Origin of the sequence: Microcystis sp. MC19 (assembly GCF_003019735.1) — a bacterium.
In the GTDB taxonomy this organism is placed as follows: domain Bacteria; phylum Cyanobacteriota; class Cyanobacteriia; order Cyanobacteriales; family Microcystaceae; genus Microcystis.
In genome coordinates, this window is sequence record NZ_CP020664.1 from 344734 (window position 1) to 806106 (window position 461373).

Annotated in this window: 420 protein-coding genes, 8 tRNA genes, 1 other RNA gene and 30 pseudogenes (1 of these 459 only partly in view); 235 read left to right on the forward strand and 224 right to left on the reverse strand. The window is 42.5% G+C overall.

The annotated features are described in order from the left end of the window. Positions 1–369: 369 nt before the first annotated feature. Positions 370–1815 carry an Ig-like domain-containing protein gene (locus tag B5D77_RS01755; RefSeq protein ID WP_106908163.1) on the forward strand — a complete coding sequence of 482 codons (1446 nt, stop codon included), beginning with the start codon at positions 370–372 and terminating at the stop codon, positions 1813–1815. A gap of 241 nt (positions 1816–2056) precedes the next feature. Next, complete coding sequence (locus B5D77_RS01760; RefSeq protein ID WP_106908164.1) at positions 2057–4294, forward strand: FUSC family protein; 2238 nt, start codon at positions 2057–2059, stop codon at positions 4292–4294. 29 nt (positions 4295–4323) lie between these two features. On the opposite strand, the gene B5D77_RS01765 is transcribed toward B5D77_RS01760, so the two are convergent. The 7 genes from B5D77_RS01765 to B5D77_RS01790 all read right to left on the reverse strand — a co-directional run bounded on the left by B5D77_RS01765 (position 4324) and on the right by B5D77_RS01790 (position 10582). Continuing rightward, on the reverse strand, positions 4324–6396 hold the full coding sequence (locus B5D77_RS01765) for an AAA family ATPase (RefSeq protein ID WP_106908165.1): 2073 nt from the start codon (positions 6394–6396) through the stop codon (positions 4324–4326). An 86-nt stretch (positions 6397–6482) separates the two neighbouring features. Further along, on the reverse strand, positions 6483–6659 hold the full coding sequence (locus tag B5D77_RS26130) for a hypothetical protein (RefSeq protein ID WP_002737666.1): 177 nt from the start codon (positions 6657–6659) through the stop codon (positions 6483–6485). Between the two features lie 101 nt (positions 6660–6760). Beyond that, the gene (gene leuD, locus B5D77_RS01770) at positions 6761–7351 is read right to left on the reverse strand and encodes a 3-isopropylmalate dehydratase small subunit (RefSeq protein WP_008201356.1); all 591 of its coding nucleotides are present in this window, start codon (positions 7349–7351) and stop codon (positions 6761–6763) included. 9 nt (positions 7352–7360) lie between these two features. Then, positions 7361–8155 carry a class I SAM-dependent methyltransferase gene (locus B5D77_RS01775; protein WP_008201354.1) on the reverse strand — a complete coding sequence of 265 codons (795 nt, stop codon included), beginning with the start codon at positions 8153–8155 and terminating at the stop codon, positions 7361–7363. Between the two features lie 5 nt (positions 8156–8160). Continuing rightward, positions 8161–8712, reverse strand: a complete 552-nt coding sequence (gene cobU, locus B5D77_RS01780) for a bifunctional adenosylcobinamide kinase/adenosylcobinamide-phosphate guanylyltransferase (RefSeq protein ID WP_106908166.1) — start codon at positions 8710–8712, stop codon at positions 8161–8163. Between the two features lie 48 nt (positions 8713–8760). After that, positions 8761–9138, reverse strand: a complete 378-nt coding sequence (locus B5D77_RS01785) for a phosphomannose isomerase type II C-terminal cupin domain (RefSeq protein WP_008201348.1) — start codon at positions 9136–9138, stop codon at positions 8761–8763. A 160-nt stretch (positions 9139–9298) separates the two neighbouring features. Further along, positions 9299–10582: a flotillin family protein gene (locus B5D77_RS01790; protein WP_008201346.1), complete on the reverse strand. Its 1284-nt coding sequence runs from the start codon at positions 10580–10582 to the stop codon at positions 9299–9301. Positions 10583–10707: 125 nt separating this feature from the next. Here B5D77_RS01790 and B5D77_RS01795 point away from each other — a divergent pair, with 125 nt between their 5' ends. After that, entirely contained in the window at positions 10708–12222 is a 1515-nt protein-coding gene (locus B5D77_RS01795) for a SagB/ThcOx family dehydrogenase (RefSeq protein ID WP_008201344.1), read from the forward strand. 94 nt (positions 12223–12316) lie between these two features. Here the strand turns inward: B5D77_RS01795 and B5D77_RS01800 are convergent, their stop codons facing one another. The 5 genes from B5D77_RS01800 to dndD all read right to left on the reverse strand — a co-directional run bounded on the left by B5D77_RS01800 (position 12317) and on the right by dndD (position 18765). Then, positions 12317–13234 carry a TauD/TfdA family dioxygenase gene (locus B5D77_RS01800; RefSeq protein ID WP_106908167.1) on the reverse strand — a complete coding sequence of 306 codons (918 nt, stop codon included), beginning with the start codon at positions 13232–13234 and terminating at the stop codon, positions 12317–12319. Continuing rightward, positions 13231–13992: a bifunctional 2-polyprenyl-6-hydroxyphenol methylase/3-demethylubiquinol 3-O-methyltransferase UbiG gene (locus B5D77_RS01805; protein ID WP_008201339.1), complete on the reverse strand. Its 762-nt coding sequence runs from the start codon at positions 13990–13992 to the stop codon at positions 13231–13233. Before B5D77_RS01805 ends, B5D77_RS01800 begins: the two co-directional genes overlap by 4 nt. A 26-nt stretch (positions 13993–14018) precedes the next feature. After that, positions 14019–15530 carry a cupin domain-containing protein gene (locus tag B5D77_RS01810; protein ID WP_106908168.1) on the reverse strand — a complete coding sequence of 504 codons (1512 nt, stop codon included), beginning with the start codon at positions 15528–15530 and terminating at the stop codon, positions 14019–14021. Positions 15531–15636: 106 nt separating this feature from the next. Then, entirely contained in the window at positions 15637–16035 is a 399-nt protein-coding gene (gene dndE, locus B5D77_RS01815) for a DNA sulfur modification protein DndE (RefSeq protein ID WP_004160206.1), read from the reverse strand. A 744-nt stretch (positions 16036–16779) separates the two neighbouring features. Continuing rightward, positions 16780–18765, reverse strand: a complete 1986-nt coding sequence (dndD, locus tag B5D77_RS01820; RefSeq protein WP_106908169.1) for a DNA sulfur modification protein DndD — start codon at positions 18763–18765, stop codon at positions 16780–16782. 373 nt (positions 18766–19138) lie between these two features. Here dndD and B5D77_RS01825 point away from each other — a divergent pair, with 373 nt between their 5' ends. Continuing rightward, entirely contained in the window at positions 19139–20782 is a 1644-nt protein-coding gene (locus B5D77_RS01825) for an alpha-keto acid decarboxylase family protein (protein WP_008201321.1), read from the forward strand. A gap of 144 nt (positions 20783–20926) precedes the next feature. Next, positions 20927–22300 carry an IctB family putative bicarbonate transporter gene (locus B5D77_RS01830; protein WP_106908170.1) on the forward strand — a complete coding sequence of 458 codons (1374 nt, stop codon included), beginning with the start codon at positions 20927–20929 and terminating at the stop codon, positions 22298–22300. Between the two features lies 1 nt (position 22301). On the opposite strand, the gene B5D77_RS01835 is transcribed toward B5D77_RS01830, so the two are convergent. Beyond that, positions 22302–23225: a MoxR family ATPase gene (locus B5D77_RS01835; protein WP_106908171.1), complete on the reverse strand. Its 924-nt coding sequence runs from the start codon at positions 23223–23225 to the stop codon at positions 22302–22304. 254 nt (positions 23226–23479) lie between these two features. Here B5D77_RS01835 and B5D77_RS01840 point away from each other — a divergent pair, with 254 nt between their 5' ends. Both B5D77_RS01840 and B5D77_RS01845 read left to right on the forward strand, forming a co-directional pair. Then, complete coding sequence (locus B5D77_RS01840) at positions 23480–23998, forward strand: hypothetical protein (protein WP_008201315.1); 519 nt, start codon at positions 23480–23482, stop codon at positions 23996–23998. 6 nt (positions 23999–24004) lie between these two features. Then, positions 24005–24277, forward strand: a complete 273-nt coding sequence (locus tag B5D77_RS01845; RefSeq protein WP_173915179.1) for a hypothetical protein — start codon at positions 24005–24007, stop codon at positions 24275–24277. Here B5D77_RS01845 and B5D77_RS01850 read toward each other — a convergent pair. Beyond that, positions 24274–25197 carry a bifunctional riboflavin kinase/FAD synthetase gene (locus B5D77_RS01850; protein WP_008201310.1) on the reverse strand — a complete coding sequence of 308 codons (924 nt, stop codon included), beginning with the start codon at positions 25195–25197 and terminating at the stop codon, positions 24274–24276. The two genes, B5D77_RS01845 and B5D77_RS01850, sit on opposite strands and share 4 nt — an antisense overlap. Positions 25198–25862: 665 nt before the next feature. On the opposite strand from B5D77_RS01850, the gene B5D77_RS01865 reads away from it, so the two are divergent. After that, positions 25863–26150, forward strand: a complete 288-nt coding sequence (locus B5D77_RS01865) for a BrnT family toxin (protein WP_008201309.1) — start codon at positions 25863–25865, stop codon at positions 26148–26150. After that, positions 26116–26439: a hypothetical protein gene (locus B5D77_RS01870; RefSeq protein WP_008201307.1), complete on the forward strand. Its 324-nt coding sequence runs from the start codon at positions 26116–26118 to the stop codon at positions 26437–26439. Before B5D77_RS01865 ends, B5D77_RS01870 begins: the two co-directional genes overlap by 35 nt. A gap of 73 nt (positions 26440–26512) precedes the next feature. Here the strand turns inward: B5D77_RS01870 and rplA are convergent, their stop codons facing one another. The 7 genes from rplA to B5D77_RS01905 form a co-directional block, all read right to left on the reverse strand. Beyond that, on the reverse strand, positions 26513–27226 hold the full coding sequence (gene rplA / locus B5D77_RS01875; protein WP_106908174.1) for a 50S ribosomal protein L1: 714 nt from the start codon (positions 27224–27226) through the stop codon (positions 26513–26515). Positions 27227–27281: 55 nt separating this feature from the next. Continuing rightward, positions 27282–27707: a 50S ribosomal protein L11 gene (gene rplK, locus B5D77_RS01880; RefSeq protein ID WP_002735897.1), complete on the reverse strand. Its 426-nt coding sequence runs from the start codon at positions 27705–27707 to the stop codon at positions 27282–27284. A 3-nt stretch (positions 27708–27710) separates the two neighbouring features. After that, positions 27711–28328 carry a transcription termination/antitermination protein NusG gene (nusG, locus tag B5D77_RS01885; protein ID WP_008201303.1) on the reverse strand — a complete coding sequence of 206 codons (618 nt, stop codon included), beginning with the start codon at positions 28326–28328 and terminating at the stop codon, positions 27711–27713. Next, a complete protein-coding gene (gene secE, locus B5D77_RS01890; RefSeq protein ID WP_008201301.1) occupies positions 28325–28561 on the reverse strand; it encodes a preprotein translocase subunit SecE in 237 nt (78 codons plus the stop codon). Before secE ends, nusG begins: the two co-directional genes overlap by 4 nt. Before the next feature lie 124 nt (positions 28562–28685). Beyond that, a tRNA-Trp gene (locus B5D77_RS01895) sits at positions 28686–28758 on the reverse strand. 101 nt (positions 28759–28859) lie between these two features. Then, positions 28860–29222: a 50S ribosomal protein L19 gene (rplS, locus tag B5D77_RS01900; protein WP_004160235.1), complete on the reverse strand. Its 363-nt coding sequence runs from the start codon at positions 29220–29222 to the stop codon at positions 28860–28862. A 186-nt stretch (positions 29223–29408) separates the two neighbouring features. Continuing rightward, positions 29409–30257 carry a carbonic anhydrase gene (locus tag B5D77_RS01905; protein WP_008201298.1) on the reverse strand — a complete coding sequence of 283 codons (849 nt, stop codon included), beginning with the start codon at positions 30255–30257 and terminating at the stop codon, positions 29409–29411. A gap of 168 nt (positions 30258–30425) precedes the next feature. On the opposite strand from B5D77_RS01905, the gene psbN reads away from it, so the two are divergent. Next, positions 30426–30557, forward strand: coding sequence for a photosystem II reaction center protein PsbN (gene psbN, locus B5D77_RS01910; protein WP_002761150.1), 132 nt, complete (start codon positions 30426–30428; stop codon positions 30555–30557). Here the strand turns inward: psbN and B5D77_RS01915 are convergent. The 7 genes and pseudogenes from B5D77_RS01915 to B5D77_RS01940 form a co-directional block, all read right to left on the reverse strand. Beyond that, on the reverse strand, positions 30554–33562 hold the full coding sequence (locus B5D77_RS01915) for an alpha-mannosidase (protein WP_008201296.1): 3009 nt from the start codon (positions 33560–33562) through the stop codon (positions 30554–30556). The genes psbN and B5D77_RS01915 overlap by 4 nt on opposite strands. Positions 33563–33706: 144 nt before the next feature. Beyond that, positions 33707–33778: transfer RNA gene (locus tag B5D77_RS01920), tRNA-Thr, on the reverse strand. Positions 33779–33786: 8 nt separating this feature from the next. Continuing rightward, a tRNA-Tyr gene (locus B5D77_RS01925) sits at positions 33787–33871 on the reverse strand. A 52-nt stretch (positions 33872–33923) separates the two neighbouring features. After that, positions 33924–34061, reverse strand: coding sequence for a hypothetical protein (locus tag B5D77_RS25630; protein WP_157221746.1), 138 nt, complete (start codon positions 34059–34061; stop codon positions 33924–33926). Next, positions 34009–34218: pseudogene (locus B5D77_RS27900) on the reverse strand (2Fe-2S iron-sulfur cluster-binding protein); the annotation flags it as partial. The gene B5D77_RS25630 and the pseudogene B5D77_RS27900, both read right to left, overlap by 53 nt. Positions 34219–34221: 3 nt before the next feature. After that, positions 34222–34512: a 2Fe-2S iron-sulfur cluster-binding protein gene (locus B5D77_RS27905; protein WP_008201292.1), complete on the reverse strand. Its 291-nt coding sequence runs from the start codon at positions 34510–34512 to the stop codon at positions 34222–34224. A gap of 591 nt (positions 34513–35103) precedes the next feature. Continuing rightward, on the reverse strand, positions 35104–35739 hold the full coding sequence (locus B5D77_RS01940) for a peroxiredoxin (RefSeq protein ID WP_106908175.1): 636 nt from the start codon (positions 35737–35739) through the stop codon (positions 35104–35106). Between the two features lie 478 nt (positions 35740–36217). Here B5D77_RS01940 and psbU point away from each other — a divergent pair, with 478 nt between their 5' ends. From psbU to B5D77_RS01975, 6 genes are all read left to right on the forward strand, one after another. Beyond that, a complete protein-coding gene (gene psbU / locus B5D77_RS01950) occupies positions 36218–36625 on the forward strand; it encodes a photosystem II complex extrinsic protein PsbU (RefSeq protein WP_002735501.1) in 408 nt (135 codons plus the stop codon). Positions 36626–36817: 192 nt separating this feature from the next. After that, a complete protein-coding gene (gene nadB, locus B5D77_RS01955) occupies positions 36818–38485 on the forward strand; it encodes an L-aspartate oxidase (RefSeq protein ID WP_106908176.1) in 1668 nt (555 codons plus the stop codon). 208 nt (positions 38486–38693) lie between these two features. Then, positions 38694–39788 carry a HEAT repeat domain-containing protein gene (locus B5D77_RS01960; RefSeq protein ID WP_008201286.1) on the forward strand — a complete coding sequence of 365 codons (1095 nt, stop codon included), beginning with the start codon at positions 38694–38696 and terminating at the stop codon, positions 39786–39788. Then, a complete protein-coding gene (locus B5D77_RS01965) occupies positions 39785–40858 on the forward strand; it encodes a glycosyltransferase (RefSeq protein WP_008201284.1) in 1074 nt (357 codons plus the stop codon). The genes B5D77_RS01960 and B5D77_RS01965 overlap by 4 nt, the downstream gene beginning before the upstream one ends. A 163-nt stretch (positions 40859–41021) precedes the next feature. After that, on the forward strand, positions 41022–41681 hold the full coding sequence (locus B5D77_RS01970) for a restriction endonuclease (RefSeq protein ID WP_106908177.1): 660 nt from the start codon (positions 41022–41024) through the stop codon (positions 41679–41681). Between the two features lie 2 nt (positions 41682–41683). Further along, a complete protein-coding gene (locus B5D77_RS01975) occupies positions 41684–43129 on the forward strand; it encodes a hypothetical protein (RefSeq protein ID WP_008201280.1) in 1446 nt (481 codons plus the stop codon). A 156-nt stretch (positions 43130–43285) separates the two neighbouring features. On the opposite strand, the gene B5D77_RS01980 is transcribed toward B5D77_RS01975, so the two are convergent. Further along, complete coding sequence (locus B5D77_RS01980; RefSeq protein WP_106908178.1) at positions 43286–44893, reverse strand: MFS transporter; 1608 nt, start codon at positions 44891–44893, stop codon at positions 43286–43288. Between the two features lie 622 nt (positions 44894–45515). Here B5D77_RS01980 and B5D77_RS01985 point away from each other — a divergent pair. From B5D77_RS01985 to B5D77_RS02010, 6 genes are all read left to right on the forward strand, one after another. After that, entirely contained in the window at positions 45516–46619 is a 1104-nt protein-coding gene (locus tag B5D77_RS01985) for a glycosyltransferase family 4 protein (protein ID WP_106908179.1), read from the forward strand. 121 nt (positions 46620–46740) lie between these two features. Continuing rightward, the gene (gene glsA / locus B5D77_RS01990; RefSeq protein ID WP_106908180.1) at positions 46741–47757 is read left to right on the forward strand and encodes a glutaminase A; all 1017 of its coding nucleotides are present in this window, start codon (positions 46741–46743) and stop codon (positions 47755–47757) included. Between the two features lie 389 nt (positions 47758–48146). Then, positions 48147–48506, forward strand: a complete 360-nt coding sequence (locus B5D77_RS01995) for a YtxH domain-containing protein (protein ID WP_008201271.1) — start codon at positions 48147–48149, stop codon at positions 48504–48506. Then, the gene (locus tag B5D77_RS02000; protein WP_008201269.1) at positions 48507–48872 is read left to right on the forward strand and encodes a hypothetical protein; all 366 of its coding nucleotides are present in this window, start codon (positions 48507–48509) and stop codon (positions 48870–48872) included. A 246-nt stretch (positions 48873–49118) separates the two neighbouring features. After that, a complete protein-coding gene (locus B5D77_RS02005) occupies positions 49119–49925 on the forward strand; it encodes a TPM domain-containing protein (RefSeq protein ID WP_008201267.1) in 807 nt (268 codons plus the stop codon). Between the two features lie 157 nt (positions 49926–50082). Next, positions 50083–50787: a DUF2993 domain-containing protein gene (locus B5D77_RS02010; protein WP_008201265.1), complete on the forward strand. Its 705-nt coding sequence runs from the start codon at positions 50083–50085 to the stop codon at positions 50785–50787. Positions 50788–51174: 387 nt separating this feature from the next. Here the strand turns inward: B5D77_RS02010 and B5D77_RS02015 are convergent, their stop codons facing one another. The 3 genes from B5D77_RS02015 to B5D77_RS02025 all read right to left on the reverse strand — a co-directional run bounded on the left by B5D77_RS02015 (position 51175) and on the right by B5D77_RS02025 (position 54289). Then, on the reverse strand, positions 51175–52413 hold the full coding sequence (locus B5D77_RS02015) for a DUF445 domain-containing protein (RefSeq protein WP_106908181.1): 1239 nt from the start codon (positions 52411–52413) through the stop codon (positions 51175–51177). 35 nt (positions 52414–52448) lie between these two features. Then, complete coding sequence (gene ubiE / locus B5D77_RS02020) at positions 52449–53147, reverse strand: bifunctional demethylmenaquinone methyltransferase/2-methoxy-6-polyprenyl-1,4-benzoquinol methylase UbiE (protein ID WP_008201253.1); 699 nt, start codon at positions 53145–53147, stop codon at positions 52449–52451. A 245-nt stretch (positions 53148–53392) separates the two neighbouring features. Next, the gene (locus B5D77_RS02025; protein ID WP_008201251.1) at positions 53393–54289 is read right to left on the reverse strand and encodes an MBL fold metallo-hydrolase; all 897 of its coding nucleotides are present in this window, start codon (positions 54287–54289) and stop codon (positions 53393–53395) included. 135 nt (positions 54290–54424) lie between these two features. Between B5D77_RS02025 and B5D77_RS02030 the strand changes: the two genes are divergently transcribed. The 3 genes and pseudogenes from B5D77_RS02030 to B5D77_RS02040 form a co-directional block, all read left to right on the forward strand. Then, positions 54425–54733 carry a hypothetical protein gene (locus B5D77_RS02030; RefSeq protein WP_008201249.1) on the forward strand — a complete coding sequence of 103 codons (309 nt, stop codon included), beginning with the start codon at positions 54425–54427 and terminating at the stop codon, positions 54731–54733. 190 nt (positions 54734–54923) lie between these two features. Beyond that, positions 54924–55382 (forward strand): annotated as a pseudogene (locus B5D77_RS02035) (methyltransferase type 11); the annotation flags it as partial. Between the two features lie 219 nt (positions 55383–55601). Beyond that, a pseudogene (locus B5D77_RS02040) lies at positions 55602–56039 on the forward strand (methyltransferase domain-containing protein); the annotation flags it as partial. On the opposite strand, the gene B5D77_RS02045 reads toward B5D77_RS02040, so the two are convergent. From B5D77_RS02045 to B5D77_RS02065, 5 genes are all read right to left on the reverse strand, one after another. Next, positions 56016–57002, reverse strand: a complete 987-nt coding sequence (locus tag B5D77_RS02045) for a DMT family transporter (RefSeq protein WP_008201243.1) — start codon at positions 57000–57002, stop codon at positions 56016–56018. The pseudogene B5D77_RS02040 and the gene B5D77_RS02045 overlap by 24 nt on opposite strands. Before the next feature lie 67 nt (positions 57003–57069). Beyond that, positions 57070–58113 carry an AI-2E family transporter gene (locus tag B5D77_RS02050; protein ID WP_106908182.1) on the reverse strand — a complete coding sequence of 348 codons (1044 nt, stop codon included), beginning with the start codon at positions 58111–58113 and terminating at the stop codon, positions 57070–57072. Positions 58114–58142: 29 nt separating this feature from the next. Further along, positions 58143–59003, reverse strand: coding sequence for a shikimate dehydrogenase (locus B5D77_RS02055; RefSeq protein WP_106908183.1), 861 nt, complete (start codon positions 59001–59003; stop codon positions 58143–58145). Positions 59004–59282: 279 nt separating this feature from the next. After that, on the reverse strand, positions 59283–59660 hold the full coding sequence (locus B5D77_RS02060) for a hypothetical protein (RefSeq protein WP_002754350.1): 378 nt from the start codon (positions 59658–59660) through the stop codon (positions 59283–59285). Positions 59661–59857: 197 nt separating this feature from the next. Further along, the gene (locus B5D77_RS02065; RefSeq protein WP_106908184.1) at positions 59858–60853 is read right to left on the reverse strand and encodes an amino acid ABC transporter permease; all 996 of its coding nucleotides are present in this window, start codon (positions 60851–60853) and stop codon (positions 59858–59860) included. 85 nt (positions 60854–60938) lie between these two features. Between B5D77_RS02065 and B5D77_RS02070 the strand changes: the two genes are divergently transcribed. The 4 genes from B5D77_RS02070 to B5D77_RS02090 all read left to right on the forward strand — a co-directional run bounded on the left by B5D77_RS02070 (position 60939) and on the right by B5D77_RS02090 (position 65547). Continuing rightward, positions 60939–61454, forward strand: coding sequence for a single-stranded DNA-binding protein (locus B5D77_RS02070; protein WP_008201180.1), 516 nt, complete (start codon positions 60939–60941; stop codon positions 61452–61454). A 457-nt stretch (positions 61455–61911) separates the two neighbouring features. Continuing rightward, positions 61912–63090, forward strand: a complete 1179-nt coding sequence (locus B5D77_RS02075; RefSeq protein ID WP_008201177.1) for an AI-2E family transporter — start codon at positions 61912–61914, stop codon at positions 63088–63090. Positions 63091–64187: 1097 nt separating this feature from the next. Next, entirely contained in the window at positions 64188–64697 is a 510-nt protein-coding gene (locus B5D77_RS02085; RefSeq protein WP_002760578.1) for an inorganic diphosphatase, read from the forward strand. Positions 64698–64863: 166 nt separating this feature from the next. Continuing rightward, complete coding sequence (locus B5D77_RS02090) at positions 64864–65547, forward strand: N-acetylmannosamine-6-phosphate 2-epimerase (RefSeq protein WP_106908185.1); 684 nt, start codon at positions 64864–64866, stop codon at positions 65545–65547. Here the strand turns inward: B5D77_RS02090 and B5D77_RS02095 are convergent. From B5D77_RS02095 to speB (B5D77_RS02110), 5 genes and pseudogenes are all read right to left on the reverse strand, one after another. Beyond that, a pseudogene (locus B5D77_RS02095) lies at positions 65544–65678 on the reverse strand (DUF4164 domain-containing protein); the annotation flags it as partial. The gene B5D77_RS02090 and the pseudogene B5D77_RS02095 sit on opposite strands and share 4 nt — an antisense overlap. Positions 65679–65811: 133 nt before the next feature. Continuing rightward, a complete protein-coding gene (locus tag B5D77_RS25635) occupies positions 65812–65955 on the reverse strand; it encodes a hypothetical protein (RefSeq protein ID WP_008204374.1) in 144 nt (47 codons plus the stop codon). Positions 65956–66036: 81 nt separating this feature from the next. Continuing rightward, positions 66037–67086, reverse strand: a complete 1050-nt coding sequence (locus B5D77_RS02100) for an aromatic ring-hydroxylating dioxygenase subunit alpha (protein ID WP_002780451.1) — start codon at positions 67084–67086, stop codon at positions 66037–66039. 61 nt (positions 67087–67147) lie between these two features. Beyond that, positions 67148–67221, reverse strand: a tRNA-Val gene (locus B5D77_RS02105). A 46-nt stretch (positions 67222–67267) separates the two neighbouring features. Next, complete coding sequence (gene speB / locus B5D77_RS02110; RefSeq protein WP_106908186.1) at positions 67268–68167, reverse strand: agmatinase; 900 nt, start codon at positions 68165–68167, stop codon at positions 67268–67270. 583 nt (positions 68168–68750) lie between these two features. On the opposite strand from speB (B5D77_RS02110), the pseudogene B5D77_RS02115 reads away from it, so the two are divergent. From B5D77_RS02115 to B5D77_RS02125, 3 genes and pseudogenes are all read left to right on the forward strand, one after another. Beyond that, positions 68751–69344 (forward strand): annotated as a pseudogene (locus B5D77_RS02115) (IS630 transposase-related protein); the annotation flags it as partial. A 259-nt stretch (positions 69345–69603) separates the two neighbouring features. Then, the gene (locus tag B5D77_RS02120) at positions 69604–69867 is read left to right on the forward strand and encodes a DUF433 domain-containing protein (protein ID WP_002799510.1); all 264 of its coding nucleotides are present in this window, start codon (positions 69604–69606) and stop codon (positions 69865–69867) included. Next, positions 69851–70177, forward strand: coding sequence for a DUF5615 family PIN-like protein (locus B5D77_RS02125; RefSeq protein ID WP_084990056.1), 327 nt, complete (start codon positions 69851–69853; stop codon positions 70175–70177). The genes B5D77_RS02120 and B5D77_RS02125 overlap by 17 nt, the downstream gene beginning before the upstream one ends. 32 nt (positions 70178–70209) lie before the next feature. On the opposite strand, the pseudogene speB (B5D77_RS02130) reads toward B5D77_RS02125, so the two are convergent. From speB (B5D77_RS02130) to B5D77_RS02145, 4 genes and pseudogenes are all read right to left on the reverse strand, one after another. Then, a pseudogene (speB, locus tag B5D77_RS02130) lies at positions 70210–70824 on the reverse strand (agmatinase); the annotation flags it as partial. 510 nt (positions 70825–71334) lie between these two features. Beyond that, positions 71335–71685, reverse strand: coding sequence for a DUF86 domain-containing protein (locus B5D77_RS02135; protein ID WP_106908187.1), 351 nt, complete (start codon positions 71683–71685; stop codon positions 71335–71337). Then, positions 71675–71965 carry a nucleotidyltransferase family protein gene (locus B5D77_RS02140; RefSeq protein ID WP_002757283.1) on the reverse strand — a complete coding sequence of 97 codons (291 nt, stop codon included), beginning with the start codon at positions 71963–71965 and terminating at the stop codon, positions 71675–71677. Before B5D77_RS02140 ends, B5D77_RS02135 begins: the two co-directional genes overlap by 11 nt. Before the next feature lie 263 nt (positions 71966–72228). Beyond that, on the reverse strand, positions 72229–72729 hold the full coding sequence (locus tag B5D77_RS02145; RefSeq protein WP_106908188.1) for an ATPase: 501 nt from the start codon (positions 72727–72729) through the stop codon (positions 72229–72231). A 157-nt stretch (positions 72730–72886) separates the two neighbouring features. Here B5D77_RS02145 and B5D77_RS02150 point away from each other — a divergent pair, with 157 nt between their 5' ends. Both B5D77_RS02150 and B5D77_RS02155 read left to right on the forward strand, forming a co-directional pair. Continuing rightward, positions 72887–73624 carry a PEP-CTERM sorting domain-containing protein gene (locus B5D77_RS02150; RefSeq protein ID WP_106908189.1) on the forward strand — a complete coding sequence of 246 codons (738 nt, stop codon included), beginning with the start codon at positions 72887–72889 and terminating at the stop codon, positions 73622–73624. Between the two features lie 168 nt (positions 73625–73792). Beyond that, positions 73793–74056, forward strand: coding sequence for a DUF2442 domain-containing protein (locus B5D77_RS02155; RefSeq protein WP_106908190.1), 264 nt, complete (start codon positions 73793–73795; stop codon positions 74054–74056). A 321-nt stretch (positions 74057–74377) separates the two neighbouring features. Here the strand turns inward: B5D77_RS02155 and B5D77_RS02160 are convergent, their stop codons facing one another. After that, positions 74378–74776: a type II toxin-antitoxin system VapC family toxin gene (locus B5D77_RS02160; protein WP_106908191.1), complete on the reverse strand. Its 399-nt coding sequence runs from the start codon at positions 74774–74776 to the stop codon at positions 74378–74380. Beyond that, positions 74773–75018 (reverse strand): type II toxin-antitoxin system Phd/YefM family antitoxin, encoded by a 246-nt coding sequence (locus B5D77_RS02165; protein ID WP_008201147.1) that lies wholly within the window; start codon positions 75016–75018, stop codon positions 74773–74775. The genes B5D77_RS02160 and B5D77_RS02165 overlap by 4 nt, the downstream gene beginning before the upstream one ends. A gap of 337 nt (positions 75019–75355) precedes the next feature. Between B5D77_RS02165 and B5D77_RS02170 the strand changes: the two genes are divergently transcribed. The 7 genes from B5D77_RS02170 (at position 75356) to B5D77_RS02200 (ending at position 80089) form a co-directional block, all read left to right on the forward strand. Further along, the gene (locus B5D77_RS02170; RefSeq protein ID WP_002739245.1) at positions 75356–75631 is read left to right on the forward strand and encodes a hypothetical protein; all 276 of its coding nucleotides are present in this window, start codon (positions 75356–75358) and stop codon (positions 75629–75631) included. Continuing rightward, a complete protein-coding gene (locus B5D77_RS02175) occupies positions 75628–75993 on the forward strand; it encodes a clan AA aspartic protease (protein WP_106908192.1) in 366 nt (121 codons plus the stop codon). The genes B5D77_RS02170 and B5D77_RS02175 overlap by 4 nt, the downstream gene beginning before the upstream one ends. Positions 75994–76292: 299 nt before the next feature. Further along, positions 76293–77093 (forward strand): uroporphyrinogen-III C-methyltransferase, encoded by an 801-nt coding sequence (cobA, locus tag B5D77_RS02180; protein ID WP_008201141.1) that lies wholly within the window; start codon positions 76293–76295, stop codon positions 77091–77093. A 10-nt stretch (positions 77094–77103) separates the two neighbouring features. Further along, positions 77104–77523 (forward strand): secondary thiamine-phosphate synthase enzyme YjbQ, encoded by a 420-nt coding sequence (locus B5D77_RS02185; protein ID WP_008201139.1) that lies wholly within the window; start codon positions 77104–77106, stop codon positions 77521–77523. 132 nt (positions 77524–77655) lie between these two features. Next, on the forward strand, positions 77656–78150 hold the full coding sequence (locus B5D77_RS02190) for a photosystem I reaction center subunit III (RefSeq protein WP_002748906.1): 495 nt from the start codon (positions 77656–77658) through the stop codon (positions 78148–78150). A 45-nt stretch (positions 78151–78195) separates the two neighbouring features. Continuing rightward, on the forward strand, positions 78196–78324 hold the full coding sequence (gene psaJ, locus B5D77_RS02195) for a photosystem I reaction center subunit IX (protein WP_002738148.1): 129 nt from the start codon (positions 78196–78198) through the stop codon (positions 78322–78324). A 166-nt stretch (positions 78325–78490) separates the two neighbouring features. Further along, positions 78491–80089: a peptide ligase PGM1-related protein gene (locus B5D77_RS02200; RefSeq protein WP_106909941.1), complete on the forward strand. Its 1599-nt coding sequence runs from the start codon at positions 78491–78493 to the stop codon at positions 80087–80089. 392 nt (positions 80090–80481) lie between these two features. On the opposite strand, the gene sipA is transcribed toward B5D77_RS02200, so the two are convergent. Beyond that, positions 80482–80694, reverse strand: coding sequence for a regulatory protein SipA (sipA, locus tag B5D77_RS02205; protein WP_008201130.1), 213 nt, complete (start codon positions 80692–80694; stop codon positions 80482–80484). A gap of 189 nt (positions 80695–80883) precedes the next feature. Between sipA and B5D77_RS02215 the strand changes: the two genes are divergently transcribed. Beyond that, positions 80884–82092, forward strand: coding sequence for a PEP-CTERM sorting domain-containing protein (locus B5D77_RS02215; RefSeq protein ID WP_106908193.1), 1209 nt, complete (start codon positions 80884–80886; stop codon positions 82090–82092). A 114-nt stretch (positions 82093–82206) separates the two neighbouring features. Next, complete coding sequence (locus tag B5D77_RS02220; protein ID WP_008201127.1) at positions 82207–82482, forward strand: hypothetical protein; 276 nt, start codon at positions 82207–82209, stop codon at positions 82480–82482. On the opposite strand, the gene B5D77_RS02225 is transcribed toward B5D77_RS02220, so the two are convergent. Together B5D77_RS02225 and B5D77_RS02230 are read right to left on the reverse strand one after the other, a co-directional pair. Then, positions 82479–82790: a hypothetical protein gene (locus tag B5D77_RS02225; protein ID WP_253851946.1), complete on the reverse strand. Its 312-nt coding sequence runs from the start codon at positions 82788–82790 to the stop codon at positions 82479–82481. The two genes, B5D77_RS02220 and B5D77_RS02225, sit on opposite strands and share 4 nt — an antisense overlap. Before the next feature lie 167 nt (positions 82791–82957). Next, positions 82958–83530: an IS607 family transposase gene (locus B5D77_RS02230; RefSeq protein ID WP_008201120.1), complete on the reverse strand. Its 573-nt coding sequence runs from the start codon at positions 83528–83530 to the stop codon at positions 82958–82960. Between the two features lie 127 nt (positions 83531–83657). On the opposite strand from B5D77_RS02230, the gene B5D77_RS25640 reads away from it, so the two are divergent. Further along, the gene (locus B5D77_RS25640; RefSeq protein ID WP_159036929.1) at positions 83658–83804 is read left to right on the forward strand and encodes a hypothetical protein; all 147 of its coding nucleotides are present in this window, start codon (positions 83658–83660) and stop codon (positions 83802–83804) included. Between the two features lie 67 nt (positions 83805–83871). On the opposite strand, the gene B5D77_RS02235 is transcribed toward B5D77_RS25640, so the two are convergent. Next, a complete protein-coding gene (locus tag B5D77_RS02235; RefSeq protein ID WP_106908194.1) occupies positions 83872–84840 on the reverse strand; it encodes a phosphate ABC transporter substrate-binding protein in 969 nt (322 codons plus the stop codon). 264 nt (positions 84841–85104) lie between these two features. Here B5D77_RS02235 and gpmI point away from each other — a divergent pair, with 264 nt between their 5' ends. The 5 genes from gpmI (at position 85105) to B5D77_RS02260 (ending at position 88333) form a co-directional block, all read left to right on the forward strand. Next, a complete protein-coding gene (gene gpmI / locus B5D77_RS02240) occupies positions 85105–86703 on the forward strand; it encodes a 2,3-bisphosphoglycerate-independent phosphoglycerate mutase (protein WP_106908195.1) in 1599 nt (532 codons plus the stop codon). A gap of 29 nt (positions 86704–86732) precedes the next feature. Next, positions 86733–86990: a hypothetical protein gene (locus B5D77_RS02245; protein ID WP_002736285.1), complete on the forward strand. Its 258-nt coding sequence runs from the start codon at positions 86733–86735 to the stop codon at positions 86988–86990. Further along, on the forward strand, positions 86974–87315 hold the full coding sequence (locus tag B5D77_RS02250; protein WP_002761318.1) for a type II toxin-antitoxin system RelE/ParE family toxin: 342 nt from the start codon (positions 86974–86976) through the stop codon (positions 87313–87315). The genes B5D77_RS02245 and B5D77_RS02250 overlap by 17 nt, the downstream gene beginning before the upstream one ends. 67 nt (positions 87316–87382) lie before the next feature. After that, entirely contained in the window at positions 87383–87616 is a 234-nt protein-coding gene (gene secG / locus B5D77_RS02255) for a preprotein translocase subunit SecG (RefSeq protein ID WP_002736485.1), read from the forward strand. Continuing rightward, complete coding sequence (locus B5D77_RS02260) at positions 87617–88333, forward strand: peptidase (protein WP_002804373.1); 717 nt, start codon at positions 87617–87619, stop codon at positions 88331–88333. 235 nt (positions 88334–88568) lie between these two features. On the opposite strand, the gene B5D77_RS02265 is transcribed toward B5D77_RS02260, so the two are convergent. The 3 genes from B5D77_RS02265 to B5D77_RS02275 all read right to left on the reverse strand — a co-directional run bounded on the left by B5D77_RS02265 (position 88569) and on the right by B5D77_RS02275 (position 90544). Continuing rightward, the gene (locus B5D77_RS02265; protein WP_106908196.1) at positions 88569–89783 is read right to left on the reverse strand and encodes an ISL3 family transposase; all 1215 of its coding nucleotides are present in this window, start codon (positions 89781–89783) and stop codon (positions 88569–88571) included. Between the two features lie 241 nt (positions 89784–90024). Continuing rightward, positions 90025–90234, reverse strand: a complete 210-nt coding sequence (locus tag B5D77_RS02270; protein ID WP_106908197.1) for a hypothetical protein — start codon at positions 90232–90234, stop codon at positions 90025–90027. Beyond that, on the reverse strand, positions 90227–90544 hold the full coding sequence (locus B5D77_RS02275; protein WP_106908198.1) for a hypothetical protein: 318 nt from the start codon (positions 90542–90544) through the stop codon (positions 90227–90229). The genes B5D77_RS02270 and B5D77_RS02275 overlap by 8 nt, the downstream gene beginning before the upstream one ends. Positions 90545–90934: 390 nt before the next feature. On the opposite strand from B5D77_RS02275, the gene B5D77_RS02280 reads away from it, so the two are divergent. The 5 genes from B5D77_RS02280 to B5D77_RS02300 all read left to right on the forward strand — a co-directional run bounded on the left by B5D77_RS02280 (position 90935) and on the right by B5D77_RS02300 (position 98733). Beyond that, entirely contained in the window at positions 90935–92689 is a 1755-nt protein-coding gene (locus tag B5D77_RS02280) for a serine protease (RefSeq protein WP_254053026.1), read from the forward strand. Then, the gene (locus tag B5D77_RS02285) at positions 92686–93423 is read left to right on the forward strand and encodes a FlgD immunoglobulin-like domain containing protein (RefSeq protein WP_106908199.1); all 738 of its coding nucleotides are present in this window, start codon (positions 92686–92688) and stop codon (positions 93421–93423) included. Before B5D77_RS02280 ends, B5D77_RS02285 begins: the two co-directional genes overlap by 4 nt. Next, positions 93420–94559 (forward strand): hypothetical protein, encoded by a 1140-nt coding sequence (locus B5D77_RS02290; RefSeq protein WP_106908200.1) that lies wholly within the window; start codon positions 93420–93422, stop codon positions 94557–94559. The genes B5D77_RS02285 and B5D77_RS02290 overlap by 4 nt, the downstream gene beginning before the upstream one ends. Before the next feature lie 164 nt (positions 94560–94723). Further along, positions 94724–96775 (forward strand): NAD(P)H-quinone oxidoreductase subunit 5, encoded by a 2052-nt coding sequence (locus tag B5D77_RS02295; RefSeq protein WP_104397469.1) that lies wholly within the window; start codon positions 94724–94726, stop codon positions 96773–96775. Between the two features lie 221 nt (positions 96776–96996). Then, positions 96997–98733 (forward strand): IS1634 family transposase, encoded by a 1737-nt coding sequence (locus B5D77_RS02300; RefSeq protein WP_106908201.1) that lies wholly within the window; start codon positions 96997–96999, stop codon positions 98731–98733. A gap of 157 nt (positions 98734–98890) precedes the next feature. Here the strand turns inward: B5D77_RS02300 and rpsD are convergent, their stop codons facing one another. Beyond that, entirely contained in the window at positions 98891–99499 is a 609-nt protein-coding gene (rpsD, locus tag B5D77_RS02305; RefSeq protein WP_002737433.1) for a 30S ribosomal protein S4, read from the reverse strand. 363 nt (positions 99500–99862) lie between these two features. Between rpsD and B5D77_RS02310 the strand changes: the two genes are divergently transcribed. From B5D77_RS02310 to B5D77_RS02330, 5 genes are all read left to right on the forward strand, one after another. Continuing rightward, positions 99863–100363: a bifunctional nuclease family protein gene (locus B5D77_RS02310; RefSeq protein WP_008201073.1), complete on the forward strand. Its 501-nt coding sequence runs from the start codon at positions 99863–99865 to the stop codon at positions 100361–100363. Between the two features lie 261 nt (positions 100364–100624). Next, complete coding sequence (locus B5D77_RS02315; RefSeq protein ID WP_106908202.1) at positions 100625–101752, forward strand: aldo/keto reductase; 1128 nt, start codon at positions 100625–100627, stop codon at positions 101750–101752. 132 nt (positions 101753–101884) lie between these two features. After that, positions 101885–102964, forward strand: coding sequence for a class II fructose-bisphosphate aldolase (gene fba / locus B5D77_RS02320; RefSeq protein WP_002744497.1), 1080 nt, complete (start codon positions 101885–101887; stop codon positions 102962–102964). Positions 102965–103230: 266 nt separating this feature from the next. Then, positions 103231–104469 (forward strand): carboxyl-terminal processing protease CtpA, encoded by a 1239-nt coding sequence (gene ctpA / locus B5D77_RS02325; RefSeq protein ID WP_008201068.1) that lies wholly within the window; start codon positions 103231–103233, stop codon positions 104467–104469. Positions 104470–104909: 440 nt separating this feature from the next. Beyond that, complete coding sequence (locus tag B5D77_RS02330; RefSeq protein ID WP_008201064.1) at positions 104910–106184, forward strand: ABC transporter substrate-binding protein; 1275 nt, start codon at positions 104910–104912, stop codon at positions 106182–106184. A gap of 892 nt (positions 106185–107076) precedes the next feature. Here the strand turns inward: B5D77_RS02330 and B5D77_RS26855 are convergent. The 12 genes from B5D77_RS26855 to gcvH form a co-directional block, all read right to left on the reverse strand. After that, positions 107077–107220 carry an element excision factor XisH family protein gene (locus tag B5D77_RS26855; protein ID WP_306344854.1) on the reverse strand — a complete coding sequence of 48 codons (144 nt, stop codon included), beginning with the start codon at positions 107218–107220 and terminating at the stop codon, positions 107077–107079. Positions 107221–107271: 51 nt separating this feature from the next. Beyond that, positions 107272–107649 carry a DUF5615 family PIN-like protein gene (locus B5D77_RS02350; protein WP_008201061.1) on the reverse strand — a complete coding sequence of 126 codons (378 nt, stop codon included), beginning with the start codon at positions 107647–107649 and terminating at the stop codon, positions 107272–107274. A 20-nt stretch (positions 107650–107669) separates the two neighbouring features. Next, positions 107670–108098 carry a hypothetical protein gene (locus B5D77_RS02355; RefSeq protein ID WP_008201060.1) on the reverse strand — a complete coding sequence of 143 codons (429 nt, stop codon included), beginning with the start codon at positions 108096–108098 and terminating at the stop codon, positions 107670–107672. Between the two features lie 340 nt (positions 108099–108438). Further along, positions 108439–108699: a type II toxin-antitoxin system VapC family toxin gene (locus B5D77_RS26860; protein WP_008201058.1), complete on the reverse strand. Its 261-nt coding sequence runs from the start codon at positions 108697–108699 to the stop codon at positions 108439–108441. Next, the gene (locus tag B5D77_RS02365; RefSeq protein ID WP_106908203.1) at positions 108699–108932 is read right to left on the reverse strand and encodes a hypothetical protein; all 234 of its coding nucleotides are present in this window, start codon (positions 108930–108932) and stop codon (positions 108699–108701) included. The genes B5D77_RS26860 and B5D77_RS02365 overlap by 1 nt, the downstream gene beginning before the upstream one ends. 94 nt (positions 108933–109026) lie before the next feature. Further along, complete coding sequence (locus B5D77_RS02370; protein WP_008201055.1) at positions 109027–109419, reverse strand: DUF5615 family PIN-like protein; 393 nt, start codon at positions 109417–109419, stop codon at positions 109027–109029. Then, complete coding sequence (locus B5D77_RS02375) at positions 109416–109790, reverse strand: DUF433 domain-containing protein (protein WP_002758892.1); 375 nt, start codon at positions 109788–109790, stop codon at positions 109416–109418. The genes B5D77_RS02370 and B5D77_RS02375 overlap by 4 nt, the downstream gene beginning before the upstream one ends. 87 nt (positions 109791–109877) lie before the next feature. Continuing rightward, a complete protein-coding gene (locus B5D77_RS02380; protein ID WP_012266190.1) occupies positions 109878–110138 on the reverse strand; it encodes a hypothetical protein in 261 nt (86 codons plus the stop codon). Positions 110139–110290: 152 nt separating this feature from the next. Further along, positions 110291–113044 (reverse strand): DNA methyltransferase, encoded by a 2754-nt coding sequence (locus B5D77_RS02385; RefSeq protein ID WP_106908204.1) that lies wholly within the window; start codon positions 113042–113044, stop codon positions 110291–110293. Positions 113045–113116: 72 nt separating this feature from the next. Continuing rightward, on the reverse strand, positions 113117–113704 hold the full coding sequence (locus tag B5D77_RS02390) for a hypothetical protein (protein ID WP_106908205.1): 588 nt from the start codon (positions 113702–113704) through the stop codon (positions 113117–113119). A gap of 1081 nt (positions 113705–114785) precedes the next feature. Next, positions 114786–115958, reverse strand: a complete 1173-nt coding sequence (gene moeB / locus B5D77_RS02395) for a molybdopterin-synthase adenylyltransferase MoeB (protein ID WP_039899941.1) — start codon at positions 115956–115958, stop codon at positions 114786–114788. Positions 115959–116117: 159 nt separating this feature from the next. Continuing rightward, entirely contained in the window at positions 116118–116513 is a 396-nt protein-coding gene (gene gcvH / locus B5D77_RS02400) for a glycine cleavage system protein GcvH (protein ID WP_008201043.1), read from the reverse strand. A gap of 249 nt (positions 116514–116762) precedes the next feature. Here gcvH and B5D77_RS02405 point away from each other — a divergent pair, with 249 nt between their 5' ends. Then, a complete protein-coding gene (locus B5D77_RS02405) occupies positions 116763–119471 on the forward strand; it encodes a bifunctional acetate--CoA ligase family protein/GNAT family N-acetyltransferase (RefSeq protein ID WP_106908206.1) in 2709 nt (902 codons plus the stop codon). 23 nt (positions 119472–119494) lie between these two features. Here B5D77_RS02405 and B5D77_RS02410 read toward each other — a convergent pair whose 3' ends face one another. The 10 genes and pseudogenes from B5D77_RS02410 to B5D77_RS02475 form a co-directional block, all read right to left on the reverse strand. Next, a complete protein-coding gene (locus B5D77_RS02410) occupies positions 119495–120475 on the reverse strand; it encodes an NAD-dependent epimerase/dehydratase family protein (protein ID WP_106908207.1) in 981 nt (326 codons plus the stop codon). Between the two features lie 20 nt (positions 120476–120495). After that, the gene (locus B5D77_RS02415) at positions 120496–121275 is read right to left on the reverse strand and encodes a glycosyltransferase (RefSeq protein WP_106908208.1); all 780 of its coding nucleotides are present in this window, start codon (positions 121273–121275) and stop codon (positions 120496–120498) included. Between the two features lie 372 nt (positions 121276–121647). Further along, on the reverse strand, positions 121648–122319 hold the full coding sequence (locus tag B5D77_RS02425; RefSeq protein WP_106908209.1) for a class I SAM-dependent methyltransferase: 672 nt from the start codon (positions 122317–122319) through the stop codon (positions 121648–121650). Positions 122320–122368: 49 nt separating this feature from the next. Further along, positions 122369–123415 carry a glycosyltransferase family 4 protein gene (locus B5D77_RS02430; RefSeq protein WP_106908210.1) on the reverse strand — a complete coding sequence of 349 codons (1047 nt, stop codon included), beginning with the start codon at positions 123413–123415 and terminating at the stop codon, positions 122369–122371. 44 nt (positions 123416–123459) lie between these two features. Further along, entirely contained in the window at positions 123460–124407 is a 948-nt protein-coding gene (locus B5D77_RS02435) for a glycosyltransferase family 2 protein (RefSeq protein WP_106908211.1), read from the reverse strand. Between the two features lie 23 nt (positions 124408–124430). Beyond that, the gene (locus B5D77_RS02440) at positions 124431–125363 is read right to left on the reverse strand and encodes a class I SAM-dependent methyltransferase (RefSeq protein ID WP_106908212.1); all 933 of its coding nucleotides are present in this window, start codon (positions 125361–125363) and stop codon (positions 124431–124433) included. 363 nt (positions 125364–125726) lie between these two features. Next, a complete protein-coding gene (locus B5D77_RS02445) occupies positions 125727–126443 on the reverse strand; it encodes a Uma2 family endonuclease (RefSeq protein WP_106908213.1) in 717 nt (238 codons plus the stop codon). Positions 126444–127097: 654 nt separating this feature from the next. Then, a pseudogene (locus B5D77_RS02460) lies at positions 127098–127265 on the reverse strand (DUF4277 domain-containing protein); the annotation flags it as partial. Between the two features lie 614 nt (positions 127266–127879). Beyond that, complete coding sequence (locus B5D77_RS25645; RefSeq protein ID WP_149037242.1) at positions 127880–129079, reverse strand: hypothetical protein; 1200 nt, start codon at positions 129077–129079, stop codon at positions 127880–127882. Positions 129080–130222: 1143 nt separating this feature from the next. Further along, a complete protein-coding gene (locus B5D77_RS02475) occupies positions 130223–130981 on the reverse strand; it encodes a Uma2 family endonuclease (RefSeq protein ID WP_008201018.1) in 759 nt (252 codons plus the stop codon). A gap of 148 nt (positions 130982–131129) precedes the next feature. On the opposite strand from B5D77_RS02475, the pseudogene B5D77_RS27910 reads away from it, so the two are divergent. Continuing rightward, a pseudogene (locus B5D77_RS27910) lies at positions 131130–131328 on the forward strand (hypothetical protein). Positions 131329–131458: 130 nt separating this feature from the next. Here B5D77_RS27910 and B5D77_RS02485 read toward each other — a convergent pair. From B5D77_RS02485 to psaA, 6 genes and pseudogenes are all read right to left on the reverse strand, one after another. Beyond that, a complete protein-coding gene (locus B5D77_RS02485; RefSeq protein WP_008201008.1) occupies positions 131459–131644 on the reverse strand; it encodes a hypothetical protein in 186 nt (61 codons plus the stop codon). A 239-nt stretch (positions 131645–131883) separates the two neighbouring features. Next, positions 131884–132438 (reverse strand): annotated as a pseudogene (locus B5D77_RS02490) (dynamin family protein); the annotation flags it as partial. A gap of 136 nt (positions 132439–132574) precedes the next feature. Then, positions 132575–133249: a hypothetical protein gene (locus tag B5D77_RS02495; protein ID WP_008201004.1), complete on the reverse strand. Its 675-nt coding sequence runs from the start codon at positions 133247–133249 to the stop codon at positions 132575–132577. Further along, positions 133249–133488 (reverse strand): hypothetical protein, encoded by a 240-nt coding sequence (locus B5D77_RS26865; RefSeq protein WP_008201001.1) that lies wholly within the window; start codon positions 133486–133488, stop codon positions 133249–133251. The genes B5D77_RS02495 and B5D77_RS26865 overlap by 1 nt, the downstream gene beginning before the upstream one ends. 54 nt (positions 133489–133542) lie before the next feature. Then, positions 133543–135756, reverse strand: a complete 2214-nt coding sequence (gene psaB, locus B5D77_RS02505; RefSeq protein WP_002757218.1) for a photosystem I core protein PsaB — start codon at positions 135754–135756, stop codon at positions 133543–133545. 178 nt (positions 135757–135934) lie between these two features. Further along, entirely contained in the window at positions 135935–138184 is a 2250-nt protein-coding gene (gene psaA / locus B5D77_RS02510) for a photosystem I core protein PsaA (RefSeq protein ID WP_008200998.1), read from the reverse strand. Between the two features lie 467 nt (positions 138185–138651). Between psaA and B5D77_RS02515 the strand changes: the two genes are divergently transcribed. Together B5D77_RS02515 and B5D77_RS02520 are read left to right on the forward strand one after the other, a co-directional pair. Next, entirely contained in the window at positions 138652–140190 is a 1539-nt protein-coding gene (locus tag B5D77_RS02515) for a hypothetical protein (RefSeq protein ID WP_106908217.1), read from the forward strand. Between the two features lie 232 nt (positions 140191–140422). After that, a complete protein-coding gene (locus B5D77_RS02520; RefSeq protein ID WP_106908218.1) occupies positions 140423–140989 on the forward strand; it encodes a hypothetical protein in 567 nt (188 codons plus the stop codon). Positions 140990–141508: 519 nt separating this feature from the next. On the opposite strand, the gene B5D77_RS02530 is transcribed toward B5D77_RS02520, so the two are convergent. The 6 genes from B5D77_RS02530 to B5D77_RS02560 all read right to left on the reverse strand — a co-directional run bounded on the left by B5D77_RS02530 (position 141509) and on the right by B5D77_RS02560 (position 151371). Continuing rightward, the gene (locus tag B5D77_RS02530) at positions 141509–142867 is read right to left on the reverse strand and encodes a hypothetical protein (protein ID WP_002733101.1); all 1359 of its coding nucleotides are present in this window, start codon (positions 142865–142867) and stop codon (positions 141509–141511) included. 453 nt (positions 142868–143320) lie between these two features. After that, positions 143321–146713, reverse strand: a complete 3393-nt coding sequence (locus B5D77_RS02535; protein WP_106908219.1) for a Swt1 family HEPN domain-containing protein — start codon at positions 146711–146713, stop codon at positions 143321–143323. 482 nt (positions 146714–147195) lie between these two features. Beyond that, entirely contained in the window at positions 147196–147705 is a 510-nt protein-coding gene (locus B5D77_RS02545; protein WP_106908221.1) for a GNAT family N-acetyltransferase, read from the reverse strand. Further along, a complete protein-coding gene (locus B5D77_RS02550; protein WP_008200985.1) occupies positions 147696–147863 on the reverse strand; it encodes a DUF1778 domain-containing protein in 168 nt (55 codons plus the stop codon). Before B5D77_RS02550 ends, B5D77_RS02545 begins: the two co-directional genes overlap by 10 nt. A 95-nt stretch (positions 147864–147958) precedes the next feature. Continuing rightward, complete coding sequence (locus B5D77_RS02555) at positions 147959–150916, reverse strand: DUF1156 domain-containing protein (protein WP_106909943.1); 2958 nt, start codon at positions 150914–150916, stop codon at positions 147959–147961. A gap of 74 nt (positions 150917–150990) precedes the next feature. Further along, positions 150991–151371, reverse strand: coding sequence for a GxxExxY protein (locus tag B5D77_RS02560; protein WP_002754172.1), 381 nt, complete (start codon positions 151369–151371; stop codon positions 150991–150993). A 24-nt stretch (positions 151372–151395) separates the two neighbouring features. On the opposite strand from B5D77_RS02560, the gene B5D77_RS26870 reads away from it, so the two are divergent. Further along, the gene (locus B5D77_RS26870; protein ID WP_254053028.1) at positions 151396–152106 is read left to right on the forward strand and encodes a hypothetical protein; all 711 of its coding nucleotides are present in this window, start codon (positions 151396–151398) and stop codon (positions 152104–152106) included. On the opposite strand, the gene B5D77_RS02570 is transcribed toward B5D77_RS26870, so the two are convergent. From B5D77_RS02570 to B5D77_RS02590, 5 genes are all read right to left on the reverse strand, one after another. Continuing rightward, the gene (locus B5D77_RS02570) at positions 152036–155557 is read right to left on the reverse strand and encodes a helicase-related protein (RefSeq protein WP_106908222.1); all 3522 of its coding nucleotides are present in this window, start codon (positions 155555–155557) and stop codon (positions 152036–152038) included. The genes B5D77_RS26870 and B5D77_RS02570 overlap by 71 nt on opposite strands. A gap of 6 nt (positions 155558–155563) precedes the next feature. Then, positions 155564–156217 (reverse strand): YqiA/YcfP family alpha/beta fold hydrolase, encoded by a 654-nt coding sequence (locus B5D77_RS02575; protein ID WP_106908223.1) that lies wholly within the window; start codon positions 156215–156217, stop codon positions 155564–155566. 224 nt (positions 156218–156441) lie between these two features. Continuing rightward, entirely contained in the window at positions 156442–156747 is a 306-nt protein-coding gene (locus tag B5D77_RS02580; RefSeq protein ID WP_008200955.1) for a DUF2973 domain-containing protein, read from the reverse strand. 99 nt (positions 156748–156846) lie between these two features. Further along, complete coding sequence (locus B5D77_RS02585) at positions 156847–157254, reverse strand: DUF2605 domain-containing protein (RefSeq protein ID WP_008200952.1); 408 nt, start codon at positions 157252–157254, stop codon at positions 156847–156849. 15 nt (positions 157255–157269) lie between these two features. Then, positions 157270–157896 carry a TenA family protein gene (locus tag B5D77_RS02590; protein ID WP_106908224.1) on the reverse strand — a complete coding sequence of 209 codons (627 nt, stop codon included), beginning with the start codon at positions 157894–157896 and terminating at the stop codon, positions 157270–157272. Positions 157897–158515: 619 nt separating this feature from the next. Here B5D77_RS02590 and B5D77_RS02595 point away from each other — a divergent pair. From B5D77_RS02595 to B5D77_RS02615, 5 genes are all read left to right on the forward strand, one after another. Beyond that, positions 158516–158722, forward strand: a complete 207-nt coding sequence (locus tag B5D77_RS02595; RefSeq protein WP_008204520.1) for a hypothetical protein — start codon at positions 158516–158518, stop codon at positions 158720–158722. Positions 158723–158763: 41 nt separating this feature from the next. Then, on the forward strand, positions 158764–159663 hold the full coding sequence (locus B5D77_RS02600; RefSeq protein ID WP_008204522.1) for an amino acid ABC transporter substrate-binding protein: 900 nt from the start codon (positions 158764–158766) through the stop codon (positions 159661–159663). A gap of 311 nt (positions 159664–159974) precedes the next feature. Then, positions 159975–160280: a DUF4277 domain-containing protein gene (locus B5D77_RS02605; RefSeq protein WP_106908225.1), complete on the forward strand. Its 306-nt coding sequence runs from the start codon at positions 159975–159977 to the stop codon at positions 160278–160280. Between the two features lie 91 nt (positions 160281–160371). Continuing rightward, positions 160372–160635, forward strand: coding sequence for a hypothetical protein (locus B5D77_RS02610; RefSeq protein ID WP_106908226.1), 264 nt, complete (start codon positions 160372–160374; stop codon positions 160633–160635). Between the two features lie 436 nt (positions 160636–161071). Beyond that, complete coding sequence (locus tag B5D77_RS02615) at positions 161072–161722, forward strand: IS1634 family transposase (RefSeq protein WP_159036930.1); 651 nt, start codon at positions 161072–161074, stop codon at positions 161720–161722. 587 nt (positions 161723–162309) lie between these two features. Here the strand turns inward: B5D77_RS02615 and B5D77_RS02630 are convergent. The 3 genes and pseudogenes from B5D77_RS02630 to B5D77_RS02640 all read right to left on the reverse strand — a co-directional run. Next, entirely contained in the window at positions 162310–162549 is a 240-nt protein-coding gene (locus B5D77_RS02630; RefSeq protein WP_008200934.1) for a type II toxin-antitoxin system HicB family antitoxin, read from the reverse strand. Positions 162550–162845: 296 nt separating this feature from the next. Further along, positions 162846–163118 (reverse strand): BrnA antitoxin family protein, encoded by a 273-nt coding sequence (locus B5D77_RS02635; RefSeq protein ID WP_306342890.1) that lies wholly within the window; start codon positions 163116–163118, stop codon positions 162846–162848. A gap of 30 nt (positions 163119–163148) precedes the next feature. Next, positions 163149–163346 (reverse strand): annotated as a pseudogene (locus B5D77_RS02640) (transposase); the annotation flags it as partial. Between the two features lie 239 nt (positions 163347–163585). Between B5D77_RS02640 and B5D77_RS02645 the strand changes: the two are divergent. The 4 genes from B5D77_RS02645 to B5D77_RS02660 all read left to right on the forward strand — a co-directional run bounded on the left by B5D77_RS02645 (position 163586) and on the right by B5D77_RS02660 (position 166002). Further along, entirely contained in the window at positions 163586–163699 is a 114-nt protein-coding gene (locus B5D77_RS02645) for a DUF29 family protein (RefSeq protein WP_255348754.1), read from the forward strand. 239 nt (positions 163700–163938) lie between these two features. Beyond that, entirely contained in the window at positions 163939–164175 is a 237-nt protein-coding gene (rpmB, locus tag B5D77_RS02650; RefSeq protein WP_004160843.1) for a 50S ribosomal protein L28, read from the forward strand. Between the two features lie 144 nt (positions 164176–164319). Beyond that, positions 164320–164586 (forward strand): photosystem I reaction center subunit PsaK, encoded by a 267-nt coding sequence (gene psaK / locus B5D77_RS02655; RefSeq protein ID WP_002760753.1) that lies wholly within the window; start codon positions 164320–164322, stop codon positions 164584–164586. A gap of 279 nt (positions 164587–164865) precedes the next feature. After that, complete coding sequence (locus B5D77_RS02660) at positions 164866–166002, forward strand: amino acid ABC transporter permease (RefSeq protein WP_008200927.1); 1137 nt, start codon at positions 164866–164868, stop codon at positions 166000–166002. A 215-nt stretch (positions 166003–166217) separates the two neighbouring features. On the opposite strand, the gene B5D77_RS02665 is transcribed toward B5D77_RS02660, so the two are convergent. After that, positions 166218–166526, reverse strand: coding sequence for a hypothetical protein (locus B5D77_RS02665; protein ID WP_008200926.1), 309 nt, complete (start codon positions 166524–166526; stop codon positions 166218–166220). A 58-nt stretch (positions 166527–166584) separates the two neighbouring features. Further along, entirely contained in the window at positions 166585–167760 is a 1176-nt protein-coding gene (locus B5D77_RS02670; protein ID WP_106908228.1) for a DUF4336 domain-containing protein, read from the reverse strand. 58 nt (positions 167761–167818) lie between these two features. Between B5D77_RS02670 and B5D77_RS02675 the strand changes: the two genes are divergently transcribed. From B5D77_RS02675 to B5D77_RS02690, 5 genes and pseudogenes are all read left to right on the forward strand, one after another. Beyond that, positions 167819–169084, forward strand: a complete 1266-nt coding sequence (locus tag B5D77_RS02675) for a YcjF family protein (protein WP_106908229.1) — start codon at positions 167819–167821, stop codon at positions 169082–169084. A gap of 227 nt (positions 169085–169311) precedes the next feature. Continuing rightward, positions 169312–169395, forward strand: a pseudogene (locus tag B5D77_RS27915) (hypothetical protein); the annotation flags it as partial. Between the two features lie 57 nt (positions 169396–169452). Next, positions 169453–169668 (forward strand): hypothetical protein, encoded by a 216-nt coding sequence (locus tag B5D77_RS27920; RefSeq protein ID WP_024970209.1) that lies wholly within the window; start codon positions 169453–169455, stop codon positions 169666–169668. Beyond that, complete coding sequence (locus B5D77_RS02685) at positions 169665–170084, forward strand: type II toxin-antitoxin system VapC family toxin (protein WP_008200920.1); 420 nt, start codon at positions 169665–169667, stop codon at positions 170082–170084. The genes B5D77_RS27920 and B5D77_RS02685 overlap by 4 nt, the downstream gene beginning before the upstream one ends. A 421-nt stretch (positions 170085–170505) precedes the next feature. Beyond that, positions 170506–171339, forward strand: a complete 834-nt coding sequence (locus tag B5D77_RS02690; RefSeq protein ID WP_106908230.1) for an AbiJ-NTD4 domain-containing protein — start codon at positions 170506–170508, stop codon at positions 171337–171339. Positions 171340–171375: 36 nt separating this feature from the next. Here B5D77_RS02690 and cdd read toward each other — a convergent pair whose 3' ends face one another. Together cdd and B5D77_RS02700 are read right to left on the reverse strand one after the other, a co-directional pair. After that, complete coding sequence (gene cdd, locus B5D77_RS02695; protein ID WP_008200919.1) at positions 171376–171783, reverse strand: cytidine deaminase; 408 nt, start codon at positions 171781–171783, stop codon at positions 171376–171378. After that, positions 171782–171983 (reverse strand): annotated as a pseudogene (locus B5D77_RS02700) (helix-turn-helix domain-containing protein); the annotation flags it as partial. The pseudogene B5D77_RS02700 and the gene cdd, both read right to left, overlap by 2 nt. A 219-nt stretch (positions 171984–172202) precedes the next feature. Here B5D77_RS02700 and B5D77_RS02705 point away from each other — a divergent pair. Then, complete coding sequence (locus tag B5D77_RS02705; protein WP_004157927.1) at positions 172203–174092, forward strand: RNA-binding domain-containing protein; 1890 nt, start codon at positions 172203–172205, stop codon at positions 174090–174092. 55 nt (positions 174093–174147) lie between these two features. Here B5D77_RS02705 and B5D77_RS02710 read toward each other — a convergent pair whose 3' ends face one another. The 3 genes from B5D77_RS02710 to pheS form a co-directional block, all read right to left on the reverse strand. Further along, entirely contained in the window at positions 174148–175266 is a 1119-nt protein-coding gene (locus tag B5D77_RS02710; protein ID WP_106908231.1) for an FAD-binding oxidoreductase, read from the reverse strand. A 74-nt stretch (positions 175267–175340) separates the two neighbouring features. Further along, the gene (locus B5D77_RS02715; protein ID WP_080754337.1) at positions 175341–175685 is read right to left on the reverse strand and encodes a DUF4870 domain-containing protein; all 345 of its coding nucleotides are present in this window, start codon (positions 175683–175685) and stop codon (positions 175341–175343) included. Positions 175686–175698: 13 nt separating this feature from the next. Next, a complete protein-coding gene (gene pheS / locus B5D77_RS02720; RefSeq protein ID WP_008200909.1) occupies positions 175699–176703 on the reverse strand; it encodes a phenylalanine--tRNA ligase subunit alpha in 1005 nt (334 codons plus the stop codon). Between the two features lie 241 nt (positions 176704–176944). On the opposite strand from pheS, the gene B5D77_RS02725 reads away from it, so the two are divergent. After that, on the forward strand, positions 176945–177238 hold the full coding sequence (locus B5D77_RS02725; RefSeq protein ID WP_008200907.1) for an RNA-binding protein: 294 nt from the start codon (positions 176945–176947) through the stop codon (positions 177236–177238). 437 nt (positions 177239–177675) lie between these two features. Beyond that, the gene (locus B5D77_RS26135) at positions 177676–177840 is read left to right on the forward strand and encodes a hypothetical protein (RefSeq protein WP_002733784.1); all 165 of its coding nucleotides are present in this window, start codon (positions 177676–177678) and stop codon (positions 177838–177840) included. On the opposite strand, the gene B5D77_RS02735 is transcribed toward B5D77_RS26135, so the two are convergent. Then, positions 177837–180536: a CBS domain-containing protein gene (locus B5D77_RS02735; RefSeq protein ID WP_106908232.1), complete on the reverse strand. Its 2700-nt coding sequence runs from the start codon at positions 180534–180536 to the stop codon at positions 177837–177839. The two genes, B5D77_RS26135 and B5D77_RS02735, sit on opposite strands and share 4 nt — an antisense overlap. Before the next feature lie 113 nt (positions 180537–180649). Between B5D77_RS02735 and B5D77_RS02740 the strand changes: the two genes are divergently transcribed. From B5D77_RS02740 to B5D77_RS02770, 7 genes are all read left to right on the forward strand, one after another. Beyond that, a complete protein-coding gene (locus B5D77_RS02740; RefSeq protein WP_008200901.1) occupies positions 180650–181105 on the forward strand; it encodes a CopD family protein in 456 nt (151 codons plus the stop codon). A gap of 362 nt (positions 181106–181467) precedes the next feature. After that, on the forward strand, positions 181468–181656 hold the full coding sequence (gene psbZ / locus B5D77_RS02745) for a photosystem II reaction center protein PsbZ (protein ID WP_004160875.1): 189 nt from the start codon (positions 181468–181470) through the stop codon (positions 181654–181656). A 143-nt stretch (positions 181657–181799) separates the two neighbouring features. Continuing rightward, positions 181800–182345: a 6,7-dimethyl-8-ribityllumazine synthase gene (ribH, locus tag B5D77_RS02750; RefSeq protein ID WP_008200898.1), complete on the forward strand. Its 546-nt coding sequence runs from the start codon at positions 181800–181802 to the stop codon at positions 182343–182345. Between the two features lie 57 nt (positions 182346–182402). Then, positions 182403–182702, forward strand: a complete 300-nt coding sequence (locus tag B5D77_RS02755; RefSeq protein ID WP_008200896.1) for a hypothetical protein — start codon at positions 182403–182405, stop codon at positions 182700–182702. Positions 182703–182774: 72 nt separating this feature from the next. Then, positions 182775–182846 (forward strand) — tRNA-Gly (locus B5D77_RS02760). 171 nt (positions 182847–183017) lie between these two features. Further along, a complete protein-coding gene (locus B5D77_RS02765) occupies positions 183018–183425 on the forward strand; it encodes a hypothetical protein (protein WP_008200892.1) in 408 nt (135 codons plus the stop codon). A 22-nt stretch (positions 183426–183447) separates the two neighbouring features. Beyond that, positions 183448–184695 carry a glutamate-5-semialdehyde dehydrogenase gene (locus B5D77_RS02770; protein ID WP_008200891.1) on the forward strand — a complete coding sequence of 416 codons (1248 nt, stop codon included), beginning with the start codon at positions 183448–183450 and terminating at the stop codon, positions 184693–184695. 278 nt (positions 184696–184973) lie between these two features. Here the strand turns inward: B5D77_RS02770 and B5D77_RS02775 are convergent, their stop codons facing one another. Continuing rightward, positions 184974–186023, reverse strand: a complete 1050-nt coding sequence (locus B5D77_RS02775; protein WP_106908233.1) for a cell envelope biogenesis protein OmpA — start codon at positions 186021–186023, stop codon at positions 184974–184976. A gap of 260 nt (positions 186024–186283) precedes the next feature. Between B5D77_RS02775 and B5D77_RS02780 the strand changes: the two genes are divergently transcribed. Continuing rightward, positions 186284–186622, forward strand: a complete 339-nt coding sequence (locus B5D77_RS02780; RefSeq protein ID WP_106908234.1) for a hypothetical protein — start codon at positions 186284–186286, stop codon at positions 186620–186622. Between the two features lie 164 nt (positions 186623–186786). Continuing rightward, positions 186787–186903, forward strand: coding sequence for a DUF4351 domain-containing protein (locus tag B5D77_RS26880; protein ID WP_071989031.1), 117 nt, complete (start codon positions 186787–186789; stop codon positions 186901–186903). A gap of 90 nt (positions 186904–186993) precedes the next feature. On the opposite strand, the gene B5D77_RS02790 is transcribed toward B5D77_RS26880, so the two are convergent. Then, positions 186994–187800: an MlaE family lipid ABC transporter permease subunit gene (locus tag B5D77_RS02790; protein ID WP_008200884.1), complete on the reverse strand. Its 807-nt coding sequence runs from the start codon at positions 187798–187800 to the stop codon at positions 186994–186996. Positions 187801–188438: 638 nt separating this feature from the next. Here B5D77_RS02790 and B5D77_RS26885 point away from each other — a divergent pair. Both B5D77_RS26885 and B5D77_RS02805 read left to right on the forward strand, forming a co-directional pair. Then, positions 188439–188531 (forward strand): annotated as a pseudogene (locus tag B5D77_RS26885) (transposase); the annotation flags it as partial. A 425-nt stretch (positions 188532–188956) separates the two neighbouring features. Next, the gene (locus B5D77_RS02805) at positions 188957–192136 is read left to right on the forward strand and encodes a type ISP restriction/modification enzyme (RefSeq protein WP_106908235.1); all 3180 of its coding nucleotides are present in this window, start codon (positions 188957–188959) and stop codon (positions 192134–192136) included. Positions 192137–192436: 300 nt separating this feature from the next. Here B5D77_RS02805 and B5D77_RS02815 read toward each other — a convergent pair whose 3' ends face one another. Both B5D77_RS02815 and B5D77_RS02820 read right to left on the reverse strand, forming a co-directional pair. Beyond that, positions 192437–193093 carry a hypothetical protein gene (locus tag B5D77_RS02815; RefSeq protein ID WP_106908236.1) on the reverse strand — a complete coding sequence of 219 codons (657 nt, stop codon included), beginning with the start codon at positions 193091–193093 and terminating at the stop codon, positions 192437–192439. A gap of 2 nt (positions 193094–193095) precedes the next feature. After that, on the reverse strand, positions 193096–194088 hold the full coding sequence (locus tag B5D77_RS02820; RefSeq protein WP_008200874.1) for an ImmA/IrrE family metallo-endopeptidase: 993 nt from the start codon (positions 194086–194088) through the stop codon (positions 193096–193098). A gap of 222 nt (positions 194089–194310) precedes the next feature. Between B5D77_RS02820 and secA the strand changes: the two genes are divergently transcribed. The 10 genes from secA (at position 194311) to B5D77_RS02870 (ending at position 205264) form a co-directional block, all read left to right on the forward strand. Next, positions 194311–197127 carry a preprotein translocase subunit SecA gene (gene secA, locus B5D77_RS02825; RefSeq protein WP_106908237.1) on the forward strand — a complete coding sequence of 939 codons (2817 nt, stop codon included), beginning with the start codon at positions 194311–194313 and terminating at the stop codon, positions 197125–197127. Positions 197128–197730: 603 nt separating this feature from the next. Next, the gene (locus B5D77_RS02830; RefSeq protein ID WP_106908238.1) at positions 197731–198918 is read left to right on the forward strand and encodes an AAA family ATPase; all 1188 of its coding nucleotides are present in this window, start codon (positions 197731–197733) and stop codon (positions 198916–198918) included. A 24-nt stretch (positions 198919–198942) separates the two neighbouring features. After that, positions 198943–199554 carry a DUF4276 family protein gene (locus B5D77_RS02835; protein ID WP_039899916.1) on the forward strand — a complete coding sequence of 204 codons (612 nt, stop codon included), beginning with the start codon at positions 198943–198945 and terminating at the stop codon, positions 199552–199554. A 554-nt stretch (positions 199555–200108) separates the two neighbouring features. Further along, entirely contained in the window at positions 200109–200588 is a 480-nt protein-coding gene (gene ispF, locus B5D77_RS02840; RefSeq protein WP_008200866.1) for a 2-C-methyl-D-erythritol 2,4-cyclodiphosphate synthase, read from the forward strand. A gap of 41 nt (positions 200589–200629) precedes the next feature. Next, the gene (locus tag B5D77_RS02845; RefSeq protein ID WP_008200865.1) at positions 200630–200857 is read left to right on the forward strand and encodes a DUF2281 domain-containing protein; all 228 of its coding nucleotides are present in this window, start codon (positions 200630–200632) and stop codon (positions 200855–200857) included. Then, positions 200857–201243 (forward strand): type II toxin-antitoxin system VapC family toxin, encoded by a 387-nt coding sequence (locus B5D77_RS02850; protein WP_039899913.1) that lies wholly within the window; start codon positions 200857–200859, stop codon positions 201241–201243. Before B5D77_RS02845 ends, B5D77_RS02850 begins: the two co-directional genes overlap by 1 nt. 92 nt (positions 201244–201335) lie before the next feature. Then, positions 201336–203093 (forward strand): arginine--tRNA ligase, encoded by a 1758-nt coding sequence (gene argS, locus B5D77_RS02855; protein WP_106908239.1) that lies wholly within the window; start codon positions 201336–201338, stop codon positions 203091–203093. Between the two features lie 733 nt (positions 203094–203826). Next, the gene (locus tag B5D77_RS02860; RefSeq protein WP_008200859.1) at positions 203827–204219 is read left to right on the forward strand and encodes a Mo-dependent nitrogenase C-terminal domain-containing protein; all 393 of its coding nucleotides are present in this window, start codon (positions 203827–203829) and stop codon (positions 204217–204219) included. Between the two features lie 30 nt (positions 204220–204249). Beyond that, complete coding sequence (locus tag B5D77_RS02865; RefSeq protein WP_008200857.1) at positions 204250–205008, forward strand: hypothetical protein; 759 nt, start codon at positions 204250–204252, stop codon at positions 205006–205008. Positions 205009–205012: 4 nt separating this feature from the next. Beyond that, positions 205013–205264 (forward strand): hypothetical protein, encoded by a 252-nt coding sequence (locus B5D77_RS02870; protein ID WP_008200855.1) that lies wholly within the window; start codon positions 205013–205015, stop codon positions 205262–205264. Between the two features lie 42 nt (positions 205265–205306). On the opposite strand, the gene B5D77_RS02875 is transcribed toward B5D77_RS02870, so the two are convergent. The 3 genes from B5D77_RS02875 to B5D77_RS26140 form a co-directional block, all read right to left on the reverse strand. Continuing rightward, the gene (locus tag B5D77_RS02875; protein WP_008200854.1) at positions 205307–205714 is read right to left on the reverse strand and encodes a hypothetical protein; all 408 of its coding nucleotides are present in this window, start codon (positions 205712–205714) and stop codon (positions 205307–205309) included. Further along, positions 205714–207660: an AAA family ATPase gene (locus B5D77_RS02880; protein ID WP_008200852.1), complete on the reverse strand. Its 1947-nt coding sequence runs from the start codon at positions 207658–207660 to the stop codon at positions 205714–205716. The genes B5D77_RS02875 and B5D77_RS02880 overlap by 1 nt, the downstream gene beginning before the upstream one ends. A gap of 309 nt (positions 207661–207969) precedes the next feature. Beyond that, positions 207970–208140: a hypothetical protein gene (locus B5D77_RS26140; protein WP_008200850.1), complete on the reverse strand. Its 171-nt coding sequence runs from the start codon at positions 208138–208140 to the stop codon at positions 207970–207972. Positions 208141–208462: 322 nt separating this feature from the next. On the opposite strand from B5D77_RS26140, the gene B5D77_RS02890 reads away from it, so the two are divergent. From B5D77_RS02890 to B5D77_RS02915, 9 genes are all read left to right on the forward strand, one after another. Continuing rightward, positions 208463–209164, forward strand: a complete 702-nt coding sequence (locus B5D77_RS02890; protein ID WP_008200848.1) for a 16S rRNA (uracil(1498)-N(3))-methyltransferase — start codon at positions 208463–208465, stop codon at positions 209162–209164. Positions 209165–209180: 16 nt separating this feature from the next. Continuing rightward, complete coding sequence (locus B5D77_RS27610) at positions 209181–209309, forward strand: hypothetical protein (protein ID WP_255348753.1); 129 nt, start codon at positions 209181–209183, stop codon at positions 209307–209309. 78 nt (positions 209310–209387) lie between these two features. After that, positions 209388–210017 (forward strand): DUF6391 domain-containing protein, encoded by a 630-nt coding sequence (locus B5D77_RS02895; protein WP_008200845.1) that lies wholly within the window; start codon positions 209388–209390, stop codon positions 210015–210017. Positions 210018–210096: 79 nt separating this feature from the next. After that, on the forward strand, positions 210097–210330 hold the full coding sequence (locus tag B5D77_RS02900; RefSeq protein WP_002800416.1) for a photosystem I reaction center subunit IV: 234 nt from the start codon (positions 210097–210099) through the stop codon (positions 210328–210330). Between the two features lie 52 nt (positions 210331–210382). Further along, entirely contained in the window at positions 210383–210508 is a 126-nt protein-coding gene (locus B5D77_RS27615; protein WP_256386908.1) for a hypothetical protein, read from the forward strand. 311 nt (positions 210509–210819) lie between these two features. Further along, a complete protein-coding gene (locus B5D77_RS02905; RefSeq protein ID WP_008200836.1) occupies positions 210820–212208 on the forward strand; it encodes an aspartate aminotransferase family protein in 1389 nt (462 codons plus the stop codon). A gap of 5 nt (positions 212209–212213) precedes the next feature. Next, a complete protein-coding gene (locus B5D77_RS02910) occupies positions 212214–213311 on the forward strand; it encodes a sulfotransferase (RefSeq protein WP_008200834.1) in 1098 nt (365 codons plus the stop codon). Further along, positions 213296–213424 (forward strand): hypothetical protein, encoded by a 129-nt coding sequence (locus tag B5D77_RS27620; RefSeq protein WP_256386910.1) that lies wholly within the window; start codon positions 213296–213298, stop codon positions 213422–213424. The genes B5D77_RS02910 and B5D77_RS27620 overlap by 16 nt, the downstream gene beginning before the upstream one ends. Before the next feature lie 83 nt (positions 213425–213507). Continuing rightward, positions 213508–214503, forward strand: a complete 996-nt coding sequence (locus B5D77_RS02915) for a lysylphosphatidylglycerol synthase transmembrane domain-containing protein (protein ID WP_008200831.1) — start codon at positions 213508–213510, stop codon at positions 214501–214503. Between the two features lie 173 nt (positions 214504–214676). On the opposite strand, the gene kaiC is transcribed toward B5D77_RS02915, so the two are convergent. From kaiC to B5D77_RS02930, 3 genes are all read right to left on the reverse strand, one after another. Beyond that, positions 214677–216239: a circadian clock protein KaiC gene (gene kaiC, locus B5D77_RS02920; RefSeq protein WP_008200829.1), complete on the reverse strand. Its 1563-nt coding sequence runs from the start codon at positions 216237–216239 to the stop codon at positions 214677–214679. Between the two features lie 193 nt (positions 216240–216432). Next, positions 216433–216747: a circadian clock protein KaiB gene (gene kaiB / locus B5D77_RS02925; RefSeq protein ID WP_002733742.1), complete on the reverse strand. Its 315-nt coding sequence runs from the start codon at positions 216745–216747 to the stop codon at positions 216433–216435. A gap of 56 nt (positions 216748–216803) precedes the next feature. Further along, positions 216804–217733, reverse strand: coding sequence for a circadian clock protein KaiA (locus B5D77_RS02930; RefSeq protein ID WP_106908241.1), 930 nt, complete (start codon positions 217731–217733; stop codon positions 216804–216806). A gap of 276 nt (positions 217734–218009) precedes the next feature. Here B5D77_RS02930 and B5D77_RS02935 point away from each other — a divergent pair, with 276 nt between their 5' ends. Continuing rightward, positions 218010–220352, forward strand: coding sequence for a hybrid sensor histidine kinase/response regulator (locus tag B5D77_RS02935; RefSeq protein ID WP_008200820.1), 2343 nt, complete (start codon positions 218010–218012; stop codon positions 220350–220352). A gap of 97 nt (positions 220353–220449) precedes the next feature. Next, the gene (locus B5D77_RS02940) at positions 220450–221433 is read left to right on the forward strand and encodes a methyltransferase domain-containing protein (RefSeq protein ID WP_008200819.1); all 984 of its coding nucleotides are present in this window, start codon (positions 220450–220452) and stop codon (positions 221431–221433) included. Between the two features lie 320 nt (positions 221434–221753). On the opposite strand, the gene B5D77_RS02945 is transcribed toward B5D77_RS02940, so the two are convergent. The 10 genes from B5D77_RS02945 to B5D77_RS02990 all read right to left on the reverse strand — a co-directional run bounded on the left by B5D77_RS02945 (position 221754) and on the right by B5D77_RS02990 (position 231910). Continuing rightward, the gene (locus B5D77_RS02945; protein ID WP_106908242.1) at positions 221754–222452 is read right to left on the reverse strand and encodes a metallophosphoesterase; all 699 of its coding nucleotides are present in this window, start codon (positions 222450–222452) and stop codon (positions 221754–221756) included. 21 nt (positions 222453–222473) lie between these two features. After that, positions 222474–223283, reverse strand: coding sequence for a metallophosphoesterase (locus tag B5D77_RS02950; protein ID WP_002742233.1), 810 nt, complete (start codon positions 223281–223283; stop codon positions 222474–222476). Then, on the reverse strand, positions 223283–224062 hold the full coding sequence (locus B5D77_RS02955) for a hypothetical protein (RefSeq protein WP_106908243.1): 780 nt from the start codon (positions 224060–224062) through the stop codon (positions 223283–223285). Before B5D77_RS02955 ends, B5D77_RS02950 begins: the two co-directional genes overlap by 1 nt. Positions 224063–224699: 637 nt before the next feature. Then, positions 224700–225731 (reverse strand): GTP-binding protein, encoded by a 1032-nt coding sequence (locus B5D77_RS02960; protein WP_008200812.1) that lies wholly within the window; start codon positions 225729–225731, stop codon positions 224700–224702. Between the two features lie 114 nt (positions 225732–225845). After that, entirely contained in the window at positions 225846–227702 is a 1857-nt protein-coding gene (gene thrS / locus B5D77_RS02965) for a threonine--tRNA ligase (RefSeq protein ID WP_106908244.1), read from the reverse strand. A gap of 108 nt (positions 227703–227810) precedes the next feature. Next, positions 227811–228188: a hypothetical protein gene (locus B5D77_RS02970; RefSeq protein WP_106908245.1), complete on the reverse strand. Its 378-nt coding sequence runs from the start codon at positions 228186–228188 to the stop codon at positions 227811–227813. Between the two features lie 19 nt (positions 228189–228207). Then, on the reverse strand, positions 228208–228951 hold the full coding sequence (locus B5D77_RS02975; protein WP_106908246.1) for an alpha/beta fold hydrolase: 744 nt from the start codon (positions 228949–228951) through the stop codon (positions 228208–228210). 125 nt (positions 228952–229076) lie between these two features. Further along, positions 229077–229589, reverse strand: a complete 513-nt coding sequence (fldA, locus tag B5D77_RS02980; protein WP_002760221.1) for a flavodoxin FldA — start codon at positions 229587–229589, stop codon at positions 229077–229079. Between the two features lie 266 nt (positions 229590–229855). Continuing rightward, positions 229856–230884 carry a chlorophyll a/b binding light-harvesting protein gene (locus tag B5D77_RS02985; protein ID WP_002742255.1) on the reverse strand — a complete coding sequence of 343 codons (1029 nt, stop codon included), beginning with the start codon at positions 230882–230884 and terminating at the stop codon, positions 229856–229858. A gap of 459 nt (positions 230885–231343) precedes the next feature. Then, positions 231344–231910 carry a hypothetical protein gene (locus B5D77_RS02990; RefSeq protein WP_106908247.1) on the reverse strand — a complete coding sequence of 189 codons (567 nt, stop codon included), beginning with the start codon at positions 231908–231910 and terminating at the stop codon, positions 231344–231346. A 58-nt stretch (positions 231911–231968) separates the two neighbouring features. Here B5D77_RS02990 and rnc point away from each other — a divergent pair, with 58 nt between their 5' ends. Beyond that, a complete protein-coding gene (rnc, locus tag B5D77_RS02995; protein ID WP_106908248.1) occupies positions 231969–232649 on the forward strand; it encodes a ribonuclease III in 681 nt (226 codons plus the stop codon). Between the two features lie 16 nt (positions 232650–232665). Here the strand turns inward: rnc and B5D77_RS03000 are convergent, their stop codons facing one another. Next, the gene (locus B5D77_RS03000; protein ID WP_106908249.1) at positions 232666–233445 is read right to left on the reverse strand and encodes a Crp/Fnr family transcriptional regulator; all 780 of its coding nucleotides are present in this window, start codon (positions 233443–233445) and stop codon (positions 232666–232668) included. A 170-nt stretch (positions 233446–233615) separates the two neighbouring features. Here B5D77_RS03000 and B5D77_RS03005 point away from each other — a divergent pair, with 170 nt between their 5' ends. The 6 genes and pseudogenes from B5D77_RS03005 to B5D77_RS27925 all read left to right on the forward strand — a co-directional run. Further along, positions 233616–234659, forward strand: coding sequence for a sulfate ABC transporter substrate-binding protein (locus B5D77_RS03005; protein ID WP_008200798.1), 1044 nt, complete (start codon positions 233616–233618; stop codon positions 234657–234659). Positions 234660–234670: 11 nt separating this feature from the next. After that, a complete protein-coding gene (locus B5D77_RS03010; RefSeq protein WP_008200797.1) occupies positions 234671–235012 on the forward strand; it encodes an NIL domain-containing protein in 342 nt (113 codons plus the stop codon). A gap of 19 nt (positions 235013–235031) precedes the next feature. Beyond that, positions 235032–235874 carry a sulfate ABC transporter permease subunit CysT gene (gene cysT / locus B5D77_RS03015; protein WP_008200794.1) on the forward strand — a complete coding sequence of 281 codons (843 nt, stop codon included), beginning with the start codon at positions 235032–235034 and terminating at the stop codon, positions 235872–235874. 41 nt (positions 235875–235915) lie between these two features. Further along, positions 235916–236758, forward strand: coding sequence for a sulfate ABC transporter permease subunit CysW (cysW, locus tag B5D77_RS03020; protein ID WP_008200791.1), 843 nt, complete (start codon positions 235916–235918; stop codon positions 236756–236758). A 19-nt stretch (positions 236759–236777) separates the two neighbouring features. Then, entirely contained in the window at positions 236778–237824 is a 1047-nt protein-coding gene (locus B5D77_RS03025; protein WP_008200790.1) for a sulfate/molybdate ABC transporter ATP-binding protein, read from the forward strand. Between the two features lie 233 nt (positions 237825–238057). Further along, positions 238058–238262 (forward strand): annotated as a pseudogene (locus B5D77_RS27925) (AAA family ATPase); the annotation flags it as partial. A gap of 154 nt (positions 238263–238416) precedes the next feature. Here the strand turns inward: B5D77_RS27925 and B5D77_RS03035 are convergent. Next, positions 238417–241053, reverse strand: coding sequence for a M1 family metallopeptidase (locus B5D77_RS03035; protein WP_106908250.1), 2637 nt, complete (start codon positions 241051–241053; stop codon positions 238417–238419). A gap of 4 nt (positions 241054–241057) precedes the next feature. Here B5D77_RS03035 and B5D77_RS03040 point away from each other — a divergent pair, with 4 nt between their 5' ends. Continuing rightward, positions 241058–241495: a DUF4079 domain-containing protein gene (locus B5D77_RS03040; RefSeq protein ID WP_002803749.1), complete on the forward strand. Its 438-nt coding sequence runs from the start codon at positions 241058–241060 to the stop codon at positions 241493–241495. 102 nt (positions 241496–241597) lie between these two features. Next, positions 241598–242704 carry a GTP-binding protein gene (locus tag B5D77_RS03045; RefSeq protein ID WP_106908251.1) on the forward strand — a complete coding sequence of 369 codons (1107 nt, stop codon included), beginning with the start codon at positions 241598–241600 and terminating at the stop codon, positions 242702–242704. A gap of 270 nt (positions 242705–242974) precedes the next feature. Here the strand turns inward: B5D77_RS03045 and B5D77_RS03050 are convergent, their stop codons facing one another. Continuing rightward, positions 242975–243895, reverse strand: a complete 921-nt coding sequence (locus tag B5D77_RS03050; RefSeq protein WP_106908252.1) for a metal ABC transporter solute-binding protein, Zn/Mn family — start codon at positions 243893–243895, stop codon at positions 242975–242977. 134 nt (positions 243896–244029) lie between these two features. Here B5D77_RS03050 and thrS (B5D77_RS03055) point away from each other — a divergent pair, with 134 nt between their 5' ends. Further along, complete coding sequence (gene thrS, locus B5D77_RS03055) at positions 244030–245829, forward strand: threonine--tRNA ligase (RefSeq protein WP_008200774.1); 1800 nt, start codon at positions 244030–244032, stop codon at positions 245827–245829. A gap of 239 nt (positions 245830–246068) precedes the next feature. Here thrS (B5D77_RS03055) and B5D77_RS03065 read toward each other — a convergent pair whose 3' ends face one another. Further along, the gene (locus B5D77_RS03065; RefSeq protein ID WP_002743720.1) at positions 246069–246365 is read right to left on the reverse strand and encodes a hypothetical protein; all 297 of its coding nucleotides are present in this window, start codon (positions 246363–246365) and stop codon (positions 246069–246071) included. Positions 246366–246703: 338 nt separating this feature from the next. Between B5D77_RS03065 and purC the strand changes: the two genes are divergently transcribed. Together purC and coaE are read left to right on the forward strand one after the other, a co-directional pair. Next, positions 246704–247429 carry a phosphoribosylaminoimidazolesuccinocarboxamide synthase gene (gene purC / locus B5D77_RS03070; protein ID WP_008200768.1) on the forward strand — a complete coding sequence of 242 codons (726 nt, stop codon included), beginning with the start codon at positions 246704–246706 and terminating at the stop codon, positions 247427–247429. Positions 247430–247490: 61 nt separating this feature from the next. Further along, positions 247491–248072, forward strand: a complete 582-nt coding sequence (gene coaE, locus B5D77_RS03075; protein ID WP_008200767.1) for a dephospho-CoA kinase — start codon at positions 247491–247493, stop codon at positions 248070–248072. A gap of 9 nt (positions 248073–248081) precedes the next feature. Here the strand turns inward: coaE and B5D77_RS03080 are convergent, their stop codons facing one another. Together B5D77_RS03080 and B5D77_RS03085 are read right to left on the reverse strand one after the other, a co-directional pair. Next, a complete protein-coding gene (locus B5D77_RS03080; protein ID WP_008200765.1) occupies positions 248082–248912 on the reverse strand; it encodes an energy-coupling factor transporter transmembrane protein EcfT in 831 nt (276 codons plus the stop codon). Between the two features lie 392 nt (positions 248913–249304). Then, positions 249305–251473, reverse strand: a complete 2169-nt coding sequence (locus B5D77_RS03085; RefSeq protein ID WP_106908253.1) for a transglycosylase SLT domain-containing protein — start codon at positions 251471–251473, stop codon at positions 249305–249307. Positions 251474–251677: 204 nt separating this feature from the next. Between B5D77_RS03085 and cysC the strand changes: the two genes are divergently transcribed. Beyond that, positions 251678–252223: an adenylyl-sulfate kinase gene (gene cysC, locus B5D77_RS03090; RefSeq protein WP_106908254.1), complete on the forward strand. Its 546-nt coding sequence runs from the start codon at positions 251678–251680 to the stop codon at positions 252221–252223. A gap of 549 nt (positions 252224–252772) precedes the next feature. Next, a complete protein-coding gene (locus tag B5D77_RS03100) occupies positions 252773–254500 on the forward strand; it encodes an ABC transporter ATP-binding protein (RefSeq protein WP_106908255.1) in 1728 nt (575 codons plus the stop codon). A 185-nt stretch (positions 254501–254685) separates the two neighbouring features. On the opposite strand, the gene B5D77_RS03105 is transcribed toward B5D77_RS03100, so the two are convergent. The 5 genes from B5D77_RS03105 to B5D77_RS03125 form a co-directional block, all read right to left on the reverse strand. Beyond that, the gene (locus B5D77_RS03105) at positions 254686–255636 is read right to left on the reverse strand and encodes an NAD(P)-dependent oxidoreductase (protein WP_008200758.1); all 951 of its coding nucleotides are present in this window, start codon (positions 255634–255636) and stop codon (positions 254686–254688) included. A gap of 419 nt (positions 255637–256055) precedes the next feature. Beyond that, a complete protein-coding gene (gene hemE / locus B5D77_RS03110) occupies positions 256056–257120 on the reverse strand; it encodes a uroporphyrinogen decarboxylase (RefSeq protein WP_106908256.1) in 1065 nt (354 codons plus the stop codon). Positions 257121–257287: 167 nt separating this feature from the next. Continuing rightward, positions 257288–259513, reverse strand: coding sequence for a heavy metal translocating P-type ATPase (locus tag B5D77_RS03115; RefSeq protein WP_106909945.1), 2226 nt, complete (start codon positions 259511–259513; stop codon positions 257288–257290). Between the two features lie 183 nt (positions 259514–259696). After that, complete coding sequence (locus B5D77_RS03120) at positions 259697–260899, reverse strand: S-layer homology domain-containing protein (RefSeq protein WP_106908257.1); 1203 nt, start codon at positions 260897–260899, stop codon at positions 259697–259699. A 30-nt stretch (positions 260900–260929) separates the two neighbouring features. Then, positions 260930–262153 carry an NAD(P)/FAD-dependent oxidoreductase gene (locus B5D77_RS03125; protein WP_106908258.1) on the reverse strand — a complete coding sequence of 408 codons (1224 nt, stop codon included), beginning with the start codon at positions 262151–262153 and terminating at the stop codon, positions 260930–260932. 150 nt (positions 262154–262303) lie between these two features. On the opposite strand from B5D77_RS03125, the gene B5D77_RS03130 reads away from it, so the two are divergent. Continuing rightward, the gene (locus B5D77_RS03130; RefSeq protein WP_106908259.1) at positions 262304–263491 is read left to right on the forward strand and encodes a glycosyltransferase; all 1188 of its coding nucleotides are present in this window, start codon (positions 262304–262306) and stop codon (positions 263489–263491) included. Between the two features lie 160 nt (positions 263492–263651). Here B5D77_RS03130 and B5D77_RS25650 read toward each other — a convergent pair whose 3' ends face one another. Further along, positions 263652–263810: a hypothetical protein gene (locus B5D77_RS25650; protein WP_159036931.1), complete on the reverse strand. Its 159-nt coding sequence runs from the start codon at positions 263808–263810 to the stop codon at positions 263652–263654. A gap of 361 nt (positions 263811–264171) precedes the next feature. Here B5D77_RS25650 and B5D77_RS03145 point away from each other — a divergent pair, with 361 nt between their 5' ends. Further along, positions 264172–265986 carry an ammonium transporter gene (locus tag B5D77_RS03145; RefSeq protein WP_216824534.1) on the forward strand — a complete coding sequence of 605 codons (1815 nt, stop codon included), beginning with the start codon at positions 264172–264174 and terminating at the stop codon, positions 265984–265986. 42 nt (positions 265987–266028) lie between these two features. Here the strand turns inward: B5D77_RS03145 and B5D77_RS03150 are convergent, their stop codons facing one another. The 4 genes from B5D77_RS03150 to B5D77_RS03165 form a co-directional block, all read right to left on the reverse strand. Next, complete coding sequence (locus tag B5D77_RS03150; protein ID WP_106908262.1) at positions 266029–267147, reverse strand: hypothetical protein; 1119 nt, start codon at positions 267145–267147, stop codon at positions 266029–266031. A gap of 111 nt (positions 267148–267258) precedes the next feature. Next, positions 267259–268539 (reverse strand): protein kinase, encoded by a 1281-nt coding sequence (locus B5D77_RS03155; protein ID WP_106908263.1) that lies wholly within the window; start codon positions 268537–268539, stop codon positions 267259–267261. Further along, the gene (locus tag B5D77_RS03160) at positions 268536–268778 is read right to left on the reverse strand and encodes a hypothetical protein (RefSeq protein WP_106908264.1); all 243 of its coding nucleotides are present in this window, start codon (positions 268776–268778) and stop codon (positions 268536–268538) included. The genes B5D77_RS03155 and B5D77_RS03160 overlap by 4 nt, the downstream gene beginning before the upstream one ends. Before the next feature lie 131 nt (positions 268779–268909). Continuing rightward, positions 268910–269743, reverse strand: a complete 834-nt coding sequence (locus B5D77_RS03165) for a winged helix-turn-helix domain-containing protein (protein ID WP_106908265.1) — start codon at positions 269741–269743, stop codon at positions 268910–268912. Between the two features lie 404 nt (positions 269744–270147). On the opposite strand from B5D77_RS03165, the gene B5D77_RS03170 reads away from it, so the two are divergent. From B5D77_RS03170 to B5D77_RS03190, 5 genes are all read left to right on the forward strand, one after another. Next, positions 270148–270921 (forward strand): TauD/TfdA family dioxygenase, encoded by a 774-nt coding sequence (locus B5D77_RS03170; protein WP_106908266.1) that lies wholly within the window; start codon positions 270148–270150, stop codon positions 270919–270921. Between the two features lie 213 nt (positions 270922–271134). Beyond that, positions 271135–272268 carry a LeuA family protein gene (locus tag B5D77_RS03175; protein WP_106908267.1) on the forward strand — a complete coding sequence of 378 codons (1134 nt, stop codon included), beginning with the start codon at positions 271135–271137 and terminating at the stop codon, positions 272266–272268. A 133-nt stretch (positions 272269–272401) separates the two neighbouring features. Next, entirely contained in the window at positions 272402–272881 is a 480-nt protein-coding gene (locus B5D77_RS03180; protein ID WP_159036932.1) for a fatty acid desaturase, read from the forward strand. Further along, a complete protein-coding gene (locus B5D77_RS03185) occupies positions 272878–273543 on the forward strand; it encodes a hypothetical protein (RefSeq protein ID WP_106908269.1) in 666 nt (221 codons plus the stop codon). Before B5D77_RS03180 ends, B5D77_RS03185 begins: the two co-directional genes overlap by 4 nt. 39 nt (positions 273544–273582) lie before the next feature. Continuing rightward, a complete protein-coding gene (locus B5D77_RS03190; protein ID WP_159036933.1) occupies positions 273583–274563 on the forward strand; it encodes a quinone oxidoreductase in 981 nt (326 codons plus the stop codon). A gap of 154 nt (positions 274564–274717) precedes the next feature. On the opposite strand, the pseudogene B5D77_RS03195 reads toward B5D77_RS03190, so the two are convergent. The 4 genes and pseudogenes from B5D77_RS03195 to B5D77_RS26145 all read right to left on the reverse strand — a co-directional run. Continuing rightward, positions 274718–275107 (reverse strand): annotated as a pseudogene (locus B5D77_RS03195) (reverse transcriptase N-terminal domain-containing protein); the annotation flags it as partial. Positions 275108–275181: 74 nt separating this feature from the next. After that, positions 275182–275529, reverse strand: coding sequence for a hypothetical protein (locus tag B5D77_RS03200; protein WP_254053029.1), 348 nt, complete (start codon positions 275527–275529; stop codon positions 275182–275184). Between the two features lie 206 nt (positions 275530–275735). Next, positions 275736–276617 carry a tetratricopeptide repeat protein gene (locus B5D77_RS03205; RefSeq protein WP_008200740.1) on the reverse strand — a complete coding sequence of 294 codons (882 nt, stop codon included), beginning with the start codon at positions 276615–276617 and terminating at the stop codon, positions 275736–275738. A gap of 34 nt (positions 276618–276651) precedes the next feature. After that, on the reverse strand, positions 276652–276798 hold the full coding sequence (locus tag B5D77_RS26145) for a hypothetical protein (RefSeq protein ID WP_172456657.1): 147 nt from the start codon (positions 276796–276798) through the stop codon (positions 276652–276654). Between B5D77_RS26145 and B5D77_RS03210 the strand changes: the two genes are divergently transcribed. Both B5D77_RS03210 and B5D77_RS03215 read left to right on the forward strand, forming a co-directional pair. Further along, entirely contained in the window at positions 276740–278224 is a 1485-nt protein-coding gene (locus tag B5D77_RS03210) for an efflux RND transporter periplasmic adaptor subunit (protein WP_008200738.1), read from the forward strand. The genes B5D77_RS26145 and B5D77_RS03210 overlap by 59 nt on opposite strands. 538 nt (positions 278225–278762) lie before the next feature. After that, entirely contained in the window at positions 278763–279980 is a 1218-nt protein-coding gene (locus B5D77_RS03215; protein WP_008200729.1) for an ABC transporter permease, read from the forward strand. 60 nt (positions 279981–280040) lie between these two features. Here B5D77_RS03215 and B5D77_RS03220 read toward each other — a convergent pair whose 3' ends face one another. Continuing rightward, a complete protein-coding gene (locus B5D77_RS03220; protein WP_008200727.1) occupies positions 280041–280472 on the reverse strand; it encodes an NUDIX hydrolase in 432 nt (143 codons plus the stop codon). A 231-nt stretch (positions 280473–280703) separates the two neighbouring features. On the opposite strand from B5D77_RS03220, the gene B5D77_RS03225 reads away from it, so the two are divergent. The 10 genes and pseudogenes from B5D77_RS03225 (at position 280704) to B5D77_RS25655 (ending at position 293480) form a co-directional block, all read left to right on the forward strand. Next, positions 280704–281633, forward strand: a complete 930-nt coding sequence (locus tag B5D77_RS03225; protein ID WP_008200726.1) for an NAD(P)H-dependent glycerol-3-phosphate dehydrogenase — start codon at positions 280704–280706, stop codon at positions 281631–281633. Between the two features lie 196 nt (positions 281634–281829). Next, a pseudogene (locus tag B5D77_RS27930) lies at positions 281830–281955 on the forward strand (IS4 family transposase); the annotation flags it as partial. A 62-nt stretch (positions 281956–282017) separates the two neighbouring features. Beyond that, positions 282018–282962 (forward strand): PhzF family phenazine biosynthesis protein, encoded by a 945-nt coding sequence (locus B5D77_RS03235; protein ID WP_106908271.1) that lies wholly within the window; start codon positions 282018–282020, stop codon positions 282960–282962. A gap of 5 nt (positions 282963–282967) precedes the next feature. Then, positions 282968–283222, forward strand: coding sequence for a hypothetical protein (locus B5D77_RS03240; RefSeq protein ID WP_159036934.1), 255 nt, complete (start codon positions 282968–282970; stop codon positions 283220–283222). Positions 283223–283233: 11 nt separating this feature from the next. Continuing rightward, on the forward strand, positions 283234–286296 hold the full coding sequence (locus B5D77_RS03245) for an FkbM family methyltransferase (RefSeq protein WP_106908273.1): 3063 nt from the start codon (positions 283234–283236) through the stop codon (positions 286294–286296). A gap of 26 nt (positions 286297–286322) precedes the next feature. Next, positions 286323–287624: an FkbM family methyltransferase gene (locus tag B5D77_RS03250; RefSeq protein ID WP_106908274.1), complete on the forward strand. Its 1302-nt coding sequence runs from the start codon at positions 286323–286325 to the stop codon at positions 287622–287624. A gap of 55 nt (positions 287625–287679) precedes the next feature. Beyond that, on the forward strand, positions 287680–289179 hold the full coding sequence (locus B5D77_RS03255; RefSeq protein WP_253860464.1) for a glycosyltransferase family 39 protein: 1500 nt from the start codon (positions 287680–287682) through the stop codon (positions 289177–289179). A gap of 326 nt (positions 289180–289505) precedes the next feature. Further along, positions 289506–290252, forward strand: coding sequence for a bifunctional 2-polyprenyl-6-hydroxyphenol methylase/3-demethylubiquinol 3-O-methyltransferase UbiG (locus B5D77_RS03260; RefSeq protein WP_106908276.1), 747 nt, complete (start codon positions 289506–289508; stop codon positions 290250–290252). A gap of 43 nt (positions 290253–290295) precedes the next feature. Beyond that, positions 290296–291045 carry an FkbM family methyltransferase gene (locus B5D77_RS03265; protein ID WP_106908277.1) on the forward strand — a complete coding sequence of 250 codons (750 nt, stop codon included), beginning with the start codon at positions 290296–290298 and terminating at the stop codon, positions 291043–291045. 311 nt (positions 291046–291356) lie between these two features. After that, the gene (locus B5D77_RS25655; RefSeq protein WP_159036935.1) at positions 291357–293480 is read left to right on the forward strand and encodes a calcium-binding protein; all 2124 of its coding nucleotides are present in this window, start codon (positions 291357–291359) and stop codon (positions 293478–293480) included. Between the two features lie 193 nt (positions 293481–293673). Here the strand turns inward: B5D77_RS25655 and B5D77_RS03275 are convergent, their stop codons facing one another. Then, complete coding sequence (locus tag B5D77_RS03275; RefSeq protein ID WP_106908278.1) at positions 293674–294549, reverse strand: Rpn family recombination-promoting nuclease/putative transposase; 876 nt, start codon at positions 294547–294549, stop codon at positions 293674–293676. A gap of 21 nt (positions 294550–294570) precedes the next feature. Continuing rightward, complete coding sequence (locus B5D77_RS03280) at positions 294571–294942, reverse strand: hypothetical protein (protein WP_106908279.1); 372 nt, start codon at positions 294940–294942, stop codon at positions 294571–294573. Between the two features lie 284 nt (positions 294943–295226). Here B5D77_RS03280 and B5D77_RS03285 point away from each other — a divergent pair, with 284 nt between their 5' ends. Beyond that, positions 295227–296747 (forward strand): class I SAM-dependent methyltransferase, encoded by a 1521-nt coding sequence (locus B5D77_RS03285; RefSeq protein WP_106908280.1) that lies wholly within the window; start codon positions 295227–295229, stop codon positions 296745–296747. A gap of 1188 nt (positions 296748–297935) precedes the next feature. Here the strand turns inward: B5D77_RS03285 and B5D77_RS03290 are convergent. Both B5D77_RS03290 and B5D77_RS25660 read right to left on the reverse strand, forming a co-directional pair. Further along, positions 297936–299054, reverse strand: coding sequence for a peptidylprolyl isomerase (locus B5D77_RS03290; protein ID WP_106908281.1), 1119 nt, complete (start codon positions 299052–299054; stop codon positions 297936–297938). A 166-nt stretch (positions 299055–299220) separates the two neighbouring features. Next, positions 299221–299421: a hypothetical protein gene (locus tag B5D77_RS25660; protein ID WP_159036936.1), complete on the reverse strand. Its 201-nt coding sequence runs from the start codon at positions 299419–299421 to the stop codon at positions 299221–299223. Positions 299422–299462: 41 nt separating this feature from the next. Here B5D77_RS25660 and B5D77_RS03300 point away from each other — a divergent pair, with 41 nt between their 5' ends. Beyond that, positions 299463–300623 carry a 2,3-diketo-5-methylthiopentyl-1-phosphate enolase gene (locus B5D77_RS03300; protein ID WP_008200686.1) on the forward strand — a complete coding sequence of 387 codons (1161 nt, stop codon included), beginning with the start codon at positions 299463–299465 and terminating at the stop codon, positions 300621–300623. A gap of 54 nt (positions 300624–300677) precedes the next feature. Here the strand turns inward: B5D77_RS03300 and serS are convergent, their stop codons facing one another. Further along, the gene (gene serS / locus B5D77_RS03305) at positions 300678–301961 is read right to left on the reverse strand and encodes a serine--tRNA ligase (RefSeq protein ID WP_008200684.1); all 1284 of its coding nucleotides are present in this window, start codon (positions 301959–301961) and stop codon (positions 300678–300680) included. A gap of 388 nt (positions 301962–302349) precedes the next feature. Between serS and B5D77_RS25665 the strand changes: the two are divergent. Both B5D77_RS25665 and B5D77_RS03325 read left to right on the forward strand, forming a co-directional pair. Beyond that, a pseudogene (locus B5D77_RS25665) lies at positions 302350–303573 on the forward strand (RNA-guided endonuclease InsQ/TnpB family protein). A 94-nt stretch (positions 303574–303667) separates the two neighbouring features. Beyond that, positions 303668–304273, forward strand: coding sequence for a M23 family metallopeptidase (locus B5D77_RS03325; RefSeq protein WP_106908285.1), 606 nt, complete (start codon positions 303668–303670; stop codon positions 304271–304273). On the opposite strand, the gene B5D77_RS03330 is transcribed toward B5D77_RS03325, so the two are convergent. Continuing rightward, entirely contained in the window at positions 304270–305508 is a 1239-nt protein-coding gene (locus tag B5D77_RS03330; protein ID WP_046662537.1) for an RNA-guided endonuclease TnpB family protein, read from the reverse strand. The genes B5D77_RS03325 and B5D77_RS03330 overlap by 4 nt on opposite strands. Further along, the gene (locus B5D77_RS03335; protein WP_008204769.1) at positions 305480–306073 is read right to left on the reverse strand and encodes an IS607 family transposase; all 594 of its coding nucleotides are present in this window, start codon (positions 306071–306073) and stop codon (positions 305480–305482) included. The genes B5D77_RS03330 and B5D77_RS03335 overlap by 29 nt, the downstream gene beginning before the upstream one ends. A gap of 215 nt (positions 306074–306288) precedes the next feature. Between B5D77_RS03335 and B5D77_RS03340 the strand changes: the two genes are divergently transcribed. Next, complete coding sequence (locus tag B5D77_RS03340; RefSeq protein WP_008200671.1) at positions 306289–307251, forward strand: glycosyltransferase family 9 protein; 963 nt, start codon at positions 306289–306291, stop codon at positions 307249–307251. 61 nt (positions 307252–307312) lie between these two features. Here the strand turns inward: B5D77_RS03340 and B5D77_RS03345 are convergent, their stop codons facing one another. Then, positions 307313–307822, reverse strand: a complete 510-nt coding sequence (locus B5D77_RS03345; RefSeq protein ID WP_002737400.1) for a DUF177 domain-containing protein — start codon at positions 307820–307822, stop codon at positions 307313–307315. Between the two features lie 297 nt (positions 307823–308119). Here B5D77_RS03345 and B5D77_RS03350 point away from each other — a divergent pair, with 297 nt between their 5' ends. Then, entirely contained in the window at positions 308120–309073 is a 954-nt protein-coding gene (locus B5D77_RS03350; RefSeq protein ID WP_106908286.1) for a tetratricopeptide repeat protein, read from the forward strand. 14 nt (positions 309074–309087) lie between these two features. On the opposite strand, the gene B5D77_RS03355 is transcribed toward B5D77_RS03350, so the two are convergent. Then, complete coding sequence (locus tag B5D77_RS03355) at positions 309088–312015, reverse strand: RNA helicase (protein ID WP_008200667.1); 2928 nt, start codon at positions 312013–312015, stop codon at positions 309088–309090. A gap of 718 nt (positions 312016–312733) precedes the next feature. Between B5D77_RS03355 and B5D77_RS03365 the strand changes: the two are divergent. Then, positions 312734–312829: pseudogene (locus B5D77_RS03365) on the forward strand (IS1 family transposase); the annotation flags it as partial. Between the two features lie 653 nt (positions 312830–313482). Beyond that, positions 313483–315390: a squalene--hopene cyclase gene (gene shc / locus B5D77_RS03370; protein WP_008200666.1), complete on the forward strand. Its 1908-nt coding sequence runs from the start codon at positions 313483–313485 to the stop codon at positions 315388–315390. 60 nt (positions 315391–315450) lie between these two features. Here the strand turns inward: shc and B5D77_RS03375 are convergent, their stop codons facing one another. Together B5D77_RS03375 and B5D77_RS03380 are read right to left on the reverse strand one after the other, a co-directional pair. After that, entirely contained in the window at positions 315451–315846 is a 396-nt protein-coding gene (locus tag B5D77_RS03375; RefSeq protein ID WP_008200665.1) for a type II toxin-antitoxin system HigA family antitoxin, read from the reverse strand. 225 nt (positions 315847–316071) lie between these two features. After that, entirely contained in the window at positions 316072–316380 is a 309-nt protein-coding gene (locus tag B5D77_RS03380; RefSeq protein ID WP_008200663.1) for a type II toxin-antitoxin system HigB family toxin, read from the reverse strand. Positions 316381–316818: 438 nt separating this feature from the next. Here B5D77_RS03380 and B5D77_RS03385 point away from each other — a divergent pair, with 438 nt between their 5' ends. Then, positions 316819–317814: a glycosyltransferase gene (locus tag B5D77_RS03385; protein WP_008200661.1), complete on the forward strand. Its 996-nt coding sequence runs from the start codon at positions 316819–316821 to the stop codon at positions 317812–317814. A 210-nt stretch (positions 317815–318024) separates the two neighbouring features. After that, a complete protein-coding gene (locus B5D77_RS03390; protein WP_008200659.1) occupies positions 318025–318930 on the forward strand; it encodes an Npun_R2821/Npun_R2822 family protein in 906 nt (301 codons plus the stop codon). 161 nt (positions 318931–319091) lie between these two features. Here B5D77_RS03390 and B5D77_RS03395 read toward each other — a convergent pair whose 3' ends face one another. Together B5D77_RS03395 and B5D77_RS03400 are read right to left on the reverse strand one after the other, a co-directional pair. Continuing rightward, the gene (locus B5D77_RS03395) at positions 319092–319382 is read right to left on the reverse strand and encodes a DUF3288 family protein (RefSeq protein WP_008200657.1); all 291 of its coding nucleotides are present in this window, start codon (positions 319380–319382) and stop codon (positions 319092–319094) included. 2 nt (positions 319383–319384) lie between these two features. Continuing rightward, positions 319385–320062, reverse strand: coding sequence for a hypothetical protein (locus B5D77_RS03400; protein ID WP_008200656.1), 678 nt, complete (start codon positions 320060–320062; stop codon positions 319385–319387). A 419-nt stretch (positions 320063–320481) separates the two neighbouring features. Here B5D77_RS03400 and B5D77_RS03405 point away from each other — a divergent pair, with 419 nt between their 5' ends. The 3 genes from B5D77_RS03405 (at position 320482) to B5D77_RS03415 (ending at position 323158) form a co-directional block, all read left to right on the forward strand. Further along, positions 320482–320694, forward strand: a complete 213-nt coding sequence (locus tag B5D77_RS03405; protein ID WP_008200653.1) for a hypothetical protein — start codon at positions 320482–320484, stop codon at positions 320692–320694. A gap of 140 nt (positions 320695–320834) precedes the next feature. After that, complete coding sequence (trpC, locus tag B5D77_RS03410; protein ID WP_008200651.1) at positions 320835–321725, forward strand: indole-3-glycerol phosphate synthase TrpC; 891 nt, start codon at positions 320835–320837, stop codon at positions 321723–321725. Positions 321726–322003: 278 nt separating this feature from the next. Then, positions 322004–323158, forward strand: coding sequence for an alanine--glyoxylate aminotransferase family protein (locus B5D77_RS03415; protein ID WP_008200649.1), 1155 nt, complete (start codon positions 322004–322006; stop codon positions 323156–323158). A 340-nt stretch (positions 323159–323498) separates the two neighbouring features. Here B5D77_RS03415 and B5D77_RS03425 read toward each other — a convergent pair whose 3' ends face one another. The 4 genes from B5D77_RS03425 to B5D77_RS03440 all read right to left on the reverse strand — a co-directional run bounded on the left by B5D77_RS03425 (position 323499) and on the right by B5D77_RS03440 (position 328518). Then, positions 323499–324407 carry a M23 family metallopeptidase gene (locus B5D77_RS03425; protein WP_106908288.1) on the reverse strand — a complete coding sequence of 303 codons (909 nt, stop codon included), beginning with the start codon at positions 324405–324407 and terminating at the stop codon, positions 323499–323501. Positions 324408–324426: 19 nt separating this feature from the next. Then, positions 324427–325725 carry a homoserine dehydrogenase gene (locus tag B5D77_RS03430; RefSeq protein ID WP_106909947.1) on the reverse strand — a complete coding sequence of 433 codons (1299 nt, stop codon included), beginning with the start codon at positions 325723–325725 and terminating at the stop codon, positions 324427–324429. Positions 325726–325866: 141 nt separating this feature from the next. After that, positions 325867–327222 carry a (Fe-S)-binding protein gene (locus B5D77_RS03435; RefSeq protein ID WP_106908289.1) on the reverse strand — a complete coding sequence of 452 codons (1356 nt, stop codon included), beginning with the start codon at positions 327220–327222 and terminating at the stop codon, positions 325867–325869. A gap of 9 nt (positions 327223–327231) precedes the next feature. Further along, positions 327232–328518, reverse strand: coding sequence for an FAD-binding oxidoreductase (locus B5D77_RS03440; protein WP_008200635.1), 1287 nt, complete (start codon positions 328516–328518; stop codon positions 327232–327234). 377 nt (positions 328519–328895) lie between these two features. Between B5D77_RS03440 and B5D77_RS03445 the strand changes: the two genes are divergently transcribed. Then, entirely contained in the window at positions 328896–330083 is a 1188-nt protein-coding gene (locus tag B5D77_RS03445; RefSeq protein WP_008200632.1) for an aspartate aminotransferase, read from the forward strand. Positions 330084–330177: 94 nt separating this feature from the next. Further along, positions 330178–330909, forward strand: a complete 732-nt coding sequence (gene radC, locus B5D77_RS03450) for a DNA repair protein RadC (protein WP_002753303.1) — start codon at positions 330178–330180, stop codon at positions 330907–330909. Between the two features lie 83 nt (positions 330910–330992). Here radC and B5D77_RS03455 read toward each other — a convergent pair whose 3' ends face one another. Next, the gene (locus B5D77_RS03455; protein ID WP_002761044.1) at positions 330993–331283 is read right to left on the reverse strand and encodes a DUF4164 family protein; all 291 of its coding nucleotides are present in this window, start codon (positions 331281–331283) and stop codon (positions 330993–330995) included. Between the two features lie 279 nt (positions 331284–331562). Here B5D77_RS03455 and purM point away from each other — a divergent pair, with 279 nt between their 5' ends. Then, entirely contained in the window at positions 331563–332588 is a 1026-nt protein-coding gene (purM, locus tag B5D77_RS03460) for a phosphoribosylformylglycinamidine cyclo-ligase (RefSeq protein WP_008200628.1), read from the forward strand. Between the two features lie 249 nt (positions 332589–332837). Here purM and cofH read toward each other — a convergent pair whose 3' ends face one another. Both cofH and psb29 read right to left on the reverse strand, forming a co-directional pair. Next, the gene (gene cofH / locus B5D77_RS03465; protein WP_008200626.1) at positions 332838–333974 is read right to left on the reverse strand and encodes a 7,8-didemethyl-8-hydroxy-5-deazariboflavin synthase subunit CofH; all 1137 of its coding nucleotides are present in this window, start codon (positions 333972–333974) and stop codon (positions 332838–332840) included. Between the two features lie 137 nt (positions 333975–334111). After that, complete coding sequence (gene psb29 / locus B5D77_RS03470; RefSeq protein ID WP_172456621.1) at positions 334112–334798, reverse strand: photosystem II biogenesis protein Psp29; 687 nt, start codon at positions 334796–334798, stop codon at positions 334112–334114. Between the two features lie 368 nt (positions 334799–335166). Between psb29 and smpB the strand changes: the two genes are divergently transcribed. Then, on the forward strand, positions 335167–335631 hold the full coding sequence (gene smpB, locus B5D77_RS03475) for an SsrA-binding protein SmpB (RefSeq protein WP_004162719.1): 465 nt from the start codon (positions 335167–335169) through the stop codon (positions 335629–335631). A gap of 101 nt (positions 335632–335732) precedes the next feature. Here the strand turns inward: smpB and B5D77_RS03480 are convergent, their stop codons facing one another. The 4 genes from B5D77_RS03480 to B5D77_RS03500 all read right to left on the reverse strand — a co-directional run bounded on the left by B5D77_RS03480 (position 335733) and on the right by B5D77_RS03500 (position 342833). Continuing rightward, positions 335733–337544 (reverse strand): proline--tRNA ligase, encoded by a 1812-nt coding sequence (locus B5D77_RS03480; protein ID WP_106908290.1) that lies wholly within the window; start codon positions 337542–337544, stop codon positions 335733–335735. An 863-nt stretch (positions 337545–338407) separates the two neighbouring features. After that, complete coding sequence (locus tag B5D77_RS03485) at positions 338408–340099, reverse strand: hypothetical protein (RefSeq protein ID WP_008200510.1); 1692 nt, start codon at positions 340097–340099, stop codon at positions 338408–338410. Positions 340100–340558: 459 nt separating this feature from the next. Then, positions 340559–341197, reverse strand: a complete 639-nt coding sequence (locus B5D77_RS03490) for an isoprenylcysteine carboxylmethyltransferase family protein (protein ID WP_039899881.1) — start codon at positions 341195–341197, stop codon at positions 340559–340561. 412 nt (positions 341198–341609) lie between these two features. Further along, positions 341610–342833 (reverse strand): ABC transporter substrate-binding protein, encoded by a 1224-nt coding sequence (locus B5D77_RS03500; protein ID WP_008200506.1) that lies wholly within the window; start codon positions 342831–342833, stop codon positions 341610–341612. A gap of 273 nt (positions 342834–343106) precedes the next feature. Between B5D77_RS03500 and B5D77_RS03505 the strand changes: the two genes are divergently transcribed. The 3 genes from B5D77_RS03505 (at position 343107) to B5D77_RS03515 (ending at position 345958) form a co-directional block, all read left to right on the forward strand. Then, positions 343107–343412, forward strand: a complete 306-nt coding sequence (locus B5D77_RS03505; protein WP_106908291.1) for a DUF6825 family protein — start codon at positions 343107–343109, stop codon at positions 343410–343412. A 90-nt stretch (positions 343413–343502) separates the two neighbouring features. Beyond that, on the forward strand, positions 343503–345191 hold the full coding sequence (locus B5D77_RS03510) for an AarF/ABC1/UbiB kinase family protein (RefSeq protein WP_106908292.1): 1689 nt from the start codon (positions 343503–343505) through the stop codon (positions 345189–345191). A 44-nt stretch (positions 345192–345235) separates the two neighbouring features. Then, positions 345236–345958 (forward strand): Stp1/IreP family PP2C-type Ser/Thr phosphatase, encoded by a 723-nt coding sequence (locus B5D77_RS03515; protein WP_008200501.1) that lies wholly within the window; start codon positions 345236–345238, stop codon positions 345956–345958. A gap of 214 nt (positions 345959–346172) precedes the next feature. Here B5D77_RS03515 and B5D77_RS03520 read toward each other — a convergent pair whose 3' ends face one another. The 5 genes from B5D77_RS03520 to aat all read right to left on the reverse strand — a co-directional run bounded on the left by B5D77_RS03520 (position 346173) and on the right by aat (position 351602). Next, positions 346173–347546: an ankyrin repeat domain-containing protein gene (locus B5D77_RS03520; RefSeq protein WP_106908293.1), complete on the reverse strand. Its 1374-nt coding sequence runs from the start codon at positions 347544–347546 to the stop codon at positions 346173–346175. Between the two features lie 35 nt (positions 347547–347581). Continuing rightward, entirely contained in the window at positions 347582–348700 is a 1119-nt protein-coding gene (locus tag B5D77_RS03525; RefSeq protein ID WP_106908294.1) for a hybrid sensor histidine kinase/response regulator, read from the reverse strand. Positions 348701–348893: 193 nt separating this feature from the next. Further along, the gene (locus B5D77_RS03530) at positions 348894–350132 is read right to left on the reverse strand and encodes an RNA-guided endonuclease TnpB family protein (protein ID WP_046662537.1); all 1239 of its coding nucleotides are present in this window, start codon (positions 350130–350132) and stop codon (positions 348894–348896) included. Then, positions 350104–350697, reverse strand: coding sequence for an IS607 family transposase (locus tag B5D77_RS03535; RefSeq protein WP_008204769.1), 594 nt, complete (start codon positions 350695–350697; stop codon positions 350104–350106). Before B5D77_RS03535 ends, B5D77_RS03530 begins: the two co-directional genes overlap by 29 nt. A gap of 323 nt (positions 350698–351020) precedes the next feature. Continuing rightward, on the reverse strand, positions 351021–351602 hold the full coding sequence (gene aat, locus B5D77_RS03540) for a leucyl/phenylalanyl-tRNA--protein transferase (protein ID WP_039899873.1): 582 nt from the start codon (positions 351600–351602) through the stop codon (positions 351021–351023). 34 nt (positions 351603–351636) lie between these two features. Here aat and B5D77_RS03545 point away from each other — a divergent pair, with 34 nt between their 5' ends. Then, positions 351637–351978, forward strand: coding sequence for a hypothetical protein (locus B5D77_RS03545; RefSeq protein WP_008200482.1), 342 nt, complete (start codon positions 351637–351639; stop codon positions 351976–351978). Between the two features lie 14 nt (positions 351979–351992). Here the strand turns inward: B5D77_RS03545 and B5D77_RS03550 are convergent, their stop codons facing one another. From B5D77_RS03550 to pdhA, 6 genes and pseudogenes are all read right to left on the reverse strand, one after another. Continuing rightward, positions 351993–353594 (reverse strand): glycosyltransferase family 39 protein, encoded by a 1602-nt coding sequence (locus B5D77_RS03550; RefSeq protein ID WP_106908295.1) that lies wholly within the window; start codon positions 353592–353594, stop codon positions 351993–351995. A 60-nt stretch (positions 353595–353654) separates the two neighbouring features. Then, positions 353655–354593 (reverse strand): glycosyltransferase family 2 protein, encoded by a 939-nt coding sequence (locus B5D77_RS03555; RefSeq protein ID WP_008200480.1) that lies wholly within the window; start codon positions 354591–354593, stop codon positions 353655–353657. Positions 354594–354704: 111 nt separating this feature from the next. Then, a complete protein-coding gene (locus B5D77_RS03560) occupies positions 354705–355487 on the reverse strand; it encodes a hypothetical protein (RefSeq protein WP_008200478.1) in 783 nt (260 codons plus the stop codon). Between the two features lie 171 nt (positions 355488–355658). Further along, a pseudogene (locus B5D77_RS03565) lies at positions 355659–356357 on the reverse strand (RRXRR domain-containing protein); the annotation flags it as partial. 191 nt (positions 356358–356548) lie between these two features. Further along, positions 356549–356947, reverse strand: a pseudogene (locus B5D77_RS03570) (RRXRR domain-containing protein); the annotation flags it as partial. Between the two features lie 430 nt (positions 356948–357377). Beyond that, the gene (pdhA, locus tag B5D77_RS03575; RefSeq protein ID WP_008200476.1) at positions 357378–358412 is read right to left on the reverse strand and encodes a pyruvate dehydrogenase (acetyl-transferring) E1 component subunit alpha; all 1035 of its coding nucleotides are present in this window, start codon (positions 358410–358412) and stop codon (positions 357378–357380) included. Between the two features lie 248 nt (positions 358413–358660). On the opposite strand from pdhA, the gene B5D77_RS03580 reads away from it, so the two are divergent. Next, complete coding sequence (locus B5D77_RS03580) at positions 358661–360907, forward strand: IMS domain-containing protein (protein ID WP_106908297.1); 2247 nt, start codon at positions 358661–358663, stop codon at positions 360905–360907. Between the two features lie 439 nt (positions 360908–361346). Then, on the forward strand, positions 361347–361664 hold the full coding sequence (locus tag B5D77_RS03585) for a KGG domain-containing protein (RefSeq protein WP_008200471.1): 318 nt from the start codon (positions 361347–361349) through the stop codon (positions 361662–361664). 232 nt (positions 361665–361896) lie between these two features. Here B5D77_RS03585 and B5D77_RS03590 read toward each other — a convergent pair whose 3' ends face one another. Continuing rightward, positions 361897–362445: a DUF2808 domain-containing protein gene (locus B5D77_RS03590; RefSeq protein ID WP_008200470.1), complete on the reverse strand. Its 549-nt coding sequence runs from the start codon at positions 362443–362445 to the stop codon at positions 361897–361899. Between the two features lie 1368 nt (positions 362446–363813). Here B5D77_RS03590 and cas10 point away from each other — a divergent pair. The 9 genes from cas10 (at position 363814) to B5D77_RS26905 (ending at position 373222) form a co-directional block, all read left to right on the forward strand. Next, positions 363814–366825 carry a type III-B CRISPR-associated protein Cas10/Cmr2 gene (cas10, locus tag B5D77_RS03595; RefSeq protein WP_106908298.1) on the forward strand — a complete coding sequence of 1004 codons (3012 nt, stop codon included), beginning with the start codon at positions 363814–363816 and terminating at the stop codon, positions 366823–366825. Then, entirely contained in the window at positions 366825–367949 is a 1125-nt protein-coding gene (locus B5D77_RS03600) for a type III-B CRISPR module-associated Cmr3 family protein (RefSeq protein WP_106908299.1), read from the forward strand. The genes cas10 and B5D77_RS03600 overlap by 1 nt, the downstream gene beginning before the upstream one ends. 6 nt (positions 367950–367955) lie before the next feature. After that, positions 367956–368735, forward strand: coding sequence for a type III-B CRISPR module RAMP protein Cmr4 (gene cmr4 / locus B5D77_RS03605; protein ID WP_008200464.1), 780 nt, complete (start codon positions 367956–367958; stop codon positions 368733–368735). Positions 368736–368744: 9 nt separating this feature from the next. Continuing rightward, positions 368745–369308: a Uma2 family endonuclease gene (locus B5D77_RS03610; RefSeq protein WP_008200462.1), complete on the forward strand. Its 564-nt coding sequence runs from the start codon at positions 368745–368747 to the stop codon at positions 369306–369308. Positions 369309–369328: 20 nt separating this feature from the next. Then, positions 369329–369718 (forward strand): hypothetical protein, encoded by a 390-nt coding sequence (locus tag B5D77_RS03615; RefSeq protein ID WP_008200459.1) that lies wholly within the window; start codon positions 369329–369331, stop codon positions 369716–369718. Between the two features lie 60 nt (positions 369719–369778). Beyond that, positions 369779–371743 carry a type III-B CRISPR module RAMP protein Cmr6 gene (gene cmr6, locus B5D77_RS03620; RefSeq protein ID WP_106908300.1) on the forward strand — a complete coding sequence of 655 codons (1965 nt, stop codon included), beginning with the start codon at positions 369779–369781 and terminating at the stop codon, positions 371741–371743. Between the two features lie 46 nt (positions 371744–371789). Continuing rightward, a complete protein-coding gene (locus B5D77_RS26895) occupies positions 371790–372104 on the forward strand; it encodes a hypothetical protein (RefSeq protein ID WP_008200455.1) in 315 nt (104 codons plus the stop codon). Positions 372105–372125: 21 nt separating this feature from the next. Beyond that, on the forward strand, positions 372126–372680 hold the full coding sequence (locus B5D77_RS26900; protein ID WP_232306167.1) for a hypothetical protein: 555 nt from the start codon (positions 372126–372128) through the stop codon (positions 372678–372680). 143 nt (positions 372681–372823) lie between these two features. Then, positions 372824–373222, forward strand: coding sequence for a hypothetical protein (locus tag B5D77_RS26905; RefSeq protein ID WP_254053030.1), 399 nt, complete (start codon positions 372824–372826; stop codon positions 373220–373222). Between the two features lie 393 nt (positions 373223–373615). Here the strand turns inward: B5D77_RS26905 and B5D77_RS03630 are convergent, their stop codons facing one another. The 4 genes and pseudogenes from B5D77_RS03630 to B5D77_RS03640 all read right to left on the reverse strand — a co-directional run bounded on the left by B5D77_RS03630 (position 373616) and on the right by B5D77_RS03640 (position 375717). After that, entirely contained in the window at positions 373616–373888 is a 273-nt protein-coding gene (locus B5D77_RS03630) for a lipopolysaccharide assembly protein LapA domain-containing protein (RefSeq protein WP_008200446.1), read from the reverse strand. A 345-nt stretch (positions 373889–374233) separates the two neighbouring features. Then, positions 374234–374421, reverse strand: a pseudogene (locus B5D77_RS03635) (transposase DNA-binding-containing protein); the annotation flags it as partial. A gap of 176 nt (positions 374422–374597) precedes the next feature. Next, complete coding sequence (locus B5D77_RS25670) at positions 374598–374759, reverse strand: hypothetical protein (RefSeq protein WP_159036938.1); 162 nt, start codon at positions 374757–374759, stop codon at positions 374598–374600. A gap of 493 nt (positions 374760–375252) precedes the next feature. Then, entirely contained in the window at positions 375253–375717 is a 465-nt protein-coding gene (locus B5D77_RS03640) for a hypothetical protein (protein ID WP_008200442.1), read from the reverse strand. 61 nt (positions 375718–375778) lie between these two features. Here B5D77_RS03640 and B5D77_RS03645 point away from each other — a divergent pair, with 61 nt between their 5' ends. The 5 genes from B5D77_RS03645 to B5D77_RS03665 all read left to right on the forward strand — a co-directional run bounded on the left by B5D77_RS03645 (position 375779) and on the right by B5D77_RS03665 (position 380909). Then, positions 375779–377098 carry an aminopeptidase P N-terminal domain-containing protein gene (locus tag B5D77_RS03645; RefSeq protein WP_008200439.1) on the forward strand — a complete coding sequence of 440 codons (1320 nt, stop codon included), beginning with the start codon at positions 375779–375781 and terminating at the stop codon, positions 377096–377098. Positions 377099–377242: 144 nt separating this feature from the next. Beyond that, complete coding sequence (locus tag B5D77_RS03650; RefSeq protein ID WP_008200438.1) at positions 377243–377806, forward strand: Uma2 family endonuclease; 564 nt, start codon at positions 377243–377245, stop codon at positions 377804–377806. A gap of 23 nt (positions 377807–377829) precedes the next feature. Continuing rightward, positions 377830–378396: a Uma2 family endonuclease gene (locus tag B5D77_RS03655; RefSeq protein ID WP_008200436.1), complete on the forward strand. Its 567-nt coding sequence runs from the start codon at positions 377830–377832 to the stop codon at positions 378394–378396. Between the two features lie 14 nt (positions 378397–378410). After that, positions 378411–380420, forward strand: coding sequence for an NAD-dependent DNA ligase LigA (gene ligA, locus B5D77_RS03660; protein ID WP_106908302.1), 2010 nt, complete (start codon positions 378411–378413; stop codon positions 380418–380420). A gap of 252 nt (positions 380421–380672) precedes the next feature. Next, positions 380673–380909 carry a DUF1515 family protein gene (locus B5D77_RS03665; protein WP_039899875.1) on the forward strand — a complete coding sequence of 79 codons (237 nt, stop codon included), beginning with the start codon at positions 380673–380675 and terminating at the stop codon, positions 380907–380909. Positions 380910–380976: 67 nt separating this feature from the next. Here the strand turns inward: B5D77_RS03665 and B5D77_RS03670 are convergent, their stop codons facing one another. The 5 genes from B5D77_RS03670 to bchM all read right to left on the reverse strand — a co-directional run bounded on the left by B5D77_RS03670 (position 380977) and on the right by bchM (position 383739). Next, a complete protein-coding gene (locus B5D77_RS03670; RefSeq protein ID WP_008200430.1) occupies positions 380977–381324 on the reverse strand; it encodes a carbon dioxide-concentrating mechanism protein CcmK in 348 nt (115 codons plus the stop codon). A 104-nt stretch (positions 381325–381428) separates the two neighbouring features. Then, a complete protein-coding gene (locus B5D77_RS03675; protein WP_002782143.1) occupies positions 381429–381737 on the reverse strand; it encodes a carbon dioxide-concentrating mechanism protein CcmK in 309 nt (102 codons plus the stop codon). 51 nt (positions 381738–381788) lie between these two features. Further along, positions 381789–382283, reverse strand: a complete 495-nt coding sequence (gene msrA, locus B5D77_RS03680; RefSeq protein WP_106908303.1) for a peptide-methionine (S)-S-oxide reductase MsrA — start codon at positions 382281–382283, stop codon at positions 381789–381791. Then, positions 382276–383043, reverse strand: a complete 768-nt coding sequence (gene panB / locus B5D77_RS03685) for a 3-methyl-2-oxobutanoate hydroxymethyltransferase (RefSeq protein ID WP_002734057.1) — start codon at positions 383041–383043, stop codon at positions 382276–382278. The genes msrA and panB overlap by 8 nt, the downstream gene beginning before the upstream one ends. Before the next feature lie 3 nt (positions 383044–383046). After that, complete coding sequence (gene bchM, locus B5D77_RS03690) at positions 383047–383739, reverse strand: magnesium protoporphyrin IX methyltransferase (protein WP_008200421.1); 693 nt, start codon at positions 383737–383739, stop codon at positions 383047–383049. Between the two features lie 211 nt (positions 383740–383950). On the opposite strand from bchM, the gene pyk reads away from it, so the two are divergent. The 3 genes from pyk to modB all read left to right on the forward strand — a co-directional run bounded on the left by pyk (position 383951) and on the right by modB (position 388264). Further along, positions 383951–385372 (forward strand): pyruvate kinase, encoded by a 1422-nt coding sequence (gene pyk, locus B5D77_RS03695; RefSeq protein WP_106908304.1) that lies wholly within the window; start codon positions 383951–383953, stop codon positions 385370–385372. 252 nt (positions 385373–385624) lie between these two features. Then, positions 385625–386422 (forward strand): molybdate ABC transporter substrate-binding protein, encoded by a 798-nt coding sequence (gene modA, locus B5D77_RS03700; protein WP_106908305.1) that lies wholly within the window; start codon positions 385625–385627, stop codon positions 386420–386422. 3 nt (positions 386423–386425) lie between these two features. Then, complete coding sequence (modB, locus tag B5D77_RS03705) at positions 386426–388264, forward strand: molybdate ABC transporter permease subunit (protein WP_106908306.1); 1839 nt, start codon at positions 386426–386428, stop codon at positions 388262–388264. 109 nt (positions 388265–388373) lie between these two features. Here the strand turns inward: modB and B5D77_RS03710 are convergent. The 8 genes and pseudogenes from B5D77_RS03710 to ssrA form a co-directional block, all read right to left on the reverse strand. Continuing rightward, positions 388374–388721, reverse strand: a pseudogene (locus tag B5D77_RS03710) (IS4 family transposase); the annotation flags it as partial. A 20-nt stretch (positions 388722–388741) separates the two neighbouring features. Next, positions 388742–389960 (reverse strand): annotated as a pseudogene (locus tag B5D77_RS03715) (ISAs1 family transposase). Between the two features lie 180 nt (positions 389961–390140). After that, positions 390141–391216 (reverse strand): annotated as a pseudogene (locus tag B5D77_RS03720) (IS4 family transposase); the annotation flags it as partial. 607 nt (positions 391217–391823) lie between these two features. Next, positions 391824–392429 carry a glycosyltransferase gene (locus B5D77_RS26910; protein ID WP_371515148.1) on the reverse strand — a complete coding sequence of 202 codons (606 nt, stop codon included), beginning with the start codon at positions 392427–392429 and terminating at the stop codon, positions 391824–391826. A 563-nt stretch (positions 392430–392992) separates the two neighbouring features. Next, a pseudogene (locus tag B5D77_RS03745) lies at positions 392993–393436 on the reverse strand (aminotransferase class I/II-fold pyridoxal phosphate-dependent enzyme); the annotation flags it as partial. Between the two features lie 63 nt (positions 393437–393499). Continuing rightward, positions 393500–394516 (reverse strand): IS4 family transposase, encoded by a 1017-nt coding sequence (locus B5D77_RS03750; RefSeq protein WP_106908309.1) that lies wholly within the window; start codon positions 394514–394516, stop codon positions 393500–393502. 92 nt (positions 394517–394608) lie between these two features. Continuing rightward, positions 394609–395343, reverse strand: a pseudogene (locus B5D77_RS03755) (aminotransferase class I/II-fold pyridoxal phosphate-dependent enzyme); the annotation flags it as partial. A gap of 9 nt (positions 395344–395352) precedes the next feature. After that, positions 395353–395743: a transfer-messenger RNA gene (gene ssrA / locus B5D77_RS03760) on the reverse strand. 910 nt (positions 395744–396653) lie between these two features. On the opposite strand from ssrA, the gene B5D77_RS03780 reads away from it, so the two are divergent. Beyond that, on the forward strand, positions 396654–398333 hold the full coding sequence (locus tag B5D77_RS03780; RefSeq protein ID WP_106908311.1) for a DnaJ domain-containing protein: 1680 nt from the start codon (positions 396654–396656) through the stop codon (positions 398331–398333). A gap of 235 nt (positions 398334–398568) precedes the next feature. Here the strand turns inward: B5D77_RS03780 and B5D77_RS03785 are convergent, their stop codons facing one another. Further along, positions 398569–399849, reverse strand: coding sequence for an HhoA/HhoB/HtrA family serine endopeptidase (locus B5D77_RS03785; protein WP_106908312.1), 1281 nt, complete (start codon positions 399847–399849; stop codon positions 398569–398571). Positions 399850–400276: 427 nt separating this feature from the next. Further along, positions 400277–401044, reverse strand: coding sequence for a DUF6816 family protein (locus B5D77_RS03790; protein ID WP_004163583.1), 768 nt, complete (start codon positions 401042–401044; stop codon positions 400277–400279). Between the two features lie 35 nt (positions 401045–401079). On the opposite strand from B5D77_RS03790, the gene era reads away from it, so the two are divergent. From era to B5D77_RS03815, 5 genes are all read left to right on the forward strand, one after another. Beyond that, a complete protein-coding gene (gene era / locus B5D77_RS03795; protein WP_106908313.1) occupies positions 401080–402036 on the forward strand; it encodes a GTPase Era in 957 nt (318 codons plus the stop codon). Positions 402037–402247: 211 nt separating this feature from the next. After that, positions 402248–402925, forward strand: a complete 678-nt coding sequence (locus B5D77_RS03800) for a uracil-DNA glycosylase family protein (RefSeq protein ID WP_106908314.1) — start codon at positions 402248–402250, stop codon at positions 402923–402925. A gap of 3 nt (positions 402926–402928) precedes the next feature. Then, positions 402929–403474 carry a 16S rRNA (guanine(966)-N(2))-methyltransferase RsmD gene (gene rsmD, locus B5D77_RS03805; RefSeq protein ID WP_106908315.1) on the forward strand — a complete coding sequence of 182 codons (546 nt, stop codon included), beginning with the start codon at positions 402929–402931 and terminating at the stop codon, positions 403472–403474. A gap of 621 nt (positions 403475–404095) precedes the next feature. Then, the gene (gene thrC / locus B5D77_RS03810; RefSeq protein ID WP_002783420.1) at positions 404096–405400 is read left to right on the forward strand and encodes a threonine synthase; all 1305 of its coding nucleotides are present in this window, start codon (positions 404096–404098) and stop codon (positions 405398–405400) included. Between the two features lie 107 nt (positions 405401–405507). Further along, the gene (locus B5D77_RS03815) at positions 405508–405783 is read left to right on the forward strand and encodes a MoaD/ThiS family protein (RefSeq protein ID WP_043999947.1); all 276 of its coding nucleotides are present in this window, start codon (positions 405508–405510) and stop codon (positions 405781–405783) included. Positions 405784–406073: 290 nt separating this feature from the next. Here B5D77_RS03815 and B5D77_RS03820 read toward each other — a convergent pair whose 3' ends face one another. Next, on the reverse strand, positions 406074–406541 hold the full coding sequence (locus B5D77_RS03820; protein ID WP_002750864.1) for a DUF29 domain-containing protein: 468 nt from the start codon (positions 406539–406541) through the stop codon (positions 406074–406076). 320 nt (positions 406542–406861) lie between these two features. Here B5D77_RS03820 and B5D77_RS03825 point away from each other — a divergent pair, with 320 nt between their 5' ends. Together B5D77_RS03825 and B5D77_RS03830 are read left to right on the forward strand one after the other, a co-directional pair. Beyond that, a complete protein-coding gene (locus B5D77_RS03825; RefSeq protein WP_106909948.1) occupies positions 406862–408271 on the forward strand; it encodes an IS4 family transposase in 1410 nt (469 codons plus the stop codon). A gap of 217 nt (positions 408272–408488) precedes the next feature. Beyond that, positions 408489–409277 (forward strand): annotated as a pseudogene (locus B5D77_RS03830) (type IIL restriction-modification enzyme MmeI); the annotation flags it as partial. Positions 409278–409296: 19 nt separating this feature from the next. On the opposite strand, the pseudogene B5D77_RS03835 reads toward B5D77_RS03830, so the two are convergent. Beyond that, positions 409297–410515, reverse strand: a pseudogene (locus B5D77_RS03835) (ISAs1 family transposase). A gap of 286 nt (positions 410516–410801) precedes the next feature. Between B5D77_RS03835 and B5D77_RS03840 the strand changes: the two are divergent. The 7 genes and pseudogenes from B5D77_RS03840 (at position 410802) to B5D77_RS03875 (ending at position 417730) form a co-directional block, all read left to right on the forward strand. Further along, positions 410802–412688 (forward strand): DNA methyltransferase, encoded by a 1887-nt coding sequence (locus B5D77_RS03840; protein WP_254053079.1) that lies wholly within the window; start codon positions 410802–410804, stop codon positions 412686–412688. 262 nt (positions 412689–412950) lie between these two features. Beyond that, positions 412951–414114: a pyridoxal phosphate-dependent aminotransferase gene (locus B5D77_RS03845; protein ID WP_106908316.1), complete on the forward strand. Its 1164-nt coding sequence runs from the start codon at positions 412951–412953 to the stop codon at positions 414112–414114. Positions 414115–414606: 492 nt separating this feature from the next. Beyond that, positions 414607–415644 (forward strand): fatty acid desaturase, encoded by a 1038-nt coding sequence (locus B5D77_RS03850; protein WP_106908317.1) that lies wholly within the window; start codon positions 414607–414609, stop codon positions 415642–415644. 392 nt (positions 415645–416036) lie between these two features. Next, positions 416037–416300: a hypothetical protein gene (locus B5D77_RS03855; protein WP_002800342.1), complete on the forward strand. Its 264-nt coding sequence runs from the start codon at positions 416037–416039 to the stop codon at positions 416298–416300. Next, positions 416301–416768 (forward strand): type II toxin-antitoxin system VapC family toxin, encoded by a 468-nt coding sequence (locus B5D77_RS03860; protein WP_008202187.1) that lies wholly within the window; start codon positions 416301–416303, stop codon positions 416766–416768. Between the two features lie 449 nt (positions 416769–417217). After that, complete coding sequence (locus B5D77_RS03870) at positions 417218–417478, forward strand: type II toxin-antitoxin system Phd/YefM family antitoxin (protein ID WP_008202189.1); 261 nt, start codon at positions 417218–417220, stop codon at positions 417476–417478. Next, positions 417471–417730 (forward strand): annotated as a pseudogene (locus B5D77_RS03875) (Txe/YoeB family addiction module toxin). The gene B5D77_RS03870 and the pseudogene B5D77_RS03875 overlap by 8 nt, the downstream one beginning before the upstream one ends. A gap of 237 nt (positions 417731–417967) precedes the next feature. Here B5D77_RS03875 and B5D77_RS03880 read toward each other — a convergent pair. From B5D77_RS03880 to B5D77_RS03915, 8 genes and pseudogenes are all read right to left on the reverse strand, one after another. After that, on the reverse strand, positions 417968–418312 hold the full coding sequence (locus B5D77_RS03880; protein WP_008202195.1) for a DUF86 domain-containing protein: 345 nt from the start codon (positions 418310–418312) through the stop codon (positions 417968–417970). Beyond that, positions 418309–418602: a nucleotidyltransferase family protein gene (locus tag B5D77_RS03885; RefSeq protein WP_002783391.1), complete on the reverse strand. Its 294-nt coding sequence runs from the start codon at positions 418600–418602 to the stop codon at positions 418309–418311. The genes B5D77_RS03880 and B5D77_RS03885 overlap by 4 nt, the downstream gene beginning before the upstream one ends. Before the next feature lie 266 nt (positions 418603–418868). After that, positions 418869–419096 (reverse strand): type II toxin-antitoxin system RelE/ParE family toxin, encoded by a 228-nt coding sequence (locus B5D77_RS26915; protein WP_223211066.1) that lies wholly within the window; start codon positions 419094–419096, stop codon positions 418869–418871. Between the two features lie 71 nt (positions 419097–419167). Next, positions 419168–419398, reverse strand: coding sequence for an addiction module protein (locus B5D77_RS03895; protein ID WP_002800346.1), 231 nt, complete (start codon positions 419396–419398; stop codon positions 419168–419170). Between the two features lie 158 nt (positions 419399–419556). Further along, positions 419557–419661 (reverse strand): annotated as a pseudogene (locus tag B5D77_RS26920) (PEP-CTERM sorting domain-containing protein); the annotation flags it as partial. A 30-nt stretch (positions 419662–419691) separates the two neighbouring features. Then, the gene (locus B5D77_RS03905; protein ID WP_106908318.1) at positions 419692–420045 is read right to left on the reverse strand and encodes a type II toxin-antitoxin system PemK/MazF family toxin; all 354 of its coding nucleotides are present in this window, start codon (positions 420043–420045) and stop codon (positions 419692–419694) included. Next, positions 420046–420300: a hypothetical protein gene (locus B5D77_RS03910; RefSeq protein WP_045362295.1), complete on the reverse strand. Its 255-nt coding sequence runs from the start codon at positions 420298–420300 to the stop codon at positions 420046–420048. A gap of 164 nt (positions 420301–420464) precedes the next feature. After that, positions 420465–421187 carry a PEP-CTERM sorting domain-containing protein gene (locus B5D77_RS03915; RefSeq protein ID WP_106908319.1) on the reverse strand — a complete coding sequence of 241 codons (723 nt, stop codon included), beginning with the start codon at positions 421185–421187 and terminating at the stop codon, positions 420465–420467. Between the two features lie 340 nt (positions 421188–421527). Here B5D77_RS03915 and B5D77_RS03920 point away from each other — a divergent pair, with 340 nt between their 5' ends. Beyond that, positions 421528–421773, forward strand: coding sequence for a hypothetical protein (locus tag B5D77_RS03920; protein WP_002734321.1), 246 nt, complete (start codon positions 421528–421530; stop codon positions 421771–421773). Beyond that, entirely contained in the window at positions 421766–421975 is a 210-nt protein-coding gene (locus tag B5D77_RS03925) for a type II toxin-antitoxin system RelE/ParE family toxin (protein ID WP_008202207.1), read from the forward strand. Before B5D77_RS03920 ends, B5D77_RS03925 begins: the two co-directional genes overlap by 8 nt. Positions 421976–422177: 202 nt before the next feature. On the opposite strand, the gene B5D77_RS03930 is transcribed toward B5D77_RS03925, so the two are convergent. Both B5D77_RS03930 and B5D77_RS03935 read right to left on the reverse strand, forming a co-directional pair. Beyond that, the gene (locus tag B5D77_RS03930) at positions 422178–422630 is read right to left on the reverse strand and encodes a PIN domain-containing protein (protein WP_002750618.1); all 453 of its coding nucleotides are present in this window, start codon (positions 422628–422630) and stop codon (positions 422178–422180) included. Beyond that, positions 422630–422866: a hypothetical protein gene (locus B5D77_RS03935; protein WP_008202209.1), complete on the reverse strand. Its 237-nt coding sequence runs from the start codon at positions 422864–422866 to the stop codon at positions 422630–422632. The genes B5D77_RS03930 and B5D77_RS03935 overlap by 1 nt, the downstream gene beginning before the upstream one ends. 226 nt (positions 422867–423092) lie before the next feature. On the opposite strand from B5D77_RS03935, the gene B5D77_RS03940 reads away from it, so the two are divergent. The 6 genes from B5D77_RS03940 to B5D77_RS03960 all read left to right on the forward strand — a co-directional run bounded on the left by B5D77_RS03940 (position 423093) and on the right by B5D77_RS03960 (position 425017). Beyond that, on the forward strand, positions 423093–423359 hold the full coding sequence (locus B5D77_RS03940; RefSeq protein ID WP_249268040.1) for a HigA family addiction module antitoxin: 267 nt from the start codon (positions 423093–423095) through the stop codon (positions 423357–423359). A gap of 124 nt (positions 423360–423483) precedes the next feature. After that, positions 423484–423771, forward strand: coding sequence for a hypothetical protein (locus B5D77_RS03945; RefSeq protein WP_008202216.1), 288 nt, complete (start codon positions 423484–423486; stop codon positions 423769–423771). A 38-nt stretch (positions 423772–423809) separates the two neighbouring features. Further along, on the forward strand, positions 423810–423938 hold the full coding sequence (locus tag B5D77_RS26925) for a DUF5615 family PIN-like protein (protein WP_232306186.1): 129 nt from the start codon (positions 423810–423812) through the stop codon (positions 423936–423938). Between the two features lie 79 nt (positions 423939–424017). Beyond that, complete coding sequence (locus B5D77_RS27625; RefSeq protein WP_008202220.1) at positions 424018–424146, forward strand: hypothetical protein; 129 nt, start codon at positions 424018–424020, stop codon at positions 424144–424146. 344 nt (positions 424147–424490) lie between these two features. Then, positions 424491–424832, forward strand: coding sequence for a hypothetical protein (locus tag B5D77_RS03955; RefSeq protein ID WP_008202224.1), 342 nt, complete (start codon positions 424491–424493; stop codon positions 424830–424832). Beyond that, positions 424829–425017 carry a hypothetical protein gene (locus tag B5D77_RS03960; protein WP_002783384.1) on the forward strand — a complete coding sequence of 63 codons (189 nt, stop codon included), beginning with the start codon at positions 424829–424831 and terminating at the stop codon, positions 425015–425017. Before B5D77_RS03955 ends, B5D77_RS03960 begins: the two co-directional genes overlap by 4 nt. 270 nt (positions 425018–425287) lie before the next feature. Here the strand turns inward: B5D77_RS03960 and B5D77_RS03965 are convergent. Next, positions 425288–425360 (reverse strand) — tRNA-Arg (locus B5D77_RS03965). Positions 425361–425416: 56 nt separating this feature from the next. Continuing rightward, the gene (locus B5D77_RS03970; protein ID WP_008202226.1) at positions 425417–426556 is read right to left on the reverse strand and encodes a ferrochelatase; all 1140 of its coding nucleotides are present in this window, start codon (positions 426554–426556) and stop codon (positions 425417–425419) included. Positions 426557–426754: 198 nt separating this feature from the next. Between B5D77_RS03970 and B5D77_RS03975 the strand changes: the two genes are divergently transcribed. Next, positions 426755–427513: a DUF2993 domain-containing protein gene (locus tag B5D77_RS03975; protein ID WP_008202228.1), complete on the forward strand. Its 759-nt coding sequence runs from the start codon at positions 426755–426757 to the stop codon at positions 427511–427513. A 140-nt stretch (positions 427514–427653) separates the two neighbouring features. Here the strand turns inward: B5D77_RS03975 and yidD are convergent, their stop codons facing one another. Then, positions 427654–427884 carry a membrane protein insertion efficiency factor YidD gene (yidD, locus tag B5D77_RS03980; protein ID WP_008202230.1) on the reverse strand — a complete coding sequence of 77 codons (231 nt, stop codon included), beginning with the start codon at positions 427882–427884 and terminating at the stop codon, positions 427654–427656. 92 nt (positions 427885–427976) lie between these two features. Between yidD and B5D77_RS03985 the strand changes: the two genes are divergently transcribed. After that, on the forward strand, positions 427977–429164 hold the full coding sequence (locus tag B5D77_RS03985; RefSeq protein ID WP_106908320.1) for an RNA-guided endonuclease TnpB family protein: 1188 nt from the start codon (positions 427977–427979) through the stop codon (positions 429162–429164). A 98-nt stretch (positions 429165–429262) separates the two neighbouring features. After that, positions 429263–429949: a diacylglycerol/polyprenol kinase family protein gene (locus B5D77_RS03990; protein ID WP_008202245.1), complete on the forward strand. Its 687-nt coding sequence runs from the start codon at positions 429263–429265 to the stop codon at positions 429947–429949. Positions 429950–430075: 126 nt separating this feature from the next. Here the strand turns inward: B5D77_RS03990 and B5D77_RS03995 are convergent, their stop codons facing one another. Then, on the reverse strand, positions 430076–430312 hold the full coding sequence (locus tag B5D77_RS03995; RefSeq protein WP_106909950.1) for a hypothetical protein: 237 nt from the start codon (positions 430310–430312) through the stop codon (positions 430076–430078). Between B5D77_RS03995 and B5D77_RS04000 the strand changes: the two genes are divergently transcribed. From B5D77_RS04000 to tsaB, 3 genes are all read left to right on the forward strand, one after another. Continuing rightward, a complete protein-coding gene (locus tag B5D77_RS04000; RefSeq protein WP_106908321.1) occupies positions 430292–431164 on the forward strand; it encodes an aldose epimerase in 873 nt (290 codons plus the stop codon). The two genes, B5D77_RS03995 and B5D77_RS04000, sit on opposite strands and share 21 nt — an antisense overlap. Before the next feature lie 63 nt (positions 431165–431227). Further along, positions 431228–431299 (forward strand) — tRNA-Lys (locus tag B5D77_RS04005). 29 nt (positions 431300–431328) lie between these two features. After that, on the forward strand, positions 431329–431931 hold the full coding sequence (gene tsaB, locus B5D77_RS04010; protein ID WP_008202250.1) for a tRNA (adenosine(37)-N6)-threonylcarbamoyltransferase complex dimerization subunit type 1 TsaB: 603 nt from the start codon (positions 431329–431331) through the stop codon (positions 431929–431931). On the opposite strand, the gene B5D77_RS04015 is transcribed toward tsaB, so the two are convergent. Next, entirely contained in the window at positions 431932–433587 is a 1656-nt protein-coding gene (locus tag B5D77_RS04015) for a choice-of-anchor I family protein (protein WP_008202253.1), read from the reverse strand. It lies immediately after the preceding gene. A gap of 214 nt (positions 433588–433801) precedes the next feature. Here B5D77_RS04015 and cysE point away from each other — a divergent pair, with 214 nt between their 5' ends. Together cysE and uvrA are read left to right on the forward strand one after the other, a co-directional pair. Beyond that, complete coding sequence (gene cysE / locus B5D77_RS04020) at positions 433802–434620, forward strand: serine O-acetyltransferase (protein WP_008202254.1); 819 nt, start codon at positions 433802–433804, stop codon at positions 434618–434620. Between the two features lie 53 nt (positions 434621–434673). Beyond that, on the forward strand, positions 434674–437586 hold the full coding sequence (gene uvrA / locus B5D77_RS04025) for an excinuclease ABC subunit UvrA (protein ID WP_106908322.1): 2913 nt from the start codon (positions 434674–434676) through the stop codon (positions 437584–437586). Here the strand turns inward: uvrA and B5D77_RS04030 are convergent. After that, the gene (locus tag B5D77_RS04030; protein WP_106908323.1) at positions 437543–438319 is read right to left on the reverse strand and encodes a class I SAM-dependent methyltransferase; all 777 of its coding nucleotides are present in this window, start codon (positions 438317–438319) and stop codon (positions 437543–437545) included. The genes uvrA and B5D77_RS04030 overlap by 44 nt on opposite strands. Next, entirely contained in the window at positions 438312–438569 is a 258-nt protein-coding gene (locus tag B5D77_RS04035; protein ID WP_008202260.1) for a hypothetical protein, read from the reverse strand. Before B5D77_RS04035 ends, B5D77_RS04030 begins: the two co-directional genes overlap by 8 nt. Positions 438570–438845: 276 nt before the next feature. Here B5D77_RS04035 and B5D77_RS04040 point away from each other — a divergent pair, with 276 nt between their 5' ends. From B5D77_RS04040 to B5D77_RS04050, 3 genes are all read left to right on the forward strand, one after another. Further along, positions 438846–439142, forward strand: a complete 297-nt coding sequence (locus B5D77_RS04040) for a hypothetical protein (RefSeq protein WP_106908324.1) — start codon at positions 438846–438848, stop codon at positions 439140–439142. A gap of 22 nt (positions 439143–439164) precedes the next feature. After that, entirely contained in the window at positions 439165–439536 is a 372-nt protein-coding gene (locus B5D77_RS04045) for a PIN domain-containing protein (protein WP_106908325.1), read from the forward strand. Between the two features lie 234 nt (positions 439537–439770). Beyond that, positions 439771–440256: a DUF29 domain-containing protein gene (locus tag B5D77_RS04050; RefSeq protein ID WP_106908326.1), complete on the forward strand. Its 486-nt coding sequence runs from the start codon at positions 439771–439773 to the stop codon at positions 440254–440256. Positions 440257–440390: 134 nt separating this feature from the next. Here B5D77_RS04050 and B5D77_RS04055 read toward each other — a convergent pair whose 3' ends face one another. Beyond that, positions 440391–440651, reverse strand: a complete 261-nt coding sequence (locus B5D77_RS04055; protein ID WP_254053031.1) for a hypothetical protein — start codon at positions 440649–440651, stop codon at positions 440391–440393. Between the two features lie 457 nt (positions 440652–441108). Here B5D77_RS04055 and B5D77_RS26455 point away from each other — a divergent pair, with 457 nt between their 5' ends. The 9 genes from B5D77_RS26455 to B5D77_RS04105 all read left to right on the forward strand — a co-directional run bounded on the left by B5D77_RS26455 (position 441109) and on the right by B5D77_RS04105 (position 453790). Then, positions 441109–447288, forward strand: a complete 6180-nt coding sequence (locus B5D77_RS26455) for a calcium-binding protein (protein ID WP_216824536.1) — start codon at positions 441109–441111, stop codon at positions 447286–447288. Between the two features lie 453 nt (positions 447289–447741). Continuing rightward, positions 447742–448389 carry an SH3 domain-containing protein gene (locus B5D77_RS04065; RefSeq protein WP_253257720.1) on the forward strand — a complete coding sequence of 216 codons (648 nt, stop codon included), beginning with the start codon at positions 447742–447744 and terminating at the stop codon, positions 448387–448389. A 446-nt stretch (positions 448390–448835) separates the two neighbouring features. Beyond that, positions 448836–449735: a lysophospholipid acyltransferase family protein gene (locus tag B5D77_RS04075; RefSeq protein ID WP_106908329.1), complete on the forward strand. Its 900-nt coding sequence runs from the start codon at positions 448836–448838 to the stop codon at positions 449733–449735. Between the two features lie 141 nt (positions 449736–449876). Further along, a complete protein-coding gene (gene fabG, locus B5D77_RS04080) occupies positions 449877–450653 on the forward strand; it encodes a 3-oxoacyl-[acyl-carrier-protein] reductase (RefSeq protein ID WP_002766731.1) in 777 nt (258 codons plus the stop codon). A gap of 118 nt (positions 450654–450771) precedes the next feature. After that, positions 450772–451539 (forward strand): proteasome-type protease, encoded by a 768-nt coding sequence (locus tag B5D77_RS04085; RefSeq protein ID WP_008202279.1) that lies wholly within the window; start codon positions 450772–450774, stop codon positions 451537–451539. 31 nt (positions 451540–451570) lie between these two features. Then, the gene (locus B5D77_RS04090; RefSeq protein WP_008202281.1) at positions 451571–452308 is read left to right on the forward strand and encodes a sulfite exporter TauE/SafE family protein; all 738 of its coding nucleotides are present in this window, start codon (positions 451571–451573) and stop codon (positions 452306–452308) included. A 119-nt stretch (positions 452309–452427) separates the two neighbouring features. Then, entirely contained in the window at positions 452428–452847 is a 420-nt protein-coding gene (locus tag B5D77_RS04095) for a M48 family metallopeptidase (protein ID WP_106908330.1), read from the forward strand. Then, complete coding sequence (locus B5D77_RS04100; RefSeq protein ID WP_008202285.1) at positions 452840–453727, forward strand: M48 family metallopeptidase; 888 nt, start codon at positions 452840–452842, stop codon at positions 453725–453727. Before B5D77_RS04095 ends, B5D77_RS04100 begins: the two co-directional genes overlap by 8 nt. Further along, positions 453706–453790 (forward strand) — tRNA-Leu (locus B5D77_RS04105). The genes B5D77_RS04100 and B5D77_RS04105 overlap by 22 nt, the downstream gene beginning before the upstream one ends. Positions 453791–454125: 335 nt before the next feature. On the opposite strand, the gene B5D77_RS04115 is transcribed toward B5D77_RS04105, so the two are convergent. Next, positions 454126–454710, reverse strand: a complete 585-nt coding sequence (locus B5D77_RS04115; RefSeq protein WP_008202288.1) for a hypothetical protein — start codon at positions 454708–454710, stop codon at positions 454126–454128. Between the two features lie 596 nt (positions 454711–455306). Here B5D77_RS04115 and B5D77_RS04120 point away from each other — a divergent pair. From B5D77_RS04120 to B5D77_RS04130, 3 genes are read left to right on the forward strand one after another with little or no spacing between them, the layout of a single operon-like run. Then, entirely contained in the window at positions 455307–455543 is a 237-nt protein-coding gene (locus B5D77_RS04120; protein ID WP_008202290.1) for a hypothetical protein, read from the forward strand. A gap of 6 nt (positions 455544–455549) precedes the next feature. Beyond that, the gene (locus B5D77_RS04125; protein ID WP_106908331.1) at positions 455550–455981 is read left to right on the forward strand and encodes a PIN domain-containing protein; all 432 of its coding nucleotides are present in this window, start codon (positions 455550–455552) and stop codon (positions 455979–455981) included. Positions 455982–456024: 43 nt separating this feature from the next. Next, the gene (locus tag B5D77_RS04130) at positions 456025–457320 is read left to right on the forward strand and encodes a DNA cytosine methyltransferase (protein ID WP_008202295.1); all 1296 of its coding nucleotides are present in this window, start codon (positions 456025–456027) and stop codon (positions 457318–457320) included. Positions 457321–457725: 405 nt separating this feature from the next. Here the strand turns inward: B5D77_RS04130 and B5D77_RS04135 are convergent, their stop codons facing one another. Further along, positions 457726–458190, reverse strand: a complete 465-nt coding sequence (locus tag B5D77_RS04135; RefSeq protein ID WP_008202299.1) for a hypothetical protein — start codon at positions 458188–458190, stop codon at positions 457726–457728. Between the two features lie 182 nt (positions 458191–458372). Here B5D77_RS04135 and B5D77_RS04140 point away from each other — a divergent pair, with 182 nt between their 5' ends. The 3 genes from B5D77_RS04140 to B5D77_RS04150 form a co-directional block, all read left to right on the forward strand. Beyond that, on the forward strand, positions 458373–459842 hold the full coding sequence (locus B5D77_RS04140) for a TldD/PmbA family protein (protein WP_008202303.1): 1470 nt from the start codon (positions 458373–458375) through the stop codon (positions 459840–459842). Between the two features lie 2 nt (positions 459843–459844). Further along, the gene (locus B5D77_RS04145; RefSeq protein ID WP_106908332.1) at positions 459845–460435 is read left to right on the forward strand and encodes a DUF456 domain-containing protein; all 591 of its coding nucleotides are present in this window, start codon (positions 459845–459847) and stop codon (positions 460433–460435) included. A 229-nt stretch (positions 460436–460664) separates the two neighbouring features. Continuing rightward, positions 460665–461373: the 5' portion of a TldD/PmbA family protein gene (locus tag B5D77_RS04150; RefSeq protein WP_106908333.1), read on the forward strand. Its footprint extends 635 nt past the window's final position; the window shows 709 of its 1344 coding nt (coding positions 1–709); it begins with the start codon at positions 460665–460667; the stop codon falls past the right edge of the window.

Sequence of the window (461373 nt, forward strand, 5' to 3'; positions counted from 1 at the left end):
TAAAAATAAACAGATGCTGGATCCCCATCCAACATCCGCATTCTAACTCTGCACACATTTTGCTAAGTCCTCATGATAAGTTAAAAAACGCTTCCTTTTTGGGGGCGTTTTTATTTATTCGATTGAAAAAACCGATGACAATCATTACTAAAGCTGATGAGAAAGTGGGGTGTGGGGTGTAGGGTGTGGGGTGTAGGGTGTAGGGTGTGGGGTGTGGGGTGTGGGGAGAATAAAGCTGCCTATTGCCTATTGCCTATTGCCTATTGCCTATTGCCTATTGCCTATTGCCTATTGCCTATTGCCTCCTGACTGACTCCTGACTGACTCCTGACTGACTCTTGATAACTGATAACTGATAACTGATAACTGATGAAAAGATTAGCTTGGTTCGATCGCTTAGTGTTAGCGACTATTTTGGCTTTAATTGCGGCGATATCGTCGATTTTGATCCAGGGAAATCAAGTTCCTACGCGAGGGGAGAATTTTAGCTGGCAAGGACGAAAAATCGGCGTTAGGGACAATTATTTTACTTTAAGTTTTAATCGACCGATTGACCGTTCGGAGGTGGAAACCAGCTTGGTGATCGATCCTGCCTTACCGGGTAAAATTAGCTGGTCTGGCGATCGCTTGACTTATACTTTGACGGAATTGCCAATCTACGGCAAAAAATATCAGATAAAGTTACCCATTGCCCAAGGAGAGGACTTTATCGGCGAATTTTACAGCCACGATCGAGCTTTTGCCTATATTGGAGTCAACCAAGAGGAAAGAGGCCGTTTAATTGTCTGTAATATCATTCAGGGGGCAAATAACGTCACAGAACTGAAAAAAACCATCCTTACCCCCGGGGATCTGGTGGTCACGGATTTTCAAATCTATCCGAGGGGGGATAGAATTTTATTCTCGGCCTTCGATCGCTCTGACTTAGGACGAGATACCCCAAAACAGCAACTTTACACAATTACCACGGGGTTAAATCATGACGAAAATAGTCAAAATTTGGCCAGTGGTCGTATAGAAAGGTTTTTAGATGCAAAAACCTATCAAAATCTGCGTTTTAATCTCTCAGATAACGGCAAAACCCTAATTGTGCAGAGAATCAATCATGGGAATCCGGGGGATGCCAGTTTATGGGTAATCAGCGATGATGGACAATCGCGACCGTTAGGAATACAAGGGGATAATTTTTTACTATCTCCCGACGGGAAAAAAGCGGTTGTCAGTCAAACGGGAGGGGTAGCGGTGATTCCTTTGGATGTCCAAGGAGGAAAACCACAATTTTTGCCTACCTACGAGAAAATCCTCGCTTTTTCCCGGGATGGTCGCCAAAAACTAATGGTAAAATCAGAACCGGATAATCAGCGATCGCTATTTCTGCTCGACGATCGGGGAGAGTCAAGACTACTATTAAGAACAGCTAATCCGATTATTAGCTGTGAATTTGAACCGCGACAGGAAAAAACCCTTTACTGTCTGAAAAGCGATCTGGTTATGGGCAGCGATGGCAAAGTGAAAGAAGAGCCTTTTTTAGGGATTATTGACCTAGAAACGGGTAAAATGATCCCCCTGCTGGCCTTACCTAATTATCGTGACGTGCAGATGAGTATGTCTCCCGATGGCGTGGCCTTATTATTTGATCAGTTAGTAACCATACCCTTTGGAGTCGGAAATGATCTAGTCACTGGGGAGGGATCGAGCATTGCCGATGGTCGTCTCTGGTTATTACCACTCCCGGATCAATTCAGTCCCAATAGCACCCCGAAAATTTTACCTCAAGAACTCAACGCCGGTTTTAAACCCCGTTGGCTGCCCTAATAGGGCAGAATTAAGGAGTTAGGAGTCAGGAGACAGGAGACAGGAGAAAGGAGACGGGAAAGAAATCGTTACCTAATCAGGTGACTCGGAGAATACTGATACTAAATCCGGTTATTAAAGAGTGATTATCTATTCCCTCTTTTACAGGAGTGCCTTTCCAGATATGTAACTTATACTCACGGGATTTAGTATGACTCCCCAAAACGAAAACCTCATACCTGACAATTAAGATAAGTGCTATATGCTACTTCAGCGATTTGCTTTTTTATTGCGTCCTAGTGGCGATATCGAGATCGAGCGGGGGATTCGGACTTTATTGGCGCTCGCGGTACCGATTATTATCGGTGATATGTTAGATCAGTCAAAATTGGGGTTAATGGTCGGTTTAGCGGCTCAAATCTTGATTTTAGCCGATGCGGGGGGACTTTACTGCCTGAGAGCGAAAACCCTGGTGGCTACGACTGTCGGGATGGCTCTAGCTTTGATTATCGGCACATTAGCCAGTGCTTGGCTAGGATTGACCGTGGTGATAGTTTTTTGCGGGTTGTTTCTAGCGGGTTATTTGACAGTTTACGGGGAAAATGGGGCGTTAGCTGGGTTAGTAATCAGTTTATTGCTGCTTTTTGCTGTTTCTCTACCATCGGGGGATATTATCGTCGCTTTACAACGGGCCGGAATCGTTGTGTTGGGAGGGGGATGGACAATTTTTTTAGCACTGTTTATCTGGCCTTTTCGCCCTAATCAGCCTTTACGTCAGGTAACGGCAGAAAATTTTCAGGGTATCGCCACCTATCTCCGCTCTTTGCCTTTACACTCTCGTTCTAATGCTGATGAGGAGCCATATTTTGATAAAATCCGGCAACTGTTGCTCCGTTCTAGGAAAACTGTCACCTTGACGCGTCGGGGACGTTGGGGAAAGAGTGAGCTGCGGGAATTGTTAATTGTCTTGATTGAAGATAGCGATCGCATTAATACCAGCTTAATCGCGCTGCGAGAATTGCTTCATCTTCATCCCTTGCCACAACTGACCACGGTGGCTATTTTATTAGAAGATATTCTCGTGCAAGTGGCGGAAATTTGCGAAGATATTGCCAGGTTAATTTTGGGTAGAAATAAACGACCGGATTGTGAGCGTTTGCAGCTATTACTCAAGGCGATCGAGCAACAAAAAAACCTGCAAGCTAAAGTTTTAGAAAATGCCCAGGATGATTATAGCAGTTATGTGGCAATTTCGCAATTAAATAATCGTTTAAAAAAATTATTTAAACAGCTAAAAATAGCCAGTGAAACAGCGCAACATTTGCGGCAAAGCGAGGACTTTTCCGATAAAAAAAATCCCTGGCAGCGGAACTTTGAAGGGATAGAAAAAGAGTACAGCCAAGAAAAAGCTTGGTGGGAACCCTTAAAATCTAATTTTAATCTAGAATCGCCCCTATTTCGCCATGGTTTACGCTTGGGTTTGGGAAGTGCGCTAGGAGTCTTGATTTACAATAAGCTAGGAATTACCCATAGTTTTTGGATTGGTTTAACCTTAGTTATTGTGTTAAAACCAGATTTTAGCCTGACTTTTCAACGCTTTTTTAATCGGGTGTTTGGCACAATTTTAGGCTCGTTTTTTGTTTTGGCACTGTTGCCAATTATCGATAATCCGATCTGGTTAGAAATTATTGGGGTGATTTCTATAGCGATCGCTTTAGCTTTGGTACGATTTCACTATAGTTTGGCAGTATTTTTTATCACAATTTTTGCTTTAATCATCAGTCGTCTGGATGCCAGCAATGACGGTATTAATTTAGAGTATATCAGAATAATTTATACTTTAATCGGTAGTGCTTTGGCCTTTGTCCTTTCCTTCGGTTTTTTGCGGTTTAATGAAGATGAACGTTTTTCCCTCGCTGCCATTAAAGCATTAGAAGCTAATCAAATATTTTTTCAGTCAGTTATGGCAGTTTATTTAGGAGAATCATCCTATCAAACTGCAATTTTATCTTCCTATCGCGATAAAGCTCGACGAGCAAATACAACGATGCAAACGGCCCTACAAAGATTAATTGATGATCCTAGCACAGTCTTTCCCCAAATGGAACCGGCAATCACTTTAAGTAATTATATTCCTCGTTTTGGTCGCGGGGTGACAGTTTTATTGACGGAATTGGAACAATATCGCGGTAGTCCTCCCCATCCTAATCTCAGTCTGTTCACGCAACAAATAACCGAAACTTTGACGCAATTAACCGAAGCTTTGCAAACAAATAATCCTCCTCTTCCCTTACCTCCCCTCGAAGATACTTTAGAAAACATCCTCGATCATTTGCAAGAATTGCGAGAGGAAAGGTTAGTAGAAATTGCCCATCAAAAAAAAGGAACTAATCTCCATAAATATTTAGGGGATTATAATATTGTCACCACGGAACTTGTGGAATTATACCGTCGTGTTGGGACAATGAATACAGCAATTGATCGTTTTATTAGAAGTTAAAATTTAGTTATAACAACAGAATTTAGTAGTCAGGAGGAAAATCGATTAACTTCGATAATTTCTGTATATTCAAAATTATTAGGACTGCGTTTCACCAGAGAATAATCAACCCCATGAAGATTAATTAAGTCCTCTTGACAATCTGCTTTCGGAGAATTATAAACTAACACATATTCTTTACCAATATAGGGAGAAATCTCGGTTTCTACTTCTCCTCTCCATTGAGTTTTTGTCACTAAAACAATTAACTGATTGGCTAATTTAGGAATCGCGATCGCAACTTGCCGACGATAGATATGATCAAGACTACCAAAAGGGGAATCCATCACCAGAGGAAAAGTGCTGCTATCAATTCCCATTAAAGTATTTTTCTGACTCCATTCTCGCACTCGATCGATAATTCCCCCGATAAAAGATAAACTAAGAATCTGATTTTCTCCGGTAGAAGCTGCCACGGGAATGGCAAATCCTGTGGTATTTTCTAATAGTCTTACCTCGTAATCGGGACTAATACGGGGAATATAGGGAGTAAAAGAAATTGAGCTAAAGATTTCCTGTACCCGTTTTTCTAAGGACAAACGAAACTGATTTTCTAATCTTTTTCTTACCTCACTAATGCGATTAATTGCCTCTTGAGTCACTAAAATACGTCGTTGTCCTAAATTATATTTTTCCTCTTTTTGTTGCTGTTTCTGTACCTGTTTTTGCAGGGATTCTAACTCTTTTTCATACATATCTAGTTGATTTTTATTGCTGCCTTGTTCCAAGCGTAAATCTTTTAGGGAATCCTCGATCGCATCTAAGCGAGATTGCAGATTTTTAATATCTTCATCGGGATAATGGCGAAATTTATCCCGCACCTCATCTAATTCTGATTCTACCAAAGATAATTCTAAGCGCCATTGGTGAATATTAGCTTGATAATTATCCACTTCTTGCCAAAAATCTAAGACTTTTTTATCCATTTCTTTGACTGTGGAAGATAAGCGAATGGCTGCTTCTTCCACATCGGCCATTCCTGCTTTATTCATCCAGTCTTCCACCTGTAAATAAGCTTGGCTATTTTCCTGTAATTCCTGGCCACAAATACATTTTTTCCGCTCTAATAATTGTTGGACAAATTGCTGTTTGATACCACTGGGTAATTCCCCCTGTTGTCGTAGGCGATCGATTAATTGCTGAAAATTTTGATTAATTCCTTTTAAAAAGACTTGATAAGCTTGCTGAGAAATTAATTTCTTTAATTTATCTTTAGTTCTGACTAAATCTTGCCGCAGATTTCTTTCCTGTTGTTCTAATTTTTCTTTTAACTGTTTTAATTCCTCGGCACCACTTAACTCTAGTAAGCGATTAGTGACGGCCTTTTTTAACTCTTCCTGCTGGGATAACTGGTTAATAATATCCTGCTGACGCTGTTTTAATTTCTCGAAATCCTGCTCAATTTTACTTTCCTGTTTTAATAACTTTTTTAAATCCGATTCACCTAAATCTTTAAGATCATCTTGTAAAGATTTTTTGGCTTTTTTTAAATGCTCGATCGCTCGATCTAATACTTTAACTCCCAATAATTCCTTTGTATCCTCGGCGATTTTACCTTGGCTACTACTGCGGAATTGATGATCGATATATTCGCCATCAAAAAAGAAATAACGGTGTAAACTTTCGGGTAAAATTTGATTAATAATATCCTCCGCTGGTTGATTGGGTGTGTACCAATTGCCATCATCACCAGCGTAGAGCATATACAAACTATTTGAACCGTATTTAATTTTACTATTTACATCTTGGTAGGCGAAAAATTTTCGTTTTACCTGATAGCGTTTATTTTCATGTTCAAAGTTTACTTCTGCGGAACATTCTATGGAGGTTCCCGTTGTTACTTCGGTAATTGCCCGTTTATTAACTAATAACTCTGGTTCGGCAAAAGCTGCTGTAAATTTTTCATAAAGAACCCAGGTACAAGCATTTAAAATTGTTGTTTTTCCTGCCCCATTATTGCCATAAATTACCGTCGTATTGCGAGAACTCGCCGCTAAATGTATCTCAGGAGTCTTACCATAAAATTGTCGAAAATTACATAACTTTATTGATAGTAGTTTCATATTTATATGGAGGGGATGATGGGGAAGTTTTTTCAGTAAACCGATAACTGATAACTGATAACTGATAACTGATAACTGATAACTGATTATTGAATTACTTCTTTAATAATCGTTAAAACATCATCATTGATATTGCGAGGATTGCGCTGGTATAACTTATCTCTTTCCAATTTTAAAACTCTATCGATGATTTTTCTCACATCTTCGGGAGCGTTTAAAATCGGTTCTTGGATATTTTGGAGATTATTATCAGGATTAGTCATAGGGCAGATTTTTTAATATTTACAGATGCTGCATTTCCAACAAAATTCCTGCCGGGGTACGTTAATCTATTACTAACGCACCCTCAGCCTAGATTGTTTTCCTAGACAAAACTTAAATAGGGTAACTTTTGCGCGGTAGATTGAATCAGATCGAGATTTTGTAACAGCTGTCCGCAGGTATCCCAACCCCCTTCTATTAACATCTGTCGGGAACCTTCATTCATAGAGACGGTAGCGACAAAATCCCCCCATTCCACTGTCATGGTTGTCAAGGAAAGATCGACGGGAATTTCGGGATTAGCTGCAATTAAATCCTGTAAATGGTTGATGGTTTTAGCCTCGGCAGTGACACAGGGAACCCCATTAGCGATACAATTGCCAAAAAATATTTCGGCGAAACTTTCCCCGATAATTGCTTGAATTCCCCAACGTAAAATCGCTTGCGGTGCGTGTTCCCGAGAAGAGCCACAACCAAAATTACCATTGACTACCAGAATTTTCGCTCCTTGGTACTGGGGTAGATCGAAAGGATGACTCCCCTGTAAAGCCGCTCGATCATCAGCGAACACTTGTTCGCCTAAACCTTCAAAGGTGATACAACGCAAAAAACGAGCCGGAATAATGCGATCGGTGTCAATATCGTTGCCTCGCAAGGGTAAAGCTCGTCCGGAGATGGTTTTAACTTGACTCATGATCTTTTTCTAACTTTTACTAGCAGTGATAAAAAAGGTGGTTGCATCTTGCCATACCCCCTGATCGGTGGCATTTTTCTCGATTTCTCGGCGATAATTGTTCACTAGAGTCGCAATTTCGGCAGCCGATAGGCGGTCAAAAGGGTTATGCTGAGGATAAAAATACTGCCCATACCAGAAGTTTTTGGCGGTTTCTAGGGGCAAATATCGACCTAGTTGTTCGACATTGACCGATATATTGGTAAATCCCGCATTTTCCAGCAATTGATGGCATTTTTCCGGGGTGGCGATGGGAGTATGCAGATTAGGCAACTCAAAACCATAGGTTTCGCGACAAACACCACTGATCAAGGGTAGGAAGTGGGATTCTAAATTATTACAGGAAAAAGCGACCGAACCGCCTTTTTTTAACCATTGATACCATTTTGCCAGCACTTGCGGGATATCGGGGAAAAGTGCAATCGCCAGAGAACAGGTAATCAGATCGAAACTAGACTCGGCAAAGTCAATGGCAGCTATATCGGCGTTAATCAGGTCAATATTCTCGATATTTAATGCTTCTAGCTTTTTTTCGGCTCTGGCAATCATTTCTGGCGTCAAATCAACCCCGATGACACTTTTTACTTTTGGGGCAATTGCGACCGCAATAAATCCCGTTCCCGTTGCCACGTCTAGCACAGATTGGCTTTTTTGTAAATAGAGATAATTTACTAATTTAAGGGCGCGAGCTTGCGTAAAATCGTTATCGTAATCGTGACGAAGGGCATAAAAATCAATCACTTGACGCTGATAATCGTTGCTCATCTTCTCTATTGCCCAATTATCGACAAAGACTGACCCAATTGACTTAAATTAAGAGCATGGCCGCCGGTAACTAGATAAACCGCGTCTGCTATTGTGCCAATTCTACGACAGAGATCGCCTAAACGATCGCGAAACAGACGACCGAGGGGATAAGCGGGAACCACACCCCAACCGGTTTCTTCCGCTACCAGAATAACATCAACGGCCGCGTTTTTGAGGGAAGACAAGAATCGATCGCTAATTTCTAACCATTCAGCTGCCGACATTTCTAAACAATTGGCTACCCAAGTACCGAGGGAATCGATCAATAAACAGTGAGTAAATGGACTATTATCAATAGTTTCGCTTAATTGTCGGGGAATTTCTTGGGTTTGCCATTGGGGTAAACGTCGCTGCCGGTGTCTTTCAATGCGATCGCACCATTCTTGATCTTTTTCATCCACCGAGGAGGTGGCGATATAAATAACGGGTTTTTGGCTGATTTTGGCTAAATATTCGGCCCATTCACTTTTCCCAGAACGGGCAGCCCCTGTAACTAGGATAATTTTTTCATCCACGATCGAGATTTTGGCAAATAACTAAAGTATATACGGGAGAAAACTGTCCTATTCTGCATCATCAAAACGGTGAATATCATCATCTCCCAAATATTCGCCATTTTGCACCTCAATCATCACCAGAGGAATAGAACCGGGGTTTTCCAACCGATGACGGGTATTCATAGGAACGTATGTAGATTCTTTTTGTTTGAGGAGAGTTTCTTTTTCATCACAGATTACCCGCGCTGTACCGGAGACGACAATCCAGTGTTCACTGCGATGGTAGTGCATTTGGCTACTCATGTGATGGCCGGGTTTAATGACAATGCGATTGATGCGATACCGCGGACCTTCCTCCAATACCGTCACCGTTCCCCAGGGGGGAGTCCGCGTCATTTCTATGTCTTGGGGAGAAGGGGAGGGATCATTAATTAAGTCATCCATGGCGGTGGTCTCCAAACTTGATTAACATTCTAGTGGACAATAATCAGTAATCAGTAATCAGTAATCAGTGAACAGACAGGACTTTTACTGCCATTTAATACTGCTCACTTAATACTCTATCCTCCTACTGATAACTGATAACTGATCACTGATAACTGATTCAAGAGGGCAATTTTTTAAAATCAAAATTTGTCTCTTTGCCCTTGACAGATGGCTCGGTTTGTGCTATGCGATTAGCCATTTGTACCAGATCCACCCCGGTAGCTTGACGCAATTGTTCGGCAAAGGCAGTCATTTTCGGGACAAGATTACCATCACCTCCGTTCACCACCGTCACCGTTTGCACCTGCACTTCTGGCACACTAGCGGCCATTAATTTAAGTAATAACTCCAGTTTTTGATATAAAAAGATGTTTTTAGCGTTATTTCCCGCTCCTTGCCAAGAGGCCGCCAGTTTTTTGGTTCCTTCCGCTTGCGCTTTCCCCTGTTCGATAATTTTGGCCGCTTCCCCCCGGGCTTTTGCGATCGCTTGTTGACATTCTGCTGCCGCAGGAGCGATCACATCTGCTTGTAATTGCTGTTTCACCTGCTTAATTCGGGCGTTTTGTACCGCCACTTCGGCCTGTACTTTAGCCAAATCGGACATAACCACCGATTCTACCTCAGCAATCATGGCGCCGCGCTTAGTTTGAGTGTCGCGCACCCGTTTTTCTGCGTCAGCTTTGGCTATTTCTAAATCTTTTTGGATACGACGCAAAGCGGTTAAGCGTTGATTCTCGGAAGCCTTGATAATCGATGTTTTTCTGGCTTTTGCTTCTGCTATCCGGGCATCTCTCTGTAATTCAGCTTTTTGCTTCCGTCCGATCGAATCGAGATAACGCACCTCATCGGAGATATTCTGGATCTGCAAACTATCCAAAACTAAACCCAATTTTTCTAGATCCTGTTCCGCTTCTTCCAGGAGACTTTTAGCGAAAGCGATCTGATCGGAGTTCGCTTGTTCTGGGGTTAAATTCGCCAAGACACCGCGCAAATTGCCCTCCAGGGTTTCTTTAGCTAATTGTTCGATTTCCTTGCGTTTCTTGCCCAATAAACGCTCGATCGCATTATGAATAATCGGTTCTTCCCCGGCAATTTTAATATTTGCCACCCCGGTGACGATTAACGGCACACCGCCCTTAGAATAGGCATTAACCACCCTGAGATCGATGATCATGTTGGTCAGGTCCATTCGATACACTTGTTCTAGCATAGGTAAACGAATACTGCTGCCCCCTTTTACCAAACGATAACCGATGGTTTTGCCCGTGGCCGTGGGACGACGACTACCGGCAAAAATTAAAACTTCGCTCGGTTGACAGATATGGTAATAGTTACGGATGACTAATAAACCCGCACCTGTCCCTAAACCGAAAACTCCCAGTAAAACAGCGATAATTTCCATAGATTTTATGTGGGTGAAATTTGTAATTATCTTTACTTTTAGCTGATCGACTCTCTGGCTGGTTGATTTTTTGGGGGTCATCGATATTACACTAAAAAGTAAAGCTTAGACAGCCTATCTTTATCATGCCAGATCAGCCAATCTCGATCGCCCAATACTACCACGAGCGGACCAAATACGACCCCCAGACGATCGCCTCAAAAAGTAAAGGTCTTGATTGGAGTCAACAACCCTATCCCTTTAAAGAATACAAAATCGGTCAGACTTTCGATCTCAAACCCTACCTCTCCCGTCAAACAGTTCCCCAAAAAGGAGACTTTTGGCGACGTATATCGCGAATTTTGGGCTGTAGCTATGGTTTAACTGCCAAAATCGCCACTATGGGCAGTCCCTTGTACCTACGTTCCGCACCCTCTGCTGGTGGATTATACCCCGCCGAGGTCTATCTGATCTCCCGTGGCACGGAATTTTTACCCGCCGGTCTCTACAGTTACCAAGGTCAAAGTCACTCGCTGCTTTTATTCTGGGAAAGTGATGTCTGGACCAACCTACAATCTGCTTGTTTCTGGAATCCTGTTTTAGAAAATACCGATATCGCTTTAGTTACCAGTGCCATTTTTTATCGATCCGCTTGGCGCTACGAAGATCGAGCTTATCGGCGTATTTTCCTCGATACAGGGCATTTATTGGGCAATATTGAGCTATCAGCCTCGATTAATGACTATCGCGCCCATTTAATCGGTGGTTTTAACGATAGTCAGATGAATGAATTGCTTTATCTTGATTCCGAGAAGGAAAGTGTCATGACGGTGATTCCTTTGGCAGATCTGCTCAATATCCAGCAAAATCTCCCCCCTAGTACCACGGCACTACCTTCGGCAACCACGACTGTTTATCCCGAAATTCCCGAGGGAGAATTATTAAGCTCCCTACAGCGAGCCACTATCATAGCTACAGATGAGAAGATAGAAGCAGCCGTTACTCCGTCTAATTGGGAAGATAAATATAATTTTCCTTTTTGTCTAAAAGTTTCCGTGACATCCCGTCCTGTCAATTGGGGGGAAGATGTAATAGATCTGGAAAGTACGATGCTTAAACGCAGATCTACCCGCGCTTATAGTGGTGCTAGTCTCAGTTTAGACGAATTGCGAGCGCTGCTGCATTTTACCTATCAACCCCAAGATTATGCCAGTCAAAATCTCGATCCCAATCCCGATTATTTTGCTCTGGATTTATTGGAAACTTTTATCGCTGTTTCGGCAGTAACTGGATTAGAGGAAGGCTGTTATTATTATGCTCCTAAAGCCCAAGAATTGCGGCAAATTCGCTTTAAAAATTTCCGGCAAGAGTTACATTATCTCTGTTTAGGTCAGGATTTGGGACGGGATGCGGCTGCTGTGGTTTTTCATACGGCGGATCTGTCAAAAGCAGTGGCTAAATATGGCGATCGAGTTTATCGTTATCTTCATGCAGATGCGGGCCATTTGGGACAGAGATTAAATTTAGCAGCTATTCATCTGGGGTTAGGGGTTAGTGGTATCGGTGGTTTTTTTGATGATCAAGTGAATGAAGTGTTAGGCATTCCCTCCGATGAAGCAGTTATCTATATCACTACTTTAGGCCGACCGAAGGTTTTTTAGGGTGAGTTTGAACCACTGAAGGGGTGACAAGGAAGTTGAGGTCATCGTACTCTGTACCTTGACCGGTTCACTTTCTCCCTTGGACGTATTTTGTTTAAAGGTTAATCCAACTACGGACCATCTGTCGGGGTTTTCCTGAATTTTTAAAAGCGGTTCTATTGTGGCATAAAAAGCGATTATTAATGTAAAATATATCACCTTTTTTCATTTTGAAGCGGACTATATTTTCTGGTTTTGAAAAAAAGTCGTCGATGATGTCGAGTGTTTTTGTGATAGCTTCCGGTTGCGCTATTTCCAGTTTGGAGTAAGCGACTTCAATCCAGTACCGCATATAACGAAAAACCAGACCCCGAGAATCTGTTGAGAATAAGGGGAAATTATTCTTTTGAATAGCTTCTTGAGAATTAATCTCTCCAGGTGTAATCACATCGCGCGCCAAAGGTTCGTAAAGATAGGGAACTAGGTCTGTATGGTGTTGCCAGAAATATTGATATAAATTGGCGGCGTTTACTACAAGGGAATCTCCTCCCTCATCCGCGGCAGCAAGACACAGTAAGCCAACAAGATCAGGGAAGTAGTTTTTGGCTGTACTATCAGTATGATAGCCAGTTTCTGCATTCGTCATCGAAACGGGTATAGCTTCTTTAGTGTAATCCATTCCTCGATCGATTACATCAAAAAAATAGCCATAGCGGTGGTTTAGTCGTCCAAAAATGCGAGAAATAAAAGCATAAATTAACCGCATTTCCATTTCTGTTAATGCGGGTTCTAATCGGAAAATAACTATTCCGGGTTCTAGGAGCAATTTCTCACGAAACGGCAGGAAAAAGTCAAGATTTTTATTGACTGTTTCCTGTCCTATTTCGTTGGGTTTTTCAAGCCATTTGTGATTGCTTGTTTTCAGTAAATCCAAGACTAATGATTTGGGTAAACTAAAAAATAGTTGAGAAGGATCGGGCAATTTTTTCCAAGTCAGTAATGAAATATTAGGATCAAAAATTGGTCTAATCATTTTTGAATTTTGAAAGCAACGTGAAGGGGAAGGTCAATGAGCGGAGTAAAAAATTCTGGGTCTAGTTCTAAATGTTCCTGATTAATTTTTAGTTCATAAACTTCTGGCATTTTTGTGAAGGCTGCTAAACGAAGAGATGTGAAGTAATCTTCCATAGTTTTATGAACACATTGCACGGCGACGGCTTTTCTATCTCTGCGCCAAATCTCACCGGGGAATAATTGATTGCGTCCGGAAAAATAGCCAGCTTTCGGTTTAAAATAAAACGGAAACTTATCTTTTTTCAGAAAAGGTAAAGAGGGATGGGGGACGGCGAACAGGAAATATCCACCGAATTTCAAAAGTTGGTAGGCTTTCTGCATCGTGCTAATAGTTTCTGAAACATTTAAGTAGTTGAACAGGAACATAGCCAGAACTAAATCGTATTGTTCGGACTCAGTTACCCCAAAATCACGAATATCAGCAGTTTCATAGGAAACATTAATAATCTGATGCTCGTTTTTTTGAATCAAGGCCTGCTCGATCATTTGTGATGAAATATCAATCCCATGAACATATTGAGCGCCTCGGTTAATTAACTCTCTTCCTACATAACCTTCCCCACAGCCTAGATCTAATATTTTCTTATTGACAATCGGTTCACATAAATCAATGACAAACGGACGTGCGGAGTAATCAGAAAGCAAAATCGGTTCTACTCGTTTCCAGTCTCCTGCGCTTTCGTCGTAAAGTTTTTTGGTTTCTTGTGTTGCTTTCATACCTATCTAACGGGATAAAATTTGCACTAATTTTGTTTTAGTCTAGCACTGTGTAAGTAATTACCCATAAAACTTTTACCAGTTAATCCAAAATCAGCTATCGCCAGAAAAATTAGCTCTTCTTCTCCTAAGTTCACAGATTGATGCACACACCAACGGGGAATAACAGCAAAAGTACCCGGTTCGACTTCGTTTTCGTATTGATCAACAATAACTTTTCCTTGACCCTGAAGAAATACAAATACGGTTTCATGTGCGTGTCGGTGCATTTCATTCGCCTTTCCTGGCTTGACTATGACTAGGCGTGCATCTAAAACTTCTAGAGCAAACGGTAGGCGAAATACGTTAAAATCAATATTGAGTTTATCAACCTGATTGTTGTATAAAGCTTCTAAGTTGCTGGCGCTAATTGTTGAAATAAGCTCTTTACCTTCTTGCACATGAGTCAAGCTTTTTTGTTGATTAATTTTTTCGGTCAAGGCTCCCAGTCGCACTGTTTGAAAATCATGATAAAGTTGTGAAGCAAGCCTTAATATTGTTTGAGAACATTGGCATTCATCAGATGGATTTTCAAGCCAATTTAACAAGTTCAGAACTTCTTCCTTGTGCTTTTCCCTTTGCATCCCGTATAGCAAAAGTGAACTCAATCCGGGTAGTAGTTTTTCCACTGGAACAGTAGATAAGTCTTGCGTCAATCCAATACGCACATCATTGATTTGATGCAATAAAAGTTCCTGTTCCTGATTAGACAGCTTTTTGCTTTTAATCATTTTAGTGAAAAGCGTAACAATCTTGGGTATGTCTGATGATGTCAAAGATTTATCTAGCGCCAACGCACGTTCATACATATTGTCCCAGTAAGCAGCACGTAGATCTAAGGCTTTTAACATTCCTTTCCGTAATTCCAGAACAGCCTGTTCGCCTTCACTGGCTAATTCCTTAGCAATTTCAACTAAAGTTAAGCTGTGTTCATCCTCCACTTCTGTGTGTAAAGGAAAAAATACATATTGCTGCAAGGATAATGATGTATGGTTTTTAATCGCTTCAATAATGTGTTTGTAGATAAATTTAACAACAGATTCAGTCCCTAAACCTATGGCTCCAATAGCTTGGAGTGAGCTTCCATTCTGGAGCAGCGATAAGAATGATTCACGCCAGATTTCCACTTCAACACAAGGCGGTTGCCTGCTATCTACTCCCATCGCTTCTTGAAAACGCTTGAATAACTGTGGGTGAGGAATTTCCTGTACCCACTCGTCCTTAATACCTAATTTACGGATTGCTTCGAGATCTTCATGGTGTAGATGTCCGTTTTCTTCAGCTAAGTTCTCCAGCAGATGATTTCGATGAGTGGGATTTTCTAGCTTTGATATTACTGCTGTTAAATAACGGGAAAACCAGTCACTATAAGCTCCGTATTGACTGGCAAAGTCTTTGAAAACCTCATCAGTATGTTGAAATTCTCCTTTTTCTAAAGCCAGTAAATACGGATGATTAATCGCTCGATGGCTTAGTGCTTCCTCGATTAAATTTTCCATTTTTTCTCATCCCCCGATAGCCGCCCTCTTTTAAATACCATCACAAAATTGGCCAATTGTCAATAGCGTTTGAGATGCGCTCCCCCTGAAAACAGATCATTCTTGGTTAAGATTCTCTGAGATTTTCTCTCTCTAATTCGATCAAATTATCAATTTTTTTTAGCTTGGTATCCCCAGCAAGATAACCGATACCGCGATGTAAATGTAAGCGAAATTGTTGAGTTAGGGTTTCTTTATCGGTTCCTAATCCGTCTTGATGACAACGTTGTTTGAGGGCAATTAGGAAAATATCGGCCATTTCTCCCCCGAATACTTTCCAAGATAATTCTACATTGCTATCGGCAGGAATGGGAACGGGAGAGGGGAGACTCGGTTCGGCAAGGGAACGACAAAAAGCCCAACGACAGAGGATATTCCATTGGTCAATTTTGGTGTAGCGTTTTAATTTTATTAGGCTATCTTTGGCGGTTTGAGATAGTCTAAAACGTTCGATCGGTGATTCCATAATTTATAATTTTACCTCGATCTGACTGATGATAAAATAGTTAGTCATTCTCAATCCTGTTTAATAGGATAGTGGGAAGTAGGGAGTTTTTTGGCTCTTCTGGTGGCTCTTCTAGGTTCTGTGTGATAAGTTTAATTGACATAGGATCGATCGATCTTTGTGTCCTTTGTGTCTTTGTGGTTCGTTCCACCCCCTCGCTCTTGAGAAATGTATCTTAGAATACATTTTACCCACCAAAGCTGGGAGAGCCTTCTGGTTTCTGTGTGGAAATGAGGTCTATACTGATGGGTTTTTCCATAAAATAGTCCTAAAAGTGTTGCCTAGTAAGCATTTCACGATTCCATAAGCAAAAATTATCACACAAAGTCGAGAAGAGCCGTTTTTTTTCAGTGTTGCCAAAGGCACGGCGTAGCCGTCCAGTAAACAGTAATCAGTGAACTGATAACTCGCATCTGATAACTGATAAATGATAACTGATGAGTGGATCTCAAATTTGCAGAAATAACGACAATCGGCAATTATCAGTAACTCTTAAATTATTACAGATGTATCAGCAGCCGCGTGTAAGCATCCCACCGAAAAACTAATGCGCGGGGGGTTTGGGGGCGGCGCCACGCCCCCAACGGGGGGTTTGGGGGGTAGAACCCCCCAAAAGCTTGGATTGAGCGATAAAATCGAAAGTAAGGCCCGATGTCTCAAGTTAATTGGGGGAGAATTTCTTGGGAATTTATCTCAGTCATAATCTTACCAAAAGTAGCGATCGGGGTGAATAGTGGTTTGACGTTGTTGGGAATTGTATTCTAGCAGGTATTTTCGGGCGATTACTTCCTGTTCTTCTAATAAGAGTAGCTCATTTTGTCCAATTTCTGTATCGGTGGAAAGGAGGATAACTTGAGAGGAAGCAGCGGGAAAATAACGTTCAACTAAATTATGGCGATGGGAAGAATCTAAACGTCCCAGGGGTGTATCGATAGCGATGGGTAAATCTCGTCCGGAGACTCGCGCTAATCCCCACAAAAAAGCGATCGCTAATAGTTGTTTTTCTCCGGCAGAAAGACGGTGTTTAGGCACATTTTGTCCATCGGGACCAAAGAGAGATAGACCAAAAGTATCAGCATCGATCGCTATTTTCTGCACCAGATCGGACTTATGCAATAAATAACGAAAACATTCCGCCACTTCTCCCTCTAATCTATTTAATTTTTTTAAAGTTAAGCGTTCTTTAAATACTTTTAAAGTTTGCTGTGCTTTGACAATAGCATTGACGATATGTTCGTTACTTTGGGATTCTAAAGCTTTCTCACTATAGACAAATAATTCTTTTTTAGTTTTCTCAATTTTCTTTTTGATTTCCTCATAATTTTTGTGGCTTTGCTCGTATTCCGCTTGAGCATTTAGATAGTTTTTCTGAGCGGTTTTTAAGTTATTACTCAGGGTTTCATATTCTTCGGGAGAGGCTGCTACTGCTAATTCTCGCTCTAAATTATCTAAGTCAGCTTCCAGATTTCTTAATTGTTCCATCGTTTGATGAGCGAGGTTAATTTGTGCCGGTAATTGATGGGTTAAGACTCGATTTAATAACTGGATCGCCTCCTCGTCTAAATCTAAGTAAGGAGCGGTCAAAGAATTGCTATCCTCGGCTAAAAACTGATTTTCTTGCTGTAAAAATTCCCTAATATTCTCTAATTGTTCTAAAGTTAAATTCAGTTTTTCTAAATAAGCAAGTAACTTTTTATCTCTGGATTCTAAAACCGATTGAGCGACTTTAGCTGATTGAAATTGTAGCTCTTTTTCTCCCTGAATTTTAGCGGCTTCTAGGAGAGGAAAAATTAACTTTAATGGTAAAAGTTCCCCTGCTAATTGACCTAAATATTCTCTCTGGTTATCTAACTTTTTATCTAAATCCTTTTTTCTGCTCTCCAATTGACTTCTTTCGGCGGCAATTTTTCCACCATCAATGCGAAATTTATCCGAGACTAGATCAAAATCATTTCTAACCACATCTAAATTTTTTTGTTGAGTTTCCATCTCTTGCCGAGCCAATTCTAAATCCTCTTGGTACTGGGCTAATTTTTTCTCGATTGCTTCAATAGTTGCCAGTTCATTCTCTGCCGCTAATAACCGGCGCTTGCGACTAGCTAAAATATCAAGATCAACGGCTAATCTTTCCGCTAATTCTAACCCTAATAAAGTCTGCATCGAATCCTTAACACTGTCAGGAGGTACATCCTGTTCTGCCAATTCTTTGACCTGTTCCCCATCAAATAAAAACAGGTTAGAAATACCCAAAGGTAATAAAGTTTCAATATATTCATCCCAAGTATTAGCTAAGGCAGGATCGGGCCAATCTTCATCTAAAATACCGAGGGTATCCTTACCATCTTTGGGCTGTTTTGTCCAGTATCTAACGATACGATATTGTCGCCATTGTTCATTAACTAGATGTTCAAAAGCCAGTTCAATTCTCGCTTGATCGATGAGGGAAGCTTGATGATTAACTGCTTGACTGAGAAACTCGGCATAACTTAAATTATTGCGAGTAGAACACTTGGCCCGCGCACCGTACAAAGCCAAACGAATCGCATCCATTAAAGTAGTTTTGCCGCCGCCATTCATGCCTCCTAAAAGGATAATTGGACAGGGATTATTATCTTTTTCGGGACGTAAATTAATCACTTGACGACCGGCGTAGGGACCGAAATTTTGCAAAACTAATTCAGTAAAAATCATTAACAGTCAGCCTTAGTTAAGTCGAAAGTTTTAGGGAATCTCCTGTAAAAATTATATCTGAAAAAGTGTCCCAGATATTTTTTTACACCCAAGAGAAAACCCCCAGATTTTATACTATAGCATTGATCACCATCGCCTAGATATAATTAGGGTCTGCGGAAAAAACTCTAAGATACCCCCGCCTGTCGGCACCCTCTTATTAAGGGGGGCAGGGGGGATCGAGTGCAAAACCTATCTTCTATTTAATTGCAAACAGCTACTTAATTAAAGTCTGCTGATTTTTACTTTCTAGTTCATTACTGAACATTAGCCTATTTTGAAAAAAATCGTTATGATCGGCCTGAATATGCCAACACACCAGGAGAAAATTGCTATGATCACGATCGGCGAATATTTATTCCAGTGTCTCCATAGTTTAGGGGTTAATCATATTTTTGGGGTGCCAGGGGATTATGTCCTCGATTTGATGGATGTTTTGGTGGAAAGTCCGATCGAATTAGTTTGCACCTGTAATGAGCTTAACGCAGGTTATGCCGCCGATGCCTATGCGCGAGTCAAAGGGATGGGTGCTGTCTGTGTCACCTACGGTGTTGGGGGATTTAGCCTCGTTAATGCTGTGGTCGGTGCTTACGCAGAAAGAGTTCCCCTGGTGGTAATTAGTGGGGCTTCCGATCGCTCGATTCGCCGGGATAATTTATTATTACACCACACCACGGGCGATTATAATCTGCAATTTTCCATCATGGAAAAAGTCACGGCTGCTTCAGTTATTCTCACTAATTCCGCCCAAGCTGCCAGTCAAATCGAGCAAACTTTAGCTGCTTGTTTGCATCACAAACGTCCAGTGTATATCGAAATTCCCCGGGATATGGTCTATCGTCCCTATATCCCCTCGGAAAAGCCAATTTATTTACCGGATAATCTCACAGATGCCGCCGCTTTACAAGAAGCCGTTGAAGAGTCGTTTTTTTTATTAGAAAAAGCGGAAAAACCAATTATTTTAGCGGGGGTAGAATTCCATCGGTTTAAACTCCAAGATAAGTTACTGAAACTTTTAGAGGTAACGGGTTATCCCTTGGCCACCACTATTTTAGGTAAGTCGTCAATTTCGGAAATGCAGCCGCAATTTATCGGCACTTATGTGGGAGCATTAAGTCGCGAATACGTTAATAAACGGGTGGAAAATGCCGATTGTGTCCTCTGTTTAGGGGCGATCATGTCCGATATGAATTTAGGCGGATTTACGGCTAATTTAAATCCCAATAATTTGATTAATGCCAATTCCGAGAAAGTAAAAATTAAACATCACTTCTATCAACCGGTGTTTCTAGGGGATTTTATCGATGGGCTAATTAATAAGCTAAGTCACAAAGAAGCAGCTACACTAGATATTAGACCCGCGGCCGAATTGAAGTATTTAGAATTCCTACCCGTGCCAGAGCAAAAACTAACTAATGCTCGTTTCTATGAGCGAATGAATCATTTTATAGCTCAAGAATCTTTTGTTATTTCTGATACGGGGGACGCAATTATTGCCACAATTGATTTATTAATGCCCCAACAAACCGACTTTATTGGTCAGGCATTTTATCTATCCATTGGTTATTCAATTCCCGCCTGTTTAGGAGTAGCTTGTGCCGCCCCCAATACCCGTCCTATCGTCTTTGTGGGTGATGGTGCTTTTCAAATGACCGCCCAAGAACTTTCGACAATTATCCGTCATCATCTCAATCCAATTATCTTTTTAATTAATAACGACGGTTACACGATCGAGCGGGTAATTCAGGATAATATTTATAATGATCTACAACCGTGGAAATATCACCAATTACCGGCAGTATTTAACGGGGAAAGTTGGAGTTGTCAAGTCAGGACAGAAGGGGAATTAGAAAAGGCTTTATCAATTGCCCAGGGTAACATCGATCGCCTATCATTTATTGAAGTACATCTCGATCGTTTTGACTGTTCCCAAGGCTTAACTCGTTTAGGTCAAGCTTTACGTTCACCCCATACTTAGACTGGTTATGCTATCGGGTTTTGACTGTGTGAAGCTGCCCTAAGACACCAGACTGAAACTCTTTTGGCTCCCAAGAGTCAACAATTAAGATACAATCGGTATCTTAATCAAGGTTTGCCAGTGACAACCGCAACTAAAAACCCTATGAATGCTTTTTGGAAACAAATCACCCTACTGAACTTTTCCCCCGCTTCTTGGTCAAAATATAGCTATCTGCATCGTTTCGTCGGCCTTTTTAGTCAATGGCGACAGGGTAGCCGATTTGTGGAGTGGACAGAACTGATGGGTGCGCTGTTAATCTCTCTCCTTATCGCCACTGCGCCGTTTTTCTCCACCAGTCAAATCGGTTTTTTATTGTTAGCAATAGCGGGTTATTGGCTACTCTTAACCCTTGTGGATGAAGGCAAAATCGGGGTGACACCGATTCATATTTTAGTGCTTTTATACTGGGGAATTGCCACGGTTTCCACGGCTTTTTCTCCCGTTAAAACCGCAGCTTTGGAAGGATTAATTAAATTAACTCTCAATCTCATCTTTTTTGCCTTTACTGCCAGAATTATGCGCTCACCACGCCTAACAAATTGGATTCTGACTACTTTAGTTTTAACCGCCTTAGCAGTGAGCGTTTACGGCATTCGCCAGCAAATTTTTGGTGCGGAACAGTTAGCAACGTGGAACGATCCCACTTCCGAATTAGCGGGGGATACTAGGGTTTATAGTTATCTCGGTAATCCTAATTTATTAGCTAGTTATTTATTACCCGGTATTGCTTTTAGCGGTGCAGCCTTGTTTGTGTGGCAGGGATGGCTACCGAAAATTTTAGCGGCTTTATTAACTTTAGCCAATGGCGCTTGTTTATTTTTTACCGAGAGTCGTGGCGGTTGGATTGGTTTGATGGTCTTAGGAATTGTCTTCTTATTGCTATTATTTTATTGGTTCAAAAATTATCTACCGTTATTTTGGCAAACATGGCTTTTACCCTTAGTTTTAGGGGGTTTAGCTGTGGTGATTTTAGGGGCGATTTTATTGGTGGATCCGCTGCGAATTCGGGTGATGAGTATTTTTGCGGGACGGGAAGATAGTAGTAATAACTTTCGCATTAATGTTTGGGATGCAGTTATTCGCATGATTCAAACTTATCCACTTTTGGGCATCGGACCGGGTAATGATGCTTTTAAGAAAATTTACCCCCTATTCATGAAGCCGAAATATACGGCTTTAAGCGCCTATTCTGTGCTATTAGAAATCATGGTAGAAACGGGAATTATTGGTTTTACCTGTTTCCTCTGGTTATTAGTCACAACTATCGGCCAAGGCATCCATCAAATTAAACTTTTACGCGATAAAATGGATAGTCAAGGCTTTTTGTTAATCGGGGCAATTGCCGCTATGGCTGGAATTCTTGCCCACGGTTTTTTTGATACGGTTTGGTATCGTCCCCAAGTTAGTACCCTCTGGTGGTTAGTTTTGGGTTTAATTGCTAGTCGTTGTTATTCCCCCGCTAGGGGTTTAAAGTAGTTCAGGCACAGACGCGATCCTCGATTGCCACCGATTGTAGAAGTCTTTCCACGATAGCTTTAGCTTGACGACCGTGACTAGGAATCAGACGGTGGCAGAAGACGTAGGGAGTAATAAACTTAACATCATCGGGGATAGCATAATCGCGACCTTCGAGGAAAGCGTAAGCTTGAACTGCTTTTTGCAAAACCACACAACCGCGGGGACTGACTCCTAAACTGATATCTTCGTGGTCACGGGTAGCGCGGACTAAATCGACGATATATTGCTGTAAAGTGGGAGCTACCCGAACTAGACTGACTAATCTTTGCAATTCTCCCACCTGTTCTAAGGAAATACAAGCTTCTAGGGATTTAAGCGTCTCTTGAGAAGGCTGTCTTTGTAACATTTTTAATTCTTCTGTGGCGCTGGGATAACCCAAACTCAGGCAAACGGCAAAACGGTCCATTTGTGCTTCTGGAAGCGGAAAAGTGCCTTGATATTCGACTGGATTTTGGGTGGCGATAACAAAGAAGGGTTGGGGGACCGGCCGCGCTTCTCCATCGACGGTAACTTGTTTTTCTTCCATGACTTCTAGAAGTGCCGATTGGGTGCGCGGGGTGGCCCGGTTGATTTCATCGGCCAGCAGGACGTTGGCAAAAGCGGGGCCGGGGATAAATTCAAATTCGCGACTGTTGGGGTTCCAAATCGTGGTTCCCGTGATATCACTAGGGAGGAGGTCAGGGGTGCATTGTACCCGTTGGAAACGACCGTTAATTGAACGCGCTAAGGATTTGGCTAACAGGGTTTTGCCGACTCCGGGTACATCTTCCAGGAGAGCGTGGCCACCACTGAGCAAAGCCACCAGCACCATGCGAATCGATTCGGTTTTGCCGACGATGCTCTGGCTCAAATTTTCCATCAAAATATCAATAGCGTCTCTCATAGTACAAATGGGGTATTTTGTCAAGAAGATTAATGTTAATTTTTTTTGATCTTAACGATTCTTTTCCTAATTTGCCCAAACTAGGGAGGAAAGTTGACAGACAAGGGCGGGAAATTTTCTGCTAGGGAGCTAATCGGGGTTAGGGTGGCGAGCATAGAGAAAATTAGTTAAGAATTGTTGCCAGTGGGCGAAATCAAGATTTTAAGTCGGTTCAGTACGGTAAAATCGAGAAGAATTTCTCTTAATCAGTGAAGATGAAAGCTAGTTCGCTCGTTTTTAGTCTTGTTTTAGGAATCGCTGCCAGTACATTAACCAATAGTTTACCCGAAAATTTGACTTTCAATTCTCGGAAAATATTGGCTCAAGATCAAGCCCCTTCCTGTCCTCTTCCTCCAGATATTGCCATCACTTTTCGCAATAGTGAATGTCAGGCAGTTACCCTAGAAAAACCCCAGACTTTTTTCCGTTATTATAGTGACGAAAATAGCAAAAAAGGTCGTTTTCTGACCACGGATCAATATACCACGAATGTGGAGGTGATCAGAAATTTAGCCCTCGATCAAAAGTGGAATCCTCCCAATCAAGCGACCAAAGTAGTATCGGTGACTTTACCGGCGGGAACAACGGTTTATCAAGGAATTGTTGCCCCCCAGAATCCAGCTGATTGTTATCCCGGTGGTGGTCAGCAAACTTTTATTAAAGACTCGCGAGATGTCAATATACAATGGGGAGAGGGACGAGCAATAACCGTTACATCTCTTTCCTGTCGCTAGAATATTATGAAAACGAACATGAGGGAATTAGTTCAATCGATTGACCAAGCTATTACCGTGGCCGAACAGATGCGGGAAACAGAAATATCGACTCGGATTGAGGGTTTAATTTCTGTTCTGAAAACCATCAAAAGTCAGGCGTTAGCTGGTCAATTGCCATCGTCTCAAGGCATTGTTACCCTAGGATTAGCGCGAGAAGTAGCTGATTGGATCGATTCCCTCGATTCTCCTTTATTAAAAGCGGTGGGTAAAGTGGAAAGAGAATACCAAAAATATTAGGAGTTGTCGGTTACAGAAGTTAGAATTAACCGAGAGCGATCGCAGTCTATCTCGATCTGATTTTTTAATTGATCGAGAGAATTAAATTTCTGTTCCGGTCGCAGGAATTGCACTAAATCCATCGTTAAAATGCGATCATATATATAGCCCGACCAATCCAATAAATGGATTTCCACACTGATAGTTTTTCCCTCGATCGTGGGACGATAACCGATATTCATAACTGCCGGTAAGCGAGAACCATCGAGAGTCACCCAACCGCAATAAACCCCCAATCGCGGCAATAATTTATCGGGGGGAACCTGTAGATTAGCGGTATGAAAACCTAATGTTCTGCCTAGTTGTTGCCCGATGACCACGCGACCAGTTAAACTGTAAGGACGACCTAACATTTGTCCTGCTTGCTCAACGTTTCCCGCGGCCAAAGCTTGACGAATTAGGGAACTACTAATCCGACCCCCCTCACAGTTTTTTAAAGCAACAATCTCGACTTTAATATTAAATTGGGAGGCGATCTGTAATAAATCTTCGGCTGTACCTTGACGACGATAACCGAAGCGAAAATCTTGACCAACACTGATCGATTTAGCCTGTAATTTTTCTACTAAAATCTGTTCGACAAAAGCCAAGGGTGTCAGGGAAGCTAATTGAGCAGAGAAAGGCAGTAAAACTAATTGTTTAACGCCTAAATTCTCTAAAACCTCCACCTTTTCCCCTAGAGGAGTTAATAATTGCCATTTTTCTCCCGTAAAAAATTCCCGCGGGTGGGGAGTAAAACTAACAACGGTGGGATAAGCGGGGCCATCCCGAAAAATTGGCTGTAGGACGGTTTGATGACCTAGGTGCAAACCATCAAAGTTACCAAGAGCGATCGCACAGGGGGCTAAAATACGGGTATTAGGGGAATCTACAATCCACACGCTGGCTTTAGGAACAGATACAAGAGAATAATTCAAGCGATTAATCTTGAGTGTAGCCTTTTGATTCTATATCAATCGGGCGATCAAGCTAAAAAAACACCGACATTAACTTGGCGGCCTTTGGAAGTTTTAGCAAATTGAGATCCAGGTGCGATCGGCCCAGCATTCCCAATCAATTGCACCAGAAAGATTAGGGAAACAAGCATTCATTAATTGTTCAGTTCGTTCTTCTCTGGGTCGTCTTTGGTGGTTCTTCGTGCTTTTGTGGTTTCCCAATCTGAATCAAGCATAAGTAACTGGTTATAATTAAATTAAAAATTGATTTTAGGTTCGATCCCCCCTGCTCTCCTTGATAAGGTAGGGTTGATTCATGAATCAACCCTACCCTTGATAAGGGGGGTGTCTGATAATTTTTAACGCCTAAGTAGTCGTGCAAAATAAATTTCCTAGTGAAGAAAGGCAAAAGGCAAAAGGCAAGAGGCAAGAGGTGGTTAGATGTGTGTAATTAATTTTGCTTAGGTACTTACCTACTTAAGGATATTGTTTTTGTTTCTTTTGTTCTAATCCTGTTGCTAATCATAGAGCGATCCCGAAAGGATAAGGTTTACCATAGTAAGGCGGGCGATTTTTATACCACTTTATTTTATTTATTGTCTATAATCGAGATGGTGGCGGCTAATTTTGAATGGGATGAAGAGAAAGCTAAGATAAATCTGAGAAAACACGATATTTCTTTTAATGAGGCTAAAACTGTCTTTGAGGATACCTATTCTTTGACTTTAGATGATCCCACTCATTCAATCTTAGAAGATCGTTTTTTTACAATTGGTTATTCTAGTCAAAACCGCTTGCTTTTAGTTGTTCATACTGAAAGACAAGGACACATCAGAATCATTAGTGCCAGGAGAGTAACTAAACATGAAAGAAAAATCTACGAACAAAGTAATCAATGATCCCCTCAAAGATGATGAAATGTTAGATGATTATTCTCAGGTTTTAACAGAGTCTCATTTAAAAAGTGCAGTCAGAGGAAAGTATGCTCAGTCTTTAGCAGATAAGGATACTTCTAGCGTTAAAATTATAGCAGAAAATGAAGAGAGATATGTTAACATGAAAACCATTGAAGTTGAAGCATTCGTTAACAACGAAGGTCAATTAACCGTACAAGTTCCCTCAAATTTAAAAGAAGGACAATATCATGCTGTATTGATTATAGAAGAACCCAAAAATGAAAATCAATGATCTTAGAATAGATAAAATCCCCAAAAAAAGCCCCCAATTACTTGGAGGCTTTTTCAAAGAAAAATAACTGTCATTAACCTTCTGCTAATTTCAGATCCCGCAGGGTGCTAATATCCACTTGAATCGATGGCCCCATGGAGGAAGAAACGTAAACTGTGCGCCAGTAACGCCCCTTGGCCCCGGAAGGACGGTTTCTGTCCACCGTTTCCTGTAAAGCCTTCAAATTGACTAACAGATCCTCGGCACTAAAAGAAGCTTTGCCAAATTGAACGTGAACGATCCCGGTGCGATCGGCCCGGAATTCCAATTTACCTGCTTTAAACTCAGAGATTGCCCCCGTTAAATCCGTGGTTACGGTTCCCCCTTTCGGTGAGGGCATTAAACCCCGTGGACCGAGTTGACGACCTAATTTAGCCACTTTCGGCATCATATCGGGGGTGGCGATTAACACCTCGAAATCCATCATCCCCTTGGCGATTTCTTCGATTAATTCTTCCGAACCAACCATATCGGCCCCGGCGTTGTTCGCTTCCTGTACCTTTTCCCCGCGAGTAATCACCGCTACTCGCACCGTGCGTCCGGTTCCTTTGGGTAAACTTACCGTTGTCCGCAGTTGTTGGTCGGTATATTTAGGATCGATACCTAAACGAATATGAGCTTCGGCGGTTTCGTCGAATTTCGCCGTCGCTAATTCCTTTAATAATGTCAGTGCCTGTAATGGCTCGTAGGCTTTATTTTCTACCTTAGCCTGGGCATCTCGCAAACGTCGTGAAACTTTTTTTGCCATCTGATTTGTTGCTCCTTGGGTAATAATGAAGCTGGGCTTCTCCCCGTAATAAAATTTAGTCTGAGATCTTGACACCCATATTTCTGGCCGTTCCCGCCACAATATTCATGGCCGCTTCGATGTCGTTAGCGTTAAGATCGGGCATTTTAGTTTGGGCGATTTCGCGTAATTGGTCGCGGGTAATGGTGGCGACAAATTTTTTGTTGGGTTCGTTGGAACCTCTTTCCACACCGGCCGCTTTGCGGATGAGAACGGAAGCGGGGGGAGTTTTGAGGACAAAGGTAAAACTACGATCCTCAAAAACGGAGATTTCCACAGGGATAATCATCCCGGCCTGATCGGCGGTTTTAGCGTTGTAATCTTTACAAAACGCCATAATATTTACCCCGTGTTGACCCAAAGCAGGACCGACCGGAGGAGCGGGGTTAGCCTTACCAGCAGGTAAAGCTAGTTTAATAATTGCGACGACTTTTTTAGCCATGATTTAGTTTTGTTTTTCGACTTGATTAAATTCCAATTCGACCGGGGTATCCCGACCAAAAATGGAGAGCAGGGCCTTGAGTTTGCCGCGCTCGGGACTAACTTCGATCACTTCCCCTTCAAAGTCCTTAAATGGACCGGATAGGACCAAGATTTGATCGCCAACTTCAAAATCGATTTTGACGACTGGTTCTTGAATCTGAGCTTGTTTGAAGATGCGATCAACTTCTGACATACTCAAGGGTAGCGGCGTGACGTGACCGCGGCCGCGTCCATAGTGCCGTTTTTGTTCGGCCCCAACAAAGTTGATCACATGGGGGGTGTTTTTTACCACCTGCCAAGCGTCATCATCCATGATCATCCTGATCAGCACATAACCGGGGAAGACTTTTTCCTCGCCGTGTTGCCGTGAACCATCCTTGCGGACTTTGACGGTGGCCGCTTGGGGAATCTGGACTTGCAGAATGCGATCGGCCACATCGAGGGTGTGGATGCGCTGTTCCAAATTGGCTTTGACCCGTTTCTCACAACCGGAAGCCACCTGCACGGCATACCAACGGGGTTTTTTCGGTAGGTCGCTAAGATTGAGTTCTTCGGGAAACTGCTCTTCTTCTAGATTCATGGGAACACCTTCCCCGCACCCCAGGCAAAGAATTTATCGATCAGATAGATGAGAGTGGCTACTAAAGTCACCATTAACATCACCGCCGCCGATTCACTCAACAGTTGCTGACGGGAAGGCCAGACGACTTTGGCGAGTTCTTCTTTGGTTTCATTGACGAATTCGTTGACCTGAAAAGAGGTTCCCTCTTTCTTGTCGCTCGCGTCTTTTTCTAGGGTTTCTTTTTTGGCCACGATCGCTACTCCTTAAAATGATACTCAAGCTATCCTTAACTTATCATTTTCACCGGACAACCCACACCAACCCCCAGACATTTAGATCATGTCCTTTGCAGTTATCGGCTTGGTGATTACCAAACGCGCCCTGGAGGACTTGAACCCCCGACATCAGGTTTTGGAGACCTGCGTTCTACCAACTGAACTAAGAGCGCCCATTCGCTAAACTATTTGGCTTTTTTAAAGCCTTTATTTATTATAGCGTAGTTGTTGGCGATTAAGCAACTTTCTTGGTTAGGCTGTCGCCGGAAAATTTCTAGAGAGGGCGATCGAAACGTTCCTGGACTCTGGTGGCTTTGCCAACCCGATCGCGCAGGTAGTAGAGTTTCGCCCGACGTACTTTACCACGACGGATGATCTTGATACTGGCAACCCGCGGCGAGTGGAGCAGGAAGACTCTTTCTACCCCCACACCCTGGAAGACTTTGCGTACTGTAATCGTTTCGTTGATACCGCCATGGCGTTTGGCGATGACAATACCCTCGTAGGGCTGAATCCGCTCTTTATCTCCTTCAACGATCCGCACCCCTACCCGTACCGTGTCACCGACATGGATAATGGGCAGATCGCTCTTGAGATACTCGGCTTCGATTGATTTGATAATCTCTTCCGTTTTCATCGGCTTTCGTAAAACTGACAATTTTCTATCATACCATATTTTTTGAGCAAAAAGCAATAGCTAGGCGCTTTCCTAACAATGAGCGTTGCTGATTTGCCGATGCTGTCACCAGATATCAGGCTGATTGTCCAGGATTAGGGTCTTGCCATTAACTGCCACTCTAGAGAGAATTTCTCTAATCCCTAATTAACTTCTCGATCCGCGATAAATGCGATCAGCTTGGGAGGGGTCTAAATAATTATAGCCCGGTTTTTGGGTCGAGGAGCCATTCTTTTTCGCCACAGTATTAACCGCGGGAGTCGCTTTTTTTACGTCCGCATGAGTCCTGATATAGTCCTCAGAAATCTTGAAGGGATGACTATTGGGAAGGTGACGACTAGAGGGTAAATTGTCTGCTGCTTCGGGATGGGTAATTTTACTATGGGGAGCGACAAAATCGTGTAGCATGGGATCGTAGGCTAAAATTTCACCGGTTTCAATCCGAAAAATCCAACCGTGTAGAGATAATTTACCCTGATGTAATCGGGAACGAATAATTGGATAGCTTTGCAAATTACTTAACTGATTGAGAACATTTTCTGCTACTGTCACCTCGATCAGTTCTTCTCCTTCTAATTCTTTGTAATTATCCTTAACTAAACGTCGAGTAGCTTCTGCTTGCTTTAACCAATCGTAAACTAAAGGCATTTCATCGGCCAGACTCTGCAATTTTAACAAACCTTTCATCGCTCCACAATGGGAGTGACCACAGATAATCACTTGCTCGATGCCGAGAGCGTTGATAGCATATTCTATAGATGCACCCTCACCACCATTGGTTGCTCCGTAGGGAGGAATTATATTTCCCGCATTACGAATTACGAACAATTCCCCCACCTCCGCTTGGGTAATTAGGTTAGGATCGATCCTGGAATCGGAACAGGTAATAAAGAGGATTCTCGGTTTTTGTCCGTGGGAGAGTTGCTCAAATAATTGCCGATGTTCATCAAAATAACCACTCTGGAACCTTTCTAGTCCCTGTAGGAGTTTCTTCATAATAATTCTTCTAGTTTAGTTTGATCGCTATTTAGTCGATCCTTTCAGCATTATCGGGCATGAGATAACAGCAATGCAACCGGCCAGATTAGCGATCGTTATCGGCGGCGAGATCGGTTAAATATTGTTAAGATAAGATACAGACTGTATCTAAGCAAATTTTATTCTATGGAAACTGCAACAATTTTGGGTATTTCGATCGCTGCCGCTTTGGTGGGGATTACCGCTTTAGCTCTTTATACTGCTTTTGGACCGCCGGCAGCAGAATTGAGCGATCCTTTTGAAGATCACGAAGATTAATTCTTTAATAACCATGTAGCTATCTGCCAAGCAGAAAGCTGCTCAACGGGATCGATCGCTCTTTCTAAACCATCGATCGATTCTTTTATTGTTAATTGTAATTGATTTTGCCAATCAATAACAGCGTTTTCTCCCTGACATTCATAGACGCGCATTACCCAACCCCGATCATCTGTTTCACTTGGTTTGAAACTCATTAAAATTAAGTTATCGGCCGAGAATTTTAACCATTGTGCCACTGGTGGCAACCGGTTTGATCGGGAAGAGTTAGTAATAAAAATAACGTTGACAGGTGAGTTTAACTGCCAAGCGTGATGGACAGTTTTCGCCGTTTTCCAGTTACCTGGGTGAGGATATATTGCATAGGTAAATTCTTGTTTCCCCAGATCCGCCTCGGGATCGGGCCAGCGGGGACTTCTCAAGAGAGTTAATCGCAGTTGCCAGTTAGTAGCATCATAGCCATATTTATTATTATTTAAAACACTCACCCCATAGTTTGCCTCTGTATCGCTTAAATCTGCCCATTTATGCCCGTAAACTTCCCATTTTGGCGATTCTGGTCGGTGGGAACGTTTGATCGCACCACAGGCAATTTCATAGGTGGTAAAATCGCTGTTGAGGCTGAGAGGAAAGGCGGTTTTTACTAAAGTATGTTCTTGCTGCCAATTAACAATAGTTTTAATCTGGAGAATAGGAGAATTTTTTTCTAAGATATAATCTTGGCAAAACTCCGAATCAGCTAAACTTCTGATCACGCGAATCTGCCAGCGCAAGGGACCACATTCTAAGCATTCGATCGATTTTAATACTGTTTTAGGTAAGGGATATTGTTGATAATTCGGATCGATATTCCAAGCGTCCCAATATTGTCCTTGATCTTTAAATGCCTGTAATTGATTACCAGCAGCTTGCAGGATTTCTCTTTGATTAATTATATCGAATATACTATCTATATCCCCCGTTTCCGAGTTAATGGTAACTTTAAGCAGTCCATTGTCTAAAATAAATTGGCAGTTGGTTAAATTTTGCTCGGCTGCTGGCTGATTGGCAACTAACCAAAATAACTTATAACCCACAGAAGGAATATTTTTAGCGAGAAATAATAGCTGATTGTCGTGGGATAATTGCGAAGGACAGAGACAATTATTCCAGTCATAAACCGAACAATTGACAGATTCTATAGCTAAAGAGACAACCTGGGATCTTTCCCAGTTAAGAGAATTAAAAACTAGAAAAGGTTTTGCTTGGAGATGGGGGGGATTAGGTAAATTAATTTGATTGGCAATTGCCTGTAAAGCTTGATCTAAAATTGTCTCACCCGTGGCGATAACTTGCCGCCATAACTGATTGGCATCCCTAAACACTTCTGGGATCGAAGTACCTGGAAGTATATCGTGAAACTGATTTAATAAAACCTTTTTCCATGCCGATTCTATCTCGACTTGCGGATAGGGAATCTCTAGTAAGATATTAGCCAGAGAAGACCATAATTCTCCTTGATACAAGAGGATTTCACAGTAACGATTATAGTCTTTTTGGTCAGCGTGGGTAGTATAACAACCCCGATGGAATTCTAGATATAATTCATCATCCCAGATAGGAAGATTACTCGTCTCCAGACTGTCCAGATAAGTTGTTGCTTGGCTAAATTTTAGCTGGGGGAAAAAAGGAGATTTTTGCCAACGTTGGGCCACCTCTAACATATCACGAGTCGGACCGCCGCCATGGTCGCCAACACCGGGCAGCCAAAAAATATCTTTTAAGCCAGTTTGCCGTTCCCAATTGAGAGCATGATCGGTCATAATAATTGGGTTAGTATCCATAACTCCGGCAACATTGGGAGGAGACATGAGGGAAAGAATTTTACTGCCATCGGGAGATTGCCACCAGAAAAAACCGTGGGGAAATTTAGTCGTATCATTCCAATGTAGTTTCCCGGTTACAAAATATTTGATGCCAAAGGATTTAAGAATTTGCGGCAATTGGTAGGGAAAACCAAAGGTATCTGGCAGCCAAGCAGTTTTGGTGATTTGTCCAAATTTTGCTTGAAAGTATTGTTGTCCATAAAGCAGCTGTCGAAATAGGGATTCCCCGGAGATTAAATTGACTTCTGGTTCTACCCACATCCCGCCCAAAAGTTCCCAGGATTGCCCTTTGTATGCCTCTATAATTGCTTGAAACAGGTCGGGATGATGTTTTTCTATCCATTCGTAAATTAGGGGGCTAGAATGACCAAATACGAGGGCAGGAAAATCTTTTTGCAGGTTTAAAACCGAGATAAAAGTGTTTTTTGCCACTTGCCAAGTTTCTGCCAATGGCCACAACCAAGCCAGATCTAAATGTGCGTGGCCGAGAAGATGAAAAGTTCGTTCTTTGAGAGGTTGAGCTAGGGGTTGCAGGGATTGACGAATTGATTCTAGGGAGCGATTAAATTTATCTTTGTTGGTGACATTATCCCAGTCAATATTATCGAGAGTAGCGGTAAAAGCTGCTAAGTTTTCAGGGTAAAAAGTTTGTAGATAATTATGGAGAATGGTTAATTCATCGGCAACAAAACTGGGATCGATCGCTTGGCTATGTTCATAGATTAACTCCGATTTCATCAAACCACCAATATCATGATTGGGACTGACTAAACGGAGGGTAACAAGAATTTCTTGACCGGTAGAGACCGAGTTAGAAAGTAAAATGCGGGTGGAAGAATCAAAGAGGTCTCCTGCTTGGATAAATTGATTATTAACATAAATTTTGACATCTTCCGCCCACCAAGTTAAGATTAATCTCAGTTCCATTCCCGCTACAGGATAACCGGCTAAATGTTCGGGGACAATAATTTTTTGAGTTAGATATTGAATTTGTCTGCCGGCGGGCCAAATAATGTATTGTTTTTCATTGAGGGTGACGGGTTGAATTGGTTTTCCAGCTGCTGTAACGATCCACCAATTTTTCTGGACATCTGTGCGGGTGAGGTGAGACAGTTTAGCGACGTTGTCGGGGGGAGACATGAGCCAACAAATAAGTTAATTTTGACTATTTTAAGCGATCGATGCCTAATTGGGCTAGGGGATAACTTCTGTTAACGCCATAGTGCTGAAGACTTACTCAATCTCATTCTTCAACGGCTGATTGAGAATGAGCAGGTCAGAGAAAGCCCGTGATGAGGATTGAACTCATGACCTCACCCTTACCAAGGGTGTGCTCTACCACTGAGCTACACGGGCATTGATCGTGGTGGGCCGGGCCGGATTCGAACCAGCGTAGGCGTAGCCAACGGATTTACAGTCCGCCCCCATTAACCACTCGGGCACCGACCCATTAATTCCACGATTATTAATCGTAGCACCCTTAGCTAAAACACACAAGTGTTTAGGGAAAAAAATTCTTAAGCCATAAAATAACTCCCGTTACAGCCATGGCTGTAACGGGAGTTTTCTGATAATCTTGAGAGAGATTAGGCCAGAGCTTCTTCTTGGTGGGTTTCGCGCCCACAGTTAGCTCTGGCATAGGTGACACAGGTAAGGATGAAACCCTCTTCAATTTGATCGTCATCGAGGAAGGACTGATCAGATTGATCGACTTGACCAGATACAAGTTTACCGGCAGCGGTGGAGCAGGCTCCCGCACGGCAGCAATAAGGTAAGTCCAGTCCTCGTCCCTCGGCTACCTATATACTTTCTTCTTGGTGGGTTTCGATCACACAGTTAGATCTGGGATAGGTGACACAGGTAAGGATGAAACCAGCTTCAATTTGATCGTCATCGAGGAAGGATTGATCGGATTGATCGACTTTACCAGATACAAGTTTACCGGCACAGGTGGAGCAAGCTCCCGCGCGGCAGGAATAGGGTAAGTCCAGTCCTTGCTCTTCAGCTGCATCAAGAATGTACTCATCATCTTGAACATCAATTGTCTTCTCTCCATCGGGTGTTTTCAGGGTGACTTCATAGGTTGCCATCGGTTGTTCCTCTTAATTAAATGCTAGTGAAAGCGGCAGTCTCTACAATTGCCTCTCGCTCGTCGTCAGATTGAACAATGCGAACGAGTTTCATTTTTGATACTACGGGAAAATCTCCCCGACTCAGCCTTGCATTAGTAATGACAGTCTTAAATAAACTTAAAATAAAATTTACTTATATATTTAACCCAGAATTCTTGAGCATTCTTGCTCGATCTCTAGATAATTTCATCCCTCTACAATCTAGTCAAACTAGCCACCACTAAGCATTTGGAGCGATGATGTTGGTTGTTTTTTTAGTCTTAAGCCGATTTTTATTAAATATTAATTTAACTTATGTTTAAGATAGATGTCGATGAATTGTCTTTAACCCAGCCAAGAAATTGCTTTTCGGCACTACTGCCGCTAACACATCTAGGGAAACTATCAAAAAATATATTGACAATCAAACCAATAAATGATAGGAGGGGATCAATCCCCTGTTGCCAGGGCGACCACCCGTTATAACGGATGGCTAACCCTCCCTGACGACTTTATGGTTTTCGGATTGCCAGTTTTCCAGGCTCTGGTTCACCGATTAGTAATCACTAATTACTTATTAGGTTGGGGAGTCATGCGTAGATAGGGTTTGATTTCTTCAACCCCTTTGGGAAATTTGCTGCGAGCTTCTTCAGTGGGAATAGAGGGGACTACCACACAATCGCCGCCGTCGGTCCAGTTAGCCGGGGTAGCCACTTGATAGTTATCGGTGAGCTGCAGGGAGTCGATTACGCGCAGGATCTCGTTAAAATTGCGTCCCGTGCTGGCAGGATAGGTAATAGTTAAACGTAATTTTTTGTTGGGATCGATGATAAACACCGAACGTACCGTCAGATTATTGAGGGAATTGGGGTGAATCATGCCGTAGAGATCCGAAACTTTGCGATCGCCATCGGCGATAATCGGATAGTTAACGGTAGTGTTTTGAGTTTCGTTGATGTCATTAATCCAACCCCGATGGGATTCGGCACTATCGACACTCAAAGCGATCACTTTCACATTACGTCGCTCAAATTCTGACTTAAGACTAGCCACCGTACCTAATTCCGTGGTGCAAACAGGGGTGTAATCAGCCGGGTGCGAGAACAGCACTACCCAGCTATCTCCTACCCACTGGTGAAAAGAAATCGAACCTTCACTAGAATCTTGTGTAAAATCTGGAACGATATCACCCAATTGGAGAGCCATAATTGTGTCTTCCTTATTATGTATTTCAAGACAAGCAACAGTTTATGATGCCATAGGAGTGCTGTTCGTCATTGATAATTTTAGGGATTTATAATAATTGGGTTAGGGGATAGGGGAATGAGGAAATGGGGGAAGTGGGGAGATAGGGAAATAGGGAAATTCAACTGTAGCAGCAGCCAGATGGCATCAGGAAAATCCTTGCCAGAAGCTGATTTTAGCGATTTAGATTGTCCTAACCAACTTGTTCTTTGTGATCAAACCCCAAAACCGCAAAACCCTTCCCCTAGGGGGGCAAACTAGGTTATGATCTGGTCTAATGGCATGATATAACTTTTTTAACTAGCTATCAGCGTTCAGCTAATAGCTAGGCTGCGGTGGCAAATCCCAACTACCCACCCTATGCCTAGTCGGAAAGCTGACGGCTTAATTTCTTGTCCTGATCGTTAATTTGCCTTGGTTTTAGGAGACCACAACTGCAATGAAGAATCTTGTTCGTCTGCTGGCGGTAATTGCCTTGATTATCGGGAGTTTTTGGGGCAAAGTTCCCGCTCAAGCTCTCAATCTCACCTCGATCGCCCTTCCTTCTCATCCTGTGGCGGTCTTAAATGCGGCTGATGCCAAACTAACCACAGAATTCGGGGCGAAAATCGACCTTAATAACAGTGATATTCGCGATTTCCGGGACTTGAGAGGGTTCTATCCCAATTTAGCTGGTAAAATCATCAAAAACGCCCCCTACGAAGAAGTGGAAGATGTGCTCAATATCCCCGGACTCTCGGCCACTCAAAAAGAGCGTTTACAGGCTAATCTGGAGAAATTCACCGTTACTGAGCCTTCTAAAGAATTTATCGAGGGTGATGACCGTTTTAACCCCGGAGTTTACTAAATCCAGTTAATTGCGGTTAAAAAAAAATTCCTAGGTGGGCGATCGCTCACCTTTTTCAGTGATCAGCTTCCGAAGGCAAGAGGCAAAAGAAAGAATCTGGCATACTGCCCCAAGGGAAAAACCGGGGATTTTGGCCAGAACTATAGAGAAATGAAATGCTAGAATAAATAGAATTTATCAATTAACTCCTACATGGTCGTTTCCTCGCAACTGCCGAGTTATCAAGATGTGTTAGTGGTGGGATCGGGAGCGGCGGGATTGTATGCCGCACTGTGTTTACCCCCTAACTTAAAGGTGGGTTTAATTACCAAAGAAGATTTAAAAACTGGGGCTAGTGATTGGGCGCAGGGAGGAATTGCGGCAGCCACGTCCCCGGCAGATTCCCCCGTTTTCCATTTAGAAGATACCCTGAAAGCTGGAGCGGGCTTATGCGATCGCTATGCTGTGCAGTTTTTAGTCGAGAAGGCCTCCCAAGCGATCGCTGATTTGCTGCGGTTAGGGGTTAGTTTTGATCGCGCTGGAGACGACTTAGCCCGCACTCTTGAGGCTGCCCATTCCCAGGCCAGGGTGCTGCACGCAGCCGATCGCACGGGGAGAGCGATCGTCAGTACCCTGATGGAAAAAGTGACCGAGCGGCCCAATATTACCATTATTCCCCAAGCGATCGCCCTGAAACTCTGGCTTGACCCGGAAGGGCAACGCTGTCAAGGTATTTGTTTACTCCATCAAGATCATCTCTGTTGGCTGCGAGCGCAAGCAGTCATTCTGGCTACGGGAGGCGGCGGTCAAGTCTATGCCCAAACCACTAATCCCGCCGTTAGCACGGGGGATGGAGTCGCCCTCGCTTGGCGTGCTGGGGCAGTGATTTGCGACCCAGAATTTTTTCAGTTTCATCCCACCGCTTTGACTGTGCCGGGGGCGCCGAGGTTTTTAATTAGTGAGGCGGTGCGGGGCGAAGGAGCGCATTTAATTGATGATCTGGGGCGGCGTTTTGCCTTCGATTACCATCCGGCCGGAGAATTGGCTCCCCGGGATGTGGTAAGTCGGGCGATTTTTAGCCATTTGCAAAAAACCTCCGACGATCCCGCCCATGCCAAAGTATATCTAGATCTAAGACCGATCGAACCGGAGCGTCTGCGTTATCGTTTCCCCAATATTATCCGCATCTGTCAAAAATGGGGCATTAATGTGTTTGAAGATGTGATTCCCGTTGCCCCCGCCGCTCACTATTGGATGGGAGGAGTGGCTACCGATTTAAACGCCCGCACTTCTCTACCTGGCTTGTATGCCATCGGCGAGGCGGCCAGTACGGGTGTTCACGGGGCTAATCGTTTAGCCAGTAATTCTCTTTTGGAATGTATTGTCTTTGCGGCAAGTTTGGCTGAAATAGGTCTAGAGCCAGAAAACTTGCTTGGGCAAAGACCCGAAAAACCCCTAGAAATTGCCGAAAACTGGCAGCAAGAACAGGAATACTGGCAAAAAGTACGGAGGGAATTACCGATTTTAATGTGGGAAAATGCGGGGATTTGCCGATGTCAAAATGAGTTAGAAGCTGCTATCCTACGGGTGCAACATTGGAAACAACAGTTACAATCCTTGAAGATGGGCCAATTTCTCCAGAATCTTCTCCCCGACAAAGGACAATTATTCTTGTGTCCCTCGGTCCAGTTAGAGATAAGAATAGCGATCGAGACATTAAATCTTTTAGACATCGCCGACTTAATTCTGGAAAGTGCCTTATTACGAGCAGAAAGCCGAGGCGGTCACTATCGGGGCGATTATCCAGAAACCGTAGCTAATTGGCAATTCCACACGACTATTCAAGGTCGAACATGGCGGAAAACGCCTGTGCAAGCTTAATTAAGCGAGTTTTTCACAGATAATCCCTAAGCTCTAAACAGTGGACTCTATCCTCGCTCCCAGGAGCCGCGCTATTCGCGCCACGCTCACCGGGAGCTTTTCCCAATCATCCCAGTCTATGACCTATCTCTGGAGTTCAGTGCTTTTGATTTATGGCTTTTAGGCTATCATAACTTTTACCCCCCCCCTAAACAGTTACATTAATTCTATGATCAAACCCAATTTCCCATTGTTGTTAGCTATTGGTGTGAGCATTTGGGGTCATGATTTCCAGGTTTTACCCAAGGCTAACGCTCAAACTCCGCCTAGGTTAGAGAGACCTCAGACTGTGGCCACTTACGATCAGTGGATGAAAGCTGGTTACGAAGCCACAGCCCAAAAAAATTACCAACTCGCCCTAGAAAAATTTCAACAAGCTCTGGCACAACGTCCGAACGATACATTTGCTCAAAATGCGATCGCTAATATGCAGAAGTATTTAGGTCAAACCGCCACGGCTACCGACGCTACCGCCAAAAATGAGACTTCACCGATACCATTAATTGCTGGCTCGGCCCTATTATCCATCGCTTTATTGGGAGTTTTACTATCGCTTTTCTTTCAATACCGTCCCAAGGGCAAAGCCTCAAAACGCCGCAAAAAAACCACTTACGTCAGTCCTACAAACCCACTCGACAACTTTTTTAGGGGCAATGGCAATTCCCTCGATACGGACACCAAAACCAGCAGTGAGATTAATGACAATTGGGAAGATGATTTCGAGCCTTCTTTGCCCGTACAAGCTACCTCCCGGATCCCGAACGCAGACTTAATCCTGAGTTTAATTGAAAGTCTCCGCGATGAGGATCCCCGTACCCGTAGGCGGGCGGTTTGGAAACTGGCACAGATGTCCGATTCTAGGGCAATGCAGCCTTTAGTCGATAGTATGGTGGATGGGGATTCCTACGAACGCAGTTTAACCCTAGAAGCCCTCGCTCAAATCTGTACCCGCTCCCTGCGACCGATGAACCAAGCTTTGGCTATCTCTCTCCAGGATAAAAATCCCCAGGTGCGGAAAAATGCTATTCGGGATTTAACCAGACTCTACGATATCATGTCTCAGATCAGTCAATTAATTTGTCATGCCCTCGATGATTCTGATGAGGAAGTGCAAGAAACAGCACGCTGGGCAATTAGACAGTTAAATCTGCAATTAGCTCCCCGTTTAGATATTGCTCCCCTAGAAACCACCGGTGAACCGGAAGATGATGACGTACAGGATACTTCCTTCACTGAAACCACACCCACTGAGGTGCAAAATTGAGTCGAAAACTGTTATTTCTCTCCACCCCTGTGGGATTTCTGGGTTCGGGGGGCGGCGGTGGCGTAGAATTAACTATTGAGAATCTCGCTCGCACTCTGACCAGGCAAGGCTATCTGGTGCGGGTAGTGGCCCCAGAATCCTCCCAATTGCACGATATTCCCTTAATCACTATAGCGGGCAATGGCCAGATTTCCGCCCAAAGTCAAGGCCGGCAAGCTCCGATTTTAATGCCCGAAAATGCCGTTTTGGCCAATATGTGGCACTACGCCCAACAAGTACACAATCAGTACGATTTAATTGTTAATTTTGCCTACGATTGGCTCCCTTTTTATCTCACTCCTTTTTTTGCCACTCCCGTCGCCCATTTAGTCAGCATGGCTTCCGTTTCTTTGGCGATGGATCATATTATTCAAAAAACCTACCGCAGTTTTCCCCATTTACTCGCTTTTCACACCGTCACCCAAGCAGCAACTTTCTCCCTCTCTCCCCCCTATCGCTGTTTGGCTAATGGTTTAGACGTATCTTTGTATCAGTTTCGCACCGATCCCTTCCCCTGTCTAGCCTGGGTGGGACGGATTGCCCCGGAAAAAGCTTTAGAAGATGCGATCGCTGCTTGTCAACAGTTAGGTGTCCCTTTACGCGTTTTCGGTCATATTTCCGATCCTCTCTACTGGCAAAATTTACAGGATAACTATAGTTTCGATTTAGTCGATTATCGCGGGTTTTTGCCGACTGAGAGCCTACAAAAAGAGCTAGGCGACTGTTTTGGCCTGTTGATGACCCCGCGCTGGGTTGAGGCTTTTGGTAACGTGGCTATTGAAGCTTTAGCCTGTGGTGTTCCCGTAGTTGCCTATCGTCGCGGTGGTCCGGTAGAAATTATTGAAGAGGGAAAAACTGGTTTTTTAGTTGAACCCGATAGTATCGAGGGATTAGTTACGGGAATTAAAAATTTAGACCGGATCGATCGATATTCTTGTCGTGCAGTAGTGGAGCAAAAATATTCCCTAGAAGCTTTGGCAAATCGAGCTATTAATTGGTTTGAAGAAATTTTTACTCGCAGTCAAAAATAAATAGGCTCTCTTGGTTTAGTCCGGTTAAATCTTTATCCCAGAAGGGTTCGGGATTAACCACAGAGACACAAAGAACACAAAGTCAAAACAGATTCGATATTAATTTTGCTTAGTTACTTAGATAAATTTTTCTGCTAGAGTTGATTTAAACCCCGTATTATCTATGGCAAGATTGACCCAAGAATTGTTATGTGACGAGGCAGCTGTCTTCTCAGCTTTGGAATCTCAACATCAAGAATCTTCACTCTACGGTGTTACAGATGGTAAAGCGATCGGAACTTACTTAGAACAAAAGTTTAAACTATATCTAAAGGAAAAATATAATTTTCTTGACGGTAATTCAGCTAGTGGGATTGATTTTCCCGATTTGTTAGTAGATATCAAAGTAACAAGCATGAAACAACCTCAATCATCTTGTCCTTTTAAATCTGCAAGACAAAAAATTTTTGGCTTGGGATATTCCTTAATTATTTTTGTTTATGAAAAGTTAGATAATAGCCTAAATCGTACTGCCAGTTTAAGAATTATCAGGACAATTTTTGTCAGTGCCGAAAGAACAGCCGATTTCCAGATGACTCGTGGTATCCGCAATATCTTAAACAATCAGGGAAACAAAGATGATTTAATTGCTTTTATTTTAGATAAAAACTTACCTGTTGATGAAATGGAAGCAGCCAATATAGCTGATGAAATTCTTGTTCATCCCCCGGGGCAAGGTTTTTTAACTATTTCTAATGCCTTACAATGGAGATTACAATATACTAGGGTAATCGATCTTGCCGGTCAAGAAGAAGGATTAATAGCCATTTATAGAGAGAATTAGTCATGCAAGCTTCTCAGGTTAAAATTGAATATGGAGACTTTCAAACTCCCCCGGAGTTAACCGAAAAAATTTGTCAAAAATTATGGCAAATTCATGTTAACCCCGATGTTATTATTGAGCCAACTTGTGGTATAGGTAACTTTTTAAAAGCGGCCTCACTTACCTTTAAAGAAACTAAAAAAATTCTTGGCTTTGAAATTAATCCTAATTATATCACTCAGATTAATCAAGATCGGCAAATATGCCAAGATCAAAGAATACAAGTTCAACAGAAGAATTTTTTTGATTGTGACTGGTATTCCCTGACTCAACCATGGACAGAAAATATTTTATTTTTGGGGAATCTGCCTTGGATAACCAACTCAAAACAGGGACTTATTAACGGAAAAAATTTACCTCAAAAAAGCAACTTTCAAGGATATCATGGTTTAGATGCCATCACGGGAAAAAGTAATTTTGATATTTCAGAGTGGATGTTAATTAAGCTCATCGAATGTCTTGATCGACGTTCAGCTTATCTGGCAATTATCTGTAAAACGACCGTATCTAGAAAAATTTTAAACTATATCTATACTCACAAAATTCATCTCGTTTACTCGGCAATTTATCCGATCAACACTCAAAAATATTTTCAAGCAAATGTAGATGCTTGTCTTCTATTTTGTCAATTTGATGCTCATTCAGAAAATTACTTTTGTGATGTTTTCAATAGTTTTGAAGAAGGGGAATTTCAGCGCATTGGTTATCAAAATAATATCCTAGTCAGAGATTTAAATGCTTTTACTAGATTAAAATATTTATATCATAAGCATCCTCAAGAAAAATGGCGTTCAGGAATTAAACATGATTGCTCAAAAGTAATGGAATTGCAGTTAGTTAATGGAATTTTTGTCAATGGTTTAAAGGAAGTCGTTGATCTTGAACCCACCTATCTTTATCCTCTTCTGAAAGGTTCAGATGTGGCACAAAATCGCCTAAAAGTTATCAATAAATACATTTTGGTAACTCAGAAGTTTATCGGTGAATCTACAGAAAATATACGCGATATAGCACCAAAAACTTGGCAATATTTAGTTAATCATAAAAATTATTTTCTAGACAGAAAGAGCAAAATTTATCAAAATCAGCCAGACTTTTGCATATTTGGGGTGGGTTCTTACAGCTTCTCTCCTTTTAAAATCGCCATTTCTGGACTTTATAAAAAACTGAATTTTAACCTGATATTACCCTATCAAAATCAACCCGTTATTTTCGATGATACTGTTTACTTCTTAAGCTTCGATGATTTAGATACCGCTCAAAAAACCTTACAGCTTCTCAATTCTTCCCTAGGCAGAGAATTTTATTACTCCTTGATATTTTGGAATGAAAAAAGACCGATAAAAACCCGTATTTTAAATAGTTTAAATTTATCGATTTTAGCCGAGAAGTTGTTATCCTATAAGTAGGCTTTAATTTTAGCTGCGTTAATCTCGCATCCTGCGGGATATTTTATGTTCGGGTTTTCGTCACACACAGGAGTCAATAAGTCAATAACTTTGTCTTGATAATTTACAAAACGATGGGAACCTGAAGAAGAAAAATTACGGGTTTTAACTGGATGTTTACTTTTCCTCTTGTCTTCTTGTTGCTAATTGGTCTAAAATTTCGGCGTGAACTTGGCGAGTAATTGGATAAAAATAGGCAATAATTAAGCTAATGATCAGAAAAAATGCCGGTAAAGGAGCAATTGCTAGACGAATCGCCATTAAAGCACTATCTGGCTGCAGGGGAATTGCTTCTCCTACGATTCTCGGTTTAAACCCCGATGTTTCTAGAGCAATACCGACAAGAAATAACCCCAAAGCTAAACCAATTTTTTGTAAAAGTACCATGAAAGCATAAAAAATACCTTCTCGACGTTTTCCTGTTTCTAATTCGTCCAATTCAATCACATCAGGAACCATTGACCAAGGAATTAAATAGGCCACAGATACGCCAAATCCCGCCAAAACTGCCAAAGCATACATTAAAGTTATTTGTCCTGGTTGGAGCAAAAATAAACCAATTTGGGCAATAATCCAAAATGTCATCCCTACAAAATAGACTATTTTTTTGTCTAATTTCTGACTAACTGCTTGCCAGAAAAATAACATCACTAAAGCTGTTCCCTGTACCGCTAAAGCGACTAAACCCGATTCTGCTTCCGATAGTCTCATGTAACTGACGACGTAGTAAACCAAAATCGAGGCGGTTAATTGTACTCCTAACCAAGCACAAAGATAGATGCCAATAACGTATAAAAAGGGACGATTACCAAAAACTATTTTTAATTGTTCTTTCAGGGGAATAGTTTCAGTATTATTAGCAGCTTCTCTCTGTTTAATTGCCGCACCATCCCTGAGATGATTTTCAGTTTTGCCATAGTAAAGGGTTAACCCCAAAACTATCCCTTGTATTCCTAATAAAATTGTGGAAGTAGCGATAAAGTCTCTCGGATTTAACCCAATTTTTCCTACTCCATAGACCAAGGAAAGCGCACCGATAACTATAAAAGCAATTGACAAAACTTTTTTCTGAGGAGAATTGAGAATCGCTTTTGCTCCTCGTTCTTGCAAAACTAAAGCGCACCAAATAACTGCTAAAACCGAGATTAAAGCACAAACTACACCTAACAATAAAAAAGCTTGATGGAGATCGTTGGCATAGGACGATGAGACGATAATATAGAGAATTAATGAGAGAATGCTACCTCCGATTGAAAAGGCAAAACGAAAACTATTTAAACGGGTTCTCTCATTATAATCATAAGTTAATTCAGGGGTGAGTGCCTGGTAAGGAAGATTGACTACTGTATAGGTTAAATTAAAGATAATGCCGATAAAAATATAATATAAAAATAGCCATAATTGGTTATTAGTCGGGATTAACCACAGTAAAAAATAACTAATTCCGAAAGGAATCGACCCCAATAACATCCATGGTAAGCGACGACCCCAGATAGTACGAGTTTGATCGCTCCACATACCAATGATCGGATCGTTAATAGCGTCGAAAATTCTCACCACCATCAGCACACTACCAGCTAATCCTGCTGATAATCCTGCCACATCAGTCAGGAAAAATAGCAGGTAAAATACTGAGATATTGGCAGTGATAGCCGGTCCCAAATCCCCCGCACCATAGGCGATTTTTGTGGTTAAATTCAGTCTTTCAGCAGTCAAATGAGCCATAAAAGCAATTATAGAGATTAAAATAAGCTTAACTGTTCTGGGAGCATTTGTAACCTTTGCTAGGGCAGTTGAGGAACTTTAATTTTGGCTCTTCTAGGTTCTGTGTGATCAGTTTAACTTACAATATGATCGATCAATCTTTGTGTCCTTTGTGTCTTTGTGGTTCGTTCCACTCACTCGCCAGCAGGACTGTATCCTAGAATACATTTTACCCACCAAACCTGGGAGAGCCTAATTTTTTTGTCCCTAGTAATTCCTGAAAATATCTAGCGTTAAAAAGAGAAGATTCTCCGATGACACCGGGGACAAAGAAATGGGTTTATCTTTGGCATCCGGGAAAATTCTGACTATTTCCCCGTCCTTCACTTCCTATCTATCGCCCTGGCAGCATCATCAGCTAAACTGACTAATATCAGTTATTTTAGCTATCAGCATCGAAATTACCCTTATTCTGGCAGTTAAACGCAAGAAGATCGACTAGATTGTTCTTTTTCGGACTGTTAGCGGTTAGGATGTATTACTTGGGGGACGATCGAAATAGATCAAGAAAGTGCGATAGTACAGATAAGAGATCGGGGAAAATTTTTCGGCCAAACCCAAAACTTTTTGACACGGACGTTCTATGCTGCCTCATATCTTCCTATTTTTAGAGATTTTTGCCCAAGAAAGCGGTATTCAATCCTCTATCAAGGATGTTCTGCCAGCTTATCTCACTTTACCCGATTCTGAGGCGGCCGAGGTTTTTTTACTGCGGGATGCCTCTGATTGTCCTAATCCTTTCAAAAATCAAGGTATTACCTTTCATTACCTGAAAAATAAGTCAGCAACTCTCAGACGCATCCAATTAGCCCTTAAATTTCTGGTTTCTCTCCTCCAGAAACCTCCCCAAAGGGTTTTTTGTGGTCATATAAATTTAGCCCCCCTCACCCGTCTTTACTGTCAAGCTTTAGGCATACCCTACACCGTCCTCACCTACGGCAATGAAGTCTGGGAACCTTTACCAAATTCGCAAAAACAGGCCCTGCAAGCGGCTGCATCAATCTGGACAATCAGCCGTTACACTCGCGATCTTATGTGTCAGGCTAACGCGATCGATCCCAAAAAAGTAGCAATTCTCCCCTGTGTGGTGGATGAAGAAAAGTTTAATTTAGGCAAAAAGTCCTTGACATTAATCAAAAAATATGATAGACAAAATGCCAAAGTTTTATTAACAGTGGCCCGGTTGTGGTCGGGGGATATCTATAAAGGGGTGGATCTTACCATTCGGGCCCTGCCGACAATTCTAGAGACTTATCCCGAAGTAAAATATCTAGTCATCGGACGAGGGGACGATCGCCCAAGGTTAGAAGCTTTAACCAAGCAGTTAGGAGTGGATAAACAGGTAATTTTTGCGGGTTTTGTCCCCAAGGAGGAATTAGCCGACCATTATCGTTTGGCCGATGCTTACGTTATGTCCTCCCAGGAAGGACTCGGGATTGTTTACCTAGAAGCGATGGCCTGCGGTATTACCGTGATTTCTGGAGATGAGGACGGTTCGGCGGAGCCGCTGCAGGATGGTTTGGTGGGGTGGCGCATTCCTTATCGAGATGCCGAAAAGCTGGCCCAAGCTTGTTTAGAAATTTTGCCAGGTCACGATCCACGTTGTCACCCGCAATGGTTGCGTCAACAAACTCTAACTAAATTCGGCAAAAAGACTTTACAAGCAAAATTACGGCAGTTAATCTAATACCTTCTCTATTCATGGCCTTCCTCCTCTCTCCCGCCCCCCTTTACCCCCCAATCCCTTTACTGTTACCTCTTGCCTCATCTCAACCAGCAATTTAATACTTAACAGCTTATACTCCCCTATGGTCTCCCCAAAAGATTTTATTAGTCCCGTCAATTCCGAGCAAGAGTTAGTCTATCCTTTTCGGAACTATCTTAACTATCTTCACGCAAAATACTCTGATTTACAGACGGGTCATATCGCCGATTATATTCCGGAATTAGCCCTAGCAGCTCCAGAATGGTTTGGTATTTCGGTAATTAGCACTGATGGTCAGATTTTTGAGGTGGGAGACTGTCAGCAAACCTTTACAGTACAATCAATTTCTAAAGCTTTTGTCTTTGGATTGGCCCTAGAAGATCACGGACGGGAATACGTTAATAGTAAAGTCGGTGTTGAACCCACCGGAGAAGCTTTTAACTCGATTATTCTCGATGAAAAAACCAATCGTCCCTATAATCCTATGGTTAATGCTGGTGCGATCGCTACCACGGATTTAATCACCGGACAGAATGCCACCGAAAGGCTAAAACGTATTTTAGAAATGTTTAAACGCTATACGGGTAGGGATCACGAGATTAATGTCCCCGTTTTTCTCTCGGAAAAATCCACCGGCAATCGCAATCGGGCCATGGCTTATCTGATGCTAAATTTTGGCATGGTTAGCAATAAAATTGAAGAAACCCTCGATCTTTACTGTCAACAATGTGCCATTCTCGTCCATGCTCACGATTTAGCCCTGATGGCTGCTACCTTGGCTAATGGCGGTGTCAACCCCATCACAGGAATACGGGCGATCGATGAACACTACGTTCAAGATGTGATCAGTGTTATGCTTACCTGTGGAATGTACGACGCTTCAGGAGAATGGGCCTATCGGGTAGGATTACCAGCAAAAAGCGGTGTCGGGGGCGGCATTACGGCAGTAGTTCCCCATCACTTGGGAATTGGCACTTTTTCGCCCCTTTTAGATGAAAAAGGCAACAGCATCAGAGGAGTGAAAATTTGTCAAGATATTTCAGAGGATTTTGGGTTACATTTATTTAATGTGGCTAAACCAGAACGAGATTTAAAAACGTGGCTTGAAGGCAATAGTTGATATTGATAACTGTCCCCGACAAGAGCGCCTAACGGCCCTGGGAAATTAATTTGGCTAGAGGTCTGTGGAAAAAATTTCGTAACCCTCTTGACAAAAACAGCAGATGGTGTGTATTATAAGTGTTGTGTGAGGAGTATAAGTTCAGCATAAGAGGAACCTTTGGGGTCGAAACACGGCAAGACTCCCAGAGGTTCTTCTTTTTCACTCCCTTATTGGCTCAAAGTCGGCAATAAAATCAGGTTTTTCCCGATCGCTAGTTTTTTCTCAATTTATCCCTTTTAGGTCTGTTGCTGCTGGCCAAGAGCAACAGGTCAAAATTTTGCCGAAGAAACTGCACAAGAGAAGTGTAATTGCTCGTAAAATTGGGAATTAAGTACAAGGGCAATCCTATGGCAGATAAAAATAACGGTAACGGCGGCTTATTTGTCGTCGGGGTTTTAGTGGGCAGTGCGATCGGGGCAGTGGCGGGTTTATTAGTAGCGCCCAGATCTGGAAAAGAAACCCGTCGAATTCTGCGAAAATCCGCTCGCGCGTTGCCAGAATTAGCCGAAGATCTGACCACGACGGTGCAATTGCAGGCCGATCGCCTATCGGAATCAGCCAGGCGTAATTGGGATGATACTTTAATTAGATTAAAAGAGGCGGTGACTGCCGGAATCGAAGCTAGTCAAAGTCTAGCCACGGACAATCCCTTCCCCGACTCGCAAGAATCCCCCCAGGGCGATAATCATCACTCGAATGACCATTAAATGACCGAACCTATTTTCTGGCTAGGATGTTCTTTACTTTTAGTCGCCGTTAGTTTAACGGCGGTTTTCATCGCCGCTTTACCTGCCCTGCAAGAGTTAGCCCGGGCAGCCCGCAGTGCCGAAAAATTATTCGATACCCTGCATCGGGAATTTCCCCCGACTCTAGAAGCAATTCGCCTGACAGGGGCGGAAATCAGTGAATTAACCGACAATATCGATGAAGGGGTCAAAAGTACCCGCCAAGTTGTCCAAGGAGTCGATCGCAGTCTCGGTAATGCTAAAGCTGGTCTTAGCAAGCTCGATCGTGGCAGCCGTCGCCTCTTGATCGGTTTTAAAGTCGCTTGGAATACTTGGAAACGCAGTTAAGGAGATGGGGAATTATGAAGTGGGAAGTGGGAAATTGGGAAATGGGGGAGTGGGGAGATAGGGGAATCTCAACTAATACCCCAAAACCCTCAAACCCCAACTCTCAACTCCTGAATCCTGATGACCGACTCCTGATAACTGAGTGACTAAAGTTGAGAATTCCCTTAAGATAAAGTAAATAAGTGTAAAGAAACTGAAAGTTAGCCTACACCCTTGCTGAAAAAATTCTCATTGTCTAGAAGTGCTATGCTCAATCGTTTTTGCCGAGGAATCTCGATCGCTCTTGTCATTGGTGTCATTAGCTGTCTGGGTTGGATTATCTGCCCGGATCAAGCTCTAGCGGTAAATAATCCCGAATTACTGCCCAATCAAGCCACTCCGATCGTTGATTTAGCCAATTATCTACCCGCAAAACAGGAAGAGGCATTAATCCGAGATATCGAGACATTTCAAGGGGAAACCGGCTGGAAAATGCGAGTTTTAACCCAATATGACCGCAGCCCCGGCCGGGCAGTGATTAATTTCTGGGGATTGGATGATAAAAGTATTCTCCTAGTGGCCGATGGTCGCGGCGGTAATCTACTATCTTTTAGTATTGGTGATGCCGTCTATGAATTTTTACCCCGCACTTTTTGGATCGAGTTACAGGCCCGTTTCGGTAATATGTATTTTGTCCGGGAAAATGGCGAGAATAATGCGATCGTACAATCCTTGGACACGGTAAAAGGCTGTTTAGTTAAAGGTGGTTGTGCGGTGGTCCCCGGTTTACCGAGGGAACAGTGGATCCTAACTTTAATTACCTCAATTGTCGGCGGTTTAGTCTTCGGTTTTGCCGGTATTCCCCGCAAAGAAGGACAGGTTTTCGCTTGGCAATGGGTTTTAATTGTCTCTCCCCTCTGGTTTATCCTCTTTGTTGCTTTTGGCATCGGACCGGTAGTTACTCGCACCAGTGAATTACTGCCCCTTTTCCGCAATTTAATCGGTTTTGTCCTCGGGATTTTAGTCGCCTATCTTTCCCCTCGTTTTAATTCCCTCAACGCCTCAAAAACCTAAAAATTAGCGGCTTTTAAGTGATCAGTAATCAGTAATCAGTGAAAAGAAACCAGCGAAGTTTTTACCTATAAATGATAGCTGACGGCAGCCCCTCATGGTTCGATCGATCTAGCTCTGTTACAATTAGGAAAATTGTGGAGTGAGTGAGATAACGTTTATGTGGGTCAATACTCAAAGTGAGATTATTAGTAAGGTTTTGCCGCCAGCAGTACGTCTGTTCTTAAGAACACAAGTAGAACAGATAGAAGATTTAGAAATGCAGCTGCAAGGTCATGATCGGCAAATTTTGCGCGGTTACATCCCCGGGGTATTTTTAGCCGTAGGAAAAGCGATTTATCAAGGTTTACATCTAGGTAAAGCGCAATTAAGAGGGGAAAATATTCGTCTTAATATTGGGCAGGTTTTGCGAGGGAAACCCCTAAAAATTTTGGAACCTATTCGGGTTAGCGGTGAGGTGGAAATTAACGAGCAGGATTTAAATAATTCGATCGCCTCGACTATTTTAGTTAATGCTTTTGCCGATTTACTAATTTTTTCCCTAGAAAATAACGGAGTTGTTAACGCCAGAGAAATTATCTCACCAGAGCAGTTTAACTGGAAAAGTGTTCTCCTAAATCAGGGTTATTTCTCTCTTCTCGGCTATAGAGAAACAGGTGCAGAAGTAATTTTTAGCGCTGATATTACCTTAAAAGATGCTCGCACTTTAGGGATTAATCCCCGACAATGGCAAGGTTTAGCCCCAGATTTATCTATGGATTTGCAACCTTTTACTGTCGATTTAGGCAAAGATGTGGAGATTAAATCTTTTATTCTCGACGCTCAAACTCTTTTCTGTCAGGGAAGTTTTTTGATTTTACCTTAAAAATAAACGCAATGATCCCGGTGGGTTAACTTAGTTTAACCCACCTAATTAGGGCTTGCTGAATAAAGGTGAAATGTAGGCAAGGTAAGGGTTTTGTGGCTTTTCTCGCGAAACAGGTGCAAGATTTTGAGAGAATCGTGCTTCAAAACCTTGCGTCTTCATCGGCCCGCGTCCTGTAGGGGCGAAGCATTCGGATAAAAAATCTACGGTTTCACCGATAGGTTATTGCCCGAATGCTTCGCCCGTACTTTTTCAGCAAACCCTAATTAGGGCTTGCTGAATAAATCTAAAAACCTTGTTAGATTAAGGCTTTTTCAGGGGGAAAATTCACACCCCACACCCCACACCCTGCCCCCACCAACAAACTTTTTCAGCAAACCCCAATTATTACCCCGGATTCTGTGCGATCAAAATAATTGTTTGCATTAGTCCGACTAGAAGACCGAGAATCCCACCGAGATTAACAATTCCCTGTAATTCCTGTTTAACAATGCCTTGAATAGCATTTTCCAGATCGGCCGGGGAAGTGGCATTTACCCGATCGCGGATCACCTGATCGATGTTGAGAATTGGGATAATTTGGGCGACTAATTTCTCTAAATCTTCCTCTAAATAACGCTCTAAAATTAACGCTAACTCTTGACTAATTACCCCTAATGATGTAGTCATTGACACCGAGGATTGCAGACGATTAATAATTAAATTAGCGATTTGATCCCAGTCGATCGTTTGGCCAAAATCTTGCAGAAATTGTTCGCCACTTTCTTGAATATAAATTCGCACCGTATCCCTAGTGGTTTTACGCAATTGTCTGACGGTGGAGATAGGTAAATTTTGCAAAGAGATACTTTGTAACCAGTTTTTCAGACGATTACGCATCTCTAAAGATAGTAATAATTCTTTGATTCTGGTATTAGCTAAATCCTTTTCATCAAGGCAAAAAGTGCGTAAGCGGGCCAGGGCATTGCGTAAACCGAATAAATTGGCTACTACCCAATAGGTTCCACTGGTTTTTTCCCGAAATCCTTCATCGATAACTTGAATATTGCGATCGGTTAAAAAATCGATTAAAGCTAGACGGATAACATCAGCAGGTAAGACAGTTTCTAATAGCCAATCGGAGAATTGTCGCGCCTGTTGTTCACTGAGAGAAAATTCCAAGACTAGGCGATCAAAAATTTGATTGATCTGTTTTTCTAAAAAGTCCTGCCGTCGGGCTAAAACTTTTAGTAATCTCGCTAAAGATTCCCCGAATAAATCGTGAAGAATCGCCGCCAAAATCTCGGCTGTTTTTGCTTGCCGATCGCCTTTGATTTGTTTTAAAGCTAATTGTAGCAGCCAGAGTATCGCCCCCTGTACCCTTTCGGTGTCCAGGAGTCGTTTAGCCAGTTTTTGTAGTTCCTCGGGAGTTAACAGGGAACCCATGATCGTATCCGATACCCGGACAGCTAATCGATCTTGATTGCGAGGAATTAACCCCGGAGTGAAGGGAAGAGGACGCTTACCGATATAAATCGCCTTGTAGGGACGAAATAGCATTTTAATGGCTACATCGTTGGTAAAATAGCCAATAATTGCCCCCGCGATCGGCGGTAAGATCCATGTCCAAAGAGTAGCGAGATTCAATTTAGCAGCAAAAAATAAACGGAAATGTGAGTGAGTTATTTCTTTAAGACTAACACTCCCATCAGTCCTGCTAGGAGTGGATAGTGAACGGCACTGGAAAATCCCGACCGATAGCCTAATTTTACCTGTTCTGGGCCCGGGGGAAAGCGATCGATACTGGGACTAATATAAGCGTACTGGTCAGTTAAACCGTAGCGCTCGGCAGCCGGAACGACGATATGATCGAGATACCAGTTTTGGAATAATTTGGCCATGGTTTCGGTGGGTTGATGGAAGTCAAGAATCGCCGCTTTAGCTCCCGGTTTCAGCACCCGGTATAATTCCCCCAGACATTGGGTAATATCCACCACATTGCGTAATCCATAGCCAATAGTGGCACAATCAAAGCTAGAATCGGCCAAGGGTAAATTGAGGGCATCCCCTTCCATCCAGTTAATATTGGCGGCGCTAAAACGTTGACGGGCGATTTTTAATTGTTGTGGGGAAAAATCTAGTCCGATCACTTGGCCGGTTTTACCCACTTGTTTTGATAATAGGTTAGTCAGGTCGCCGCTACCACAACAGACATCGAGGGCAAAATCCCCTTTTTTGGGTTGACACCATTTGACTGTCATTAATTTCCAGACGCGGTGTAATCCTAAACTTAATTCTTGATTAAGTCGGTCATATTCGGGAGCGATCTGATCAAAAATTGCTTGTATTTCTGTGGAGTTAGGTGAGGATTGATTGGACATTTTTATAATAAACCTCTTGCATAATTAATTTTTGAGGGTTCAAAAACGTCAAAAATAAGGATTAAATCGCCTAAAATCTGTAAATAGACCATTTAATTGATTATTATTCATTCTTAATTCTCCTGACTACTGACTACTGGCTACTGACTCCTAACCCTAACAACAATTTTTGATTTTTACAAGAGGTCTAATATAGCACCAGAGAAAATCCCTGATGATCTCAAATCATTCTATCTTATCTGCGCTCACGGGGAACAGTGACTGAGGTTAGGCCTCGCCTTATCTATCTGAGAATCTCCTGGCTGCAGTTCGATCGAAAGTCCTTCCTGGGCGAGAATAGTTTCAGGGAAAATCTTTCTTGCCTCTTCCCCAATGCGATCGAGAAGATCGTCATCATGGGTGGGATCGTGATGAAATAGAACTAACTGCTTAACTTGGGCTGCTTGAGCGATTTTGACTGCCTGCTGCCAAGTAGAATGGCCCCAACCCACCTTGGGAGAATTAGTATCTGTGTATTCCTCATCGGTGTAGGTAGCATCAATAATCATCACATCCGCTTGCTGGACCAAAGCCACAATGTTATCATCAAGGCGATCGGGAAAATGTTCGGTATCGGTAATATATGCTGCCGATAAACCCCGCCAATTTACCCGATAACCCACCGCTTCCCCGGGATGATTTAAAGGACAGGTTTCGACGCTGAAATCCCCACAGTGGATGGTTTCGCCCATTTCTAGATCATAAAATTCTAAATCAGCCCGCATAACCCGCAAAGGCACGGGAAAATTAGGGTGTGACATCTGATCGTCTAATCTTTGCTTGATGGTTGCCCCGTTGGGGGAGGGAACCCCATAGATTTTAAAAGTATTGCCCCGGATAAAAGCGGGGATAAAAAAAGGAAAACCCTGAATATGATCCCAATGGGAGTGGCTGAAAAATAAATGGGCTTTCATTGGACTTTCTGCCATCAAAGACTGTCCTAGGGGTCGTAACCCCGTACCACCGTCAAAGATTAATCTTTCTCTACCGACCCGCATCTCCACACAGGAGGTATTACCACCATAACGAACGGTTTCCGAACCGGGACAGGGAATACTTCCCCGTACTCCCCAAAATTTGATCTGGAAGCGGTTGTCAGGCATATCAGCGGTTTCTCTACTTCTCCTAGTCTGCTAATAGTTAGATTAGCACTCTCCGACAATTAAGGCTGTCACCTGATGACAAACAGGATAATTTATGATATGGGGAAAGGATTATAGTTTTTGGGAAAGCAAGGCATGGATTTACAGAAATTCTTAGAAAAACTGCCTCAACAGTATCAGGATTGGGGATCGCCTCTAATGTCGCCTATTTCCGAGCAATTAACCATTTTAAGTCAAAAAAACGCCTCCTATCCCGATCGCAATCTCTTTCCCCTGCTCAATCTCGCCGTTGCCTGTCTGCAACCGGATGAGGTTTACTGTCAAGTGGGTTGTTTTCGTTGCGGTAGTTTAGTCGCCGCTTTCTGCAATAATAGCGATCGCTACGGTTATGGCGTGGAAGCTTTTTTTAAATACGACTTGCTGAATAATGGTAAAACCCTTTGAAAATAAGGCTTTTGACCTGTTAAAATCTGATGTTAGTGCAAGAAAATAGGATTGGGACATTCAAAAACCTTGCATTATTCTCCTCATAGTACATAAACTGGTACAAAAAAAGAGGGCAACAAAGCCTGAAACGACCGACTCCTGACTCCTGACTCCTAACCCCACCAACAAACTTTTTGCCGCAAACCCTAAATACGATCCATCGAGAGAAAAGCTAACTATATTATCTGAGGATTTGGAGGATTTTCAACTATCAGAACAGATATTTTTAAGCGATCAAGAAACGGAAAACTTTTTCGATGATCTGGAAGAACTAAACAGTGAAGAAAAGCTGGGAGTTTATTACTACGATGCCTCCGAAGACTATCTATCGCTCTTGATCTCCCTACTTTTAGCCCAAAAATTCTGGTCTGATTCCGCTTTAATTATCATCAATAAATGTCAGCATCCTGCTCTCCAACAGTCCATAAAAGATTTTATTAAAACTCATCCCCAAGCCCAGATAATTTTAGATGATCAAGTCGCTAATCACGGTTTGCTTGGTTTGAAAAATATTTGTTTATTAGCTTGGAATGCTCCCCCAGGGATAACAGCTCTAAAATCCCCGAAAAAACTGGTTTTAAATGTGGGTTGTGGTCCCTATAATCCCTAAGCCTTACCCCAACTATTCCGCGATGGCAATTGGCAAGAAATTCGCCTCGATATCAATATCAATACTGCTGTTAACCGGCTCTTCTAGGTTCTGTGTGATAAGTTTAATTGACATAGGATCGATCGATCTTTGTGTCCTTTGTGCCTTTGTGGTTCGTTCCACCCCCTCGCTCTTGAGAAATGTATCTTAGAATACATTTTACCCACCAAAGCTGGGAGAGCCGTTAACCCAGATATTTTAGGAACGATTACCGATTTAAGTGCCGTTCCCGATAACTGCGTCGATGGGGTTTTTTCTAGTCATAATCTAGAACATATTTATCATTACGAAGTTCCCATCGCACTGGAGGAATTTAAACGCATTCTTAAACCCGAAGGCTTTTTAATGATCGTAGTTCCCGATATGCAAACTGCCGCCGAATTTGTCGCTAGAGGCGATATGGAAAATGAACCTTTATATATTTCTCCCGGAGGTCCCATGCGGGCTTTATGGATGTTTTACGGCATGGGAACAGAAGTTCCCGGAATGCCCTATATGGCTCACAAAACTGGTTTTACTTCTCAAAATCTCAACCAGAAATTACAAGAAGCAAATTTTGCCAGAGTTGAGGTAATTCGGACGGAATTTGAGTTAGTTGCTTTTGGGTATAAGTGAGGAAAGATTAGCAAAAATTGCTCGCACTTGTGGGGCGATTCTTTCCCTTTGATTGATTAAATAAATACTAACGAGGGTTAAAGATACCCCCACCCATTGCAATACACTTAACATCTCACCGAGGAATAAATTCCCGAAACTGAGGGCAAAAACCGGAGTTAAAAAAGTTAAAGAACTTAAACTGGTTAAATTGCCCTTGGCGGCTAAATAAAAGAATATTCCATAGGCGATCGCACTACCAAAAATAGTGGCATAACTTAAAGCTAACCAACCATTTAAATCTATATGCTGCCATTGATGGGATTCTCTCAAACCTGAAGCTAAAAATAGCGGCAATCCTCCTAAAATCATGTGCCATCCCGTGGCGCTGACGGGATCCGCATGACGACAGACAAACCGGATTAAGACTGTTCCCACCGCCATGGATAGGGAAGCCAAAAGCATCAGCATTTCGCCGCTATTTAGTAATTCCTGCCAGCTAAAGTCAATATTTACCGCTTTTTGTCCAAAAAAGTCATAAAACCATTGATCGGGCAAGCCAATTAAACTAATTCCCCCAATTCCTAAACCCAATCCCAACCATCCCCAGACACCGATAACTTCTTTAAATAGCCAACTGGACATTAAAGCCACCGCTAGGGGTTGGGAGTCAATAATTACCGATCCTAACCCCGCCCCAGTGCGATTTAATCCCAATGCCAGAAAACCTTGAAAAAGAGTGGCATCCATGAGAGCAAAAAGGGCAATCCATAGCCACGCTTGCAGGGTTTTGGGCTGAGGACGACCTAAAAACCAAGCTACCATTAAAACTAACATTCCGGCGGGGACAAGACGAATTGCCGCCATAAATAGGGGGGTAGTATGGGGGATAACACCCTTCATCGCTACCATCGCTGTTCCCCAGAGAAAAAACGGTGAGATAAGTAAGAGGGGCGAGGATTTCTTTAAATCTAGGTTTTCCATAGGTAGCGATCTATTGTTGTGGATAACAAATTTCCCTAATTGTATAGTAGAAACTGGGGATCATCCCTTAATTCTCTTGACTTTCTCCTAACTGATTTTCCTCTAAAGCTGTTATTGGTTTTTCTTCGCTCGATCCGATCCAGATCGCAATCATCCCAGCGATAGGAATGGAGAGAAAAACCCCTAATAATCCCGCAATTCTTTCGCCGATAAAGAGAGATAAAAATAAAATTACTGGGTTTAATTCTAGGGCATTGCCCATAACTTTAGGGCGAATAATATTATCTTGAATTTGTACCAAGACTACACAGACAATAAAAGCTTTAACGGCCACTGCTAGTCCCTGGGAGGTAAAAGTCAAGATAGTTACCAACAAAATGCCCAGGGTTGCCCCGATACCTGGAATAGCATCGATGACACCGAGAATACCCGCTAAAATTAGCCCATATTTGATTCCTGATAGGGAAAAACTCAAGAAACTCGTCACCGATAAAAAGAGCATTAACAACAGTTGCCCGCGAATAAATCCCAGAAAACTTTGCCGAAAAGACTTGGCAAAACGCTCCCGGTATGCTGAGGGGAGAAGTTGCAAAAAACCTCGCCAAAGTTTATCACCATCGATGAGCATATAAACACTGATCACCGCCCCGAAAACGCCGGTAAAGACACTGGAAAAAACTCCCTGTACGATCGATAAACCCGTGGCTAAACCCGTTTGTAAGCTTCCCACCATTTTATTTAAATCTAATCGATCAAGAAAGTCTTGAAAGGGTAAAAAATCTTTTTGACTCAGGGCATCGGTAAGATTAAATAGTAGTCCTCTCCCCTGATTAACCGCCTCTAATCCTATGCCTGTGACTAATCCAAATAGGAGGATAAAAGCTGCTAGGGTGGTAATAGCAATGGCTAGTCCTCTCGGTAGATAACGGGATAACCAAACCACAGGATAATTTAATAGGGCGGCCAGAATCGCTGAACCAGTAAAAATAGCGATCATCCCGTAGAAATAGTTAATTAAGATAATCAGACTCCAGCCACAGCCAAATAATAATAGATAGCGTACTAGAATCGAGTTATTCAGAGTTTTCCACAAGGAGCTAGAAGGGGGCATAAATAAAGCCAGAAATAGGATTTTAGCATTTAGAATTGTTTTAACAAAGCTTCCCGCATGACCGAGACGGGGACGGGTTGACCTAACCAGATTTCTAGCGCAATCGCTCCCTGATTAACTAACATTTCTAACCCATCAATAATTCTTATCCCTCTAGTCCGGGCGAACCGGAGAAATTTGGTCGGTCGGGGATTATAAATTAAATCGTAGGCGATCGCCGATGGCGGTAAAAGGTCTAATAATTCTAACTCTACTGGGGATTGTTCGCCCTGGGGGGACATTCCGATCGGGGTAGAATTAATCAGGAGTTCTGTGGTGGATAGCATCGCTTCTAATTCGTCCCAGCTATGCACTTCTAGGAGGTCATAGAGGCTTGTATTCGCCCAACTTTCTTTAAAAGGATCTAATTTCTTTTGATTGCGTCCTACCACATGAATTTTGCCGCAGCCCAACTGGGCGCAAGCCACCACTACCGCCCGGGCAGCGCCGCCATTGCCCAAAATAACTGGATTCACCCGACTCCAATCTTTGTCAAGGGATTTCAAGGGAGCGAGAAAGCCATCCACATCGGTATTCGTTCCCTGCCAGCCGGTTTCCGTGCGCCAGACGGTATTAACTGCGCCTACTAGCCTTGCTTTCTCCGTAATTTGCGATAATAAGGGAATAATTGCTAATTTATGGGGAATCGTGACGCTAAAACCCTGTAGATCGATGGCGGACAAACCAGCGATCGCAGTTGCTAAATTTTCCGGGGCGATCGGTAGGGGAAGATAGACATAATTTAGCCCCAAGGCATCGATAGCGGCATTGTGCATGAGGGGAGAAAGAGTATGGCCGATAGGATCGCCGATTACGCCTAATAACTTGGTTTTTCCGTTAATAATGGTCATAAAAAAAGGTGGGCTTTCCCCACCAAAGTTTGATATCAAGGGTGGCCAATGCTCACCTTACTATACTAGGGTTTGCTGAAAAAGTTTTTCGGTGGTGGCAGGGTGTAGGGTGTGGGGTGTAGGGTTTTACCGATTTTGAGGGGGTCAATTACCTAATTTTCAGGGAAAAAGTCCAGGGATTTTTCCCCCGATCACTCCCAGATCCATTACTTTTTGATGGACAAAAGGTCTAAAAGTCTTACCCAACAAGGTTTTTAGATTTATTCAGCAAACCCTATACTATTTCTTGATTTCGCGGGCCATTTTCAGGAAAGGATTGATATTGTCATCGTTAGCGCGACGAACGTTATCATTAGCAGCGTTAGCCTTACTATTAGCCTCGGAAGTCGCCGATTTTGCCACAATACCGTTATCGGTGACTTTGCTGACTTCCATAGAAGAAATCTGTTTAATCGATTCGCCACCCTTCTTATTCGAGGCAGTTTTCGGGAAAGTACGTCGGATCGTGATCGGTGTCCGCATGAAGTCGATATTACCGAGAGTTTTAGCGTCATCGGGTTCCAAGTAAAAAGCCTCTTTCGGTTCCGGTGCGCTCATATCCATCGGTTCATCGACGTATTTCGTCTTATTGCCAAACAGGCCAAAGAATCCAGCCATTTTTTCGCTCTCCTAAATAAATATATTTACCATAAATTGCTGCTGATTGTTAAATCATATCAATATTTATGACAAAAAGCTAGGTAGCCATCTATCAGTGATCAGTTATCAGTTATCAGTTATCAGATGGGAGTTTTCAGTTCACTGATTACTGTTTACTGTTTACTGATCACTGATAAAACTTCCCCACACCCCAATCAACGCTGTTCTAACCTACGACTGGCTAGGGACATAGAATAACAGAAAATCCAGTAAATAAAGGCCAAAAATAGATAAACCTCTGGATAATCGCCGATAAATTTCGGATTAGCTAAAACCGATCCTGCCATACCCAAGAGGTCCACCAATCCCACGATCGCCAGTAGAGAAGTATCCTTAAATAAACTGATAAATTGACCAACAATAGCGGGAATGACCGCTTTTAAAGCTTGGGGTAGAACGATCAATAATAAAACGAAAATCGGTTTTAAACCCAAGGCTTTGGCCGCTTCAAATTGACCTTTGGGAATCGCTTGTAAACCACCCCGGACATTTTCGGCCAGATAGGCTGCTGCAAAAAGGGTAAATCCAGCGATCGCTCTGATCACCCGTTCTGGTCTCGTCCCGGCGGGTAAAATTAAGGGTAACATCACCTGAGCCATGAATAAAATTCCCAACAAAGGTAAACCGCGCAATAATTCGATATAGCCAATAGATAGCCAACGAATTGCCGGTAATTCACTCTGTCTCCCCAGGGCTAATAATACCCCCAAGGGGAAAGATAAAATCATACTGGCGATCGCTACTAATAAAGTTAAGATTAAACCACTGAGATCATCGAGGGGAATGGCCTTTAAAAATAATCCTCCCAATAGTAACCAAGCAATTAAAGGTAAAGTCAATAACCAGAGCAATCCCCACCAGCGTTGGAGAAAAGCGGGGCAATTGGGGAAGCGACCCCGGGTTAATTGCCAAGAAAACAGCGATAAAGCCGCAATTATCGTTAAAATCAGCCAAATACGCCATATTGACTGATCGGGATAACGACCGACCACAAATAAACCGAGATTTTCCGTGACTACAGCCCATTTTGCCTGAGTTATCGCCCAATCGAGAAAACTGAAACCACTCCAGAGGCTGAGAAATAGACCCGCAAGGGTTAAGATGACGTTGTACCAAGTGTTAAAGAGATTTTTTCTTAACCAGAGTCCCATAAAATTCCCTAACCTCCACAGTGGTGATCATTGTACTTTTTCAGTACAATGGTGCTATCAAAAAAATTTAGACTAATTTTCGACCATGAACAGTTGCATTTTAATGGCTAAAATTGTCCGTCGTCCCGAATTACGTTATACCCAAGATAATCAAACTCCCTATGCTCAAATGTTAGTCGAGTTTTCTGCCAATCGTGCCGAGGCAACCCCGACTAATTTAAGGGCCGTAGCTTGGGGAAATTTGGCCTCAGAAGTCGCTCAGAACTATAATGAAGGTGATCAGGTAATTTTAGAAGGTCGTCTGTCGATGCAGACGATCGATCGTCCCGAAGGTTTTAAGGAAAAACGGGCCGAATTAGTCATTAGTCATCTCTATCATCTTGACGGCAGCATGAGTAGCGGGGAAATGGCAGCCCCGACTCCGGAAAAAGTCGTGCCAATCAATACCTACAAATCGAATAAAACTGAGGTGGAAAAACCCGTCGCACCTGTCTCCACCGGGGATTTTGAATACGACGCATCCTATGAACTTTCTAATCCTTCCCCTTGGCAACCTAGCGACACACCAGTGGAGGAAAATTTAGACGATATTCCTTTCTAACTACCCCGACAGAATTAATTACAGATATTTTTCCCTTCCCTGTTCTGGTTTTCCCTCTTCCCAGAGTGTGAATTTAATTTTGTCATTCCTGAAATGGCACTGGTTCATACCATTTTTCTAAAGTAATGGCAGAGATGGTTAATTACCCTCAACCCCACCCCCCCCACATCGGGGTGGCAAGGGAGGGAGAGGGGAATAGGATACCTGCCACGAATAAAGAAAAATGCTATGAGAGAGAGGTGAAATTATCAATAATCCAAAGAGGGATTTTCCCGCTTCGACTCTCAAGGAGGTGCTATTGATCAATAGTCTTTGAGCAGTAGGGCCGCTTACCCCTTCTTTCCGCAAGAATCTAGAAATACTTCAGAAAAAAAATTGATAAAAAAGCAATCATTTAGCGGGTTCGGCTTCGATCTGTCAGAATACAAGTATTGAAACAAACCTTTTAAGAGGCTTCATGGTGGAAGTTAAAGTCGTTCCCCCGAAACGCAATTGGGTTCAGACGTGGTGGCAATCTCTGAATTCCTTATCTCGCTTACTGGTGATTGCTCTAGCTGCACCACTTATCGTCCTGAATGCCTGGGCATTATCGGCAATTTTTGGCTATTTTGAATCTTTATTTGTTATTTTACTGATAGCGGCCGTTCTATCTTTTCTCTTGGGTTATCCGGTGACTTGGTTGGAACGTCAGGGATTAAAACGGGGTTTAGCGGCGATCGTGGTTTCCCTGATCACGATTTTAATTTTTGTGGCCGTGGGAATAACCCTAGTTCCCCTAGTCTTCACCCAAGCGCAGCAATTCGTCAACAGATTGCCAGAATGGTTAGACTCGGGACAGCGCCAACTGATGCAACTAGATACCAAAATCGACACGATGAATCTACCGATTCCCATCAGTTTCGATGGTGTTATCGCTCAGTTTAACAGTCGTTTAGGGGCAGAATTACAAATTCTCGCGGGAAGAAGCGTTAATTTAGCCCTTAATCTCACCGTTTTTACCGTGGTGCGAGTGCTTGATGTGCTGCTAACCATTATCCTCACCTTTTATCTACTTCTCCACAGTCCCGATATCTGGAGGAGTATTATCCAATGGTTGCCCAAACCCGTCCAACAACCCTTTTCCCTAACCCTACGCTTAAGTTTTCAGAATTACTTTGTCGGACAGGTAATTTGTGCCACCTGCATGGCCCTGGGATTAGTCACGGCATTTTTATCGATTAAAGTCCCTTTTGGTCTCCTATTCGGCCTCTTGATTGGCACCATCGCTTTAATCCCTTTTGGGGGAACCGTCGGCATTGTCACGGTGACAGCTTTACTAGCTTTGCGCGATATTGGTTTAGCTCTGCAAGTTTTAGCCGTGGCGGTAGTGGTGCAGCAAATTGTCGAAAACGGCATTGCTCCCCGGATTTTGGGCAGTGTCACCGGGTTGAATCCCTTTTGGGTGTTGGTCTCGGTCTTGACAGGGGCGCGAGTGGGCGGTTTACTGGGGGTGATTGTCGCGGTTCCCATGGCGGTAATGATCAAGGAAGCTTTGGAGGTTATCCGTCAAGTGACACCGGAGGAGACAAAACACGGGATAATTAAACCCTCTCTCCCCCTAGAATCGGAATCCTCTAACGAGGTGGTTTCTCGCTGAAGAATGACTGACGGCATTATCTGGGGCGATCTGAGCAGTAATCTTGGCCGGGAGTAATCGGCAATTTTCTCCCAGGTTCTTGGTTTTTCTCCCTCGATCGAGTTATGATGTGAATATTGGTAGATTAATTCCGCTCTCGAGGACAAGTCAAGGACTGAGGATGCCTTGCCAGTCTTTGAGGCCCGACCTGTTGGGATATTAGCTAACCAATTATCTCTAAACTCGGATAATTTTAAGAAAAGGTGATTGTCTATCCCGATAAATCAGCAAAAAATCGATATTTTGGTTAAATAGGCTACATTAACAGGCAGCCTTCTATCGTAAGCTCGAAGTTAAGACATAAAGTCAATATCACCCTCCGATTGCAATGAGAAAATGTTTGAATCGCTTAATATTTGGGCTTTTCAGACATTTTTTTTGTGGATTGAGCTAGTAAACAAGCTGATTTCGGGATCAGACAAGGAGGCAATGCTTGCACCCACAGTGCCACAGGGACGAACACCAACAGACCATGATCTGGAGAGATCGTCAAGAAAAGTATCAGAGTGAACTCTTGGAAAAAAATGAGTAAAATATAATTAGTAGGGAGAGTATTGCTGTTAATGTTTCGCTTGCTCACGAGACGTTAACCAAGCCCAAAGGCAAAAAATAGCAGTAATTTGCTAAAAGCTAAAAGCCGATAGCTGACTGCTCTATATATCTCTCGTATTCTTTACTTGTCGAGTTCAACACGACCCCTTTATGGAATCCAGCAACCCGTCAGGGAAGACTTCCGAACCTCCTAGTCATAGGTGGGCCAACTTACTCGGAACCATGATCGCAATTCTGACCCTAACGTTACCCTTGTTAGCGATTGGATATAACTCCACGCCTAACTATACCGAAGAACCCCTTACCGGTAACACATCCTACTCCCTAACGAGGCAAATGAGGTGACAGAATTGAGATAGACGATTGCCAAGGTAAAATTTTTTTTCTTCGTCCCGATCCCCCTTATGGGTAAAATTTGGATCGGAGTTAATTAAAGTGTGTTTTAACTTTGCTTGCGCTTTTAGGTGACTCTAAAGGCGCTATTGTCTTGTATTTGGAGAAAGCTTGTGGATTTATCGCGCATTCCTGCCCAACCGAAACCCGGTTTAATTAACGTTTTAGTGGAAATTACCGCCGGTAGTAAGAATAAATACGAGTTTGATAAGGATTTAAACGCCTTTGCTCTCGATCGCGTTCTCTATTCTTCGGTACAATATCCCTGTGATTATGGTTTTGTTCCCAATACCCTCGCCGATGACGGCGATCCTTTAGATGGTATGGTGATCATGGATCAGCCTACTTTCCCCGGCTGTGTGATTACGGCGCGTCCCATTGGTATGTTAGAAATGATCGATGGTGGTGATCGCGATGAAAAAATTCTCTGTGTTCCCGCTAAAGATCCCCGTTATGCAGAGGTAAAATCTCTCAAAGATGTCTCTCCCCATCGGTTGGAGGAAATCGCCGAGTTTTTCAAAACCTATAAGAATCTAGAGAAAAAAGTCACAGAAATTCTCGGTTGGAAAGATGTGGACGCAGTAACCGCTTTAGTTGAACAGTGTATTGCTGCTTATAAGTAAGGTTTGCGGCAAAAAGTTTGTTGGTGGGGTTAGTTATCAGTTATCAGTTATCAGTTATCAGTTATCAGATGTGAGTTTTCAGTTCACTGATTACTGTTTACTGTTTACTGATCACTGAAAAAAGCTTCTCCCCACACCCCACACCCCACACCCCACACCCCAATTTATGAGAATAGAAACCTTAAAATCGGGTTTAATCGTCTCCTGTCAAGCGCCAGTGGAGTCATCTCTGCACGATCCTGTAATTATTGCCGCCATGGCTCATGCTTGTGTGGATAGGGGTGCTTGTGGGGTAAGAATTGATAGTCCCGCTCATCTGAAAGCCACCCGTCAACAATTGCCGGATATACCGATAATTGGACTCTGGAAACGCAATTATCCTGATTGTTCGGTATATATTACGCCCAAATATCAAGATGCTCTCGCCATTGCCGATGCGGGGGCCGATATAATTGCCTTGGATGCTACCCCCAGAAAGCGTCCTAATCATGAAAATTTAGCCACAATTATCGATCGTATTCATCGGGAAACTGGTAAATTAGTCATGGCAGATATAGACTCGATCGAAAGTGCTATTTATGCCGTGGCAGCCGGTGCTGATATTGTCGGTACAACTCTTTACGGTTACACAGAAGCGACTAAACATCTGCCACCGCCGAGTTTTTCTTTCCTAGAGGAATTAGTTAATAAGTTGTCAGTTCCTGTTATCTGTGAAGGAGGAATATCGACTCCAAAAGAAGCAAAAAAAGCCCTAGAAGTGGGTGCCTATTCGGTAGTTGTCGGCACGGCAATTACTGGGATTGATTTAAAAACTACCGCTTTTTTACAAGGAATTTTATCAAAAGATTAATGGGAGGGAAAAAAAACAAAAAGTTTAGCCGCACCTCCTAAAATACCGACAACCAAAGCGATTAAAATCCCCCGGTTTGTCAATTCCCGATAGGCAATCCCTGCGGTCAATCCGTTAATTTTTTCGTTACTACAATGGATAAACCCGTTAACTTTTCTTAACGTACCCCTGTTGATGGTAATATTTCTTAATAGACAGGGATGGATCATATTTGCTAAAAAGGAGATCAAGTCAAAAAAAAGAACCCTTGGCAACCTCTCAAAATTACCCGATGATATTATCAAAATTAGCCACAGCAAGAGGATTTAATGGCGAGACTTGTAGTCCTAGTTTAGGACAATGATTAGACTTAGAGAAAGCCTTAGATTTATGAAAGGTTTCCCCGATTTGTACCCAGTAAGAGGACATCAGAAATTCTCTTAATCCCTCCTAAAGCAGAGGTTATCACCTTTTGTCAAAGGGGAAGTCCAGTCATAAAATCATCGAATTCTAACTGCGCCACCGTAAAATTTGTGCTTTAATGGGGTTGACAAAATCCCGTTTTTCTGCTTGAGATTTTTCGTATTCCTGCTTGAGGCGATAATACCATTTGGCCTGGGTATCGGCATCATCAATTAACATCAAAGCTGGATGATAACTAAGTCCCTCCTGTTGTTTAATCACCACATCGCGATCCTGTTTGAGGAATTGTAGGGTTAAATAACGCAAAAGAGGGGTTAAAAATGCCAACCAAGGAATCGTATAGTATAAACTTTGATGGACTTCGCAGTGATTTTCATCGATGGGAGTAATTGCCGTAAAAGCACAGGCCAAATGGCGATCACCTCGTAGTATTTCTGTACGCACCGAGGGCAATTCAAAAACAATTTCAATCGATACTTTATTACCCAAAATTTTATAGGGTTTCGCACTTACAGGCATATCATAGGGAGCAAGACGAAAACCGAGGGGAACAGGTTCGTATTGTTTTTCCTTGACCCGAAATTGGCGCGGACCGCTGCGCCACCACCAAGAAGTATGAACGTAGGGACCGTGGGCCGGATCCATCAATCCCACCACTGCATGGTCAATATTGCAATCAAAAGTGATAGTTTCGGCTACTTTGGGGGTAAGTTTGCCAAAAGCGCTAATAGTCGGCACAGGAGGCAGATTTTCTTGATTAATTTCTCTTTTTGAGTCTGCCGGAATAAACACCCAGATATGACCTTGTATTTCACGACAGGGATAACTGGTGACACAAATTCTGCTAATATCAAGGCGATCGTGTTCAGTTAATGAGGGGATCTCAGAACAAACGCCATCGCTAGTGTTAAATTTCCAGCCATGATAGCAACAGTACACCCCATCTCCCTCAATCCAGCCATGGTGCAGCGGAATGCCACGATGGGGGCAAATATCCCGCAATGCGAACACTTCTCCATCCTCTCTCCTACCGACAACAATCGGTTCACCTAGCATTTTTTTGGCCATTAGCTGACCGGGTTTAAGTTTATTTGCCGGTGTGGCCACATACCAAAAGTCGCGCAGTAAGCTAGTCATAGGGTTTCTCTGGAGAGCTTCGATCGTTCATCCTATCATTAGAAATCAAGATTATACCTTATGGACGTAACTGGATTCGAACCAGTGACCCCATCGATGTCAACGATGTACTCTAACCAACTGAGCTATACGTCCGCACGAATTGCTATCATAACACGATTGCTTCTAATTAGGCAAGCCCCTAGGCAGTAAATTGATAGCCAATTAACTTATAAATTAACTTGGCAGTGGTAAATTCCGAGACCACCGAATCACTAATCGGGGCCAATTCCATCACATCGCAGCCAATCACTTGATGGGTTTGGAAAAGACGACGGAGAAAGCCTAGGGTTTGATGCCAACTTAACCCCCCCGGTTCCGGGGTTCCCACCCCCGGAATTAAAGCCGGATCGATGCCATCCACGTCTATGGTTAAAAATACCTTCTCGGTGGTAATTTTGGCGATCGCTTTTTCGATCCAATCCAGATCCTTGGCGATATCTCGATCCCAAATCACAGGAATCTGCTGTTTAGCGATTAATTCCGCTTCTTCCCGACAAATAGCCCGAATTCCCACGGGTAAGGTCGGTAAACCCATTTCTAACACCCGACGCATCACACAGGCGTGGTTATGGTGGGAGCCTTCGTACTCAAAACGCATATCGCCATGGGCATCAATTTGAACCACCGTAAAAGGTTCCGATAAAGCTTGTCGGTAAGCTTGTACTACTCCCGTAGTGATAGCGTGTTCACCCCCGACGGCGACGACAAACTTATCATCGGCAATTAGACGAGAAACTGTAGCTGTGGTGACGGCTAACATCTCCTCGGCGGACAATTGCGGTTGCTGACGGGTATCGGCGATCGCATCATGGGTATAGATGCCCACTTCTAAACAGGTTTCCCGCTTAAGTTCCTCGTCATAGGCTTCCAATTGTTGGGAAGCAGTAATCACCGCCGCTGGTCCAGTTTCACAACCCTTGCGATAGGTGGTGGTGGCCTCGTAGGGAATCGGCAGGATTACGGCCTTAGCTGTGGCGTAAGTGGCGATCGCTTCACTACCTAAAAATTGTTCGCTACCGGTGGCGCAAGACAATAACATGGGCAAGTCACAGAAAATTTTAGTCCAATCTTCTATTATAAATATTTTGACTATTTTTGTCTATCTCAACTGACCCCAGACATATCTACTACAATAGCAAAAAACTCTTATCCATCAATGGATACATCCCTCGATTTCTCGCTCAAGATTGGTTTGCTGCGGGCGATAATCTGGAAATATTAGCAAAAATAAATTCAGAACGATTTTGCGCCGTTTCAGCGATCACTAAAATTGTTAAGAATTGTACAACCCTCTTGTTATAAGGCTTTTTATGTCATGAAACCTTAAAATGAGAATTGCTGTGGAAATATAGCCATCAGTTAGGCTGCTTCATACTGCTGTAACAAAAAACAATTATCCCCCGATAGCGATCGCTAAAGGTCGAATAATTATAAATTTTTGTCAAGGGGTGCGGTCAGATATAGGAGTCATCGCTAGAATGAGCCTAGTTGTCAGGAATTTAGTTAAACAAGGTTTTTGGCAAGATGCTAATCTGGCTAACAATATATAGTCATTTCAAATAAGCATGATACAAGTAAAAAATAGGGTAAAATAAGGAAAAACAAGCAACCCATACAGAAAAATGTCCTATAGCCTAGACTTGAGAAAAAAAGTAATTGATTATGTAGAGAATGGAGGAAGCATAACCAAAGCCGCCGCCATATTTAATATAGGAAGAGCCACAATATATAGATGGCTAAGTAGCGAAAAACTGGAAGCAACAAAGGTAAAACATCGTCAGAGAAAGCTGGACTGGAAAGCACTGTCAAAAGATGTCCAAGAAAATCCAGATGCAAGATTAAGAGACAGAGCCGAGAAGTTTGGAGTGAGACCAAGTGCCATTTGCTATGCCTTAAAAAAAATGAAAGTTACCAGAAAAAAGAAGGAACTTCGTTATAGAGAAAGAAACCGAGAAGAAAGAATAAAATACTACAGAGTGCTGAGAGAATTGATTAAAATATATGGAAGTGAAAGCCTTGTATTTATTGATGAGTCAGGGTTTGAAGAATTTCAAGACTGTTTTTATGCTTGGTCAAAAAAAGGGAAGAAAGTCTTTGGAGATAGACAAGGAAAACGAGGAAAAAGAGAGAACCTTGTCGCTGGGAGAAGAAAGGGAAAAAAAGACTTTATTGCACCGATGATATTTACGAGAAGCCTGAATGCCGAAGGTTTTGAAGTGCGATCGCCGATCTTGTAGGGTGCGTTCCCTAATGCAACTTCCACCGCTCCACAGATCGATTTTTGGGGAACGCACCATGCACATTGATTGAAGTTGTAAGTCTAGGCGTTGCAGAATCAAGGTATGAATGCCAACTGTGCATCGTATCCAAAAGTTAGTTTGGGTCTAGCGGCAAGATGTAGGCAGAGTAGTCAAGTGAAGTGTCCCATGCCTGAGCCTCACCTTGTATAGAGCCGACAAATGACTTTAGGATACAATGACTGTAAAAGCTAGTAGCCAGTTGGATATATTTGTTATGGCATTAATATCCCGTGTTGTTCACAGTGATCCCGACATTCTAGGGGGAACCCCTGTTTTTGTAGGAACTCGTGTGCCGATGAGAACCCTACTTGATTATCTTGAGGCTGGTGATTCATTAGAGGTATTTCTAGACCATTTTCCCAGTGTCAGTCGAGAACAGGCGATCTCAGCCCTTGAATTAGCAAAGGAAATGTTGACAGCCTATGCGAATCCTGCTTGATGAATGCGCCCCACGCCCGTTAAAGCGTGAGCTTGCCGATTACGAGGTATGCACAGTTGTTGAGATGGGATGGTCAGGGAAAAAGAACGGTGAGTTGCTGAGGCTGATGATTCAGGAGGGTTTCACGATTCTCCTCACTACAGATCAAAATTTGCGTTATCAGCAAAATTTACAGCAAACTGGAGTGGCAGTTATTGTTCTTGTAGCAACCAGCAACAAACTTTCTGACTTACTTCCCCTAATGCCAGATGCCTGTAGCGTATTAGATAAAGTCTCTCCAGGAGAAGTGATTGAAGTTGGAGGCTCCTGAAAGTTGTGTTGGCGAAAGCAGCATAACTCCGCATCCCTAGCGATATCTCGATCCCAAATCACGGGAATCTGCTGTTTAGCGATTAATTCCGCTTCTTCCCGACAAATAGCCCGAATTCCCACGGGTAAGGTCGGTAAACCCATTTCTAACACCCGACGCATCACACAGGCGTGGTTATGGTGGGAGCCTTCGTACTCAAAACGCATATCGCCATGGGCATCAATTTGAACCACCGTAAAAGGTTCCGATAAAGCTTGTCGGTAAGCTTGTACTACTCCCGTAGTGATAGCGTGTTCACCCCCGACGGCGACGACAAACTTATCATCGGCAATTAGACGAGAAACTGTAGCTGTGGTGACGGCTAACATCTCCTCGGCGGACAATTGCGGTTGCTGACGGGTATCGGCGATCGCATCATGGGTATAGATGCCCACTTCTAAACAGGTTTCCCGCTTAAGTTCCTCGTCATAGGCTTCCAATTGTTGGGAAGCAGTAATCACCGCCGCCGGTCCAGTTTCACAACCCTTGCGATAGGTGGTGGTGGCCTCGTAGGGAATCGGCAGGATTACGGCCTTAGCTGTGGCGTAAGTGGCGATCGCTTCACTCCCTAAAAACTGTTCGCTACCGGTGGCGCAAGACAATAACATGGGCAAATCACAGAAAATTTTAGTCCAATCCTCCATTATAAATATTTTGACTATTTTTGTCTATCTCAACTGACCCCAAACATATCTACTACAATAGCCAAAACCCCTTATCTATCAATAGATACATCCCTTAACTTTTCTTGGTGTACCCATGTTTATGGTAATATTTCTCAATGGACAGGGAGCGAGCATATTTGCTGAAACCGAGTTAGATTTATGGGGGGTTTCCTTGATTTCTACTGGGTAAGAGGGTATCAGAAATTCTCTTAATTCCTTCCAAGGCACAGGTTATGACCTTTTGTCAAGAACGTCGGTTAAATTGCAGCAATTCTCATTTTAAGGTTTCATGACATTAAAACCCTTGCACCTAGAGGGGTTAATAATTCTTAACGAATCTCTAGATCGCTCAAACAACGCAAAATCGTTTCAAAATGAGAATTGCTGGTTAAATTGCTTTTTTATATAACTCATTCCCCCTTAATTGAATAAGTTGAGTGGGATTTTTATAGATTAATTTTCGGCTTCATTTTCTAAAATTTCCTGTAATTGTGAACGCAATGGAGTTAGATTATTTTCAATCGTCCGCCAAGCAATTGCCAATTCTACCCGAAAATATTCATGAAAAATGACATTTTGCATATCTCCCATTAAACGCCAAGGAATTTGAGAATAACGCAATTGTACCTCACTAGGAATATTTCTAGATGCCTCACCAATAATTCCTAAATTATAAAGAACTGCTTTAAGAGTCACTCGATTTGAGCTAAAATCTTCAAAGGTCATATTAGTCGTCCATTCCAAGATTTCATCAATGGATTCAATAATATCTTGAAGACGAAGTTGCCAATCTCTAAAAGGCATTAATCACATCCTTTAATACAGGTTGTCGTAAATGTTCTTTTAAAGAATCTTGAGTACCTAAATCAACAGAACATCCTAATATATCTTCTAAGTAAAGTCGTACCTCGATAAACTCAAATAACCCTACCGCTTTACTAAATTCTACCAATAAATCTACATCACTGTCAAAACGTGCTTCATCCCTTGCTACTGAACCAAATAGAGACAGAGATTTTACCCCTAGTTTTTCTAATTGTTCTCGGTGTTTTGCGAGAATTGTTAGTACCTCATCTCGTTTCATGGCTATTTCCTGAAATCTGATTCCTTCATTGTAACCTTAATGGTTGTCTCGTTGATATTGGCTCTCATGATGAAGTTTATTAAAATAGAAATTATTATTGAACTTAGAAATGCTCTGCCAGTGCCAAATACCACCATTAATTAGGTTGCTTAGGTTTTTCAAGTTGCTCTTTAACTAATTCTAAGGGAAGTTTTAACGGGAGCATCTCATTTATGCAAGTGAGTAATTATACTTATCTATAAAACTGGTTTCTAGCAAGGCTTTCAAAATAGCTTGACATAAAAACCTGATTTAGGGGTTACAAAGGTGAGATGCTCCCGTTTTAACACTCTAGCAATTTGCTCGACGGTTAAGCCTTCCTTCATCAATTCTGTAGCGATTTCGAGTTTATATGCTTCTGTAAGATTAGATTTTTGTAATTGATTTTCTGGTAGTTGATTACAGATATGGCCTTTATTAATTTGGACACCGTTAACGACATTATTGTTAGCAACATTATAATAATACCTTCGCAGACTAGACCTAAGATTAGCTTTATTAACTTCTTCTCCTAGAATTTCCGATAGGGTTTTCCATAGCTTACCGGCTACATCCTTGACATATTTCTCGGAACGATGATGACTTTTAGCGATTTCTGTGTATTTTTGGTGATTAATCACCCCTTCTAAGATTTCAGACTGAACATCATCTAAATTCTCTCCTGTATAGGAGAAGATGAGATTATCAACAGTTGTAATTAAAGAGTGAATATCAAAATTGTTCATGGCATTGGTTTAACTATGGGATTAAGTCATAATTGCTTGACATTATAGCACAGAATGTAAATTTAGGTACTTTATACGACTTTATCTTACTTTTTAGTGCTTGAAAGTTAATCTTTAATGTCATAAGCTCTTAGAAACCTTAGCTTAAGCAAAAATAATGAAAATGAACAGAGTTAAAAGTTCTCTATTGAAATCGGGTTTATGTGTTTTCAGTTTTTCCATATCACTTCTTTGTCAAAAAACTCCTGTACTGTCTGCTACAGTATCAAGTTCTAGTTCAACACTTCAATCTGTAGGTATTGTAAATGACTTTGATAAGATTTCTGTAATATTAGATGGTATTTTAAAACTTTGGGGTATTGTTGCACCTGTTGGAAGACCTTTACAGCCAGAAGATTTTACAACAATTAAATCAGCCAGGTTGTTGATTGCGTGTGTCAATGGAATCTGTGATAAGGATGAATCTCAAAGTAATAGTCTAGTAAGCATTAATAAACGAACAGTAGAAAAAACAGGACAAGTTAGTTCAATAGCATCAATTAGTGGTGCTTTAACCCAAACTAGCATTGGAAAGAATCCGGCTTGTGTCGGAGATACGTTTGTTGATGGTCTCAGTCCCATTAAGTGTGAAAAAAATGTTAAGGCCGTTGGTAAACCTGGAGAGGTATTTGTAAAAAATGTAACCGCATCTGCCTTTGGTCTTGTTTATGATGGCAGGGGTGGAAGACTGCTTATGGACGGAGCAGAATCCATGGACGAAGTTTATAGAGAAATCCCCGAACCCACCTCAACCCTAAGTCTTCTTTCCCTGGGAATACTTGGTGCAGGTGCAACCATAAAACGGAAAGTAAAACGCTCTAATTCCCTCGAAAAAGAACTCACTAACATCGGTTAAATTGCTTTTTTGTATAACTCATTCCCCCTTAATTTTAGACCAGTTGAGGAGGATTTTTATGCTCTTACTTCTCCTTCTTGTATTTTTAAATTAATATTTGCTATAATAAACAAAGGGTAAGCATCAATCATCTTCAAGCAATAAAAACTATTATTGAGGAACGACAAAATGAACTTAGAAATGCTTGGGCAAAACACTTCTCAAGCTGAAGTAACTCATATTTCTTCCCATGGAATATGGATTCTGGCAAACGATGAAGAAATGTTTCTTTCCTATCAAGATTTTCCTTGGTTTCAAGATATACCTATTAGACAAATTTTAAATATACAAGAGCCTTTTCCTAATCATTTTTATTGGCCAGATTTAGATGTAGATTTAAGCAAAGAAATTATTAAAAATCCTGAGAGATTTCCTTTAAAAGCTAAAGCCTAGTTTTTATCCTTAATTAAGTGCGATGCCGAAGGCACTGCGTAGCAGCACGCTGATCTTGTAGGGTGCGTTCCCTAATGCAACTTCTACCGCTCCAGCGATCGATTTTTGGGGAACGCACCATGCCTATTGATTGAAGCTGTAAGAACGATTTCTGCAAAGGCTGTGAAATTGAAGGCTCTTGTGCAGGTCAGTGTCAAGTCACTTTGGAGTCTTCCAGAAATGACAGTCAATTAGTTGGAAAAATGTGCGAGTTAATGATTGCAACTACACAGAATTTGGTTGACGAATATCTAGAAGGCAGCTGAAATTCTGTGTTTATGACTAAGAACTAGCTGCCCAAAGCAAAGACACTTCATATTGATTAAATGTTGAATCCGCACTCACAAGTGTCATATCTTCTACCTGAGCTTGTGCAATCAGCATTCGGTCAAAAGGATCACGATGATGTAAAGGCAATGCAGCCGCCCGCAAAGCATGAGAAGCATTGATCTCTAACGATCTAGCTCCTAGTTGAGTCATTCGAGTAGAGACATAATCATCTATTTGCTCTGGCAGTGGTAATTTACCGACTGAGACTTTAATTCCCATCTCCCAAACACTGGCAACAGAAAACCACAATTCATTGCTTTCGTTTGCAATTTGTTCAATTACATTCTCACTTAACTTGTCTGGTTGGGCAAACCACCACAGCCAGCATTGTGTATCCAGTAAAAGTCTCACTCCGCACCACCCTCAAATGCTACCAAAATATCTTCTGGTAAAGGAGCGTTAAAATCATCTGGTACGGTAAACATCCCTCGATCTTGTCCTAAACTAGACCGTCGATCTAAAGATGTCCGAAATGGAACAAGTTTAGCAATTGGAATACCTCGGTTTGAAATAACGATTTCCTCTCCGAGTTCCACACGGGACAATAGCCGAGAAAGGTTTGTTTTAGCCTGATGAATGTTTACAGTTTCCATGCTCTTAAAAAACCAAATCTACAAACTAAGTTTAGTTTAGTTGCGGTGATTCTGCAAGGGCAAGTTAGTTTGAAGTGCGATGCCGAAGGCACTGCGTAGCAGTACGCTGATCTTGTAGGGTGCGTTCCCTAATGCAACTTCTACCGCTTCAGCGATCGATTTTTGGGGAACGCACCATGCAGATTTATTGAAGCTGTAAGTCTAAATGCGATGCCGAAGGCACTGGGTAGCAGCCAATCTTGTAGAGACTTAGTAGGATGGCATTAGCTCATCCTACAGACCTGTGAGATATTATAGAGAAGTCTCCAGAAGTCAAATCGCAATCGGGAGTTAGTATATGCAAGCTATCCTTTTAAGCCGTGAAGAAGTTGCTCAACGTGCAGAGAAACTGTACGAAAGCAGAATCCGCCAAGAGGTGGAAGTTGAAGAAAACATTGGCAAGATGGTTATCATTGACATTGAAACAGGTGACTACAAAGTTGATGAAAATGGCTTACACGCTGCTGACTTATTGAGCGAGAAACACCCCCATGCTCGGCTCTTTGGGATCAAAATTGGCTACAACGTTGCTGCCGCTTTTGGTGGGGGTGTTATGGAGCGTGTAGTTAAGTGATTTCAGGTATTGTGGCTAATGGACACCCGATCATCACTATCCCATTTCGGATTCCAAATCGCGCTGACTTTCCGATTGAGTTTGTAGTAGATACAGGATTTACAGATGAGCTTTGTTTACCACCCGAAGCAGTAGCATTACTGAATCTTCCTTTCAGGTACGATATGCGTGCGAATTTAGCAGACAACAGCCAAGTAATGCTGCCTCTTCACAAAGCAATTATTATCTGGAATGGTGAGGAGCGAGAAACTCGTGTATTTGCAACAGGACGGCGACCCCTGGTTGGAACTGCTTTATTAGATAGCAATGAACTTGTGATTCAGTTTACGGAAGGTGGGTTGGTAACAATTGACGAATTGTAGTTCTCAGCATTAGCGCAAACGCAGGCTAACTTCACCGTTATACTGAATCGGTTTTTAATAGTATGATTAACTCCCAATCCAACCTTAAAAACCCGCTCTCCCCCATACCTGTTAAACCGGATTTAGTATCAGAGCGATCGCTAGATAAAAGGTTAAGTAATGTTAAGATCATAATTCTTCATGAAGAAAGAGCATGATCGCCGAGTAACTGTAGTCAAAAATACCAAATTTTGCCCCAGTCACAATACAGTAGGGATCAAGCGCATTCGATCGAAGCAAGAATTTTCTCCCCAGTATCTATGAATCAATCAGAAAGTTGCGGTAAGGTCTATCTCGTTGGTGCGGGTCCCGGAGATCCCGGTTTGTTGACCTTAAAAGCGAAAGTTCTCCTAGAAAATGCCGATGTTGTCCTCTATGATGCCCTAGTTAGCCCCTCGATTCTAGCCATGATTAACCCCCGGGCCGAACAAATCCATGCGGGTAAGCGTCGCGGTCGTCATTCTCTAGTACAGGAGGAAATCACCGCTTTACTGATCGATAAGGCCCGGACTAATGCCGTGGTTGTTCGTCTCAAAGGGGGCGATCCCTTTGTTTTCGGTCGCGGGGGTGAAGAAATGCTCGATCTGATCGCGGCTGGAATTAGCGTCGAGATCGTGCCGGGGATCACTTCAGGAATTGCCGTGCCTGCCTACGCCGGTATTCCCCTCACCCATCGCGATTATAGTTCTTCCGTTACCTTCGTCACCGGCCACGAGATGGCGGGTAAATATCGTCCTCAAGTTAACTGGTCAGCGATCGCCCATGGTGCGGAAACAATTGTTGTTTACATGGGTGTGCATAATTTACCCTATATTATCGGGGAGTTAACCAAGGCCGGCAGAAGTCCAGAAACACCGATCGCCTTGATTCGCTGGGGAACAACACCGCAGCAACAGCAGTTAATCGGTACTTTCACTACGATTATGGACCAGATCGAAGCCACCGGCTTTGAGTCCCCAGCGATCGCTGTTATCGGGGCAGTGGTGAACCTTCATGATCTCTTACAAGCGGGACAACCTTTGCTATCCAGGACAATCCCCCCTACACCCATTTCTCCCTGATTCGGTTCCCATGCGTCAATATCAAAAATCCCTGACGATTACCACCAGTCCCAAGAATTTCCATCGTCTGACTGCCCCCATAGAAGCGATCGTGGCTGAATCGGGCATAACGACGGGATTATGCAGTATATTTGTCTGTCACACCTCCGCTTCTTTGCTGATCCAAGAAAATGCCGATCCCGATGTTCTCACCGATTTGGCCAATTTCTTCGCCAAGTTAGTGCCGGAAGATAGCAGTCTCTACTATCACTCTACCGAAGGGCCAGACGATATGCCCGCTCACATTCGCTCGGTGCTAACCCGGACATCGGAACAAATCCCGATCGCTAGAGGTAAATTAGTTTTAGGCATCTGGCAAGGTATCTATCTCTGGGAACACCGTCAGAGTCGTCACCAAAGGCAAGTGGTGGTTCATATCACCGGGGTCTGAAGCGTTGCGTATAGTTTTGTAATAGAAACTTTACTCGTACCCCTCATCGGAGTAAGATTTTTTCCGTGTACGATCAAATTGTTCGCTTTTTGAACAAAGAACTTCATATTTCGTAACAAAAGGAAACAATTTATGCGAAAATTGTTCGCTCTGGCCCTGGTGCTATCTCTCTGGTTCACCTTTGCCGCTCCAGCGTCGGCTGATTTGTCCAATCTGACCCCTTGTAGCGAAAATCCCGCTTTCCTACAAAAAGCGAAGAGTTTCCGCAACACCACTCCTGACCCCGAATCGGGAGCCAAACGCGCTCAAACCTACTCCCAAGCTCTCTGTGGACCCGAAGGCTATCCGCACCTAATTGTTGATGGTCGTTGGGATCACATGGGCGATTTCTTTATCCCTAGCATCCTATTCCTGTACATTACCGGTTGGATCGGTTGGGTTGGTCGGGCCTATTTAATCGCCGTGCGCGACAGCAAAGATGCCGAAATGAAGGAAATCATCATCGATGTTCCCCTCGCTTTGAGCAAAATGTTAACGGGTTTTCTCTGGCCGTTGGCGGCTTTACAAGAGGCCACTTCCGGTAAATTAACCGTTAAGGATTCGGAAATTACCGTTTCCCCTCGTTAATTTTTGTGTCAAACCCTTGACTTTTTATTCCCTAGGAGAACTCAGATGGAAGGACTTACTAAATTTCTCTCGTCCGCACCCGTGTTAATTATGGCGCTGCTGACTTTCACCGCCGGGATTTTAATCGAATTTAATCGCTTTTATCCCGATCTCTTATTCCACCCGCTAGGTTAAAGCCAATCTCAGGTGATTAAAGGGGATACAGAGTCCACTGTATCCCTTTTTAATGGCAATGATCGGAGGGATTGGGGGAATATTAAGAAAAGAAAGACACTGGAGACCACAGGGCCTAAAAATAGATAAGATACAGGTGTCTGCAACCACAGAGGTGGGACAAACCATGCTGTTAGATAAAGATTTGATGCTAGGAAAGCGTCTGCGGTATCAAGAATTACAAGAAAAATTAAAAGAGATTTGGCAGGGAGAAAACGTTCCCGAATCCGATGAATGCGATTATGATATCCTCGTTGTCCCTTCTTTTAGTATCGATCAGAGAGTCGGTCAAAAAGTGGCGGGTTTTTTACATTACGAAGAAAGATTATTATTTTCTCTGATTCGGTTGCGACATCCGAAAACTCGTTTAATCTATGTAACAGCGCAGCCACTTTCGCGGATGGTGATTGATTATTACCTGCAATTGTTGCCTGGGATTCCTTTTTCCCATGCTAATAATCGTCTGTTATTACTGACAACTCACGATAACTCTTTTCAACCTTTAACTCAAAAAATTCTGGAAAGACCGCGCTTAGTAGCAAGAATCCGGCAAGCGTTGCGTCGAGATCGTGCCTACATGGTTTGTTTTAATTCTACTAATTTAGAGCGAGAATTGTCTTTACAATTAGATATTCCTTTATTTGCCTGTAGTCCAGACTTATTGTATTGGGGTTCTAAAAGTGGCAGTCGCGAGATTTTTGGTCAAGGCAATATTCCCCATCCTGACGGTAGTTTACAGGTAAATACGGTCAAGGATTTGTTATACGAAGCCGCTAGTTTGTGGTCGCGGCAACCGCAATTAAAACGCATGGTAGTGAAGTTAAATGAGGGGTTATCAGGAGAAGGAAATGCGGTTTTAGATTTACGTCCTTTAGGGGAAATTGTTGATAGTAACAGTCTAGATTTAAGCGAGAGAATTAATCTCTTGGCTAAACTATTAGACAAGATTAGTTTTCAAGCAAGCGATGAAAATTGGGAGAGTTTTTCTGGCAAAATTGCTGAATTAGGGGGAATTGTCGAAGCTTTTATTGAAGGGGAAGAAAAGCGATCGCCGAGTGTGCAAGGTTATATTACACCGACGGGAGAAGTGAAGATTCTTTCCACTCACGATCAAATTTTAGGGGGTCCCGATGGTCAAATTTATCTGGGTTGTTATTTTCCTGCCGATGAAAATTATCGCCTACAATTACAGGAATTAGGTCTAAAAATAGGGGAAATTCTGGCAGCAAAGGGAGCAATTGAACGCTATGGAGTTGATTTCGTCGCTGTTAAAAATCCAGAAACTTTAGTCTGGGATTTACAGGCGATCGAAATTAATCTGCGAAAAGGAGGAACTACCCATCCTTTTATGACTTTAAAGCTTTTAACTAATGGTGAATACGATCAAAAAACTGGATTATTTTTCAGTCAACCTCACCAGGAAAAATACTATATTGCCTCCGATAATCTCCATAAACCCCAATACAAAGGTTTACTTCCCGATGATTTAATGGATATTATTGCTAAACATCACTTGCATTTTGATAGTAGCAGTAAAACAGGAACAGTTTTTCATCTCATGGGTGCGCTGTCAGAATTTGGTAAATTAGGGTTAACTTGTATCGGCAATTCTAGTGAGGAAGCGGCGGCAATTTATCAGCGTGTGGAACAGGTTTTAGATTGGGAAACAGAGCATAGTTCTATAAATTTAGGTTATTGTTCTGGATTACCGATCACTTGGATATAACTAGACTGATTTACTGGCTGTAATTTTTTGTTTCAGAGATTTAACCGACATTCCGCACATCTTCATATACCTTTATATATTTTTGCATTCCCCAAGATGTTTTGACGAAAAAGCTTCATTGTAGAAACTACTATTGAGAACATTTTCAATAATTGATTTTTTCTGAGAAAACAAATTACAATTCTTCCCATTGATGAAAATCGATCCTTGTAGCTACAATCTTTACTGGCAAAAGGTTGTAAGCAATGTATTAGTAAAAATTATCAATTGAATGTTAAGAAGTGCGGAAGGTGGGATTTAATGATCCAAGCAGGCAGTTCCTGGCAGCCAATGACCGATGGTTTTACCTTGGTTAAAAGTTGTCTTGACTTCGATGCACTTACTTAACTGGTTTAAATAGCTTCTAAATATTTGCTATCGAGCAGAAATGAGCCTCGATCGAATTTTACACCCCAATAACCCCCCGGCCGGCGATCGATTACCGTGCCTATATCGTCGATATCGAGCAGATCCGGCGGCCGTAACATAGGCATAGGATCGGCGGTTTTCAGGTAAGGGGGAATGGCAATCAGACGGACTTTTCCCCCGATGCTAATTTCACTCATAGTACTGGCTAGATGCGATCGTTACATAACATCCCAACTTAGCATATTTCAAATCATTCTCAAGATAGATTCCCCAGGGAATAGGTGTTGTGTAAGCTGTTGCCATCCTCCTTTGGCGTTGGGTTGGGCTGTTGCCTGACCTAGCGGCGAGGGGATAATCGCAATACGAAATCTGCTAGAGCAATAATCATGAAAATCACTCATAAACTCTTGTTCTCTTCCTGGCTCTTACTGGGTGTCACGGTGGCCCCATCCCAAGTATTGGCAGGACCGTTTGTTCCTCAAGGACCGTTTGTCCAACCTGCACCTGGACCGGGTATTCCATGGCCAAAAAATGTTCCGGGTAAAGAATACAGCGATCGCTTTGACAAAGACACTCAAGAACCGCCAGTTCTAGATCCAGAACAGAATATTTACTGGGATGGCAATGGTGGTCGGCAAGATGCCTTCGACTATAGTGGCTCTCGCGCAGGTGATACTGTTACGGCAAGGGAAGTAGATGCCTTAGCTAATCATCAAGATGCCCTATTCTGGGATGTCATTGCTAATCGAGCCGCCCTACTATTCTCGACTGGTTCGACGGTAGTACCTGCGAATCCCCTTTTTGTAGGCAATATCGCTTATAACCAGCTTGGAATACATGAAAAAAGTGTTCTTTTTGAATCGATTGGCGGGGGGACTGGTTTTTGGGCAACGCCTCCGCAAATTGATCAAGAGGGAGTTAACGATCTCGATGGTTTGGAGGTGTGGAGTTCTGTATCACCAACGTCTTCTCAATACCCTTCTCCAGCAGATCCGACTCCTGATGATGCTGATATGTACTCTTTGTTGGGAGATCCCCTTATTAACGGTATAAGAACGTCAGTATGGTACTATAACCCCATTACCCAGATCAGCAACTCCTATATTACTGCTGGTCAGATTGCCACAGCAATTAGCCCATTTATTCCGCCGACATATACTGGTGATATCGCTAATATCCTTGATCTGGATGGTTTAATGGTCTTTGATCAAGGTAGTGTAGGTCAGTGGGATCAGGGTGATGCTATTCTGTTTAGTCTTATGCCGATAGATCTCGTTGGACAAGACCCAAATAATCCATCAATATTGGATGGAGTAATCACACCCAACGTTAATGGAGGCGATATCGATGGCGGGGAAATTTGGTCTTGGCGATTTGGTCAAGCTGCTCAATTCCTCTTTCACGGTGGGCATCTCTGGGATACAGCTTTCAATGTCAGACAGGCTACCGGGGCAGTGAATGAAAATATAGATGCTTTAGAAGCTGTCGCCGTTCCCGAACCCTCTACATTCCTCAGCTTATTAACCCTCGGCACTCTCGGTGCAGCTTCAACCCTGAAGCGCAAACTAAAATCATCCAAAACATCAGAAAACTAAACCACAAAAGTAGGCTAAATTGCTTACCAAAGTGTAATTAATGTCCCTTCATTCAGTCAGTTGAGGGGGTTTATTGTATAATAGGGACATAATTAAATCAAGAGGATTTTGGTTATGCAACAGGTGACGATTGAGCTACCCACCACCATAATTAATGCTCTAGCCGCCTACAATCAAGAGCATAAGGTATCTTCTTCTGATACAGTACAAACGGCTATAGAATCATTTTTAATAGCGAAAGGCTATTTATCCAAACCGAAAAAATCTTTTCACTTATCTCCCGCACCCAAAGGAAGTGGCTATACTGACACATCCATCAATCATGACGCTGTTTTAGCCGAATTTACTCTGTCCCATAAATTACCTCGATTACATAACAATCACATTTAGGAACTATTCTGACTTCTGCTATGCGCTCCTCTACTCTTGTCGGCAAGGCAATTGAAGTCCGGTGATAGTTTGACTATTCCTTGCCTAAGACCTACTTTGCTTATAGCTTGAATCGTGTAAACTAAGAGATTTCGTCCTTTTTTTGGCTCCTTATAGCCAGGGATTTTGGGTTTTCCCAGAAATTTATCGGGGTGACTTTTAAACTCCGATGAAGCGGCAAAAAATGATTGCCAGTTCCGGTCTAATCCTCTTAAAACTTGTTGGGAAACTTTAGCGGGTAAAGCTTGATACTGTTCTGTCTTTTTCATCAGAGAGGCCATCTGATTATAGGTCAAATAGCCATGACCATAAATGAAGTTTTGTCGGATTAAATAATTGGCTGAGTTGTAGAGATTTTTAGACTGCCAAGATCAATTATCTATCTCAGCCCAAAATCTATGTCCTTTCTTGATAATGTGCCTTTCTGCTACTAACATTATTGTCCGTTGTCTTTTAACTCAGCTATAATCTTTTCTGTCTTTCTTTTCGACATTCTTAATCCGTAAATTCGAGAACAAAAAGAGGTTATAATGGCTATTAAATCTGACATCAACTCATCCTGATTATCCTCACTTTGATTGACAACCTCCAGTTTTTTATCTAGTTCTTTTAACAAGATTTCTAGATAATTAGTCCCAAATCTGGCTAGACGCTCTTTGTGTTCAACAATTAAAACATTATAATTGGGGTCAACTAGAATTTTGGCTAATTGTTGGCGATTATCGTTTAATCCACTGCCTACTTCTTTGACAACTTTGTAGATTTTGTAGCCTCTGGCAACAGCATAATCTTTTAATCGGTCAGCTTGTCTATCTAGATTGTCTTTATTTTCGGCACTGGAAACTCTTGCATAAATGCAGGCTATCAAGTCGGGTTTTGAATGGTTGTCATCCGTTATGATAATTGTACCAGAAGGCAATTGATAACCTGTTAAATTCCCTTGTTTCCACCACCTCCAAGCCGTTCGATAACTTATTCCTGTTTTTTTTGCATAGTCTGATAGTTTCATGTCTATATATTACCATCCCTGACTATATCTGACTATATTTCTATTGAAACTTTACAATACCACCTTAAGCTCGTCTTTTTTCTGATTTTAACAGTAGAATCGCCGATGGGAATGAATAACTTAGTTCATGACTCCATTCGTCTCACCTGAGAAATTTCTAATTTCATATCTACCGAAAAAAGCTCCCCGGTTGACCATTCCCGTGGCGATCGTTTATGAAAAAGATAATGGTGTTCAGCTAACCATTCTCAATGCCTCCCCGTCTCCACAGTAAAATAGGTAATGCTCACCCTAGTCATGCAAGGCGTAAAATTTCCCAGATTTTCGGATATTCTCGTTAACTACTTTTGTAGGTCTTCATTGGCCCGAAAAATCGCTTCTTGACCATCACTAGAGGCCACAAAACCCATAAAAGCTTTGACTGCTTCACTAGCAGGTTCTTTGTAAACGTAGTAAAGGGTACGCTGCCAGGGATAATTAGGTTCACTGGCTGAAATTCCGTCCACAGCGAGCGCTCTGACGGTTTTTTGGTCGGCGATTTGGCTATAGGTGGCGTAACTAATGCCATTCAGTCCCAAAACTCGCAAAATTGGGGTGGTGGCATCCCTCTCCATCATTTTGAAATTAGTTCCCCTACCAAATTCTCCCCCTTGCAGCACTTCCTGACGAAAACTTTGATAAGTGCCACTAATAGGAGGACGATTAATCACTTGAATAGTAGCAGCAGAACCTCCCACCTCCGACCAAGAGGTGATTTTTCCGGTAAAAATACCCCTAACTTGAGCAGTGGTTAACCCCCCCGCAAAGGGGTTTTTTACTCCCACCACAACAGCGATCGCATCTCGGACAATCGGACTAGAAGCCAATCCCTGAGAGCGTTCCGACTCGGTTAAAGGTCGTGACACCGCCGCAATATCGATCGCCCCCTGGGCCACTTCCTCTAATCCCACATCAGATCCTTGAGCATTTGTCAAGACCTCTACCCCCTGAAATTTGGCAGTTAAAGCGGCTTTTAAGGCTTGATTAATCTGTACCATACTGGTGGAGCCGTTAATGCGAATTGTCGTGCCACTGGGGATAGAAGTCCGTGGGGCAAAACTGACCACTCGCTGGGGTGAGGGGGGAGGGGGTAGGGGAGAGGAGGCACTTTCCGATACCGGCGATTTTTGCGGACTTTTACCGCTGCCACAGAGAAAAAATTCTTGACCCGCAGCACATTGACTTTGTAGCCAGAAGTAACCCCCACCTAAAATGCCCGCAGTGGCTAAAAGAGCGATTATTAAAGCAGTTGTTTCGTTTTTTTGAGACATAATTATTCAGTGAGCGGTGATCAGTTAGGGGATTTGGGGAGACGGGGATTTGGGGAGATGAGGATTTGGGGAGATGGGGAGATTTCAGCTAAATTCCCCACCCCCCTACTACCCCAACACCTAACACCTAACACCCCACTACCCCACTACCCCATCATTTGCTGACATTAGGGGGTCGATCGCCTGGACACCGGTGATCAATGGAAGTTTCGATGATATTATCTTAGTGCATGGAAATCCACTCTTAATTTAGGACTGTATATCATGACCCACGCACCTATATCCCCAGTCGTGCTGGTTATCCTTGATGGTTGGGGTTATCGCCCGCAAAGGTCGGATAATGCGATCGCAATGGCGAAAACCCCGATTATGGATAGTCTCTGGGAAGTTTATCCCCACACCTTAATCCGCACCTCCGCTAAGGATGTGGGACTACCAGAAGGACAGATGGGCAACTCGGAAGTTGGCCACCTCAATATCGGAGCGGGGCGGGTTGTACCACAGGAGTTAGTACGGATTTCCGATGCGATCGAAGATGGTTCGATTCAACAAAATCAGGCTTTATTAAAACTCTGCGACGAGATTCGCCCTAAAAAAAGCAAATTACACCTAATTGGTTTGTGTTCCGAGGGGGGAGTTCATTCCCATCTCGATCACTTACTGGGATTATTAGACTTAGCGAAAGTGCAAGGGATTAGCGATGTCTGCATTCATGTCATCACCGATGGTCGCGATACCAACGTCACCGACGGGATGCCGGCGATTAAACGGATTCAAGAACATATTAATAAAATTAAACTCGGTCGCATGGTGACTCTCAGTGGCCGTTATTATGCCATGGATCGGGATCGCCGTTGGGATCGGGTGGAAAAAGCCTATAACGTGATGACCAGTGATCAAGGTATCGACGGGCGATCAATTACTGAAGTATTACAGGCATTTTATGATCAAAATATTACCGATGAATTTATTCCCCCCACCAGAATTGCAACCGGGGCGATCGAAGCGGGCGATGGGGTGATATTCTATAATTTCCGTCCCGATCGAGCTAGACAGTTATGTTATGCCCTGACTATGCCCGATTTTGAAGATTTCGATCGAGATTTAATTTCTCCCCTCAGTTTTGTCACTTTTACCCAATACGATCCGAAATTACCGGTAGATGTGGCCTTTGCTCCCCAGAATTTAAATAATATTTTAGGACAGGTGATCGCTCAACAGGGATTAAAACAGTTTCGTTGTGCGGAAACCGAAAAATATCCCCACGTCACCTACTTTTTTAATGGGGGATTAGAAAAACCCTTTGAGGGAGAAGTGCGCGAATTAATTCCCAGTCCAAAAGTCGCCACCTATGACCAAGCTCCGGCCATGTCGGCAGCCGCGGTGACAGCAGCGGTCTGTGGGGCGATCGAACAGGGGATCTATAGTCTCGTGGTAGTCAATTACGCTAACCCCGATATGGTGGGTCATACGGGCATTTTAGACGCGGCCATGAAAGCAGTGGAAACGGTGGATCTATGCTTGGCTAAGTTGTTAAGTAGCGTCAATAAATTGGGGGGAACAGTGTTAATCACTGCCGACCACGGTAACGCGGAAACGATGGTGGATGAGTCGGGTAATCCTTGGACGGCCCACACGACTAATCCCGTTCCTTTAATTTTAATTGAAGGGGAAGGGAGAAAAATACCCGGCCACGGTGGCGATGTGCAGCTGCGGGATGATGGTCGTTTAGCCGATATTGCCCCCACTATCCTGGAAATTCTCTCTATTCCCGTCCCGATAGAAATGACCGGGCGATCGCTGATTAAACCGGCCGAAGTGGAAATTAAAGCCAGTCGCACTCCCGTCCGCATCTCGCTTTAACGAGTAAAAAGTCAAGAAAGGGGAATTTTATGCTGAAAACCATCGAAGGTGTTTATCGAGATGGACAAATACACCTAACCGAGTTACCCAATGATATTAGCGATCGCTCACAAGTGCTGGTGACTTTTCTCGATCAAATCGATCCTAGTAAGCTCAGACAACTGATGGAGTATTTAGAGAGCATCGAGGGGATTCAGCAAGGTTTCGAGGAGATAAATTCCGGTAAAACCCGTCCTCTTGCCGATTTTGCCCAAGAAATGGCCGAAAAATATGGTATTTCAGGTTGAAATTACCCCAACTGCCACGGCACAGATCGAAAAAGCCTATCGCTGGTATCGAGGTTATAATGCCGAGTTTGCTGACCGTTGGTTTCGAGGATTAATGAATGCTATTGCTACTCTGCAAGAGAAACCAACTCGTTGTGCTTTAGCGCTCGAACAGACGATTTTTCTACCCAAAGAAGTCCGACAACTTTTTTATGGGAAAGGTAAAAATGTCTATCGAGTGCTTTTTACAATTAGAGATAGTACGGTTTATGTACTATATGTTCGCCATAGCGCCCAAGCACCACTAACACTTGAGGATATAGAGGATGAAGAGGACCCTAGTTGATAACTAATTCAAAGCTGACGGCTTGATAACTGCTATACTTTGTAATGGAAAATAGAGAGTAATAATCATGACAGTGGTGCTGGTAGTACAGATTATTTGGGCGCTGGCGGCGGCCTTTCTGGCGATTTTGGTGTTATTACACAGTCCCAAAGGGGATGGTATTGGCGGTATTGGCGGCCAATCACAGATTTTTACCAGCGCAAAAACGGCGGAAAAAACCTTAAATCAGGTGACTTGGGCCTTGGGGACGGTATTTATCACCCTAACTATTGTACTGAGCGCCGGCTGGTTAAATCGCTAAATGCTAAGAGGTCGGTTCTCTTTTCTAGGACTCGCAGCCTTGGCGAGTCTTTTGCTGTTTTCCTATTCTTTGATCGCCGACAGTCGATCGCTACCAGAGTTAAAAACCCATCCTTTACCCGCTAATTTAGCCCAATGGCAAGAGCAAAACCAGTCCGGGGATTATTTTGATGCCGTGGAAATCAGTCCCGTGGGGGCGTTGATTTGGTCGCAATTTCCCGTGAAGATTTATCTTCAGAGCGATCGCAGTTCTTGGCTGAGTTTGGTACAACAGGCGATCGCTGAATGGGGGCAGTATTTGCCGATGGAGTTGGTAAATCGGGCAGAATTGGCCGATATCCTCATTAAACGGGAGTTACCGCCGTCGGGAGTTCGTTTTAATGCCGAAACGGGTAAGTTAGAACTGCCCCGGGTGCGTTCTGCCATAACACAATACGAGATTTTTGTCAAGGAAAATCGCTTAACTCATCGGATGAGTATCCAGATTAGTCCCAATTTAGCCGATCGGTCGGCCTTAGCGGCAGCGCGGCACGAATTAGGTCACGCTTTGGGAATTTGGGGTCATAGTCCCCTAGAGACGGATGTGATGTATTTCGCTCAAACTAGAGATATTGCCCCGATTTCTAGCCGGGATATTAACACTTTAAAAAAGGTTTATCAGCAGCCAACTAAGTTAGGTTGGCAGATGGATCAGCTAGGGTATCTAATACCTGAATAGGTAAATATTGCTCTTCAGTCGGTTCTGCTATTAAAAAGTATAAGTTATGGATATACTTAGTATAACTGACTAAGATCCAGAAGATTAACCATCGCTTAAACCTCTATTTCCTCTAGCCATGTTTTAATCGCACTGATTAACTTGGGTTGCTGGGGAGGGGTGTTGCTGACTCAAGCTATGAATGCCAACTGTGCATCCTATCCAAAAGTGGCTCTTCGTTACTCTTTATGCTAAATCAACAGACAAGATGCCAAGACAACATACTTCTAACCCAAAAATTCCGAAAGTTTCTAAAGCCATAGCCTCTCCGTTTTATTAGTTTAAGTTTATTGTTGATTCCCTCGACCACCCCATTCGTTGTCCTTCGCTCAAAATAACTAATTATTTCTCCAAACCAGTTTCGGATTGTTTGACAACTCTTGGTAAAAACACTGGAGGATTTTGCCAACCATTCCGAGATGGATAGCATTCCCTCTGTCGGATTCTCTGAGGTTTCATAAATATTTCTAAATTCTTCCTTTAATTCCTGCATCTTTTTCAAATTTGGAAAAGTTTCTTTGATAGCTTCTAGTTTGATTTTTTGGGGTTCCGTTAAATCTTTTTCATTTTTTAACAAGCTATATTTACTTCGCTTTAAAACTTCTAGCTTCGCTTCTTTTTCCGCTTTCTGTTTTTTATTTTTCTGCGCTTCTACCGCTCTTTTTTCTGCTCTTCTCTGTTCGTCTAACTCTTGATTAATTTGTTTCATTACATGGAATCTATCAGCGACTACCTCGGCCGATGGCATCAATTCTTTCACCAGATTTTTATAGGGCAACCAAAGGTCTATGCTCACTTCTTCAATTTGCTCTAACACCTCTTTTCCCCACCCCGTAAGCGTTTCCCTCAACTCTTCTTGTGTTCGCTTCTCTAGAATAGCTATTAGTTTTCCCGTATCTAAATTTACTAAAACTGCACAGTAATTTTTTTGCCCTTTGACTAGAGCGATTTCATCAATTCCTAGTCTTTTTAATTCCGATAGGTCTGGCTCTGTAATTTCTTCGGCGATGTCCTCTATCATTCTTTGAATCTCTTCTTCCGTTACGTCATTTCTTCGGCTAACATTTAAAATATCTCCTTCTTTTAATTGTTCGAGTATATTCTCGGCTAGTCTTTTCGTATAGGTTCGTTTCTTGGCGACAAAATCTAACTCTTCACTAAAGGGTTTTCGACAATTATCGCACTTAAATTGACGACGATTAACCTGTAGGTACACTGGTTGTCCTGAGATTGGTAAATCTTTGACTAAATGTCGATGATTTTGGTGGAGTTTATCGCTCTCTAACCCACAATGAGGACAGGTTGCTTTTTGATTTTTCGATTCGATTCGGCAAACTATACCGATATTTTCTAGGTGTAGATAGCCTTGAATAGACGTTCCTTTTAGGTTCAAAAATTTGTCAAGTATCATAAGTAAAATACTCTGGTTTTTGGCTATTATATCAAATCTTAACTCAATTGTCTATCTTTTGGCATTAACCTGTTTGTGCCTTAAGTCCTTCCCCGTATGGATTTCAGCTACTTTTGAGATTAAGTACTCTCATCGAATTTTATTTTAAGTTAATTATTTGCATAACAATTCCCGAAGAGCCCCAAAAGTTAGTTTAGCTCTAGGTTTTAAAAACCCCACACAAGAAGATTCCTATTGCAAATCAGCAACCCCAATCTTTGCCACCCTCGACAACTAAGCCAATACTAGAAACATATTGTACGGGTTTGCCTAACATTAAGGGATCTATTTCTCCCCAATCGTAAGGTTCATAATCTTCTAAACGAGATAGTTCGCTATCTAACCAATCATCTCTAGGGGCTGTTTTTTCTGAGGGATTGGGCTGTTTCAGGCAGTCTAAGGGTTTAGTCATGGGGAAAAAATGTCCTATACACAAACATTTTACCCATTATTGACCAACTCTTTAGTTCATCTACACCTCTATTTCCTCTAGCCATGTCTGAATCACGCTGATTAAGTTGGATTGTTGGGGTTTGAAATATTTGTTTGAGTAATTGTTTCGCTTTTTCTCTTTCTTCGTCTGATAAATAATCTTTTCCTTTGACACTGGAAAGATAGCTTTTGCTATTGCCGACAGCTTGAATATAACGCTGTTTTCCCTGATTAAAAATCTCTGTAAATCTCTGATGTTGCTGCCTTTGAATTTCGTTAGGTTGATTCATTATAAGTATAAGTAAGTAGGTGTTAAAAGTTGTCAAACACCCCCCTTATCAAGGTAGCAGGGGGGATCAGCACCCCCCCTTATCAAGGTAGCAGGGGGGATCGACACCCCCCTTATGGACTTGCGCTTTGATAATGTACCTTTTGGGCGAACACAGTTCGCCCCTACATTGTGGACAAAATCCGTTACTGTAGGGGCGCAAAGCTTGCGCCCTCCGATCGATTGGGATATTATTCCCACGCAAGTCCCTTATCAAGGTAGCAGGGGGGATCAGAGGTAAAATCTATCTTCAATGTAATTATAACTACTTACTTAACTGACTAAGATGCAGCAATGTTCCTGACTCCATTGCTATCTGTTAACCTATAGATGGAATATTTTTAATCAGCTTATGAAAGTGATGCGGCTGGCTTGGGTGTTAACTTTGGCATTGATGATCATGCCGCCGACAACAGTGGCACAAACACTGGAGCAGTTATGGCAACAGGGTGAAACCGCTCAAGCGCAAAAAAAATACCCGGAAGCCGAAAGAATCTGGCGACAAATTATTCAGCTTGATCCTAACAGTGCTGTGGCTTTTAGCAATCTCTGCGCCGCGCTATTCCGTCAAAATAAGTTAGACGAAGCACCGATTTTCTGTCAAAAAGCCCTCGCTCTCGACCCAAAACTCCCAGAAACCTACAACAATCTCGGTAACGTGCTGTATAACCAGAAAAAACTGACGGAAGCGGAGGAAATGTACCGTAGGGCGCTCGCTCTTGATGATAAGTATGTCTATGCCTACAACGGTCTCGGTAACGTGCTGTCGGACCAGAAAAAACTGACGGAAGCGGAGGAAATGTACCGTAGGGCGCTCGCTCTTGATGATAAGAATGTCTATGCCTACTACAATCTCGGTAAGGTGCTGAGGGACCAGAAAAAACTGACGGAAGCGGAGGAAATGTACCGTAGGGCGCTCGCTCTTGATGATAAGAATGTCTATGCCTACAACAATCTCGGTAACGTGCTGAGGGACCAGAAAAAACTGACGGAAGCGGAGGAAATGTACCGTAGGGCGCTCGCTCTTGATGATAAGAATGTCTATGCCTACAACAATCTCGGTAACGTGCTGAGGGACCAGAAAAAACTGACGGAAGCGGAGGAAATGTACCGTAGGGCGCTCGCTCTTGATGATAAGTTTGTCTATGCCTACAACAATCTGGGTAACGTGCTGAGAGACCAGAAAAAACTGACGGAAGCCGAGGAAATGTACCGTAGGGCCTTAGATTTACCAGATACTACTGGGACTCCTACTACCCCTCACACCGCTGCTCATAATGGTTTGGGTATGCTCCTACAGGAACAGGGCAAGCTAGAGGCAGCGATCGCTGAGTTCGAGAAGGCGACGAAAATCGATCCGAAGTTTGAATTTGCCAGCAATAACCTGCAAGAGGCCCGGCGCTTGTTATCCTTGCAGCAACAACCGGAGCAGATCATCGCTTTGAATAATACTAAATATTTACCCCAAGAGGATCCCCTCACCCGGATCAAGCGATCAATTGTTAAAATCAGTGTTGTCTTTACCGGTAACGCCAAGGGGACTGCCTACGGTACGGGTTATGTGATCAAACGCCGGGGAACAACGGTGTGGATTATCACTAATCGTCATGTGGTGGTCGATCGCGACACGGAACAGAGGGGCGATAATCTGGAAGTGGAACCCTATTACGGCGAAAATCTACCCAACCTCCCGCGCGATCGTGTAGTGGCTAAAATAAGTCAGATCACCGAACCCCAAGAAAACTTGGATTTAGCTTTGCTGGAAGTCACGGGTTTACCAGACGATATCAGTCCTTTAACCTTTCATCAAGGCGAAATTAACCCAGAAACACCGATTTCTATCATCGGACATCCTGAATCAAAAGATTGGTCGAAGTACGAGGCGATTACCATCGGCATTCAGTCTAGTAGCGGCAATTTATTAATCGATGTGAGTCTGGCCGTGGGGGGGTCTGGTAGTCCAGTATTTGATCAGGAAATGCGGGTGATCGGATTGATGTTTAAAACGATTAACGAGTCCCAAATCGATTCTCCCGGTATCGGTTTCGCTTACCCAATCGATCGAGTTCTCCAAAAATTAGCTCAATGGCAGGTGACTGTACCATGAAAAAACCATTTATTGTCCTTAACTTAACAATTCTTAGTCTTATTTTGGTATCGTTCTTCCCTATTCAAGCTCAAAACTGTGGGACGGGAAATACTAGATCTAGCAACTATATCCAGAGAGATAATGACAAGCGCTGTGAGGGAATAGCTCCGATCGATATTGCGGGCAGTTTTAGTCTTATTTCCCTTTCTATCGGCCGGATTCGGGAGATGACTGACTCCCTAAAGTTGGAAGTGCCTAGTCGTAATAACCGAGCGCCGAAAGTGATAGTGCGTTCTGTGCCAAAAAATTATCAACTCGATCTCCTCACCTTGCGTCCCCAAGGTTCTCGCTATCAATTTAAATGGTCTAACTATGTTATTGATCGCGAAGATATCGCCCTTGAAAGTCTGCGGGCCACGGCCTCTATCAGTGACGGTAAATTGATCTATTTGCCAGTTATTTTTAATCCGGCAAAAACCTATGATATCGTTCTTTTTGCTAATGTGCGTAGCCAGATCAAAGAATTACAAATCCTCCAGAACAACGAGGTTATCTATGAGACTTCTCGCCCTAACTGGCAACCAAAAGGAGAAATTTTCTTTACTTGGGATGGTCGTACTTCTGATGGTAAACTGGCTAAGGCGGGATTGTACCAATTGCGAGTCAAAGCTTTATTAGAACAAGATGATGCTCCTCCCAGAAATGCCCCGATTAATATAACTTTTGAACATAATCCCCAGTGGCTAAAATGAAGTCCAAGCATAATTTTAAAAGTTTCTGGCGATTTATCAGGAAAAATCTCAAGTTTTGCACAGTTTTTATAGTTACTCTAGCACTGGTTTTCCTGTCGATTTTTTGGGGAATTATCCCAGTTAAACAAAACTTTGAAGGCAATTTATTGGTAAAAAGCTTTAGTTTTACCTGTCAAGAAAACGAAAGTTTATTGCTCAAAGATGTGTATAATCTTTCCCAAATAGATCTATCGGGACTGAAAAAATTTACCCTCGCTGGCACCTTTAGCAGTCTTGCCGATCCCGAACTGAATAAACGAGAGCGACTAGAAATTGAATCAATCCGGGAAAATAGCACTTTAACAATTACCCCGACGGCGGATTTTATCCTGCAAGAACTCCGTTTACAAAAGGAAACTAGAGTTAAAAATCTCAAATATGCTCCTTTTAATAATCTTTTGGCTTTTAGTTTGCAGCCAAATTCTCAACCAGTAAATTTATCATTTAACCCTAGCGGCAACCCGATTAAAATAACTCTCTCTGGTTATAAAATTGCTAATTTACCCCAAAAAAAAGAGGATATTCCCCTCGAATTTAATCTCAGTACCACCGAATTTAAATTAGAAATACAACAAGCGATCGATGTTAATTTACAACTTTCTCAAGAGCAAGAACAGCCTATTTTTTGGCGCAATATTAAAGTTAATAATGTTAGATTTGAGCGACCGATTATCACCGGTAATAATGTGAGAGATGACTTAGTGGAATCGACAATTATTTCTGGTAATATCCGGATGGCTCAACAGGATCTTAAGCTAGAAGAAAATCAATTCCTAATCGTCGAGAAACCGGGGGTAGAGATATTAAATCAGATAAAAATTATCCGAGAGGATAGCAACCAAAACCTCAAACTAAAAACCACGGGGGAAAACTTGCAGATTACCGAGGCATCACAAGGTTTAGAAGTGAGCGTTTCCGGCAATACCAACAGCATCCAAGTGGGGTTAAATCCGCGACTACCGATCGCCCAAATTCAAAGCAGTTTTTTATCCCGTTATCTTGGCAGCGAGGCGATCGTGGCGATAATTTCCTTTTCTGCTGGTTTGATTGTTTCCTTGCTTTCGTGGCTATTCGATAATTTTCCCGCTTCTCCCTAAAAATTACCGTCCCGCTCGCTAAACTGCCAAATTGATAAGATCCTTTGACCTTTCGCCGCCTTATTGAGCAAAACTAGGTATAAACACTTTCTTAAGAATTAACCTATGTCACAATAGATGAAGATAAACCAAATAGTGTGAAGTTGTAAACTAGGTATTACTGAATGGAACCGCTTTATCAGTACGCGTGGCTAGTTCCCGTCCTGCCTTTGGTAGGCGCTACCCTAGTCGGCGCGGGCTTAATTTCCTTTAATGAAGTCACCAATCGTCTGCGACAGGTGAATGCTGTATTGATCATTTCTACCCTCGGTGCGTCGATGGTGCTTTCTTTTGCGCTGCTGTGGAGTCAAATCAATGGACACGCTCCCTACAACCAAATGATCGATTGGGCATCGGCGGGTAACTTTCACCTGAAAATGGGTTATACGATCGATCACCTCAGTGCTTTAATGTCGGTTATCGTCACCACCGTGGCTTTTTTGGTGATGATTTATACCGATGGTTACATGGCCCACGACCCCGGTTATGTGCGTTTTTACGCCTATCTGAGCATTTTTAGCAGTTCTATGCTCGGTTTGGTCATCAGTCCCAACCTCGTCCAGATCTACGTTTTCTGGGAATTGGTGGGGATGTGTTCCTATCTGCTAGTAGGTTTCTGGTTCACTCGTCCGGCGGCTGCCGAGGCCTGTCAAAAAGCCTTCGTTACCAACCGCGTCGGCGATTTTGGCTTATTACTGGGAATGCTGGGTCTTTTCTGGGCTACCGGCAGCTTCGAGTTTGATATCATGGGTGAACGTCTAGAGGAATTAGTCTCTTCTGGAGCCATTGCCGGCAGTTTAGCGGCATTATTCGCCGTTTTAGTCTTCCTGGGACCCGTGGCCAAATCAGCCCAATTTCCCCTTCATGTCTGGCTACCGGATGCCATGGAAGGTCCGACCCCGATTTCGGCCCTGATTCACGCCGCTACCATGGTGGCCGCCGGAGTTTTCCTGATTGCCCGGATGTATCCCGTTTTTGAGCCAATTCCCACGGCGATGACGGTAATTGCTTGGACGGGGGCCTTTACTGCCTTCCTAGGGGCAAGTATCGCCCTCACCCAGAATGATATCAAAAAGGGTTTAGCCTATTCCACCATCTCCCAATTGGGTTATATGGTTATGGCTATGGGTATCGGCGCTTATAGTGCGGGATTATTCCACCTGATGACCCACGCTTATTTTAAAGCGATGTTGTTCCTCGGTTCCGGTTCGGTCATCCACGGTATGGAGGATGTGGTCGGTCATGAGCCAGTTTTAGCGCAAGATATGCGGATGATGGGCGGTTTACGCAAGTATATGCCCATTACTGCCCTAACTTTCCTGGTGGGAACTCTGGCCATCTGTGGGATTCCTCCCTTCGCTGGTTTCTGGTCGAAGGATGAAATTCTCGGTTTAGCTTTTGAGGCGAACCCAGCTTTATGGTTAATCGGTTGGGGTACTGCGGGTTTAACAGCTTTTTATATGTTCCGGATGTACTTTAACACCTTTGAAGGGGAGTTTAGAGGGACTAATAAGGAGATTAAACGCCGACTGTTAGCCAATGCGGGCGCGATTCCGGCTTTTGGACCAGGGGCGATGAATGTTAAGCAATTAGACTCGGAAGCGCAGGAAGAAGACAACCACGGCCATCATGCCCATGAACCCCACGAATCGCCAATTACTATGACTTTACCTCTCATGATTTTGGCGGTTCCCTCTTTGTTAATCGGTTTGGTGGGTAAACCTTGGCAGAATTTCTTCGAGGGTTTTATTCATGTTCCTAACGAAGTAGTGGAAGAAGTTCATGCTTTTGATTGGACGGAGTTTCTGATTATGGCGGGTAATTCGGTGGGGATTGCTTTAATCGGGATTACTGTCGCTTCTTTGATGTATCTCCAGAAGAAAATTGACCCCGCAACTATTGCCGAAAAATTCCCCGTTTTGTATCGTTTTTCCCTGAACAAGTGGTACATTGATAATCTCTATGATCGAGTTTTCGTCCAGGGTTGTCGTCGTCTCGCACGGCAAATTATGGAAGTGGATTATCGCGTTATCGATGGGGCAGTGAATTTAACCGGTTTAGCTACTCTTGTCAGTGGTGAAGGTCTCAAATACCTCGAAAATGGTCGCGCCCAATTCTACGCTTTAATTGTTTTTGCCGCAGTTTTGGGTTTAGTAATTGTCTATAGTCTGGTGTAGATTTTTAAGCCGTTGACTAAAGATTTTTAGGGGGCGCAAAGCCCCTTTTTTCAGCAGTTTTTTGGGTTATATCTGAACTTCCCCCCATACATATATACTACAATAGCCGAAAACCCTTATCCATCAATGGATGCACCCCCTTAACTTTTCTTAATGTACCCATGTAATTTGTAACATTTCTTAATGGACAAGAATTCTCTCCATTTGCTAAAATGATAGCCATGTATATAGAAAAAGTTCCTAACCGTAATTCTCCCCCCGCTGTTCTTCTTCGAGAATCCTACCGAGAAGGAGATCAAGTCAAAAAAAGAACCCTTGCCAATCTCTCAAAATTACCCGATGATATTATCGAAAATCTGAAACTGGCTCTTAAAGGAGCAACACTGTCCATGAATGAAGGCATTCCCAATCATTTTGAAGTGATTAGAAGTCTTCCTCATGGTCATGTAATGGCTATTTTAGAGACGATTAAAAAATTGGGTTTAGATAAAATAATCAGTGAAAAATCCTCACGAATCAGAAACTTAGTGGTGGCGATGATTGTGGCAAGAATCATCAATCCTAAATCGAAACTAGCCACAGCGAGAGGGTTTAATAGTGAGACTTGTAGTCAGAGTTTAGGACAATTGTTAGACTTAGAGAAAGGCGATGAAGACGAATTATATAACGCCTTAGATTGGTTATTAGAAAAACAAGAGAAAATTGAGAAGCACCTAGCAATTAAACACTTAGAATCAGGAACATTAGTCTTGTATGATGTCACTTCTACCTACCTAGAAGGAAATGGTTGTGAACTGGGAAAATATGGGTATAATCGAGATAAAAAGAAGGGGAAAACTCAGATAGTGTTTGGTTTGCTCTGTTCAGCTAAGGGTTGTCCGATAGCGGTAGAAGTATTTGAAGGAAACACTTCAGATGGTGCTACTTTAAGCGGACAAATTGAGAAAGTCAGAAAGGGTTGGGGGATTGAGAATGTGGTCTGGGTAAGTGATAGAGGAATTTTAACTAACTCGAAAATCAAGGAATTAGTAAAACCGATAGAAGGATTAGACTATATTACTGGTTTAACTAAGCCTCAAATTCGGAAACTGGCTGAGGTGGAAGTGATTCAATTAGGATTATTTGATCAGGTAAACTTGGTGGAATTTGAGAGTGAAGATTATCCCGAAGAAAGATTAATTGCTTGTCGTAATCCCTTCATTGCCCAGAAAAATCAACTACAAAGAGAGGCATTATTAGAAGCGGTAGAGAAGGAACTAGATTTGATTGTTCAGGCGACTCAAAGGGAGAAAAGAGCTTTAAATGGCCAAGATAAGATAGCTTTGAGAGTGGGCAAGGTTCTTAATCAGTTTAAGGTCAATAAATACTATAACCTAGAGATAACAGAAGAAGGCTTTTCTGATCAGCGTAAGCGGGAATTAATCGCTCAAGAAACGGCCTTAAATGGTGTGTATGTGTTAAGAACTTCTCTGGAGTCAACCTTGATGGATGCAGCGACGACGGTTAAAGCTTATAAAAGTTTATCTCAAGTGGAGGAGGCATTTCGCTGTTATAAGTCAATTGATTTAAAGGTACGTCCTATCTATCATTATAAGGGTGATAGAGTCAAAGCTCATATCTTTTTATGTATGTTGGCTTATTATGTGGAATGGCATTTAAAACAGTGCTTGGCTCCTTTATTATTTGAGGATGAAGAAATTGATGATGGTTCTCTGAATGTGATTAAAGCCAATCGGAGTGAATCGGTGCAATCTAAGGAGAGAAAAAAACGGAATCAAGAGAACTTTCCTGTGCATAGTTTTCGGACTTTGTTGGAAGACTTGGGGACAATTTGCTTGAATACAGTGGAATGTACGATTAGAGAGGGAAGTTATCGTTTTTCTAAGATAACTCGACCGACCCAACTGCAACAAAAAGCGTTAGATTTATTGGGAGTTTCCCTGATTTGTACCCAGTAACGGGGCGGCGTAAATTCTCTTAATCCCTTCTACAGCACAGCTTATGGCTTTTTGTCAACGGGGAAGTCCAGATATACCCTCAAAAATACTAAATTTAACCAATAAAATAAGGACGCTGCCAATTGCGTCCTCAAGGTGTCTGGAAAAGGGTTTTTTCCTAGACTTTCCGAGAGTAGTATTCCACTACTAACAGTTCATTAATCGAGAGGGCAATCCATTCTCTTTCCACAACGCCATTCACTTTGCCCACAAGGGTGTTTTTGTCAAATTCCAAATGACTCGGCAGGTTGGCTAAACCGGGGTATTCCATATTTCTTTTGACGAGATCCTGGGAACGCTCTTGATTTCTAACTCCAATCACATCACCCGGACGGCACTGATAACTGGCAATATCCACAACTCTACCGTTAACGGTGACGTGACCGTGATTGACTAATTGTCGCGCCCCCGGAATTGTCCCAGCCATACCGAGACGGAAAACGGTATTATCCAGACGCATTTCTAAGAGTTGCAGCAGCACTTGACCGGTGGAACCGGTAGCCCGGCGAGCTTTGCGGACATAGCGAACTAATTGTTTCTCGCTGACACCGTAGTTAAAACGCAGTTTTTGTTTTTCTTCTAGACGAATAGCATATTCTGAACGTTTTTTGCGGGCCTGGCCATGTTGCCCTGGTGCATAGGCACGACGGGCATTTTTACGGGTTAGGCCCGGTAATTCCCCTAAACGACGCACAACGCGCAAGCGCGGTCCTCTATAACGAGACATACAGACGGTCTGCTCCTATTTAAATTTATCCCAAAACTATTATCGTAGCACAAATTAAGCAATTTAGTTGGGGAGTGGGGAGATGGGGAAGTGGGTAGAGGGAATTATGAATTATGAATTATGAATTATGAATTGGGGAGCGGGGAGTGGGGAGCAAAAAGCAGCAAGATTGGATCGGGGTATCCTGACTCCTGACTCCTGACTCCTATCTACTGAGGGCAGGTGATGTATTTTTTTCCTTAAAGATGAGGCTAATCTCTGCCATCTTAGGGCATACTGTGAGTGTAACTAAGCACTATATTACTCAGGTTGCTTTCCCACTCCTTCCCTAGCTGAATCTCTATCTTGGAGAAGCCATTAGTCATGATCGAAATGAAAGTCGCTGGAATTGCCCTAGACGCTATCACTCGCAGTCCCATTGTACTGCTGAAGGATGGTTCCGAGCGTCGCGCCCTACCTATCTACATCGGACAAGATCAGGCTAAGGCCATTATCACCGTCCTCGAACAACAAAAACCCCCTCGTCCTCTCACCCACGATTTGATCGCTAATATTTTTAAAGCTTGGGACATGGATTTAGAAAAGATTATCATCCATTCTCTCCAAGATAATACTTTTTATGCTGTTCTCTGTCTCCAGCGCGGCGAAGTCAAAAAAGAAATCGATTGTCGTCCCAGTGATGCGATCGCTATTGCCCTGCGTACCAACAGTCCCATCTGGGTAATGGAAGAAGTGATCGCTTCCGCTTCTATTCCTGTTGATCGTGATGCGGATGAAGAGGAACGTCAAGCTTTTCGCAATTTCGTCTCCAATCTTAGCCCCTCAGACCTGATCCAACGTCGCGGTGATTTTAGTGAGCAGTGAAAATTCAGGAGATAGGAGGGAGATAGGAGACAGGATTCAGGAGACAGGATTCAGGAGACAGGAGACAGGAGATTATTTTTATTTATTCTCCCCATCACCCCACTTCCCCATCACCCCATTTCCCCATCACCCCATTTCCCCATGACCCCACTTCCCCATCACCCCACTTCCCCATCACCCCACTTCCCCATCACCCCATTTCCCCATTTCCCCAATACCTTCTAACTGATAACTGGTAACTGATAACTGATAACTGAATCAATGCGTTATCGACGATTTGGCCGTACTAATTGGCAATTTTCGCTGTTTTCCCTGGGGACAATGCGCTGTTTGTCCTCAGAGTCGGTGTTTACCGCAACAATCGATCGCGCCCTAGAATTGGGGATTAATCACCTAGAAACGGCCAGAGGCTACGGTAATAGTGAAGTTTTTCTCGGTCGCTACCTGCAGCGTCAAGGGGTGCGGGAGCGGGTTTATCTGACCACGAAATTGGTCCCCACTGCTGATCGCCAGACTATGGAAAAAGCGATCGGCGAATCCCTAGAACGATTACAATTAAATTACCTCGATTGTCTAGCAATTCACGGTATTAACACCCGCGAGCATTTAAACTGGATTAAAGACCCGCAAGGCTGCATGAAAGCCGTTTTTCTGGCCCAAGAAGCTGGAAAAATCGCTCATATTGGCTTTTCTACCCATGCACCCCTAGAAATTATTCTGGAGACGATCAATACAGATTTCTTTGCTTTTGTCAATATCCATTACTATTTTTTTTGGCAAAGACAGCAACCTGCGATCGCTTTAGCCCAGGCAAAGGACATGGGTGTGTTTATTATTTCCCCTGCTGATAAGGGAGGTGGTCTCCACAGACCTCCTAAGAAGCTAGAGGAATTATGCGCCCCTTTTTCACCCCTAGAGCTAAATTATCGCTTTTTATCGAGCGATCCTCGCATTACTACCCTCAGCTTCGGGGCAGCGATCCCGGAGGAATTAGAGGCAATTATTAACGTATGTGAAGGAGATCAGCCCCTAGATGCGGCAGAAATTGCCGTTTTTAAGCGTTTAGAAGCACATTTAACCGATAAATTGGCTACAGATTTATGTAGCCAATGTTATCAATGTTTACCCTGTCCTGAAAATATTAATATCCCCGAAGTATTGAGACTACGGAATCTGGCAGTAGCTTACGAAATGACCGATTTTGGCCAGTATCGCTATCGAATGCTGGAAAATGCCGGTCATTGGTTCCCCGGACGCAAAGCGAATAATTGTACTGAATGCGGCGATTGTTTACCTCGCTGCCCGGAAAAATTGCCGATTCCCCGGCTGCTATTTGATACACACGAACTACTTAAGGGACCAGCGCAACGGAGATTGTGGTCATCTTAGGACGAAACCTAGAAAAATTTTTTTTGGGGATCGTCAAAGTGTAAAAACTATCTTAAGATTAACAGGTAAGAGAATTAACTTTCTTGAATTTAAAGAGACAAAAAACAAGAAATAGATTAAGGAGTAAAGGATATGGCACTCGTCCCCATGCGGTTATTGTTGGATCACGCGGCTGAGAACGGATATGGCATCCCCGCTTTTAACGTAAATAATATGGAGCAGATCCAAGCGATCATGCAAGCGGCGGCAGCCACCGACAGCCCCGTTATCCTACAAGCTTCTCGCGGTGCGCGCAAATATGCAGGGGAAAACTTCCTGCGTCACCTGATCACCGCCGCGGTGGAAACCTATCCTCATATCCCCATCGTGATGCACCAAGATCACGGTAATGAACCCGCCACCTGCTACTCGGCGATCCGTAACGGTTTCACCAGCGTCATGATGGATGGTTCCTTAGAAGCGGATGCTAAAACTCCCGCCACCTACGAGTACAACGTTAACGTTACTGCTGAAGTAGTAAAAGTTGCTCACTCGATCGGTGCTAGTGTGGAAGGAGAACTCGGTTGTTTAGGTTCCTTAGAAACCGGTAAAGGAGAAGCGGAAGATGGCCACGGTTTTGAGGGAGAATTAGATCACTCGATGCTGTTAACCGATCCCGATGAAGCGGTGGATTTCGTCGAAAGAACCCAAGTAGATGCTTTAGCAGTAGCCATTGGTACTAGCCACGGCGCTTACAAATTTACCCGGAAACCCACCGGCGAAATTCTCGCTATTAGCCGCATTGAAGAAATTCATAACCGCTTACCCAATACTCACTTGGTCATGCACGGTTCTTCCTCGGTTCCCGAAGATCTCCTCGAATTAATCAACCAATTCGGTGGCGCTATCCCTGAAACCTACGGTGTTCCCGTGGAAGAAATCCAAAAAGGCATCAAGAGTGGTGTGCGGAAAATCAATATCGACACCGATTGCCGTTTAGCAATTACCGCCGCAGTTCGTGAAGCACTATTCAGCAACCCGAAAGAGTTTGATCCCCGTTTCTTCCTGAAACCCTCGATCACGTATATGCAGAAAGTTTGTGCTGATCGCTATCAACAATTTGGTACCGCCGGTAACGCCAGCAAAATCAAACAAATGTCCCTCGATGACTACGCAGCCAAATATGCTAAAGGGCAATTAACCCAAGTCAGCAAAAAAGTTGTGGCTGTCTAGTAGCTGAACAATTAAGCGATCGCTTAATGGCACCGATCTAGTAGAATTTTTTGGGGTAGTTATGGTTAACTACCCTCTTTTTTATATAAGAACGATCGATCTCTCTGTCCTCTGTGTCTCTGTGGTTCGTTCCACTAATTCGCCCAGAAGACTGTATCTTAGAATACATTTTATCCACCAAACCTGGGAGAGCCGAATCGATTTCAGAGAAAAGACTATACTGAAAATAATCAGCAGATCAGCACTGGATTTATAAGAGAAGCAAGATGAGAAAAAAATCGTTGTGGGCGGGATTATTGGTGGGATTTTGGTTTTGTCTGACTTGGATGGCATGGACACCCACAGCAGCCGCCTTTAGCGAAGAACAAAAATTACTACTGCAATCTTGGCGATTAGTCAACCAATCCTATTATGATGACACCTTTAATCATCAAAACTGGTGGCAGGTGCGGGAACAATTCATCAAAAAACCCCTCAACGATCGGACGGCGGCCTATAATGCGATCGAACAGATGTTAGCCACTCTCGATGAACCCTTTACCCGTCTCCTGCGACCGGATCAATACCATAACCTACAAATTAGCACCACGGGGGAATTATCGGGGGTAGGACTGCAAATTAATATCAATCCCGACAATGGTTACTTAGAAGTGGTTGCCCCTCTTGCCGGTTCTCCTGCCGAGGCCGCTGGTTTGACTAGCCACGATCGCATTTTGTTTATTGATGGCATCGATACCACTACTTTAACCCTCGATGCGGCGGCGGCCAAAATGCGCGGCACCCCCGGAACAGAAGTTTCCTTAGTGATTCTTCCCTATCAAAAAAGTCAACCAAAAACCCTATCTTTAACCCGTCAACGCATTTCTTTAAGTCCAGTGGTAGCGGTTTTAGATAAAAATTCTAGTTCCTTGCCCATCGGTTATGTGCGCTTAAATCAATTTAGTGCTAACGCTGCTAAAGAAGTCTCGGAAGCAGTGACGAACCTACAAAAACAAGGAGCCAAGGGTTATATTTTGGATCTAAGAAATAACCCTGGTGGTTTACTGCAAGCGGGTATAGAAATCGCTCGGATGTGGATTAATCAGGGAACGATTGTTTATACAGTTAATCGTGAGGGAATTGCCGATAGTTTTGCCGCTGCTGGCAATGCTTTAACCGACTCGCCTTTAGTCGTTTTAGTCAATCAGGGAACCGCCAGCGCCAGCGAGATTTTAGCTGGAGCATTACAGGACAATCAACGAGGGGTTTTAGTGGGAGAAAAGACTTTTGGTAAGGGATTAATTCAGTCCCTATTCGAGTTACCCGATGGGGCAGGATTAGCGATTACCGTGGCTAAATATGAAACTCCCGGCCATCATGATATTCATAAGTTGGGAATTATGCCAGATCAAGTGGTGGCACAGGAACCAATCACCTATGAGGAAATCGGCACCGAAAAAGATAGTCAATACCAAACCGCGATTCAGTTTTTAAACCAGAACACCGTTTTAGCCAAGGCTTCCTAAGTGGGGTTTTCAGCCATCAGTTACCAGTTATCAGTTACCAGTTATCAGATGCGAGTTTTCAGGGTTCTTCGTTACTTGGTCTGGTTCGATCGGGTGGCATAAATCGACTAAATTCTTATCTGGCAAGAGATTTAATTGATTAGTTCGCTCTAGATCGAAAACAATTAACAAAAATCGCCAAATGTCTTTCTCTATAAGAGTTTCATCCCTTATAACCCTATACGTTGCATAAGACAAACCGAAGAACCATAATTCATAATTCATAATTCATAATTCATAATTCCTAGGGCATAAATCGAACAAATTAGCCGTTTTTTCCGTCAATATCTAAATTAAGATGGAAACCTGTTTGATTTGAAGAGAATGCTAACATCGATTAGAATTTTCCCAGTCCGGGCTTTTCAGCCTTCCAACCTTGACTCATCCTTGATTTTACCGCCATGCAGAGATGTATTCGATCGCCCCTAGCCCTAACCCTGAGCATCAGCCTCTTAGCTAATTTTTTAACCGCTTGTAATAATGCCCAAACCCCAGATAACAGTGATCAAGGTTTAAAATTAGGGGCTTTACTGCCCATTACTGGAGATTTAGCCGCTATTGGTCAAAATATGCCCGAAGCAGCCGCCCTAGCGGTAGAGACTATCAATGCCTGTGGTGGAGTCAATGGCAAACCCGTCACCCTGGTGAAAGAAGATGACCAAACCGATCCCGCTGCCGGTGCTTCGGCGATGACGAAACTAGCGGAGGTGGATAAAGTAGCTGGTGTGATCGGTTCCTTTGCCAGTAGCGTCTCGGGAGCAGCCGTCGATGTGGCGGTGAGAAATAAAGTTATGTTAGTCTCTCCGGGTAGCACCAGTCCCGTATTTACTGACAGGGCGAAAAAAGGCGATTTTCAAGGTTTTTGGGCGCGGACGGCTCCCCCGGACACCTACCAAGCTCAAGCTTTAGCGGTCCTAGCTAAGAAAAAGGGTTTTCAAAATGTGGCCACCGTCGTGATCAATAACGATTACGGAGTCGGATTTGAACGGGAATTCGTCGGTGCTTTCGATAAATTAGGCGGCACTATCACTAATAAGCAAAATCCTGTCCGTTATGACCCGAAAGCTGCCACTCTCGATAGTGAAGCGGCGGCTGCCTTCGCTAACCAACCGGATGCTGTAGCGGCAGTCCTTTACGCTGAAACGGGTAGTTTATTACTACAAGCGGCCTACAAACAGGGATTGACCAAAGGAGTTACCGTCCTCCTCACCGATGGGGTTTATTCGGAAGATTTCACCAAACAGGTGGGGAAAGGAACCGATGGTAAGTCAATTATTGCCGGCGCCCTAGGCACTGTCCCCGGGGCCGACGGTCAAGCTTTAAGCGCTTTTACTACTCTCTGGAAAGAAAAAACCGGCAAGGATGTCACTGCTTTTGTTCCCCATACTTGGGACGCGGCGATTTTATTGATGTTAGCGGCCGAGGCGGCTAAATCTAACACCGGTGAAGGGATTCAAAGCAAGATTCGTGAGGTGGCTAATGGTCCGGGGACGGAAGTAACCGATGCTTGTCAAGCCCTAGAAATGATTCGCAAAGGCGAAGATATTAACTATCAGGGGGCCAGTGGTAATGTGGATATCGATGAAAATGGCGATGTGGTCGGTAGTTACGATGTCTGGACTGTTAAGGATGACGGGACTCTCAAGGTTATTGATAAGGTGACACCTAATCAGTAATCAGTAATCAGTGATCAGGAGGCAGAAGGCAGGAGGTAGGGGATAGGGTGATAGGGATTTAGGGGTTTAGGGGTTTAGGGAAATTTCAGCCAAATGCTCCACTTCCCCACTACTTCACTACCCCACTTCATAATTCATCATTCATACTTTGTGCTTTTTGTCAAAAAAACTTTTTTTTTGCAACAAAACTACACAAAAAAAAGATCATCGTTGTGGGTGAAATTGACTCATTTACCTGTCTTAATTAGGATTACCTTCTAGCTGTGGTAAGGGTTTCAAGCGTTGCTGTCCAAAAAAGCACAGAAAAACCCATCATGAAATTCAGTAAAATCGCTGTAACCATTGTAACATCGTTGTTAAATAAAAATATTTCTCAATTAATTTTTAAGAATTTGTAAATATTGCGGAATGTTAATTTAAATATTCTCAAGTTTTTGGCATTAATCAATAATTTTTGCTTATCTTTGTCGAACATTGGGTTAGGAGTAAGGAGTAAGTCCTGATGCCAAACTTGGCACCGCCAAACATGAAAATATTCTGATTGACGAATTTGCGTTATTTCAGCCTCTATTTTCCAGTCAGGAGCCGGTCGTCGGGAGGGGAAGTCAGAATAACAGAATCACCTCGCACGTCTGGAAGCAGACCCCTTCGAGATCGAAGAGCGAAAGTGCAGGGGTTTTGAGTCCCTCGGATCGGTTTCTCAACGTTTGTCTCTTGCACTTTTTTGACTAAAAAAGTACCTATTTGACTAAAAAAGTCCCTAAACCGTTTTCTAGCGAGGCTTCCAGTAATATTCAGCAAACCCTAATTAGGAGTCGGTTTACCTCACCGGTAGCATAGCGCAAGTTTGCATAATAACGGAGAGATTCAATAATAATTTGTCTCATTTTTTCTAAACTATCCATCTTAAAATAACCTCCTCAATTTTGTCAAAAACTAATAATTTGAATCGTTTGTTATCTAATAAAACTTGACCAATAGGATCTTCAAAAATATCGGCAAAAGCTTGTTGATGAATTGCTAAATATAAAATTATTTCAGATTTTTGTCATATCTTTGTAATTTTATAAGATACTTGTTAAATGAATCAAATTTTTGGCTTTAAATAAACAAGTCGGTTTGTCCAATCCTGTTTGCCTTGTAGATCCCATAAAGCTAAAAGTGAACGAATTAAAAGACCAAAATTGCTAGGAGGAATGGACTGATAATCGATAAAAATAACGCCACTATGACTTTTTTGAGCTTCTCCCCATTCGCACAAAAGCGGGGGAATAGTGTTCTGGTCGTATGTTACTAGGGTTAACTGGGCTTCGGTTGCGGCTTTTAAAACGATTTCATCCGAATCAGCCAAATATCGACCTTCTTGCCAAGTGATTAAAGGAAAAATCAGGATTTCTGGACGTTTAAGACTAATTTGTTCGGCAACCGTCGGAGAAATATGTTCATCTAATAAAAAAGATAGCATTTTAGCTATTCCCCACTCACTCACAGGGAATCAGGATAAACCGTAATTGTTTCTAATTGGGGTAAGAGCCGTTTGAGTGTCGTTTCATTGAGGGCTTGAGCCTCGGTGATCGCCTTTTGAACTTCTGACTGATAAGCTTCAGCATAGAGCAAAGCAGAGCGGACCCATTCGAGGGGTCGATGAAAATGTGCCGCCGTTTTTTGTTCATCTAGCGCGTAGCTTTGAGCAATTTGAATTACTTCCCAGAGAGCCAAACTGGAGTTTTTGAGGTAGGGTTGTCGCCCCAAAGGAGACTGGCGAAATTCAATATAGGGGAACTCGCTTTCTCTGAGGGATTCCTCAATTAAAATTGCGCTGGTTTCACTAGGGGTTTTTCCTAATCGGCGGGCCAACTGTTTAAGTCGTTCCGCTGTGCGATCGGGGAGTCGGGTACTGATAACTTGGGACATAAATTTTTTCAACCTTAAATTTTAAATCATCGATTTAGAGATATTATATGCCAATTGGCACAAGAGGAAGAGGAGGTCATTCTATATTTCCCAATACTTCATTAGAATTAGAAAATTCAACTTCAATTTAGATCATTCCTCTCAATAGCGCCATATCAGTTTTTTCCACTGATAACTGTTCACTGTATGAAGGATTTAGCAGTCGAGTGAACCCTGCTTGTTCAAAATGCCGATCTGATGTAAAGGCTAATGTAATTACTTCTTGCTGCATAATGACAAAGCTAATACAATCAGTTAGCCCCCAATCTTTATCAAGACGCTGACTATAAAGTTTCCAACCCTAATCGAAAAGAGATTTATTGAGCGGTATAATCTGTAAACCAATTAGATTGTTGAGGTGATTAATAAATCTAATTGTTTGAGAGCGAATTTTCGGCGAAAGCAGAGCATCAGCCACTTCCAATAAAACAAAATCTGTTGTTATAAGCTGACATTTCTGTTGTTGAAGATTCGCCTTAACACGCTTGGCTTGTTCATGAAAAACATCATCAACATTAATTAAGGCAATCCAGGCTGCCGTATCAACAAAAACCTTTGTCACTATTCCACTTCTCGCTTGGGTAGTCCGTGAATGTAATGATCGTGCTGATAGGACAGATCGGAAATTCCTGTATTCATCTGGCACTCTTCTAAGATTTGGTCAAACTCGTCCCAAAAATCATACTCTGGGGATCTGGATTCAAGTTGCTTGATGAGCATTGCGGCAATCTTATTTTGCTCTGATTCGGGGAGTTGTTTGACTTGAGCGATCGCCTCTTCTAATAGCTTTGTCATATCTTTGGAATTGTATAAAACCCTAATAACGATTATCTCATCATCTCGTTATCGTTACCAGGTTCTACCTGAAGCATACTTTTCAACAACAGTCTTATGGGATGAAAATTCGACCGACTCCCATATAGTTTTCTAGATCAAATAAAATCTCAATCAAGCGGGTAGCACATCTTTGCCGATAGCTACTTTCATCAAAGCGATCAGGGTTTCCAATTGTCAGAATTGGCAGGGAAGCGGGTGTATTTTCTTCACGTATGGTTTGTTCCAGCGAATCAATTCCTTTCATATTTCGATTTGCTGTAATTAAAATCATCTGAGTGTTTTGAGCAAATTGCCAAACAACCCGATCACTACTATCCATCGGCAATCCAACATCCTGAAAGGTGAAGAAGCGGATGGGCAAAAGATCAAGCCATCCTTCTGCTGAGAGGGTTCCCCAGAATAAAACAACATCGCCCGTTAAGTTGTCGTCAATCAGGAAGTTCATGATTGAGATTCAATGCGTGCTTTCCACTCTTGAAGCTTCGCACGAATGGTTTCTTGACCAGGCTTAGGGGGCATCGCCGCAATCTTGGCAAATCGCTCACGATTTCGCTCTTCCCAGTATTGACGAATTTCTGTCGCTGTCTGCAAGCATTCTTGATACTCGGCTTCAACCTCAGTACAATGGGTCTCAATGTATGCTAGGGCTGAATCAATCTGTCTATCATTAAGACCAAGTTTTTCACGAATCAGCTTGGGGGGATACTGAGCCTTTAGGTAATCCATAACATCATAAAGGGTAATTCGCGTACCGGCGATTGTCAATCCACGCTCTGTACGAATAATGGCTGATTGCCCGTTGGATACTAGAACCATACTCATAACCTTCTAGAATTTCATTCTATTGTACGTTATTTGAATGCTGAACAGCTTACCTAATTACTCTGAATAGCACTATATCAATCAGTTTTTTCTACTGTTCACTGTTAACTGTTCACTGTATCGCTTGGGTAGCCCGTGAATGTAATGATCGTGCTGATAGGACAGATCGGAAATTCCTGTATTCATCTGGCACTCTTCTAAGATTTGGTCAAACTCGTCCCAAAAATCATACTCTGGGGATCTGGATTCAAGTTGCTTGATGAGCATTGCGGCAATCTTATTTTGCTCTGATTCGGGGAGTTGTTTGACTTGAGCGATCGCCTCTTCTAATAGCTTTGTCATATCCTTGGAATTGTATAAAACCCTAATAACGATTATCTCATCATCTCGTTCCCAGGTTCTACCTGAAGAATAGTTTAAGGCAGCTCCTTAAATATTGTCTGTCAAGGCAAAGCTTTGGCACAAGCGAAAGGCATACAAGCAAGCATTTTCGGTTATTGAGGATTTTTTCTTTTCGGGGGTTTTTGTTTGCTGGTAGGGAGTAGGGGAGCGGTTAATTTTTCATAGAGTTCAAAGAGGTATTCAATACGGTTTAATTCACTGGTGAAAGGTTGGGGACGATAACACAAATCAACGGCTTTGTCAAGTTTTTGGTGAGCTTTGAGCAAGTCGGGAGGCATGGTTAAAGGATCGTATAAATCCGCAAGGCTACTATCAGGATATTTTACCCTAGTATCTAGCACAGCTTGAGCGCAAGTTTCAACGGTTTGTTTTTGTTTGTCGGTGATATTTTCTGGAAAGGGAAAATTATTATAAACAATATCTTTTGAATAACGATAATCACTTTTTAATCTGCCACACACATATTTAACCCATGCCATGTGCATTTCTGAAGTTAAGATACCAAATAAATATAGATTGGCATTAGGAATTAATAAAACTTGATCATTACCAATCACATTTTTATTCATAAAACCTATCGGAATATATTTTCTTCTTTCAGATGAGACACGGGGAACAAGTAAATAATTCGTGTCGGGTTGTGCTATTTGACAGAATAGAGTAGGTGTCGCCGCAAATTTACGAGTAGAAGCGGCTTTACTTTTTAATCTAAAATTTTTAACCCTATCTACTCTTTTGATGACTTCTGGTAATGTCTTTAATTCCCTGGGAGAAATATCAACTAACCATAGACAATAGCGACTATAACCATTAATAAATTCTTGCGCTCCTGTATAAGGTTTAATCCATTTTTCTGCCTTCGGCTCTAATTTTAAAAATTCTTCTTTTTCCAGTTCTGTAAAAATAAAATTACCACCATCTCTTGGCATACTACCAAAACGCATTAATGGAACATTAGATAAAGGAAAACTTCGATTAGAAATAATGATGTCACTTCCATCAACTAAATAGGGATTAATATTATTAGACTGAATAACTAATGATTCACCTTGAATATCTTCATAATCAAATAGAATCTTATTTGTTATATTAAAACTTGCAAAACCAATAATTATACAATGAACTGCCGCATTTCCTTTTGCTTCATTAATCCATTTAAAAGTACGATGGGCAAAATGAATTTTTAACTGATATTTCTGAAAAAGAATATTCCAAAGTAAGGCAACTTGCTCACCTTGAGATATAGAATTTGTGGAAACAAAAGCAACCCTGATTCTATTGCCCTGAATTATTTGAGCAGCCTTGATATACCATGCACACACATAATCTAAAACGCCTATTCCTTTCTCACCGTCGAAAACATAAGCCATATCATTCCTTTGCTGTTCGTTCATAATCATCGCACCAACAAAAGGAGGATTTCCTAAAATAAAATTGAGCTTCTCTTTTGATATAACTTCCTCCCAATCAATCCGCAAGGCATTCCCATGAACAATCTTTGCCGCTTTCTTTAATGGTAAACGCACAAAATACTGACCAAAAGTATTACTAACTTTAATATTCATCTGATGATCAATTAACCACATCGCCACTTCTGCTACTCTCACCGCAAACTCATCGTATTCAATACCTGCAAACTGATTGACATCTACCTGAATAATGGTACTAATATCTGTTACTAACTGCCCCGTTTTATCTAACTCCTGTAACACCAAAATCTCTAAATCGCGTAACTCCCGATAGGTAATAATTAAAAAGTTGCCGCAACCACAGGCAGGATCGAGAAAATATAAATTAGCAATCTTTTTCTGAAATTCTAGTAATTTATTGCGATTGCCTTTAACCTTCTCAAATTCTCTTGATAAATCATCTAAAAATAATGGTTTAATAACCTTTTGAATATTTTTCTCGGAGGTATAATGCGCCCCTAAATTGCGTCGCTCTTTTGGATTCATTACCGCTTGAAACATAGAGCCAAAAATAGCAGGGGAAATTTTTCCCCAATCAAAAGCACAAGCTTCTAATAACATGACTCTCATCTTGCTATCAAAAGCTGCTAAAGGTAAAGACTCCTCAAATAACTTGCCATTTATGTAGGGAAATTGAGTGAAATTCTCATCGAGATTTTTTAATCTTTTTTCTTCTGGTGTATTCAGAACCTGAAAAATAGCATCAATGTGCATCGCCAAATCACTGCCATCTTCTTTGGTATGTAGGTCAATATATTCCCAGAAAATACCCTTATTAAAAATACCCGTATCATCGGCAAATAAACAAAATAATAAACGCACTAGATAAACTTCCAAATCATGCCCCATATAACCAATTTCTTTGAGGCAATCATGAAGTTTTCCCATTAACTCGGCAGCTTGAATATTGACGGGATCTTCGTCTTTATAAACTCGCTTTTCGTAACCAGCAATAAAATCAAATAAATGAACATTATCAACAAAATTACTTAATTCAAATTCCCATTGATTGCCCGAATCTAAATCATATAATTTAAACCGTTGAAAATCCGAGACTAAAATATAACGCGGTAACTCATGTTCCTTTAAATTGGGAAAATAATCCTTAGCCTGTTGTGTGGCTTTTTCTAAATCTTTCCCCTTCGATTTATGCTCAACTAAAATCGTTCCTTTCCAGAGTAAATCAATAAAACCCTGTTTATTATCGGCTTTTTTTATCGGTTGCTCAAAACTGGCTACCCTACGCCGTGAAATGCCAAAGACATGAAAAAACTCATTCCAAAAAGATTGAGATTCTGCTTTTTCTGAAGTCTCTCCTTCCCACTCTTTTTGAAAAGCGATGGCGCGATTTTTTATTTCATTCCAACTTAAAGGCATAGTTTTAATTCCTTCCCTACCCCCCTATGAGTCTGGGTAGGGATTCTAGCACATTCGTGGAAATAATCTTGATTAAGGCTTCTGGTCTTGATTTTGGGGATAACTGGGGAATAGATCCCTGGGGAAATCCTCGGCACTTAAACAGGTTTGTAAAGCTTGGGACGGGTTATTTTTGTCCACACCACGACTGACAGCGATAACGCACTCAGAAAAGCGACCGGGTAATAAACTTTGACGACAGGAATCCAAAACCTGTTGAGAAATCCCTAATTTATCGGGTTCCTTTGCTGTTTCTGTTTCCGTTTGTTTGAGGGAATTAGTGGCAAATAAGGGGGCAGCGCGATGGATATCGACCACACAGTGACCTAGGTCGATGGGACGACGCACTTGAAAACAAGCTTGCAGAGCCAGATTACCATCGATCGGGGTTTTGGATTTAATCATCACCACACACCGGGATAATTCTTTAGGAATTAATGCTTCTGAACAAGCGGTGGCAGCATCTTGGGGACTCACTCCCGTGCCGACAATCTGACTGATACAGGCACTGAATTGATTATTGTTGCCAAATGCGATCGCTGCTCGGTTCATTTCTACTAAGCCAAGGGAAATAGTAGCGATCGCGCTCCAACTAGCAATTTGTTTAATATAGTTTTTCATTGTTTGCTCACACCGAAGATTTTAAGGCTAACCCGCCACGATCTTAACAGATTCACGGGGAACAGGAAACAGGGGAATGGGGGAATGGGGGAATGGGGGAATGGGGGAATGGGGGAATGGGGGAATGGGGGAATGGGGGAATGGGGGAATGGGGGAATGGGGGAATGGGGGAATGGGGGAAATGGGGGAATTTGACTAATACCCCAAAACCCAAGGGCTAAAATTAGTATTCTGGTACAGTGGAGAGGGAATTATGAATTATGAAGTGGGGAGATGGGGGGAGGAAATTATGAATTATGAATTATGAATTATGAAGTGGGGAGATGGGGGGAAGAAATTATGAATTATGAATTATGAATTATGAAGTGGGGAGATGGGGGGAAGAAATTATGAATTATGAATTATGAATTATGAAGTGGGGAGATGGGGGGAAGAAATTATGAATTATGAATTATGAATTATGAAGTGGGGAGATGGGGGGAAGAAATTATGAATTATGAATTATGAATTATGAAGTGGGGAGATGGGGGGAAGAAATTATGAATTATGAATTATGAATTATGAAGTGGGGAGATGGGGGGAAGAAATTATGAATTATGAATTATGAATTATGAAGTGGGGAGATGGGGGAAGAAATTATGAATTATGAATTATGAATTATGAAGTGGGGAGATGGGGGGAAGAAATTATGAATTATGAATTATGAATTATGAAGTGGGGAGATGGGGGGAAGAAATTATGAATTATGAATTATGAATTATGAAGTGGGGAGATGGGGGGAAGAAATTATGAATTATGAATTATGAATTATGAAGTGGGGAGATGGGGGGAAGAAATTATGAATTATGAATTATGAAGTGGGGAGATGGGGGGAAGAAATTATGAATTATGAATTATGAATTATGAAGTGGGGAGATGGGGGGAAGAAATTATGAATTATGAATTATGAAGTGGGGAGATGGGGGGAAGAAATTATGAATTATGAATTATGAATTATGAAGTGGGGAGATGGGGGAATGGGGTGATGGGGGAATTTGACTAATACCCCAAAACCCAAAACCCCAAAACCCAAGGGCTAAAATTAGTATTCTGGTACGGTGGAATCGACTTCGCGACTCCAGGCACTGATGCCACCTTTGACGTTAATTCCTTCGATACCTGCCTCTTTGAGGATAGCGAGGGCTTTAGCGGAACGTCCCCCCATCTTACAATGGGCGATAAGACGATAACCGTTGACTAATTCCTTAATTTTGGGAATTGCCGCACCATTCTCGATATCGGGTAGGGGAATTAACACCGAGTTGGGAATCTTAGCGATTTGGTACTCGTTGGGATTACGCACATCGATGAGAATGTAATCATTGGCATTGCTGTCAAGTAGTGCTTTTAACTCTACTACGGTCATTTCTGTCATTTTTTGCTGTTCTGCCGCTTCTTGTGCTTTCGCTTGCGGGATACCGCAGAATTGTTCGTAATCAATTAGTTTTTCAATGACGGGACGGATGGGATTCGGACGCAATTTTAACTCGCGGAATTTCATTTCCCAAGCATTGTAAAGCAGTAAACGACCACTGAGGGTATCCGGAGCGCCGAGGATAATTTTAATGGCTTCTGTGGCTTGAATTGTGCCGATTACTCCGGGTAAAACCCCTAAAACGCCGCCTTCGGCACAGGAGGGAACCATCCCCGGTGGTGGCGGTTCGGGATAGAGATCGCGGTAGTTGGGACCGCCTTGGTAGTTAAAAACGGTTGCCTGTCCTTCAAAGCGGAAAATTGAGCCATAGACGTTGGGTTTGTCGAGAAGAACACAAGCATCATTAGTCAGATAACGGGTGGGGAAATTATCGGTCCCGTCGATGACTACATCATAGGGGGCTAAAATGTCAAGGGCATTTTCGGAACTTATGCGGGTTTCGTACAAATCCACCTGACAATGGGGGTTAATTTCTAGAATTCTGTCCTTAGCGGAAACAATTTTCGGTTTACCTACCCAAGAAGTGCCGTGAATAATTTGACGTTGCAGATTGGAACTATCGACGATATCAAAGTCAACAATACCGATTCTACCGATGCCAGCCGCCGCTAGATAGAGTAAAAGCGGGGAACCGAGTCCCCCGGTGCCGATGCAGAGAACACTGGCGGCTTTTAGTTTTTTTTGACCTTCTAAGCCCACTTCGGGCAGAATAATGTGTCGAGAGTAGCGTTGAACCTCCTCTTGGGAAAGTTCGATCGCTGCGAGATTAGGATTTAGCATAGATTGGGTAAATAGTGAAACCTCACTCGATTCGGGCAAGAATTTCGTCTCAGCACGATTTAGAGACAAAAATCAGGAAGACTCGATCGCTTCCTGGATTTTTAATTCTTTCTATGCCTATGATAGTGTGAGGGTCTGGCTCCCTGTTGTTAATATTAGTTAACTTTCCCCTGCTACTTGGGCGCGGTATTCACTAGCGGAGAGGGTATCAGCCAAGGCAGTATCGGGATTTTCTACCCGCACTTTTAATAACCAACCCTCCCCGTGGGGATCATCGGCAATTAATTCGGGGGAGTCAATCATCGCTTGATTGCGATCGACTACGGTTCCCGAGACGGGAGGATAAAGATCTTCTACCGCTTTTACCGATTCGATCGTGCCGAAACTACTACCCACTTTCAGCGCCTCTCCCAATTCGGGCAATTCTAGAAACACGATATCACCCAATTGATCGACGGCAAAAGCACTAATTCCCAAGGTAGCGATTTCACCTTCGAGTCTGACGTATTCGTGGGTTTCTAGGTATCTCAAATCCTCGGGATATTCCAGTTCCATCGTCTGTCTCTAAATATTTACAGCATCAGTTAGTTTACTAGATTTCTTGGGGAAAATGTTCATCGGCTAGGGCTGTTTTATTGCCGATCGCTGCCTAGACAAAATTAATTACACCGATCGAACCCTGATTAAACAGCTAGAATTGGTTTAGATTGATCGGGGAACGCCACAGAACACTGGAACAGTAAGGGTTAGCTGCTTTTTTAGCTCACTTAACAATACCCAGTTTAAATGCCTCCTAGCTTACTTATGTTAAATTCCATCTTAGATCCTCGCGGTGGCGAACATCAAACTATAAGAGCCTTTTTTGAGCCAAAAACCATCGCTGTGGTGGGATTTAATCGCCAAAATCCCCAACTCGATCGCACTCTTTTAAATAATCTCCATCATAATCCCGGTCAGCACCGCCTTTATCTAGTTAATCCTCACCCCGAAAACTGGCTCGATCTTCCCACCTATAACAGTTTAGAGGATATCCAAGCGGCGATCGATCTGGTAATTATCACCGCCCCCGCTCCCGAAATTCCCGCTATTATCGCCCAATCTGTCGAAAAACAGGTTAAATGCGCCCTGATTCTCTCCACGGGTTTTCGGGAAACCGGCCAGATGGGGGAAAATTTACTCAGGGAAATTAAAGCGATCGCTGGTCAAAAATTACGCATCATCGGTCCCCATAGCTCAGGAATCAGCAATCTCAGCCAAAATCTTAACGCCACCTTTTCCCCCATCCTGCCGAAAACCGGTTCAATTGCCCTGATTAGTCAAAGTGGCGCGATCGCGGCTGCCGTGCTTGATTGGAGTTTAAGCGAAAATGTCGGTTTTAGTCACTTTATCTCCCTCGGAGTCCTTTTAGATGTGGATTGGGGCGAATTACTCTATTATTTGGGAGACGATCCCCAAACCAAAAGCATCGTTATCTACCTGGAATCCCTGAATAATGCCCGCTCTTTTCTGTCCTCGGCCCGAGAAGTTGCCCTAAATAAACCAATTATCGCCATTAGTCGCCACAGTACCGACTTTGACCCCACTTCTCTTTCCCATGCTGGCAAATTGACCAGCGATCAGCTAACTCTCTCCGCTGCCTTTGCTCGCTGTGGCATTGTGGAAGTACAAAGACTGGCCGATCTCTTGAATATCACGCAAGTTTTAGCGAAAATTCCCCGATTTCCCCGGGGAAAACGCTTGACAATCATCAGCAATGGTGTTGCTCCCGCTCTTTTAGCGGCCTCGGCTTTACTGGCGGAAGATGGACAACTGGCAACCCTTACCCCCGCAACGATCGAAAAACTAGCTCCTCTTGTTCCCGCGGATATTGTCCCCCAAAATCCCATCGATCTGCGTCGCGGCAGCGATCCCGATAGCTACGCTCGCGCCCTAGAGATCGCTTTAGCGGATGCACATACCGACGCGGTGTTGATGATTCTCTCGCCCCGCTTTAACACCGATCTGCGAGCAATTGCCCGTAGCATCGCCTCAATCGCTCAAAATAGCAAAAAACCCATTTTAGCAAGTTTGATGGGGGGAGAGGGCATTGCAGAGGGAGTAGCGTTATTAAATCAGCAGGGTATCCCCACCTATCGCTATCCCGATTCGGCGGCCCGGGTGTTTAATTTGCTCTGGAAATATGAAGAGAATCTGCGCGGTCTTTATCAAACGCCAATTTTAGCCAATTCTCAGGAAAATGGCTCCGATCGAGTTTTAGTTAGCCAGATTATCGAGCAAGCAGGGGATAGAACAATTCTCAGTGAGCCAGAGTCTTTAGATATACTCAAAGCTTATGGAATCCCTGTTATTGTCACTAAAATTGCTGAAAGTGCCGCAGAAGCAGTTAATCTCGCTGAATCTCTCGGTTATCCTGTGGTGATGAAACTGCATTCCCAGACGATTATCCATAAAAGCGCGGTGGGTGGGGTACAATTGCCGCTTTTTTCCCCCATGGCAGTCGCACAAGCATATCAGGCGATCGAAGCTAATATTACCGCACAAGTGGGTGGGGAGCATTTTCTCGGGGTGAGTATTCAACCGATGTTAGAAATCGATCGAGGATATGAGTTAATTATCGGCTCTAATTACGATGATCAGTGCGGACCGGTGATAATTTTCGGTACTGGTGGCCGTTTAGTCGATATTTTTCAAGATTACGCCACCGCTCTACCTCCTTTAAATACTAATCTCGCGCGCCGACTTTTAGAAAAAACCAAGATTTATCGGGCTTTTCACGGGACAAATGGGCTTAAATCGCTTAATTTAGCGAATTTAGAGCAAATAATCGTTAAATTTAGTCACCTGGTCAGTGAACAACCTCGCATTAAAACTATCGATATTAATCCCTTTTTTGCCGATTCAGAGCAATTAATCGCTCTTTCCGCTTCTATCCTTCTTCATCCTCGAACTACACCCCCAGAAAAGTTATCTCATCCGGCGATTCGTCCCTATCCCGAACATTATATAGGGCCTTGGACGACGAAAAGAGGCTTAAAAGTGCTAATTCGTCCGATTCGGGCAGCGGATGAGCCTTTAGTGCGACAATTTCACCATTATCTCTCGGAAGAAACCATTTATTATCGTTATTTTCACCTTGTCAATCTCGATCGCCAAACCGCTTATGATCGTCTTACGCGCATTTGTTTTATCGACTACGATCGAGTAATGAGCTTAGTGGTAGAGATTAATAACGATCAGACGGAAGAACCAGAAATTATCGCTATAGGACGCTTAAATAAACTGCATGGCGTTAATGTGGCGGAATTTGACCTATTAGTTAGGGATGACTATCAAGGTCAAGGAATTGGTACTGAATTACTACAGCGTTTGGTCACTATTGGCAAAAAGGAAGGATTAGAGGGAATCGAAGGGGAAATTTTAAGGGATAACCGCGCTATGCAGATAATAGCCGCTAAAGTGGGGTTTTCTCTCTATAAAACTGCCGATTTTGTCAAAGCGGAACTTGAATTATGAAGCCTTTTTTGATCAGCTGATCACTAATTTTTTGGCTGAATTGTTTGGGCTAATCCTTGCTCTAAAGTAAAGGGAGGTTGCCAATCCAGGGTTTTTTGAATATGGCTAGAGTCAACGGCAAGAGAACCAAGCAAGCGATCGATATTATAGGTGTTAAAAGGGAGATTTTTCCCTGTTATAGATTCTACCCTATCACCCAGATAACCTAAGAATCTAAGTAGGGTAGTGGGGACGGGCAGCAATCGACAGGGTTGTTGAATTTGTTGAGCAATGAGTCGAATTAATTGGGGAGTAGAAACAGCTTGGTTATCGCTAATTAAAAAGATTTGATTAACCGCATTAGGATGATCTAAACAGGTAATAATGGCATCAACTAAGTTACCCACAAAGACAAAACTGCGACGGTTTTTTATCGCACCAAAAGGTAAAGGTAATCCCCGTTTAATTAGTTTCATCAAGCGCTCCATATTAGCGCGATTGCCTAGTCCGTAAACTAGAGTAGGACGAAGGATTGTCCAAGTCATGTCACTATCTTTGGCAAGGTTAATTAAAGCTTGTTCCGCTTGTAGTTTACTACGACCATAGGGACTATCGGGGTGACAGGGAGAATTTTCGTTAAGAATATTATCACTTTCGGCAGCCATAGCATGAATAGAACTGACAAAAATAAAGTGCTTAACTCCCGCTTTTAGCGACTGCTTAACTAGGTTAATAGTCCCCTTAGTGTTAACTTTTATAAATGCTGCTTCTGGATTGGATATAGTCTCATGAAGGATATGAGCGCGTCCTGCTAGATGAATAACTATATCAATGCCTAGCAATGCTTCTTGCCAATCGGTCATATCATCAATTTCACCCACCTGAACGGTCTTAATTGACAGGGCTGCGGGAAACTCAAATTTCTGGCGAATTGCAGCTGTTATCTGGTAGTTATGTTGGGCCAAAGTTGGCAGTAAGTGGCTGGCAATAAAGCCATTAGAACCTGTAACTAAAACGTTTTTCATTATTAATTATTCAATTAAGTTTAGTAAATTTTCCAACCATGTTTATTAAAAAAATACACCGCCGATTGAGCAAAAACTATTGCCAGTTTAGTAGAGTTGTGCGCTCCTCTTGCCCAATGATGATAAATATTGACATGAGGATAAAGTATGGTTTTATATTTTTTAGACATTCTCATGGTCAAATCATAATCTTCAAAATACATAAACATATTTTTATCAAAGTAGCCAATATCATCTAAATATTTTCTGTTAAATAGCATAAAACAGCCACTAATAATCGGTACTTCTATTATCTGGTTATAGCTAATATCTCTCATTTCATACCAGTCCAATCTCTTTTTGAAAAGAAATTGCATTTTTTTTGGTATAAAACGTCTAATAAATAAGGTCAAAACTGTGGGTTGACGCTTACAAAGGTATTGGATGTCCCCATTAGGGTAAGATATTTTTGGAGTAATCAATCCCACCTCTTGATGTTTATCGAGGTAGTGAATAAGTTCAGTGATTACATTATTATCAAAATAAACATCTGGATTGATAACTAAATGATAATCATAATTTTTAGCCCTAGTAATAGCTAGGTTATGTCCTTGACCAAAACCAACGTTATTACCATTATTGAAGTAATAATCTATATCGTATTCCTGAAAATCATCAAAGATTTTTTTTAGTTCATCGGTGGGAGAATTATCTACTACAGATAAATTAATTTCCATGGGTGTGCCGAACAGAGATTTAATTGCTTGAGTAACTATCTCTGGGTCATTTTTGTAAAGGACAAGGGAGGCGCTAAGTTGCATAAGTATCTAAAGATATTTTTTACTAAAAAGAGTATCCAAACAATTCTATATCTTCCTTGAGATGTTCACTAATAATATTTTTAGTTTCTTCGTTATAATAACTCCTATAGTCTCGCTGACGTTGATGATTTTGATTGACGCTTGGTAATTTTACTTCTGGTAACTTAAGCAATTCTAGTATTTTCTCATAGTCTTTTTGTTAAGTCTCAAATATAGTTAAAATATTCCCAGTTATTTAAGATATTTTTTCTCAGAGATTTCTCCAAAGACGACAACGCTACTTTGGGATTACGGATAAAAAGAGAGTTGTATTTGCAGGAAATTAACATTTTATTCTCATCTCCAGTTGATTTTTTAGTTACAGTCGTAGAACTACATTTTTTTTGCTATGATAACCTTCTGATCTTCAATTACATTGCGCGTCGAGTTTACTAGACGTATTTCAGCGTGAAAACCACAACTTTCTAACCGTTCAGTTATATCCAATCCGTAATTTCTGAAGGCAAGAACTCTTCCCTGTCCACGGATCTGATCGCCATGATACTCAGGTTCAAGTTTATGTATGATAGTCCCATCAGGCTGCAAGAAACATCTTTCAACTGTCTTCGGGTTATCCGATAAAGGCACGGTAAAGATAAAGTATCCATCTTTTTTTAAGACTCTGTAAATTTCAGAAAAACCCTTGTTATCATCAGGAACATGCTCAAAAACTTCGGTGGAAGTCACTAAATCAAAAGATTCGTCATTGAGAAAAAGATTTTGAACGTCTTGACAGACAACAGAGTTCTTCATCAACCCTAGAGGTACATCATCAAAGTATTCAGAAAAGTATAAATTCTTAAATTTACCTTTTAAGAATTTATAGAAAGCTCCGCGAGAAGACAACTCATAAACAGAGGTACTGGTTGAAAAATTTAGAGATTCAATTGTCAAACCAACTGCTCTATGAATTTTAGTAGATCTACAGTTTAAACAACGAGTACCAAAATATCCTGGATGTATCCGAACCACCACAGAACCGCACAAATTACAAATCCCAATCATCTAAATAGAGCCTCCTTTTATTTTCATGTATGGTTATAGTTCATAGTTGCTAATTAGCATCAATTAAATTTTTGTACTCCTGATAGTAATTGTAACACATACTTTCCAAAGAAAAAAGTTTTTCTGCTTTTAACTTAGCCTGAGAAACTTTGTCTTTAATTTCATCTAACATAAGTATTTTGTTGTTCAAGTCGTCTATATCATCAAGCTGAAAAAAAGTCACTTCATTTTCTCGAAAGATTTCCCTAAATGTCGGAATATCAGAACAGATAATCGGAATTTCTAAATTAGCTGCTTCCACTAGAGCTAAACCAAATCCTTCCGAGCGAGATGGAAAAACAAAAACGTCAATATTAATCGCGGTTTCCCAGGGATTTTCTCGATAGCCTGTAAAAACACATCTTTGGGCAACTCCTAGTTTTTCTGCCAAGACTTGCAATCGATTAATGTCTTGAGATGTTCCCCCTATTGCTATCAGATCGTACAGGGTATTTTTCTGTAATACTTGGATAATTTGCTCCACTCCTTTTCTTTTATTTAGGATAGAAACTGTACCTATTACAATTTTATCTCCAGTTTTTATATCACTCCCTTTGATTGTCTTTCTACTGTCATCCATTTTTTTTATTCCATTGTAAATTACAGTAGTATTTTTATAGCCAAGTCCTTGATAGTATCTTTCCATTGTCTGACTTATGCAAACTGCCAAATCTAATTTTCGGCAGGCTAGGTTCCATAAATTTCCCCATATATAACCTAGTAGAGAGCCTTTGTCGTATCTGAGTTCATCGACGTGATAGCCATGAATGGTTGTAATCTTTATGCCTTTAATCTTATGGTAATTAATGGCAAGGTACAAATCGGGTTTTAATCCATGGGAGTGGACTATATCGTAATCTTTTAATTCTTGATAAAAGCTGGTGAAACTTATTCTTTGAACAGGAGCATTAAAGCTGAGACATTTTTCTTGAGAATTAGTTTCACTGAAGTAGAATACCTTCACCTCATGCTCAGGATAAAAACTATTAGACAGCCACAAGGGTATTCTCGTTAAGCCACTATCTTTGAGACGAGGAATAATATAAGCGATTTTCATATATGGTATTTACTCCCAACTTTCATTATCCGTCTTCACTGCCATTATGCCAGATTATTTTTGACAAATGTAGTGATTCGCAGTTGTCGCTTAATATACCTCATCATTACTACTGCAAAAGAGAGTAATAATTCTAGTTTTGACAGCCTTAAAACTTCCTTTCTAGCTCTAAATTCTTCCCGCAATGCTAATTTTATATCTGAGGAGCGACCACCCAGTAAAAATTCAGCAGTGGCATAATCAAATTGTTTAGGTTTTGATAATTGAGTGAACCTGAGCCAAAGATGGTAATCCATAGCACATTTATAATTATTGTCAAACCCATTTACTTCTTCTATCAAAGCTCGTTCAGAAAAAACAGTTGGATGGGGAATTGTATTTACTATGTGAAGTAGTTTTTGACTAAATTTAGGAGGACAGAAGCAACCCACTATAGTATCGTCTGTATGACTTCTCAATAGTTGATTACCGAAACACCATCGCCAGCCTTCTGAATTATAAGATGAAACCACTGACGACAGGGTTGTGTCAGCAGCAAATTTATCCCCTGCATGTAAGTGATTAATTAGAATTCCTGTCGCCAAACTTATCCCTTTATTCATAGCGTCAGAAATTCCTGCATCTGGTTCGCTTACCCAATAATCAATTACTTCCTCATACTTGCGTATAATATCAACTGTACCGTCCGTGGAACCTCCGTCTATGATGATATATTCCACGTTATCATAAGTCTGGCTAATGATACTCTGAATTGTCTGCTCTAAGTGCTTTTCTCCATTAAAAACTACCGTTATAATAGTAACCAAAGGAAATGTAATTTTTTCCGATAACTCACTTGTCTCCCCGTAGGAGTGCTTGAAATATCCCTTTGTTCTCAAGCCTCCTTCTCCCTTACGTTCTGGATTTGGGGGAGATAATATTGGATATTGTAGGGGATCAGAAGTGAGCTTGCGAGTCGTGGAAAAGTTATGATTAAGATTAATTATTTTCATGATTGTTTGGAAGCGCGTAATTTTTAAGCAATCATCCAGAAAGAACCGGGTAATCGCTCTTCATTATAAGCATTGATATTATCAAGAAACACAGAATTCTTATAAGAAGATACCATAGATAAGGATGCCAAAATTTCAAACTTTTTGTTAAATTGTAGAAAGGTCTCTAAAAAGTATTGCTCGTTCCAGTATCGTGATTCTTTGAGATTCCATTCGATGGGATAATCATAGGGAAAAAATATATCGTGAATATGAACTAAGACTCCTGTTTGTAAACGGGGATAAACTTGAAGAAATTCAAACTCCACATCACTACCAGACTTAAATACATGACTGGAATCAACGAACAGAATATCATTGGTTTGCAGGGATTCAAAAACAGACAAATCTACGGCTTCTACTTTCTGGGTAAGCAAACTAAATTCTAGAAAATCTTTACTAACATTAGCAAAGTCTTTTAAAAAATCTTGAGGATAAGGCTCGATCGAGATCAGTTGTGATTTTTGGGAATTTTCTATAAAATTCATTCTTAAAGCTGCGGCGATAATTTTAGTGCTACCACCCGACCCAATTTCAATTACCTGAGAGGGTTTCCTTTCTCTGACCATAGCATAGAGTACTTCTGCATCGCCACTAATGAGAGCAGAACTATCTTCGGAATAACCAAATGCTGAAAAAATTTCTTTATTGTTAAATTCCAAACCATATTTTTCTAGTAAATACCTAACCAGTTCAGTTTGCTTGTCTAGATGCCATTCAATTGAGCTAAGAGGCCTTTCTTTGCCCGCGTATGTCATAATTTCCTGACGGTTGGGTATCGGCTGATAAAAATGGTCAGTAATTAGGGTATAGCCAATATTTCTTAAGAGGGGATTGAATATTTTTCTGGCTAGGGCAAATTTAATATTTTTTCTACCCTGTTCGGTTTGCATACGGTTAAGTAATTTCTTCAACATTGTCAACCTTTATACTACTAATATTTACTGTCATGTTTTGTCGTCAAAGCCAACTCGGAACTGGTATCCTTTATCAAAATATTACTAGCTGGTTGCCTCCTATTAAATCTTGACAAAATACTGCTGCGGCAGCCTGTCACCCATAATGGGCAATTTAATTAACCGACCAGTTCAAGACCGGATTCAATGGGCATAATTTGCTAGATTATACCTGATGATCAACTTTTTGTAAAGAAAATTTTTAATCAGCTAAACTGGAAAGCGAACAAGAGTTCTCTAAGGTTATTGGTTGTCTATGCTTGATGCTCCTATCCTATTAGCTTTCTGGAGAGTTCTTGTACTTTAGCCGGTCAATATCTAGATTTATTCTGGCAAATCTCCAAAACGCTCTCGATAGCGTTGGAGCAATGCTTCTAAATCCTCAGCCCGCATTTTTTCCTGTTGGGCCCGCATTCTTTCCTGTTCAGTTAGCTCTGACTCCGTGGGCAGTAAATCGCCGGCAAAAGTCGCCCAACGCAGCCAAACTGCCTCGACTCCCTTATACTCCCCTTGCCAGCGTACCAAAGTTAACCCTAGCCTTTGACTGAAAAATCTTTCTCCCGTCTCTAGAGATAATGGCTCGTAGTTGCCGTCTCTGAGGATAAAACCTGCCCAGTCTTCAGGATTGAAGGGATCGTACCAGAAATATTCTGGTACTCGCAAACAGTCTTGATAGATGGCTTTCTTTTCAGTTTTATCCTGTGGGGCAGTACTTTCGGAAAGGAGTTCGATAACCACGTCGGGAGCTTTCCCTTCTTGCCAAACCACCCAACTTTTTCTTTCCCCTTTAGGAACCCCCAGGACAGCAAAGAAATCGGGACCGCGAAAGTCCTCGCTTTTTAACTGTGCGGCACTGAAATAAACGAACATATTGCCCCCCACATAGCCATCTTCCCTGGCAGCTAACCAGGGGAACAAGGCATCAATGAGGATATCCATCTGGAGTTTATGTCGTTGGGTTTCCATGGGAACGCCGTCATCGCAGGGCAATTCATCTTGGGTAGGCAGCGAAAGTGAAGAAGGGGCAATAGTTGAAGTCATCGGAGTCACGCTGGTGATGAGACTTAAGGAGCTTTTTCCCCTAGCATTAGGGAGAATATCTAGCCGCTAGAATTGAGACGGGGGCAAAATGTTATGGTAACTATAGCCTAACTATAGCAGTTTTCATCAGAATGAGGCATGGGCAAGGGGCTTAAACCCTTTGTTGGCAAAACTTGTCGATACCTCAGTAACGTGAAAAGCGCTATATCCATTGCTCTTGCTCAAGATATCACTGTATAACTCTGAATATTTTTGTGCCTGTAACTCCCAAGTAAATTGCTGCTTCACTTTTTGCCTTGCCCGAATGCACAATTGGTTATGGCTTAAAGAAAGTTGTAACAATTTTAAGCATCGCTGTTCTATCCAGTCTGGGTCAATAATCTGAACCAATGGTTGATGCTTGTTACTTGCAACTGTTAATTCGTCCAGTTTGTCTGTATAAAATGCTACACTTTTCGATGCGCTTATCCTGTCAAACTAATCCTATTGAAAGACTTAATAATACCTTTCGACAAAGGATTTCTAGACCAGTAAGAGAGAGTCTATCTTTCTCTAAAATGGATAATCATATCGGGGCTATTTATTTGGTATTTTATCCATGACTACAATGTACAACAAAGCAAAGCATTAAGCCTCTATCACTACTGGCGAATCACCACCTCCATTTAGGATGATAGCTTTCACGATTGTGCCAGCACTAATTTTCTCTCTCTTATCCATTCCCAATGCTTGATTAACCAAATCTTCAATTCCTAATTCATCAACAATTCCCGCAACTATCCCTAAGATATCTAAGTTTTTCACCTCGATTTCCTGTCTCATTTTTTTCTCTAGCTATTAGCGGTTGACTTCAATTATTATCTCATCTCTGTGGTCTTAGCAGTTCGAGTATTTATACTTAGGGTCTGCTGAAAAAGTTTTTCCTGGGGGTAGGAGTCAGTAGCCGGTCGTCAGTAGCCGGTCGTTTCAGGCTTTGTTGCCCTTGTTTTTTGTACCAAGCGATGTACCACAAGAAGGATAATGCAAGGTTTTTGAAAGTCCCAATCCTATTTTCGCAGCATGAACATCGGACTTTAACAGGTCAAAAGCCTTATTTTAAAAGGTTTTTACCATTATTCAGCAAACCCTACTTAGCTCTTTCAAGATATTCTTAAGTATTTATACTTGGTGAATTGTTCAACTTTTTCTGTCTTTTCCCTGGCGTTTTTCAACCTGCGGAATGTGGGTTAAAAGCAGCCCAGGAAGTTCCACAGGCTAAACGAGATATACCAGATAAGTAATAATCCTGTGCGTAAAGAGTTTTGATAGAGAGTTGATCCGTCATCTTCAGGCAGAAAGTCGGAGTAAGATTTAAAAAGTATTCTGGTAAAAATTCGAGCTAAGATGAAGACTAGGTTTGCTCGAGTTTTAAATCGTCAATTTTCTAGCTCATTTTATCAAGATAACTTGCTTCGTCTTACTTTATTTTTGGGATTAAATTCTAGCAAAGATAGTGTGACAACCCAAAAGACCACAGGAGCACCACCATAAAACCCATGTAAAACAAGCGAAAAGACAATATAAGGCAATATATATTTAAGGTTTTCGGGACTGTATAATCTTGACAAGATTTTACCCAAAGCATAAAAGTAAGGAATACAAAAGAGAATTCCTTCGCTAAGAACAAAATAAAGCACACTATTATGAGGCACATTGAAGTTGAGAATCTTTTTAATTGAATCGGATGGTTTGATATCATCACCAAAAGCCGATTTTGGTATGCCATACAATAAAATATCTAAGTTCTCTGTTAATAATTGAATTGTTTTTTCGGAGGCTAAAAATCTTTCCCTATTACTGGGATCCGCAATGTTTTCTAGTTTTAATCTTTCGTTTTTCTCTTTGATTTTAATTGTTTCTAATTTTATGTTGTAAACATAGAATGTTCCGATCGCAAAAATTAAAAGATTGCCCACCAAAATTAAAGTCAAAAAATATCTTTTGTGATTTGTAAGTAACCAGAATCTTTTATTTATAAAAAACCTGGGACTAAATTTTTCTAAGGTAAACACGCACATAAAAATTAGCATAGCCATTAAATATCCTCTACTGGACAACAAAAAAATACTTATGATTGACAGCAAAATTCCTACCTTAAAACTATTTTTCCAGCAAAAGAAGAAAAATAATAAAATAAATAGACCAGAAAAATTAGGGTCTGGAACAGTATACAATGAAAATCTATATAAGCTAGAAGGTATATATTCATATATTTCTGTCCTGAAAGTTAAAAATTGGTATATTATAGATATCAAAAAACATAGGTATAAAAACATCAGGTATCTTCGGCTTAATTCCTGAGGATGACGAAAAGTAATTAATAAGATAACGATCAACAAGGCAATGCCAAATTTTGGCACGGAAAAATTAATAAGAGCGAGAAAAAGAATCATCACACACAAAGTTAAGTCGAATTTATTTAATTTAATTTTTTCCCTAAGTAAATCCCAAAATAAGACAGTAGTGATTACGGGCAAGAATACCATCAAATGAGAGAAAGACTGCCAAGGAATTATGTACAATACCGAGCCAGAATATACCAGCAACATAGCTGCTGTCAAGCTGCTAGGATATATACGATTAATAATTTTTTTCATAATAGACCTCTTGCAAAGGTAATTTAGGAGTATCTCTACCGTTTAAGCGTCTCGATTATGACTTTTCGGGCATCCTCTAAGGAAGTCAGTCATTTGTCAAGAGGCGATTTGGCGGGAGGAACTAGAGTGTGTAAAACTCAGAGCAGAACAGCATTCATTGAAGAAATCCATACAAGATGATACAAAAGAGGATCAAAAACACTATAAATCTTTCTTATAAAAATATTTATATTGATAAAAAGACCAATAAAAAATACTAAATACAATCTCCACAATACATAGTCATTAATATCAAAATAGTTCATATTGTAACTTTAAAATTTGAATTATATCGAGAGTTTTTGTCACCTGAAAACCTCTATCAGGTGGTTTAGCCTAGAGGGTTCATTTTGATAATCCTTTGGACATTATAGCACAGCCGGATCAATAATGGGAGTATCATCACAGATTTCTCAAGATACCAAAGTCTTAAGCCAAAAGCCTTATAGGAGCATCTAGCTGAATACAGCAATAAAATTAAACTGAAAAAACATCAGCTTTAGTCTGATTGAGAAATTAGCCTACAATAATTTACTTATCTTGTCATTTCGGTAAGCTGCCCGCACATTTAAATTGCTTGTTGAGATGAAGAACTCTTGCACTCTTGCAACGGTAAAAGGATTGGGGGAGATTCAGTTAATCTAAGGATAGACGGTTAAAATGCGTCTTAGCTTAGTTGCCCCAGAGGGGAGTGGATAAATTCATAATTACTACCTCCTTCATACTTGAGAGAATACTGTCGCGGCAGCATGTTGTCCATAATAAGTAATGCAGTTAGACAAGATATTTAAGCCTCCATCTAAGATGTAGCTGGGTTACATCTTACTTGATGATCAACTTCTTGTAAAGAAAATTTTTAACCAGCTAACACCAGAAAGCGAACAAGAGTTCTCTAAGGTTATTGGTTGTCTATGCTTGATGCTCCTATCCTATTAGCTTTCTGGAGAGTTATTGTAAGCTAAGACGCATTTAACCCGCTTATTCTTAGATTAGCCGAACCTCCCCCAATCCCTTTACTGTTGCCTTTTGCCTTTTGCCTCTTGCCTCGTCTCAACAAGCAATTTAAATTACGAACAGCTTACTTTAGCCGGTCAACATCCAGATTTATTCTGGCAAATCTCCAAAACGCTCTCGATAGCGTTGAAGCAATGCTTCTAAATCCTCAGCCCGCATTCTCTCCTGTTGGTCCCGCATTCTCTCCTGTTGGGCCCGCATTCTTTCTTGTTGGGCCCGCATTCTTTCCTGTTCAGTTAGCTCTGACTCCGTGGGCAGTAAATCGCCGGCAAAAGTCGCCCAACGCAGCCAAACTGCCTCGACTCCCTTATACTCCCCTTGCCAGCGGACCAAAGCCAACCCTAGCCTTTGACTGAAAAATCTTTCTCCCGTCTCTAGAGATAATGGCTCGTAGTTGCCGTCTCTGAGGATAAAACCTGCCCAGTCTTCAGGATTAAAGGGATCGTACCAGAAATATTCTGGCACTCGCAAGCGGTTTTGATAGATAGCTTTCTTTTCAGTTTTATCCTGTTGATCGGTACTTTCGGAAAGGAGTTCGATAACCACGTCGGGAGCTTTCCCTTCTTGCCAAACCACCCAACTTTTTCTTTCCCCTTTAGGAACCCCCAGGACAGCAAAGAAATCGGGACCGCGAAAGTCCTCGCTTTTTAACTGTGCGGCACTGAAATAAACGAACATATTGCCCCCCACATAGCCATCTTCCCTGGCAGCTAACCAGGGGAACAAGGCATCAATGAGGATATCCATCTGGAGTTTATGTCGTTGGGTTTCCATGGGAACGCCGTCATCGCAGGGCAATTCATCTTGGGTAGGCAGTGAAAGTGGAGAAGGGGCAATAGTTGAAGTCATCGGAGTCACGCTGGTGATTAGACTTAAGGAGCTTTTTCCCCTAGCATTAGGGAGAATGTCTAGCGCCTAGAATTGAGACGGGCGCAAAATACTATGGTGATTATAGCCGACATTCCGCACTTCATTTTGTAACTTTTTATATTACAAAATGAGGTTCTTCGGTTTATCTTATGCAACGGACAGGATGATAAGAGATGAAACCCTTATAGAGAAAGACATTGCTTCGATTTTTGGCAATTGTTTTTGATCTAGAACGAGCTAATCAATTAAATCTCTTGCCACATAAGGATTTAGTCGATTTATGCCCCCCTATCGAACCATACCAAGTAACGAAGAGCCCAAAATGAAGTGCGGAATGTAGTTTTTATGATTGAGAATTGGTATAAGTAGAAATTAGCGAAGCTTAATCCGCATTCCCAAATCACCGTAATTCACCGCCATCGTCGCAATAATAGCGGTGCTTTGCTATAGCTAACGCTACTGAGAGGAACTATTTCTTTTCAAGGCAATTGCTAATTGTCTCAGTCGTTCACTAACTTCTAAATTAAATTCTTGAGATTGCAAATTAGCGGGTAATTCTGCTACAAGCTGAGGATTCTCCTTATACCATTCGTTTTGGGCGACACCTGCCCATGTTCCTTCTTTTTCTCGAAAAATATCCACTAATCCTCTTAATTCTTGAATACAGTAGGACTCAAATCCTGCAGCTTCAAAAATACCATGGCGTAGATATTCTTCAAATCGGGCTTCTAAAACAGCGTGGGCTCTTCTAGGTTCTGTGTGATCAGTTTAACTTACATAGGATCGATCGATCTTTGTGTCCTCTGTGTCTCTGTGGTTCCTTCCACTCCCTCGCTAGGAGGAATGTATCTTAGAATACATTTTACCCACCAAACCTAGAAGAGCCCAGCGTGAGCATATTTTTCATCGGCAACGTATTTTTTTAGTTGTTCTCGGATGTCTTCTAGTCGAGTAAAAGGAATAACTAAATTACCTTCTCGTCTGACTTGTTTTAGGGTGATTTCGTTTTCTCTAATGGTTTTTAAGTCTTCTTTTGCGCCACCGGTTTCTAATTCTTTGAGAAGATGAATAAATTGTTCTTCGCTGCGGGTTTGCACTTCTAATCTTTGTTCAGATTCGCTTTTAACGGAATAAATTTGAGTGGTGGTAAAGGTACATCTTCCTCCTTTGGCAGGAAGTAAATCACATTCTAACCATGCGTTAATAAAGGTACTTTTTCCTGCCTTTTCTAAGCCAACCACAGCAATACGAAATTCTCTTTTTCTCAGTCTTTCGAGTTGACGGTTAGCAGGTATTGCCTCTTGCAGGAGGATTTCTGTTAATTTAGAGGGAACTTCAGCTTGGGGAAGTTTGGCTAAGTCAACGGCAAAATGTTGGATATTTAAGACATCACTGAGACGGGTTTCATAGTAGGATGAGGCCGATTTCCAATCCATTAAATTAACTCCTTAAATACGGTTGAATTCTCTGAGAATAGAGACATTTTTGAGAAACCCTATCTGTATAACTTTTCCTGTTACATTAAGTGGAAGTTCTCGCTTCATTCCATACTGAGTTTCTTTACCAATGATATTACCTATTACCTCCATTTTTGAGATTAATTCTAACGTAGAATTTTAATCGACTTTCAGGAGAGCGTCCTTCGTCCGGTATAGTCTCTACAGATATTTTTTTATACTCTGGCACACATAAAAATTCTGTAGCACAATCAATTAATCTTACAACATCATCTCTATTAAGATCATACCCTTCATGTAAATTATAAACTTCTGATGCAGGAACAGCTAGACATAAAGAAGCTGTCGGACTAATTTCATTTTTAGAACGAGTCCTTTGTAGATATTTAAAACAAGTAAATGCCCCTACCATTAAACAAGCTACTGTAATAATTAATTCCATTTGGCGTTCTTCCTTTGATTGATTTGATTTTGTTAGATCAACGTTATCTAAGATATCACTTATGCCAGTTGCAAGATTTGTTGAATTAAAGTCCCCGAATTTAAGCCTTTCTACATAAACGAGCTTTGTTACATCATTAAGAAATTCACCAGACAACCTTTTATCTTCATCTAAACACGAGGATTGATTAATTCCAAAATAACGACATAGATCATCTCTCTGAGATTCTTCTCTTTCAAGAATAATACTTAAAACATGATAGAGTACACCTCCTTTTTTAGATTTTATTTTTGGATACACAATTGCAAAAACATCTTTACAAATACTCGAAAAATATTTATTATTCACTAATTCACCTCCTCTTTTTCAAAATTTTCTAATTCCGCAAGGCTTTGTTCTAAAAATTTAGCTCTTTCTTGGATAGGTTTCCATATAATTTGTGTTTCCTCGTAGTTAGTAGTTATTTCCTGTCGAATTTGTTCGGTGGTTCGCTCAATCCACAAAACAAAGTCCTGATCATAAAGCTGTTTTAATTCTTCCAACTGCATAGATTTTTGAGATTGAGCCGCGCTTTTATTATTAATCATAAACAAAACCCCCCACCAATGGGCGGGGGGTTTTTTAGTCACCTAATTCAAGGTTTAGCCGAACTTGCCAGCAGTGGAGGCGATCAAGAAGGCGGCGTAGGTGAAGATATAGCCAACGGTGAAGTGAGCTAAACCAACCAAACGAGCCTGAACGATCGAGAGAGCCACGGGTTTGTCTTTCCAACGAACGAGGTTCGCCAGAGGAGTGCGTTCGTGGGCCCAAACGATAGTTTCGATCAACTCTTGCCAGTAACCACGCCAAGAGATCAGGAACATGAAACCGGTTGCCCAAACGAGGTGTCCAAAGAGGAACATCCAGGCCCAGACAGAAAGGTTATTAACACCGTAGGGGTTGTAACCGTTGATTAACTGAGCCGAGTTAGCCCAGAGGTAATCGCGGAACCAGCCCATCAGGTAGGTGGAGTTTTCGTTAAACTGAGCCACGTTACCCGACCAGACACCGAGGTGTTTCCAGTGCCAGTAGAAGGTTAACCAACCCAAGGTGTTCAACATCCAGAACATGGCTAGGTAGAAGGAATCCCAAGCAGAGATGTCGCAAGTACCGCCACGGCCGGGACCGTCGCAAGGGAAGGAATACCCGAAGTCTTTTTTATCGGGCATTAATTTGGAACCACGAGCGTCTAAAGCACCTTTAACCAGGATTAGAACGGTGGTGTGTAAACCAAGAGCGATCGCATGGTGAACGAGGAAGTCGCCAGGACCGATGGTTAAGAAGAGGGAGTTAGTGCCGCTATTGATTGCGTCTAGCCAACCGGGTAACCAAACATCACCGTAGTTAGGATAGGCGGTGTAAGCGATACTATCGGGGTTAGACAACAGTACGTTCATGCCGTACAGGGTTTTACCCGAAGCTGCTTGCACGAATTGAGCAAACACAGGTTCGATCAGGATTTGTTTTTCGGGAGTACCGAAAGCGACGACCACATCGTTATGAACGTAGAGGCCGAGGGTGTGGAAACCTAAGAAAAGGGAAACCCAGCTTAGGTGAGAGATGATCGCTTCTTTATGCTCCAGCATCCGGGCCAGGACGTTATCTTTGTTCGCTTCGGGATCATAGTCACGCACGAAGAAGATAGCACCGTGGGCGAAAGCACCCACCGCTAGGAAACCAGCGATGTATTGGTGGTGGGTATAAAGAGCCGCTTGGGTGGTGTAGTCCTTAGCAATAAAGGCATAAGGGGGTAGCGCGTACATATGCTGCGCCACCAGAGAGGTGATCACGCCTAAAGAAGCGAGAGCCAAACCGAGTTGGAAGTGGAGAGAGTTGTTAACCGTGTCATAAAGATTTTTGTGACCGGCTCCTAACTTACCACTGGGGGGTCTGTGTGCATTGAGGATGTCCTTGATGCTGTGACCGATGCCCCAGTTGGTGCGGTACATATGACCAGCCACAATGAAGATCACAGCGATCGCCAAGTGGTGGTGAGCCATATCGGTTAACCAGAGGGACTCGGTTTGGGGATGGAAACCACCTAAGAAGGTGAGAATCGCAGTTCCCGCGCCTTGGGCGGTACCGAAAATGTGGTTAGCAGTATCGGGGTTTTCCGCATACACACCCCAGTTACCGGTGAAGAAGGGTAGTAAACCCGCCGGGTGGGGGGGAGTGGAGAGGAAGTTGTCCCAACCAACGTGCTGACCGCGGGATTCGGGGATAGCAACGTGAACGAGGTGTCCGGTCCAAGCCAGAGAGCTAACACCGAACAGAGCGGCGAGGTGGTGGTTCAGGCGAGATTCAGCGTTTTTGAACCAAGCGAGGCTAGGACGGAACTTAGGTTGTAAGTGTAACCAGCCAGCAAAGAGGAAAATCGCCGAGAGAATCAGCAGGAACACCGCACCTTGGTATAGGTCTTGGTTGGAGGTCATACCGATGGTGTAGAACCAGTGGTAAACCCCGGAATAGGCGATGTTAACAGGGTTAGAAGCGCCAGCTTGGGTGAAGGCATCTACCGCGCCTTTACCGAACTGGGGATCCCAAATCGCGTGGGCGATGGGACGGATGTTTAAGGGATCTTTGATCCACTGCTCGAAGTTACCTTGCCAAGCGACGTGGAATATAGTGCCGGAAGTCCACAGGAAAATGATTGCAATGTGGCCGAAGTGGGACGCGAAAATCTTTTGGTAGAGATTCTCTTCCGTCATGCCATCATGACTTTCAAAGTCGTGGGCTGTGGCGATCCCGTACCAAATCCGACGGGTGGTCGGATCTTGGGCTAGATCTTGGCTAAATTTAGGGAATTTAGTTGCCATAGCTGTTTAGGAAATTCTCCTCTCTAAATAACTGAGGCTCTTACACGAGTGCTGGTTATTTCCTTTTTTAAATTCACCCACTGTAATAGGAAACGCTTACAGTGGTATCGGTCAATCGACGCTGGTTCAGCCTAGTCTTGCCAATCCCCGGGGGACTGGCAAGCCCTTATAGGCAAGTTTAGCCAATCGAGAGACTTCTGGCCAAGAAGAATGCCCAAGTGGTGACAATACCGCCTAAGAGGTAGTGAGCCACACCAACGGCACGACCTTGAATGATGCTCAGGGCGCGAGGTTGGATAGCGGGGGCAACTCTTAACTTGTTGTGCGCCCAGACGATCGACTCGATTAATTCTTGCCAGTAGCCGCGACCACTGAACAGGAACATCAAGCTAAACGCGAAGACGAAGTGACCGGCTAGGAACATGATTCCGTAGGCAGACAGAGCAGAGCCATAGGAATTAATGACTTGCGCTGCTTGCGCCCAGAGGAAATCCCGTAACCAACCGTTGATGGTGATGGCACTTTGGGCGAAGTTACCGAGGGTAACGTGGGTGACAGTGCCATCGGGGGCGACGGTTCCCCAGACATCGGACTGCATTTTCCAGCTAAAGTGGAAGATTACAACCGAGAGGGAGTTGTACATCCAGAACAGGCCGAGGAAGACGTGATCCCAACCCGAAACTTGGCAGGTACCGCCGCGACCGGGACCATCGCAGGGGAAACGGAAACCGAGATTCGCTTTATCGGGAATCAGACGGGAACCGCGAGCGTAGAGAACCCCTTTGAGGAGAATCAACACCGTTACATGGATGGTGAAGGCGTGGATGTGATGCACGAGGAAATCGGCAGTACCGAGGGTGATCGGCATCATGGCCACTTTGCCACCCACTGCTACTACGTCGCCACCGAAAGCATAACTAGCGGTAGTGAGAGCGTTAGGAGCGGTGTTGCCGGGGGCTAGGGTGTGGAGACTTTGTACCCATTGGGCAAAGATGGGTTGTAGTTGAATTCCCGTATCCGAGAACATATCTTGGGGACGACCAAAAGCCCGCATGGTGTCGTTGTGAATGTATAAACCGAAGCTATGGAAGCCGAGGAAAATACATACCCAGTTCAGGTGGGAGATAATTGCGTCGCGATGACGGATCATCCGATCGAGCAGGTTATCCACGTTTTTGGCCGGATCGTAGTCCCGTACCATGAAGATCGCTCCGTGCGCTCCCGCACCGACGATTAAGAAGCCACCGATCCAAGTGTGGTGAGTAAACAAGGATAGTTGGGTGGCGTAGTCAGTCGCCTGATAGGGATAGGGCGGCATGGCGTACATATGGTGGGCCACGATGATGGTTAGCGAACCTAAGAGAGCAAGGTTAATCGCTAACTGGGCGTGCCAAGAGGTGGTCAGGATTTCGTACAGTCCTTTGTGACCTTGACCGGTGAAGGGACCTTTGTGGTTTTCGAGGATTTCCTTCATGCTGTGACCGATACCCCAGTTGGTACGGTACATATGACCAGCAATGATGAATAATACAGCGATCGCCAAGTGATGGTGAGCGGTATCGGAAAGCCAGAGACCACCGGTGACGGGGTTCAAGCCACCTTTGAAGGTGAGGAAATCCGAGTAAGCACCCCAGTTAAGGGTAAAGAAGGGGGTCAAACCCTGGGCGAAACTGGGATATAACTCCGCCATCTTGCTCGGTTCGAGGATGAACTCGTGGGGCAAGGGGATGTCTTGGGGAGCGACTCCCGCATCGAGGAGTTTGTTCACTGGTAAAGAAACGTGAATCTGATGACCAGCCCAACCTAGGGAACCTAAGCCGAGTAAACCCGCCAAGTGGTGGTTCATCATCGATTCCACGTTTTGGAACCATTCCAGTTTCGGTGCGCTTTTGTGGTAATGGAACCAACCAGCAAACAGCATCAGGCCCGCCATAACTAAACCACCGATAGCGGTGCAGTATAGCTGATAGCTGTTGGTGAACCCGGAAGCCCGCCAGAGGTAGAACAGACCAGAGGTGATCTGAATACCGTGGAAACCACCGCCCACATCGCCGTTGAGGATGCCTTGACCGACGATCGGCCAGACCACTTGGGCGCTGGGTTTGATGGCCAGCGGGTTGGTTAACCAAGCTTCATAGTTAGAAAATTTCGCGCCGTGGAAGTACATTCCACTTAGCCAAACGAAGACAACGGCGAGATGTCCGAAGTGGGCGCTGAAGATTTTCCGAGAAATATCTTCGAGATCGCTGGTTTGACTATCAAAATCGTGGACGTTGGCGTGTAGGTTCCAAATCCAGGTAGTGGTTTTGGGTCCTTTGGCTAAAGTGCGATCAAAATGCCCCGGTTGACCCCACTTCTCAAAGGAAGTAGGTACTGGGTCTTTATCTACAATCACTTTAGCTACCGCCTCTTTGGGGGGGAGTGCCATGAGGATTCTCCTCTCTCGACAATAGACTTAGCGTTTTATTTGAGGATAGATTTTTTAACCTAAAAAAGGCAAGTTGAAATCTGACCCACCTTTTGTTAATGTCGCTTGACTTTCCTCTTGGGTGAGATTCCAGTCGAAAGCATCAATAGTAGATGATAAGTCTTTGTTCTCTCCTCTGTTCGTTGTGCTTAACAATAATTAAAATTCTCTCAATCCTTGATAGGAGAGACATTTTCTGCTATGGACGGTCTTAGTCAGGGTCAGACCGGTAATTTTTCTTTACAAAAGTTTATTAATTGTCGCCCCAGAAGGCGATTTCCCCTTTTTCTCCCTCACCAGACCATATAGAAAATTCAATAGATAGATTCTCAAAAAACAATCAAACAATTCTGTAAAATTGAGGCCATGACCTCATCTTCTCGCGCTTTTGCTGACACCAGAGCATTCAATGACTCTAGCAAAAATCAATGGTTTGTATAGATTTTGGCCTTGGCTCTAGGAGGAACGTGCTATCCCTACTACATAAATTAATCCCAGTCAAAACCCTTCGTATATGTCTTGTGATCGGTTTACTGACCATTCTGTTAAACGCCTGTGGCGATCGCTTGACGGCTACGGATCTCTCCACTTCGGAAACCTCTAATCTTCCCGTCGTCCAAGGCCGCATTTCTGAGGTGGCCCCCCCGGCCTTAATTCAGGAACTGCGCCCCAGTTTAGATCGTTACGCTCCCCAAGTAACGATTCTCAGTCCTCTGGCCGAACAAGTTTTCGATCACACCCAGGTGACAGTTAAACTACAAGTGTCGGATCTGCCAATTTTCCAAGACGATACCCTGAAATTAGGACCCCACTTGAGCCTAATTGTCGATAATGAACTGGCAGCGGATATTTACGACCTCAAGCAACCGATTATCCTAGAAAATCTTGCCCCCGGTACTCATACCCTGCGCGTCTTGGCCCTGCGTCCTTGGCAGGAAAGTTTTAAAAATGATGGGGCATTTGCTGAAACAACCTTTCATATTCTGACAAAAACAGGCAAAAATGCCCCCGATAACAACTTACCCCTATTAACCTACAGTAGTCCGCAGGGAATCTACGGTGCAGAACCGATCCTGCTCGATTTTTATCTGAGTAATGCTCCTCTACGTCTGTCCAATACTGCCAACGGGGATAATAATCTTCAAGATTGGCGCATTCGTGTCACTGTCAACGGTGAGAGTTTTCTGCTTGATACTTGGGAACCAATCTATCTCAAAGGTTTTGACAAGGGCAATAACTGGGTACAACTAGAATTCATCGATGGTAAGGGAAATAAAATCGAAAACGAGTTTAATACCAGCGTGCGCGTGATTAGCTTTGATCCCTCTTACCAAGATGGCCTCAGTCAATTAGTCCGTGGCGATTTATCCCCTACAATTGCCCGTAGCATTGTTGATCCCAACTATAAAATCATTCCAGGTCCAGAGGAAGAAACCCCCGTTATTGAGCCGGAAACCCCCGTTATCGAGGAAGAAACCCCTATAGTTGAGGAAACCCCCGTTATTGAGCCAGAAAGCCCAATCTTGGAAGAAAACCCTGTTATCGAGGAAGAAACCCCTATAGTTGAGGAAGAAACCCCTATAGTGGAGGAAACCCCCGTTATTGAGCCAGAAAGCCCTATAGTGGAGGAAACCCCTGTTATTGAGCCAGAAAGCCCAATCGTGGAAGAAAAACCAGTAGAGACAGAAACAATCGAAAAGGTAGAGGAAACCCCTGAAGCGATCGAATCTCCCCTAACCACCATACCAGAGACAAAGGAGATTAACGAACCTGCCCCCGGTATTCAGCCTCCGCTAGAAGTGGAACCTATTCCCGAACCCCAGAACAATAGCGAGCAAAAAATCACCATTTTTGATCGCGTTCAACAAACTTTAAACCGCTTCCAGTTGGCCTCTTCCCCAGCAGAAAAAGATATCGAACTACCCACCCTCGATCCTCAATTATTCAGCAATGTCGAGCGGTCTTAGAGCCTAGCTTAATCCAGTTTTCAGGGGAAGTGGGGAGGTAGGGAGGTAGGGAGCGGGAGAATGGGGGAATTTCAACTAACACCCTAAAACCCCAAAACCCTAAAACCCCAACCTCCAACCGCTCGATCGAGAAATTATTAAACTAATATTTCACAATATAGATAAAATCGGGAACTAGGTTATAATCTAGAACGTCTATAGGTAATTTACCAATTTTTTGCTTGAGGTAATTGTGTTTAACAAAATTTCCCTTGTCGCTGGTTTTGCCGGTTTAGTTGCCCTAACTACCCTTGGCGCCGTACCCGTACAAGCAGAACCGCAAAATAACGAAATCCTGATCAGTCAACTGCGCGGCCATAACACCTACAGAGGTGAGCCGCAACTCAACCCCGGTGACTATGTACTAGGTCGTGTCCGGGGAACCGTGGGTGGGATTATGTCCGTCCAATTGATCAGACCTGTAACAGTGGATGGCAAAGAAATTTTCAGTGGTGACTTTGCCGACGGAACCACCGCTCGTATTGTTGGGGATGCCACTGGTGGTGACGATGTACTATTGCAAGTGGTAGATGGCAAATTAGTTTATGTGGGTAAAGCTCGTCCCTATTGGGTTTCCCGCTTGAAACTAAAATCAGAAATCGCCGTCAGTACCACTCGCTCGCAACTTTTAAGAGAAATCAACGAAAAACAACCCGCTTGGGGACTTCCCGCTTTACCCCCGGAAACCAGAACCTTTACTGAAGTTGCTCCCCAACCCGCTCCCGAGCCTAGTGTATCTCCTATCCGCGGACTTTGGTAGTGGGAAGACATCAGCAGAAAATCTCTTGTCTTGAGACTGAGAAGCGTGAAAACTTTCCTCTCAATCTAACAAATTTGGACTAAATATAGCGTTTCTGATTCACAAGAGGTACATTCCCGATCCTGAACAGCTTAATCAGCAAAGGTTTAAGTGTGCCGCCCAGATGCGAGAACCGCTATAAATCCCTCTTTTTCAGATAAAAGGGGGATTATTCTGGCTCTTCGGGACTTGGCATGATTCGATATGGGGGCATAAATCGACTAAATCCTTATCTGGCAAGAGATTTAATTGATTAGTTCGTCCAGATCGCCAACAATTGACAAAAATTGCGGCAATGTCTGTCTCTATAAGGGTTTCATTCCTTATAGAGACAGACATTGCATAAGACAAACCGAAGAACCATTATTATTAGACATTTCCATAATATTAATGCTCTTCTGGAATTTTCAGAAATCCCTGACCGAATCCAGATAGGGAAATTTTTCGATATTCACAGACCAATTCGACTCGCGTTAAGTTTTAAGGCTTGGTTGTAGCGCGAACGTATAGGTCGATCAGGTTGTTCGGCTCGTCATAGGCGATGCGCTTGCCTGCCATCAGATCGCTACGCAACAGGGCGCGCATACGATTTGCAGTCGCGTCGTCAAGTTCCGTGCCGGGCCGCACTTCGTTCAAACGATTGCGCAATACTGCATTGTCGCTGCTCATTGTGATGCGCCAGCCTGGTTTGGCACCTATGGCTTCTGGGGCCAAATCCATTTTTTGATTCTTGTCTTGCATGAAAAACGTATGGATTGTCCGGTAGGCATTCCTGCCGATAATCGGAACATCGGGTTGGGTCTGTTCTCCAGTGTTGATTTTGGTCATTTCGTGGGCGATGGGAACCATTTGCTTGAAAGCATACTTTTTCTCCACTATTTGGTTGCCGAGTCGGCGCAGATTCGCCAACAGCTCGGAACTTGGCGCATGACCATTGGTTGCTGCCTCGCGTGTGAAACCAGCCCAAATGCCATCGGCTCCGTTTAACAAAGCTTCCATGATTGACGCATTTTCCATACCATTTCCCGCATGCATATGCACTAGCAATTTGATATTGGGCGGCATAAGTCCTTTGATCATGGCGGTCAATGTGGCGATCTGGAAAGGTAGCGCCGTTCCTTTTCCATCCTCGTAGAGAATGGCGGCGATGGGTTGAGTCGCTAGAAACTTCGTAACCCTTGCCACCCATTCCCAATCCTCGAAAAACGCATCTACACCATCCTGGTAGTTGATATACACGCGGGGAGCGCCTCCGTTATCACCGCGTATATTTTCATGAGTCCATTTAATGGTGGCGGCAAGTTCCCGTAGATAATTGTCGCGGTCTTCTACGCGGACGTAGGCCTTAGTGATGTCAAGATCAAAGATAGCGTTAGGGATTTTATATTTTTTCAGCTTCTCCATGCTGATGTCTGCATTAAACACCTTTTGGTCAGCGGAAAACTTCCCGGGCGAGGCGAATCCAAAAGTACCTGTCAGGTCTTCTTTCCTTTCGTTGAGTAATTTGCAGAAGGCATCGTCAACTTGCTCAATCTCTGGCATCGACACATTGAAAGTTGCCAGTAAAATCTCCTTAAAGCCGAATTTTCTCGCCAGGCTTAAAAGGGCGAGTTTGTTTTCAAGAACATGGCCTATGGGGGAACCTACAGCAGGCTCGCGAATCGAAAGATCCAACACCATCGGGTCAAGGTTGCGGAGAGCCTGTTCTTTGCTTTCCATTGCTTTGAGTAAAGATGAAAGTTTAAGCCGTTCTTCAGGGGTTAAAACACTTACTTTGAGTAAAAATGAAATTTGAAGCCGTTCTTCAGGGGTTAAAACACTTTTGTCGCTGGGTTGCATTTGATTTTTTTTCTGTGGTAATAGTGATGTGGATTCAACGGTTGCGTTGACATCCTCACCGCCTTGATCGGACGGTGATTCCGGACAGATCAAACAAACTTGATTGAACGATCTTCAGGCCTGTTGACGCTTCACTGGATGCCGCTACCTTAGCGGTAGTCTTACGCCTTCCTCCAGGTCTGTTTCAAGTCTCCTGAAAACATTTTAGCACAAAGCCGTCGTCAGCTGTCCTGCATTTAAATTAAGTATAAGATGTAGTAGTGCGGGCATCTGGCTCTCTTGGATTTGGTGGGTAAAATGTATTCTAAGATACATTCCTCCTAGCGAGGGAGTGGAACGAACCACAAAGACACAAAGGACACAAAGATTGATCGCTTCTATAATAAGTTAAACTGATCACGCAAAGAATTAAGAGAGCCATGACCGAATCCAGATAGGGAAATTTCCCGATATTCACTCCGGTTCAAAAGACTGATTATTAAATTTCAAAGTCCGACAATTCTCCGTCACCGTCCGCACCACATCATCCGGCACACCATCAGGAATGTCAGCTTCAATCTCCAGTGTTACCTTAACCCTGGCCCCACTGAGTCGGGTGAGATGCTGGATGATCTCATTGGCGATCGCTGGAGCGTCTCGATTGATCCGCAGGGGATCGATCTCAACACTGCCGTAAAACCTCCGCAGAACCAGCTTTTTCTCAACCAGATCACCGGGAGTCTCTGTCACAGTTAATCCAACACCAGAGGGTAAAGATGGCGGCCGATCACGGTCACTAGAGATAACGGGATCAGTCTCGGCAGTGGTCGGGGGGTTAGCTGGTTTCTCGGCCTCTAGCTGCCCCATAGCTACATCAGGCTTAACCAGAAGGCTGTGACTGCTGATACTCGGGTTAATATCCCGAAGGATGACAAGACCAGTATATCTTTGCTTCGCCTCATCCCAGCCCTCTGCATAACCGAAGTTCTCCTGTACGAGCGTAGAACGAACCCCCTCCCGCACAGTTTGAAGTAGAACATCCTGGTTCTTGAGACGGGGCAAGTAAAGATACTGCGCTAGGTACTCCCACAGACGTTTCAGATCGATGTGGTTAGTTGAACGCCACAGGTATTTGTCGAGGGCTTCCCTCCGCAGGTTGTCACCAGAGTAATGGGTAATCAGTTGCCCCTGATGAACCAGTTTGCGGCTGGCTCGATCGATAGGCGAATCGTCCCCCTGAGCGTTGGTATCAGTCCAGTGGATGCCTTTCTGGGGGTCGGGTTGCTCTGGAACCAGCAGCCACTTATAGGTTTGGTTGAGGATCAGGCTTACCTCCTTGTCGGCTTGATCGCGCTTAGTGATCGCCTGTTTATTCTGAGAAACATCGAGATTGAGGGTTTCCTTATCCGCCACAATCGAATTCCAGGCAAGATATCCGGCGACGTTCTTCTCTAAGTTTTCCAAGTTCGACTTGTCAGGGGCAACAAATACAAGCGTATTCTTGTAATAGCGGGGGCTACCCCCTCTCTGATTGAGAATTTCCGCCACTAAACGCCGAGCGGGGCTATCTTCGGCGGATTTACTGTGGGGTTGCCCAGTACCGAGAACGACGAGCCGCACCCCCAGATGAGGATCATCGGGAATATCAGCAGTTGATTCTGGGGCAATATGAATCCCTCCAAACTCGCCCCGCTGCTGGTCGGCCTTCAAGCGCCGGACGATTTCTTCTGTCACTTTATACCGCTCCTCAAAGAGCAGGTTTGCCCGATCTTGGGCGGTGCGGGTGACGTTCGGCTGATTGGAAATCCAGTAGCGGTTGCCATCGATGTAGAGGTAGGTGGCCCGATCTGTTAGCCGCCGTAGGGCATCACCAAAAGTGGCTACAGTCTCCCCCGGCTGCACGCAACCGAGTTTGATCCTCTTATCTTCTAGTCCTCGGTTAGCAGCCCGAATCGTGGGGGCCGAGCCAAGGTAAATAGTGCGCGTAACCCGACGGCAAGCAGAATAGCGTCCCAGGTTGGAATTTTGGCGATCGATGTCGAGGGGCAGAGAATTGGGGCCATCTACATCTTTTTCGATGATCGGAACCCAATTATCATCTAAGTAGCGGGTTAACTCCGACTGAACCTGAGCATCATCCATCGGGACGTGGGAGGGCATGATCAACAAGCTCTTGTCCTCTCGCTCCCAAAGGGAATGGATGACCTTGGCCATGAGTCGCAAAACGCCCCTGGTGCGTTGGAATTTATCGAGGGTTGACCAGTCGGAGTAGAGGCGATCAAAAAATTCTGGGTGAATGGGATAGGCTTCCCGCAGGCGGCGTCTGTAGTCAGCCTCCAGGCATTCGCTAGGAAATTCCTGGGCCTGGGTGCGATACATCTCGGAGAAGGCTTTAATCACCGCATCCCGTGCGACAAATAGTTGCGGGTCAGTAGTGGTCTGAAACAGGCGGCGGCGGACGATCTCGAAACTCTCCTCGGCACTAGCGGGTCGCCAAGGGGATTGGATGCGCCCGATCGCATTTTTAAGGCGGTCTAGGGCCTCTGTACCCCGTTCTCCTCCGGTTTCAACATCTGTAGTCCGTACTTCTCCGGTTTTTTCGTCAACGGTTTCCGAAGCGGGGATACTCACAGCCAAAAGCGTCTGCTGGGCATTTTTTGCCGACTCGCTCAGGGTTTGGGCAAAAGTAAACTGGGTGTCAAAACTACCGCCAGCAATATCGTTCTTGTCGTGCAATTGCCTGGCATAGGCAACCCATTCGTCGATCAAGATCAAACAGGGTGAAAAACGATTAAACAATATTTTGAGTGCGTCTCCCGGATTAGTGGAAGTTTCATCGGCGTTGCGAACCAGAGCGTAGCCCTCAGCGCCGCCGAGTTGCCAAGCTATTTCTCCCCACAGGGTCTTGATTTCTGGGCGATTTTGCTTGTTGTGTTCCGGTTTGTAGGGGGGAATGCCACTAGGCTGGACTTTAGTGCCGACCAGAACAGCAATGTTGACATTTTCGGGGGGTTTTTTAATGTTCAGAGCTTGGAAGATCGACTCCATACCGGGAAGATCTTCGATCGCCAAAGCATTGCACAGATGGTAGAGGGCCAGCATGGCGTGGGTTTTTCCGCCACCGAAGTTAGTTTGCAGTTCAATCACCGGCTCTCCGCCATTACCACTCAGACGCAGCAGGGCATTGGTCAGAAGTTGCTTGAGTCCTTCGGTGAGGTAGGTGCGGCGGAAAAATTCCGTCGGGTCGCGGTATTCGTCAGAGCCTTCATCGAGATAGACTTGCCAGAGGTCGGCGGCAAATTCGGCCTGTTGGAAGCGTCCGGAAGCCACATCGGGGTGGGGGGTGGCGATTTCCCGCCAGGGTTTCAATCCCGACATCGGTTGTCCCTCCGTCGGTGCGATCGCTTGGCGCCTTGTCTCTCGCCGGGCCTGTTCTTCAAAGCGAAGTCTGAGGATTTCTTGCTTCTGCTTCTCCACCTCTTGGGTGTCGGCGGAAACCGAACTCAGTAGGCGAGAGATGCTATCAAAAGCCCGGTAAGCATCGTCGAGGCTGAAAGCATCGTTATGGGCCCAGGCGTTGCGGACATCTCTTAGTTCACTGGTCAGAGAGCGATCGCTTCTGCCTAGGGTTTTCTTAAAAACTTCATTCCACTGCTCCCAGAGGACAATTAGTAGGGCCGAAACGTCTTCCTTGAGGACGGCATCACCTGTCCTGCGGATCGTGTAGCTCTCAGGGAGGCAACTTAAGGCCACGGCCACCCACTTCTGGCCGTAGCTTGCTTTCATTTCTCGTTCTATGAAGGGGTATAGTCCCTCTCTGAGGAAATCTAGGGCGCGTCCGACTCGTTCACGATTGCTGATTGCCATGGGATTTGATGAGGAGTTATTTTTATAATGCCTCAATTTGGGAGAGATAACCACACGAAGGGGGATTTTGAACCACAAAGGCACAAAGAACACGAAGGGGGATTTACCACAAAGGCACAAAGGTCACAAAGTTTGGGGAACCACAAAGGCACAAAGGTCACGAAGGGGGATTAACCACAGAGGCACAAAGAACACGAAGGGGGATTTACCACAAAGGCACGAAGGTCACGAAGGGGGATTTACCACAAAGGCACAAAGAACACGAAAGGGGATTTACCACAAAGGCACAAAGAACACGAAGGGGGATTTACCACAAAGGCACGAAGAACACGAAGGGGGATTTACCACAAAGGCACGAAGGTCACGAAGGGGGATTTACCACAAAGGCACAAAGAACACGAAGGGGGATTAACCACAGAGGCACAAAGAACACGAAGGGGGATTAACCACAGAGGCACAAAGGTCACGGAGATTGTTAATAATTAGCTCCTATCAAGACTTTTTTGGGCTTCAGAGAGGTTTAGCATTAGTGTTAGTGGATCGAGTCGGGATGATATAAAGCCACATTTTTCTGTGTAGAATTGTTTGGCTTTTTCATTGAGTGCGTGAACGAGAATCGCTCTAATTCCGGCAATCACAGAAGCTTGCAAGCTTCGGAGTACGGCATCTTTGATGAGGGCTTTTCCAAGTCCTTGTCCTTGATGGTTGCGGTCCACTGCCAGTCTGCCCACAATGATTACCGGAATGGGATCTGGCATATTTTGTTTAATTTTGCCTGGAGCTTGATCGCGCATCACACTACCTGTGGACAGACAGTAGTAACCGACTACTCTATTGTCTGCACAAACAACGTAGGTACGTGCTGCACCAGTAGATTCACTTTTTATTGCGCGTTCTTTCAACCAGTTATTCAAGCTTGTTTCACCGCAGTCGAAGAAATCTATCTTGTGTTCTGGGTTGAGTGGTTCTGGTGCTGTATAGGTTATTCCCAAGGGCTTTTAGTGGATAATAACTGAGCCAGCTTTTCATTTTTTTTTGCTGGAGTGTCAAGTGCTTCATTGAAGGCTTCCCATTGTTCTTTATTGAGGACAAATAGCCTGCGATCTAGTACATAACTTTTGGGTTTGTGGGGTTTTTTGGTGATTTTCATAAGTTTTGAATATATAGTTTGCTTACATTGTACACAAAGAGCGGCTGATCAACTCTGTGTCTCTGTGGTTTAAATTCACCACAAAGGCACAAAGGTCACAAAGAAAAGGATAGTTGTTCGGGAGAGGGTTTATATTCGTTGGCTAGGCGGGTGATTTCTGGCCAAGAGGTGACGAGGCTATTGTAGGCTATGGCTTCTTGGGTCCAACCTTTTCTGTCACAGAGGCTATAAAGTCTATAGGCGAGTTCTTTGGCTAAATCGGCTTTGTTTCCTAGTTTGGCCAAGAGTTCTGCGGCTCCGGTTTCGCCGTTTTTATCGAGGGTATGGATGAGGTGTTGGGTGATTTCCCAGATGGGTGTCCGCTCATCTTTTTCTGGCTGACCGTCGGTTTTGAGATCTTCGCGCTTGAGTAGTCGCACTTTACCGGCTTTTGCTTCTAGTATGCCAGCTTCAACCATGCCCTGAATACTGGTGTTTTTGGCTTTGGAGAGGGTTTCTGCATTGCCATATAGTGCTTCGTTGAATTGGTACTGCTCGAACCAAGTCAGCGCCCAACGGGTATCACTATCAAATTCTCCTTCTTGTTCGGTGAGAAATTCGTCGAGAATCTGGTTAATCAGTTGCAGGGCGGTGCGAACACCCATAGAAGTGCCGTTAGATTCGAGGATAGCGGCGTATTTGGAGTAGATTGCCATCCCGGGCCCGATACTGGCTTGGGCGAGGTCAACGGGGGCAATATTGCCCTGTTGCAGCAGTTTTAGGGCTTGGGGAAGGTCTCGCTTCAGTTCGTTGAGGAATTGGCGGCGGCTGGCTTTGGGTGCGTCGGCGGGGCGCGGGCGACACACGAGGACGATGGAGGAGGCGAGGGCGTTGGAGTCTTGTCCTCTCATACGATTACTGAGTTCTGTTCGCAGAGGCCAAGTTCCGTCAATACTAAAATTAGCTTGTATTAAGCCTTCTAAAATTGTTTCCCAACCTGTAGAGGAGACACTTTGATCATTATCAGTTTCGGTTTGTTTGAGAGCGTAGTAAACCGTAACGGGATAATCGTGATGGTTGATTTTATTGGCACGCTGAAAAACTTTAATTAAGCTTTCTTCAAAAAATTGTTTTGCCTTCTCCTTGCTTCCATGTCGAAAGTGATCGGCAACCATTTCTTGAGTTTTAGGAACTAATAACGTATTAAAAATTTCTGGATAAATTGAACCTATAGACCGACGCAGCCAAACATAAAAGAAATCAGATAAGTCTGCATAGGGTACGGCATCGTAATAAGGGGGGTCTGAGGAAATCAATTTAGCTATTGAATCATTTTTATGATTTTTAGTAGCATCGAGTTGAATAACTTGTCCTGGGGCGGAACAAGAGGATTTTTCGACAACCTTCCAAACCCAATCTATACAAGCCATCCAATTACCCGTTGAATCACTAAACGGACAACATTCAGCGTAATCCCATACCATTGGTATTGCCTGACGACCGAAGGTATTTCGCATCTTTTCTCCCGAAGAGTGCCAACTACAAATACCTGACCAATAGTCCGCAGCCTTATCCACCGCAAAAGCCAAATAAGTCGCCACCGCATCCGCATAAGCCGTCGCACCTATTCCCCCATCATTAAGAGGTAAATCATCATCAGGGATTCCTGCGGCTACTGCATCAGCTTTAATCTTTTCTCTAGTTTCACTTACTAAATCGCTAAAAGTGGTGAGGGCGACGAGTTGACGGGGAGTGAATAAATCGGCGTGTTTGGTCATGCCATAGCGAGGGGCTGCCATATATTGAGAATGTGTTGAAAGCTCCGTTTCAGGTTTCCATTCAGGCTGTGCTTTTTTAGCGATATATTCCTGTTCCTCATCAGGAGAAAGATAAACCCTTCCCCCTTGTCCTTCAGCGACAATAGCCATTAACTGAGCATCCATCCGGCCTGCCTTACCTTCCCTACGGATATGATCAAAAGGAACAGGAGTATTACAAGCGATACAAACTGCACCCTTGCGGTTTACCGTCCCATCTGGGGCCGTACCCTTACCCGTCTTCACCTCAAAGCGGATTTTTGGTGGCACCCCAGAGACACCAAAATCATCCCCCTTTGTGTCCTCTGTGCCTTTGTGGTTAAAATCCCCCTCAGTGTTAACATCTCCCACAAAAGGCTCAACCCAAGCCTCCTTACCCTTCTTCGTCGAAAGCTGAAAACTGCGAACCAGAGGCATCTGACAGCCACAGGCCGGATTAGGACACTTCACCGTCCTGGCCCAAAGCCAAGCAATCACCTTAGTGTCCTTTGTGCCTTTGTGGTTGGTTTCCACCATCGGATAAAGAAACCCAATCCTTTTAAAAGCCTCATCCCGCATCCACTGACCGTAATAGCGCACATCTGCGGCCAATCCCTGGGCCCCTTCCCAGGAAGAAATCTTTTGTTTTTGGCGAGAATCGGGATTAACCGGCGGTTTATCCTTAAACTTGGGCGGAATCTCGATCAAAGCCTTGGTAATCAACACCGCCACGGGATTGAGGTCACTACCGTGGGCTTGCAACCCCAAGCGCTGGGCCTCCAAAGGAATGGAACCACCACCACAAAACGGGTCATAGGCGGGGGGGGCATATTTAGCGATATAGTCCTGTATAGCATCAGGTTTAGTGGGAGGTTCTTCCCCACGTTCCCAAGCCAAACAGCGCGCAATTTCTCGCTGTGCTTCTAGCAATACTGCTGAGTTAGGCTGGTTAATCTCATCCCAAGATACCAACCCTCTAACCACCTGCTTAGTGTTGCCTTTTTTGTCCTTTTCAAGCTCAATCCTACCCAAAATATCAAACAATCGCTGCCGTTCCCGATTCTGTGCTTCTTCCGTGGGAAACTTCTCTGGCCAACTGGAAGGATCATCCACCAAAGAAGCCCATAAAACCGCCCGACAAGCCGCTAAAGGTCGCCTGGCCCACCAAAGATGTAGAGTAGAGGGATGTCCATGGCGAATCGACTTTTCCCGCGCCGATTCGACGTTAATCGCTTCTAGGGGTAGGGCCACTTCAATGAGTTTTTTACGGTAGGTCATGGGAGATAAAAGAACCACAAAGGCACAAAGGACACGAAGATTGAGGAACCACAAAGGCACAAAGGACACAAAGATTAATTGTTGACAAGGCGTTTGATGCCTTGTTTGAGAACGGGAACGTTAAAATTAATCAGTAATCCTAGCCAAAGCCGGCGTAATTTGAGATAGGTTAACAACTGGGCCTCGTGAATGGGGGTAAGTTGTTCAACAGTTTTCAGTTCGACAATAACCAGATTTTCCACCAATAGATCGAGACGATAACCACAATCAAGTTTAACACCGCGATAAATCACTGATTGAGGAACTTGACGCTCCACCGCTATCCCCCTATCCAATAACTCGTACTCTAAACAGGCCTCATAGGCCGACTCCAATAGTCCTGGACCCAACTCCCGATGAACAGCGATCGCCGCCCCAATAATCTCCTTAGATAAATCATTAGCCCTCTCATCCATAACCTTAGTGTCCTTCGTGCCTTTGTGGTTAATCCCCTTAGTGTCCTTTGTGCCTTTGTGGTTAATCCCCTTAGTGTCCTTCGTGCCTTTGTGGTTAATCCCCTTAGTGTCCTTCGTGCCTTTGTGGTTAATCCCCTTAGTGTCCTTCGTGCCTTTGTGGTTAATCCCCTTAGTGTCCTTCGTGCCTTTGTGGTTAATCCCCTTCGTGTCCTTTGTGCCTTTGTGGTAAATCCCCTTAGTGTCCTTCGTGCCTTTGTGGTAAATCCCCTTAGTGTCCTTCGTGCCTTTGTGGTAAATCCCCTTAGTGTCCTTCGTGCCTTTGTGGTAAATCCCCTTAGTGTCCTTCGTGCCTTTGTGGTAAATCCCCTTCGTGTCCTTCGTGCCTTTGTGGTAAATCCCCTTAGTGTCCTTCGTGCCTTTGTGGTAAATCCCCTTAGTGTCCTTCGTGCCTTTGTGGTTAATCCCCTTAGTGTCCTTCGTGCCTTTGTGGTTAATCCCCTTAGTGTCCTTCGTGCCTTTGTGGTAAATCCCCTTAGTGTCCTTCGTGCCTTTGTGGTAAATCCCCTTAGTGTCCTTCGTGCCTTTGTGGTAAATCCCCTTAGTGTCCTTCGTGCCTTTGTGGTAAATCCCCTTAGTGTCCTTTGTGCCTTTGTGGTTAATCCCCTTAGTGTCCTTCGTGCCTTTGTGGTTCAATCATATCCCCCCTCTCCCATAACTCTCTCCAATTATAATTAACACTACACGCCCCAAAATCCGGTTCTCTCTGGAATGGCCGGCGCACATATCTGACCTGAACCTCCTCTGAGGGAGAAACCGAAACCAAGGCCAGCAGAAAATCCTCTGGCTTGTTAAAGGATGCAAGGATCTCGTTCTTGGTGACAGTCACCGTCTCTGCTCCTTCTACTCTGCCCTTGACTTCGATAAACCGTAAGCGGCCTGTTCCGGTCCTGCGCGATTCGATGTCATAGCCGCACTTCTCGGCGCTCACATCCCGCGGTTCATACCCCAAAGCTTTTTCGGCCGCCATGACTGCCGCCATCGCCAGCTGCTCGACGCGCTTTGTCTCCCGGGCAAACATTGGCTTGCCTAAAAGTCGCCCTAACAGTCCCCCCGGTACGATGAGGGCTGCCCCTACCACCACCGGCGGCGATGGGGATAAATGACGCTCCTGCTCCAATTCAGACAAGCGCTTTTGCAACCGCGTTTGTAGTTCATCGGCCCGCATCTGGGCTTTGTTGGAATTGATCCGCGCATTTGTCTTCCCCGCTTCTTCCTGTAGGCGCAACTGGGCTGCCCGATGGTCCCAGTAGTTTATCTCCTTGGTCAGACGGTCTTTAACTGCTATAAGGGTCTTTTCAATTAACTCTTCCTTGCGCTGCCGTACCTCCTGAAGATGGGAAGAGACGAGGTTAGCGATCGCATAATTGCGGGCCTGGCTCTCAATCTCATTACCGATAGGGAGAGAATCAAGGATCGGCCCTAGGATCGCCCGCTCCTCCTCCTGCAAAGGACGATAATCTAGATAAGGGGCATACCCAGCATCCCTCTCTCCCTGTCTCTGTGGTGCAAACAGAGGAATTTCCACATACTGCATTCGCCGCGACACCACCCGCCGTCTGCCATCGGGATTTAGCCGAGCGTCTTGAATGGCGTGTTCTAAGTACACCAGCGCCCGAATTTCCTCGCTTGGATCACTGTCATCAACTAGGATAGCCCCCCGTCTGAGTAATTCCCGATGCCGTTCCAAGACAAGATCGATAGTGGCATCTAACAGGGGATGGCCGGGACAGACAAAGGTAGCAACGGGTTTACCCGGAACACTAATCAGGTCTTTATCAAAACAGATGCGCTCATAGCGTTTGAGAATTGGCTCTCCTATCCCTAAAGAGCGGTCTCTGTTACGGATAACGGCGGGGACGTTGGTAATTTCGTATCGCTTTGGCTCTCGCTGGCGTAGGGTGCCGCCTAAGCGTTGGAAGGCTTCCAGGAAAAATGCGGCGATGAAGTGCGGCTGTAACCGTCTGGCTTCGGCTCGCTCCATATCTTCTCGAATTTTCTGGACCCTGGAAGCATCGATCGAATCCCGTGCTAGGGCGCGTTCTTCCAGCAATTCCCTTAGCCTCTCTTGATCGAGCTTTTCAGAGATGACCTCGTTTAAGCGTGCTTTTATATCTGGGCGATCGCCGTAGCGGATGGCTTTGATGAGAAGTTCGCGCAATTCTTTTCCCGCAATGGCTTTGCCTAATACGTCGAACACCCGTCCGCCTAAAGCTTTTTGTTCGGCTTCGAGTTTTTCGAGGAGCGTCCGATACACATCTCCCTCGCGGGTTTCGTGAGCCACCAAATTCCAGAGATGACAAACCTCGGTCTGTCCAATTCGGTGAATGCGACCGAATCGCTGTTCTAGGCGGTTTGGGTTCCAGGGTAGGTCATAATTGACCATGAGATGCGCTCGTTGCAGGTTGATCCCCTCTCCGGCGGCATCGGTGGCCAGAAGTACCTGTACTCCTACGTCTTGCTTGAAGCCTTCTTCGGCTTTTTTGCGGTCTTCCCGACCCATGCCACCGTGAATGGTGACAACAGCTTCTGGGTTGCCAAGGAGTGTACTGATCCGCTCTTTCAGGTAGTTGAGGGTGTCTCTGTGTTCGGTGAAGACGACTATTTTGCGGCGGTATCCTCCTGCATCGAACATCTCCGCTTCATCCTGGAGAAGATGGGAAAACTCTTCCCACTTACGGTCTTTTCCGCTCCGTCGAACGGTATTGGCTAGGTCTTCAAGCTTTTTCAGCAGGGCGATTTCAATCTGTAGTTCGGCAATGGTACGCGATGCTGTGGCCTGATCGACCACCTCCTCGACCGTGGCCTCCCGCTCGCTGCTATCGGTATCCTCAAAGTCGTCATCGATGTCGTCTTGGTCAAGGACGGTAGCAAATTCTATCTCCAGCGACTGGCCTCGTTTGAGCAGTTCTTCTTCTCGGAGTCGCTTTTGCAGCCGCTCTCGTCGTCGTTTCAAGGATTGATAGATGGCTTCCGGGGAGGAGGCGAGGCGGCGTTGCAAAATGGTGAGGGCAAAGCCGACTGTCCCCTTGCGCCCGTCGTTGGCCAGGGCTTCGGCTCGGTCAAATTCTTCGCGTACATACTCGGTGACTCGACTGTAGAGGATCGCTTCTTGGTCGGAGAGGGGGTAACTGACCGTGTGAGCGATTCTTTCGGGGAAAAGTGGCTTGCCGTCAAACTTGAGCAGTTCCTCTTTGACCAGACGGCGCATCAGGTCGGAAGTATCTGATACATGAACTCCGTCCCGGAATCGCCCCTCAAAGCGATCGCCATCGAGTAGAGCTAGGAATAACTGAAAGTCTTCTTCTTTGCCGTTGTGGGGAGTAGCGGTCATCAGCAGGAAGTGGCGGGTAATGCTAGAGAGGAGTTTGCCCAATTTGTAACGCTTTGTTTCCCTGATTTCCCCACCAAAGAAAGAAGCGGACATCTTGTGGGCCTCATCGCAGATGACCAGATCCCAATCAGTCTGCTGGAGTTTCTTCTGGAGGTCGTCATTACGGCTGAGTTTATCAAGTCTGGCAATGACCAGACCCATTTCGGCGAGGGCGTTGCCGGTGCGGGCCGTTTCGAGGCGGTCATTGGTGAGTATATCGAAGGGAAGGTGAAATTTGTTATGTAGTTCATCTTGCCACTGGACTGCGAGGCTGCCTGGACAGACGATTAAGCAGCGCGCTAAGTCACCTCGAATCAGGAGTTCTCGAATTAACAATCCCGCCATGATGGTTTTCCCAGCCCCGGGGTCATCGGCCAACAAAAAGCGTAGGGGTTGGCGATCGAGCATCTCACCGTAAACAGCAGTGATTTGATGAGGGAGTGGTTCCACCAGAGAGGTATGGACGGCTAGAAGCGGGTCAAACAGGTAGGCCAACCGGATGCGATGGGCTTCGGAAACTAGGCGCAGCAAAGCTCCGTCGCCATCGAAACCCCACGGTCTTCCTTCGGTGAGAATCTCTAGGGTTGGCTCTCGGTATCGAAAGAGCAGTTCTGTGTAGGGTTGTCCGTTGGTATCTTTGTAGGTCAGTTCTACCGCGTCGCTGCCATGCCACTTGGCCTCGATGACGGTAATGCTTTGATTGGGCAGAATGCCGTTGACAATAGAGCCGCTCGTTAGTTCCTCAAGTTTAGTCATGATCGCCTAAAGACCGATGTCTAGGAATAATTGCATTTCAGCCCATATCCTCGTCAAAACATCGGTAAGGGCATGATCGCTATCTAATTCGATTAACTGTACCCAAGGACGAGAAAAAGCATAATAGCGACTATTTTCTGGGGGAATCACCTCATCGGCACTGCCATGAATAATCAGGGTAGGCAGCTGCCTGATCAACTTTTCTTGGGGATAATTGGCTAAGTCCTCGATCAACTTGTAATCAATTGGCAGATAACGGCGATAACCGTAGTGATAAACCGATAAACTCCCAGATTTTTGCCAATTGGCTAGGGTTTCCGCTTCCAATTGTCCTAACCAAATCGGCCCGAAATTAAAAGCGGGAGCTAATAAAACGAGCCTTTGCACCTGAGAATAGGTTTCTGCCAGCCAAGCTGCCGTTAAACCGCCAAAACTGGAACCAATCAGTGTAACAGGAACCTGAGATTGTTCAATCACTCGGCCGATTTGGACAATCTGACGAGTGAGAGTTAAGCTAGAAAAGTCATCACCGTTAAGATCGGGAATTTCCATTGCTAAACCCCTCTTTTGCCAACAATGTCTCAAAAATTGCGCTTTTGTTGATTGGGGGCTAGAAGCAAAACCGTGTAGATAAATATATCTGTTTTCAAGGACTGCCATTCTAGAACCAATTAGGGTCTGCTGAAAAAGTTTGCTGGTGGGGGCAGGGTGTGGGGTGTGGGGTGTAGGGTTTTACCGATTTTGAGGAGGTCAATTACCTAATTTTCGGGGAAAAAGCACCTGAATTTTCCCCCTGATCACTCTCTTGCCTAGCACTTTTGGATTTCAAAAAGGTCTCAAAGTCTTAACCAACAAGATTTTTAGATTTATTCAGCCAACCCCAATTAGATTTCTTCATCTTGCTCTTTGGTAGCACCAGGAGAAGAATTATAAATGGCATCTAACTGCTGACGAGCATCTTCAACAGTGAGAGAACGAATCACTAACAGGGGTTCATTAATCGGTTGTCCAGTCTCGTCCAAAAGTTCCGGATGGGAAGTCATGGGATAACCGTAGGGATTATAGGAATTAGCCGATTTAGCAGGACGTTTCTGGGAATCCATGCTGACAGTAATCAGACTCCGAATTAAATTATTAATGGTCAAAAAAGCGATAACTGTGAAGGCGAGGATATAGAGCAGATGTAACATTGGCCGAGTCTCCCATGAATTATGTGTGAATATTCCTAAATTGCCAAAACTTTATGCTAAAAATTCGCTCAACTCTCTAGCTTACCAAAAAGTTTCAGGTTAAGCGTCAGTTTGAGGAGATTGATATTCTCCCCAACCCTGTAATCGACGACGACGACCACTGACACCCCAACACTCTGCCACCAGCTGATGCCAAGGCAACAACATCTTGGCCTCGATACCCACCTGACCACCTGTGGTTTTAAAGAGTAAATAAGCCGTGGCCACCTCCTGTTGGGCGTTTTTGACTCTTGCTAATAAATCGTCTTGTTCCTCAATGCTGAGAAAGGATAATCTCTCGGATTCGAGGAGGAGACGGGAACGGGAAAACCAATGGGTGAAATCCTCTAGTAGAGGTTCCAAGATAGTTTTCAGGAGTTCGTTTTCGGTGGGTTGCGAAGGAAACATTATTTTTATAATGACGATTTTGCTTACCTTAATCTTAGCGTTATTTATATTTCTTAACATTATGACGGGAAAACTTTAAGATTTGCCCCGGCTGTAGGCGGCACTAAAGAAATCCAGTTCACAACTAAGGGCATAACGATAGGATAAAGAGATATTTTCCGTCATCAGGGCGTATTTATCCACTAATTCCTCTAACTGGCTTGCTAAAGCTGCGAATTCATCCCCACTATAACTATCAATCCAAGATTGATAGGGATTCTCAGAAATCGGTTCTAAGGCTAATTGTTGACCCAGATAAGCATAAAGACCCATACAGGGACTCATCACCACGGCAATCGCACCGATGTCACCCATCCAAGCGGTAGCGAGAAGAAAATCCCGATAGCGACGGGTGGCATTAGCGGGCTGAACCTTTCTCAGGTCAACCCCCCACTGTAAAGCGTAATTTTCGTGTAATTTTAATTCCGTTAATACCCCTGCCGCTAACCGATGAAAGCTAGTAAATCCCTGCCAATCGGGAGCTTTAGCGGCGGCGATACTGTAAGCACGGGCGAAAGATTCCAGAAAAAAAGCATCTTGACCGACATAAAAAGCGAAACAGTCCCGTTTAAGCTTTCCTGTGGCGATACCTCGCACAAAAGGGTGTTCTAGACAAGCTTGCACTAGATCTTGATGGCTGTGCCAAAGTTGCTGACTAAGCATAGGAAAATACTAATTAGGTGGACGTGGGAATTATGAATTATGAATTATGAATTATGAATTATGGTTCTTCGGTTTGTGTTATGTAATGGACGGGGGTTATAAGAGATGGAACCCTTATAGAGAAAGACATTGGACGATTTTTGTCAATTGTTTTTGATCTAGAGCGAGCTAATCAGTTAAATCTTTTGCCAGATAAGGATTTAGTCGATTTATGCCCCCCTATCGAACCATAACAAGTAACGAAGAGCCTGAATTATGAATTAGACATCTTCAAAAATTATAACCCAGTCACAGCTTGCTTTTAGCCTATATACTAATTAAGTAGTTCGATAGCTGAAATGTATATCTATCGTTGCTAATTCAATTTCACTGAAAAAATATGAGGCAATTAAAATAATTTTTATTCGGGTAGATTCCTTAACTAGAAAGACTTTTGGTCTTGAGATAATATTAGGTCGAGGTCTATTGGGAAGGGGTGAGTGTTTAAGGTTGGTTAACTAGAGTTCGGCATCTCACAGGGTGACAGAGAGCTTGAGTTGTCACAGTTTCAATTCCTTAACCCAAACTGACGTTAAACCTGTTACAGTAAATATAACTGACTAAATTGGAATTAAAGACTATGCGACTTAAGCGATGGGAGTCCCCCCGCCGTCAGGGACGTAACGACAAAGGCAAGGGTGGTTCGGCCCGACAGCGACAACTGAAAAAACAATTTAAAATGTTGTCCAAAAAACTAAAAGGGGGAGAGAGTAACATCTCTCCTCTTTTTTTGTCCCCAGCAATCGCCACTGAAAAATCTTCCTTTGGGAAACTCTCAGTCTTCTGAAACAGTCCCAGACTTGAGCCACTTTCAGATTAGGGAAAAAAATGAAGCTTATACTTGCCGTCATGACGATGACAGTAGCTTTAACCGTCACCAGTAACCATTCTAGCCTTGCCGGAGCAATCTTCGATCGCATTCAAAAAACTGGGGTAATTACTGCCGGCGCTCGTAAAGATGCTATTCCCTTTGGTTTTGTCAACTCCCAAGGCAAGTGGGTGGGTTACAGCCTTGATATGTTAGAGTTAATTCGCAAAGAAACCGAACGGAAGTTAGGAAAACCGATTAAATTAAAAATTGTTGAGGTTACTCCCGAAAATCGTTTTGAAAAGTTAAAAACAGGGGTGATAGATATAGAGTGTGGCTCCACTACTTTTACTTGGAAAAGAGAAAATGAGGTGGATTTTTCCGTTAGTTATTTTGCCAGTGGCACTCAATTGTTAACCCGCAAAGGTAGTAATCTCGATGACATCGGTAGCTTGGCAGGCAGACGAATTGGAGTAATTGCCAATACTACTAATGAAGCGGTGATTAAAACCCAACAACCCGCCGCTATTTTGGTCAAAGTTAAAAACCGTGGTGAGGGTTTACAAAAACTAGAAGCGGGAGAAATTGACGGTTTTGCCAGTGATGGTATTACCCTGGAAGGCTTAAGGAAAAGCGCTAAAAATCCCAATAATTTAGCCATAGTTCCCTCCTATCCCTACGCGTACGAATCCTATGCCTGTACTTTACCTGAGAATGATTCTAAATGGCGCGATACGGTGAATTACACCTTATTAAAATTCATGGAAGGGATCGTTAGCGACCAACAACAAGCGGTGACAATTTATGAACGTTGGTTTGGTGAAGACGGGGTTGTTCCCTATTCCAGAGAAACTATTAATGATTATTTTCAAGGCATTGTCAACACCTATGAATGGATTCCTTTAACTATATTTCCCTAAAATCAAGACCTTTTCAGGTATCAATTGAAAAGTACAAGAGCCCCCCGATGTCGGGGGGTTGGGGGGGTCAAGGGGCAAAAGTCTTGATTAATTTGTCTCCCTAAAACTCTTGTTGACCCTAATAAATCCTGTTTCAAACCCATATTCCGCAGGTTGAAAAACACAAAGGGAAGGACAGAGAAAGTTGAGCAAACCACTAAGTATAAATACTCGGAAAGCTCTTGAGATAGCTAAGTATAAATATTCAAACACCTGAGACGAAAAAGATGAGATAATAATTAAAGTGAACCGCTCATACCTAGAGAAAAAAAATGAACCAGGAAATCAAGGTAAAAAACTTAGATCACTTAGGGATAGTTGCGGGAATTATTGATGAATTAGGAATCGAAGATTTAGTCAATGAAGCATTAGGAATAGACAAGAGAGAGAAAATTAGTGCTGGCACAATCGTGAAAGCCATCATCCTAAATGGTTTGGAATTTGTTAGTAAACCTTTATATTTGTTTCCCAAGTTTTTTGAAGATAAACCGATAGAACACTTATTAGGAAAAGGAATAAAATCCGAAGAGATAAATGACGATAAAATCGGCAGAGTTATGGATTATCTACATAAATAGGGTCTAGAAAAAACTTGGACAAGTTTAGCGATAAATACGACCAATAAGTACGAAATAAATACTAAATACAGTCATCTAGATTCGAGCTTCGGTGTCCGTTCATGGAGAATACAAGCTCAAAGAAGAAGAGGAAGAAAATCAGCAAGAAAACTCAGAAAATGTTATCGAAATTACTTATGGATATTCGCAAGATGAAAGACCTGACTTAAAACAGTTTATGCTAGAGCTGATGGTAAGTAGTGATGGGGATGTTCCTTTGCTAATGAGAACAGGTTCAGGGAACGAGTCGGACAAAAATATTTTTCCGTTAATCATAAAAGCTTATCAAAAAAACCTGAATCTGGAGACAATATAGGTAGCAGATAGTGCCTTATACACCGCCAAAAATCTTCAGATTTTAGGAGAAATAAAATGGTTAACCAGAGTACTTTTTAGCTTAAAAAAGGCGAAAAAAATTGTAGAAAAAGCTAAGGAAGCTGAGTTTCATTTAAGTCAAAAAAAGGGCTATAAATACTAAGAAAAGCCAGTAAATTATCACGGAATTAGGCAAATATGGCATATGGCGGGAGCATCTCATTTATGCAAGTGAGTAATTATACTTATCTATAAAACTGGTTTCTAGCAAGGCTTTCAAAATAGCTTGACATAAAAACCTGATTTAGGGGTTACAAAGGTGAGATGCTCCCAATATGGCTTATCGTAGAGAGTGCAGCTAGAAAAGATTCAAACTTGGAAAAATTGTCTGACAAGTTAAGGAAGGAGAAGGAAAAAATTGAAAAACAATTAAAGAATTGGCAGCAGAGAACAAGCCTAACCTGACTGAATTGAAACTCGAAGTGAAGAAATTTAATAAAACTTTAAAATATCATGAGTTAGGAGAATTAGAATATCAAGAAATCCTCAATAACAAGAAGGAGAAAGTCTATAGCTGTCAAGGAGTAATTGAAAAAAAAGCTGAAATTATTAAAGCCGAAACAGAAAGAGCAGGAAGATTTATTATCGCCACTAATGTTCTCGACAAGGAAAACCTATCGGCGGAAGAAATGCTTGATGAATATAAAGCACAACAATCTTGTGAACGAGGATTTAGATTCATTAAAGACCCCTTATTTCTAGCAGATAGTGTCTTTGTGAAAAACCCAAAAAGGATAGAAACAATGGTTTTTTTAATGGGAATATGCTTATTAGTATATAGTCTGGGACAAAGAATGTTAAGAGGGGAACTAGAAAGGAAAGGAAAGGAAAGGAAAGGAGGAAAAGTCAAAAATCAACTTGGTAAAGCCACAGATAAACCAACTTTGAGATGGATATTTCAGGTTTTACAGGGAATTCACTTAGTGAAGATTAATGCTCAAAGCCACATCAGTAATTTAACTGACGAGATTCTTGATATTCTTCAATATTTTTCGATTTATTGCCAAAATTACTACCGAGTAAGTTGAGAATCAAATTGGACAAATTCAGTTTAAGCCAATTCCAGAAAAAACTTTTTCCCCGAAAAGTGTCTAATAAGTTAGGACACTTTAGTTTAACCATGTCTAACTTGAGCGACTCTTGCTTCTGTCAAATTATTTTTGGTGAAGTCAGATGTAAAAATTCTACAATCTCAACAAATTTTGTCGTTCAATCAGTTTTTCTTGGTGGCATTATTGCGACTTAATCATAAAGTGCGGAATGTGGGTTACACTACCGTTGTAGTACCATAATGACGTTCTCGTACCGTTAATGAGGGGACCTCCCAGCAAAGAGTACACATCAGCATCATCAGGAGTCGCATCTGCTAGGCCACCCCACACCTCCAAACCATCGAGATCGTTAACTCCCGCTTGCTCAATTTCTGGAGGCTTTGCCAAAAGCCAATCCCCCCGCCAATCGATTCAAAAAGAACACTTTTTTCATGTATTGATGGGGGAGCATCTCACCTTTGTAACCTCTAAATCAGGTTTTATGTCAAGCTATTTTAAAAGCCTTGCTAGAAACCAGTTTTAGGGACAAGTATAATTACTCACTTGCATAAATGAGATGCTCCCTATTGATAATCAATTCCTGCAATGACAGGCAAAGTATGACCTAACTTTAATCCCAATAAAACCCAATCCTCCAGGGTAGAACGTAACTCAACCTGACACTCTGCAAAAGTATTTCCAAAAGCAATGATCCCTTGACAGTTAGGAATTGTACCAACATAACTAGCATCTTCTAACTGTTCAATTTGGGAAATAGTCAGAGCTTCTTGGATATAATCACTTAAAGCGTAGCAAACTAACATTACTGTTACTCCATTTAGTTATATGCTTCATTCTAAGCAATAACTGGCTTAGTATAAAATATCTTTTCCCAAAGCGATTGCGGTTGATATTTTTGGAAAAAGGCGATCGCTGTTTTATTGTTGATAATTGAAAAGTGTGAGCGCCTATAATTATGATTATTATCAAGTTCAGCCTTTAGGACTACCACAAACAATCAAGAAAGAAGAAACCGGTTGATGATGAAAGAAATCATTCCTTTGAGGTTCTTTACTCGGTAGATAATCGGCTATTGCGATTGATGTTTGACGCAGGGTCTTCATAGATCATTAATCAGGACGTGATAGCTCTTTTCTTGAGCATGATTCTTAAACCACTCAAGGATTTCTGAATCCAACCTGATACTAATTTGCTCTGTTTGTGGATTTGGTTTAACCAGTTTAGCATTCTTGAAAAATTCATCATCTAGGGGAGGAATATCTGAATAATCAATATCCTCATCGGACATTTGCATAAATTTCTCTTGTCGCTCTTTAAGAGGCATATCAAGGGAAAATTCAGGGTTGCTCATAGGGTTTTCTCTCCCGTTCATTGGCTTTTCTGGCTGATATGAGACGAATGCTTTGATTTCTTTTTTGTAAGTTCTCGCCTTCAGTTTTCTTAACATCGCTGTGACTTTTGAACAAAAGTTTTCAATAGGAGAGAATTCGGGAGAATAAGGAGGTAAATAGATGAGTCTAGCTTGTTCTTGTTCGATTATTTCTCTGGCCATTTCTTCGAGATGAATCTTGGCGTTATCCATGATCAGACAGTTTCCTTCGAGTTCTATTATTTGTCTATTTGCTCCCCATTGTACCTCATAGCTTCAAGAATTACCATAAAAACCCTAATCAACCGACTTATCCCTTATCTTCTCATTAGTTAAGGTGCGATCATTGATAAAATTTTTGCCTGATTTTTAGGCAGAGGATTTACTGTTGGGTGGACTAAACTATACTAAAAAGACGTGATTAATTTTGGCAAAGACAAATGGTTACATCACTTTACTAAGAGGATATTTTGCTTTGGGTGGAGCAAACGGTTAAACAACTGAAAGCAAGAGATTTTGCTAGTTTGGATTGGGAGCATTTGATTGAGGAGGTAGAGGCGTTAGGCATTTCGCAAAAACGGTGAATATAAGGCGCTGTCTTTTCTGGAGGAATGGCCCTATGGGAGGGATTGGCAGAGGATTTTAACGACTGATTTTTGGGAGTGAGGTAGCAAGGCTGTCTGAAAGAGTCATAATTATCAAAAAAATCCCTTTTGCATAATTTTTTTATGGTACAATTGATCGTCAAAGCATAATCTGGCGAGATTTGAGTTAAACTAGAAAGGTTGACTATTGACAAACATCGATCGCACAGGAGCAAATTATGTCTAGAGTCTGTACTATGACGGGGAAAAAGGCCAATAACGCCTATGCAGTGTCCCACTCCCACCGTCGCACCAAAAAATTACAAGAAGCTAACCTGCAATGGAAAAGAGTTTGGTGGTCGGAAGGCAACCGTTGGGTAAAACTACGCCTCTCCACCAAAGCTATCAAAACCATTGAAAAGAAAGGATTAGCCGTCTTCGCTAGAGAAGTAGGCTTAAACTTGAATTTGTACTAATCTAGTAGTTCATAAGTGGAGACAAATCGGCCGTATCGTTGACTCCTGTGCTTTTGATTATTAAGTATTGCAACAGGGCGTGATGTGGGGTGAAAACTACCTTTAAGATTAAAAACTTAAAACGACCTGTTCAGGAGAATTTCAATGTATTCAACCCTATTAATGGCCGCCACCGCCGTACAAGGTTCCAGCGAATGGAGTCCCAAAGTGGCGATTGTCATGATTATCTGCAATATTCTCGCTATTGCTTTCGGTAAAGCGACTATTCAACAACAAAATGTCGGTCCTGCTTTACCTTCCCCCGCTTTATTCGGTGGTATGGGATTAGGCGCTTTACTGGGTACTACCAGTTTTGGTCATGTCCTCGGCGCTGGTGTCATCCTCGGTCTTTCCCGTCTGGGAGTTATCTAAATATGTTTTGATTTTCTCAATCGGTGGCCAAAAGTCACCGATTTCTTTTGTGAAAAATTCTGGACTATACAATAAATATGACTAGGTGCATCTTATCTTTGTGACTTTCTCTCACATATTGGTGAGCAGCAGAAGTTATTAAAAGAGGGCGAATGCCATTCGCCCCTACAATAATATTATCGCGCCAATGGTAGGGGCGCATCGTGGTCAGTGAGTTTATCGAACTGCGTGCGCCCAAATGTAATATAGATATTTCGACCAAATTGAGATGCACCCATTATGACTTTACCTCAAAAAAATTCTTTTTGGTACGATGAGCGATTTCAGAAGATTTTTCTACAGGTAATTATCCTGCTAATTGTCTGTCTAATTTTCTGGTTTTTTGGTCGCAATTTAGTGATTAATTTCCAACGCCTACGCTTAAGTTTTGGCTTTGGCTTTCTCTTTGATCCCGACCGACCAGCCTCTTTTGCTATTGGTGACTCTCCTATTGCCTACAGTCCCACCGATACCTATTTTCGCGCTCTTTTGGTGGGATTGCTTAATTCCCTCCGCATTATGATTACTGGCATATTTTTGGCGATTAGTCTGGGAATAGTCATCGGGTTAGGTCGCTTGTCGGATAATTGGTTAATTCGTCAGTTAGCAACAATTTATGTGGAAACTATTCGCAATACTCCTCTATTATTACAATTATTTTTCTGGTATTTTGCCGTATTTCTGAAACTGCCGAAGATTGAGGACTCTCTAGAGTTTTTTGGCAGGGTGTTTTTAAATAACTCAGGAGTCTATTTACCTTTTCCCGCTAATAGTTTCAGGACATGGTTAACCTTTGCTGTCATTATTTTAGGAATAATTATCTCAGTATTTTCATACCTAAAAAATAAACTTGGTTTATGTATAACTAGCCTACTAATCCTAGCTATAATTCCTCTAATCTGGGGTTTACAATGGCAAAGTCCCCAAGTTAATCCTCTTAATCAAAATATTGACTTTGGTTTACATCTTTCTTCCGAGTTTGCCACCCTCTTAATCGGTTTAACTGTTTATACAGCTGCCTTTATTGCGGAAACGGTACGGGGGGGGATTCAATCGGTTAATCTGGGACAATGGGAAGCAGCTAAAGCCTTGGGATTAAAACCTTTATTAGTGATGAGATTAGTGATTTTTCCCCAAGCTTTGCCAGTGATTATTCCTCCTTTAACTAATGAATGTTTAAACCTTGTTAAAAACTCTAGTTTAGCGATCGCTATTGGTTATAATGATATTTATGCTATCTCTAGTACCATCGCTAATCAGACAGGAAAAGCTGTAGAGATGTTAATAGTAGTTATGGCCACCTATTTATTCTTTAATCTGGTGATTTCTCTGGCTATGAATCAATTAAACCAACGGGTAAAAATTCAGGAAAGGTAGTAACGCACCGGAATTTAGTGATAAATTAATTAATAAACCTCTTGCATAATTAATTTTTGATGGTTCAAAAACGAAAAAAATAAGGATTATTGCCTAAAATCTGTAAATAGACCATTTAATTGATTATTATTCATTCTTAATTCTCCTGACTACTGATTACTGGCTACTGACTCCTAACCCTAACAACAATACGAATTTTGATTTTTACAAGAGGTCTAATGAGCATTAGCAGAATATAAAGCGGTGATAATTGCTGTCACCGCAGGACTAAGACTAGATAAAACCACCACAGAAGCGGTGGCAATGATGATAGTAGTAGCCATTCTCACCATACCATCTGTACCTTTTTGATAGGCATCAAATTTATAATCTATGCGATCAATTTTTTGTCCTATTTCATCTCGCCACTTACTGAATGCGTCTTGTGATTGGCTGAATTTTTCTTGCAAATCACTAACTTCATCACTTAATTGAATCAACGCTTCTCTGATGTCATCATTACTGTGATTTTCGGGAATTTGCATAACCTTAATTAGCAATCAACGAACAACTGCATATATTATAGCAGTTCTTAGCCATAAATTACAATTTTTTATCGGGGGGAGGAGTCAATCGCCAGCGCACTAAAAAACTATCAATATTTTCTAAACATTCTAAGTCATCTTTAGGTAAATAAGAATCTTTTGACAAGAAAGAAAAAGCCTGCTGAAACTCTTGACTATCAGCTTGAATTGGACTAGCAAAATGACAAGGAATAACCTGTTTAATCGGCCATTGGCAAATTCTCTCAACCCATTGACTCACCTCGTCAGTATTGCGATTAAGAATCAAAGTTTGCAAAATTGGCGCGACTATTAACCTCCCCTCTTGACGCAAATTTAAAAAAGTCCTTTGCCAATCATCACCCCATTGAAAAGGGAATAAACCAAAATAGGCTTTTTTACTCCTTTCCTTAGCATTAAAAGCATCTCGAAACACCTTAATCCAATTGGGAACAGCTAAAACAGGAGGTTGAAAATAAAGAGCAAAAAGACAAATTCTCTGCCAACCCCGACGGCGATTTTCTGGAGTATCCTCCACCAGATCCTTAGCACTATTTTTAGCGTGAAACAGCAGCGGATAGGGGTCTAATTCTAAAATAGCGGGAGGATTTTCTGGGATAGAAATAATGCCATCGGTCAGCAGCAAAGTTTGAGAGTAGTGATGAAAAAAAGCCACCTCCGAGAAGTATCCCACATTCAGATCGATTGCGGGTAAGATTTCATAACTAAAATCTTTTGCTAAAGGAGTGGTTGCCGAGTCAGAGGGTAAAATTTCCGTTCGTTTTGCTGGTAAACCCAACCAACTCAAAGGTAAATTAAGAGGAAAACTCCATTGATTAGGAGCAACATAAACTATAGCCTTAGGAAAATAACGGGCAAAAGGACCGACAAAAACCTTATGTTCAATCCCAGAAATCGTCGGCAAAATAATATATTTAACTTCCCCGTGTTCATTTTCCAACTCACGCATTAAGCGAATACATTCCGGAGTCGGGGCCACTGGTGCATAAACAAATAAACCCCCGGATGCTAACTTAATTACCGTCATGCGAATCGGCACAACCACATAGAAAATACCCTGCAATTGCTCAAATGTCCAGAGCGTATCTTTCACCACTTCTTGGCGAATTGTCCGTCTTTGACCATAGGGATAAAGTGGTACAATTGGCCAAAAAGGCCATGATAAATCTTGCGGACTAATTGCGGCTTTTGTCATCGTCTGATTCTATCGCTGAAAATTTCTATTTTAGTTATCATAAACCCTTCTAATCCCCATGACTGATAAACTGCCCATTGATTCTTTGGTCAATACTTGGAATAGTCTCACGGGGGAAGTGATGAAAAGACTCCCCATCGACCAGTTGACTAATACTGTCCTGCAATGGTTTAGTGTTAGTGACACTCAAGTGGCGGAAATTTTAGAAAAAGTCCGTCAAGAATTACCCACCACCGAAGCGCTGTTAATCGGCAAACCGCAAGCGGGAAAAAGTGCGATTATTAGGGGAATAACGGGAGTTTCGGCGGAAATAGTCGGGCAAGGTTTCCGTCCCCACACCCAAAACACCCAGCGCTACTCCTACCCAGCGGAAGACTTACCCCTGTTGATTTTTACCGATACGGTGGGGTTAGGGGATGCCTATCAACACACAGACACAGTAATCGCGGAATTATTGGCAGATTTAAGCGAAAACACGGGACGCGCCCAAGTTTTTATCGTGACGGTAAAAATTAATGATTTTGCCACCGATAGCCTTCTGGAAATTACCAGACAATTGCGGCAAAAATATCCTAAAATCCCCTGTTTACTGGCTGTCACCTGTCTTCATCAGCTTTATCCTCCTAATACCGTTGATCATCCCCCTTATCCTCCCGATTTCGAGGATATCAATCGCGCCTATCAAGAAATTAAAGAAACTTTTAAGGATTTATACGACAATTCTGTGCTGATAGATTTCACCCTAGAGGAAGACGGTTATAACCCCGTTTTTTACGGTTTAGAGGCATTTAGGGACAATTTAGCCGATTTATTGCCAAAAGCCGAGGCTAACACCATCCACCAACTTTTGGACCGGGAAACCAGCAATAAATTAGGCCATCTCTATCGGGACGTGGCCCGACGCTATATGTTGGCCTTTTCTGTCATAGCGGGAACCTTGGCGGCGATTCCCTTACCCTTAGCGACTATGCCAGTGTTAACCGCCCTACAAGTGTCAATGGTGGGGGTTTTAGGCAAATTATACGGTCAAGTCTTAACTCCATCCCAAGCCGGTGGAGTCGTCAGTGCGATCGCTGGCGGCTTTTTAGCCCAGGCCATCGGCCGGGAATTGGTGAAATTTATCCCCGGTTTTGGCAGTGTTATCGCCGCTTCTTGGTCCGCTGCCTATACCTGGGCCCTAGGAGAGGGCGCTTGTGTCTATTTTGGCGATTTAATGGGGGGTAAAAAACCCGATCCTAAGAGGATTCAAAGGGTGATGAAAGAGGCTTTTTCTGCTGCCCAAGAAAGATTTAAAAATGTCGCTACGGGAGGAGATAAAATGTAGTTATTAGCCCCTTAAGTGTTGGAGATGAAGCAGCCTAAGACAAGTAGCATATCTTCAAGTTAGCGAGATTTTAGTAATATTCGTCAGCTTTAGCCCCAGTGGAAATTTACTTGGGCTTTTCAACCAGATCTATGGTTCAATACAGTTGAATATATCCCGTTCAAGTAATAGACAAAACATATCAAAAATGTGCCATCAGTTTCAGTGAGTAGCAGTATAATGGCTTTATGCAGTTTGACTGGGATAAAAATAAGGCAGAACGCAATCTATCAAAGCACGAAGTCTCAATTGAGGAAGCAAAAACTATTTTTGATGATTCTCTCTATGTTGAATTCTACGATACAGATCATTTAGAAGGAGTTGATATTATGTTAGTTAAAGGAATTAAAAAAGGCAAAATTATTGAGTTATTAGAGGAAGTTGATTTTCCCGATAATGAAGAGATATTAGTAGAAATTAGAGAGGTTAATGATTTTTGGTCAGCCTTGCAAGATTTTAGGCAAAGGGTAGATTTGGCAAGTCTTGATGATGATACTTTTGATAATTTACGGGACAAGTCAACGGGGAGAGATGTTCATTTATGACTCTCAAGTATTTACTAGATACTAATGTTTTGTCAGAGGCTAAACGACCTCAACCTAATCAGAAGGTCATGACAAAGCTCAGGTTATCTAAACGGGAAATAGCCACAGCTACTCTGGTTATCCATGAGCTATTATTTGGTTGTTTTCGACTTCCTTTGTCCAAAAAACGCCAAGACCTAGAAGATTATGTAAATAATGTTATTTTAGCCAATCTACCTTTATTCGATTATGACTTAAAATCAGCCCAATATCACGCACGGGAAAGGGCAAGGTTATCTAAAGTTGGTAAGAGTCCTGCCTTTGTCGATGCTCAAATAGCGTCTATTGCTTTTACCAACAATTTGACTTTAGTTACCAATAATGTTGACGATTTTAAAGATTTTCAGGGTTTAGTGATTGAAAATTGGTTTCTCTAATCTAGGGTAAGTGCATCTTGACAATCCTTGACAAAATGAAGTTTATTGAGGTTGCTTACCCAGAGGACAATTCAGGCATATTTGATTATAATTTGCCATCTCAATTGTTAAGCAATAATCGACCAAATGGGTCGAGTTCGTAACTTTTATGATTGACTGGTATTACTTGAAATGCCTACACAGCAAGCGACTCACAAAATTGGCCAATTGTCAATAGCGTTTGAGATACGCTCACCCTGTCTTTTTAATCTACCCAGAGAGTTTACCAGTATCATGATATAACCTCACTTAAACTATTGATTTCTCACTCCTTTTTCTCTGTTCCCTGTTTTCTCAAACAAGAGACTTGGTACTTCAACAGGATGAGAATTGCTATAATTGAATTAATAGTTAGGGGACAAAATTATCCAAAAAGAACACAATGACATTTTCACAACGAAAAAATATTCAACCGACGGAGGTTCCTGTCCAGATAGATTCTATGGATAGGGGATTGCGTAATGGGTTATGGTCTGCTATATCATTAGCATTTTTAGAACCGGTTTCTTTTTACTACACAAACAATTGTAGCCATGCGATTGTCTTAAGGCGGTTATGGCATAATTATTTTAAGATGCCACTTGATGAATGCCCAACTTCTTGGCCTAAACTTGTTGCATTTATCCGTGAGCGTTTTTTCCAGTTTAAGTGGTACGAGGTTTACGATTTCATCGAATGCCTGATATATTCTTTTGATGAAAAGGACGAAAACATAGTTAGGGGTATGACCGAATTTATGAACAGTGTTATGGAACGAGACAACTGTGGCTATAGAATTGTTGATGGAAAGGTAGCAGACTTAATTGATGAACATACAATAGATTCTATTGAAAATGCGGCAAACCAAAATCGGTTTGCTGGTGCTGCCACACATATAACAACATCCGTTAGATTTCTTTACGATAGAGAAGACCCAGATTATCGTAATTCAATAAAAGAATCTATATCTGCGGTTGAATCTGCCTGTAGAGACTTTACGGGTGATCCAAAAGCTACACTTGGGAAATCAATCAAGAAAATTGAAGAAATCGGGTATCTTCATCCTGTTCTAAAGGAGGCTTTGTCCAAGTTATATGGATACACAAGCGATGAATCGGGAATACGCCATGCACTGATTGATCATAGCGCCGCAACAAAAGATGTTGCCGTATTTATGCTTTCGGTTTGTTCAGCATACATTAATTACCTCATAGCCAAAAGTGCCTCAAGGCGATAGCGTTGTAGTACCTTAAACCCTATACTTTACCCACAGTTAAAAACGAAAGGAAAAAGGCAGTAAATCCGAGAGATTAAAACGATAATTTTGCTGGGTTCCACAGATAATAATCTCTGCTTGCGGCGCTAATTCGGCTATCCATTGACGACAGGCTCCGCAGGGAGTTAACTGACTAATATCATCCTTGTCCACCCCATCGATACAGGCTATAGCGATCGCCCGTACTTCTCGATCGCCCGCCGCGATTATTTGCGCTAAAGTTGCCCTTTCCGCGCATAAACTCAAGCCATAACTAGCGTTCTCCACATTAGTACCAGCATAAATCTTTTTATTTGTCAAGACCGCTGCCCCCACGCGAAAACGGGAATAGGGAGAATAGGAAAGTTTCGCCACTTCCCGAGCAGTGTCACAGAGTTGTTGTCTTTCTTGTTCAGATAGGGTCATCGGCTAGATAGCATCCGAGGCAACTTTGATTACTTCTTAATTATCCCTTTGGTCGTGCTTTGATGACATCCGAGCAAGACGGCCATTTGCCGTTGAGATAAATTTCCCTCTTGACTAGGTTGGTAGAGCAAGTTTCTTTGTTCTATGTTAAGGTGTTGGTGGCTTAGTTTTTGGGATTTGTTGTTGCATTGATCGGACAATACCTCATGAGCCTTTCTCTGTCAACTCTTAAGGAGTCGTGCGTTTCATTTTTGAATTGGCGATTTAAGATCAGTTTTGTTTAAGTATCTTTTACCATGACTTCTACATCGAACTTTCAGCCGACGATAGTCTCAGAGTTTTAGCCGACCTAGAACTCAGCCTAGTTGCTCATTTTCACCGCAAAAACTGCATCCATAAATTTATCGCCGAATTTTAGCATGGAAATTGACACAATACTGCAGCAAATTGATATTGGAGAAGACCAAGAATATGAGTTTAAATCAGCCGAGGGAGGCTTGCCAAAAGACATTTGGGAAACTCTTTCAGCTTTCGCTAATACCGATGGCGGTTACATTATTTTGGGTGTTAGCGAAAAGAAACCTAGATTAGAAATTACAGGAGTGCGTAACCCTAAAAATCTTCAACAAGAGTTTTGGGATAACCACAACAACCGACAAAAACTGAATATATCTATCTGTTCTAATTCAGACGTAGAAGTAAAAAAGATTAATGAATATCAGCTTCTCATTATTCATATTCCTAGAGCTACCCGAACTCAGCGTCCTGTATATATTAACAATAACCCAATGACTGGTACATATAAGCGAAATTATGAGGGAGATTATCGCTGTCATAAGGAGGAAATAGAGCAAATGTTTCGCGATGCCAGCAATGAACCTCAAGATTTTCAAGTTTTAGATAATTTTAATCTCAACGATATTGATCCTGATACTCTGAAAGTATTTCGCCAACGGTTCAGCAATCGCGAACCCGATCATCCTTGGTTAGCATACAATGATCAACAATTACTCCATCAGTTAGGAGGATGGCGACGAGATAGAAATTCTAGCAAAGAAGGATTAACTGTAGCGGGTTTACTCATGTTTGGACGAGAACGCAGTATTTTAGATGCTTTCCCCCATTATAGTCTCGACTATCAGGAAAAATTATCTGATGATCCTGAAAAAAGATGGACATATCGCTTAACTCTTGATGGTAAATGGGAAGCTAATTTACTTAACTCTTATTATCGTGTTTATGGCAGATTAATTAATAATTTAGATGTTCCTTTTCAATTAGACAAAGATGCCGTTCGTAAAGATGAAACCCATGTTCATGAAGCTTTAAGAGAGGCTTTAGTTAATACTTTAATCCACGCCGATCACCAGTCGTCACGGCCTATAAAGGTGGTAAAATCTATCGATGGCTATCTGTTTTCTAATCCCGGTCGTCTGAGAATTCCCCTACAGCGTCTCTATGAAGGCGGTACTAGCGATCCTCGTAATCCTCATCTACAAAAAATGTTTCAAATGCTCGGATTAGGTGAAAAAGCTGGCTCTGGATTTGGGAAAATTCTTCGTGCTTGGAAAGAACAACAATGGTTGAGTCCCCTAGTTTCGGAAAAACTTGACCTAGAAGTTACATCTGTTAATTTACCGATGACAAGTTTTATTCCCGAAGCAGTTGAAGTGGAATTAAAAAGGATTATCGGGGATGCTTACCGTCAGTTAGGTGATCTTGATAGGATAATATTAGTATTAGCGCATCAGTTTGAGGAAATTAGTAATACTGACATTCAGCGTTATCGATCAGAACATCCCAGAGATATTAGCGAACGCCTTCGTAATTTAGTTCAAAATGGCTGGTTACACCAGTCAGGTAAGTGTCGGGGAACACGCTACACCCTACCGAACCAGAATTCTTCAGCGCAACTTTCTCTATTACCAAGCTCCGAACATTACCCACCAAGCTCCGAACATTACCCACCAAGCTCCGAACATTACCCACCAAGCTCCGAACATTACCCACCAAGCTCCGAACATTACCAACAGTTAGAGGCAATTGCTGAACCCATACGCAGAAAAGGCCGCATTAGTAAAGACTCGGTACGAAAAGTGATTCTTGAACTATGCTCCCAACAATATCTACCCCTCGGAACATTAGCTCAACTGCTCGGAAGAGAACCTGATACTATTCGTAATCACTATGTCAACCCGATGATAGATGAGGGATTGCTGGAGCTTAAACACCCCCAACTAAGGAACCATCCTCAACAAGCTTATCGAACAGTATCTCGATCGCATTTCCTATCAGCGCAAGATGAGTAAACACCCGCTCCTCAAATCCGAGAGATTAAGGGGACTACATCGGCAAGCCACTAATTTAGCGATCGATAGCTAACTTACCACTTAACATTTCCCTGACAATTTTAGCGGTAGCGGGGGCCAATAAAACCCCGTTGCGGTAGTGTCCCGTGGCCAGAATAACGTTATCGTATCCGGGCAAATATTCGATGATGGGAGCGGATTTTTTCTCCGGTCGCGGTCGCTTACCGGACCAAGTACGCACGATCGCACCCGCGGCCAAAGAGGGACAAAAAGTGATCGCCTGTTGATACACTTGCTCTAATAGGGCAGTATCGGCGATAATTTCGCCCTTTTCGTCCATAAATTCCACCGTTGCTCCAATCCAGTATTCTGCTCGGGCCAAAGGCAGAATATGCAGGTCATTTCCCGTTAAAATCGGCTTAAAATCGGAACTTTCTAAGGGTTGCGTCAATTTTATCTGTAAAGCTTGCCCTAAAACCGGTCGAATCTCCACTGGATGGGTAAGAGTTTCGGTTAAAGAAGTGGCACCGATTCCCGCACAAAGAATCAAAGAGTCGGTTTTCTCTATACCATTGGAACTATAAACGTGGGTGCATTGCCTCAAATTAGAGTCTTGAAGCTCTGTCTTCCCGAAATTTTCAACTTTTACCCCAAATTGACATTTTACCCCCCTTCTTGCCGCAGCAGTGACGAGAGCCTCCGTGAGCAGGACTGGGTTAATTTGATGATCACTGGGAGAATAGATAGCACCCTGGAGATGCTCCCCGGCCACCTGGGGACATTTTTGCTTCAAAGTCTCTTTATCCCAGATTTCTAGACAATATCCCTGTTCTTGGCGGATTTGGGCTAACTTGCGCCAATTTTCTTCGTCTTCGGCACTCGATCGCAGGAGGACAATACCATCACGGTTACAGGGAATAGTCAGTCCGGTGAGGGATTCTAGCTCAGGAAGGAGGGTTTCGTAACGTTTTAAACTTTCTTGCCGCAGTTTCCAGGCTCTCCCTTTGGTTTTATGGCTGATAATCCCCATTAAAATCCCTAGGGCAGCCCCAGTTGCTCCTTGTCCCGGTTTTTTTTCATCGATGAGGGTAATTTCTAATCCTTCGATGGCACTTAATTCGTAGGCAATGGTGGCCCCCACTATCCCCGCACCGATGATGACAATTTTAGTCATAAACTCCAGAGGCTATTTTTCTAGTGGGAATAGGACTAAAAAAGGGTTGAACAGGTTTCAACCCCGATAATTAATTACAGAACCCTGAAAATAAAAGGATAACGGAAAACCTTATAGGCATCTTTCCAGACTTGCAGGATAGCAAGAATGGGAAGAACAATATTCACCACAGCAAGAATCGGTAAGAGCAAATAACCGATTAAAACCCAAACTAGAATCCCGGCAATTAGGTAGTATAACCACATATTCAGGTGAAAGTTTAAAGCTTCTTTGGCGTTTTCCTTCACCGTTCCATCATCGGAAATGAAATAAATAGCTAAGGGAATCCCCACCGATACCAGCGTAGCACTCAAAAAGATCGAAGCATGACAAGCCACAGATAGGAGTCTTTTTTTGGTTAAATCTTCACTCATGACCATCGGGTTTATCCCCCTAAAATTGGCGGAGAAAGCGGATATCGCTATTATAACAACGGCGAATATCGTCTATCTCATGTAATACCATAGCAAATCTTTCCACGCCAAAACCAGCAGCAAAACCCGTATAGATTTGGGGGTCATAACCGACTGCTTTTAAGACATTGGGATCCACCATACCACAGCCCATCACCTCCAACCATTTGCCTTTCCACTGTACATCTACCTCGGCCGAGGGTTCGGTAAAAGGGAAGTAGGAAGCGCGGAATTTAACCGGTAAATCGGCCCCAAACATTTGCTTAAGAAATTCTTTAATTGTTCCTTTCAAATCCGTAAAGGTTAATCCCCGGTCCACCGCTAATAATTCCACTTGATGGAAAACCGCGGAATGGGTTGCATCCACGGTATCGCGACGATAAACCCGGCCCGGGGCCACAATCCGAATCGGGGGTTCGTGACTTTCCATGTAGCGAATCTGCACCGGGGAGGTATGGGTCCGCAATAAACGACCATCCCTCAAGAAAAAAGTATCCTGCATATCCCGGGCCGGATGGTCAGCAGGGATATTTAAAGCCTCAAAATTATAATAATCGCTTTCTACCTGCGGCCCAGTGGCGATGGTGTAACCCAGACCGACGAAAATATCGATCATGCGATCAACTGTGCTATTTAAGGGGTGAATTCGCCCTAAAGGACGGCTAAGAGCAGGCAGGGTGACATCGAGGGTTTCCGCCGCTAATTTCGCCTTAATTTGGGCATTCTGGAGACTTTCTCGCCGGGATTCCAGCAGCGATTGTACTAATTCTTTGACCTCATTAGCGATCGCACCTAATCGCGGTCTCTCTTCGGGGGTTAATTTGCCCATTTCCCGTAAAATCTGCGATAATTCTCCTTTCTTACCCAGATAATTCACCCTTAGCTGTTCTAAGTCTTCTAGGGTTGTTGTTTGTTCGATGGAATTTTCCGCTTTCCCTGCCAGGGTTTTTAGGGCAGTTTCGATCGGATGGGGGGATAAACTCATAATTAGGGCATTTTATAGGGCAGCATTCTAGTCTAGTTTATCTGCTCGGGTGGCGAGAGCGGCAGCATCGATCAAAGCTAATAGCTATATGCTAGGATGGAAGTTGAGAATAAAAGTCGGCACTGCGGCTCGTTGTCAGTATTAATGGTCAAAGCGTTTCTGTTTAGTATTGGTTCAGCTAGTTCCCGAAATCTTGGTTCTCTAAAAATCTGTTGTTTTTATCTGTGCAAGGATAGCTTTTATGTCAATTTATGTTGGTAATCTCCCCTTCGAGGTTAACCAAGAAGACGTAGTGGAGGTTTTTACCGAATATGGTAAAATTAAGCGCGTTCACCTTCCTATCGACCGGGAAACGAAAAAAAAACGCGGGTTTGCTTTCGTAGAAATGGAAACCCCAGCGCAAGAATCGGCCGCTATTGCCGCTCTTAACGGTGCCGAATGGATGGGACGAGAATTAAAAGTCAATCAAGCTCGTGAAAAAGAACCCAGACCTTCCTTCGCTGGCGGCGATCGTGGTCGAGATCGTCGCTACTAATCCCCGATCGTAACCATTCTAGGTTATCGGAGGTTTGGTTTTAAAACCCCCTCCTCAAAGGACGGCTTTGTGGTAGAATGTTTGCAGGTGGTTCCGACCGTGAGAACGTGAGCAAACAGGTTAAACGTCCTACTCCGTCATCTCAAAATTTCTGACAGTCAATGGTGTTCAATTAAGTCCAAACTGTCAGAACGCCAAACAATTAAATACTGTGGGACACACAGAAATTTACGCTTGGGGAGTAGTCCATAAGAGTGCTGGCCTTATAGGTGTAGTCGGACTAGACATGAAACTGTAAGACCAAAATTAGCGTTGCTAGTAGAGGCAGGATTCAGCCCAAGAATCTCCGCCCGAAAAGTGCGGAGAGTGTCAATGTCAATAGGGGAAGCGAGCGCTCGTTTCCCCGCTTGTCTATCTATTATCCCAAGGAGATTCTTGTGGCTAAACGTCGTAATTTGAAAAAAGAAAAAGCTGAACGCAACCGCGCCTACGCTCGTCAATTCCGGGCCGCGTCTAATCGTACCACCACCAGAGGAGGTAGAGGCGGTTATTCCAGCGATCAAAGACAATCTTCGGAAAATGAAGGGGCAGCCGATACCTAATCTGCTGACTTAGTTAATCTAGCAATAAAAGCCCTAGCCTCGCTTTTATTGCTGACTATTCCATCTAAAGTCGCCCCCAAGACTGCCGCAAGTAACGATTTAAACCCGGGACCCGGTTGATAACCCAAAGCTTTTAGGTCATTGCCGTCGATAGGAGCCTCAATCTGCGACCATTTAGTTAAATATTGCCAGATTAAAGCCCGCATCCTAGTCTGACTCCTCACCGCCACCAGTAACAAACTAGGAACCTGATAACCCTTGAAAAAGCTGACGATTTGACTAATGGGTCGATCATAAGCAAAATTATTGCTAATCTCCTTTTCCATAACTTCTAGTTTTTGTAAACGCCCCAGACTATCTTTGGGCAATTGTAAATTATTAGCGATCGCTATTCTCTCCCCCACAGCCAGAGAAGCGATTAATAATTCCAAGCGCATTAACCAGGCATTCACCGGCAATTCCAGACTTAAACAATCTAACCAACGACTGAGACAGCGCAATTGTCGCCATAAAGCCCGATTTAAACTTAAATCCCCGTGTAAACAGTGCAAAGCCCCCAACTCAGCCAACTTTTCTAAGGCAATTTCCCAGTAATCCGCCTCTAAAATATAATTCAACTCCGCTTTTAAACGGGACTGTAAAGCAGGTGCATTCTGATTTTGTTGCCGTGAGCGCTCATAAACTCCACTTTCGATCGCATACCTAATATAGCTTTCTGTCAAGGGTTCAATAACAAATCCTAACCGAGTGGCAAAACGCACCGCTCGATAGATACGCGTCGGATCCTCGATAAAACTATTAGCGTGGAGAACCCGGATTTGTTGGGCGCGTAAATCCAACGTACCGCCAAAAAAGTCGAGTAATTCCCCCTCTTTCGGCGAAGTTAGGCGAATTGCCAGAGCATTAATCGTAAAATCCCTTCTATACAAATCCTGTCGAATCGAACTAGCCTCCACTTGGGGATTGCTGGCGGGATAGGGATAGAATTCCGTGCGTGCCGTGGCGATATCCACCCATAAAGAGCCAAAACGCTCATCTTTGTGCCATAACAAAGCCGCCGTCTGAAATTCCCCGTGAATCGATAACCGGGCCCCCGGATAAATTTCCTGTAAACAATTAGCCAATTCCACCCCCGCACCCACACTGGCGGCACGATGGCAGCCATCCACCACTAAATCGATATCCTGTAACAATAAAGTATCCCTTTCTGTGGCTAAAAGTAAATCACGCACCGCACCCCCAACCAGATAGAGATGCCAACCCCGTTGTTGAGCGGCAGTGGCGGCAGCTTGCAGGAATGACCATAAAATCGGCTCTAAACGCTCTTTAATCGCTGGTAAAAGACAGGAAACCAAAGCAACCCCTTCAAAGCGCACCCGCTCATTTTGATGGATCTGTCTTAATACATCTGTACGAGTGACGATACCGACTAACTGCCCGTTTTCTAGTACAGGTAAACGCCCTAAATCATACGTTACCATCAGTGACTCGATTTCCTGAAGGGAAGTGTCGGGGGTAATAGTTTTCGGATTACAAGTCATGTATCCCTTCACAGGAGCGTGAGAAAAGCCGTGATGGAGAGCTAAATCGAGGTCACGACGAGAAATCACCCCAACTAAGCGATCCTGTTCATCTACCACCGATAAACCCGAATGGCCGTAACGGAAAAGGATGCGCTCGGCTTGAGATATAGAAGTATCGGGACGAATTGTTCGCACTGGGGAAGACATTAAATCCCTCGCGGTGGGAGAAGGAGGAATTTGGGCAATTAAGTCCCCCAGCAGTTGGTTTAACTGTGGTGCCGGCTGAACATCGCGAAAACTCACCGAAGCGGCCTGAGCATGACCACCGCCGTTATAGGGGGAAAAAAGCTGATATAGATTCACTCCATCGATCCTAGAGCGACCAATCACAGTTAAACGCTGTCGGGAATTATCTTCCTCGTCTTTACTATAACTATGGCCAAAAAGTAACGCATCACTATCGGATAATTCCATTAGGCGCTCGGCTACACTAGACAAACCGGGGATAAAATCGGCACTATGGAGGAGAACGTGGGCGATTTTACGGTCATGGATCGTTTTAATCTCTAGATTTTCCCAGGCAAGGCTAAATAACTCCTGTAAGCGCGGGGAAAAACTCGGTTGACAGTATTGGGCGATCGTTTTAATGTTAGCAGCACAGGTCATTAACCAAGCCAAAGCATAGGCATCCCTGGGGGTACTACCGGCAAAAGTCAGGGAACCCGTGTCAACGTGAATACCGAGCGCCATTACCGTCGCTGCCATCGAGTTTGGTTTAATCTGGGCTTTTTGTAAAGCTTCGACAATTAAAGTCGTGGTGGCTCCCACCCCTTCTAAATGGACGCTAGAGGCATGAATATCACTTTCACTATCCAAATGATGATCATACAATTCGATCGCCTGTAAATGGTCTAAATCGAGCCACTGGGAAGCTTTTCCCAGACGCTCCCGCCACTGATTATCAACGATAATTAAAGAGCGAATACGGGCCGGATTGACACTCCGCATTTCAATTAAAGCGAACTCATCCCGATGCAGGGCTAAAAATTCCCTCACTGTTGGGTGCGCTCCCCCCGTTAACACAATGCGACTACCCGCTTTCAGCAACGATAAACCCACCGCTGCCCCCAAAGCGTCAAAATCCGCCGTTTGATGACATAAAATTAAATCCATATTTTTTAGTAAGGAGAAGTTATCGAGATTTTTTCTGTATCTATTGTTACTAAATGCTCGGAAATAACCGGGTCAAGAACTATAAGTTAGCAAATCATGACTGAGAGAAACCGATGTTGTTCAAAATTTTAGTAATTCTCCACACCCTAGGGGCGACCGTCTGGGCCGGTGGTCATTTATTGTTGGCAGTCACCGTTCTACCCCAGGCCCTCAAAAACCGAGAACCAGACCGAATTCGTCAATTTGAGCAATATTTTGAAGGTTTTGGGTTATCTGCGCTATTGTTGCAGGTGATAACAGGCCTAGGACTGACTTGGATTTATTTGCCCGGATTTCGTGATTTTTGGTCATTTGATAGTTTTTTGTCGGTTTATATAGGAATTAAGTTAGCTTTACTGCTCTTAACTCTCATCTTGGCCCTTCATTCCCGCTTTTTTCTCCTTCCTCAACTGAGCGAGGAAAACTTAAATTTCCTCGCCCTGCACATAGTCGCCGTCACCACTCTAGCAGTATTATTCGTCATTTTCGGTGCCGGCATCCGTTTGGGGGGCTTGACCATTAGCTTTTAGCAGTTCAGCAGTCTGGAGACCTTTATAGGCTAGGTTTGGCGAAAACGCCAAAATAGGCTAATCTGGGTAAGGGATCATAGAGAGTCCCTTTTCCCACCTAACCCTTGCCCTGCTGTTGTTGGCAAGGATAGACAATGGAAAAAAGTTTTCAGCCCCGCTGCGGTTAGATAGTCACTGGCAGTAAAATTAATATGCTCGTGGATTCGGTCCGACGGGGATATATCCTTTAAACCCTGATTCAGGCAGGAGTTAGAGGAAGGATCGTCCAGTTAAGGTTGAGTGGAAGCGAGGCTCTTCCATACAAGTATCAAATCTGGGAGAATTATCTAAATAAAGATCAACTGCTTTAGGAGAACCCAATCATGTCTATTGTTTTTCAATTTTTTCTCATTGCCCTAGTTTTATTTTCCTTGCTGATGGTAATTGGTGTCCCCGTTGCCTATGCTTCCCCCCAAAACTGGGACCAATCGAAACCCCTTCTCTATCTGGGTTCGGCAATTTGGGCAATTTTAGTGGTTGCCGTCGCTATTTTAAACTTTTTAGTGATTTAGCCTTGATCAGCAGTCAGGAGACAGGAGGAGATAGGGTGATAGGGTGATGAGACAGTTTCCCCACCTCCCCACTACCCCATCTCCCCACCTCCCCACACCCCACACCCCACACCCCACACCCCACACCCCACACCCCACACCTTATGACTGTTTTTGAGGGAAATTTTACCGAGGATATATCCTCTTTGCGCTTTGCGGTCGTGATTGGTCGTTTTAATGATCTCGTCACCGATAAACTGTTATCAGGCTGTCAAGACTGTCTCAAGCGTCACGGGGTTGATGTTAATCCCGATGGCACTCAAGTGGATTATATCTGGGTACCGGGTAGCTTTGAAGTGCCAATGGTAGCCCGTCAAGTCGCCCTTTCCCACCGTTACGATGCCGTTATTTGTCTAGGGGCAATTATTCGCGGCCAAACGCCCCATTTTGACTACGTTGCCGCCGAGGCCGCTAAAGGTATCGCTGCGGCCGCTTTTCAGACGGGTGTTCCCGTTGTCTTCGGTATTCTCACCACTGATACTCTACAACAGGCTCTCGAACGGGCCGGTATTAAAAGTAATTTGGGCTGGAATTATGGCCTATCTGCCCTAGAAATGGCTAGTCTCATGCGTCAATTGCGTCCCCGGGATGAAGATAAACCCCTAGAATTATTGCAAAATAATCCCCAACAGGCACTGATAGAAGGCTAGGAAAATTCCGCCAGCATTGAGGGTTTTAGCTGTCCCCACTCCCCCGGAGTTCCACTGATGAGCGAAGCTGAACAGAACAAATATATTAACCAACTCAGACGGCAATTAGTCAACGCTGTCGAGAGGATCAAGACTCTGGAATTAGACCTAGAACCAGAGGGGCGGATTACAGAAGCTTTTGAGGCTATGGAACGGCATATAGATGAAAAATTTGCCGCAGTGGATGAAAAATTCGCCGCCATTGACAAGCGTTTTGATCGCTTGGAACATCAGTTCAACCGACTACAGGCGAAGATAGAAGTGGTTCTCGAAGCTATTACGGGTTTGGGGGACTTGCCGGAAAATGAATCATTGTAAAAAAATACTCCAAACCACTTGACAAATGCGCTGAGATTTGGCAAGATTGGAAGAGTGCGAAAAAAAAGGCTTGCGGGCATAGCTCAGTGGTAGAGCGTCACCTTGCCAAGGTGAATGTCGCGCGTTCGAATCGCGTTGCCCGCTTAGAAAAATCAGGAAATAAATCTTAATATTGGGGTGAATAATTCAAAGGCATCCCTTAAGATGGGAATTACCCGTGAGCAATAGGGTTGAGGATTTGGGGCAACCGTTGAATCCCTTAGCTATTGACCGCAGGCGACTAAAAACAACCGTTTATAAACAAAAATTTAGCTTGTGCGACCGTATAAATATACCAAAATCGACCAACACCAAGACTATCCCTGTCCCTGTCGTCGGAAAGGGAGATTATGCCCAATTTTATTGACCGATGCCTTTGGTTGCGATCGCTGTCAACAGATATTTGTGCTCCAGGAAAACGGTCAAATTATCGAACAATTAGCCCCCCACTATCCCTATAAACGCACTTGGCGCTGGACGGGATTTCGTTGGGTGAGTACCAATCAGCGCCTTGGGCAAGAGGTATTACCCCTGATGATGGGGATAATTCTGTTATTATCGATCGTCTGGCTACCCTTAATTTTAAAATCACCGCCGGGGGTAAGCGTAATTTTTGGGGCAATTCTAGTTATGCTATTAGTTATTTTGCCTGCGTTCATCTTTTGGTTAGCCTATCGACGCTAGACAACAATCAATCTATCAATTTATGAGCGAAAGTTCCCCCAAAACCCCCCTGACGATCTTTAAGCAAGCATACAATGCTTTTCTGGCTCTAGGTCAATTTAATGGCAACGAAAGAAATCGCGGGGTAATTGCGATCGCTAAGGGCATTAAAACTGGCTTTGATCGCATTTTAGAAGCCAATACCCTCGATTTAGAAGTCAGTCGAGAGATGGCTGTCTCAGAACAAATGATTCGCTGGTTAAGGTTAACTCCCGAACGTTTAGAGACGACGGTGGAGGTATTACAACAACTAGCGGAAGCATCGGATCCGCTGCAACAGGTAATTAACGCGGCCTATCAACTTAATCCTTCCCAAACCTATTGCCAAAGGATGCCCTTAGGAGTGATTGCCTTAGTCTATGAAGGTTTTCCGGAATTAGCGATGGTAGCGGCGGGATTTTCCCTAAAAAGTGGCAATAGTTTGATTATTCGCGGTTCCAATGCTTCTAGTCATTCCGATGGGGTGATTACGGAAATTATCCAAGAAGCATTGCAAGATGTGGGTTTACCGCTGGATTGTCTGAGTGGTTTACCCTGTGATTGTAGTCCCTCCCTAGAGGAGTTAGTGACCCAGGAAAATTATGTTAATTTGATTATTCCCTACGGTCGCCCTAGTTTAATCGGTCAGGTGAGTCAATTGGCCACGGTTCCCGTTTTGCGTGCGGCCATGGGAAACTGTTATTTGTATTGGTCTCCCAGTGGCGATTTGGAGTTAGCCCGTCAGGTAATTATCGATAGTCATGGCAGCATACCCGATCCGGTTAATGCGATCGAAAAAGTTTTAATTAGTCCCCATCAGAATTCTTCGACTTTAAGTCGTTTGTTTAAAAGTTTGCAGGAAAAAGGCTTTAAATTGCGGGGGGATACCCGATTAGCGGCGGATTTTCCGGAACATTTAACCATGGCCACCGATAATGATTGGCAAAGACCCTATTTAGAAAAAACGGTGGCCTTTAGGTTAGTGGATACCCTTACTGATGCGATCGCTTGGATTAATAAGTATAGTAGCGGTCATGCCGATTGTATTGTCACCGAATCCTATCGAGAAAGTCGTCAATTCGCCATGGAGTCCGATAGTGCTTTAGTTTATATCAATTCTTCCCCCCGATTCGATCGCAATCCCAAACAGGGAGAATCGGTATTTTTGGGCATTTCCAACCAAAAAGGCCAGCGTCGGGGCTTAATCAACCTAGAAACCTTTACCACCCTTAAACAGGTGGTGCAGGGGTAGTTGTGGTCAACTGGATATTGTTAGGGTTGGCCGAATAAATCTAAAAACCTTATCCAACAAGGTTTTTAGACTTTTTTTCCCTCAAAAAGTGCCGACCCTTGGAGTGATACCAAATCCGTTTTTAATAGTGTGATTAACTCTCAAGTTATGAATTGTTTCTCCCCACACCCTGCCCCCACGAAAAACTTTTTGCCGCAAACCCTTGTTAAGTCGAGCGCGAGAGCAGAGAGGAAGGGGAATAACTTCGGACAGTGAGCAGCAAGGGCAAAATTTTGTTCTTAGCTGATCTGGGGGGGTTCTTCTTGACCCTCTTGGGAGGGCCGAGGGAGCGAACTGGGTTGAGGCTGAGAGGTCCAGTCGATTCGCTCCCCAGCGATCGCACCCAAGCTCCGACCGATCTCTGCCCCCGCCGCACCGGCCACGAGCTTACCGATCGCCCTCCCGACCAAAGCACTTCCTGTTTCCCCGACAAAACTACTGCCCGTCTTGATCGTCCAATCCCTCACGTCTGTCTGCTCGGGGGAGGCTTCCTCAGAGGGCTTTCCTTGCCGCTCCACTTGTTGATTAAAGGCAACCGCCGTATTTTCCCCTAACTGTCCCCCGAAAACCTCTCCGGCCAGAGCGCCTACCATGCCGCCCGCGGGCCCGGCGATGACCGTCCCCAGAATTGCGCCGCCCGCCGTCCCCAGGGTTTCACCGAGCTTCTCGCCGCTTTTCTTGCTCAGGTGTTCTGCGATCTCGATGGGATTTGCTCCCGCCTGAGCCTTGCCGGGCTCGGGGTGGACAATTTCGTGGGTGACATCATAGCCTAACTTTGCTCCGGTGGTGCTGCCGGCAAAAGCACCCACTTGAGCGCCCAAAACCGCCCCCCCTGGTCCGAGTGCCGAACCAATCGCCCCGCCGATCACGCCGCCGGCCACTTGTCCTGCCGACATTCCCAGGAAAGCGCCGCCAACGGCCGCCGGATCCACTGCTTGGCTGATTTGGCTGGCGATTTGCCCGGTGGCCGAGACGACGGAGTCGGCGGTTGCCGTTGCCTTTTCCAGGGCGGTCTGCCCCACTTGACTGGCCTGTTCGGTCAGGGGTTTGACTGCTTCCACCGCCGTTTCCATGAGAACTTGGCCCGTGTCTTGGGTAGCTTTGAGGAGGGGGTTAGCGGCTTCGAGAACGGAGTCGCTTGCTGCCTGCCATTGCTGGGCGGCCGCTTCGCCCGCGGTTTTTGCCGCCCGAGCGATCTGGTTTGCCACTTGCCCGGCAGCGGCCAAGAAACTGGCGGGATTGTGAGTAAATTTTTCCCCCGTTGAGGCGGATGAATCTGAATTGGCCATTACCTCTATCCTCCTGAGATTACCCCCGGAGCTACCGGGTTGGATCATTATTTGGCAAAAATTAGAACTGCCAAGAGTTTCAGCTATTTTAGCCTATTTCCTTGGCTTTGGATGGACTCAAAGACTTGTAGAATGGACATTATAGCAATTTATGTCTTAGGATATAAATCAAAACAATCGGCTATTTTGCCCTTAATTTATACCTATAAACTGAAATTACTGGGCTTATTTTTCTGCTCTTAATTCCTTCTATTATCATTATGTCAGATCATCAAGCTAGTTATGCTGTCAATGCAATGTTAGGTCGATTGTATTTGAAAAATAAGGCGTTTCAGTCCCTAAGTTTTGAGGAACAACAGTCGATAGTTTTGGACATAATTAAAGAATCATACCTTTGCGATGTCAATATCGGCGAAATTCTCAGTAATGAGTGTTTTTCTGATTTTGACGATGTTGACGAACAGAGAACGATAGCAACGATATTTCAAATTTGTTCCTACTGTGGTCAAGCATCAGCTAACGTACAAGACTATGGAGATTATTTTAGCAAAGCAGGAATTTGTTCCGATTGTCTTGCCAAACATTTCCCCGATAGTTAAGTAGGTAGGCACAATTATTTGTAGGATGGGTTAGCGGTAGCGTAACCCATGCGGGCGTTGGGTTTCATGCTTCAACCCAACCTACGTTTATTTTATATTTAATTCCACCCACCTACTTATAGGAGATAATTTAATCTCAACCTAGGGATAATCAATATTCAACAATTGTTGAGGAAGGAAGACAAGAAGAAGCCATCAATTTGCTTCTAAGTCAATTAAATCGGCCTATAGGTGGCATTGCTGCCGAATTATCTGCCCATATCCCCAGTCTTTCCCGATAAAATTTATAAAACTGAGGATAAGCTTGATTAGATTTTCGGTCAGTAGAGAATTGAGAACAATGGCGAGAAAATGAGCGTTTTTAACTGAAATTACTGTCCAAATAAAACCGAACTATTGCCGGCTCCTTGGAACAAGATCCAAGTCATCAGCAGATTAGATACAAAAATCGCTAAGAGCATAGTGACTACGGCTGCGGTAGTAGCTTGGCCGACTCCTTTAGCACCGCCATCGGTCGTTAAACCCCAATTACAGCCGATAATCGCGATTAAAGCCCCAAAAACCAACCCTTTAACCGGTCCACTCAGCACATCTCCCACACGCAGGAAACCGCGAACCGAGTCGAGAAAAACTGAATTGGCAATGCCGTATAAACTTTGGCCGACCAGCAAACCGCTACCCAAACCGATCAGCAACGCCATAACACTCAAAGCGGGAACCATCAGACAACAGGCAATTAAACGAGGCAGCACCAGATACTCCACGGGATCGGTTTTGAGCATATAGAGTGCGTCGATCTGCTCTGTCACCTTCATGGTACCGATTTCCGCCGCAAAAGCCGATCCTACCCGACCGGCTACCACGATCGCCATCATAATCGGACAGAGTTCCCGACCGAGAGCAAGGGCCAAAATTCCCCCCACCATACTGCCGGCGCCCAAGGCTTGGAACTCCCGGGCCACTTGGATGGTAAAGATCATGCCGATCACCGCAGCCGTGATCATAGCGATAATCAGTGAGGCGGGCCCAGCTGCCACCATTTGTTCTTGAGTGACGCGCCAATCGGGTTTGCGCGTGAATAGGAAGTAAAAAACCCTGCCGGTTAATAGTAGCGCTAACCAACAGCGCCGAAACCAAGAGCTTAATTCCTTGCTAAAAATTGCCAATAAATCCTTCATGGCCCTCAAAATCGATCGGACTAGAGAAAAGTCTATCCTGTTTTGTCTTCTAACTCCCATTTTCTGCCACGCTATGGATAGCGCAGAATTTTTATCTCAAATGTCGGGGTGGAGACCCTCGCGCTTAGTGGGACGGGATAAAACCCCGACCAATATAAAACAGCACTTCGACACATTTCGACACATTTCGATATGCTCAATAGACCTCTTGTAAAAATCAAAAATTGTTGTTAGGGTTAGGAGTCAGGAGTCAGGAGTCAGGAGAATTAGGAATGAACAATAATCAATTAAATGGTCTATTAAATGGTCTATTTAAGGATTTTATGCAATTTAATCCTTATTCTTAAGTAGGTAGGCACAATTATTTGTAGGATGGGTTAGCGGTAGCGTAACCCATGCGGGCGTTGGGTTTCATGCTTCAACCCAACCTACGTTCATTTTATATTTAATTCCACCCACCTACTTACCGTTTTTGAACCCTCAAAAATTAATTATGCAAGAGGTTTAATGTAAAAAGGCTCAATGTAAAAGCTCAGGGACACGAAGCACGACACTTCGACAAGCTCAGTGTCCACTAAAATCTTGACAATCTGTACTGTAAAGTTAGCACAAAATAAATTGTTTGAGGTGAATCAACAATGATGATCTTAGAAATGAAAGCAGTGATCAAACCAAGTCAGTTTTCTGCCATAGATGAAGCTATTCGTACAGTACAATTCATCGACCATCGTTAATATTTTGGTGAAGTTGTTGAGATGAGATTATCGCCTATTATTTCATTTTAGCTAACTTTGGTATCCTTGAGGAGAGGGATAAAGCAGGGTACATCTTATTTTTGTAAATCTAGCAAGTTGGGATTTTTACGCAAAAACTCTCTGATAAAATTGGGCATTACTTCCGATTTTATTACTCAATCCCAGCTTTTGGGGGGTAGAACCCCCCAAACCCGGCAGCGCATTAGCTTTTCGGTGGGATGCTTACAGGCAGCTGCTGATATATCTGTGATAATTCAAGAATCACTGATAATTGCTGATTGTCGGTATTTCTGCAAATGTCAGATGCAGCCATAAAGTAGGATGAGGGCATCTCAGTGGACATTGGGGCTAAATGAGATTATATTTTATCTAGAGAAGAACGTTTGTATGTCGCAACGATAATGAGTAATTCACTGCCAAAATATCTAGAGGAAATCACAGGCATTTATCAACAGGGTAACGCCACAGAACACAGTTATCGTCCTGCTTTAAAAAAATTAATTGAATCCCTAAATAATAACCTACAAGCTCTCAATGAACCCAAAAGGATTGCTTGTGGCGCTCCGGATTTTGTGATTAATCAGGGTATGGTAGAAATTGGCCATCTGGAAGCAAAAGATATCGGAACTTCTCTCAAAAAGGTTGAAAATACTCCCCAAATAAAACGTTATTTACAGGCTTTAGGTAATTTAATTATCACCGATCATTTAGAATTTCGTTGGTATGTATCGGGAGAATTGCGTCTATCAGCTGCCGTGGCAAGTCTTAATCAAAAAAAGCAAATTAAACCTGATTCCCAGGGTATTTTACAAGTAGAACAATTGTTCTGTCAATTTTTCCTCTCAAAAGTTATTCAGATAACAACACCGCGAGAATTAGCGAAAAAAATGGCCGCTTTAGCGCAGTTAATTCGAGATGCAATCGGCCAAGCTTTAAAAGATCAAGATTGCGGGGGAATGTTGCGGCAACAATTGCAATCTTTTCAACGAGTTTTAATTAGTGATCTCAATGAAGCGCAGTTTGCCGATATGTATGCACAAACAATCTGTTATGGTTTATTCGCAGCACGCTGTAATACGGATCAAATAAGTTCTTTTTCCAGGGAAACGGCGGGATTTCGACTACCGAAAACTAACCCTTTTTTGCGGGGAATTTTTCATCAAATTGCTGGTACAGAATTAGATGAGCGGATTACTTGGGCCGTAGATACTCTAGCGACTATTTTACAACAAACGGACATGGATGGTATTCTTAGCAGCTTTGGAAAACGCACGCGCAAGCAGGATCCTGTGGTTCACTTTTATGAGACTTTTTTAGCAGAATACGATAGTAAAATGCGTGAGTCTAGGGGGGTTTATTATACCCCTGAACCCGTGGTTTCTTACATGGTTCGCAGTGTGGACTATATTCTAAAAAATAAGTTTCAGATTCCTAAAGGTTTGGCCGATGCCAAAAAAATTACGATTAAAAATCCTAATAATAGCCAAGAAAATCAGGAAGTTCACCAAGTTTTAATCCTCGATCCTGCTGTGGGAACTGGCACTTTTTTACACTCGGTTATCGACCATATCTATGATAGTTTTCGTCAACAGAAAGGGATGTGGTCTAGTTATGTCAGTAAACATTTATTACCCCGTCTCTTTGGGTTTGAATTACTGATGGCTCCCTACACCGTAGCACACATGAAATTAGGGTTACAACTTCAGGAATTAGGCTATGATTTTAGTGCCGATGAACGCTTGGGAATCTATCTCACCAACACCCTACAGGAAGCTTTTCAAATTCCCCCTGCTGATGGGTTTTTAAATCGCATTCGCGATGAAGCAGCCGCGGCAAAAGATGTTAAGCAAGAAATGCCAGTTATGGTTATTTTAGGCAATCCACCCTATTCTGCGGTTTCAGAGAATACTGATCCGTGGATTATAGATTTGGTCAGAGATTATTATCAATTAGATGGAAAACCATTAGGCGAGAGTAACTCTAAATTATTACTTGATGATTATGTAAAATTTATTCGTTTTGCTCAGTATCGATTGTCATCCACTGGTTACGGAGTTTTTGCATTTATAACTAATCACAGCTATTTAGATAATCTAACTTTTCGGGGAATGCGTCAAAGTTTATTAAAAACTTTTGATGATATTTATATTCTCGATTTACACGGCAATAGTAAGAAAAAAGAAATCTGTCCCGACGGTTCACTGGATCAAAATGTGTTTGATATTCAGCAAGGTGTAGCTATTGGTATTTTTATTAAATATCACAATAGTTCTTCAAATTTAGCTAAAGTTTATCATGCTGATTTATGGGGGAAAAGAGAGATAATTGAGAATCAAGTTATTGTCGGTGGTAAGTATCACTGGTTAGAGGAAAATGATCTTTATTCTACTTCTTGGCAGGAATTACAACCTGATTCTCCTTTTTATCTATTTAAACCTCAGAATATTAATCTGCGCTCGGAATACGATCAATTTTGGAAGATTACTGAAATTATGCCAGTTAATTCAACTGGAATTAAAACCCACCGAGATGAATTAGTTTTTGATATAGATATAGATAATTTAGAAAAACGTATCAATGATTTTAGAAACTTAGATATTTCTGAAATTGATTTTCAATCTATTTATGGAGAATATGATAGAAAAGATTGGAATCTAAGAGAAAAAAGGAAAACTCTTGCTAAAGATAACTATTGGAAAGAAAAAATAATCAATTGTTTATATCGTCCCTTTGACATCCGAAAATATTTTCAGCATCAGGAATTAGTAGATCGACCTAAGCAAGAAGTTATGAATAATATGATTGATGATAATTTAGGTTTGATTACAACTAGACAAGTTGCTGAATCTATTTTTAATCATGCCATTGCCACTGATTATGTAATTGATAATCGGGTAACTGTCAGCAATAAAGGTTCAGCTTATCTTTTCCCTCTTTACTTTTATCCAAGTGATCAACTAACTCTATTCGGTGAAATGCAAATAAAACGCCGTCCCAATCTAGCGCCTGAATTTATTAAGGAACTTTCGGCAAAACTTGAATTAGAATTTATCAGTGATGGCAAAGGAGACAAAAAGAAAACCTTTGGACCAGAAGACATTTTTAACTATATCTATGCTGTCTTTCACTCTCCCCAATATCGCCAACGTTACGCCGAATTTTTAAAAATAGACTTTCCTCGTGTTCCTCTCACCAGTAATCAAGAATTATTCTGGGAATTAGTCAAAAAAGGTGACAGATTAGTACATTTACACCTGATGAAAGCAACGGGAAAAGAAATTAGTAGCTATCCCGTGGCGGGTTCCAATCTAGTCGAACAGGTGAAATATGACGAAAATAAACAACAAATTTCGATTAATTCTGACCAGTATTTTGCGGGGATTCCGCCCCAAATTTGGAACTTTTATATCGGCGGTTATCAAGTGTGTCAGAAGTGGCTAAAAGACCGCAAAGGTCGCCACCTTAGCTATGATGACCTAGAACATTATCAACAAATTATCTCCATTTTGGGCGAATCGATCGCAATTATGGAAACTATAGATATAATTATCAATAAATATGGTGGTTTCCCCTTTAGTTAAGCCACCGGTGAGAGAAGATTAACTTAATTTTTGCCCACTGGCAAGAGTCCCTTTTCACCGATAAGTGGGTGGGTGGAATTAAATATAAGATGAACGTAGGTTGGGTTGAAGCATGAAACCCAACGCCTGCATGGGTTACGCTACCGCTAACCCATCCTACAAATAATTGTGCCTCCCTACTTAAATGATTCTCCACTCCCAAGGATGCTCTCTTATTCTTCGTGTCCTCTGTGTCTGGAGTGGTTCCTTCCACTCGCTTGCTGACAGGACTGTATCAACGAAAATAAACAACAAATTTTGCTATCCTGGAGGGTAGGGATAAAGTAAGTTTCCCGTTTCTTTTCTTAATTCCCTAATTTCAGTTTTTAACAATTCTCTGACTTCCTGCTCTGCTGATTCTCTGCTATAACCGAATATAAATTTAAGATTAGTGTCACAATCTCGAACGGGATAAATTTTCTCTTGAATACACTTAAATCCATAAATTTCAATATCTTTTAAAATTAATTGTTCTAAACACCATATTTTACCTTGAAGGTAGTCAGTAATCTGATTAGTTTCAGGAACATTTAAATTTTTCAAGCAGCGTTTATCTCCCGTGAGTAAATAGCTTAAATTATTTTGTTTATTCAAGTAGCTAACATAACTGATGAGAATAGCCTCACCTATATCTATTCCTTCGATTTTCTGTAATTGAATAAAATCCTCTTGATTGATATTATTGATTGATATTTTATCGCAGGTTTCAACCACAGATAAAGCGTATTCTAGGTTATATTTAACAGGGTTTTTCTTCCTTTTTTGTTGCGGTTCCCTTTTAAATTTATATTTAAATGTCTCAAGAATTTTAACTTGATTAATTTCAACTCCAAAGGTATTGAGGGTTTTCTCAAATAAGCCATAGGTGGACAATTTTAGGATAATGTCATTATCCAAACAATAAACAGAACCTATCAAGGTTAAACTCCTAACACCTTTTCTAGATACTCGTAGGTTTCGTCATCAAATTTATCCCAGTCTAACTTATTAGCCAAATATTCATTAATAATCTTATTGCCATTTGGGTTGGGTTCTAATAATTTTAAAGTAGCCATGGCTAAAGCAAAGTAGCGCCTGTTATGCCATCCATAGTTCAGAATAATTGCACCTATATCAATATCCGGATGATGAGAGATAAAATGCTCTTGAACATATTTACTGAATCTTTCAACATTTTGGAATTTCCTATCCCCAAGGCAGTTATCACAATCACCTAAGAGTAATTCAGTGGCAAATTGATTAGCTTCTTTTTCTTCTCTATCATTATCAAATGTAATCTCTTCATCAACTAATACCCCATCTTTTAGATGTGCTAATGCTAAATGTCCTAATTCGTGCGCTAAGTCAAAAGCGAGTCTTGCCGACTGTTGATATTTTGAACTAAGAATAATTACAGGACAAGTGGAATACCATTGAATTAATCCAGCAAATTTCTTAGTTTTGTCAGGAAAATGATCAAAGTATCCCACCGCTATTCCCCGAGACCAACAATAATCTAAAAGAGAGGTCAAGTCAACCTTTGGCTGTTGACTTAAGATGTCTTCTCTGATGGTTTTAGCATCCTTAGGTAAAGGGGTATAATTAACTTCAACCCCCAAGGAAATTAACTCAGCAAAACGACTCGCTAAAGCTTGTGCTAGATGGGGATGTTGGTTATTTTGGCTATTGTGCTGTTTAAATTTAGTATGAGGAGGTCGATTAAATTTGACCTTTTCTTGAGGGGTTAATAAGGATGAGAGGTCAAGATTGAGCTTTTTGGCGATATAACCTGCCCCTTCTAGGACTGCAACGGGTTTATCATTGAGTTCATCATCCCACCAACTGGGCAAGCCATTTTCTCGGACATAATCTTTTTTTAGTCCGATTTTTGAGAGTTTCCCGTAGAGGGCTGCCATGGTAAGGCTTTCTGTCATGGTTTCACCCTCCTTTGTCGGCAATACTAAGTTTTTTAAGGTTTTAGGGAATCAAAGTAGATCAGTATATTCTTATCTCTAAGATACCATCTCTAACTTAATTTTTGCCCACTGGCAAGAGTCCCTTTTCAGCGATAAATGACTCTCTACTCCCAACGAGAGTGATACAATTGTTAACACCACAGATCAAGAGCCAATCGAAGCGAGAGAATAAAAACTGCTATGTTAAAAGCCCTACTCGGAGATCCCAACGCCCGCAAAATTAAAAAATTTCAGCCCCTCGTCACCGAAATCAACCTGCTGGAAGAAGACATTAAAAACCTGTCCGATGAGGAATTAAGGAGCAAAACCAGCGAATTTAAGGAAAGATTGGACAAAGCGAGAAATTATGAGCAAAGAGAGGATATTCTCGAGGAAATCCTCCCCGAAGCTTTCGCCATTGTCCGGGAAGCGGGAATCCGAGTCTTAGGGATGCGTCACTTTGACGTGCAGTTATTGGGGGGAATGGTACTGCACAAAGGACAAATCGCCGAGATGAAAACCGGGGAAGGAAAAACCCTAGTTGCCACACTCCCCGCTTATTTGAATGGATTGACCGGAAAAGGGGTTCACGTCGTCACCGTTAACGATTATCTCGCCCGTCGTGACGCGGAGTGGATGGGGCAGGTACACCGCTTTTTAGGGTTAAGTGTGGGACTAATTCAAGCCGGCATGAGTCCAGAAGAAAGAAAGAAAAATTATGCCTGTGACATCACCTACACCACTAACAGCGAACTCGGCTTTGATTATCTGCGCGATAACATGGCTACAGTGATGGGGGAAGTTGTCCAAAGACCCTTTAACTACTGCGTTATCGACGAGGTGGACTCAATTCTTATTGATGAGGCCAGAACTCCATTAATTATATCAGGACAGATCGATCGACCCACAGAAAAATATATTCTCGCCGCCGAAATCGCCAAACAATTAGTGCGCCAAAAAGTAGAAGACGGACCGGGAGACTACGAAGTTAACGAAAAAGACCGTAACGTTTTAATGACCGATGAAGGCTTTAAAAGAGCGGAAGAACTATTAGGAGTTACCGATTTATACGACCAAGAAAATCCCTGGGCGCACTATATTTCTAACGCTATTCGTGCCAAAGAACTCCAGAAAAAAGACGTTAACTATATCGTCCGCAGTGGTGAAATTGTTATCGTTGATGAGTTCACGGGACGGGTATTACCGGGGCGACGTTGGGGCGATGGTTTACATCAGGCAGTGGAGGCTAAGGAAGGGGTGGAAATTCAACAGGAAACCCAAACCTTAGCCACGATTACCTATCAAAACTTTTTCCTACTCTATCCGAAATTATCTGGCATGACCGGGACGGCTAAAACCGAAGAAACGGAACTAGAAAAAGTCTATAACCTGCAAGTAACAATTATTCCCACTAACCGCGTTTCTCGCCGGCAAGATTTAGCCGATGTGGTCTATAAAAATGAACAGGCAAAATGGAACGCCGTCGCCGAAGAATGTCAACAAATGCACGAACAGGGTCGCCCGGTTTTAGTCGGTACCACCAGTGTGGAAAAATCGGAAGTGCTTTCGCTGTTATTACAGGAAAGAAAGATTCCCCATAACTTACTCAATGCCCGTCCAGAAAACGTGGAAAGGGAATCGGAAATCGTCGCCCAAGCAGGCCGGGCCGGGGCCGTAACTATTGCTACGAATATGGCGGGACGGGGAACCGATATCATCCTCGGTGGTAACTCCGATTATATGGCCCGATTGAAAATTCGCGAGTATTTAATGCCCAAATTAGTTATGCCCGAAGATGACAATTTGGCCTTTAGTTTACCCAGTTTAGGAGAACGCAATCGCCCGCAAGGATTCGCCCCGGGTAAGAAGAAAAAAAACTGGCGTGCCTCGGCGGAAATTTTTCCCACCGAGTTACCGAAAGAGGTAGAAAATGCCCTGAAAGAAGCGGTTAAATTTGCCGTTGATACCCACGGAACTCAAAGTTTACCCGAATTAGAAGTAGAAGAAAAAATCGCCATCGCAGCCGAAAAAGCCCCCACGGATGACCAGGTTATTCAAAAGTTACGCGAAGTCTATAAATTAATTCGCAAAAGTTATGAAGATTACACAGGCAAAGAACACGATGAAGTAGTAGAAAGGGGCGGACTGCACGTTATCGGGACGGAACGCCACGAATCCCGCCGTATTGACAACCAATTGCGAGGCAGGGCGGGCAGACAGGGCGACCCCGGTTCCACACGCTTCTTTTTAAGCCTAGAAGACAATTTATTGCGGATTTTTGGGGGCGACCGCGTGGCCGGTTTAATGGATGCCTTCCGGGTGGAAGAAGATATGCCTATTGAGTCGGGAATGTTGACTCGTTCCCTGGAAGGCGCGCAAAGAAAAGTGGAAACCTTCTATTATGATGCCCGGAAACAGGTGTTTGAATACGACGAGGTGATGAATAATCAACGGCGCGCTATTTATGCCGAACGTCGTCGGGTTTTGGAGGGGATGGACCTAAAAGAACAGGTGCTGCAATACGCCGAAAAAACCATGGATGAAATCGTCATGGCTTATGTTAATCCCGAACTGCCGGCGGAAGAATGGGATTTGGAAAAACTGATTAGTAAATCTCAGGAATTCGTCTATCTATTGGCAGATATTACCGCTAAAGATGTCGAGGAGATGAGTGTTAATGATATCAAGATGTTCCTACACGAAGAAGTTCGCAAAGCCTACGAAATTAAGGAACGTCAAGTGGATAATATTCGCGCCGGTTTAATGCGCGATGCCGAACGTTATTTTATCCTGCAACAAATCGATATGTTATGGCGCGAACACCTGCAAGCTATGGAAGCTTTACGGGAGTCGATTGGTTTACGCGGTTACGGTCAAAAAGACCCCCTAATTGAGTATAAACAGGAAGGCTACGAGATGTTTTTAGAAATGATGATTGATATCCGTCGCAATGTGGTTTATTCCCTGTTCCAATTCCAACCGCAAGGACAACCCCAAGCAGTGGCTAGTGAACAGTAAAAATTAAAAGTTGGCTTAAATTGGGGAGAATTGGCTAAGGCCGATTCTCTCATTTTTTTCTACCGAGAAATCAGTCACCCACAATCCAGACTAGGACAAAAATTATCAGTCCGATTACTCCATAGGACAGCAACGACCCCAAAAAATTGATGATTTGTATGGGAAAATGAATCAAAACTTGGTAAGTAAAATCCGTAACTGCCAGCAAGGCAGTGAAAAATATAGTCACAAGTGTTATCATACTTAATCAATTTGATAGAATAAATGGCTATCCTTTGCGGTAATCGGCAGTGGATAGTCAGAAGTTAGCAGATTATCCCCAAGAAAAAACTCGGAGTGCGGTAGAATCGGGAGAGCGTTGGGTTTCATGCTTCAACCGTTCGGCAAAAGCTCACGGCCGAAGCCCAACCTACGTTCTTGTTAAATAAGATTTAGTATAACTCGATCGCTGTTAAAATTGCGGTAGAATCAGGAGAGCTAATTTGCTATAACCAGTCCAGAAGAGCGAGATTACTAAAAATTGACCAGTTTTTTGCGGGAACTGGGAAAATTAACAGCTAATCTGCGACAAGACGAGCTAAAAGCAGCAGAGAGCAACAATCAATGTCTAAAAACTCTATACCTCGAATCGAAAATCTGCGCGTGCAAAATTACCGAGCTTTACAGGACTTAGAATTAAAAAGCATTACTCCTTTAACCGTTTTTCTCGGTCCGAATGGGAGCGGAAAATCTACCATATTTGATGTCTTTGCTTTCCTCTCTGAATGTTTTACTGTTGGTTTAAAAAAAGCTTGGGACAGACGGGGAAGATTTAAAGAATTAAGAACCAGAGGACAAGAAGGTTACATCATTATCGAATTAAAATATCGAGAAAAATTGGCATCACCTTTAATTACCTATCATTTGGCTATTAATGAAGCTAACAATCGCCCTTATGTTGCCGAAGAATGGTTACAGTGGAGACAAGGAGCGAAGGGCAAACCTTATCGCTTTTTAGACTTTAAAGAAGGGGGAGGAATAGTGATTAGTGGAGAAAATCCCCAAGAAGAAGATGAACGAATTTCTGAACGATTAGACTCCCCAGAATTTTTAGCTGTTAGTACCCTCGGACAATTGGCCAAACATCCCCGGGTTAGTGCTTTGCGTCGTTTTATCACAAGTTGGTATCTTTCCTACTTAACCGCAGATAATACTCGCACTCAACCAGAAGCAGGAGCGCAAGAAAGATTATCCCCAACTGGTGACAATTTACCTAATGTTATTCAATATTTAAAAGAAGATCATCCTCAACGATTAGAATCTATTTTACAAACCCTTTCTCGTCGAATTCCTAGATTAGAAAAAGTAGAAGCATCTATTATGCCGAATGGACAGCTTTTACTGCAAATTAAAGACGCACCTTTTCCAGAGCCAATTCTTGCCAAATTTGCCTCCGATGGCACTTTAAAAATGTTGGCTTATTTAACTATATTATATGATCCAAGCCCTCCGCAATTACTGGGAATGGAAGAACCAGAAAATCATCTTCATCCCCGTTTATTACCTGAATTAGCAGAAGAATGTCGGGCAGCGACCGCAAGTACACAATTAATGGTAACAACTCATTCTCCCTTTTTTGTAGATGGTTTGAAACCAGAGGAGGTTTGGGTACTTTATCGAGATGAAAATGGTTTTACTCAAGCTAAACGTACTTCAGCAATGCAAGGAGTTAAGGAATTTATTCAAAATGGTGCTTTGTTGGGTCAATTATGGATGGAGGACTATTTTGATGTGGGTAATCCTAGCATTTAAGTTTAATAGCAAAGGAGGGAAAAAGTGCATATTGAATTTTTAGTTGAAGAATTTTCTACCCAAGAATGTTTAAATCAAATTTTACCTAAAATATTATTTGAGAATGTCACCTATAAAATTCATGCCTTTCGAGGTAAATCCGATTTAATCAAAAAACTACCAGAGCGATTAAAAGGCTATCAATGCTGGATACCCGATGATTATCGAATCATTATTCTTGTAGATAGAGACAATGAAGATTGTCAAATGCTCAAAGAAAAGTTAGAAAATATTGCCCAACAAACAGGACTGATCACCAAAACGATTAGTGAAGATAAAAAAACATTTCAGGTGTTAAATAGAATTGCTATAGAAGAACTAGAAGCTTGGTTTTTTGGTGATATTCAGGCTATAGTCTCAGCCTATCCCAAAGTTTCTACTAATGTGGGACAGCAAGCAAAATACAGAAAACCCGATGAAATTACGGGCGGAACTTGGGAAAACTTAGAAAAGATACTTCAAAAAGCTGGGTATCATCGAGGAGGTTTAGAAAAAGTGAAAGCAGCCCGAGAAATTTCTCAATTTATGACTCCTGCTCATAATTGTTCTCCTAGTTTTCAGATTTTTTATCAAGGTTTATTGGCGATGATTAGCTAAGGATATTTAGGAAAGTAAATGATGAAACTGCTAGATTACTGTCAAGGATAAATCGATTTTTAACTGTTGAATAAATTGTTGCATAATTGTTCAAAATTCGGTGTTTAACTATAGCGTTTCCTAAGCTAGTAAGGTACACCTATTTTTCTTCCCTTTTGCATGAGTGCCTAAAACCCATAACTTTTGTACCTCAGCAGACTGAAAAACGCTATAAATCTTATTTAACAAGAACGTAGGTTGGTTTGAAGCATGAAACCCAACGCTCTCCTGATTCTACCGCAATTTTAACAGCGATCGAGTTATACTAAATCTTATTTAACAAGTATAGAGTGGGAAGTGGCAAGTGGCAAGTGGGTTTTTAAAGTTGGATTGGCAGTTAATGATACTATCAAAAATCAATTTAGTATAAGCTTTCATTGTATTGGGAAAAACTTCAGCAGAATAGTTCATCCTTCCTAGCTAATTAACTAATAAGGACAAGTTAGGGAAAAGATTTCCCTAACTTGTTCCCTTTTGCGATAAGATAATTAATATAACTTCAAGGAGACTGCTCTATGAATATTCGTATTGGTAACGGCTACGATATCCACCGATTGGTAACAGGAAGACCTTTAATTTTAGGAGGATTAGAGATTGCCCATACTGTGGGTTTATTGGGTCACAGTGATGCCGATGTCTTAACCCACGCTATTATGGATGCCATGCTGGGTGCGCTTAGTTTAGGCGATATCGGTCATTATTTTCCCCCCACAGACCCACAATGGCAAGGGGCGAATAGTTTAAAATTATTAGAACAAGTTAATCAATTAATTATCGATAAAGGTTGGCAGATTAATAATATTGATTCGGTAATTGTTGCCGAAAAACCGAAAATGAAACCTCACCTCAGTGCGATGCGAGCCAAATTAGCAGAAACTCTCAAGATTAATCCGGACCAGGTGGGAATCAAAGCCACTACTAACGAACAATTGGGACCGGTGGGACGAGAAGAAGGTATCGCAGTTTATGCCGTGGTTTTATTGGTTAAGGAATAAGTAATTAGTAAAAATTTGCTGAGATTAAGTATGCCAAACCTATGAATATAGACACAAAAATCTTAGAAACTGTCGAAGCAATGCCAGAGTTATTAAAAATAGAACTGCTTCACTATGCTGAATATTTGATGGCCAATTATCAATCAGATGTTATTATAGAGAAACCTTCTCCTAGAAAACGTCGTTCAGGAATTTTACAAGGTACATTTACCTTACCTTTGTCTGATGATTTTGATGAGTCTTTGGAAGATTTTCAGGAATATATGTGATGACATCTTTTCTTCTGGATACTCATACTTTCATCTGGTTAACTGAAAACGATTCTAACTTGCCTAATAATCTTCGGGAGGAAATAGATTTTGCTCCTGAAGTTTATGTCAGTATTGTTAGTCTCTGGGAAATTGCGATTAAGTTAAATTTAGGTAAGTTAGACCTACAAAAAAGTTATGAAACCATTGAAACTAAACTAGAAGCATCAGATATAACCTTACTGTCTATATCATTTTCTGATACTCTAAAAATTTGTACTTTACCCTTGCATCACCGTGATCCATTTGATAGAATGCTAATTGCTCAGTCTCTAAACAGATCACTAATTCTAATTAGTAAAGATACTAAATTTGATGCTTATAATGTACCAAGAAAATGGACATAATACCCCGTCCGGCTCAATTCTATTCAAGATGAGAGCAAGATAAATTTCCTCATTACCCATAGATTTCTAACATTCATTCCTAAATTCTCTCTATGACTGCCATTATCCAACAAATAAAAGAACGTTTTTCCCAATCCCTAGTTAAATCCTTTGGGGAAAACTTCGCCGCTACCGATCCCCTAATTGTGGCCGCTAGTAACCCCCGTTTTGGCGATTATCAATGTAATATTTCCCTCTCTTTAGCCAAAGAATTAAAACAAAAACCCCGGGAAGTGGCGACAACTTTACTAAAAAATCTAGAGATAGATGATCTCTGTCAACCCCCCGAAATTGCCGGACCCGGTTTTATCAATCTTACCCTTAAACCCAGTTATCTAGAAACCCAATTAAAAGACCTAATTACTGACAACCGTTTAGGAGTTGCCGCTGCTAACCCCAGTCAAAAAATTATTGTCGATTTTTCCAGTCCCAATATTGCCAAAGAAATGCACGTCGGTCACTTGCGATCGACTATAATCGGTGATTGTATTGCTCGGATTTTGGAATTTCGTCATCATCAAGTAATTCGTCTTAATCACGTCGGGGATTGGGGGACTCAATTCGGGATGTTAATCACCTATCTACAAGAAGCTTATCCTAGTGCTTTAACCCAAGCAGATGCTCTGGATTTAGGGGATTTAGTTAGCTTTTATAAAAAGGCCAAAATTCGTTTTGATGAAGACGAAAACTTTAAAGAAACTGCCCGCCAAGCCGTAGTAAAATTACAGTCGGGTGATCCTCAAAGTCGTCAAGCATGGCAGTTACTTTGTCAACAATCACGACGGGAATTTCAGAAAATCTATGATATTCTCGATATAAAACTAACCGAAAGGGGTGAATCTTTTTATAATCCCTACCTTGAGACAGTAATCAGAGAATTAGAGCAACAGGGATTGCTAACAGAAGACAACGGCGCTTTATGTGTCTTTCTCGATGGTTTTACCAACAAAGAGGGGTATCCTCTGCCCCTAATTGTCAAGAAATCCGACGGCGGTTATAATTACGCTACCACCGATTTAGCAGCAATTTGTTATCGAGTGCGTCAAGATAAAGCCGAAAGAATAATTTATGTTACCGATGCTGGACAAGCTAACCATTTTGCCCAAGTATTTCAGGTGGCTAAAAAAGCGGGATTTTTACCCGATAATGTGGCAGTGGTTCACGTCGCTTTTGGATTAGTTTTAGGGGAAGATGGTAAAAAATTAAAAACTCGTTCCGGGGAGACAGTAAAATTACAAGAATTACTCGATCAAGCGATCGCCTGTTCCCTAGCTGACTTAGAAAAAAGACTGACAAGCGAGGAAAGAGAAGAAACCAGCGATTTTATGGCTAAGACTGCCGAAACTGTCGGATTAAGTGCCGTTAAATACGCCGATCTCAGCCAAAATCGCAATAGTAACTACGTTTTCAGTTACGACAAAATGCTCAATCTGCAAGGCAACACCGCCCCCTATATGCTGTACGCTTACGCTAGGGTTCAGAGTATCAGTCGCGAAGGTGGTATTAATTTTCAGGATTTAAGTGCCAATTCACCGCTAATTCTCAAGGATGAAAGCGAATTAATTCTGGCTAAACAATTACTGCAACTGCCGGAAGTAATTAGTGCCGTGGAAGAAGATTTATTACCCAATCGTTTATGTGATTATCTTTATGAACTCAGTAAAAAGTATAATCGTTTTTATGAGAATTGTCCCGTTCTGAAAGCAGCAGAACCGATTAAAACCTCTCGTTTAGTTTTGTGTGATTTAACGGCAAGAACCCTAAAATTAGGCTTATATCTCCTGGGAATTCCCGTTTTGGAAAGAATGTAAATCAGTTATCAGTTATCAGTTATCAGTTATCAGTTATCAGTTATCAGTTATCAGTTATCAGTTATCAGTTATCAGTTATCAGTTATCAGTTATCAGTTCACAGCAAAAAACTCCTGGCTCTTCTAGGTTCTGTGTGATAAGTTTAACTTACACTATGATCGATCAATCTTTGTGTCCTTTGTGTCTTTGTGGTTCCTTCCACTCGGTCTCGCGTAGCGAGCGCGTTGCGACCGCCAGCAGGACTGTATCTTAGAATACATTTTGCCCACCAAACCTAAGAGAGCCAACTACCCAATTCATAATTGATAATTCATAATTGATAATTCCCACACCCCACCCCTTGCATTGCGTATCTTTGACAAAACTGGGTGCCATTTTATACCCAGAAAAAGTGTACTATGCTGACGTGAAAAAACCTGACTTTTTGCTAACCTAGAAATAGCTCTAATCAGAGCCAATATCTTTGGGGGAAGCTTAGAGATTAATCTAGTTAAACTCACTGGTGACGTTATCTTATTGTCGTCTGTTGCCTATTAGCTTTCAGGTGATAACTCGGAGATGGAAAGTTAGTACAAATGTTCAAGTTTCCTCGCCGCAGCCCCAGCGTTCCCGTGCAGTCTTAACGGGTAATTTTATCCCAGAGATGTTATCGTTAAAGCGGTCAAATGTCCGAAAGTCCTAGAGGATTTTAGGCAAAGAGCATTTGCCCTCCCGTAGTCTCAGATAGAACCTTATGAGTCAATCAATTGAAGATAAAGCTATGGCCGATGCTGATGTATCAGATTATACCACAAATAAAATAATTGTGTCTAATTGGATCGCCCCTTGGTCGAAAGGCAATCGGAAAAATCCGTCACCGCAACCAAAATGGGATTTATGGCAACCCCTGCGGCAACGAATCGATCGCCTAGAGATTAATACACCCGCACTAGCTCATCGAATTTGTCGTCTAATTCCGGCTCAATGTCCCTTTGCGCGGAAAATTACCCTATTTAGCTGGAAAATTCTAGAGATTCCGCCCCTTTGCAAGCTAAATCCCCTCTACGAAAACCTGATGATGTTAAGATTTCGCGCTCTTTCTTACCTTGCCGATGAATGTGGAGAGGATATCGGTGCTTACTGCTAAAATGGGTGAGTGTCTTTAATCGCCACACCTATGGCCATCATTGCCCTGAAAGCTTGGTATCTGGACCAATACGAACCTATCCGCGAGGTTGTCAAACGTCCCCACGACTTGCGCTTAAGTCGCAATAGTCTCTTAAAATCGGGTTTAAGAGCCGATTTTCTCGATGATAGTCTGACAATACAGGGTTCTGTCTGGTTCCAACGCTATCTAGAAGGGGAAAGGGTGGAATTTTACCTCGAAGGTAGTGGCGGTTACGTCATCTCGAATATTGACCTGATTTCCCAAGAAATTTATTTTACTAAACAGGACCTCAGCGCTTGGTTGGATCCCGTCATTTATTTTAGCTCCCAAAGCCAATTTAAGGACTCTAGCACCGCTTTAAAAACAGTTTTGACCGAAACCGTCGAAAATCTCAATAAACGCTCCCGTTTGCCCTTAAAAATCGAAGAAACGCCCCGAACTGAGGGCAATGTCACCAGATTGAGTGATAGTCAATTACGCCAAATTCGCAAAAGTTTATTATTTATTGCCGATGCTACGGCGATTAGCCAAAAGGAAACGGAATTACTGCCTAGTCCCCTAGTGGGTGTAGAATTAGGTTATGCGATCGCTTGTAAACAGGGCGGACAAATTCTGCTAACCTATCAAAATCGGGCGGAATTAAAGGGTAAACTAGCTTTTGACCTGCCAAGCTACCAAAAATTAATTTTCTCGGATCTGAGCGAATTGCGTCTCACTTTTCCGCCTTTAATGGCAACTTTATTACAAAAATTCCATCTGATTAGTTAAAAAAATGAGTAGAAAGGCTGACGAATACGCCGTACATTTGTTCTTAAGCAGCGGACATCGCGAGGAAGTCCGTTTTTTGACTATCCAAGAATTTCAAAAGTGGTACAGTAACGAATTAATTCCGAAAGCCGATTCCCTCGATTTTATCAATGTTCCGATCAGAAATATCCAAGGGGAATATATGGTTTTACGTCCGGCTAGTATCGTTGCTATTCGTGTGGAACCCGTCTTTTTTGGCAGTGTGGAAAGAATCTAATTTGTCGTTATCGCTAAAAAAGATAGTTAGATAGGGAGAATTTTAGAGATTATTGATAATTCTCTCAATGTCAGCTTGGATTTGATTGCTGACTTTGCCTTGCCAGCGTTCTTTTAATTCCCTTAATCCCACTTCTGCGTATTGACAGATCTTATCTAAAACTTCTTTACCGTCGCTGGGTTGAGGATAGGAATTCTTTTTACAGATAATATAAATTCCCGCGGTTAAAGCTAAAATAACTTCTGGCTCGATTTGGCTAATAGTAATTAAATCCTGTCGATTGCTCAAAGTGGTTCCGTAGATACTGAAGTCTTGTTTAATGGCAAAAGCAGCGGCGAATAAATAAGCATCTACCATGCGCTCAAAGGTTTTATTATCTTTTAGTACCTGTAGATAATTTCTGGAAGTTTCTGAGGCATAAATCTTCAAACTGGGATCGATTCTCTGCATTAGTAACTCTCCATCACTTCAATCACGGAAGCATCTTCATCGGCAGCCAAACGGTGTATTTTGAACATATCAGTAGTATAGGGGAGCAGCAGATTTAAAAGTCGATCGGGAAGATCGCGATCGGTGGCTAAAATAATTACTTGGGAGTTTAAATTAGGGAGGGAATTAATAATATTTTTTTGATGTTCTTTGTCTAAATGGCCGAAAGGTGTATCCATAATTAGGGGTACACAAGTATCGGTTATTTGATTTAAACCAGTGATAAAAGCAAAGGCTAAAGCTTCCTTTTCTCCGGCACTTAAGACATCGGGATTTAATAATTTTCCCGTGATGGTACGGATTCCTAAAGTGTATTCGGGAGTGATTTCTACTCCTCTATATTCCTCTGGTTTATTGGTTACTTGTAAATAGCGATCGCTGGTTACTTGATTAATCATTTTTTGGGAATTATCGATATGCCATTCGATTAATTCGTTAGTGGCATTTTTTAAACCTCTGGCCATTTTAACCTGATTAGATAACATCGAGGTGGTTTGATTTTCACTAGCTAAAATTTCCACTTCTTTGCGTAAATTTTCTAATTGCTTTTCTTTGATTTCGATTTCCTTTTGCAAGCGTTCGATCTTTTCTTCAATCTCCTTAACTTTTCCTTCCGATTCGATAACTTTTCGCCAAATCTCCCTCACCGAGTCTTGATTTATTCCTGTGCTTTCCCGTTTTAGCTGTCTAATATGTTGATTAATTTCTTCAATTTCTTCTTCTAAACGATCTCTTTGTAAAAACCATTGACTATAATTACTAAATTTGGCATTATCTCGGATAATTCCCTGTAAATCAATTCTAATTTGCTCTTTTTCTATTCTGGTGACGTTGTCCACTTCTAAGGACTCTAGTTCGGCAATTTTTTCAAGGATAAAATCACGAGAATTTTTATCTAAACAACGACCACATAGACAGCTTTTATCCTCAAGTATTGCTTTTAAAACTGCTGTAGAATTAGTTTTAGAAGTGCTTTTTAAGCTAGTAACTTGTAAATCGTCAGCCATTTCCTGCACAAAGTTAATCAGCAAAGGTATCGCAGCTTTTTTTAACCAAGAATCGATAGACTTTTGTAGGTTATTTAACTGAGATTGCCAATCAATACGCTTGTTCTCTAAATCATGAATTTCCTCCAATTTTTCTTGTAAACTTTCAATCTGAGCAGCTTTTTCTTGAGCATCCTGATGAATAACTACAGCATTTTTTTCGTTATCTTTGGCATTTTTAAGCTGACCTTTTTTAAGGTCAATATCTTCTTCTAATTCTCCCAATTGTTGCAGCTTATCTCTAAAATCATGACTGGTTCCCTCTGCTTTATTTAAACGTTTTTCTAATTCTTGTAAGGCTTTTTCTGTATCATCGCGCAGGTTTCTTAATTCAGGGATACCCAAAACTTTTTCAATTGCTTCTTTTGCTTCTTTAGTTTGAGTTATCTGGGTATATTGTTCGATTTTTGAGCCATCAAAACAGAAAAAATCTCGAATAGATTTAGGAAGCAATGCTTCGATATATTCCCTAGAGTTACTTCTCATGGTTCCATCTTCATAAAATAATGCTTCCTCTACGCTAGGATAGGAACTGCTACCATTAAATTTTAGTTTCGCTGTGCGACTGATAAAGTAATTTTTCTCGTTTTTAGTAAAATTTAATTCTACCCGCATTTCTTTTTCTTCTGCTGATGAAGAATCATCCTTACCTCGATAAAAATAGGTTTTCAGAGTCTCTTTAGATACAATATCTACCCCATAGAGACACCATAAAATCCCTGTCATCAGAGAAGTTTTACCGTGGCCATTATTACCGAAGATAATCTGAATTTTTCTGTCGGGATGCAGGTTAAAAGTAATATTTTGACTAGGATAACATTTCCAATTAGTTAAGCGAATTTGTTTCAGTCTCAAAGTCATAATAACTCTTGTAAAAATCAAAAATTTTGTGGTTGGGTAGGATTCAGTAACCAGTAGTCAGTAATCAGGAGAATTAAGAATGAATAATAATCCAATTAAATGGTTTATTTAGAGATTTTATGCAACTTGATATTTATTTTTGTCGTTTTTAAACTAAGTGGGTGGGTGGCATTAAATATAAGATGAACGTAGGTTGGTTTGAAGCATGAAAACCAACGCCTGATCATCTTACGCTACCGCTAACCCATCCTACAAATAATTGTGCCTCCCTACTTACCAAAAATAAATTATGCAAGAGAGCTATAAAATTTATGATTGTGGGGAGTCGGTATATTTTTCGATAAGTTCGATAATTTTAGGTGATAGCCGCCGATTTTTTAGAGCAAATTTTTCCACTTCTAAAGCCATGGCTTCTTTGAGCAGTTGAGGAGGTATATCATATTTTTGTGCCAGATCTTTAATTTTAGCAGTGATGTCCATGGATTTTCTGGGGGTTAGGGGTTGGGGAGTGGAGATTGTCAAGTCTTAATTCTTATTTGCCAAGAGATACCTTGATGAGGATAAATTTTATAACAGATATGAGTAGGTGAGGCCATAGTAAGTTATAGCCTTTGTCATCAACAGGAAGTATAACCTAATTTGGTATTGACGACTGACTAGCCAAAAGGAAAACTACGTACTTCATCATTAAGATAACTGCTATAAGCTAATCTACTCTCAACCCTATACAAAAACACCATAAAAGCTAAAATAGATAGCTGACAGTGATCCTAATCACAATATCAATATAGACTAAACCGCCTTGTATTACCGTCTTCTTCTTGATTTTAACAACCTAGAAAACGGGTTAATTACCTTAACACCCGAACAAAGTCATTATCTTAAAAAAGTTGTTCGTTTAAAATCCCATGAACGTTTTATTGCCCTCAATGGACAAGGACAAGCGTGGTTAGCAGAAATAATTGATAATTCGGCCCATCTTTTAGAAGCGATAAACGAAACTAGCGAACTACCAGTACAAGTGAATTTAATGGTAGCAATTCCCAAAAATGGCTTTGATGATATCGTCCGCGCTGCCACCGAATTAGGAGTTTATCGGATTATCCCGCTGCTGACAGAACGGGGTTTAGTCAATCCTAGTCCTCAAAAAATCGACCGTTGGCGAAAAATTGCCCGGGAAGCTGTAGAACAATCAGAAAGACAGATTATTCCCATTATCGAAGAACCACAATCATTTTTAGCCATCCTTAAGCGGGGAGCTAACCCACAGACAACTTGTTATATTGGTGTTACCCGTAGAACAGTGGCCCCGCTACTTTCTCAATTGCAAACATCAACCGAGATAACCATGGCCATCGGACCGGAAGGGGGATGGACGGAGGCAGAAATAGAACAAGCGCTCGCCGCTGATTTTCTACCTGTATCATTGGGAAAACGCATTTTGAGAACAATTACCGCTCCCTTAGTGGCTCTTGCTATCATTAACGCCTATTTAGACAGCTAATTGACTAGAGTTTACTATGACCAAGACCAGCAATCCAGATAACTGGAATCATTTCGCTTCTTACCTAAAGCAAGAACTAGCAGCGGTTTCCCTGTGGCCAGATTTTCCACCTTTTGCCGAAACCACCCTGGTCAATCCCCATTAAAGACACCTACTGGGACACCGCCTTGCAACCCTATAGCACCCTCGTCCTCCTCGAAAAAACGCCCCCTACCACAACTTTATGACCCCTAGTAGCCCTTCTAACCTCTCTTTTGACTGGTTAAACCCCTCCCCCCGGCAAGACAGCGATTTACTGGCACAAATCGGCTTTATCCCTGGTTTGAAAGAATTTCTCACCCTGCGACAGGTTCACGCCTTGGAACACGCCACCGTCTGGGTATTAAGCGAAATGGCTGCCCGTCGTCAATCACCCTTTGACCATTCCCCTGCGGATAACGAGGCCCTGGGGGGACTGTCCACCGATAGGGGTTTTTATCTCTACGGACAGGTTAATACAAATGAACTGCAAATGGCGGCCAAACAGGCTCTTCATCGTCTCAAAAATGGCGAGGGGCAATTGGCACTACATCCGCGTTGTGGCACCAATTTATCGGTAACTTTAGCCTTAACCGCCGGCTTAGTCTTAGGAACTCATCTTATCTTCCCCAGAGGTCCGATTTCTCAGTTATTAGGCTTAGGTTTAGCCACTGCAGCCGCTTTTCAAATCGGGCCAGATGTGGGAATGTCGGCCCAAAAATACCTGACTACGGCCATTCCCTTTAACTTAACAATCGTTAATATTGCCCCAAAGGCAGACCTATGGGGACGTTCGGGGCATTTCGTCCAAACAGAGTGGCAAGATTTGCAATAAAACTTAAAGTAAAAACCCTTTCGGCAAATTCGCTCTGATTGTAACCTGTTAACTAAACCCTTAAAAAAAAACAACAGCTATGCCTGGAATCGAACGCGGAGCCGAAGTTAGAGTCAAACGGAAAGAGTCTTACTGGTACAACGATGTAGGAACCGTAGCCAGTGTTGATAAAAGTGGTATCCTCTATCCCGTTATCGTCCGTTTTAACACTGTTAACTACCACGGTTTTAGTGGTAGCGCCGGTGGACTGAATACCAATAACTTCGCTGAAAGTGAATTGGAACTCGTTAAGGCTGCCCCCGCTAAGAAATAAAGCTGACTAAAATTCAGCCTATCATCACCGACTGACTGACAGGAATTCTCTCTTGTTGGTCGGTTTTTTTATAGCTGTCAGTTATCAGTTATCAGTAATCAGTTATCAGTTATCAGTTATCAGTTATCAGTTATCAGTAATCAGTAATCAGTTATCAGTAATCAGTAATCAGTTATAAGTTATAAGTTATAAGTTATAAGTTATAAGTTATCAGTTATAAGTTATCAGTTTACTGATATTACATTTTGGGCGCACGCGATGCGCGCCAACCATATAAAAACTGACTAACAAATTATCTAAAAGTCGCTTGAACCTTTAGCCAACAAGAGTTAATTAGTTTCATTATCCTAGATAAGTTTTTAAATACTTGACAAAATATATCAAATAATTTATAATATTAGATAGCCAAAAATCATGATAATGTGCTGTCAACATAATCGGTTTTGAGGTGTTTAAAAATTAGTTTTTCAGTAATCAAATCTGGAATTTATGAGCATTTTAGAACTGATAGAAAAAAGACTAGAAGAAAACTTTGCCCTCCACGAACAATACCTAAACCCCCAGATGGTTAGGGTACTAAAAACGATCGGCTATGATCGCCACTACGTTAAAGCCGAAGGTCCGTACCTCTTCGACAATCAGGGGGACAAGTATCTGGACTTACTGAGTGGTTTTGGTGTTTTCGCTCTCGGACGCAATCACCCCAAGATCGTGCAAGCTTTACAAGAGGTATTGACGGCAGCATTGCCCAATTTAGTCCAATTGGATGCTTCTATCCTAGCGGGATTGCTGGCGGAACGGTTAGCAGCGATCGCACCAACTGGATTAGAACGAGTTTTCTTTGCTAATTCTGGCACGGAAACTGTCGAGGCCGCCATTAAATTCAGCCGCTACGCCACCGGACGCAGCCAAATTGTTTACTGTCAGGGAGGCTACCACGGGTTAACCATGGGTTCCCTTTCCGCCACCGGCGATCCCCATTATCGCCAGGGATTTGGGCCGTTTGTGGCCGATTTTAAGGAAATACCCTTCGGCGATCTGGCCGCGCTCGAAAAAGCTCTAATTAACCAAGAAGTAGCGGCTTTTATTACCGAACCGATCCAAGGTCACGGGGTGAGAATTCCCGAACCGAACTATCTCCCCGCGGCCGCGGACCTTTGTCGTCGTTACGGCACTCTTTTTGTGGCCGATGAAGTGCAGACCGGTTTAGGCCGGACTGGCAAAATTTGGGCTGTGGAACATTGGGGGGTAGAACCAGACATTTTATGTGTTGCCAAGGCTCTTTCGGGTGGTTTTGTGCCAGTGGGAGCGGTTCTCTGTCGTCGCTGGATCTTCGATCGAGTATTCGATCGCATGGATCGTTCTGTGGTTCACGGTAGCACTTTTGGTAAAAATAATCTGGCCATGGCCGCCGGTATTGCCACTTTACAGGTGATTGAAGAGGAAAAATTAGTCGAGCGATCGGCCGTAATCGGTCAACAAATTATCGCAGAACTACGGCCTCTGGTAGATCAGTACGAATGTTTGCAGGAAGTGCGGGGATTGGGTATGATGATCGCCTTGGAATTTGCCGAGCCGAGCAGTTGGTCACTAAAAGCCGCCTGGAAAATGCTAGAAACCGCCAATAAAGGGCTATTTTCCCAGTTAATCGTCGTTCCCCTCTTTACCCGCCATCAAATCCTCTCCCAGGTTTCCGGCCACGGCATGAATATCATCAAGTTTATCCCCCCCCTCACCCTCTCCGATGAGGATTGCCGTTGGCTGATCACCGCCGTTAAAGATGTGGTCGCTGATGCACACCGCTTCCCAGGGGCCACTTGGGAATTCGGTAAAACCTTGGCCAGCCAAGCTATACGCCAAAAAACCGCCAAAAAATAGTTAATATGTCTAGTTTGTTTCATCCCCTCTGCGGTAGTAACCTTAGCACTCTCCTTCATTTATTTTTGACCAATGGCGGCATCGATCGCCCCAATTTGGCCCCGGCAACCCTGGCCCTGGCAGTTACCCTGGCGCGACTGCCTTTTTCTACCCTAGAACGAATTTTAATGACAGGGTTTTATGAGCGCCGCGTGCAGGTAAAAGCACCCATTTTTATTGTCGGCTATTGGCGCAGCGGCACGACCCATCTCCACAATTTACTCGGTCAATCGGAGCATTTTGGCTATATTTCGCCCCTAGCGGTGGGATTACCCTGGGATATCCTCGGTATCGTCCGCTTATTTCAACCGCTGCTAGAATTGGCCTTACCGAGCGATCGCCATGTGGATAACGTTGCCGTTACTCCCGATTCCCCCCAAGAAGACTCGATCGCCCTGGCCAGCATGATCCCCCTTTCCTACTACCATGGTTTATACTTTCCCCAACGTTTTCAGTATCATTTCCAGCGAGGGGTTTTTTTTCAAGGCTGCAGCGAGAAAGAAATCGCCAATTGGCAACGTTGGCATACTCATCTATTAAAAAAAGTTTCCATCCATCAAAAAGGCAAACAATTACTACTTAAAAACCCCGTTTATACGGCACACATCGCCAGATTGCGAGCTATCTGGCCCGATGCTAAATTTATTCATATCTACCGCAATCCCTATCTAGTTTTTCCCTCAACCCGTCACTTTTTTACCCGCATCCTACCGGAACTAGCACTACAATCCTACGATAATTTATCCACGGATGAAATCGAGCAGGTAATTCTGAAAAGTTATCCCCCAATGCTCAATTCTCTCCTGCGAGATAGTGCCGATTTACCCGCCGATAGTTTTGTAGAAATTCGTTTTGAAGATTTAGAAAAAGCTCCCCTAGCACAAATCGAGAAAATCTACGATCAACTGCAACTTCCCGACTTAAAAATATCTATGCCTCGCTTTGAGAAATATATCAGCAGTCTGCAAGGATATAAAAAAAATAATTATCCCCCAGATGCAAAAGCGATCGAGTTAGTCGAATCCCATTGGCTGCCATTTATTCAACGTTGGAACTATTTTTAGTTATCAGCTTTTTCAGTTATCAGTTATCAGTTATCAGTTATCAGTTATCAGTTACCAGTTACCAGTTACCAGTTATCAGTTATCAGTTATCAGTCACAATTCATAATTCATAATTCATAATTCATAATTCATAATTCACAATTCACAATTCATAATTCATAATTCATAATTCATAATTCATAATTCATAATTTAGTATGAAATATCTTAAATTTATTTTTCTGGGTTTAGGTTTTGTTTTACTAGGGGTAATTTTGCGCCAAACAAATCTACAAGAAGTTTGGCAACAAATCACCCTAGTCGGTTGGTGGGGAATGACATTAATAATTATTTTTTACTTCCTAGAATTCCTCACCGATGTTTTTACTTGGCAACTAACTTTTAAAAGTATTCCTATCCAACCTCGATGGACAATTCGCCTATTATTAATTTACATGGTAGGGGCAGCCTTTAATCGCGTGACTCCTTTCGCTTCTTTGGGAGGAGAAGGTTTTAAAGCAGTGATGTTAAAAACTCACTATCAGATTAGCTATAAAGAAACCAGTGCCTCGATTATTCTGACAAAAACGTTAAATACTGCTTCCCTTGTCTTCTTTGCAATTATCGGTTTTTTTCTGCTCCTAGCTTCTCCAAAATTTTCTAATTCTTTTAAAACTTTTACTGGATTAAGTCTTGCTATATTCTCCAGTTGTATCCTGATATTTTTCTTGATTCAGCGATTCCGTTTATCCTCCCGAATAGTTAATCGATTAGGTCATTCTTTTTTAGGCGATCGCCTAGCTAAACCTTTAGAAAATCTTCGCAGTGTCGATGATCGTTTAGGGGAATTTTACCGGAATCTGCCCCTATTTAGAAATGGCTTGATCGTCGGTTTTCTCAATTGGCCCCTCGGAGTTTTAGAAATCTATGTTTTAATGCAATTTCTCCAACATCCGATTACTTTTGCCGATGCTTGGTTATTTGATTCTGTCGCTCAATTGGTGCGCGCTGGAACCTTTTTTATTCCCGCTAATATCGGTACTTTAGAAGGCTCTTTAGTGCTGCTGGGTGCTTCCTTAACCGGTAGTCTAGAATTAGGTTTAGCGATTTCTGTAATTCGCCGGGTTAAAGATATTCTCTGGATTATATTAGGTTTGTTGATCTGGTGGTTATTTTCCTTAAGACCGACTTTACCCGATCGCTCTTCAAAATAATCTCCATCAGTCAACTCCCGGCTCTTCTAGGTTCTCTGTGATAAGTTTAACTTACATAGGATCGATCGATCTTTGTGTCCTCTGTGTCTCTGTGGTTCCTTCCACTCCCTCGCCAGCGGTACTGTATCTTAGAATACATTTTACCCACCAAATCCAAGAGAGCCAACTCCCGATTATTCATCCTGTAATTTTTCGCGTACATTGCGAACAATCCGCGATAATTCAGTCTTTTCATCGACGCTAATTTTAGTTGGGGAACCACTAATAATCCGCTCGTAATTGCGGAAAGAATCCTTGATATCCGCCCCGTCCTGACTGATAGTATATTCACGAATCCCTTTATCGTGCCAAGAACCGCGCATCTTAAAGACGTTAATCGCTCGCGACATTTCGCCGCGAATTTCCACATACTGCAACATTAAAATCGTGTCGGTAATCGTAGAAATATGGGATTCGGTGATCGAGTGCGCTCCCATAAATTGGTCGGTGGTATTGGTGAAAAATCCCGTAATTTCCTCCTGTTTGGCGTATCCTGTCACCCCGATCACAAATTGCCGAAAAGCATTATTTGTCACCCCGCGCGCGAGTGCCGATAGAGAATCAATAGCAATACGAGAGGGTTTAAATTCCGAGATTTCCGACTTAATCATCTGTAAATGGTCTTCTAATCCCGCCGATTCGGGGTAAGAACACAACAATTTTAATAATCCCTTGCGTTCCATCTCCTCAAAATCGATCCCCCAAGAAGAGGCATTTCGGGACAATTGGGCGCGAGATTCTTCATAAGCGAACAAAATCGCTCGCTCACCGCGCCGACATCCTTCTTCCAGAAATTTACTGACTAGGAGAGTTTTACCCGTACCGGTTGCTCCTGTGGCCAAAATAATCGAATCCTTGAAAAAACCGCCTCCACACATATCATCGAGGGTTTTTACTCCCGAAGAAATGCGGACATTAGAAGAGCGCTGAGTTAAACGCATGGCTCCGAGGGGGAAGATATTAATGCCATCATTGGTGATAGTAAAGGGATATTCCCCCTTCATGTGGGTTGTTCCCCGTAATTTGAGGATTTCCGCGGTTCTGCGTCGCCTTTCTCCCTCTAGCACGTTCCGCATAATTACCACATTATCAGAGACAAATTCCTCTACACCAAAACGGGCCACCGCTCCGTATTCTTCGATACGTTCCGTGGTCATAATTGAAGTCACTTCTAATAATTTTAACCGGGCCACGAGCCGAAAAATTTCTCGCCGCACCACTGACACCGCTTCGTACTGCTGAAAAACAGCAGTTACAGAGTCAACCGATACCAGTTTGGCTTTATATTTAGTAATTGCGTATTGAATGCGCTCGATTAGGGCCGAAAGATCAAAACTACCCACCACCTCTTGACCTTCTGGATCCGGGGAAGCATCGAGAATAAATAATTTACCCTGGTCAATTAATTCTTCTAAATCCCAACCAAAACTATAGGCATTTTGGATAATATCGGTGGGAGATTCTTCAAAAGTAACAAACAGGCCCGGATAGTCAAAATACTTGATACCGTGGTAGAGAAATTGAACGGCAAGCAGGGTTTTTCCCGTGCCAGAAGTGCCACTCACTAAGGTAGTTCGCCCCATGGGTAAACCACCGTGAGTGATCTCATCAAAACCTTCAATTAGGGTTCTAATTTTGCGAACACCTTTCGGTTTAATCGGTGGATTTGGTTGGCTATTAGAGTTAGATTGAGTCATTATTTATCCAGCGAGTATTTAAAGAGTAGGATTTTTATCTAATTTTTCCACAGAAACATATCGGGACTGACTAGACACTTTACACTATCTCGATTGCCATTGACTCTTGACTTTCCCATAGACGTACTAGATTACGCCCCGATCATTTCTCCTTCAATAAATATAACCCGTCTAATCACCTATTGCCGAAGGCCTAGCTATCATTTTCTCGTTCACGAATTTCCTCGTACAGTAAGTCTAAACCGATCAGAACCTTCTCTCGATCGGACAAATCACCGATAATTTTCCGCACCGGGGGAGGGAGGACCTTCGCGAGGGTAGGAGTGGCGAGAATCTTGTCTTCCTCCGCTAGTTGCGGGTTTTTCAGTACGTCAATCACCTTGAGCGCATAAACTCCCTGAAATTCCTCTTCTAGGATATTTTTCAGGGTTTTTAAGGCTCGCACGGAGTTGGGGGTGTTCCCGGCGACGTACAGTTTTAAAACATAGGTTTTTTTAAAGACGCTCATAGGTTAGGATCAAAGGGGCTGGGGATATGAGTTCATCGCTATTTGTCTGGGATATTTTAGTCTATTCCCAATAATAAATCATAAGGGATATCCTCGCGAGGTATGGAACGACGGTACATTTCCCCTAGATGAGCCAGGATATCAATGAGAGCGAGACGATAATCTAGGAGAATTTCCTCGCTTCTGCCTTCTAATTTTAATTGTTGGGAAAATTCATCCATTAACTCCATGTGAATTTCCAGAATTTGCGACACGGAGAGATCGGTAAAAAAGACATTATTAACCAACTCGTCGATCGCTTGATTAATCGGATAATCCTGTTGGAAGTAATTTAAAATAATCTCCCGATAATCTGCTCTTACTTCCCGCAGTAATTCTTTTTTTTCCTCCGGGGCAAGATTGCGATAAAATAGCTGCGGGTTGCGTTTGTAGTAAACACCTAAATAGCCGAGTCTTTCTTTTAATTTTTCTGCTAAACGGCGCTGTTGTAGGAGGAGAAAACTGTGATTATTGGCCACTGGATTCGGTTGGTTAACAATCGTAGTCCGCTCGGAAAAAGAGCAGTTAGGAGCTAAATGGAGAAATCGAGCGATCGCTTGGTCGATTACCGAGGTGATGCTGTCTAATTCCTTGACGGTAATTTGTAATTCGGCACTATGATAGAGACAGGTGGGAGAGTCATTCGTTCCGGCAGTGATGTTTTTGTCAGCGACAATGATCACTACTGGCAGTAAAACCCCCGCTTCGTAGAGTTGATTAAAAGTCGGCTGTAGGGAAGGATGAAAGACCACCAGCAAACAATCGATTTTTTCCTTCTGTGCCTCGATATTAGCCAGTAATTCGCTAGAAGAGGACCCTAGGGTTAGATTATAGCGTTCATTAGCCAATAAAGCCGTCAAAGAATTAACCAGCCCTGGGGGTGAACTCACTCCCGTCAAGGGTGAGTCCGTTGGGACAAAAGCATAAATAGTCAGTCTCGGAGGCAACGTTTTCTCACCCGCAAGGTAGATAGAAAATAACAAATTATAGGTTAGGCTGTCTCTGTTGAGAAGACAACCCCCTCGCCATCAGATCGGAGAAGTTAAAGTTAACTTGGCTTTTTGGCAGTGGGTATTGTAGTTAATTGTAATCAATCGAGTGGTCCTCTAGATGAGCGAGCGTCATAATCAAGGTAAATTCGAGTTCTAGGACGACTAATAGTTTGGCCATCAGTTTGTTAATTATGCCCTAAAGTTACCGCCACCGCCCACCCAATTATCCCCATGCCTAGCGTTACCCTCAGTCTCCATCACTTTAATCAATCCGTCACTGCCTGTGAATTAATTGTTGATACGGCCAGTCTTTTAGATTTAATTAATACGGGCAATCCAGAAGCGATCGTGGTGGTGGATGAGCGGTATTGTCCCCTAGGACTGATTGAGAGTCAAGCCCTGATCGCTTACCTCCTCTATCAACAACAGCACCCCGAAACCAGAAACCCCTCCTGCAACTGTCTGGATCTGAGCGGTTGGCTGCGTCCGATTATCCCTCTGAACTCGCGCATGGCCGTCAGTGAGTTTCTGGCAAACCTGAGGGGAGAAGCGATCGCATTGGTTCCTATTTTAGTGGATGCTCAGGGTAAACTGTTAGGGCGCTTAGACACGGGCAAACTACTGCAATTTTGTCTCGGGCGCTCGATTCTCGATGATCCCTCTCCGCAGCTCCGCATCAGCGATCGCAATTTCTCCCACCGCGGAGATCGTCCTCTGGAATTTTTGGAACAATTACCGCTGCCGCTGCTGCTCTACAGTCCAGAAGCGGGAATTTTATACCAAAATCAGGCTTGGTGCCAACAAATCGGGGCAGCTTTCCCCACTCAACCCTTAACTCCCCAATCCCCCACCCCCCCCCTGTTCCCCCAGCGTCTGGAAACGCTGACATCGGGTTTAACCAAGACTTGGCGCCTGTTGTCCGCGCCGTTAAATTGGACAGGTCATTATCCCTTGATCGAGAAAACTTCGGGACTGTGGTTACTATTAGCCACCGATATCACGGAACAACAGCAATATTGTCGGGAATTAGCGGTTAAAAATGCCGATTTAGTCCATTTAAATCGTCTTAAGGATGAATTTCTCGCCTGTGTCAGCCATGAGTTTAAATCGCCCCTCACCGCCGTTATCGGTCTCTCCAATCTGCTGCGGGAACAAAAAATCGGTGAACTTAACCCCCGACAGTCCAAATATGCCGATTTAATCTATCGCAGCGGTCGCCAGTTGATGGCTTTAGTTAATGATCTCCTCGATTTAACCCGCCTAGAGACAGGACAACTAAAATTAACTTTAGCTAGAGTCAAAATCGATCGCCTCTGTCAACGGGTGTACGATATCATCGTCGATAAATATCCCCAACGTCTTGATCTCCCCAACAGCTATCGTCTTGACATCGAATCGGGGTTAGATTATGTCCTGGCCGATGAAGCCCGTTTACAACAGATGTTAGTGCATTTGTTAGATAATGCGGTAAAATTCACCATTGACGGCGGTAATTTGGGCATTAAAGTCAATCGTTGGGAAAATTGGCTGGCTTTTACCGTCTGGGATACGGGGATCGGTATTCCGGAAGAATCCCAGCATCTGATTTTTCAGAAATTCCAACAGCTAGAAAGTCCTTTCACCCGTCAATTTGAGGGTGCGGGTTTAGGTTTAGTCCTCAGCCAAAAATTAGCACGCTGTCACGGCGGTGATCTATCTTTTGTCTCCAAGGACCGGGAAGGCAGTCAATTCACTTTACTGCTGCCGGTTCATCCCCAAGGAACAGAAGAGGAACAATCGACCCCCCAACGTCTGGTGTTAGTGGTGGAAGCTAATCCCCAAGTTATCGAACAGTTTGTCGATCGCTTAAGTGAATTGGGATTAAAAGCCATTATCGCCCGTAGCGGGACCGAAGCGATCGAAAAAGCCCGTCAGTTAAAACCCCGTTGTGTTTTTCTCAATCCCAATCTACCCCTCTTGTCCGGTTGGGATGTGTTAACGCTGCTGAAATCCCATCCCCAAACCCAAGATATAAAAGTTATTGTCACCGCCGCCGATTGCGAGCGCAACCGCAGTCAACAGCAAGGGGCCGATAGTTTTCTGGTTCCGCCAATCACTTCGGCAGCTCTGCAAGCTTGCCTAAATCTGACCGTTTCCCCCGTTCCTAGCCGAAAACGGCGCACTGCTCCGACTCTGCTGCGTTTGCACGGTCATTATGCCCCTAATTTCTCCGATTTATCTTCCTTTAGCTGGATTTGGAATAATCAATTAGTTCGGGAGAATTATCGTTTTATTGAGGCCGATAGTTGCGAACAGGCGGAACTTTTGGCCACTGTCTGGGAGGTGGACGCTATCCTAATCGATAGTTCGATCGCAGAAGATTTATACTCTTATCTGCAAACCTTGAGCGAGTCGCAAACCCTAGCTAATTTACCCCTAGTCACCCTTGATGTGGCTGTCACCGAGGTGGCCAATCAAATCCCCGGTTTAGCCGTTTTTCCCTGTTTGGCCCCCCCGACGGAAAACCGCATCGAACAGCTATTAAAGGTAATTGAGACTGCTGATCTGGCTTTTTCTGGCCACCAAGAGGGGTAAAGGGGGACTGATAATTAGACCTCAGCCCGCAGAACCTCAAGGTTGTATAATCTTTAAGAGTTATTAAGCTTTGTATCAGTTTGCCCAGCAGCATTTAATGAATATACTTTTGCTGACATCATCTTTAGGTTTACTCCTAGCGATCGCTATCGTCGTCTATTTTGTTTCCTCTCGCAAGTACCAATCGTCGGACTCGGTGGCCAATTCCTACGACCAATGGACCGAAGACGGGATTTTAGAATATTATTGGGGCGAACACATCCATTTAGGTCACTACGGTTCCCCACCAGAAAAAAAAGACTTTCTACAGGCAAAAGCTGACTTTGTGGCGGAAATGGTCTCTTGGGGAGGTTTGGATAAACTACCCACCGGTGCCACTCTCCTCGATGTCGGTTGTGGTATTGGTGGCAGCAGTCGCATTCTGGCCCGCGACTACGGATTTGCCGTTACCGGTGTCACCATTAGTCCCAAACAAGTGGCACGGGCCAAAGAACTAACACCCCCAGATGTAAATGCTCGCTTTTTGGTCGATGATGCCATGGCCCTTTCTTTTCCCGACGAGAGTTTTGATGTGGTCTGGTCAATCGAAGCCGGTCCCCATATGCCGGACAAAGCCGTTTTTGCTCAGGAATTACTGCGAGTTCTTAAGCCGGGGGGAGTCCTAGTGGTAGCGGACTGGAATCAGCGAGATGACCGTCAAAAACCGCTCAATTTCTGGGAAAGTCCTGTAATGCGCCAACTTTTGGATCAGTGGTCCCACCCCGCTTTTGCCAGTATCGAAGGTTTTGCCGAACAGTTAGCGGCCACGGGATTGGTAGATGGGGAAGTGATGACTGCTGACTGGACAAAAGCCACTCTACCCTCTTGGATTGATACCATTTGGCAAGGGGTGATTCGTCCCCAAGGTTGGTGGCAATTTGGTCTAACTGGGTTGGTTAAATCTGTCCGAGAAGTGCCGACAATTCTGCTGATGCGTTTGGCCTTTGGTACGGGTTTATGTCGTTTTGGGATGTTCCACGCTGTTCGCGCTCAATCCCATCTGCAAGCAAGTCAGCAAGAGTCTCTTACCTCAGTTATCTAGCTGGTTATAATTAAATTGAAGATAAATCCCCCCTTGATCCCCCCTTGATAAGCTATCCCTTATAGGGATCTTTCTTAACAATTTTTGCAGTAAGCACTCCAACCCTTATCCTGACTTGATTTCAGTTTTTTCTTTGTCAGTAAGGGTGTCAACAAGGAATATTACAAATTGTTAACCGAGTCTTGAAAGCCTTGTGCCACAAAGGTTTGAAATGTTAAGAAAGATGTGACTAAAGGACAGCTTGATAAGGGGGGTGTCTGATAATTTTTAACACCTACCTACTTAAATTAATCTTGAATATCTAATTAATCTTTCATGGATTAATAAGGTACGGTTCTAAACTCCACGCAATTATTACTGGGATTATAGAGAGTGTAAACTGCTTTATTTAATTCTTTACCAACGCTACCAACCCCAATTAAACGCTTATCTTGAATCGTCAAAGTTTGACTTGGTTGCCGTTTATCTAAAGTAGTAACAGTGCTAGTTAAATTAGCGGACTGTAAAGAATAATCAAAAACTTTTCCTGAACGACCACAAAATAGATTATTAACTCCCACCCGTTGCAGTCGATCTAAAATTTGCCATGGGGGAGTATCGGGGGTTAATTCTTCACTAACACTGACACTACTGCCATGAATTAATAAACAATCCAACTCGACAAAACCAAAATCGAGATTTCGTAACCATTGCACCGTTTCTAAAGAAACTGCGTCCCAGAGTTGTTTAGTGCTATCAATTCCATGTTTATGGATTAATTCCGTCGGTTCTCCTGTTGCTCCTAAACTGTGTAAAATTAAACATTGTTCTTCCCACCATCCCCGACAAACCTGCGGATATAAGTTATTTTTAGTGGGATAACGTATTTGTTCTACCAGCATTTCACTATCGGGATTAACACCGATAAAATCTCCTAAAATATATAAATTTTCTACAGTAACTGACCGTTGCTGAATATCTTCCAAGACCGCTTGATAGGCTGGTAAATTGCCTTGAATACCGCTTAAAATTGCCCACATAATTTCTTGATTTATCACAAATTAACGTTCGCAAACATGAGTCGGATCATCGGCTTTTTCCGCATATTCTAGACCCTTAGCCAATCGCCAAGCGAAAATAGGAGGTAAACCCGATGCTAAAATAGCCTGACAGGTTTCCTGATAGTTATAGGCCACTTCTCGCAGTTGTACCGCTGCCGTTTCTCGATCGTAAATCACATAGGTGGCATTTGGACGACCGTGACGTGGTTCTCCCACCGATCCCACGTTGATGATACGTTTAACCGGTGTGGTAAATTGCCGCGACTGTTCCCCATCGGGTTGATAAACTTTTATTTGCAAGCTTCCCGCGTCGAGAGTGCGAATGTAGGGGATGTGGGTATGTCCACAGAATAAAACCTCTGTATCTACCGATAAAACCCGTTCTAAAGCCGTAAAAGCGTCCATTTCGGCTAAAAGGTACTCATGGTTACTTTGGGGACTACCATGAACAAAACAGAGGTGATCTAGCTTAAAAATTTCGGGCAGTTTTGACAAATAATTACGGTTTTCTGGGGTGATTATTTGATTTGTCCACTCATGAGCTAATCTACCGCGTTTTTCTGCTAAAAGCGACGGATAACTGCACTCACAGGCATTTAATCCCTCAACGATATCCTCATCCCAACACCCTTGTACTGTAGTAATCCCCAGTTGACGGATTTTTTCCACCACTTGGTTAGGATGGGGTCCATACCCAACTAAATCCCCTAAACAGTAGATTTCTTGACAACCCTGTTGGTCTAAATCTTGCAAAACAGCATTAAAAGCGGGCATATTGCCATGAATACAGGATAAAACGGCTATTTTCATCAGATTAACTCCATTTCTGGCTCTAAAGATTCTTGAAATTGTTGTTGATAATAAAAAAGTGCCTCATCGGACAGACAACAATCACTCAGGGTATCGGCAATTATCGGTTTATCGAGATTGCGACCGACGATTTCAATCCCACTGAAGCGATTCGGTCTCCCATCGACATTTAAGGGGAAATTTAAGCTTTGAAAGTCTTTTTCTGGCCATTCATCCATAAATTCCCCATAAATACACTGACCGTCGATGATATCGAAGATACTTTTGACCCGCAGCACTTCCCCATAGGCTCCTTGGGTTAATTCTGTCCAAAAGGTGGTTAAACTGGAAAAATCGAGGATTTCTCCCGTTAAAACGGCTCTATAAATCTGTATTTCCCGTTTTTTTAACCATTGATCACCTTTTATGGTTGTTTTGACGGGACTGATGACTATTTCATCGACGGGAACTTGTCCTTCGGGGATTTCTTCGTCTGGAGACGTAATCGCTACCCGATGACAATTGAGGGGTTTTAGAAAGCTTTCGAGGGATTGCGTGTCTAAATGCCATGGTACTTCCATATAGACCCTGTTTTTCATGGATAAACTGCTCAAAAGGTCTTCTTCTTCCCTAGAAATAGAGGACAACTGGGGAAAGTCACTCTGTAAAGTGAGGTGATCAATGGGAAAAGTTTCCGTCTGGGGACTAAAATATAGACTTGGCTGCGTCTGTTTGGCGATTTGTTGGCGAATCCAATGGGTTTTTCCCGCAGCTATACCCCCCGTCACCACGATAATCATTTTGCTCCTTCTTTATTGTGGTAATGATAATCATTCTAGCATAAGTTAGATTGGGGCAAGTAATCTTTCTTAAACCAATCCTCTAGACTTAGCAAGGTTATTTTGGGAAAAATTGGCGGTCTCTTGGGATATTAATCATGGTTATGGCTCTTTTCTCTAGGATACCATTGGCTTTGTCCATCGGGTAAATCAACTAAGATAATTCCCCTCGTTTTTAATTGTTCCCTTAATTGAGCGCCGCTTCCGTAAAGTGCAAGGGTTTGCGATAATGAGCTTGGAGAACAAAGAGACGTAAAACCATGGGATCGAGGGTTCGTTAAATTTTAAAGTTTTTATCCATAAATTATTCATAAGTAGCTGGTTTTAATTAAATTAAAAATCGATTTTAGGTTCGATCCCCCCTTAATCCCCCCTTAATAAGCTATCCCTTATAGGGATCTTTCTTAACAATTTTTGCAGTAAGCACTCCAACCCTTATCCTGACTTGATTTCAGTTTTTTCTTTGTCAGTAAGGGTGTCAACAAGGAATATTACAAATTGTTAACCGAGTCTTGAAAGCCTTGTGCCACAAAGGTTTGAAATGTTAAGAAAGATGTGACTAAAGGACAGAGGGGGGGTGTCTGAAAACTTTTAACACCTACCTACTTAGTTTGTGCTTTTTAATTTTTTGAGAACTAGCCAAGCATTCGTTTAGTTGTGTCAAGATTTCCTCTTTATTTAAATTTCTGCCGATAAAAACTAACTGATTATTAGGAGATGTATCCCATTCTACCGCTTGCAGATCATAACGAAGACCGCTCAATTGAAAAATATGTTTTAAATCGCTTTGTTGAAACCAGAGAATCCCTTTTGCTCGAAAAACATTTATCGGCATTTTTTCCGTGAGAAAAGGTTCAAATTTATCTAAATTAAATGGTTTATCGCTAACAAAGGAGACAAAATTAAAGTCTTCAGGAGATTGATTATCACTGGAGATTGGGCGATTTTTTTGAAAGTCTCTCAACTGGACTTTATACAATTCTTCTTTAGTTAAACCTAGATCTAACAATAAACCCAAAGGAACCTGACCATAACTACTTTTTAGGAGTCTTATACCCTCTTTTTCTCGACGAATAAACTTTTCTAAATCATCTAATTTTTTGGGACTGACTCGATCTATTTTATTGAGAATTACCACGTCACCATAACGAATTTGACTAAGGGCAATATTACTATCAAAATGATCGGCAGTAAAGGTTTCAGAATCCACGAGGGTAATAATAGAATCTAAGCGAGTCAGATATTTTAATTCCGTGGCCAGGAAAGTGAGGATAATTGGCAAAGGATCGGCTAATCCTGTGGTTTCAATGATTAGATAGTCCACGGGTATTTCTTTTTCTAAGACCTGATAGACTGTCTCAATTAAACTATCATTAATCGTACAACAAATACAGCCATTACTCAATTCTACCATATCTTCATCGATGGAGACAAGCAATTGAGAATCAATATTAATATCCCCAAACTCATTGACTAATACGGCAACTTTTAACCCTTCTTTATTGTCAAGAATATGATTTAGTAAGGTGGTTTTTCCACTCCCTAAAAAACCAGTAATAATCGTCACAGGCATTCCTGATTTAGGCAAGCAAGGGAGGGAATCGGAGAGAGGAATTATCAAAGAACTCATGGTAGCTAACCCACTTTTAAGTTAATTAATTGGCAGAAAATAGGCTTTTCTCAACCCTGTTAAATTCGCTTGGAGGGGATCGATATCCACTAATTGCTGGTTTATACAAAAGTTTCAGAGATTAGTTTTAGATAGGATCGCTGTTTGCATTTTTTCTAATAAATCTGCCAGCGTCATCGAACCTAAATCACCCCCTTGTCGAGTGCGAACACTTAGAGTTTTACTGCTAACTTCTCGTTTTCCAATCACAGCTAAGACAGGGATTTTTTCCAGTTCTCCTGTACGAATTTGTTTGCCTAAACGCTCACCACTTTTATCGATTTCCACTCGATAACCAGCTTGTTTTAACTGCATTGCTACCTCTAAAGCATAATGCTGCTGTTCATCACTAACGGGTAATAAACGGACTTGAATAGGTGCTAACCAGAGAGGAAAATCTCCCGCATAATTCTCGATTAAAATACCAAAAAATCTTTCCAAAGAGCCAAAAATAGCTCGATGAATCATAATCGGTCTTTCGCGACTACCATCCCTAGCGACATATTGCATATCAAAGCGTTCTGGCAAGTTAAAATCGACCTGAATCGTGGAACATTGCCACATTCTACCGATCGCATCTTGAATTTTTATATCAATTTTCGGACCATAAAAAGCCCCACCTCCCTGATCCTCAATATAATCCCACTTTTTAGCATTTAAGGCCTCAATTAAAGCCTCTGTTGCCAATTCCCAAACACTATCGCTACCCACGGATTTACTGGGACGAGTCGATAAATTTATCTGATAATTAGTAAAGCCAAAATCGGAGAGAATTTTCTCGGTTAAGTTCAAAACTCCTAGAATCTCTGCGGCAATTTGTTCTGGTAAACAGAAAATATGAGCATCATCTTGAGTAAAACCTCTTACCCGCATTAATCCGTGTAAAACCCCTGATCGCTCGTAACGATAAACTGTGCCTAATTCTGCCCATCTGAGGGGAAATTCTCGATAGGAATGCAGGTCATTTTGATAGGTTAAAACATGAAAAGGACAATTCATTGGCTTAATTTGATAGCTTTGCTGTTCTAACTCGATCGCCTCAAACATATTGTCGCGATAAAAGTCCCAATGTCCGGAAGTTTTCCACAGATCTAAATTAGCTAGATGGGGAGTATAAAGAAATTGATAACCCGCTTCTAAATGAGCTTGGCGCCAATAATCTTCGATTAAATAACGCATTGTTGCACCCCGGGGATGCCAAAAAACTAAACCGCCACCGGCATCTTCTTGGATGCTAAATAATTTTAATTGTTGTCCCAATTTGCGATGATCTCGTCGCTGCGCTTCTTCTTTTTGTTGGAGATAATTTTGTAATTCTGCGGGGGTTTGCCAAGCTGTGCCGTAAATTCGCTGTAATTGCGGCTGTTTTTCATCTCCTTGCCAATAAGCACCCGCTACACTTTCCAAGACGAAAGCATCTGGGTTAATTTCCCCCGTCGAGTTGAGATGGGGTCCCGCACACAGATCCCACCAAAATTCTTCCGGGGGAGAAACAGCGCCATCAATTAACGAGGGTTCTCGATCGCTCCGTCCTGCGTCCGGACTACCGATAAAATAACGGGTAATGGTTTCATCTGGGGGAATTCTCTCTAAAATTAACTTTTTGTAGGGTTGATTAAGGCGCTCGATTTCTGCGGCAATTTCGCTTCTTTCCAGCACTTCTCGGATAATTGGCAGGTTTTTCCCGATAATTCGCCCCATTTCTGCCGCTATTTTCTCCAAATCTTCGGGGGTAAAGGGTGTTTGGCGATCAAAATCGTAGTAGAATCCCGTTTCTGTCCAGGGACCAATAGCGACTTTGGTTTCAGGAAAGAGAGTTTGTACGGCCATCGCTAAGATATGGGCGCAAGTATGGCGTATTTTTACGATTTTTTGCGAATCTTCTTCGATAAAGGGGCTTTCTGCTCGGGGGGACTTAATTTGATTGACCATTGCTAGTTAAAATGATAATGATTATCATTTTAGCAAAGGAGGGCTGATGTCTGAGAAAAAATGCGCTCAAATCCTCTAGCGGCAAGCTCAACGCTGATAGCTTACCGCTCAAACTGGAAGTTTCCCCGTTTTAAAAACAGGGATTACCGACGATATTCTCGACTTAACAGCCAGAATCCAGGTTATGATGACGAGAAAAGAAACTGAGAAAACGGGTTTCTTCAAGAAACCCGTTTTCTGATTTTCCTGAATTTCTCGCTCAAAATCCCGACAATCGAGCGCCTCTTCCGAAAAAGCGCGCATTGGATGCACCGCACATTTCAAGCGATAATCTCCAGTACAAAAAACACAGCGACTACAGGGAATCCGATGCAGCTTTTGCAACTGCCGGCGCCCTTGGGCAACAGCAAGAAAAAGGGCAGTAAAAAAGAACAGCAGCGTTATCCAGATCGCGATCGGACAAAAGAGCGGTATTAGCCTTAACATAAATCTCGATTTTTGTCAATTAAGGAATAATTACAGTTTGCTCAGAAAGAAATTCCTGTGGAACTAGAGATCGCCAAAAACTAAAAATCTCTTGACTGACGCTGTAGGGGTGGGAATAGTGGAAAAAATAACGCCCTTTGTGACAACTCCAAATGCGATCGCCTGACTTTAACCAGGGTTGCCATCCCTGCAACAAATGCTGATCGATAATCGTATCGATATCTCCCCCACAGACTAACAGGGGTACGGGAACTGTCCCCGGGGCGAAATGGGCATTCTGATAGAGATTATGGGGAGAAAGGGACAATAATAAATCCTCTTCCAAGAGATAGCGATATTCTTGGGTTAAAGCGCAGGGTTGATGGCCAAAAAGATTGTGAACCGATTGATTGAGCAGAGTTTGACGAGAACAAGGCAGTAATTTTGATAGCACATAATAATGAGCTTGCCAATCGATCGCCGGATAGACTCCCACAGAGAGCAAAGTTAAGGATTTTACCCTTTCCGGATAACGACGCGCATACAGTAATCCTACTAATCCCCCCGTGCCGTGGCCGACTAAATGCAGCGGTCGCTCGCATTGTTTCAGGTAATCTTGTATTAATACCAAGGCAATATCAAGAGAAGCTGGCTGATCAAGAGATTGACAGTATTGCCAATCAGCGATCGCAACTTCCCTGGCTAAAAAATCCAACACCGGGCGATCAAAACGGCGAAAACTGGGGTTAACATTAATCCAAACTGCATCAGGTAATCGAGACATAATAATCAAGGATATAGGGGATTTTTCAGTAAACAGTAATCAGTAATCGGTGAAAAGAAAGCTGCGAACTAGCCACTTAATACTATTCACTGATAACTGATAACTGATAACTGATTGATAGCTAACTAAACGCCAAATTCGCCCTTAAGTCCCGCGACCCAGGTTTTGATCCGTTGTTCAGTTAAATCGGATTGGTTGTCTTCATCGAGGGCTAAACCGACAAATTTGCCATTTTTTAGGGCTTTCGACTCGTTAAAATCGTAACCTTCTGTCGGCCAGTAACCGACGGTTTTACCCCCTAGGGAGGCGATTTTTTCTTCCAGTATCCCCAGAGCATCTTGAAAGTTATCCGCATAACCGATTTGATCCCCCATCCCGAAATAAGCGACCTTTTTGGAGACGAAATCAATGTCATCCAATTCATCGTAAAAACCCTCCCAATCGCTTTGTAATTCGCCGATATTCCATGTGGGACAACCGATAATCAGGGCATCGTAGGGGGCAAAATCCTCGGTAGAAGCGGAGGAGATATCGTGTAATTCTACAATTGCCTCACCTCCAAATTCTTTCTGAATCATTTCCGCCACCGTTTCGGTTTTGCCGGTTTGCGTGCCAAAAAATAAGCCAATTTTTGCCATAAAATTTGTCCTTGTTGCGAAATAAGTGAGTTTAACTCTTAATTCTCCTTGATAGGGAATAAAGCCCCTGATTACAGTTTTCGGCCTCTGAAACTGGCATTTCCTGCCGGCAAGAACTACAGTACCAATAAGAGCGAGAGCGTCCAATGTGATGCAGCAATTTGGTGTTACAACAGGTACAGTAAGGCATAAGGGACAGTTAGAAAGATTGATCAGCGGGGAAAATTAGGAAAATCGATAATTTATCCTAATTTTCCTCAAAAAAACTAGGCTTCTATCGCATTTAAGGCTTTTTCTACTCGTTTAAAGTCAAAACCCATCGCGCGTAAAGCGTGCCAGAGATGACCTTGTAAAAAGAAGAAAGCGAGAAAAAAGTGGGCATTAGCTAACCAACAGCGCGCCGTATGTACTCCAAAGGGCAATTTCACCGTGTCGGCAAAGTAGGGAGCAATTCCTAACTTCACTTCTAAAATTGGCCCGTAAAATTCGACTGGATAAGCGAGGGTATTTACCCCACAGAAATAGGCGGCCACGAAACCAGCTAGGGCAATTCCGCCCAAAGAATAGGATAAAATGGCTTCTCCAGAGAAAATCAGCACATTTCTCGCCCATTTAAGCGGGGGAACGATAATATGCCAGATACCGCCCCCAATTAACATTAAACCGACGTAGATATGACCACCGACTAAATCTTCGAGATTGTCCACAGTAGCAAAGTGGGTTTGATAGCCATAGATAACCCAAGGATCGAGGGTTGGTTCACTAACGACTCGGACAGCGCCGATAGTTGCGTCGTATAATCCCCCCCAGTACATAGCTTTGGCCACTAACAATAATGCAGCTATACCTAAAAAGAGCAGGTGATGACCGAGAATAACTCCTAATTGTCGGGGTTCACTCCAATCGAAATGGAATTTTTTCCCCGGACCGGAGGAATCTTTCAGGGTTTCTGGGACTCTTAACAGGTGAAATAAGGCTCCTGCTCCCAAAACTGCCGAAGAAATCAGATGAATTGAGCCAATCACGAAAAAGGGATAGATATCAATGATTTGCCCCTTTTCTCCAACTCCAAAGCCTAAAGTGGCCAGGTGCGGCAGTAAAATTAAGCCCTGTTCTGCCATGGCTATATCGGGGCGATACTGGGAAATTTCAAATAAGGTGAAGGCTCCTGCCCAAAAAGCGATTAAAGCAGCTTGAGCAACGTGGGCAACGATAAATAAGCCTGATTTATCGGCAAAACGGGCATTTCCTGCCCACCAGTCGTACTTGATCTGAGGATTGTCGTAGGTCTGCATGGCATCTTTTAATGGAAATAGAACCAAGCTTATTGATAATTATATGCAATAAGCTTTAAGTCTTAGTCTAGAATAATTCTCAATAAAGTCAAGTTAAGAATTGTTACAGTTGCTCGGTATCCTTTGATGCCTCAGTATTTTTAGCCTGATCAGCCTTTGACAATCAAGGCTTTTCAGCATGAATCTTGGATCGCAGCTAGAGTAATCGCCTCAAATAATTGAAAATAATTACTAATTAATTTTTAACGAAGACTAGAGGATAATTAGCTTGTCATCACTTAAACAAGCCTATAATTAGGCATTAAAGAGCATATTTAAGCTTATTTACGCTTTTTATTTCATTTTTAACCTGAAATATCTTTTTTATTCGATAAAATACCCGCTGGTGCCACTCGCCTCCCTGTCGGTTGTGGTAAGCTGTACTGAATTTAAACTGCGTCAGAGTCTCTGAGCGCCCATTTATAGGGATTGCCGCCTCTGGAGGTTACTTTCTCCCCCCTCCCCAGTTCTGAAAAGATACTTAATAGAGCCGTAGATTAATAACATTGTCGTTAAAGTCATGGCCATAATTAGGGGAGCGATTTTGGCTAACCAGAAAGCCACGAAGATTATGCCGATTCCGTCAGCGAGTAAGATGGGTAAACGTGGCCCTATGCCATGGTCAATGATTTTTTCTGTGCTTGGCTGCAGTTGAATTTTGGCTAAACAATGAAACCAAATTTGACTAACTAAAACTATTAAAGCTCCCCATCCTATCCAGAAGGCAGCCACATAAAAGCCCGATAATTCTAAAACAATTGTACTAACTGTGACCATAAAAAAGCGATCGAGGCGAGGATCGCTGGTTTTTTGCTGAAATTGGGCAATTTCTGCCAAGTCCACCGCTGCCATGCGTGCCTGTTCAATACACATCCCCAGGGTACCTAGGGCAAGAATAGCAGCGGATAGGTTTTCCGGTGAGAAGATTTGGGAGATTATGCCTAAACTAGCCGGAAAAAACAGTAAAAAAAGGATCGTTCGTCTCATCTATTCGAGGTTGGGTCAGATTAAGATAAGAAATGCTCTTGACTTGATCATTTCTGTAATGTCTTGTTTGCCTCCTTTTCAAAATGCTCTCCTTCTCACCCAAGCTTTAACCCATCGTTCCTATGTCAATGAACAGTCGGAATTGACGGAAAATAACGAGCGCCTAGAATTTTTGGGCGATGCGATTTTGGCTTTTTTGGTGGGCGAACTTTTGTATCAAAAATATCCCGCCATGAACGAGGCAGAATTAACCCGTTTGCGGTCAAATTTGGTCAAAGAAGAACAATTAGCGCAATTAGGCATCGAAATCGGACTGGGGGAGTTAATGCGTTTAGGCAAGGGGGCAATTAAAGATCGGGGCCGATCAAATCCTACCCTATTAGCGGACACTTTTGAAGCAATAATTGGGGCTTATTATCTAGATTCGGGGTTAAATGCGGTTAAAAACTATCTGCACGGGCTTTTTATCCCTGTAGCCTCTCATTTAGTCTCTCAACAATCGGAATCGCCATCTTTTATCGATGCCAAAAATCTCTTTCAACAGTGGGCTCTGGCCAATTTTGCCTCTAATCCAGAATATGCGATCATCGATGTTACAGGCCCCCCCCACGCCAGAGAATTTACTGCCGAAGTGCGGGTTAATCATCTGCTCTACGGTACAGGTAAAGGTAAACGGAAACAGGATGCCACCAAAGCGGCGGCCGAAGATGCTTTAAAACGCTGTCAATTGCCAGGGTAAATAGGGCCAATCCTACTTATCTTAGGGGCCACCAATTAACTTTATCCCGGGTGGCACTGTACACTTCTTTTAAACCCTCGGCATCCAGTACCCGAATTAAATCCCCCGTCGATTCGGAGGCAATTAATCCCACGGTTTGCAATCCTTTTAATACCTGTTCGACGGTGCGTTGATTGAGTTGACAAGCGCGAGCAATCACATCGACGGATAAATCAAAAGTATAGATATTTTCGGCATCTGGTTGACTACCTAATTCTCTTTCTTGATAGATTAAAGCTCTGAGTAAAGTGGCTACAGCTTGGGGTGGATAGCTACTGCAATTAAGCAAATGATACTCGAATTTTTGCTGTAATTCAAATAACAAACAGTACCGTTGACGAAAACTTTCGTTATCGTTGTAAATCTTTTCTAGCGCCGATAAGGGAATTTTCAGGACGTGGGTAGTTTTATAGGATTCCACCAAACAGGGAAAGGCGCGACTGGCTAAACCATAACTAAAGGGTAAACTCCTCATGCCAAAACAACCGCCGGGGTAGGTAATGGCAATAATCCGGTCGAGGGGAGTGCTGCGGACGACGATTACACCCTCATTCAAAATCACATACAAAACATCTAGAAATTCATCGGGGAGAAAAGCCGTATAGACGGGACGATTGGAAAATAGCGTCTCTAGCTTGAGATTGTCGGCATCGAGATACTGACTTAACCAAGCTTCCTCTAGTCCGCGAAAGAGAAAACTCTGGTTAATCAGTTGTTGTAGGAGGGTTGTTTTTTTGGCTTTGACGCTCTTGCCCATAGTCTCAAACCTAGATGTAGCACTGATTCCATCTTCTCACAGTTTCTCCTGTTATCATCTTGCTTCAAGTTTGTTTTATAAATGTATTGAAATTTTGTTTTCTATGATGTAAGATTAAAATAGACATAAAAACAGATACAACCTCAGAGTAAATCTCAGGAGGACCGCCGATGCAGTCATCCCAGTCTTGTTTGTCCCTACTCATGGCAACTGTCCTGACGGGGGGAATGCTCGTGTCTTGCACCCCATCCCCCACCAGTAGCGGCAATGACAGTCAAAAACCCGTGACTGTGACACTTGTTTCCTATGCTGTCACCCAAAGTGCCTACGAAAAAATCATTCCCAAATTTGTCGAGGAATGGCAAGAAAAAACGGGGCAAAAGGTAACTTTTGAACAGAGTTATGGTGGTTCCGGTTCCCAAACTCGCGCCGTTATCGATGGTTTAGAAGCGGATGTGGTAGCGTTGGCTTTAGCTTTGGATACCAAGAAAATTGAGCAAGCGGGATTAATTCAACCCGGTTGGGAAAAAGAAGCACCCAATGACTCTATTGTTCATAAGTCTGTAGTGGCTTTTGTCCCTCGTGATGCCAATATTAAAATTAATAAATGGTCAGATTTAGCCAAGGATAATATTAAAGTTATTACCGCTAATCCCAAGACTTCCGGCGGAGCGCGCTGGAATTTTCTCGCTCTTTGGGGTTCGGTGACGCGAGCAGGAGGCAGTGAACAAGAGGCGCAAACTTTTGTCGAAAAAGTGTTTAAAAATGTGCCAGTTTTACCTAGAGATGCTCGCGAATCTAGTGATGTATTTTTTAAACAGGGTCAGGGAAATGTGCTAATTAATTACGAAAACGAGATGATTCTCGCTAACCAAAAAGGTGAGAATTTAGCTTATACTGTTCCCACCGATTACAATATTTCTATTGATAATCCCGTGGCGGTTGTTGATGCCAATGTGGATAAAAAGGGTACGAGAAAAGTGGCCGAAGCTTTTGTGCAGTTTTTATTTACTCCCGCGGCGCAAAGAGAATTTGCTCAGGTGGGTTTTCGTCCCGTTGAACCGACGGTAGCTAAAGAGTTTGAGAGTAAATTTCCTCAGATAAAAAATCTCTTTACCGTGCAGGATTTAGGCGGTTGGGATAAGGTACAAAAGCAATTTTTTGATGATGGAGGCTTGTTCGATAAAATTCTGACTAAAGCTGGGAAATCCTAAGGAGAAAAACCATGGATAATCAACCTCAATGGCAAACTATTAATCATCCCCAAAGTGACCTACATCTTGATCAATCTGGACTTGATCGCCCCACTTCCCGACGGATAAAAATTCGGGTTCCTAAACAGTATATTAACGAGCCAATTATAGCACGTTTAGGGTCTTTTCCTAGTCTAAAAGTGAATATATTTTCCGCTTTATTAGCTGCCAATAATAATCAAGATGGCTGGTTTGATCTACAACTACAAGGCAACTGCCAAGGTATAGAAAATGCCCTTTCCTATCTGGCAGATTTAGATGTAGAAGTTTGGTATGATTCAGCACAAGTTCTTGAAGAAGCGGACAATTGGTAATCTCTAGCAATAATTAACAATGGCTAACCCACAATTATCTTTATCTCCCAGTCAACCCCAGAAAAAAGTTTCTATTCCTTGGGTAATAACCATTAGTTACCTAGTGGTTTTGTTGGTTTTACCAGCAGCGGCACTATTTGCTAAATCCCTAACTCTTGGTTTTGCTGAATTTTGGCGCGTTGCCACTTTACCGATTTCTTTATCCGCTTACCAAGTCACTTTTTTGACTTCCTTAATTGCCGGACTGATAGACGGAGTTTTTGGCACTATTATCGCTTGGGTATTAGTGCGGTATCGATTCCCAGGTAAAAAAATTGTCGATGCTTGTGTGGATTTGCCCTTTGCTTTACCCACTTCTGTTGCTGGTTTAGTCCTCGCCACAGTTTACAGTGATAATGGTTGGCTCGGTCAATTTTTTGCCCCCTTTGGCATTAAGATATCCTTTACCATTTTAGGGGTTTTTGTGGCGATGTTATTTATCGCTTTACCCTTCATTGTCCGCACCTTACAGCCGGTTTTACAGGAAATGGAAAAAGAAGTGGAAGAGGCGGCTTTATCCCTCGGTGCTTCCTCTTGGCAAATCTTTTGGCGAGTTATTTTTCCCACAATACTACCGGCTATTTTAACAGGAGTTGCTCTCGGTTTTGCCAGAGCGATCGGTGAATATGGTTCCGTAGTTATTATCTCCTCTAATATCCCCTTTAAGGATTTAATTGCCCCAGTTTTAATCTTCCAAAGACTAGAGGAATATGATTACACAGGGGCGACAGTAATCGGCATGGTTTTATTGCTGGTTTCTTTGTTCATGTTAGTAGTAATTAATTTCCTGCAGCAATGGGGTCAAAAATACAGAGTTAAGTAAAGAGTAAAAAATATTGGAGTATGACTGGAGACAGATCAAAAATGCTGAGTCTAAAAAAATCAACCAAACCGAAAGAATGGGATTACAAACCCCTACTAATTATCATCGCCCTTGTCTATCTGGCACTATTATTATTTATTCCCGCAGCGGCAGTATTTTACTATGCTTTTCGCAATGGATTCCAAGCTTTTTTAGAAGCGGCGGGAACTTCTGACTTTATCGAAGCGGTAAGATTAACAGTCATTATTGCCCTAATTACTGTACCTTTAAACACAATTTTCGGACTTTGTGCAGCTTGGGTAATTGCTCGCAATCAATTTCGTGGCAAAACTTTATTAATTAGTTTAATTGACTTACCTTTTGCCGTTTCTCCCGTGGTAGCGGGTTTAATGATTGTACTGCTCTATGGGCGCAATGGTTGGTTAGGTTCTTTTCTGGAATTTTTCGATATAAAAATACTTTTTGCTTTACCCGGAATGGTATTAGCAACTATATTTGTCACCATGCCTTTTGTCGCTAGAGAAGTTATCCCAGTCTTAGAAGAAATTGGCTTGGAACAAGAGGAAGCGGGGCGCACTTTGGGGGCAAATGATTGGCAGATTTTCTGGCGCGTCACTTTACCTAATATTCGTTGGGGATTGATGTACGGAGTGCTGTTAACTAATGCCCGGGCGATGGGAGAATTTGGGGCGGTTTCTGTGGTTTCTGGCAGTATTTTAGGCAGAACTGCCACCCTGCCAATTTTCGTAGAACAGGCTTATAAAAATTATCTCACTCCTGCCGCTTTTAGTGCGGCGGCTATTCTCGCCTTACTAGCCGGAGTTACTTTAATTATTAAAGAAATTCTCGAACGTAAAACCGCCCACAAAATTCACACTACATAACTACAATTAACCTAAAAATATGAGTATTACTATCCAGCAAGTTTCTAAACGTTTCGGCAATTTTCAAGCTTTAGATAATATCAATTTAACCATTCCTGAAGGAAAATTAGTCGCCCTCCTCGGACCATCGGGATCGGGAAAATCCACCTTATTACGTTCAATTGCGGGATTGGAAACTCCCGACAGTGGCGCAATTATCATTAACGGACAAGATACGACCCATCTGGAGCCTAGACGGAGAAATATCGGCTTTGTTTTCCAACATTATGCCCTATTTAAACATTTAACTGTCCGTCAAAATATTGCTTTTGGTCTAGAAATTCGCCAGCAAAAATCGCCAGTAATTAAGAAAAAAGTTGAGGAATTATTAGAATTAATTCAATTACAAGGATTAGGCGATCGCTATCCCGCCCAATTATCGGGAGGACAACGGCAAAGAGTAGCTTTAGCCCGCGCTTTAGCCATTCAACCGAATGTATTATTATTAGATGAACCCTTTGGAGCTTTAGATGCAAAAGTCAGAAAAGAATTAAGGGTATGGCTGAGAAATTTACATAAAGAAGTTCACGTTACCAGTGTTTTTGTTACCCACGATCAAGAGGAAGCAATGGAAGTAGCCGATACGATTGTCGTGATGAATCATGGTAAAATTGAACAGGTGGGTTCTCCCGCCGAAATTTACGATCATCCGGCCACAGCTTTTGTGATGCAATTTATTGGGGAAGTGAATATCTTACCCAGTTTAGCAGGATTAGGAAATGGACATCATCCGCGGGATAATTCCACCGTTTTTATCCGTCCCCACGACATCGAAATTATGCCCAATCAAGATGGTTTGAATAGTTGGGCAGTGGTAAAAAGAGTTATTCATTTAGGCTGGGAAATACAAGTAGAATTAATGTTAGCCGATGGGCAAATGGTGGTGGCTTATCTCAATCGTGAGGAATACAAGCAATTACAGTTACAACTAGAACAAACGGTACATTTAAAACCGAGAAAAGCGACCTTACTCACTGATTTTGACAATAAAAGTGAGAAAGTTATCGATTACTCAATTATAAAATAAACCTTAAAGCCAAGTCAAGGCTGATTCTGATCTGGACAAAGCAGATGATGGGGAAACTCAGGCAAGAGAAATGGGTGTATCTGATCACCCATTGGATTTGGTATTATAAGTAGAGATTACTAAAAATTGACTGGTTTTTTCGGGGAAGCGGCAAAATTAACAGCTAATCTGGGACAAGACGAGCTAAAAGTAGCAGAGAGCAACAATCAATGTCTAAAAACTCTATACCTTGAATCGAAAATCTGCGCCTGCAAAATTACCGAGCTTTACAGGACTTAGAATTAAAAAGCATTACTCCTTATAACCGTTTTTCTCTGTCCTAATGGGAGCGGAAAATCTACCATATTTGATGTCTTTGTTTTCCTCTCTGAATGTTTTACTGTTGGTTTAAGAAAAGCTGGGGACAGACGGGGAAAATTTAAAGAATTAAGAACCAGGATGAACAAATTTCTCAACGATTAGACTCCCCGGAATTTTTAGCTGTTCTCACTCAACAAGCTCGGAGAAAGCGGGTTTCTTAACCAAAAACCCGCTTTCTGTTCCACTGACTGATAAGTATTGATATTGACTGATAAATGATAACTCAGGTTAACTAACTATTTTTTGCCTCTAATTTGGTCAAACGACTTTTCAGTTCCTGATTTTCCTGTTTCATTTTTTCTAATTCCTCGCGAATTTCCTGAATTGCTTTGTCGGAACCTAATTTTTTCTGGACTTTTTGTACTGCTTCCTCCGCTACACGACGCACGCGACCATCGGGAGTTCGATCGCTCAAAGCTTGTAAAATAGCGATAGCTTTGGCATTTTCTATCTGTCCTAAAGCGTTACACACTGCCACCTGCGTCAAGAAAAAAGTTTCCTTGGCAATGGTTTCTAAACGTTCCAAAATTACGGTTAATTTATCCGTGCTTTGTCCCGAAGAAATCGCTCCCAGGGCGCGGATAGCTCCTAATCTCAGGGGTTGAGGCGTGCCTAAAGCCGTGTAGGTCAAAATTGACTCCAAAGCCGCCGGCGAGGTTTTTAACTGGCTTAAACCGCCAATCGCGCCCGCTCTTACTACCTCATTCCACCCCTTTCTTAACTGTAAAACATGATTGAGCAGGTCAATAATTTCCCCTTCTTTATTTTGCAATTGTCCCACGGCCATGGAGCCTAATCCTCGCGCCGCGGCCGCTTCCACATAATAACTAGCATCTCCGGCTTCTAGTAGGGATTTAAGCGCGTTATAACTATCTAAGGTTTTAATTTCACTTAATCCCTCGACAATTGCCCGACGGACTTGTGCTTTTTCGTCGTTTAAACCTTTAATTAAAGCAGTAACCGCCTGATCTAAACCAAGAGTTGCTAACTGTTTGGCCACCTCCACACGCACCCCCCAAAAAGGCTCATTTTCTAGGGATGTCCCTAAAGCTTCGATCGCTTCTAAACCGCCTTTTTTAGCAATGGCTATGGCTGCATAGATACGGGAAATTGGATCGGTATCCTGTTGTAATTGCGCTTTTAATTCACCGATGGGATACTCAAGAGTGACGGTTTTGAGGAAATTATTACCCCGATCAAACTTGACAAAATCGGGCTTTTGTGCTAGGGGAAAATAGAAACTTTGTTCTTTTTGGTGAATCCGCAGATTGTAGGTAATATCCTCAGAGTTGAGATAGGCAAAAGCGACGGGAATTTTCAAGTCGAATAGTTCCTTTTCGTCCTGGGTTTGGGTGACAGTTAATTGGGCTAAATTATTCTGATTGTCCCAACTGTAGGCCACCTTATAATCGGGATGACCACCGCGATAAACGTACTGATCAAAGAGGAATAATAAATTGTACCCGGTCGCTTTTTCGATCGCCCGTAATAAGTCCACAGTTTCCACGGTTTTATGGGCATTATCTCGCACAAAAGTCTGAATCGCTTTTCCGAATAAATCTTCCCCTAAAATAGAGCGGATCATGTGATAAACACAAGCACCTTTTTCGTAGAGATGACGATCATAAAGTTCGATCGCTTCTCGATAAACATGAGTAACAATCGGACGACGATAGCGGGAAGTATCTTCTTCTAAATAACTTCTTGCTTCCCCTAATAAATAATAACTAGCAGCTGCTTTTCCGTATTCCGATTCTGTCCATAAAACCTCAGAATAGGAGGCCATTCCCTCTTTAATCCAAGCATGAGACCAGTGTTTAATCACCACTAAATCACCGAACCATTGATGAGCTAATTCATGGGCAACTAAGCTTTCTGTCCAAGTATGATCAATGCTGGCTCTTTGATCAATTAAACAGCGATCGGTTAAAATTGTGGTGGAGGTATTTTCCATCCCACCAAAAATAAAATCATCTACACAAACTTGCGCGTATTTGGGATAGGGATAGGGATAACCAAACTTTTGGCTAAAAAACTCGATCATGCGGGGAGTTTTACCCATACTTCTTTGTCCCTCTTCTTCCCGTCCTTTTTCCACATAATAAGTGACAGGAACACCATTCCATGAGTCGCATAATTCAGCAAAATCTCCCACCGCAAGAGTCATTAAATAGGTAGGATGAATTTGCTTTTGTGACCAGTGATAAATTCTGTCCTCACCAACGGGTTCCACCGAGATTAATTCCCCGTTAGAAATAGCGATATAGGGTTGGGGAATTTTAACCCGAATTTCGGAGGTAGCTAATTGACCGGGGTAATCAAAACAGGGAAACCAAAAGCGAGAATCTTCATCTTCTCCCTGGGTCCAAACTTGAATCGGTTTATCGGGATAGTATTCGTCGGGTCCGATAAAATATAATCCCCGTTGTGGTTGCTTAACCTGATAGTTAATCGTCAGGATAATCGGTTTATCAGTGCTAGGTTGTAGCAGATGAATAGTCAGGAGAGAACGATCATAGTCAAAGGGTTGACTGATACCTTCAATGAACACAGAATTAATATTTAGATCCACCGCATCCAGAGTTAAACTGCTAATTCCCTGACGAATGGGGGTGAGGGTAATCTGACAGCTGCCCTGAAAACTTTGTCCGGGAATATCAATAATTAAATCGAGAAAAATATGATTAACTTGTCCGGGTCGATCGGGGTTATAATGGGGTTTAGCCCCCGGTAATTCAAAGGGTTGACGCTGATGATTTTCCGTGTCGATGGTGAGATGAGACATATTAGCCCTAACTTGCTGATTTTTGTCCGGTAAACTTAAATTAACACGATCGGTCGTCCCTTTCCTTGCTGATAATAATCCCACCCCTATGAATCTCCCCTCCTTTCTCTGGTTATGGAAAATTGCCGCTTGGTCGATGGGATTTGCCCTCTTTGCCTATTTTTTACTGGCAGTTTCGGGGGTAAACATGGGTTATCGACGACTTGCGGGCCAATCTCGACCAAAATGGTTAAGACCCTTTCATCTCCTCAGCGGCCTGATCATGGTTGCTTTGGTCTTAATTCTGCTGGGAATCGGATTAGTGGGAACAATCGGTCATTATGGCAGTTTAGGTCACTCTTCCCACCTGATAGCGGGTTTATCGGTGGTTTTTCTGGTTTTTGTTTCGGCAATTAGCGGCCTGAACATTACAACTCGTCCACCTCTAGCGCGGTCTCTCCACATCGGCACTAATCTTTTATTGTTTCTGGGTTTTCTTTTTGTTACCCTAACAGGATGGGATGTGGTCCAAAAATATCTACAATAAAAATAGTCGGCGATCGAGTGGAGACTGTTTGATCGAGAAAAACTAGCTATCTCATCCCGAAGAATCGCTTTTTAGTGACAGAATACTCACCCCCAAATCATTATGCAAACCGTCGAATCACAAACTATTAACACGATGTCAGTGCCAAAAAAAGGGCTACCAGTAACAATTATTACTGGTTTTCTTGGTAGTGGTAAGACTACCCTCCTCAATCATATTCTCAGTAATCAACAGGGAATTAAAACTGCTGTTCTTGTCAATGAATTCGGTGAAATCGGTATCGATAATGAACTGATTATCAGTAGTGATGACAGCATGGTAGAATTAAATAATGGCTGTATTTGCTGCACGATCAACGAGGATTTAATTCAAGCAGTTTATAAAATTCTCGAACGTCCCGAAAAAATCGATTATTTAGTCGTAGAAACCACGGGATTAGCCGATCCTTTACCAGTAGCTTTAACCTTTTTAGGGACAGAATTACGGGAAATGACCCGTTTAGATTCCATTGTCACTATGGTGGATTGTGCCAATTTTAGTCTTGATTTATTCAACTCGCAAGCGGCCTTAAGTCAAATCACCTACGGTGATATTATTGTTCTCAATAAAACCGATCTAGTGGATGAAGCGGATGTGGATTCTTTAGAAATAAGAATCCGGGACATGAAGGAAGGAGCGAGAATTCTTCGTACTAGCAAAAGTCAAGTCCCTTTACCCTTAATTCTCAGCGTCGGACTATTTGAATCGGATAAATATTTCGACACAGAAGAAGAACACCACGACCACGATCACCACCACGATCACGATCATGACCATTGCGATCATGATCACCACCACGATCACCACCACGATCACGATCATGATCATCACGACCATTCCAATCATTTAGAGGTGGATGGATTTACTTCTATTTCCTTTGCTAGTGACCAACCTTTTTCGATTCGGAAGTTCCAATATTTCCTCGATAATCAGTTACCGGAAAGCGTTTTCCGCGCTAAGGGTATTCTCTGGTTTGATGAAAGTCCTAAACGTCATATTTTCCACCTTAGTGGTAAACGTTTCACTCTCGAAGATGACGAATGGAAAGGTACTCCGAAAAATCAGCTAGTTCTTATCGGTCAAAATCTCGATCATGAAACTATCAAAGAGCAAATTAATAGTTGTCTCTGTTTACCTGCTGTCAATCGCGGTAAAGGATTTGGGAAATAAACCCCGCTTTGTAAATCTACTAAGTTGGGATTTTTAAGGGGAAACTCTCTGCTAAAGTCGGGCGTTACTTTCGATTTTTTCCCTCAATCCAAGCTTTTGGGGGGTTCTACCCCCCAAACCCCCCGCGCATTAGCTTTTCGGTCGGATGCTTACAGGCAGCTGCTGATCCATTTGTCATCATCTAAAATTCACCGATAATTGCTGATTGTCGGTATTTCTGCCTTCCTAACTCCTGACTCTAAGGACAATTTTTTGATTTTTACCAGAGGTCTATTGACCTTCTTGAGGTACTTTTCCTCCTAAAGATTCCACGATCGAGCGAGTATTTTCCCTGAGCATTTTTACATAACTATCCCCTCTAGTACCCACCGCGCCGATCGAATCAGAATATAATTGTTGTGGTGCTAATTTCACCCCCGCTTCTTCCGCTACCGTGGTAATTAAAGCGGGATTAATAGTGGTCTCGGCAAAGATAGCAGCAACCTGGAGATTTTTAATAGCATCGGCTAGATTTTTCACCGTTTGGGCGCTAGGTTGTTCTTCGGTACTAATACCAATTAAAGTTCCTGCTACTTTTAAACCGTAGGCATGAGCATAATACTGAAAAGCGTCATGAGTGGTGACTAATTGTCTTTGGGAAGGGGGGATAGTTTTAATAGCCGCAGCAATCCAGCGATCAAGATTTTCTAATTCTGCGATTAATTGGGCGGCATTTTGGGTAAAAATCTCTTTATCTTCGGGACTTAATTCAATCAATTGATCTCGGATTTTTTCCACCATGATTATCCCATTTTTTGCCGACCCCCAAACGTGGGGATCTGGGACTTTCTGCCCCTCTTTTTCCAGTTGTAAAGGCTTGATTGCTTCTCCCACAGCCACTTTTTTCGCTTTAACTGCCGTAGAATTGATCATTTTAATTAACCCCGGTTCGAGATTATAACCGTTATAGAGAATTAAATCGGCTTTTTCTAAAGCCACACTATCGGCGGGAACTGGTTCATAAACGTGGGGATCATCCCCGGGTTTTAAAATGTCTTGATGGTCAATTTCTTCACCGCCCACTCGTGCGGTTAAATCGGCGATAATTGTGCTAGTGGAGATTACCTTGGGTTTTTGGTTATCGGTGGTGTTAACCGAGGGATTACAAGCAACCAATCCTAAAAATAAACAGGATAAAATTAGTTTTTTCATCGGAAAATAGAGATGAGGGTTTAGAGGTTAGAGATGAGGGGAAATGGCATTGTTATCTATCTTGATTTTTTTCCTGACTAAAGACTCCTTTTACCATTAAAATAGAGAATAGAGAAGGTGTAAATTCAAAAGACATGGATAACCAAGCCCCGATTAAACTACCGAAAACCAGCGAATCCGACCACCTCAAGCGCATTCGTCACACCACCTCCCATGTGATGGCCATGGCGGTGCAGAAATTATTTCCGCAAGCCCAAGTTACTATCGGGCCTTGGACTGAAACCGGATTTTACTACGATTTTGATGTGCCGGAACCTTTTACCGATAAGGATCTCAAGGACATCAAAAAAGAGATGGTCAAAATTATCAATAAAAAACTGCCGGTGATTCGCGAGCAAGTTTCTCGGGAAGAGGCGGAAAAGCGCATTAAAGCGATTAATGAACCCTATAAGCTGGAAATTCTGGCGGGAATTCAAGAACCCATCACCCTCTATCATCTTGGTGACGCTTGGTGGGATTTGTGCGCCGGTCCGCATCTAGATAATACAAGCGAACTAGACCCAAAAGCGATCGAATTAGAGACGGTAGCGGGTGCTTATTGGCGTGGGGATGAGAATAAAGCCCAATTACAGCGCATTTACGGCACAGCTTGGGAAAATCCCCAACAATTAGCCGAATACAAGCGCCGCAAGGAAGAAGCACTGAAACGAGACCATCGCAAATTAGGCAAAGAATTAGGTTTATTTATTTTCTCTGATTCTGTCGGGCCGGGGTTGCCTTTATGGACCCCCAAAGGCACTTTAATTCGTTCTTTGTTAGAAGATTTTCTGAAAAAAGAACAGTTAAAACGCGGTTATTTACCCGTAGTTACTCCCCATATTGCTCGCGTCGATTTGTTTAAAATTTCCGGTCACTGGCAAAAGTACAAAGAAGATATGTTTCCCATGATGGCAGACGATGAGGAATCTGCTAGTAAGGAAATAGGATTTGTCCTCAAACCGATGAACTGTCCTTTTCATATTCAAATCTATAAAAGTGATTTGAGATCCTATCGGGAATTGCCGATGCGTCTGGCAGAATTCGGGACAGTTTATCGTTACGAACAATCGGGAGAATTGGGAGGGTTAACTAGAGTTCGCGGTTTTACCGTTGATGATTCCCATTTGTTTGTCACTCCCGAACAATTAGACAAGGAATTTTTAAGCGTTGTTGATTTAATTTTGACGGTGTTTAAGAGTTTACAGTTAAAGAATTTTAAGGCGCGATTGAGTTTTCGTGACCCCGAATCGGATAAGTATATCGGTTCCGATGAAGCTTGGGAAAAGGCACAATCAGCGATTAGAAAAGCGGTGCAAACTTTGGGGATGGATTATTTTGAAGCCCCCGGAGAAGCGGCTTTTTATGGTCCCAAATTAGACTTTATTTTCCAAGATGCCCTCGAAAGAGAATGGCAGTTAGGAACGGTACAGGTAGATTATAATTTACCCGAACGTTTTGAACTAGAATATGTTGCCGAAGATGGTAATCGTAAACGTCCGGTGATGATTCATCGCGCACCTTTTGGTTCTTTGGAACGTTTAATCGGTATTTTAATCGAAGAATACGCGGGGGATTTTCCTCTTTGGTTAGCCCCTGTCCAGATACGATTATTACCAGTTAGTGATACTCAATTGGATTACGCGAAAGAGGTGACAACGAAAATGCAATTGTTAGGAATTCGCGCCGAAACCGATACCAGTGGCGAACGTTTGGGTAAAATGATTCGCAATGCTGAAACCGCAAAAATCCCCGTGATGGCAGTGGTGGGGGCAAAGGAAATGGAAAGTAATAGTTTAAGTATTCGCACCCGTGCGGCGGGCGATTTAGGAGTAATTAGCGTCGAGGAAGTGGTGGCAAAATTAGAAAGCGCCATCCAAAATCACGGTAATTTTTAAGCGTTTGCTCATCTAATTCTATGGGGACAGAAAATATTTCTGTCCCAGCATTTTTGAGCAACCCAGGAGATTTTTGGCTCTCTTAGGTTTGGTGGGCAAAATGTATTCTAAGATACATTCTTCCTAGCGAGCGAGTGGAAGGAACCACAAAGACACAAAGGACACAAAGATTGATCGATCCTATATAAGTTAAACTTATCACACAGAACCTAGAAGAGCCGATTTTTCTTGATTATCCTTTAGGTATCGTCATCTTTTTGAAAGGGATTTTCCCCAATGCCCAGGCCTTTTTTGCTCTGTTTTAAGTCTTTCCAGAGGGCTTTAATTTTTTGGTAGGCTTCTAGAGAACTGATTTTGCCCCCCGTTTCCAGATTACAAATAAAACTGACTTTTTGGGCAAATTCCTGTAAATTGGCGTTAAATAGCAAGTTTTCTGGCTTAAATTCCCCATAGTAGGGCGCGCGAGGATAGAGAAAATCCTCCTTGCGGCGATCGGGGAGATTCGGGTTATCATCGTTAGGAGGATTCTGATTCATAGGGCGACGGCGGGTAATTTTTCGGAATTTCTTTAGATTTTTCGGTAATGGTAATGGGAGATAATATCAGTTGTTGGCTATCATTGGGGATTTAAGTAAAAACTGGGCCGATTCGCCAAAAGTTGAACCCTGGGATCGTGACACTTTTTGGTTATAGGTTAAGATTCGGTCGCAAAATGTTGGCAGTTATCTTTAAGCAGCAATTATACATTATTTTTTCTCAACGATCATCCCCCTGATGATGGAGATTTTTTGTCTAGGTTGATCGCCAAAATTTGCTGCTGCCGCTATCCGATTAACCATCGATTTTCGTTTATCAATTGCCAAGGATGATAACTATGGAAAAACTCTATGAAGGTAAGGCCAAAATTCTCTATCAAACCGATGATCCTGATATTCTCCTCACTTATTACAAAGACGATGCCACCGCTTTTAATGCCCAAAAACGTGGGCAAATTGTCGGCAAAGGAGAAATTAACTGTACTGTCTCCACTGCCCTATTTCAATGGTTAGAATCCCTAGGAATACCTACCCATTATATTGATCGCCCTAGTTCTAGGGAAATGCGCGTCAAGGCGATTAAAATCATTCCCTTGGAAGTAGTAGTCAGAAATATCGCCGCCGGTAGTTTGTGCAAGCAAACGGGATTAAAGGAGGGGAAAGTTTTACCCTTTCCTCTCGTAGAATTTTACCTCAAGGATGATGCTTTGGGAGATCCTTTGTTAACGCCCGATCGCATAAAAGTGATTGATATTGCCAGGGAGGAGCAAGTCAATCAGTTACGAGATTTAGCCCTGAAAATCAATCAATATCTACAGGAATTTTTTGATAAGTGCCAGATTATTCTCGTCGATTTTAAGTTAGAATTTGGAGTTGATAAAACGGGCAAAATTTATCTAGGTGATGAAATTAGCCCCGATACCTGTCGTCTCTGGGATAAAACCCAAGAGGATGCTCAAGCGCGCATTCTCGATAAGGATCGTTTTCGTCGCGATTTAGGAGATGTGGAAACTGCCTATCAACAAGTACAAGCAAGAGTTTTACGACAGATAGAAAGTTTATAACCGCAGGGTGTGTTAGCGAGCGCGTAACGCACCTTAATTGAGATTAGCAATTTAATAATTTATGTCCAGAAGAATTATCGGGTTAACAGGGGGAATAGCTTGTGGTAAATCCACGGTTTCCAATTATTTAGAAAATATCTACAAAATTCCTGTTCTTGATGCGGATATTTATGCCCGGGAAGCAGTGGAAAAAGGTTCGGAAATTTTAGAGAGAATTTTTGCGCGTTATGGCAGAAAAGTTAAAACTGAGGATAATTCCCTTAATCGCCAACAGTTAGGAGAGATTATTTTTAATAATCTCGAGGAAAAAATCTGGTTAGAAAGTCAGATTCATCCCTATGTTAGAGAATGTTTTAAGCGGCATTTAGAGCAGTTAGAAGTCCCGATAGTTGTTTGTTCTATTCCTTTATTGTTTGAAGCCAAATTAACCCATTTAGTCACAGAGATTTGGGTGATTTCTTGCAGTTTCGAGCAACAAATTCAACGCTTAACGACTAGAAATAACCTAAGTAGAGAACAAGCGATCGCTCGAATTAATAATCAAATGTCTTTAGCCGAAAAAATTGCCTTGGCTGATATTGTTTTAGACAATTCCGGGGATTTAGAAGCTTTATATACCCAGATCGATCGAGCTATACAATAGGGATTAATATTAAAACAACCAGGCAAATTTTCCCACCCCGAATTTTACATAGAGAATAATTGCCAAAACCAATAAAAATAGAAAGCCAATAATTAATAAATAGTCTTTATTGGTTAAGATTGATTCCTGTAAAAATGTGCGATCAGGATCACCAGAGAAAGCTTTAGCCTGTAAAACTACCTCTAATTTTTGCGATTTAGCCATAGCGTTTAAAATTAAAGGTACAGCGATAGAAGCGTAAATTTTTCCCTTTTGTAACCAACCCATTTTTTCTATTGCTAATCCTCGTAATCTTTGAGCGGAAATAATCGATCGAGATTCTTCTACTAGGAGAGGAAATAAACGCAGGGTAGAGGAAAAAATAAAGACTATTTTGTAGGGAATTCTGGCTTTAGTTAAACTCACCATCATCTGATTTATATCGGTGGTAAAAATAGCGAGGGGAATAATTAAAACCATAGTGAGAGTTTTAAAGATCACATTTAAACCGTAGAGGGTTCCCTCCACAGTCATTTGAGCAGAACCGACAGTTAATAAGGGAGTTAATTCAGTTTTTCCCGTTAAAGCTTTTACCTGTTCCACATTAAAAAATCCCATGGTAATTAATAAGAATAGATAAAAGGGAGCCATGAATTTGAAAATAGTGAGGAGATAAGACCATTTTACCCCGGCCCAGAGACAAGCTAAAGCGACAATAAGAGTTAGAAAACCGCCAGCGAGGGGACTTTCCCAAGTAAAAGCGATGAGAGTAACCACGATCATCATGGTTAATTTTGTCCGAAAATCTAGGCGAGTAAAAGGAGAATCTTGATCGACGGTTTGCCAGTTAAATGATTGCATAATTAGGAAAAAAGTTAGTAAGTAGCTAGGTGTTAAAAACTGTCAGATGCCCCCCTTATTAAGGGGGATCCCCCCGCCTATCGGCACCCCCCTTATCAAGGGGGGCAGGGGGGATCGGCGGGAGCATCTCACCTTTGCAATGAGCATAAATACTTAGTGGAAAAATAGGCTTTTCGAGGGTAATTCTTGTTTTAATTCTCCATGTACGCAGTCTTTAAAAGCCTCTATTTCGTTCCAAGACACGATTAAGAGTGGCTTTTAGGCTAAGTATAATTACTTATCGCGTAAGTGAGATGCTCCCGGATCGGCACACCCCTTATTAAGGGGGGATCTATCTTCAATTTAATTATAACTTTAAGGGAATGAGTTAATTACCCATCCCCATCAATCCCCTAGGAAGGGTTAGTAATTCTCTTCATTTGCTCTTGAATTTCGGGGTTATAAATCTGGAGATAATTCCAATAATTACCAAACACCGATTCTATATAACCCTTAGTTTCTCTAAAGGGAATATTCTCGACAAATTGATCGGGATCGCTAAAATCAAAACGCTGTTTCCATTTGGAAACTGCCCCAGGTCCGGCGTTATAACTAGCCACGGCAAAAAGTGAATTTCCGGCGAATTTGCCATGGGTATAATCGAGATACCATGTCCCCATCATAATGTTATCTTCAGGATTAGTTAAAGAATAACTTTTATTGCCAGTATTACCCGCAATATATTTACCCGTGTCGGGCATAATTTGCATTAATCCCACTGCCCCTACAGGAGAACGAATTTCTTTTTCAAAGCGGGATTCTTGCCGGATTAAAGCAGTCACTAGCAGGGGATTTAATTGTCTATCTTTTGACCATTCCAGGATGGTATCGTAGTAGGGGAAAGGGAATAAAGCGTGCCAGTATTTATCATTTTGTCGCAGGAGTTTCCAGGCTTTCTTTTCCTCCGGGGTATCTCTTTCTCGCAAGCGCCAAATCAGGTTAATTCCTTCTAAATTTTGATTGCGAGAGAGTTTATAGACACCGAGGTTAAATTGTTCGTCAACGGTTAAATTCCAAGGATCGACAATTTCTGCTTGGAAGAGATTCCAAGCATCCGTATCTTCACCAATTCGATATAATTCCTTGAAAGCTTCCGAACCAGCGGGGGGATCGTTACGAGTGGCGGGTTTGACGGTGGTAGGGTTATAGGAGCGGACAGTGGTAAAATCCCCCACGTCCCAACCTAATAAAACCGCCGAGCGCCAGGCATAATAGGAATGGGGATGACGAGAAATAGTGTAGGTAAAAGCTTGTTTTGCTTCTTGGTTTTTGCCGAGTTTTTGCGCCCATTTTCCCACCCAAAAGGCTGCTTTCGGAGCAGTTTGACTATCGGGATTATTAACCGCAATTGGCTGCGCCCACTGCCACGCCTTGGCGTAATCACCGGATTTAGCGGCTCTTTGGGCCATTAACCAGCGATAATCGGCGGCTTCGTCGGATTTTGGGTATTTATTTAATAAAGTCTGCCATGTTTGACTAGCGGCCTGAGCATTAGTTGATCCTAGTAATTTGGCTTTCGCCTCCAAAGCTTCCGGAGCGCGATCGGGAAATTGCTTGACAATGCGATCGAGATATGCTATGGCATCGCGGTTAGGAGAAATTTGGGCGAGTCGCAGTAATCCTAAACTGGTTTCTGGGGCCTGGGGATAGGTTTTAATTAATTTTTGGTAAGCGCTGCGAGCTTCTGGCAGTTTTTTGGCAATTTGTAGCCCGCGGGCGTAACGATAGGCTTGTTCGGGGCTAGGAGTGGCTTTAGCGTAGGCTTTATAGGCTTTTTCGTACAATCCCGACTGCCAATAACCTGCCCCAATCATTGCCCAATCCGCTGGAGTTAACTGCTCGGCGTAGTCTTTCACCAAACGATCGCGGGCCTGATTGAGGGTAGGATCAAAAGGATTAGCCTTGGCTAACTGTAACCATAAGGGAAATTGATCGGGATTTTCTTGAAGACGTTGGCGAATTAAAGCCAAAGTGCGCGGGTGTCGGGGGTATTGCTTGAGCAATTTTTCCTGATAACTGGGGTCGTATTTGCCCAAAGAGTAGTAAGCTTCCGCCACTACGGGCGATTGGGGATAGGTTTTAATTAATTTTTGCCAAATTTCTCGCGCTCTTTCACTATCGTTGCTTAATTCGTGGGCGCGTCCCTGTTTGAGGAGAATCTGGGGAGCGAGGACAGGATATTGTTTTTCTAAGCCTTCTAATTGTTTTAAAGCCGGACCCCCTTCATATTTTCTCAATAAATCCATGGCCAGGAGATAGCGGGCGCGACTACGATCTAAAGAGGGCGAGTTGGCATCGGCAACATCTTTTAACTTGACATCTCGCTCGGTTTGTGGTAAAGAAGCGCTATCAACCACGGCAGAGGGTTGGTTAGGATCTTGGCTAGGAAGCGACGCACTATTGCGATCGAGCCAAGCGAGAAGTTTCGGGTGAAAGAGAAAGAGACTGGTGAGAGTAAAAAGCGCAACCCCAGAACCTAGTCCAAGAAGGAGCGGGGTGTGAGGGGGGAATTTCTTAAACATTACCTTAATTCAAGACAGTAGCTCAACATACATTATCAATGATCGTGGTGACAGGTTGTTTGTTTCAATCAGGTTGGGGGGTTGTTCAGTTATCAGTAAGCAGTAATCAGTAATCAGTGAACTGAAAACTCCCATCTGGTAACTGATCACTGATCCCTGAGATATGGTACGCTAAACAGGATTTAAGTATTATTAATGATTACTATGAAACAGCGCGGCGTGACGGTTTGGTTAACGGGATTGAGCGGTGCGGGGAAAAGCACGATTACCGAGGCATTACAGGCAAAATTAATCGCTGAAGGCTATTCCATTGAAGTTCTCGATGGCGATATAGTACGGACGAACCTAACCAAAGGTTTAGGATTTAGTAAAGAGGATCGCGATGAAAATATCCGTCGCATTGGTTTTGTGTCTAATTTGCTCACCCGTCACGGTGTGATTGTCCTAGTTTCAGCTATTTCTCCCTATCGTGAGATTCGCGAGGAAGTACGGGGGAAAATTGGCAGTTTTGTCGAAGTTTTCGTGAATGCTCCCTTAAACGTCTGTGAGGCGCGCGATGTGAAAGGATTATATAAAAGAGCGCGTGCTGGCGAAATCAAGTCTTTTACGGGAATTGATGATCCCTATGAACCACCTTTTAACCCGGAAGTGGAATGCCGCACCGATTTAGAGACTTTAGAGGAAAGTGTCGCCAAAGTCTGGAACAAATTGACGGAATTAGGCTACATTCATCAAGCTGTGGCGGTTTAATCCCAGAATAACTTTGTATTATTGGAAAACATCGTAGGGACGTGGACTAAAAACGTCTCTACTCCCCGATTAACCCCTTAAGCCAATTTGTTAGTTAATCTCCTTTTCTTCAGTACCTAAGCAAAGTTAATTAGATCTCTGGCTAAAGTGCAAGACTGTCTAAACAGTGATCAGTAAACAGTAAACAGTAAACAGTGAAAAGACAGTAGGAAACTTCTATTTAATACTGCTCACTTAAAACTTAAATCTGATAACTGATAACTGATAACTGATAACTGTCTCGACTAGCAAATTAATTTTGCAGGAATACTTAAGTAGGTGGGTGGAATTAAATATAAAATGAACGTAGGTTGGGTTGAAGCATGAAACCCAACGCCCGCATGGGTTACGCTACCGCTAACCCATCCTACAAATAATTGTGCCTACCTACTTAATAAGTAAGTATTTATAATTGAAGAGAAGATAGATTTTGCCTTTGATCCCCCCTTAATAAGGGGGGTGCCGACAGTTTTTAACACCTACCTACATATTTAAAGGCGATAAATTATTTTGAAATCTCGCTCTAGTTATTGGAACCTCATTCCCTATCTCCGTCCCCAAACCCAAACAATTATTTTGGCGTTCATCTGTACGATCGGATTTACGGTATTTTGGCCGATTTTAGCTTGGTTAGCCGGACAAATGGCCAGATATATCGGTGAGGGAAATGTGCAAGCATTGGCCACACTTTCGGGGGTGGGGGCAGTGGTTTTTTTACTGCGGGGAATGTCTCAGTATGGACAAGATTCCCTGATGGCGAAAGCTTCTTTAAAAATTGCTCTCGAATTAAGAAAAAAAGTTTATGCTCACCTGCAAACCCTCGGTTTAAATTACTTTGAAACGGCCAAAACTGGTGATTTATCCTATCGTTTAACGGAAGATATCGATCGCATTGGGGAAGTAATTAACAAATTTTTCCACGATTTTATTCCCTCAGCCTTACAGTTAATTGTCGTCTTTGCCTATATGTTTATTGTTAACTGGCAATTGACGATCGCTGTCATTATTATCGCTCCTTTGTTAGGAGTTTTGGTGGGATTTTTTGGTGAAAAATTATTACAATATGCTCGTCGCGCTCAGGCGAAAATATCTAATCTTTCTTCGTTATTAACCGAAGTTTTTGGCGGTATTCGTGTGGTGCAAGCTTTCGCATCTGAAGATTATCAAACCGAGCTTTTTGCTCAAGAAGCGGAGGAAAATCGCCGCGCTCAATACCTATCAGAATCCACCAAAGCTTTACAATACGTCGTGGTGGGATTCTTACAAGCTCTCGGTGTCATCTTTTTATTCTTTCTCGCTGGTTGGCAAATTTCCCAAAAGAATTTAACTGGAATTGACTTTGTTAGTTATGTGGCAGCGGTGGCAATGTTAATCGATCCCATCGCCCATATTACCAGTAATTATAATCAATTTAAACAGGGTCAAGCCTCCATGGATCGGATTTTTGAATTGTTAGCTATTTTGCCAACAATTACCGAAAAACCGAATGCGATCAATCTGCAACCCCATAGCAAAGAAGTTGAATATTGTCAAGTAAATTTTTCTTACAATGAGGACAGACAGGTTTTAAAAAATATTAATTTTACTGCACACGCTGGCGAAATGATTGCTTTAGTAGGAGCATCGGGAGCGGGAAAAACCACTTTAGTTAATCTTTTATTGCGTTTTTATGACCCCACTGCCGGCAAGATTTTAATCGATGGGGTGGATATTCGTGATGTGACTTTAAAAAGTCTCCGGCGACAAATTGGCGTAGTTTTACAGGAAAATATTCTCTTTTCTGGCACTATAGCCCAAAATATCGCTTTTGGCCAGGGAGATTTTAATCTGCAAGAGGTGGAAAAAGCGGCAAAAATTGCCAACGCTCATCAATTTATCGGTGAACTTTCCCAGGGTTACTATACCTATGTGGGAGAAAGAGGTGTTAATTTATCGGGTGGACAAAGACAAAGAATCGCCATCGCACGAGCGGTTTTATCTAATCCGAGAATTTTAATTTTAGATGAAGCAACTTCAGCGCTCGATTCGGAATCGGAAGCTTTAGTGCAGGAAGCTTTAGAAAGAATTATGACGGAGCGCACGGTATTTGTTATTGCTCACCGATTAGCAACTGTCAGAAAAGCTAACCGTATTTTAGTCTTAGAAAAGGGTGAAATTATCGAGGTGGGTAATCACGAGGAGTTATTAAATCTTAATGGTCGTTACGCTCAATTTCATGCTAGACAATTTCAAGATTAGTCTATTTGGCATTAAGAGTTGGGCTCTTCTAGGTTCTGTGTGATAAGTTTAATTGACATAGGATCGATCGATCTTTGTGTCCTTTGTGTCTTTGTGGTTCGTTCCACCCCCTCGCTCTTGAGAAATGTATCTTAGAATACATTTTACCCACCAAAGCTGGGAGAGCCGATATTTTTCTGTTCCCTCTACTTAGGGTTTTTTCGGGGAATTCCTCGCAAAGCTAAAACATCATCGAGGGTGGAACAATAGTTTTTTAAACCAAAATCAGCAGGAGTATAGGTTTTAAAGTGGGTGAAGTGGCGATAATTCATCGCAAAGCGGTCCCATGCTTCCATCTGCAAGTTAAAAACTTTGATAAAAAAGTTAGCAATGGTTAAAGATAAAGGAATGCGAAAGTAGATTTTTTTATTTAAATAAGTACAGATTTCCTCCACTGCTTGGTTAGCTGTTGTCCGTTGATTGCCTAGGACAATTTTGCTTTCTGGTGCGGGATTTTCGATTAAATAATTCACCACTTGAGCTATATCTTTGGCATGGATAAAATGAAAACTGCCATCAGCTTGAAACCAACGCACTAAACCGATATATTTCAACACATCCGGTAAACCACCATAGATATGAGAATAGGGTTTATTTTCGTCACCACCTAAGACAAAAGTGGGGTATAAAGTGATAATTTTATCGGCAATTTCTAGGTCAGTAAATTTGCTATAACAAATATATTTGGTGCGGATATAATTAGTTCCTATTTCCCCAGCTTCGGGCAAAAGTTGATTATTTTGATTGAGAATACTGGCAGTAGAAAAATAGAGGACTTTCTCGCAGATTTGAGCATCTAAATAACTAATTAATTCTAGGGTTTTTACCACATTAATCTGATAACTTTCCTCCTCTCCTCCCCAACTGGTAGCGATTAAAACCGCTATATTCATTGTTTTTAAAAGCTCGGCATATACCCCAATATTTTCCATATCGCCTAAAAGTATATGAACATTTGATCGCCCTTGGTAAGTAAATTTTAACTTCTCGGGATTACGCAATAAAAAATATAATTCATAGTCGGGATTTTCCAGTAAAATCTCGGCGATATAATGCCCAATACAGCCACTCACACCCGTTAGAAATATTTTTTTCATTATTTTAATTGATCCAGCAGAATTTAGGGGACAGTGTGAAAGTAAAAAGTGAGTCACGGGTTCGGATTTTGGAGAGCTGCATCTAAACTTTGCAGAAATATCAAAAATGAGTAATGGTCAGTGACTCTTAAATTATTACAAATATATCAGCAGCTGCGTGTAAGCATCCCACAAAAAAACTAATGCGCAGGGGGTTCGGGGGAGGCGCTTCGTCCCCCGACGGGGGGTTTGGGGGGTAGAACCCCCCAAGAGTCTGGATTGGAAACAAACAACCTAGAAAGCACAGTTTTTTAACAGAAGTTATCAGAGAATCCCAACTTAGTAGATTTTAAATTATGGGATGCACTCTTAGGTGTTGGGTGTTACAGACGATTTCCTTACCTCCTAACCCCTATTCCCTAAACCTTGATCACGACATCCTAGGCGTGAACTGCTAATAATTGATCCGCTTGTTTAGCAGTTTCAAAGAAGAAACGCACGTTATCTTCAGGAGTTCCCACCAAAACACCATGACCTAAATTAAGAATATGACCTTGATTACCCGCTTTACGAATAGTATCAAGAATCCGCTCGCGAATAAAGGACTGGGAACCGAATAAAACCCCCGGATCGATATTACCTTGAACCATCATCGATTTACCTAAACGCTGTCTCGCTTCCGCCATATCCACGGTCCAATCGACGCTGACAATATCAACCCCCGATTTACCCATTCTTTCCAAAACGCCAGCACTGCCACTAATGTAGAGAATTAAGGGTGTATCGGGATGGGTTTCTTTCACCAAACGGACTACTTTTTGTTGATAGGGTAAGGCAAAAACATCGTAATCTTGGGGAGTTAATTGACCCGCCCAAGAATCGAACATTTGTACCACTTGCGCCCCACAATCAATTTGATAACGGACATAGGTGGCGATCATATCCGCTAATTTATCTAAAAATTGGTGCAGTACCGAGGGTTCCGAAAAAGCCATCCCTTTAATCACAGAATAACTTTTAGAACCTTTCCCTTCCACTGCATAGGCTGCTAAAGTCCAAGGCGCGCCGACAAAACCGAGGACAGTGGATTTATTTCCCACTTCTTGACGCAGGGTTTTTAAAATCGTTTTGATAAAAGGTAAAGACTGATCGGGATCGAGGGGATTAAGTTGGTCCACCTGCGCTTGAGTACGAATGGGAGAATCGATAATCGGCCCCTTACTTTCGATAATATCAAAGGGAATACCAATTCCCGCCAAGGGAGTGAGGATATCGGAGAACATGATCACCCCATCCGGTTGAAAAGCACGCCAAGGTTGCAGGGAGATTTCGATCGCTAGATCGGCATTTTCCGATCTTTCCCGAAAACTGGGGTATTTATCCCGCAATTCTCGATAAATCTGCATATAACGTCCTGCTTGTCTCATCATCCACACGGGAGGACGGGGTAAGATTTCTCCTTTGGCAGCGCGTAATAAATAAGGTATTTCAGGGGAGTCAGTCATATCACGATGATTATTCTATTGCCTTTTCTACGGTATCATCCCCCGTACAGCTAATTTTTCTGGTTTTTCCTTAAGAATTGTTAACGAAAGTTATCCCCCCACCTCCCCATCTCCCCAGCTTCCTATCTCCCTTGTTCCCCTACACCCCACACCCTACACCCCACACCCTACACCCTGCTCCCCACCCTGGGATGAACTCGACGCAATCGCAAGGCATTCGTCACCACGGAAAGGGAACTTAAAGCCATGGCAGCACCGGCAATAATCGGATTGAGCAGAAAAGGATAGAGGACTCCGGCAGCGATGGGAATGGCAATCAGGTTATAAATAAAAGCAAAAAAGAGATTTTCTTTGATGTTTCGCATTGTTGCCCGACTTAACTCAATAGCGCTCACAATTCCCTGTAAATCTCCCGAAATTAAGGTTATATCGCTGGCGGCGATCGCTACATCGGTCCCCGTGCCAATGGCAATACCTAAGTCCGCTTGCGCCAATGCGATCGCATCATTGATGCCATCTCCAACCATGGCGACTATTTTCCCTTTTTTTTGCAAATATTCGATTTTTTCGGCTTTTTGTTCGGGACGGAGTGCGGCAAAAAAGCGCCGGATACCCAACTCGCTGGCGATCGCCTCTGCGGTTTCGAGGTTGTCCCCCGTCATCATCATCACCTCTAAGCCCATTTTTTTGAGCTTGGCGACCACTGAAGAAGAAAAAGGTTTTAAAACGTCGGAAATGGCGATCACCCCCTCTAAACGCCCGTTAACCGCTATCCAAGCCACGGTTTTTTTCTGCCATTCCCAATCGTGGGCGACTTTTTTAAGAACTTTTGTTTCGATCCCTTGACTTTCTAACCATTGTTGTGTACCGATTTGCACTAAATCCGACCCGACTTTTCCCTGCACTCCTGACCCAGTTATTGAGTCAAATTCGGTTACTTCTAAGGTTTTAATCTGGTTTAACTGCCCATATCTAACTATTGCTTCTCCTAGCGGGTGTTCAGAATGATTCTCCACCGATACGACTAACTGCAGCAGCGATAATTCCCGTCCATCCCTCACCCCTTCGCGAGTCAAGAAGTCCGTCACCGTTGGTTTCCCCTGGGTGAGAGTTCCCGTTTTATCGAGAACAATAGTAGTAATACCCTGGGCTAATTCTAAACTTTCGGCATTTTTAATTAAAATTCCCTGTTTTGCTGCCTGTCCTGTTCCCACCATAATCGAGGTAGGTGTAGCTAATCCTAGCGCACAGGGACAAGCGATAATTAAGACTTCCACCATTGTAATCAAAGCGAGGGTGAGATTACCCGTGCGGAGAATCCAAAATAGGAAAGTTATTACCGCAATAATCATCACCACCGGCACAAAATAAGCGGTCACTCGATCGACTAATCTTTGTATAGGTGCTTTTGATGCTTGTGCGGTTTGCACTAATCGGACAATCTGAGCTAAAACCGTATCTTTTCCCACTCGTAACGCTTGCATTTGTAGGCTACCAGTTTTATTAATTGTCGCACCGATTACCTGTTGATTGACGGTTTTTCGCACGGGTAAACTTTCCCCTGTCACCATCGATTCATCAATGCTAGAACTGCCTTGTATAATTATGCCATCGACGGGAATTTTTTCTCCCGGACGCACTAAAATTATATCTCCTACCTTCACCTCTTCTATTGGTATATCTAGCGTCTGTTCTTCCCTAATTACCCTAGCAGTTTTTGCCTGTAATCCCATTAATTGTTTAATAGCGGCGGCCGTTTCTTTTCTGGCACGTTTTTCGAGGAAACGACCGAGTAAAATCAGAGTAATTACGATAGCTGATGCTTCGTAATAGACATGGGAATTAAACCCCTGTTTTTCAATAAAATCGCTCCCGAAGGTTAAAAACAGGGAATAAAAATAGGCGGCACTGGTTCCCAAAACTACTAAAGTGTCCATGGTGGCGGTGCGATTTTTAAAGGCTTTCCAAGCATTTTTATAAAAACTTTGACCACACCAAAATTGGACGGGAGTAGCGAGAATTAATTGTAATAAGGGAGCGTGTAACCAGTGGGGAATAAAAGATAGAGATAAACCCGTCATCATCGGTAAAGAACCGATAAAAAGTATAATGCTAATAACAATAGCGATCGATAGTTTAGGGAGAAGTTCTTTTTCTGGCCTGGATTCGAGATTAATTTCCGTTATCGGTGTAGCTTGGAAACCGGCATCCCTAACTTTTGCTTGAATAGTGTTAAGATCGGTACGCTTGGGATCATAGTCCACCTCCACCTGTTCCATGCCAAAATTAACTTGACATCGAATCACTCCAGGGATAGATTTAATTATCCGCTCGATCGAATTAGCACAACCAGCGCAACTCATCCCGACGAGTTTGAGAGTTTGATGGGTCATAATGTTAATAGCAGCGGAAGTCAGCAACAAAATCCCCCGCAGCACAGTTCTATCTTTAGCATAAAATATTACCCTAGCTGCAGGGTCAAGAATCCTTTGTTAATTTTTCTGAATAGATATGAAGAAATGTAAAAAAGAGTGTCTGTATTTTCCTAACACACCCTTAGGTTTTATGGACAAATTTCAATTAACCCCACTCTGTTGCGTATCTTGACCCTGCAAAGCATCGGCAGCGGAAACACCATCACCCTGAAAACCAAAATACCATAAAGTAGCGGCAGCTTCAGCGCGAGTTACTGGTCTTTTTGGCTGAAATAGGGTAGTAAAACCAAAAACTCGCCGAATATTAGCTTGTTCGGCATTTTGAAAATCGGCATAAAGAGCGCGCACCAGCTGCGGGTTAATTTTATTAGTATCCTGAAAACCCCAAGTATTTTTAATCGTATCAAGATTGGCGCTCGGTAAAGCTTTTCTAATATCTAATGGCACTTTCCAAGCGATTAAATCTTCCCGGGTTAAAGGAGCATTGGGACGGAATAAAAGGGCGCTACTATCTCCCGTTAAGGGAGAGGGAATTAACCCCGCTTCCGCTAATCCTTGAATATAAATATAATCGGGAGCGTTATTTTTAACATCACTAAAAGCTGGGGAACTATTGGGAGTAGCTAAACGGATTTGTTTACCCGCTACATTGGCATAAATGGCATTATTAGCCTGTAACAACCAGCGAGCAAATTCTCGGCGCGTTATTGTATCATTAGGGTTAAACTGATTGTTATTACCTGTTAATACTCCTAATCTAGCTAAGTCTTGAATGTGGCTTTTTAAGGGATTAGGTAAGGATTCGAGATCGTTAAAACTGGTGGGATTAAGATTGGGTAAAGGGGAAGAAATAGGGGAGGGACTAGGGGAAGCAATCGGGGTTCCCGTTGGACGATAATCAAGGCTATATTCGGTCTTGGGAGAAGTGGCAGTTATGGTGATAGTTAATTCTAAATTATCTCGACGGGCCGTTAGGGTACTATTGACTCCCTCCCCAGAAAAGGGAGTAATAATTTCCCAATTATTATTAACTAATTCCTGTTGATAAAAAGCCTCGATCGCATTGCTGGGATCGGTGGATTGCCAACGGGTTTGCCCACTGGTATTATCAAGATTTGTCTGCACGGATAATAATTCTGATTGACTATATCGAGGAATTTCTGCGGGAAAATTTGCGGGTAATTGCTGGTTATTAGGAGAGTTTTCTGGTATGGGATTTGTTTGTAGATTAGGATCGGCAGCCAGACGATTTTCTAGGGCAGGATTGCCACTACAGGCTGCTAAAATGCCCAGCAGAGTGATCATTGTACTGTAGCGAATAAACTTACTCACGGTCTTTACCAATATTGTTTCCTTAGCTTTATCCTAGCTTATTTACCCGGGGTTTTGACTAGGGAAAATTCTGCGCCACCATTGACGTAATTTACCCAGCAGAAATCCTCCTAACCCTTTTGTGTATTTTTCAAATTTGTAGTAAAATAAAACGTCGATTATATCCTGGGTGGAAAGATACTTGAGATAGGATACTCCTTGATCTATACGCGCATCACTATATTCTAAATAAACTTTGCGACTGAGGCGATCGGATAAATTCCATTTTGGTTGAAAATATTCTTGCATCCGCTGTTGATAAAGTCCAAAACTGCTCGATTTTCCCTGTAAATATTCCTCCATGTATTGACAAGCAATTTCGGCTCCTTTCATAGCATGGCGAATACCTTCCCCTCCTAAAAAGTTAACCGTAGAAACCGCATCACCAATCGCTATAATATTCGGTTCTTGATAATAAATATCTTGCAGATTGAGCGAATATTCTAAAATAGAACCATGGATGTCGATTATATCATATTTAGAGAGATTAATGTAGGTTTGAATAATTTGTGTAATATAACTTTTTAAAGGCTTAACTTGAGAAATATAAGGATGTTCTCCCTCTAACCAAGCCGCTCCTATTTTTAATTGCTGATTATCCATAGGAAAAATCCAGCCATAACCTTTAGGACTCCATTTATGACCGAGAAAAAACACTAAATTATCTTGATATTTTTGATAATCTACTTCTGGCACAGTAATTAAATATTCAATGCCCACTGCTTTTAGAAAATCAGGTTTTTCTCGTCTATGTTTATACATAACTGCTCTAGCGTATCCCGTGGCATCAACCAATAAACGAGTAGTAACTGTCTCGATTTTCTCGCCTTTTGATTTCAAGAAAACAGTTAGCTGATCCTCCATCTGTTGATATTTCAGATAACGACAACCTAAACGAACTTCTCCCCCCAAACCCAGCACTTCTGCGGCTAAAAACTCTCGCAATTTGGCAAAATCAAAAACTACCCCTAAAGGTTGCGGTGATGACCAAAAATGATGTATGCTAGTGGAGATAATTTCGATATTTTTCCAAAACCTAGCCACCACGGTTTCGGGGAGATTGAATTGTTCTAAAATTTCTAGGGGAGAAGCGGCACTAGAAAAGTTATTATCTTGCCAACTAGAATGTTGTTCCACTAAAAGAACACGATAACCTTTTTCACTTAATAATCTACCACAGTGACCTCCCGCTGGTCCGCCCCCAATAATTACGACATCATAATCCATGATTTACTCCCTCGCCTAATCTTACTAACTTGCTTTTATTTTACCCTAAATGCCCTCTGTTAAACCCCAAACTGGTTAAGCTGTTGTGCATCTAAATTTGATCCTCTTTTTAACCTATTCCCTGTTCCCTCATCGAAAGGCCACCAGCTTATGACATTTTTCTTATTATTAGTTACTTTCCTATCGCTAATAATTTGGTTATATTTAATCTTAGCCAGGGGACAATTTTGGCTATCTAACCAAAAAATTAATCCTGTCACTTCTCCCTTAACAAATTATCCAAAAGTCTCGGCAATTATCCCCGCACGAAACGAAGCCGACGTTTTACCTATCAGTTTAACCTCCCTCTTTAACCAAGATTATCAAGGCGAATTTTCCATTATTTTAATTGACGATCAAAGCAGTGATGGCACTGGAAAAGTTGCCCAAGAAATTGCTGATCAATCTCATAAATCTGGACAAATAACTATTATTTATGGACAACCTTTAGAGATAGGATGGACGGGTAAATTATGGGCAATGAAACAGGGAATAACAGAGGCTACCGAGAAATTTGCACCCGATTATTTTCTCTTTACCGATGCCGATATTGCCCACGCACCAGATAATTTAACCCAATTAGTTACTAAAGCAGTACAGGAAAAACAAGCTTTAGTTTCCCTGATGGTGTTGCTACGCTGTGACAGTTTTTGGGAAAAATTTCTTATTCCTGCCTTTGTTTTTTTCTTCGAGAAACTCTATCCTTTTCCCCTAGTTAATAATCCTAATTCCCCGATAGCAGCCGCCGCTGGGGGTTGCATTTTAATTCGCCGAGATATCCTAGAAAAAATTGGCGGTATTGAGATTCTTAAACAAGCTTTAATTGATGATTGTTCTTTGGCGATTGCGGTTAAAAAATATCTGCAAAATCACCCCGAAAATAGCGAGAAATCCATCTGGTTAGGATTAACAAAAAGCACCTATAGTCTCCGTCCCTATCCCGATTTAGCCAGCATTTGGAATATGGTAGCCCGCACCGCCTTCACACAACTAAATTACTCAATACTTTGGTTAATCGGCACAATTTTCGGGATGTTTTTAACCTATTTAGCTGCCCCCTTGGGCTTAATCTGGGGATTGGTCTTAAAAGAAAGATCAATTATTATAATTAGCGCCGTCACCTTATTACTAATCGCCCTTTCCTATGGCCCGACTTTAAGACTATATAAATTATCCCCCCTGCGGGCTTTAACTTTACCCCTAATTGCCCTATTTTATAGTTTAATGACTGTGGATTCTGCCCTGCGTTATTGGCGCGGTCAAGGGGGAGGTTGGAAAGGGCGAGTTTATCCTAATTAGGGTCTGCTGAATAATAGTAAAACCCTTTTAAAATAAGGCTTTTGACCTGTTAAAATCTGATGTTAGTGCAAGAAAATAGTAACTAAAACAGTCCACTAAATTCTAATGCTTCCTCGATCAAGTCATAGCATCCGCTTAAATATGGGTCTGATTCAAATTCCTAAAAAGCCGCGATCCCATTGCCGTTGTTGATGGCAAAAGAGTATTTATTTTGATCGCTTGGGCATATATACACATCGATATTTAGTAGGTGGCGGGGATAGCTTTTTTTCGCTTCTGTGCCGTTGCCAGAGATTTTTTTACTTGTTCCGCTTGCCATTGGTGCCCGCAGTGATCGCAGTAAATGTTAAGGCTTTCAAGGCTTTTTCGGTAAATTTCTGAGGATTGGCATTGTGGGCAGTTCATGATTTTTGCGCTTGGGTTAGTGGGATTATTTGATCGAGTTAGGGAATCGATCGAGTCATTCGATGGTTTGGTTTTTTGGGGGTGGGTGGGTGGGGTCTTTATAATAGGATTACCACCGATTAGGCTCTTGTTAGATGTCCGGTTCGGTGGCTCTTCATTTGCCCTCACTTTGCCCTTGAGTTGATAAGATTTATTATAGCACGTCAGCAAGGAATAATCGACATTTTCTTTAGCCGTGTTAGTATGGAATGTGTTAAAGATTTTCAGGTAAAAATATGGCTGGTAAAGGAGTCCCTAAAGGCACGGTTCACAATCCGCTTGGGATTAATCAATATCCTGGGATTCGATCGAAATCGTTGCTACAATCACAGATAGGTGAAGTTTTTTTATGGCTATCAAGTGTAATGAAAATCCGTCAACAGATTTATAATCTCCAAAAAGGTCGCGGTCGTTGGTTGGCGATCGGGAAATATTGCCTGTTCTTTGGCGTGACCGTTTCACTTTTGCTAGTGAGTCACGCGGTGATGGCACAGGATAGCGACTCTAACACTTTTTCCCCAGTTGATACTATCTGGTTAATCACTGCGGGCGCGTTAGTATTTTTCATGAATGCTGGCTTCGCTTTATTAGAAGCTGGCTCTTGTAGTCAAAAAAGCTTGATTAATGTTTTAGCAAAAAATGTAGTTGTTTTTTGTATCGCGACTCTAGCTTACTTAATCGGTTTTAAACTAATGTTCGGGGATGGACTTGATTTGTTTCAAAGCCCATCCCAAATCACTTGCCCTATTTCCGATCCATCTAAAATTTTGAGTGTTTTCGGTAGATTCGGTTTGATCGAGTTACCTTTTTCAACATGGGAGTCAGGATCAGAGACTGGTAACAACCCTCTAGGGTTTCCTTCATCAGGATTCTCTTGTTTAAAGGAATTGTGGCCTAATCGGTCATTTGCTTCAATATTTTTCTTTCAGTTAGTATTCGCGGGAACCGCCGCAACGATTGTTTCTGGTGCGGTAGCGGAAAGAATTAAATTCATTGCTTTCTGCCTTTTTAGTTTATTTTTAGTCGCAGTGATATATCCTGTTGTGGGTCATTGGGTTTGGGGACCCTATGGCTGGTTATCCCAATTGAAATTTAGAGATTTCGCGGGATCGGCGGTCGTTCATTCTGTAGGAGGGACAGCGGCTTTAGTAGGAGCATGGATACTAGGTCCGCGATGGACTTGTAAGTTTAAAGAGAATGACAAAAGTTACGATCCGCAGGAAGACATAGATATTGTTCAATCTGATAGATACTATGCTCCACCAGAATATCAAGAAAATTTAAAAATAGCTCATAATCCAGGATTTGTCACCCTTGGAGCATTTATTCTTTGGCTTGGCTGGATCGGCTTCAATGGCGGAAGCACTCCTAATCTATCCTATATCGGCCATATTGTAGTAACGACCTTAATCGCCTCGGCCGCGGGGGGAATCGCTTCCATAATATCTACTCCTTTTTTTGCTAAAAGTGATCCTACTCTAGGAAACTTTATCAACGGTATTTTGGGAGGATTGGTAGCCATAACAGCATCTTCAGCGTATGTGGGTATTAAAGATGCGATCATTATCGGTTTTGTTGGTGGACTACTTATTATTATCGGTGAACTTATAATATTACCGAATGTCCTAAAAATTGATGATCCAGTTGGAGCGATCTCTGTTCATCTAATGGGTGGTTTATGGGGAACGATAGCGGTAGGAATGTTTGCCGATCCAGATTCTCTTGTCTATAAGATAGAAATCAATAATCTTCTCGATAAGTTTAAGATTTTTGGGGTTCAGTTTATTGGGGCGCTCGTCATTTTTTTGGTCACCGGTGTTTTAAGTTTGATATCTTGGATAGTGTTAGGACTGTTGATATTTCAATTTGAATCTTTTGGAGAAAAAAAGATAACAATTACAGGAACTATAAGCTGGTGGAAAACTTTATTGCTAAGGGCTAGATATGGACTCAGACTCTCGGTTGAAGATGAGTATGTAGGTACTTACAAGATGTTTTCCGATCCAGAACGCTCCAGCAGAGAAACGGAACTGAAAAAATATAAAATATAATGATGAACTCAAAAAACAGAAAAGCAATCAAAAGTAAAACAATTAATTCGGACAGGTGGCTTCCCACTTCTTCAAACGGTCTTTAACTTGTTGAAATGTATATTTGCTGCCTTCAATATCTTTCTCTCTGATAAGGCATAAAGCGTCTTCCCGCCGACTATATTTTATTTGAGATGTGCTAGGAGAGTATGCCTGACTAGCAACAGCAATTGCCTGATCGTAAAGTAACTCTGCATATCTCGTTCCATAGTTTTCTCCACAAATCTCGCCCAGAGATTTTTTTTGAGGTTGTTGGCTTAAAAACTTTTCTATATCGGTAATCGCTCGATCTCTTTTAATGATGAGATCTTTGTCTCCATTACTGGAATCTCCGATACTCAAATCTTTCAAAGAAAGCTTATCGTCAATTGTTAAACATTCCTGATTGACAGATTGACTACTTCCATCAGATCCATTACCTGCTTGATCATCATCAGGTTGACACCGCCAAATAATCAAACCCAATAAAAGTATGACGACGAATAGTCCAGAATGTATAGGTTTTAATCCTTTATTAGTAACCGATTCGGTTTGTCTGTCAGTATTAGAATTTGGATGTTGTATAGATGAAGACTCAGGTGTTGGTGAAGCCGAAAGCGAAGCTGCAAGGTCATCTAATAAAAACAATTCCTTATAAATCCAGTGAATTGGAATTGGATTTTCTTTATCATCTTTTTTAACCAAGCCAATCTCGATTAATTTGTCGATTTTTTCTTGATCAGATGATTTTACTGTTATCGATTCATCATTAGATTGCTCCCATATTTCTTGTAATATATTTACAAGTTCAGCGCATGAGCTATCTTGGGTAATCTGTTTTTGAAATTCTTGTAATTTACTTTTAATTGACGGATCTTTTTTCAGATGCTCGATGACTCTTTCTTCAACTTGGTTTATATTTTCTTCACTAATGGTATCGGGAATTATTGACGTATCGTTTTTATATTTTTGGAAAAATTCATACAGAATCCTACCAAGAAATACATCCTTATTTGTCCACTCTGCTATTTTTTTGACAATGAACACATAATCATCTCTAAGATTATCATCGCTGCTCACCCATATTTGTCTAAAATTATTTAACAGACTCTTAAAATCATCTTGATTATCGGGGTTAACCATAAAAAATACTCCTTTATTTTAAAGACATGAACTATAGAACGAGTGAGTGCTTATAGGAAAATCCCAAAATATTAAAAATTCTATCAATTACTATTTATTGGTTTGGTTGTGTCATAAAATTCTATCCAATTGTTTGTTCCAACTTTTTTGTAAAAAAATCTCATGTTGTTTAGTTTTCGGTATTTGGCAATTATGAGCATCTTGTAAAAATTTTTCCTGAAGTAGCCAAAAATCCTCCTGGTTATAAGTGTACCACGCTTGTGTACTCGCGTCCAGGAGAACCTCGATCGCGGTCTGATAACGTTCATCTGGATAATAGCGTAACATTTTGTCAACAATACAATAGATATTTGGGGCTAACTTACGAACTTCTTCCATAGCATTGTTCCATCTTGTATCGTGGGGTTTATATCGTTTATAGGCAAGTTGACCAGTCTGAGAGTTTTTATAAAATCTTTCATATATTAATTTACAGATTGTAATTCCTAAAGAATAAATATCCCTAGTTTCTGCGTAATTTTCCAGACTTATATCTTTAGTAAATTCTATAATACTAGAATCTAGAGATTCTTGTGAACTTGGCGTATTCCTGATTAAAATTTCTGGAGGGGCATATATAGGAGTGTGGGGTTGGATAAGTGTGAATTTTGTATTGCTATCAGTAGCTAGGTGCTTACAAATCCCAAAATCTACTAAATATAATTTTCTGTCATTAGTAAAATTTCTTACTTCTTGAGTTTGTTTTCTGACAACAATATTATCAGGCTTTATATCTCTATGAATTATTCGATTTTTGTGAATAAGATGCAAAGTTTCTAATAAATCTATCAGATATCCGAAAATCTCTTTTTCTCGAGAAAATATTTCATTATTACCTGCTGTTTGGTTCTCTTGTGTTTGCTCTAAAATTTTTTGTGATAACCTATCTCCTTCAATAAATTCCATAACTAAAAAAGCATCTTCTGAAGCGTTCCCATTGGATGCTCTCTGTTGAGGATGATAATGGTCAATATAATTTGGAACCCGTGCGCCAGAGTTACGAGATATCTGTAGTCCTTCTATCTCGCGATTAAAAGTATCTACATCAGGAGTCTGTCTTAAAAATTTGATAGCGTAGATCTTTTCGGTATCAAATCCTTTTGAATTAGAATTTACTTCAAGAGCTTTATATACACTACCCTGATTACCTTCACCTTTATCACAGGGATGAGTCAAAAAATAAATTTTTTGATTGTCACTTTCCCATCTTAGTTTCCAGTCACACGAGGAGCAACAGCTATTTTGTCTGTCTGTGAATTGTACGTACGTTGCTTTATAATGAAGCTTTCCCTCCGCACAATTAATGCAATCTTTATTTCTACAAATAAACGAATGTGTTCCTTCCAGACTCATGAAATCCTCCTAGCCTTAAATTCGATTTCATAAAGTTGGGTTGATTCGCAGCGATCGCCAAAAAATTCCTTATCTACATCGTTCGGCTTGAACTTAAACTTAGACAAGGAATAGTAACCGTCATTCTGTCTGCGCTTCCAAACGAACATCATCGCATTGAGCCAGTAGGCGAAAATTGTACCCACCGCTATCTGTTTATAGCAAATCTCGCTCGATCCGCCAACGAGTTGAGAAACCATAACCTCGGTACTTGGATGATGATACTAGCGATCTTTTCTCCTACAGCTATGATACCTCGAATTTGGAGAGCAGGCTATACCCTGACACAAAAACGCCAGGGTTTCTTCAAGCTCTATGACTGTAGGCGATCCTAGTCTGTAACAGTACATTTATTTAGCCGATAACCCACACCAGAATTATTGGATATTAATTCAGGTATCTTTTCTGATGAGCAATTGTCGCGAATCTTCCTATTAATTCTACTAACAATATTTGAAAGATCTCGTTTTCTGTCGCCGTGGTTTTCTCCCTGCCAAATTTCTTTGATTAATTCCTCATAACTGACGGTGCGATGGTTGTTATTATTGTTTCCTGTTTGATCGGAATGTCGCGCCAGGTATTCTAGAAACTTAAATAGCTTTCGCGTAAAATCAATCCTTATCGGCTTACCAGAATCTAAACTGACATACAAGCCATCTCCTAATCTATATTCATAGATTGTAACTTGGACGGGTTTGTCTTCTTCTGGGGTCCTGACGGGTTCGTCCGTTGCGGTTGCGTTGAGATCGCGAAACTGGAATTTCCAATACTGATTTGGACTTCCTTCTTGACCCTGGCTACTTTGCAGCAAGATTTCGTCTTTGTCACAAAGAAGCTGACCTTGCTGTTGTATAGAGATCCGATTACCAGACAAGTGTTGATGCAATATGGTTCCGTTAGCGCTAGGACGTTCTGATTCTCTGACGTAATAATAAGGTCCTTCTATCACTTCGATTACAAAATGCTTTCTGGAAATCTTCGTATCTTCCGCCGGTAATTTGATGTCTGTACCTACATCAAATTGCCCTGCTGGATCAGTACGTCCGATAGTAATCTGACGATTAGTCGAATTCATTCGTTCAGATAGATCGTAGCGATCATCTTCTTGACCTTCAGTACGATAGATTTCTCCGTCGGGGCGGTAGATAACAAGATATACCGACACAGATATTCTACTCCTTGCAAGTTATAGCCGCACTCTAATTATATCGCCGAACTTGTGAACCGTCAACCCTTAAAGACAAGGAGAACCCCCGTCCACATCTCATTTGAAAACACCATATCATACTTTCTTCCCAGAGTGCATATCAAGATTTTTCAAGATTTTTAATTATTTTTCAAGTAAAATTCAATTTTCAATTTTTCAATTAAATTTAAATCAAACACACAAAAATTTTCAACAATTATCTGATCAAAACTCGTTTAAAACCCGTTAATGTTAAAAACAGGAAGCTTGATCGCCAAATCGAAAACATCGATTCAAGAATCCTTGATGAAGAAGCGCGGGATCTGCGTCCAAACTTAGCCCGCGCATCCTCCTTTGTCAACCTGTAGAAACAAGTAAACCTTATGATCGTACAAGATAAACACCCATTTTGCCTGAAAGTTGACGCAACAACTCCGTCTGGTAAGGCTGATATATTAAGCCGCCTAAATCAGGATGGGGCGGTCGTTTTCCAACACCCTAACTCCAATAATCTACGACAAGATTTTAACAATGGTTTAGGGAGTTGCTTGGGTAAGCTAATTCATCACAAACACTCTGATGGTGATGGGGCGGTCGAGATCAAAACTGATCCTGACAAGCCGCTCTATATCAGTGCTACTAGCGGCGACACCGGGATGCACACTGATAACAGTTTTGGCGCTCAAAAAGTCGGAGTGATCGCTCTTGGCTGTGAGAAAGCTGTCGAAAATGAAGGACTCAGTAAATTGGTTTGCGCTCGCGATATCTATCGCTATCTCTCTCGAACAAACCCCAAAGATCTTGATTTATTGTTTGATCCAGATGTCCTTACCGTTGAACGGGATGGTGAGATTGCTTCCAAGCCGATTTTCTCGGTGAATCAACAGGGACGGTTACAAATTGCCTATCGAGCAGACGATACGGCGCAGATCAAGATAAAACCTTCGGCTAAAAAAATCTTTGCGGAGATCCGAGAGTTTGTTGAAAATTACGAAAATCAAGTGATTTTTGGTTTAAAGCCGGGTCAAATTTTGCTGGTGGATAATACCGCCGTCCTTCATGGTCGCAGCGCTTTTGACCCGAGTAAGCCACGGCTTTTATACCGCTGGTGGTTCGATGGAAGTGCTCCAAATGTGGAGCTAGGCTTTACGCCCTAAGCAACATATATTGATCTTGATCGGACAGTAATTTTTACAACCCTGTCCGATCAACTTCTCTCGTTTTAGTTGTTTTCAGTAATTAAATTATACTTTTTTTAGATCAATAAAATTCAATTTTTTAATTTATTTTGTAGAAATTTTCAAGATTTACCTCTTGTTTTTCTTTTTCGAGATGTCTATTATGAAAAAATAACGCATTGGAGTTTTATAATGAAACCAAAAATTATTCATGACACAACCCTTCGCGATGGGGAACAGGCCCCCGGAAACTCGATGACCGTAGAAGAAAAAATTCGCGTCGCTCTCGGACTAGAAGTGATGGGAACAGACGTAATAGAAGCGGGATTTCCCGCCTCCTCTCCCGATGATTTCCAAGTAGTTCTCGAAATCGCCCAGTCAGTTACCAATTCCCAAGTTTGTGCTTTTGCCCGTTGTAAACATGAAGACATCGATGCGGCTCATCGAGCGCTTAAACCGGCTCGAAAACCCCAGATAGAAATTGTCGTGAGTGCCTCCGATTCCCATCTAAAAGCACGCGGGTTAACTTATCGTTCAAACCGAGAAAATATCCAAAACATGATCCGATATGCGCAGAGTTTTGTCGAGGTAAAAATCATCGTCGAAGATGCGACTCGGGCGAATCGAGAGTATCTGAAAGGGATTATCGAGCTTGCTTTAAAAGAGAAAGTCAATCGCTGTGTCCTTGCTGACACGGTCGGCATTGCCATCCCTTCGCAGATTGATAGTCTGGTGCGAGAAATGAAAGCGGAGTTTGCTGATGATATTGTTCTGGGGATTCATTGCCATAACGACTTAGGTTTAGCGACTGCTAACTCCCTGGCTGCAATCAAGGCTGGAGTCGAAGAAGTCCAAGTTACGTTGTGCGGAATTGGTGAGAGGGCTGGTAATACTGCCCTAGAAGAGATTGGGGCGGCTTTGCATTATCATGGCGCGTTCTATCAAGGCACAACTAAATTAGATTTAGGGAAGGTATATCCCCTCTATCAACAGTTGATGCAGTTCATCGATCATCCCCCGTTACGGACTAAGGCAATTATCGGAGAAAACGCCTTTGCAACTGAAGCAGGAATGCACCAAAACGCCATTTTAAAAGATCCGAATACCTACGAAGCTGTCAAGCCAGAAGCTTTCGGTCGCGAGCGCAATTTAGTCTTAGGGAAGCATAGTGGCCGAGCGATTATCCGACATCGTCTAAGCCTCCTTGGCTATGACACGGATCAGGCTGTGGTTGATCGCTTGTATTCGGAGTTAGTGTTAGGTGAAATTCCCACCAATGAAACACAGCTGAACGAGCGTTTCTTGAATATTCTTGCGATCGCCTAACAAAAAGTTGAGGGGAAGCATTTATCTGAATGCTTGCCCCTACTTCGATAACAAAGCTCCAAAACCCTTACCTCATGTACATTTCATCACTATTAGAAACATGAGCCAATTCAATCTACTTCCGAGCAAGCTTATGTCTGTTTCTCAACAAAATCCCAGAGAAAAGATGAGTAGCTGCCCTCGATGGTGCCAACCTTTTCTCACTGTAGCGACAGGCAAACCCCTAAAGGGTGAAACCCCATCGCGCTTAACCCCAATGTACCATCTTGCTACTGCCACACTCTCTCTATTAAGCGGAGTAATTCTCAATATTTTGTTCTTACATCACGGTTTCCTTATTTGTTTGCCTCTCGGATGGCTATTCACCGTATCGGGTGCAAGGAAACTGCAAGTCCAGATAGTACATCAGTGCGCGCACGAACAGTTTTTAGGGCGAGAAAAATTTGATCAATGGTTAGGAGAAACCCTTTCAATTTTTCTCATGATTGGTAATTTTCCTACCTACTGTCAAACACACAAAAAAGATCATCACGGACTCAAAAACTTGATGACTCCAACAGATCCAACTTTTCACTTTTTGCAAACTCTTGGATTATTGAATATTAAACCATGAAACACAAACTCTGGCGCAAATTAGGCATAAGCCTAGTCTCCCCGCGTTTTCACGGGCAAATACTCTACAAACGTCTCGCCTCCAGCTTATGTTCTCCTTACCTGTTTTATAACCTCAAATCTTGGTTTTTCCTATCAACGATGCTGGGGGTAGTAGCCTTAACCAATGCTTGGGTGACTTTCCTCTTAGTGTGGGTAGTTCCGCTAACCATTCTCTATCAAATTAGCGCGACTTTAAGGCTTTGTGCAGAGCATATTTTTCCCGAACACCAAACCCTGTCGCCAACAAGAAACAAATCAGATTATGCTCGGTTGACTACGGGAATTTTTCTCGGAGAAAGCCCTCCTGAAGTTGAGGGCAAATCTGTAGAAAGCTTTTCTAAATGGTCGTGGTGGTGGCTGAAAATGATTTTCTTTCACTTCCTGTTTTGTCGGGTTTTCGTGATGGTCGGAGACACACCTGTGCATGATTTTCACCATCGCTATCCCACCTCAAAAGATTGGCCAAACGCTATTTTCGCTCGACAGCAAGACCTAGAGCAAGGCTGTCTGGGCTTGAAAGAGGATTACCGAGAAGTCTGGGGGTTATTTCAGGCAATCGATCTAACTTTCGCTTCCATAATTCGCTTTAAACAAGCTAACTCGCTCATCAAAAACTCTTGATCATCTTTGTATCCCTTTCGCTTTTTAGGAGCTATAATCATGAAAGCCATTCGCGTTCATCGTCCCGGTAGTCCAGAAGTTCTACAACTAGAAGAAATACCGATTCCTTCCGTAAAAGAATCGGAAATTCTCATCGAAAACAAAGCTTCCGGTATTAACGGGAAAGATCTACTGTTTCGGGATGGTTCTTATCGAACGACTTTTCCCTACACTCCAGGAATAGAGGGAGCGGGAATTGTCAGAGAAAAAGGGAGGGTGGTTACTAATTTTGAGGTGGGCGATCGTGTCGCCTATTGTCACACTGGAACCGGAAGCTATGCTGAGTTTACTGCTGTGTCCGCAAGTCGGGCAATTCGCTTACCAGAATCTATCGACTTTTCTACAGGTTGTGCTTGTTTGGTACAAGGATTAGCCGCTCATTATCTAACTCATAGTACCTTTGCTATCGGAAAAAATGACAAGATTTTAGTCCACGCAGCAGCGGGAGGAGTTGGGTTACTAATAGTGCAACTTGCCAAATTGAAAGGAGCCAAAGTAATTGGCACAGTTTCTACCTTAGAAAAAGCCCAAATTGCCCACTCTGTGGGGATCGATCATACGATTCTTTATTCAAGTGAAGACTTTGAAACGGAAACGATGAAGCTGACCGATGGAGCGGGAGTGGACGTGGTGTATGATTCAGTTGGAGCGGCTACTTTCAAAAAGAGTCTAAAGATTCTCAAATCGCGGGGATTGCTAGTTGCGTTCGGTCAATCTAGTGGCTTTATTCCGCCTTTTGATGTTAATCTCTTAGCCAACTCATCCAGTGATCGGGGTTCATTTTTTCTGACTCGTCCTACCACAGCACATTATCTAAAAGGGCAGGAATTTACGGAAAGACTTCTCGATATTTTTGAGTACATTTCTCAAAAAAAGTTGTCTGTTTTTATTGGTCAAAAATATTCTCTCAATCACAGCTTAGAAGCTCATATTGCTCTAGCTAATCGCCAGACAATAGGCAAGTCTATCATTGTTTTTTGATTTTTCCAGCAATCACGTTACCATCTCCGGATAAATCACTCATTAATTTCTCCATTAATGAGTGATTAGTGAGTCCTTAGGGTGGGCAATGCTACTTTTAAGTTTATGAGATGAATTGGTGGGCAATGCCCACCCTACTTTTAAGTTTGTGAGTTTTTGACTCCCATTCTGGTTCAAGTGCCGATTTAATCAACGCTTGTCTAGCTCTGTCTTTTATGGTGGGTATTCCTAATGGGCGTTTTTCGTCCCTACCCGGTTTAGGAATCCATACCCTTCTTAGCGGTTTTGCTTTGAGTGTTCCCTTGATTTCTTCAGTTAGATTTAGCCTTTGTTCTGGGGATATTGCTATCATTCCATCGACTCCTGCTGTTTTCTTTCCTTGATTATCTTGAGTCACTTTGCGAACTGCTAATAGACGAGCGTAGTATGATTTCGCTAATAGGCGTTGCAACTTTCTAACCTTTGCATCCCGTCCCGATTTAGCCGCTTGGAATATTCTCTTTTGGAGCTTAAAGACGTATCTTTGGACTTTCGCCCAATTGATAGCTTTCCATACATTCCTAGTCTTAGTGGTTTATCTCGTTCCCCGGTAAAACCTGGGAACGCTTGATTCAGGTTCTACCTGATAACTGATAACTGACGTTCAATCTCTAATTCCCTTGCTAAAATCTTTTTCAACGCTTCATTTCTCAACTCAGAAGGCATTTGGCCATTCTCCAGTTTTAAGCGTAACTCTCCCCCCCGCAAACCAAACTTAACCCGTCCAAAGCGAAAATCAAGCCACTGCTCATTAAAATTAATCCGCACCGATAGGGCAAACGCCTCTGGTTCAGACTTGTTGAAACGGGAAAAAACACCCTTAGACTCAAGCGCAAGGGGTTCTCCCAAAATCTCCAAGTGCAGACATTCGGGACATTTATTATCATGTTCTGTCACCGCAATTGCCCTTGATTGCTTTGCCATCATCCTAGGCCTTTCAAACCCTTAACTGTAATAATTGTACTGTCTGTGGGGTTTGCGGCAAAAAATTTGTTGTTTTGCTAATAAAGTCCCAAAACCATTTTTTAGCAAAGCTTCTACCGATATTCAGCCAGCCCTAATTAGTTAGAGCAAGCCTCAAGAATTCCTAGCAAATTAACTAAGGGGTTATCTTAATGCTTGCTGCTATCAGCTTAATTTTCTTCGTCCGCTTCTGGGGTTGGTTGTGGTAAACGAGCGATAAAATCTTTCATTTTAGGATGATTAAACATTTTCTCCGTATCTTGCAGAAGACGTTTACCCCAGAGATTTTCGCCTAAAAATTCCAGACTGACATAACGACTATCGCTAGTGAGAGCGGCCTGAGCTAATTTGATGCCTTCCTCGGTTTTACCTTGACTATAAATAGCCACCGCAATAGCTAACTGAGGTTCCGGCTGTTTAGGATCGATTTTCAAAGCGGCCCGCCAATCTTTAAGAGCGGCTTCCTTGTCACCCTGTTCGTATTTAACTAAACCAATATTATTAATAGCCGGCCAAAAATCTTGATCTTGAGTAACAGCTTTTTCGTAAGCTGCGATCGCCGCAGGATATTGTTCTAACTTGAGATAGGAATTACCGAGATCAAAAAGAGCGGGGGAGATATCGGGTTTCATTTGCAAACCCGCTTCAATCTGGGCAATAGCAGACTGGTAATCTTGATTCTGAAAATAGGCACTACCGAGGGAAAATTTAATATTAGCGTGGGCATCGGCGGGAGCGAGAGACAAAGATTGATTTAATGCCTCGATACCGAGTTGCACCTGATCGTCTTGCAGATATAAACTACCGAGAATAAACCAAGTTTGATAGAGATGGGGGGCTAACTGCACCGCTAACTTAGCCCGTCCGAGGGCCGCATCGGTACGGCGAAAACGAGCTAATTGGATGGCATCCTCGGCCATTTCAATTCCCGCTTGTTCCATCTGTTCTAACTCTGGTTCGATGGTGTAGGGGAGTAGAGCTTGGGAAAAAGCCGGCGGGCTGCCAGCGACGAAAAAAATGAGCAAAGAAATGATTAATTGAAGTTTTGGCACAGTTTACCCCCGCGATAGGCCTTTTTTAATCAGTCTATCTCGCTTGGGAGTTGTTGGCTAAAGAAACAACAAAGGCAGCTCTAGAGACGTTAGTATATAACCAATTAACTTTTGGCTGATCGATGGCAATAACCGTGTTGGGAAAATCAAATCGCCCCCTATTTTGGATATTCGGACTCATGGCTAGTGGTTTTCTGGCGGTGGGAGTAGTTTCTTATCGCTTGCTGCAAACTCCTCCTCCTGGCCTGGAATTGGCGAAAATGACCGTTCCTGCTCAACGGGAAACCCTCGCTGTGGAAATTAAAGCTAGTGGTAGGGTGGAACCAATCCAAAGTGTTAACATTAGCCCAAAAAACCCCGGCCGATTAGTGCGATTATTGGTGGATCAGGGCATGATTGTTAAAAAGGGACAAACCCTCGCCGTCATGGATAATTTAGAGGTGTATGCCCGAGGAATGCAGTCAGAAGCGCATCTACGGGAAGCTCTAGCCAGTCTGGAACAGGCTAAACGCAGCATTCCCGAAGATATCCGGCAATTACAGGCCCGATTTTATCAGGCACAGGCCAGTTATAAGCAATTAGAAGCCCGTTTAGCTCAGGCCAAAGAAAGAATTCCCAAAGATTTAGACCAGCTGCAAGCTCAGGTACAAGCAGCCCAATCCCGTTTTCGACTAGCAGAAAATCGGGTTAAACGCAATGAAAATTTAGTCCGGGAAGGGGCGATCGCTCAAGACCAATTTGATGCCGTCCTCAATGAATATCTCAACGCTAAAGCCAATTTAGACGAATCGATCCGCCGTTTGGAACAAGCGGATAAAACCGCTTCCCCAGAAGTGGCCGGAATTGAGCAGGAAATGATAGGAGCTGCAGCAGCGATCGCAGAAGCGAAATTTGCCCTCGAACAACGCCAAAAAACCCAAGAAACCGAGCTGGCTCGACTAGAATCATCTGTAGCGGCCGCTAGGGCCGATTTAGAGCAAATTAAGATTCAATACCGCGATACAGTCATTACTGCTCCCTTTGATGGCATCGTCACCCAAAAATACGCCACTGAGGGTTCTTTTGTCACTCCCACCACTTCGGCCTCTAGTACCGCTTCCGCCACTTCCACCTCGATTATCGCCCTAGCATCGGGATTGGAAGTGATTGCTAAAGTGCCGGAAGTAGATGTGGGTTTATTGCAGCGCGGCCAACCCGTGCGAATTGTCGCCGATGCTTTTCCTGAAGAAGTCTTTGAAGGTCGAGTTATTCTCGTGGCTCCCGAAGCAATTATCGAGAATAATGTTACTTCTTTTGAGGTGAGAATCGGTCTGGTGACGGGACTCGACAAACTCAAATCGAAAATGAATGTGGATGTAACTTTTGTCGGCCAGCAGTTAGATAATGCCCTCGTCGTGCCGACTGTAGCCATTGTCACCCGGGAAGGCAGGTCAGGAGTTTTAGTTCCCGATGCCGAAAATAAACCCAGTTTTAAACCCGTTTCGATCGGTTTGGTCTTAGACGATAAAACCCAAATTTTATCAGGTTTGGAAGCTGGAGAAAAGGTCTTTATCGATCTCCCCGAAGGGGCTGAAGATACCTCGACAACTAATAAAAAATCTCAATAATTTCTCTTAACAAATATCTTCAAATTGTCTTTTTTATGATATGGCAGTTTCAGTAATCAGTAATCAGCTTCTGAAGGCAAGAGACAACAGGCAAGAGGCAAAAGACAGAATCGGGCAATTCTCCCAAAAGCTTTTAGCTTAACAAATTAGGTTTTAGATTCGGCCTTTGTTATCAGATGTGAGTTTTCAGTTCACTGATTACTGTTCACTGAAAATACGTCCCAATTCATGGCTCTTCGTTACTTGTTATGGTTCGATAGGGGGGCATAAATCGACTAAATCCTTATCTGGCAAAAGATTTAACTGATTAGCTCGCTCTAGATCAAAAACAATTGACAAAAATCGTCCAATGTCTTTCTCTATAAGGGTTCCATCTCTTATAACCCCCGTCCATTACATAACACAAACCGAAGAACCAAAATTGAAAACTTAAACCTAATAACTTAAAACTTAAAACTTAAAACTTAAACCTGATAACTGATAACTGATAACTGATAACTGATAACTGATAACTGATAACTGATAACTGATAACTGATATGTTTATCGTCGAAAGTTTAAAAATGGCCGTCTCCACCCTAAGGGCTAATAAAGTGCGTAGCGGCCTGACCATGTTAGGAATTATCATCGGTAACGCTTCGGTGGTGGCCATGATCGGGATTGGCCAAGGGGCGCAAACCTTAGCCAATGACCAGTTTGCTAACTTGGGACCCAATACCCTTTTTGTGGTGCCGGGGTCGCGACAAGCACGCAATACCACCGTTGATTTACCGAAAACCTTAGTTTTAGCCGATGCTCAAGCGATCGCTGAACAGGTTCCCACCGTCGCTGAAGTCGCTCCGGAAATAAACGCTCGTTTCCTGATTTCCCATCGTAATCGCAACATGACGGCTCTAGTGACGGGAAGCACCTCAGAATACGCTTCTGTCCGCAATTTTACCCTAGAAAAAGGTCGTTTTATCAATAATATCGATCTAGCCCGCAACAAACGGGTAACGGTAATCGGCACTGAAGTGGCGGCGCAACTTTTCCCCACCCAAAATCCCCTCGGTCAACAGCTGCGGATCAAAAATCTCAGTTTTGAGGTGATCGGGATTTTAGAGGCGAAAGGCTCCTTTTTTGGCAGTAATCAGGATGAAATGCTGATTATTCCCCTCAGTACCATGAACTCGCAACTGGTGGGCAAAACCGGACCCTACGGTGTCGAGTTGAGTTGGATTAGTCTCACTGCGCGATCGGGGGAGGAAATCCGCGCTGCTAAGTTCCAAATCCAGAATCTTCTGCGTTTACGCCATAAAATCGTCGCTGAGGATGATTTTCGCGTCGAAACTGCTAAACAGATGATCGAAATCTTCGACACGATTACCAAGGGTCTAACCCTACTTTTGGCTCTAATCGCCGGTATTTCCCTAATTGTCGGGGGTATCGGGGTGATGAATATTATGCTCGTTTCGGTTTCGGAAAGAACCGGGGAAATCGGACTAAGAAAAGCGATCGGAGCCAGAGAACAGGATATTCTCCTACAATTTCTGATTGAATCAACTCTCGTTTCCATCGCCGGCGGTGCGTTTGGTATTCTCTTCGGTGCAGGAGCGATCGTTCTCGTCTCCAGTTTCTCTCCCCTGGCTGCCACTGTTTCCGCCAGCGCCGTCGCCCTGTCTTTGAGCGTTTCCACGGGTATTGGTCTCTTTTTCGGCGTTTTTCCCGCCTATCGTGCCTCTAAATTGGAACCGATTGTCGCTCTCAGAAGTGTATAATTTTTTAAGTTTTTTCGGGGACGTTTTTGGCAAGGATTGCTTTTATAGCTAAGTTGGGGTTTAATGTGTGGGACGAATTTGATAATCCCGATAACGACGATAATCATTGAGAATGCGATCGTGATCAAAGCATAAGGGTTGGGGGAATTCCCAGAGATGAAAAATCCCCACTTTTTTGGCATCATCGGCAGCAATCGGTTTGCCTTTTGCCGTGGCGATAAAAACAATACTAATGGTGTGTTGACGCGGATCGCGGTTAGGATCGGAATAGACGTGAAATTGCTCGATTAACTGCACCTCTAAACTGATTTCCTCGTAAGCTTCCCGAATGGCCGCCGTTTCCACCGACTCACCGTAGTCCACGAATCCCCCCGGAATTGCCCAGCCAAAGGGCGGATTTTTTCTCTCAATTAGTACGATCGGACGGTGGGGCGAGTCGATCAGTTCGATGATAATATCAACAGTAGGGGCAGGATTGCGATAGGTTGTCATTTTTTTCAGTTATCAGTGAACAGTTAAGTAAGTAGTTATAATTAAATAGAAGATAGATTTTGCCTCTGATACCCCCTGCCCCCCTTGATAAGGGGGGTGTCTGACAACTCTTAACACCTACCTACTTATCAGTAATCGGTCAATAATTCCATTTAACACTCATAATCTTACAATCGAATCATTTCTAACCAGTCACTGATCAGGGATCACTAATAAGGAGGAGAATAAAAGTTGTTAGAAAATGCCAAGAAAATTACGGTTATAGGTGGGGGAATTTGGGGGCAAACTCTGGCTAATTTGGCTAGACGTAATCACTTAGCTGTTAGGGTTTGGTCCCGTCATACCGGGGAAGATTTAGGGGCTATTATAGCAGATACTGACGTAATTATTTCGGCCGTTTCGATTAAAGGAGTTGTTCCAATGATCGAAAAATTACAGCAATTACAATTAAATTCTCGCATAATTATCGTCACCGCTACTAAAGGATTAGAGCCAATCACCACTCGTACCCCCTTTCATCTGTGGAATCAAGCTTTTCCCGCTCATCCCCTTGTGGTTCTTTCCGGTCCCAATTTAGCTAAAGAAATTAATCAAGGTTTACCCGCCGCTACGGTGGTAGCAAGTTATCAGCAAAAAGCAGCAATATTGTTACAAAAATTATTATCTGGGGAATCTTTTCGGGTTTATCTGAATAGCGATCCCTTGGGAACAGAGTTAGGTGGCACTCTTAAAAATGTCATGGCGATCGCATCTGGGGTTTGTGATGGTTTACAGTTAGGTACTAATGCTAAATCTGCCCTGTTAACTCGCGCTTTACCGGAAATAGTTCGGGTGGGAACTTGTCTAGGAGGTTGTCAAGAAACTTTCTTCGGTTTATCGGGTTTAGGGGATTTATTAGCCACCTGTAATAGTCCTTTATCTCGCAATTATCAAGTGGGTTATCAATTAGCTTTAGGTTTATCTTTGCCAGAAGTTTTAGCGAAATTAGAGGGAACTGCCGAGGGAATAAATACCACAGAAGTTTTGATGAGAATTGCCCAAGAAAAAAATTTATATGTACCGATTACCTGTCAAGTTGATTGTCTTTTGCGCGGGGAAATTTCTCCCCAAGTTGCCGTTTATGAATTGATGCGTCGGGATTTAAAAGCAGAATTTGATTAAGAGACAAGAGATTTTTTAGTAAGCAGTAAACAGTAATCAGTGGGGGGTTGGGGAGTGAAGAGCCGAAAAGATTAATCCGTATTGTGGAAAACTTGGCTGGGCATTTAGTACAAGTGTATGACAAGCCTCGGCCAATCTAGCCGCCGCAAGTGCCGGCTCTGATTTGGGCAATTCACCCTATTGTCAAGCTTCAGGGGTCAAAATGATGGCTTCTCTCGGGGGTTTTTTAGCGAGAAAAGGCGACGGTGAACCAGGTGTTAAAACTATTTGGTTGGGACTGCGAAGGTTACATGATATCAGCCAGACTTGGGGACTATCTCATCCACGGGTGAAAATAGTTGTAAGATCAAAAAATTCTCCGATAACTGTTGCTCTATCCCCCGCGTGCCTACCTATTCCTACTATACCGCCGATGTTTTTAGCGATCGCGTTTTTGGCGGTAATCCCCTGGCGGTTTTTCCGGAAGCATCCGGATTAACCCGCACCCAGATGCAAAAAATCGCCGCCGAATTTAACTTCTCAGAGACAGTCTTCGTTTTTACGCCAGAAACAGACCAAGGCAGCAAAAAAGTCCGTATTTTCACACCCAGTACCGAATTACCCTTTGCTGGTCATCCTACCGTCGGCACGGCCTATATTTTAGCCCTAATCGGTGCTATTCCCCCCCACCAAGAAACCACGATTTATCTGGAGGAAGGAGTCGGTTTAGTACCGGTAAAAATTCTCATGGACGGGGAAAAACCGGTCTATAGTGAGTTAAAAGTGGCACAATTGCCAGAATTAGTGGCGGATAATTATGCTCTCGATGATTTAGCGGCGATTCTTTCCCTAAGCGTTGCCGATTTCTTACCTGGTTATCCCCCTCGCGCCTTTTCCTGTGGCCTTCCTTTTTTATTCATCCCCGTTAGAAACCGCGATATTTTAGGGAAAATAAAACTAAATCTAAGTCTCTGGTCATCATTATTAGGCCAATCCCCCGCTAATTCCCTTTTTGTCTGCTGTTTTGACCCGGAATCACCCCAATCTCGTCTCTATGGCCGAATGTTTGCCCCCGGTTTGGGAGTTATGGAAGATCCCGCCACTGGTTCGGCTGTGGCCGCTTTGGCGGGCTACCTAGGGGCTTTAGAATCTTCTAGGGAAGGGATGAATCAATGGACAATAATCCAAGGGGTGGAAATGGGCAGACCAAGCACCATACAATTAAAGTTTCAGAAAAACAACCGTAAAATTACGGAAGTTTCTGTGGGTGGTGCATCAGTTCTAGTCTGCCAAGGCAAGATGATAATTCCCGATGGGGAAACAAAAAGTGATATAAAAAGGTCATTGTGAGAGCGGTGGCCGAAGTTAGTAAAAAGGAGATGAACAATGTTAAAACATTAAGAGCTGCAAGGATCAATCTCGGTTTTGTGGGATGGATGAGAATAAGTTTGACAGGGTATATCGAAAAATATAAAATTTCTAGAGGGATAACCAAGGAAAAATACGGCAGTTATCTTAATGACGAGGCAGTAAGCAAAACGAGGTCATGCTTGGTTTTTCTGAGAAAATCTGTCAGCGGTCATGGAATGTCTATAGTTAAAGTCTATTAAAATTAGTCATTATGCTCACCTCTTATCAGGAACTACAAAAAGAACTTAGTTTGTCCTTACAAGACTTAAATAGTTTTGCCGACAAATTCCAAGAAAGTTATGATATTATAGTATCTGCAAACGAAATCAATGAGAATCACGGTGTCGGGGTTCTTTTAAAGAGAATTTTCCCTGATACCAGTGGGATAGTCTCCCTACGAACCACTAATCTCTACGGAGGGGAGCAAGGTTTTGGCGTTCAGAATTTTTGTCTAGATGTGCGCGGTTGTTCCTACGGGGAAATTTTAGTAAAAATCCAAAATTTATTTGTTTATTTAAAACCGAAAAGAGTCTTAGTAATTCCCTACTTTGTCGAAGATTTTTATGTAGCCACAGCGATTAAATCTCTCTTTCAAGTCCCCGTTTGTACCTACCTGATGGATGATCAGAATGTCCATGTTGATGGCGTTGACGATGAAGCCGTTCAGAAATTACTCGATAGCAGCGATCTAATTTTAGGCATTTCTCAGCCCCTTTGTCAAGCCTATAGCAAAAAATACGAAAGGAAAATTTGGTTTGTACCGCCCCTAGTGGAAAGTTACTTAATGCCTCCAGAAATTACCGCCCCCGATTCTATGGCAAGAGGGATTTTGATCGGTAATATCTGGTCTCAGACTTGGCTAGAAAATCTCAGGCAATTATGTCGAGAATCCCAGATCAAATTAGATTGGTATGGCAATCCTAATCGTCAATGGTTGCAATTCCAAGAAGCAGAGTTAGAACAAGATGGTATCTTTTTTAAAGGTTACTGCAGCCAAGATGCTCTCATCTACTACTTACGTCAAGCCCCTTTTGCAATCGTTCCCACCGCCAGTTCTGAAAACGAGCAAGATCGTCCCGAATTCGCCTGTTTGAGTTTGCCTTCCCGTATTCCCTTTATTACCGCCGTTGCTAATACTCCGATCATTATTGTTGGTCGTGAAGATAGTGCCGCCGCTCAGTTCGTCAAAGAATTCGACCTAGGAACTGTCTGTGATTATAAAGCTCAAAGCTTATTAACAGAAATAGAGAAACTGCGAATAGAAAGCAATCAACTGCGGCTCCGTTATTCCAGTCAAAAATTAGCCAAAAGCTTGAAAGCCGATCATTTTGATGATTGGCTCTGGAGATCGTTAGAACAGGGAAAACCCATCGATAATCGCTTTGAACAATTCGAGAAAAATAGCCTTAAGTGCAGTGTGATCGTCACCGCTAGTGAAGTCAATCAAAGTCACGGGACAGGAGCTTTGGTCAGAAGAATCTTTCCCGATGATAGCGAGATTATTTCCATCCGTTCCGATAATCACTATGGTGGTGAACAACAATTCGGGGTCTTAAGCTTCCACCTTGACCATAAGAAAATGTCGCGACCGGCGATATTTCAATCAATTCTACAAACTCTCGGACACCATCAAGTCGAAAAAGTTTTTTGTGTCCCTTATTACGCCAGCGATATTCTGACAGCGATCGCTATTAAGGAATTATTTAATGTTCCCCTTGCCACCTACATCATGGACGATCAGAATATCTGCGTTCAGGAGATTCCCGATGCTTTGATGAAAGAGTTTTTAAGCAAATGTTCCGTTCGTTTTGCCACCCATCCCGAACTCCGCGACGCTTACGAGAATAAGTACGGCTACAAATTTTGGCTCCTACCGGCGATCGTTCCCCACCGTCTCATTAATAGTGAAGTTGCCGAAGTTTCTCCCCAACGCTGTCAAGAAAAATGGGGAGCTTTATTAGGGAGCATTTGGAGTCCCCAATGGTTCCAATCTCTGTTAGAGAGTATTCAAGGGGCAGGGATTAAACTAGATTGGTATGGCAATTCTAACTATTATTGGCTCAAAGAATCTGCCGCAGAATTAGAAAAATGGGGACTTTATAGCCAAGGACTCTATCCCGAAGAAAAACTAGCACAACAACTACAAGCATATCCCTTTGTTATTGTTCCCACGGGAACCATGGACGAAAGAGATGATCGTACAGAATTGTCTCGCCTTAGTTTACCCGGCCGGATTATTTTTAACCTCGCCACCGCTAACACCCCGGTAATTCTTTTAGGCAGTAATCAAACCTCGGCGGCTAACTTTATTAATCGCTTTCAAATCGGTGTGGTTTGTGATTATACACCCGAAAGTTTGGCCGCAGCCGTGGACTACGTTCTTAACCCCGAAAATCAGCAAAGAATGCGAGAAAATGCCGTTAAGGTAGCGGCAAGATTCTCGGATCAAGGTATCGATCAATGGGTGTGGCAGTCCCTAGAAAAAGAACAGGCGGCCGATGACAGATTTGAAGCGATTTTACCTCGATCGCCGATCGATTTAGTTCACTTTATTGAACCCCCCGTTCCCTCAATTATTTATAAAGATTATGCTCAAGTCTATCAAGTCATGCGACGTTTACGAGGGCAAAAATATCAGCCCGATTTTGTGGTTGATGTGGGAGCTTCCCACGGTATTTGGTCTCATACCGCTAGTCAATTATTCCAGGAAGCTCGCTTTATCCTCATCGATCCGCTAATCTCAAAATACGAGCAATCAGCCAGAAATTACTATATCTGTAATATTCCTAAAGCGGAATTACTAGAAATTGCCATCTCTAATCAAGCTGGTCAGTTAAGTTTTCAAGTTTCCCCCGATTTGTACGGTAGTTTCTTGCTCACTCCCGCCGATTTTAGAAACTATGAAACGATTACAGTGGCGGTAAAAACCCTCGATCAGGTGGCGACAGATCAGCAAATTTCTGGCAGAGGAATATTAAAATTAGACGTGCAATGTGCCGAGCATATCGTCTTAGAAGGGGCCAAAGAATTTATCGCTCAGGTGGATTTAGTCGTTGCTAAACTCTTCTTTATTCGCTATGATCAGGACGCTCTCGTTTTCAATGAAATGCTTAATCTTTTGGATCAGCTTGGTTTCCGTTATTATGACGAAACCGGCGAATGGAGATCCCCCATTGATGGCACACTCCTCCAAAAGGAAGTGGTCTTTATTCGTCAAGATTTGTTAGTTCCCGAAACTAGCCGCAAAATTGAAAATTCTCCCAGTCAAGCTTAAGACAATTTACCCAATCACTAGCCAAAATGATCAAACAATTATTAGCCAAAAATAAAATAGTTCAGCGAGTTAAAGCAGTCAAAGATTTATTTCTAGAAAAACTTGATTCACTCAATCATGTCCAACTTGAACAAATCCAAAAACTTGAGAAACTTAATCAGCTTGATCCCTTAGATTTTAAGGTTGAGCAACTCAATAACTCCACGGAGCAAATCCGACAAGAAAATGCAGAAACCAAGCGAAAGGCTGATTTATCCCTGGAAAATCAAGCTTTTTTGCTCAAGTTTTCCGTTGATCTCGTTCAAGGCATTCAACAATTTAACCAAGATTCTCAACAACAACAGCAAGCTATTTATCAGGCTATTGAAAGAATTTATCAAGATTCTCAACAACAACAGCAAGCTATTTATCAAACTTTTCAAGCATTTCAAGAGGAAACTCGAGAACGTTTTCAACTTAATCAACAACTGTTAAGTAAAGTTTATGAGGATATTCATAATTATAAATTTAAGGTTGTCACTAATCAATCAAATTTTCAAGGGATTGAAGTTGAATTGATGTGTTATTTATACTCCTATCTTCCCTATCCTTCTGCCTTAGATATTGGAGCCAATCAGGGGGATGTAACAGAACGACTATTGCAAACAGGCTATGAAGTTTATGCCTTTGAACCGTTTTTACCCGTTGTGGAAAAATTAAAAAATCGTCTATCTAATTTCTCTAATCTTCACGTTTTTCCTTTAGCATTAGGAGCGATAAATGAGGAGAGAGAGCTTCACCTAGTCGGGGATCAAAATCTAGTTAATGACCCCAATAGTCAACCCCTTTATCCCGACGCTGACTATACTCTACTGAGCAGTATTAACATCCATTCGTTACCAGAAGGAATGGTCTTTACAGAAACAGTCCCTATTCCAGTGACAACTCTGGAAACCTTACATCAGCAACAGCAGGTTCCCTCGGAAGTTGGTTTGGTAAAAATTGATACCGAAGGTTTTGACTTACAAGTTATTCAAGGGATGGGAGATTATCGTTATCCTGTGGTAGTTGCCGAATTTTGGGATGGAAAGTTCCCTTTTGGTGAGTTTGGGGCGGACAACCGCTTACCGAGTCTTGTCGAAGCAATGAAATTACGCGGCTATCACTGGTTTATTGTAATTTATCGAGTATTTCCTAATAATGAGGTGAGTTTTTATTGTAATCACTTAATATCCGTTGATAGTTCATGGGGAAATATTTTCTTTTTTCAGGAGCATTCTGTTTTTAGTGAAGCACTTAAATGGTGTGCCTGTGTCATGCCCGCAACTTATTTCTCTAATGCTTATTAAAATCTTGGATAAATATTGAGTTGTTTACGGAATAACTGATAGGTGAGTAATGATTATGAAAAAAAATATATCTTTAACCAGTGAAATTTTGATTCTCGTCGGTTTGGGAATTGTTTTTTTGCTAGTAGGCATATTCTTTGGTTCTAGATTACACCCCGTCTGGATAGATGAAGTAATGTTGACAGAACCAGCAGCCAATCTAGCTTTATACGACAGTTTTACCTCGGCTGCTTGGTGGCATCAAAATGCTCAAGAGTTTCATGTTGGCGTTTCTTTTCTTTATACAGTTTTGCTGGCTTTATGGATAAAAGTTTTGGGATTTAGTATTGAAAAAGTTAGGCTTTTTAATTATGTGTTAATGCTTCTTAGCATCACTTTAATCTGGTTAGTCATCAAGAAATTGCCTTTAATTAAGTTTTCTTGGCTAAGAATCATCTTAGTGGTTAGCTGTCTTTTGCCAGCAGGAATTACCTTTATTTATACATCGGGAAGGTACGACACTTCCTGCATTTTCTTATCAGCACTGGTTTGGGGAGCTTTTTTAATAAAAGATGCTAAAATCCGATGGCTTACTATGACAATTATTGGATTTTTCTTTCCCCTTTCTGGATTGTCAGCAGTGGCCTTTGCCATAATTTTTGGCGTTATCCTACTCCTTTTCAACTTTCAGCGATTTTGGCGGGAATTTGTCGCTCTAAGTGGGGGATTTATTTTAGGAATGTTATTTCTTTATGCACTTTACTCAACCAATGGTGTTTGGGATGATTTTGTTGGTGTGACTTTCGATCAGATTGCTGACAATGCCAACCGCAACAGAAGTGTCATTGATATAATATTTTCCAAAGTGAGCAAACTTTTTGACCATAAAGATTATGTGTGTCGTGGCTGCTCGGGAGATCTGTCTTTTCCACCACTGTTAGTACTGCTGATCATCTTGATATTTTATGAACTATTAACCAAATCTTTCCGGTGGCGTTCTCCTTCCTTTTTTGCTTTGATCACCGTTATTACCATACCAACTACTATGTGTTTTCTGGGAAAATATCCACTTTATTATAGTTGGATGTCGATGTTTCCCTTGATCATTTGTATTTGCTGGAGTTTTAATAATATTTTGGAAAAAAATACTGGCAAAATTCAGACGACAATTATTAGTATAGCTTTTTTGGTTTTATTGTTTTATGCCAACTTACTAGGACTACCTTACCGAGCGCAAATTACCTTACAACAATGGGAATATAATGACTATACTAAAGTACAAAACTTTCTTGACAACAAAATCAATCATGAGGATAACATTTATGCTGATTTTCAAGCATTCTACGCCCTCAAGTCTCGGAGTAAACGAGTTTATTTCCCCATTCATCATGTACGGATGACACCAGAGGATAGGGATAATCTTTCATTAATTGTTATTGATCCTAGGGACAGTGCTAGAGCGCCCTGGAATCCCGGATTAGCAGGAATTGTTGGCGACTCACTCCCCCAGTGGTACGATACAGGAGAACAGTTAGATACAGGCACTTATGGGATGAAATTGTACCGAAAAAGATAAACCGGCAGAAATTCAAGGGATATAAACTCTGAAAAAATGCTTGAACAGGCACTTAATTTTACAGGAGAATTATGGCTCTTCTAGAGTAGTTATGATATATTAGCAGAAAATAATCCAAGCAAGCCTTGCCAAGTAACGCTCACCAGAATTCAAAAAAGCAATTTTAGCCTAGTACCTACCGATGAACCCAATACATTAAGGTTGAAGAAAAAAGTTGGTGTTTTTGTCCGAATTTATGTTACTCTCCGAGATGAACACAGTGGCAACCTTAAGTGCGGTGCATTGCCTGACTTTTTGCCTTTATTTAGTTATGGGATACTGATATTATGAGTTATTTGGACTTTTTCTCTAAAGATTGTTTACGTTATATTCCTTCCTCCAGGCTTTCTCAAAAGAAAGTATTGGTTGTTGGTTGTGGCAATGGTGGTGATTGCGCTCCGTTTGTTGAGGCACAGGAAGTTCATGGGATTGATATCTGTGATGATATCGGTCAGAATTTTATTCACGATAAAGTTCAGTACTTTCAAGAATCTGCTGAGTCTATGAACAGAGAGTCAAATTATTACGATTTGGTGTTCTCCGTTGCAACTTTAGAGCATATTCATAATCTTGAAGCGGCTTTCGCCGAGATTTTACGAGTCACGAAATTAGGAGGATTAATCTACTGTGTAGCAGCCCCCCTGTGGAATTCCTATGAAGGTCATCATACTTATGGAGTATTTCCTGAATTTCCCTGGATTCACCTGCGTTTATCCCCTGAGGAATTAATTCACTACATTGAGGCAAGGGAGGATATAGGATCTTATACTTATATTGGCAATTCTACATCCATTGAAAAATCTAAGATTCAAGATTTAGTCAGCTTTATGTTTTCTGATTATTTTAATCGTATTTCAGCTGAAACCTATTTGAGAATAGCCGATAGTCTAGATGTCTCTTATTGTATTCGTAACGATATTTGGCATGAGGGACAAGCCCTACTGACTTCTGATATTCTTAAGGAGTTACAAGCCAAAGGATTTAGTCAAGAAGAGCTTTTATCAGTTTCCCATACCTTTGTAGCCATCAAATAAAACTATTAAGAAAAATACAAGGCTAAGTCGAACAAAAGAACTCATGAGTGAACTCGCTCCCCATAACCCATTTCTGAGGGCCGACTATCAAAAGCACCAGGACAATCTGGATGACTCCGTTCTTCAGTTAGACCGTCAAGCTTTTCAACGGTTAGCTAACTTAGGCTACCATCCCACCATTGTCTTTGATATTGGTGCCTCTGACGGTGTTTGGTCTTTCTACATGAAACAAGTCTTGCCCCAGGCTAACTTTCACCTCTTTGAGCCACTGATTGATCACAGTCCTGACTATCGCCAGTTTATGGAGGAAACCTTAAGAATTTATCCGTCCTTCTCCTTGCACAAGTACGCCCTAGGCGATCGCAATTGTCATCTGGCCATGACTGTCTTCGACAATATTTTAGCCAGCAGTTGTCTGGGCGTCACTCCTCCCGATCAAGAGACACGGCTCGTCGAGGTTCCCATGCTAAGGTTGGATGAAGCAATGCAACAATTGAATCTACCCCAACCTCAGGTCATTAAAATTGATACCCAAGGTAATGAGTTAAGTATTTTGAAGGGAGCCACCCAGACCCTAGCCAAAGTGGAAGTTCTTTTGCTAGAATGTTGGCTGTATCGTGGCTATGGGCCAGAAACCCCCCTATTAACGGAAATTGCTAACTGGCTACTTCCCTTCAATTTCCGACTATGGGATGTTACTGAGCCTTATCGAAACCCAGAGGGGATTTTGGCTTCCCTAGATTGTGTCTTTGTCCACACGAATGCCAGTTTTTCCAAAAATTGGTACTATTAAAGCCTTCTACTCCCTTATTTCTGCGGGAACTAATCAGGTTCTAGAGAAGTCGTAGCCCACCTAGATGCAAAATCAATTACCAGCTAAGCGATGAACTTTTTTTGAATCTTGATTACTGCCAGGTCTAGTGGAACTAAATGAACCAAGGTCTTGACAGAAGCAATGGTTTTTAGTTACTCTTAGACTCGATAAACCTGATAACATATCTCTACTCTGATCACCGCCATGATGTGGTTACATAACCTTTACTATTTGTCATCATGATGTAGCTATCACCCTCTAAGTAAAACTTTTGGAGTTCAAAGAAAACTATGGCTCTTCTTCCTAGCAGTGCTTTAACCTTCCTCAATATTGCCTATTTTAAGGCTCCAGTTTCCCCCGTTGACTTTAATCAAGCTACCTATAGTTGGGTACAAGCTGTACAAGGATGGGCGGCAGCCGCTTCTAATCCTGCGAGCTTCAACAGCCCGACGAATAGCAATCCCCCAACCTACGGATATCTCATTTCTCCTAGTACAGGAAATGCTGAACAGTACGTTAAGGAGGTCTATCAGAATCTTTTTGGTTCTGCTCCCTCCGCAGAGCATCTCACTTATTGGACAAACTGGCTCACAAACTCTGGCAATAATATCTATATTGGCAGAGACGGAACCAACTATGGCATTGCCAACTATAAGGCTTTAGTTCTCGCAGTTTATGAATATGCTACCGCAGACGAGGTTGCTGCCCTCACTAACCGTCAAACGGTTTCGCAGTACTTCAGCACCTCCATGCAGAATAATCCTGCGGGAGGCGTGCCTTCGTTTAATACTACTCAGTATAATGCTGGGTGGGCGAGTATTGGCACGGTTACTAAGGATACCGCTACCGTAACGACGGCTAAAGCCAGTATCGATCAATTTATCGCTGGTGGCGGCGGTACGGGAACGATCTTTACCTTGTTAGAAAATGGGGCAGTTCTCACCGCTTCTGCCAGCTCTAAAGTTTCCCCGGCAGGTCAGTTTTTGACTACCTCCAATAACACGGTTCAGGCTTTAACCTTCCTCCCTAATAGTTTTGTTCAAGACCCTAGTACAGCTGACGCTGATGTTCTGACAGCACAAATCTTGCCTCCCGTTGCTCCCGCTACTGAGGTTACCCCAAACATTGCTAACATCGAGACTATTGAGTTCACTGGGTCGAACGGTGCTATAGCTAATATTGCCAACATCTCCGGAGTCAAGAATTTCGTTATCAAGTCCGGTGACTTGAAGGTTAACACCGCCGAAAAATTCCCCTTGACTCTGGCGGCTGGGTATGCCAATCAGCTAACTCTCAACCTCGCCGATCCATCTAAAGCTTCGACCGTTAACCTGAATGGTACTGTTGCTGGGGCGACTATTGTTGACAATAACTCCGCTGCTAATGTCAATATTGTTGTCAAAGCTGATAGTGTTCTCAAAAATAGTGACGCAACCGTAGAGACAATAAACAGTTTGGCGGGAAACAACAACTTTGTGATTTCGGGTGATAAAAACCTGACCATTGACGGCAAGATTACCGTCTCTAACCCTGCCACTGATCGTTTGGATGCCACTGCATTTACCGGGAAACTGACCCTGAATCTCGGCAAAAACAGTAATATAACCCAGATTGTCGGTGGCAAAAGCGATGACACCTTCACCTTGACGGCGGCAGTAGATCAGATTAATGGTGTTAGCCTCAATGGAAACGATGGCAGTGACACCTTAACTGTTAAAGTTGGAGGCACTACTACTGCTCTTGATAAAGTTACCTTCGTTGAGACGGTTATCTTTAAAGAAGACACCGCCGCTAACACCACAATCACCACTGTGGACCCCCTTGTGGAAAATGGTGCAACCTTAACTGTTGATGCTTCTTCCTTCACCACCAAAACCTTAACCTTTAATGGTGCCGCTGAAACCAATGGTTCCTTTAAGATTACTGGTGGTGCATTAGCCGATGTCCTGAAAGGCGGTGCCAAAAACGACACCCTTATTGGTGGCGGTGGTACTGATAACCTAACTGGTGGCGGTGGTAACGACCAGTTCCTCTTGAATAAAGCCGTCGCTACCAGCGCTGTGACGATCGCTGACTTCAGCATAGTAGCAAATAATGACGATGTGTTCGCCCTAAGTAATGCCGCCTTTGCCGGCGCTCCGGCAGTGGGAACCGCCTTGACGGTCAGTGTTGTGGCAGGTGCAGCTAACGCTAATACTACAATCCTCGTTGATACCAAAGCAAACCTTCTGACTACTACTGCTAATAACTACGGCAATGTACGCTTTGGTTACGACATAACTAACAATCAGTTGTACTACGATGCTGATGGTGTTGGCTTCACTGGTGCTAGTTCTATTCTTATTGCGACCTCTACGAATGCGCTCACTTTGGCGGGGGGTTTAAGTGGCGGCAACTTTACTATCGTCGCTTAATTTCCAGTAAGCAGACCAATCCGAGTTGACTATTATAAAAGACCATCCTTTTTCAGGATGGTCTTTTATCGTTCCGGGGTAGAACCCTGGAACGAGAAAGGGAGGGAGACCCTCCCTTCCCTGCTCCCCTAGTCTAGTCATAGTAGGGTTAATTCATGAATTAACCCTACCCTTGATCAGGGTGGTAATAGCTTCAATTTCCTCGCGACTTTTCTGGGGGAAATCGCTTTAAGAGTTCCTGCTTGGAACACTGTAGGAGTAAAGGAGTAAATTCTTCCGGGGACAATTGTAAAATCCGGCTGATAATAGCTTGAATTTCTGGGTCTAACTCACCAAAGCGGACTCGGAGCAGATTTTCCACCACCAGACGTTCCCCCTCTTGCAGACCCCTTTCTAGACCTTGTTCTTCTCCTTCGGCCAGTGCCTCTTGATAGACTCTCGTTTGTTTTAAATCACTTAGTCCAAACATAGCTTCAATTTCCTCGCGACTTTTCTGGGGTAATTTGTAAATGATGATACTTTCGATTAGGTCAATTAACTGCCGTTGACTGGACTGGTCGGTGATTTCTTCTCTGGTCCGCTCGATTAGGGTTTGAGCAGTCCTCACCGCTGCCGTTTCCGACTCTACTACTAATTTAATCACACCGATTCCTAAGGAGGGATGGGACACCTGGGGCAATTCATCGAGATAAATGCGTCTAACGCTCGATAAATTGAGGATTTCGCCAAAATGCAGGGATTGTTCCCGTTCCACCCGACGATGGGGATAAATGACGACAATTTGCCAGGGGTGAGGTGGTTGATATTGTTTTAAAAATAGGAACAATTCCGCAAAAAGTCGATAGTAGAGGGTGTCGTCCGGTTGGAACTGTACTTCCACTAGGTAGAGGGGTTGCTGAATATCCTCAAGCAGAGGCACAAATAAACCATCGAGACGGAAAGAGAGTTGTTTCACCTCTTGGGAGGTGAATTGATAGTTTGCTGAGACCGGTTGCGGTTGTCCGATTAAGTCAAAGAAACTGTCGGGAAAGCGCAGGAAGATTTGGTAAAAGAGACTGTCAGTTTTCACGAGAAATCTCGCTTCTAGGGTTTATTGGCAATTGCCGAATTGATTTAAGAGTTCCTGCTTGGAACAATGGAGGAGTAAAGGAGTAAATTCTTCTGGGGACAGTTGTAAAATCCGGCTGATAATAGCTTGAATTTCTGGGTCTAACTCACCAAAACGGACTCGGAGCAGGTTTTCCACCACCAGACGTTTCCCCTCTTGCAGACCCCGTTCTAAACCCCGTTCTAGACCCCGTTCTAGACCCCGTTCTAGACCCCGTTCTAAACCCCGTTCTAAACCCCGTTCTAGACCCCGTTCTAGACCTTCTTGCAGACCACGTTCTAGACCTTGTTTTTCTCCTTCGGCCAGCGCCTCTTGATAGACTCTCGTTTGTTTTAAATCACTTAGTTCAAACATAGCTTCAATTTCCTCGCGACTTTTCTGGGGGAAGTAGTAGGGTTAATTCATGAATTAACCCTACCGGCTCTTCTAGGTTCTGTGTGATAAGTTTAACTTACATAGGATCGATCTTTGTGTCCTCTGTGTCTGGAGTGGTTCCCTCCACTCCCTCGCCAGCAGGACTGTATCTCAGAATACATTTTACCCACCAAATCCAAAAGAGCCAATCTAGGGGACATGGCTCTTTTCCTGTATAATCAAGTCTTAATTTTATGACTTGTCATTATATTTGAGGAAAATCTATGAGTTGGACAGAAGGATATGTATCGGAAGTTAACTACACTAGCGGCTTTTACGGCGAGTTAAGTCCCCTAAAATTAGGTTTAGCCACTCTGATTAAATCCATTCAACCCCCCGATTCTAGCCAAGAATTTACCTATTGTGAATTGGCCTGTGGTCAGGGTTTTACCACGAATATTTTAGCGGCTACCTATCCCCAGTCCCAATTTTATGCCAATGATTTCAATCCTAGCCATATCGCCACCGCCAGAGATTTAGCCGCCAAGGCGGGGATGAAGAATATTCTTTTCTTTGATGATAGTTTTGAGGAATTTTTAGAGCGAGATTTACCTCAATTTGACTTCATCAGCTTGCACGGAATTTATAGCTGGATTAGTGCCAGAAATCGCCAAGCAATAGTTAATTTTATTCGCCACAATCTCAAGGTGGGGGGATTAGTTTATATCTCCTATAATGCCCTGCCGGGTTGGTCGGCGGCAATGCCGATGCAGGCTTTGATGTTGCGTCATGGTCAACACAGTTCCGAGTCAATTTTAACCCGCATTGAACAGGCACTTAATTTTACAGGAGAATTATTAGAAGCTAATGCTAGTTATTTTGCCCAAAATCCAATTTTAAAAAGTCGTTATGATCGCCTAAAGGAACAAAATCGTTATTATTTAGCTCACGAGTATTTCAATCAGGAATGGAATTCTTTTTACTTCGATGAAGTGGCGAAAGAATTAGAGGATGCTAAACTTAAATATGTGGGTTCCGCTCATATTAATGACCATATTGATACAGTCAATCTCTCCCCAGTTGCCCAAGAAAAATTAGCCAAAATCAGCGACCCAATCTATCGGGAAGTGGTGCGAGATTTCTTTGTTAATAGCCAATTCCGCCGTGATATTTTTAGTCGAGGCTCCTTAGGTTTAACCAACCAAGAACAGGTTAAACAACTAGAAGAAACTCGGTTTGCTCTGATTGTTAATCCCGCAATTATCAAGTTCGAGCATCAGTTTCCCGTGGGAGAAGTTAAGTTACAGGAGACAGTTTATCAGCCAATTTGTCAGGTTTTGGCGGAATCTCCCCAAACTTTACTGCAACTAAAAAATCACCCCAAAACCTCAAATATTAACTTAAATGGTCTTTACCAAGCTCTGATGATTTTAACTGGTATTGGCTATATTCATCCTGCTGTGGATGAGCAAACTTGCCAACAACGGAAACCATCTACTGATGCTTTTAATAATGCAGTGAAAGCGAAAGCAGTCTATAGTGAGGAGTTAAGCTTTTTAGCTTCTCCTTTGATTGGGACTGGAGTAGTGGTCAATCGTTTAGAACAATTATTCCTCTTGGCTAAATCCTATAACCAAGATGCCGTAGAATTTGTTTGGCAAAATTTGGCAAGTCAAGGCAAAAAAGTGGTTAAGGACGGGAAACCTTTGGAAACAGAGGAGGAAAATATTGCTCATCTGAAAACAGTGTACGAGGAGTTTAGTCAAGAACGTTTACTAACATTGCAAAAACTAGGTATTGAGTAAATACTAAGTAGGTAGGCACAATTATTTGTAGGATGGGTTAGCGGTAGCGTAACCCATGCGGGCGTTGGGTTTCATGCTTCAACCCAACCTACGTTTATTTTATATTTAATTCCACCCACCTACTTAAGTAAGTAATCTCATTGTAATCGGCTACTTAGATAGGTGGTGCGTTACGACGGATTGTTACTTTCAAGTCAAAGCAGTAATTTTGGCTGTTACGTTTTACTACTTAGTGCTTGCTGAATAATGGTAAAACCCTTTGAAAATAAGGCTTTTGACCTGTTAAAATCTGATGTTAGTGCAAGAAAATAGGATTGGGACATTCAAAAACCTTGCATTATTCTCCTCATAGTACATAAACTGGTACAAAAAAAGAGGGCAACAAAGCCTGAAACGACCGACTCCTGACGACCGGCTCCTGACTCCTAACCCCACCAACAAACTTTTTCAGCAAACCCTACTTAGTGGTGCGTTACGACGGATTGTTACTTTCAAGTCAAAGCCGCAATTTTTGCCGTCTAACGCACCCTACTGGACTGTTTCAGCTAAAATAGGGCAATAGATTTCGGCTTAAAGTCTTAAATTATAGAATTTATAGCATTTTTCTAATACACCAAATTAACTGAAACAATCCACTACGTTTTACTACTTAGTGGTGCGTTACGACGGATTGTTACTTTCAAGTCAAAGCCGCAATTTTTGCCGTCTAACGCACCCTACTGGACTGTTTCAGCTAAAATAGGGCAATAGATTTCGGCTTAAAGTCTTAAATTATAGAATTTATAGCATTTTTCTAATACACCAAATTAACTGAAACAATCCACTACGTTTTACTACTTAGTGGTGCGTTACGACGGATTGTTACTTTCAAGTCAAAGCCGCAATTTTTGCCGTCTAACTACGTTTTACTACTTAGTTGATGATAGGTGGTGCGTTACGGCGGATTTTTACCTTCAAGTCAAAGCAGTAATTTTTGCCGTCTAACGCACCCTACGTTTTGCTACTCTAAGCTGAAAAGGTCATTGACAGAGTAACATCTACTAACTGCCTTGCTTTGACTAGCGGGGAATATTGACCTCGACAATTGCCACTTTGCCGGGGTATCGGGGGAAGTACCCAGAATCTGAGCTACTTCCCCTATCTTGACTAATCTTTTGCCTTGACAAAACCTAGTTAAAAACCCCCACCCTAGCTAGGTTGGACGAGATTATTTAAGCCATAAACCACTTTAGCGGTGATAATCTTGTCCTTATCGGTAAGTTCTTCTAACACCTCTTTTCCCTCGACTAAATAGCCAAAAACCGAATAACGACCATCCATGAGATTAAACCCCGGAGGAGTTAATTCATTATCGAATTTAAAGAAAAAGAATTGCGAGGAACCTCCGTTAGGATTAGTATCCGGACGCGCTAGGGCCAATGCACCAAAAGCGTTAAAAGGTAAGGCGAGACTGGGTAAGTAAATCCCTAATTCTTCGAGAGTATTGCCATAAACTGGTTCTTCTTCCCCTTTAATCAAAATTTCTAAGGGAATAGAGCGATATTGCTTAGTTTTCGGGTCAATAAATCCCTCTTCGGCACCGACGGGATCCCCGGTTTGCACAACGAAATTATCTTCGCTGCGAATGAAGGGTAAACCGTCATAAAAACCCCGTTGGACTAAATCCACAAAGTTACCCCCATTAATCGGAGCGCTGTAACCATCCACAACGATGGTTAAATCTCCCTTGGTGGTCTGCATCTCTATGGTGGCACGTCCTCGCAATTGCGGCAAGTTAGCGTATTCCGGGGGAACGTTAAAGGGAAAACCCACCACCATTAATTCTTCTAAAGCGGTGATATGATTGAGCAATTCCCGTCTGGTTGACCAAACTGCCTCTTTATCCTTCGCTTCTACGGCCGTATCGAGGTCTGCCACTCCCGTTTTGAGTTTTTCGATTAATTCCTCCCCTTGGTTTTTACTTGCTTCGGGAACACTATCTAAGATAGCCTTGCTTTTGGTAGAAAGGGCATAATTGGCATCCTTGACATCTTTTTTAATCGGACTCCAACGTTTGGCCCGCAGATGTTTGGCAATATCTTCGATCGATTGTTGCACTTGACGAATTGGTTTATTATCTATGGGTAAGGCATTGCGTAAAATAGCGGTGGGATCCGTTACCGCATCACCCTGAGCAAGCACAGCCAAAGCAGGGGCAGTCCCCTTAACCGTGAACAGACTTAAGATTAAAAATAGTGCTAGGGCAATACTAGCAGCCCTTTTTAAGAAAAATTTGCCCGATTCCCGTAATCTTGTCGTTATTTTCATATTTTGGTCGGTTCCTCAATGGCCATACCTATCCAAAATACTTGTAGGCTTTTAGGGGAACCCTTGTCAATAGCTAAGAAAATCGATCGAAGCCATTATCAGTAATCAGTAATCAGTAATCAGTTATCAGTTATCAGTTATCAGTTATCAGTTGTCAGTTCACCCATTACTGTTTACTGAAAAAAGGCTCCCCATCTCCCCACTCCCCCACCTCCCCAATTCCCCAATTCCCCAATTCCCCAATTCCCCAATTCCCCACCTCCCCAATTCCCCACCTCCCCACTTCCCCACCTCCCCAATTCCCCACCTCCCCACTTCCCCAATTCCCCACCTCCCCAATTCCCCACCTCCCCAATTCATAATTCATAATTTATAATTTATAATTCCCACTCCCTTTTTTTACCTTTTATGACCATAATTGTCGATTATCGCTTTCCGCCCGCTATTAATGCCGAAAAACAGGCAAAAACGATCGCTATCGGTCAAACCGCCGGCACTTGGAGCGAGCGCCACAGTCATCGTCAAGAGCAGCTGCAACAACACCTAGCGGAAGTGGTGGGGATCAGGGAGGAAGCCGACGGTTATAAGGTGGCTAGGGTGCGTTTTCCCCAGATAAACGTTGAAAATGACATCGCCAGTCTTTTAACCATGATTTTCGGCAAATATTCCATGGCTGGAGCCGGAAAAGTGGTGGGGGTGTATCTCCCCGAAAGCTACGGCACAAAAGCCAAGCTGGGAATCACAGGAATTAGGCAACGTTTGGGGGTTTATGATCGACCTCTAGTTATGGCAATTTTTAAACCCGCTTTAGGACTATCGGCGCAAGATCACGCCGATATCCTGCGAGAAGTGGCTTTTGCTGGCTTAGACGTGATTAAAGATGATGAAATCATGGCGGATCTTCCCGTGGCTCCCACCCACGAGCGCCTAGATTGTTGTCGCCGAGTTTTGGAGGAAGTGCGGCAGCAAACCGGTAGAAATGTTCTCTACGCGGTCAATGTCACTGGAAAAGCGGACGAATTGCAGAGAAAAGCCCGTTTATTGGTGAAACATGGGGCTAATGCCCTGTTATTAAACGTTCTTACCTACGGTTTTTCCGTTTTAGAAGCTTTAGCCAGTGATCCGGCGATCGATGTTCCTATTTTCGCCCATCCTGCCTTTGCCGGAGCGATGTGTGCCGGTAGCGATACGGGATTAGCCTATTCTGTGGTTTTGGGGACGATGATGGCCCACGCAGGAGCCGATGCGGTGCTATATCCCGCCGCTTACGGTAGTTTACCCTTCGATCCGCAGGAGGAAGGCAAAATTCGCGATATTTTGCGCGATAGAAACGTTTTTCCAGTTCCATCGGCCGGTATTCGTCCAGGTATTGTTCCCCAGGTCCTTGGGGATTACGGACGTAATGTTATCCTCAATGCGGGAACCGGAATTATGGATCACCCATCGGGACCAGCCAGTGGTGTGAGGGCTTTTTTTGAAGCTTTAGCCAGAATAGAAGCGGGTGAGTCCTTTGATCCGGCCAATTTGCCCGAAGGAGCCTTAAAACAGGCAATTCTAGAGTGGGGTTAAGCTCAATTCTTTCAATGCACTATAAAAACATTTTGTCAAGCATTTTTAGAAAATTTAACAAATAACTTGCCGTTTTAGATAGGGTTGCAGCACTTCCGGCACTTTTACTGTCCCGTCTGGCTGTTGATAATTTTCTAGGACAGCGGCCATAGTACGACCGATCGCTAATCCCGAACCGTTGAGGGTGTGGACAAAATTAGTGCCTTTTTGTCCTTTTTCTTTAAAGCGAATATTTGCCCGTCGTGCTTGGAAGTCTCTAAAATTAGAACAACTGGAAATTTCCCGATAGGTATTAGCCGAAGGTAGCCACACTTCTAAGTCATAACATTTGGCTGCCGAAAAACCCAAGTCACCGCTACACAATTCAATCACCCGATAGGGCAACTGTAAAGCTTGCAGGATTGCCTCCGCATTAGCGACTAAACTTTCGTGTTCCTGAGCAGAAGCGTCAGGATGGACGATTTTGACCATTTCCACCTTATTAAATTGATGCAAACGGATCAAGCCCCTCGTATCTTTGCCATAGCTGCCCGCTTCTCGACGAAAACAAGGGGTATAGGCACAGTGTTTGATCGGTAATTGCTCCGATGAGAGGATTTCATCGCGATAGAGGTTAGTTACGGGTACTTCTGCCGTTGGTGCTAACCAAAGCTCATCATCTCGACATTTAAAGCTTTCTTCCGCAAATTTCGGCAGTTGTCCCGTCCCGCGCAGGGAGTCACTATTGATCAGAATTGGCGGTAAAACTTCTGTATAACCGGCGACAATATGGCGATCGAGCATAAAATTAATTAAAGCTCTTTCTAGGGCTGCCCCGAGGGCGATAAGATTAACAAAACGACTCTGGGCGATTTTTACTGCCCTTTCAAAGTCTAAAATGCCCAATTTTTCCCCAATTTCCCAGTGAGGCAAAATATTCGGGTTGGTGGGTTTATATTCCTCTCCCCAGCGTTTGACTTCGACATTTTCCCGTTCATCCTTACCGATAGGAGTGGTTTCACTGGGTAAATTGGGTAAATCTAAGATTTTTTGGTCAATGGCCGCTTTAATCTCTTTTTCCTGCGGTTCTAATTGAGCTAGTTTACTTTTAATCTCGTTTCCTTCTGTTTTCATTGCCAAAATTTCGGGACTGTTGACATCGCTGCCACTTTTCACTTTTTGTCCCACCAGTTTACCGATTTCGTTACCCCGGGCCTGTAAACTGCTGCGTTCTAACTCTAAAGCCTTCTGTTGTTGATTTAACTGGAGAATAGGGGCAATATCATAACTACCTCCCCGACTATCTAAGCGTTTCTGTACTTCCTCTGGATTTTCTCTAATTTGCTTTAGGTCTAACATGGTACGAGTCAGTAAAAAATAAAAAGTAAGTGGGAGAGTCGGGGAATTGGCAGCCTGAGAAGAAATGTTCTCAACCCCTAACCAATGGTCAATAATAACTCAAAACTTAACTAAAATATCGGTTAAAAGCCGCCGGTAAAATTAGCGGCAGCGGAAACTGGGGTATTGTAAAGTTTAAATACAAATATGGTCATATATAGTCATTCATGGTAATATGTACAGACAAAACTATCGGACTAGGCAAAAAAACAGGAATAAGTTATCGAACGGCTTGGAGGTGGTGGAAACAAGGGAATTTAACAGGCTATCAATTGCCTTCTGGTACAATTATCACAACGGATGACAACCCTTCAAAACCCGACGCTGAGTTAAAAGACAACGAATAATAATGTTAGTAGCAGAAAGACACATTATCAAGAAAGGACATCGATTTTGGGCCGAGATAGATAATTTATCTTGGCAGTCTAAAAATCTCTACAACTCAGCCAATTATTTAATCCGACAAAACTTCATTTATGGTCATGGCTATTTGACCTATAATCAGATGGCCTCTCTCATGAAAGAGACAGAACAGTATCAAGCTTTACCCGCTAAAGTTTCCCAACAAGTTTTAAGAAGATTAGACCGGAACTGGCAATCATTTTTTGCCGCTTCATCGGAGTTTAAAAGTCACCCCGATAAATTTCTGGGAAAACCCAAAATTCCTGGCTATAAGGAGCCAAAAAAAGGACGAAATCTCTTAGTTTACACGATTCAAGCTATAAGCAAAGTAGGTCTTAGGGAAGGATTGGTCAAACTATCAGGTACTTCAATTGCCTTGCCGACGAGAGTAGCAGAGCGCATAGCAGAAGTCAGAATAGTTCCTAAATGTGATTGTTATGTAATCGAGGTAATTTATGAGAAAACCGAACAGTTCTTAGCTCCTAATGAAAAGATAGCTGCGATAGATTTAGGCATAGATAATTTGATGGCTGTAACTTCAAATTAACCAGATTTTATCCCTTTGTTGATTAATGGCAGACCGTTAAAAAGCCTGAATCAATTTTATAACCAACGTCGAGCTAAGTTGCAATCTCTGTTAAAAGGCAATCGTCAAAGTTCCCAGAGAATTTGCCGTTTAACTCGCTGTCGTAATCAGAAAGTAGATGATTATCTTCATCAGGCTAGTCGTTATTTAGTCAATCTCTTAGTTGACCAAGAGATAACAACTTTAGTAATTGGGAAAAATGACGGTTGGAAACAAGAAGTAAACTTAGGGAAAGTCAACAATCAAAAATTTGGGACTATCCCTCATGCTCGATTAATTGAGATGATTATTTATAAATGTCAATTAGAAGGAATCTCTGTGATTCTTCAAGAAGAATCCTATACCTCAGCTTCTAATTTTTTGCATGACGATCCTCTCCCTGTTTATGGACAGATAACTGAAAAGCCAGTGTTTTCAGGAAAAAGAATTAAGCGAGGGTTACATCGTACAGATAAGGGGATTCTGGTTCAATCTGATGTCATGGGTTCCTACAATATTTTACGAAAAGCATTCCCAAATGTGTTTAACCGCTATGGGATAGAGAGGTGCGTAGTTCACCCAAGGAGAATCAATCTCTCGAAGTAAAAGTGAAAGGAATTTCTGAAATGGAATTCAGTCTGTCTATATTTGACTATACTTTTACTAACTATATTTAATTGTGGTGTCTGGAGTAAGTCTCATGCTCAAATATCTGCCTGTTAAATTCCTGCGTTTTTTAGCGATTAGCTGTCTTGTCACGTTAATTTCTCTAGGATTTGACCGTTTACACCCCGTTAAAGCTAATCCCACCCTCATGGCTCAAAATGCTTGGGCCGGGGCCTCCTTCCCCGTGGAAAACTTTCAAACCTATACCTCCGGTTTCGGTTATCGTTTCTCTCCCATCGATGGTAGTCAACAATTTCATGCCGGGTTAGATCTGGCCGCACCCTTGGGCAGTTATATTCGCAATTGGTGGACCGGCAGAATCGTCGAATTATCCGATCATACAGGCTGTGGGACGATGATTAAGATGCAATCGGGTCAATGGACGCATATTTATTGTCATCTCATGGGTTCGGTTCAATCCGACAGCCGCGGTACTTTTTTGATTGACAGGTCAGGAGGAATCGTCCTTACTCTCGGTCAGGATATACCGGCAGGGGCCCGCATGGCTAGAGTGGGAATGACAGGACGCACCACCGGACCACACCTGCACTGGGGACTGATGTACGGCAATCAATACGTTGACCCCGCTTTGGTTTTAAATGCTATGTACGGTTCTAATCCTTCCGGTAATAGTTACTAATTCTGTACGCAAATATTGCATCTAGAATTAGCTTTGTACGCTTTGACCCGTACTGGGTTAACTACGAACCTCTCTATCGGATTCCCGCTAAAGGCGGCCTCTCCGACTACCTTTCTTCCAATATTTAAGGAACCATTAATATCTGCTCCATAGAAATAACCCGACGAGCTTCTGAATAGTCCTCTTTTAATTCTCTTGCCTAAATAGCTTTTTTGCTTTTGAATAGACTCTAAGTCTAAGAAACTACATTTAGAGGTATAGCTTTCATTAGTTGTTTTGACCTCTATTCCTACTAAATTTGCTTTATAGGTAAGTTGTTCGATCAACCTTGAATGAGGAATATTTACGAACGACTGGTTATTTCTATCTCCAATATTAATGTTTTGTTTCCAGCCTTGATTATGACCAATAACTAAAAGGTTAATTTGATGAGCTAGTAATTTATCAATAATATATTTACTAGCGGTGTGGAGGTAATAATCCACCTGGCAATTACGCTTTAAAGTTAAACCTTGTATTCTTTTACTGGTCTTCTGTAGACTGGGTAATTCCGATTTGAGTTTAGCTAGTGTCTTGTTGTACTTTTGATTGCAGGATTTTAAGGCTTTTCCACATACTAAAGTTGGCTGAAATTCGGGAATATTAGAGGTAACAGCAGCTAGGTTATTTAAGCCTAAATCGATAAAAGCATATCTTTCTCCCTCTTGACTTGATGAGGATGGTTGTTCATAGACAATCTCTAAACAATAAGCACCCAATTTAGGAATAATCCTGACCTCTAAAACTTCCTTTAAATTAGTTTTAAATTCTAAATTAGTCCCTGATAGCTTGATTAAACCTTGCTTCAACGCTTTTTTAGAAATGGCTTGATAGTTATAAGTTAAAACGTTTCTACCTTTTTCCTTGTCTTTGTATCTTGGCAACTTAGGCTCTCCTGTAAATTTATCTGGCGATTTTTTGTATTGTTCTTTCGCTTTTTGGTAGGATTTAAAGGTTTTTTCTACTTGCTTTAATACTAACTGACTTACTTTGGCGGGTAAGGCTTGATAATCTGGACTCATTTTTAAGGCATGATGTAACTCAGTCATTGTTAAAAATGGTTGATGTGAAAAGAAAACTTGACGGTTTAAATAAACAGCACAATTATACAGATTCTTCGATAAAAATCCTAATTTATCAATTACTGAATAATTTTTGTGATTAAATTTAATTAGATGTTTTTGAACTAATTTCATCATTCTCCTCAAGGCATTTAATTAAACATTCTGTCTTTCTATTTCGTCGTCTTAATGAGTATAATCGAGCGCAAAATGAGGTAATTATGCTCACGAAGTCTTCCATTAAATCGTCTTTTCTTTCTTCTGCTAGATTAACGACCTCTAGATCTCTATTTGTTTGAGTTAAAAGAACTTTCAGATAATTAAACCCTACTCTGCTTAAACGATCTTTATGTTCTACGACAATCAAATTATAATCAGTTTGTTCTAGAAGTTTTAATAATAGCTTTCGATGATCATTGACTCCACTTCCTACTTCTTTAACTACTCGAACAATTTGATAGCCTTTCGCAATACAATAAGCTTCCAATCTTTTTGCCTGAGTCTCTAAGTTAGATTGATTTTCTGAACTAGAAACTCGCGCATAAATAGCTACTTTATTTTCACCGCAAGAACGGTCATCTTCAAAAATAATAATTGTTCCTGTAGGAAGACGTTCTCCTTGTAACTGCCCTCGATTCCACATTCTCCAAGCAGTGTCATAACTGATCCCTTTTTTCTTAGCATAATCTGATAGTTTCATGTGAACTGCAATGTAAACTTGCACTAACCATATTAGCAGTTGTTTGCAGTCATTTGCATATATTTTTTACAAAACTTTACAATACTTAAGAGGAAGGGGGAATTAGAGAATCTGCGATCGCATTCTGTTGAGAAAAAACATAGCTGCCCAGATTTAGTGAATAACGAGGGACACTGCTAAAATTAAGCTGATCGATTCAGGTATATCCAGATAAAATGCGAATATTAACCCTTGTACCGGGAGGAATTAGCAATCAACTGCTGTTTTTTCCCACTCTAGAAACCCTCCAGCAAACTTACCCCCAAGGTACCATCGATGTTTTGGTCGAACCTAGGGCAAAGGCTGCCTATCGTCTCTGTCCGCAGGTTAGGGAAGTGCTTTTATTTGACTATCGAGATCAGTACGGATTAGCGGATTATTTAAATATTTTGGGAGTAATTCGGGACCGGGAGTACGAAATCGCCATTAGTCTCACCAATCGTCCTGCTATCAATCTTTTACTCTGGTTAAATGGTGTTCCTAACCGTATAGGCTATGAAAATAATGGCAGCTGGTTCTTATCGCAACAAGTACCCCAGCCAACGGAAGGCTATCTAGGGGATAATTATCACGCACTGGTCAAAGGGTTAAAGATTGCCGCACCCTGTCCACCTTTAAAACTAACCTTGAATCGCGATGATATCGATTGGGCCGAAATGGAGCAGCAACGCCTCAATATCAAGGATAGCGGCTATATTCTCCTCTATGCCGGCGGTAGCGATCTCAGCATCAGCCAAGGACTGGAAACGCTTTATCCCCTAGAGAGTTGGCTAGAAATTATCCAAGGTATTCGCCATCAACAACCGGATTTGCCAATTGTCGCGATCCAGGGAGAATTGGATGAAGCTTGGGTTTTAGCCCTCAAAGCCATGGATAATAACTTAAAAGTGTCGAGAACGGGCGATATCGGTAAAATGGCGGCTATGATCGCCGGTGCTAATTTATTATTAGCTACCGAAAGTGTCCCTTTACAGTTAGCTGTGGCCGTGGGAACCTATACCCTCTCTCTGCTGGTTCCTTCGTTGTCTAAGAGAGTTTTACCGAGTGGGGGAGAGCTACATCGATATATTGAGGCTAATACGGGAAAAGTCGCCGATATTACTCCCGAAACTGTCCTGAAAAAGATTTGGGGCCGGTAAATAATCGGGTTTCGATCGCTTTTCTCTGGGATCGAAACCCGAAAAAAATCAGCATCAAAGCTCAATTTTGCGATTGAGATAACTGACTTTTCAAGGATTCTAGGGAGGCCCAACGACCATCGATGGCAGTCTTTTCCGGAAGGAGAAAATCGGGGGGTTGACAATTGGCTCCGCAGAGTTGACGGGGAGGTAAAGTTAGACATAACTGCTCGTATAACCACATTTGCGGGTCAAAATCCCCGTTAGGATCGAGGGTTTCCGAGAGGTCTTCGTAGGCTATTTCTCGCTCTAGAGGATAGGAGCTATCGTAGTCTTTATTTTTGTCTAGCCAGATTAATTCGGAAGTGTTTAATTGCAGACGATGATTATATTGTTGTAAACAGCGATCGCAGGTTAAGGTGACGATGGTTTCTGCTTTCACCGATACTTCCAAAAAATTGCCCCCATGTCTAACCAGCAAGGTTCCCCGCACCGGTGTCAAGGTTTCTAGACCGGGGATAAAATTATCGATGATGATCACTCTTTGTCGATCAGGAGATTTGAGGAGGTGGGGGATAAAAATAGTTTCCATAGATAACTCCTGTATCATTTATCGGTTATCGGGTGTCAACTGCGTTAGCGAGTAACGCCATCATAATTGCTCGGTGACAATCTTTCCTTTATTAGTTTATCGCAGCCCCGACCTCTAGAGACATAGACCGGTTCTAGGTTGTGGGAAGTGAGGTGTATTTTCAGTGAACAGTGAACAGTAAACAGTAATCAGTGAACTGAAAACTCACATCTGATAACTGATAACTGATAACTGATAACTGCATTTGACAGGCTGTCTGTTGATCGATCGAGAAAGTTTCCTCAGAATTGGGAGTATATGCACAAAGATACTCCTATGTCAACGGTTTTGAAAAATTTTCTTCCTCGCCTCGGTGGATTGGTTATGGTTGCACTGCTCTGCTCGCTTGTGCTGGGGGGATGGCCTCGGCAGGGAAAAGCGGCTCGATCAGTACATTTGTCCTATTGGATGCGATCGGGAATTGAACAACTAGAGGCGGGTAATTATCAGCAAGCTTTGCAGGATTTCAATCAGTCCCTCGAACAGGAAAATAACTTGGCCCTAGCCTACAGTAATCGCTGTTTAACTGAGATTTATTTACAGGATTATCTGCACGCGTGGCAGGACTGCACCCGCTCTTTACAACAGCAATCCGATAATTATCTAGCCTATTTCCATCGGGGTTTAGCTTTTTATCGTTTGGGAGATTATTCACAGGCGCTGACCGATTATAACCAGACTATCCGGTTAAAACCCACCTATTATCAAGCCTACTATAATCGGGGTTTAGTTCAGGCAGCCATGAAAAATTATCCCCTTGCCCTAGCCGATTTTAATCAATCCTTGCGTCAAATTACTAACCAACAACCCGACACTTTAGCCACTATTTATAATGATCGAGGTTTAGCTCATTTAGCCCTCCACAATTTTACCTCAGCTAAGGCGGATTTTAATCAAGCTCTCCGGTTAAATAAAAACAACGCCTCAGCCTACTATAATCTAGCTTGTACCGCTCACCAATTAGGTGAATACGAACGCTCAATCGCCGATTTAAATCGAGCGATTGCCATCGATCCTTTTTATGCCGATGCCTATATTAGAAGGGGATTACTGCGGCATCAATTGGGTTATTATCAATCGGCTTTAGCGGATTTAAATCAAGGAGCAAATCACCTCTATCACCAGGGATTGCACCAAAATTATCAGCAAATCCTCGCCCTAATTGAGCAGATTCACCAACAGTTACTTTCCTTACCATCTCCCATTGTTTAAAAGAGTGATCAATATTATAAAGGAAAGCGCTTCATGGCTGTGACGGCGAGACGGGCATTATCTTTAAGGACTTGGGAAACCCGGGGAATTTGGGGAATTTGCCAGAGAACATCGACGGTGCGCCGTAATAATCGCACTAGATCTCCCTCATCGAGGCTAGTATTTTCGCACAATTCCGGCCAGGATGTCCCCTGGGCCCAACGGGAGGCAATCCCCATCAGTTGGGTTTCTAACCAGACGGGAATAGTGATATCGTAGCGAGATTGAGCTTGATAGAGTAAACGGCGAACTTCTCGCAGACCGGGGGAATTTTCCTCTCCTTGTCGCAAAATATCGATAACTTCTGGCACAGGCGGGTAATTGCACCAAGTATCGGGGCGAGGGGGTTCCGTAATCATGGCGCTGATGGCGGCGGCTAGTTGGCTAGGAGTCAATCGGTCCAAATCTCCGGACATCATCGCTAATCCTAACCAGAGTTCATTTTCCCCGCGAATAGTGGCCGCCGCTTCTCCGAGGGGAGTGGGCAAATAACCATCTAATGCTTGGAATTCTCGCAAAATCTCGATTAGATTCAGAAATTCTTCCCAGTAGTAGGATTTGCGCGATTGTTGTTTCTGGTATTTAATCTGGGTCTTGTGTAACTTATCGCGAGCAAGCTCTCGATCGTAGTATAATTTCATCAATCGCCCCGGATTTTTGCGTTTTTGCAGGGGATGAGCGGCAATTTGACTATTGATAATTTCAACTCTTTGTGCTTGGGTTTCCAGTTCCGCCACCGGTGGGATGCCCTGCACTTGTTGGCGGATTAAATCGGCGATCGCCTGAGTATTTTCCTCACCCTTGCGCCACCCCCCTAAAGAGACTGCTTCTAGGGAAGGGGGTATCAGTTCGCCTAATTCCGCAGGAGCGAGAAAACCTCGATCGATCTCGCTAATATCGGCATAGGCGGCTAAATACCAGCGATTATCACTGCCTAAACACACAAGGGTTCGCACTTGACCGGCTCCGTGCAGGGTATTGACAAAGATAGCGGGGACGGGGACGGGAACCTTAATATGTTTGCCCTTGAGATGGAGGATAGTTCCGACGGGAATATTCGGCAATTTTAGATGTATTTCCTGTCTTTTCTGTGCTTCTGCCTGACTAGCGAGGATTTTATACAGTCTTTCTTCTTCCCGCAGTTTTTCCCGTAGCTTTTCGTAACTGAAGACCTGCTCTCGTTCGATACCGGCTAACTCCATATCCAACTTAGCCAATTCGGTGGTTAAGGCGGTAATCTGTTGTCGTTCGGGGCTTAACTTCAAACGAGCGAGATATTCGGCGAAACTGCGCTCTAAGAGGTCTTTGGCCTCCTCTAGACTGTGTTTTTGCAGGAGATTTAACACCATGCCGTAACTGGGCGCAAAACAGCTTTGTAGGGGTTCCGGTTGAGCGGTGGCCAGAAAAGCCGCTTCTTTTGCCCCTTCAAAGGGCGTTTGTACTGTCACCACATGGCCCACCGCGTCCATTCCCCGGCGACCGGCCCGGCCGGCAATCTGGACAAATTCCGAGGGAGTCAGCATACTATGACCATCATCGGTGCGTTTGGACAGGGCCGAGATAACGGTGGTGCGGGCGGGCATATTAATCCCGGCCGAGAGGGTAGCGGTGGCAAAAACCACCTTAATTAAACCAGCTTCAAAAAGTTGTTCGACTAATTCTTTCCAGAGGGGTAAAATCCCGGCATGGTGAACACCACAGCCCCGGGTGAGGGGTTCCACTTGGTCGGCGCGCACCAATTGGGAAGCACTGGCTAGGAATTCAAACAGTTGATTTTTCGTCTCGGGGTCGGCGGTTAAGAGGCTGAGGAGTTGCTCGTCGGACTGGGGGTTATTAGCGAAAAAAGCCAGTAATTTTTGCTGTAGGGGCGGATTTTCGACGGCAAAGAAGGAAAGGGCGAGTTCTTGCAGATTGGGATTATCTTCTAGGAAGAAAATGAGTAAACGGTAGTAAATAGCTCTAGCTTCTTCTGGATTAACGAGATTGAGGTTTTTTAGCTCTCGAATCGCCTGATCGCAACCTTTGCGGCTGAAAATGACGTAAATAGCTGGGAGCATATCCTTGTCCCGCAGAGTGGTGACAATCGAGGCGATAGTGGGACAATCTTCTCGTTTTAAGCGCCTGGAGCTGCCCCGAGGGGCTTTAGGACGCAGTTTCGGGTTAACTTTGCTCTGTTTTGGGTCGAGCAGCGGGAATAATCCCTCTTTATTGACGAAATAAAAGCGCAGGGGGACGGGACGAAAATCGGAGTTAATTAGCTCGCAGCTGGAGGTCTGTTTATTGTCGCCGGATTGGGGCAGTTGCCGCACCCAGTTAATCCAGTCGGTGAGTTCCCCCGGGTTGCCGATGGTGGCGGAGAGGGCGACTAATTGGATACTAGGGGGACAGTAGATAATCGATTCTTCCCAAACGGTGCCGCGACCTCGATCGCTGATATAGTGACATTCATCGAGAACCAGGGTTTCCACGTTTTCTAGGGAAGTGCCTACCTGACCGATCGGGGTTTGGTAGAGCATATTGCGAAAAATTTCTGTAGTCATGACTACAATTAACGCTGAGGGATTGATCACCACATCGCCGGTAATTAATCCCACTTCCGCAAACAGCAGCGGGGAATCCTCATCGCCATCGGTGGGGGTACGACCGAATTTTTCTTGAAAATCCCGGAATTTTTGGTTAGAAAGAGCTTTCAGGGGAGTGGTGTAGAAAACCCGTTTGCCCCTTTGTAGGGCGCGATAGATAGCATATTCTCCGATTAAAGTTTTGCCGGAACCGGTGGGAGCGCAGACCACCACTGATTTACCAGCAGCGAGAGCGGCGATCGCCGATTGCTGGAAGTCGTCGAGTTTAAAGGGAAAAATGGTTTTGGGATCCAAAGAAGTAGGGTTGAGGGACTCTTTCACGTCAAGTCTAAGAGGAGAAATTTTTTTAATTGTGGCTATTCTGACTGGCTTTTTTTATTCTAGTCGAAAAAAGCAGACTTCTAGAAACTGGGGACAGCTTGACCTTTACCATGGTTATGATCAATGACTTTCTCTCACCACTATCTTGCCATGGCATTAAAGCAGCTGCCCAGACTAGGTAACAAATCATTTAATTATTCTAAGCTATTTAGGCAATTATTTTTACCTGCCTTTATTTTTGGGACTAGATTTTCTTTTTGGCAGTGTTTTTGCTTTGATCGTGGGGTATTTCTCCTAGACATTTTGGCGAGGGTGATTGCTTCTTTGACGGGTTACAGCCCTGGTATCTTCGGTTTACTGGAAGGAGATAAAGGTGTATATTTAACGCAAAGTTAATATAAAAACTAGGGAAATTATTTGGGGATATTTAGAAGATATAAGTCGTCAATTAGTTCAAGAAACTTTGAGCAAGTTTACCCATTGTTTACCGACAATAAGTCGTTACTTCCACAGAATTTTCCGAGTCATATAAGACAGTAATTTCCAGTAAAAATCATCGAGCAGTAGGAAAATAAATTAGTCATACTAAATCCTGTTTAAAAAGTATAGGAGAGTGGGGTGGTCACTGCGTGCGCGTTGCGGGGGGAAGTGAGGTGTGGGTAGAAACAATTCATAACTTGAGAGTTAATCACACTATTAAAAACAGATTTTGTGTCAAACTAATCCTATTAAAAGATTAAATAATACCCTTCGTCAACGGCTCTCCCGGTGGGTGAGAGAGAGTCTATCGTTCTCTAAAAAAATCGAGAATCACTTTGGGAATGCCCAATTAGCAAAGGTGGGAGCTATCACCACTAGAATAAAAGGCTCTCCTCGACTTTGTGTGATAATCAGTGCGGATCATTCGCAGGAGTCTTGGCACAAGGCTTTAAAGACTATGTTTCCAGAAAATTATCGGCTGTATCTCCTATTTGTGACTTTCCCTCACCTATAGGTGAGCAGCAGAAGTTATTCAAAGAGGGCGAATGCAATTCGCCCCTACAATAACATTATTGCGCCAATGGTAGGGGCGCACTGCCTGCGCCCAAAATGTCCTCTAGATATTTCGACAAAATTGAGATGCACCCAAATTATCCCTATTCTTCTTCCTTCCACACAAACACCAGAAGAGCCGAATAAAATCACTACCCACCTGAGAATCTGGGCAAAGTTTGCGGAAGTGAAAATATTTATGTGGCAGATTTGTCCGCAGCCCCGCCGCTCAGGGTTAGTCCCCAAATGACAGCCTATTTAATCGGTTATCATCTGGCAACTCAACTCTGCAAAAAAAACTGAATAAGTGGCTAAATCTGAAGGAGTTAGAAAGCTCGAACAAAATCGAGTTATACTTCATCTATATTAGAAACTTTGTAAATAAGATTATCTTATTTACACTCGTGGTCCCTAGAGGTTGTCGAACAGAAACAAATGCAGATTCAGGAAAAAATCAGCGAAATAGCCGCTCAAACAGCGAAAGCGATCGAACTTTCTCAAAATTATTTACTTTCTACCCAACACCCTCAGGGTTACTGGTGGGCAGAATTAGAATCTAATGTCACCATCACCTCAGAAGCAATTTTACTGCACAAAATCTGGAAAACTGACAAAAATCGCCCCCTAGACAAAGCTGCCACCTATCTACGTCAGCAACAGTGTCCTAACGGCGCTTGGGAGTTATTTTATGGCGATGGTGGCGATCTTAGCACCACTGTGGAAGCCTACATGGGGCTGCGACTATTGGGAATTCCCGTTAATGATCCTGCTATAGAAAAAGCTAGAGAATTTATCTTAGCTAAAGGTGGCATCAGTAAAACCCGCATTTTCACCAAAATGCACCTCGCTTTGATTGGTTGTTATGATTGGCAGGGGGTTCCCTCTATCCCTGCTTGGATCATGCTACTGCCGGAAAATTTCCCTTTTACTATCTATGAAATGTCCAGTTGGGCGCGGGGAAGTACGGTTCCTTTATTAATTGTTTTCGATAAAAAACCTGTGTATAAAATGGGTTTTAATCTCGAGGAACTCTATACAGAAGGGGTAAATAATGTCAAGTATGAGTTACCAAAAAATAACAATTGGTCAGATGTTTTTCTCTGGTTAGATGGGCTGTTTAAATGGGCAGAAAAAACTAATTTGGTTCCCTTCCGTCAAGAAAGTCTGAAAGCGGCGGAAAAATGGGTAATTGAACGACAGGAAGACACGGGGGATTGGGGGGGAATTATCCCGGCGATGTTAAATTCCCTGTTAGCTTTAAAAGCCCTAGATTATGATGTTGACGATCCGATTGTTGCCCGGGGTTTAAAAGCGGTGGATAATTTTGGTATTGAGACCGATAATACCTATTGTGTACAGCCCTGTGTGTCGCCGGTTTGGGATACGGCTTGGGTAATTCGATCGCTAATTGAATCCGGTCTAAATCCCGCTCATCCAGCTATGATTAAAGCGGGACAATGGTTAATCGATCAACAAATTCTTGATTATGGCGATTGGGCGATTAAAAATAAAATCGGAACCCCCGGGGGTTGGGCTTTTGAATTTGACAATCGCTGGTATCCCGATTTAGACGATTCGGCAGTGGTGGTGATGGCTTTAGAGTTAATTAAAATGCCCGATGAAAAGATTAAAAAAAGCGTGATGAAACGGGCAGTTAATTGGATGGCTACTATGCAGTGTAAAGCTGGTGGTTGGGGAGCTTTTGACATCGATAACGATCAAAACTGGCTTAATTCTTTGCCCTATGCCGATCTAAAAGCAATGATCGATCCTAATACGGCTGATGTTACTGCCAGAGTTCTAGAAATGTTAGGCACTTGTGATGTCAAAATGGAGGAAAATCGAGTTAAAAAAGCTTTGGATTATCTGGAAAAAGAACAGGAAGCTGATGGTAGTTGGTTTGGTCGTTGGGGTGTAAATTATATTTATGGAACCAGTGGGGCGTTATCTGCTTTGGCTTTTCTGGAACCGAATCAATATCGCCAGCAATTGCAAAAAGGAGCCAATTGGTTAAGCAGTTGTCAAAATGTTGATGGTGGTTGGGGTGAAACCTGTTTTAGTTACAATAACCCTAAATTTAAAGGACAGGGAAATAGTACCGCTTCCCAAACTGCTTGGGCATTAATCGGTTTATTAGCCGTCGGGAAAGTCACCGGTAATTATCAGCGAGAAGTGATTGAAAAGGGTGTTAACTATCTTCTTGTTACCCAAAAAGAAAATGGTACATGGGATGAAGATTACTTCACTGGTACAGGTTTTCCCTGTCATTTTTACCTGAAATATCATTTCTATCAGCAGTATTTTCCTTTACTGGCTTTGGGGCGTTATCGGGCTTTGATTTAGTCTGTTAACCTATGCGTTAAGACAGGAAATAAATTTAACTGTCTAGCGCATTTTTTATGTCTAACTAGGAAGAAATAAATCAGGAGATATATTTAAAAAATTGGCTAATTTTTGAATATAGATAGGGGTTAACTCTTGCTGCCCATCAAGAATATCATCCAGGGTTGACTTACTTTCAAAAATAGATAGCAAATCTTGCTTTTGTAGGTTTCTTTCCTCTAATATAAATTTCAACAATTCAAGTCCATAAATATCAGGTATTGGCTCTTGATTTTCCTCGTACTCATAAATTAAAGACCCTAAAAGATTTAGATATTCCCTTTCTTCTACCGTTAATTGGGGTTTGTCTAAAAGGCGATTAATAACCTCCTGCATCATTTCTAAGTCTTCCTCATTGTGAATAGGACGAGGAGGGTATTGCTTTAATAATTCTAAGTATTTATCAGTGGCAAACATAAAGATAACTCTAATTTTATGGTTTAAATAGGGGTGACTGAAGGAGATACAAAATTTTTAGTTAATAATTTATAGTTTTCATAAGTGGGTGGGTGGAATTAAATATAAGATAAACGTAGGTTGGGTTGAAGCATGAAACCCAACGCCCGCATGGGTTACGCTACCGCTAACCCATCCTACAAATAATTTTTCCTCCCTACTTATTTGGAGATTCAGAGATTTAGATCAATATTTATTGAACCACGAATCTTTTTTCCATTGGTTTTTATTATATTCAGCATGGGTTAGTATTTTTCTAATGAAAACATTTCTATGTTGAAAATCAACATAAGTTATTAGTCGATAGTTGTTGCCGCAAATGTTGAATACTATAAAATTACCCACTAAGTCAGCCGAAGAAAAATCCTGACGAATATCTTGGAAACTTTGCCATTTTGCTTGACTAACTTGCTTGTACCAATAACGTAAACCAGCCTGAGCCTCTGGATGAGTTTCCCAAAAAATTCTTAAGGTGGCTCTTGAAATAATATGCATAATTTTTTATTAATCTTTTAAGTTTTATTTTCATGACGAATAATCTCCTTGTTTGCTTGCTTGCTTGCTAGTATAGCAAACTGCGAAGCCTCTAGTCAAGTATTTTAATTTCTCTGATAAACCGCATCCACAGGGAAACCCGTAGTTTGGCTTTTTCGGCTACGATCCTTGCATAGCAATACTTTTAAGGCTTAATGGCTTGCCCGTGAAATTCCAGTTATCTAGCTGGTTGCGGTTTATTAATATTTATTAATTAGCAGAATTTGTAATTAACTAGCTAAGTCTCTTGATAGCCGACTCAAGGCTAAAAAATTTATTTAGTAGTAATTACACTTATGCTCGATCAACTATTGCCTTTAGATACCCCACACCTTAATAATTAAGTATAGAATAGCCAAGTCTCCAAACTATCGCTTAACCAAAACTTCTATTATCCTGATGAGAAACCTCTATTTTCTTTTGCCCGGTACTACTTCTCCTTTTGGTGGGGGTGGACTGTGGGCAGAAATGAAAACCGTCAATTTGGCTAGTCAAATTTGTACCGCCCAGATTGTGACTTATCGTCAAAAAGAGTTAAATTATCCTTTTTTAGAGGATATACTCGCGAAAATAAACTCAGATGACAGTATTTTTGTGGTTAGCTGGGGTTTTGATCTTCCTAAACTGGTGCAAAAATTGCGATCGCAGAATATCATCTATCATGCCCATAGTACAGGTTACGGCTTCCGTTTACCCTCCGGCATACCAATTATCACCGTTAGCCGTAATACTATGGGTTATTGGGGAGAAAAAGCCCCTAATGCTTTGATTTACTATCTTCCTAATCAAATTGGCTCAGAATTTCTCAATTTAGGCTTACAAAGGGATATCGATGTCCTAGTACAGGGGCGCAAATCCTCAAAGTATCTTCTCAATCGTCTAGTTCCCGCCCTCCGTCCCCACTGTCGCGTTAAGGTTTTAGATAGCTATGTAGAGGATTTAGTGGGATTATTCAATCGCAGTCGGGTTTATCTCTACGATTCGGCTGAATATTGGGCTGTAAACGGTTTAACGGAGGGTTTTGGCTTACCACCCCTAGAAGCTTTAGCCTGTGGTTGTACGGTATTTTCTAGCGTTAATAGCGCCCTAGCCGATTATCTCGATCCCGGTTTTAATTGTCAAAAAATCGGGGCTTATTCCACTCAATACGATCTGGAACGTATTCTTAATTATGCCCGTAATTTTCCCGTTAATTCTTTACCGGCTAATTTTATCGATGATTATCATCCTGAAAAATTACTACCACGTTTTGAAACAATTTTAAGAGAAATTAATGATTTCTTTGATATTAAAAAACGCTATCCGGCTGATATAGAAGGTTTAGAACCCCTGCGACTTAAAAAATTATGGATGCAGAGTTCTCTGGCTAAACTTAAGAAAAAACTGTTTAAGTAAACGCATCAACTTTTTGACAGAGAAAGATCGATCGACTATTCAGTTATCAGTGAGCAGTGAGCAGTGAGCAGTTATCAGTGAACAGTTATCAGTGAACAGGGATATCGGGAGAAAAAAGCTGATGGCTGACTCCCCAAAAAGAAAACTTTCTACTTCACCATTAAGATAACTGCTATATAATTATTTCTAACTCTTACCCCGAGGATATTTATGAAGCGAGGAATTTACATTACCGCTAATGACCGAGTTATCGAGCAGGCGATCGCATTAATGAATAGTATTCGTTTGTACGATCCCGATTCTCCCGTCATCTTGATTCCCTACGACAATAATTATCAAAAAATTGCCGATTTATTGGCAGAAAAATATGGCGTTATTCTCTATCCCGATCTGCAATTAGTGGAAAAATTGGCACAGAAAATCTATGATATTTTTGGAGAAAAATTCTTTGCTCGTCCCAATCAATTTCGCAAGCAGGTGTGTTGGTTTGGAGAATTAGATCAATTTCTTTATATCGATACCGATATCGTAGTTTTTGAAAAAATAATAGATAATCTAAATTTTCTCGATACCTACGATTTTCTCTGCTGTGATTACCAACACAAAAAAGGTATTGCTGATGTCTTTAATCCGATTGTTTTAGAACAAGCAATCTTCACAGAAAATGATCTAACTGGAATGTTTAACGGTGGTTTTTGGGCTAGTAAAAAGAATCTGTTCTCAGAACAGGAATTATATGGTGCTTTTCAAGAATGTGCCGCTCATCCAGAATATTTTGATTTTTCTCAAAAAACCTCCGATCAACCGATTATTAATTATACCATTCTCAAACGAGTTCCCAATCGGTTTAATATTATCCGCGCCCCGGGTTGTCAAGCGGGAAATTGGGCGGGAAGTTCTCATTTTCAATCTCAGGGGAATATCTTAATCGATCCGAGATTAAATCAGCCCTTAAAATATTTACATTGGGCAGGAATTCATATTGAACCGGGATGTCCCTACTGGGATATCTGGAAATATTATCGTTATCTAGATGATCCTAATCCCCCCGCAGATCCGCCAGCAAGCAAACCAAAAAATCCGTTTCAGAGATTGTTAGATAAAATCAAATTATAGGTTTTATTTTTGGTGCATCTCCTATTTGTGACGTTCTCTCACCTATAGGTGAGCAACAGCAGTTATTAAAAGAGGGCGAAGGCAATTCGCCCCTACAATAATATTATTTTCTGAGATAAGGTGAAAGGGAACAAGTGTTTTTTTCAACCCTATAGCTTAATTTAACTCCAATCCTGTTGCTCCTCGCTTTGGCGAATTTGATACACTTGTCCGTGACTGTGCAGTTGTCGAGTTTTTGCCCATAAACTAGCTTCATCTAACTGCCATTTTTCTAGGATTAAATCTAAATCTCTTTGGATTTCTCTTGCCCCCGGAAAGTTTTGATAACGTATGCGTAAACGAGCGCATTCAGCTAAGTTTAAATCATTGGGTTCTGATTGCAGCAGCTGATCAACAATCGGGCGATCGAGTCTTTCCTGTGGATGTTGTTGTTCTTGATTTTTACTAACCATAATTAATCGAACCAACCGATTTCGGAATCCGTTAACTCTGTCGGGGTAGGATTGGGGGCAATATAACGGGCCAAAGTTGCCATTTCAAAGTTATAAAGACTGGGTTTCTTCGGCGCAGGTTTGGTAATTGGCGACGGTTCAGGGGTGGGAGTGGGACTATTTTCTAGGGTTTTAATTTGATTATATAATTTTTCAATTAACTGTTTTTTCTCGGTTAATTCCGTCTGGGATTGACTTAATTGACTCGATAATTTTTCAATTAACTGTTTTTTCTCGGTTAATTCCGTCTGGGATTGACTTAATTGACTCGATAGTTTTTCAATTAACTGTTTTTTCTCGGTTAATTCCGTCTGGGATTGACTTAATTGACTCGATAATTTTGCCACCAAAGTGTTTTTTTCCGAGAGGACAGATTCTAACTGCTCGGTCTGTTGTTGTAACTGCTGTAACCTGACAGAGAGTTCCAGCTGTTCTTTAAGTTCTTTTTCCAGAGAAATAACTTTTTCTTGGAGAGTTTGCCCATTTTTCTCGGTTTTTTCTAACTCTGCCGTCAAGTCGTTAATTTTTGCCTGTAGGGTGGCGTTTGTTTCCTTAGAACGTTTGGGAGAAGGAGAGGTTTGGGATTCTACCTCTTTATTAGCTTCTGTACGGATGAGATCGTTTAAATTACCTTTGGTCATAAGCTCTGCAAATAGGATATTACGATAGAATCGGATACTGTCAAGAAATCTCTTGGTTTAGGCAATCGATAATTAAGTGGGTGGGTGGAATTAAATATAAGATGAACGTAGGTTGGGTTGAAGCATGAAACCCAACGCCCGATTATGTTACGCTACCGCTAACCCATCCTACAAATAATTGTGCCTCCCTACTTATTACCCCGATATACAAGCTTGATTAAGCTGGGGAATTGTTCCATAGGTTTTATTGTATAGCTTGAGGTCGATCGATCCCTGTCCATTTAAGGAATGAGAACAAATACCTAAATCTCAGTTTCGCCAGTAAGATTCTAAATTTTTCTGTAGTTAATAATACGGAATACTAAATTTGTGTCAGACTAAAGGTAGAAGTCGATCGCACCTGTGGCAAGGATAAATTTATGAATATTGAAGAAAAAGCGCGTCTCAATCTAACCCAAGAACGACAAGCAGAAGGAATGCTCGAAGAAAATGTCTTAACTCGTACAGGGGAGCTTTTGGGGGAAGGAGAGGCAGAAACTGCGAAAGCGCGGGTTTTGTTAACTGAAAATCGCCAAGAAGAAGGAAAACGTCAAGATCAAATCTTAGAACGTTCGATCGAAGCTATGCAATAGCCTTTAGGTGAAGACTGGGAATGTCCACAAAAGTTATAGATAAATATCTGTAGAGACGTGGTTAACTGCGTCTCTATCTCAATTACCGATAACTAATCACTGTTAAACTAATCACTGTTCACACTCTGGACAGTGAAAAAATGCAGATCCGAAGAAAACACCCCAATCCTGCCGTCAAAGTTGAGAGTTTGAGTTATGTGGTGAAAGTGCCGGAGGCACAACCACAAAATATTTTAGAAGAAATCGTTTGGCATAAGGAGATCGAAGTCGATAAATTGCGCGAAAGGTTGCCTTTATTGGAATTACGCAAAAAAATAGCTAATACTGCGCCACCTTGCGACTTTTTAGCTGCCTTAAAACAGGGTAAAACCCAACCCGCTTTGATTGCCGAAGTCAAAAAAGCTTCTCCTAGCAAGGGAGTTATCCGCGAAGATTTTGATCCTGTAGCGATCGCCCGTACCTATGAACAGGGAGGAGCCACTTGTTTATCGGTTTTAACCGATAGTAAGTTTTTTCAAGGTAGTTACGAAAATCTTACCCTCGTCCGGCAAGCGGTATCTTTACCCCTATTATGCAAGGAATTTATCCTTTATCCCTATCAAATCTACTACGCTCGCTCTAAAGGAGCCGATGCTGTCCTTTTAATTGCCGCTATTTTAAGCGATCAAGACCTAGCATATTTTGTCAAAATTGTCAAGGGTTTAGGGATGACAGCTTTGGTAGAGGTGCATAGTCTGGCCGAATTCGATCGAGTGTTAGCCATTGAGGGAATCGAACTAATCGGCATTAATAACCGCAATTTAGAGACATTTACAGTCGATTTAGACAATACTCGCCAATTACTAGAAGCCAGGGGCGAAAAGGTGCGAGAAAAAGGTATTCTGATCGTCAGCGAATCGGGATTACACACAGCAACAGATCTGGCTAAAGTGAAGCAAGCGGGAGCAAATGCGGTTCTAATCGGCGAATCTTTGGTAAAACTGCCCGATCCTGCCGCAGGTATCCAGAAACTCTTTGAAAATCGGGAATAGGAGTTAGGAAGTGGGGAGAGGGAATTATGAATTATAAATTATGAATTATGAAGTGGGGAATTGGGGAGATGGGGAAGCTGTCTCATCACCCTATCACCCCAAAACCCTATCACCCCAAAACCCTATCACCCTATCTCCTGAATACTGACTCCTGACAAGGCTATCTGCCGGGATATAATCAGAGTTTGCCGAATCTTAAATCATCCCCTCAGAATTGATGCGATCGAGATTTGGTTTTTTATCTTTGTTAAATATGGCCCAACGAGAGAGGACGAACCATGGAAAATAAAAATATGTTGATGATTCCCGGCCCCACACCAGTGCCGGAAGCGGTATTATTGGCTATGGCTAAAGCACCCATCGGTCATCGGACGGGTGCTTTTAGCAAGGTAATCGCCGAATTAACCGAAAATCTCAAATGGTTGCATCAAACCAGTGGCGATGTCTTAATGCTAACCGCTTCGGGAACCGGTGTCATGGAAGCGGGAATTATTAATTTTCTCAGCCCCGGCGATCGAGTTTTGGTGGGGGATAATGGTAAATTTGGGGAACGTTGGGCGAAAGTGGCGAAAGCCTACGGCTTAAATGTGGATATCATTAAGGCAGAATGGGGTAAACCCCTAGATCCAGAAGCATTCACCGCTAAACTGACCGAAGACAAGGAAAAAGCCATCAAAGCGGTAATTATCACCCATTCGGAAACTTCCACTGGGGTCCTCAATGACTTGGAAAGCATTAACAAAGCGGTAAAAGACCACGGGGAAGCTTTAATCATCGTCGATGCTGTCACCAGTTTAGGAGCCTATCATATTCCCATCGATGAATGGGGTTTAGATGTGGTCGGTTCTGGTTCCCAGAAAGGTTATATGATTCCTCCCGGTTTAGGTTTTGTTTCCGTGAGCCAAAAAGCTTGGAAAGCCTACGAAACCGCCAAACTACCCCGTTTTTATCTAGATTTGGGCAAATACAAAAAAGCCACCGATGAGGATAGTTCCCCCTTTACCCCTCCAGTTAACCTGATGTACGGTTTACAAGCTTCTCTGCAAATGATGAGAAGAGAGGGATTAGCGGCAATTTTCGCCCGTCACCAACGCTTAACGAAGATGACGCGGGCCGGTATGCGCGCCCTGAATTTGCCCCTCTACGCGGCGGATTCCTGGGCTTCCACGGCGATTACTGCGGTGGCCCCCACTCTGGTGGATGCGGAAAAAATTCGTTCGACTCTCAATAAAAAGTTCGACATCGCTCTCGCTGGTGGTCAGGATCATCTCAAGGGTAAAATCTTCCGTATCGGTCATTTAGGTTTTGCCAGTGAGAGGGATATCCTCACGGTTATCGCTGCCATTGAAGCGACTTTAATCGAGTTAGGTGTCGAAGGTGTCACCCCCGGCGCCGGTGTGGCTGCCGCTGCCTCGGTGATGGTGCAGGGTTAATCTTGGGTTGGCTTTTCCCCTTCTCCCCAAAGAGGGGGATTTTTGGCTCTCTTAGGTTTGGTGGGTAAAATGTAGTCTAAGATACAGTCTTGGGGCAGTGAGTGGAAAGAACCACAGAGACACAAAGGACACAAAGACTGATCGCTACTATATAAGTTAAACTTATCATACAAAGAATAAGAGAGCCAAAAACCTTGTATTATCATTATTCAGTACACAAACTGGTACAAAAAAAGAGGGCAACAAAGCCTGAAACGACCGGCTACTGAATCCTGACTCCTGACTCCTTACCCCACAGTTAACTTTACTTTTGTCCAACTACTTAATCCCACTTAACCGTTTACTTTTGACTTGATTGCGGGCCAATTTGGGGCAAATGCAAAGCCGGATCCTGCGCTGTCCAACCGACGGGAGTATCTAAGCGCACCTCAAAATGAAGATGGGGGGGAATAATATCCGGTTGTCCCGTGGTCCCAACCGCACCGATAACGTCTCCTGCTCGTACCCGTTGGTCAATTCTCACTGTAACCCTGCTTAAATGAGCATAACGGGTCTGCCGACGACCGAAATGATTAATTACTACCAAATTACCATAGGCCCCTTCCTGACCCACATAAATCACTAGACCATCCTCGGCGGCTAGAACGGGTGTACCAACATCTGCGAGAAGATCAATACCACTATGAAAAAGATTTTTCTGTTCCGTGGGGCTTTTTTGCCAACCGTAGGCTAATCCGACAGTGCTGGCAAAGGGTAAGGGATAAGAACTTAATCCAGTATAATCCGATCGCTTGCCAGCGGCGGACCAATTGGTGCCGGGGATAAAAACTATTGTCGGCCGGCGACCACAACCGTTAAGCTCAAAGAGTATATCGGCACGAATACCATAGGCCGCTTCTAAATCGCGCCAAGTGGAACCCTTGGGTGCTTCGATGCGAATGCCGTTCATCGGGGGAATAAAGATTTCTTTCCCGACGGGGGCCAGACCATTTTTGAGAATAGTCGGATTGAGTTTAATTATCGTTGCCGGGATAAGAGCGTATTTTTCGGCGATGGAGGCGATCGTTTCTCCCGCTTGGATTCTATGGCGTTGTAACCTTGATAAAATCGGTGGGGGACAAACATTATCAGACCCTTGGGCAAAAATTAATTTTTGATTTAAGCCCAAAAAACCTAGACAAAAAAACAAAATTGTGCTAGTCAAACTTAGCCAACTTTTCTCGCTTCTGATTCTCCGACCCATGACCATAAAAAAACCGATTTCTTAATTACAAAACCCGGAGAATACTGGGAATACTGTCAATAGCTTCTAAAGACTCTATTGCCACTAAAGCGTTGCGGAAATTGCCCTCGCGCACATCGTGGGTGACAACGACAATTTCGGCTAAATCACCCCTAATACCAATTTGTACCACGGATTCTAGACTAACCCCATGGTCACCGAAGGCCATACCTAAATGACCGATTACCCCCGGCACATCGCGACAGAGAAAACGAGCATAAAAACGGGTCGATAAATCCTCCATCGGAGCGATTTGACAATAATGCTGGTGAACACAGCTTAAAAGCGGGTCAAGTTCCTTGGTTTTGCCACTACTTTTTAAAATTCCGACGATATTCATCACATCCGATACTACCGCGCTGGCCGTCGGTCCGCTACCGGCACCCGGTCCATAAAACATCACTTGTCCCAGGGGTTCCCCCTCGACCAGAATAGCGTTATAGACTCCGTTAGCATTAGCGAGGGGATGGGTTTTCGGGACTAGGGTTGGATGAACCCGCAACTCTAAAGTATCGGCATCTTCCTTAACCGTGTCTTTCGCAATCGCTAATAATTTAATCACAAATCCCAGTCTATCAGCGTAGGCGATATCGACGGCGCTAACTTGCCGGATACCTTCACAGTAAACATCTTCCCGTTTTACCCGACCTCCAAAACCCAAAGAAGCTAAAATAGCGATTTTATCGGCCGCGTCGAATCCATCCACGTCCGCAGTGGGATCCGCTTCTGCATAGCCTAATTCCTGAGCTTTGGCCAGAACTTCACTAAAATCTGCCCCTTTTTGGCTCATTTCCGTGAGAATATAGTTAGTTGTGCCGTTGACAATTCCCATGATGCTGCTGATGCGATTAGCGCCGAGGGATTGTTTCAAGGGTTTAATGACGGGAATGCCACCACCCACGGCCGCTTCTAGGAGGACATAAACCCCTTTTTCGTTGGCCTTGGCGTAGATTTCATCGCCAAAACGGGCAATAACCGCCTTATTTGCCGTAACAACGTGCTTTCCCGATGCGATTGCCTTGAGAATTAAAGAGCGTGCTGGTTCCAAACCCCCCAATAATTCGACAATAATATCAATTTCGGGGTCAGTAACGATCGATTCTAGGTCAGTGGTCAACAGCTGGGGAGAAAGCTCGATTTCTCTCGGTTTATCTAGGGATCTAACTCCCACTCGTCCAATGGTAATCTCTTTGAGTACGGGATGACGACCAAAAGGATCGAGGAGGATTTTCGCTGTTCCCGTCCCCACAACCCCGAAACCGAGTAAACCAATCTTAAAGGTCACGCTTTTATCTCCTGCTAGTCCGACGCAAAAAATACTAATGGCCAAGCTGTCGCCATTGTCGATTTTATCATTACAAGGTCTTTGTCTGTGGGGTTTTCTTTTGCTTCCCTGACACCACTAACACAGCTTAAATGGTCGGAGTTAGCCAATTTTCAGCCCGCGAATCGCATAATCTAATAATTCGATAGGATGGATAACGGGTGTATCTTTGCCCTGTAATTGTAGATGTTTTTTAATTTGTAGGGAACAACCCGGATTAGGAGAAGCAATCACCGCGGCCCCAGTATTTAATAAATTGCGTACTTTCTGCTGACCTAATTGATCGGCAGTATCTGGCTGTAGCATATTATAAACTCCGGCACTACCACAACACAGGGCCGCATCGATAGGTTCTTTTAAGTTAATATTGGGGATTTTTTGCAATAATTGCCGTGGCTGCACCGAGATTTTTTGTCCGTGTAAAAGATGACAGGCATCTTGATAAACTAGGGTTAATTCTGTTTCGGTAATCGGCGATAAATCAGCAGTTAACCCCACTGCATCTAAAAATTCTTGAGCATCGCGTACTTTAGCCACAAACTCCTTAGCCTTATCTTTATATTCAGGATCATCGGCTAAAATATGATGATATTCCTTGAGAGTATGACCACAACCCGCCGCATTGATAATAATATAATCAACCTCGGTTGCTGCGAAACTATCTATCATTTGTCTGGCTAAACTTTGTGCTTGTTTTTCCTGTCCTTGGTGTGCGGGTAAAGCGGCACAACATCCCTGGATTTTTGGGATAACCACTTCACAACCATTGGCAGTTAAAACCCGCACTGTTGCTTCATTTACCGGCGAGAAAAAGAGGCGCTGCACACAACCTAAAACTACTCCCACCCGATAGCGTTTTTCCGTTTGGGAGGGAATAACATCGGCATAGTTTTTAAACAGAGAATTTAGAGTAATTTGGGGTAGAATCGATTCCATGGCCGCTAGACGGGGAAAGAGCATTTTTAAGATACCCGATTTCCTGACTAGGGTTTGTAATCCCAGGGTTTGATATAACCAGAGGAAAGGTAAAAATAATTTGAGACGGACGGGATAGGGAAAGAGATTAAAAATGAGAAAACGAATAATTTTATCTTTAAAACTGCGGGGTTGATTGCGTTCCACTTGCGGACGAACTGCGGCGATTAATTGATCGTATTGTACTCCCGATGGACAGGTACTAACACAGGCTAAACAGCCTAAACAAGTATCAAAATGTTGGCTAGTGGTTTCGTCTAAAACCGCTTCCCCTTTATTGATAGCATTCATCAGATAAATTCTGCCCCGGGGGGAGTCCATTTCTTTGCCAATGACTCGATAACTGGGACAGGTAGATAGACAAAAACCACAGTGAACACAACTATCGATTAATTCTTGGGCAGGGGGATTCTTGGGGTCAAATCCTTGACTTTTTTGGTCGATTAATTCTTGAAAGTTAAGGGAATGTTCGGAGGTTTGCATAATTTTTAATTAGATTTTGTTAAGAAAGCGTTCAGGACTAAAAATACCTTGAGGATCGAATTTAGTTTTTATGGTTTTCATCATGGTAATTGCGTTACCTGTATAACCCCAAGGTTCAATTTTTTCTTTTAGGGATGGAGGTGCGGTTAACACCGTTAAATAACCCTGATTGCCATGGCATAAAGAGCGAATTTTGTCAAGATTTTCCTCCGATTTTAAGATAACTTTACCCACGCCGCTACTAATATTAATCGAGGCTAGTCCGTTAATTTGGTCGATCACTAGAGCTAAATTGCTGGGTAATAATCCTATTTTGCCGAAAAAATTGCCCTCTTGGTCATAATTATCCATTGTTTTTCGGTATCTTTGCCATAGAGAAATTTCTTCCTCATCCCGATAATAATTAGTCTGACAATCTAACTGTTGTCCTAAATAACTCACCTGTTGCGATTGTTCGCTAATACTTTCGGGAATGCTTTGAAAACGCAGCAGTAAAGCGACTTTTTCCCCTAATCCTAGTGCTTGCGTCATCCCTGGGTTTAAACATTCAGCCACGGTGGGAGTTAGGGACGATTGCCGAATAACTTGACTCAATTTGCTAATATTTTCGCTATTTCCTCTAATTATCAGGGTTTCTGAGTTAGGGGTTTCGGGATAGAGTCGCAGGGTAATTTGATCGATAATCCCTAAAGTGCCGTAGGAACCCGTAAATAGCTTCATCATGTCGTATCCCGCCACGTTTTTCACCACACGCCCTCCGGCTTTAGCAATCTCGCCATCGTGACGGATAAAGGAGAATCCTAGGATCAGATCCCGGACTCCACCGTATCTTTGCCGCCATGTTCCCGCATCGGCCGTGGCCATAATACCGCCAATCGTGGCATTATGGGCGAAACTGGGATCAAGAGGAATAAATTGACCGCTAGGAGCTAAAAAAGCCTGTAAATCTGCTAGTTTAAGCCCAGCTTCCACGGTTATAGTTAAATCTCCCCTAGCGTGGTCAATAATCCGGTTGAGATTTTGGGTACTGACTAAAATATCCGGCGACTCGACTAATCCACCCCAATCTAATTTACTGCCTTGACCGTAGGCCAATAAAGACAGACGATTTTCGTTGGCAAAACGCACCAGAGAGGCTAAAGCGGCCGTATTAGCGGGATAGACTATAATTTCAGGACTTTTGCCCCTAATTGCCCTTGATAATCTTTCTTGTTCCTCTTTTGGCACTTGTGGCCAGGCAATAACCGTCGTGTCGGGGGGTAAAATAGAAGTTATCTGAACAGCAATCGCAGTCATATTTGACAAAAGAATTGAGGAGTGAGGAGTCAGGACTTACCGGCCGATAATCCAGAAGAATGGGGGTAATGCTGGGGCTAATCAGTAATTTTGGGCCTCTGTTAATCAGATTACCTTAGTTTGGCTCCCCATCTCCGATGTCGGGCAATTCCAGTCATACTGAAGCAGTAAAAAAGCTCTCTTGCATAAATCAAAAAATTTTCGGCAAATGTAGGGAAAAAGCGAAAGGTTAAAGGGAAAATTATCCTTTTGCCTCTTGCCTCTTGCCTCTTGCCTCGTCTCAACAAGCAATTTAAATTACGAACAGCTTAACTGCTAAATTAGCCATACACTCGTGCCATAATGGTAGATTACCTCGATCAGTAAGCCAAGAAGTAATGAGTGTAAATTGGACGAATAGCCGCGCCAAGCGATTAAGTGCCTTACCCCCCTACGTTTTCGCCCGCTTGGATGAATTAAAAGCCTTAGCCCGCAAAGAAGGACTAGATTTAATCGATTTAGGTATGGGCAATCCGGACGGTGCTGCCCCGCGTCCAGTTATCGAAGCGGCCATTCAAGCTTTTGAAACCCCCCAATTTCACGGTTATCCACCCTTTGAAGGAACCGCCAGTTTCCGAGAAGCGATCGCTAAGTGGTATTATCGCTCTTATGGTGTGGAACTCAATCCCGATAACGAAGCTTTACCCCTGCTCGGTTCCAAAGAGGGCCTATCTCACCTCGCCCTAGCTTATGTTAACCCCGGCGATGTGGTCTTAGTTCCCAGTCCCGCCTATCCCGCCCATTTTCGCGGTCCCTTGATTGCCGGGGCGACGCTATACCCGATCATTTTAAAAGCGGAACAGGATTGGCTGATAGATATCGATTCTATCCCCGAAGATGTGGCTAAACAGGCGAAAATCCTCTATTTTAACTATCCCAGTAACCCCACCGCCGCCATTGCCCCCCGGGAATTTTTTGAAAGAATCGTTGCTTGGGCCCGGCACTATGAGATTATGCTCGTCCACGATCTCTGTTATGCTGAATTGAGTTTTGATGGTTATCAGCCCACCAGTTTATTAGAAATTCCGGGGGCAAAAGAGATTAGTGTCGAATTTCATACCCTCTCGAAAACCTATAATATGGCCGGGTGGCGCGTCGGTTTTGTCGTGGGCAATTCCGATATTATTCAAGGGTTACGCACCCTGAAAACCAATCTCGATTATGGCATCTTTTCCGTTATCCAAAAAGCGGCCGAAACCGCCCTACAACTGCCGGATGAATACGTCAAACAAGTACAGGAAAGATACCGGCAGCGACGAGATTTTTTAATCAAAGGTTTGGGACAATTAGGTTGGGATATTCCCCCCTCTAAGGCGACAATGTATCTCTGGGTCCCCTGTAGCGTCGGTATGACTTCCACGGATTTTGCCCTCAGTGTCCTGCAAAAAACTGGTGTTGTTGTCACTCCGGGCAATGCTTTTGGAGAGGGAGGGGAAGGTTATGTGCGCGTCAGTTTAATTGCCGATATCCCGCGATTAGGGGAAGCTTTACAGCGCCTCGAAGATGCGGGAATTCGCTATCAGTGAGGAGAATTTTTCCCCCTGAACCGGCCAAATCCCTCTAGGCACTGACTAAAATTGCGATTATGATGGAATTTTATCGCGGTAGCTTGCCACTTCCATGACCTACAGCTTAAGAATTGCCGATATTCCCGTCAGTGAAAGACCAAGGGAACGTTTAATCAGTGTCGGGGCGAAAAACCTCAGTAACGCCGAATTATTAGCGATTTTACTGGCTACAGGTCAAGGTAAAGGCAAACTCTCGGCGGTGGGTTTAGGACAGCATATTCTCAACGAATTGAGTAAATATCGTCGGGATCCTTTGGACGTTTTGAGGGATATTCACCCCCAGGAATTAACCGCTATTCATGGCATTGGACCGGCTAAGGCCACTACTATTCTAGCGGCGATCGAATTGGGAAAACGAGCTTTTCAACGACGACCGACGGAAAAAATGGTCATCGATAGTCCTGATACCGCTGCCGCTATCCTTGGCCACGAACTAATGTATCAGTCTCAGGAACGTTTCGCCGTTATTTTACTCGATGTCAAAAATCAGTTAATCGCACTCAAAGTGATTACTATCGGCACAGCCACGGAAACACTGGTACATCCGCGAGAAATCTTTCGAGAAGTGGTTAAACAATCAGCTACTAAGTTAATTATCGCCCATAATCACCCCACCGGGTCACTTGTGCCTAGTCAAGACGATATTTTACTCACAGAACAATTATTACAGGGGGCTACCTATTTAGCCATTCCTCTCCTAGATCATTTGATCCTCGGTAATGGCAACTTCCAAAGTCTTCGCCAAATCACGGATCTTTGGGAAAAATATCCCCAAGAAGATTGACAGAAAAGACATTCGATCAAGTAGTTTAATTTTTTAGCCGTTTCAATTGGGCGTTAATTTCTGCAAACATTATGCGATCGCTGTCAAGGATTGGGGAGAAAACCAAAAATTTTGGCCGCTCCTCCTAAAATGGCAACAACCAAAGCTATCAGAATCCCCCGATTGGTAAACTCCTGATAAGCGACTCTTGCAGTTAACCCTTTAATTTCTGCGGTTAGTCGCTCATCTAAAGCTTTAATGTCCCCTCTTAATTCTGATTGTCCTATCTCTAGCTTGTTTAAACGCTCGTTGACATCTCTTTGTAAAAAGTCGATTTTCCCCTCAATCCTTGTCAAGACAGCCTCAAGGGAATAAGTGACCGTTTCGTTAGACATTTTGCTAAACTCCTAATTAAGTAATCTCAATTAATTGTTAGATAGTGGCGCAGACTTCTGATTCTTTGCATTTTATCTTTAATTGTAACCGGCTACTTAGTCGATGAGTCGATGATAGGTGCTGCGTTACAACGGATTGTCACCCTCGAGTCAAAGCAGCAATTTTGGCCGTCTCACGCACCCTTTCCTCCCCACTTCCCAATTCATAATTCACAATTTATAATTCCCATGGGACCGAAATCTGGGTAAAATTTGAGAGATACAATCGGTCAATTGGGCATGGATTATAAAGAAGCGGGCGTGGATGTGGAAGCGGGACGCGCTTTTGTCGACAAAATTCGCCAAAATGTGGAAAGTACCTTCCGTCCTGAAGTTATCGGCGGTTTAGGCGGTTTTGGGGGCTATTTTCAGTTACCTTCCGGTTATCGGCAACCGGTGTTAGTATCGGGAACTGATGGCGTAGGAACCAAGCTGAAAATTGCCCATAGTCTCAATTGCCATGATACGGTGGGAATTGACCTCGTGGCCATGTGCGTCAACGATGTCTTAACCTCTGGGGCCGAACCTTTATTTTTCTTGGATTATCTCGCCACTGGTAAACTGGAAGCGTCACAGTTAGCGGCGGTGGTATCGGGAATCGCTAGGGCCTGTCGTGATAGTGGTTGTACTCTTTTGGGAGGGGAAACGGCGGAGATGCCGGGGTTTTATTCGGCCGGAGAGTACGATTTAGCGGGTTTTTGCGTCGGTATTGTCGAAAAAAGTCAATTACTCGACGGCAGTAAGGTGCAAATCGGCGATGTGGCTATCGGTTTAGCCAGTAGTGGGGTTCACAGTAACGGTTTTAGTCTTGTTCGTAAGATTATCGACACCCAGGGCTTAAATTGGCAAGATTGCCCCGAAATTTTGACCGGCTCTAGCTTAGGTGAAGTTTTGTTAACTCCCACTAGACTTTATGTTAAACCTGTGCTGGAACTGCTGCGCTCTGGGTTAGATATTCACGCCATGGCCCACATTACCGGGGGTGGCATCCCGGAAAATTTGCCCCGCTGCTTAGGTAAAGGGCATTCTGTGCAGATTTACCGCGAAAGTTGGCCAATTTTGCCGATTTTTCACTGGTTAGCCCAGATGGGATCGGTTAATTCCGAAGCCATGTTTAATACTTTTAATATGGGTATCGGTTTTGTGATCATTGTCCCATCGGATCTGGCGCAATCGACTATTAATCAACTACAATCCTCTGGGATTAATGCCTACCAAATCGGCGAAGTGATTGCCGGCAAGGGGGAGATTGTTGGGCTTGATTAAGCTACAAAAACTCTTTCAGCAAACCCTACTTAGGGTCTGCTGAAAAAGTAGGGGCGAAGCATTAGGATAGGAAATCTACGGTTTCAGCGATAGGTTATTGCCCGAATGCTTCGCCCCTACAGGACGCGATCGCCGATAAAGAGGCAAGGTTTTGAAGCACGATTCTCTCAAAACCTTGCACCCGTTTCGCAAGAAAAGCCACAAAACCCTTACCTTGCCTATATTTCACATTTATTCAGCCAACCCTAGTTAATAGATTGTATCCCGTTGACGGGCGGGGCGATCGAGGGATTTAATCGCCGTTGCTAATTCCTCGACGGTCAAACAAGTACCGCCCACGGCCCCGGCCATAGTGGTAATATGTTCTTCCATGAGAGTGCCACCGAGATCGTTGCAACCCCAGTTTAAGGCTTCTGTCGCCCCCTGTAAGCCCAATTTTACCCAACTGGGTTGATGATTTTTAATGCTATTGCCCAGATAAATCCGCGCCACTGCCGTTAATTTTAATGTATCGGCTAAAATTGGTTGATCTCGTCCGACTCGATTTCTCAGGGGTTTGGGGGCTGATTGTCCCACAAAAGGCAATAAAATAAATTCGGTGATTTTAGCTGGATAATTATTTTCTAGGGCGATTTCTTGCTGTTTTCTAATTTTTTCAAGGTGCTGCACCTGTTGGCTAGGGGTTTCAATATGACCGCAGAGCATGGTACTGGTGGTATGTAATCCTAAGCGATGGGCAGTACCGACTATTTCTAACCAAGTGGCAGCATCGATTTTTTCTGGACAAATTACCCGTCTTACCTCATCGACTAACACCTCGGCAGCCGTCCCCGGTAGAGAATTGACTCCTGCTTCTTGCAGGGAAGCGATAACTTTTTCGTAACTTAAACCGTCTTCTCTAGCGATAAATTGGACTTCTTGGGGCGAAAAAGCGTGTAAATGCAGGTTGGGAAAAGCTTGTTTCAGGTTTTTAACAATTTCGATGTAATAGTCTAAGGAATTACCCTTAATCTTGGCTTTTGGGTTTAATCCTCCCTGCATACAAATTTCTGTGGCCCCACGACGGACAGCATCCGCCGCTTTAGCGATAATTTCCTCTAAATTAAGCCAGAAAGCCCCCTCTTCATTTTCATCGCGTCTGAATGCACAAAAACTGCAATGCTGCTCGCAAATGTTACTAAAATTAATGTTGCGATTGATCACGTAGGTGACGGTATCTCCCACCTGTTGACGACGCAAAAAGTCGGCCGTTTCCCGAATCTGGGCAATTAAACGGTTATCGGTAGTTTCTAGCAAGATAATCGCTTCTTTTGCCGATAAATTTGCCCCTGACCGCGCTTTTGCCAAAATATCGGTTACGGGTGCGGTGATGGAGGAGTTAGTCACGGGAAATAAATATTAAGGGTTGCCGATCCTAATTGTAGAACGAGGTCAGAAGGAACAGTAAAGAAAGAGAGCCGATTTAATCCTTTTTCTGTTCCCCATTCCCTTGTCTGCACGCGGTAATTTCCGGTTGAGAGCCTTTATTGCAGGGTGGTTTGTTTTTCCTGTTCTTTTTGTTGACGTTTTTTCTTTTCTGCTTCTAGGGCATCTTCGATCACCTTGAGCAGCTGATCCATTTTATCAAGATTACCGCGATAAACATCGAGGTCTTTTTGCAGTTTCTCGCCGGAGAGATGGAGAATTTCTGAGAACTTTTGCAAAATTGGTTCGCGTTTTTCTTTTTCCTTGATCATGTCCGGTTGTGCTTCCGCTAAAATAGTATAGAGACCGATGGCAAACAGGCGACTATACTTAAACTTAGGCGCGTTGATCAGGGAAACTAGACTATCCGACAACTGATTGTCACCACCTAGAGCCTGGTTTTGCAGTTGGGAGAGCAAGGAATCAATATTAGTTTCTTTGGCAATAGCGATCATATTTTCGGCATCACGACGATAGACTTCGGGATTACCGTTAACCGCTTGGCACAAAGCATTAAAAATATTCGGTTTATCCTCCCCCGGACGATAGCCTTCCATGAACTTCTCGAAAGAAGTAACCACACCGAGGGCATAAATTGGATCATAATGGAAATCTACATTAACGGAGAGCAGGTGCATCTCGACTAATAATTCCTCAACCACGCGCCGATACACCGAATTGATGGGGCGGGTGTGGCGAGTATAAAAATCACGCTTACTATCGGAAACGGTGCGAATTTTATCCACAGAACCAAACTTCATAAAAATTTAACACTGCTCTCATTTTCCCCCTTCTGGTTCCCCCTGACAAGGCCGGTGATTACCAAAGAGCGGCAAGCAGTCAGTCCAGAGAGAGCAAAAGAGCGAGTAAGATAGGGCATGGGGCAATGGGGAAATGGGGAAATGGGGGAATGGGGGAATGGGGAAATGGGGGAATGGGGGAATGGGGAAATGGGGAAGTGGGGAAATGGGGAATTTCAACTAAAACCCCAACACCCTAACACCCCAACACCCTAACACCCTAGCACCCTAACACCCTAACACCCTAACACCCTAACACCCCAACACCCCAACACCCCAACACCCAACAGCTTTTTCACTTTTCACTTGACTATATGGCTAATCAAGACGACAAAATCAAAATTATCAGTGACAACCGGCAAGCACGCCATCTCTACGAGATTTTAGAGACTTTTGAAGCGGGGGTGCAGTTACTGGGGACAGAGGTTAAATCTGTGCGCGCCGGTAAGGTGAACCTGCGGGATGGTTACGTTTTAGTCCGCAATGGTGAAGCGGTGTTAATTAATGTTCATATTTCCCCCTACGAACAGAGTAGCGAATATTTTAATCACGATCCGCGCCGGACGAGAAAATTGTTGATGCACAAAAAGGAAATCAGCAAACTCATCGGTCAAGTGGAACAGAAAGGCTTAACTCTTGTGCCTTTAAAGATGTATTTTAAAGGTAGTTGGGTAAAAATCAGCATTGGCCTCGGTAGAGGCAAGAAATTACACGATAAACGCGAAGATTTGAAACGTCGTCAGGATCAACGGGATATGGCGCGAGCGATGAAGCGTTAACAAAATATGGCACGGGAAGTCCCCACCCTAGAGGGAAGCGGGGGGATGTGCCGAGTGCCTCCTTTCCACTTTTCAAAAAACTTATCTGTATATTTAATCACTCAATCAGAAGCGTCTGCCTTTGAAATAGCAGTTTTTAAATAGGAAACTACCTCATGAATTGCTACTTCTGACGCTTTTTTACCGGCTCTTTCGACTAATTCCACCTTACCCGATTTGAGAGATTTACCCGTGACAATGCGATAGGGAATCCCAATTAAATCCGCATCTTTGAACTTAACTCCCGCACGTTCATTCCGGTCATCCAACAGGGTTTCAATGCCGGCTTGATTTAACTCATTGTATAAACTTTCGGCGGTTTTTACCTGCTCGGCATCGGCTAAATTAGGAATAACCACAATCGCTTGATAGGGGGCAATAGCTACGGGCCAAATAATGCCATCTTTATCGTAGGATTGTTCTACGGCTGCCTGGGCTAAACGCGATACTCCTATACCATAACAACCCATACAAATGGGGGTAGATTCTCCCGCTTCATTAGTATAAAAAGCGTTCATAGCTTGAGAATATTTATAACCCAATTGGAAGATATGACCGACTTCAATTCCTCTAGCACTTTGCAAGGTTTGATTAGGATCGTGAATAGCTCGATCGCCTACCCGGGCTTTGCGTAGATCGACGATTAATTCCGGTAAGATAAAATCTTTACCCCAATTGGCCCCCACTACATGAAACCCGGTTTCATTAGCACCGGTGATAAAGTTTTCTAAGTCTGTCACCGTGTTGTCTGCTATGCGTAAAAATTTAGAAGCAATATCGCTGGCTTTTTTGAGCAAATTATCTTCTAAGTCGGGAGCAATATAACCTAAAGGTAAAGGTTTAGTTGCCCATTGCTGTTGAGCGGCAGCATCGGGTATTTTTAAAGCCAAAATTGTTTTAGCATTGTAACGGCCCGCCTGTCTAACTAATTCATTTTGTAGTTTAACTTCGTTAACCTCTTGATCGCCGCGAATGCTCACCAAAACTAAAACAGTTATGCCGCTATCATACACCACTTCGTAGAGAACATTTTTGACGATAGCGGTGGCGGAACAATCGAGAAATTTAGCTAAACTTTCGATCGTGTTGGTGTTAGGAGTCTCTTTTTTAGTAAACTTTTTAAAGGGAGAAGCCACTTTATCGGCCGGCAAAGAAACGGCTTTTTCCAGATTAGCCGCATACTTTTCATCGCCGGTAAATAAAACCTCATCTTCTCCAGCATCAGCTAAGACCATAAATTCTTGGGATGCGGAACCGCCAATCGCTCCAGAATCGGCTTCTACTGCCCGAAAAGCTAACCCACAACGGCGAAAAATATTGCGGTAAGCTATATCCATCGCTTGATAGGTTTTCTTTAAACATTCCTCGTCAAGATTGAAAGAATAGGCATCTTTCATAATAAATTCCCGTCCCCGCATTAAACCAAAACGAGGGCGAATTTCATCTCGAAATTTAGTTTGAATCTGATATAAATTAACCGGTAATTGTCGATAGGAACGAATTAAATCACGAGCGACGGCAGTAATTACTTCTTCGTGAGTCGGTCCTAATCCTAACTCCCGCTTTTGCCGGTCCGTCAGGGCAAACATAATCCCTTCTGCTTTTGTGTAGGTGTCCCAACGGCCTGATTCTTGCCAGAGTTCCGCCGGTTGCAGTTGGGGAAGTAAACATTCTTGGGCACCGGCTTTGTTCATTTCTTCCCGGACTATCTGGGAGACTTTCTGCAAAACCCGCCACATCAGGGGTAAATAGGCGTAAATACCGCTGCCGATGCGACGAATGTAACCGGCACGGATCAAGCATTTATGACTAGGGATTTCCGCCTCGGCTGGATCTTCCCGGAGAGTGACAAAAAGCTGTTGAGAGAGTCGCATCCTATCGATATCCTTTTGAACAGAAGACTCTCTATTATCTCATCAAAGGAGAGCGACTGCAATTATCAATTACTTGTGTTGACAAACAATAACAGCGATCAGTTTACCGATTCTCAGGTATTTCCCCTCACAACTTGAGACTGGTTGGAGAAGCATTGAACCCTAGTTCCAATTGCCTAACTCCCTTGTTCTCTACTCTAGGAAATATGAGCGTTCAGGTCGATCGCTGTTATCGTCGTTATCGAGACAGAATGTAACTTTAACAGGGTTTACTCCTTTGTGAACTTGACCTTTATAACCTTGCCAGTCGATCTGTCAGGGAAGCTTTTTTCTTTAGCTTCAATTATTAATATAACATCGGATCGGGGCTAGAAATCTTTCTCTTAATCAAAGTTTACATTACTGGGATCAAGGAAAAGCCTTGATGTTTTGACGCTTGACCGACCATAACTCTTATTATCCAAAAATTATGGCAGGAGTAACCTCAACAGTAGTCAAAGAAAGCGCAGAAGAATAGACCTCTGGTAAAAATCAAAAATTGTTGTTAGGGTTAGGAGTCAGTAGCCGGTCGTCAGGAGAATTAGGAATGAACAATAATCAATTAAATGGTCTATTTAAGGATTTTATGCAATTTAATCCTTATTCTTACCGTTTTTGAACCCTCAAAAATTAATTATGCAAGAGGTTTAATGAACTAACTCAACAGACCAAAGAAGCAATCACCGTTAGGGAAAAAGACAAACTGCCACTAAAACAAGAAAAAGCTCCCACCCTCAAGGTGATAGCTAAAAGTTGAGGGCATCATAGAAACACAGTGCCAGCCTGGTTGTGTAAATATCGTGAGCAAGGCAACGAAAAGAACTTTATAAGATGAATCGGAACGATCCCTTAAACTTCCCGTTGCCCAGGTCCCAGTGAGACAGGTGAGTAATATACTTATCCACAGGGAGGCTTGATTGGGGTGCTATATATACAACCAGTCTCAATGGCTGGCTGGTACGAATTATCGTGTCTGACTTCATATATATTCTTGTTCCCCAAACAGAAACATCTTTGGCCTGTTTGCCGACAAGATACAAAGCTGAAATGATTGTGGCATCCGAGGCGATGCGGGCGGCGAATGGGATCGATATCGCTCCTAAAGAACTCTTCGCCTTCACCATAAACTGCAAGGTTCTTGGCGCTATGAGTTGGACTCTGGTAAATGTGTAGCCATCTGAAGATGCTCCCTGCTTGAGATAGTCACTGCTTAGTCTCTCAATGATATCGAGATCAATTTCATGATCTGGCACTTCCGAAGGGAGGCGCGTCGGCAGGGAAAATCCCAAGAAGTTGTGATCGGCAAATACGTCCTCAGCAGTGTAAGCCGTTTCTATTTGACCCATTTCATCTATGGTTATATGCCCGGGCCCGTGAAACCCATTAAAGTGATTGCTTACTGAATAGCAATAGGCCCCTGCGTGTTGGATTAACAATGGATCTCCAGGACTCTGGCCTTCTAAATTGGTCGATGGTAGCAATATATCGCCGGCAAAACAAAGTGGCCCTCCGATAGCATCGTCCCCTTGAGTAGGCAGGGTGCGATGATTGCGATCGATAATTTGGTGGCTCCATGAGAGGAGAGTCACCTTGATTAGCTGGTCGGAGCCAACATCAACAATAGCCCAACGTCTGCCCCGCATCTGCTTAAGCTCGCGGATACGAGTCAACAAGGCGACGGCATTACCAACCAGTGCGTGTCCAGGCTCGACTATGTACTCAATACCGGGTAACAAGTGTTTCTTTAATGCTTCTGTGTACTCTGGGATGGTTGGAAACTGTTGCCCGTCATGGAAGTCAATGCCAAGCCCACCGCCAAGATTTAGTTTTCTCATGCAATGATTCGAGCCGGCCTCGATTAAGTTTTTCAAATGATGAATAAACTGAATCGAATGACTAAATGCCGATACATTATCCATCTGAGTACCAATATGGATATGCAAGCCAGCTATAGGTAGTTGGCAACTGGCCAGCGCATCTGGCAATTCCTCGGATGGGATGCCAAACTTACTGTTGGGCGAGGCGTGAGAAACCAGATCCTGCCAATCAGTATTGTGGAAATATTCCACCGGTTTTTCTGGGTTAACCCGAACCAGCAAGCTCCCACTCCAATCCTTGCCATAAAGCTTATGTTGAAGGTCATCTAATATAGCTTGGGAGTCAGCAACTACTGTTGAGCCTCCATCGAGGAGATCTACCATTAGCTGGCGGTCGGGCGCCGGACTGTTGTATGTGATCCGATTTAACGGGAATCCGCAAGAAAGGGCCAACTCAACTTCATATTTAGAAGAGCAGTCTGCGGAGCATCCCAGGGATGCCAGTTCATTCAGAATCGCCATCGACGGATTAGCCTTTACCGGGTAAGCAACCTGAGATGGACTGCCCACAAGCTCCACAAAGTGGGACAGGTTCCGACGAAGCTGACCGAGGTTCAGTATATATAAAGGAGACCCATGGCGTTTTGCTATCTCCTCGATGTCAATCGATCGCGTCCAAGTTTCCATAATCTCTTCCATAATCTCGCTTTTGTCCAACGCCTAGCATCAACCCCCATCCCTATTCAAGATTCATGAGGGACTTCCTGGTATGGTGTCGGGTGGGTGCTGGCACTTTGAAATGCCTTCAGCTATTTTGCTGCCACTTTTTCTAATCTGGTGGTGGCCGATTGTATTACTGCCACCGTCCTAAGAAAGTGCCAGTGTGGAAGGACTGAAAGCCTTGGAGAGCAGTTCCGACCACGAGTTATATAACATCTCGGATACTGATAGCCGTTAATGGCAATGGGTGAATGAGTATTTGTTCTCATATACAAAGCGGGAAGATCCTAAATTATTAATTAAACCGCTCCCTGCGGTTTAGCACCTTTCCCTATGCTACTATTCCACTTCCATCGGTCTAATACCCCCTAAATGAAACTTAATAGCGCACTCTGCGGTTTAAGAGAAAGACCTTAACTTTGCTTACATCTAAGGGGATTAGTGAGCATCCCGCCTAGGGTTTATTAATAGCTTGGGTAATAGCAATCCAGACTTCGCTTTGTAAGCGTCAAATTCAGGATAGCGGGAGAGGGAGCGGTCTTTTTTAAGCATATTGGGAATGAAGACCCCGGCGATGAATCCCCCCAAAATCAGAAAAGGGAGCCAATGTTGGGCTAACAGGGCAAAACTGAGATAAATTAAAATCTCTCCTAAATAGTTGGGATTACGACAACGACTAAAGAAACCTTCGGTGATCAATCCTTGCCTATATTTAAGGGTAAAATACTTTTGGGCATCGCTACCGTAATGGAGAAATACCCCCATGATATTGATCGCTATGGCTGCGGATATTAAAGGGGCGGCAGCCGTGACCTTCCCACTAACAATAATAAAAGGGGCTGCCCAATATAAACCGAGAACGATAAAAGTAAATATTCCCATAGCCACCGATATTTCTTTTTCCCACTGTTGATCCGGATATAATCTATCCTTGATCAACCACATCAGACCGTAAGTTCCGTGCAGAGCAAGGTATATCCAAGCAAGCAGGGTAAAATTATTATAAAAAGCCATTAGGCCCAATATAATTAGAAAAGTCAGGAATTTATGCCAATTAATCGCGTGTTTTATCTTCATTATTTTCTTCAAAGTAGAAATCAATCCGATCGAGCCACTGCTAAACAATTATAACTACTAACGTTTCCATCCGGTCTTTGACATCGCTTGAGAATAAAAAATAAAGGTCGGGGACAGTTGTTAAAATCCATAATTGCTGGCCCGGTATTCTCCTCTAATTTCCCCAAAGAGTCATTAATCGGCAAATAATCCTAGATCATCAGCACCAGCTTCTGATCTGGTCTGTCAGGTTAACATAGTGTGATTAACTCTCAAGTTATGAATTGTTTCTCCCTTCTCCCCACACCCTAGACCCCACTCTCCTATGCCTTTTAAACAGGATTTAGTCTAACACCACCATCGAATACTGTTGGAAGTGCGTTGCAAGGGAGACCCTTGCAACGAGGTAGAAACGAAAAGAACCCCTTACTGATTAATTTTCCACAAAAGTAAATTTACCATTTTTACCATCGGCATCCATTTTAATGTGTGCCACGGAGAATTTATCCTGAATGATTTCTCCTTCAGGAGTAAAAGCAATATTTCCCAGGACAGTCACATACTTACCCGCTAAAATTTCCTGATTTAATTGTTGGCGAATTTGTTCGAGGGAAAGTGTACTGAGTTTATTTTTATCATCTACCCGTTTTAAGGCCTCGACAAAAACTTGAATTCCCGTAAAAGCTTGAGCGGTAAATTGGGGCGGTGCTTTTTTATTTTCTGCTGTATAAGCGGCGACAAAATCCCGATTAATGGGAAGATCTAATTCTGGGTTATAAGCTTGAGCGATGAGAATACCATCACATTGAGCTTGACAAACTGGGAAAATATTAGAAGTATTTAAACCGTTGCCACCAATAATTAAACCCTGATAGCCTAATTGCCGCAACTGTTTGACCAAATTGCCCCCGTCGGCAACCAAACCAGAAATAATCACTAAATCTGGTTTAATATTGATAGCGGCGGTGGCTTGGTTTTGAAAATCTGTATCGGTGGTTTGGAATTTCTGCACGGTGACAATATCAAGATTTAAACTTTTCAGGGTTTCTTGAAAAGTTTCCGTTTCCGATTTACTAAAAGCATCATTTTGGGCAAAAAAGACAGCCACTTTTTTAATCTTGGGATCGATTTTTAAAGCGGTTTTAATCGCATTGGGAGCAACCACAGCCACAGGAGCAGACACCCTACCCACATATTCGCCGATCTGGGGGATACCTTTAGCGGTATTAGACGGACCGAGAATGGGAACTTTAGCTCGATCGGCGATCGGACTAGCGGCAAAAGCTTGTTGGGACAGGGACGGACCAAGAATAGCCACCACCTTATCTTGGGTGATCAGGGTATTAATGGCGTTGATCGCCCCCTGTTCATCCCCGGCCACATCCTGGATAATAACTTTAATCGGTGTTCCATTGACCCCGCCCTTTTTATTAAAATATGTTTCAGCTATCTTGACACCGATCACCTGTTCCTGTCCCAATAGGGCGACATTGCTGGTTTGAGCCAAAGCTGCACCGATGGGAATAGCAGCAGTGGCGGCCTTTTCGGCGGGACTGGGGTTAGTTTGACTGGTGGGAGTGCCGGAATTACAGGCCACCACTAGGCCAAAAGTGACTAGGGATAGTATTAAGGGGATTAATAAACGTTTTCTGAGCATCTTAACTCTCCTGAGACCGATATTGTTGATGACACTATTATTTCGCTAATCGGGTTGATTTCAGCGATAATTCCCGACGAGATCGAACCAGACTTTACCGCCTTAGCGCCTTTTCTTTCCCTTAATTTTGTCGATTAACCCCCCGTCTAACCCCCGTTTTCAGAAAAACGATTTGCCTTTTCTGGTTCTGTCGCCTAACCTAGTAGTTAGGGAATTTAGATACTGCCCTTCCCGTTCACAAAACCCAGCAAGCGAAAACATCCATTTAAGATTATGACTAACCCCGTTATTCACGCCTTTTTCCTCGGACGAGCGATCGCTGAAGTGGTCAGTGAACAGCTAGAAGACGCGTTGACCAACGCTTTAAGCGAATTAGGCAAATTTGATGCCGAACAACGGGAAAACCTGCGGCAATTCGTCGAAGAAGTGCAAATGAGAGCCGAGCGAGCCGTGGAAAAGGGAGTATATACTGATACAGAGTCCGGTGGTTCCTCCAGTGCCGATGTGCAGGAAAACATCGACGAAATGCGGGCCGAAATCGCCCAATTGCGCTCGGAACTAAAAAACTACCGTAATTAACCCAAAACCCTCTTTTAGTCGCTTTAAAGCCCCAAAAATTGCGTGTCAGCCCTTCTACCCGTCCCCGTTACCCCAGAGTTAAACCCAGCAATGCCGGCCCTCGAAGTCGCCAAAAATAGCTATCGTTGGAATCGAGAAAACTATTCGATCAATCGTCGTCGTCTAGATATTTGGCGATTCGTTCTGACTGTACTTTATCAATTCTGGCTCAACGGTAAAAAATGGAGCTATAACGGCGGCTATAGCCAAGAAAAACTCGCCGGCAGACGCAGAAAACAAGCCGCTTGGATTCGGGAAACCATGCTAGAATTGGGACCGACTTTTATTAAAGTCGGCCAACTGTTCTCCACCCGGGCTGATCTTTTTCCCCTCGAATATGTGGAAGAACTCTCGAAACTACAGGATCAGGTTCCCGCATTTACCTACGAACAGGCCAGCAAAATTATCGAGGTATCCTTCGGTAAACCCCTCAATCAACTCTTTAAAAGCTTCGATCCTATTCCCCTGGCAGCCGCTAGTTTAGGGCAAGTTCACCGGGCCCAACTGAAGACCGGGGAAGATGTGGTGGTCAAAGTCCAACGGCCCGGATTAAAAAAATTATTTAGTATCGATCTGGCTATCCTGAAAAAAATCGCCCAATACTTCCAAAATCACCCCAAATGGGGTAAAGGTCGCGATTGGACGGGTATTTATGAAGAATGCTGTAAAATTCTCTGGGAAGAAACCGATTATCTTAACGAAGGTCGTAACGCTGACACTTTTCGCCGTAATTTTCGCGGGGAAGATTGGGTGAAAGTACCAAAAGTCTATTGGCGCTACACCTCTCCCCAGGTTTTAACCCTAGAATATCTCCCCGGCATCAAAATCAGTCATTATGAGGCCCTAGAAGCGGCCGGACTCGATCGCAAATTGTTGGCTAAACTAGGGGCAAAAGCCTATCTAATTCAACTACTCAACAACGGCTTTTTTCACGCGGATCCTCACCCCGGCAATATCGCCGTTGATAGTGATGGCTCCTTAATTTTCTACGATTTCGGCATGATGGGACAAATTAAAACCAACGTGCGCGAAAAATTAATGCAGACTCTCTTTGGAATTGCCCAAAAAGATGCCGATCGCGTGGTCACTTCTCTAGTGGATCTAGGAGCATTAACTGCCAATGGTGATATGGGAGCAGTGCGGCGATCGATCCAGTATATGCTCGATAACTTCATGGATAAACCCTTTGAGGAGCAATCCGTAGCCTCTATCAGCGATGATCTCTATGAAATCGCCTACGATCAACCTTTTCGCTTTCCCGCTACCTTTACCTTCGTCATGCGGGCATTTTCTACCCTGGAAGGGGTAGGCAAAGGACTCGATCCCGAATTTAACTTTATGGAAGTGGCCCAACCTTTTGCCCTGCAATTAGTAAATGATATGACAGGAAATAATGGCAGTAATATCCTCGATGAGTTAGGACGGCAAGCGGCCCAAGTGAGCAGCACCGCCCTGAGTTTACCCCGACGCATCGATGATACGATCGAAAAATTAGAACGGGGTGATATCCGAGTCCGGGTGCGTTCCAGCGAATCCGATCGACTTTTGCGACGATTGGGTATGATTCAAATGGGAACTAACTACACTTTACTGATCAGTGCTTTACTTATCTCAGCGACGCTTCTATTGGTCAGTGGTTTTGGTTGGTTAACTTTAGTGCCGATGGCGATTTCGCTGCTGCCGGGGATAGCTCTTGTAAGACTTTGGCGAAAAATTGAACGTCAGGATCGCATGATGTAATCGATCACGGGATAATAAATATTGTGTTAAAAGCAGAAATTTCCATGAACAATCTTTCTTTTGGAGGAATAACCGATCCTGGTGTAGTGCGATCGGCTAATCAGGATAGTTATTATATCGACCCCGAGCGGCGCTTTTTTATCGTTGCCGATGGTATGGGGGGTCATGCGGGAGGCCAGGAAGCTAGTCAAATCGCCACTACAACTATCCAAGCTCATCTAGAAGAACACTGGAATTCGTCCCTGACTGCTGGGGAATTGCTCCAGGAGGCAATTACTGCCGCTAACGAGAAGATTATCGAAGACCAACTGAAAAATCCCGAAAGACAGGACATGGGGACAACCCTAGTCATGGCTATCTTCCGAGATGATGGCTCTTGGTACACCCATATTGGTGATTCCCGTCTCTATCGCTTTCGTGAGCAAAAATTAGAACAGGTGACGGAGGATCATACTTGGATAGCTAGGGCGGTAAAAATGGGCGATCTGTCCCAAGAAGAAGCAAAAAACCACCCTTGGCGACACATTTTATTCCAATGTCTCGGTCGTCGCGATTTGCCCCCAGTGACGGTATCTCCCCTCGATGTGCAATCCGGCGATAGTTTAATTCTCTGTAGTGATGGTTTGACGGAAGAACTGTCCGACCGGGAAATTAGCGATTATTTGCAAACCGGTGCCGATTGTCAGGAAATTGTCGAGAATTTAGTGGCAGCGGCCAAAAAAGCCGGCGGTTCCGATAATATCACCGTGGTCATGGTCAGCTGTTGACTATCTAGGGTTTGCGGCAAAAAGTTTCTCGCGGGGAAGTGGGGAAGTGGGGAGATGGGAATTATGAATTATGAATTATGAATTATGAAGTGGGGAAGTGGGGGAATTTCAACTAAAACCCTAAAACCCTAAAACCCTAAAACCCTATCTCCTGCCGAGAAAACGGGTTTCTCCGAGAAACCCGTTTTCTGTGCGTTACTCAACGGATTTAGTATTACTCGATCGCTCCCGCTTGTTGTAATAAAGAAACGATCGCCTGATGGTGATTAAATTTAGCTAACATTAAAGCGGTCATTCCCCCTTGATTTTTCTGATTTAAGTTCACCTTTCCCCCGTCTAACAAGACTTTAACCGTGTCGAGACAACCGTGATAACTCGCCCACATTAAAGCGGAAGCGCCGCTAAAATCGAGTTGATTGACATCGGCACCGATATCGATTAGCCTGCGCACCAATTGACTATTATTGCCCTCACAAGCTTTCATGAGGACGGTTTTGCCATCGGGATAAACGGTGTTGGGATTGGCCCCGTAGTCGAGGAGATAACGGCAGATTTTCGTAAATTGGCGCTGTAGAGCTAAAGTTAACGGTGTTTCTCCCTGCTGAGTTAGGTTAGGATCCGCGCCCTGTTTTAACAATTCTAAAACGAGCGCTTCGTATCCCTGCACGGTGGCGATGATCAGGGGTGTATCACCAAAATGGTTACAGTGATTGACAAAAGCGCCTGCTTGTAGTAAGGCCTGGACGATCTCTAAATGTCCTTCGATGGTCGCTAAATGCAGGGCCGTTTCTCCCGCCTGATTTTGATCGTCAACACTGGCCCCCTGAGCGAGTAAAAGTCGGACAATATGGAAATATCCCTCAGCAGCGGCGATCATCAGGACAGTTTCTCCCTCCTCCGTGCTGATATTCGGATTTGCTCCCGCTTGCAGTAAAGTTTGTACGCTGCCGAGATTTCCCCTCTCTACAGCCAAAATTAGGGGAGTTTCCCCAGATAAAGTGGGAAAATCGAGGGGCAGACCACGGCTAATAAATAATTCGAGGATTTCCTGGCGATTAGCGACGAGAGCCTCTAACCAAGCTTCTTGACGGATTTCTTCATCTACACCACGATCTAGCAGTAAACGGACGATGGCGGCGTAATTTTGTTTGATCGCTACAGATAAAGCCGTATCTCCATCCCGATCGCGCATATTGACCCGAGCGCCGGCGGTTAATAACTGTTCTGCGATCGCTGTATGACCCTTATAAGCAGCAATCATTAGTGCTGGCGTACCATCTTGATTGACCTGATTGACATTAGCGCCGACGGCGATTAATTGAGCGAGGATTTCACCGTGATTGAGGGCAGCCGCTAACATGAGAGGGCTTAAACCTTGGGGTTGTTTACTTTTGTTGATATCAGCCCCAAATTCTCGCAAAATCGCCACAATTTCCCCATGACCCCCCTGCACGGCATAGATTAAAGCCGTAGTATTTTGGCTATCGGTGGCGTTGACATTTGCCCCCTGACTCAGTAAAGCTTGAACCCGCGCGAGATTACCCTGACGCGCCGCTTGCATTAACAAGATATCCCAATTAGAAGCCATTAACAGTGACCGCTCGGCAGAAAGTATTTTTTCTATTATTGATCGTTATAGGCGGGCAAACGGACAGAAAAGCTACTACCCCGTTCTAATTCTGAGGTGACGGCAATAGTTCCCCCATGAGCATCGATAATGCGACGGGAGAGATAAAGTCCTAACCCATTGTTGGAACTGTCTGGGGAACTGGAGTACAGGCGCTCGAAAATCCGGGGTAGTTCTTCTGCTGAAATGCCTATACCAGTATCCTCGACGACAATGGTGACAAAAGTATCTTCCTCTGTAGCTGGGATGAGATGAATTTTCACATCACCCTTTTGGGTAAATTTAATCGCATTGCCGATGAGATTGGTAAAAACGCGCCGCAGTTCCAAGCGATCGCCAGTTAGGAAAATTTCCCCGGCATTTTCGGCATTTAAGCTTAATTCGAGTCCTTTTTCTCGGGCAAGGGGAGTTAACTGCTGACAGACTTCTTCGAGAATATCGATAATCTTTAATTTAGTAAAATTAAGTGTCTTTTCGCCGTTTTCATAACAATAAACTTCCAAAAGATTATTAACCATTTCCAAGAGATTTGTATTACTGCGAATAATCACATGAATGACTCGACTCATTTCGGGAGTAATCTCACCGTATAAACCTTCTTGAAATAGTTCTAATATATGATTGGCAGAGACTAAGGGAGTTCGCAAATCGTGGGTCATCCTCGAAACAAAATCTTCTTTTTGTCTAGCCAATTGCTCTTTTTCTTGTTTGGCAATCGCCACTTCTTGTTCCGCTTCATAGATGCGTAGGGCGTTTCGCATCGCTTGATTTAAGCGCGAGGCAGAAAGACGAAATTTACTCAGATAATCGGAAGCACCGGCTTTCATCATATCTACGGCAATTCCTTCGTCTCCGTGACCGGTTAAGACAATTAGGGGGATTTTAACTCCCTGCTGCCGAATTTCCCGCACCAAAGTTAAACCATCTCGATCGGGTAGAAGATAATCGATAAACATACAGTCGAAAAGATTATTGGACATCTGTTCTTTAGCCTCTTGATAGTCAGCGGCTTCTGTTATTTCTATCGCCATCTCCGATGTTCTTAAGAATCGGCGCACGGCGATCCGATCTACTTCATTATCATCAACAATTAGAATTCTTAACTGGTTTAACATTGCCAATTTAAATCTGAATTTTATTACTGTCTGATCTACCCTGATAGAATACCTCGAATCGGGTTCGATGGTCAAGACATTTTCGAGGTCGATTCTTACAGCTTTTTTCTTAAAGATGAAGTATAACCTAATTTGCTATTGCTGAATCTTGAGAACCGGGTCCCCAAAAGGAAAACTCTATACCTAATAGTTACTAATTCTGTACGCAAATATTGCATCTAGAATTAGCTTTGTACGCTTTGACCCGTACTGGGTTAACTACGAACCTCTCTATCGGATTCCCGCTAAAGGCGGCCTCTCCGACTACCTTTCTTCCAATATTTAAGGAACCATTAATATCTGCTCCATAGAAATAACCCGACGAGCTTCTGAATAGTCCTCTTTTAATTCTCTTGCCTAAATAGCTTTTTTGCTTTTGAATAGACTCTAAGTCTAAGAAACTACATTTAGAGGTATAGCTTTCATTAGTTGTTTTGACCTCTATTCCTACTAAATTTGCTTTATAGGTAAGTTGTTCGATCAACCTTGAATGAGGAATATTTACGAATGACTGGTTATTTCTATCTCCAATATTAATGTTTTGTTTCCAGCCTTGATTATGACCAATAACTAAAAGGTTAATTTGATGAGCTAGTAATTTATCAATAATATATTTACTAGCGGTGTGGAGGTAATAATCCACCTGGCAATTACGCTTTAAAGTTAAACCTTGTATTCTTTTACTGGTCTTCTGTAGACTGGGTAATTCCGATTTGAGTTTAGCTAGTGTCTTGTTGTACTTTTGATTGCAGGATTTTAAGGCTTTTCCACATACTAAAGTTGGCTGAAATTCGGGAATATTAGAGGTAACAGCAGCTAGGTTATTTAAGCCTAAATCGATAAAAGCATATCTTTCTCCCTCTTGACTTGATGAGGATGGTTGTTCATAGACAATCTCTAAACAATAAGCACCCAATTTAGGAATAATCCTGACCTCTAAAACTTCCTTTAAATTAGTTTTAAATTCTAAATTAGTCCCTGATAGCTTGATTAAACCTTGCTTCAACGCTTTTTTAGAAATGGCTTGATAGTTATAAGTTAAAACGTTTCTACCTTTTTCCTTGTCTTTGTATCTTGGCAACTTAGGCTCTCCTGTAAATTTATCTGGTGATTTTTTGTATTGTTCTTTCGCTTTTTGGTAGGATTTAAAGGTTTTTTCTACTTGCTTTAATACTAACTGACTTACTTTGGCGGGTAAGGCTTGATAATCTGGACTCATTTTTAAGGCATGATGTAACTCAGTCATTGTTAAAAATGGTTGATGTGAAAAGAAAACTTGACGGTTTAAATAAACAGCACAATTATACAGATTCTTCGATAAAAATCCTAATTTATCAATTACTGAATAATTTTTGTGATTAAATTTAATTAGATGTTTTTGAACTAATTTCATCATTCTCCTCAAGGCATTTAATTAAACATTCTGTCTTTCTATTTCGTCGTCTTAATGAGTATAATCGAGCGCAAAATGAGGTAATTATGCTCACGAAGTCTTCCATTAAATCGTCTTTTCTTTCTTCTGCTAGATTAACGACCTCTAGATCTCTATTTGTTTGAGTTAAAAGAACTTTCAGATAATTAAACCCTACTCTGCTTAAACGATCTTTATGTTCTACGACAATCAAATTATAATCAGTTTGTTCTAGAAGTTTTAATAATAGCTTTCGATGATCATTGACTCCACTTCCTACTTCTTTAACTACTCGAACAATTTGATAGCCTTTCGCAATACAATAAGCTTCCAATCTTTTTGCCTGAGTCTCTAAGTTAGATTGATTTTCTGAACTAGAAACTCGCGCATAAATAGCTACTTTATTTTCACCGCAAGAACGGTCATCTTCAAAAATAATAATTGTTCCTGTAGGAAGACGTTCTCCTTGTAACTGCCCTCGATTCCACATTCTCCAAGCAGTGTCATAACTGATCCCTTTTTTCTTAGCATAATCTGATAGTTTCATGTGAACTGCAATGTAAACTTGCACTAACCATATTAGCAGTTGTTTGCAGTCATTTGCATATATTTTTTACAAAACTTTACAATACCATTTTTCTTTATTAGACTTCTTGCAGAAGTCAGGCAACAGGCAAAAGGCAACAGGCAACAGAAACAAGAATAGATGCTTTCAGCATCAGGATTGATTACTTTTTGACTTTTGCAAGAGGTTTATTTGCGTCACAACGAATGCAGGCTTGGCAAGCATTCGAGCGTGGGTGTCTGTCATGGATTGAGAAATTTGGTATAACTATACTATAAGATGACTGCTATCATCGGAAACAATACTTAAACAAAACGGCAATGCTTGAGCAGAGCGCTTTCCAGTCGGTGATGATATTCCTTTTCGGAGATAGTATAGGCCCCAAATCTAGCCAGATGGGGATTTTGCATTTGGGCATCAAATAGACAGAAATCCCGTTCTCTGAGGTGTTCAACTAACTTGACCATGGCTACCTTAGAACCATCGGGAATTTTATAAAACATCGATTCCCCGATAAAAACCCCGCGAATTGCTAAACCTAAAATCCCCCCCGCTAATTGATCCCCTTGCCAAGTCTCGAAACTGTAGGCCCAACCGGCTTGGTGTAATTGCTGATAGATTTGCATTAACTCCGGGGAAATCCAAGTCAGCGAGCGATCGGCACAACCGGCACAAACCCCAGCAAAATCGCGGTTAATAGCCACGCTAAAGCGATTTTGATTCAAAACTCGTTTTAGGGACTTGGGATACCTAAAACGCTGATTGAGAGGGATAAGAGCGCGATTTATACTAGAATACCAATCCAATCGCCCCCCCTCATCGGCCATGAGAAAGTAACCGCGTGCGTATCCTTGTATAATAGAGGCGGTATCCACGAATCCCCCCAAGAACTCAGTCTCGTAGCCTGATCATTCTCTAATTATGCCCGATTATCCCCCAGCAATTCCGCCTATTACTCTACCACCGATCGAAAATCCCCAACAGGAACAAACTTGGCTGCGCACGGCTTTGCATCGTTGGTTAGATGCAGAATTTATTCCCGAAGCTATTAATGAAACTATCGCTGAACGCGCTAGTCAAATTTTTCTGCGTCAGCGTTTGGAAGGAGAAAACGATCTCGGTAACTTGGTGATTGCGATCATTACCGAGATGCAAGCTTTTGATTTCCGCGAAAGTTTTTATAGTGAATTTGCCATCGCTAACGCCGTCAGTGATTTAATTTTAGATAGTTTAGGAATCGATCGCTGTTGTGGACAAAGTTAGACAGTTTTTCTTTGCTATTGGAGTTTAATTTCTATTAGCGACCCTGCTAATTTTTCTGTGCGAATAGGGTACTGCTCATTTAAAAAGTTAACAAAATCTTCTTCGGGATGTGCCACGACGATATTACTATAGTTTTGGGCTAATTCCTTGAGATTGAGTTTTCGCCGCCAGGATTCCACATCGCCATCCTGAAATAATTGAAACTTAACTTGATCGTTAACTAAATAGGATAATGCCAAAAAGAAACTAGGGGTATTATCGCTGATAACTATCGGCTTGCTCATGGAGTTTAAAACAGGGGCGATTTCTAGATTAACTCCACTGGCTGTACCTCTTTGATCGTCTAAACCCGCATCAGAAGTTAAACCTAGAAATATACCGGATACTATACCTAGTAGCAGGAAAATTAGTAAGATTTGTTGTCCTAAATAGTGAAGCCAATTTTTTGGGGATTTTGAGCCGATATAACTGGCAATCAGGTAGGATATAGCCATCTGCATTCCCAGAAAAACTGGTAAATAATATCTGGCTTGTAGGGAGCGGATAGATGGTGTTAATAAATCAGGTACAATTTGAAACAGTGCAGGAACAAAAATCAAAGTTATTAGAAATAACCAAACTTTCCTAGAGGTGTATCGGATGAGATAGTAAAGAGAATAGATCGCTAATAATAAAATTAATAAATGTAAAGCCGATTCTAATCTTCCTCTGCGGTGAAAGAAATCCACAAATACATGGCCAGTATGACGGAATAAGGTTTGAGATATTTCGATGATATTAGTTTGAAACTGTCGATAGTACCGATTATTGCGATCAATTTTGTCTAGGTTAGTAAAAATCACGAATAGCCAAGGGCTAAATAAAACTAAGCTGCCAACAGCTGCCAATACATAGCTAACAACTGTTCTTGTAATTTTCAATCTCTCCAGAAGAATCACATATAAAGCTTGGGCGATGGCGACGGTAGCAGAAAATAAATGAGTATAAAAAGTCAAGGCTAAACTCAGGCTATACCAGAGCCAACTTTTAAGCGTATTTTTACGGATTGCTCGCAAAAGACTGATTGCCGATAAAAGAATTGTCAGTGTCCAGAGACTATACTGGGTAGTGTTTTGAGCCACGAGCATCTGAAAGGGAGAAACAGCGAATAAAGCGATCGCTATCCAGCCTGTTAGGGAGGAATCGAACAATTCTAGGCATAACCAATAAAGGCAAGGAATGACTAAGATGCTTAAGAAAATCGAGAAAGTTCTGGCGGAATTTTCGATGGGGATTAACTGCATCCAGAAGCGCGCTGACAAATGGTATAGGGGAGGATGTTCTGGATTCCTCATCATAGAGCGCAAGGCATCGGATAGAGAGCGTTCGGAATGAGGATGTTGAAAATATTGTAGGTCTTTCCTGTCAATAATTTCACCGTTGAAAGCCTGCTCCCGCACATCTTGAGTCGTGTATCCCGAAAAACGCATGATACTTCTAACTTCATCGGCACTATAGACTTTTTGCTCTAAATTGAAAAATCGTAATCCCACACCGATCACTAAAATAGTGATAATCAAAAACTTTCCAAAATTAGCGGCTGATCGAGTAGGTAGATATTTTTTCTGATCCATCATAAGTTTATTTGTCCGTAGGTCATCAATCAACAAGAATTAATTGATAGTTGTTTGAAAAGTTTAATTGATTTCCAACCCAGCGATCTCAGCGATTGTATAAGCGGGTCTTCCTTTAACTTCTTCGTAAATTCGACCGATGTATTCCCCTAATATGCCAATACTGATCAATTGTACCGAACCCAAGAAAAACACGGCGATCAAGATAGTAGCTAAACCGGTAACGGGAGAGTCGGGTTGCTGTAAGCGCCAGTAGAGAACCAGTAAAGCCATCAACAGGGCAATTAAAGCAGAAAATAGGCCCAAATAAGTGGAAAGACGCAGGGGAATCTTAGAAAAAGACACCAAGCTATTAATCGCTAAAGCTAGGGATTTTTTAAAAGTGTATTTGACTTCGCCAGCAAACCGGGGATCCCGCTCAAATTTAACAGCAGTTTGTCGGAAACCAATCCAAGCGCGCAAACCGCGAATATAACGATTCCGTTCTGGCATAGAATTTAATAGGTCCACTACCTGACGATCCATCAGACAAAAATCCCCCGTGTCCGCAGGGATATCCACGTCGGCTAATTGTCGCAGCAATCTATAGAAAACGTAGGCAGTCAGGCGTTTAAACCAACTTTCTTTTTTCCGTTTTGTTCTCTGGGCGTAAACCACATGATAACCTGCTTGCCAAGACTCAATCATTTTGGGAATCAATTCCGGTGGATCTTGCAAGTCGGCATCGAGGACAACAATAACTTGACCCCTAGCGAAATTAAGTCCTGCCGTCACTGCTGCCTGATGGCCAAAGTTACGAGCAAAGCTAATATAACAGACCCTAGCATCTCTTTCCTGTAGTTCCCGCATTAATTTTAAGGACCGGTCCCCACTGCCATCATTAATCAGAATCAGTTCCACAGAATCATCTAAACTATCCATGACGTCACTGACACGGCGATAGAGTTCTGGAATGGTTTCTTCCTCGTTATAAATCGGGATAATTAGCGAATATTTCGGCATTTTCGAGAGGCTAGACCGACGAAAGCAGGATTTTTATGGCGGCCGCTACGCTAAATATTCTGCCAAAGTATCGCTTTTGTCAACTTAATAGATTCCTGCTAGACAGTGCCTTTAAATGGCCAAAGAATGATCGAGCATTGCTTGCTGACGTAAACAATTCCAGTAGGCTGCATAAAGATCCGTCTGTTGACCGCGCAGGGAAGCGATCGCAGGTGCGGCAGGAAAAGGCCAGAGACGATCAAAAACCACTTCTCGATGAGCCAGACGAAACTGTAGCAAGTAAACGGAAGCAGGAGCCTGTAAATTATCCAGTAATTGCGCTGCCAGCCGATGTAAAGACTTAAGACTCTCTCTTTCCAGACTAATCGGTTGACTGTAGGCGTTAGGGATCATACCCTCCCCGATCACCTCACCGTATTCTAAACCCTTAGATGTCACCGTGATGGGCAACCAAAGATCCCCAAAAGAAGAATCTCCCTGACTGGTTTTATAGTGCAGGGTATGGGCAACCCAAGCGCGTCTTTCCTCGATATCCCGACAAGCTTGATAAACTTTTTTACCAGGAAAATTCACCCAATTGGGTAATTGAATTGTTAAGGGACACCAGATTAAATTATTTTGGGCAGTTTTACCCGACTCCATTTTTGACCACAAAGAAGCCGTCCCCGTCACCTCCACCGCTAGGGATTTAGGAACCGCATTTTTTAAGGCAATCACCATCTTTTCGGTAACGGGCGATAGCCGAGACATCTGACCACTGGCTTGAGCTTCGGCATTAACGAGAATGATAACTTTGTCCATTTCTTCTTGTGGGTTGGGTGAACTTGAACGATCAGCGGTGAGGTTGGTTAAGAATGCGAACTGACTGGGGTTCAATGCTTCTGTAGTCGCCATGGCAAAAGCTATTTCTCTGGATTTTAGCGTATTATACAGGAGCGTAACTATTTTTTACGGATTTTTTCAACAACAAGCATCTTCGAGGCGGGATTTTTCTTCTCCCCCTCATCGAAAAAATGGGTCTGAAACCCCGCCCTTTAGCGATAGCGGAGGGCGGCTTTATACAAGTTAGTGAGAAACAATTAAACCGTTAGAACGACGAATTAACTGAATCTTGCTAACAGCTATCTGTCCCAATCGTTGACCATTGGTATCGCTTACAGATAGCTGTTTTTCGGTATCTCCACTGACATAACCAATTCCTTTGGGAGAAGAAACTAAATCTCCTTTACGGAACCCATGTCTTGTGGTAGAGCCACCATATTTACGTCGTTTACCACCCTTAGAAAAAACCATCAGGTGAAGTTGACGACGACTAACAGGAGGACGTTTGATGACAGCAAAGGGAGCGTTTGTTACTTTAACATAACCCTTCCAATCATATCCATGTCCATTAGAATTGTGAAATGGCCAATAATCTAAAAACTGAAAACAGGCAAGAGCAATTCCATCGTTAGCATGACTTTCTGGTGATTGTTCTGCTTTATTTTTAGACTTTTCTAGTCGCAAATACTTTCTGAGATTAGAGGTTTGCCAACCAAAGCGAGTATGGACTGTTGCCAATTGAGACAGTTGCTCAATCGCCCATTTTTGTCCAACCATAACCGGCGAGAAACCTTTTCCAGACTTAGCCCCTTTTCTACCAGAAGTTAAATCAACATCGGCTTTGATGTACTCAAAGTAAATATCGGTAATTGGATAGATTTTGGTTAGTTCGGAAACGACTCGAAGTTCAAGTTGACGATTAGCTTTGATTGAGGGAGCTAATTGGGAGCATCTCACCTTTGCAATGAGCATAAATACTTAGTGGAAAAATAGGCTTTTCGAGGGTAATTCTTGTTTTAATTCTCCATGTACGCAGTCTTTAAAAGCCTCTATTTCGTTCCAAGACACGATTAAGAGTGGCTTTTAGGCTAAGTATAATTACTTATCGCGTAAGTGAGATGCTCCCGAGCTAATTTTCCTTGTTTTCTATTTGAGAATCGTTTTTGTCGATGCGCTCTTAGATTAAAAGGAAGTTGGCGGTTAATCCGTCTTCCTCTACGTCCTCTTCGCATTAAGCACCGATTGTCCATCCGCTCTTTTACTCGTTTAAAAGGAAGTTCTAAGTGAGCCTTCCAAAGAGTAAAAAGAGAGGATTGAACGCCAATTCCAGAGAATAATTTACCTGGGTCAATACCAATAGCAATCGGTTGGGTTTTGTTATCGGAAGGTTCATCGGTTAGCTGGACATAGAAAATACCTAAGTCGTTGAATTTACCGATAGCTTTTCCTTCTTTAATCCACCGCCTGGCCCGACTGGGTTTAGTGGGCATCAACGGTTTTCCGTCTTTTGAGATAACAGGAACTCTTGCCATGGAGATAATCCTTAAGAGTGAAGTTAATGTCCCTTTCCGCAACACAATCAAGATGTCTTGTCTAACAACGCTTTACCAATAAAGCTGAGAGGGAATCCGAACTAGGGAAGCATTCGGAGGTCTGTGCCAGATTGTGTCTCGATGCGGTAGTCTCTACTTGCGTCGCCTAAATTGGTCTAGGCAAGCCCCGTCCCTTTTAGGGCGGGGTTAGTGACAGAATACCCTAAGTAATCAGTAGACCTCTTGCAAAAGTCTTAAGTCGATCCTTGTACAGCAACATTTTTGAAGATTATCAACTACTAATAAATAATTAACTGAAAGTCCCTCCCATTATTGTTTCTATCGTTTGTTTTCGGATTTATGCAAGAGGTCTAGTGATCACTGATTACTGATTACTCAAATCTGAATAACTGGTAACTAATCACTGAAATTACTCGTCTTCGGCGAAAATAAAGCGAGTTAGTTCACTAGGATCGGGTTCGGGGCTAGATTCGGCAAATTTAACCGCTGCCTCGATTTCAGCTTGAATTTTCTCCTCGATTTCTTTTAATTCTTCTCTCGTGGCCAGATCTCGCTCGTAGAGGTAGGCGGCAAAGCGCGTGATCGGATCCCTTTCGCCCCAGAATTGTTTCTCGTCAGCACTGCGTAACTCGTCGGGATCTGCCAAAGAGTGACCCCGGAAACGATAGGTTAAGGCTTCAATCAAAGTCGGCCCCTCACCGGCGCGGGCGCGGGCTACAGCCTCTCTGGCGGCGGCATGAACAGCGACCACATCCATACCGTCCACTTCCACACCGACCATACTAAAAACACTGGCTTTTTTATAGATTTCCGGTTGAGAAGTGGCTCGATCGTGGGCCATACCGATCGCCCACTTATTATTTTCCACCACATAGATAATCGGCAACTTCCAGAGGGCGGCCATATTCAGACACTCAAAAAACTGGCCATTATTACTCGCCCCATCGCCAAAGAAACAGACCGTTACCTGATCGGCACTGGCATCCCCCATAGCCTCGCGACGGTATTTACTTTGAAAAGCTGCCCCGGTAGCGACGGGAATCCCCTCGGCCACAAAAGCGTAACCCCCTAAAAGCTTATGTTCGGCGGAGAACATATGCATGGAGCCGCCCCGTCCTTTACTACAGCCGGTAGCTTTGCCGAATAACTCCGCCATTACCTCCTTAGCGGGAACTCCTGCACTGAGGGCGTGGACGTGATCGCGATAGGTGCTAGAAACGTAATCTTCTCCCTGACGCAAGGCCTTAATAATACCGCTAGATATCGCTTCTTGACCGTTGTAGAGGTGGACAAAACCGAACATTTTGCCCCGATAATACATTTCGGCACATTTATCTTCAAACATCCGCCCCAAAACCATATCTTCGTATAGGCGAAGACCTTCAGCTTTGGTAATAATGATGGAAGCAGGATTAAAGGTTGGTAAAGTACGTTCGGAAATCATAGGGTCTGTAGTATCATTTAGACAACAAAAAAGCAAGGGTAGAGGAAGCGGTAGATTTTTCGAGAATTCTGGCAGTGAATTTTTTAGGCTCAAACCAAGGGGTTCGAGTGGATTTTCTCTCTCAAATCTAACCTTAGTCAGTCAGAGATTGGCTAGGATAAGATGGTATCTTGTTATTTTACTCGCTCCGCTCTCACTTACATCACTTAATTCACTAAGGACTCTCCAGAGTTGAGGTACAGCTAACCGTGCGAATTCCTCTTGACTACTACAGGATATTGGGAATCCCTTTTCAGGTGAGTGCCGAGCAAATTGATTTGGCCCACGCCGATCGGGGACGGCAATTGCCACGTCAAGAATACAGTCAAACAGCGATCATCGCCCGTCAGCACTTGTTAGATGAAGCTTACCAAGTGTTAAGTGAGCCAGATCGCCGTCGTGATTACGATGCCCAATTTTTCGACCCCAATCCCTTGCTTCTCAACCCAGAAAGCAGCGCCGAAAACCTCGATTCTCAGGGTGGGGAGCTGGCTGCGGCTTCGCCGGAATATCCCACTCCCCAGATTACCATTGCCCCCGCCGATCTGGTGGGAGCTTTGCTCATCCTGCAAGAGTTGGGAGAATACGAGTTAGTGATTCGTTTGGCCGAAACTTATCTGGATTTGGAGCCAACTACTCGCCCAGACATGATCTTAACCTTGGCTTTGGCCTACGGGGAATTGAGTCGGGAATATTGGCAGGATAAAAATTATGAACAGGCCGCCAGCACTGCGGCCAAAGCCCTGACCTGGTTGGAACAAGAACAAATGTTCCCGCAAGTGGCCAGCGAGATTCGTCATGATTGCGATCGCCTGCGTCCCTACCGGATCCTGGAATTGTTATCCCAAGAAAAAAAACCCGGTCTTGCCCGTCAGCGCGGCTTAAATCTCTTGGAGGAGATGTTGGCCGCGCGCGGCGGTATCGATGGCCCCGGCGATGACCGCTCTGGGTTGGGGGTGGATAATTTTTTACGCTTTATTCAACAGTTACGGGTTTTTTTAACTCAGGCCGAACAGGAGAAAATCTGGGCAAAAGAGGCCCAACGCCCCTCGGCGGTGGGTAATTATCTGCTGGTCTATGCCTTGATCGCCCGCGGTTTCGCCCAAAAACAACCCGCCGCTATCGTTGCGGCCAGCCAGCGCCTGCAGCAATTACAAAAACATCAGGATGTCTCCCTTGAGCGCTCGATCTGCGCCCTGCTGCTCGGTCAAACCGAACAGGCAAGCACAATTTTAGAAAAAAGTCAAGAGCAGGAAATATTAAATTATATTAAGGAACAATCCGGGCAATCTCCCGATCTTTTACCCGGATTATGTCGTTATGGCGAGCGTTGGTTACAAACAGAAGTTTTCTGCCATTTTAGTGATTTAGTCGAGCAGAAAGCCTCACTCAAAGAGTATTTTGCCGAGGAAGACGTACAAAATTATTTAGAAGAATTGTCAGGTTTTCCTGACGAAAAAGTTCCCGTGTCGGTTCAGGAAAAGGTTGGCGAACCTTTAGAATCGGAAGTAACTGTTCTCAAAACCCACACCCCCCCCACCCATTTAAACCCAGTGCCAGGAGCGACACCGATGAGGGAATCTGCTTATTCGTCTTCCCACTCTCGTCCCCAAAAACCGTCTTTAGCTAGAGTTAACGGTGAGCGGACAAGCACTGCTGTATCTGCCCTGAGAGCCAACCCTCAGCCGGAAACTCTCACCCCCTATACTCAGGGTACTGTGGTGGTGACGGCAGCCCATCATCCACCGGCAGTTAATCCCCCCCGTCGTCGTCCCCGTCGCCCGCACCCCCCAGCGGCGGGCAACTCCCAGCAAGCGGCCCCAGAAACGGTAAAAACCGCCCTAGTCCCACCGAAACGCAGACGACCGGCCCGCAGAAAGCTACGACTCGATCGAGTGGCGATATTGGCAGTAGGATTAGTGGGAACGCTGGCGGTTTTGTCCCTGGGGGTGAAGGCAATTGTCGATAGTCAATCCCCTTTGGCAGCCTTGCAAGGGGAACAGTTACCGATTTCTCTGCATACTCCCATACTGGAAATTCCCTCAGCCAACGCAGAAGTGATCGAAGGGACTCCCTTGGGCAAGGGAACAGCTAAGGAGACGATTCAAGCTTGGTTAGTGGCAAAATCGGCAGCTTTTGGCAGTGAACACCAAAAAGAGCAATTGCAAGAGGTTTTAACGGGTTCGGCCTTAGAAATTTGGCAAAAACGGGCGGCGGCTCTACAGAGAAATAACTATTGGCGCTACGATCATCAGGTGGATGTGCGATCGGTTACTAATAATGCCAAAAATCCTAATCTAGCGACGGTGGAAGCTATAGTCAACGAAAAGGCCATGTATTTCTATAATGGCAAGGAAATTGTCGAGCGTTCCTATAATGAGTCCTTGAAGGTGCGCTATGATTTGGTACGGCAAGGAGATAAGTGGTTAATCGCAAAAACCCAAGTTTTACCCTAATTTTTCCCGATTAAATCCCCCAAAAAACCTCGGAATTATGAATTATGAATTATGAATTCGGAAGTGGGGAGATGGGAGATGGGAGCAGGGAGAAAAAAGCTGATCCCTGATTACTGATCACTGATCACTAAATTCCGACTGCCCCAAACCAAGACTTTGTACCTCACCATTAAGATAACTTCTATATCTTTAGACTGATAAATGCTCGATTTGCTTAATATTTTTTAACATAAAATACGCCCTTTGATTGCTGTAATTAGTTCTCTAGAAGTCAAGCTAATGAGTTATGATCGTGGATAGGAATTCATAGTTCTTAGAGGAAAAAAGCGGGGCGATCTCAATTTTTTGCCCAGCCACAGGATCATGATTTTGATGTTTTAAAAATCTCGCATAAGTCTTTAAGAACTTTTAAAATCAGCATTCACACAGGAGGGATATTATGACAGGTAAGAGTAAACGCGGTTTTGCCTCTATGGATCAAGCTAAACAACGGGAAATCGCTAGTAAAGGCGGTAAAGCTGCTCATCAAAAAGGTACAGCCCACGAATTTACCTCCGAAGAAGCCCGGGAAGCGGGACGAAAAGGCGGGGAAGCGGTTAGCCGAGATCGCGCCCACATGGCGGCTATTGGACGGGAAGGGGGCAAAAATTCCCACAAAGGCAGTGGCAAAAACACAAACTCTGGCGAAAATTCCCCAGCCAACGAGTCTGTAGGTGAAAATTCCTCAGATTTTAGCAACTCGGAAGCAAATAGTTGACTTTGGTTGACTTTTTCTCGGACTAACAGGGTGTTGGGGTTTTGGGATATTAGGGACTTGCGTGGGAATAATATCCCAATTGATCGGGGGGCGCAAGCTTTGCGCCCCTACAGTAACGGATTTTGTCCACAATGTAGGGGCGAACTGCGTTCGCCCAAAAGGTACATTATCAAAGCGCAAGTCCCTTAGTGGAATTTCCCCATTTCCCCATTTCTCTATCGCCAATAAATACTTAGGGTTCGATACTGACAATCCAAGTACCAACGTAGAGACGGACGGGAATATTGCCGGAGGCAGTCACATCACAGGTAAAGTAATAAGTGCCTAATTCGGGATTTCTGACATTAGACATGACGATTTCAACTTTGCTGGTCGGATCGATCGCTTGTTGGGGGACAATTTGAATAACGCGACCATCCTTATCCCAAACCACTTCCTTTAAAGGCAAAGATTTACCGTTGATGCGTACCTGAATTTTATTGGTGTCAAACTGGCCGTTAAAATAATCGGGATAGGAAATAAAAAAAGCCGAAGCCCCTTGGGAGAGTTTTTTCGCAGGGATATAGAGTTTATAACGATCCATTTGGCGGGGACGACCACCGAATTGCAAGAAATAATCTAAGATATCCTTGCGATCGACTCCGCTAAAAATTGTTAGGCCGGGGTTGCCATTGGCTAAAGTTATTTTTGGTAAAATAATCCCCGCACCCACCGCTAAGGATAGAGCAATCAAAGCGGGTGCTTTAGCATATTTAATTACTTTTGTCAAGACTTTTAACATAAATTTTAACCCAAAGTGAGGGGGATGGTGACGGCCGCAAGGAGCCTAATACAGTTCAACTGTAACAAAACTCGCTCGTTTCTTACCTAGACCTTTGCCAGTCCGATAAGTGTCTTTCAGTAAACTGCCTCGACCCGCTGCGAGCGATTGTCTGATAGTTTCTTCCGCCAAATAATCCTAAAAGTGTCGCCCAGTAAGCATTTTACTATAGCTTTTTTCAGTCTGCTGAGGTACAAAATTTCTGGGTTTTAGGCAAAGGGGAAGAAAAATAGCTGTACCTCACTAGCTTAGGAAACGCTATATATAAGTACCTAAGCAAAATTAATTACACATCCAAATCGTCAGCAGTTACTCCGTCAGCTTTTTGCTGTGATCAGTAAACAGTGAACTAAAAACTCAAATCTGATCCCGTCTCCTGTCTCCTGTCTCCTGTCTCGACTGGGAAATTAATTTTGCACGACTACTTATTTAGGGTTTCCGGCAAAAAGTTTAAAGAAGATTTAATCGCACTGGTGGGAGTCGAGATTTTGTTTCCATTCAACTAATTTCTAAGCGCGAGTAGAGAGGCAACTAATAATACTCAATAAAACGCAGCAGTATTGTCGTTTCCATTCAATTAATTTCTAAGCGCGAGTAGAGACTAAAATTATAGGGTAAGGTCTAAGACGATTCTGTTACAAATGTTTCCATTCAATTAATTTCTAACTGCGAGTAGAGAGTAGGGTTAATTCATGAATTAACCCTACAAATGTTTCCATTCAATTAATTTCTAAGCGCGAGTAGAGAGTTCATTAAGAAAAAACACAAACATATTAGGAGTACAGTTTCCATTCAATTAATTTCTAAGTGCGAGTAGAGAGAAAAGCCTCTAAATACCGGTTCGCCCTCGACCTTATCTTTCCATTCAACTAATTTCTAAGCGTAAGCAGAGAGTCGGGCAGTTGAAAACTTGAAGTCGGGAGAATCCATTTGTTTCCATTCAACTAATTTCTTCAGTGAGTATAGAGATGGGGTTAATGTAACATTACTATAAATATCTTGTCAAGTTTCTATTCAATCATCCTATAAAGTCGCCCTAAAAGGGCGAGGCTTTAAACCCAATTTTTCGGTAAATCAGCCATATAAACCGCCAAAATCTCCAGACTGTGGTAGATCGAGGGATTTTACCAGAAACCGAGGTTGTCTGCTCCCAACACTATCCAAAGCTAATAATAATCATATAAAAAAATCTATACCACCAGAAACTTAGACAGGATCAGCTTTTGAAGCTTTTTAAAAAAAATCTTCAAAATATCGTGTTATCTCTAGCGGTTCCTAGGGCATATTGAATATAGTGGGAACATCGGTCAGCAAGGAGTTGAGGCGTTTATGGCCCTGGGATACTGGCAAGCGAAAATCTGGGGATTACTACACGATCCCGTCTTCAAGGCCCTACATAGCAACTCAGGACGCGGTGATAACAGCTTCTGGAGAGATTTAGAAGTAATGAAGTTGTGGGGAAAACATAACCCCGAAGAATCGACTAAAAAAATTCTCAAACAAATCAAACTAGCTGACTATATCACCTCAGCCAGCGATCGATCGGCGATCGGTAGTTTAACCCAATTCGTTAACTACGATCAACAAACAGGTCTAGAATTGCGTCACCTCCTCTCCGGAGAACCCTTAAATCTCAAATTAGCCGACGCAAATCACCAACAAATTGCTTCTAACCGCACAGATTACTTAAAAGAACAGGAAAAACGACTATTTAACCAAATTCCCGCCAGATTACGCACAGGAATCTTAGAAAACGAAGCTAAAGAACTATTTTGGTGGTTATGGCGCTGTCTTCCCCAAGCAGCGGCGAAATTACTCGATGACGAAAATCTGCTCCTAATGCCCGCCGAAACCAGAATACCGGACGGATCGATCTGGAGTCATGCTAGTTTAACGGCGGCCATTGCCGGGACTCTAGCGGGATATGATCTCACCTCCGAGGATGTGGTCAATAATTGGCCGACGGGAAAACAATTATCCCACCCTTATCTCGTTAGTTTTACCTTTTCCCCAGTCCAAGAACTAATCAAAGCCAGCCGCAAAATGGGCGATTTTTGGGCAGGTTCTTGGATTCTGCACTATTTATCTGCTCAAGTCTGCTGGCAACTCGCCCAACAATACGGCCCCGATAGTTTGATCTATCCCTCTCTCTACGCACAACCCTTAATCGATCAATGGTTATTAGAAAAATACGCCGATTTTAGCTCCTGGATCGACCCACCGGGCGATCGACAATTACTAACCGCCGGATTTCCCAACATTATTATCCTCCTCTTGCCCAAAGATAAAGTCGCGGCGGCTATGCAAACCGCCAAATCTAGCCTATTAAAACAATGGAAAGAAATTAGTCGGCAAGTTTTCGAGAAATTGGCAAAACGTCACTGGATGCCCAAATTAAAAGAAAATAGTCGTACCTGGGACAGTTGGTTAAATGCCCAATGGCAAACCTATTATGTGGGGGTTCCCATCGGTAGAGAAGACCAACCCCTCATCAGTGGCGAAATTTACAAAGAAAACGAAAATATCGACGAAAATCAAGCCGAAGCCCCAGAAAAAGCGCAAAGCTGGCCAGATAAACAAAACGAACTTTATAATCTCTACGATCAAAAAGCTCTATTTTTAGAAAAAGAGCAGGAATTTCTGCAAAAAGCCGGAGAATTAGCTCATCAGAAGTGGAAAAGACCTCCTTTTAGTTCAAATGTTGGTTCTTGGTGGAGTAGTGCTGTCGAGCAAAACCTTTCTGCCCTTGCTGCCGTCAAAAATGCCCGCGATTGGCAGATTCCCACCGCTTTCGGTCCCCGTTCCACCATTTCTGGACTCGGACCCGTCGTCCATCCCGATGGTGACAACGATTGGATTAGCGAAAAAGCAAGCAAAGAATACTGGAAACGAAATGCCGGATTATTCGATGGGATCGAACAACTCAACGCCACCGAAACCGTTAAACGCGGATTACACCTAATCCTGCCAAAACTCTTAAAAAATAGCGACCAAGAGCGTCTAGATGCCGCTTATCCCGATTTAACCGTGGGAGTCGCCGGTTATCTCAAAACAGGTGGTGATCTCGACCATTTCCATCGAGTTTGTGGCACCATCTCCCGTAGGCTAAGAAAAGACGGTAAAAATATTCCCTCAGCACTTACCCAACCCTGGGGAATCCCCTACATTGACGATCACATCGAACCGGAATATAAACGTTATCACCCTCGATTTCTTAATGCGGGATGGTTAGTAGAAGAACTAGAGATTGCCGATGAAGAAGTGGCTAATTATCGCCATCAATTAAGCCAATTAATTGACCAAAACTATCCCAACAATAACCCGGCTGATTGGTATGTTATCGCCGCAGGAGATGGTGACGGAATGGGGGAATGGTTAAAAGGCCAAGAAATGAAACCCTATCGAGAATATATCGCTAAGTCACTTCATCAATACGCCGATCATCCCCCGACCGAAACCGATACCCTAGAAAAAGAAGTACAAAAAGCTTTTGGCGATTTTGTCACCCTCAATAAACCCATGGGGCCATCTACCCATAGCGCCCTCAGTCGCGCCCTTTTAGACTTCTCTAATCAACTCGTTCCCTACCTCACCGAACAACGCTATGCAGGACGCTTAATCTATGGTGGCGGTGATGATGTTCTCGCCTATACTAATCTCTGGGAATGGGATAAATGGTTATGGGATATCCGCCAATGTTTTAAGGGAGAAAAAGACCCCCATGGCGAATTTAATAACGCTGGTGACTATTGGCAATGGCAAGGCGAAAAACCTCCCGAAAATCTCGCCAAACGTCCCCTATTTACTATGGGAAAGCGGGCGACTATCAGTTTCGGTATTGTCATCGCTCATCATTCTGTCCCCCTCGCTATCGCCCTAGAAAATCTCTGGGAAGCTGAGAAAAAAGCCAAGGAACACGCCTATAAAGGCTTTGACGGCAAAAAAGTCAAAAAAGATGCCGTACAAGTGCGCGTTCTCTACGGTAACGGTAAAGTCCTAAAATCTACGGCTAAGTTTGATGTTTTCCCTCTCTGGCAAAAACTTTTGGCCAGTAATTCCGATGCCAGTTTATTCGAGGCAGTGGCCGGCCTTTGGCAACAGCATCCTGTACCAATGATAGAAGCGATCGAGGTTTGGGTCAAGGCCTTCTCTAGCCGTCGGGAAAATCTAACAACAGACAACAGAGAAGCTTTTCAAAAAGACCTAAGCAACTTTCTCAAACATCTTTGGTTAACCACGGAAAATGATCCTAATGATCTTAATGAAGCCGTGCGTAGCTGGATGAAATTAGCGGCTTTTATGACTCGAAAAAGAGAGATTAAGATCGGAGGTTCCATTTAATGTATTGGTACACAATCACTCCCCTAGATGTTCTTCTCCTACGCGATGCCAAACCCTTTAGCCCCGGAGAAAGAACCTGGGCCGGAAATACATTTCCCCCCAACGGTCACACGATCGCCGGTGCTTTAAGTGCTTTACTAGATCGCTCTAAAAATAGCTATTTTAAAATCACCGGTCCATTCCTATCCTTTGCCGGAGATACTTTATATCTACCCCGTCCTTTAGGATTCGCCAATTCTGACCCATTAATTCCTATTTCTTGGAGTGATAATTTAACTATTTCAAAAAACCATATATTTTGGGATCGATCGAAACCTGCCCCCTTAGCTAAGGCTAAACCTCACAAAAATTGCCAAAATCGAGAAAATCAAGAGGAAGAAGAGAACGAAAGTAAATATCGTCAGTATCTACCTTGTGAAGTTATTCTCGATTATTTAAAAACAGGAGCGATCGACCCTTGCCAATGGTTAGTAAAACACAAAGGAGAAGATAAACCCTGGCAAGAAGAAATTCGTTCCCATAATGCCATGAAACCGGGAAGTAAACAGGTAGAAGATGCCGATGGATACTTTGTGGAAAAAGCGATCCGAATGCTACCCGGTTGGAGTATAGCGATCGGAATTGATGTTGATATTCTCACTCCCACAACTTTGCGGTTAGGAGGAGAAGGACACCGAGTTATACTGGAAAAATGCGATAATTTAGGTCAACAATGGCAAAAATTAAAACAAAAATCCGAGGAGAACTTTAAACAAATAAATAAAGCGATCGCCTATCTCGTTACCCCTGGTATTTTTGAACGCCGTCACGATAATAATCAAGCCATTTGTCACTCTTGGCCCTGGGAATGGAAACTCGCCCATACTGTTAATAGTAATCAGAAACCGGGCAATCTAGTCAGTGTCGCAACCGATCGAGCTATTCCGATCAGTTGCCGCATTCAATCAAAAGAAAATATTAGCATTCCCGCCCCCCAAGTCTTCGCCGCCCCCCCGGGTAGTCAATACTATTTAAATCAACCCGATCGCCTATTTCAAGATCGGCCCGATAGCCCCGAATATCACCAACGCTGGCGCAAATTAGGCTACTCGGAATTACTTTGGATCAACTATAAAGGAGAATGATTAATCATGAACTTAATTCACTTTTATCTACTTTCTCCCCTACACACCGGAGGCATGACTCAAGAAGGCAATCTAGTGGGTATTGCTCGTGAATCCCATACCACTTTACCATATATTCCCTCCAGTACAATTCGCGGGAAAATCCGTTCTTTAGCTACCGAAGAAACCCTAAAATTTAAGTTATTCGGTAATGAAATCGATAAAGGTGCAGAAAACTTGGAACAGGGAGACATCTGGATAGGAGATGGCTCGATTCTCTGGTTGCCCATCTCTTCTCTAAGTCACGGTGTCGTCTGGATCACTTCGCCTTTACTTCTCCGTCGTTGGACAAGATTAACTAATCCTCGTCTGACAATTCCCCCCGAATATAGCTGTAGTTTTAAAAGAGCTAACAGGAACGTCTATCTCAAGGATGCCATTCTCAAGGATAATGATCTAAAAGACTGGTCAACTTGGTCAAGTTTTATTCCCCAAAACTCTGTCAGCAGTGGCATTAATCAAGTCTTAGTATTACCGGATCAGCATTGCACGACTCTCATTCAAATGAGTTTATGGCGACAAGTTAAAATTAAATTAGATGAGCATAAATCCGTCGATGGTGGACTTCGTTATGAAGAAGCTATTCCCCCCGACACCTTAATGTATTTTCCTTGGGGTGTCACCTCTCAAGCTAATCAAACCAAACAAAAATCACAAGCTGATTTTAAACGGTTATTAGCAAATAATGACATTATTCAAATCGGTGGGCAGGAAAGTTTAGGACGCGGTTTTGTGCAACAATTGTAGAGGTAATTTATGACTGATAATCTTGCCCTAGCTAAATGGTCAGTGGTCGATTATCATCGCATGATTGCGGCGGGAATTTTAATCGATCGGCGTGTAGAATTACTGAATGGAGATATTCTCGAAATGAGTCCAGAAGGCCCTTTACACAAAGATAGTGGAGAAGGATTAGCCCACTTTCTCCGTCAACGTCTCAAGGATAAAGCATGGGTAAGAGAAGTTGGACCCATTACCCTAGAAAACTCGGAACCTGAACCGGATATTGCTGTAGTTTTTCCCCCTCGTTCTCGCTATCGAGATCATCATCCCTATGCCGATGAAATTTTTTGGTTAATCGAAATTTCTGACTTAACTCTCAGTAAAGACTTAACAGAAAAAAAACGCATCTATGCCCAAGCTGGTATTGCAGAATATTGGGTAGTTGCCATCAAAAATCGAGAGATTTATGTTTTCCGTCAACCGATAAATTCTGATTATCAATATCAAGAAAAATTTACTACAGGAACTTTATCTGCCGCCGCATTTCCCGATATTTTCATTTCTCTTGATGACCTTTGGTCAGGGAATATTTTTTAACTTTTGGAGCCAAAATAACCGTGACATTCGACCCTAGAACGATTAGCAATCCCGTGTTCAATGCTTTACAAGAATTATATTTAAATACTGGTGATGATAGTCGCCGCAAAGAACAAAAAAAACAAGCTCTTGAACTTTATACCTATCTTTCGACTTGGGGAATGATGCGCCTAAAAGCTGAGGAAACTACCCTCAATCAAGAAGGAAAAAAAGAGGTCGTTAAAAAGTATTTTCAATGCCTAGAAGAGTTATCTCAAATAAATAATCTTTCTAATTCTCAAGGATTAACTACTCTCAAAGATTTATCTACCGATGATTATCTGGGTCTAACGGGTTTAGGCTTGGAAATCGCCCAAGAATTTAGCTTCTGGGCTAACGCCATCTATTCCGATGTGGAAAGTGGGGACTAACTCAGGTAAATTGTCACCACAGTTTTTATCATTCATTCAACCAGAAAGGAAATTATAATTATGTCCCATAGCCCCTTACCACCCCCTAATCGCCCTCAAAAACCCACCCTAAAAAATCAAGCTATAAAACCCACAAATAACCACCAGCCCCCCCAACAGCCTCCTAGGGGTGGCGGCGGCAATAATAACGGCGGTGGCGGCAATAACAATCCTCCTCAACCCTCACCGTGGTTAAACCCCGAAAACCAACCTCAACCCGACCAATCAGCCAGTTTTGTCGAATATCTCCGTTGGATGCGCGCTGCCGACTATCCACACAAAGATGCGACTAAAACCCAAATTCTGCAAAAAGCCCAAGAAAATGCTAACTACACTCAGCGTCTTGAGCAACTCAATCAACGTACCCAACTGTTAGCGAGAGACGGAATCGCTTTTCCAGTCAAATCCACTTGGCGTATTCGTGTCGGTGGTCATCGCGGACCGGAAAGTATTCTTTTACCTGCCTTTGATGCCCTCGGAATGCCCTATATTCCATCTAGTACATTGCGGGGTGTTGCCAGAACCCAAGCCATCCGAGAAATCATGGCGGCAAATAATCTGGAATGGAAAGACGCGGAAAAAGAAATCGCTGCCTATTTCGGTGATATAAACGCCAAAGAGGAAAAAAATAAAACGGGTAAAGTTATCTTTTTCGATGCCTATCCTTTACCTTCTAAAAACGGGGGGTTAGAAATTGACATGGCTAATAATATTTGGTCATGGAAAGATGATTATACGCAATATTCTCCTAACCCTAATGCTTTTTTCTCTCTCAAAGAACCAATTTTTTTAATTGGTTTACGTCTAGCTAGTAACTGTGAGGATAAAAAGATACTTGAACAGGTAAGACAATGGCTTAATAAAGGGCTACAGCTTGGTATAGGTTCACAGGTAAATAGTGGTTACGGTGAATTAAAGCCAATTGATGATAATATTCATCCTGATAATAATAAAAATGACAACGATTCGAGTTTTTATCGATTAAATTTCGAGCTAGAAGGTCAATTAATTCATGGTTATCAACGATTCACCCAATGGCAATGGAATCACCGACGCAATGAATGGCAAATGCGGAGCGCACCCGTTGCAGAAGTTCGTCCGACAGCCTTTAAATCGATGCTGCGATACTGGTTTCGTGTTTTGGCATCTGGAGTTTTACCTATTAACGAAGTTCAAAAGATTGAAGCTGAATTATTTGGAGGTATTAATCCTAAAAAATACGGTTATCTACAAGTGAATATTCTTGAGGGTAAAGTTACCCAAAAAGAACCTCGAACCAATGCTCAGGGTAAAAATGATCCTTGTGGTGAACAACGGGTAACTTTAGTCTTATCTTTATCTTCTGAAACCCCAAAAGATAAACAAGAAGATGTTAAAAAATTAGCTAAATATTTGCTTTGGTTTTTAGCTGATATGGGTGGTATTGGTCAAGGTGCAAGACGACCTAATTATTCTCGCAAAACTCGTGAATACGCCCCCTGGTTTCGTGGCTCTACATTGTATATTGACAGTGAAGAAGATTTTTGGACAATTGCCAAGGATGTGCAGGGTTTTAAACAACAATTTCAGCAAAGATTACGAGATTTTTATGGTATTTTGGATAAAATTAGTGAAACCAATATCAATACTAATAATCTCAGAACAGTAGATCAAGTTTCACAAAATCAATGGATTGATGCGGCCGATAGTAATTGTCAAATTTTTGTCTGTGCAGGAAATGAACAAGGAGGTAAACCCCATGCTTTAGCGATTCTTCACAGTGATACTTTGAAAATTACCGGTAAAAATGGTCAAAGAGAATATGATGGTAATCTCTGTGGTAAAGTCAGTGGTGGAGCTAAACCTTCTCCCGTGTGGATTGCTGATTTAGGAAATTACCAGATAGTTACTGTATTCGGTGCTAATCTGAATCCCCGTCAAGAGTTTATTAGGCAATTAAGAAGTAATACAAGTCCTCAAAATTTTGCTCAAATATTCCCTTTATAATCTCATAAAATTAATTTTAGTCGCAACGATCGGAACCAGAGATTTAATGTTTCAAGTCACCACTGGTGACTGGTATAATATTGGCGATGATCGTATGAAAGGTTATATTCTCGGAGAACAGATAGAAGTGGTGTCTGATTTAGCTCTGACCGAAAAATCATCTTTTCGAGAAATATCCCAATACCTTTGGGAAAATGTTCAATATTATGGCAATCAAGTAAAACCTGTGATTCTGGGTAAGCTTTTGGAAGATAAAATCAATGATCTCGAAAAAGTTTATTTAGTAGTAACTGATCAAAATGAAACAGTAAAAGAAAGAGAAAAATATAGTCTTTACTCAGGAGAATTAATCAAGTATTGACTAAATAAATTAAATTCTGATTTGGTAGTAAATATTTTCTCTATAGGTAGAAATGATGAAAACCCTTCTAACTTCGAGGAAATGTTCCGTTGGTGGCAACAAGTATGGAAAGAAAATATAAAACCTCAAACCGATCAACCCATTTTATTGTGCTTAAAAGGTGGGGTGGGGCAAACTTCAGAAGCGTGGAGAATTTCGGGATTGAGTTCTTATGGAAACGATATTAAATTCTATGAATTTATTCCCACTCCTCATGACAAGAAAAAGGGAATTTCTTCAGATTACACAGTCCCTTTTTTAGGGACTAACTATCTTTGGGATCGCACTCGACAACAAGCCCTACAATTATTAGAACTCTATGATTATGCTGGTCTTCAGGACTTAGTTAAACCTTACTATGAACAAAATAAACAAAAATGGAAAGAAACCTATGCTCTAATTAAATCTGGAGTAAGCTGGAATCAAGGACAATTTGAAGATTTTTTCAATCCGCTTCTTTTAGTTTCAATAATCAACAAAAAGAGCAGCATCAACAATATTGGTCGATGGCCTATCAACAAGCTTATACCGCAGTAGTTAGACTAAAACAAACAAATACAACCGAGGCTATGCTTCACAGGTTTAGAGCTGTAGAAGGCTTAATTTATGAATACTTAAGGTATGAGTTTAAAGAGCATATAATTGAATCTAAATATACTTATTCATCTTGACAATCATCTATGTTGAATAAATATCCTGCTTTTAAAGAACTTTTTGTTAATAATGGCAATCCTGTCCCTGAAATTAAGCTAGATAGTCCTACTCAACAGAGATTAATAGAGAAGTATATTGCTCTCACTTCTCCCCAGGCAAACTTTAAGGATTTAAAAGCTTGGGGTTCTGAAGAATTGCGTAATCTTAGAAATCGATTATCTCATAAATTAGGAGGTATTAGTGAGAAGGAATTATATCAAGCTTGGGGAAAAGATACTTACAATCAAAAAGACTGGGAAAAGCAAATTTTAAATTGTCTCAATCTAATCACAGAAAATAAATTTAATTATTTATGGCAAGGAAGTTTATTTGCTTCTATTCATGAGAGAGTCAGAATAGCTATCAAAAATTATAATGTTGTTTAAAGTACAAAATGCAATTAGCACCTACAATAATATTACCGCAACCATGGTTTGGGCGCATTGCGTGCGCCCAAAATGTCCTATAGATATTTCGACTAAATTGAGATGCACCCCGGATGCTGCCGATAAATGGCCTTCTTATCCCAAATCCGTTTATTAAAGACTGATTATTTATTCCTCTTGTTGCCTTTTGCCTGTCCTGATATGTAGCCTATAATCAACGGATTTAGTATTATTCTTTGTGTGATCAGTTTAACTTATGTAGAACCGATCAATCTTTCTGTCCTTTGTGTCTTTGTGGTTCGTTACAGTCGCTCGCTGGCAGGGATGTATCTTAGAATACATTTTCCCCACCAAACCCAAGAGAGCCGATAAATTAGCCAGTCAAAAGACTATTTAAAAATCCAACTCGTCTAACCCCGATTGTGGAGGAGAAAAGCGACTGCGAGGAGATTTTTTTGACTTTCTGAAAAAAGCGGGAATAATTGCAGCGATAAAAAATCCCATTGCCAAAGAAAAAGCCAATAAAATGCCTATGGGTACTTTAATTGACTCAAATTGTAGAAACTTTAAAGAAACCGGTTGGATATTTTGAATAGCAAAAACTGCCATAGTCATAATCCAACCACCGACAATAGCACTAGCTAAAAAATTACTAATTGTATTCATGCTTGTCCTCGCCATGTTTGTAGAAGATTTTTTAAGGTTTTGTCGGCTAATTTCCCGGTTAGCTCCCTATTAATAAGTACCTAAGCAAAATTAATTACACATATCTAACCACCTCTTGCCTCTTGCCTCTTGCCTTTTGCCTATCTTCACTAGGAAATTAATTTTGCACGACTACTTACTATTTTTCTTTATTCGTGGTCTTCACCCCCAGCTATCGATTATTTACATCTTTCTTAACATAAAATTTGACAAAAAGAGAAAAATGTGCAAGATGGCTCAAATAGTTTTAACATCAGCACCTTTTCTAGCGAAAAAACCCCCAAGAGAAGCAATCATTCTCGCCGCTGAAGGTTGAAAATAGGGTGAATTCCCCAAATCAGATGTGGCACTGGTGGCGGCTAGATTTGCCGAAATATATGGTATAATTGTTCTAGATGCCCAGCCAAGTTTTCCACAATACTGATTAATCTTTTCTTTCTTCTGGTGTCCCCTAGCTCTGCATACTGTAATTCTTGGGCTGCCCATTTCTCCATTTTTTTGCTTACCCCAACCTTGATTCCTTCTTTCAAAACTATACCTATCAATCGGTTTCCCTTTTTTTAAGTTTCTTCTCTTTTTGTTAAGAAAGATCTGACTAATGGATAGCTTATTAAGGGGGCAGGGGGGATCGAACCCAAAATCCATCTTCAATTTAATTATAACCAGCTACTTAACCGCTCCGTATGACTGCCGTTCCGCTTACCGCGGCAGCCACAACAGCCGCAGCCACTTCTACTTCAACGGCCGTTTTCGGGTGGTGTCCGGTGTCGGGGGGACTCTGTAACCCTTTTCCTCTTTTTTCCCTTTCTTTCCCGCCCTTAGGCGCGTCCATTTTGTAGGGGCGAACTGCGTTCGCCCGCCAGCAATAATTGTGCCACCAGCAATAATCCGGTTCATCAGGGTATTTGGGTTTTTTTGGGGCGGTTTTTGGGGATTTGGGTGCTCGCAGTTCGATAAACTCACTGACCACGGTGCGCCCCTACGTCATCAAATGGATTAAGTAGGTAGGCACAATTATTTGTAGGATGGGTTAGCGGTAGCGTAACCCATGCGGGCGTTGGGTTTTATGCTTCAACCCAACCTATGTTCATTTTATATTTAATTCCACCCACCTACTTATCAGCTACTCTTTATAATTAAGCTTATTGCTTAGGTTGACACCAAAGTCACAAATAGGAGATGCACCCCTTGCCGCTCCTATTAGTCTCTGTTTATTGAGAAATAATTAAAAGATAGAGTTTCTCATAAAGATAAGGTATGCCTTGATCGGTCATCGTCTGGGAGTCTCGGAGTCTCCCCAAAACGAAAACTTCCTAATCTCACCATTAGGATAACTGCTGTAATAAACTGACTAACTTATCTCTGACGGAACTGTGCGTGTATTCGTCTTCAGGGTGAGGTTTTTGATTGGGTTGTTGAAAATAGGGACGTTCTCCGTATAATTGTCCCCATTTCACATCGACTCGGTGTACTAATTCATAGAGGAATTCTTGATTGTCTAAAATTTCTTCTAGGATTAACCGTAAAGCGTGAACGGGATTATCTAAATTTTGACTGACTTTTGTTAATTCTTCATCGACGATAAGCTGTAAAATTATCTGCAAAGCTCCCGAAGAATCCCCTAAATTAGCGGCAATAAATTGTTTAATCTCTGTGGTAACTTGCACCAATTTGGGGACGGGAGATTCCCCTTTGAGGAAATCCGCCCCCTCTTGAGCGATAAAATCTGCTAGGGTAAACTCGCGCCTTTCGATGATATCTTGGGAAAAATCCGGTTCTTCAGGGGTCATAAACTAAAAAGATTAGCGATAATAGACTCTAAGACTTATTGTGACATTTTTAGGAATATCTATGGGCATCGATCGCAGAGAGTTTCAGCACCGTCGTCAGCAGGTAATGGAAAAAATCGGCCATGGAACCGCAATTTTTCGCAGTGCGCCCATGGCGGTCATGCATAATGACGTAGAATACACCTATCGTCAGGATAGTGACTTTTTTTACCTGACAGGATTTAATGAACCGGAGGCGGTGGCGGTTTTAGCACCCCATCACCCCGAACATCAGTTTATCCTGTTCGTGCAGCCAAAAGACCCCGAAAAAGAAACCTGGACCGGCTATCTCCACGGTGTGGAAGGAGCAAAGGAGATTTTTGCTGCTGATGAGGCCTATTCTATCCAAGAATTGGACGAAAAATTACCCCAATATCTCGAAAAAGCCGAACGAATTTATTATCATCTCGGACGGGACAAAACTTTTAATACAAATGTTCTCCATCACTGGCAAAAATTAATCGCCACTTTTCCCCGTCGCGGCACCGGACCGACTGCTTTAGAGGATACTAATTTTATTCTCCATCCTTTGCGCTTACTGAAAACCGAGGCCGAATTGGACAATATTCGCCAAGCAACTGCTATTTCAGCACAGGCACATAATCGGGCCAGAGAATTTACCAAAGTTGGTCACTATGAGTATCAAATTCAAGCGGAAATCGAGCATACTTTTCGCCTAGAAGGGGGTATGGGTCCGGCTTATCCTTCTATTGTTGCTAGTGGTGCTAATGCCTGTATTCTGCACTATATCAACAATAATCGCCAAGTACAAGAAAATGAGCTTTTGTTAATTGATGCTGGTTGTGCCTACAATTACTATAACGGTGATATTACCCGCACTTTTCCCGTTAATGGTAAATTTACCCCCGAACAAAAAATTATCTATGAAATTGTTCTGGAAGCGCAATTAAAGGCGATTGACGTGGTAAAAACTGGTAATCCTTATAATCTTTTTCATGACACAGCCGTCAGAACAATTGTGGAGGGATTAGTAGATTTAGGGCTATTGGTCGGCGATATTGATGAGATAATTAAAGAGGAAAAATATAAGCCTTTTTATATGCACAGAACCGGCCATTGGTTAGGATTAGATGTCCATGATGCGGGAGGTTATAAAGTTAACGAAGAAACTTGGCAAACTTTGCAACCCGGTCATGTTTTAACCGTGGAACCTGGTATTTATATCGCCCCCGATATTAAACCGGCTGAAGGACAGCCGGAAGTCCCAGAAAAATGGCGAGGTATCGGTATCCGTATCGAAGATGATGTGTTAGTTACTGCCACAGGAAATGAGGTTTTAACTGCAACGGTTCCTAAAAAAGTTGAGGATATCGAATCTTAAGTAAAAAGCTAGGTGTTAAAAATTGTCAGTTCCCCCCTAACCCTAGGGTTGATTCATGGTAGGGTTGATTCATGGTAGGGTTGATTCATGAATCAACCCTACCCCCCTTAAGGAGATTCAGTTAAGTTTTTTCTAGAGATTATTATGGTTGCTACCCAACAAAAAATATATACCTTTACAGAATATTTAAATTATCGGGACTGCACAGATAATAAATACGAATTATTTGACGGAGAATTAATTTTCATGCCTCCCGCTAGTGGCTTTCATGCTTTGATACTTAGATATATATTTAAGCTGTTAGAAAGGGAAATAGAGAGGCTACAATTAGACTGGCAAGTTATGCCCGCTACGGTGGGAATTCGCACCGATAAAGCTAAATCGAGAATCCCAGACTTAATGATTTTAACTGCCGAACAATGTCAAGAGATTAGAAATATGACCACAGCAGTGATTGAATTTCCTCCCCTCTTAGTTGTAGAAATTGTTAGCCCCAGTAATGCCGATGATGACTACCGTTATAAACGTTCAGAATATGCGGTAAGAGGCATTCCTGAATACTGGATTATCGATCCTATGTCCCTAAAAATATCAGTTTTAACCCTGATTTCGGGATTTTATGAACTGGCAGAATTTAATCAGGAAGATAGGATAATATCGGTGACATTTCCCGATTTAAAATTAACTCCTCAAATGGTCTTTGAATAGTAAAATCTCGGCTGGAGGTTATCATGATTGCTACCCGACAAAAAATATATAGCTTTGCAGAATATTTAAATTATCAGGACTCCACAGATAATAAGTACGAATTATTTAACGGAGAATTAATTTCCATGCCTCCCGCTAGTGGCTTTCATGCTTTAATTCTTGCCTTTCTTTATGATTATTTAATAGCGGAAATTAAAAGATTAAATTTAACTTGGAAAGTTATGCCCGCTACGGTAGGAATTCGCACCGATAAAGCTAAATCGAGAATTCCAGACTTAATGATTTTAACTGCTGAACAATGTCAAGAGATTAGAAATATGACCACAGCAGTGATTGAATTTCCTCCCCTCTTAGTTGTAGAAATTGTTAGCCCCGGTAATGCCGATGATGACTACCGTTATAAGCGTTCAGAATATGCGGTAAGAGGCATTCCTGAATACTGGATTATCGATCCTATTGCTGTAAAAATATCAGTTTTAACCCTGATTTCGGGATTTTATGAACTGGCAGAATTTAATCAGGAAGATAGGATAATATCGGTGACATTTCCCGATTTACAATTAACTCCTCAAATGGTCTTTGCCCAGTAGCATTATTAACGATTATGACTATCCCCTTAGAAATCCAACAACGCTGCCAACAACTAAAAACAGAACTACAAAGAGCCAGTTATGCTTATTATGTTCTTGATGATCCTTTTATACCCGATAGCGTTTATGATCAACTTTATCGGGAATTAGAAGACCTAGAAAAGCGTTATCCCCAATTAATCACCTCCGATAGTCCCACCCAAAGAGTCGGGGATAAAATCTCTAGTCAATTTGTTTCTGTCCGTCATAATATTCCCCTGTATAGTCTCGAAAATGCCTTTAACCTCGAAGAATTAAATAAATGGGGCAACCGTTGGCAGAGATATATAAATGAAACCCAAGACACGGAATATGTGTGTGAATTAAAAATCGATGGTTCCGCGTTAGCTTTAACCTACGAAAACGGCTTTTTGGTCAGAGGTGTTACCAGAGGAGATGGAGTCACTGGCGAAAATATTACCCCCAATGTGCGGACAATTCGCTCTATTCCTTTACGCTTAAATATAGATAATCCCCCGGCAATTGTGGAAGTGCGTGGCGAAGCCTTTTTACCCCTCGATACCTTCGATAAAATCAATCAAGAAAGAGAAGAAAAAGGGGAATCTCTCTTTGCTAATCCCCGCAATGCGGCAGCGGGAACCCTACGACAATTAGATCCGAAAATAGTTGATAAAAGACGCTTACAATTTTTTGCCTATACCCTGCATTTAGACGATAACCATATCACTAATCAATGGCAATCCTTAGATAGATTAGAAACCCTGGGATTTCTGGTTAATCCCCACCGTCAACTCTGTCCATCCCTGCAAGAAGTGGCGCAATACTATCAAGATTGGCAAGAAAAACGTCATCAATTAGCCTACATGACCGATGGTGTCGTAGTCAAAATCAACGATTTACAGCGACAAAATCGGTTAGGATTCACCCAAAAATTCCCCCGGTGGGCCATCGCTTTAAAATATCCCGCCGAAGAAGTCCCCACGGTAGTTAAAGATATTATCGTCAATGTGGGACGCACCGGCGCAGTCACACCCATGGCGGTGATGGAACCGGTACAGGTTGCAGGGACCACCGTACAAAGGGCTACTTTACATAATAGTGATCGAGTGGCCGAATTGGATATCCGCAGCGGTGACACGGTAATTATCCGCAAAGCGGGGGAAATTATCCCAGAAGTGGTGAGAATACTGCCAGAATTGCGTCCTAGCCAGACTGTACCCTTCCAGATGCCCACTAATTGCCCTGAATGTCAATCTCCCCTAGTCCGTCCCGTGGGGGAAGCGGTGACGCGCTGTGTTAATAGTTCCTGTCCGGCGATTTTGCGGGGAAGTGTGGTACATTGGGCCAGTCGCGATGCTCTCGATATCCGGGGATTAGGGGAAAAAGTGGTAATTTTGCTGATTGAACAGGGATTAGTCACCGCCATTTCTGACCTCTACAGCCTCGAAAAAACGGAAATTGCCAAATTAGACCGAATGGGCGAGAAATCAGCCTTAAATTTGATTACAGCTATCGATCAGAGCAAAAATCAAAGCTGGTCGAAGGTACTTTATGGGCTAGGGATTCGCTATGTGGGCAGCGTTAACGCCAAAATTCTCGCCGAAAGTTTTCGGACTGTGGAGGAGTTAGCTAACGCCAGCGTGACTGATTTAGCCTCTGTCTATGGTATCGGTGAAGAAATCGCTCAATCGGTCTATGATTGGTTTAGAATCGCCGCTAATCGGGATTTAGTCGCTAAATTACAGGCAGCCGGTTTACAATTGGCCGCAGCAGCAAAAACCACCACCACGAAAGCGACTTTAGCAGGGAAAACCTTTGTGATTACTGGCACTTTACCAACTCTCAAACGGGAGGAAGCGAAAGAATTAATCGAAAAAGCTGGGGGGAAAGTGACGGGTTCTGTCAGCAAAAAAACCGATTATTTAGTGCTAGGAGAAGCGGCGGGTTCTAAGCTAGAAAAAGCCCTAGAATTGGGCATTACTCAGCTAACCGAAGCACAACTACTCGAATTAATCAAGGGTTAAAAGCTTAAGATTGGAGCAAATCTGCGGAAGTATAGTTATTTCAAATAAGAACGAGACACTAAGCAAGACAATAAGTACGAATAATTTCATCAAGGGGTGTACCCAAAGGATCATAAGCTGTTCGTAATTTAAAGGCTCTTCTAGGTTCTGTGTGATAAGTTTAATTGACATAGGATCGATCGATCTTTGTGTCCTTTGTGTCTTTGTGGTTCGTTCCACCCCCTCGCTCTTGAGAAATGTATCTTAGAATACATTTTACCCACCAAAGCTGGGAGAGCCGATATTCTCGCTAAACTTGACAATCGGTTAGAGCGAATCGAAACAAAACTAGAAGTATTGCCGAAAATAGAGGCCGAAGTTTCCCAACTCAAAGAAGATGTTAAAGACTTGAAAGAAAGGGCAACGGCTCAAATATCGGCTTTGATAGTCACTGTTATCGGTGCAACTGTTGCAGCAACTATCAAATTCGGTTTTCTGACTAAAACTTAAATCATCATTAAAAACTAAGTTGGAACTAGACAAGTTCCAACCGCTAACAAAAAATTGACCTTGAATATTAACGACGAATCGGAGCGATCGCACCGTCGGCGGCGGCGCGAAAAGGTTCCACTGCCTCGCTATAATCGATCGGTAAAATAGCCACCACGTTATCGTGAGGACGGGGAATAATTACCCAGGTTTCTAAAGCTGCCCCCTCGGTTTTATTGACGGCTTCAATGCCGGCAGCCATAGCGGTTTTTACCTCCTGTACATCCCCACGAATATTGAGGGTAAAACGGGCGCTTCCTGCCCTTAAATAACCAACAATCGTGATCCGTCCTGCTTTTACCATCGCATCGGCGGCCGCTAGAATACCGGGGAAACCTTTTGTCTCGATCGATCCCACCGCGGGTTGGGCTGTCATAAATTAACTCCTAATAACAAAAATCAGATAAGTTCAATTGATAGAATCCAATCTATTTTCCAGTCTTTAACTATAGTCTAGTTTGGGGCAAATCGCTAGGGAAATTAACTGCGAAAACGGTCTGACTTAGCCGTATGCTGCACTGGTAAAACCGCCAGTACATTTTCTGGAGGATTAGGTACGATGTAATGACTGACCACATTGCCACCAAAAGCGGTCATCGCTGCCGCTAATCCTGCCTCTACTGCCGGTTTAACCTCGGAAATCGGACCGCGAATCGCCACCAAAAATTCGCCCCTTTCCGCTAGATCAAAATAAACTAGGGTGACTCGTCCCCCTTTAACCATGGCATCCGCCGCCGCTAAAACGGGGGGAAAACCCAACGTTTGAATGACTCCGACCGCCTCGGGCATTTTTCCTGATCTCCTGCGAAAGCAACTTTACATTATACCCCGAACCTGTCTTTATATTTTCTTCTGCAAATCTCCGATCAATCGAGCCTGTTTTTTCTCTAAATACTGTTGATGGGACTGATCGGCCAGATAATAATCTCCTGCGGGTTCGATCAAAGTAACGATATGCTGCTGAAACTTTCCCGATAGTTGTAGTTGACGCTTGGAGGCAGTGGCGATTAACTTTTGTTCCGGGGTGTGATAGAAAATAATCGATCGATATTGTTCTCCCCGGTCCGGTCCTTGGCGATTTAACTGAGTCGGATCATGGATTGACCAAAAAACGGCTAATAACGCCTCATAGCTTATTTCTTGGGGATTATAGGCAATTTGTGCCACTTCCGCATGGCCGGTAATTCGCGATAACACATCGAGATAACTAGGATTGGGAAAATGTCCCCCCATATAACCCACAGAAGTCGCTAAAACACCAGGTAAACGCCGAAATGCGTCCTCGGTTTTCCAAAAACAGCCGGCCCCAAAGGTAGCTTTTTCGCCGTTATTCATTTCTCCTCACATCCTTGGCAAATTCTACAACTGCTTTTGTAATTGTTTCGCTTAAATTAGCATAAACTTTGGCAAAAGGGGGAGCTTTTTCGGTTAATCCTAGGATATCCGCCGTTACCAACACCTGACCATCACAATCTTCCCCCGCACCGATACCAATCGTCGGGATAGTCAATTTATCGGTAATAGTAGCGGCTAAATTGGCGGGAATATGTTCCAAAACCAGGGCAAATACTCCCGCTTTCTCCAAGGCTAAAGCTTCCTCGATTAGTCTTTGTGCATCCGATGGAGTTTTTCCCTGCTGACGGTATCCTAAGCGATGGACTGACTGGGGAGTTAATCCGATATGACCCATAACAGGGATGCCTATCTCGGTTAAACGGCTAATCGTCTCGATCATAGCGGGATAACCTCCCTCTAATTTTACCCCTTGTACTCCCGCTTCCTTTAACATCCTTCCGGCGGAGTGAATTGCCTGACTGACACTTTCCTGATAGCTGAGAAAAGGCAAATCACAGACAACTAAAGCTTGTTTTACCCCGCGAGACACAGCCGCCGCGTGGTGAATCATCGCCTCTAGGGTGATCGGTAAAGTGGTAGGATAGCCCAAAGCGGTCATAGCTAAGGAATCACCCACCAAAATAATATCAATTCCTGCTCGATCGAGCAGTCGCGCGATCGGATAATCCCAAGCTGTGAGGGTGACAATCGCGCGTTTTTGCTGTTTCCACTCGATTAATTTGCTGGTGGTGACTGCCATTATTTATTCACTGCGGACAGCTTCGAGGATACGGGAAAAATAGAAACGAGTGCTAGTCATACTCGTCCGTTCAATTTTAAAGCCATTTTCGTTGAGAGCGGCGACAATAGTTTTTTCCTTGTGTTGATAGGCGCGAGTGGTTTTACTCGGACCGGGGAAAAATTGACCAATTTTCTTGAGAATGGTTAATAAACAGGTTTTAGGGGCAAAACTGAGGATTAAACGGGATTGAGCTAGGGAGCCCAGGTGTTTAATCATTCCTAATGCTTCTTCTGTGGGATAGTGAATGAGAACATCAAGACAGATGACTGTGTGATATTGGCCGGTTAATGCTTCTAAATCTTGAACGGCAAAGGTGAGTTTACTGGTATCTGCTAACTCTTTGGCTGCTCTTTCCTTGGCTTCTGTCACCATTTTCTCAGAAATATCACTGGCGAAAATAGTTGCGCCCGCTTTAGCGAGGGGAATACTAAGACTACCGACTCCACAACCGGCATCACAGATTGAGAGATTGGGCAAATTGTCATCACTTTCTAACCAACCGATAACGGTATCGATCGTCTGTTGATGACCGATGCGAATATCTTTTTGTACTTTGTTAACTTCGCCATCCCCATAAATCCGGCGCCAGCGATCGAATCCTGTGGCGTTAAAATAGTCCTTGACTATGGCTTTATCGTCTAATGTGTTGGTCATAACGAAATCTAAACGAGCGGAGATGGTTATTAGTTTATCCTACCGTGAAAGATCTCAACCGTTGCCGCTGATGGCTGACTCCTGACTGCTCAGGAGCGGACCGGGAGCGATTGCAAGTCTGTGGAAAAGCTTAATTTGTTTTCCACTTCACTTTTAGTTAACCTAAAGTGAATATCATGTAATCGTCCCAAGATCGATTAGTAAGGGTTCCATGTCAATTATTACCCATAGAACTAAGATCGTAGCCACGATCGGCCCTGCCAGTAATTCGCCAGAAGTCCTCAAGCAGATGATCGGTGCGGGGATGAATGTAGCGCGGCTAAACTTTTCCCACGGTAGCTACGAAGATCATGCGAGAGTTGTCAGCCTTTTACGGCAAATTTCTCAAGAATTAGACAATCCTATCACTCTCCTGCAAGATTTACAAGGGCCGAAAATTCGCGTTGGTAATCTCCCCAATGGTTCCATTACCATCAACGACGGCGATTATCTCACCCTTGTCCCCATGGATGAGTATCGGGGAGAAGCGAACACCGTTTCGATCGATTATCCCTATCTGGCCGAGGAAGCCAAGTTAGGCGAGCAAATTCTCCTTGATGATGGCTTATTAGAGCTAAAAATCGTTGAAATTAACGGAAAAAACCTAAAATGTCAAGTATTGGAGGGAGGAATTCTCAAGAGTCGCAAGGGAGTTAATCTACCCCGTCTCAATTTGCGCTTACCTTCCATGACCGAAAAAGACAAACAAGACCTAGAATTTGGTCTTGCTCAGGGGGTTGATTGGGTTTCCCTGAGTTTTGTTCGTAAAGGAGAAGATATCAAGGCGATTAAGGCATTTTTAGCCGAGAGAAATCACGCGGATGTGCCAGTGATAGCTAAAATTGAAAAACCGCAAGCGATCGAAAATTTAGAGTCAATTGTCGAGGAATGTGACGGCATTATGGTGGCCCGGGGCGATTTGGGAGTAGAATTAAGTCCCGAAAAAGTCCCTATGTTGCAAAAACGCATTATCAGACTCTGCAACATGAAAACTATTCCCGTCATCACTGCCACCCAGATGTTAGAAAGCATGATTCACAGTCCCCGACCGACTCGGGCCGAGGCTAGTGATGTGGCTAATGCAATTATCGATGGAACCGATGCGGTAATGTTATCGGGGGAATCAGCAGTGGGAGATTTTCCCGTCAAAGCGGTGGCTATGTTGGCCAAAATCGCCCATGATGTGGAAGCGGATGTGAAGTTTGATAATGCTCCCCCCAATGAGTCCGATGAAACTCACGCTCTCAGTGAGGCTCTAGTGGCGATCGATCAAACCCTTGATCTCCGTTATATTGTCACTTTTACCACCTCTGGCTACACTTCGCTACTGGCTTCTAAGGAACGTCCCTCGGTTCCCGTCATTGCCATGACTCCCAATAAACGAGTCTATCACCGTCTCAATCTAGTCTGGGGTGTGATCCCGATTCTTCTTGATCATCAGGTGTCCGTCTTTGAGGATGTGTTAAAGCAAACCGAATCAATTCTACTTCAGAAAAATCTAGCGCAATCGGGCGATAAAATCCTGATTATGGCGGGAATTCCCATGCAGAAAAATAAAGGAACCAATTTCCTCAAAATTCACACGATTCCCTAAGTTCTAGGATTCAGGGGTCAGTATTCTCCGAGTCAGTATTCTCCGAGTCAGTATTCTCCGAGTCAGGAGTCAGCTTTTTTCTCCCCACACCCCCACTTCCCCACTCCCCCATCTCCCCACCTCCCCATTCCCCACTTCCCCACTTCCCCACACCCCACGAAAAACTTTTTGCCGCAAACCCTAGATACAGATTTTGGGCGGTGGATTGGTTGTGATAGAAATATAAATATCGATCGCTTGCTATCAATCTTGATGAAAAGACGATATTTTCTGGCTTTTATCGGCTCAATTGTCCTTGCTTGGTCATTATCTCCCAGCATAAACCTTTTTTCGTCTACTATCACCACTGCACAAACCCAGACAATTCTAGTTTCTGCCGCCGCTAGTCTCAAAGAGGCCCTAGAAGGAATCAAGCCGGGGTTTGAAAAAGCTCATGGCAACATTAAAGTTAACTATAACTTCGCTGCGTCGGGAGCTTTGCAACGGCAAATCGAACAGGGAGCACCGGCCGATGTTTTCCTCTCGGCTGCCACTAAGCAAATGGACGCTTTAGCAAAAGCTGGTTTAATCGATACAAGTACCAGAAGAAACCTGCTCACTAATCGCCTAGTTTTAATCGTTCCCAAGAATTCCACCCTAAAAATCAGCGATTTTCGTTCCCTGACTAACAGTAATGTCCAAAGAATTGCCGTGGGTGAACCGCGCAGCGTTCCCGTCGGTCAGTACAGTGAAGAAGTTCTGAAAAATCTCGGCATTTTAGAGCAAATAAAACCAAAACTGGTCTTTGCCAACTCCGTCCGCAATGTTCTCGCCGCCGTAGAAACTGGTAACGCCGATGCTGGCATTGTTTACATCACCGATGCCAAAATTTCCGACCGGGTAAAAGTAGTGGCCACGGCTGCCAATAATCTCCATTCTCCGATTATTTATCCCATAGCTGTGATTAAAGACAGCAAAAACCCGCAAGCTGCCAAGACTTTCGCCCAATATCTCACCAGGACAGCCGCTAAAAACATTTTTGAAAAATTCGGCTTCGGAATAGCCAGATAAACAATGCCCGACTTTTCCCCCCTATGGATATCCCTGAAAACCGCCACCATTGCCCTGATAATCATCTTTTTTCTCGGTATTGCCGCCGCTTATTGGATGTTAGGTTATCGTGGACGGAGGAAATCCCTAATCGAGGCAGTTTTCGTCGCACCCTTAATCTTGCCCCCAACGGTGCTAGGCTTCATTTTACTGCTCCTATTCGGCAAAAACGGACCATTAGGACAGTTATTAGACCTATTTAACTTTCGCGTCGTTTTTACTTGGTATGCCGCCATCATCACCGCGACGGTGGTAGCTTTTCCCCTGATGTACAAAACCACCCTCGGCGCTTTTGAACAGGTGGATGCCAATCTTTTACAGGTTGCCCGCACCCTAGGGGCATCGGAAGGGAAAATATTCTGGCGCCTACTTTTGCCCCTCTCCTTCCCCGGAGTATTAGCGGGATTAACCCTAGCTTTTGCCCGCGCTTTGGGGGAATTTGGGGCGACTTTGATGTTAGCCGGTAATATTCCGGGGCAAACTCAAACTATCCCGATGGCGATTTTCTTCGCTGTGGAAGCAGGAGCGATGACTGAGGCTTGGATATGGGTGTTTATTATCATGTTAATCTCCCTATCGGGGATTATCGCCGTTAATCTCTGGCAAAGTCAACGCAAACAGCAATTAGGACGACTGGGAGAAAGCAAACCTAACGAGATGGAGGACTGGCTGCCACCCTGGGAGGGTCGCGATTTTGCCCTTTTAGCAGCTGAAAATCAGCATTATAGGGATAAAGTAGGCTTATTTGTTGATATAGAGAAATATTTACCCGGTTTTAACCTCTCGGTCACTTTTAACTGCCAAAATCAGCCATTAGGACTATTAGGGGCTTCGGGTTCGGGAAAAAGCCTGATTTTGCGATCGCTGGCTGGTGTGGAAACGCCCTCAAGGGGCCGTATTGTCTTAAATGGGCGCATTCTCTTCGATTCGGAAAAGGGAATTAATCTCCCCAGTCGTCAGCGTCGTATCGGTTTTGTGGTGCAGAATTATGCCCTTTTTCCCCATCTCACCGTGGCAGAAAATATCGCTTTTGGTCTCTCGAAAAACTTATCTAAAAAAGTTATTAAACAGCAGATTGCCAACCAATTGGAATTAGTGCAGTTACCCGGCATGGAAAACCGTTATCCCCATCAATTATCGGGGGGACAACAGCAACGAGTCGCCATCGCTCGCGCTTTAGCTACTCGTCCAGAAGCTTTATTATTAGATGAGCCTTTTTCTGCCCTTGATACCCATCTACGCGCTCAATTAGAACGTCAGATGATCAAAACTTTAAGTAATTACGATGGCGTGACAATTTTTGTTACCCATAATATGGATGAAGCCTATCGAATATGTGAGAATTTATTAGTTATGGAAAAAGGGCGGGCAATTGCTAATAATTCTAAACAGAAAATTTTTGAGCGACCAGATAGCGTTAGTTTGGCAAAAATTACTGGCTGTAAGAATTTTTCCCGTGCTATTATCATTAATAACCAACAATTGGAGGCCATTGATTGGGATGTTAAATTACACACCGTCCCCGGAATTCCCGACTATTTAGCCTATACGGGAATTCGCGCCCATCAAATTATTTTTGGTCGAGATTTAGGCGATATTAATACTTTTCCCTGTTGGTTAGCTAATGCCATTGAAGGACCCCATCGGGTGACTCTCTATCTGAAACTTAATCAACCCTCCAACCATGACAGAGATTTTCATATCCAAGCAGAGTTATATAAGGATAAATGGTTAGAAATTAAGGAGCAAGCTTTGCCTTGGACTGTTACTTTATCTCCCCAGCGTTTATTATTATTAAAATAAACAGAGATTTTGATGCTAAGTTGTCAAACACCCCCCTTATCAAGCTATCCATTAGTCACATCTTTCTTAACATAAAATTTGACAAAAAGAGAAAAGTGTGCCAGATGGCTCAAGGGGGTTCTATGGGGGAACTAATTTGATGAGATAGTTTCCAAGTCTGGCTGATATCATGTAGCCTTCGCAGTCCCAACCAAATAGTTTTAACACCTGGTTCACCGTCACCTTTTCTACCTAAAAACCCCCCAAGAGAAGCAATCATTCTGACCGCTTCTCGAAAGGAGGGCGGCTTTTTAGGTGGCGGACTCTTTTTATGAATAGTGGCACACAAAGATTGCCATTCATGTTCTTCCAAAAAACTTTCACAACTCTCCTCTCCGTGTAAGCGTGCTTGATAGGTTAACCAAAGTAATCTCCAAGCTACAATTGAATAGGTAGCTAAGGCCATCTCAATTCTCCGACAGGGTAAGAGCATCTCAATTAGGCTTGACAAAAGGCTTTCAGCACAGCCATCATATAGTTATTATCCATGGCCGCCCGTTTACTTTTTTGTGCCAGACTACGTCGGTAAGTGGATTCCTGGTTAAGAGCGTTAAGTGCTACTCGTCTCAAGAAGGCTCCCATTACGAGGGCTGTGACCAGAGCGAATCCGACATTGATCCTCATTAAAAGTAACATCTAAAATCCAATGAGCCTGATTTTCAATGCCCCAATGTTTACGAATAGCATTACCTATTTTTTGAGCATCAGCAGGGAGAGAACTGAGATAAAATTGGACTTCACAAGTGGTTTTATTCCAAAGATGACGAACTCGTTTAACCATGATAATACTTTGAAGTCCTTGCCATTGAGCCTGTTGATAAAGACCGCCGAAAGCTTCTAAAGGTACAGCCCAACACCAACGTTTTTCGAGGCGATGATGACCTTTTTCCAGACGGTAATCATAACTAAATTGAATACCATCAAATTGATGTGCTTGAGCTTGCTCAAACCAGTTTTTGACCTGAGTATAAAGAGTCGGATGATTAGCTTTAAGGGCGACAACGTAGTCAGCTTTTTTGGCTTGAATATGATTAATAATCGCCGTTTGAGTTCCCATAGCATCTAGGGTGATAATTGCCCCTTGAAGGTCTAACAGTTCTAGTAAAGCGGGAATAGCAGTAATCTCATTGGATTTATCTTCCACCTTGACTTGTCCTAAAACTAATTTCTGCTCCCCCGCCCAAGCCGTCACTAAATGCAAGGCTTTAATTCCTTGATTACGGTCGTAAGAACCTCTGAGACTTTTCCCGTCTATGGGAACTATTTCCCCCGAAAGAGAACCGATTAAATGGGGCAGCCATTGAGACAAAACTTTGTCCAAAACTTCCGGGTTAATCCGTTCAAAAACCCGCCGAAAAGTGTCATCAGAAGGAATGCCATTAGGTAATTCTAAAAACTCAGATAACCAAGACTGCTTACTGAGTCCATAATTTTCCATGTCTTCCCAACCTTTGGCTCCTGCTATAACTGCTAAAACAGCAATGACTAAAATATCAGTTAATAAATGTTTTTGGGTTCGGGACGCTCTTGGGTCAGGAATATCTTGAAGATAAGTCAATAAACTAGCTTGAATTTCATTTATTGATGTTAAAGGAAGCTCAGGTTTTAGTTGAGCTTTATTTCCGGTGGGGAGAACGGGAGCAAAACCTTTACCCATGAGCTATTTCCTCATTAATTTTCATCAACAACAGTGAGACTAAGGCTAATTATAAATTATACAGAGGTAGCAGCGGCTAAGTCTGGGTACTGGCAGTGCGGGACGGTGCTATGGCGATTTGATTACCCTATTCAGAAATCTTTGTCAAGTACAATTTATACCAAATTAGATGAGCTTACCCTGAATTCTCCGACCCGTTTCTAATTGCAGTTTTTCTAATCCACAACCACTTTTTAAAACAAAATGATAGCGTTCTATTAACCAGCGATAACTATACCAGCGCACACAGGTTATCGCTGATTCAAAGCTACTAATGTCTAGGCTAGTTAAGAGGAGCCAACTAATAGGATTAACTCCGCTATGGGCGGATTTTCTTCTTCAGCTAAAATTACCTGTAATTTGACCGGTTGACGAGGGTTCGCTTTCGAGTGATGCTTAGGTACTTGTATTTCAAAACTGGCAAATCTAACTGTTAGTTTAGCTAGTCTAGCCTCGTGATTAGGATTGCGTTTTACTTGCACATCTAGGCTACCACAGGCTTTTATTTCTCTGATGGATTGATGTAAATATTTAGTCTCTGGATGCCCTGACTTTTGCTTGTCTTCGAGATAGTTAACTTTTCGGTTATGAGTTCCTCGAATTAATAAATGAGAGTTAGGATTTCTTGACTGGGCAAATAAATCAAATATGTCTGCCTCAGAATCTCCGATTGTTACGACTTGAATTTCTTCGGGTATTTGTTGTTGTGTTTCTGACAAAGAATCTAACCATCTTTGACTTTCTTTTTCTTGAGTTTCTCTTTTTTTTCTTTGCTTGGCAATCCCTAAATTCTTTTCTTCTCTTGCCCAGACATATTGATTAATCAGTCCTAAAGGTACTCCTTGCGCTGAGACTCCTAAGGTGGTATGAACTTTGAGACCAAAGGATGTTTTACAATCTAGATAACCCATTCCTTTTTTGGCTTTTTGCGTCGTAAAGTCTAAACTTGTTGTGTCTTGAACTGCCAAAACTATTGGATGTTCTTTGATTCTTTCTACTGTACTTTTGGCTTGGGCGGCAATTATATCTGAGGGGTGAAAATAGGGGGAATTCCAAAAGTCGTAGGTGGCACTGGCGGCGGCTAGATTTCCCGAAGCTTGTGGCACACTTGTACTAGGTTGGCTGGCCAAGTTTTCTACGATACTGATTAACCTTTTCTTTCTTCTGGTGTCCCCTAGGTCTGCATACTGTAATTCTTGGGCTGCCCATTTCTCCATTTTTTTGCTTACCTCCACCTTAATTCCTTCTTTCAAAACTATACCTATCAATCGTTTCCCCTTTTTTTAAGTTTCTTCTCTTTTTGTTAAGAAAGATCTGACTAATGGATAGTTAATAAGGGGGGGTTGGGGGGGCCACACCCTGCCCCCAGGAAAAACTTTTTCAGCAAGCCCTAAATAATAGTCATAAGGAGGAAAATGTCGCCAACCATAATCCCATGCACCAATGTTAAATCCTGTATTTTCTCGTATTAAATACTTGACTTTTTGGCTATGGAGAAATAATTGATCGAGAATTGAATTATGCTTTTGACTTGACAAGGTTGTTTATTTTCTGTTTCTGTCTGCCATATTTGAAAACTAAATATCGCTGACTGAACAACCATCTTTTTTCAATTTGACTTAAAGCAGACCATTTTTCGTAGGTAGGAAAAGCCACATCTTCAAAAAAAGATATCCATTGATTTAAAGTGGTTTCAATTGTGGGCTCTTCTAGGTTCTGTGTGATCAGTTTAACTTACAATATGATCGATCAATCTTTGTGTCCTTTGTGTCTTTGTGGTTCGTTCCACTCACTCGCCAGCAGGACTGTATCCTAGAATACATTTTACCCACCAAACCTGGGAGAGCCAATTGTGTGTTCTTTCGCCCTCTTATAACCGTTTTCAACCATTTTTTGATAAAGTTCTGGAGAACTTTTCAGACGACGAACTGCTTGAATTGTTTCCTCTAGAGAGTGAATAATAATAAAATCTAACTCCGTCTTTCTTTCTGCTAAAAAGCCTAACTCTGGAGTCAAAAGGGCAGGAACACCAGCGTGCCAAGCATTAATTAGCTTAATAGAACCTTTATTAGGATAATTTCGAGAATCAAAACTACGGGCGGCTACAATCACATCTAGATTAGTATAATCGTGCCATTGAAATTTATCCCAAATCGGCATCCAATGGCAATTGAGAGTATCCAAAGACTCTGGCCATGCTTCCGACCTTAATTCCGCTGCCAACTGACCCCTGTTGCCAATGTAAGAAATATTCTCGACTAGGGTGTTCCGTTCCCTATCTCTGGGAATTAAGCCTGGCATCGGCCAATGACTAATTAGATGGGGGTTCCAAATAGAGTCTTTAGTCTTCTCCCAAGTATACGGATTATAAACAATGTGTAGGTGAGCCGAAGGGTGATATTCTTTGTCGCTTTGGACACAAATTAACATGACCTTATCCAAGAAGGGATAGTCATTATCTAGGGTGTCTCGGTCAGCGATTAAAATTCCTTGCTCTGGGATTTCTCTGGCTATTTCACAGGGAAAGCCAGCTTGTTTAAGATGAAAGTAGGTTTGGGCTATCCAAGCCGTAAAATTGCTAGGATCGCCTGTCCATAGAGTCTGGTCTTCCCTGATATTTTTTTGTCTGATTTCGTCAGGGGCGTAAAAATAGATTGTTCGCAGTAATTATATAAGGCCAAAGCATTCTTTGTCCCATAGTTTAGCGCAAAAACGCTTTGCCGTCAATTGTAGCTCAAGAGGTCAGCAATTCTGATTATGGAAACCAGCCAGCCAAACCCCTAGTCTAAAGAAATATATTCGATCGCCTCCTAGGGTGGATAATTAGGAAACAATCCCTTGACCTAGGGAAATAGTACCAGGCTTCGCTTTAAGTAATTGACCGACCACAGCAATAATCGGTGTTTGCACCCCATCCATGGGCAAGAGAAGGTTTTTCATCAGTTGTGGTAAAGTAAAAACCAAGAAAAAAAGCCGGTATTTATTCTTGAAAATCACTGACTAAAATAACGCAGTCCTTTTACCAATCTTTCCACTGCCGTTAAAGCTGTTTCTGGAGATAAAGCAGCGTAGGCAAGACGCAAATAACAGCCTTCTGTTATCCCAAAAGTTGAACCGGGTAACACCGCCACCCGCTGCTGCTCAATTAAACTTTTAACTAACTGAAAATCATTCTTGTCTGTGGTAATTTTCAGGAAGAAATAAAAAGCCCCTTCCGCAGTGGCAACATCACAGATATCGCCGATTGATTCTAGAGCATTCAGGCAAATTTCTCTAACTTGACTGATGGTTTTTAACTGTTCTAAAGGATAGCTTTTACCCACCTGTAACGCTCCTAGTGCCGCGTATTGTGAAACCACTGGCGGACAGATTAAAATAGTATCCTGAATCTTATTAATCGCCTCAGATAAATGTTCTGGTACTACCATATAACCCAGAAATGTTGAATCTCGTAACAAAACTTTACATTTAAGAACATGACAACCCCAGAACGCCATTTTTCAGATTGAATAGACAATTTTCCTAAACCAGTGTACATAGCTGATATGTTGACACATAAAACTCTGTAAATAGCGCAATTTATCTAATAAGCTTTTGCCAAATACTTCTTCAATATCTATTAGCTGCAAAATTAAATAAGCGATGATACAGCTATAAATTTGTATCCGAATTCCTCTCTCGTTTTTTGTGATTAAACGGTCAAGCTTTAGGTGCATTTTTAAGAACTTCCAAAGAAGTTCTATTTGCCATCTTTGTCGATACATTTCGGCAATTTCCTCATTACTTACCCCCCCTTCTCCTTCTAAGGGTAAGTCTGTCGCTATCCGAAATTCACTTTTACTTTCTAGATCACAAAACTCAACGATTCTTACCTCTACTTTTCTTTTTTCTGCTCCTAGCTTGCTCTGACCATTTTCCAGCATTTCTAGCTTCATATCATTTTTTACCCTTAAAACAAAGTGCTTGTCTTTTTTCTCTAATAATTTTCTGATTCTTTCATTAGAAGAAAAGCCTCTGTCCATTACCCCAACTCCATTTACAGGAATTTCTTCTATAGTTTTTTCCCCTTCTTTAGAGTCATGTCCTTGACCAAAATTGATCACAATTCCCCCCACTTCTGTGGTGATACTATTTATTCCACAAAATAATTTCACTTGATGCCATCCTTTTGTCCATAACAGTTTACTTGTCAGTGAGATTATTGTCGAGTCAATTGGAAATAAAGCTTGAGCTGCTTCTTTTCCTTTTTTGTTTACTAAACTTTTATTTAATTTATTGATGATTTTCTCAAATGGTTCTGTCTCTCGGATTTTACTCGCCTTAGAAAACGTTGACGTATTGACATTAATTCCTTGCATTTTCAGGCGTGCGCTTAAGTCTCTCATGCTGACGATACTTTTATCCAGCGCAAAACCTATCCAACAGGAAACAAAAGTAAATGTACTTAATGCGGGATAGTCATTTTTGGGGAGTGGCTTGAGAAGCTCTTTCATTAGTTTTGGGAAAATTGTTAGCATGGCTTATTCACATTTATTGGTGTACATTTACTTTGTTTTCTTATCTATAATATCAAATTTTGTACCACTTTTTTCCACGTTCAACACTTCTGCATATAACCAATGCGCCAACTGGCAAAACCGTAGGCTTTTGAGAGACTAAATAGGGAAATAGTCCAGGATTCACTACCAACAATTGCCGCCGGAGAAAAGTGGCGAGCATGGTTATAAGTAAAATATTCATAAGCCTCATCGTGAATGTGATAGATGCCCTTTTTTTGACAGATGCGATTGACTTCTCTTAGGGTATTTTCTGGATAAACTACTCCCGTGGGATTATTAGGAGAAATCGTCACCACTGCCTTAGTTTTTTCCGTGATTGCCTCTTCAATGGCGGCTGGACGCAATTGATAATTTTTGTCTGTGGCAACCAAAATTACTTGACAATTAGCCATTTTTATGGCCATTTCATGATTGAAATAAAAGGGAGTGTTGAGAATAATTTCATCCCCCGGGGAAGTAATGGCTAAAATGGCATTCATAAAGGCCATATTACTGCCCGCCGTCACAAAAATTGCCTGCTTATCGCTGATTTTTACCCGATTATCTTCGGCTAGTTTTTGCCGAATTACTGCTAATAAGGGGGGAATTCCCGCCACAGATTGATATTGATGATTTTTGGGATTAGCTAAGAATAAAGATAGAGATTCGATCGCCTCCCGGGGTGGTTCATAGGAAACAACCCCTTGACCTAGGGAAATAGTGCCGGGGTTCGCTTTAATTAATTGACCGACCACGGGAATAATCGGTGTTTGTACCCCGTCCATGCGGGAGAGAAGGTTTCTCATTAAAGTAATCAATGGAGCCGAGCAGAGTCGAACTGCTGTCCAAATTAGGTATTGACTGTCCGTTCATTCACAGGTTTAGTTTCGATTACCCTCGAAACGGGGACTGTCACTTATCCCGGACAGTGGGATGCTCTAGTTAAAGCTTAGACGGTTAACTAACTAGAGAAAGTTAAACGTGGCATCCGTTGGGGGTTGATCCATAGTCCTTAACGGAGTCAAACTATGAATGCTCGAGTCGATTAGAGACTATTAGGCAGCTACAGGAGCGGCTTTACGAGCGAAAGGAACGATGTTGTTCGCATTTACTTTTTGTTTGAGCCTTTGATTTACGAGAGGAGACTCACTCTCGACCTGTATCACGGGGGAGCTTTCGCTAACCTGTCGAAACCGTTACGGCCCCTTGTGCTTACATTCTGATTATAGCATATTTTTTGATTAAGCTAATTTCGGCTCAATTGAGGATTTTTCCCTTCCCAGGCGTTAGAGCCGGGCTAGATCGGTAAAAAAGGTTTTTATCGCTGATTTTTCTGAAATGGCATCGGTATCAAAGAGATAAGCCATCAGGTTCTCTCGTCCCAGATATTATCCAGTTCTTCGGCTAATTCTTCTGAATCTTCCCAATTTTCGGTTAAATTCCCTAACCCTCCCCTAATTATTGATTGCCTCGGTTTGAATTGCCACCTATCAACAATCTATCTCCATACCACAATTTAGGCATTTTGTCAAAAAAAATTTGACTTTGCAACAAAACTACACAAAAATTAGATCAACGTTGTTCGGGAAAAAAGGGATAATTGGCGAAAGTGTTTGGTTTTGCCCAAGGGAAAAGTCTAGATTTAGCAAGGGTTTTAAGACAACCCAGATCATTAAAACCCTAAAAATTACAATAAAAGGCATCATAGCATAATGCAAAATTATACCAGAATCGCTGGAAGTATTGCAACCTCGTAAATAAATAAAAATTATTCTCAATAAATTCTTAAGTAAAAATAAATATTACCGATTGTAAATTTAAATATTTTTAAGTATTGAAGTTATTTATATATAAAATACTTATCATTTTTCCTGATTGCCTCTGACTGGAAAGAGGGTGTGGGGTGTGGGGTGTGGGGTGTGGGGTGTGGGGTGTAGGGAAGGAAACCTCTTTCATCTGTGGGGGTGAAAATTTTTTCATCGGGACTGACTTGAAAGAGGCGGTCGGCAGGGGGCAGGAGGGAAAAGTACCGTTTTGGGGAGTCAGTCGTCGATACCAAACTAGGCTACACTCTATAGGAGAAACCCGATGAATAACTTGATTATTTCGGAAAAATATGGCTAAAAAGCTCGATTTTGTTATTCCCGCCATCGGTGGAGTCACAGGAGCCAATTTATCTGCTTGTCTGGGAAATATCGGCTTAGTCGGCGGATTTGGCGGTATAAGCGTCGGTTTAGTGGGAATGACGGGGATTGGCATCCTGACAAGTTCGGCAATTTATGCCAGTCTGCAAGGACTAGAAACAAACGATCGCAATGTCGGGTTAGCTTTGGGAATAGGAAGCCTTGGCGGAATCGGTATCTACTCTACCTTTGGGGGTGTGGGAGTGGCGGTTAAAGGTACAGCTTTCGCTGTTGGTGCTGGTTCCATGGCGATCGCTGGCGGCCTAGTCGGGTTAGGAATCTACGGAGTGATGAAAATGTTATCTCCCACCTACTCCAACAATAATTTTTATAGCAATCTAGAATTTTTTGATCGCATTACTAGAGAGTACGAAGAAGCTTTATTTTGGCAAGAAGTTACGGGGAAATATGAAAATCTAGAGGCAGAATTACAGCAACTGTTAGAAGAAGTATCTGTTCAGGAAAATCAACAGTTAGATTCTACAGAAATTACTATTCCAGAGCGTTTATCTTGGCAGTGTTTCCAAACTCTTAAAGGTCATCAGGCAAATATTGGGGCGATCGATGTTAGTCCTGATGGTAAAATTATCGCTAGTGCGGGAGAAGATCAAACCATAAAACTTTGGCAGCGAGAAACGGGTAAATTAATTTATTCCTTTGTGGGAGTTAATGAACCGATCCAAACTCTGGCTATAAGTCCTAACGGTAAATCGATTATTGCTGGTGGATTGGATGGCAGAATTAGTCAGTGGCAATTAGACACTAAGCAGTATAAAAGTAGTTTTTTCGCTCGTGTCAATGCTCCCCATAGCCACGATGGTGTAATTTTACAATTAGCTTTTGCTGCCAATGAAAGATTTATTGTTAGTGCTAGTAATGACAAAACTCTGCGAATCTGGGGTTATCATACAGGAGAATTAAAGCGAACTTTAATCGGTCATGAGGAGGCAGTTAATACCTGTGCTATTAGTCCCGATAGCCAAATTATTGCTAGTGGTAGTGATGATAAAACTATTAAATTATGGCGATTTGATCATAGTTATGCTTATCAAACTTTTATCGGTGACAGGGCAGCCGTTAACAGTTTAGCTTTTAGTAATGATGGTCAATATCTAATTAGTGGTGGTAGTGATAAAGTGATTAAAATCTGGGATATAAAGACAGGAGAAATGATTAAAAGTTGGCAGGCACACGAGCAGGCAATTATCAGTATTGCTATTAATCCTCATCGCCATCTAATTGCTAGTGCTTCCCGAACAGAAATTAAAATTTGGCAAGGACAAACAGGAGAATTAATTAAAGTTTTACGGGGAACTGCTCCCTTAAAATTTAGTCCTGACGGTCAATTTTTAATTACAGGTAGTTATGGACATAAGGTAAAAATATGGTCAGAAATGTTAGGAGAATTAGAAATATTGCCCTCCGATTCCGAGGATTGGTGCGAGGTTTTAGAAATTTCTAAGAATGCCAGTTTTTCAGAAGTTAAGCAAAGATATTATCAGCTTGCTCGTCAGTATCACCCCGATCACAATTCTTCGGACATGGCGATTAAAATTATGCAAAAAATTAATCGAGCTTACGAGCGGTTTTTATTTTCCATCTCGCAACAGTAAAATTGTCAGCGTAGGGTCAAGTATTTAACTATCTTTCGATTCTCCCTTAATCCCCCCTTAATTTCCCCTTGATAAGGGGGGTATCTGATAATTTTTAACGCCTACCTACTTACCTCACCCTTAAGATAACTGCTATAATTATTCGATTCAAGAGGCAAAAGTAAAACCAGAAATATAGAGAGCTTAGTAACAAGCTCTCTATAAAGTTTAGGTCTTCTACCACTTATTTTCCAGACTAGGATCTGTTAGCAGTATTCAAGCTACCCACTTGAATATTCAGATTAATTTTTTGTCCTTCCCGGCTAATTTCTACGGGTAAATTATCGCCGATTTGAGTATTAGCCACAATTTCCTGAACCGCATCGGGATCGGTGACATTCTTACCACCTACAGACTTTAACACATCACCCGATCGCAATCCCGCTGCTGCGGCAGGAGAATCTCTCATCACCCGCACTAACAAGACACCAGAATCATCGGGGACATTCCAATTATCAGCCATGGGACTATCGGCTAATTGTTCTTTTACCTCTGGGGTTAACTGCACCATTTGAACACCGAGATAGGGATGTTCCACCTTACCCGTGGCGATTAATTGTTCAGCGATTCTTTGGGCAGTTTTAATCGGAATAGCAAAACCTAAACCCTGGGCATTTTGAATGATAGCAGTGTTAACTCCGATAACTTCTCCCCGAGCATTTAACAAAGGTCCGCCGGAATTTCCGGGGTTAATTGCCGCATCGGTTTGCAGGAAATCCACCCGTTTATCACTAGCACCAATTTGGGAGCCATTGCGTTCCTTGGCGCTAATAATTCCCGTGGTGACAGTGTTATCTAATCCCAAAGGATTACCGATAGCGATCGCCCATTCTCCCACCTGTAAACTATCAGAATTACCTAATTTAACCGTGGGTAAATTGCTCGTTTCTACCTGTACCACTGCCACATCAGTTAAAGGATCACTACCTAAAACTTTACCATCAATAGTGCGACCATCTTTGAGGGTGACAGTCACCTTATCTGCTCCCTCGACAACGTGAGCATTGGTGATAATTTTACCGTCATTACTGATAATAAACCCGGAACCTGTACCCCTTTGAACTTGTCTTTCTCCTCGTTCTGGTATTTGAGAACCGAAGAAGCGACGGAAAACAGGATCGTTAGCAAATTCCGAAAAATCACCGCCTCCATTGACTTCCCTAGAAGCATTAATTCTCACCACCGCCGGCCCCACTTCTTGCACCACAGAAGCGACAAAATTGGTGGGAATAACCAAAGACGAGGGAGCGGCTGCGGCTGCTGTGGAGGGGCGAGGATTATTGGCAGCCGGGGCAATATTTTGGGCTAATTCTAGAGGATTTTGACTGTAGGCGTAGGTGGCACCGATACCTAACCCGGCACCCAAAACCAGTAAGGAGGAATAGGCAAAAAGTTTTTTCATTGCAGAAGATTTGGAGCGTTTGGGATTGCCTTCGTTGCTCGGGGAAATATTATCGTTAAAAATATTGCGAGTCATAGTTTTTATTGTTTAACCATTCTGAGAAGGGAATAAAAGTCAGTCCTAATAATCGTGGGTGTGAGAGGAGTGTTTTGGAAAACGGCTTGGGACTGACTATCTCTAATTTAGGTGGGGGATATGAACTTACTGTGACGCAGACATGAACTTTTGATTGCAAGGTCATTGTCCTATCAGTATTCAGTATTCAGGAGTCAGGAGTCAGGAGTCAGGAGTCAGGAGTCAGGAGTCAGCTTTTATTTCTTCTCCCCCTCTCCCTGCTCCCCAATTCATAATTCATAATTCATAATTCCCCTTCTCCCTGCTCCCCAACCCCCCACTGATTACTGATTGCTGTTTACTGATCACTAAAAGGATCTCCCTATACTTTTTCAACAGGATGGGGAAAGACTGCGCCAGTTTCAGCAGAGTTTAACCACTGGTGATATTAATCTTTCAGCAATTCTAAGCGATAACGATACAAAGCCACAGGACGATTCGGCGCTTGGAAAAAATCCGGCGATTGGGGGGAAAGATAAATGGCTGTCACCTGATCGCCTAGAATTTTATTAGGAGATAATAACTGATAGGCGGTGGTGGTTTCCACCTCATTAAGATAAGTATTGGTTTCTCCCCGGAAAATTTGTTGACTAATTTCTGTGGCAATAAATTGATTTTGGCTAGGAGTTTCGCTATTTCTGGCAATTACGGTGGAAATTAGTTGATGAGCGCCGCGTAAAAAGGTAATCTGACGATTGGGATTATTAGGGTCAGTTTTTACCGATAAAACCGATTGATTACCTAAATAGGCGCGACTAATTGCTAAACCATTAAAGGATCGATCGGCCACAATTGATGGTTTACTGATAATGGTGGATAAAAAGGCAGCATTTATCGGTCTGGAAATAGCTTTCTCGATGAATCTCACTGGAAACTCGATCGATTTTTCTAGGTAACGACGATTACTTTCAAAACCGGGTGTGATAATCTGGGGAGAAAGAGGAGCGGTTAAATCGATTAGGGTACTGGTGACAGTCCAATTGCCTACCATCCAATCGGGATAAACTAAATCTCCACTGGCAAAACTAACCACTGGTTTAGTCATCCAGCGAGGATAATTAGTTAAGCGATCGCTTAAATTTCCCGCTATAGACAATTCTAAATGGTTACTACAGCCTAGAATTAATACTAACAAGAACAAAATTATCCTTTGCATGGGTAAAAACCTTTTTTAAGTAATATTCTTTAATTATGAACGATTTTATCAACTCCCAAGCATTTAATCTCGATTCGGCAGTAATTCCCATCCCACCCACTGGTTTTAAATCCGGTTTTATTGGCATTATTGGTCGTCCTAATGTGGGCAAATCCACCCTGATGAATCAATTAGTGGGACAAAAAATCGCCATTACTTCCCCCATCGCTCAAACTACCCGCAACCGTTTGCGCGGCATTGTCACCGACGAGCGCTCCCAGATGATTTTTGTCGATACCCCCGGCATTCACAAGCCCCATCACGAATTGGGCAAAGTTTTAGTTAAAAATGCTGAAAACGCCATAAATTCTGTAGATTTAGTTTTATTTGTTGTCGATAGTAGCAATTTTTTGGGCAGGGGCGATCGCTACATTGCCGATTTACTGACTAAAAACCAAACCCCCACGATTTTAGGGCTAAATAAAGCCGATCAGCAACCGGAAGCCCCGGAGCCTCTCGACGATAGTTATCGCACCTTAGCGGCGGAAAATAACTGGCCTCTGCTCAAGTTTTCGGCACTGGAGGGGACAGGAATCCTAGAACTGCAAAATCTGTTAATTGATTCCCTCGAAGTCGGTCCCTATTACTATCCCCCCGATTTAGTCACCGATCAACCGGAAAGGTTTATTATGGGCGAATTAATCCGCGAACAGATTTTACTGCAAACTCGTCAGGAAGTTCCCCATTCTGTGGCGGTGGTGATTGAACGCGTCGAGGAAACTCCCGCTTTAACCAAGGTTTTTGCCGCCATTAACGTGGAACGAGCTTCCCAAAAAGGGATCGTCATCGGTAAAAATGCCAGTATGTTAAAAGCGATCGGCGCTTCCGCTCGTCCGGCTATTCAAAAGTTAATCGCTGGGGAGGTATATTTAAAATTATTTGTGAAGGTAGAACCGAAATGGCGACAATCTCGCTCACTTTTAGCAGAATTTGGCTATCGCACCGAGGAGTGAAGGGAGCGGGGAATTATGAATTATGAATTATCAATTATGAATTGGTGAGCGGGAAGAGGGAATTATGAATTATGAAGTGGGGAGAAAAAATAAAAATAATCTCCTGACTTCTGAAGACCGACTTCTGAAGACCGACTTCTGAAGACTGACGGCTGATAATTTTCACTTTTGTAGTAGAATGGAGAACCACTAATAACTGATTTCTGGAATAATGGCCGATATTACAAACCTAATTAAACAGGTACACCAAGAGGCAAAAAAAGAGGATTTTCCCATCGATACCCTAATTTACCAAGAGGCAAAAAAAGACCCCCTTGAACCAGTTTTGTATGCTGGTAATCTTGCTAGTCAGTTATGCTTTTTTGGCCGGGATTTAGGACGAGATGAAGTGTATGCAGGACAACCTTTGATCGGGGCTGCCGGTAGAATGGTAAGAGAGGGATTTTTTCAAGCTTGGCAGGGGAGAAAATCTCATGATCGTCAAGAGTTATTATCGGTGTGCGATCGAATTTTCCTAACTAATACAGTTCCCTACAAACCGCCGGGTAATAAAGCTTATTCTGGGGAAGTGAAAGATCGTTTTCGTCCATTTATAGAAAAACTGCTCGTTTTTTATTGGCAAGGTGATCATATCATTCCCCTTGGCACGGAAGCTTTTAAATGGTTTGAACCCTACGGTAAACCCAAAGAAGTAGATAAATTCTATCTTGATAAAGAACGCTTTACCAAAAAACTGCTAGTTACCCTTACCGCTACCGATGAAGATGGATTAAAACAGCAAAAGAAAGTGACTTTATTACCTCTCCCCCATCCCTCTCCTCTCAATCAAAGATACTATGCTCTTTTTCCTGATTTATTACAAAAAAGATTAACTGAATTTGCCTTTTAACCGATGAGAATTTACGGCAATCGTCCCATAAAAACCCTAGCAGGACAATTAACCCGTCCGACGACAGCAAGGGTGCGAGAAGCTTTATTTAATATCTGGCAACAGAAATTATCCGGCTGTCGTTGGTTGGATCTTTGTGCGGGTAATGGTTCCATGGGTGCGGAAGCTTTATGTCGAGGTGCGAGTCTAGTAATCGGAATTGAACAATCAGGACGCGCTGGCGAAATTATCAAGGAAAATTGGCGCAATTTAGCAACTTCTCACCAGCAATTTCAAGTAATTCGGGGAGATGTACGGACAAAGTTAGCCACTTTAGCGGGGAAAAGTTTTGATTTAATTTATTTTGACCCTCCCTACGAAAGCGGTTTATATTTACCGGTACTAACTGCCATCTCTCAATCTAATTTATTAGATTCTCTGGGGGAAATTGCCGTGGAACACAATCCCAAATCTTGGCCAGCAATTAATCTAGAAGGTTTAACCATTTGTCGTCAAAAACACTACGGCAATACTACCTTAACTTTTTATCAAAAAACAGATGAATTATGAATTATGAATTATGAATTATGAAGTGGGGAGAAGGGAGAATAAATAAAAATAATCTCCTGCCGACCGCCGAAAATGGTCAACTTTATTTGGCAGTCCAGAAAAAATTATTATTTCTCAACAAAATCACATAATTTGTCACTTTTCTTGACAATTATCCTGAGTAAAGCGAGAAACTTTCTGACAACCGCAGTTAATCGCCCCCCTTTTTAGGCTATTTAAGTAGGTGGGTGGAATTAAATATAAAATGAACGTAGGTTGGGTTGAAGCATGAAACCCAACGCCCGCATGGGTTACGCTACCGCTAACCCATCCTACAAATAATTGTGCCTACCTACTTAAAGAAAAATTAGGGTTTATTTCGATAAAATTAGCAGTAAATAGGCTGTAACCTCCTAAAAAACTTAAATCCCTTTTCCTAGTTCTTGTTTTGACCTGAAACTACACCGAAGTTTTCTGACACGGCAGCCCAACCATCTCCACTTAACCCTTGCTGCTCCCCAGATTATCCCCTAGTTTTTGTATAAATTTATACCCGACTATTTTTGTCGGGTATATTTGACACCAAGATTTTGCCGGTGATAGGATGTGTGTAGATTCAGTTGACGGCAAGACAGGAAAATCATGACCCTAGCGACAAACATCGAAACCTCAAAATTCATCCCCACCTTTACCCGCTTGGTTTCTAAGGAAGGAGGGACCTCCTACCCCCTGAAAGCGCTGAATATCTGCGAAGAAACCTTTGCCCCCCTAGAAGTGGACTACGATTACGACCTCATCCGTCGCACCGTTACCAGAGAAAGCATTCAAGCAGGTCCCAATTCCATCTGGCGCTATCGTTCCTTTTTGCCGGTGGAAAGTGAAAATCCTATCGATGTGGGTACGGGTATGACTCCCCTAGTTAAATCCCACCGTTTAGCTCGGCGCTTGGGTCTAAAAAATCTCTACATTAAAAATGATGCCGTCAATATGCCCACTCTCAGCTTCAAAGATAGAGTGGTATCCGTCGCCCTTACCCGGGCCAAAGAATTAGGTTTTACTACCGTTTCCTGTGCTAGTACGGGAAATCTCGCCAATTCCACCGCCGCTATTGCCGCTCACGCCGGTTTAGACTGTTGTGTTTTCATTCCCTCCGATTTAGAAGCGGGCAAAATTCTCGGCACCCTAATCTATAATCCCACGGTCATGGCAGTTAAAGGCAATTACGATCAGGTTAACCGTCTCTGTTCAGAAGTGGGCAATACCTACGGTTGGGGTTTTGTCAACATCAATCTGCGCCCCTACTATTCCGAAGGTTCCAAAACTTTAGGCTTTGAAGTGGCTGAACAATTAGGCTGGAAACTCCCCGACCATATTGTCGCACCTTTAGCCAGTGGTTCCCTCTTTACCAAGATTTATAAAGGCTTCCAAGAATTCGTCAAAGTCGGTTTGGTGGCAGATAAAGCAGTGCGTTTTAGTGGCGCTCAAGCGGAGGGTTGTTCCCCCATTGCCCAAGCTTTCAAGGAAGGACGGGATTTTGTCGCCCCAGTTAAACCCAATACTATCGCCAAATCGATCGCTATTGGTAATCCCGCCGATGGTGTTTATGCCCTTGATATTGCCCGTAAAACTGGCGGTAATATTGAATCCGTCACCGATGCCGAAATTATCGAAGGTATTAAACTTTTGGCAGAAACGGAGGGCATTTTCACAGAAACCGCAGGCGGTACAACTATCGCTGTCTTGAAAAAATTAGTAGAAGCGGGTAAAATCGACCCCGAAGAAACCACGGTCGTTTATATCACCGGTAATGGTCTAAAAACCCAAGAAGCGGTACAGGGTTATATCGGTGAACCCCTGTTAATCGAACCGAAATTAGAAAGTTTTGAACGGGCCCTGGAACGTTCCCGCACCCTCGAACGCCTCGAATGGCAACAGGTTCTCGTCTAGAATTGATGTTCAGGGATGATGGGGCAATTATCCTCTTGCCTCATCTCCACAAGCAATTTAAATTCGCGCGCAGCTTACTGTCCTTTCCACTTTTTCCTTTAATATCTATGGCTGTAAAAGTTCTCGTTCCTACTCCCCTGCAACAACTTACAAAAAATAAGGCTACCGTCGAGTGTAGTGCTAGTAATGTCGGTGATTTAATCGAATCCTTAGAAGCAAGTTTCCCCGGTATTAAGGCCCGCTTATGCGATGAAGAGGGCGCACCCCGGCGCTTTTTAAATTTCTACGTCAACAGTGAAGATATTCGCTTCCTCGATGGGACAAAAACCCCCTTAAAAGATGGCGATGAAGTCAGTATCGTTCCTGCGGTGGCTGGAGGTTAACCTCCCCATAAGTTTGTTTTCCGTCAATTGTAATTAAACCCCTAGAAAGTGATGTTTTCTGGGGGCTTTTGTTCAGGTAAGTTTTAGTTAGGGTTGCCAGAAAAACCTAATCTTTGTGTCCTTTGTGCCTTTGTGGTTGTTCATATTATTAAGTAGGTAGGCACAATTATTTGTAGGATGGGTTAGCGGTAGCGTAACCCATGCGGGCGTTGGGTTTCATGCTTCAACCCAACCTACGTTCATTTTATATTTAATTCCACCCACCTACTTATAAGCTGAGACACATTTGGTCAATTGCCATAGAAGTTCTCATCTAAGATTTGCTCTGGCAAGAAAGGACAAATTTGAGGATAATCATTTTCTGGGGGAATCCGAACACCAAATTGAGCGAGTTTCCCTTCCTTAATTGCCACTTGACGAGCATCTGGATAAGCTTCCTCAATGGCAGTTTCTAGATAGGATTTCAGGGAAGGCGTATTGCGTAAGTTTTTCTCAATTCGCTGGCGATGCTCAATAATAGAACAATACCAGCTATCCTTCATTGATGGCGGTGCGTCGTGCTGTACTTTTAATTTGAGCAAATGAGCCAAAAGAATCATCAAATTACTTTCTAAAGTTCTTTTTTCCGATTTTCCCAACTCGGTTAACTCCTCAATTAAGTTATCAGTATCCAGCGCAGCAAATTCCCGCTTCTGTAGGTGGCTAATTGTTGTTGCGAGCCATACTTGAAAATCTTGTTCGTAGAGAGTTTTGGACATAGCGATAAGTTGTTCCTTCGAGTCAATAACTAGATTGATAACTAAGCGGCTACAATTCTCAAGGCGTTACTAATTTCTAGCTTCCCTTGTAGTTTACCAAAAAATCACCTAAAATTGAAACTAAGTAGGTAGGCGTTAAAAATTATCAGATGCCCCCCTTATTAAGGGGAGATCCCCCCGCCTATCGGCACCCCCCTTATCAAGGGGGCTATCCATTAGTCAGATCTTTCTTAACAAAAAGAGAAGAAACTTAAAAAAAGGGGAAACGATTGATAGGTATAGTTTTGAAAGAAGGAATTAAGGTGGAGGTAAGCAAAAAAATGGAGAAATGGGCAGCCCAAGAATTACAGTATGCAGACCTAGGGGACACCAGAAGAAAGAAAAGGTTAATCAGTATCGTAGAAAACTTGGCCAGCCAACCTAGTACAAGTGTGCCACAAGCTTCGGGAAATCTAGCCGCCGCCAGTGCCACCTACGACTTTTGGAATTCCCCCTATTTTCACCCCTCAGATATAATTGCCGCCCAAGCTAAAAGTACAGTAGAAAGAATCAAAGAACATCCAATAGTTTTGGCAGTGCAAGACACAACAAGTTTAGACTTTACGACGCAAAAAGCCAAAAAAGGAATGGGTTATCTAGATTGTAAAACATCCTTTGGTCTCAAAGTTCATACCACCTTAGGAGTCTCAGCGCAAGGAGTACCTTTAGGACTGATTAATCAATATGTCTGGGCAAGAGAAGAAAAGAATTTAGGGATTGCCAAGCAAAGAAAAAAAAGAGAAACTCAAGAAAAAGAAAGTCAAAGATGGTTAGATTCTTTGTCAGAAACACAACAACAAATACCCGAAGAAATTCAAGTAGTAACAATCGGAGATTCTGAGGCAGACATATTTGATTTATTTGCCCAGTCAAGAAATCCTAACTCTCATTTATTAATTCGAGGAACTCATAACCGAAAAGTTAACTATCTCGAAGACAAGCAAAGGTCAGGGCATCCAGAGACTAAATATTTACATCAATCCATCAGAGAAATAAAAGCCTGTGGTAGCCTAGATGTGCAAGTAAAACGCAATCCTAATCACGAGGCTAGACTAGCTAAACTAACAGTTAGATTTGCCAGTTTTGAAATACAAGTACCTAAGCATCACTCGAAAGCGAACCCTCGTCAACCGGTCAAATTACAGGTAATTTTAGCTGAAGAAGAAAATCCGCGTCCTGGAGTTAATCCTATCAGTTGGCTCCTCTTAACTAGCCTAGACATTAGTAGCTTTGAATCAGCGATAACCTGTGTGCGCTGGTATAGTTATCGCTGGTTAATAGAACGCTATCATTTTGTTTTAAAAAGTGGTTGTGGATTAGAAAAACTGCAATTAGAAACGGGTCGGAGAATTGAGATGGCCTTAGCTACCTATTCAATTGTAGCTTGGAGATTACTTTGGTTAACCTATCAAGCACGCTTACACGGAGAGGAGAGTTGTGAAAGTTTTTTGGAAGAACATGAATGGCAATCTTTGTGTGCCACTATTCATAAAAAGAGTCCGCCACCTAAAAAGCCGCCCTCCTTTCGAGAAGCGGTCAGAATGATTGCTTCTCTTGGGGGGTTTTTAGGTAGAAAAGGTGACGGTGAACCAGGTGTTAAAACTATTTGGTTGGGACTGCGAAGGTTACATGATATCAGCGAGACTTGGAAACTGTCTCATCAAATTAGTTCCCCCATAGAACCCCCTTGAGCCATCTGGCACACTTTTCTCTTTTTGTCAAATTTTATGTTAAGAAAGATGTGACTAATGGATAGATCAAGGGGGGCAGGGGGGATCGAACCTAAAATTTATCTTCAATTTAATTATAACCAGCTACTTATCTGTATCCCTTGCTGACTGCATCTGGCTCCCTACACCATTTTCTACTATCTTTGAGCAAACCCGCAAAAGATAAGGAGTTAAAACTATGCCTTTAAGTTGGAATGAAATAAAAAATCGCGCCATCGCTTTTCAAAAAGAGTGGGAAGGAGAGACTTCAGAAAAAGCAGAATCTCAATCTTTTTGGAATGATTTTTTTAATGTCTTTGGCATTTCACGGCGTAGGGTAGCCAGTTTTGAGCAACCGATAAAAAAAGCAGATAATAAACAGGGTTTTATTGATTTACTCTGGAAAGGAACGATTTTAGTTGAGCATAAATCGAAGGGTAAAGATTTAGAAAAAGCCACACAACAGGCTAAGGATTATTTCCCCAATTTAAAGGAACATGAGTTACCGCGTTATATTTTAGTCTCGGATTTTCAACGGTTTAAATTATATGATTTAGATTCGGGCAATCAATCTCCCCAGGAATTTGAATTAAGTAATTTTGTTGATTACGTTCATTTATTTGATTTTATTGCTGGTTACGAAAAGCGAGTTTATAAAGACGAAGATCCCGTCAATATTCAAGCAGCCGAGTTAATGGGAAAACTTCATGATTGCCTCAAAGAAATTGGTTATATGGGGCATGATTTGGAAGTTTATCTAGTGCGTTTATTATTTTGTTTATTTGCCGATGATACGGGTATTTTTAATAAGGGGATTTTCTGGGAATATATTGATCTACATACCAAAGAAGATGGCAGTGATTTGGCGATGCACATCGCTTATATTTTTCAGGTTCTGAATACACCAGAAGAAAAAAGATTAAAAAATCTCGATGAGAATTTAACTCAATTTCCCTACATAAATGGCAAGTTATTCGAGGAGTCATTACAGGGTAAGAGCATCTCAATTAGGCTTGACAAAAGGCTTTCAGCACAGCCATCATATAGTTATTATCCATGGCCGCCCGTTTACTTTTTTGTGCCAGACTACGTCGGTAAGTGGATTCCTGGTTAAGAGCGTTAAGTGCTACTCGTCTCAAGAAGGCTCCCATTACGAGGGCTGTGACCAGAGCGAATCCGACATTGATCCTCATTAAAAGTAACATCTAAAATCCAATGAGCCTGATTTTCAATGCCCCAATGTTTACGAATAGCATTACCTATTTTTTGAGCATCAGCAGGGAGAGAACTGAGATAAAATTGGACTTCACAAGTGGTTTTATTCCAAAGATGACGAACTCGTTTAACCATGATAATACTTTGAAGTCCTTGCCATTGAGCCTGTTGATAAAGACCGCCGAAAGCTTCTAAAGGTACAGCCCAACACCAACGTTTTTCGAGGCGATGATGACCTTTTTCCAGACGGTAATCATAACTAAATTGAATACCATCAAATTGATGTGCTTGAGCTTGCTCAAACCAGTTTTTGACCTGAGTATAAAGAGTCGGATGATTAGCTTTAAGGGCGACAACGTAGTCAGCTTTTTTGGCTTGAATATGATTAATAATCGCCGTTTGAGTTCCCATAGCATCTAGGGTGATAATTGCCCCTTGAAGGTCTAACAGTTCTAGTAAAGCGGGAATAGCAGTAATCTCATTGGATTTATCTTCCACCTTGACTTGTCCTAAAACTAATTTCTGCTCCCCCGCCCAAGCCGTCACTAAATGCAAGGCTTTAATTCCTTGATTACGGTCGTAAGAACCTCTGAGACTTTTCCCGTCTATGGGAACTATTTCCCCCGAAAGAGAACCGATTAAATGGGGCAGCCATTGAGACAAAACTTTGTCCAAAACTTCCGGGTTAATCCGTTCAAAAACCCGCCGAAAAGTGTCATCAGAAGGAATGCCATTAGGTAATTCTAAAAACTCAGATAACCAAGACTGCTTACTGAGTCCATAATTTTCCATGTCTTCCCAACCTTTGGCTCCTGCTATAACTGCTAAAACAGCAATGACTAAAATATCAGTTAATAAATGTTTTTGGGTTCGGGACGCTCTTGGGTCAGGAATATCTTGAAGATAAGTCAATAAACTAGCTTGAATTTCATTTATTGATGTTAAAGGAAGCTCAGGTTTTAGTTGAGCTTTATTTCCGGTGGGGAGAACGGGAGCAAAACCTTTACCCATGAGCTATTTCCTCATTAATTTTCATCAACAACAGTGAGACTAAGGCTAATTATAAATTATACAGAGGTAGCAGCGGCTAAGTCTGGGTACTGGCAGTGCGGGACGGTGCTATGGCGATTTGATTACCCTATTCAGAAATCTTTGTCAAGTACAATTTATACCAAATTAGATGAGCTTACCCTGGGAGTCATTACCCTTAGCGGCTTTTGATAGCAAGATGCGAGTCATGTTATTAGAAGCTTGTGCTTTTGATTGGGGAAAAATTTCCCCTGCTATTTTTGGCTCTATGTTTCAAGCGGTAATGAATCCAAAAGAGCGACGCAATTTAGGGGCGCATTATACCTCCGAGAAGAACATTCAAAAGGTGATTAAACCATTATTTTTAGATGATTTACACAGGGAATTTGAGAAGATTAAAGGCAATCGCAATAAATTACTAGAATTTCAGAAAAAGATTGCTAATTTATATTTTCTCGATCCTGCCTGTGGTTGCGGCAACTTTTTAATTATTACCTATCGGGAGTTACGAGATTTAGAGATTTTGGTATTACAGGAGTTAGATAAATTAGATAAAACGGGGCAGTTAGTAACAGATATTAGTACCATTATTCAGGTGGATGTGAATCAGTTTGCTGGTATTGAATACGATGAGTTTGCGGTGAGGGTGGCAGAGGTGGCAATGTGGTTAATTGATCATCAGATGAATGTTAAGGTTAGTAATACTTTTGGTCAGTATTTTGTGCGTTTACCATTAAAGAAAGCGGCAAAGATTGTTCATGGAAATGCCTTACGGATTGATTGGGAGGAACTTATATCAAAAGAGAAGCTCAATTTTATTTTAGGTAATCCTCCTTTTGTGGGGAAACAGTTACAAAATGCTGACCAAAAGGCTGACATGAATCATGTTTTAGGGGACATTAAAGGAGCAGGTGTTTTAGATTATGTGACCGCATGGTATATTAAAGCGTCTGAATTTATTCAAAATAGTTTAATTCGTTGCGCTTTAGTTAGTACAAATTCTATTTCTCAGGGTGAACAAGTTGGTGTTCTTTGGCAAGAGCTTTATCAAAAATATAAAATAAAAATTCATTTTGCCCATCGAACTTTTAGCTGGAGCAATGAAGCAAAAGGAAACGCCGCAGTTCATTGTGTTATTATTGGTTTTGGGCTAGAAGATATTGACAATAAACGTATTTTTGATTATGCTGATATTAAAGGAGAACCGACAGAGAGAAGGGTTAAAAATATTAATCCTTACCTGACAGAAGGAAATGATTTAATCATTTTAAAGAAAATAAAACCCATTTGTAACGTGCCTGAAATGATCAAAGGCAGCCAACCTACAGATGGTGGTAATCTTCTGATGAATGACGAGGAAAAAGAACAGTATATTCGACAAGAACCCGCAGGAGAAAAATTTATTAAGCCTTTTATTTCTGCTGATGAGTTTCTGAATAATAAAAGACGCTGGTGTTTTTGGTTAACAGAAATACAGCCTAAAGAATTAAAGCAGTTGCCCCTATTATTAAAGAGAGTAGAAGCTGTTAAAGAAATGCGTTTGGCTAGTTCTAAGGTTGCGACAATTAAATGGTCGCAGTTCCCAACATTATTTACTGAAAATAGACAGCCAAAAACTAGCTATATTCTAATACCGCGTCATTCTTCAGAGAATAGAAAATATATTCCATTTGGTTTCTTTAGTCCAGATTATATTGCTAGTGATAGTTGTCTCTTTGTTGCCAGTGCTGATTTATATTTATTTGGTATTCTTACTTCAGCAATGCACATGACATGGGTTAAATATGTTTGCGGACGATTAAAAAGTGATTACCGTTATTCAAACACCATCGTTTATAATAACTACCCCTTTCCAGAAAATATTACCGACAAACAAAAACAAACCGTTGAAACTTGCGCTCAAACTGTGCTAGATACAAGGGTAAAATATCCTGATAGTAGCCTTGCGGATTTATACGATCCTTTAACCATGCCTCCGGACTTGCTCAAAGCTCACCAAAAACTTGACAAAGCCGTTGATTTGTGTTATCGTCCCCAACCTTTCACCAGTGAATTAAACCGTATTGAATACCTCTTTGAACTCTACGAAAAATTAACCGCTCCCCTACTCCCTACCAGCAAACAAAAACCCTCGAAAAGAAAAAATCCTCAATAACGAAGACAGGAGACTCCGAGACTCCGAGGCAGGAGGCAGGAGGCAAAAGGCAGACTTCGGCAGGAGACAGGAGGCAGCTTTGTTCTCCCCACTCCCCACTTCATAATTCATAATTCATAATTCATAATTCCCACACCCCACACCCATCCCTAAGCGCCGCAATTCCGGAGATTATATAAAAAAACACCCAGAACAATCGAGGTGATGGACAATACTAAAGGTTGTGTAGGTCATCAGAAAAGCCCTGTCAGGGTAAAATACTATGAAACTAGCGTCACGAGTCAATCAAGTCACCCCCTCCCTTACCCTAGCTATCGACTCTCTGGCCAAGGAAATGAAGAAAAACGGCGAAGATGTCTGTAGTTTTAGCGCCGGGGAGCCAGATTTCGACACACCCATTCACATCAAAGCTGCCGCGAAAAAGGCCCTCGATGAGGGAAAAACTCGCTACGGACCGGCTGCCGGAGAACCGGGGTTAAGAAAAGCCATCGCTGAGAAATTGCTGCGGGATAATCAACTAGCATACAATGCCGATAATATCATCGTTACCAATGGCGGTAAACAGTCTCTCTATAATCTAATCATGGCGTTAATTGAAGCGGGGGACGAAGTAATTATTCCCGCACCCTACTGGTTGAGTTATCCTGAAATGGTGACGTTAGCGGGAGGAACATCGGTTATAGTGAACACTAGCCTAGAGAATCACTATAAAATCACCCCCGAACAGCTAGAAGCGGCAATTACACCGAAAACTAAATTATTTGTTCTCAATTCTCCCTCTAATCCCACCGGTATTGTCTATACTCCCGAAGAAATCGCAGCTTTAGCAAAAATTGTGGTTGAAAAGGATATTTTAGTGGTTTCCGATGAAATTTACGAGAAAATCCTCTATGATGGCGCAATTCACCGCAGTATCGCTTCTTTTGGTCCGGAAATCTTTCAGCGCAGTATTGTTAGTAATGGTTTTGCTAAAGCTTTCTCGATGACGGGGTGGCGCGTCGGTTACATAGCAGGACCGGTGGAAATTGTCAAGGCCATGACTAAGATCCAAGGTCATAGTACCTCTAATGTCTGCACTTTTGCCCAGTACGGTGCGATCGCTGCTTTGGAGAGTCCCCAAGATTGCATCGAGGAAATGGTCAAAGCTTTTAGCGAGCGCCGACAGTATATTTTAGAACGAGTGCGATCGCTCCCTGGACTCAATTGTCCTACTCCCAACGGTGCTTTTTATGTGTTTATCGATATTAGTCAAACTGGTTTAAAATCCCGGGATTTTTGTCAGAAACTCCTAGAAACCCAAAAAGTAGCCGCTATCCCCGGTATTGCTTTCGGTGCTGATGATTGTATTCGTCTTTCCTATGCTACAGACCTAAAGACGATTGAAAAAGGATTCGATCGCATTGATCAGTTTATCGGTACTTTGTAGGATGATTACTGTGTCTGTTAGGGTGAATTTTGTTCGCCCTTTTTTTTGGGTTTAACCACTTAGCTATTAGCCTTCAGCCGTCAGCTTTTATTTATTCTCCCCCGCAACGCACGCGAAGTAGTCTCCCTGCTCCCCAATTCATAATTCCTGATTCACCCCCTGTGCAACTATATTTTTAGTCTTGATTTACAAGGCTCTCAGAAATCAGCAGAGATAAAGTATCCTCTGGAACCCTGATTCTGTCGTTTTCAGTTGCACATCGCGTTAATTCATAATTCATAATTCATAATTGATAATTCATCGGGGCTTTTGTTAAGTTACATTAAGCCCTACAATAAAATTCTAGGGAGTTAGACGAAATTCGCTCGATCGCTCGGTCCTATCCGCTCCTAGCTGAGACAGAGAAAAGATAGCGCATCGAGAAACAGAAAACTTGAGCTACTCAGGCCTTCGTCAATACTGCCCTTGTCATCTACCTTGAGTTATAACCTAGTGTCCCAAACCCTACCTAAACCTGCCCTAAAAAGAGAATTTTTGCCATTTACCCTACAGGATATCCGTCTAGCTATCCCGGCCCGTTGCTTCCAATCAAGCGTTTTTAGCTCTTTAGCTTACTTTTTTTTTGATATTGGCATTATTACCCTGCTTTACTGGATAACTTACCAGATTAATCAAGCATGGTTCTTCCCACTTTTTTGGTTTATGCAGGGAACCATGTTTTGGGCCTTATTTGTCGTCGGTCACGATTGCGGTCACGGTTCCTTTTCCCGTTATCGTTGGTTAAATAACTTAATCGGTCATCTCAGTCATACTCCCATTCTCGTACCTTTCCACGGTTGGCGCATCAGTCATCGCACCCATCACGCTAATACTGGCAATATCGACACCGATGAAAGTTGGTATCCCGTCACGGAAACCCAGTATAACAATATGGCTTGGTACGAAAAATTAGCTCGTTTTCAGCTAATTTTATTTGTTTATCCCCTCTATCTTTTCCGTCGTTCCCCTAATAAACAGGGGTCCCATTTTATGCCCGAAAGCCCCCTCTTTCGCCCCTCGGAACGCTGGCAGGTACTGACTAGCACCTTTTGCTGTACCTTTATGTTCGGTCTATTAATCGGGGTGGGTATCAGCCAAGGCTTTTGGTTTCTGTTTAACTACTACATCATGCCCTATGTCGTCTTTGTGGTTTGGTTGGACCTGGTGACATTCCTACACCACACCGAAGATGATATTCCCTGGTATCGCGGTCAAGATTGGTACTTTCTCAAAGGGGCGCTTTCTACCATCGATCGCGATTATGGCATCTTTAATCCCATCCATCACCAAATTGGTACTCACGTCGCCCATCACATTTTTATCACTATTCCCCACTATCATCTCCAAGAAGCAACCGAGGCTATCCGTCCCGTCTTAGGAGACTATTATCGCGTCTCGAAAGAACCGATTTTCAAATCTCTCTGGCGGTCCTACCGCAATTGTCATTTTGTCAGTGACCAAGGCAGTAAGATTTTTTACCGCAAAAACTGATCCTGTCTTATCCATCAGGAGGAGGAGGCAGCAAAATCTGCCTCCTCTTCTCACACCGAGAATAGTTGCCAAAACTAGCAATAAAGTCTTTTTCTGGATTTGGTTCAGTGGCAAGGAATTAAGCTGATGCAGTGAAATTGAACAACGTACAAAGGGAATGACATCGGCAGCATTGGCCAAGAATCAAACAAATATCTAATCTGTTCTCTAGGATTTGATCATTTTGCTTTTCAACAGCTACTGACAAGAGGATATTAAGCGCCTAGAATCTAAAAATTTACGATCAAGCAGGTCTAAATAGTGAGTTTTTATGATACTGTCTATTGTACTAGCTCAATTATAACTTTGCTATAAAAGATTAATTACTCAGACAGCAAAAAAAGTGGCAGATTATGACACAGGCAATCCTTACTCAAATCTTGAATCAGCTTGAGACTCTTGAGCTAAAAGAACTTCAGCTGCTTAATCAGAAGATTCAACAGTATCTTATGGATAAAGAAGAAGCTGAGAAACAAGCGGTATTTCACCAATCTCTTCTTGATGCTGGATTAGTCAAGCAGATTAAGCGTCCTTCATCTCAACCGATAACTGAGCGACGATTGATTGAAATCGAGGGAAAACCTATTTCAGAAACGATTATTGAGGAACGCCGTTAAATGGCACTTTATTTCTTAGATAGTAGTGCCTTGGTCAAGCGTTATATCAGCGAAACTGGTTCAGCATGGGTATTGGAATTATTTACTGATGCTTTAAATAATGAAATATTTATTGCCGCAATCGCCAAGGTAGAAATTGTAGCTGCTATTACGCGAAGATCCCGCACTGGAAGTATTAGCGTTACCGATGCAGCGGCAATAGTTCATCAGTTGAGAAAGGACTCGCTTAAAGATTATCAAGTCATTGAAATTACCGAAAGTATAATTAATTCAGGAATGGTATTAGCGGAAACTTATGGTTTAAGAGGTTATGACGCAATCCAGTTAGCAGTAGGTTGTGCTGTTAATACACTTTGCCTAGCTAGTGGTTTACCTTCTATCACTTTTGTCTCGGCAGATAATGAATTGAATGTTGCTGTTATCAGTGAGGAATTGCTGATGGAAAATCCTAATAATTATCCATCTTAAGTAAGCGATAAGCTGTGAACTCTGAAATTTTTAGAGTTTAAAAAGGTGGAAAAAATAATCCCCTTCAAGGGAGTAAAGGAATTAAGCTGATGCAGTGAAATTGAACGACGTACAAAGGGAATGACATCGGCAGAATTGGCCAAGAATCAAACAAATATCTAATTGGAGAAGCAACTAGAAATGTACCAAAGGAAATTAAGTATCGCTATCCTCTTATTCCTTGTCGTTTAATCGGAGGAATGAGAAATATTTAGAAAAGGTGCTATGATGCTGAACAATACTTAACTTGTGTTAGAATCGGTTAAGTAGGTAGGCACAATTATTTGTAGGATGGGTTAGCGGTAGCGTAACCCATGCGGGCGTTGGGTTTCATGCTTCAACCCAACCTACGTTTATTTTATATTTAATTCCACCCACCTACTTATGTTGTTAATTTAAGGGATAGTTACATGAAAATTGTTACTGTTACTGAGGCCAAAGAACAAGTTGATGAATTAGTGAATGATACCAATGATAATCATCAACCGATTTTGTTATCTGGTACGAAAAAGAATGCTATTTTAATTGCTGAGGAAGATTGGAACTCTATTCAAGAAACGCTTTATTTGTATTCTATTCCTGGTATGGTAGATTCAATTATTGAAGGTGGCAACACTTCCATTGAAGATTGTCTGGATGAGGCGGGTATCAGAGCAATTTTAAATGGATAATTGGCAGTTGGTTTTTAAGCGAAAAAAGATGCTGAAAAGCTGGATCGTACTGGGTTGGCAAAACAAGCTAACGAGTTATTAAATATTCTTAAGTCAAATCCCTATCAATCTTATCCTGTTTATGAGAAACTCAGTGGTGATTTAGCGAGCTATTATTCTAGACGTATTAATATTCAGCATCGTTTGGTTGATCAGGTTATTCCAGAAGAGAAGGTTGTCAAAATTATACGGATGTGGACTCATTATGAATAACCCCTTTTAATTTATTTTACCTAAAATGTCGGATGGATGCCCCCGCTAGATTTTTCGACAAGATACTCACCTTTGCGGGGGATGAAATCCGACCAGAATATCAACTGCGAAGCACGATTTTCATTCTACTATTTGTAGGTAAACTGTGTTATACTTAATTTAGCCAGGGTCGAGGATTAATCAATGCTAGTCGTAGAAGCCAAGTTAAAAAACGGGACACCAGAGAGGCAGGAAAATTTATTGTAATTTCTCAATAATACTAATAATGATTCTCTTTAGCTGGGGGAGATTGTTTTGAATCACTTTCCAGACGACTTTTTCATCAATTGCCCAATATTCATGAACTAATTTATCCCGCATACCTGCGATGTTTTTCCAAGGAATATTAGGATAATTAACTCTCACTTCATCAGGAATATTTTTGACTGCTTCCCCAATTATTTCAATTAATTTTACTGCCGAAAGAAAGATTTCTATCTTAGTTGAAAATTCTTCAAAGCTTAGATACTGAGTCATCTTTTCTAGTTGACAAATTGCCTCTAGAATGTCTTGCAAGAAATCTCTAAATTCCCGTTGCGTCATACATAAATAACCTCGGATAAAATTCTTTCTCGCCTTCTTCCTTTTAAGCCATTTTTACTGATAACATCCGCTTTTACCTTAAGTAAATCACTTAAATAATATTCCATATCTACTAAATCCAGTAAACTAGGCGGTTCTGTATAATCTATCAGAATATTAACTTCACTATTTTCCTGCACTTCTCCTTTTACATAATCTCCAAAAATACCTAATTCACTGACATGATACTTTTCTTTTACTAAGGACTTAACTTGACCCAAAATCGCTTTAATTTCTTCTAAATTTTTCATGATGCTTACCTTCTAAGATAACGGAAAAGACTTTTACCCTACTGATCAAAATTTTATTTCCTGTATCTGTATTGTAGCAGATAGCGGATGAAAGGATAAACCATACTCCTTAAAATCATGAGAATTGAGAGAGTTATGCAAAAAATACCCCCTCAACTGACTGAATGAAGAGGCATTTATAGTATTTTTAGAAGCAATTTAGCCTACTTTTCTGGTTTCTTTTTCGATGGATTGGGAGGGTTTTAGTTTAGGTTTGAGTATCTCGATTATTCTAAATTTCGCTTTTTCCAGTAATCAGGTTTACGTTTTCCATTTGCGATCGCAACTACCCAAATAGATGCTTCAAATTCTACATAAAAGATGATGTAAGGAAAACGGCGAATGAGATAACGGCGCATCCCTTCGATAGTATGGGCTGTTCCCAGATTAGGGTTAATTTTAATTTTTTCGAGAGCTTGTTCAATTTCAGATAGTAAATCTAGCCCTAATCCTATCTTTTACTTCTCATAATATTGAATAGCATTGTCAAGTTCTCGTCTTGCTTCACTGTGAATAATAACAGGTTTCACGAATATTTCTCTCGTAATTCCAATAATACTTTATCCGATGGTTCACCCTTGGCTGTTCCAGCATAAATTTCGGCTAATCTTTGAGTTAATTCTCTATCCCAAGCATCTAAAACATTGTCATCTACACCTTCATCTAAGGAATGGATGAGAAAGTAAGCCAGTTCAGCGCGATCTTGTACGGGAAGTTGAGCAAGTTCTATTTTGAGGGTTTCTGCTGTTTTAGTCATCTTGAAAGCATCTATAACCAGTCATCTTAGATTGTAGCAGATATCGGATGAAAAAATAAACCATACTCCTTAAAATCATGAGAATTGAGAGAGTTATGCAAAAAATACCCCCTCAACTGACTGAATGAAGAGGCATTTATAGTATTTTTAGAAGCAATTTAGCCTACTTTTCTGGTTTCTTTTTCAGTAGATTTGGATGGTTTTAGTTTACGCTTCAGGGTTGAAGCTGCGCCGAGTGTACTGACTACCAGGAGACTTAAAGTTCAAGTTTTCCAGACAGAAAATTAAACTAATTAAACATTCATATTAGTGTTTGTTAAATCTAATGTGTATCGCATCGCCTCTTCCAATTGCTGTAAATAACTAGAAGAAAGTGTCCCCAACTGTCTCTGAAGTCTTTGTCTATCAATAACAACAATTTGATAACATAAGGCTACTGATTCCTGATTTAAGCATCCTTGTCCTGCGGGAATAACCATTGTTCCGGGGATTTGTGCGCGACGTAAATTACTGGTTAATGGAATTACAACAACAGTGCTAGTGAAGCGATCAATATTGTTATGTTGGACAATAATAACAGGTCGAATACCAGCTTGTTCTGAACCACGACTCGGATTCAAATCAGCTAGATAAATATCGCCTCGCATTTATTCCTTATCCTCTTGTTCAAGGTGAGATAAATAATCGGGTAAAATACTTTCTGAAAAGCTAATATCCTCTTGAGCAAATTCATTTTGTAACGATTGTGCTTCTGCATCTGAAATATTGTCCCATTTCTGAAAACGTGAATTTCTTTGTAAGGATTTGACAAATTCAAGGACTTTTTGCTGTTTTTCTAGCGGTAAAGTCTTAATACTTTGCAAAATCTGGTCTTGAAGATTATTAATATGGGTGACAGACATTTCAACTTTTACTATATTTACACTAGGCCAACTATTTTACCATAAAAAACCCTCTTGTTGTCAATTAGTTAGCAACAATTAAATAATAGACAATACACAATAGACAAAAAATACCCCCTCAACTGACTGAATGAAGGGGCATTTATGGTATTTTAGTGGGCAATTTAGCCTACTTTTGTGGTTTCTTTTTCTGATGGTTTGGATGATTTTAGTTTGCGCTTCAGGGTTGCACCTGCGCCGATAGTGCCGAGAGCGAGGAAGCCTAAAGTAGAAGTGGGTTCGGGAACTGGTTGGACACCCAAAAGTTCGCCATCAAAAGTAACTTCGCTGGCAAAGACCCACGCAGTGCGTCGATTTAGAGTAAGTTGTAGGGAACTACCACTAAAATTTAATCCTGAAAAAGTATAGGATGTTGGCGCTGCACTAGGCGGATCAGTAAGAGAGCCAGAATTGTAATTAGAGCCACCCATACTTAATAATATACTTTGCGGTACCAAAACACCACCAGCACCATTTGAGTCATCCACATGGACAGTAACTGAGTTTATCCTGACTGTGCCAGCAAAGTTAAAAGTAATGACAGGATTCCGGTTTTCCCAACCAACATAAGGTCCTGTACCGTCTGCATTTTCTACACCTGGGGTATTCCAGTTTTGTGTAGGAATTATGCCATCAGTTAGATCTCCAACTCCTCCGCTGAGAGGAGCATAATCTACCGACGTGTTTCCAGTGCCATTATATTTCTTGTCCCAGTATTTAGAGCCGCCTCCATTTTCCATATCATAACTGATAGGTGTAATTTGAAGAGCATTAGCAGTACCTATTGTTGCCAAACTGATAAGTACGGCTCCCCCAATAGAATTTTTGACAAGTTTAATGAATACCATGATAGATGCCTCAAGACATTGAAGTTGTTAGTGGGATTTAACTGTTTTTTGGCAAAGTTGGCAAAGAGTAAATTGATACGATCGCTTTTCTAGCAGCCAAGTTAACCAGCAGTTTTACCTAACCCTAAAGGGTCAGCAAAGACAACAATACACATTCCCCCCCCACAATTGTATTTTTTGATACAATTTAATAAATTTTTATATTTCTCTCTTAATCCCGATAAAGAAACCGCAGAACCAAGTCGGTTGTGAACAGCCCACCGCTTTTACCATTTTTGGTTAGTATCTGGATGTGGTATTATTTGAGGTGTGTTCGGATTATCTGATACGATCAAGGTCTATGACAACTTACTATGAAATCCTCAGCCAAATAGAGAATCTTCCCCTTACGGATAAGTTGCGACTTTTAGAGGATTTAAAAACTATCATCAAGCCGACCGTAGCGCCAAAAGATGACGATGAGATCATTCCAGCCGAAGAACTTGCTGAAAGCCAAGCAGCATGGCAAGATTATTTATCCGGTCGAGATACTGGAATCACTTCAACAGAATTAAAATACAAATTATTTGGAGATAAACTTGGCTGATTATATTCTACTTAGACAAGCAGAACGCTCCTTAGAAAGGATGCCTAAAAATGATCAAATTCGTCTTCTTGAAGCTTTGGATACTTTGATTTCGGATTCTACAAAATTAGATATTAAACCCCTTTACGGAAGAGATGAACTAAGATTGCGAGTAGGTAAGTATCGAGTGTTGTTTTTTGAAGATAGAGACAACAATCTATAGATCATTACAACTATTAAACCTCGCGGCGATGTCTATAAATAATACCAGAACTCTTTTCTAGACTGCTGTTTCTCCTTTTGCCATAAGACAGTGATTCACAGAAGAAGGATTCTCAGGTGCTTTACCCTGTTTTTCCCTTTCTCAGGCAAACTATCCTCTTTCGTGAGGGATTGTGGTGCGATATGTCGGATTTGCTGCCTAATTATTGGGAATTAATGAAATCTTGAGGATGAACGATGGTAATATTGGGAATAGGGATAAAGTCATCAGGATTAAAGGTTAATAAATGGGTAATGTTAGAAGCTTTCATAACAGCAAGAAGCCTAATATCATGAGTGCGTTTTCCTTTAATGTTGTAGATGGTGACTAATTGAAACCAAAGGGGAAAAATATCCGGCGTTTCTGCAATTAATGTAAAGTTATCTAATAAATCATTGACATAATTTGTAGCTTGTGCTGGAGTCCAACCTAAACCATTAACATCAAGGGGGCGGGTTGCAACTACCCAAAATTCAATTAAAACTTGAGGAATAATAACACATTCATTAGCTGTTTCAACGATTTGAGTAATTACATTATTAGCAAGAGAATAAGTTGCTGAAGACGTATCAGCCGCCCGAAGCAAAATGTTAGTATCCAGTAAATATTGAGTCATTAGTCTTCATACATAGTGTCACGGTGTAAAGCTTCATCAGGTAAATTCGCACTTGTTTTAGGAAGTTTAGCGATTACTTTCTGCCATTTTTGAGCTTTTTCCTGGGGAGTAAGACTATAATCTGGGGAAGGGAGGGAAATTCTTGAGGTGAGAGATTCGGTGAAGGATAACACTTCTTGTTGTTTTTCTAAGGGAAGTTTTCTTAGGTTTTTAATGATAACTTGTTCAATGTTCATTTGACTTAGACTAATAGGCAACCATATCGATCATATCTCATGCCGCAATTTCTCTATATTTAATAAATCTTTACATTCCTCTCCCTCATGGCTTACGCTGGTATCTGCACTACTTCCTTGTCAGCATCAGGATTTTCAGTGATTTGGGGATTTTGAGGATGGGTGATGGGTGAAGATGGAAACGCTCTCGACATTGACCTTGTAGATTATCATTGAGGGAAAAAACATGATGACCCTGAAAAATCCCGTACATCCGGGCAGAATTGTCAAAAGTTCGATTGAAGAGCTTGAATTGACCGTTACGGCTGCGGCAAAAATGCTGAACGTGTCACGCTCTAGACTATCTAACCTAATCAATGGCAAGGCGGGGATTTCCCCGGAAATGGCTGTGCGTTTGTCAAAGACAATCGGTAGCACCCCTGCTTTCTGGCTGCGCCTCCAGATGAATTACGATCTTGCTGAGGTTAAAAAACAGGAAGATAGGATTTTCTGAATCCGATTGGGTTACAACACCAAACAACATTGGGTTAGTGCGATCTCGAAGAGAGCCGCCTTCGACGGTGCGCTGCTTCTGTAGCTGATAAACTAGGGATACCAGCTTTGATCAAGGCATCAGCATGACCACTAACGCGGCAAAAACTCAATGGCAGTATTTAGAGAAACGTCCTCATTCCTGGCGACAGCAACTATACGTCAAAGGTAGGAAGCTGACAGCTTTCACTGTTTGGTCAGATGCGATCGCCAACAAAATGACTCCTGAAGAAGTCGCCGACAGCAAAGAATTACCCTTAGCCGCCGTTCTCGAAGCAATTGAATACTGCCAAACTCATCAAGAACTGTTGCAGCAGGAAGCGGACGCAGAACGTCGTTACCTAGAAGCGAGAGGAGTAGCCCTGGGTTCCTAAAGTTACTCATTGATGAAGATGCCCAAGATAAAGTGTTGGTGAAATTGCTACGACAGGCTGGACATGAAGTAATTACAGTTAACGAAGCTGGTCTGATGAGTCACCCAGATTTCATAGTTCTGGACTATGCTAGAAATGCCGATCGCATTCTGTTGACTCTTAAGTAGGTAGGCACAATTATTTGTAGGATGGGTTAGCGGTAGCGTAACCCATGCGGGCGTTGGGTTTTATGCTTCAACCCAACCTATGTTCATTTTATATTTAATTCCACCCACCTACTTAACTGCCGTGACTTTCAGTCTCTCCATGCTGCGGATTCCCACCATCCCGGAATTTTGGCAATTTATCAAGAGGCAAATCCCTCAAAGAAAATGAGTTTTAAGGCAATTGTCAATGCGATCGCCAATCTTGAAACGGCTAACGTCCCTCTTGCTAATCAGTTCATTTCCCTGAACCAGTGGAACTATTAATTCTGCTTTGTCGTGATCGCGTCACAAATCTTAAGTTATATATCTCTCACACTGGCGATCGCTTTCTTTTCCCTGTTTTACTCCTTCTCAGGCGAACTATCCTCATTCCGTGAGATATTGTGGCGCAGTGTGTCGGATTCGCCTTTGCCTTCTCCCTTGACTGATCCTCAACTCGATCGCAAACTAAATTAAACAGGATTACCTCGTACCAACCAGATGATAGACTGGGGATAATAGAAATAATTGAATATGGCTACATTACCGGAGGAAACCTTAGCGAGCATTTTTGATCTACTGCGTCAACTAGCGGATCAGATAGAGTACGCATCGGCAACGGAATGGCAACTTTTTACAGAATATGGGGAAAATGAACGGACATTATCAGAATTAGAAGAATTATCTAATGCCAGAGAGAGGATAACTAATTCCTACTCCCGAATTAATAATATCCTGCTGAGAATTTTACAAGAGCAGCCGACTCTCTCAAATACGATGCTAGAGATGTTAGAAAGAGCGATTTTGCAAGGAACAGCCAGTGTGGATGCTGTTAGTGCTAGTGTTTATGAAGTAAAGAGGCAATGGAACTTATGATGACTTACCGCACCTCCTATCCCGATGAAGCAACGAGAAAACAATGTCTTGAAAGCTTACGCGAAACTAACCGCCAGATTGAGCTTTATAATCTTTTTTTAGACGATATACTCGCCCAACTGGAAACAGAATCCCGTCAAAAGAGACGAGAAAGGCTATTGCAAAGAGGGCAAACTATTAAATAGAGGGATGCACAGAAGAAGGAGTTTCAGGTAGTTTCTCTTGTTTTACTCCTTCTCAGGCTGTATATCCTCATTCCGTGAGATATTGTGACGCAGTATGTCTGATTCGCCTTTGCCTTCTCCCTTGACTGATCCTCAACTCGATCGCCAACTAAATTAAACACAATTAATATCAACCGACGGGATTCAACTGACCTAATTCGACGCTCACCGTATCAAAGCGATTGTCCCCGGGACGATAGGAGAGAATTTCCAATCCCTAATCGGCAATAACGGGTACGGTAGGGATCGAACCTACAACCGTCCGCTTAGAAGGCGGATGCTCTATCCATTGAGCTACGTACCCAGGAAAGCACAATTATAGATTATACTTCCAACGGTGACAAGTGGTAGGACTGATTTTCAATGATGGTGGTGGTGTTCGTGGTGATGATGGTGATCGGAATGAATGTGAGGAATTGTTACAGAACTATTGACAGATAAAGCCTCTTGTGATAGCAAAGCTTCGATATGTTCCCGGGCCCAATCGGCGGCCATCTGGCAAAATTCGGGGTTATCGTTGACACAGGCCATCTGCACATAATTAACCTGGTCGTGTTTGCGGCGTAAAGCTTCGATAATATGCTCCACATCCAGTAAAGTTTCGTGATTTTCCGTAGCAAAGCCAATCGGCATGAAAATTAAAGCTTTGGCCCCCAATTCAATTAAATTATTCGCCGCTAACTCTGCATTCGGTTGCGTCCATTTAATTAAAGGGGTTTGGTGATTTAACCAACCCACAGAAATCAAGGGATAACGATAGATTAATTTTTCCCGGACTAACTCGTATAAAGCTTGACTTTCATCGATTCCCGACGTAAATCCCTTAGCTTCGTGGGGACAACCGTGATTCATTAAAATAATGCCAATTTGCGAGGGAAGACAGCTACTAGCTACCTCGGCCGCGATTTTTTCCTCCACTAACCGCGCCATTAGCTCTATATAAGCGGGTTGGTTATAAAACGAGGGAATATAGCGCAATCCTTTGACCCAATGTTCCCCCGTTTGTCCTTGAGCTAAAGCTTTGTTAACTTGTTCGATGGCAATGCCACTGGTAAAGATAGAATCAACCACGAGGAGAGGATAGATCAAAATTTTCTCAAATCCCCGCTCGCGGATTTCCGTTAACACCTGTGCCGGTAAAAAAGGCGCGCAGAAGTTAAACGCTTTGAATACCTCCACCCGATTACCCCATTTTGCCTGTAAATTGCGCTCGATTTCCTGTCTTTGATGCTCGAAAATGTGGTTATGGGGGGAAATAAAGTGATTATGCTGGTGCTGCCATTCGTGCAGGTCAAATATAGCCAATAATTTCGCTAGGGGAGGATAAACCCAAGTCGGTACAGGAGCGAACTTAGCCGTCAGCAGATTTAAGGCCTGTTCATTATAGTTGGCAAAGTCCTCATAACTCTCCACTTCCCCGTATCCCATCAATAATACCGCCACTCGATCGCTGTGGTTGTGGGTAGCGGCTAACTGTTGTTGATCTGAAATGGCAACCACGTTTTTAACCCCGATTTTCTAAGTGAAAAACGCTATATCACTGGGATAGTAGCACTTTTCTATCCTATCCCCTCGCACGGGATAGACCGCTAAAAATTTATAACCTCTACAGAATCATACAGATTGCTTATCATCTTCATTAATAAAACGATATGTAAAGAAACTTTAAATAATGTTAAGATCGTTATAGTCCCACCTATGAGAGATATGACAGCAGGCGTGTTTGGTAGCTTACCTTTTCCCAATCAGAGCGGCGATCAACTCATCAGTAAAGTGGTGAGTGCTGCGATCGCTGCATTATTCAAACGCACAGGCAAGCTGACAGCGACTGTCCGCGCCGAACCCGTAGCCAAATTACTGCAAGGCAGTATCGACGGTTTTGACTTTATCGGTCAGTCGATGCTCATGTACAATGGCCTACGCATCGAAGCCATGGAATTGTATGTGCAAGCGGTGGCGATCGATTTTAGTGCCATTTTTACCGGACAGGTGAAACTCCGTCAACCGACGCGGGCCACTTTGCGGGTAGTTTTAACGGAAGAAGACTTAACCACCTCTTTTAATACACCTTTTATTGTCGAAAAACTGCAAAGATTAGAGTACGAAGGTAAATCAATTCACTGTCAGAACACGGAATTAATTCTCAATGACGACAAAACTTTAACTCTGAAAAGTCTAATTAAATTGGGAGAAGAAGAACCAATTCTTCTAGAAATGACCACTGCTGTGGTTGTGGAAGAAAGGCGAAAAATTCAATTTGTCGAGGTGGTTTACCAAGGCGACGAAAGATCGAAAGCTTTAGGAGAAGCTTTAATCAGCCACGTTAACAACCTCATGGATTTAGATAAATTTGCCCTCGATGGTACTCAATTAAGGGTCGATAGACTACGTTTAAAAGATAAACAGATCATCTTTTATGGTATCGCCGATATCGAGCGTTTTCCCCAAAGAAAATAGGCGGTCATCAACGGGTCTAAAAATATCAAGAGTTTTACAGACTTTACCCCAAAAATGAAGTATAACCTAATTTGGTATTGACTCCTGAATCCCCAAAACGAAAACTTCTTATCTCACCATTGAGATAACTGCTGTGGCTTTTAATCGTGCTTGTGGTGACAGGGAGGCACGGGATCGTAACCTCCGGGGTGAAAGGGATGACAACGGAGAATGCGCTTAATTGCTAACCAAGAACCCCGCAGCACACCAAAGCGCTCGATCGCTTCCATGGCATACTGGGAACAGGTGGGTTGAAAACGACAGGAAGGGGGAAATAGCGGCGAAATAAACCGTCGATATCCCTCAATTAAGCCAATAAAAATTCCTTTCATCGGAAATTTTGGGTCTGAAACCCCGTCGTTCTACGACGGCTTTACTGTTAAATATTAGCATCGTTTACGAAATATATGCTAAAATGTGAGACATGGAAAAAGCCTATTCTTACCGATTTTACCCCACACCAGAACAAGAGTCGCTATTGCGGCGCACTTTGGGCTGTGTAAGATTGGTTTACAATAAAGCTCTCCATCTCAGAACACAAGCATGGTACGAAAAGCAAGAAAGAGTAGGCTACGCTCAAACTTCTTCAATGTTGACCGATTGGAAAAAGCAAGAAGAATTAGACTTTCTCAATGAGGTAAGCTGTGTACCTTTACAACAAGGGTTAAGACATTTACAAACAGCTTTTACTAATTTCTTTGCTGGTCGTACTAAGTATCCTAACTTTAAGAAAAAACATCAGGGAGGAAGTGCCGAATTTACCAAATCAGCCTTTAAATTTAAAGACAAACAAATCTATTTAGCCAAATGCACAGAACCTTTACCTATTCGATGGTCAAGACAAATACCAGAAAGCTGTGAACCAAGCACAGTAACAGTCAGATTGCATCCATCTGGACGTTGGCATATTTCAATTAGATTTGATGACCCAACGATTAAGCCATTACCAGTAACAGATAAAGCCATTGGAATTGACTTAGGAATTAGTAGCCTTGTGATTACCAGCGATGGTGACAAAGTATCTAATCCTGAGCATTTTAAAAAGTATTATCGGAGACTGCGAAGAGCATCTAAAAGTCTTTCTAGAAAACAGAAAGGCTCAAAGAATCGAGAAAAAGCGAGAATCAAAGTAGCCAGAATTCACGCTCAAATCACCGATAGTAGAAAAGACCATTTACATAAGCTAACCACTCAATTAGTTCGTAAAAACCAAACGATTGTGGTTGAGAATTTAGCCGTCAAGAATATGGTCAAAAACCCGAAATTATCTCAGGCAATATCTGATGTAAGCTGGGGTGAAATCACTCGACAATTAGCCTATAAATGCCGTTGGTATGGGAGAAATTACATCGAAATAGATAGATGGTTTCCTAGCTCTAAAAGATGTAGTAATTGTGGGTATATTGCTGAGAAAATGCCGTTAAATGTTCGAGAATGGGACTGTCCAGACTGTGGGACTCACCATGACCGAGATATTAACGCCAGTAAAAATATTTTGGCCGCAGGGCTTGCGGTGTCAGTCTGTAGAGCGACCATAAGACCAGAACAGAGTAAATCTGTTAAGGCAGGTGCGAAAAATCCTTCGGGACAGAAGCAGAAACCCAAATCGTGAGGTTTGGGAATCGCCGTCCGTTTTACGGCGGCGAGGATGTCAACAATGTCACCTCGATCACCTAAACTAAATAGATAGTCAATTTTCGCTTTTGCCACGTGGAACTATCCCACTCTCTCCTATTTTCGATCGGTTTAGTCGCCTGTTACCTAGCTGTTCTGATTCTGATCGCTGAAAAATTAAAAAGTCTTTTCAGTACCGATGGCGAAATTACCCGCAAAGTTGTCCACATTGGCACGGGAAACGTCATCCTTTTGGCCTGGTGGTTAAATATCCCCGCTTGGGTGGGAATAAGTGCGGCCATCCTAGCGGCAACTATCGCTATCCTATCCTATTTTTTCCCCATTTTACCCAGTCTTAATAGTGTCGGTCGCCGCAGTTGGGGAACTTTTTTTTATGCTGTTAGTATCGGTGTTCTCGTGGCTTATTTTTGGCCAATTTCTCACCCCGAATACGCAGCAATGGGTATTTTAATTATGGCGTTAGGAGACGGATTAGCAGCCCTAGTCGGACAAAATTTTGGTCAACATCCCTACAAAATTTTCGGCAGTGGCAAAAGTCTGGAAGGTTCCCTGACTATGTTAGGAGTCAGCTTTTTAGTCAGCTTGATTATTTTATCTTTTATTAATGGCATGAATCCGCCAATTATTTTAGTATCTTTATTAACAGCGATCGGAGCTACTATTCTAGAAACTTTCTCGAAACTAGGTATAGATAATCTCACTGTACCGATTGGTAGCGCCGCCATTGCCTATTTTCTTACTCAAATTTTCATCTCAAGCTAGGCTATCTCAGCTTATTCACAAGGGCCGAATCTAAAACCTCATTGGTTAAGCTAAGTAGGGAGGCACAATTATTTGTTAGGATAGGTTAGTGGTAGCGTAACATGAGCGGGTGTTGGGTTTCATGCTTCAACCCAACCTACGTTCTATGTTAGCAATCAGCTTTTTAGTCAGCTGTACCGATAACTGATAACTGATAACTGATAACTGATAACTGATAACTGATAACTGATAACTGATAACTGATAACTGATAACTGATAACTGATAACTGATAACTGATAACTGATAACTGATAACTGATAACTGATAACTGATAACTGATAACTGATAACTGATAACTGATATGACCTTTACTATCACTCAAAACCAAAATCAATATCTTACCTATTGTCTCAAGGATGAAGAAGCTGACGCTTATCTGGAAGTGGTTCCCGCTAGGGGAGGAATCATCACCCGTTGGCAAATTTGCGGAGAAGATATTTTATATCTGGACAGAGAAAGATTCAAAGATCCTAACCTCAGCGTCCGCGGAGGAGTCCCGATTTTATTCCCTATCTGTGGCAACTTACCCGATAATAGCTATCAACACCAAGGACGAAACTATAGCCTTAAACAACACGGATTTGCTCGTGATTTACCCTGGCAAGTGAGCAAACAAAGCAGCGAAACTGCCGCTAGTTTAACCCTAGAATTAAACAGTAATGAAGCCACTCGTCAAGTCTATCCCTTTGATTTTCAATTAATCTTTACCTATCAACTGCAAGGAAACAGCCTCAAAATTCACCAAAAAGTTATTAATCTTTCCCCCGAAAAAATGCCCTTTTCTATCGGCTTCCATCCCTACTTTCAAGTCAACGATAAAACCCGATTATCCTTTGATATTCCCTCCTCCCAATACCTCGACCAACGCACGAAGACCCTCCATTCCTACTCTGGCAACTTTGACTTTAATCTCGAAGAAATTGATGCTGCTTTTCCGCAAATTACGCGCCATCAAAGTAGTTTTAGTGATTCCTATCATCAGCGTCAAATTGTCCTCGGTTACGACGATCTCTATACAACCCTAGTTTTTTGGACCCTGAAAGATAAAAATTATATCTGTCTCGAACCTTGGAGCGCTCCCCGCAACGCCCTCAACACAGGCGAACATTTGACCTACTTAGACCCCCAGAGTAGCCGCGAGGCGATCGTAGAAATGCGAGCCAATCAAATTTAAATTTCCCCTTGACTTAGCCCCGATAAGATGTTATATTGATAAATCGTGTGCAGAACACGAAACGGGTCGCTAGCTCAGCGGTAGAGCACTCGGCTTTTAACCGATTGGTCTTGGGTTCGAATCCCAGGCGACCCATAAAAACTTACTGATACAGAAAGATTGACTTGTCTTCCCCTGTCTATGGATTAGCCTTGCATACCAGCAGTCCCCAACTAGGACTGGCCCTCTCTAATTTCCGCGATGATAGTCGTCAACAAACTTGGGACTTAGACAGGGATTTATCGAACCTATTCCACCCCTATCTAAAACAGTTCCTGGCTCCGCAAAAATGGGCAGATTTAGCCTTTCTCGCCGCCGCTAAGGGGCCGGGCAGCTTTACCAGTACCCGCATCGGTATAGTCACCGCTAGAACCCTAGCACAACAATTACAGCTACCGATTTTTACCGTCTCCAGTTTAGCGGCCTTTGCTTGGTCACAACGGCATTTTTACCCCGTCGATACCCATCTAGCCCTAGAAATGCCCGCCACTAGGGGACAATTGTATGTGGGCATCTATCGGGGTAATCGGGTTTATTTAGCTGATAGTCTGATGACTCCGGAACAATGGCAGCGCACTTTAGAAAACTTAACTATTCCCTATCAAAGATTAGCTACACCCAATTATTTAGGCATAAATGCCCCCGCTATCCTCGATTTAGCCTATTTGGACTGGCAAACAGGAAAACGCCCCCATTGGTCGGAGGCGCTACCATTTTACGGGATGTGATTAGCAATTCCCTCTTTTTTTCAAACTATAGCCAGCTAGTCCGAGGGTTACTAATCCTAAAACTGCGCTAGGTTCGGGTACGGGTTCAACGGAATAAATCGCCACATTGCGACTCACTTCATGGGCAACAATTAACAAGGGAGTACCATTGGGACTATCGGCAGCCGGGATAAATAATAATCCTTCGGGAGAGCGATCTCCCAATTGCCCATCGTTGATATAATTAGTGAACAAAGGATTACTAGGGTTGGTGATATCATAAACCATGAAACCGCCAGCCCTTTCTATTCCCACAAAACTATAGAGACGATTACCCACAGTTCCCACTGCTAAACCTTCCGGTTCTGGCCCGCGGTTATCGCTACGACTATCGAAGCTGCTAGGAGTACCATCGGAATTAAAAATACTAGCAGTTAGGGGAGTTGCCGAAAAAGCCGCTAAAATTTGTTCAAAATCATCGCCACTATCGAAGACTTGGGACAGTCCATTAGTGACATTCCAAATCGAAAAAGAACGACCACCATAGGCAAAAAGTTGGCTATATTGACCTTGGCCATTGAGTCCGTCGATGGTGGAAACATCTAAACGTCCGAGATTTTGGGCTAATTGCAATTGGGCCGCATTAGGGAAAGCATTGGGGTCTAAAGTTAGAGTAGAAACTCGTCCGGCCTCATCTCTAGTATCCCCTTCATTGGCAGTAATTAAATAGTTTTGTCCAGCGATGGTAAAGGTGGCGATCGTATCCGGCTGATATAAGCCAAAAACCGGCCAATTATTAATTCTCACTGCTGGGGAATTAGCCGCTCCTCCAAATACTACCCCATCTCGATCGCTAGGATCCAAACCATTACCCGGTGCGTTAAAATTTTTGGCTCCTAGGGGTAAAATACTGGTGACTTGAGCGTTAACAATATTGACTATTGCAATAGCATTATTTTCCTGTAGAGACACCCATGCAGTGGTTCCATCGTCGGAAACGGTGATGTATTCCGGTTCCACATCTTGGGAAACCGTTTGACCGGGAAAAATACGGACTCCCTGACTTCTGAAAGTGTTCTCTTGACCATTAAAACTGGTAAAGGTAGCAGTGTTGACGGTGGGATTGAGAACACCAGCACTAAGATCAATAATACTAACGGAACCATCGGGATTGACACCATTAGCTGGTTCCCCCTCGTTAGCGACCAAAACCCGATTACCGTCAGGAGTAAAGGTTAACATATCTGGTAAAGCGCCCACAGTCACCTGACTCTGAAAGACACCATTAGTATCGAAAAATACTACACTGCCGTTATTGGTAATCGGATTAGCTTCCATGGCCAGGGCCACGATACCATTTTTGATGGCAACGCTGTTAACCCCCGCACCGTAGGAGCTAAGATCGATCGATGGTAAGGGAATTGGACTAGCGGGATTGCTGATATCGGCAATATCTAGACGATTATTCGGACCGGTCAGGAATAATTTGCGACTAGCGGGGTCATAAGCGGGAATTTCTGCCCCGAAGTTATTAGCAGCAGTTGTACTATTGCCAAGACTGCTCAATCGCGTGATATTTAAAGCTGAGGCCGATTCGGTAACAATGTTGATACTGCCAGCAATTGACAGCAAGGTTAATAAAAATTTCCCATGGTGACGATAGATAGCATGAATCATATTTTTAGCTGAAAACCTGCAAAAAAAGGCTAAACAATCGCATTTTTTCAGACTCAAGTTAAAGGAAGATTAAACAGGAGAGAAATTAAGGATATCTTCAAAATTTGGCCGAGAACAGTAAAAGCGAACTAGGAAAACGGGTTACTCGCTCGCTTTTTAGTTGAACGGCTCATTTACCGGAGTGATAACATGGTTTAGTATAAGCTCGATCAATATGGAATCAAGACTCGTGTTATCTACTCTCCTAGCCGATTTCAAGATCATTTTTGAACGTGACCCCGCTGCCCGTAACTGGTTAGAGGTACTGTTTTGTTATCCTGGATTACAGGCTTTACTGTGCCATCGCTTCGCCCATTGGCTATATCAGATCGGGATTCCCTTTATTCCCCGTTTAATTTCCCATCTTGCCCGTTTTTTCACTGGTATCGAAATTCACCCCGGCGCCCAAATTGGTCAGGGTGTTTTTATCGACCATGGCATGGGAGTTGTCATCGGAGAAACCGCCATTGTCGGTGATTATGCCCTCATCTATCAGGGAGTTACCTTAGGAGGGACGGGGAAAGAAAGCGGTAAACGTCATCCGACTCTAGGGGAAAATGTGGTCGTCGGCGCTGGGGCTAAGGTTTTAGGTAATATTTATCTGGGTAATAACGTTCGCGTCGGCGCTGGTTCTGTGGTGCTGCGCGATATTCCTGCCGATTGTACCGTTGTTGGTGTACCCGGTCGTTTAATCTATCGGGCCGGGACGCGGGTGGAACCCCTCGAACACGGTGATTTACCCGACTCGGAAGCGGTGGCTATTCGCGCTTTGGTGGACCGCATCGAACAACTGGAAAAACAAGTGTACGAATTGCGGCTAGAACGGTCAAAAGAACCAGATTATCGGATTAATTGCCCAGTTTTAGCCCATTTAGAAGAAGAAGCGAGTCATAGCTTTTGTCCTGCGGCCGATCGAGATATGCGCGAGTTTCTCGAAAGATCGGTTTATCCCCGAGAATCTTCTGATATGATAGAAGACTCGTTTTCTAAGTAGCTGAAACCCATTTATCAAGGCTATGATTGTTAAGGACTACTTGGCACCGTCCGATGGCTCAAACTGACTCAATCCGTATCCGTGGCGCACGACAACACAATCTCAAAAATGTTGATCTCGAATTACCCCGCAATCAGTTGATTGTTTTTACCGGAGTTTCGGGATCGGGCAAATCTTCCCTCGCTTTCGACACCATTTTTGCCGAGGGACAGCGCCGCTATGTGGAGTCCCTCAGCGCCTACGCGCGGCAATTTTTAGGACAATTAGATAAACCCGATGTGGATGCGATCGAGGGTTTAAGTCCGGCTATTTCCATTGACCAAAAATCCACTTCCCACAATCCCCGCTCTAGTGTGGGAACTGTTACGGAAATTTACGATTACTTGCGTTTATTGTTCGGTCGTGCTGGTGAACCCCATTGTCCCCATTGCGATCGCAATATTGCCCCCCAAACCATCGATCAAATGTGCGATCGAGTGATGGAATTAGCCGAGAAAACCCGATTTCAAATCTTGGCCCCGGTAATTCGCGGCAAAAAAGGCACCCATAAGCAATTAATCTCTAGTTTGGCCTCCCAAGGCTTTGCCCGGGTGCGGATTGACGGCAAGGTAGTAGAATTATCCGAGGGCATCGAGTTAGATAAAAAACATTTTCATGATATTGAAATTGTTATCGATCGCCTGATCAAAAAAGAGGGTTTACAGGAAAGATTAGTGGATTCTTTAACCACTTGTTTAAAGCATTCCGATGGTGTAGCGATTGTGGAAATTCTCGATGAGAATAACGAAGATAATCCCGAAGTTACCAAAGAAATTGTCTTTTCCGAGAAATTTGCCTGTCCCGAACACGGGGCAGTTATGGAGGAATTATCCCCCCGTTTATTCTCTTTTAATTCTCCCTATGGTGCTTGTCCCAACTGTCACGGATTGGGCAGTTTACGGAAATTTTCGGCAGATTTAGTCATTCCAGACCCAAAACAACCAGTTTATTCCGCTATTGCCCCCTGGTCAGATAAGGATAATTCCTACTATCTTTCTCTCCTCTACGGTTTAGGGCAAGCTTTAGGTTTTGAAATCCAAACCCCTTGGCAGAAACTAACAAAAACCCAGCAAGATATCATTCTCTATGGGAGTAAAGAACCGATATATTTTGAAGATGATTACCGTTACGATACTGGCCGCGGTTACTATCGAGAATTTGCGGGAGTTATCAATATCTTAGATAGGAATTATCAAGAAACCACTTCGGAAGTTATTAAACAAAGACTAGAAAAATATATTGTTAACCAAACCTGCGAAGTTTGTCACGGAAAAAGATTAAAACCGGAAGCTTTATCGGTACGTTTAGGACAATATACGATCACGGATTTTACCAGAGTTCCCATTCGGGATTGTTTGCAGAGAATTAATGATTGTCATCTAACCCCAAGACAGGCATTAATTGGAGAATTGGCCCTGAAAGAAATCAAAGCGAGACTACAATTTTTAATCGATGTGGGATTAGATTATCTTACCCTCGATCGACCGGCGATGACTTTATCTGGGGGAGAATCCCAACGAATTCGATTAGCCACTCAAATCGGTTCAGGATTAACGGGAGTCTTATACGTTCTCGATGAACCTAGCATCGGATTACACCAAAGAGATAATAGTAAACTGTTAGAAACCTTGCAAAGATTGCGAGATTTAGGTAATACTTTAATCGTCGTCGAACACGATGAAGAAACGATTCGGGCAGCCGATTATGTGGTCGATATCGGTCCGAAAGCGGGGATTCATGGCGGAGAAATCATCTGTCAAGGCAGTTTTAAAACCCTTTTAAAGTCCAAAAAATCGATAACAGGGGCCTACCTATCGGGACGCAAAGTTATTGAAACTCCTCCCCAAAGAAGGCATGGAAATGGTAATGCTTTAGTTTTAAAAAATTGCCATCAAAATAACCTAAGAAATATCGATGTAACGATTCCTTTAGGAAAATTAGTCTCGATTACGGGAGTATCTGGTTCAGGCAAATCCACCCTAATTAATGAGTTATTATATCCAGCTTTACAACATCATTTAACCCGTTTAACTCCCTTCCCCAAAGAGTTAGATAAAGTGGAAGGATTGGACGCGGTTGACAAAGTAATTGTCATCGACCAATCACCGATAGGACGCACTCCTCGGTCAAATCCTGCCACCTATACGGGGGTTTTTGACATTATTCGCGAGATTTTCACCGAAACCATCGAAGCAAAAGCTAGGGGTTACAAAGCGGGGCAGTTTTCTTTTAATGTTAAGGGAGGACGCTGTGAAGCTTGCCTAGGCCAAGGGGTAAACGTCATCGAGATGAATTTTCTCCCCGATGTCTATGTGCAGTGTGATGTGTGTAAAGGAGCGCGTTACAATCGCGAAACCCTACAGGTTAAGTATAAAGGGTATTCGATCGCCGATGTCTTAGATATGACGATCGAGGAAGCATTAAAAGTCTTTGAAAATGTCCCCCGGGCCACCACCAGATTACAAACTCTCGTGGATGTGGGTTTAGGATACTGTAAACTCGGTCAAAGCGCCCCCACTTTATCCGGTGGGGAAGCGCAAAGGGTGAAATTAGCGGCCGAATTATCCCGACGGGCCACGGGAAAAACCCTATATTTGATCGATGAACCGACTACGGGTTTATCTTTTTATGATGTGCATCATCTCTTAGATGTGTTACAAAGATTGGTCGATAAAGGTAATTCGATTATCGTCATCGAACACAATCTCGACGTGATTCGCTGTAGCGATTGGATTATTGATTTGGGACCGGAAGGAGGGGATAAGGGAGGAGAATTAATCGCGGTGGGAACACCGGAAACCGTGGCTAAATGTGAACAATCCTACACTGGTCATTATCTTGCCCAAGCATTACTTCAATATCCCCCAAAAAAGCGGGATAATATTAGGGAAGAACACAGAGATAATAAAGCCAATGATCAAGATTAGTATTTAACTCTTGTTCGCTCTTAATTTCCTGACCGGTTTTCCAAGAATAAATTTTAATCTCTTGAAAGTAAGACCTTAACTGTCTTAATTGTTCTTTGGGGGTGGCGTAATAATTTTGCAGACGAAAATTATGGGGTTCATCCCGAATAATTGCATAGTCAGCAGTCAATAACTGTTCGTAGCTAAGAGAGGGATTACAGGCACGCAAAATCACCCAGAGGACTAAATTTACATAGCTACTAAAAGGATTGAAACTAATCTTTTTTTTCCAATCGAATTCTGGGATAATTCCCTGAAGATTATGACTAGAAAAGCAAAAATAACCGCCAGTTTTACCGATGCGGCTAATTTCCTCTAAAACTAGAAAACGGTCAGCAGGGGAAATATAATCAATGCCATTAAAACTAAAGAGAATAAAATCAAAATAATTATCGGCAAATTGTTCTAGATTTCTAGCATCGGCCACTTGCCAGACTAAATGGGGGAATTTTTGACGACAAGCGGCGATCATTTCCGCAGAATAATCAACACCGATATATTCTCCCACAAGAGGGGCAAAATACTTCGTAGTCCGTCCCGCACCTACCCCTAAATCAAGCATTTTCATGGTTGATAAACGCTCTTGCAGCAGAGTTAAAATTGTCTTTTCTGCTGGCTGTAGTGCGGTTAATTGGGCATAATAACCGACAATACTAGGGTCTCTATAGGTTTGCTGATTTTTATCCTTAATCATTCTCGATCGCTCTTTCCTCATAATCTGGCTGTTTTTCTCTTACTAATAATTCACCTTCCCAACCGCCAATTACTTCTTCAAATAAGCCTTCTTGCCATTGGCTAAATGTAGTTTTTTCTTCTTGTTCTTTTAGAGATATTGGCTGATCAACTAAGGTAACTTCTAAATCTGTGTTTTTAAGTTCAGGCGGTAAAGATATTTGTAATGTTCCATCTTCTCCTACATGGGTTTTAAAACTAATTGTTTTCATGGTTTCGGCTCAGGTTACTACTATCATAAGGATAGTGTGATATGTCCTCGTCTGACAAGGTGCGTCCCTTGGCGTCTTTTAACCATAAAGACATCTTCACCCCAAACAGGTTGGACATGGCAGAAACCACCATCCGATGAGAATGGTGATACATCCCACTCAAGACACCGTTACCCGGATCTATTCGAGATCGAACTCACGATGTTGCATAACCACGAGAAACTTGATATATTGGCAGTTGATAAATATTATTGAAAATTTACTGGAGACCTAAGTATGTTATCAACTGATGTCAGACAAAAATCAATGATTAAGAGAATTGAGCAAGTTGTTTCTATTTTAATGGAAGACCGCCCTTTCTTTAAAGAGGAACTTAATTATTCAGAAATAGTGAAACATTTGGTTGAATTATTTGAGAAAAATTTACCTTTTGAGGAATTTAACACTATGTCAGAGGCAGAATTGAAAGAGCATTGTAGCTTTATTATGTCCACAGAAATCCTGTCAAAAATTGGCGGCAATTTTACTCCTGAACAAATGGCTATTTTCGATGAAGCAATTAAGCGTAAATAGGTAATTATGAGTTATTTGTTAGATACTAATTAAGCGTAATCTTGAAATTTATCAAAAAATTGAAGATGTCAAAGCTCAAAGAAAAAGTATCTTTATCAGTTGCATTACTTATTTTGAAATTAAGAGGGGATTTTTGGCAGTTGCTGCACCTAAACAAAGAGAAAGATTTAACCAACTTTGTCATGATTATCAAATTATTTTATCAGATGATTTAGCTATTTTAGAAAAAGCATCTGAAATTCATGCTGATCTTAGATTAAGAGGATTACCCATACAAACAGAAGATATTTTAATTGCTGCTACTGCTATAGTTAAAAGTTTAATTGTTGTTTCTAATGACGGTGATTTATTGAGGGTTGAAGGATTAAGTTTAGAGAATTGGGTAGAGTTATAAATTAAACCCAATCTTTAATTCATCCGCCATATTTTAATAGCTTGAGTCAGTAAAGACGTGCGTTACACTACGTTAACGCAGCCTACAAAATCGGCGTACTGCTACGCAGTGTCTTCGGCATCGCACTGTAAGGATGGGCGGTGATTTTTCCTGTGTCACTATCAAAATTAGGAGAAAGTGGCCTAATATATATATGAGGGTGCTTATTTCCTATTAAAAACCGCCAACAACCCAATGAAAACTTTAAATCAGAATCCCTGGCAAGTAGAGGGAGGAGAAACCCTACCCCTACTTTACGAAATTGATCAACATCTTTGGTTAGAGGAAACAATAAAACTCCTCAAGGAAAATCGCTTAGATGAATTAGATGTAATCCATTTAATTGAGGAATTAGAAAGCTTGAGTAAAAGAGATAAAAACCGAGTCAGTAGCTTACTTGAACAAGTGATCAGGAATTTATTACTTTTACAATATTGGACAACAGAAGCCGAAATAAATCGGAATCATTGGCGAGCGGAAATTATCGGTTTTCGCACGCAATTAAGAAAATGTTTAACGACGAATTTACAGAATTATTTGGCTGAGGAATTACCGATAATCTATCAGGATGCTTTCGATTATGTTCAACAAAAAACTCGGTTTTCTGGCGATTTTCCCTCAGAATGTCCTTACAGTTTAGAGCAATTATTAGATAAAAATTGGTTTCACTGTGAAGATTAGACATTAAACATGATAAAATAATCAAAGAAAACCGTTCTAAAACCACGGGGTTTTTAACCCAAATTTGCGATAACTAAGATGCGCTTAAAATATCAACTCGGAATCAGTGCAGATTTTTAGCTCTTTTGTCCCATCTACAAGGATAGCATTTTCCAAAAGTGATAAAAGAGGTGTAAAGTTATTTTATAGTAGTTGTCTTTGATAGCCTGGAAATTGTCCTGACGACTTCCCAAATTGCTTCCCACCTGACCCACTGTCCCAACCGCCAGTTGGCGAAATTTGATTATATCCTGCTCAACCAGCGCCATCCCGGTTGAGCGAGTTCGCCGTCGCTTGTCAGCCATCTGAGCGGACGCTTGCAGCGATCGCCTGGTTTCAAATTGAGTTACGCGCAAGATCAGGTATTTTTATTTGAGCAACGCTAAGAGAGAAAAAGCAGCGGGGATCAAATATCTGTATAAAGTGCTACGATAATCTAAGATTTCATTAAAGGTTAGATTATCAAACGCCGACTCAGGACTATCAAGGTCGGAAAGCCTCGTTCGATAGTCTGAGCAGAGGCAAGACAATCGGTTAGAACTTATTGACTATCTGAGACTGTCCAATCGTTGGAATCGACTTCGGGTATGAGTGAGGATATCGATCCGCAATTGTCAGGGTAACACCAAATCCCCTTGATCCAGTGCAGTTGACAACCCTTCTGGTTCGTAGTGACCACTTCAGTCGTCCCTGATGATAACTGGGTTTTGCTAACTGGATTTAGGATAAACCTGCCTTAGTGCGGTTTTGTCGTTACTTGTCTAACAATTGTTGCTATTTCACTAACTACCTTATTTTTTATGGTTAAAAATTATGGCAAGCAAATCTTATTCAATGGTGCAAAATTACCTAATCGGAACAACCGGAACGGGACTAGATCAAACGGTTGAAAGAATTGGCAGAGATCCAGGACTCGCTGGTGCCAATCTCGGTACAAATATTACGGGTGGAATGACGGCAGCTAATGGATTAAATCAGTTAATCTTAGAAGCCAAACAAGCCACTGGAGTCGCTAGTAACGGCATTTTTACTGTCAGTGACGTAACCGCGATTAATGCCTGGATTCGTGCCAACCGTTTAGCAGAATTTACTGCTCTCCACGGCGATGATGACGGTACAACAGAAACAGGGTTTCATTTAGTCCAAAATGACGGAGCGACTCAACAGTATCGCAATCAGAATTTAGTTGATACGGTTTTTGATGGCATTTATCACATTGGTTTCCTAATTGAAAATGGCAGCTTTGTCAATGAAGATGGTAACGCCAATGCCACTGTCACCCAAGTAGCGGATTGGCTAACCCAATTTTATACAGATCGGGCAACAACTAATACCGGACTTGATCAGATTACGGAATTAATTATTGCTGATCAGGGTTTAGCGCAAAATATACCTTGGCAAGAAATTGCTGGCGGTGCTGATGCTGCCAATGGACTGAATGATTTATTAAAAACAGCGATTACCACCTACAATCTCGCCGCCGATGGTTCAATTTCCGAAAGCGATATTGCACAAATTAACAATTGGATTCGCTCCGATGCCACCCGTTATAATACTTTTGTTGTTCTGCATGGGGATGATGACGGCACAACAGAAACTGGCTTCCATTTAGTTCAAAATGACGGCGCTCAGACCACATATTTTGCGAAAAACCTAGTTAATACTGTTGCCGACGGAATCTATCATATTGGCTTTCAGATCCAAAATGGGCGATTTCTCAACGAAGATGGTGCAGCTAATGCCACAGTCAAGGACGTAGCAGATTGGGTAACATATTTTTACGTCGATCAGTCCACCACTGGCACCGGATTAGATAAAATTGTCGATACCATCAAAATTGATACTGGCTTAGCCAAGTGGACAAATGCGGGGGATATTAACGCCGGAGCCGCCGCCGCCGACGGACTTAACCATCTATTAGTCGATGGCGTTACAGCTACAGGCATCGCTGCTGATGGCTGGATTACCAGCGATGATATTCGCACCCTCAATCAGTGGGTTCGCACTAATCACTATGACGAATTTATCCTCCTCCACGGTGACGATGAGGGAAATGAGGAAACAGGCTACCACCTGGTACAAAATGACGGAGCGACAACCCAATACTTCGGTAAAAATTTAGTCAATACCGTAGCCGATGGACTCTATCATATTGGCTTTACCATCGAAGAAAATCGTCTCGTCAACGAAGACGGCGATGCCAATGCTCGCCTTAATGATGTTGCCAGTTGGCTCAACTATTTCTATCTTCAGAAAACCATTATTTACGGTGATAACTCTAGCGACACGATTACAGGTACGAATCTTGCCGAACACCTGATGGGTTACGGGGGAAACGATATTCTCAATGGTGGCGGCGGCGATGACCTAATCGATGGAGATTGGGGGTCTGACACTTTATCGGGTGGGGTTGGTAATGACTTCCTCTATGGCGGCGCAGACAATGACCAATTAGATGGAGGCGAAGACTCAGACACTTATTATGTCTCCGGTAATCTAGCCGGAGGCTGGTCGAGTTTCCAAGGCTACGACATCTATAGCGATACCGGCACCTCTGGGGTGGATAAAATTGTGGCTTTGGGTACAGGAGACGTGGACCTGGGGATTCTTTCCTTTAGCACCAATAGTGGCATTGAAACCATCGACGGAACAGGAGTAACAGGAAAAGTCACCATTGTCGGTGATTGGAGTGCCAATAACCTCGACTTCTCTAATACTGCTTTCGTCGGTGACAATATCCAAATCAATGGCTATTGGGGGAATGATAATATCACTGGCAATACCAGCAATAATGTCATTATTGGTGGCGGTGGTGATGACAAACTGAACGGTGGTAACGGTTCCGACAATTACCTCTATACCGGCTATCAAAGTAATGATTGGAGTACCTTTGAAGGCTATGACACCATTACAGATACAGGAACCACTGGGACAGATACCATCGTCGCCAAAGGTACGGGTAATGTGGATATTGGTCTCAAGGGTTTTGATGTCAATAGTGGCATTGAAACCATCGACGGAACAGGAGTAACAGGAAAAGTCACCATTGTCGGTGATTGGAGTGACAATAAACTCGACTTCTCTAATACTGCTTTCGTCGGTGACAATATCCAAATCAATGGCTATTGGGGGAATGATAATATCACTGGCAATACCAGCAATAATGTCATTATTGGTGGCGGTGGTGATGACAAACTGAACGGTGGTAACGGTTCCGACAATTACCTCTATACCGGCTATCAAAGTAATGATTGGAGTACCTTTGAAGGCTATGACACCATTACAGATACAGGAACCACTGGGACAGATACCATCGTCGCCAAAGGTACGGGTAATGTGGATATTGGTCTCAAGGGTTTTGATGTCAATAGTGGCATTGAAACCATCGACGGAACAGGAGTAACAGGAAAAGTCACCATTGTCGGTGATTGGAGTGCCAATAACCTCGACTTCTCTAATACTGCTTTCGTCGGTGACAATATCCAAATCAATGGCTATTGGGGGAATGATAATATCACTGGCAATACCAGCAATAATGTCATTATTGGTGGCGGTGGTGATGACAAACTGAACGGTGGTAACGGTTCCGACAATTACCTCTATACCGGCTATCAAAGTAATGATTGGAGTACCTTTGAAGGCTATGACACCATTACAGATACAGGGACAACTGGGACAGATACCATCGTCGCCAAAGGTACGGGTAATGTGGATATTGGTCTCAAGGGTTTTGATGTCAATAGTGGCATTGAAACCATCGACGGAACAGGAGTAACAGGAAAAGTCACCATTGTCGGTGATTGGAGTGCCAATAACCTCGACTTCTCTAATACTGCTTTCGTCGGTGACAATATCCAAATCAATGGCTATTGGGGGAATGATAATATCACTGGTAGCACTGGTAATGATGTCATTATTGGTGGCGGTGGTGATGACAAACTGAACGGTGGTAACGGTTCCGACAATTACCTCTATACCGGCTATCAAAGTAATGATTGGAGTACCTTTGAAGGCTATGACACCATTACAGATACAGGGACAACTGGGACAGATACCATCGTCGCCAAAGGTACGGGTAATGTGGATATTGGTCTCAAGGGTTTTGATGTCAATAGTGGCATTGAAACCATCGACGGAACAGGAGTAACAGGAAAAGTCACCATTGTCGGTGATTGGAGTGACAATAAACTCGACTTCTCTAATACTGCTTTCGTCGGTGACAATATCCAAATCAATGGCTATTGGGGGAATGATAATATCACTGGCAATACCAGCAATAATGTCATTATTGGTGGCGGTGGTGATGACAAACTGAACGGTGGTAACGGTTCCGACAATTACCTCTATACCGGCTATCAAAGTAATGATTGGAGTACCTTTGAAGGCTATGACACCATTACAGATACAGGAACCACTGGGACAGATACCATCGTCGCCAAAGGTACGGGTAATGTGGATATTGGTCTCAAGGGTTTTGATGTCAATAGTGGCATTGAAACCATCGACGGGACAGGAGTAACAGGAAAAGTCACCATTGTCGGTGATTGGAGTGACAATAAACTCGACTTCTCTAATACTGCTTTCGTCGGTGACAATATCCAAATCAATGGCTATTGGGGGAATGATAATATCACTGGCAATACCAGCAATAATGTCATTATTGGTGGCGGTGGTGATGACAAACTGAACGGTGGTAACGGTTCCGACAATTACCTCTATACCGGCTATCAAAGTAATGATTGGAGTACCTTTGAAGGCTATGACACCATTACAGATACAGGAACCACTGGGACAGATACCATCGTCGCCAAAGGTACGGGTAATGTGGATATTGGTCTCAAGGGTTTTGATGTCAATAGTGGCATTGAAACCATCGACGGGACAGGAGTAACAGGAAAAGTCACCATTGTCGGTGATTGGAGTGCCAATAACCTCGACTTCTCTAATACTGCTTTCGTCGGTGACAATATCCAAATCAATGGCTATTGGGGGAATGATAATATCACTGGCAATACCAGCAATAATGTCATTATTGGTGGCGGTGGTGATGACAAACTGAACGGTGGTAACGGTTCCGACAATTACCTCTATACCGGCTATCAAAGTAATGATTGGAGTACCTTTGAAGGCTATGACACCATTACAGATACAGGAACCACTGGGACAGATACCATCGTCGCCAAAGGTACGGGTAATGTGGATATTGGTCTCAAGGGTTTTGATGTCAATAGTGGCATTGAAACCATCGACGGAACAGGAGTAACAGGAAAAGTCACCATTGTCGGTGATTGGAGTGACAATAAACTCGACTTCTCTAATACTGCTTTCGTCGGTGACAATATCCAAATCAATGGCTATTGGGGGAATGATAATATCACTGGTAGCACTGGTAATGATGTCATTATTGGTGGCGGTGGTGATGACAAACTGAACGGTGGTAACGGTTCCGACAATTACCTCTATACCGGCTATCAAAGTAATGATTGGAGTACCTTTGAAGGCTATGACACCATTACAGATACAGGGACAACTGGGACAGATACCATCGTCGCCAAAGGTACGGGTAATGTGGATATTGGTCTCAAGGGTTTTGATGTCAATAGTGGCATTGAAACCATCGACGGAACAGGAGTAACAGGAAAAGTCACCATTGTCGGTGATTGGAGTGACAATAAACTCGACTTCTCTAATACTGCTTTCGTCGGTGACAATATCCAAATCAATGGCTATTGGGGGAATGATAATATCACTGGCAATACCAGCAATAATGTCATTATTGGTGGCGGTGGTGATGACAAACTGAACGGTGGTAACGGTTCCGACAATTACCTCTATACCGGCTATCAAAGTAATGATTGGAGTACCTTTGAAGGCTATGACACCATTACAGATACAGGAACCACTGGGACAGATACCATCGTCGCCAAAGGTACGGGTAATGTGGATATTGGTCTCAAGGGTTTTGATGTCAATAGTGGCATTGAAACCATCGACGGGACAGGAGTAACAGGAAAAGTCACCATTGTCGGTGATTGGAGTGACAATAAACTCGACTTCTCTAATACTGCTTTCGTCGGTGACAATATCCAAATCAATGGCTATTGGGGGAATGATAATATCACTGGCAATACCAGCAATAATGTCATTATTGGTGGCGGTGGTGATGACAAACTGAACGGTGGTAACGGTTCCGACAATTACCTCTATACCGGCTATCAAAGTAATGATTGGAGTACCTTTGAAGGCTATGACACCATTACAGATACAGGAACCACTGGGACAGATACCATCGTCGCCAAAGGTACGGGTAATGTGGATATTGGTCTCAAGGGTTTTGATGTCAATAGTGGCATTGAAACCATCGACGGGACAGGAGTAACAGGAAAAGTCACCATTGTCGGTGATTGGAGTGCCAATAACCTCGACTTCTCTAATACTGCTTTCGTCGGTGACAATATCCAAATCAATGGCTATTGGGGGAATGATAATATCACTGGTAGCACTGGTAATGATGTCATTATTGGTGGCGGTGGTGATGACATTCTTATCGGAGGATTAGGGTCAGATCAACTAACGGGAGGTGAAGGTCGGGACCGTTTTATCTTCAACACCTTTGATGAAATCGGTCAAGGCGCAAACCAAGACAAAATCCTCGATTTCAATACTGGTCTTGATACTATTGACATCTCTGGCATCGATGCCAACTCCCTCAACGATGGTAATCAGAGTTTCACGTTTATTGGTGCCTCGGATTTTTCAGGTCAAGCGGGACAACTGCGCTATATTGACATCTCTGCCATCGATGCCAACTCCCTCAACGCTGGTAATCAGAGTTTCACGTTTATTGGTGCCTCGTATTTTTCAGGTCAAGCGGGACAACTGCGCTTTGACGGCGGTATCCTTTGCGGGGATACCAACGGCGATGCAGTCAGCGACTTTCAATTGGCGGTCGCTGGAGTGTATAGTTTACCTGTCACCAGTATAGTGCTGTGACATCCTCTGGTTTGAGGCAATACGCTCTTACTGCATTTAAATGAGTGTTAGCAGAAGTCCCTCGCTTTTAGTGATGGGACTTCTGCTGATACCAGATTAAATTGTATTCAGAGCAGATAAAGCATCAAGGATGAAGGGAAATCCCGTGGGAGAAGCAACCCTCTGGGGTGTTACTTCTTAAACAATTATCTTTCGCTCTCGGTTTTTGCTCTGTTCTTTCCCCTTACTAGGGGTTTATTCTCCAAATCCTGCTCTCCCAGGTTTGGTGGGTAAAATGTATTCTAGGATACAGTCCTGCTGGCGAGTGAGTGGAACGAACCACAAAGACACAAAGGACACAAAGATTGATCGATCATATTGTAAGTTAAACTGATCACACAGAACCTAGAAGAGCCCAAATCCTGCTTGATCATTACTTTCTATTACTCCTCTAAACAATAATTCAAGATGAGAATGTCAAACATTTTAAAAACCAGCTTACTCAGTTTAACAATTTATAGCTTGATCAACCTTTTCTCCATAAAGACACAAGCAGAAATAGGCGATCCGAATGGTTCCAATAATCAACCCCAAACAGGCTGGACACTATGGCAACGTTGGGATAAATTAACCGATGCAAAGATAGATTTCGGTTTCTCCAATATGGACTTAGGAGCAGGACTAGAATTACAGCAATTATGTTTTGGCGAAGTTGACACCCCCAATGCAGAGAAGAAACAACAAGAAACCTACTGGTGGAGATTAGATAATGACATCAATCAAATAGGTTCCGGAAAAATACAATATGGCTGTTGGATAAATGGTCAATTCAAAGGCACTAATACTGTTACTGCCTATAACACCTCTTTAGGAACTGTTCCTTGCTTGCGCGTTAATAGTTCCGTGAAAAATGGCTTAATAATTTATGAAGACTCTACCACTAATTCTCGTCCTTTAGGCATCGTTAAAAGTGGCCAAATGATTAAAGGCGAATTTTTTCCTTTAATAATCTTTACAACCAATGATAATCTGAACTGGGTGGTCATAAAATCACCACAAGAAGGCTGGATATTAACGGGGAAAACCGGCATCAATGAAAATGTTTCTTTATGTAAAAACTAAAAACTTAACCTACGGAAAAATTGGGTTTATAGCTCCTAATCAAGAATTGAAAAATAACTTCTTAGGTATCCCCCCTACCTCCCCTTTCAAAGGTAGAAACCGAAGGCGAGGGGATTGCGTAAACCGTCCTCTATTCCTTCAACCACGCCAAAAAATCTCTCTACTCGCGCTTAGAAATTAATTGAATGGAAACATCCTTTCCCTAGCTGAGAGACTATCGGTCTTAGAGTCGTTTCTAGTCGCAGATATGGACAAGCTGGTGATCCTAAATCAGATGGGAAAGATGCTCTTTAATCCCCTAGTTATTTTATTTCTTCTGTGGGAGGTGCGCCCTTGCAAGTTCTTAAGTGCTGTATTATTGATCAAGGAAAGCCGTTCTTAAATGGCGGGTTTTTTAACCGAAATTTGCGATAATAAGATGCGATTAAATTATCTACTGGCCATCAATGCAGATTTTTAGCTCTTTTGTCTCATCCACGGCCACTTTTGCCGAATTATCCCTACAAGCGGCCAAGGCCCCTGTTGATACCCTCACGGGTTGGTCATTAGAGGATCGCGATCCGCAAGTGATCGAAAAATTTGTCCCCCTTCTGGATTGGTTTTATCACCATTATTTTCGGGTTAAAACCGATGGTTGGGAAAATATTCCCCCCTCAGGACAGGTATTATTCATCGGCTCCCATAACGGCGGTTTAGCGGCCCCCGATATGTTTATGATGATGTATGATTGGTTTCAGCGCTTTGGCAGCGATCGCTTAGTCTATGGTTTGATGGATTCGCGAGTCTGGCGAGTTTTTCCATCCCAAGCGCATCTAGTGGCCCAAATGGGAGCTATTCATGCTCATCCCAAAATGGCGATCGCTGCTTTAAATAGTGGCGCTAGTGTCCTAATTTATCCAGGAGGTGCTACGGATGTTTTCCGTCCCCACAGTTTAAGAAATAAAATTCATTTTGCCGGTAATCAAGCTTTTGTTAAACTAGCTTTACAGTACGAAGTGCCGATTATTCCCGCCATTTCCCACGGCGCTCACTCGACTCTGTTTGTCCTCGACGATATTTATCCTCAATTAAAAGAATTGCATAAAAAGGGTATGCCTTGGCCCTTCGGTATTGACCCCGGAACCTGTCCCATCTATTTCGGTTTACCCTGGGGACTAGCTATCGGTCCCTTGCCGAATATTCCCTTACCCGTACCGATACATACCCGGGTTTGTCCCCCAATTATTTTTGAACGTTACGGCAAAAAAGCGGCCCGGGACCGCCGTTATGTACGCGAATGTTATGAGAAAGTCTGTTATTTGATGCAGCAACAACTCGATCAATTAGTGGCAGCCAATTCTCCCTGATACTATAGAGGAAAGTGGGGACAGAGCGATCACACTTGAGCATTGCTGCGGTCAGATTGGCCCGCTTGTGAGATAATGAAGTGTTTTGAGCAAAGTTATCAGTACAAAGTTTTCTCTTGAGATTTGACGATTATTTGGGGAATGCAGAAAATTATGAAACTATTACCCGCAGAATGCCAGCATTTACAAGACAAAGTAGCCATAGTAACTGGGGCCTCGCGAGGGATCGGTAAAGCGATCGCCTTGGAATTAGCCAGCCAGGGTGCTACTGTAGTGGTGAACTATGCTAAATCTAGCAGTGCTGCCGATGCCGTTGTTGAAGAAATTACCGCAGCTGGGGGAAAGGCAATAGCTCTACAAGCAGATGTGGCTAAAAGCGAAGAAGTGGATAATTTAGTAGATAGTACCAAGGAAAAATTCGGTCATATTGATGTCTTAGTTAATAATGCCGGCATTACCCGGGATACGCTAATGTTAAGAATGAAATTAGAAGACTGGCAAGCGGTCATCGATCTCAATTTAACCGGGGTTTTTCTCTGCACTCGTGCCGTCGGTAAATTGATGTTAAAACAGAAAAGCGGCCGCATAATTAACATCACTTCTGTATCCGGTTTGATGGGTAATCCGGGTCAATCTAATTACAGCGCCGCTAAAGCCGGTGTTATCGGTTTAACGAAAACTTTAGCCAAAGAATTTGCCAGTCGAGGCATCACTGTTAATGCCGTGGCCCCCGGCTTTATTGAAACTGATATGACTCATGACCTCAAAGCAGATGAAATTCTCAAATATATCCCCCTCTCCCGTTATGGAAAACCGGAAGAAGTCGCTGGAATGGTGCGTTTTTTAGCCGCCGATCCCGCCGCTATTTATATCACCGGTCAAGTCTTTAACGTCGATGGTGGTATGGTTATGGCTTAATTCAGTTATCAGTTATCAGTCGTTGGTCGTCAGAATTTAGCTTTTTTATCCCAACTCTGGCACTCTCATCTCCCCACTTCCCAATTCATAATTCATAATTCATAATTTATAATTTAAAATGACTTACTGTTTAGGAATTATCAATCGTTTTGGCATTGTTATGGGGGCGGATTCTCGCACGAATGCGGGAGTCGATTATATCTCGGCCTATCGGAAATTATTTGACTTTTCGGTATCGGGAGAAAGAGTAATTATGGTCTGTACATCGGGGAATTTATCGATTAGCCAAGGAGTGATTCACGAACTAAAAAGAGATCTGCACAATCAAGAGGATAAAAATCTCCATTCTCTGACTCATCTCTACGATATCGCCCACTATATCGGTGATAAAAGTCGTCAAGTACAAGCTAGGGAAAGAACTTGGCTAGAACAAGATAATATTGATTTTAAATGTAAGTTTATTCTTGGGGGACAAATTAAAGGAGAAGAACCGCAATTATTCATGATTTATCCCCAAGGAAATCATATTCAAGCCACCAAAGAAACGCCCTTTTTACAGATAGGTGAAACTAAATACGGTAAACCGATTCTCGATCGCACCATTACCTATGATACACCCCTAGAGGAAATGGCTAAATGTGCCTTACTTTCCATCGATTCGACCATGAAATCGAATATTTCCGTCGGACCGCCCATCTATTTGAGTATGTATGAAGCGAATAGCCTAAGCCTACGTCATAAGTTACAATTGCGTCTAGGAGACCCCTACCTAGCCAAAATGCGGAAACTCTGGGAGGATTACGTCCGGCAAGCTTTCGAGGCTATGCCCAATGTGGAATGGCATTATACCGATGAAGACCCCAAAGAAGATATCATAATAGATTAAGTAGATCTTTTTAACTTAACTTGACAATTCGATGATCATTGTTACCTTGATGTTGGCAGGTAGTCTAGCTTGGTTTTTTAGTACCCTTGCTGGTGGGGGCAGCCCCCTGATTCTACTCCCCGTTTTAGGTTGGTTTCTCGATGCTGCCGTCATTCCTCCAGTTTTAACCACGGGGATGCTACTCGGTAACGTCCAACGCATGGGAATGTATTGGCGCGCCATTGACTGGCCCTCGACGGTGTGGTATTTACCTGGGGCAATTATGGGATCTACCCTCGGTGCTTTTGTCTTTGCCCATTTACAATTCAAATGGTTGCCGCTAGTTTTGGGAATTTTTCTAGTTTTATCCTCGCTTAAACAATTATTTCCCCAAGAAGAAAATCGTTTTTTTGAGATTAAAACTTGGTATTTTATGCCCTCGGGATTTATCTACGCTTTCCTGTCGGGATTAGTCGGCAGTACCGGCCCGATGATGAACCTGTTTTATATTAACTATGGGCTAGTTAAAGAGCCAATGGTGGCAACGAAATCCGTTCACATGGTAGTAGTTCATGTGGCCAAATTAATCGCCTACGCAGCTTTTGGAGTTTTACATCTGCCTTTTCTTGGTTACGGTTTATTATTAGGATTAGCGGCCTGGCCGGGCAATTGGTTAGGACAAAAAGTTTTAGAAAAAATGAGTCCCCAACAATTTAAACAAGCAGTCATGTTATTCGTTTCGATGAGTGGCCTATTGATGATCTGGCGAGAACGGGGCATCGTTTTTTAAAATTTTGCTGACAAGGGGACAAATTTTGCTAGAATACTAGATGAAGGTGAATTGTATTAACCATGGCTAATACACCGATAACCGTTAAATTTGCTCCTTGATTAACCCCGCAACTGAAAATGACAGAAATCGCCAATTTTACCCTCGAACAAGGTTTAGAACGCTACCAACAGGGAGAAAGTGCCGCCAGTTTATTGCCCGAATTTAAAGAATTAAGCGATCGCAGTCCGAAAAATGCCGCCGTTTGGTCCTGTTTGGCTTGGTTATATATGCTCACCGATAAACCGGAATTAGCCCTAAAAGCCGCCCAAAAAGCCGTAAAACTCGATAAAGTTTCCCCGCAAAACCGGATCAATTTGGTTTTAGCTATGTTGGAAACCAAAACCGCCGGAGTTAGGGAACATATCGAACTGGTGCAACAATTAATTAGTTTAAACAAAGAAGTTCGCCAAGAAGTGGATGAAAATATCGCCGATGGTTTAGCTAGAAAACCCGATTGGAAAAGTTTAGAACGCATCAAAGCTTGGTTAAATGAATAAGAATATGGAATTATCAAAACAGTTATTACTAGGCTTAAAAGCCAATGATTTTCGGCATCCCATCGACCTAGAGGCGACTAACTCCCTTAAACAGTTGCCCGGTTTAGATATAGCCGTGAGAAGTTTGTTAGGTTCCGTCGCTGAGGAATTCTTTTACCTAAATAATATTGCTGCTAGTGTTTTGGTGGGGGAAAAACAATTACCCGACCTGCATAATCTACTCCTAGAAGCTTGCCGAGTTCTCGACTTAGAACCACCTCAATTATACATTCAACAAAACCCCGTTCCTAACGCCTATACCTTCGCCATGCGCGGCAAAAAACCGTTTATGGTGATGCACACTTCCCTAATTGAAATGCTGACTCCCGCAGAAATTCAAGCGGTAATCGCCCACGAATTAGGTCATCTCAAATGTGAACACGGCGTTTATCTGACTTTAGCCAATATTATGGTCCTAGCGGCGGGATTGCTGCCCAATTGGGGGACAATGTTAGCACGATCCCTACAGGAGAGAATGTTAGCATGGGTGCGCTGCGCCGAGTTTAGCTGCGATCGAGCGGCTTTATTGGCAGTTCAAGACCCCAAAATCGTCATGTCGGTGTTAATGAAGTTAGCCGGAGGTTCCCCCAGTCTGGCACCTTTATTAAATTTAGAGGCTTTTATCGATCAGGCCAAGTCCTACGATGCCGTCAGCACCTCGGAAATGGGCGAAATGTTAAAGGGTTTGCAAACCCAACAGTTAACCCATCCCCTCCCCGTCCTGCGCGCGCGAGAAATCGATCGTTGGGCCAGTTCCCCCGATTATCACAATTTGTTAAAGGGTTCAAAAATGGGTTATAATGATAAAGCTAAGGCCAAGGGCGAATGGCGAAATTGGTAGACGCACCACACTCAAAATGTGGCGAGGCAGCCCCTCATGTCGGTTCGAGTCCGACTCCGCCCATTAAAATGACAAAAACCAAGCATAAGAATTTATGGTGCGTTACCGCAATTTTAACTTAGTGTCAGCATTCTTCCCTCGCTTTTAGCGATGGCATGAATGATGACCAGTATATAGGGTTTGCTGAATATTACTGGAAGCCCTAAATAATCCCATCAGACAAGATAAATAAAATTCCCCTTTTTCAGGGGAATTTTATATTGAAAGATCACAGTTAACCCTAGTTTTCCTGTTTCGGCTGTTTTAACTTTTTCAACCATTCAGCCCGTTCTCGATAATTCATGTAAGATTTAGAGCCAGCTTTTATAACGTCACTTGCATCTTCAGATAAATATTTTTCATTCAAAGAATTTTGCTGGGCTGTATCGCTGTTGGATTCTGTCGCAAAACTGTTTTGCCCCTTGTTTAGTAAACCTGAAAGCATAGCCTTCCTCTCCTGGTGCTAGTGTTACCCAATTGATACCCTCCATCATAACCTGCTTTTCATAATAGGGGATCGCCTCTGAGAGAGAGTGCAGCAAAATCAAAGTTTCATGACAATCCCCAGTACATAGCGACAATGCCATATTGACTACATACCAGATTAACCATAATCCCACTGGCTTGTAAGATGTCTGTTTATCAATTCTCTCTAGATAATCGATGAATATATACTCTGGAGACTTATTTTTAAGTTCTTCAATATCTTCGACAGAGTCGTTAAATGCCGAAAAATGAACTAAACCTAAACACTTTCCATTAAGTGTCAGTTTAACTATTGCCTGATACTGAAAATCGGCTTTTTCCCAGAAAGACTCCCAATAGAATTCGCACTCTCCTCGTTTTAATGAGGGCATATCATCTTGAGTTGCTTCTGTTAATTCAGCTTGTCCAATAGAACCAGATTGATCTTGAAGGGTGACTTGATAACGAGGTAATGCCATCTACAGGATTATTCTGGGGTACATATTTCTATTATCTCACTCTCATGTAAGAGTTGCGCTAATTCAAGTCTGAATTGCACCACTGCCTGATCTATCTTCATAGAATACCCTATTCGGGGTACAGGGTAAGCGCAGGGAGCATCTCACCTTTGTAACCCCTAAATCAGGTTTTTATGTCAAGCTATTTTGAAAGCCTTGCTAGAAACCAGTTTTATAGATAAGTATAATTACTCACTTGCATAAATGAGATGCTCCCGTAAGCGCATCTTAACAATCCTTGGTAAAATTAACTTTGTGTGAGTTGCTTGCCCACGATTCAGGCATATTTGAGTAGAATTTGCCGTCTCAATTGTTAAGTAACAATCGACTAAATAGGTCGAGTTTGTCACTATTCTGATTGCCTATTATCACTTGACATTCCTATAGGCAGGTCTATCACAAAATCGGCCAATTATCAATAGCGTTTGAGATGCGCTCACCCAGTAATAAAGAATAGTTTTAATGCCAATCTGCGGACTTTTGCTCCGAAGGAACTGTTGGGATTAACCAAGGTTTGTTATAATTAATCCTATAGACAGTCGATCGAGAGCAACAATATGTTAAATGCAGTGGAATTTAAAGCCAAAATCAAACAAGGTATTATCGAAATTCCCGAAGAATACCAACAGGACTTGAGGGAAGACAGCGAAGTTCAAGTTATTGTGATCAAACAAACGACGACTAGAACGAATTCAGAACTCAAAAATCAGGAAATTATCGATGATTTAACCGAAAATCCCGTTAAAGTCTCTGGATTTCTCTCTCGTGATGAAATTTATAATCGCCAATCGTAAATAAAAATGTTAACCAGCTTTATTGATACTAACATTTGGCTTTATCGGTTCTTTGAGGATCAACGAATAGAAGTTTTGGAAAGAGAAAGAAAGCGCATTATTGCCACTTCTATTACTGAAGAATCAAACTTGATTATTAGCACTCAAGTTATTAATGAAATCTCCGTTAATTTGCTTAGAAAAGCTAATTTTCAGGAAGAGAGGATTAGCTCTATCAATCGAGAGCTTTACAATCGTTGTCGAGTGGTAGAATTTAACTTAACAATTCTTGAATCCGCTTCTAATCTTCGTACTCAATACAGTTTTTCTTTTTGGGATAGTTTAATTGTAGCTAGTGCCTTAGCATCCGATGCTAGTATTCTTTACTCTGAAGATATGCAGGATGGGTTAATAATATCTAATCAACTAACTTTAATTAATCCCTTTCGATCAAGTTGATTATCAGTATGATATTATTAAATTACTCATTTAATCAATAGTGATGAATAGGCAACAAAAGCGAGTTTTATCCCTATTTTCTGGCTGCGGGGGAATGGACTTAGGATTAGAGGGAGGTTTTTGGGTACACCAAGACTGTATTAATGAAAATATTCATCGAGATTGGATAGTAGAAAGACGGGAACCATGGCTAAAACTACCGCGCACTACTTTTGAAACTGTCTTTGCTAATGATATAACTAAAGCTGCTCATAATGCTTGGATTCCCTACTTTGAAAAAAGGGGTAAAAAGAATGTATTTCACTTGGGGAGTATTGTAGATTTAGTCAAACAAGCAGAAAAAGGAGAGTTTCAGTTTCCCAGTAATATCGATGTAGTAACGGGAGGTTTTCCCTGTCAAGATTTTAGTGTTTCAGGAAAAAGAAAGGGGTTTAATTCTCACAAAAGTCACACGGGTAAACTACTAGACGAGAGTGAAGATAGTTTTCAGGACAATCGCGGGAAACTCTATTATTGGATGAAGAGAGTTATTGAATTAACCTTACCTAAAGTTTTTATTGCTGAAAATGTCAAAGGTTTAATCTCTTTGGCCAATGTTAAAGATATAATTGAAGATGATTTTAGTGCCATTGGTAAAGATGGATATATAGTTATCCCTAAACTTCTCTTTGCTCCCGATTATGGAATTCCCCAAACTAGGGAAAGAATTATCTTTATCGGTTTAAATAAAACCTATTTAAAAGCGACAGCGATAGGACATCTAGAAAATAATGATATTTTTCCGCATTCAACCCATAAAGTTATTAAGCATCAATTAAATCTGTTTGAGTCAATATATCCTCTTAAAACTTACAGTACAGTGGGTCAGATATTATCAGGTTTAGCAGAACCAGAAGATGAGTTATTTGACCTCTCACAAAAAAGTTATTCAAAAGCTAAACATTATGGAAAAACTCAGGGACAAATCGAGGTTAATTTACAGGGTTTAGGTCCGACTATTCGCTCGGAACATCACGGTAATATTGAATTTAGGAGATTATCTTTAGAATTAGGGGGAAAGATAGTTAATGAGTTAGAAGCAGGGTTAAAAATGAGACGTTTAACTGTGCGGGAATGTGCGAGAATACAGACTTTTCCCGATGATTTTGAATTTGTGCGTCCACAAAACAAGGGAGATGAAAAATATTCACTTTCGGCTACGGATGGTTACAAATTAATTGGTAATGCTGTGCCACCTTTGCTTGCTTACCATATTGCTAGACACCTAGAACATCAATGGAATTATTTGTTTGAAGATATTTATTCAGTCGGCAAAAACTTATGTGTAGCATTGCCTTAATAAATAAAAATCATCTCCTGACGACCGACTCCTCAAAATCCCAACTTTACACCTCACCCTTAATACCATTTTCTTTATTCGTGGCAGACATCCTACTCCCCTCTCCCAGAACTGGAGAGGGGTTAGGGGTGAGGGTAATTACCATCCCTAACGTTACTGTTACTTTAGAAAAATGGTATAAGATAACTGCTATAATCTGGTCTTCTTATTCTTTGGTGTGATAGGTTTAACTCAATATATAAGCGATCAATCTTTGTGTTCTTTGTGTCTTTGTGGTTCGTTCCAGTCGCTCACTAGCATCACTGTATTTTAGAATACATTTTACCCGCCAAACCCAAGAGAGTCATAACCTGAGTTCGGAATCAGGGAAAACGGCAAAATTTCCCTAACCCGAACTCACCTTGATTACAAAACCTTATGGGTGTGAGAATGTTGTTTGACGTTATCCTCCGTCCGCACCAGATGAACAGCATTTAAGATGCGTTTTTTCTCTAGGGAAAAGTTTAAATCGTCTTTTTGGCCGCCCAAGGGGATTAACCCTTGTAGGTGGGGTTGATTTTTATAGGTGCGAGTTGCAGCAATCGCCCTTTCGACAAAATTCTCGCATAATTGGGCATTATCGGGGAAATTACTGGGTATTTGAGGATTATCGTCCTGAAATACCTCTCCTAAAGCCATGGCGCGGGCAAATTCGTAGGAAGTGGGAATTCCTTTGACAATTGCTTCTAGAGCTGCCGAGGGAATCGGTTCTAACACCGCCACTTTTTCTAATTCTCCCTCCTGTTTGAGAAAACAAATCGCTAAACCGAATACACAATAATCATCTTTTGTCAAGTCAGAAATGTTTAAGAATTGTGTCGCTGTGGCCATTATTTTAATCCTGAGTCGCTCTTTCTTTAATCTTGGGGGCGATGAGCGATCGAATCAAGGTTTTTATTAAGAGATATGAATGAGAAAAATTTAGCAGGGTTGGGCGGCGCTAACGCCCCAAGACGCAAAAAACTGAGAACTGTTAGACTAGAAACCAGCAGATTAACTGATAAACGAGCTTTATGTCACCCACCCTACTCATCTCCAAAGAACTCCCCACCCTGAAATATAATCCTAGTCTGGAGCGCTTTGATAGCTCTTGGGCGGCCCCTTTGTCCACTCTTCTGGGACTGGGACGGGCTGCCGGGGCGACTTTTATCGAATTTTTCCTGGAAAGAGTCAACTATATCAGTTGTTTAGCCGAAGATGACAGCATCACCAGTCTCTCACCGAAACTATCTACAGGGGCAGGAATCCGCCTTTTTCGCGGGAAAGCCGATTGTTATGTCAGTACCAACGATTTAAGCTTCCAAGGCTTAAAAAATGCCCTAGAAAAAGGTTTATCGATTCTCGGTTTAAACCTACCCAGTCCTAACGCGTATATTCCCGAAATCAATCTGGAAATGTTCCGGGATTATGCCACGGTCAAAAATAAAGATATTTGGCTCAATAATTGCAGTTCTTTGGGAGAAATGGGTGATATTCTCCTCGCTGCCAACGGTAAATTAAATCAGAAAGCCTCTCACGTCCAATCTCGTCGCGCCGCTTATTTTCGCGATTGGCAAGAAATTTTAGTTGCCGCTAGTGACGGCACTTTTGCCCGGGATATTCGCCTCACCCAATCGGTGGGCTATAATCTCCTCTGTGCCGATGGGGCTAATCGTTCTAGCATTGGTAAACGGTTGGGTAGTACCAGTAATCCCGATTTTCTGCGGACGTGGAATGCCGAGGAATCGGCGGCAGAAGTGGCCGAATCGGCGGGTAAAATGCTTTACGCTGACTATGTAGAATCCGGCAGTTATCCCATCGTCATGGCCAATGAATTTGGCGGCGTTATCTTCCACGAAGCCTGCGGTCATTTGCTAGAAACTACGCAAATTGAGCAAAAAACCACACCCTTTCTCGATAAAAAAGGCGAAAAAATCGCCCACGACAACCTGACGGCTTGGGACGAGGGATTATCCGATAAAGCTTTCGGTACTATCGATATGGACGATGAGGGAATGCCGGCCCAGCGTACTCTCCTAATTGAAAATGGTATCCTAAAAAACTTCATTGCCGATCGCACCGGTTCAATTAAAACCGGCCATCCGCGCACGGGTAGCGGTCGCCGTCAAAACTACACCTATGCGGCCGCTAGTCGGATGCGGAATACCTACATCGCACCTGGGGAATATACCCTCGATAATCTCTTTAATTCCATCGATAAAGGCATTTATTGCAAAAAAATGGGCGGTGGTAGTGTGGGGGCGACCGGTGAATTTAATTTCGCCGTCGAGGAGGCCTATCTTATCGAAAATGGCAACCTGACTAAACCCCTGAAAGGCGCGACTTTAATCGGTTCAGCCAAGGAGATTATGAATAAAATCTCTATGTGTTCCCAAGATTTAGGTCTAGCGGCGGGTTTTTGCGGTTCTGTCAGTGGCAGCGTTTATGTCACCGTTGGTCAACCCCATTTAAAAGTAGATTCTATTACCGTTGGCGGTCGTTAATCATGACTTTAGTAATTCTCTACTATTTCCTCATTGCCATCATGATAGTGGGGATAATTGGCGAACTGCTGCCCGCTATCCCCGGCATGAGTTTGATTTTAATCGCCATGCTGGTGTGGGGTTTTGTCACCAAATTTGCGGGGATGGGGGTCGCTTTAACCGTGGCCTTTGTTATCCTTCTCCTCAGTCTGGGGGTGGAATTCCTCGCTAGTTATCTCGGCGCCCAAAAAGTTGGGGCGAGCAATTGGAGTCAAATCGGTCTAGTAGTGGGTTTATTAGCGGGAATATTCGGGCTTTTACCCGCTTTACCCATTGGCGGCCCGATTATCGGTCTATTTGTCGGTCCTGTGGTGGGGGCTTTTTTGGGAGAATACGCCTATCGTCGCGATTTGGAATTAACCCCCCGTTTGCAACAATCCCTAAAAGTCTGTGTCGGTATCGTCGTCGGTACGGTTATCGGTCACGTTGCCAAAGCTATGCTGGCCACGGCTGCCGTTATCGTCTTTATTGTCACCACTTGGCCCAATCTCTCTTCAGTTATCAGTTATCAGTTATCAGTTATCAGTTATCAGTTATCAGTTTTCAGAACGTAGGTTGGGTTGAAGCATGAAACCCAACGCCCGCATGGTTTACGCTACCGCTAACCCATCCTACAAATAATTGTGCCTCCCTACTTATCCAGCTTACGGCTGACCGCTATCAGTTATCAGATTTGAGTTTTCAGTGGACACTGTTAAGTGGCAAGTTCTGAGCTTTCTTTTCACTGATTACTGATTACTGTTTACTGATAACTGAAAAATCCTCCAACACCAAAAAAAATCTATGCCAAAAGTTGAAGATATCGCCCAAATCGCTAATTCTAGCGCCCAAGCTTTAGGAATTGCTAAATACGACATCTATGGTTCTTCTGTCGATGAAACCGATGTGGATGTGTTTCAAGGGGAACCGAAACAGGTACAAGCTTCCAATCGTTCCAGCGTTATCGTTCGCGTCTGGAATCAGGATAATCAAGTCGGTGTCACCTCCACCACCGATGTGGACCCGGTGGGACTGCAATTAGCCCTAAAAACCGCTCAGGAAGCCAGCGTTTTTGGCGTTAAGGAAAATGTCCCCGATTTTAGTCCCGCTGCCACCGCACCTACCACAGAAGTGGCCAGCGAAATGTCTAATCAAGCACCTGTATCCACTCTCGTCGATAAGTTATTAGCCGCCGAAAAATCCCTACTAGCGGCCCATCCGGCTATTGCCAGTGTTCCCTATAATGGTTTGGGACAACAGCAGGTCAGACGTTTTTATCTCAATAGCGACGGGGCAATGCGTCAGGAAGCGCGTAGTTATGCCAGTGTGTATTTATACACCAAAACCGAACAGGAAGGCAAAAAACCCCGCAGCGCTGGTGCTTTTCGGGTGAGTCTGGGCCTGGAAAAATTAGATATCGATGGTTGCATCGAGGAAGCGATTACCAAAACTGTTAGCCATCTAGACTATCAACCGATTACCACGGGTAAATATTTGGTGGTTTTTGCCCCCC

Bases quoted from the DNA above. Each gene is read 5' to 3' on its own strand.
- B5D77_RS01755 (WP_106908163.1), top strand. From the start codon at position 370: ATGAAAAGATTAGCTTGGTTCGATCGCTTAGTGTTAGCGACTATTTTG.
- B5D77_RS01760 (WP_106908164.1), top strand. From the start codon at position 2,057: ATGCTACTTCAGCGATTTGCTTTTTTATTGCGTCCTAGTGGCGATATC.
- B5D77_RS01765 (WP_106908165.1), bottom strand. From the start codon at position 6,396: ATGAAACTACTATCAATAAAGTTATGTAATTTTCGACAATTTTATGGT.
- B5D77_RS26130 (WP_002737666.1), bottom strand. From the start codon at position 6,659: ATGACTAATCCTGATAATAATCTCCAAAATATCCAAGAACCGATTTTA.
- leuD (WP_008201356.1), bottom strand. From the start codon at position 7,351: ATGAGTCAAGTTAAAACCATCTCCGGACGAGCTTTACCCTTGCGAGGC.
- B5D77_RS01775 (WP_008201354.1), bottom strand. From the start codon at position 8,155: ATGAGCAACGATTATCAGCGTCAAGTGATTGATTTTTATGCCCTTCGT.
- B5D77_RS01785 (WP_008201348.1), bottom strand. From the start codon at position 9,138: ATGGATGACTTAATTAATGATCCCTCCCCTTCTCCCCAAGACATAGAA.
- B5D77_RS01790 (WP_008201346.1), bottom strand. From the start codon at position 10,582: ATGGAAATTATCGCTGTTTTACTGGGAGTTTTCGGTTTAGGGACAGGT.
- B5D77_RS01795 (WP_008201344.1), top strand. From the start codon at position 10,708: ATGCCAGATCAGCCAATCTCGATCGCCCAATACTACCACGAGCGGACC.
- B5D77_RS01800 (WP_106908167.1), bottom strand. From the start codon at position 13,234: ATGATTAGACCAATTTTTGATCCTAATATTTCATTACTGACTTGGAAA.
- B5D77_RS01805 (WP_008201339.1), bottom strand. From the start codon at position 13,992: ATGAAAGCAACACAAGAAACCAAAAAACTTTACGACGAAAGCGCAGGA.
- B5D77_RS01810 (WP_106908168.1), bottom strand. From the start codon at position 15,530: ATGGAAAATTTAATCGAGGAAGCACTAAGCCATCGAGCGATTAATCAT.
- dndE (WP_004160206.1), bottom strand. From the start codon at position 16,035: ATGGAATCACCGATCGAACGTTTTAGACTATCTCAAACCGCCAAAGAT.
- dndD (WP_106908169.1), bottom strand. From the start codon at position 18,765: ATGATTTTTACTGAATTAGTTTTGCAAAATTTCGGTCCCTACGCCGGT.
- B5D77_RS01825 (WP_008201321.1), top strand. From the start codon at position 19,139: ATGATCACGATCGGCGAATATTTATTCCAGTGTCTCCATAGTTTAGGG.
- B5D77_RS01830 (WP_106908170.1), top strand. From the start codon at position 20,927: ATGAATGCTTTTTGGAAACAAATCACCCTACTGAACTTTTCCCCCGCT.
- B5D77_RS01835 (WP_106908171.1), bottom strand. From the start codon at position 23,225: ATGAGAGACGCTATTGATATTTTGATGGAAAATTTGAGCCAGAGCATC.
- B5D77_RS01840 (WP_008201315.1), top strand. From the start codon at position 23,480: ATGAAAGCTAGTTCGCTCGTTTTTAGTCTTGTTTTAGGAATCGCTGCC.
- B5D77_RS01845 (WP_173915179.1), top strand. From the start codon at position 24,005: ATGAAAACGAACATGAGGGAATTAGTTCAATCGATTGACCAAGCTATT.
- B5D77_RS01865 (WP_008201309.1), top strand. From the start codon at position 25,863: ATGGTGGCGGCTAATTTTGAATGGGATGAAGAGAAAGCTAAGATAAAT.
- B5D77_RS01870 (WP_008201307.1), top strand. From the start codon at position 26,116: ATGAAAGAAAAATCTACGAACAAAGTAATCAATGATCCCCTCAAAGAT.
- rplA (WP_106908174.1), bottom strand. From the start codon at position 27,226: ATGGCAAAAAAAGTTTCACGACGTTTGCGAGATGCCCAGGCTAAGGTA.
- rplK (WP_002735897.1), bottom strand. From the start codon at position 27,707: ATGGCTAAAAAAGTCGTCGCAATTATTAAACTAGCTTTACCTGCTGGT.
- nusG (WP_008201303.1), bottom strand. From the start codon at position 28,328: ATGAATCTAGAAGAAGAGCAGTTTCCCGAAGAACTCAATCTTAGCGAC.
- rplS (WP_004160235.1), bottom strand. From the start codon at position 29,222: ATGAAAACGGAAGAGATTATCAAATCAATCGAAGCCGAGTATCTCAAG.
- B5D77_RS01905 (WP_008201298.1), bottom strand. From the start codon at position 30,257: ATGAAGAAACTCCTACAGGGACTAGAAAGGTTCCAGAGTGGTTATTTT.
- psbN (WP_002761150.1), top strand. From the start codon at position 30,426: ATGGAAACTGCAACAATTTTGGGTATTTCGATCGCTGCCGCTTTGGTG.
- B5D77_RS01915 (WP_008201296.1), bottom strand. From the start codon at position 33,562: ATGTCTCCCCCCGACAACGTCGCTAAACTGTCTCACCTCACCCGCACA.
- B5D77_RS25630 (WP_157221746.1), bottom strand. From the start codon at position 34,061: ATGCCAGAGCTAACTGTGGGCGCGAAACCCACCAAGAAGAAGCTCTGG.
- B5D77_RS27905 (WP_008201292.1), bottom strand. From the start codon at position 34,512: ATGGCAACCTATGAAGTCACCCTGAAAACACCCGATGGAGAGAAGACA.
- B5D77_RS01940 (WP_106908175.1), bottom strand. From the start codon at position 35,739: ATGGCTCTCCAATTGGGTGATATCGTTCCAGATTTTACACAAGATTCT.
- psbU (WP_002735501.1), top strand. From the start codon at position 36,218: ATGAAGAATCTTGTTCGTCTGCTGGCGGTAATTGCCTTGATTATCGGG.
- nadB (WP_106908176.1), top strand. From the start codon at position 36,818: ATGGTCGTTTCCTCGCAACTGCCGAGTTATCAAGATGTGTTAGTGGTG.
- B5D77_RS01960 (WP_008201286.1), top strand. From the start codon at position 38,694: ATGATCAAACCCAATTTCCCATTGTTGTTAGCTATTGGTGTGAGCATT.
- B5D77_RS01970 (WP_106908177.1), top strand. From the start codon at position 41,022: ATGGCAAGATTGACCCAAGAATTGTTATGTGACGAGGCAGCTGTCTTC.
- B5D77_RS01975 (WP_008201280.1), top strand. From the start codon at position 41,684: ATGCAAGCTTCTCAGGTTAAAATTGAATATGGAGACTTTCAAACTCCC.
- B5D77_RS01980 (WP_106908178.1), bottom strand. From the start codon at position 44,893: ATGGCTCATTTGACTGCTGAAAGACTGAATTTAACCACAAAAATCGCC.
- B5D77_RS01985 (WP_106908179.1), top strand. From the start codon at position 45,516: ATGCTGCCTCATATCTTCCTATTTTTAGAGATTTTTGCCCAAGAAAGC.
- glsA (WP_106908180.1), top strand. From the start codon at position 46,741: ATGGTCTCCCCAAAAGATTTTATTAGTCCCGTCAATTCCGAGCAAGAG.
- B5D77_RS01995 (WP_008201271.1), top strand. From the start codon at position 48,147: ATGGCAGATAAAAATAACGGTAACGGCGGCTTATTTGTCGTCGGGGTT.
- B5D77_RS02000 (WP_008201269.1), top strand. From the start codon at position 48,507: ATGACCGAACCTATTTTCTGGCTAGGATGTTCTTTACTTTTAGTCGCC.
- B5D77_RS02005 (WP_008201267.1), top strand. From the start codon at position 49,119: ATGCTCAATCGTTTTTGCCGAGGAATCTCGATCGCTCTTGTCATTGGT.
- B5D77_RS02010 (WP_008201265.1), top strand. From the start codon at position 50,083: ATGTGGGTCAATACTCAAAGTGAGATTATTAGTAAGGTTTTGCCGCCA.
- ubiE (WP_008201253.1), bottom strand. From the start codon at position 53,147: ATGTCCAATCAATCCTCACCTAACTCCACAGAAATACAAGCAATTTTT.
- B5D77_RS02025 (WP_008201251.1), bottom strand. From the start codon at position 54,289: ATGCCTGACAACCGCTTCCAGATCAAATTTTGGGGAGTACGGGGAAGT.
- B5D77_RS02030 (WP_008201249.1), top strand. From the start codon at position 54,425: ATGGATTTACAGAAATTCTTAGAAAAACTGCCTCAACAGTATCAGGAT.
- B5D77_RS02045 (WP_008201243.1), bottom strand. From the start codon at position 57,002: ATGGAAAACCTAGATTTAAAGAAATCCTCGCCCCTCTTACTTATCTCA.
- B5D77_RS02050 (WP_106908182.1), bottom strand. From the start codon at position 58,113: ATGCCCCCTTCTAGCTCCTTGTGGAAAACTCTGAATAACTCGATTCTA.
- B5D77_RS02055 (WP_106908183.1), bottom strand. From the start codon at position 59,003: ATGACCATTATTAACGGAAAAACCAAGTTATTAGGCGTAATCGGCGAT.
- B5D77_RS02060 (WP_002754350.1), bottom strand. From the start codon at position 59,660: ATGGCTGGATTCTTTGGCCTGTTTGGCAATAAGACGAAATACGTCGAT.
- B5D77_RS02065 (WP_106908184.1), bottom strand. From the start codon at position 60,853: ATGGGACTCTGGTTAAGAAAAAATCTCTTTAACACTTGGTACAACGTC.
- B5D77_RS02070 (WP_008201180.1), top strand. From the start codon at position 60,939: ATGAACAGTTGCATTTTAATGGCTAAAATTGTCCGTCGTCCCGAATTA.
- B5D77_RS02075 (WP_008201177.1), top strand. From the start codon at position 61,912: ATGGTGGAAGTTAAAGTCGTTCCCCCGAAACGCAATTGGGTTCAGACG.
- B5D77_RS02090 (WP_106908185.1), top strand. From the start codon at position 64,864: ATGAGAATAGAAACCTTAAAATCGGGTTTAATCGTCTCCTGTCAAGCG.
- B5D77_RS25635 (WP_008204374.1), bottom strand. From the start codon at position 65,955: ATGTCCTCTTACTGGGTACAAATCGGGGAAACCTTTCATAAATCTAAG.
- B5D77_RS02100 (WP_002780451.1), bottom strand. From the start codon at position 67,086: ATGACTAGCTTACTGCGCGACTTTTGGTATGTGGCCACACCGGCAAAT.
- speB (WP_106908186.1), bottom strand. From the start codon at position 68,167: ATGTTATTGTCTTGCGCCACCGGTAGCGAACAATTTTTAGGTAGTGAA.
- B5D77_RS02120 (WP_002799510.1), top strand. From the start codon at position 69,604: ATGACTGTAAAAGCTAGTAGCCAGTTGGATATATTTGTTATGGCATTA.
- B5D77_RS02125 (WP_084990056.1), top strand. From the start codon at position 69,851: ATGCGAATCCTGCTTGATGAATGCGCCCCACGCCCGTTAAAGCGTGAG.
- B5D77_RS02135 (WP_106908187.1), bottom strand. From the start codon at position 71,685: ATGCCTTTTAGAGATTGGCAACTTCGTCTTCAAGATATTATTGAATCC.
- B5D77_RS02140 (WP_002757283.1), bottom strand. From the start codon at position 71,965: ATGAAACGAGATGAGGTACTAACAATTCTCGCAAAACACCGAGAACAA.
- B5D77_RS02145 (WP_106908188.1), bottom strand. From the start codon at position 72,729: ATGAACAATTTTGATATTCACTCTTTAATTACAACTGTTGATAATCTC.
- B5D77_RS02150 (WP_106908189.1), top strand. From the start codon at position 72,887: ATGAAAATGAACAGAGTTAAAAGTTCTCTATTGAAATCGGGTTTATGT.
- B5D77_RS02155 (WP_106908190.1), top strand. From the start codon at position 73,793: ATGAACTTAGAAATGCTTGGGCAAAACACTTCTCAAGCTGAAGTAACT.
- B5D77_RS02165 (WP_008201147.1), bottom strand. From the start codon at position 75,018: ATGGAAACTGTAAACATTCATCAGGCTAAAACAAACCTTTCTCGGCTA.
- B5D77_RS02170 (WP_002739245.1), top strand. From the start codon at position 75,356: ATGCAAGCTATCCTTTTAAGCCGTGAAGAAGTTGCTCAACGTGCAGAG.
- cobA (WP_008201141.1), top strand. From the start codon at position 76,293: ATGAATCAATCAGAAAGTTGCGGTAAGGTCTATCTCGTTGGTGCGGGT.
- B5D77_RS02185 (WP_008201139.1), top strand. From the start codon at position 77,104: ATGCGTCAATATCAAAAATCCCTGACGATTACCACCAGTCCCAAGAAT.
- B5D77_RS02190 (WP_002748906.1), top strand. From the start codon at position 77,656: ATGCGAAAATTGTTCGCTCTGGCCCTGGTGCTATCTCTCTGGTTCACC.
- psaJ (WP_002738148.1), top strand. From the start codon at position 78,196: ATGGAAGGACTTACTAAATTTCTCTCGTCCGCACCCGTGTTAATTATG.
- B5D77_RS02200 (WP_106909941.1), top strand. From the start codon at position 78,491: ATGCTGTTAGATAAAGATTTGATGCTAGGAAAGCGTCTGCGGTATCAA.
- sipA (WP_008201130.1), bottom strand. From the start codon at position 80,694: ATGAGTGAAATTAGCATCGGGGGAAAAGTCCGTCTGATTGCCATTCCC.
- B5D77_RS02215 (WP_106908193.1), top strand. From the start codon at position 80,884: ATGAAAATCACTCATAAACTCTTGTTCTCTTCCTGGCTCTTACTGGGT.
- B5D77_RS02220 (WP_008201127.1), top strand. From the start codon at position 82,207: ATGCAACAGGTGACGATTGAGCTACCCACCACCATAATTAATGCTCTA.
- B5D77_RS02225 (WP_253851946.1), bottom strand. From the start codon at position 82,790: ATGAAAAAGACAGAACAGTATCAAGCTTTACCCGCTAAAGTTTCCCAA.
- B5D77_RS02230 (WP_008201120.1), bottom strand. From the start codon at position 83,530: ATGAAACTATCAGACTATGCAAAAAAAACAGGAATAAGTTATCGAACG.
- B5D77_RS25640 (WP_159036929.1), top strand. From the start codon at position 83,658: ATGACTCCATTCGTCTCACCTGAGAAATTTCTAATTTCATATCTACCG.
- B5D77_RS02235 (WP_106908194.1), bottom strand. From the start codon at position 84,840: ATGTCTCAAAAAAACGAAACAACTGCTTTAATAATCGCTCTTTTAGCC.
- gpmI (WP_106908195.1), top strand. From the start codon at position 85,105: ATGACCCACGCACCTATATCCCCAGTCGTGCTGGTTATCCTTGATGGT.
- B5D77_RS02245 (WP_002736285.1), top strand. From the start codon at position 86,733: ATGCTGAAAACCATCGAAGGTGTTTATCGAGATGGACAAATACACCTA.
- B5D77_RS02250 (WP_002761318.1), top strand. From the start codon at position 86,974: ATGGTATTTCAGGTTGAAATTACCCCAACTGCCACGGCACAGATCGAA.
- secG (WP_002736485.1), top strand. From the start codon at position 87,383: ATGACAGTGGTGCTGGTAGTACAGATTATTTGGGCGCTGGCGGCGGCC.
- B5D77_RS02260 (WP_002804373.1), top strand. From the start codon at position 87,617: ATGCTAAGAGGTCGGTTCTCTTTTCTAGGACTCGCAGCCTTGGCGAGT.
- B5D77_RS02265 (WP_106908196.1), bottom strand. From the start codon at position 89,783: ATGATACTTGACAAATTTTTGAACCTAAAAGGAACGTCTATTCAAGGC.
- B5D77_RS02270 (WP_106908197.1), bottom strand. From the start codon at position 90,234: ATGACTAAACCCTTAGACTGCCTGAAACAGCCCAATCCCTCAGAAAAA.
- B5D77_RS02275 (WP_106908198.1), bottom strand. From the start codon at position 90,544: ATGAATCAACCTAACGAAATTCAAAGGCAGCAACATCAGAGATTTACA.
- B5D77_RS02280 (WP_254053026.1), top strand. From the start codon at position 90,935: ATGAAAGTGATGCGGCTGGCTTGGGTGTTAACTTTGGCATTGATGATC.
- B5D77_RS02285 (WP_106908199.1), top strand. From the start codon at position 92,686: ATGAAAAAACCATTTATTGTCCTTAACTTAACAATTCTTAGTCTTATT.
- B5D77_RS02290 (WP_106908200.1), top strand. From the start codon at position 93,420: ATGAAGTCCAAGCATAATTTTAAAAGTTTCTGGCGATTTATCAGGAAA.
- B5D77_RS02295 (WP_104397469.1), top strand. From the start codon at position 94,724: ATGGAACCGCTTTATCAGTACGCGTGGCTAGTTCCCGTCCTGCCTTTG.
- B5D77_RS02300 (WP_106908201.1), top strand. From the start codon at position 96,997: ATGTATATAGAAAAAGTTCCTAACCGTAATTCTCCCCCCGCTGTTCTT.
- rpsD (WP_002737433.1), bottom strand. From the start codon at position 99,499: ATGTCTCGTTATAGAGGACCGCGCTTGCGCGTTGTGCGTCGTTTAGGG.
- B5D77_RS02310 (WP_008201073.1), top strand. From the start codon at position 99,863: ATGATCGAAATGAAAGTCGCTGGAATTGCCCTAGACGCTATCACTCGC.
- B5D77_RS02315 (WP_106908202.1), top strand. From the start codon at position 100,625: ATGCGTTATCGACGATTTGGCCGTACTAATTGGCAATTTTCGCTGTTT.
- fba (WP_002744497.1), top strand. From the start codon at position 101,885: ATGGCACTCGTCCCCATGCGGTTATTGTTGGATCACGCGGCTGAGAAC.
- ctpA (WP_008201068.1), top strand. From the start codon at position 103,231: ATGAGAAAAAAATCGTTGTGGGCGGGATTATTGGTGGGATTTTGGTTT.
- B5D77_RS02330 (WP_008201064.1), top strand. From the start codon at position 104,910: ATGCAGAGATGTATTCGATCGCCCCTAGCCCTAACCCTGAGCATCAGC.
- B5D77_RS02350 (WP_008201061.1), bottom strand. From the start codon at position 107,649: ATGCTATCTTTTTTATTAGATGAACATATTTCTCCGACGGTTGCCGAA.
- B5D77_RS02355 (WP_008201060.1), bottom strand. From the start codon at position 108,098: ATGTCCCAAGTTATCAGTACCCGACTCCCCGATCGCACAGCGGAACGA.
- B5D77_RS02365 (WP_106908203.1), bottom strand. From the start codon at position 108,932: ATGACAAAGCTATTAGAAGAGGCGATCGCTCAAGTCAAACAACTCCCC.
- B5D77_RS02370 (WP_008201055.1), bottom strand. From the start codon at position 109,419: ATGAACTTCCTGATTGACGACAACTTAACGGGCGATGTTGTTTTATTC.
- B5D77_RS02375 (WP_002758892.1), bottom strand. From the start codon at position 109,790: ATGGTTCTAGTATCCAACGGGCAATCAGCCATTATTCGTACAGAGCGT.
- B5D77_RS02380 (WP_012266190.1), bottom strand. From the start codon at position 110,138: ATGACAAAGCTATTAGAAGAGGCGATCGCTCAAGTCAAACAACTCCCC.
- B5D77_RS02385 (WP_106908204.1), bottom strand. From the start codon at position 113,044: ATGCCTTTAAGTTGGAATGAAATAAAAAATCGCGCCATCGCTTTTCAA.
- B5D77_RS02390 (WP_106908205.1), bottom strand. From the start codon at position 113,704: ATGAAAAACTATATTAAACAAATTGCTAGTTGGAGCGCGATCGCTACT.
- moeB (WP_039899941.1), bottom strand. From the start codon at position 115,958: ATGCTAAATCCTAATCTCGCAGCGATCGAACTTTCCCAAGAGGAGGTT.
- gcvH (WP_008201043.1), bottom strand. From the start codon at position 116,513: ATGGAACTGGAATATCCCGAGGATTTGAGATACCTAGAAACCCACGAA.
- B5D77_RS02405 (WP_106908206.1), top strand. From the start codon at position 116,763: ATGTTAAATTCCATCTTAGATCCTCGCGGTGGCGAACATCAAACTATA.
- B5D77_RS02410 (WP_106908207.1), bottom strand. From the start codon at position 120,475: ATGAAAAACGTTTTAGTTACAGGTTCTAATGGCTTTATTGCCAGCCAC.
- B5D77_RS02415 (WP_106908208.1), bottom strand. From the start codon at position 121,275: ATGCAACTTAGCGCCTCCCTTGTCCTTTACAAAAATGACCCAGAGATA.
- B5D77_RS02425 (WP_106908209.1), bottom strand. From the start codon at position 122,319: ATGATTGGGATTTGTAATTTGTGCGGTTCTGTGGTGGTTCGGATACAT.
- B5D77_RS02430 (WP_106908210.1), bottom strand. From the start codon at position 123,415: ATGAAAATCGCTTATATTATTCCTCGTCTCAAAGATAGTGGCTTAACG.
- B5D77_RS02435 (WP_106908211.1), bottom strand. From the start codon at position 124,407: ATGAAAATAATTAATCTTAATCATAACTTTTCCACGACTCGCAAGCTC.
- B5D77_RS02440 (WP_106908212.1), bottom strand. From the start codon at position 125,363: ATGTTGAAGAAATTACTTAACCGTATGCAAACCGAACAGGGTAGAAAA.
- B5D77_RS02445 (WP_106908213.1), bottom strand. From the start codon at position 126,443: ATGACTTCAACTATTGCCCCTTCTTCACTTTCGCTGCCTACCCAAGAT.
- B5D77_RS25645 (WP_149037242.1), bottom strand. From the start codon at position 129,079: ATGAAAAAAATTATTAATCGTATATATCCTAGCAGCTTGACAGCAGCT.
- B5D77_RS02475 (WP_008201018.1), bottom strand. From the start codon at position 130,981: ATGACTTCAACTATTGCCCCTTCTCCACTTTCACTGCCTACCCAAGAT.
- B5D77_RS26865 (WP_008201001.1), bottom strand. From the start codon at position 133,488: ATGATTAATAATAAAAGCGCGGCTCAATCTCAAAAATCTATGCAGTTG.
- psaB (WP_002757218.1), bottom strand. From the start codon at position 135,756: ATGGCAACTAAATTCCCTAAATTTAGCCAAGATCTAGCCCAAGATCCG.
- psaA (WP_008200998.1), bottom strand. From the start codon at position 138,184: ATGGCACTCCCCCCCAAAGAGGCGGTAGCTAAAGTGATTGTAGATAAA.
- B5D77_RS02515 (WP_106908217.1), top strand. From the start codon at position 138,652: ATGGTTTGTATAGATTTTGGCCTTGGCTCTAGGAGGAACGTGCTATCC.
- B5D77_RS02530 (WP_002733101.1), bottom strand. From the start codon at position 142,867: ATGCAACCCAGCGACAAAAGTGTTTTAACCCCTGAAGAACGGCTTCAA.
- B5D77_RS02535 (WP_106908219.1), bottom strand. From the start codon at position 146,713: ATGGCAATCAGCAATCGTGAACGAGTCGGACGCGCCCTAGATTTCCTC.
- B5D77_RS02550 (WP_008200985.1), bottom strand. From the start codon at position 147,863: ATGAAAATCACCAAAAAACCCCACAAACCCAAAAGTTATGTACTAGAT.
- B5D77_RS02555 (WP_106909943.1), bottom strand. From the start codon at position 150,916: ATGACCTACCGTAAAAAACTCATTGAAGTGGCCCTACCCCTAGAAGCG.
- B5D77_RS02560 (WP_002754172.1), bottom strand. From the start codon at position 151,371: ATGGATGAGAGGGCTAATGATTTATCTAAGGAGATTATTGGGGCGGCG.
- B5D77_RS02570 (WP_106908222.1), bottom strand. From the start codon at position 155,557: ATGACTAAACTTGAGGAACTAACGAGCGGCTCTATTGTCAACGGCATT.
- B5D77_RS02575 (WP_106908223.1), bottom strand. From the start codon at position 156,217: ATGGCAGTCCTTGAAAACAGATATATTTATCTACACGGTTTTGCTTCT.
- B5D77_RS02580 (WP_008200955.1), bottom strand. From the start codon at position 156,747: ATGTTACATCTGCTCTATATCCTCGCCTTCACAGTTATCGCTTTTTTG.
- B5D77_RS02585 (WP_008200952.1), bottom strand. From the start codon at position 157,254: ATGTTAAGAAATATAAATAACGCTAAGATTAAGGTAAGCAAAATCGTC.
- B5D77_RS02590 (WP_106908224.1), bottom strand. From the start codon at position 157,896: ATGCTTAGTCAGCAACTTTGGCACAGCCATCAAGATCTAGTGCAAGCT.
- B5D77_RS02595 (WP_008204520.1), top strand. From the start codon at position 158,516: ATGCGACTTAAGCGATGGGAGTCCCCCCGCCGTCAGGGACGTAACGAC.
- B5D77_RS02600 (WP_008204522.1), top strand. From the start codon at position 158,764: ATGAAGCTTATACTTGCCGTCATGACGATGACAGTAGCTTTAACCGTC.
- B5D77_RS02605 (WP_106908225.1), top strand. From the start codon at position 159,975: ATGAACCAGGAAATCAAGGTAAAAAACTTAGATCACTTAGGGATAGTT.
- B5D77_RS02630 (WP_008200934.1), bottom strand. From the start codon at position 162,549: ATGTTAGTTTGCTACGCTTTAAGTGATTATATCCAAGAAGCTCTGACT.
- B5D77_RS02635 (WP_306342890.1), bottom strand. From the start codon at position 163,118: ATGAACGGGAGAGAAAACCCTATGAGCAACCCTGAATTTTCCCTTGAT.
- rpmB (WP_004160843.1), top strand. From the start codon at position 163,939: ATGTCTAGAGTCTGTACTATGACGGGGAAAAAGGCCAATAACGCCTAT.
- psaK (WP_002760753.1), top strand. From the start codon at position 164,320: ATGTATTCAACCCTATTAATGGCCGCCACCGCCGTACAAGGTTCCAGC.
- B5D77_RS02660 (WP_008200927.1), top strand. From the start codon at position 164,866: ATGACTTTACCTCAAAAAAATTCTTTTTGGTACGATGAGCGATTTCAG.
- B5D77_RS02665 (WP_008200926.1), bottom strand. From the start codon at position 166,526: ATGCAAATTCCCGAAAATCACAGTAATGATGACATCAGAGAAGCGTTG.
- B5D77_RS02670 (WP_106908228.1), bottom strand. From the start codon at position 167,760: ATGACAAAAGCCGCAATTAGTCCGCAAGATTTATCATGGCCTTTTTGG.
- B5D77_RS02675 (WP_106908229.1), top strand. From the start codon at position 167,819: ATGACTGATAAACTGCCCATTGATTCTTTGGTCAATACTTGGAATAGT.
- B5D77_RS27920 (WP_024970209.1), top strand. From the start codon at position 169,453: ATGTTAGTTAAAGGAATTAAAAAAGGCAAAATTATTGAGTTATTAGAG.
- B5D77_RS02685 (WP_008200920.1), top strand. From the start codon at position 169,665: ATGACTCTCAAGTATTTACTAGATACTAATGTTTTGTCAGAGGCTAAA.
- B5D77_RS02690 (WP_106908230.1), top strand. From the start codon at position 170,506: ATGACATTTTCACAACGAAAAAATATTCAACCGACGGAGGTTCCTGTC.
- cdd (WP_008200919.1), bottom strand. From the start codon at position 171,783: ATGACCCTATCTGAACAAGAAAGACAACAACTCTGTGACACTGCTCGG.
- B5D77_RS02705 (WP_004157927.1), top strand. From the start codon at position 172,203: ATGGAAATTGACACAATACTGCAGCAAATTGATATTGGAGAAGACCAA.
- B5D77_RS02710 (WP_106908231.1), bottom strand. From the start codon at position 175,266: ATGACTAAAATTGTCATCATCGGTGCGGGGATAGTGGGGGCCACCATT.
- B5D77_RS02715 (WP_080754337.1), bottom strand. From the start codon at position 175,685: ATGGTCATGAGTGAAGATTTAACCAAAAAAAGACTCCTATCTGTGGCT.
- pheS (WP_008200909.1), bottom strand. From the start codon at position 176,703: ATGAGTTTATCCCCCCATCCGATCGAAACTGCCCTAAAAACCCTGGCA.
- B5D77_RS02725 (WP_008200907.1), top strand. From the start codon at position 176,945: ATGTCAATTTATGTTGGTAATCTCCCCTTCGAGGTTAACCAAGAAGAC.
- B5D77_RS02735 (WP_106908232.1), bottom strand. From the start codon at position 180,536: ATGGATTTAATTTTATGTCATCAAACGGCGGATTTTGACGCTTTGGGG.
- B5D77_RS02740 (WP_008200901.1), top strand. From the start codon at position 180,650: ATGTTGTTCAAAATTTTAGTAATTCTCCACACCCTAGGGGCGACCGTC.
- psbZ (WP_004160875.1), top strand. From the start codon at position 181,468: ATGTCTATTGTTTTTCAATTTTTTCTCATTGCCCTAGTTTTATTTTCC.
- ribH (WP_008200898.1), top strand. From the start codon at position 181,800: ATGACTGTTTTTGAGGGAAATTTTACCGAGGATATATCCTCTTTGCGC.
- B5D77_RS02755 (WP_008200896.1), top strand. From the start codon at position 182,403: ATGAGCGAAGCTGAACAGAACAAATATATTAACCAACTCAGACGGCAA.
- B5D77_RS02770 (WP_008200891.1), top strand. From the start codon at position 183,448: ATGAGCGAAAGTTCCCCCAAAACCCCCCTGACGATCTTTAAGCAAGCA.
- B5D77_RS02775 (WP_106908233.1), bottom strand. From the start codon at position 186,023: ATGGCCAATTCAGATTCATCCGCCTCAACGGGGGAAAAATTTACTCAC.
- B5D77_RS02780 (WP_106908234.1), top strand. From the start codon at position 186,284: ATGTCAGATCATCAAGCTAGTTATGCTGTCAATGCAATGTTAGGTCGA.
- B5D77_RS02790 (WP_008200884.1), bottom strand. From the start codon at position 187,800: ATGAAGGATTTATTGGCAATTTTTAGCAAGGAATTAAGCTCTTGGTTT.
- B5D77_RS02805 (WP_106908235.1), top strand. From the start codon at position 188,957: ATGAGTAATTCACTGCCAAAATATCTAGAGGAAATCACAGGCATTTAT.
- B5D77_RS02820 (WP_008200874.1), bottom strand. From the start codon at position 194,088: ATGACAGAAAGCCTTACCATGGCAGCCCTCTACGGGAAACTCTCAAAA.
- secA (WP_106908237.1), top strand. From the start codon at position 194,311: ATGTTAAAAGCCCTACTCGGAGATCCCAACGCCCGCAAAATTAAAAAA.
- B5D77_RS02830 (WP_106908238.1), top strand. From the start codon at position 197,731: ATGTCTAAAAACTCTATACCTCGAATCGAAAATCTGCGCGTGCAAAAT.
- ispF (WP_008200866.1), top strand. From the start codon at position 200,109: ATGAATATTCGTATTGGTAACGGCTACGATATCCACCGATTGGTAACA.
- B5D77_RS02845 (WP_008200865.1), top strand. From the start codon at position 200,630: ATGAATATAGACACAAAAATCTTAGAAACTGTCGAAGCAATGCCAGAG.
- B5D77_RS02850 (WP_039899913.1), top strand. From the start codon at position 200,857: ATGACATCTTTTCTTCTGGATACTCATACTTTCATCTGGTTAACTGAA.
- argS (WP_106908239.1), top strand. From the start codon at position 201,336: ATGACTGCCATTATCCAACAAATAAAAGAACGTTTTTCCCAATCCCTA.
- B5D77_RS02860 (WP_008200859.1), top strand. From the start codon at position 203,827: ATGAGTCAATCAATTGAAGATAAAGCTATGGCCGATGCTGATGTATCA.
- B5D77_RS02865 (WP_008200857.1), top strand. From the start codon at position 204,250: ATGGCCATCATTGCCCTGAAAGCTTGGTATCTGGACCAATACGAACCT.
- B5D77_RS02870 (WP_008200855.1), top strand. From the start codon at position 205,013: ATGAGTAGAAAGGCTGACGAATACGCCGTACATTTGTTCTTAAGCAGC.
- B5D77_RS02875 (WP_008200854.1), bottom strand. From the start codon at position 205,714: ATGCAGAGAATCGATCCCAGTTTGAAGATTTATGCCTCAGAAACTTCC.
- B5D77_RS02880 (WP_008200852.1), bottom strand. From the start codon at position 207,660: ATGACTTTGAGACTGAAACAAATTCGCTTAACTAATTGGAAATGTTAT.
- B5D77_RS26140 (WP_008200850.1), bottom strand. From the start codon at position 208,140: ATGGACATCACTGCTAAAATTAAAGATCTGGCACAAAAATATGATATA.
- B5D77_RS27610 (WP_255348753.1), top strand. From the start codon at position 209,181: ATGACCAAGACCAGCAATCCAGATAACTGGAATCATTTCGCTTCTTAC.
- B5D77_RS02895 (WP_008200845.1), top strand. From the start codon at position 209,388: ATGACCCCTAGTAGCCCTTCTAACCTCTCTTTTGACTGGTTAAACCCC.
- B5D77_RS02900 (WP_002800416.1), top strand. From the start codon at position 210,097: ATGCCTGGAATCGAACGCGGAGCCGAAGTTAGAGTCAAACGGAAAGAG.
- B5D77_RS02905 (WP_008200836.1), top strand. From the start codon at position 210,820: ATGAGCATTTTAGAACTGATAGAAAAAAGACTAGAAGAAAACTTTGCC.
- B5D77_RS02910 (WP_008200834.1), top strand. From the start codon at position 212,214: ATGTCTAGTTTGTTTCATCCCCTCTGCGGTAGTAACCTTAGCACTCTC.
- B5D77_RS02915 (WP_008200831.1), top strand. From the start codon at position 213,508: ATGAAATATCTTAAATTTATTTTTCTGGGTTTAGGTTTTGTTTTACTA.
- kaiC (WP_008200829.1), bottom strand. From the start codon at position 216,239: ATGACTCAATCTAACTCTAATAGCCAACCAAATCCACCGATTAAACCG.
- kaiB (WP_002733742.1), bottom strand. From the start codon at position 216,747: ATGAGCGTCTTTAAAAAAACCTATGTTTTAAAACTGTACGTCGCCGGG.
- B5D77_RS02935 (WP_008200820.1), top strand. From the start codon at position 218,010: ATGCCTAGCGTTACCCTCAGTCTCCATCACTTTAATCAATCCGTCACT.
- B5D77_RS02940 (WP_008200819.1), top strand. From the start codon at position 220,450: ATGAATATACTTTTGCTGACATCATCTTTAGGTTTACTCCTAGCGATC.
- B5D77_RS02945 (WP_106908242.1), bottom strand. From the start codon at position 222,452: ATGTGGGCAATTTTAAGCGGTATTCAAGGCAATTTACCAGCCTATCAA.
- B5D77_RS02950 (WP_002742233.1), bottom strand. From the start codon at position 223,283: ATGAAAATAGCCGTTTTATCCTGTATTCATGGCAATATGCCCGCTTTT.
- B5D77_RS02955 (WP_106908243.1), bottom strand. From the start codon at position 224,062: ATGATTATCGTGGTGACGGGGGGTATAGCTGCGGGAAAAACCCATTGG.
- B5D77_RS02960 (WP_008200812.1), bottom strand. From the start codon at position 225,731: ATGAGTTCTTTGATAATTCCTCTCTCCGATTCCCTCCCTTGCTTGCCT.
- thrS (WP_106908244.1), bottom strand. From the start codon at position 227,702: ATGGTCAATCAAATTAAGTCCCCCCGAGCAGAAAGCCCCTTTATCGAA.
- B5D77_RS02970 (WP_106908245.1), bottom strand. From the start codon at position 228,188: ATGTTAAGGCTAATACCGCTCTTTTGTCCGATCGCGATCTGGATAACG.
- B5D77_RS02975 (WP_106908246.1), bottom strand. From the start codon at position 228,951: ATGTCTCGATTACCTGATGCAGTTTGGATTAATGTTAACCCCAGTTTT.
- fldA (WP_002760221.1), bottom strand. From the start codon at position 229,589: ATGGCAAAAATTGGCTTATTTTTTGGCACGCAAACCGGCAAAACCGAA.
- B5D77_RS02985 (WP_002742255.1), bottom strand. From the start codon at position 230,884: ATGCAGACCTACGACAATCCTCAGATCAAGTACGACTGGTGGGCAGGA.
- B5D77_RS02990 (WP_106908247.1), bottom strand. From the start codon at position 231,910: ATGAGACGAACGATCCTTTTTTTACTGTTTTTTCCGGCTAGTTTAGGC.
- rnc (WP_106908248.1), top strand. From the start codon at position 231,969: ATGTCTTGTTTGCCTCCTTTTCAAAATGCTCTCCTTCTCACCCAAGCT.
- B5D77_RS03000 (WP_106908249.1), bottom strand. From the start codon at position 233,445: ATGGGCAAGAGCGTCAAAGCCAAAAAAACAACCCTCCTACAACAACTG.
- B5D77_RS03005 (WP_008200798.1), top strand. From the start codon at position 233,616: ATGCAGTCATCCCAGTCTTGTTTGTCCCTACTCATGGCAACTGTCCTG.
- B5D77_RS03010 (WP_008200797.1), top strand. From the start codon at position 234,671: ATGGATAATCAACCTCAATGGCAAACTATTAATCATCCCCAAAGTGAC.
- cysT (WP_008200794.1), top strand. From the start codon at position 235,032: ATGGCTAACCCACAATTATCTTTATCTCCCAGTCAACCCCAGAAAAAA.
- cysW (WP_008200791.1), top strand. From the start codon at position 235,916: ATGCTGAGTCTAAAAAAATCAACCAAACCGAAAGAATGGGATTACAAA.
- B5D77_RS03025 (WP_008200790.1), top strand. From the start codon at position 236,778: ATGAGTATTACTATCCAGCAAGTTTCTAAACGTTTCGGCAATTTTCAA.
- B5D77_RS03040 (WP_002803749.1), top strand. From the start codon at position 241,058: ATGAATCTCCCCTCCTTTCTCTGGTTATGGAAAATTGCCGCTTGGTCG.
- B5D77_RS03045 (WP_106908251.1), top strand. From the start codon at position 241,598: ATGCAAACCGTCGAATCACAAACTATTAACACGATGTCAGTGCCAAAA.
- B5D77_RS03050 (WP_106908252.1), bottom strand. From the start codon at position 243,895: ATGAAAAAACTAATTTTATCCTGTTTATTTTTAGGATTGGTTGCTTGT.
- thrS (WP_008200774.1), top strand. From the start codon at position 244,030: ATGGATAACCAAGCCCCGATTAAACTACCGAAAACCAGCGAATCCGAC.
- B5D77_RS03065 (WP_002743720.1), bottom strand. From the start codon at position 246,365: ATGAATCAGAATCCTCCTAACGATGATAACCCGAATCTCCCCGATCGC.
- purC (WP_008200768.1), top strand. From the start codon at position 246,704: ATGGAAAAACTCTATGAAGGTAAGGCCAAAATTCTCTATCAAACCGAT.
- coaE (WP_008200767.1), top strand. From the start codon at position 247,491: ATGTCCAGAAGAATTATCGGGTTAACAGGGGGAATAGCTTGTGGTAAA.
- B5D77_RS03080 (WP_008200765.1), bottom strand. From the start codon at position 248,912: ATGCAATCATTTAACTGGCAAACCGTCGATCAAGATTCTCCTTTTACT.
- B5D77_RS03085 (WP_106908253.1), bottom strand. From the start codon at position 251,473: ATGTTTAAGAAATTCCCCCCTCACACCCCGCTCCTTCTTGGACTAGGT.
- cysC (WP_106908254.1), top strand. From the start codon at position 251,678: ATGAAACAGCGCGGCGTGACGGTTTGGTTAACGGGATTGAGCGGTGCG.
- B5D77_RS03105 (WP_008200758.1), bottom strand. From the start codon at position 255,636: ATGAAAAAAATATTTCTAACGGGTGTGAGTGGCTGTATTGGGCATTAT.
- hemE (WP_106908256.1), bottom strand. From the start codon at position 257,120: ATGACTGACTCCCCTGAAATACCTTATTTATTACGCGCTGCCAAAGGA.
- B5D77_RS03115 (WP_106909945.1), bottom strand. From the start codon at position 259,513: ATGACCCATCAAACTCTCAAACTCGTCGGGATGAGTTGCGCTGGTTGT.
- B5D77_RS03125 (WP_106908258.1), bottom strand. From the start codon at position 262,153: ATGGATTATGATGTCGTAATTATTGGGGGCGGACCAGCGGGAGGTCAC.
- B5D77_RS03130 (WP_106908259.1), top strand. From the start codon at position 262,304: ATGACATTTTTCTTATTATTAGTTACTTTCCTATCGCTAATAATTTGG.
- B5D77_RS25650 (WP_159036931.1), bottom strand. From the start codon at position 263,810: ATGGCAAGCGGAACAAGTAAAAAAATCTCTGGCAACGGCACAGAAGCG.
- B5D77_RS03145 (WP_216824534.1), top strand. From the start codon at position 264,172: ATGGCTGGTAAAGGAGTCCCTAAAGGCACGGTTCACAATCCGCTTGGG.
- B5D77_RS03150 (WP_106908262.1), bottom strand. From the start codon at position 267,147: ATGGTTAACCCCGATAATCAAGATGATTTTAAGAGTCTGTTAAATAAT.
- B5D77_RS03155 (WP_106908263.1), bottom strand. From the start codon at position 268,539: ATGAGTCTGGAAGGAACACATTCGTTTATTTGTAGAAATAAAGATTGC.
- B5D77_RS03160 (WP_106908264.1), bottom strand. From the start codon at position 268,778: ATGGTTTCTCAACTCGTTGGCGGATCGAGCGAGATTTGCTATAAACAG.
- B5D77_RS03170 (WP_106908266.1), top strand. From the start codon at position 270,148: ATGATCGTACAAGATAAACACCCATTTTGCCTGAAAGTTGACGCAACA.
- B5D77_RS03175 (WP_106908267.1), top strand. From the start codon at position 271,135: ATGAAACCAAAAATTATTCATGACACAACCCTTCGCGATGGGGAACAG.
- B5D77_RS03180 (WP_159036932.1), top strand. From the start codon at position 272,402: ATGTCTGTTTCTCAACAAAATCCCAGAGAAAAGATGAGTAGCTGCCCT.
- B5D77_RS03185 (WP_106908269.1), top strand. From the start codon at position 272,878: ATGAAACACAAACTCTGGCGCAAATTAGGCATAAGCCTAGTCTCCCCG.
- B5D77_RS03190 (WP_159036933.1), top strand. From the start codon at position 273,583: ATGAAAGCCATTCGCGTTCATCGTCCCGGTAGTCCAGAAGTTCTACAA.
- B5D77_RS03200 (WP_254053029.1), bottom strand. From the start codon at position 275,529: ATGATGGCAAAGCAATCAAGGGCAATTGCGGTGACAGAACATGATAAT.
- B5D77_RS03210 (WP_008200738.1), top strand. From the start codon at position 276,740: ATGGCAATAACCGTGTTGGGAAAATCAAATCGCCCCCTATTTTGGATA.
- B5D77_RS26145 (WP_172456657.1), bottom strand. From the start codon at position 276,798: ATGAGTCCGAATATCCAAAATAGGGGGCGATTTGATTTTCCCAACACG.
- B5D77_RS03215 (WP_008200729.1), top strand. From the start codon at position 278,763: ATGTTTATCGTCGAAAGTTTAAAAATGGCCGTCTCCACCCTAAGGGCT.
- B5D77_RS03220 (WP_008200727.1), bottom strand. From the start codon at position 280,472: ATGACAACCTATCGCAATCCTGCCCCTACTGTTGATATTATCATCGAA.
- B5D77_RS03245 (WP_106908273.1), top strand. From the start codon at position 283,234: ATGCTCACCTCTTATCAGGAACTACAAAAAGAACTTAGTTTGTCCTTA.
- B5D77_RS03250 (WP_106908274.1), top strand. From the start codon at position 286,323: ATGATCAAACAATTATTAGCCAAAAATAAAATAGTTCAGCGAGTTAAA.
- B5D77_RS03255 (WP_253860464.1), top strand. From the start codon at position 287,680: ATGAAAAAAAATATATCTTTAACCAGTGAAATTTTGATTCTCGTCGGT.
- B5D77_RS03260 (WP_106908276.1), top strand. From the start codon at position 289,506: ATGAGTTATTTGGACTTTTTCTCTAAAGATTGTTTACGTTATATTCCT.
- B5D77_RS03265 (WP_106908277.1), top strand. From the start codon at position 290,296: ATGAGTGAACTCGCTCCCCATAACCCATTTCTGAGGGCCGACTATCAA.
- B5D77_RS25655 (WP_159036935.1), top strand. From the start codon at position 291,357: ATGGCTCTTCTTCCTAGCAGTGCTTTAACCTTCCTCAATATTGCCTAT.
- B5D77_RS03280 (WP_106908279.1), bottom strand. From the start codon at position 294,942: ATGTTTGAACTAAGTGATTTAAAACAAACGAGAGTCTATCAAGAGGCG.
- B5D77_RS03285 (WP_106908280.1), top strand. From the start codon at position 295,227: ATGAGTTGGACAGAAGGATATGTATCGGAAGTTAACTACACTAGCGGC.
- B5D77_RS03290 (WP_106908281.1), bottom strand. From the start codon at position 299,054: ATGAAAATAACGACAAGATTACGGGAATCGGGCAAATTTTTCTTAAAA.
- B5D77_RS25660 (WP_159036936.1), bottom strand. From the start codon at position 299,421: ATGAATTATGAATTGGGGAGGTGGGGAATTGGGGAGGTGGGGAATTGG.
- B5D77_RS03300 (WP_008200686.1), top strand. From the start codon at position 299,463: ATGACCATAATTGTCGATTATCGCTTTCCGCCCGCTATTAATGCCGAA.
- serS (WP_008200684.1), bottom strand. From the start codon at position 301,961: ATGTTAGACCTAAAGCAAATTAGAGAAAATCCAGAGGAAGTACAGAAA.
- B5D77_RS03325 (WP_106908285.1), top strand. From the start codon at position 303,668: ATGCTCAAATATCTGCCTGTTAAATTCCTGCGTTTTTTAGCGATTAGC.
- B5D77_RS03330 (WP_046662537.1), bottom strand. From the start codon at position 305,508: ATGAAATTAGTTCAAAAACATCTAATTAAATTTAATCACAAAAATTAT.
- B5D77_RS03335 (WP_008204769.1), bottom strand. From the start codon at position 306,073: ATGAAACTATCAGATTATGCTAAGAAAAAAGGGATCAGTTATGACACT.
- B5D77_RS03340 (WP_008200671.1), top strand. From the start codon at position 306,289: ATGCGAATATTAACCCTTGTACCGGGAGGAATTAGCAATCAACTGCTG.
- B5D77_RS03345 (WP_002737400.1), bottom strand. From the start codon at position 307,822: ATGGAAACTATTTTTATCCCCCACCTCCTCAAATCTCCTGATCGACAA.
- B5D77_RS03350 (WP_106908286.1), top strand. From the start codon at position 308,120: ATGCACAAAGATACTCCTATGTCAACGGTTTTGAAAAATTTTCTTCCT.
- shc (WP_008200666.1), top strand. From the start codon at position 313,483: ATGCAGATTCAGGAAAAAATCAGCGAAATAGCCGCTCAAACAGCGAAA.
- B5D77_RS03375 (WP_008200665.1), bottom strand. From the start codon at position 315,846: ATGTTTGCCACTGATAAATACTTAGAATTATTAAAGCAATACCCTCCT.
- B5D77_RS03380 (WP_008200663.1), bottom strand. From the start codon at position 316,380: ATGCATATTATTTCAAGAGCCACCTTAAGAATTTTTTGGGAAACTCAT.
- B5D77_RS03385 (WP_008200661.1), top strand. From the start codon at position 316,819: ATGAGAAACCTCTATTTTCTTTTGCCCGGTACTACTTCTCCTTTTGGT.
- B5D77_RS03390 (WP_008200659.1), top strand. From the start codon at position 318,025: ATGAAGCGAGGAATTTACATTACCGCTAATGACCGAGTTATCGAGCAG.
- B5D77_RS03395 (WP_008200657.1), bottom strand. From the start codon at position 319,382: ATGGTTAGTAAAAATCAAGAACAACAACATCCACAGGAAAGACTCGAT.
- B5D77_RS03400 (WP_008200656.1), bottom strand. From the start codon at position 320,062: ATGACCAAAGGTAATTTAAACGATCTCATCCGTACAGAAGCTAATAAA.
- B5D77_RS03405 (WP_008200653.1), top strand. From the start codon at position 320,482: ATGAATATTGAAGAAAAAGCGCGTCTCAATCTAACCCAAGAACGACAA.
- trpC (WP_008200651.1), top strand. From the start codon at position 320,835: ATGCAGATCCGAAGAAAACACCCCAATCCTGCCGTCAAAGTTGAGAGT.
- B5D77_RS03415 (WP_008200649.1), top strand. From the start codon at position 322,004: ATGGAAAATAAAAATATGTTGATGATTCCCGGCCCCACACCAGTGCCG.
- B5D77_RS03425 (WP_106908288.1), bottom strand. From the start codon at position 324,407: ATGGTCATGGGTCGGAGAATCAGAAGCGAGAAAAGTTGGCTAAGTTTG.
- B5D77_RS03435 (WP_106908289.1), bottom strand. From the start codon at position 327,222: ATGCAAACCTCCGAACATTCCCTTAACTTTCAAGAATTAATCGACCAA.
- B5D77_RS03440 (WP_008200635.1), bottom strand. From the start codon at position 328,518: ATGACTGCGATTGCTGTTCAGATAACTTCTATTTTACCCCCCGACACG.
- B5D77_RS03445 (WP_008200632.1), top strand. From the start codon at position 328,896: ATGAGTGTAAATTGGACGAATAGCCGCGCCAAGCGATTAAGTGCCTTA.
- radC (WP_002753303.1), top strand. From the start codon at position 330,178: ATGACCTACAGCTTAAGAATTGCCGATATTCCCGTCAGTGAAAGACCA.
- B5D77_RS03455 (WP_002761044.1), bottom strand. From the start codon at position 331,283: ATGTCTAACGAAACGGTCACTTATTCCCTTGAGGCTGTCTTGACAAGG.
- purM (WP_008200628.1), top strand. From the start codon at position 331,563: ATGGATTATAAAGAAGCGGGCGTGGATGTGGAAGCGGGACGCGCTTTT.
- smpB (WP_004162719.1), top strand. From the start codon at position 335,167: ATGGCTAATCAAGACGACAAAATCAAAATTATCAGTGACAACCGGCAA.
- B5D77_RS03480 (WP_106908290.1), bottom strand. From the start codon at position 337,544: ATGCGACTCTCTCAACAGCTTTTTGTCACTCTCCGGGAAGATCCAGCC.
- B5D77_RS03485 (WP_008200510.1), bottom strand. From the start codon at position 340,099: ATGGAAGAGATTATGGAAACTTGGACGCGATCGATTGACATCGAGGAG.
- B5D77_RS03490 (WP_039899881.1), bottom strand. From the start codon at position 341,197: ATGAAGATAAAACACGCGATTAATTGGCATAAATTCCTGACTTTTCTA.
- B5D77_RS03500 (WP_008200506.1), bottom strand. From the start codon at position 342,833: ATGCTCAGAAAACGTTTATTAATCCCCTTAATACTATCCCTAGTCACT.
- B5D77_RS03505 (WP_106908291.1), top strand. From the start codon at position 343,107: ATGACTAACCCCGTTATTCACGCCTTTTTCCTCGGACGAGCGATCGCT.
- B5D77_RS03510 (WP_106908292.1), top strand. From the start codon at position 343,503: ATGCCGGCCCTCGAAGTCGCCAAAAATAGCTATCGTTGGAATCGAGAA.
- B5D77_RS03515 (WP_008200501.1), top strand. From the start codon at position 345,236: ATGAACAATCTTTCTTTTGGAGGAATAACCGATCCTGGTGTAGTGCGA.
- B5D77_RS03520 (WP_106908293.1), bottom strand. From the start codon at position 347,546: ATGGCTTCTAATTGGGATATCTTGTTAATGCAAGCGGCGCGTCAGGGT.
- B5D77_RS03525 (WP_106908294.1), bottom strand. From the start codon at position 348,700: ATGTTAAACCAGTTAAGAATTCTAATTGTTGATGATAATGAAGTAGAT.
- B5D77_RS03530 (WP_046662537.1), bottom strand. From the start codon at position 350,132: ATGAAATTAGTTCAAAAACATCTAATTAAATTTAATCACAAAAATTAT.
- B5D77_RS03535 (WP_008204769.1), bottom strand. From the start codon at position 350,697: ATGAAACTATCAGATTATGCTAAGAAAAAAGGGATCAGTTATGACACT.
- B5D77_RS03545 (WP_008200482.1), top strand. From the start codon at position 351,637: ATGCCCGATTATCCCCCAGCAATTCCGCCTATTACTCTACCACCGATC.
- B5D77_RS03550 (WP_106908295.1), bottom strand. From the start codon at position 353,594: ATGATGGATCAGAAAAAATATCTACCTACTCGATCAGCCGCTAATTTT.
- B5D77_RS03555 (WP_008200480.1), bottom strand. From the start codon at position 354,593: ATGCCGAAATATTCGCTAATTATCCCGATTTATAACGAGGAAGAAACC.
- B5D77_RS03560 (WP_008200478.1), bottom strand. From the start codon at position 355,487: ATGGCGACTACAGAAGCATTGAACCCCAGTCAGTTCGCATTCTTAACC.
- pdhA (WP_008200476.1), bottom strand. From the start codon at position 358,412: ATGATTTCCGAACGTACTTTACCAACCTTTAATCCTGCTTCCATCATT.
- B5D77_RS03585 (WP_008200471.1), top strand. From the start codon at position 361,347: ATGACAGGTAAGAGTAAACGCGGTTTTGCCTCTATGGATCAAGCTAAA.
- B5D77_RS03590 (WP_008200470.1), bottom strand. From the start codon at position 362,445: ATGTTAAAAGTCTTGACAAAAGTAATTAAATATGCTAAAGCACCCGCT.
- cas10 (WP_106908298.1), top strand. From the start codon at position 363,814: ATGGCCCTGGGATACTGGCAAGCGAAAATCTGGGGATTACTACACGAT.
- B5D77_RS03600 (WP_106908299.1), top strand. From the start codon at position 366,825: ATGTATTGGTACACAATCACTCCCCTAGATGTTCTTCTCCTACGCGAT.
- cmr4 (WP_008200464.1), top strand. From the start codon at position 367,956: ATGAACTTAATTCACTTTTATCTACTTTCTCCCCTACACACCGGAGGC.
- B5D77_RS03610 (WP_008200462.1), top strand. From the start codon at position 368,745: ATGACTGATAATCTTGCCCTAGCTAAATGGTCAGTGGTCGATTATCAT.
- cmr6 (WP_106908300.1), top strand. From the start codon at position 369,779: ATGTCCCATAGCCCCTTACCACCCCCTAATCGCCCTCAAAAACCCACC.
- B5D77_RS26895 (WP_008200455.1), top strand. From the start codon at position 371,790: ATGTTTCAAGTCACCACTGGTGACTGGTATAATATTGGCGATGATCGT.
- B5D77_RS26905 (WP_254053030.1), top strand. From the start codon at position 372,824: ATGTTGAATAAATATCCTGCTTTTAAAGAACTTTTTGTTAATAATGGC.
- B5D77_RS03630 (WP_008200446.1), bottom strand. From the start codon at position 373,888: ATGAATACAATTAGTAATTTTTTAGCTAGTGCTATTGTCGGTGGTTGG.
- B5D77_RS25670 (WP_159036938.1), bottom strand. From the start codon at position 374,759: ATGGACGCGCCTAAGGGCGGGAAAGAAAGGGAAAAAAGAGGAAAAGGG.
- B5D77_RS03640 (WP_008200442.1), bottom strand. From the start codon at position 375,717: ATGACCCCTGAAGAACCGGATTTTTCCCAAGATATCATCGAAAGGCGC.
- B5D77_RS03645 (WP_008200439.1), top strand. From the start codon at position 375,779: ATGGGCATCGATCGCAGAGAGTTTCAGCACCGTCGTCAGCAGGTAATG.
- B5D77_RS03650 (WP_008200438.1), top strand. From the start codon at position 377,243: ATGGTTGCTACCCAACAAAAAATATATACCTTTACAGAATATTTAAAT.
- B5D77_RS03655 (WP_008200436.1), top strand. From the start codon at position 377,830: ATGATTGCTACCCGACAAAAAATATATAGCTTTGCAGAATATTTAAAT.
- ligA (WP_106908302.1), top strand. From the start codon at position 378,411: ATGACTATCCCCTTAGAAATCCAACAACGCTGCCAACAACTAAAAACA.
- B5D77_RS03670 (WP_008200430.1), bottom strand. From the start codon at position 381,324: ATGACAGCCCAACCCGCGGTGGGATCGATCGAGACAAAAGGTTTCCCC.
- B5D77_RS03675 (WP_002782143.1), bottom strand. From the start codon at position 381,737: ATGCCCGAGGCGGTCGGAGTCATTCAAACGTTGGGTTTTCCCCCCGTT.
- msrA (WP_106908303.1), bottom strand. From the start codon at position 382,283: ATGAATAACGGCGAAAAAGCTACCTTTGGGGCCGGCTGTTTTTGGAAA.
- panB (WP_002734057.1), bottom strand. From the start codon at position 383,043: ATGGCAGTCACCACCAGCAAATTAATCGAGTGGAAACAGCAAAAACGC.
- bchM (WP_008200421.1), bottom strand. From the start codon at position 383,739: ATGACCAACACATTAGACGATAAAGCCATAGTCAAGGACTATTTTAAC.
- pyk (WP_106908304.1), top strand. From the start codon at position 383,951: ATGTCAATTATTACCCATAGAACTAAGATCGTAGCCACGATCGGCCCT.
- modA (WP_106908305.1), top strand. From the start codon at position 385,625: ATGAAAAGACGATATTTTCTGGCTTTTATCGGCTCAATTGTCCTTGCT.
- modB (WP_106908306.1), top strand. From the start codon at position 386,426: ATGCCCGACTTTTCCCCCCTATGGATATCCCTGAAAACCGCCACCATT.
- B5D77_RS26910 (WP_371515148.1), bottom strand. From the start codon at position 392,429: ATGTTAATTTGTGTCCAAAGCGACAAAGAATATCACCCTTCGGCTCAC.
- B5D77_RS03750 (WP_106908309.1), bottom strand. From the start codon at position 394,516: ATGCTAACAATTTTCCCAAAACTAATGAAAGAGCTTCTCAAGCCACTC.
- B5D77_RS03780 (WP_106908311.1), top strand. From the start codon at position 396,654: ATGGCTAAAAAGCTCGATTTTGTTATTCCCGCCATCGGTGGAGTCACA.
- B5D77_RS03785 (WP_106908312.1), bottom strand. From the start codon at position 399,849: ATGACTCGCAATATTTTTAACGATAATATTTCCCCGAGCAACGAAGGC.
- B5D77_RS03790 (WP_004163583.1), bottom strand. From the start codon at position 401,044: ATGCAAAGGATAATTTTGTTCTTGTTAGTATTAATTCTAGGCTGTAGT.
- era (WP_106908313.1), top strand. From the start codon at position 401,080: ATGAACGATTTTATCAACTCCCAAGCATTTAATCTCGATTCGGCAGTA.
- B5D77_RS03800 (WP_106908314.1), top strand. From the start codon at position 402,248: ATGGCCGATATTACAAACCTAATTAAACAGGTACACCAAGAGGCAAAA.
- rsmD (WP_106908315.1), top strand. From the start codon at position 402,929: ATGAGAATTTACGGCAATCGTCCCATAAAAACCCTAGCAGGACAATTA.
- thrC (WP_002783420.1), top strand. From the start codon at position 404,096: ATGACCCTAGCGACAAACATCGAAACCTCAAAATTCATCCCCACCTTT.
- B5D77_RS03815 (WP_043999947.1), top strand. From the start codon at position 405,508: ATGGCTGTAAAAGTTCTCGTTCCTACTCCCCTGCAACAACTTACAAAA.
- B5D77_RS03820 (WP_002750864.1), bottom strand. From the start codon at position 406,541: ATGTCCAAAACTCTCTACGAACAAGATTTTCAAGTATGGCTCGCAACA.
- B5D77_RS03825 (WP_106909948.1), top strand. From the start codon at position 406,862: ATGGAGAAATGGGCAGCCCAAGAATTACAGTATGCAGACCTAGGGGAC.
- B5D77_RS03840 (WP_254053079.1), top strand. From the start codon at position 410,802: ATGTTTCAAGCGGTAATGAATCCAAAAGAGCGACGCAATTTAGGGGCG.
- B5D77_RS03845 (WP_106908316.1), top strand. From the start codon at position 412,951: ATGAAACTAGCGTCACGAGTCAATCAAGTCACCCCCTCCCTTACCCTA.
- B5D77_RS03855 (WP_002800342.1), top strand. From the start codon at position 416,037: ATGACACAGGCAATCCTTACTCAAATCTTGAATCAGCTTGAGACTCTT.
- B5D77_RS03860 (WP_008202187.1), top strand. From the start codon at position 416,301: ATGGCACTTTATTTCTTAGATAGTAGTGCCTTGGTCAAGCGTTATATC.
- B5D77_RS03870 (WP_008202189.1), top strand. From the start codon at position 417,218: ATGAAAATTGTTACTGTTACTGAGGCCAAAGAACAAGTTGATGAATTA.
- B5D77_RS03880 (WP_008202195.1), bottom strand. From the start codon at position 418,312: ATGACGCAACGGGAATTTAGAGATTTCTTGCAAGACATTCTAGAGGCA.
- B5D77_RS03885 (WP_002783391.1), bottom strand. From the start codon at position 418,602: ATGAAAAATTTAGAAGAAATTAAAGCGATTTTGGGTCAAGTTAAGTCC.
- B5D77_RS03895 (WP_002800346.1), bottom strand. From the start codon at position 419,398: ATGACTAAAACAGCAGAAACCCTCAAAATAGAACTTGCTCAACTTCCC.
- B5D77_RS03905 (WP_106908318.1), bottom strand. From the start codon at position 420,045: ATGCGAGGCGATATTTATCTAGCTGATTTGAATCCGAGTCGTGGTTCA.
- B5D77_RS03910 (WP_045362295.1), bottom strand. From the start codon at position 420,300: ATGTCTGTCACCCATATTAATAATCTTCAAGACCAGATTTTGCAAAGT.
- B5D77_RS03915 (WP_106908319.1), bottom strand. From the start codon at position 421,187: ATGGTATTCATTAAACTTGTCAAAAATTCTATTGGGGGAGCCGTACTT.
- B5D77_RS03920 (WP_002734321.1), top strand. From the start codon at position 421,528: ATGACAACTTACTATGAAATCCTCAGCCAAATAGAGAATCTTCCCCTT.
- B5D77_RS03930 (WP_002750618.1), bottom strand. From the start codon at position 422,630: ATGACTCAATATTTACTGGATACTAACATTTTGCTTCGGGCGGCTGAT.
- B5D77_RS03935 (WP_008202209.1), bottom strand. From the start codon at position 422,866: ATGAACATTGAACAAGTTATCATTAAAAACCTAAGAAAACTTCCCTTA.
- B5D77_RS03940 (WP_249268040.1), top strand. From the start codon at position 423,093: ATGATGACCCTGAAAAATCCCGTACATCCGGGCAGAATTGTCAAAAGT.
- B5D77_RS03945 (WP_008202216.1), top strand. From the start codon at position 423,484: ATGACCACTAACGCGGCAAAAACTCAATGGCAGTATTTAGAGAAACGT.
- B5D77_RS27625 (WP_008202220.1), top strand. From the start codon at position 424,018: ATGTTCATTTTATATTTAATTCCACCCACCTACTTAACTGCCGTGACT.
- B5D77_RS03955 (WP_008202224.1), top strand. From the start codon at position 424,491: ATGGCTACATTACCGGAGGAAACCTTAGCGAGCATTTTTGATCTACTG.
- B5D77_RS03960 (WP_002783384.1), top strand. From the start codon at position 424,829: ATGATGACTTACCGCACCTCCTATCCCGATGAAGCAACGAGAAAACAA.
- B5D77_RS03975 (WP_008202228.1), top strand. From the start codon at position 426,755: ATGAGAGATATGACAGCAGGCGTGTTTGGTAGCTTACCTTTTCCCAAT.
- yidD (WP_008202230.1), bottom strand. From the start codon at position 427,884: ATGAAAGGAATTTTTATTGGCTTAATTGAGGGATATCGACGGTTTATT.
- B5D77_RS03985 (WP_106908320.1), top strand. From the start codon at position 427,977: ATGGAAAAAGCCTATTCTTACCGATTTTACCCCACACCAGAACAAGAG.
- B5D77_RS04000 (WP_106908321.1), top strand. From the start codon at position 430,292: ATGACCTTTACTATCACTCAAAACCAAAATCAATATCTTACCTATTGT.
- B5D77_RS04015 (WP_008202253.1), bottom strand. From the start codon at position 433,587: ATGATTCATGCTATCTATCGTCACCATGGGAAATTTTTATTAACCTTG.
- cysE (WP_008202254.1), top strand. From the start codon at position 433,802: ATGGAATCAAGACTCGTGTTATCTACTCTCCTAGCCGATTTCAAGATC.
- uvrA (WP_106908322.1), top strand. From the start codon at position 434,674: ATGGCTCAAACTGACTCAATCCGTATCCGTGGCGCACGACAACACAAT.
- B5D77_RS04030 (WP_106908323.1), bottom strand. From the start codon at position 438,319: ATGATTAAGGATAAAAATCAGCAAACCTATAGAGACCCTAGTATTGTC.
- B5D77_RS04035 (WP_008202260.1), bottom strand. From the start codon at position 438,569: ATGAAAACAATTAGTTTTAAAACCCATGTAGGAGAAGATGGAACATTA.
- B5D77_RS04040 (WP_106908324.1), top strand. From the start codon at position 438,846: ATGTTATCAACTGATGTCAGACAAAAATCAATGATTAAGAGAATTGAG.
- B5D77_RS04050 (WP_106908326.1), top strand. From the start codon at position 439,771: ATGAAAACTTTAAATCAGAATCCCTGGCAAGTAGAGGGAGGAGAAACC.
- B5D77_RS26455 (WP_216824536.1), top strand. From the start codon at position 441,109: ATGGCAAGCAAATCTTATTCAATGGTGCAAAATTACCTAATCGGAACA.
- B5D77_RS04065 (WP_253257720.1), top strand. From the start codon at position 447,742: ATGTCAAACATTTTAAAAACCAGCTTACTCAGTTTAACAATTTATAGC.
- B5D77_RS04075 (WP_106908329.1), top strand. From the start codon at position 448,836: ATGCAGATTTTTAGCTCTTTTGTCTCATCCACGGCCACTTTTGCCGAA.
- fabG (WP_002766731.1), top strand. From the start codon at position 449,877: ATGCAGAAAATTATGAAACTATTACCCGCAGAATGCCAGCATTTACAA.
- B5D77_RS04085 (WP_008202279.1), top strand. From the start codon at position 450,772: ATGACTTACTGTTTAGGAATTATCAATCGTTTTGGCATTGTTATGGGG.
- B5D77_RS04090 (WP_008202281.1), top strand. From the start codon at position 451,571: ATGATCATTGTTACCTTGATGTTGGCAGGTAGTCTAGCTTGGTTTTTT.
- B5D77_RS04095 (WP_106908330.1), top strand. From the start codon at position 452,428: ATGACAGAAATCGCCAATTTTACCCTCGAACAAGGTTTAGAACGCTAC.
- B5D77_RS04100 (WP_008202285.1), top strand. From the start codon at position 452,840: ATGAATAAGAATATGGAATTATCAAAACAGTTATTACTAGGCTTAAAA.
- B5D77_RS04115 (WP_008202288.1), bottom strand. From the start codon at position 454,710: ATGGCATTACCTCGTTATCAAGTCACCCTTCAAGATCAATCTGGTTCT.
- B5D77_RS04120 (WP_008202290.1), top strand. From the start codon at position 455,307: ATGTTAAATGCAGTGGAATTTAAAGCCAAAATCAAACAAGGTATTATC.
- B5D77_RS04125 (WP_106908331.1), top strand. From the start codon at position 455,550: ATGTTAACCAGCTTTATTGATACTAACATTTGGCTTTATCGGTTCTTT.
- B5D77_RS04130 (WP_008202295.1), top strand. From the start codon at position 456,025: ATGAATAGGCAACAAAAGCGAGTTTTATCCCTATTTTCTGGCTGCGGG.
- B5D77_RS04135 (WP_008202299.1), bottom strand. From the start codon at position 458,190: ATGGCCACAGCGACACAATTCTTAAACATTTCTGACTTGACAAAAGAT.
- B5D77_RS04140 (WP_008202303.1), top strand. From the start codon at position 458,373: ATGTCACCCACCCTACTCATCTCCAAAGAACTCCCCACCCTGAAATAT.
- B5D77_RS04145 (WP_106908332.1), top strand. From the start codon at position 459,845: ATGACTTTAGTAATTCTCTACTATTTCCTCATTGCCATCATGATAGTG.